This window comes from Streptomyces sp. NBC_01429, assembly GCF_036231945.1.
Taxonomy (GTDB): domain Bacteria; phylum Actinomycetota; class Actinomycetes; order Streptomycetales; family Streptomycetaceae; genus Streptomyces.
In genome coordinates this window covers 7,340,123-7,801,495 of the sequence record NZ_CP109599.1, presented here as the reverse complement: position 1 = coordinate 7,801,495, position 461,373 = coordinate 7,340,123, and the positions used below count along the sequence as shown (strand labels likewise).

General features: G+C 71.7%; 309 protein-coding genes and 9 pseudogenes (1 of these 318 running past the window's edge). 179 read left to right on the top strand and 139 right to left on the bottom strand.

The genetic code is table 11. The features are described from left to right. Nucleotides 1-186 precede the first annotated feature (186 nt). Together OG627_RS33930 and OG627_RS33925 are read right to left on the bottom strand one after the other, a co-directional pair. A complete protein-coding gene (locus OG627_RS33930) occupies nucleotides 187-516 on the bottom strand; it encodes an antibiotic biosynthesis monooxygenase family protein (protein ID WP_329071769.1) in 330 nt (109 codons plus the stop codon). A gap of 24 nt (nucleotides 517-540) precedes the next feature. Next, entirely contained in the window at nucleotides 541-681 is a 141-nt protein-coding gene (locus tag OG627_RS33925; RefSeq protein ID WP_329071767.1) for a hypothetical protein, read from the bottom strand. A 204-nt stretch (nucleotides 682-885) separates the two neighbouring features. Here OG627_RS33925 and OG627_RS33920 point away from each other — a divergent pair, with 204 nt between their 5' ends. Beyond that, complete coding sequence (locus OG627_RS33920) at nucleotides 886-1,296, top strand: hypothetical protein (RefSeq protein ID WP_443073593.1); 411 nt, start codon at nucleotides 886-888, stop codon at nucleotides 1,294-1,296. A 60-nt stretch (nucleotides 1,297-1,356) separates the two neighbouring features. On the opposite strand, the gene OG627_RS33915 is transcribed toward OG627_RS33920, so the two are convergent. Beyond that, a complete protein-coding gene (locus OG627_RS33915; protein ID WP_329073188.1) occupies nucleotides 1,357-4,308 on the bottom strand; it encodes an acid phosphatase in 2,952 nt (983 codons plus the stop codon). Nucleotides 4,309-4,480: 172 nt separating this feature from the next. After that, nucleotides 4,481-5,176, bottom strand: coding sequence for a TetR/AcrR family transcriptional regulator (locus OG627_RS33910; RefSeq protein ID WP_329071765.1), 696 nt, complete (start codon nucleotides 5,174-5,176; stop codon nucleotides 4,481-4,483). Nucleotides 5,177-5,315: 139 nt separating this feature from the next. On the opposite strand from OG627_RS33910, the gene OG627_RS33905 reads away from it, so the two are divergent. Both OG627_RS33905 and OG627_RS33900 read left to right on the top strand, forming a co-directional pair. Beyond that, complete coding sequence (locus OG627_RS33905) at nucleotides 5,316-6,449, top strand: FAD-dependent oxidoreductase (RefSeq protein WP_329071763.1); 1,134 nt, start codon at nucleotides 5,316-5,318, stop codon at nucleotides 6,447-6,449. 197 nt (nucleotides 6,450-6,646) lie between these two features. After that, nucleotides 6,647-7,141 (top strand): hypothetical protein, encoded by a 495-nt coding sequence (locus tag OG627_RS33900; protein ID WP_443073592.1) that lies wholly within the window; start codon nucleotides 6,647-6,649, stop codon nucleotides 7,139-7,141. A gap of 83 nt (nucleotides 7,142-7,224) precedes the next feature. On the opposite strand, the gene OG627_RS33895 is transcribed toward OG627_RS33900, so the two are convergent. Next, complete coding sequence (locus tag OG627_RS33895) at nucleotides 7,225-9,321, bottom strand: glycoside hydrolase family 97 protein (RefSeq protein ID WP_329071762.1); 2,097 nt, start codon at nucleotides 9,319-9,321, stop codon at nucleotides 7,225-7,227. A 747-nt stretch (nucleotides 9,322-10,068) separates the two neighbouring features. On the opposite strand from OG627_RS33895, the gene OG627_RS33890 reads away from it, so the two are divergent. Beyond that, nucleotides 10,069-12,480, top strand: a complete 2,412-nt coding sequence (locus OG627_RS33890; protein WP_329071760.1) for a carbohydrate-binding protein — start codon at nucleotides 10,069-10,071, stop codon at nucleotides 12,478-12,480. Between the two features lie 111 nt (nucleotides 12,481-12,591). Beyond that, nucleotides 12,592-12,798 (top strand): hypothetical protein, encoded by a 207-nt coding sequence (locus OG627_RS33885; protein ID WP_329071758.1) that lies wholly within the window; start codon nucleotides 12,592-12,594, stop codon nucleotides 12,796-12,798. 2 nt (nucleotides 12,799-12,800) lie between these two features. On the opposite strand, the gene OG627_RS33880 is transcribed toward OG627_RS33885, so the two are convergent. Further along, on the bottom strand, nucleotides 12,801-14,867 hold the full coding sequence (locus tag OG627_RS33880; RefSeq protein ID WP_329071756.1) for an FG-GAP-like repeat-containing protein: 2,067 nt from the start codon (nucleotides 14,865-14,867) through the stop codon (nucleotides 12,801-12,803). A gap of 128 nt (nucleotides 14,868-14,995) precedes the next feature. Continuing rightward, entirely contained in the window at nucleotides 14,996-15,364 is a 369-nt protein-coding gene (locus OG627_RS33875; protein ID WP_329071753.1) for a hypothetical protein, read from the bottom strand. Between the two features lie 699 nt (nucleotides 15,365-16,063). Between OG627_RS33875 and OG627_RS33870 the strand changes: the two genes are divergently transcribed. From OG627_RS33870 to OG627_RS33855, 4 genes are all read left to right on the top strand, one after another. Next, a complete protein-coding gene (locus OG627_RS33870) occupies nucleotides 16,064-19,480 on the top strand; it encodes a polymorphic toxin type 17 domain-containing protein (protein ID WP_329071751.1) in 3,417 nt (1,138 codons plus the stop codon). Then, a complete protein-coding gene (locus tag OG627_RS33865) occupies nucleotides 19,480-19,935 on the top strand; it encodes a hypothetical protein (protein WP_329071749.1) in 456 nt (151 codons plus the stop codon). The genes OG627_RS33870 and OG627_RS33865 overlap by 1 nt, the downstream gene beginning before the upstream one ends. Before the next feature lie 205 nt (nucleotides 19,936-20,140). Continuing rightward, nucleotides 20,141-21,367, top strand: coding sequence for an FAD-dependent oxidoreductase (locus tag OG627_RS33860; protein ID WP_329071747.1), 1,227 nt, complete (start codon nucleotides 20,141-20,143; stop codon nucleotides 21,365-21,367). A gap of 247 nt (nucleotides 21,368-21,614) precedes the next feature. Further along, complete coding sequence (locus OG627_RS33855; protein ID WP_329071746.1) at nucleotides 21,615-23,165, top strand: FAD-dependent oxidoreductase; 1,551 nt, start codon at nucleotides 21,615-21,617, stop codon at nucleotides 23,163-23,165. Nucleotides 23,166-23,300: 135 nt separating this feature from the next. On the opposite strand, the gene OG627_RS33850 is transcribed toward OG627_RS33855, so the two are convergent. The 5 genes from OG627_RS33850 to OG627_RS33830 all read right to left on the bottom strand — a co-directional run bounded on the left by OG627_RS33850 (nucleotide 23,301) and on the right by OG627_RS33830 (nucleotide 28,211). Further along, nucleotides 23,301-24,284 carry a DUF5914 domain-containing protein gene (locus OG627_RS33850; protein WP_443073591.1) on the bottom strand — a complete coding sequence of 328 codons (984 nt, stop codon included), beginning with the start codon at nucleotides 24,282-24,284 and terminating at the stop codon, nucleotides 23,301-23,303. A gap of 2 nt (nucleotides 24,285-24,286) precedes the next feature. Next, a complete protein-coding gene (locus OG627_RS33845) occupies nucleotides 24,287-24,466 on the bottom strand; it encodes a hypothetical protein (RefSeq protein ID WP_329073224.1) in 180 nt (59 codons plus the stop codon). A gap of 54 nt (nucleotides 24,467-24,520) precedes the next feature. Further along, nucleotides 24,521-25,534 (bottom strand): phytoene/squalene synthase family protein, encoded by a 1,014-nt coding sequence (locus OG627_RS33840; RefSeq protein WP_329071744.1) that lies wholly within the window; start codon nucleotides 25,532-25,534, stop codon nucleotides 24,521-24,523. Then, nucleotides 25,531-27,063, bottom strand: coding sequence for a phytoene desaturase family protein (gene crtI, locus OG627_RS33835; RefSeq protein ID WP_329071742.1), 1,533 nt, complete (start codon nucleotides 27,061-27,063; stop codon nucleotides 25,531-25,533). The genes OG627_RS33840 and crtI overlap by 4 nt, the downstream gene beginning before the upstream one ends. A 95-nt stretch (nucleotides 27,064-27,158) precedes the next feature. Then, on the bottom strand, nucleotides 27,159-28,211 hold the full coding sequence (locus tag OG627_RS33830; protein ID WP_329071740.1) for a polyprenyl synthetase family protein: 1,053 nt from the start codon (nucleotides 28,209-28,211) through the stop codon (nucleotides 27,159-27,161). 399 nt (nucleotides 28,212-28,610) lie between these two features. On the opposite strand from OG627_RS33830, the gene OG627_RS33825 reads away from it, so the two are divergent. The 11 genes from OG627_RS33825 (at nucleotide 28,611) to OG627_RS33775 (ending at nucleotide 46,237) form a co-directional block, all read left to right on the top strand. After that, nucleotides 28,611-29,891: an NAD(P)/FAD-dependent oxidoreductase gene (locus OG627_RS33825; RefSeq protein ID WP_329071738.1), complete on the top strand. Its 1,281-nt coding sequence runs from the start codon at nucleotides 28,611-28,613 to the stop codon at nucleotides 29,889-29,891. A 617-nt stretch (nucleotides 29,892-30,508) separates the two neighbouring features. Continuing rightward, nucleotides 30,509-31,168 (top strand): LuxR C-terminal-related transcriptional regulator, encoded by a 660-nt coding sequence (locus tag OG627_RS33820; RefSeq protein ID WP_443073668.1) that lies wholly within the window; start codon nucleotides 30,509-30,511, stop codon nucleotides 31,166-31,168. A 598-nt stretch (nucleotides 31,169-31,766) separates the two neighbouring features. Then, complete coding sequence (locus OG627_RS33815) at nucleotides 31,767-33,158, top strand: glycosyltransferase (protein WP_329071736.1); 1,392 nt, start codon at nucleotides 31,767-31,769, stop codon at nucleotides 33,156-33,158. Next, nucleotides 33,158-34,216, top strand: a complete 1,059-nt coding sequence (locus tag OG627_RS33810; protein WP_329071734.1) for a DegT/DnrJ/EryC1/StrS family aminotransferase — start codon at nucleotides 33,158-33,160, stop codon at nucleotides 34,214-34,216. Before OG627_RS33815 ends, OG627_RS33810 begins: the two co-directional genes overlap by 1 nt. A 39-nt stretch (nucleotides 34,217-34,255) precedes the next feature. Further along, a complete protein-coding gene (locus OG627_RS33805) occupies nucleotides 34,256-35,434 on the top strand; it encodes a cytochrome P450 (RefSeq protein WP_329071732.1) in 1,179 nt (392 codons plus the stop codon). Between the two features lie 72 nt (nucleotides 35,435-35,506). Further along, a complete protein-coding gene (locus OG627_RS33800) occupies nucleotides 35,507-35,704 on the top strand; it encodes a ferredoxin (protein WP_329071730.1) in 198 nt (65 codons plus the stop codon). A gap of 113 nt (nucleotides 35,705-35,817) precedes the next feature. Next, entirely contained in the window at nucleotides 35,818-36,555 is a 738-nt protein-coding gene (locus OG627_RS33795) for a thioesterase II family protein (RefSeq protein ID WP_329073180.1), read from the top strand. Next, nucleotides 36,555-38,738, top strand: coding sequence for an aminodeoxychorismate synthase component I (pabB, locus tag OG627_RS33790; protein WP_329071729.1), 2,184 nt, complete (start codon nucleotides 36,555-36,557; stop codon nucleotides 38,736-38,738). Before OG627_RS33795 ends, pabB begins: the two co-directional genes overlap by 1 nt. Nucleotides 38,739-38,750: 12 nt before the next feature. Next, entirely contained in the window at nucleotides 38,751-43,982 is a 5,232-nt protein-coding gene (locus tag OG627_RS33785; protein ID WP_443073590.1) for a beta-ketoacyl synthase N-terminal-like domain-containing protein, read from the top strand. A gap of 381 nt (nucleotides 43,983-44,363) precedes the next feature. Then, complete coding sequence (locus tag OG627_RS33780) at nucleotides 44,364-45,335, top strand: ATP-binding cassette domain-containing protein (protein ID WP_329071725.1); 972 nt, start codon at nucleotides 44,364-44,366, stop codon at nucleotides 45,333-45,335. Nucleotides 45,336-45,376: 41 nt separating this feature from the next. Further along, nucleotides 45,377-46,237 carry an ABC transporter permease gene (locus OG627_RS33775; RefSeq protein WP_329071723.1) on the top strand — a complete coding sequence of 287 codons (861 nt, stop codon included), beginning with the start codon at nucleotides 45,377-45,379 and terminating at the stop codon, nucleotides 46,235-46,237. 131 nt (nucleotides 46,238-46,368) lie between these two features. On the opposite strand, the gene OG627_RS33770 is transcribed toward OG627_RS33775, so the two are convergent. The 6 genes and pseudogenes from OG627_RS33770 to OG627_RS33745 form a co-directional block, all read right to left on the bottom strand. Further along, the gene (locus OG627_RS33770) at nucleotides 46,369-78,177 is read right to left on the bottom strand and encodes an SDR family NAD(P)-dependent oxidoreductase (RefSeq protein WP_329071721.1); all 31,809 of its coding nucleotides are present in this window, start codon (nucleotides 78,175-78,177) and stop codon (nucleotides 46,369-46,371) included. A gap of 48 nt (nucleotides 78,178-78,225) precedes the next feature. Further along, complete coding sequence (locus OG627_RS33765) at nucleotides 78,226-94,836, bottom strand: type I polyketide synthase (RefSeq protein ID WP_329071719.1); 16,611 nt, start codon at nucleotides 94,834-94,836, stop codon at nucleotides 78,226-78,228. 325 nt (nucleotides 94,837-95,161) lie between these two features. Continuing rightward, a pseudogene (locus tag OG627_RS33760) lies at nucleotides 95,162-111,931 on the bottom strand (type I polyketide synthase); the annotation flags it as partial. Nucleotides 111,932-111,999: 68 nt separating this feature from the next. After that, on the bottom strand, nucleotides 112,000-122,853 hold the full coding sequence (locus OG627_RS33755) for a type I polyketide synthase (RefSeq protein ID WP_329071715.1): 10,854 nt from the start codon (nucleotides 122,851-122,853) through the stop codon (nucleotides 112,000-112,002). 11 nt (nucleotides 122,854-122,864) lie between these two features. Beyond that, nucleotides 122,865-151,535 carry a type I polyketide synthase gene (locus OG627_RS33750; RefSeq protein ID WP_329073178.1) on the bottom strand — a complete coding sequence of 9,557 codons (28,671 nt, stop codon included), beginning with the start codon at nucleotides 151,533-151,535 and terminating at the stop codon, nucleotides 122,865-122,867. A gap of 303 nt (nucleotides 151,536-151,838) precedes the next feature. Next, complete coding sequence (locus tag OG627_RS33745; protein WP_329071713.1) at nucleotides 151,839-152,879, bottom strand: GDP-mannose 4,6-dehydratase; 1,041 nt, start codon at nucleotides 152,877-152,879, stop codon at nucleotides 151,839-151,841. 275 nt (nucleotides 152,880-153,154) lie between these two features. Here OG627_RS33745 and OG627_RS33740 point away from each other — a divergent pair, with 275 nt between their 5' ends. From OG627_RS33740 to OG627_RS33730, 3 genes are all read left to right on the top strand, one after another. Continuing rightward, entirely contained in the window at nucleotides 153,155-153,931 is a 777-nt protein-coding gene (locus OG627_RS33740) for an aminotransferase class IV family protein (RefSeq protein WP_329073177.1), read from the top strand. A gap of 175 nt (nucleotides 153,932-154,106) precedes the next feature. Continuing rightward, a complete protein-coding gene (locus OG627_RS33735; protein WP_329071712.1) occupies nucleotides 154,107-154,601 on the top strand; it encodes a hypothetical protein in 495 nt (164 codons plus the stop codon). Between the two features lie 55 nt (nucleotides 154,602-154,656). Then, nucleotides 154,657-155,247: a helix-turn-helix domain-containing protein gene (locus OG627_RS33730; RefSeq protein WP_329071711.1), complete on the top strand. Its 591-nt coding sequence runs from the start codon at nucleotides 154,657-154,659 to the stop codon at nucleotides 155,245-155,247. Nucleotides 155,248-155,259: 12 nt separating this feature from the next. On the opposite strand, the gene OG627_RS33725 is transcribed toward OG627_RS33730, so the two are convergent. Beyond that, nucleotides 155,260-156,279, bottom strand: a complete 1,020-nt coding sequence (locus tag OG627_RS33725; protein ID WP_329071709.1) for an SMP-30/gluconolactonase/LRE family protein — start codon at nucleotides 156,277-156,279, stop codon at nucleotides 155,260-155,262. Nucleotides 156,280-156,504: 225 nt separating this feature from the next. On the opposite strand from OG627_RS33725, the gene OG627_RS33720 reads away from it, so the two are divergent. The 5 genes from OG627_RS33720 (at nucleotide 156,505) to OG627_RS33700 (ending at nucleotide 165,786) form a co-directional block, all read left to right on the top strand. Further along, complete coding sequence (locus OG627_RS33720; RefSeq protein ID WP_329071707.1) at nucleotides 156,505-158,319, top strand: flavin-containing monooxygenase; 1,815 nt, start codon at nucleotides 156,505-156,507, stop codon at nucleotides 158,317-158,319. Nucleotides 158,320-159,142: 823 nt separating this feature from the next. Then, nucleotides 159,143-160,693 carry an MFS transporter gene (locus tag OG627_RS33715; protein WP_329071705.1) on the top strand — a complete coding sequence of 517 codons (1,551 nt, stop codon included), beginning with the start codon at nucleotides 159,143-159,145 and terminating at the stop codon, nucleotides 160,691-160,693. After that, nucleotides 160,690-162,714, top strand: a complete 2,025-nt coding sequence (locus OG627_RS33710) for an alpha/beta hydrolase family protein (protein WP_329071703.1) — start codon at nucleotides 160,690-160,692, stop codon at nucleotides 162,712-162,714. The genes OG627_RS33715 and OG627_RS33710 overlap by 4 nt, the downstream gene beginning before the upstream one ends. A gap of 304 nt (nucleotides 162,715-163,018) precedes the next feature. After that, nucleotides 163,019-164,974, top strand: a complete 1,956-nt coding sequence (locus OG627_RS33705) for a RiPP maturation radical SAM C-methyltransferase (RefSeq protein WP_329071701.1) — start codon at nucleotides 163,019-163,021, stop codon at nucleotides 164,972-164,974. 125 nt (nucleotides 164,975-165,099) lie between these two features. Continuing rightward, entirely contained in the window at nucleotides 165,100-165,786 is a 687-nt protein-coding gene (locus OG627_RS33700; RefSeq protein ID WP_329071699.1) for a DUF5825 family protein, read from the top strand. Between the two features lie 21 nt (nucleotides 165,787-165,807). Here the strand turns inward: OG627_RS33700 and OG627_RS33695 are convergent, their stop codons facing one another. Together OG627_RS33695 and OG627_RS33690 are read right to left on the bottom strand one after the other, a co-directional pair. Beyond that, on the bottom strand, nucleotides 165,808-168,054 hold the full coding sequence (locus OG627_RS33695; protein WP_329071697.1) for a serine/threonine-protein kinase: 2,247 nt from the start codon (nucleotides 168,052-168,054) through the stop codon (nucleotides 165,808-165,810). Nucleotides 168,055-168,329: 275 nt separating this feature from the next. Next, complete coding sequence (locus OG627_RS33690) at nucleotides 168,330-168,521, bottom strand: hypothetical protein (RefSeq protein ID WP_329071695.1); 192 nt, start codon at nucleotides 168,519-168,521, stop codon at nucleotides 168,330-168,332. Nucleotides 168,522-168,666: 145 nt separating this feature from the next. On the opposite strand from OG627_RS33690, the gene OG627_RS33685 reads away from it, so the two are divergent. From OG627_RS33685 to OG627_RS33670, 4 genes are all read left to right on the top strand, one after another. Next, entirely contained in the window at nucleotides 168,667-169,833 is a 1,167-nt protein-coding gene (locus OG627_RS33685; RefSeq protein WP_329071693.1) for a hypothetical protein, read from the top strand. 7 nt (nucleotides 169,834-169,840) lie between these two features. Continuing rightward, nucleotides 169,841-170,242 carry a hypothetical protein gene (locus OG627_RS33680; protein ID WP_329071691.1) on the top strand — a complete coding sequence of 134 codons (402 nt, stop codon included), beginning with the start codon at nucleotides 169,841-169,843 and terminating at the stop codon, nucleotides 170,240-170,242. Beyond that, the gene (locus tag OG627_RS33675; RefSeq protein WP_329071690.1) at nucleotides 170,226-171,437 is read left to right on the top strand and encodes a hypothetical protein; all 1,212 of its coding nucleotides are present in this window, start codon (nucleotides 170,226-170,228) and stop codon (nucleotides 171,435-171,437) included. The genes OG627_RS33680 and OG627_RS33675 overlap by 17 nt, the downstream gene beginning before the upstream one ends. A gap of 515 nt (nucleotides 171,438-171,952) precedes the next feature. Continuing rightward, nucleotides 171,953-172,222: a hypothetical protein gene (locus tag OG627_RS33670; RefSeq protein WP_329071689.1), complete on the top strand. Its 270-nt coding sequence runs from the start codon at nucleotides 171,953-171,955 to the stop codon at nucleotides 172,220-172,222. A gap of 183 nt (nucleotides 172,223-172,405) precedes the next feature. Here the strand turns inward: OG627_RS33670 and OG627_RS33665 are convergent, their stop codons facing one another. The 4 genes from OG627_RS33665 to OG627_RS33650 all read right to left on the bottom strand — a co-directional run bounded on the left by OG627_RS33665 (nucleotide 172,406) and on the right by OG627_RS33650 (nucleotide 180,205). Further along, nucleotides 172,406-173,221, bottom strand: coding sequence for a hypothetical protein (locus OG627_RS33665; protein WP_329071687.1), 816 nt, complete (start codon nucleotides 173,219-173,221; stop codon nucleotides 172,406-172,408). Between the two features lies 1 nt (nucleotide 173,222). Beyond that, entirely contained in the window at nucleotides 173,223-177,746 is a 4,524-nt protein-coding gene (locus tag OG627_RS33660) for an AAA domain-containing protein (protein ID WP_329071685.1), read from the bottom strand. Between the two features lie 672 nt (nucleotides 177,747-178,418). Next, the gene (locus tag OG627_RS33655; protein ID WP_329071684.1) at nucleotides 178,419-179,765 is read right to left on the bottom strand and encodes a caspase family protein; all 1,347 of its coding nucleotides are present in this window, start codon (nucleotides 179,763-179,765) and stop codon (nucleotides 178,419-178,421) included. Continuing rightward, nucleotides 179,765-180,205: an effector-associated constant component EACC1 gene (locus OG627_RS33650; protein ID WP_329071683.1), complete on the bottom strand. Its 441-nt coding sequence runs from the start codon at nucleotides 180,203-180,205 to the stop codon at nucleotides 179,765-179,767. Before OG627_RS33650 ends, OG627_RS33655 begins: the two co-directional genes overlap by 1 nt. Before the next feature lie 246 nt (nucleotides 180,206-180,451). Between OG627_RS33650 and OG627_RS33645 the strand changes: the two genes are divergently transcribed. The 4 genes from OG627_RS33645 (at nucleotide 180,452) to OG627_RS33630 (ending at nucleotide 182,445) form a co-directional block, all read left to right on the top strand. Next, on the top strand, nucleotides 180,452-180,577 hold the full coding sequence (locus OG627_RS33645; RefSeq protein ID WP_329071682.1) for a hypothetical protein: 126 nt from the start codon (nucleotides 180,452-180,454) through the stop codon (nucleotides 180,575-180,577). A gap of 47 nt (nucleotides 180,578-180,624) precedes the next feature. Beyond that, nucleotides 180,625-180,936 carry a hypothetical protein gene (locus OG627_RS33640; protein ID WP_329071681.1) on the top strand — a complete coding sequence of 104 codons (312 nt, stop codon included), beginning with the start codon at nucleotides 180,625-180,627 and terminating at the stop codon, nucleotides 180,934-180,936. Between the two features lie 167 nt (nucleotides 180,937-181,103). Continuing rightward, nucleotides 181,104-181,325 carry a hypothetical protein gene (locus OG627_RS33635; protein WP_329071680.1) on the top strand — a complete coding sequence of 74 codons (222 nt, stop codon included), beginning with the start codon at nucleotides 181,104-181,106 and terminating at the stop codon, nucleotides 181,323-181,325. A 679-nt stretch (nucleotides 181,326-182,004) separates the two neighbouring features. Continuing rightward, nucleotides 182,005-182,445 (top strand): hypothetical protein, encoded by a 441-nt coding sequence (locus OG627_RS33630; protein ID WP_329071679.1) that lies wholly within the window; start codon nucleotides 182,005-182,007, stop codon nucleotides 182,443-182,445. A gap of 102 nt (nucleotides 182,446-182,547) precedes the next feature. On the opposite strand, the gene OG627_RS33625 is transcribed toward OG627_RS33630, so the two are convergent. After that, a complete protein-coding gene (locus tag OG627_RS33625; protein WP_329071678.1) occupies nucleotides 182,548-182,970 on the bottom strand; it encodes a YjbQ family protein in 423 nt (140 codons plus the stop codon). Nucleotides 182,971-183,127: 157 nt separating this feature from the next. On the opposite strand from OG627_RS33625, the gene OG627_RS33620 reads away from it, so the two are divergent. After that, nucleotides 183,128-183,532 (top strand): hypothetical protein, encoded by a 405-nt coding sequence (locus OG627_RS33620; RefSeq protein ID WP_329071677.1) that lies wholly within the window; start codon nucleotides 183,128-183,130, stop codon nucleotides 183,530-183,532. On the opposite strand, the gene OG627_RS33615 is transcribed toward OG627_RS33620, so the two are convergent. Next, nucleotides 183,493-183,756, bottom strand: a complete 264-nt coding sequence (locus OG627_RS33615; RefSeq protein ID WP_329071675.1) for a hypothetical protein — start codon at nucleotides 183,754-183,756, stop codon at nucleotides 183,493-183,495. The two genes, OG627_RS33620 and OG627_RS33615, sit on opposite strands and share 40 nt — an antisense overlap. Nucleotides 183,757-183,871: 115 nt before the next feature. On the opposite strand from OG627_RS33615, the gene OG627_RS33610 reads away from it, so the two are divergent. After that, complete coding sequence (locus tag OG627_RS33610) at nucleotides 183,872-184,162, top strand: hypothetical protein (protein WP_329071674.1); 291 nt, start codon at nucleotides 183,872-183,874, stop codon at nucleotides 184,160-184,162. Nucleotides 184,163-184,240: 78 nt separating this feature from the next. Here the strand turns inward: OG627_RS33610 and OG627_RS33605 are convergent, their stop codons facing one another. From OG627_RS33605 to OG627_RS33595, 3 genes are all read right to left on the bottom strand, one after another. Further along, nucleotides 184,241-185,782, bottom strand: coding sequence for a protein kinase domain-containing protein (locus OG627_RS33605; protein WP_329073175.1), 1,542 nt, complete (start codon nucleotides 185,780-185,782; stop codon nucleotides 184,241-184,243). A 512-nt stretch (nucleotides 185,783-186,294) separates the two neighbouring features. Then, nucleotides 186,295-186,549, bottom strand: a complete 255-nt coding sequence (locus tag OG627_RS33600) for a DUF5133 domain-containing protein (protein ID WP_329071672.1) — start codon at nucleotides 186,547-186,549, stop codon at nucleotides 186,295-186,297. Nucleotides 186,550-186,655: 106 nt separating this feature from the next. Beyond that, nucleotides 186,656-187,198 carry a DinB family protein gene (locus tag OG627_RS33595; RefSeq protein ID WP_329071671.1) on the bottom strand — a complete coding sequence of 181 codons (543 nt, stop codon included), beginning with the start codon at nucleotides 187,196-187,198 and terminating at the stop codon, nucleotides 186,656-186,658. Between the two features lie 246 nt (nucleotides 187,199-187,444). On the opposite strand from OG627_RS33595, the gene OG627_RS33590 reads away from it, so the two are divergent. The 4 genes from OG627_RS33590 (at nucleotide 187,445) to OG627_RS33575 (ending at nucleotide 191,560) form a co-directional block, all read left to right on the top strand. Further along, nucleotides 187,445-187,651: a ferredoxin gene (locus OG627_RS33590; protein ID WP_329071669.1), complete on the top strand. Its 207-nt coding sequence runs from the start codon at nucleotides 187,445-187,447 to the stop codon at nucleotides 187,649-187,651. Further along, entirely contained in the window at nucleotides 187,641-189,032 is a 1,392-nt protein-coding gene (locus OG627_RS33585; protein WP_329071667.1) for an NAD(P)/FAD-dependent oxidoreductase, read from the top strand. Before OG627_RS33590 ends, OG627_RS33585 begins: the two co-directional genes overlap by 11 nt. A gap of 12 nt (nucleotides 189,033-189,044) precedes the next feature. Further along, the gene (locus OG627_RS33580) at nucleotides 189,045-190,268 is read left to right on the top strand and encodes a cytochrome P450 (protein WP_329071665.1); all 1,224 of its coding nucleotides are present in this window, start codon (nucleotides 189,045-189,047) and stop codon (nucleotides 190,266-190,268) included. A gap of 236 nt (nucleotides 190,269-190,504) precedes the next feature. After that, nucleotides 190,505-191,560: a LacI family DNA-binding transcriptional regulator gene (locus OG627_RS33575; RefSeq protein WP_329071663.1), complete on the top strand. Its 1,056-nt coding sequence runs from the start codon at nucleotides 190,505-190,507 to the stop codon at nucleotides 191,558-191,560. Nucleotides 191,561-191,621: 61 nt separating this feature from the next. Here the strand turns inward: OG627_RS33575 and OG627_RS33570 are convergent, their stop codons facing one another. Next, entirely contained in the window at nucleotides 191,622-192,611 is a 990-nt protein-coding gene (locus OG627_RS33570; RefSeq protein ID WP_329071661.1) for an acetylxylan esterase, read from the bottom strand. Between the two features lie 274 nt (nucleotides 192,612-192,885). On the opposite strand from OG627_RS33570, the gene OG627_RS33565 reads away from it, so the two are divergent. From OG627_RS33565 to OG627_RS33550, 4 genes are all read left to right on the top strand, one after another. Further along, nucleotides 192,886-194,130 (top strand): sugar ABC transporter substrate-binding protein, encoded by a 1,245-nt coding sequence (locus OG627_RS33565; RefSeq protein ID WP_329071659.1) that lies wholly within the window; start codon nucleotides 192,886-192,888, stop codon nucleotides 194,128-194,130. A gap of 5 nt (nucleotides 194,131-194,135) precedes the next feature. Next, nucleotides 194,136-195,128, top strand: coding sequence for a carbohydrate ABC transporter permease (locus tag OG627_RS33560; protein ID WP_329071658.1), 993 nt, complete (start codon nucleotides 194,136-194,138; stop codon nucleotides 195,126-195,128). Further along, nucleotides 195,125-196,042 carry a carbohydrate ABC transporter permease gene (locus OG627_RS33555; protein WP_329071656.1) on the top strand — a complete coding sequence of 306 codons (918 nt, stop codon included), beginning with the start codon at nucleotides 195,125-195,127 and terminating at the stop codon, nucleotides 196,040-196,042. Before OG627_RS33560 ends, OG627_RS33555 begins: the two co-directional genes overlap by 4 nt. 174 nt (nucleotides 196,043-196,216) lie before the next feature. Then, nucleotides 196,217-197,419 (top strand): glycoside hydrolase family 1 protein, encoded by a 1,203-nt coding sequence (locus OG627_RS33550; RefSeq protein WP_329071654.1) that lies wholly within the window; start codon nucleotides 196,217-196,219, stop codon nucleotides 197,417-197,419. A 135-nt stretch (nucleotides 197,420-197,554) separates the two neighbouring features. Here the strand turns inward: OG627_RS33550 and OG627_RS33545 are convergent, their stop codons facing one another. The 3 genes and pseudogenes from OG627_RS33545 to OG627_RS33535 form a co-directional block, all read right to left on the bottom strand. Continuing rightward, on the bottom strand, nucleotides 197,555-198,433 hold the full coding sequence (locus tag OG627_RS33545; protein WP_329071652.1) for an NAD-dependent epimerase/dehydratase family protein: 879 nt from the start codon (nucleotides 198,431-198,433) through the stop codon (nucleotides 197,555-197,557). Between the two features lie 108 nt (nucleotides 198,434-198,541). Next, nucleotides 198,542-198,850 (bottom strand): annotated as a pseudogene (locus tag OG627_RS33540) (DinB family protein); the annotation flags it as partial. A gap of 11 nt (nucleotides 198,851-198,861) precedes the next feature. After that, nucleotides 198,862-200,376, bottom strand: coding sequence for a carboxylesterase/lipase family protein (locus tag OG627_RS33535; RefSeq protein ID WP_329071650.1), 1,515 nt, complete (start codon nucleotides 200,374-200,376; stop codon nucleotides 198,862-198,864). A 283-nt stretch (nucleotides 200,377-200,659) separates the two neighbouring features. On the opposite strand from OG627_RS33535, the gene OG627_RS33530 reads away from it, so the two are divergent. Continuing rightward, nucleotides 200,660-201,391, top strand: a complete 732-nt coding sequence (locus OG627_RS33530) for a BPL-N domain-containing protein (protein WP_329071648.1) — start codon at nucleotides 200,660-200,662, stop codon at nucleotides 201,389-201,391. A 744-nt stretch (nucleotides 201,392-202,135) separates the two neighbouring features. After that, the gene (locus OG627_RS33525) at nucleotides 202,136-203,866 is read left to right on the top strand and encodes an acyltransferase (RefSeq protein WP_329071646.1); all 1,731 of its coding nucleotides are present in this window, start codon (nucleotides 202,136-202,138) and stop codon (nucleotides 203,864-203,866) included. Between the two features lie 103 nt (nucleotides 203,867-203,969). Here OG627_RS33525 and OG627_RS33520 read toward each other — a convergent pair whose 3' ends face one another. Both OG627_RS33520 and OG627_RS33515 read right to left on the bottom strand, forming a co-directional pair. Beyond that, nucleotides 203,970-204,797, bottom strand: coding sequence for a lipase family protein (locus tag OG627_RS33520; protein WP_329071644.1), 828 nt, complete (start codon nucleotides 204,795-204,797; stop codon nucleotides 203,970-203,972). A gap of 174 nt (nucleotides 204,798-204,971) precedes the next feature. Further along, nucleotides 204,972-205,100: a hypothetical protein gene (locus OG627_RS33515; protein ID WP_329071643.1), complete on the bottom strand. Its 129-nt coding sequence runs from the start codon at nucleotides 205,098-205,100 to the stop codon at nucleotides 204,972-204,974. Nucleotides 205,101-205,237: 137 nt separating this feature from the next. Between OG627_RS33515 and OG627_RS33510 the strand changes: the two genes are divergently transcribed. After that, nucleotides 205,238-206,065 carry an alpha/beta hydrolase gene (locus tag OG627_RS33510; RefSeq protein ID WP_329071640.1) on the top strand — a complete coding sequence of 276 codons (828 nt, stop codon included), beginning with the start codon at nucleotides 205,238-205,240 and terminating at the stop codon, nucleotides 206,063-206,065. A 21-nt stretch (nucleotides 206,066-206,086) separates the two neighbouring features. Here the strand turns inward: OG627_RS33510 and OG627_RS33505 are convergent, their stop codons facing one another. Both OG627_RS33505 and OG627_RS33500 read right to left on the bottom strand, forming a co-directional pair. Then, entirely contained in the window at nucleotides 206,087-206,779 is a 693-nt protein-coding gene (locus OG627_RS33505) for a TetR/AcrR family transcriptional regulator (protein ID WP_329071638.1), read from the bottom strand. Nucleotides 206,780-206,895: 116 nt separating this feature from the next. Further along, on the bottom strand, nucleotides 206,896-207,516 hold the full coding sequence (locus OG627_RS33500) for a plasmid pRiA4b ORF-3 family protein (RefSeq protein ID WP_329071636.1): 621 nt from the start codon (nucleotides 207,514-207,516) through the stop codon (nucleotides 206,896-206,898). A gap of 289 nt (nucleotides 207,517-207,805) precedes the next feature. Here OG627_RS33500 and OG627_RS33495 point away from each other — a divergent pair, with 289 nt between their 5' ends. Beyond that, nucleotides 207,806-208,771, top strand: a complete 966-nt coding sequence (locus tag OG627_RS33495; RefSeq protein ID WP_329071634.1) for a pectate lyase family protein — start codon at nucleotides 207,806-207,808, stop codon at nucleotides 208,769-208,771. Between the two features lie 48 nt (nucleotides 208,772-208,819). On the opposite strand, the pseudogene OG627_RS33490 reads toward OG627_RS33495, so the two are convergent. The 5 genes and pseudogenes from OG627_RS33490 to OG627_RS33470 all read right to left on the bottom strand — a co-directional run. Next, nucleotides 208,820-210,091 (bottom strand): annotated as a pseudogene (locus tag OG627_RS33490) (alpha-L-fucosidase); the annotation flags it as partial. Between the two features lie 92 nt (nucleotides 210,092-210,183). Then, nucleotides 210,184-211,530 (bottom strand): 6-phospho-beta-glucosidase, encoded by a 1,347-nt coding sequence (locus OG627_RS33485; protein ID WP_329071630.1) that lies wholly within the window; start codon nucleotides 211,528-211,530, stop codon nucleotides 210,184-210,186. Between the two features lie 126 nt (nucleotides 211,531-211,656). Beyond that, nucleotides 211,657-212,490 carry a carbohydrate ABC transporter permease gene (locus OG627_RS33480; RefSeq protein ID WP_329071628.1) on the bottom strand — a complete coding sequence of 278 codons (834 nt, stop codon included), beginning with the start codon at nucleotides 212,488-212,490 and terminating at the stop codon, nucleotides 211,657-211,659. Then, nucleotides 212,487-213,476, bottom strand: coding sequence for a carbohydrate ABC transporter permease (locus tag OG627_RS33475; RefSeq protein ID WP_329071625.1), 990 nt, complete (start codon nucleotides 213,474-213,476; stop codon nucleotides 212,487-212,489). The genes OG627_RS33480 and OG627_RS33475 overlap by 4 nt, the downstream gene beginning before the upstream one ends. Beyond that, the gene (locus OG627_RS33470) at nucleotides 213,476-214,804 is read right to left on the bottom strand and encodes an extracellular solute-binding protein (RefSeq protein WP_329071623.1); all 1,329 of its coding nucleotides are present in this window, start codon (nucleotides 214,802-214,804) and stop codon (nucleotides 213,476-213,478) included. The genes OG627_RS33475 and OG627_RS33470 overlap by 1 nt, the downstream gene beginning before the upstream one ends. A gap of 281 nt (nucleotides 214,805-215,085) precedes the next feature. Here OG627_RS33470 and OG627_RS33465 point away from each other — a divergent pair, with 281 nt between their 5' ends. Next, nucleotides 215,086-216,099, top strand: coding sequence for a LacI family DNA-binding transcriptional regulator (locus OG627_RS33465; RefSeq protein WP_329071620.1), 1,014 nt, complete (start codon nucleotides 215,086-215,088; stop codon nucleotides 216,097-216,099). Nucleotides 216,100-216,362: 263 nt separating this feature from the next. Next, nucleotides 216,363-218,456, top strand: a complete 2,094-nt coding sequence (locus tag OG627_RS33460; protein WP_329071618.1) for a cellulase family glycosylhydrolase — start codon at nucleotides 216,363-216,365, stop codon at nucleotides 218,454-218,456. On the opposite strand, the gene OG627_RS33455 is transcribed toward OG627_RS33460, so the two are convergent. The 5 genes from OG627_RS33455 to OG627_RS33435 all read right to left on the bottom strand — a co-directional run bounded on the left by OG627_RS33455 (nucleotide 218,347) and on the right by OG627_RS33435 (nucleotide 225,664). After that, on the bottom strand, nucleotides 218,347-219,579 hold the full coding sequence (locus OG627_RS33455) for a Cmx/CmrA family chloramphenicol efflux MFS transporter (RefSeq protein ID WP_329071616.1): 1,233 nt from the start codon (nucleotides 219,577-219,579) through the stop codon (nucleotides 218,347-218,349). The two genes, OG627_RS33460 and OG627_RS33455, sit on opposite strands and share 110 nt — an antisense overlap. Nucleotides 219,580-220,195: 616 nt before the next feature. Next, nucleotides 220,196-221,035 (bottom strand): hypothetical protein, encoded by an 840-nt coding sequence (locus tag OG627_RS33450; RefSeq protein WP_329071614.1) that lies wholly within the window; start codon nucleotides 221,033-221,035, stop codon nucleotides 220,196-220,198. Next, complete coding sequence (locus OG627_RS33445) at nucleotides 221,035-221,691, bottom strand: SigE family RNA polymerase sigma factor (protein ID WP_329071612.1); 657 nt, start codon at nucleotides 221,689-221,691, stop codon at nucleotides 221,035-221,037. The genes OG627_RS33450 and OG627_RS33445 overlap by 1 nt, the downstream gene beginning before the upstream one ends. A gap of 228 nt (nucleotides 221,692-221,919) precedes the next feature. Beyond that, on the bottom strand, nucleotides 221,920-223,503 hold the full coding sequence (locus OG627_RS33440; RefSeq protein WP_329071610.1) for a glycoside hydrolase family 53 protein: 1,584 nt from the start codon (nucleotides 223,501-223,503) through the stop codon (nucleotides 221,920-221,922). Between the two features lie 139 nt (nucleotides 223,504-223,642). Continuing rightward, nucleotides 223,643-225,664 (bottom strand): beta-galactosidase, encoded by a 2,022-nt coding sequence (locus tag OG627_RS33435; protein WP_329071608.1) that lies wholly within the window; start codon nucleotides 225,662-225,664, stop codon nucleotides 223,643-223,645. A 223-nt stretch (nucleotides 225,665-225,887) separates the two neighbouring features. Here OG627_RS33435 and OG627_RS33430 point away from each other — a divergent pair, with 223 nt between their 5' ends. From OG627_RS33430 to OG627_RS33410, 5 genes are all read left to right on the top strand, one after another. Beyond that, nucleotides 225,888-227,204, top strand: coding sequence for an ABC transporter substrate-binding protein (locus OG627_RS33430; RefSeq protein WP_329071607.1), 1,317 nt, complete (start codon nucleotides 225,888-225,890; stop codon nucleotides 227,202-227,204). Further along, on the top strand, nucleotides 227,204-228,205 hold the full coding sequence (locus OG627_RS33425; RefSeq protein ID WP_329071604.1) for a carbohydrate ABC transporter permease: 1,002 nt from the start codon (nucleotides 227,204-227,206) through the stop codon (nucleotides 228,203-228,205). Before OG627_RS33430 ends, OG627_RS33425 begins: the two co-directional genes overlap by 1 nt. Continuing rightward, nucleotides 228,202-229,122: a carbohydrate ABC transporter permease gene (locus OG627_RS33420; RefSeq protein WP_329071603.1), complete on the top strand. Its 921-nt coding sequence runs from the start codon at nucleotides 228,202-228,204 to the stop codon at nucleotides 229,120-229,122. Before OG627_RS33425 ends, OG627_RS33420 begins: the two co-directional genes overlap by 4 nt. 40 nt (nucleotides 229,123-229,162) lie before the next feature. Beyond that, nucleotides 229,163-230,194 (top strand): LacI family DNA-binding transcriptional regulator, encoded by a 1,032-nt coding sequence (locus OG627_RS33415; RefSeq protein WP_329071601.1) that lies wholly within the window; start codon nucleotides 229,163-229,165, stop codon nucleotides 230,192-230,194. A gap of 67 nt (nucleotides 230,195-230,261) precedes the next feature. Further along, complete coding sequence (locus OG627_RS33410; protein WP_329071599.1) at nucleotides 230,262-230,621, top strand: hypothetical protein; 360 nt, start codon at nucleotides 230,262-230,264, stop codon at nucleotides 230,619-230,621. A gap of 18 nt (nucleotides 230,622-230,639) precedes the next feature. Here OG627_RS33410 and OG627_RS33405 read toward each other — a convergent pair whose 3' ends face one another. Both OG627_RS33405 and OG627_RS33400 read right to left on the bottom strand, forming a co-directional pair. Further along, entirely contained in the window at nucleotides 230,640-231,143 is a 504-nt protein-coding gene (locus OG627_RS33405; protein WP_329071597.1) for a zinc ribbon domain-containing protein, read from the bottom strand. Between the two features lie 101 nt (nucleotides 231,144-231,244). Continuing rightward, complete coding sequence (locus tag OG627_RS33400; RefSeq protein ID WP_329071595.1) at nucleotides 231,245-233,251, bottom strand: heavy metal translocating P-type ATPase; 2,007 nt, start codon at nucleotides 233,249-233,251, stop codon at nucleotides 231,245-231,247. A 103-nt stretch (nucleotides 233,252-233,354) separates the two neighbouring features. Between OG627_RS33400 and OG627_RS33395 the strand changes: the two genes are divergently transcribed. Then, nucleotides 233,355-233,732 carry an ArsR/SmtB family transcription factor gene (locus OG627_RS33395; protein WP_329071594.1) on the top strand — a complete coding sequence of 126 codons (378 nt, stop codon included), beginning with the start codon at nucleotides 233,355-233,357 and terminating at the stop codon, nucleotides 233,730-233,732. A 170-nt stretch (nucleotides 233,733-233,902) separates the two neighbouring features. Next, nucleotides 233,903-235,432, top strand: coding sequence for a glycosyltransferase family 39 protein (locus OG627_RS33390; protein ID WP_329071593.1), 1,530 nt, complete (start codon nucleotides 233,903-233,905; stop codon nucleotides 235,430-235,432). 46 nt (nucleotides 235,433-235,478) lie between these two features. On the opposite strand, the gene OG627_RS33385 is transcribed toward OG627_RS33390, so the two are convergent. Continuing rightward, on the bottom strand, nucleotides 235,479-236,708 hold the full coding sequence (locus tag OG627_RS33385; protein ID WP_329071591.1) for an alginate lyase family protein: 1,230 nt from the start codon (nucleotides 236,706-236,708) through the stop codon (nucleotides 235,479-235,481). A 286-nt stretch (nucleotides 236,709-236,994) separates the two neighbouring features. Next, nucleotides 236,995-237,375 (bottom strand): VOC family protein, encoded by a 381-nt coding sequence (locus OG627_RS33380; RefSeq protein ID WP_329071589.1) that lies wholly within the window; start codon nucleotides 237,373-237,375, stop codon nucleotides 236,995-236,997. Nucleotides 237,376-237,519: 144 nt separating this feature from the next. Between OG627_RS33380 and OG627_RS33375 the strand changes: the two genes are divergently transcribed. Continuing rightward, nucleotides 237,520-238,470, top strand: a complete 951-nt coding sequence (locus OG627_RS33375; protein ID WP_329071587.1) for a LysR family transcriptional regulator — start codon at nucleotides 237,520-237,522, stop codon at nucleotides 238,468-238,470. Nucleotides 238,471-238,542: 72 nt separating this feature from the next. On the opposite strand, the gene OG627_RS33370 is transcribed toward OG627_RS33375, so the two are convergent. After that, the gene (locus OG627_RS33370; RefSeq protein ID WP_329071585.1) at nucleotides 238,543-239,118 is read right to left on the bottom strand and encodes a TetR/AcrR family transcriptional regulator; all 576 of its coding nucleotides are present in this window, start codon (nucleotides 239,116-239,118) and stop codon (nucleotides 238,543-238,545) included. A gap of 301 nt (nucleotides 239,119-239,419) precedes the next feature. On the opposite strand from OG627_RS33370, the gene OG627_RS33365 reads away from it, so the two are divergent. Together OG627_RS33365 and OG627_RS33360 are read left to right on the top strand one after the other, a co-directional pair. Next, on the top strand, nucleotides 239,420-240,232 hold the full coding sequence (locus OG627_RS33365) for an MBL fold metallo-hydrolase (protein WP_329071584.1): 813 nt from the start codon (nucleotides 239,420-239,422) through the stop codon (nucleotides 240,230-240,232). 10 nt (nucleotides 240,233-240,242) lie between these two features. Then, nucleotides 240,243-241,097, top strand: coding sequence for an MOSC N-terminal beta barrel domain-containing protein (locus OG627_RS33360; protein ID WP_329071583.1), 855 nt, complete (start codon nucleotides 240,243-240,245; stop codon nucleotides 241,095-241,097). A 55-nt stretch (nucleotides 241,098-241,152) separates the two neighbouring features. On the opposite strand, the gene OG627_RS33355 is transcribed toward OG627_RS33360, so the two are convergent. Then, nucleotides 241,153-241,716, bottom strand: a complete 564-nt coding sequence (locus OG627_RS33355) for an MSMEG_1061 family FMN-dependent PPOX-type flavoprotein (RefSeq protein ID WP_329071581.1) — start codon at nucleotides 241,714-241,716, stop codon at nucleotides 241,153-241,155. Between the two features lie 230 nt (nucleotides 241,717-241,946). Between OG627_RS33355 and OG627_RS33350 the strand changes: the two genes are divergently transcribed. The 4 genes from OG627_RS33350 to OG627_RS33335 are packed head-to-tail and all read left to right on the top strand — an operon-like array spanning nucleotide 241,947 to nucleotide 246,011. After that, nucleotides 241,947-242,987 (top strand): FecCD family ABC transporter permease, encoded by a 1,041-nt coding sequence (locus tag OG627_RS33350; RefSeq protein ID WP_329073171.1) that lies wholly within the window; start codon nucleotides 241,947-241,949, stop codon nucleotides 242,985-242,987. Then, nucleotides 242,984-244,078 carry a FecCD family ABC transporter permease gene (locus OG627_RS33345; RefSeq protein WP_443073589.1) on the top strand — a complete coding sequence of 365 codons (1,095 nt, stop codon included), beginning with the start codon at nucleotides 242,984-242,986 and terminating at the stop codon, nucleotides 244,076-244,078. Before OG627_RS33350 ends, OG627_RS33345 begins: the two co-directional genes overlap by 4 nt. 25 nt (nucleotides 244,079-244,103) lie before the next feature. Continuing rightward, nucleotides 244,104-244,946, top strand: coding sequence for an ABC transporter ATP-binding protein (locus OG627_RS33340; RefSeq protein ID WP_329071579.1), 843 nt, complete (start codon nucleotides 244,104-244,106; stop codon nucleotides 244,944-244,946). Nucleotides 244,947-244,970: 24 nt separating this feature from the next. Beyond that, complete coding sequence (locus OG627_RS33335) at nucleotides 244,971-246,011, top strand: iron-siderophore ABC transporter substrate-binding protein (RefSeq protein ID WP_329071577.1); 1,041 nt, start codon at nucleotides 244,971-244,973, stop codon at nucleotides 246,009-246,011. A 132-nt stretch (nucleotides 246,012-246,143) separates the two neighbouring features. On the opposite strand, the gene OG627_RS33330 is transcribed toward OG627_RS33335, so the two are convergent. Continuing rightward, nucleotides 246,144-247,580 (bottom strand): polysaccharide pyruvyl transferase family protein, encoded by a 1,437-nt coding sequence (locus OG627_RS33330; protein ID WP_329071575.1) that lies wholly within the window; start codon nucleotides 247,578-247,580, stop codon nucleotides 246,144-246,146. 299 nt (nucleotides 247,581-247,879) lie between these two features. Between OG627_RS33330 and OG627_RS33325 the strand changes: the two genes are divergently transcribed. Beyond that, complete coding sequence (locus tag OG627_RS33325; protein WP_329071574.1) at nucleotides 247,880-249,151, top strand: acyltransferase family protein; 1,272 nt, start codon at nucleotides 247,880-247,882, stop codon at nucleotides 249,149-249,151. 19 nt (nucleotides 249,152-249,170) lie between these two features. Here OG627_RS33325 and OG627_RS33320 read toward each other — a convergent pair whose 3' ends face one another. Further along, nucleotides 249,171-251,291 carry an FUSC family protein gene (locus OG627_RS33320; protein WP_329071573.1) on the bottom strand — a complete coding sequence of 707 codons (2,121 nt, stop codon included), beginning with the start codon at nucleotides 251,289-251,291 and terminating at the stop codon, nucleotides 249,171-249,173. A gap of 302 nt (nucleotides 251,292-251,593) precedes the next feature. On the opposite strand from OG627_RS33320, the gene OG627_RS33315 reads away from it, so the two are divergent. Next, complete coding sequence (locus OG627_RS33315; RefSeq protein ID WP_329071571.1) at nucleotides 251,594-252,298, top strand: hypothetical protein; 705 nt, start codon at nucleotides 251,594-251,596, stop codon at nucleotides 252,296-252,298. A 171-nt stretch (nucleotides 252,299-252,469) separates the two neighbouring features. Here OG627_RS33315 and OG627_RS33310 read toward each other — a convergent pair whose 3' ends face one another. After that, complete coding sequence (locus tag OG627_RS33310) at nucleotides 252,470-253,228, bottom strand: thioesterase II family protein (RefSeq protein WP_329071568.1); 759 nt, start codon at nucleotides 253,226-253,228, stop codon at nucleotides 252,470-252,472. A 323-nt stretch (nucleotides 253,229-253,551) separates the two neighbouring features. Here OG627_RS33310 and OG627_RS33305 point away from each other — a divergent pair, with 323 nt between their 5' ends. The 6 genes from OG627_RS33305 to OG627_RS33280 all read left to right on the top strand — a co-directional run bounded on the left by OG627_RS33305 (nucleotide 253,552) and on the right by OG627_RS33280 (nucleotide 258,559). Then, complete coding sequence (locus OG627_RS33305; protein WP_329071566.1) at nucleotides 253,552-254,400, top strand: metallophosphoesterase family protein; 849 nt, start codon at nucleotides 253,552-253,554, stop codon at nucleotides 254,398-254,400. Further along, nucleotides 254,397-255,062, top strand: coding sequence for a 4'-phosphopantetheinyl transferase family protein (locus OG627_RS33300; RefSeq protein ID WP_329071564.1), 666 nt, complete (start codon nucleotides 254,397-254,399; stop codon nucleotides 255,060-255,062). The genes OG627_RS33305 and OG627_RS33300 overlap by 4 nt, the downstream gene beginning before the upstream one ends. Before the next feature lie 176 nt (nucleotides 255,063-255,238). Beyond that, nucleotides 255,239-256,246, top strand: coding sequence for a glycosyltransferase family 2 protein (locus OG627_RS33295; RefSeq protein ID WP_329071562.1), 1,008 nt, complete (start codon nucleotides 255,239-255,241; stop codon nucleotides 256,244-256,246). Beyond that, the gene (locus tag OG627_RS33290; protein ID WP_329073167.1) at nucleotides 256,200-257,705 is read left to right on the top strand and encodes a DUF6056 family protein; all 1,506 of its coding nucleotides are present in this window, start codon (nucleotides 256,200-256,202) and stop codon (nucleotides 257,703-257,705) included. The genes OG627_RS33295 and OG627_RS33290 overlap by 47 nt, the downstream gene beginning before the upstream one ends. 136 nt (nucleotides 257,706-257,841) lie before the next feature. Continuing rightward, on the top strand, nucleotides 257,842-258,150 hold the full coding sequence (locus OG627_RS33285) for an SCO5918 family protein (protein ID WP_329071560.1): 309 nt from the start codon (nucleotides 257,842-257,844) through the stop codon (nucleotides 258,148-258,150). Between the two features lie 49 nt (nucleotides 258,151-258,199). Beyond that, nucleotides 258,200-258,559 carry a hypothetical protein gene (locus tag OG627_RS33280; protein WP_329071558.1) on the top strand — a complete coding sequence of 120 codons (360 nt, stop codon included), beginning with the start codon at nucleotides 258,200-258,202 and terminating at the stop codon, nucleotides 258,557-258,559. 116 nt (nucleotides 258,560-258,675) lie between these two features. Here OG627_RS33280 and OG627_RS33275 read toward each other — a convergent pair whose 3' ends face one another. Both OG627_RS33275 and OG627_RS33270 read right to left on the bottom strand, forming a co-directional pair. Then, the gene (locus OG627_RS33275) at nucleotides 258,676-260,232 is read right to left on the bottom strand and encodes a DEAD/DEAH box helicase (protein WP_329071556.1); all 1,557 of its coding nucleotides are present in this window, start codon (nucleotides 260,230-260,232) and stop codon (nucleotides 258,676-258,678) included. A gap of 193 nt (nucleotides 260,233-260,425) precedes the next feature. After that, nucleotides 260,426-260,629, bottom strand: coding sequence for a cold-shock protein (locus OG627_RS33270; RefSeq protein WP_014061102.1), 204 nt, complete (start codon nucleotides 260,627-260,629; stop codon nucleotides 260,426-260,428). Between the two features lie 362 nt (nucleotides 260,630-260,991). On the opposite strand from OG627_RS33270, the gene OG627_RS33265 reads away from it, so the two are divergent. From OG627_RS33265 to OG627_RS33215, 11 genes are all read left to right on the top strand, one after another. Beyond that, nucleotides 260,992-261,642, top strand: a complete 651-nt coding sequence (locus OG627_RS33265) for a DUF6629 family protein (protein ID WP_329071540.1) — start codon at nucleotides 260,992-260,994, stop codon at nucleotides 261,640-261,642. A 98-nt stretch (nucleotides 261,643-261,740) separates the two neighbouring features. Beyond that, nucleotides 261,741-262,124, top strand: coding sequence for a hypothetical protein (locus OG627_RS33260; RefSeq protein WP_329071538.1), 384 nt, complete (start codon nucleotides 261,741-261,743; stop codon nucleotides 262,122-262,124). A 160-nt stretch (nucleotides 262,125-262,284) separates the two neighbouring features. Then, on the top strand, nucleotides 262,285-262,953 hold the full coding sequence (locus OG627_RS33255; RefSeq protein WP_329071537.1) for a beta-glucanase: 669 nt from the start codon (nucleotides 262,285-262,287) through the stop codon (nucleotides 262,951-262,953). Between the two features lie 49 nt (nucleotides 262,954-263,002). Continuing rightward, nucleotides 263,003-264,859 carry a glycoside hydrolase family 15 protein gene (locus OG627_RS33250; protein WP_329071535.1) on the top strand — a complete coding sequence of 619 codons (1,857 nt, stop codon included), beginning with the start codon at nucleotides 263,003-263,005 and terminating at the stop codon, nucleotides 264,857-264,859. A 182-nt stretch (nucleotides 264,860-265,041) separates the two neighbouring features. Next, entirely contained in the window at nucleotides 265,042-265,764 is a 723-nt protein-coding gene (locus OG627_RS33245) for a VOC family protein (protein ID WP_329071532.1), read from the top strand. A 344-nt stretch (nucleotides 265,765-266,108) separates the two neighbouring features. Beyond that, a complete protein-coding gene (locus tag OG627_RS33240) occupies nucleotides 266,109-267,776 on the top strand; it encodes an ATP-binding protein (protein WP_329071530.1) in 1,668 nt (555 codons plus the stop codon). A gap of 7 nt (nucleotides 267,777-267,783) precedes the next feature. Beyond that, entirely contained in the window at nucleotides 267,784-268,194 is a 411-nt protein-coding gene (locus tag OG627_RS33235; RefSeq protein WP_329071528.1) for a roadblock/LC7 domain-containing protein, read from the top strand. Beyond that, entirely contained in the window at nucleotides 268,191-268,556 is a 366-nt protein-coding gene (locus OG627_RS33230) for a DUF742 domain-containing protein (RefSeq protein WP_329071526.1), read from the top strand. The genes OG627_RS33235 and OG627_RS33230 overlap by 4 nt, the downstream gene beginning before the upstream one ends. After that, nucleotides 268,534-269,139 (top strand): GTP-binding protein, encoded by a 606-nt coding sequence (locus OG627_RS33225; protein ID WP_329071524.1) that lies wholly within the window; start codon nucleotides 268,534-268,536, stop codon nucleotides 269,137-269,139. Before OG627_RS33230 ends, OG627_RS33225 begins: the two co-directional genes overlap by 23 nt. Beyond that, nucleotides 269,139-270,443, top strand: coding sequence for a cytochrome P450 (locus OG627_RS33220; RefSeq protein ID WP_329071522.1), 1,305 nt, complete (start codon nucleotides 269,139-269,141; stop codon nucleotides 270,441-270,443). Before OG627_RS33225 ends, OG627_RS33220 begins: the two co-directional genes overlap by 1 nt. A 34-nt stretch (nucleotides 270,444-270,477) precedes the next feature. Then, nucleotides 270,478-271,737: a cytochrome P450 family protein gene (locus OG627_RS33215; RefSeq protein WP_329071520.1), complete on the top strand. Its 1,260-nt coding sequence runs from the start codon at nucleotides 270,478-270,480 to the stop codon at nucleotides 271,735-271,737. A gap of 18 nt (nucleotides 271,738-271,755) precedes the next feature. Here the strand turns inward: OG627_RS33215 and OG627_RS33210 are convergent, their stop codons facing one another. From OG627_RS33210 to OG627_RS33200, 3 genes are read right to left on the bottom strand one after another with little or no spacing between them, the layout of a single operon-like run. Beyond that, on the bottom strand, nucleotides 271,756-272,517 hold the full coding sequence (locus OG627_RS33210) for an amino acid ABC transporter ATP-binding protein (RefSeq protein ID WP_329071518.1): 762 nt from the start codon (nucleotides 272,515-272,517) through the stop codon (nucleotides 271,756-271,758). Then, a complete protein-coding gene (locus OG627_RS33205; protein WP_329071516.1) occupies nucleotides 272,514-273,398 on the bottom strand; it encodes an amino acid ABC transporter permease in 885 nt (294 codons plus the stop codon). Before OG627_RS33205 ends, OG627_RS33210 begins: the two co-directional genes overlap by 4 nt. After that, nucleotides 273,395-274,261, bottom strand: a complete 867-nt coding sequence (locus tag OG627_RS33200; RefSeq protein ID WP_329071514.1) for an ABC transporter substrate-binding protein — start codon at nucleotides 274,259-274,261, stop codon at nucleotides 273,395-273,397. Before OG627_RS33200 ends, OG627_RS33205 begins: the two co-directional genes overlap by 4 nt. A gap of 210 nt (nucleotides 274,262-274,471) precedes the next feature. Between OG627_RS33200 and OG627_RS33195 the strand changes: the two genes are divergently transcribed. From OG627_RS33195 to OG627_RS33185, 3 genes are read left to right on the top strand one after another with little or no spacing between them, the layout of a single operon-like run. After that, nucleotides 274,472-275,479 (top strand): alpha/beta hydrolase, encoded by a 1,008-nt coding sequence (locus tag OG627_RS33195; RefSeq protein WP_329071512.1) that lies wholly within the window; start codon nucleotides 274,472-274,474, stop codon nucleotides 275,477-275,479. Between the two features lie 59 nt (nucleotides 275,480-275,538). After that, complete coding sequence (locus tag OG627_RS33190) at nucleotides 275,539-276,576, top strand: helix-turn-helix domain-containing protein (protein WP_329071510.1); 1,038 nt, start codon at nucleotides 275,539-275,541, stop codon at nucleotides 276,574-276,576. A gap of 11 nt (nucleotides 276,577-276,587) precedes the next feature. Further along, nucleotides 276,588-277,415 (top strand): class I SAM-dependent methyltransferase, encoded by an 828-nt coding sequence (locus OG627_RS33185; protein WP_329071508.1) that lies wholly within the window; start codon nucleotides 276,588-276,590, stop codon nucleotides 277,413-277,415. 23 nt (nucleotides 277,416-277,438) lie between these two features. Here OG627_RS33185 and OG627_RS33180 read toward each other — a convergent pair whose 3' ends face one another. Continuing rightward, nucleotides 277,439-277,933 carry a DUF5954 family protein gene (locus tag OG627_RS33180; RefSeq protein WP_329071506.1) on the bottom strand — a complete coding sequence of 165 codons (495 nt, stop codon included), beginning with the start codon at nucleotides 277,931-277,933 and terminating at the stop codon, nucleotides 277,439-277,441. 75 nt (nucleotides 277,934-278,008) lie between these two features. Beyond that, nucleotides 278,009-279,274 (bottom strand): D-arabinono-1,4-lactone oxidase, encoded by a 1,266-nt coding sequence (locus tag OG627_RS33175; protein ID WP_329073166.1) that lies wholly within the window; start codon nucleotides 279,272-279,274, stop codon nucleotides 278,009-278,011. Nucleotides 279,275-279,513: 239 nt separating this feature from the next. Here OG627_RS33175 and OG627_RS33170 point away from each other — a divergent pair, with 239 nt between their 5' ends. Then, nucleotides 279,514-280,221: a YoaK family protein gene (locus tag OG627_RS33170; protein ID WP_329071504.1), complete on the top strand. Its 708-nt coding sequence runs from the start codon at nucleotides 279,514-279,516 to the stop codon at nucleotides 280,219-280,221. A 20-nt stretch (nucleotides 280,222-280,241) separates the two neighbouring features. On the opposite strand, the gene OG627_RS33165 is transcribed toward OG627_RS33170, so the two are convergent. After that, entirely contained in the window at nucleotides 280,242-280,832 is a 591-nt protein-coding gene (locus OG627_RS33165; RefSeq protein WP_329071501.1) for an NUDIX hydrolase, read from the bottom strand. Between the two features lie 204 nt (nucleotides 280,833-281,036). Here OG627_RS33165 and OG627_RS33160 point away from each other — a divergent pair, with 204 nt between their 5' ends. The 3 genes from OG627_RS33160 to OG627_RS33150 all read left to right on the top strand — a co-directional run bounded on the left by OG627_RS33160 (nucleotide 281,037) and on the right by OG627_RS33150 (nucleotide 283,947). Next, nucleotides 281,037-281,801, top strand: coding sequence for a sulfite exporter TauE/SafE family protein (locus OG627_RS33160; RefSeq protein ID WP_329071499.1), 765 nt, complete (start codon nucleotides 281,037-281,039; stop codon nucleotides 281,799-281,801). 98 nt (nucleotides 281,802-281,899) lie between these two features. Continuing rightward, a complete protein-coding gene (locus OG627_RS33155) occupies nucleotides 281,900-283,012 on the top strand; it encodes an ABC transporter permease (RefSeq protein ID WP_329071497.1) in 1,113 nt (370 codons plus the stop codon). Nucleotides 283,013-283,179: 167 nt separating this feature from the next. Beyond that, nucleotides 283,180-283,947, top strand: coding sequence for a VOC family protein (locus OG627_RS33150; RefSeq protein ID WP_329071495.1), 768 nt, complete (start codon nucleotides 283,180-283,182; stop codon nucleotides 283,945-283,947). A 120-nt stretch (nucleotides 283,948-284,067) separates the two neighbouring features. Here the strand turns inward: OG627_RS33150 and OG627_RS33145 are convergent, their stop codons facing one another. Together OG627_RS33145 and OG627_RS33140 are read right to left on the bottom strand one after the other, a co-directional pair. Then, entirely contained in the window at nucleotides 284,068-284,481 is a 414-nt protein-coding gene (locus tag OG627_RS33145; protein WP_329071493.1) for a hypothetical protein, read from the bottom strand. Between the two features lie 110 nt (nucleotides 284,482-284,591). Further along, entirely contained in the window at nucleotides 284,592-284,909 is a 318-nt protein-coding gene (locus OG627_RS33140; protein ID WP_329071491.1) for a UBP-type zinc finger domain-containing protein, read from the bottom strand. A 264-nt stretch (nucleotides 284,910-285,173) separates the two neighbouring features. On the opposite strand from OG627_RS33140, the gene OG627_RS33135 reads away from it, so the two are divergent. After that, a complete protein-coding gene (locus OG627_RS33135) occupies nucleotides 285,174-286,082 on the top strand; it encodes a hypothetical protein (protein ID WP_329071489.1) in 909 nt (302 codons plus the stop codon). Nucleotides 286,083-286,098: 16 nt separating this feature from the next. Here OG627_RS33135 and OG627_RS33130 read toward each other — a convergent pair whose 3' ends face one another. After that, on the bottom strand, nucleotides 286,099-286,878 hold the full coding sequence (locus tag OG627_RS33130; RefSeq protein WP_329071487.1) for a polysaccharide deacetylase family protein: 780 nt from the start codon (nucleotides 286,876-286,878) through the stop codon (nucleotides 286,099-286,101). A 367-nt stretch (nucleotides 286,879-287,245) separates the two neighbouring features. Between OG627_RS33130 and OG627_RS33125 the strand changes: the two genes are divergently transcribed. Both OG627_RS33125 and OG627_RS33120 read left to right on the top strand, forming a co-directional pair. Further along, nucleotides 287,246-287,716, top strand: coding sequence for a hypothetical protein (locus tag OG627_RS33125; protein ID WP_329071485.1), 471 nt, complete (start codon nucleotides 287,246-287,248; stop codon nucleotides 287,714-287,716). Nucleotides 287,717-287,776: 60 nt separating this feature from the next. After that, nucleotides 287,777-288,214: pseudogene (locus tag OG627_RS33120) on the top strand (isocitrate/isopropylmalate family dehydrogenase); the annotation flags it as partial. 77 nt (nucleotides 288,215-288,291) lie between these two features. Here OG627_RS33120 and OG627_RS33115 read toward each other — a convergent pair. Next, nucleotides 288,292-289,563, bottom strand: a complete 1,272-nt coding sequence (locus OG627_RS33115) for a ricin-type beta-trefoil lectin domain protein (protein ID WP_443073588.1) — start codon at nucleotides 289,561-289,563, stop codon at nucleotides 288,292-288,294. Between the two features lie 383 nt (nucleotides 289,564-289,946). Here OG627_RS33115 and OG627_RS33110 point away from each other — a divergent pair, with 383 nt between their 5' ends. The 5 genes from OG627_RS33110 to OG627_RS33090 all read left to right on the top strand — a co-directional run bounded on the left by OG627_RS33110 (nucleotide 289,947) and on the right by OG627_RS33090 (nucleotide 294,078). Next, nucleotides 289,947-290,789, top strand: a complete 843-nt coding sequence (locus OG627_RS33110) for an endonuclease I family protein (protein WP_329071481.1) — start codon at nucleotides 289,947-289,949, stop codon at nucleotides 290,787-290,789. A 94-nt stretch (nucleotides 290,790-290,883) separates the two neighbouring features. Next, nucleotides 290,884-291,246 (top strand): DUF1304 domain-containing protein, encoded by a 363-nt coding sequence (locus OG627_RS33105; protein ID WP_329071479.1) that lies wholly within the window; start codon nucleotides 290,884-290,886, stop codon nucleotides 291,244-291,246. Further along, a complete protein-coding gene (locus OG627_RS33100; protein WP_329071478.1) occupies nucleotides 291,243-291,821 on the top strand; it encodes a TetR/AcrR family transcriptional regulator in 579 nt (192 codons plus the stop codon). Before OG627_RS33105 ends, OG627_RS33100 begins: the two co-directional genes overlap by 4 nt. Nucleotides 291,822-291,906: 85 nt before the next feature. After that, nucleotides 291,907-292,482 carry an SRPBCC family protein gene (locus OG627_RS33095; protein WP_329071476.1) on the top strand — a complete coding sequence of 192 codons (576 nt, stop codon included), beginning with the start codon at nucleotides 291,907-291,909 and terminating at the stop codon, nucleotides 292,480-292,482. 150 nt (nucleotides 292,483-292,632) lie between these two features. After that, nucleotides 292,633-294,078, top strand: a complete 1,446-nt coding sequence (locus OG627_RS33090; protein ID WP_329071474.1) for a PP2C family protein-serine/threonine phosphatase — start codon at nucleotides 292,633-292,635, stop codon at nucleotides 294,076-294,078. A 70-nt stretch (nucleotides 294,079-294,148) separates the two neighbouring features. On the opposite strand, the gene OG627_RS33085 is transcribed toward OG627_RS33090, so the two are convergent. Further along, nucleotides 294,149-295,642: a DNA-binding protein NsdB gene (locus OG627_RS33085; protein WP_329071472.1), complete on the bottom strand. Its 1,494-nt coding sequence runs from the start codon at nucleotides 295,640-295,642 to the stop codon at nucleotides 294,149-294,151. A 243-nt stretch (nucleotides 295,643-295,885) separates the two neighbouring features. Between OG627_RS33085 and OG627_RS33080 the strand changes: the two genes are divergently transcribed. Both OG627_RS33080 and OG627_RS33075 read left to right on the top strand, forming a co-directional pair. Then, entirely contained in the window at nucleotides 295,886-297,013 is a 1,128-nt protein-coding gene (locus OG627_RS33080; protein WP_329071470.1) for an aminoglycoside phosphotransferase family protein, read from the top strand. A 350-nt stretch (nucleotides 297,014-297,363) separates the two neighbouring features. Further along, nucleotides 297,364-299,325, top strand: a complete 1,962-nt coding sequence (locus OG627_RS33075) for an N-acetylmuramoyl-L-alanine amidase (protein WP_329071469.1) — start codon at nucleotides 297,364-297,366, stop codon at nucleotides 299,323-299,325. Between the two features lie 88 nt (nucleotides 299,326-299,413). On the opposite strand, the gene OG627_RS33070 is transcribed toward OG627_RS33075, so the two are convergent. The 4 genes from OG627_RS33070 to OG627_RS33055 all read right to left on the bottom strand — a co-directional run bounded on the left by OG627_RS33070 (nucleotide 299,414) and on the right by OG627_RS33055 (nucleotide 303,994). Continuing rightward, nucleotides 299,414-300,523: a baeRF3 domain-containing protein gene (locus OG627_RS33070; protein WP_329071467.1), complete on the bottom strand. Its 1,110-nt coding sequence runs from the start codon at nucleotides 300,521-300,523 to the stop codon at nucleotides 299,414-299,416. A gap of 141 nt (nucleotides 300,524-300,664) precedes the next feature. Then, nucleotides 300,665-302,914 (bottom strand): glycoside hydrolase family 95 protein, encoded by a 2,250-nt coding sequence (locus OG627_RS33065; protein WP_329073165.1) that lies wholly within the window; start codon nucleotides 302,912-302,914, stop codon nucleotides 300,665-300,667. Nucleotides 302,915-303,166: 252 nt separating this feature from the next. After that, on the bottom strand, nucleotides 303,167-303,667 hold the full coding sequence (locus OG627_RS33060) for a hypothetical protein (RefSeq protein WP_329071466.1): 501 nt from the start codon (nucleotides 303,665-303,667) through the stop codon (nucleotides 303,167-303,169). A gap of 84 nt (nucleotides 303,668-303,751) precedes the next feature. Then, entirely contained in the window at nucleotides 303,752-303,994 is a 243-nt protein-coding gene (locus OG627_RS33055) for a DUF397 domain-containing protein (protein ID WP_329071464.1), read from the bottom strand. A 247-nt stretch (nucleotides 303,995-304,241) separates the two neighbouring features. Between OG627_RS33055 and paaK the strand changes: the two are divergent. After that, a pseudogene (gene paaK / locus OG627_RS33050) lies at nucleotides 304,242-305,540 on the top strand (phenylacetate--CoA ligase PaaK). A gap of 49 nt (nucleotides 305,541-305,589) precedes the next feature. Here the strand turns inward: paaK and OG627_RS33045 are convergent. Continuing rightward, nucleotides 305,590-307,176: a fatty acyl-CoA synthetase gene (locus OG627_RS33045; RefSeq protein ID WP_329071462.1), complete on the bottom strand. Its 1,587-nt coding sequence runs from the start codon at nucleotides 307,174-307,176 to the stop codon at nucleotides 305,590-305,592. Nucleotides 307,177-307,219: 43 nt separating this feature from the next. Next, on the bottom strand, nucleotides 307,220-308,326 hold the full coding sequence (locus tag OG627_RS33040; protein ID WP_329071460.1) for a calcium:proton antiporter: 1,107 nt from the start codon (nucleotides 308,324-308,326) through the stop codon (nucleotides 307,220-307,222). A 153-nt stretch (nucleotides 308,327-308,479) separates the two neighbouring features. On the opposite strand from OG627_RS33040, the gene OG627_RS33035 reads away from it, so the two are divergent. Continuing rightward, a complete protein-coding gene (locus OG627_RS33035; RefSeq protein ID WP_329071457.1) occupies nucleotides 308,480-310,165 on the top strand; it encodes a serine hydrolase in 1,686 nt (561 codons plus the stop codon). A 32-nt stretch (nucleotides 310,166-310,197) separates the two neighbouring features. Here the strand turns inward: OG627_RS33035 and OG627_RS33030 are convergent, their stop codons facing one another. After that, nucleotides 310,198-311,754, bottom strand: a complete 1,557-nt coding sequence (locus OG627_RS33030) for a phytoene desaturase family protein (protein WP_329071456.1) — start codon at nucleotides 311,752-311,754, stop codon at nucleotides 310,198-310,200. A 266-nt stretch (nucleotides 311,755-312,020) separates the two neighbouring features. Between OG627_RS33030 and OG627_RS33025 the strand changes: the two genes are divergently transcribed. The 6 genes from OG627_RS33025 to OG627_RS33000 all read left to right on the top strand — a co-directional run bounded on the left by OG627_RS33025 (nucleotide 312,021) and on the right by OG627_RS33000 (nucleotide 317,055). Next, nucleotides 312,021-312,392, top strand: coding sequence for a copper chaperone PCu(A)C (locus OG627_RS33025; RefSeq protein WP_329073164.1), 372 nt, complete (start codon nucleotides 312,021-312,023; stop codon nucleotides 312,390-312,392). 211 nt (nucleotides 312,393-312,603) lie between these two features. Further along, nucleotides 312,604-313,269 carry a hypothetical protein gene (locus tag OG627_RS33020; RefSeq protein ID WP_329071454.1) on the top strand — a complete coding sequence of 222 codons (666 nt, stop codon included), beginning with the start codon at nucleotides 312,604-312,606 and terminating at the stop codon, nucleotides 313,267-313,269. Between the two features lie 136 nt (nucleotides 313,270-313,405). After that, nucleotides 313,406-313,999, top strand: coding sequence for a sigma-70 family RNA polymerase sigma factor (locus OG627_RS33015; RefSeq protein ID WP_329071452.1), 594 nt, complete (start codon nucleotides 313,406-313,408; stop codon nucleotides 313,997-313,999). 190 nt (nucleotides 314,000-314,189) lie between these two features. Continuing rightward, entirely contained in the window at nucleotides 314,190-315,224 is a 1,035-nt protein-coding gene (locus OG627_RS33010) for an ABC transporter substrate-binding protein (RefSeq protein ID WP_329071450.1), read from the top strand. Between the two features lie 56 nt (nucleotides 315,225-315,280). Then, the gene (locus OG627_RS33005) at nucleotides 315,281-316,249 is read left to right on the top strand and encodes a FecCD family ABC transporter permease (protein WP_329073162.1); all 969 of its coding nucleotides are present in this window, start codon (nucleotides 315,281-315,283) and stop codon (nucleotides 316,247-316,249) included. Further along, nucleotides 316,246-317,055, top strand: coding sequence for an ABC transporter ATP-binding protein (locus OG627_RS33000; protein ID WP_329071447.1), 810 nt, complete (start codon nucleotides 316,246-316,248; stop codon nucleotides 317,053-317,055). Before OG627_RS33005 ends, OG627_RS33000 begins: the two co-directional genes overlap by 4 nt. Nucleotides 317,056-317,117: 62 nt before the next feature. On the opposite strand, the gene OG627_RS32995 is transcribed toward OG627_RS33000, so the two are convergent. From OG627_RS32995 to OG627_RS32985, 3 genes are all read right to left on the bottom strand, one after another. Continuing rightward, nucleotides 317,118-317,807, bottom strand: a complete 690-nt coding sequence (locus OG627_RS32995; protein ID WP_329071444.1) for a type 1 glutamine amidotransferase domain-containing protein — start codon at nucleotides 317,805-317,807, stop codon at nucleotides 317,118-317,120. Nucleotides 317,808-317,889: 82 nt separating this feature from the next. Continuing rightward, nucleotides 317,890-318,483 carry a TetR/AcrR family transcriptional regulator gene (locus tag OG627_RS32990; protein ID WP_329071442.1) on the bottom strand — a complete coding sequence of 198 codons (594 nt, stop codon included), beginning with the start codon at nucleotides 318,481-318,483 and terminating at the stop codon, nucleotides 317,890-317,892. A gap of 116 nt (nucleotides 318,484-318,599) precedes the next feature. Continuing rightward, nucleotides 318,600-320,945: a serine/threonine-protein kinase gene (locus OG627_RS32985; protein WP_329071440.1), complete on the bottom strand. Its 2,346-nt coding sequence runs from the start codon at nucleotides 320,943-320,945 to the stop codon at nucleotides 318,600-318,602. Nucleotides 320,946-321,309: 364 nt separating this feature from the next. Here OG627_RS32985 and OG627_RS32980 point away from each other — a divergent pair. The 3 genes and pseudogenes from OG627_RS32980 to OG627_RS32970 all read left to right on the top strand — a co-directional run. Further along, nucleotides 321,310-322,602: pseudogene (locus tag OG627_RS32980) on the top strand (pectate lyase family protein); the annotation flags it as partial. Then, entirely contained in the window at nucleotides 322,594-323,622 is a 1,029-nt protein-coding gene (locus tag OG627_RS32975; RefSeq protein ID WP_329073160.1) for a pectinesterase family protein, read from the top strand. The pseudogene OG627_RS32980 and the gene OG627_RS32975, both read left to right, overlap by 9 nt. Nucleotides 323,623-323,715: 93 nt before the next feature. After that, the gene (locus OG627_RS32970; RefSeq protein WP_329071438.1) at nucleotides 323,716-325,275 is read left to right on the top strand and encodes an ATP-dependent DNA ligase; all 1,560 of its coding nucleotides are present in this window, start codon (nucleotides 323,716-323,718) and stop codon (nucleotides 325,273-325,275) included. A gap of 106 nt (nucleotides 325,276-325,381) precedes the next feature. On the opposite strand, the gene OG627_RS32965 is transcribed toward OG627_RS32970, so the two are convergent. The 9 genes from OG627_RS32965 to OG627_RS32925 all read right to left on the bottom strand — a co-directional run bounded on the left by OG627_RS32965 (nucleotide 325,382) and on the right by OG627_RS32925 (nucleotide 334,684). Beyond that, nucleotides 325,382-326,425 (bottom strand): phosphatidylinositol-specific phospholipase C domain-containing protein, encoded by a 1,044-nt coding sequence (locus OG627_RS32965; RefSeq protein ID WP_329071436.1) that lies wholly within the window; start codon nucleotides 326,423-326,425, stop codon nucleotides 325,382-325,384. A 229-nt stretch (nucleotides 326,426-326,654) separates the two neighbouring features. Beyond that, nucleotides 326,655-326,855 carry a hypothetical protein gene (locus OG627_RS32960; RefSeq protein WP_329071434.1) on the bottom strand — a complete coding sequence of 67 codons (201 nt, stop codon included), beginning with the start codon at nucleotides 326,853-326,855 and terminating at the stop codon, nucleotides 326,655-326,657. 72 nt (nucleotides 326,856-326,927) lie between these two features. Beyond that, nucleotides 326,928-328,874, bottom strand: a complete 1,947-nt coding sequence (locus tag OG627_RS32955) for an NAD-binding protein (RefSeq protein ID WP_329073158.1) — start codon at nucleotides 328,872-328,874, stop codon at nucleotides 326,928-326,930. Nucleotides 328,875-328,982: 108 nt separating this feature from the next. Beyond that, complete coding sequence (locus tag OG627_RS32950) at nucleotides 328,983-330,986, bottom strand: ABC transporter permease (protein ID WP_329071432.1); 2,004 nt, start codon at nucleotides 330,984-330,986, stop codon at nucleotides 328,983-328,985. 108 nt (nucleotides 330,987-331,094) lie between these two features. Beyond that, on the bottom strand, nucleotides 331,095-331,919 hold the full coding sequence (gene modA / locus OG627_RS32945) for a molybdate ABC transporter substrate-binding protein (protein ID WP_329071430.1): 825 nt from the start codon (nucleotides 331,917-331,919) through the stop codon (nucleotides 331,095-331,097). Nucleotides 331,920-332,011: 92 nt separating this feature from the next. Next, complete coding sequence (locus OG627_RS32940) at nucleotides 332,012-332,410, bottom strand: TOBE domain-containing protein (protein ID WP_329071429.1); 399 nt, start codon at nucleotides 332,408-332,410, stop codon at nucleotides 332,012-332,014. Nucleotides 332,411-332,500: 90 nt separating this feature from the next. Continuing rightward, nucleotides 332,501-333,682 carry a methyltransferase gene (locus tag OG627_RS32935; protein ID WP_329071426.1) on the bottom strand — a complete coding sequence of 394 codons (1,182 nt, stop codon included), beginning with the start codon at nucleotides 333,680-333,682 and terminating at the stop codon, nucleotides 332,501-332,503. Between the two features lie 47 nt (nucleotides 333,683-333,729). Beyond that, nucleotides 333,730-333,978, bottom strand: a complete 249-nt coding sequence (locus OG627_RS32930; RefSeq protein WP_329071424.1) for a hypothetical protein — start codon at nucleotides 333,976-333,978, stop codon at nucleotides 333,730-333,732. Between the two features lie 4 nt (nucleotides 333,979-333,982). Then, the gene (locus OG627_RS32925; RefSeq protein ID WP_329071422.1) at nucleotides 333,983-334,684 is read right to left on the bottom strand and encodes a TetR/AcrR family transcriptional regulator; all 702 of its coding nucleotides are present in this window, start codon (nucleotides 334,682-334,684) and stop codon (nucleotides 333,983-333,985) included. A gap of 250 nt (nucleotides 334,685-334,934) precedes the next feature. Here OG627_RS32925 and OG627_RS32920 point away from each other — a divergent pair, with 250 nt between their 5' ends. Together OG627_RS32920 and OG627_RS32915 are read left to right on the top strand one after the other, a co-directional pair. After that, on the top strand, nucleotides 334,935-336,263 hold the full coding sequence (locus tag OG627_RS32920) for a DUF2252 domain-containing protein (RefSeq protein ID WP_329071420.1): 1,329 nt from the start codon (nucleotides 334,935-334,937) through the stop codon (nucleotides 336,261-336,263). A gap of 168 nt (nucleotides 336,264-336,431) precedes the next feature. Continuing rightward, nucleotides 336,432-336,968 (top strand): GNAT family N-acetyltransferase, encoded by a 537-nt coding sequence (locus tag OG627_RS32915; RefSeq protein ID WP_329071418.1) that lies wholly within the window; start codon nucleotides 336,432-336,434, stop codon nucleotides 336,966-336,968. Here OG627_RS32915 and OG627_RS32910 read toward each other — a convergent pair. After that, the gene (locus OG627_RS32910) at nucleotides 336,949-337,167 is read right to left on the bottom strand and encodes a hypothetical protein (RefSeq protein ID WP_329071416.1); all 219 of its coding nucleotides are present in this window, start codon (nucleotides 337,165-337,167) and stop codon (nucleotides 336,949-336,951) included. The two genes, OG627_RS32915 and OG627_RS32910, sit on opposite strands and share 20 nt — an antisense overlap. 213 nt (nucleotides 337,168-337,380) lie before the next feature. On the opposite strand from OG627_RS32910, the gene OG627_RS32905 reads away from it, so the two are divergent. From OG627_RS32905 to OG627_RS32895, 3 genes are all read left to right on the top strand, one after another. Then, the gene (locus OG627_RS32905) at nucleotides 337,381-338,607 is read left to right on the top strand and encodes an FUSC family protein (protein WP_329071414.1); all 1,227 of its coding nucleotides are present in this window, start codon (nucleotides 337,381-337,383) and stop codon (nucleotides 338,605-338,607) included. Between the two features lie 374 nt (nucleotides 338,608-338,981). Then, on the top strand, nucleotides 338,982-339,653 hold the full coding sequence (locus OG627_RS32900) for an LAETG motif-containing sortase-dependent surface protein (protein ID WP_443073667.1): 672 nt from the start codon (nucleotides 338,982-338,984) through the stop codon (nucleotides 339,651-339,653). A 324-nt stretch (nucleotides 339,654-339,977) separates the two neighbouring features. Next, complete coding sequence (locus tag OG627_RS32895; RefSeq protein ID WP_329071410.1) at nucleotides 339,978-341,039, top strand: PHP domain-containing protein; 1,062 nt, start codon at nucleotides 339,978-339,980, stop codon at nucleotides 341,037-341,039. Nucleotides 341,040-341,048: 9 nt separating this feature from the next. Here the strand turns inward: OG627_RS32895 and OG627_RS32890 are convergent, their stop codons facing one another. Together OG627_RS32890 and OG627_RS32885 are read right to left on the bottom strand one after the other, a co-directional pair. Further along, nucleotides 341,049-341,354 (bottom strand): DUF4190 domain-containing protein, encoded by a 306-nt coding sequence (locus OG627_RS32890; protein ID WP_443073587.1) that lies wholly within the window; start codon nucleotides 341,352-341,354, stop codon nucleotides 341,049-341,051. Nucleotides 341,355-341,368: 14 nt separating this feature from the next. Then, nucleotides 341,369-341,527: a hypothetical protein gene (locus OG627_RS32885; RefSeq protein WP_329071408.1), complete on the bottom strand. Its 159-nt coding sequence runs from the start codon at nucleotides 341,525-341,527 to the stop codon at nucleotides 341,369-341,371. A gap of 122 nt (nucleotides 341,528-341,649) precedes the next feature. On the opposite strand from OG627_RS32885, the gene OG627_RS32880 reads away from it, so the two are divergent. Next, nucleotides 341,650-342,276, top strand: a complete 627-nt coding sequence (locus OG627_RS32880) for a TetR family transcriptional regulator (RefSeq protein WP_329071407.1) — start codon at nucleotides 341,650-341,652, stop codon at nucleotides 342,274-342,276. Nucleotides 342,277-342,305: 29 nt separating this feature from the next. On the opposite strand, the gene OG627_RS32875 is transcribed toward OG627_RS32880, so the two are convergent. Further along, entirely contained in the window at nucleotides 342,306-343,364 is a 1,059-nt protein-coding gene (locus OG627_RS32875; protein ID WP_329071405.1) for an NAD(+)/NADH kinase, read from the bottom strand. A 270-nt stretch (nucleotides 343,365-343,634) separates the two neighbouring features. Here OG627_RS32875 and OG627_RS32870 point away from each other — a divergent pair, with 270 nt between their 5' ends. Then, the gene (locus OG627_RS32870) at nucleotides 343,635-344,528 is read left to right on the top strand and encodes a PRC and DUF2382 domain-containing protein (RefSeq protein WP_329071403.1); all 894 of its coding nucleotides are present in this window, start codon (nucleotides 343,635-343,637) and stop codon (nucleotides 344,526-344,528) included. A gap of 192 nt (nucleotides 344,529-344,720) precedes the next feature. Here the strand turns inward: OG627_RS32870 and OG627_RS32865 are convergent, their stop codons facing one another. Then, nucleotides 344,721-345,368 (bottom strand): COG4315 family predicted lipoprotein, encoded by a 648-nt coding sequence (locus tag OG627_RS32865; protein WP_329071401.1) that lies wholly within the window; start codon nucleotides 345,366-345,368, stop codon nucleotides 344,721-344,723. A 388-nt stretch (nucleotides 345,369-345,756) separates the two neighbouring features. On the opposite strand from OG627_RS32865, the gene OG627_RS32860 reads away from it, so the two are divergent. After that, complete coding sequence (locus tag OG627_RS32860; protein ID WP_329071399.1) at nucleotides 345,757-346,338, top strand: TMEM165/GDT1 family protein; 582 nt, start codon at nucleotides 345,757-345,759, stop codon at nucleotides 346,336-346,338. A gap of 80 nt (nucleotides 346,339-346,418) precedes the next feature. On the opposite strand, the gene OG627_RS32855 is transcribed toward OG627_RS32860, so the two are convergent. Then, nucleotides 346,419-347,489, bottom strand: coding sequence for an iron-siderophore ABC transporter substrate-binding protein (locus tag OG627_RS32855; protein ID WP_329071397.1), 1,071 nt, complete (start codon nucleotides 347,487-347,489; stop codon nucleotides 346,419-346,421). A gap of 55 nt (nucleotides 347,490-347,544) precedes the next feature. On the opposite strand from OG627_RS32855, the gene OG627_RS32850 reads away from it, so the two are divergent. The 6 genes from OG627_RS32850 (at nucleotide 347,545) to OG627_RS32825 (ending at nucleotide 352,069) form a co-directional block, all read left to right on the top strand. Then, nucleotides 347,545-348,612 carry a FecCD family ABC transporter permease gene (locus OG627_RS32850; RefSeq protein ID WP_329071395.1) on the top strand — a complete coding sequence of 356 codons (1,068 nt, stop codon included), beginning with the start codon at nucleotides 347,545-347,547 and terminating at the stop codon, nucleotides 348,610-348,612. Beyond that, entirely contained in the window at nucleotides 348,609-349,763 is a 1,155-nt protein-coding gene (locus OG627_RS32845) for a FecCD family ABC transporter permease (protein ID WP_329071393.1), read from the top strand. Before OG627_RS32850 ends, OG627_RS32845 begins: the two co-directional genes overlap by 4 nt. A 174-nt stretch (nucleotides 349,764-349,937) precedes the next feature. Next, nucleotides 349,938-350,252: a hypothetical protein gene (locus OG627_RS32840; protein ID WP_329071391.1), complete on the top strand. Its 315-nt coding sequence runs from the start codon at nucleotides 349,938-349,940 to the stop codon at nucleotides 350,250-350,252. A 167-nt stretch (nucleotides 350,253-350,419) separates the two neighbouring features. Continuing rightward, entirely contained in the window at nucleotides 350,420-350,851 is a 432-nt protein-coding gene (locus OG627_RS32835; RefSeq protein WP_329071389.1) for a response regulator, read from the top strand. A 73-nt stretch (nucleotides 350,852-350,924) separates the two neighbouring features. Continuing rightward, a complete protein-coding gene (locus tag OG627_RS32830; RefSeq protein ID WP_329071388.1) occupies nucleotides 350,925-351,323 on the top strand; it encodes a DUF6153 family protein in 399 nt (132 codons plus the stop codon). Between the two features lie 110 nt (nucleotides 351,324-351,433). Then, a complete protein-coding gene (locus OG627_RS32825) occupies nucleotides 351,434-352,069 on the top strand; it encodes a DUF305 domain-containing protein (protein WP_329071386.1) in 636 nt (211 codons plus the stop codon). Here OG627_RS32825 and OG627_RS32820 read toward each other — a convergent pair. Genes OG627_RS32820 through OG627_RS32810 form a run of 3 tightly spaced genes read right to left on the bottom strand, consistent with a single transcriptional unit; the run spans nucleotide 352,038 to nucleotide 354,939 of the window. After that, nucleotides 352,038-352,664 carry a hypothetical protein gene (locus tag OG627_RS32820; protein ID WP_329071384.1) on the bottom strand — a complete coding sequence of 209 codons (627 nt, stop codon included), beginning with the start codon at nucleotides 352,662-352,664 and terminating at the stop codon, nucleotides 352,038-352,040. The genes OG627_RS32825 and OG627_RS32820 overlap by 32 nt on opposite strands. Then, nucleotides 352,661-354,259 (bottom strand): sensor histidine kinase, encoded by a 1,599-nt coding sequence (locus OG627_RS32815; RefSeq protein WP_329071382.1) that lies wholly within the window; start codon nucleotides 354,257-354,259, stop codon nucleotides 352,661-352,663. The genes OG627_RS32820 and OG627_RS32815 overlap by 4 nt, the downstream gene beginning before the upstream one ends. Continuing rightward, nucleotides 354,256-354,939, bottom strand: a complete 684-nt coding sequence (locus OG627_RS32810; protein WP_329071381.1) for a response regulator transcription factor — start codon at nucleotides 354,937-354,939, stop codon at nucleotides 354,256-354,258. Before OG627_RS32810 ends, OG627_RS32815 begins: the two co-directional genes overlap by 4 nt. A 173-nt stretch (nucleotides 354,940-355,112) precedes the next feature. On the opposite strand from OG627_RS32810, the gene OG627_RS32805 reads away from it, so the two are divergent. After that, nucleotides 355,113-356,081, top strand: a complete 969-nt coding sequence (locus OG627_RS32805; protein WP_329071379.1) for a DUF3152 domain-containing protein — start codon at nucleotides 355,113-355,115, stop codon at nucleotides 356,079-356,081. A gap of 19 nt (nucleotides 356,082-356,100) precedes the next feature. On the opposite strand, the gene OG627_RS32800 is transcribed toward OG627_RS32805, so the two are convergent. From OG627_RS32800 to OG627_RS32790, 3 genes are read right to left on the bottom strand one after another with little or no spacing between them, the layout of a single operon-like run. Next, nucleotides 356,101-356,592 (bottom strand): GNAT family N-acetyltransferase, encoded by a 492-nt coding sequence (locus OG627_RS32800; protein WP_329071377.1) that lies wholly within the window; start codon nucleotides 356,590-356,592, stop codon nucleotides 356,101-356,103. Between the two features lie 10 nt (nucleotides 356,593-356,602). Continuing rightward, nucleotides 356,603-357,928, bottom strand: coding sequence for an MFS transporter (locus OG627_RS32795; protein ID WP_329071375.1), 1,326 nt, complete (start codon nucleotides 357,926-357,928; stop codon nucleotides 356,603-356,605). Then, nucleotides 357,925-358,542 carry an ArsR/SmtB family transcription factor gene (locus tag OG627_RS32790; protein WP_329071373.1) on the bottom strand — a complete coding sequence of 206 codons (618 nt, stop codon included), beginning with the start codon at nucleotides 358,540-358,542 and terminating at the stop codon, nucleotides 357,925-357,927. The genes OG627_RS32795 and OG627_RS32790 overlap by 4 nt, the downstream gene beginning before the upstream one ends. Nucleotides 358,543-358,765: 223 nt before the next feature. On the opposite strand from OG627_RS32790, the gene OG627_RS32785 reads away from it, so the two are divergent. Further along, nucleotides 358,766-359,392, top strand: coding sequence for an N-acetylmuramoyl-L-alanine amidase (locus OG627_RS32785; protein WP_443073586.1), 627 nt, complete (start codon nucleotides 358,766-358,768; stop codon nucleotides 359,390-359,392). Here the strand turns inward: OG627_RS32785 and OG627_RS32780 are convergent. From OG627_RS32780 to OG627_RS32755, 6 genes are all read right to left on the bottom strand, one after another. Beyond that, entirely contained in the window at nucleotides 359,371-361,287 is a 1,917-nt protein-coding gene (locus OG627_RS32780; RefSeq protein ID WP_329071371.1) for a DUF2264 domain-containing protein, read from the bottom strand. The genes OG627_RS32785 and OG627_RS32780 overlap by 22 nt on opposite strands. Then, complete coding sequence (locus tag OG627_RS32775; RefSeq protein WP_329071369.1) at nucleotides 361,284-362,324, bottom strand: hydroxyacid dehydrogenase; 1,041 nt, start codon at nucleotides 362,322-362,324, stop codon at nucleotides 361,284-361,286. The genes OG627_RS32780 and OG627_RS32775 overlap by 4 nt, the downstream gene beginning before the upstream one ends. A 45-nt stretch (nucleotides 362,325-362,369) precedes the next feature. After that, entirely contained in the window at nucleotides 362,370-363,290 is a 921-nt protein-coding gene (locus tag OG627_RS32770; protein WP_329071367.1) for a carbohydrate ABC transporter permease, read from the bottom strand. Further along, complete coding sequence (locus OG627_RS32765) at nucleotides 363,287-364,321, bottom strand: carbohydrate ABC transporter permease (protein ID WP_329071366.1); 1,035 nt, start codon at nucleotides 364,319-364,321, stop codon at nucleotides 363,287-363,289. The genes OG627_RS32770 and OG627_RS32765 overlap by 4 nt, the downstream gene beginning before the upstream one ends. 67 nt (nucleotides 364,322-364,388) lie before the next feature. Further along, the gene (locus OG627_RS32760) at nucleotides 364,389-365,744 is read right to left on the bottom strand and encodes an ABC transporter substrate-binding protein (protein ID WP_329071364.1); all 1,356 of its coding nucleotides are present in this window, start codon (nucleotides 365,742-365,744) and stop codon (nucleotides 364,389-364,391) included. Between the two features lie 101 nt (nucleotides 365,745-365,845). After that, nucleotides 365,846-367,033, bottom strand: coding sequence for a substrate-binding domain-containing protein (locus OG627_RS32755; RefSeq protein WP_329071362.1), 1,188 nt, complete (start codon nucleotides 367,031-367,033; stop codon nucleotides 365,846-365,848). Between the two features lie 258 nt (nucleotides 367,034-367,291). On the opposite strand from OG627_RS32755, the gene OG627_RS32750 reads away from it, so the two are divergent. The 5 genes from OG627_RS32750 to OG627_RS32730 all read left to right on the top strand — a co-directional run bounded on the left by OG627_RS32750 (nucleotide 367,292) and on the right by OG627_RS32730 (nucleotide 377,546). Beyond that, entirely contained in the window at nucleotides 367,292-369,172 is a 1,881-nt protein-coding gene (locus OG627_RS32750) for a family 43 glycosylhydrolase (RefSeq protein ID WP_329071360.1), read from the top strand. 1 nt (nucleotide 369,173) lies between these two features. Beyond that, nucleotides 369,174-370,586: an RICIN domain-containing protein gene (locus OG627_RS32745; RefSeq protein ID WP_329071358.1), complete on the top strand. Its 1,413-nt coding sequence runs from the start codon at nucleotides 369,174-369,176 to the stop codon at nucleotides 370,584-370,586. 252 nt (nucleotides 370,587-370,838) lie between these two features. After that, a complete protein-coding gene (locus OG627_RS32740; protein WP_443073666.1) occupies nucleotides 370,839-372,623 on the top strand; it encodes a rhamnogalacturonan lyase in 1,785 nt (594 codons plus the stop codon). 32 nt (nucleotides 372,624-372,655) lie between these two features. Continuing rightward, nucleotides 372,656-373,462 carry a pectate lyase gene (locus OG627_RS32735; RefSeq protein WP_329071356.1) on the top strand — a complete coding sequence of 269 codons (807 nt, stop codon included), beginning with the start codon at nucleotides 372,656-372,658 and terminating at the stop codon, nucleotides 373,460-373,462. Nucleotides 373,463-373,628: 166 nt separating this feature from the next. Beyond that, the gene (locus OG627_RS32730) at nucleotides 373,629-377,546 is read left to right on the top strand and encodes a molybdopterin-dependent oxidoreductase (protein WP_443073585.1); all 3,918 of its coding nucleotides are present in this window, start codon (nucleotides 373,629-373,631) and stop codon (nucleotides 377,544-377,546) included. A 9-nt stretch (nucleotides 377,547-377,555) separates the two neighbouring features. On the opposite strand, the gene OG627_RS32725 is transcribed toward OG627_RS32730, so the two are convergent. The 6 genes from OG627_RS32725 to OG627_RS32700 form a co-directional block, all read right to left on the bottom strand. After that, a complete protein-coding gene (locus tag OG627_RS32725; RefSeq protein WP_329071354.1) occupies nucleotides 377,556-378,611 on the bottom strand; it encodes a rhamnogalacturonan acetylesterase in 1,056 nt (351 codons plus the stop codon). Then, nucleotides 378,608-381,352, bottom strand: a complete 2,745-nt coding sequence (locus OG627_RS32720) for an exo-rhamnogalacturonan lyase family protein (RefSeq protein ID WP_329071352.1) — start codon at nucleotides 381,350-381,352, stop codon at nucleotides 378,608-378,610. Before OG627_RS32720 ends, OG627_RS32725 begins: the two co-directional genes overlap by 4 nt. A 101-nt stretch (nucleotides 381,353-381,453) precedes the next feature. After that, nucleotides 381,454-382,062, bottom strand: coding sequence for a hypothetical protein (locus OG627_RS32715; protein ID WP_443073584.1), 609 nt, complete (start codon nucleotides 382,060-382,062; stop codon nucleotides 381,454-381,456). A gap of 7 nt (nucleotides 382,063-382,069) precedes the next feature. Next, on the bottom strand, nucleotides 382,070-383,008 hold the full coding sequence (locus OG627_RS32710) for a carbohydrate ABC transporter permease (RefSeq protein WP_329071350.1): 939 nt from the start codon (nucleotides 383,006-383,008) through the stop codon (nucleotides 382,070-382,072). After that, nucleotides 383,005-384,003, bottom strand: coding sequence for a carbohydrate ABC transporter permease (locus tag OG627_RS32705; RefSeq protein ID WP_443073583.1), 999 nt, complete (start codon nucleotides 384,001-384,003; stop codon nucleotides 383,005-383,007). The genes OG627_RS32710 and OG627_RS32705 overlap by 4 nt, the downstream gene beginning before the upstream one ends. Further along, nucleotides 384,000-385,283 (bottom strand): ABC transporter substrate-binding protein, encoded by a 1,284-nt coding sequence (locus tag OG627_RS32700; protein WP_329071348.1) that lies wholly within the window; start codon nucleotides 385,281-385,283, stop codon nucleotides 384,000-384,002. The genes OG627_RS32705 and OG627_RS32700 overlap by 4 nt, the downstream gene beginning before the upstream one ends. A 247-nt stretch (nucleotides 385,284-385,530) precedes the next feature. Here OG627_RS32700 and OG627_RS32695 point away from each other — a divergent pair, with 247 nt between their 5' ends. The 11 genes and pseudogenes from OG627_RS32695 (at nucleotide 385,531) to OG627_RS32645 (ending at nucleotide 397,727) form a co-directional block, all read left to right on the top strand. Beyond that, complete coding sequence (locus tag OG627_RS32695) at nucleotides 385,531-386,184, top strand: GntR family transcriptional regulator (RefSeq protein ID WP_329071346.1); 654 nt, start codon at nucleotides 385,531-385,533, stop codon at nucleotides 386,182-386,184. Then, the gene (locus OG627_RS32690; RefSeq protein WP_329071344.1) at nucleotides 386,171-387,082 is read left to right on the top strand and encodes a dihydrodipicolinate synthase family protein; all 912 of its coding nucleotides are present in this window, start codon (nucleotides 386,171-386,173) and stop codon (nucleotides 387,080-387,082) included. Before OG627_RS32695 ends, OG627_RS32690 begins: the two co-directional genes overlap by 14 nt. Beyond that, on the top strand, nucleotides 387,079-388,809 hold the full coding sequence (gene araD / locus OG627_RS32685) for an L-arabinonate dehydratase (protein ID WP_329071342.1): 1,731 nt from the start codon (nucleotides 387,079-387,081) through the stop codon (nucleotides 388,807-388,809). Before OG627_RS32690 ends, araD begins: the two co-directional genes overlap by 4 nt. A gap of 103 nt (nucleotides 388,810-388,912) precedes the next feature. Further along, nucleotides 388,913-389,878, top strand: coding sequence for a carbohydrate ABC transporter permease (locus OG627_RS32680; protein ID WP_443073582.1), 966 nt, complete (start codon nucleotides 388,913-388,915; stop codon nucleotides 389,876-389,878). Further along, nucleotides 389,875-390,780 (top strand): carbohydrate ABC transporter permease, encoded by a 906-nt coding sequence (locus OG627_RS32675; RefSeq protein WP_329071341.1) that lies wholly within the window; start codon nucleotides 389,875-389,877, stop codon nucleotides 390,778-390,780. Before OG627_RS32680 ends, OG627_RS32675 begins: the two co-directional genes overlap by 4 nt. After that, complete coding sequence (locus OG627_RS32670) at nucleotides 390,777-391,925, top strand: Gfo/Idh/MocA family protein (RefSeq protein ID WP_329071338.1); 1,149 nt, start codon at nucleotides 390,777-390,779, stop codon at nucleotides 391,923-391,925. The genes OG627_RS32675 and OG627_RS32670 overlap by 4 nt, the downstream gene beginning before the upstream one ends. Further along, nucleotides 391,922-392,821, top strand: coding sequence for a PmoA family protein (locus OG627_RS32665; RefSeq protein WP_329071336.1), 900 nt, complete (start codon nucleotides 391,922-391,924; stop codon nucleotides 392,819-392,821). Before OG627_RS32670 ends, OG627_RS32665 begins: the two co-directional genes overlap by 4 nt. A gap of 176 nt (nucleotides 392,822-392,997) precedes the next feature. Next, nucleotides 392,998-393,939, top strand: a pseudogene (locus OG627_RS32660) (pectinesterase family protein); the annotation flags it as partial. 128 nt (nucleotides 393,940-394,067) lie between these two features. Continuing rightward, nucleotides 394,068-395,423, top strand: coding sequence for an ABC transporter substrate-binding protein (locus OG627_RS32655; protein WP_329071334.1), 1,356 nt, complete (start codon nucleotides 394,068-394,070; stop codon nucleotides 395,421-395,423). Nucleotides 395,424-395,549: 126 nt separating this feature from the next. Further along, nucleotides 395,550-396,386: a rhamnogalacturonan acetylesterase gene (locus OG627_RS32650; protein ID WP_329071332.1), complete on the top strand. Its 837-nt coding sequence runs from the start codon at nucleotides 395,550-395,552 to the stop codon at nucleotides 396,384-396,386. Nucleotides 396,387-396,452: 66 nt separating this feature from the next. After that, a complete protein-coding gene (locus OG627_RS32645) occupies nucleotides 396,453-397,727 on the top strand; it encodes a pectate lyase family protein (RefSeq protein ID WP_329073145.1) in 1,275 nt (424 codons plus the stop codon). Between the two features lie 73 nt (nucleotides 397,728-397,800). On the opposite strand, the pseudogene OG627_RS32640 reads toward OG627_RS32645, so the two are convergent. Together OG627_RS32640 and OG627_RS32635 are read right to left on the bottom strand one after the other, a co-directional pair. After that, nucleotides 397,801-398,143 (bottom strand): annotated as a pseudogene (locus tag OG627_RS32640) (rhamnogalacturonan lyase B N-terminal domain-containing protein); the annotation flags it as partial. A gap of 152 nt (nucleotides 398,144-398,295) precedes the next feature. After that, nucleotides 398,296-402,855, bottom strand: coding sequence for a discoidin domain-containing protein (locus OG627_RS32635; RefSeq protein WP_329071330.1), 4,560 nt, complete (start codon nucleotides 402,853-402,855; stop codon nucleotides 398,296-398,298). 337 nt (nucleotides 402,856-403,192) lie between these two features. On the opposite strand from OG627_RS32635, the gene OG627_RS32630 reads away from it, so the two are divergent. Beyond that, entirely contained in the window at nucleotides 403,193-404,008 is an 816-nt protein-coding gene (locus OG627_RS32630; protein ID WP_329071328.1) for an alpha/beta fold hydrolase, read from the top strand. Nucleotides 404,009-404,131: 123 nt separating this feature from the next. On the opposite strand, the gene OG627_RS32625 is transcribed toward OG627_RS32630, so the two are convergent. Further along, on the bottom strand, nucleotides 404,132-405,166 hold the full coding sequence (locus OG627_RS32625) for a LacI family DNA-binding transcriptional regulator (protein ID WP_329071325.1): 1,035 nt from the start codon (nucleotides 405,164-405,166) through the stop codon (nucleotides 404,132-404,134). A 784-nt stretch (nucleotides 405,167-405,950) separates the two neighbouring features. Here OG627_RS32625 and OG627_RS32620 point away from each other — a divergent pair. From OG627_RS32620 to OG627_RS32585, 8 genes are all read left to right on the top strand, one after another. Then, a complete protein-coding gene (locus OG627_RS32620; RefSeq protein ID WP_329073143.1) occupies nucleotides 405,951-407,069 on the top strand; it encodes an aKG-HExxH-type peptide beta-hydroxylase in 1,119 nt (372 codons plus the stop codon). Next, the gene (locus OG627_RS32615) at nucleotides 407,066-408,220 is read left to right on the top strand and encodes a YcaO-like family protein (protein WP_329071324.1); all 1,155 of its coding nucleotides are present in this window, start codon (nucleotides 407,066-407,068) and stop codon (nucleotides 408,218-408,220) included. The genes OG627_RS32620 and OG627_RS32615 overlap by 4 nt, the downstream gene beginning before the upstream one ends. A 23-nt stretch (nucleotides 408,221-408,243) precedes the next feature. Continuing rightward, nucleotides 408,244-408,990, top strand: a complete 747-nt coding sequence (locus OG627_RS32610; protein ID WP_329071322.1) for a class I SAM-dependent DNA methyltransferase — start codon at nucleotides 408,244-408,246, stop codon at nucleotides 408,988-408,990. Between the two features lie 20 nt (nucleotides 408,991-409,010). Next, the gene (locus OG627_RS32605; RefSeq protein WP_329071320.1) at nucleotides 409,011-410,213 is read left to right on the top strand and encodes a cytochrome P450; all 1,203 of its coding nucleotides are present in this window, start codon (nucleotides 409,011-409,013) and stop codon (nucleotides 410,211-410,213) included. Nucleotides 410,214-410,221: 8 nt separating this feature from the next. Then, a complete protein-coding gene (locus OG627_RS32600) occupies nucleotides 410,222-410,467 on the top strand; it encodes a ferredoxin (protein WP_329071318.1) in 246 nt (81 codons plus the stop codon). Beyond that, the gene (locus OG627_RS32595) at nucleotides 410,464-410,868 is read left to right on the top strand and encodes a MazG nucleotide pyrophosphohydrolase domain-containing protein (RefSeq protein WP_329071316.1); all 405 of its coding nucleotides are present in this window, start codon (nucleotides 410,464-410,466) and stop codon (nucleotides 410,866-410,868) included. Before OG627_RS32600 ends, OG627_RS32595 begins: the two co-directional genes overlap by 4 nt. A gap of 298 nt (nucleotides 410,869-411,166) precedes the next feature. Further along, the gene (locus OG627_RS32590) at nucleotides 411,167-412,570 is read left to right on the top strand and encodes a nucleobase:cation symporter-2 family protein (protein ID WP_443073665.1); all 1,404 of its coding nucleotides are present in this window, start codon (nucleotides 411,167-411,169) and stop codon (nucleotides 412,568-412,570) included. Between the two features lie 112 nt (nucleotides 412,571-412,682). After that, a complete protein-coding gene (locus OG627_RS32585) occupies nucleotides 412,683-413,318 on the top strand; it encodes a TetR/AcrR family transcriptional regulator (protein WP_329071313.1) in 636 nt (211 codons plus the stop codon). 64 nt (nucleotides 413,319-413,382) lie between these two features. Here OG627_RS32585 and OG627_RS32580 read toward each other — a convergent pair whose 3' ends face one another. From OG627_RS32580 to OG627_RS32560, 5 genes are all read right to left on the bottom strand, one after another. Further along, nucleotides 413,383-414,492, bottom strand: coding sequence for a trypsin-like serine peptidase (locus OG627_RS32580; RefSeq protein WP_329071311.1), 1,110 nt, complete (start codon nucleotides 414,490-414,492; stop codon nucleotides 413,383-413,385). A 148-nt stretch (nucleotides 414,493-414,640) separates the two neighbouring features. Then, complete coding sequence (locus OG627_RS32575) at nucleotides 414,641-416,374, bottom strand: urease accessory protein UreH domain-containing protein (RefSeq protein WP_329071309.1); 1,734 nt, start codon at nucleotides 416,372-416,374, stop codon at nucleotides 414,641-414,643. Continuing rightward, a complete protein-coding gene (locus OG627_RS32570; RefSeq protein WP_329071307.1) occupies nucleotides 416,371-417,738 on the bottom strand; it encodes a tetratricopeptide repeat protein in 1,368 nt (455 codons plus the stop codon). The genes OG627_RS32575 and OG627_RS32570 overlap by 4 nt, the downstream gene beginning before the upstream one ends. 351 nt (nucleotides 417,739-418,089) lie before the next feature. After that, nucleotides 418,090-419,637, bottom strand: coding sequence for a DUF4331 domain-containing protein (locus tag OG627_RS32565; RefSeq protein WP_329071305.1), 1,548 nt, complete (start codon nucleotides 419,635-419,637; stop codon nucleotides 418,090-418,092). A 263-nt stretch (nucleotides 419,638-419,900) separates the two neighbouring features. Beyond that, nucleotides 419,901-420,608, bottom strand: coding sequence for an SDR family NAD(P)-dependent oxidoreductase (locus OG627_RS32560; protein WP_329071303.1), 708 nt, complete (start codon nucleotides 420,606-420,608; stop codon nucleotides 419,901-419,903). A 256-nt stretch (nucleotides 420,609-420,864) separates the two neighbouring features. Here OG627_RS32560 and OG627_RS32555 point away from each other — a divergent pair, with 256 nt between their 5' ends. Continuing rightward, on the top strand, nucleotides 420,865-422,136 hold the full coding sequence (locus tag OG627_RS32555) for an aminotransferase class I/II-fold pyridoxal phosphate-dependent enzyme (protein WP_329071301.1): 1,272 nt from the start codon (nucleotides 420,865-420,867) through the stop codon (nucleotides 422,134-422,136). 15 nt (nucleotides 422,137-422,151) lie between these two features. Here the strand turns inward: OG627_RS32555 and OG627_RS32550 are convergent, their stop codons facing one another. Beyond that, on the bottom strand, nucleotides 422,152-423,612 hold the full coding sequence (locus tag OG627_RS32550) for an aldehyde dehydrogenase family protein (RefSeq protein ID WP_329071299.1): 1,461 nt from the start codon (nucleotides 423,610-423,612) through the stop codon (nucleotides 422,152-422,154). 162 nt (nucleotides 423,613-423,774) lie between these two features. Between OG627_RS32550 and OG627_RS32545 the strand changes: the two genes are divergently transcribed. The 4 genes from OG627_RS32545 to OG627_RS32530 all read left to right on the top strand — a co-directional run bounded on the left by OG627_RS32545 (nucleotide 423,775) and on the right by OG627_RS32530 (nucleotide 426,423). Then, nucleotides 423,775-424,398 carry a FecCD family ABC transporter permease gene (locus OG627_RS32545; RefSeq protein ID WP_443073664.1) on the top strand — a complete coding sequence of 208 codons (624 nt, stop codon included), beginning with the start codon at nucleotides 423,775-423,777 and terminating at the stop codon, nucleotides 424,396-424,398. After that, complete coding sequence (locus OG627_RS32540; RefSeq protein WP_443073663.1) at nucleotides 424,353-424,739, top strand: SIP domain-containing protein; 387 nt, start codon at nucleotides 424,353-424,355, stop codon at nucleotides 424,737-424,739. Before OG627_RS32545 ends, OG627_RS32540 begins: the two co-directional genes overlap by 46 nt. A gap of 107 nt (nucleotides 424,740-424,846) precedes the next feature. Then, nucleotides 424,847-425,617 (top strand): oxidoreductase, encoded by a 771-nt coding sequence (locus OG627_RS32535; RefSeq protein WP_329071296.1) that lies wholly within the window; start codon nucleotides 424,847-424,849, stop codon nucleotides 425,615-425,617. 59 nt (nucleotides 425,618-425,676) lie between these two features. Further along, nucleotides 425,677-426,423, top strand: a complete 747-nt coding sequence (locus tag OG627_RS32530; RefSeq protein ID WP_329071293.1) for an SDR family oxidoreductase — start codon at nucleotides 425,677-425,679, stop codon at nucleotides 426,421-426,423. On the opposite strand, the gene OG627_RS32525 is transcribed toward OG627_RS32530, so the two are convergent. The 4 genes from OG627_RS32525 to OG627_RS32510 form a co-directional block, all read right to left on the bottom strand. After that, nucleotides 426,372-427,328: a LysR family transcriptional regulator gene (locus OG627_RS32525; protein ID WP_329071291.1), complete on the bottom strand. Its 957-nt coding sequence runs from the start codon at nucleotides 427,326-427,328 to the stop codon at nucleotides 426,372-426,374. The genes OG627_RS32530 and OG627_RS32525 overlap by 52 nt on opposite strands. Nucleotides 427,329-427,512: 184 nt before the next feature. Next, nucleotides 427,513-428,115, bottom strand: a complete 603-nt coding sequence (locus OG627_RS32520; RefSeq protein ID WP_329071288.1) for an HAAS signaling domain-containing protein — start codon at nucleotides 428,113-428,115, stop codon at nucleotides 427,513-427,515. Between the two features lie 455 nt (nucleotides 428,116-428,570). After that, a complete protein-coding gene (locus OG627_RS32515) occupies nucleotides 428,571-429,008 on the bottom strand; it encodes a GNAT family N-acetyltransferase (RefSeq protein WP_329073141.1) in 438 nt (145 codons plus the stop codon). 50 nt (nucleotides 429,009-429,058) lie between these two features. Beyond that, nucleotides 429,059-429,616: a TetR/AcrR family transcriptional regulator gene (locus OG627_RS32510; protein ID WP_329071286.1), complete on the bottom strand. Its 558-nt coding sequence runs from the start codon at nucleotides 429,614-429,616 to the stop codon at nucleotides 429,059-429,061. A 105-nt stretch (nucleotides 429,617-429,721) separates the two neighbouring features. Between OG627_RS32510 and OG627_RS32505 the strand changes: the two genes are divergently transcribed. Further along, nucleotides 429,722-430,669, top strand: a complete 948-nt coding sequence (locus OG627_RS32505; protein ID WP_329071284.1) for an oxidoreductase — start codon at nucleotides 429,722-429,724, stop codon at nucleotides 430,667-430,669. Between the two features lie 260 nt (nucleotides 430,670-430,929). On the opposite strand, the gene OG627_RS32500 is transcribed toward OG627_RS32505, so the two are convergent. From OG627_RS32500 to OG627_RS32490, 3 genes are all read right to left on the bottom strand, one after another. Continuing rightward, nucleotides 430,930-431,118, bottom strand: a complete 189-nt coding sequence (locus OG627_RS32500; RefSeq protein WP_329071282.1) for a hypothetical protein — start codon at nucleotides 431,116-431,118, stop codon at nucleotides 430,930-430,932. 205 nt (nucleotides 431,119-431,323) lie between these two features. Continuing rightward, on the bottom strand, nucleotides 431,324-432,196 hold the full coding sequence (locus OG627_RS32495) for a class I SAM-dependent methyltransferase (protein ID WP_329071280.1): 873 nt from the start codon (nucleotides 432,194-432,196) through the stop codon (nucleotides 431,324-431,326). A 130-nt stretch (nucleotides 432,197-432,326) separates the two neighbouring features. Then, a complete protein-coding gene (locus OG627_RS32490; RefSeq protein WP_329071278.1) occupies nucleotides 432,327-432,932 on the bottom strand; it encodes an XRE family transcriptional regulator in 606 nt (201 codons plus the stop codon). A 92-nt stretch (nucleotides 432,933-433,024) separates the two neighbouring features. Between OG627_RS32490 and OG627_RS32485 the strand changes: the two genes are divergently transcribed. The 4 genes and pseudogenes from OG627_RS32485 to OG627_RS32470 all read left to right on the top strand — a co-directional run bounded on the left by OG627_RS32485 (nucleotide 433,025) and on the right by OG627_RS32470 (nucleotide 437,220). Continuing rightward, entirely contained in the window at nucleotides 433,025-434,038 is a 1,014-nt protein-coding gene (locus OG627_RS32485; protein WP_329071275.1) for an NAD(P)/FAD-dependent oxidoreductase, read from the top strand. A gap of 134 nt (nucleotides 434,039-434,172) precedes the next feature. Then, nucleotides 434,173-435,774: an MFS transporter gene (locus OG627_RS32480; protein WP_329071273.1), complete on the top strand. Its 1,602-nt coding sequence runs from the start codon at nucleotides 434,173-434,175 to the stop codon at nucleotides 435,772-435,774. Between the two features lie 162 nt (nucleotides 435,775-435,936). After that, nucleotides 435,937-436,074: pseudogene (locus OG627_RS32475) on the top strand (thiol reductase thioredoxin); the annotation flags it as partial. A gap of 144 nt (nucleotides 436,075-436,218) precedes the next feature. Beyond that, entirely contained in the window at nucleotides 436,219-437,220 is a 1,002-nt protein-coding gene (locus OG627_RS32470) for an NAD-dependent epimerase/dehydratase family protein (RefSeq protein WP_329071271.1), read from the top strand. Nucleotides 437,221-437,257: 37 nt separating this feature from the next. Here OG627_RS32470 and OG627_RS32465 read toward each other — a convergent pair whose 3' ends face one another. Both OG627_RS32465 and OG627_RS32460 read right to left on the bottom strand, forming a co-directional pair. Beyond that, a complete protein-coding gene (locus OG627_RS32465; protein ID WP_329071269.1) occupies nucleotides 437,258-438,370 on the bottom strand; it encodes a sensor histidine kinase in 1,113 nt (370 codons plus the stop codon). A gap of 1 nt (nucleotide 438,371) precedes the next feature. Further along, entirely contained in the window at nucleotides 438,372-439,229 is an 858-nt protein-coding gene (locus OG627_RS32460) for a response regulator transcription factor (RefSeq protein WP_329071267.1), read from the bottom strand. Between the two features lie 123 nt (nucleotides 439,230-439,352). Here OG627_RS32460 and OG627_RS32455 point away from each other — a divergent pair, with 123 nt between their 5' ends. From OG627_RS32455 to OG627_RS32445, 3 genes are read left to right on the top strand one after another with little or no spacing between them, the layout of a single operon-like run. Then, entirely contained in the window at nucleotides 439,353-440,051 is a 699-nt protein-coding gene (locus tag OG627_RS32455; RefSeq protein ID WP_329071264.1) for a glycosyltransferase family 2 protein, read from the top strand. After that, a complete protein-coding gene (locus tag OG627_RS32450; protein WP_329071262.1) occupies nucleotides 440,048-440,668 on the top strand; it encodes a TIGR04282 family arsenosugar biosynthesis glycosyltransferase in 621 nt (206 codons plus the stop codon). Before OG627_RS32455 ends, OG627_RS32450 begins: the two co-directional genes overlap by 4 nt. Next, nucleotides 440,665-441,405, top strand: coding sequence for a class I SAM-dependent methyltransferase (locus tag OG627_RS32445; RefSeq protein WP_329071261.1), 741 nt, complete (start codon nucleotides 440,665-440,667; stop codon nucleotides 441,403-441,405). The genes OG627_RS32450 and OG627_RS32445 overlap by 4 nt, the downstream gene beginning before the upstream one ends. A 313-nt stretch (nucleotides 441,406-441,718) precedes the next feature. Here the strand turns inward: OG627_RS32445 and OG627_RS32440 are convergent, their stop codons facing one another. Further along, nucleotides 441,719-442,957 carry a molybdopterin-dependent oxidoreductase gene (locus tag OG627_RS32440; RefSeq protein ID WP_329071259.1) on the bottom strand — a complete coding sequence of 413 codons (1,239 nt, stop codon included), beginning with the start codon at nucleotides 442,955-442,957 and terminating at the stop codon, nucleotides 441,719-441,721. Nucleotides 442,958-443,070: 113 nt separating this feature from the next. Here OG627_RS32440 and OG627_RS32435 point away from each other — a divergent pair, with 113 nt between their 5' ends. The 6 genes from OG627_RS32435 to OG627_RS35595 all read left to right on the top strand — a co-directional run bounded on the left by OG627_RS32435 (nucleotide 443,071) and on the right by OG627_RS35595 (nucleotide 448,192). Next, the gene (locus OG627_RS32435) at nucleotides 443,071-444,543 is read left to right on the top strand and encodes a hypothetical protein (protein ID WP_443073581.1); all 1,473 of its coding nucleotides are present in this window, start codon (nucleotides 443,071-443,073) and stop codon (nucleotides 444,541-444,543) included. A gap of 8 nt (nucleotides 444,544-444,551) precedes the next feature. Continuing rightward, complete coding sequence (locus tag OG627_RS32430) at nucleotides 444,552-444,782, top strand: hypothetical protein (protein ID WP_329071257.1); 231 nt, start codon at nucleotides 444,552-444,554, stop codon at nucleotides 444,780-444,782. 164 nt (nucleotides 444,783-444,946) lie between these two features. Continuing rightward, entirely contained in the window at nucleotides 444,947-445,279 is a 333-nt protein-coding gene (locus tag OG627_RS32425; protein WP_329071255.1) for a hypothetical protein, read from the top strand. 594 nt (nucleotides 445,280-445,873) lie between these two features. After that, nucleotides 445,874-447,163 carry a molybdopterin-dependent oxidoreductase gene (locus OG627_RS32420; RefSeq protein ID WP_329073137.1) on the top strand — a complete coding sequence of 430 codons (1,290 nt, stop codon included), beginning with the start codon at nucleotides 445,874-445,876 and terminating at the stop codon, nucleotides 447,161-447,163. Next, nucleotides 447,160-447,738 (top strand): hypothetical protein, encoded by a 579-nt coding sequence (locus tag OG627_RS32415; RefSeq protein WP_443073580.1) that lies wholly within the window; start codon nucleotides 447,160-447,162, stop codon nucleotides 447,736-447,738. Before OG627_RS32420 ends, OG627_RS32415 begins: the two co-directional genes overlap by 4 nt. Before the next feature lie 184 nt (nucleotides 447,739-447,922). Further along, nucleotides 447,923-448,192 carry a transposase gene (locus tag OG627_RS35595; RefSeq protein WP_443073579.1) on the top strand — a complete coding sequence of 90 codons (270 nt, stop codon included), beginning with the start codon at nucleotides 447,923-447,925 and terminating at the stop codon, nucleotides 448,190-448,192. A gap of 237 nt (nucleotides 448,193-448,429) precedes the next feature. Here the strand turns inward: OG627_RS35595 and OG627_RS32410 are convergent, their stop codons facing one another. Then, nucleotides 448,430-449,449 (bottom strand): hypothetical protein, encoded by a 1,020-nt coding sequence (locus OG627_RS32410; protein ID WP_329071253.1) that lies wholly within the window; start codon nucleotides 449,447-449,449, stop codon nucleotides 448,430-448,432. Between the two features lie 253 nt (nucleotides 449,450-449,702). Continuing rightward, nucleotides 449,703-450,203, bottom strand: coding sequence for a hypothetical protein (locus tag OG627_RS32405; protein ID WP_443073578.1), 501 nt, complete (start codon nucleotides 450,201-450,203; stop codon nucleotides 449,703-449,705). Nucleotides 450,204-451,139: 936 nt separating this feature from the next. Between OG627_RS32405 and OG627_RS32400 the strand changes: the two genes are divergently transcribed. Together OG627_RS32400 and OG627_RS32395 are read left to right on the top strand one after the other, a co-directional pair. Continuing rightward, on the top strand, nucleotides 451,140-451,796 hold the full coding sequence (locus OG627_RS32400; protein ID WP_329071251.1) for a hypothetical protein: 657 nt from the start codon (nucleotides 451,140-451,142) through the stop codon (nucleotides 451,794-451,796). Nucleotides 451,797-452,022: 226 nt separating this feature from the next. Continuing rightward, the gene (locus tag OG627_RS32395; RefSeq protein ID WP_329071249.1) at nucleotides 452,023-452,637 is read left to right on the top strand and encodes an SMI1/KNR4 family protein; all 615 of its coding nucleotides are present in this window, start codon (nucleotides 452,023-452,025) and stop codon (nucleotides 452,635-452,637) included. Between the two features lie 249 nt (nucleotides 452,638-452,886). Here OG627_RS32395 and OG627_RS32390 read toward each other — a convergent pair whose 3' ends face one another. The 3 genes from OG627_RS32390 to OG627_RS32380 all read right to left on the bottom strand — a co-directional run bounded on the left by OG627_RS32390 (nucleotide 452,887) and on the right by OG627_RS32380 (nucleotide 454,709). Further along, on the bottom strand, nucleotides 452,887-453,192 hold the full coding sequence (locus OG627_RS32390; protein WP_329071247.1) for a hypothetical protein: 306 nt from the start codon (nucleotides 453,190-453,192) through the stop codon (nucleotides 452,887-452,889). Between the two features lie 80 nt (nucleotides 453,193-453,272). After that, nucleotides 453,273-453,875: a hypothetical protein gene (locus OG627_RS32385; protein WP_329071245.1), complete on the bottom strand. Its 603-nt coding sequence runs from the start codon at nucleotides 453,873-453,875 to the stop codon at nucleotides 453,273-453,275. 213 nt (nucleotides 453,876-454,088) lie between these two features. After that, nucleotides 454,089-454,709, bottom strand: coding sequence for an SMI1/KNR4 family protein (locus tag OG627_RS32380; RefSeq protein ID WP_329073133.1), 621 nt, complete (start codon nucleotides 454,707-454,709; stop codon nucleotides 454,089-454,091). 229 nt (nucleotides 454,710-454,938) lie between these two features. On the opposite strand from OG627_RS32380, the gene OG627_RS32375 reads away from it, so the two are divergent. Beyond that, a complete protein-coding gene (locus tag OG627_RS32375) occupies nucleotides 454,939-455,385 on the top strand; it encodes a hypothetical protein (protein WP_329071243.1) in 447 nt (148 codons plus the stop codon). Nucleotides 455,386-455,457: 72 nt separating this feature from the next. Here the strand turns inward: OG627_RS32375 and OG627_RS32370 are convergent, their stop codons facing one another. Further along, a complete protein-coding gene (locus OG627_RS32370; protein ID WP_329071241.1) occupies nucleotides 455,458-456,255 on the bottom strand; it encodes an SMI1/KNR4 family protein in 798 nt (265 codons plus the stop codon). A 92-nt stretch (nucleotides 456,256-456,347) separates the two neighbouring features. Here OG627_RS32370 and OG627_RS32365 point away from each other — a divergent pair, with 92 nt between their 5' ends. Then, nucleotides 456,348-457,829: an MFS transporter gene (locus OG627_RS32365; RefSeq protein ID WP_329071239.1), complete on the top strand. Its 1,482-nt coding sequence runs from the start codon at nucleotides 456,348-456,350 to the stop codon at nucleotides 457,827-457,829. 85 nt (nucleotides 457,830-457,914) lie between these two features. Here the strand turns inward: OG627_RS32365 and OG627_RS32360 are convergent, their stop codons facing one another. Then, nucleotides 457,915-459,114, bottom strand: a complete 1,200-nt coding sequence (locus tag OG627_RS32360; RefSeq protein ID WP_329071237.1) for an alpha/beta hydrolase family protein — start codon at nucleotides 459,112-459,114, stop codon at nucleotides 457,915-457,917. A gap of 521 nt (nucleotides 459,115-459,635) precedes the next feature. Here OG627_RS32360 and OG627_RS32355 point away from each other — a divergent pair. Together OG627_RS32355 and OG627_RS32350 are read left to right on the top strand one after the other, a co-directional pair. Continuing rightward, complete coding sequence (locus tag OG627_RS32355; RefSeq protein WP_329071235.1) at nucleotides 459,636-460,580, top strand: ATP-binding cassette domain-containing protein; 945 nt, start codon at nucleotides 459,636-459,638, stop codon at nucleotides 460,578-460,580. After that, nucleotides 460,577-461,373 carry the 5' portion of an ABC transporter permease gene (locus OG627_RS32350; RefSeq protein WP_329071233.1) on the top strand. 25 nt of this gene lie beyond the right edge of the window, so 797 of the gene's 822 nt are visible here — the first part of the coding sequence; the start codon lies at nucleotides 460,577-460,579; its stop codon lies off the right edge, out of view. Before OG627_RS32355 ends, OG627_RS32350 begins: the two co-directional genes overlap by 4 nt.

Here is a 461,373-nt window from a genome sequence, read left to right as displayed (position 1 = left end):
TCGCCATGATCCGCGATGCCGGAATCGACTATAAATCAGGTCGAGTCGGACATCGCGAGTACGGCGCTCGCGTCGGAGCCGAGACGCCCCGTACTCGACCGGACGGAATTTCGTTCCGGCCCGCGACGCGTACCTCCACGCCGCGGGCCGGACCCTCATCCGCCGGGTACCGCGAGGCGGTCCGTTCTACGAGTTCGCGGGCGCTGTCTGCTGCACGACCTCGAAGGACCACAGGGTGGACCCGCTCGCAGCCGGCTTGGGGCGTTCGCCGCTCCCCGCGTCACCGCCCTGGTGAGCCGCCTTCATGGGGCCCTCCATCCAGGCTTGGAAGGACGCCTCGTCCTGCCACCGCGTGTAGACGAGGTAGTTGTCGGTGCCTTCGACGGGGCGGAGAAGCTCGAACCACTCGAATCCGTCGGAGCTCTCCACGGCATGGGCACGGGAGACGAAGCGCTTCTCCAGTGTCTCGCGCTGCTCGGAGGGGACAGTCAGTACGTTGATCTTGACTACGCTCATGGCCCCCATCCTGCCGCACGGCCGTCAGCAGACGAGGAGCGGCTCGTGCATACCGCGGTTTCGCACGGTGGTGCGGCGCAGCCCTTCGGCCCGGTAGTAGGGGGCCCAGTCCAGCCAGACCTTCCACTGGTCCCACGGGCCGCCGAAGACCGCGTAGCCGTCCACGCCGAGGTACTTGGCACCGGACAGCCACAGCTCCGGGTGCCGGCCGGGTGCACCGGGGCACCGAAGGTGGCGACAGCGCCGCTCCGCCGGTCCCCAGCAGGGCCGCACCGGCGAGCACCGTACGGCGTGTGTGTGAGTGCGGCATACCCGGGCTCTCGGCCGGAGGCCGCCACACCTTGCGCGCCTGCTGCGGGATTCCGCGCGATGGCTCGCGCCCAGCTCGCCGGGTGCCGGACCTGGATGCCCGGCAACATGCCCGGCACCGAGTGGGCCGCCCACTACGACGAACTCGCCGCCAGGTTCGGCCTCACCATCGACTCGATCGGCCCCGACTTCGGTATCGAGCCCCTCCTCGACTCGACCGCGGCCTCCTCGACACTGGCGACCTTCGTCAGCGAGCGGACTCCGCTGGTCTGGCCCGCCGGTCACGACCTGTGGCGCATCCGCCTGCACGACCCGACCCCGGTGTATCCGCACTCACTGATCCGGCGCACCGACAACCCGCATCCCGCCCTCACCGCACTGCGCGACCACCTCACCTCCGCGTACCCCGGCCGCCCCGACAGCGGGACCTGGACGCCGAAGTGGGCGCGGCGCGCCGCACCGCGCCCTTAGCGCTCGGACGCGGCGCCGTCCGTGGGCCCCGGCCGAGCTGCCGCCGGGGCCCACGGGGGGCTACTTCCCGACCCGCACTCCCCCAGCGTTCACCCGCACCCCGTCGACGGTGAGCGTGCCGTCGCGGTGCGCGGTGACCTTCGCGGCCATCGCCGCCGCGAGGTCGATCCGCTGCCAGCTCCCCCCGGCGCCCTGCTCGTCCAGCACGGCGCCGGAGGAGATCTGGGTGGCGGCGAGCACGGTACGCCGCTGGGCGCCGGTCAGCTTCGGGTGCGCCGTGAGCAGCAGATCCTCGGCCCCGTCCGGTACGGCCGGCGGGCGGTCCTCAGCGCCGATGCGCGGATAGCCGTAGGTCAGCCGCTGCTTGTACACCGTGAGCGCCTCGCCCGTGGGCAGGTACGGTTTCCCGTCGGCCGCACACCGCGCCGGCGAGTTGCCCACCCCGGCCTCCCGGCACTTCTGCGCGAGGACGGTCTCCAGCTCCGCCTTCGCCTGCTCCAGGAGCTTACGGAACCCCGGGTCGGACCAGCGCAGTTGGGCGGTCTTCCCACCGACGATCCGGCCACCCATGATGTCGGTCGGATAGTGGAAGGCGAGCAGGATGCGGTTGTCGCCGTACTCCGAGGCCCGCGCGAGGATCTGCGGTGCCAGTTCGGGCAGCAGGGTGGCGAGAACGATGCCCTGCGCGTAGCCGTGGCTGGTGTGCCCGCTCGGGAAGGAGCCGTCGCCCGCGAGGCCGTCGTAACCGCCGGGGCTGTCCCACCGCTCGATGAGACCGCTGTCGTTGGTGAACCCCATGCGCACGAAGGGGCGCTTGTACTGGTAGTTGTTCTTCGCGGTCTGGTACCAGTCGGCGGAGGATTCGGGGGTTTTCTCGACGCGGCCGGACAGCAGTGCCTCGACCTTGGGCAGTTCACCGTTCTTCAACGCCCGGCTGTAGAGGGGGCCGAGAGTGCTGCCCAGCCCGTCCGCCATGGTCCGGTACGGACTGTTCGCGCCGTCCACCAGGGCCTTGTGCACCCGGCGGTCGCCGGGGCCGGAGGGTGCGTTGTTGATGTCGACGACCGTTCGGTCGTTGACGGCGGTCAGCTCCTCGTACGTCGTCCCCCTCGGCAGGGGGTTGTTGGCACCCATGAGCGGCGGTGTGTTCCGTGCGGTGTCGAACGAGCGCAGCAGCCAGGTGAGGTAGTCACCGCCGCCGGGGGCGCTGGGCCGGTTGTCGGAGGCGTAGGAGGTGCCGAGCTGCTCGTCGGTGAAGGGCAGGGAGTCGGCGGTCTGCGCGAGCGAGTGGAGGCCGAAGTAGGCATCGGAACTGGTGCTGTTGCTCTGGTGAACCTCGACGGCCAGGGTGTTGGTCCCCTCCCGCAGGGCCGGTGCCGGAACGCTGAAGCGGGCGGTGACGGGGTCGCCCTTGCCGGTGGCGCCTTCCGGGGTCTGGTACTGAAGGTTCTTCTCGATCTTTCCGTCCCCGCGCCCGGCGATTCGGCGGCCGTTGAGATAGACGGTCACGGTGTCGTCGTAGACGACCGTACCGAGCAGCCCGGTGATCGCGTCGAGGGAGCCGCGTTCCATCGAGAAGGAGGTCCGGAAGAAGTACGCCTCGATATTGGCGCCCGTGTCCTTGCGGAGCCTCAGCTTGGTACGGACCGGGAAGTCGGGACCGAGGTCCGTGCCGTCGTTCTTCACGCCGAACGGACCGGGGGCCTTCTTCCAGGGCACGTCCCCCGCGTCGAAGCCGGCCCGGGTCCACGCCGTAGGGTCGCTCTCGCCGCGCGCCGGGTCGATGTCCGGCGTGTCGAGGTAGCTCCAGGTGGTCGAGGCGTCGAGGACGGCCTTGCCGATGCTGAGGTCGTCGATCCAACCGGTCGGCTGGTCACCCGACTTGGCGTGTGCGTCCGCGTAGCGTAACCGGATCTCACTGACCCGCCTCCCGGCGAGAGCGCCGAGGTCGGCCGACACGGTGTTCCACTTCCCCGGGGCGGGTGTCCGGCCGCCGGTGCTCGCCGCGTGGGTACGGGGGTGCCGGCCGTCCCTGTCGGTGTGGACGATGTCGAGCGCGATGCGGGCGGAGGCGGCGTCATCCGGGCGGATCGCGTAGCTCAGCCTCGACTCGCGCCCGAGCGGGACGTCGAGCCCCGAGCGCAGGACCACCGTGGAGGAGGCGGGCCCGGCGGCGAGGACGCGGCCCGAGTAGCGCAAGGCGGCCGAGCCGTCGGCCGCGCCCGCGGAGTCGGCGTTCTCGACCGAGACCCCGAGCGCCGAGGCCGAGGAGCCCGCGGAGCTGCGCAGGGTCCAGTCGGCGAGCTGGAGCTTGTCGTGGTCACCGGCCGAACCCTCGCACCGGTCGGCGCAGTTGTCGCTGATGCGGAGCTGGTAGTGGCGATACGCGGGCGGGGCGTCGACCGGGTAGAAGTTGGTCTGCCCGCGGGCGCCGAACCGCTGCCCCTCCTCCTCGTCCAGAACCTTCCACGAGGGGTCGTCCGCGTCCTTCGCGGCGGCGTCGCTGTCGCTCCCGAGCAGGGTCCACGCGGCGGGATCGCGCGGAGCCGCGTCGTTCGCGGAGGTGAGCGAGTAGCCGGTGACGGCCGCCGGGGTGCGGAGGGTGTAGATCACGTGGACGGGTTCACCCCTGGTGGGCCGTCCGCTGTCACGGGCGAACCACTTGGTGTCGGAGTCCTGGTCGGCGAGGTTCTCGACGCCTTCCTTCGCACTCGTGTCGTTGGGGTGGCCCGAGCGCACCTCCCGCACGGTGGTGGTCACTTGAGCGGTCTCGCCGCGGAGATTCCGCGTGGGCCCCTGGGCCGGGAACCCGGCGGGCCTGGGCGTACCGGGCTCGTAGGACGTGGCCCAGTACCCGCCCGCCTCCGGCGCCGCGCCCGCCGCGCCCGCCACACCTGCCGCCTTGCCGGCGTCGGTCGGGGTGGCCGAGGCGGCACCCGCCCCCAGCGAGCCCGCCACGAGCACGCCCACGACAACACCGGCCCCCGCACTTCTCCCACGTCTTCTGAACATCCGCATGACTCGCCTCTTTCTGTCGAGACAACGTTGTCATCCCTGCGAGCCTGAAGGCTCAACAAGGACATGTCAATGCTCGGGTGAGCCGTGTCGCACCCGGCCGGTTCGAGTTACGCCCACGGCCCGAACACCGGCAGCGGCACCGGCAAACCCAGGAGCCCGAGGTCGGCTACGACGGGGCCGGGGCGGCCGGCTTCTGGAGGGCGGTGATCCCGGCGAGGATGAGGTCGATGCCGGAGAGGAACTCGGCTCGGTCGTCATGATCGCGCAGCTGCTCCGCGACGTTTCGGGTGAACGCGTACTCGTCGGGATCGAGGTTCGCCCACGCGGCCGAGGCGGTGTCGAGGAAATCGGTCCGGTTCATGTCCGGCCGGAATCCGCGGGCGTTGGCCGCGTTCTGTCCGCCCACTCCGAGAATGTAGTTCAGCAGCGCGGACGCGGCGGTGAACTGGGCGGCGTGGGGCACGCCGAGCGCCTGGACCTGGCGTCCGAGGTGCTCGAAGACGCGCAGCAGCGGGGACTCCGACGGGGCGCCGGCGAGTTGCGTGCCGATCCACGGGTGGGCGTCGATCGCGTCGAATACGCCGACCGCGAGGACACGGATCACCTCCTGCGGCGTCGCGTCGGCGACGCCGGCGGCCATGGTGCCGGCGACGACGGTCTCGGTGGCCGCGTTGAGGAGTTCCCTCTTACCCGTGACATGCCAGTAGATCGCACCGGGCCCGGTGGCGAGGCGCTCGGCCAGTGCGCGGAACGTGAGTCCGCTCTCGCCCGCCGTGTCGAGGAGCCCGATCGCAGCCTCGACGATGCGCTCCCGGGAGAGCGGTTCCTCTCGTCGCTCCGGACGACGCGTCCTCGTTGCCATGCGCACATCCTGACATACGCCTGGAACCCTGTTCCAGCTTGACATCTCTGGAACGGGGTTCCAGGCTGCATTGGAACAACATTCCAGAGCGACCTGCCGGGCGCCCACCCGACAGGCGTGCGACAGGCAAGGGACCACCATGACCACTGACGTCACGATCATCGGCGCCGGGCTCGGAGGACTGCTCCTCGCCCGCGTCCTCCACGTCCACGGCATTCCGGCGACGGTCTACGAGGCGGAGACCTCTCCGGCGGCGCGATCGCAGGGCGGGATGCTCGACATCCACGAGGACAACGGCCAGCCGGCTCTCCGGGCCGCGGGTCTGATGGACGAGTTCCGCGGCCTCATCCTGGAGGGCCGCCAGGCGACACGTGCCCTCGCTCCGGACGGGACGGTCCTGCTCGACAAGGCCGACGACGGCACGGGCGGGCGCCCCGAGGTACTGCGCGGCGAACTGCGACAGCTGCTGCTCGACTCGCTCCCGGCCGGCACCGTCCGCTGGGGCCACAAGGTCAGCCGTGCCCGTACCCTCGGCGGCGGCCGCCACGAGGTGACCTTCGCCGACGGCACCACCGTCACCACGAGCCTGCTGGTCGGCGCGGACGGCGCGTGGTCACGGGTCCGGCCACTGCTCTCCGACGCCACACCCCAGTACACCGGCATGTCGTTCGTCGAGACCTACCTGTTCGACAGCGACACCCAGCACCCGGCCGGCGCGAGAACGGTCGGCGGCGGGGCACTGTTCGCGCTCGTGCCGGGAAAGGGACTCATGGCTCACCGGGAGAGCGGCGGCACCCTGCACACCTACGTGATGCTCACCGAGCCGCAGGACTGGTTCGCCGGCATCGACTTCACCGATCCCGCCGCGGCCACCGCGCGGATCGCCGAGGAGTTCGACGGCTGGGCCCCCGAGCTCACCGCGCTGATCACCGACGGCGACACCGCACCGGTCCTGCGCCCCCTCAACGCCCTGCCCGACGACCACCAGTGGGACCGGGTGCCGGGAGTGACCCTGCTCGGCGACGCCGCCCACCTCTCGCTCCCGAACGGCGAAGGCGCCAACCTGGCCATGTACGACGGCGCCGAACTCGGCAAGGCCATCGCCGCACACCCGCACGACGTCGAGGCCGCGCTCACCGGATACGAGCGGGCCATGTTCCCCCGCAGCGCCGCGGCCGCCACCGATGGCGCCCACCTCCACGAGTTGCTCTACGGCGACCACGCGCCCCACGGCCTGATCAACATGCTCACCGGTCACGCCGGACACGAGTAGCCCCACCGGAGAAACCACCGCTGCACGGGGCCTCGGGGCATCGGTGAACCGGACAGGATACGGCGCGGTCCCGGTCCGCCACGGCCGCTCGGCCGCCGTGGCATACGGAGTGAACGGCCACCGGAGTTCATCCGTATCCCTGCTCGTACGCCTGACCGCCCGTGCGGGCAGGAACAGCTCGGAGACGGAGAGGCGACGTGCCACAGCGTCAACTGCCAGCACACACCGGCCGCAACCTGTCCGCCGCCCGCCTGGCGCGCGGCGCCGCCCTCGCGGGAAGCCTGATGATCCTGCCCTTGGCCACGGCCTGCGGCAACTGGGGCGAGGACGACGCCGCGGTGAAGCGCGGTCAGTCGAAGATCTCCGCTCCCGAGATCACGGTCGTGGCGCCGGCCAGGGTCGAGGTGATCGCCAGCCTGACCGGGTGCAAGGTCAAGATCCGCACCGAGGCGGAGGAGCTGCGGGTGGGGGTCTGCCACACCAAGGAGGCGGACTACGCCATCACGACCTTTCCCGAGGAGGAGTACAAGCAGACGTGGCTGGACACGGCCAGCATGTACGGAGGCAAGTACCTGGTCGGCTCGCGCTGGGTCGTCAGCGCACCTCCTGAGATGCTCAAACCGTTCCAGGCGAAGCTCGGCGGGACCATCCAGCAACTGCGCGGGATGGGCCCCACTCCGAGCTCGTCATGACGGGGAGTCACACAGCGGTTCGCGCGGCCCGCTGCCGTTGGGAACCGGGGGCGCCAGGAGCGCACAGGGCGGAACCGGGTGGGTCAGGAGCGCACGGGGCGGAACCGGATCGCGGTGCCGCCTCCGGCGACGAGTCGCAGTGTCAGCACAGCGGACGAGCGCACTGTCGTGGTCCGGATATCGATCGGGAGCGGGTTGTCGTGCCAGCTGGTGTCGGCGGCGTCGCGGTAGATCTCGGCCCTGTGCCGACCCGGCCCCAGGAAGCGCAGCGGCACCCGTAGCGTCCGGTCCTGCTCGTCGGTGATCGCGCCGAGGTACCAGGTGTCGCCCTTCCGGCGGGCGGCGACGGTGTAGTCGCCGATCACGCAGTCCAGGAACCGGGTCTCGTCCCAGCTGGCGGGCATGTCCTTCAGATACGCGAATCCCGGGTGGGAACGGTAGTCCTCCGGGGTGTCGGCCAGCATCTGTAGCGGGCTGAAAAAGAGCGAGTACAGGGCGAGTTGGGCGGCCGAGGTCGTCTGTACGCGAGTACCGAGCGCGGCCGGGTCCCAGGTCACGTTGAGCACGCCCGGGGTGTAGTCGGCCGGCCCGCCCATGAACCTGGTGAAGGGCAGGATGGTGGCCTGCTCCGGCGGATTCCCGAGCCGCCCCATGTGATTCTGCTGCTCCATCCCGGCCACCCCCTCGCTGGTCATCATGTTCGGGTACGTGCGTGCCAGTCCGGTCGGCTTGATGGCCTCATGCGCGATGATCATGATCTGGTGGCGGGCAGCGGTGTCGATGACCCGCTGGTAGTGGCGTACGGCTTCCTGGTCGAAGTGGCTGCGGTTCACCCCGCCCAGCACGAACTTGGTGGCGTAGCCGGTCTTGACCGCGTGGATGCCGAGTTCGGCGTACCGCGCGAAGATCGTGTCCAGGTGCCGGTCGTAGTGGTCGACGAAGCCACGGGTCTCGTTGTGTGCGGTGAACCCGATGCTGTTGTCCCGGGCGTAGCGCAACACCTCGGGCAGATCGAAGTCCGGTTGCGGTGTCAGGAAATCCTGGTCGGTCCACTGACCGCCGGCATTGGTGTTCCATCCCTCGGCGAGTACGTGGCTCGCGCCCGCCTCCCTGGCGAGATCGATGTACTGCTTGACGCGTTCGGTCGTCGCGCCGTGGCGCGGCCCCGCGGTCCAGGTCGTGTGCCGCCGTTGCAGTTCCCACCAGACGCCGACGTACGTGCCCGGCGAGATCCACGACGTGTCAGCGAGCGCGCACGGCTCGTTGAGGTTCTCGATCAGGTGCGATTCGGCGAGATCACCGGGGCGGTCGCCGATGGTCAGCGTGCGCCACGGGGTGGAGAACTCGCCCGCCAGCCGGGCCTTCGTGCCGTCGGGAAGGCTGATCAGCTCACTGGTGAAGGCGCCCGGCCGGGTGCTGTCGGCGGCGAGGGTCATACTCGGATAGTCGATCAACGCCGCCTCGTGCACCACGATGTACTGGCCGTCCGGGGTGACCGAAGTCAGCGGGGTCTGCGCCGTCTTCACATCGGACAACTGGGCCCGCCGGTAGTGCCGTTCGTCGGCGTTCCAATCGGTACCCGCCGCCAGCGACCAGCTCGTGGCGCTCGGCGGCAGTGCGAACTCGGTGCGCTCGGCGGTGACCGTGCAGGTGTCGAGCCCCGCCTGCGCCGGCAGGTGGTAGCGGAAGCCGACGCCGTCGTCGAAGACCCGGACGACGAGGTCGAGCCGTATCCCACTCGCCGCGTGCACGGTCCGTACCACGGCCTCCCTGGCATGGTTGCGGACGCGTGCGTCGGGGCCCCACAGCGGGCGCCATGACTCGTCGATCGTCCTGCGCGCGACGGATTTCACCGCCAGGCCGCTGGTGAGCGACGGCAGGCCGGCCAGATCGAGCCCGAGCCCGGAGGGGGCGACCAGGACCCGGCCGTGACACACGACCTGGTAGACGAGACGCCCGTTCACGATGAGAACGGTCATCCGCAGCCGGCCGTTCGGCGAGTGCACCGTGACGTGGCCGGATGTCTCGGCGAGCGCGGCGGCGGAAGCACCGGCGGTGGCGGAAGCGGGGGCGGTGGCGGAAGCGGGGGCGGTGGCGGAAGCGGGGGCGGTGAACACCCCGGTGAGTACGGCGCCGGCGGTGGCGCCCAGAACGGTACGACGATTCGGCTTGCTGACCACTTCACCCTCCATCGGCGGGACACCGCCTCGATCGCACGGTCACGTACATGAATGCTGACTTGACGCGTGAACCACGGCAATCGATGACTCCGGGCAGGATCACCCCAAGAATCCACCTTGCCGCACCCTGAACCGTCTCACCACAGTCGGCCGGAGTCACGTGTAATGCAGCAACGTTCACATGGATGAACAATTGGCCGTGTGACCGGGCCGCTCGGCCAACCGCGAGAGGCGCTCCCACCTGGGGCTTACCGCCGCGCTGAAATGTTCGCAACTGTTTCTTTGCCTTGCGCCTTGACCTCAAAAGAAACACGACAGCACACTGTGCGCCATCCCCTCGCCGCGCGAGGGGCATCTCCACGCAGCGGACGAGCACGGGCCAGGGGCACGGTCAACTGCCGCTTCCCCAGGCTCCGTTGCACTACAAGGGCACTGACTGGCGATCGGACCTCCCCGCCACCTGAGATCAGGCGACCGGAGCCAGCACCCCCTGCGGCATCCATCCACACAAGGAGAGGTGCGCTCCATGACCCGCGTTCACGGCGCACGACCTCCAAGGCACCTCGGCGGAGCAGCGCCGACTCCGCTGTACCGCAACGAGACAAGGAGCACCTCATGACCGGATTCAGCCGTCGCGATTTCATCTGGGCCGCCGGTGTCGGGTCGGCCGCCCTGACTCTGCCACTGACAGGCGCACTGGGCCACGCGAGCGCGAGCACAGCCTTACCGGCGGTTCTGAGGGCAACCGTGAGTGCGTCGGGCACCTGGCGGGTGACCGCGAGCGACCTGGGCTGGACCTTCAGCGGCTCGGTGGGCTCGGCGGCGACCGACATCACCAGCAGATCGGGATCGGACGCGCTGGGCGCCTACACCGAAACCACGTTCGCCTTCCAGGCGGGCGGGCGGAAGGGCGGCCTTCGCGTCTACAACGGCGCGTCGTCCGTCGTCTTCACCGACACCTACGTCAAGGGCGCGGACAACGCCGAGCCGTTCCCGACCATCACCGGCTACCCGGAACTCGCGCACCAGCTGAGCCACCGCGCTTGTTTCGGGAAATTCCAGTTCAACACCTTCTCGGGCGCGGCGGACAGCCCGTGGGTGTTCTTCGACGACAAGGGCAACACCTTCGTGCTCTCGGCGGCGAACCACTTCGCGGAGGCGCGGACCGCGCTGACCCCGGACGGATCGATCGCGGCCGGCGTGCTCAACTCGGTCGCCACCCTGCCGGCCGGTTACACCCGGCAGACGATCCTTTCGGCCAAGGCCGGCGTCGGCGCCGCCTACCACGCGTGGGGCACCGCGCTGACCGCCCTGGCGGGCAAGACCCTGCCGGCCAACGACGCGGGGCCGATCCTCAACACGCTGGGCTACTGGACCGACAACGGCGCGGACTACTACTACAAGTACGACCAGTCGAAGGGCTACGCGGGCACGCTGCTGGCCGTGCGCGACGAGTGGAACTCCAAGAAGATCCCGCTCGGCTACATGCAGCTCGACAGCTGGTGGTATCCCAAGGGCCCGGCGAGCGCCTGGAACAACTTGCCGGGCGGCACCTATCTGTACGAGGCGGACAAGGAACTGTTCCCGGACGGACTGGCCGCGTTCCAGCGGCAGTTGGGGAAGCCACTGGTCACCCACGCCCGGTGGATGGACAAGGCGAGCCCGTACCACGGTGAGTACACGTTCTCGAACGACATCATCACCGACCCGAAGTACTGGCAGAGCGTCATGGCCTACCTGCGTGACAGTGGAGTCGTCGTCTACGAGCAGGACTGGCTCTGCAACAACGCGAAGCCCGCCGAGAACCTCACCGACGCCGACGCGTTCTTCGACAACATGGCCCGCTTCGCAGCGACCGGCGGCATGGATCTCCAGTACTGCATGGCGCTGCCGCGCGACTACCTCCAGAGCACGCGCTACTCGAACCTGACGACCATACGGGTCAGCAACGACCGCTTCGAGCGGTCGAAATGGGACGAGTTCCTCTACGACTCGCAGTTCGCGGGCGCGCTCGGGGTGTGGCCGTGGGTCGACGTGTTCCTGAGCGCCGAGACGAACAACCTGCTGCTGGCGAACCTCTCGGCCGGGCCGGTCGGCGTCGGCGACGCGCTGGGGAAGGTGCACGCCGGCAACCTGCTCCAGGTGGTACGTCCCGACGGGGTCATCGTCAAGCCGGACGTGCCGATCGTCCCCACCGACGCGACCTACGTCGGCGAAGCGGCGGGCGACCTGCCGCCCATGGTGGCCACCACGCACGTCGCACACGCGGGGCTGCGCTACGGTTACGTATTCGCCTACGCCCGGCAGTCCCCCGCGCCGGAGCAGACCTACCAGGCGGAGGGCGCGACCCTCTCCGGGGCGATCGTCGCCCACGACAACGCCGGGTACACGGGCAGCGGCTACGCCGACTACCAGAACGCCGATGACGACTACGTGGAGTGGACGGTACAGGTGCCAGCGGCCGGCACCTACACGCTGGAGTTCCGCTACGCGAACGGCGGCGCGACCGACCGACCGCTCGCGGTCACCGTGAACGGCGGCGATTCCCACACCGTGGCGTTCGCTTCGACCGGCTCGTGGACGGCGTGGAACCGTGACGGGCTGCCCGTCACCCTGGCCGAGGGCGCGAACACCGTACGCGCGACCGCCACCGGGTCGAGCGGGGGCAACATCGACTGGCTCGGCGTCAGCCGGGGCACCGTGCCGATCGGCCCCTCCCAGACCGCCTCGTTCGGCCTGGCCGAACTCGGCCTGACCGAACCGGCCTACGCCTACGACTACTTCGCCGGTACCGGCGCCCTGGTCGCCCGGGGCGGCAGCGTGAGCACCACCGTCACCACCGGCACGTACTGGGTCGTCGCCCCGGTGGGCGCCTCCGGCATCGCCTTCCTCGGCGACGCCGGAAAGTTCGTCCCGCACGGCGCCAAGCGCATCGAGCACCTGCGCGACAACGGGAGGGTGCACGCCACGGTCGCCTTCGCCACGGGCGAGGGTCCGGTGACCCTGCACGGGTACGCGCCCCGAAAGCCGACCGTCACCGCCACCACCGGCAGCGTCGGCGCCGTCGGCTACGACAAGTCGACCAAGCTCTTCACGGTCACGGTCACGGCCACCACGGCGGAGGCGGCCAACCGGGCTGTCATCACCATCACGCCCTGACCGCGACGGCACTCCTCCCCGCCGCATGACGCACAGCACACCGCACAGGGCCTGGCCGAGCCGCTCGGTCGGGCCCCTGTCGATCTCGCCCCCATCAGCGGAACGGCGCGGATGTGGCAGATCGTCCGGTACGAACCGACCGACCTCAGCGACTGGAAGATCTGCCCGAACAGCACCTGCGACGAGGACGAGTATCAGCAAGGGAACACGGCGGCCGCCGGGCGGCGGTATGCCCCGCGCGCGAGCACGTACGGCTCCGGCCTGCGACGGGCGGGCCGGAGCCGTACGGGAGGTACGAGGTACGAGGTACGAGGGTAGGACTACTGCTGCTTGTAGCGCTCCATCAGACGCACTCGGGCGAAGTTCCAGTAGTTGGACTCGCTGGAGGCCCAGCTGCCCGTATGACCGTTGAACGTGCCGTCGGCCTTGGCGGTCATGGTGAACATCCGGACCGTTCCGGCGTCGTAGCCGTACATGAAGGCGAGGTCGTCGCGGCCGTCGCCGTTGTAGTCGCCGGCCACGACCTTCATGTGGTCGCGCCAGAGGTTCCCGGCCGGGATACTCGCCGCGACAGTACGGGTCTTGAAGGTGCCGTCGGGCTCGGAGAGCCAGGTCGACACGCCGTCTGAGCCGTCGGCGTAGTCGTACCAGACGGCGATGTCGTCACGCCCGTCACCGTTGAAGTCACCGGAACTGACGGTGGATCGGGCGCCGTCACCCCAGGTCGGGGCCTCCCAGCCAGCGACGGGATCGGCGAAGCCGCCGTCGGGCCTGGCGGTGAAGGTGAACAGCCGGGCGGAGCGGTCGCTGTAGGTGTACAAGACACCGATGTCGTCGCGGCCGTCGCCGTTGTAGTCGCCGGTGCCGAACTTCATGTTGTCGGCCCACCAGTTGCCGGCCGGCTTGGAGAAGGAGGCCACCGGATTGGCGAAGCCGCCGTCGGGCCTGGCGGTGAAGGTGAACAGCTTGTCGCTGCCGTCGGTGTAGTCGTACCAGACGGCGATGTCGTCGCGCCCGTCGCCGTTGAAGTCGCCGCTCAGCGGATTCACGTTGGCCGCGGTCCAGTTGCCGGGCGTGACCTTCCAGGAGGTGAGGGGCTCCGCGAAGTTGCCGTCACCCTTGCCGAGCCAGGTGAACAGGGCCATGGAGCCGTCGGCGTAGCCGTAGAAGGCCGCCACGTCCGCGGTGCCGTCGCCGTTGTAGTCGCCGGTGAGGAACTTCATCCTGTCGGCGGTGAATCCCCCGGCCGCCCGGCTCCAGCTGGTGACCGGCGGCAGGAACGTACCGTCGGGGCCCGCGATGAAGCGGTGCATGGCGTCGTGGCCGTCGGCGTAGTCGTACCAGGACACGATGTCGCTGCGGCCGTCACTGTTGAAGTCGTTGCGGACGACGGTGCCACTGGACCACAGGGACTCGTTCTTGTCGGTGTGGACGACGAGGTTGCCGCGGTCCGTCAGCACGGCCGAGCCGCCGGGGGCCGAGGTCTTGGACTCCCACAGCTTCGTGGTTCCGTCCGATTTCAGTACGACGAGGTTTCCCTGCGGGTCCAGCCGCGCGGTGGCGCCCGCGTTGCCCCCGGTGCCGGTGGACCAGAGGGTCTTGCCTGCCTTGGAGGTGATGACGAGATCGCCGTCCGTCCGCAGGGTCGCCGTGACGGAGCGCGAGACCAGCGAGTCGCCGGGCAGCAGGCGCTGGCCCGGCCGCAGGGCGGCGCCGAGCGCCGAGCCGTCCGCACGAGCGGCGACCGCGCCGTTGCGGCTCTCTTCGCTGCCGAAGCAACCACCCTGCCAGGAACGGCTGCTGACGCCGACCAGCTCGTACGATCCGCTGCCCGTCTCGCGCAGCACGGGACCGCCGGTGTCGCCCTTGCAGATCGCGTCGTCGGCGGTCCTGCCGGTGATGTTCAGAGCGCCGTCAGTAGCGGAGTCGAGTGTGAAGGCGGCCTCGTGGAGTCTGTTCTGCACCCACTCGGTCTTGGTGCGGCCGTAGCCCGTCACCTTCAGGACGTCACCGGTCTGTGGCGGCTGGGTGGCCATCTTGACCGGGGTGATGCCGGTGGCGGGGGTGGCCAGGCGGGCCATCACCATGTCGCGGCCCGCGCGCGGTACGAGCTGCACCACCTCGCTGACATGACCGCCGGTGGTGGCGGACAGGTCGCCGCGGCCGATCGTGGCGACCGTCTTCATCGACGGTTTCCCGGCGGGGACGTCGGTGCCCGCCTCCGGGTCGGTGGCGAAGCAGGAGGCGGCGGTCACCAGCCACTGGGCGTCGACCAGGGCGCCGGTACAGGCGCGCTCGCCGTCACCGATGGCGAGATGGGCGGTGAAGGCGTAACTGCCGGCGGCGGCCGGGGCACCGACCACGGCCTGTGCGGGGAGCACCAGCATGGTGCTTCCTACGGTTGCTGTCAGTGCGAGCAGCGATACGCCGCGCAGCACGGTAGAACGTCTTCCGGACACGAGTGGTTCTGCTTTCTGTCAGGGGGACGAGGTCGGCGAAGGGCCCTGTGGAAGGGCTACTTGGTGGCGTGGATCTCAAGGAGGGTGTGGTCACGGCCCTCGGGGTCCGCGCTCTCGCCGACCGGGGTCCAGGTGTTCTTGGCGATGTCGAAGGACGTCTCCTTGCCCGCGACCTCCATGTCGACCTGGAGCTTGTAGTCATTGCCCTTGACGGCGTAGACCTGCGGCAGCTCCATGGCCAGGTAGCCGGTGTTGCCCTTGACCTGGAAGCAGAACTTGTCATGACCGCGGGCCCACACCTCGACCAGTCCGGTGGCGGACGCGCAGTCAACGAGCAGGATGTTGCCGTCACCCGTCTTCAGACGGATTCCCCGCTCGGCAAAGATCTTCTCGGCGCCCGGATAGACATAATCCTCCACGGCCACCGGCGGCAATTCATCGGCCGCGACAGCTGCCGGGGCACGGGTGTCGGCTCCGGCGAAAGAGGCGCCCGCCAGCATGACACCAATGACAGAACTCGCTGCCAGGGTGAGCGAAATAAAGGAACGGGTCTTCACGGCTTCGTCAACCTCTCATAGTCGAAAGCATAATGAGACGTCGCGTACGAGCAGGCGCAGTTGTGCACCGCTCGACGAAAACCGAGACCGCACCCCCCCCAGCACGTGACATAGCCTCCGCATGCCGACTTCGCACACGGGACCGAATATTCATATCACTCCGAAGAGGTTCCCCCCAGCCCCTTAACGCCTTCTTCGCGCCCGCAGTTGGGCGACATTCGGCGCGCGGATCCGACGGACGTTTTCCGACTCGACCTCATCACGGCCTTTGCTGAGCGAATTTACCGCCGTGTCTCGTCCGAGCCCGACCACAGGCCCCGAGGAGCTGCGAGCTACCAACCAGCTACTGTACGTCAACTCGGCTTCGCGCGGCGGTAGATGCGGAACGTGTGCACTTGTGAAGTCTCGCCCGATCTCCACCACGGCATGCCATCATGCGGCGACGTCATGGACACGTCGTCGACAACCCCACCGGAGCGCAGAGGCTGTTGACGATGGGCCAATGAGGAGGGGGACATGGGTAGATCCGGACGGACAAGTCGGGTGATAGCGCCGAGTGGCCTCGCGATGCGAGCCGCGACGGTCGGTGTCACCGCACTGGCTCTCGTCGCCGGAACGGTCGGCACCGCGACAGCCGCCTCGCACGCGACTCCACGTAGTACAACCAGCGCACTGAGCGAGCGCGCGCAGGTGCTCGGCATCTGGAAGGGAGGCGGCGAATCCACCAGACAAGCCGCCGAGAGGGCTCTCGCGGGAACCGACGCGGAGGTTCACGAATTCCTCGTGTCCGGCATGAAGACGGTCGCCGAGGAGGACGATCGGCTCGCCGTGCTGAAAATGCTCAACGGTGCCGGACCGGGGGTCCGCGCGGAAGCACAGCAGGCGATGTCCGGCACACCCGAGGACATCGGCGCATTTCTCGCTGGCGGCTGGCAGGCGCCTTACGGGGACGATCAGCGCGCGGACGTACTGCGCGTGATGAATGCCGGTGACCGCGCCGTGCGGACCGCCGGCCAGACGGCCCTCGACGCCAATACGCAAGGGGCACTCGCCGAATTCCTCGCCGAAGGGCAATACACCGCCCGCGAGGAGGACGAGCGAGTACAGACCCTCACCATCATGCGGCTCGGTGGTCCACAGGTGAAGGCCGCCGGGCAGACCGCGCTCGGCGGATCCGCCGCGGACGTGCACGAGTTCATCGTGACCGGGCAGAACCTGGCGCGGGCCCGCGACCAGGAGACACTGACCGTCAAGGCGCTGGCCGAGCTGGCCAGGCGCGCGGGCCAGAAGGCCAAGTCGGAGACGGAGAAGGCCAAGGAGACCTCGGCCAAGGCCGTCTCAGCGGCCAGGCTCGCCAAGGAAGCAGCCGAGCGGGCCGCGAAGGAGACCGCCGCGGCCAAGGCGGACGCGGGGCGTGCGTCCAAGGCCGCCGGCCGCGCCGCCGACGCCGCCGACGCCGCGGCCGATGCCGCCAGCACCGCGATCCGGGCCTCCAACGAGGCGACCTCCGCGGCCCGTACGGCGGCGAGCGCCGCCTCCGCTGCGGCCGCCGCCGCAGCCGCCGCCGGTCAGGCCGCGGCCCAGGCCTACAACTCCGCCACCGCCGCGTCCAAGGACGCCGGACAGGCCGCTGCCGCGCGAAGGGCCGCCCAGGACGCGCGCGACGCGGCGGCCGAGGCCCGTACCGCCGCCGACGCCGTACTCAGCGCGCTGACCGCCGTACTCGAGGCGGTCAACTCCGCGCAGGCGGCGGCCAGTGCCGGTCAGCACGCGGCAGCGGCCGCCACCGCGGCCGCCGAGGCCGGTGCTCAGTCCAATGTCGCCGCTTCCGAGTCCCGCAGGGCCGCCGACGCCGCCGCCCGCGCCCGCCGCGCCGCCGCGACCGCGACCAGCGCCGCCAACCGCGCGGAATCCCTCGCCAACAAGGCGGCAACGGCCGCACGCGCGGCCCGCACCGCCGCCAACTCGGCAGCCGATCACGCGGAGGCAGCGGCCAAGGCCGCCGACGAGGCCGCCAAGTACGCCGGCCAGTCGAAGGATTACGCCAACCAGTCCAGCAAGCACGCGACGGCGGCCCTCGCCGCCGCGAAGATCGCCACCGACGCGATCGACAAGGCCCGTGATGTCGAGGCCACCGCACGCGAGGCCGAGGCCGCGCAACTGAAGAACGATCAGGACACGTCCGTCCAGGTCGCCGAGGAGATCAAGAAGCGGGAGGACGCGCGGAAGGCCGGTGAGTCCACCGCGGTGGCCGAGGCCGACCGACGCAACTCCGAGACCAAGAGGCTTCTCACCGAGGCGGCCGTCGAGGGCATCGAACCGTCCGTCGCCGCGACCAAGGGCCGCGCGGCCGCGATCCACATCCTGAGCATCGGCGGCCCTTGGTCCGAGAAAGCGGCGGAGGCCGCGCTGAGCGGCACGGACGCCGACGTTCTCTCGTGGATCCGAACCGGATACTCCATCGCCGTCGAACAGGACGACCGGGCGCGGGCCGAGCATCTGAAGAGCACCGGCCCGGCCGCGGTCAAGGCCGCGGCCGAGAGGGCGCTGGCCGGGACGCACACCGACGTCGTGGAGTTCCTGGAGAGGGGCCAGCACACCGTCCAGGCCGACGACTACCGTGTCAAGGTCCTCGAACTGGCAGCGAAAGGCGGTCCCGGCGTCAAGCGGGACGCCAACGCCGCGCTCGACAAGGGCACCACGGACGCGCTGCGGCAGTTCCTGGAGAAGGGGCAGTACACCGCCCGCGAGGAGGATGACCGGGCCGACACCCTGAAGATCCTCCAGACCGGTGGCCCGCAGACCAAGGCCGCTGCCCAGGTCGCGCTGGCCGGACCGGACCGGATGCTGCGCGACTTCGTGGCCACTGTGCAGTACAGGACGGCCCAGCAGGACTTCGAGCAGGCCGCTCATGTCGCCGGGGTGCGCAAGCTGATCGCCGAGGGCGCCCGCGCAGCGGCCACCGCCAACCAGAACGCCGCGCAGGCCGCCGAGGCGGCGGCGAGAGCCGTCAACGCCGCCACCGAGGCGGCCGGTTACGCCGAGGACGCGCGCACGTCGGCCACCCGGGCGGCCGGTTACGCGACGGACGCCAAGAAGTCCGCGGACGAGGCCGACGCCTCGGCCAAGCGGGCCCGGACCTCCGCCGACCAGGCCAAGGGCGCCGCCGCCACCGCCAACCAGGCGGCTGCCGCCGCGGGTGAGTCCGCCCACCAGGCTGCCGCCTCGGCGCTGCGCAGCGCGCTGGACAAGCTGATCGAGGACCTGAGGGAGCAGGGCGAGGAAGCGAGCCCGGTCGAGGGCGACGGCCAGAGCGACTATCCGGTCTCGGACGAGGACCTGGTCGGTGAGGGCGGCCTGTCCGCCGCGGACAAGGCCAAGCTGGTACTGGACATCACCGGGATGTTCGACCCTACGCCCATCAGTGACGGCGGCTCCGGTCTGATCAGCCTCTTCCAGGGCGACTGGGGAGGCGCGGGACTCTCCCTCGCTGCCTTCGTGCCGTACATCGGCGACGCGCTCGCCAAGCCGGCGAAATTCGCCAAGTACCTGGAGAAGTTCGAGCACCTCGCCAAGTACGTCGACGATCTCGAATGGGTCGGCAACGCGGCCAAGAGCATGAAGCACCTCTCGCCCGACCAGTGGGGCGAGGCGCTCACGAAGATCAACAAGCTGGCCGGCGACTCGGGCAAGGCGTACAAGAACAAGAACTGGCTCGCCACCGCCAAGAAGTACGACCTGCCCACCGACGGCCCGATCCCCTACGTCCCGCCCAAGGGCTGGGACCCCAAGAAGCCCCAGGTCCGGGGCGGCGGGTTCCCCGACAAGTACGGCAACATCTGGACCCGGGCCAAGGACGGCAAGGACGAGTGGGACGTTCAGATTCCCAAGGGCAAGGGCTTCGAGACGTTCGCGGGCAGCAAGAATCAGGGCAAGGACTATTCTCACGCCAACATCTCGAAGAAGGGATACGTGACCCACTGATGCGGTTCTCCCCGGACGATGTGGTTCTCCGCGTCCATCTCAACCTGGAGCGAGTGCACACCGCCGAAGCGGCACTGCGCGCGTGGCTGCCGCTGGTCGCCGAACTCCACCCCCTGGCAATGGAGTTCGAGGCGGCTGAGCCGTCCGGCCTGCGCCGGGGCTTCATGGCCGACCTGCTCGTGGTCGTTCCTCGTACGGATGGGGAGAACACCGGGGATCAGCTGCTGGCCTCGGTGGCGCCGATCATCGAACGGCTGGGCCTGGACGTGAAGCGGTTCGAGGTGGACGACGCCGGCACGGGCGGTCAGGTGTCGGTGCGGGACGAACACACCACCGGGAAGGACGCGGGTAAGTTCCACGGGGCGTACCTCCTCTTCGCCATGATCGGCGCGGATCCTCTGAACCCCGACGGGGACGAGACGGACTACCACGACGCGGGCGAAGACCTGCTTTGAGCGGTGGGCGGTCAAGCCCTGGGCGGCCAGGACTGACGGCTCCATCGGCCCGTTCCCGGTACTGGTCGCTGCCGCCGGCAGCAACCAGTACCGGTCAGCAGTCCGCACCGCACCGCTCCCCCGACGCCCCCCGACCCCGGGTCCGGCTCGCGCCACTATCACCCATTCTGCGAAACCGGTCTCCCCGGATGCGACAGTGACCGGTATGGCAGAGGACGACGTACCAGGGACGCCCGGTGAGCCGGTCGGAATTGCCGTGGTGGGGGCCGGGGCCGCGGGGTTGTCCCTGGCGCACTGGCTGGCGCGGCGCGGCGATCCCGGGATGCCCACCGTCGCGCTGGTGGAGCCGGCCGCGGCGGAGCAGGCGATCGCGCCGCGTACGTGGTGCTGGTGGGAGCCGCAGGGCGGACCGTACGACGCGGTGGTGCACCGGTCCTGGGAGCGGGTGCGGGTGTACGGCCGGGACGGGGCGAGGTACGAGATTCCGCTGGGTGGCCTGCGCTACAAGATGCTGCGGTCGGCCGATCTGGCCGCCCTGGTGGCGCGGGACGCCGCTCGCACCCCCGGCCTGCGCCGGATCACCGGAACGGTCACCGCCATCAGGGACGGTCGCCGGGCGGCGGAACTCGATCTGGACACACCCCAGGGCCTGCTGCGGCTGCGCGCCGACTGGGTCTTCGACTCACGTCCGCTTCGCCGGCTTCCCCCCGCCCGCACCACGCTGCTCCAGCACTTCCGCGGCTGGTTCGTCCGCAGTGGCACCCCCGCGTTCGACCCGTCCGCAGCGGTGCTGATGGACTTCCGGGTGCCGCAGCCGCCCCGCGGGGCGGCCTTCGGCTATCTGCTGCCGCTGAGCGAACACGAGGCGTTGGTCGAGTACACCGGGTTCTCCCGCGAGCCGCTGACCACACGGCAGTACGACACCGCTCTGACCCACTACACCGGGCAGGTACTGGGGCTGGGCGCACCGCGGACGGGGTTCGAGGTGACCGGTACCGAGCAGGGGGTCATTCCGATGACCGACGCGCGGTTCGAACGCCGTGCCGGGGAGCGGGTCTTCCGGATCGGTACGGCGGGTGGTGCGACCCGCCCCTCCACCGGCTACACCTTCGCCACCGTCCAGCGCCAGAGCGAGGCCGTGGCCGATGCCCTGCTCGCGGGGCGGAATCCGCTGCCGCCGCGACCGCACCGGGCCCGGCACCTGGCGATGGACGCCGCGCTGCTGCGGGCGCTGGACACGGGACGGATCGATGGCGCCGCCTTCTTCGAGCAGTTGTTCCAGCGAAATCCGGCCGCCCGGCTGCTGCGCTTCCTCGACGGGCGCTCCTCATTGCGGGAGGAGATCGCGGTCGGCCTGTTGTCACCGGTGCTGCCGATGGCGCTGAGCTGCCTGGAACTGCCGCTGCGCCGCCGTCGGCCGGTCGGCGGCTGAAGCCGGATCAGGGCGTGCACGCGGTGTCGCCGGTCGGGGCGGGACCGGGTCGGCGCGTCCGGGTCCTGGCTTCCGCGGGGCGCGGTAGCGTCCCAGCGGGCACCGGGGGTCGCGAACCGAGAGAAGGCGCAACGATGACTCTGCTTCAGGGGCTCGGGCCCGAAGACCTGCCCGGCTTCCTGGTCCCGTCGATGACCGGGTGGCGGCGCGGCGTGGTGAGCACCACCGCTCGGCTTGAGGCGTTCGCGTGAACCGGGGCACGGTGGGCGGGAGTGCGAGGCGGGGGCGGGACCGGAGGGCGGTCCGCCACCCGGCGGCCGTCGGCCTCGACCGGGTGGCGGGCCCCACGCCGTCGGTCGCGGTGATCGGTGGCGGGATCGCGGGGCTGGCCGCGGCCACCGGGCTGGCGGAGCGCGGCGTGGCTGTGCATCTGTTTGAACGTCAGGAGCGGCTGGGCGGGCGGCTCGCCGGGTGGACCACCACGCTGGCGGACGGCAGTACGGTGACGATGAGCCGTGGCTTCCACGCCTTCTTCCGCCAGTACTACAACCTGCGGGGTCTGTTGCGCCGGGTGGATCCCGCGCTCGGCATGCTCACGGGTCTTCCCGACTATCCGCTCCAGCGCTCCGGCGGGGCCAGGGACAGCTTCCGGCATGTGCCGCGCACACCGCCGTGGAGCGCGCTGGGCTTCGTGGCGTTGAGTCCCACCTTCGGCTGGCGCGATCTGCTGGCGATGAACCCGCGCGCGGCGCTGCCGCTGCTCGATGTGGCGGTGCCGGAGGTCTACGAGGAACTCGACGGTGTCGGCGCGGTGGAGTTCCTGCGTTCGGTACGGTTCCCGGAGGCGGCCCAGCACCTGGCGTTCGAGGTGTTCTCCCGCAGCTTTTTCGCGGACCCGGCCGAGTTGTCGGCGGCGGAGTTGCTCCTGATGTTCCACATCTACTTCCTCGGTTCGGCCGAGGGGCTGTTGTTCGACGTGCCCGCCGAGCCGTTCCCCCAAGCGCTGTGGGAGCCGCTCGGGGCCTACCTGGCCGGCCACGGGGTGCGGGCGCGCACCGGTGTCGGGGTGCGCGCGGTGTGTCCGGAGGACGACGGCTTCGCTGTGGAGCCGGAGGACGGGGCGCGGGAGCACTTCGACGCGGTGGTGCTGGCACTCGACAGCGGCGGGCTGCGGGCGCTGGTGGCGGGGTCGCCGGAGCTGGTCGACGCGCCGTGGCGGGAGCGGATCGCGGGTCTGCGCCAGGCCCCGCCGTTCCTGGTGTCGCGGTGGTGGCTGGACCGGCCGGTCGCGGCGGACCGTCCCGGCTTCCTGGGGACCAGCGGGTACGGACCGCTGGACAATGTCAGTGTGCTGGAGCGCTGGGAGGGGGAGGCGGCCCGCTGGTGCGCGCGCCATGGCGGCTCGGTGGTGGAACTGCACGCCTACGCGGTCGATCCCGGCGCCGACCGCGAAGCGGTGCAGCGGGCTCTGCGCGAGGAGTTGGTCCGCGTCTATCCGGAGACCGGGGCCGCCGGGGCCGTGGACCAGCGCCACGTGTGGCGGGCCGACTGTCCGATGTTCCCGGTCGGTGGCTACGGGCAGCGGCCGACGGTGACGACCGGTCACCCGAGGCTGGTGCTGGCCGGCGACATGGTGCGCGGCGGCCTGCCGGTGGCCCTGATGGAGCGTGCCGCGACCACCGGCTTCCAGGCTTCCAACGCCCTGCTCGCGAGTTGGGGGGTGCGTGGCCAGACGTTGTGGACCGTGCCCGACGGCGGGCGTTCCGCCGCGTTGCGGGCGCTGTCCCGGCTGCGCTGAGCGGCCCAGGGCCCGGCTGACCGTATCCCGCCCGGCACACGGCACCGGGCACCTGGAACGCGGCGCCTGGCGCCTGGAACGCGGACGCCGCGAGCCCCGCCCTCCGGACCGACGGCGCTATGTGTCGGACATGCCTCAGCCCGGCAGGCCGCCGGTGCTGCGCAGCTGCCAGCGGCGTTCGGCGTAGGCGATGTCGTCGCGCCACAGCCGGCCGGCCGTGCGGCGGATGGCCGGTCGCAGCAGGGGTGCGGCGCGGCGGGCCAGGCCGAACCCCGGGCGCGCCGAGTGGGCGGCGACGAGTTCGACCACGGCGGTGCGCGGCCGTCCGGACGCGTCCGGGCCCAGCGGCGTGGCATGCGTCTCCACCACGCTGGTCACCCCCTCGCCCTCGATGACGTGCATCACCACCGTGCGCGGGCCGGGTGCGGTGAAGGCGGCCCGCACCGGCACCCCCAACCGTCCGCGCAGCCGGAAGGCGACCTGCACCACGAAGCGGTCCGCCGCCGGATCCGCGTCAACCTGCCCGGTGGGGGCGGCCGGTGACTCGATCACGGTGAGATCGGCGAAGGCGTACGGGTGGAACCAGGCGCCGTGCCAGGGGTCGAGGCGGTTGGCGATGATGTCCTCCGGCTCGCAGATCCCGATCGCGGTGGCCACGGCGGACAGCGAACCGGACGGATCAGGCCGGGCGGGCAGCACCGGCGCGGGCAGCGGGGCCTCACCGCCCACGGCATCCAGGCGTACCCAGGCCAGTTCGCCGTCGTCGTGGGCCGGGAAGGGGTCCCAGCCGGGGAAGCCCTCAGGGCCGAGCGCCAGGCCGTGCCAGTGGCAGACGAGCCGGTCCCCGACCTGCGGGCTGCGGCAGAGCGGGGCGCCCAGGTGCGGGCACGCGCCCGGGGCCGCGTGCAGCGTGCCCGCGCCGTCCCGCCAGGCGACGACCTCGCGACCGGCGACGGTACGCCCCAGCGGCGCCCCGGCGCGGATCTGGCCCGAGGCGGCGAGCACGTACCAGTTGCCGGACGGACGGGCGAGGGCCCGCTTCAGGGCTCCCTCGATGACGGCGGGCCGGGCGTCTCGCCAAGTGGGCCGCTGGTCGGCCCACTTGGCGCCGCCGATCACACTCAGCGGGAACCGGCGCCGGAACGGCCCCGGGCGGGCGCCGCCGGGCTGGTCACGCCGGTCGGGTCGGTCACGCCGGTCGAATCGATCGCGCCGGTCGGGTCGGTCGGGTCCGTCGGGTCGGTCACGCCGGTCGAATCGATCGCGCCGGTCGGGTCGGTCGGGTCCGTCGGGTCGATCACGCCGGTCGGGTCCGTCGGGTCGGTCAGTCATGTCGGTACGGTCGCGCCGGGGACTCATCCGGGGTGCTCCTCGGCGATCGGCGCCGCCTTCTCGCACGCCCCGGGCCACGGCGGGACCGGGCGCGCCGCCAGACGGTGCCGGGTCCGGGCCGCGGTGACCCGTAGCAGCCCCGCCAGGGCCACCGTGGCCCGCCGGTGTTCGGGCACGGCGACCCTGCGCCGCAGTACCGGCGCGTAGCCCGCGGCCTCGATCCGGTCGAGGATGCCGCTGTACAGCACCAGCGCGGTGCTCACGCAGGGGCGGGAGACGGCGGCGAGCATGGGGACCCCGAGGGCGGCGTGCCGGTAGATGCCGCGGTTGAAGGCGACCAGTTCGCGCAGGGCCTCGACGACGCGCCCGTCCCGCTCACCGGTCCTGCGGCACCGGGCGAGCAGCTCGTGGTCCACCCCATGCGCGGCGAGGCGGTCGGCGGGCAGGTAGACACGTCCGCGCTCCAGGTCCTCGCCGACGTCCCGCAGGAAGTTGGTGAGCTGGAAGGCGACTCCCAGCGAGGCGGCGTGCGGGGCCGCCTCGGCCCGGGGTGCGCAGGTCCCGAGTACGGGCAGCACCTGGAGGCCGATCACCGCGGCCGAGCCCCGGACATAGCGGGCCAGGTCGTCCCAGGTGGCGTAGTCCGTGGTGTCCAGGTCCATCCGTATCGAGGCCATGAAGTCCGTGAAGTGCCGGTGCTCGATGCCGTAGCGCTCGGCCGTGTCGGCCAGGGCGGCGACCACGGGGTGGCTGCTGCGGCCGGTGGACAGCCCGGTCGCCAGATCCGCCTGGAGCCGGTCCAGGGCTCGGGCCTTCTCCGCCACCGGGGCCCGGTTCCCGAGGTCGTCGACGATGTCGTCGGCCCAGCGCGCGAAGCCGTACAGGGCGTGCACGGCGGGCCGGCGATCCGCGGTGAGCAGCCGGGTCGCCAGGAAGTAGGTGCGGCCGTGCCGGGCGTTGAGTTCGCGGCAGCTCAGGTACGCGGCCCGGAGGCGGGGGTCGGTGATGCCGGCCGCGGCCAGTTCCCGTGCGGTCACAGGGCGGCTCCGGTGAGGCCGGCGGCGGACGTGCGACGTCGGACAGGACGGGCCGCACCGGTGATCCGGGCCGCCGCGAGCTTGCCGGACAGCAGCACGGTGGGCACGCCCACCCCGGGTACCGTGCCGCAGCCGGCCAGGACCGCGTTGGGCGCCCCGGCCACCAGGTTGCGGGAGCGGAACGGCCCGGTCTGGGCGAAGGTGTGCGCGGCGGAGAAGGGGCTGCCGGCGGCGTGGCCCTGCCCGGCCCAGTCGGCCGGGGTGACGACGCGCTCGCACTCCACCGACGCGTCGAAGCCGGTCAGGCCCCGCTGCTCCAGTTCGGCGACGATCCGGTCCCGGTAGCGCGGACCCACCTCGGACCAGTCCATCGGTCCGCGCTCCAGATTGGGGCAGGGGGCCAGCACATAGTGCAGATGGCGGTCGGGCGGAGCCAGCGCGGGGTCGGTGGCGGTGGGACGGGTGATCAGCAGCGAGGGATCGCTCATCAGGCTGCCGGTGCGGGTGAGCTCGTCGAAGGTGCTCTCCCAGGCCCGGCCGAAGGAGATGGTGTGGTGGGCCAGTCGGGACCAGGTCCGGGTGGTCCCGGCGTGCAGGACGAAGGCGGACGGCGACCAGGTCAGCGGCACCGCACGGCGCGGCGTCCGGCCGAGCAGCCGGTGCACCAGCGGCAGGTCGGGCGTGAGCACCACGGCGTCGCAGGCGATGCGCTCGCCGAGGGCCGTGTGCACGGCGGTGATCCGGCCTCCGCCGCCGCGCTCCAGACTCCGCACCTCGGTGCTGAGCCGCAGGTCCGCTCCGGCGTCCGTGGCGGCCGCCGCCAGAGCGCGCGGCACCGCGTGCATGCCACCGCGCGGGAAGTGGACACCGGCCACGGTGTCCATGTACGCGATCACCGCGTACGCGGCCAGAGCCCGAGCGGGCGCCACCCCGGCGTACAGGGCCTGGAAGGAGAAGACCCGTTGCAGCCGCTCGTCCTGGAGGAACCTGCCGATGCGCGGGCCCAGCCGCCCGAATCCGCCGAGGGCGGCCAGCCGTGCCAGGTCGGGGCCCAGCAGACCGAGCGGGGAGTCGAAGTTGACGTCGATGAAACTGCGCATCTGCACCCGGTGGAGAGCGGTGAGCCAGGAGCGCAGCCGCCGGTACCCGGCCGCCTGCGCCGGGCCGGCGAACCGCTCCACCTCGGCCTCCATGGCCTCCGGTTCGGTGTGTACGTCCAGGCTGCTGCCGTCCGCGAAGGAGGCCCGGTAGGCGGGGTGCAGCGCGACCAGTTCGAGGCGCTCGGCCACCGAGCCGCCGACCGCGGCCAGTGCCTCGTCCAGCAGATGGGGCATCGTCAGTACGGTGGGACCGGTGTCCATGCGATAGCCACCCGTTCGGGTGAAGCCCGCCCGGCCGCCCACGTGGTCCGCGCGCTCCAGCACGGTGACACGTCGTTCCGCGCCGAGCAGGTGCAGCGCGGCGGCCAGTCCCGACAGGCCGGCGCCGACGACCACGACATGGTCGGTGGGCCCGGGGATCGTCCTCATGGATCCTGCTTTCCTCACGTTGGAAGGGGTTCGGCGGAAGGGAGTTGACGGAAGTGGTAGACGGAAGAGGTCGGCGGAAGGGGCGCGTGTCCGGCTCATGGCACGGACACCTGGGCAGCCAGCAGTTCGAGGGCGGAGACCGCGTCCGGATCGAGTCCGGCGCCGCTCAGCAGCCCGACGCCCTCCTGGACCATCCGGGCGATGCGCTGTTCTACCGCCCGGTCCGCGCCCAGGCCGACCAGCACGGCACGCACCCGGTCGACGCTCCGCTCGGAGGAATCCCGCTCGTCCCCCAGGCGCAGCAGCACGTGCTCGGCGACCGTGTCACCACGGATCCGGGCCCGGCTCAGGGCCAGGTTGACCAGATAGGTGCGCTTGCCCTCGCGGATGTCGTCACCGCACGGCTTCCCCGTGGCCTCGGGGTCGCCGAAGACGCCCAGCAGGTCGTCGCGCAGCTGGAACGCGACGCCGACCCGCAGGCCGAACCCCCTCAGCGCGGCCAGCGCCGGTCCGTCGGCGCCCGCGGCGGCCGCACCGAGGTGCAGCGGGCGCTCGACGGTGTACCTCGCGGTCTTCAGCTCGGCCATCCGCAGCGAGGCGAGAACCGACTGCGACCGGCCCGCCTGTAGTTCCAGGTCGAGCTGCTGGCCGGCGACCATCTCGGTGCGCATCGCCCGCCACGAGCCGTCGGCCCGGCGGCGGGCGGCCGGGTCAAGCCGTACCTCACGGTAGAGATCCTCGGCCCAGACCAGTGCGAGGTCTCCGGCCAGCAGCGCCCGGGCCGTCCCGTAGGCGGGGCGGTCACCGTGCAGGGCCCGCTCCCGGTGATGGGCCGCGAACTGCTCGTGCAGGGTGGGCTCCCCACGGCGGGTGCGCGAGCCGTCCATGATGTCGTCGTGCACCAGCGCGCAGACCTGCAACAGTTCCAGGGCCGCTCCCAGCACGGCGGCCGGACGGGCCCGGCGGCCCTCCTTCGCTCCGCCGGCGGCACGCCAGCCCAGCACGGCGCACCGGGCCCGCATCCGCTGCCCTCCGCGCAGGGCGAGCCGTGCCAGCGGCTCCGCGAGGAGCCGGTCGGCGCCGGCGTCGATGGCCTTCAGCTCCTGGCGCCGTGCGTTCAGCCAACGCCCCAGCTCGGCCTCGACCATGACGGCGACATCGGAGTGCGCCGGATCGGAACCGGCCGCGGCCCGGAGCGCGGGAACCGCGGTCGCGGGCGGAGGAGTAGGAGCGGACGGGCGTGCTCCGGACGCCAGGGAGCGAGCTTCCCCTCCGTGGAGAGGTGCGGCGGTGACGCGCCCCGGAGCGAAGGCAGGCTCTCGCATGTCCTCATCGTTACCCGGGGCCGGGTCGGGGGCCGGATCGGAGGCGGCCAGAAGAACCAACGCGGTCCACGAGCGGAGCCATTCGGCGCAGTCCGCCGCCGACGGGGGCGCTCCCCGGCTGCCGGAGCCGGTGCGGCGCTCGCGGACGCTCGGCGTGGACAACGGCATCTGCCCCGGCCCGGAGCGCGGGCGCGGGGCCGCACCGCGTCGTAGGGTGCGCCCATGGGCGACCACACGGACCAGCGTCGGGGGTCGCGCTCCGACGTCATCGTGATCGGAGCGGGTCTCGCCGGGCTGGCCTGCGCCACCGATCTGTGCGCGGCCGGGCGTACCGTCCAGGTGCTGGAGGCGTCCGACGGCGTGGGCGGCAGGATGCGGACCGACCGCCGCGACGGGTTCCTCCTCGACCGCGGGTTCCAGGTGTTCAACACCTCCTACCCGCAGGTCAAACAGCGGCTACGCCTTCCGGAGCTGCGGCTGTGCCCCTTCACGCCGGGCGTCCTCGTGCACGGCGCGACGGGCCGTAGGCGCTTCATCGACCCCACCCGGCGGCCCGGCGCCGCCAAGGACCTGCTGCCGGGCCGGCTCGCCTCCGGGCGCGACCTGCTGGCGCTGAGCGTCCTGAGCGCACGCGATCTGTTCGGCCCGGTGTCGGCGATCCGGCGCGGTGCGGACCGTACGACCAGGACCGCGCTCGCCGACGCGGGGATCTCCGACGAACTGACCGAGACGTTCCTGCGGCCTTTCCTGGCCGGTGTCTTCCTGGACGACGATCTCGAAACGTCGTCCCGGTTCTTCCATCTGGTCTGGCGCGGCATGCTGCGCGGGACCCAGTGCCTGCCCGCCGAGGGGATCGGCGCGGTCCCCGGCCGGCTCGCGGAGCGGCTGCCGCCGGGCACGGTGCGTCCCGGGACGCCCGTCGAAGCGCTCACCGACACGGGAGTGCTGCTCGCCGACGGTACGGAGCGCGCGGCGGGCGCGGTCGTCGTGGCGACGGGGCCCGCGGCGGCGGCCCGGCTGCTGCCGGGGCTGGAGGTGCCCGCCACCCGTACCGTGACGACGTACTACCACGCGATGCCGAGCGCCGAGTCGCCGCTGCGTGAGCCGGCACTCCTCATCGACGAGCGGCGACGGCTGCTGAACACCTGTGTGCTGAGCGAGGTGGCCCCGAGTTACGCCCCGGTGGGCCGCGCGCTGGTCTCCACGTCGGTGCTCGGCGCCGACGTGCCCGGCCGCGAGATCACACTGCTGTCGGACCTCGCGGAGGTGTACGGCGCCAACACCACGTCCTGGCAACCGGTTTCCACGTACACGATCGAGGGCGCGCTGCCGGTGATGACGCCGCCGTGGCCACTGACACGCAGGGCCGGGCAGGGTGCCGGGCGCTATGTGTGCGGGGACCATCGCGCCACCGGATCGGTCCAGGGCGCGCTCGCGTCCGGTGCGCGCGCGGCCCGCGAGGTGCTGCGCGACACCTTCGGCCCGGGACCGGAACTGTCCTGACCGCGGCGGCCGTCGGCCGGGCCGGCGTCGAACCCGTCGTTCCGGCGGAAGCATGGACATGACGGTGTGTCAGGAGTCGTCACGCAGTCACACTCGCGCATGGCGCACCTCGCGCACACATCATCCACACAAAAGGTCAGGACAAAGCCCCCATTCACCGACAACGCGGGGAAAGGAAAGGTGAACTCCGCCCGCCCCCTTCGTCGCAGTTCGACAGAACGCGCGTTCCATAAAGAATCGGAAATCAAGGGCGAAAACAGGAGCGAGACGGCAGACCAATCCCCTGGGGGTGCGGATCCCCGCTAAGCAATGACAAGGGGGGAGCAAAGGTGCGGCTCGCGACGGTAAGCCGCGCACCCGGGGGCCCGGATAGGCCACCCCCATATTTCGCAAAGGTTTGGTTCGAGTCGAAATCTCCAGAGGACCGACGTCATCTGGGACCGAAACCGAGCTGATAACGTGATCCTTACCCGCGGCACTATCCAAGTCCCCACACCAGTTTCAACGGGTCGCCCCAGCGGTCTCCCTGGGCGTAGCCGTCGTGATTCCCGCGCTACATCACGTAATGAGCGCCACAGAGAGGCTCCCTTCTCTTGCCGAATTCATTTTCCGCGTCGATCGACTCGGGTCATCCCGTTACGCCGGAAGCCCCGGCAGCCGACTACGCCCTCGCCGGACGTCCCGCCGCCCAGTCAGGGCTGTGTATGGCGAGTCTCGACAACAGGCTGACCATCCGGCAGGCGAACCAGGAGTTCTTCTGGCAGTTCGGAGGATCTGCCAGTGGCATCTGCGGACTCAGCTTCCGTGAAGTGGTGCACCCCAGCGTGCAGCAGCCACTGATGCGGAAGCTCTCCCGCCTGATCGAGGGCAAGCACCAGCGCTTCGTCACCCCGGTGATCGCGATCGGTCAGGGCGAGAGCGCCGCGTTCACGGTGCCGCTGACAGCGGTGAGCGTGCGTGGCAACACGCCTGATACCAACGCGATCCTGGTGATGATGCCCTCGACGCGCGACGCCGAGGACCCCGAAGTGGTCACCAAGAAGATCCTGACCAGGCTGGACGCCCAGATACTGGAAGGCATCGCCGCGGGCGTCTCCACCGTCCCCCTCGCCTCACGCCTCCACCTGAGCCCGCACGGCATCGAGTACCACGTCGCCCGCCTGTTCCGGAAGCTGAAGGTACCCAACCGCGCCGCGCTGGTATCGCGCGCGTACTCGATGGGCGTACTGAAAGTCGGAACCTGGCCGCCCAAAGTTGTCGAGGAATTCGTCGAGTGAACTCGCCCGGTGGCCCAAGAAACCGAACTCGCCGGTAACCCCCCGATGAGTGCGCCAAAGGGGCGCCGCGGCAACCGGACCCGACACTTGGACCAATGCCACAAGTAAACAGAACGTGAATCCTTCGCAGCTCGGTGTTACGTCTGGAATTACCGTACGGCGTTCGATTTACTCGGTCACACTCGGGCACGACGTCGTGCCCGAGTCGGATCCTCCGTCGCCGAATCCGGGCACGAGTCGCGCCCGCATCGCATCCTCCCCGGCTGGAATCCCCGGAGCCTGGCACCGTTTTCCACCCGGGCCGACATGCCGCACACGGAACCATTCGGCCACGTATTCGTACATCTTCCGGGACCGACCGGCATCGCTCGTCGGAGCAGTCGCGCCTCGGCCGGCGCATGCTCGCACGCACTCGGAACAAGCATTCGGATCCGCCCGCGTACGGCCGACGGGCAGGTTCTCGGGCCGGCCGCGGCCGCGGCCGGCCCGAGTCTAAGGAAATCCAGGTTTCCGATGTGAGATCACAGTCCCATGGGGCCAAAGAGAACCGCCCGGTGGCCCGCCCGCCCGGCCCCCGGTCACCCCTGAAAGGAAACCCATGGACTCCGCCCGACGGCCGATCCTGTTCGTCAGCCTCCCCGAGAGCGGCCTGCTGAACCCCCTGCTCGTACTGGCGGGCGAACTGTCCCGACAGGGAGTTGAGGACCTGTGGTTCGCCACGGACGAGCCCCGGCGCGACGAGGTGAAGCTGATCGCCGAGCAGACGCCGGTGGAGTTCGCCTCCCTGGGGGATGTCATCTCCGAGCTGTCGGCGGTGACCTGGGACGACGACGTCTACCGGGAGGTCACCCAGACGTCGCGCTTCCGGGCACACCGCGCGGTCATCAAGCAGTCGTACAAGCCGGCTCTCCAAGCGGTCAAGTACAAGCGCCTCGCCGAGGTCGTCGACGAGGTGAAGCCCGCGCTGATGGTCATCGACTGTGTCGCGGGCTTCGCTGTCGACCTGGCCGTGGCCCGGAAGATCCCGTTCGTGCTCAGTGTGCCGTTCCTGCCGAGCAATGTCCTGACCTCGCTCAATCCCTTCGCCAAGGGGTACGCGCCGAAGGGCTTCCCGGTGCCCCACTCCGGTCTCCCCCGCGACATGAGCCTGGCACAACGCGTCAGCAACGCGCTGTTCAAGTACCGGACGCTGGCCGTGTTCCTCAACCCGGCCATGAGCAAGGTCCTTTCGGAGGACGCCCGGATCCGCAAGGAGCTGGAGATCCCGCCGCCGAGCCCGATGACCAGGATCGACAAGGCCGAGCTGGTGCTGTGCAACTCGGTGGCCGAACTCGACTACCCGCTGGACCTCCCGGACAAGATGAAGCTGGTCGGTGCGATGGTGCCGTCCCTGCCCGAGGTCGACGACGACCAGGAACTCGCGCCGTGGCTCGATGCCCAGGAGTCCGTCGTCTACATGGGGTTCGGGACCATCACCCGCCTCACCAAGCAGCAGGTGGACGCGCTGGTGGAGGTGGCACACCGGCTCGACGGCAAGCACCAGGTGCTCTGGAAGCTGCCGTCGGAGCAGCAGCATCTGCTGCCGGAGAAGGAATCCCTGCCCGGCAACCTCCGGATCGAGAAGTGGGTGCCCTCCCAGCTCGATGTGCTGGCTCACCCCAGTGTGAAGGTCTTCTTCACCCACGGCGGGGGCAACGGCTTCCACGAAGGTGTCTACTTCGGCAAGCCCCTGGTGGTGCGCCCCCTGTGGGTGGACTGCTTCGACCAGGCGGTACGCGGCCGGGACTTCGGCATCAGCCTGACCCTGGACCGGCCGCAGACGATCGACGTGGACGACGTCGTCGCGAAACTCAGCCGGGTGATCGAGGAGCCGTCCTTCCGGGAGAACGCCGAACGGCTCGGCGCACTGCAACACGCGGCGGGTGGCCGTGAGGCGGCCGCGAGCCTGATCCTCGGTCTTCCGGCGCTCGCCGACAAGGGAGAGAAGTGATGTCCTACAAGTACCCCGTGTCCATGCCCACTCTCGACGGCAGAGAGCTGGAGTACGTGACGGACACGATCAACGCGGGCTGGATCTCCTCGCAGGGACCGTACGTCCAGCGTTTCGAGGAGGCGTTCGCGCAGTACAACGGCATCGCGCACGGTGTCGCCTGTTCCTCGGGCACGGCGGCGCTCACCCTCGCGCTGCGTGCCCTGAACATCGGGCCCGGCGACGAGGTGATCGTCCCGGAGTTCACCATGATCGCCTCCGCGTGGGCGGTCACGTACACGGGGGCGACGCCCGTCTTCGTCGACTGCGCCGACGACCTCAACATCGATGTGGCCCGGATCGAGGAGAAGATCACTCCCCGGACCAAGGCCATCATGCCCGTCCACGTGTACGGCAGGCGCTGCGACATGGACGCGATCATGGACCTCGCGTTCCAGTACAACCTGCGGGTCGTCGAGGACTCCGCCGAGGCGCACGGTGTCCGCCCCGTGGGCGACATCGCCTGCTACTCGCTCTTCGCCAACAAGATCATCACGGCGGGCGAGGGCGGTATATGCCTCACCGACGATCCGAAGCTCGCGGGGCAGCTGGCCCATCTGCGGGCGATGGCCTTCACCAAGGACCACAGCTTCCTGCACAAGAAGCTCGCCTACAACTTCCGGATGACGGCCATGCAGGCGGCGGTCGCGCTCGCCCAGGTCGAGCGGCTCGACGAGATCCTCGCCACCCGCCGGGAGCTGGAGAAGCGGTACGACGAGGCCCTCGCCGATGTGCCCGGGATCACCCTGATGCCCCCGCGCGATGTGCTGTGGATGTACGACCTGCGGGCGGAGCGCCGCGAGGAGCTGCGCGCCCACCTGGCGGCGGCCTCGGTGGAGACCCGGCTGTTCTTCAAGCCCATGAGCCGGCAGCCCGGATATCTGCACCCCGACTGGCCCTCGCTCAAGGCGAACCGCTTCGCCGAGGACGGTCTGTATCTGCCGACGCACACCGGACTGACCGCGGCCGACCAGGAGTTCGTGACCGGGAAGATCCGAGAGTTCTACGGCGTCGGCTGAACCACCCCCCGCCAGCTGTTCGAGATGAGATGAGTGGACATGACGAACGCCGACCCGATGGTGGTCGACTTCCCGCTGCGCAAGCCCGGTGAGGCGTTCCCGCCTCCCCGGTACGAGGAGTACCGGCAGCGGGAGGGCCTTGTGGTCTCCTACCTGCCCAGCGGCAACCGGGTCTGGCTCGTCACCCGGCACGAGGATGTCCGCAAGGTGCTGACGAACACCAGGATCAGCTCCAACCCCGAACACAAGGGTTTCCCCAACATCGGGGAGACCATGGGCGTGCCCAAGCAGGACCAGATCCCGGGCTGGTTCGTGGGCCTGGACTCACCGGAGCACGACCGCTTCCGCAAGGCGCTCATCCCCGAGTTCACCGTGCGCCGGGTACGGGCCATGCGGCCGGCGATCGAGCGCACGGTCGAGGAGCGGATCGACGCGATGCTGGCGGCGGGCGACTCCGCCGACATCGTCGCCGACTTCGCGCTGCCCATCCCCTCACTGGTCATCTCGACACTGCTCGGCGTGCCGCCCGTCGACCGGGACTTCTTCGAGTCCAGGACCCGCACCCTGGTGGCGATCCGGTCCTCGACCGACCAGCAGCGGGACACCGCGACCAAGGAACTCCTGCGCTACATCAACCGGCTGGTGGCCCTCAAGGAGAAGTGGCCCGGCGACGACCTCATCAGCCGGCTGCTGGCGACCGGGACGATCGCCCCGCACGAGCTGTCGGGCGTTCTGCTGCTGCTCCTGATCGCCGGTCACGAGACGACCGCCAACAACATCGCGCTCGGTGTGATGACTCTCCTGGAGAATCCGCAGTGGATCGGTGACGACAGGGTGGTGGAGGAGACACTGCGCTTCCACTCGGTCGCCGACCTGGTCTCGCTGCGGGTGGCGGTCGAGGACGTCGAGATCTCGGGACAGCTGATCAAGGCCGGGGAGGGCATCGTGCCGCTGGTCGCCGCGGCGAACCACGACACGAGCGCCTTCGAGTGCCCGCACCAGTTCGACCCGGGCAGGACCGACCGTCACCACGTGGCCTTCGGCTACGGCGTGCACCAGTGCCTCGGGCAGAACCTGGTGCGCCTGGAGATGGAGATCGCCTACCGGAAGCTCTTCGAGCGGATCCCGGGTATCAAGCTCGCCGTACCGGTCGAGGACCTGGCGTTCAAGCACGACGTGGTGCTGTTCGGCCTGCACGAGATGCCCGTCCGGTGGTAATACCGGTCCTCCGCTCCGAGCGGCCCGAAGGACGCCCGGCCCCACTTGAACACTCGCAGGAGAGACACGTTCATGCGTATCACCGTTGACACCGACCGCTGCGTGGGCGCGGGCCAGTGTGTGCTGTCCGCTCCGGACGTCTTCGACCAGGACGACGACGGGCTGGTGACCCTGGTCGGCGCCGACTCCGGGGACTTCACGGACGAGGACGCGGTCAGGAAGGCGGGCGACCTCTGCCCGGCGCAGGCGATCGCCGTGCACGAGGGCTGAACCACCGCAGCCGGGGACACGTCGGTCCCCGGTGGCAGCCGAGCAGTCCCGAGCCGCGGAACCGTAACCCCACCGAGAGAGGAACCCCGCTGTTGAACAGCGTCGACAAAGCCATGGCCCTGTGGGTCCGGCGCTATCACCCTGCCCCCGACAGCACTGTCCGGCTGGTCTGCTTCCCTCATGCCGGCGGGTCGGCCAGCTTCTTCCACCCCGTCTCGGCCACCTTCTCCCCCGGCGCGGACGTGATAGCGCTCCAGTATCCGGGCCGGCAGGACCGGCGGCTGGAGCCGTGCGTCACCGACCTCGGCACCCTGGCCGACCTGATCACCGACCAGCTGCTCGCGCTGGACGAGAAGCCCACGGTGTTCTTCGGACACAGCATGGGGGCCGTCCTGGCCTTCGAGACCGCGTGGCGGCTGGAGCAGAAGGGCTCGGGCACCGCGCCCCGTGCCGTCCTCGCCTCGGGACGCAGGGCGCCTTCGACGCGGCGTCCCGAATCCGTCCACCAGCGGGACGACGACGGCATCATCGCCGAACTGAAGCTCCTCAACGGCACGGACGCCGGAGTACTGGCCGACGAGGAGATCCTCCGGATGGCCCTTCCGGCGATCCGCGGCGATTACGAGGCGATCGAGTCGTACCGCTGCGACGAGCAGCGCCGGCTCAACGCCCCCATCACGGTGCTCACCGGTGACGCCGACCCGCGGACCACGCTGGACGAGGCGGCGGCGTGGGAGCGGCACACCGAGGGCGCCTTCCGGATCCAGGTCTACCCGGGCGGACACTTCTTCCTCACCGGCAACATCGCAGCGGTGAACGCCGAGATCTCATCCGAACTCGGGAAGTACTGATGCGGACGCTGCTGGTCGACAACTACGACTCCTTCACCTACAACCTGTTCCACTACATCGCCCAGGTGAACGGCGAAGAGCCCGAGGTGATCCGGAACGACGACCCGCGCTGGCGGCCCGAGCTGCTGCGGGAGTTCGACAACGTGGTGCTCTCCCCCGGGCCCGGGACTCCGCACAATCCGGCGGACTTCGGCTTCTGCGCGCGAATAGCCGAGGAGGGCGCGCTGCCGGTGCTCGGTGTCTGTCTGGGGCACCAGGGCATGGCCCTCGCACACGGCGCTTCGGTCGGCCGGGCACCGGAGCCCCGGCACGGGCGGATCTCGCCGGTCTCGCACGACGGGACCGGGCTCTTCGCGGGGCTTCCCTCTCCCCTGGAGGTGGTCCGCTACCACTCCCTCGCGGTGACCGCGCTGCCGCCCGAGCTGGAGCCGGTCGCGTTCTCGGAGGACGGAGTGATCATGGCGCTGCGCCATCGCACCCTCCCGCTGTGGGGCGTGCAGTTCCATCCCGAGTCGATCAGCACCCAGGGCGGTCACCGGCTGCTGGAGAACTTCCGGCGGCTGACCGAGGAGCACCGGCGTACGACCGGGCGGGCCCCCGTACCCGCCGCCGTCCCCGCGCAGCCCGCCCTCCCCGCGCGGCCCGCCGGCACCGCGCCGGACGGTGCCACGGACGCGGTACGGGGCGACGAGGCGCCGCACCGCCGGCTGCGTGTCCTGGCGGAGCCGCTGCCCACGCGGTGGGACCCCGAGGTGGCGTTCGACCGGCTGTTCCGGACGGACAGCCACCCGTTCTGGCTCGACAGCAGCAGACCCGGCGGGCCGCTGGGCGCGCTCTCGATCATGGGTGACGCGTCGGGGCCGCTGGCCCGGGTCGCGCTGGCCGATGTCAACGAGGGCACGGTGACCGTCACTTCGGCGGCGGGTTCCCGTACCGTCCGCAGCGCCTTCCTGGACTGGCTCGACCGGGATCTCCGTACGGTCCGGGTCGACGCGCCCGACCTCCCGTTCGACTTCGCCCTGGGCTGGGTCGGGTACCTGGGCTACGAGTTGAAGGCCGAGTGCGACGGAAGCGCGGCGCACCGGTCGGCCGACCCCGACGCGGCGATGGTCTTCGCGGACCGGGCGGTCGTGTTCGATCACCGTACGGACACCACCTACCTCCTCGCTCTCGCGGAGGACGGGGACGACGCACCCGCCCGCGCGTGGCTGCGGTCGGCCGCCGCCGACCTGGCGTCCGTCGCCGGACAGACGCCGGAGCCCTGCGCCGCCCCCGAGCGGACGGGCGGGACCGAGCTGCGGCTGCGCCACGACCGGGGTTCGTACCTCAAGCTGATCGACGCGTGCCAGGACGAGATCGCGGCGGGTGAGACGTACGAGGTCTGCCTCACCAACATGATCGAGGCCGAGGTCGACCTCGACCCCTGGCACGCCTACCGTCGGCTGCGGCGCGCCAGCCCGGCACCCTTCGGCGCCTTTCTGGGCTTCGACGGGCTGTCCGTCCTCAGTACCTCCCCGGAGCGCTTCCTGCGGATCGACCGGGACGGCGTCATGGAGTCGAAGCCCATCAAGGGCACCCGGCCCCGGGGCGCCACGCCGGAGGAGGACGCGCTGCTGGCGGCCGAGCTGGCGGGCTGCGAGAAGGACCGCGCCGAGAACCTGATGATCGTCGACCTGGTGCGGCACGATCTCGGTCGCTGCGCCGAGGTCGACTCGGTCACCGCCGATCCCGTCTTCCAGGTGGAGACGTACGCGACCGTGCACCAGTTGGTGAGCACGGTACGGGCGCGGCTGCGTCCGGACGTGAGCGCGGTGACGGGCGTACGGTGCGCGTTCCCCGGCGGCTCGATGACGGGCGCCCCGAAGATCCGCACCATGCAGATCATCGACCGGCTGGAGGACGGTCCGCGCGGTGTCTACTCCGGCGCCATCGGTTACTTCTCGCTGACCGGTGCGGCCGACCTGAGCATCGTCATCAGGACCGTGGTGCTCAAGGACGGCGCTCTGCGGTACGGGGTGGGGGGCGCGATCATCGCGCTGTCCGACTCGGAGGGCGAGTTCGAGGAGACGGCGGTGAAGGCGACGCCGCTGCTCAACCTGCTCGGCGCCGAGTTCCCCGGCCGTTCAGAGATCCCCGCGGCTGTCGCGGTCACGACAGCCGCAGAGTCCGACGCACGTCTTTGAGATCCGGGAGCGATGATGTCCGTCCGCACAGATGACTACGCGTTTGATCCGTCCGCCGGTTCAACGGGAACGCTGGGCGGCTTCACGCTCCCGGATGTGTTCGAGCACGCCGTCACCGCCTCGCCCGACGCGGTGGCCATCGCCGACGGCGACCGCTCGTGGACCTGGCGCGCCTGGTCCACGGAGGTGGACGCGCTGGCGCGGGGGCTCCAGGAGAGCGGGGTGGCGGTCGGCGACGTGGTGGCCGTGCATCTGCCGAACTGCTGGGAGTTCCAGACCCTGCACCTGGCGATCGCCCGGGCCGGCGCGGTGCTGCTCCCCGTCCACCAGGGCAATGGCGCGGCCGACGTCCACGCGCTGCTGACCCGGGTGGAGCCGGTGCTCGTGGTGCTGTCCGCCGGTCAGGACGACGACGGGCCGCTCGCCACCCGGACGCTGCTGCGGAGCGTTCCCTCGCTGCGGGCCGTCGTGGTCCGCGGCGAGGCCCCGGACGAGGACGGGGCGATCGCGCTCGACGGCCTGCTGAGCGCCTGGGCCGGCCGGGCGCCGCTGCCGGTGGACGTACGGCCGGAGATGCCCTTCGTGCTCGTACCGTCCTCCGGGACGACCTCAGCCCGGCCGAAGATCTGCGTGCACAGCCATGACGGCCTGCTGTCCAACACGGCGACGGTCACCGCCGATGCGGCCGGGGCGTTCAGGGACGGCGTCATCACGGCCTGTCCGCTCACGCATCTGTTCGGGCTCCAGTCCATGCACTCCGCGCTGTTCGCCGGCTGCCGGCAGGACCTGCTGGCGGGCTGGGACCCGGACCGTTTCCTGGAGCTGGCCAGAGGGACGCGGCCCGGTGTCGTCTTCGCGGTCCCCGCGCAGCTGCACGATGTCGTGGCGCGGCTCGCGGAGTCCGGGGAGGCGGCCGGGTTCCGGCCGCGCGAGGTGAGAACGGCGGGGGTGGCGATCCCGGCCGCGCTCGTGACGGATGTCCGCGCGGCGCTGGAGTGCGGGCTCGTCGTGGTGTGGGGCATGTCGGAGCTGGGGACCGGTACGCGGACCTTCGCCGACGACCCCGCCGAGGTGGCCACCCGCAGCGTGGGACGGCCCACGACCGGCGCCGAAGTGCGTGTCGTGGACGAGAGCGGCGCCGTGTGCGCGCCCGGTGAGACCGGTGAACTCCAGTACCGGAGCCCCCTGATGTTCCGGGGCTACTTCCGTGAGCCGGAGCTGACCCGGTCCGCTCTCACCGAGGAAGGCTGGCTGCGGACGGGTGACCTCGCGGCGCTCGACGCCGACGGCCGGGTGCTGTTCCGGGGCCGGGCGGCCGAACTGATCAACGTGGGCGGGCGGAAGTTCAACGCCACCGAGATCCAGGGCCTCCTGGCGGACCTCTCGGGCATCGGACCGCTGGCGGTGCTCGGACGGCCGGATCCGCGCCTGGGCGAGTACCCCTGCCTGGTGGTCAGCGACCGGGCCGATCCGTCCATCGGGCTGGGCCGGGTGACGTCGTTCCTGCACGAACGCGGCGTGGCCGACTACAAGATCCCGCTCGAACTGCTCGTGGTGGACGAGCTTCCCCGTACCCCCGCCGGAAAGCTGCACCGCAGGTCGCTGGAGCGGATCATCGCGGAGGGCGGCGGACGGCCGCGTGCCGCCGCCGTGGACGCGGCCGCGCCGCGGACGGTCGACGATGCCCTGGATCTGGTGCGGCGCGGTGTCGTCGAGGTGCTCGGGCAGGGCCCGGCGGGCGGTACGGACGCGACGGCCGGCGAGATCCCGGCCGACGCCACGTTCCGGAGCCTGGGGCTGGACTCGGTCCGTACGATCCGGCTGCGCAATCTCCTCCAGGAGGCGACGGGGCTGGCCCTGCCCGCCACCCTCGCCTTCGACTTCCCCACCCCGGCGGCGGTCGCGCGCGTGCTGGCCGACGGCGGCCGGGTCCCGGATACGGTCGTCACGCCGCCCCCGCTGTCCGTGGGCGAGCCGGACGAGCCCGTGGCCGTCATCGGCATGGCGTGCCGGCTGCCGGGGGGCGTGGTCTCGCCGGAGACGCTCTGGACGCTGCTCGCGGACGGCACGGACGCCGTCTCCGGTTTCCCCGAGGGCCGGGGCTGGGATCTGGAGGGCCTCTTCGACGCGGATCCGGAGCGCCCCGGCACCTCGTACGCCCGTGAGGGCGGATTCCTCTACGACGCGGGCCACTTCGACGCGGGGTTCTTCGGGTTCTCCGACCGGGAGGCGACGGCCACCGATCCGCAGCAGAGGCTTCTCCTGGAAGCGTCCTGGGAGGCGTTCGAGCGGGCCGGTATCGACCCGTCGACGCTCCAGGGCTCCCGGACGGGTGTCTTCACCGGCTCCATGTACCGGGACTACGCGACCGGCGCGGCCGCGGGCGGCGAGCTGGAGGGGCTGCTCGGCGTCGGTACCGCCGCCAGCGCGATCTCGGGCCGTATCGCCTACACCTACGGCTTCGCGGGCCCGGCGCTGACCGTGGACACCGCCTGCTCGTCGTCGCTGGTCGCCCTGCATCTGGCCTGCCGGTCCCTGCGGTCGGGCGAGACGTCCCTCGCGCTGGCGGGCGGTGTGGCGGTCATGGCGACCCCCGCGTCGTTCGTGGAGTTCTCACGGATGCGGGGCCTGTCACCGGACGGCCGCTGCAAGTCCTTCGCCGAAGCCGCCGACGGCGCGGCCTGGTCGGAGGGCGCCGGCCTGCTGCTGCTGGAGCGGCTGAGCGACGCCCGGCGCAACGGGCACCCCGTCCTCGCGATCGTCCGGGGCTCCGCCGTGAACCAGGACGGTGCGTCGAACGGGCTGACGGCGCCCAACGGGCCCGCGCAGCAGAGCGTCGTACAGCAGGCGCTGGCGGACGCGCGCCTCGGCGCCGCGGACGTGGACGCGGTGGAGGGCCACGGCACGGGTACCACCCTGGGCGACCCCATCGAGGCCCAGGCGCTGCTGGCGACGTACGGACGCGGGCGTCCCGAGGACCGGCCGCTGTGGCTGGGGTCCGTCAAGTCCAACATCGGCCACGCGCAGGCCGCCGCCGGGGTCGCCGGAATCATCAAGATGATCCTGGCGATGCGCCACGGCGTCCTGCCGAAAACCCTTCACGTGGACACGCCCTCGTCCCATGTGGACTGGTCCTCCGGGGGAGTTCGGCTCCTGACGGACGCCCGTCCCTGGCAGCGGGAGGACGGACGGACGCGCCGGGCGGGCGTCTCGTCGTTCGGCATCAGCGGCACCAACGCCCACGTGATCATCGAGGAGCCCGCGCCAAGCGACCTCGCGGACCCGCTCGTCGGCGGAACGCCCCCGGAGGCCGGGACGGCGGGGGACGGCGCGGGCGCGCCGTGGATCCTGTCGGCCAGGAGCGAGGCCGCGCTCCTGGCCCAGGCCGAGCTGCTGGCCCGGCATGTGGCGGACCGTCCGGAGCTGTCCGCGCGGGATGTCGCGTACTCCCTGGCGACCACACGGTCGAGGCACTCGCACCGGGCCGTCGTCACCGGTTCCGGCCGCGAGGAGCTGCTCTCGGCGACCTCGGCACTGGGCCGCGGCGAGCGGGCGCCGGGCATCGTCCGTGACCACGCGCGCGCAGGCCGGACCGCGTTCGTCTTCACCGGGCAGGGCAGCCAGCGCAACGGCATGGGCCGGGCGGCGGCCGGGGCGTTCCCCGTGTTCGCCGAGGCGCTGCGGGAGATCTGCGCGGCGCTCGACCCGCTGCTGGAGCGCCCGCTGACCTCGGTGATGTGGGCGGACCCGGACACCGAGGAGGCGCTGCTCCTCGACGACACGGCGTACGCTCAGCCCGCCCTGTTCGCGGTCGAGGTCGCTCTGTACCGGCTGTTCACGTCCTGGGGCGCGACGCCGGACCGTCTGGTGGGGCACTCGGTCGGCGAGATCGCGGCCGCCCATGTGGCGGGGGTGCTCGGTCTTGAGGACGCCTGCGCGCTGGTGGCGGCCCGGGGCCGGCTGATGAGCGCGCTTCCGCCGGGCGGCGGGATGATCGCGGTGCGTCTGTCCGAGGAGGAGGTGGCGCCGTGGGTCGCCGCGCTGGCGGACACGGTGTCGGTCGCCGCGGTGAACGGCCCCCGGTCCGTGGTCCTGTCGGGTGCGCGGGAGCCGCTGGCCGCACTGGCGGACGAGCTGAACGCGGCCGGTCACAAGACCCGCCAGCTGATGGTGAGCCACGCCTTCCACTCGCCGCTGACCGAGCCAGCGCTCGACGCCTTCCGGGAGGCGATCGGCTCGCTGTCCTTCGCCGCGCCGTCCCTGCCGGTCGTCTCGGGGCTCACCGGGCGGCCGCTGACCGCCGACGAGGCGCGTGATCCGGAGACCTGGGTGCGCCATGTCCGCGAGACGGTCCGTTTCAGGGACGCCATCGACCGTCTGCGGACGGAACGGACCACGTTCTTCCTGGAGTTGGGGCCCGATCCCGCGCTCACCCCGATGATCGACGAATGCCTCGCTTCCGCCGACGGGCCGTCGCGTGAGGTGGTCGTACCGACGTTCGCGGCCGGACAGGACGAGGTACGGGCGGTGCTCTCCGCGGCGGCCCGCCTCCAGGCCCACGGCGTGCCCGTACGGTGGCGGGAGGCGCTTCCCGGCGCCACGCCGGTCGGGCTGCCGACGTATCCCTTCCAGCGGCGGGAGTACTGGGCCGTCGCCGGAGCGGGGGCCGTGGGGATCGTCGCGGGCCGGCCATCGCTGCCGGGCTCCGGCACCGCCGTCGCGCCCGCCGACGGGGCGGTCCTGTTGGCGGACCGGCTGGCCGGACTCGGTGGGTCCGAGCGGGACGGCGCCGTCCTGGCCCTGGTGATGGCCGAGGTCTCGGCGGTACTCGGCGGCCGGGAGGAGGCGGAGGGGGACCCGTCCCTGGCCTTCAAGGAGATGGGGGTCAACTCCGTCAACGCGATCGAGCTGCGCAACCGGCTCATCACCGCCACCGGCATGCCCCTGCCTCCGACGCTGGTGTTCGACCACCCCACCCCGGCCGCCGTCGTGGGTCTCGTACGGGACGGTCTGGACCGGCCCCCGGCCACGGTCGGCGTATCCGGCCGGGACATCGGCGGCCTCGTGGCGGAACTGGAACGGCTGCTCGCCGAGGGCGCCTCCGTGGACGCCGGCACGGCCGCGCGGCTGAAGGCGCTCGCCGCGCGCGGTGAGGCGGACCACGCACCCGCAGGCGGCGGGCTGGATCTGGCGGAGGCGACCGACGACGAGCTGTTCCGGCTCATGGACGGTGGCAACGGATGACCCCGGGGCGCCGCCCCGGCCCCCTCCCCGATGTGCCCGGCGGATCCTCCGCCGGGCCGGGGATCCGCCGGGGCGCGCGCCTGAGCGAGCCGGTCGGCTCGGTCCGTACGGACCGTACGGACCGAGCCGCTCCCCCCCTGAGCGTCCGCCTCCGCCGTGCGGCGCGCGCGTCGGTGCGCGCCGCACGGCCTTTTTCTTTTCCTCTTTTTCCCTGTCACCTCTTTTTTCCCTGTCACCTCGTCAAGGAAGTCCCACCATGCTGCCCACGGCACCAGTCGAACCACCCGGATCGCCCCGGCACCACCCGGCCGACGGCCGGACCTCTCCCCCGCACCGGTCGTGCGCCTCAATGGCCCCGGCTCCGGCAAGGGGGGTGCGGCGATGAGCGGGCCGGCCGCGCCGCACGGCGGCGACATCATGATCGAGGCGGTGGACGTCAGCAAGACGTTCGGCTCGGTGACCGCCCTGGACTCGGTGAACATCGCGGCGCCCCGGGGCACGGTACTGGCGCTGCTGGGCCACAACGGGGCGGGCAAGACGACCCTGGTGAACATTCTCGCCGCCGCCCTGCCGCCCAGCTCGGGCCACGCCCGGGTGGCGGGATTCGATGTGACGCGGGAGCCCCGTGAGGTCCGCAAACGCGTCGGTCTCACCGGCCAGTTCGCCTCCGTCGACGCGCAGATGACCGGACGTGCCAACCTCATCCTCATCGCGAGGCTGCTCGGGGCGAGCACGCGTGAGGCGGAGGTACGGGCCGACGAACTCGTCGAGCTGTTCGGCCTCCAGGAGATCGCCACGCGCCGCCCGAGCACCTACTCGGGCGGTCAGCGCCGCCGGCTCGACCTCGCCGCTTCACTGGTGGGCAGCCCGGACGTGATCTTCCTGGACGAACCCACGACCGGCCTCGACCCGTCGAGCAGGCTGAACCTGTGGGAGATCGTCGAGGGTCTGGTCGCCGGGGGCACCACCGTGCTCCTGACCACCCAGTACCTGGACGAGGCGGACCGGCTGGCGGACTCGATCGCGGTGCTCTCCGCGGGCCGGGTGATCGCGAGCGGTACCGCAGCGGAGCTGAAGGCGAAGGTGGGACGGCGGAGTGTGACGGTGACGCCGCGCGACCCGTCCGAGCTGTCCGTCGCCTCCGTCGCGCTGCGGGAGGCCGCCTTCGAGCCGGTGGTGGACCGCGAGCACGGCACGGTCGTCGTACCGATCGACGCGTCGAAGGACATCGCCGTCGTCATCAGGGCGCTCGACCAGGTCGGGGTCGAGGCCGCCGAGCTGTCCTTCGGCGAACCGAGCCTCGACGACGTCTATCTGACCCTGGCGGACCAGCCCGCGGCTTTCGCTTCGTAGGGCCCGTCGTCCCCTCGCCCATCGATCTCCGTGGAGTCCTGATGTCCACCCAGTTGACCGGGGAGCCGCGACCGGCGGCCCCGGAACCACTTCCCCCCACCACGCTCCGGAAGACCGCTCCCTGGGGCGGCAGTTCGATGCTCACCCAGGTGCGGGTGCTCACCGGCCGTTCGCTGAAGACGCTGGTGACCGACCCCGGGGTCGTCCTGTTCGGTCTGATCCAGCCGGTGATCATCCTGTTCGTGCTGACCCAGGTGTTCAGCAAGATGGGGCATCCTCCGCACTTCCCGGACGGCATCTCCTACCTGGACTTCGTCCTGCCCGCCGTCCTCGTGGACAACGCGGTCCAGTCCGCCATGCAGTCGGGCGTCGGCCTGGTCGACGACCTCAAGAACGGGATCGTCGCGCGGCTGCGCTCGCTCCCCATCAACCCCAGCTCGCTGCTGATCGCCCGCAGCATCTCCAGCCTGGTCCGCAGCGCCGTCCAGGTCGTGATCATCCTGGTGCTGGGCATCACGGTGCTCGGCTACTCGCCCAAGGGCGGCGCGCTCGAACTCGCCGCCTCGGCCGGCCTGACCCTCTTCATCAGCTGGTCGCTGGGGTGGGCCTTCATCGCGGCCGGCGCCTGGCTGCGGCGCGCCGAACCGATGCAGAACCTCGCGATCATCGCGATCTTCCCCCTCATGTTCGCGTCGAGCGCCTACGTCCCGGTCGAGGACCTGCCGGGCTGGCTCCAGGTCGTCGCGACGGTCAATCCGCTGACGTACGCGATCAACGCGACGCGTGCGCTGGCACTCGACGTGCCGGGCGGCGGGGCCGCCATCCCCGCGGTACTGATCAGCGCGCTCATCGCCCTCGTGGGCGGCGTCTTCGCGGTGAAGGGCTTCCGCCGGCCCCTGTAGGGCGGAACTTCCGCCTCGTCCGTTGGACATGACACTGCCCGTACCGGTTCACCCGGTACGGGCAGTGTCATGTCCAACGGACGACGGGCGGGGCCGGGGAGGGCGCTTGCCCTCCCCGGCTCCGCCAACCGTCAGTCCGAGAGCCCCAGTTCGTCCAGGAGGCCGAAGACCTCCTCGTCGGAGGCGGACTCGAAGTCGAACTTCTCCTCCTTCTCCTGACCACCGCGCTCCGCCCCGGCGGCGGTGTCGCGCAGCGCGCCCCACTTGGACTTCAGCACTTCCAGGCGGCCCGCGATCTGCTCGTACACCTCATCGGTCATCTCCAGGTCCCCGAAGGACCGCTCCAGCTTGTCCAGCTCGTTCAGGACCGACTTCGAACCGGTGGCCACGGCCTCCGGGGCGATCCGCGCGTACAGGTGGTCGACCAGTTCGGCGGGCGTCGGGTAGTCGAACAGCAGCGTCGCGGGCAGTCGGGTACCCGTCAGGGCGTTCAGCCGGTTCCGCAGCTCGACCGACGTGAGCGAGTCGAAGCCGAGGTCCTGGAACGCCTGTGCCGGATCGATCTCGGCGGCCCCCGTGTGCCCCAGCACCAGGGCGACCTGGGCCCGTACGGCGTCGAGGAGCAGTTCGCGCCCCTCGGCCGGGGAGAGCGTGGACAGCCTCTGTACGAGATCGGCCGTCGGTACGCCCGCTCCGGCACCGGCACCGGCGGCACGCCGGCCGCGTACCCGCACCAGCCCGCGGAGCAGCGGCGGAACCTCACCGCGCGCTCCGAGGGCGGCGAGGTCGAGCCGCACCGGAGCCACCGCGGGCTCCGTGGTGGAGAGGGCGCTGTCGAAGAGGGCCACGCCCTCCTCGGGCGACAGCTCGGGCATGCCGGTACGGGCGATGCGCTGGAGGTCGGCCTCGGAGAGCGCTCCGGTCATTCCCGAGTCCTGGGCCCAGGGGCCCCAGGCCAGCGACGCGGCCGGAAGGCCCTCCGCCTGGCGGTGGCGGGCGAGTGCGTCGAGGAACGCGTTACCGGCGGCGTAGTTGGCCTGTCCCGCGCCGCCGAGGGTGCCGGCGAGGGAGGAGAAGAGGACGAAGGCGTCGAGGTCCCGGTCCTTGGTGGCCTCGTGGAGGTTCCACGCCGCGTCCACCTTCGGACGCAGCACCCCGGCCAGCCGCTCGGCGGTCAGGGAACCGATCACCCCGTCGTCGAGCACACCCGCCGTATGGACCACCGCGGTGATCGGGTGCGCGGCGAACAGCTCCGCCACCGCCGCACGGTCCGTCACGTCACAGGCCACAACGGTGGCTTCGGCGCCTCCGGCGGCGAGTTCCGCCACCAGCGCCTCGACACCTTCGGCAGCCGCTCCGCTCCGACTGACCAGAAGAAGGCTCCGTACGCCGTGCTCGGCGACCAGGTGGCGCGCCACGATCCGGCCCAGACCACCCGTACCACCCGTGATCAGCACCGTGCCGTCCGCACGCCACGGCGTGTCCACCACGGACTCCGCGGAATCCGGGGCGGCCGGCACCCTGGCGAGCCGGGCCGCGAGAATCTCCCCGCCGCGCAGCAGAAGCTGAGGCTCGGCAGAGCCGAGTGCCCTCGGCACCAGCCCACGCGCCGATTCGTCCGCCACATCCACCAGACCGAACCGGCCCGGATGCTCCAGCTGAGCCGACCTCACCAGACCCCAGACCGCGGATCCCGCGAGATTCTCCCCCGTACTCGCGCCACCGGTGACGAAGACCAGCCGCGAACCGTCGAACCGCTCCTCCTCCAACCACTCGCGCACCAGCTCCAGCACCCGGGCCGTCAGCCCGTGCACCGAGGCCACCACGCCGGTTCCGGATTCGGCGGCGATGCCGTCCAGCGGCACGACCACCACGTCGGGCACCTCGGCCCGAGCCGCCAGCGACCCGAAGTCCTCGCCGTCCACGCCCCACGTCGCGTAGGACGGGAGCGGCTCCACCACCGGCGACGGGTCGGCGACCCACTCCACCCGGAACAGCGAGTCCCGATGCGCCCCCGACCCCACCTGCTCGGCAGAGATCGGACGCACCACCAGCCCACCCACCGAGGCGACCGGCGCACCAGCGCCGTCCGCCAGCTCGACGGACACCGAACCGTCCGACCCGCGCGTCAAACGCACGCGCAGCGACGACGCACCCGCCGCGTGGAGCGACACATTCGACCACGAGAACGGCACACCGGCCGCGGCGCCTTCCCCGTCGCCGTCACCGAACGCGAACGCGTGGAGGCAGGCGTCGAAGAGGGCGGGGTGCAGACCGTAGGCGTCCGCGTCGGTCCCCTCAGGAAGAGCGACCTCGGCGAAGGTGTCCTCACCACGCGTCCAGACGGCCCGCAGCCCCTGGAACACCGGACCGTACTCGAACCCGGACTCCGCAAACCGGTCATAACAATCAACGACATCAACGGGTGCAGCGCCCTCCGGCGGCCAGACCACCGCGTCGAACGGGACGGCGCCGACAACGGCCTTCTCCCCGAGAGAACCCTGCGCATGAAGCGTCCAGGGCTCATCACCCGCACGGGAATGAATCGTCAACGGACGGCCACCAGACACGTCGGGCTCACCGACCCAGACCTGCACCTGTACGGCGCCACCCCGCTCGGAGAGCACCAACGGCGCGGCCAGTGTCAGCTCCTCGACCACATCACAGCCGACCTCGTCCCCCGCACGCACCGCCAGCTCCACCAGGGCCGTACCCGGCACCAGCACCGAACCCATCACCACATGATCCGCGAGCCACCCATGCGACCCCACCGACAACCGACCCGTGAACAGGAACCCATCCGTATTCACCAACTCCACCGCAGCACCCAACAACGGATGCTCAGCAGAACCCAGACCCGCAAACCGCACATCACCAGGACGCACAACAGAACCCGACGGCCAGAACCGCTCACGCTGAAACGCATACGTCGGCAAACCAACCCGCCGCGCACCCCGCCCCGCAAAGAAACCAGACCAATCGACCTGTACGCCCTGTACGGCGAGTTCGGCCATGGCCGTGACGATCGTCGGCTCCTCGTCGCGGTCCTTACGGCAGACGGGAACGACCAGCGCCTCGTCCGGCAACGACTGCCGCGCCATCCCCGACAGCACACCATCAGGACCAAGCTCCAGGAACCGCGTCACACCCTCGGTGCGCAGGGAGTCGACTCCGTCGGCGAAGCGGACCGCCTCGCGGACATGGCGCACCCAGTAGTCGGCCGAGCACAGCACCTCGGGATCGGCGAGCCCACCGGTCACGTTGGACACCACCGGCACAGCCGGAGCGGTGAAGGAGAGACCCGCGACAACCTGCCGGAACTCCTCCAACATCGGTTCCATCAACGGCGAATGGAACGCGTGCGACACCCGCAGCCGACTGGTACGACGACCCAGCCCCTCGAAGTGACCCGCCACCTCCAGCACCGCATCCTCAACACCCGACACCACCACCGATACCGGACCGTTCACCGCAGCCAGCGACACACGATCCGACAACAGCGGAACAACCTCAGCCTCAGCCGCCTCCAGCGCCACCATCGCACCACCAGAAGGCAACGCATCCATCAAACGACCCCGCGCAGCCACCAGCACACAGGCATCCTCCAGCGAGAACACCCCCGCCACATGAGCGGCAGCGACCTCACCAATCGAATGACCCGCCACAAAGTCCGGCCGCACACCCCACGACTCCACCAACCGGAACAACGCCACTTCCACGGCGAACAACCCGGCCTGAGCGAACACCGTACGGTTCAGCAGTTCCGCGTCAGAACCCCACACCACATCACGCAGGGCACGCTCCAGGTGCGCATCCAACCCCGCACACACCGCATCGAACGCCTCCGCGAACACCGGGAAACGCTCATACAACCCACGACCCATACCCAGCCGCTGCGACCCCTGACCCGAGAACAGGAACGCCGACTTACCGGAACCCGCCATACCCTCGACGACCCCGGCATCCGACTCTCCAGCGGCCAGTGCCGACAGCGAGCGGACCATGGCCGCCGCGTCCGTTCCCACGACCACCGCGCGATGGCGGAAGCTCGACCGGCTCGTCACCAGCGACATCCCGACATCCACCAGCCCGGGAGCCGCGCCCCCGCCCCGCACGAACGACAGCAACCGCGCCGCCTGGCCCCGCAACGCCTCAGCACTCTTCGCCGACAGCACCCACGGCACCACCGCACCACCGGCCACCACCGAAGGCTCCGCCCTCGACGGGTCCACCGCCGACGCCTCCGCGTCGGCCGCCTCCGGCTGCTCCAGAATCACATGAGCGTTCGTCCCGCTGATGCCGAACGACGAGACGCCTGCTCGACGCGGGCGGTCACCGGTCTCCCAGTCCATCGGCCGCGTCAGCAGCTCGACCGCGCCGGCCGTCCAGTCCACATGGCTCGAAGGTTCGTTGACGTGGAGCGTCTTCGGGGCCACGCCGTGGTGCATCGCCATCACCATCTTGATGATCCCGGCCACACCCGCCGCCGCCTGCGTGTGCCCGATGTTCGACTTCACCGAACCGAGCAGCAACGGCTTGTCGGCGGCGCGGTCCTGCCCGTACGTGGCCAGCAGCGCCTGCGCCTCGATCGGGTCGCCCAACGTCGTCCCCGTACCGTGCGCCTCCACCACATCCACATCAGCAGCCGACAGACCACCACTGGCCAGCGCCTGGCGGATCACCCGCTGCTGCGACGGACCGTTCGGCGCCGTCAGACCATTCGACGCACCATCCTGATTCACCGCCGAACCCCGCACCACAGCCAACACCGGATGCCCATTGCGGCGCGCGTCCGACAGCCGCTCCAGCACCAGCATGCCGACGCCCTCGCCCCAGCCGACGCCGTCGGCCGCGTCCGAGAACGCCTTGCTGCGACCGTCCGCCGCCAGACCACGCTGCCGCGAGAACTCCACGAACGTCGTCGGCGTCGACATCACCGTCACACCACCGGCCACCGCAAGCGAGCACTCCCCCGACCGCAGCGCCTGCGCGGCCAGGTGCAGCGCGACGAGCGACGACGAGCAGGCCGTGTCCACGGTCACCGCCGGACCCTCGAAACCGAAGGTGTACGACACCCGGCCCGAGGCGACGCTTCCCGCGCTGCCGTTGCCCTGGTAGCCCTCGAACTCACGGCCGGAGAGGAGGTTGGCGTAGTCGTTGTACATGACGCCGGCGAAGACACCGGTCCGGCTGCCGCGCAGCGACACCGGGTCGATACCCGACCGCTCGACCGCCTCCCAGGTCGCCTCCAGCAGCAGCCGCTGCTGCGAGTCCGTCGCCAGCGCCTCACGCGGACTCATCCCGAAGAACGCCGCGTCGAAGTCGGCGGCCTCCTTGAGGAAGCCTCCCTCACGCGTGTAGACGGTCCCCGAGTGGTCGGGGTCGGGGTGGTAGAGCGACTCCACGTCCCAGCCCCGGTCGACCGGGAAGCCGGAGACCGCGTCCACACCGTCGGAGACGAGCCGCCACAGGTCTTCCGGAGAGGACACACCACCGGGGTAGCGGCAGCTCATACCGACGATGACCACCGGATCGTCGGCCATCGAAGCCAGCGTGGTGACCAGCGCCGTGGACTCCGTCTCGGCGCCGAACAGCTCCTCCAGCAGATGGCCGACCAGCGCGTCGGCGGTCGGGTAGTCGAAGACGACGGTGGCCGACAGGCGCAGCCCGGTGACTCCGTTCAGCCGGTTCCGCAGTTCCACGGACGTCAGCGAGTCGAAGCCGAGGTCCTGGAACGAACGGGTCGGGTCGACCTCGGCCGCTCCGGCGTGGCTCAGGACCATCGCGATCTGTGCGCGCACGGTCTCCAGCAGCGCGTCCCGCCGTTCCTGGAGGGACAGGCCGGTCAGCCGCTGTACGAGCCCGGAAGCGGCGGTGGCGGCGCCGGTCCTGCGGGCGCGGGCGCGGATCAGTCCGCGCAGCAGCGGTGCGGGCTCGCCCTGTGCCTTGAGCGCCGCCAGGTCCAGCCGTACTGGCAGAACCGCCGGTTCCGCACCGTTGACGGTCGCGTCGAAGAGGGCGAGTCCCTGCTCCTCGGAGAGGGGCGGCATTCCCGAGCGGGACATCCGCTCGGCCTCGGCCTCGCTCAGCGTTCCCGTCATTCCGCTGCGCCCGGTCCAGGGGCCCCAGGCCAGCGCGGTCCCCACGAGCCCTTCGGCCGCGCGGTGGCGGGCGAGTGCGTCGAGGAAGGCGTTACCGGCCGCGTAGTTGGCCTGTCCGGCGCTGCTCAGTGTGCCGGCCACGGAGGAGAAGAGGACGAAGGCGTCGAGGTCCCGGTCCTTGGTGGCCTCGTGGAGGTTCCACGCCGCGTCCACCTTCGGACGCAGCACCCCGGCCAGCCGCTCGGCGGTGAGCGAACCGATCACCCCGTCGTCGAGCACACCAGCCGTATGGACGACCGCACTGACCGCCCGACCGGCGAACAGCTCGGCCACCGCCGCACGGTCCGTCACGTCACAGGCCACAACGGTGGCTTCGGCGCCTCCGGCGGCGAGTTCCGCCACCAGCGCCTCGACACCTTCGGCAGCCGCTCCGCTCCGACTGACCAGAAGAAGGCTCCGTACGCCGTGCTCGGCGACCAGGTGGCGCGCCACGATCCGGCCCAGACCACCCGTACCACCCGTGATCAGCACCGTGCCGTCGGCGGACCAGGGGCTTGTGCGCTCGGTGTCGGGAGCGGCGGCCCGCGCCAGCCTGGGCGCGAGCACCTTCCCTTCGCGCAGCAGCAGTTGCGGTTCGTCCGTCGCGAGTGCCCGTCGCAGCAGAGCGGGAAGGCTGTCCGGCGTTCCTGTCTCCAGGTCGGCCAGGACGAACCGCCCCGGGTGTTCCGCCTGGGCGGAACGCACCAGACCGGAGACCGCGGCACCCAGCAGATCGTCGCCAGCGGCGACGCCGCCCGTCACGAAGACCAGACGTGCGTTGGCGAACCGCTCCTCGGCGAGCCACTCCTGTACCAGTGCCAGTACCCGGGCCGTCGCCGCGTGCACCGACTCCACCACGTCGGTGGAGTCCGTACCGCCTGTCACCGGGACCAGTACGGCGCCGGGTACGTCAGCCGTACGCCGCGTTAGCGCCGCGAGGTCCGGGACCCGCTCGAACGACGAGCCGAGCGGACCGTCCGCGCCCTCCGCGTCCTTCGCACCCTCCGCGTCCTTCGCGTCCGCCGCGCCGAGTACGACGACGGATTCGGCCGACTCCTCCAGTCCCCGTACCTCGCTCCACTCCACCCGGAACACGGAGTCGCGGTGGGCGGTGTCGAGCTGTCCTGCCGAGACCGGCCGCACCACCAGAGCACCGACCGATGCCACCGGCGTTCCCGCGCTATCCGTGACCGCGAGCGAAAGAGCGCCTTCGGGCGTCCGCGTGAGGCGTACCCGTACGGCGGACGCGCCGGTGGCGTGGAACGAGACGTCGGTCCAGGAGAAGGGAACAGCCCCCTCACCGTCTCCGCCGGCGAAGGCCGCCGCGTGCAGGCAGGCGTCGAAGAGGGCGGGGTGCAGACCGTACGCACCACCGTCGGTCCCCTCGGGGAGCGCGACCTCCGCGAAGATCTCCTCGCCGCGTGTCCAGGCGGCCCGCAGCCCCTGGAACACGGGGCCGTAGGCGAAGCCGGACTCCATGAAACTGTCGTAGCAATCGGTCACATCGACCGGCTCCGCGCCCTTCGGCGGCCAGACCGCCGTGTCGAACGGGACGGGCGCCTCGGCGCGGACCGCGAGGGATCCCTGTGCGTGCAGCGTCCACAGGTCCTCGCCCGAACGGGAGTGGACGGTCACGGCACGGCGACCGGCCTCGTCGGGTTCACCGACCCAGACCTGTACCTGGACGGCGCCTCCCCGCTCGGAGAGCACCAGCGGCGCCGCCAGCGTCAGTTCCTCGACCATGTCGCAGCCGACGTCGTCGCCCGCCCGCGTGACCAGCTCCACCAGGGCCGTACCCGGTACGAGCACCGCACCGGAGACCACGTGGTCGGCGAGCCACGGATGCGACGTCACCGACAGCCGTCCTGTGTAGAGGAATCCGTCGGCTCCGGCCAGTTCGACCGCGCCGCTGAGCAGCGGGTGCTCGGCGGGCGAGAGACCGACCGGCTGAGCGTCGCCTCCGGGGGTGATGACGGCGGGCCAGTAGCGCTGCCGCTGGAACGCGTAGGTCGGGAGATCGATCCGCCGCGCGCCGCTCCCTGCGAAGAACGCCGCCCAGTCGACCTCTCCTCCGGAGAGATGGAGCTGAGCGAGTGCGTCGACGATCGTCGGTTCCTCGTCGCGGTCCTTGCGGCAGACGGGTACGACCAGTGCCTCGTCCGGCAGGGACTGCCGGGCCATCCCCGACAGCACACCATCGGGACCAAGCTCCAGGAACCGCGTCACACCCTCGGTGCGCAGGGAGTCGACTCCGTCGGCGAAGCGGACCGCCTCGCGGACGTGGCGCACCCAGTAGTCGGCCGAGCACAGCACCTCGGGATCGGCGAGCCCACCGGTCACGTTGGACACCACCGGCACAGCCGGAGCGGTGAAGGAGAGACCCGCGACCACCTGCCGGAACTCCTCCAGCATCGGTTCCATCAACGGCGAATGGAACGCGTGCGACACCCGCAGCACCGTGGTCCTGCGACCCAGACCCTCGAAGTGGGTCCGGATCTCCGCCACCGCATCCTCGGCACCCGAGACCACCACCGACGTCGGACCGTTCACCGCAGCCAGCGACACACGATCCGACAGCAACGGAACAACCTCAGCCTCAGCCGCCTCCAGCGCCACCATCGCACCACCAGAAGGCAACGCGTCCATCAAACGACCCCGCGCAGCCACCAGCGCACAGGCATCCTCCAGCGAGAACACCCCCGCCACATGAGCAGCCGCCACCTCACCAATCGAATGACCCGCCACAAAGTCCGGCCGCACACCCCACGACTCCACCAACCGGAACAACGCCACTTCCACGGCGAACAACCCGGCCTGAGCGAACACCGTCCGATTCAGCAGTTCCGCGTCAGAACCCCACACCACATCACGCAGCGGACGCTCCAAAGGGGCATCCAACCCCGCACACACCGCGTCGAACGCCTCCGCGAACATCGGGAAACGCTCATACAACCCACGACCCATACCCAGCCGCTGCGACCCCTGACCCGAGAACAGGAACGCCAGCAGTCCGGAGGTCTCGGTGCTGCCGGGCAGCTCTCCCCGGGCGATCGAGTCGAGCGCGGCGAGGAGTTCGGTGTGGTCGGAGCCGAGGACGGCTGCCCGGTGTTCGTGGGCGGCCCTGGTGGTGGCCAGGGAGAATCCCACGTCGAGCACCTGGCGGACGTCGGCGGCGGAGTCGAGTTGCGCGCGCAGACGCTGTGCCTGCTCACGGAGCGCCGTCGCGTCGCGGGCTGACAGCAGCCACGGGACCACGGGGGACGCCTCGCCGTCGGGGGCCTGGCGCTGAGCCGCTTCGGCGGGCTCCGCGGCGGCCGGTGCCTGCTCGATGATGACGTGCGCGTTCGTCCCGCTGATGCCGAAGGACGACACGGCCGCGCGCCTCGGCCGGCCGGTCCGGTCCCATTCCCGTGCCTCGGTCAGCAGCTTCACGCTGTCGCCCGACCAGTCGACCTGGGCGGTCGGCTCGTCCACGTGCAGGGTGGGCGGAAGCGTCCCGTGGCGCATCGCCATGACCATCTTGATGATCCCGGCGACACCTGCGGCGGCCTGCGTGTGGCCGATGTTGGACTTCACCGAGCCGAGCCAGAGCGGCCGGTCGCCGTCGCGGTCCTGGCCGTACGTGGCCAGCAGCGCCTGCGCCTCGATCGGGTCGCCCAACGTCGTACCCGTACCGTGCGCCTCCACCACGTCGATCTGGTGGGCGGAGAGCCGGGCGTTGGCGAGCGCCTGCCCGATCACCCGGCGCTGGGAGGGGCCGTTGGGGGCCGTGAGGCCGTTCGAGGCCCCGTCCTGGTTGACGGCGGAGCCGCGGACGACGGCGAGCACCGGGTGGCCGTTGCGCTGCGCGTCGGAGAGCCTCTCGACCACCAGGAAGCCGGCGCCCTCGGCGAATCCGGTTCCGTCGGCGGCGGAGGCGAAGGACTTGCACCTGCCGTCCGAGGCGAGAGCGCCCTGCCGGCCGAACTCGGCGAAGACACCCGGCGTGGACAGCACGGTGACACCGCCCGTCACGGCCAGCGAGCACTCGCCCTGGCGCAGGGCCTGCACGGCCAGGTGGAGGGCGACGAGGGAGGACGAGCACGCCGTGTCGACGGAGACCGCCGGGCCTTCGAGGCCCAGCTTGTACGACACGCGGCCCGAGACCACGCTGCCGTTGCCGTCGCTGCCCGGGTAGTCGTGGTACATCACACCGGCGAAGACGCCGGTCCGGCTGCCCTTGAGCGAGGTCGGGTCGATGCCCGCCCGCTCCAGTGCCTCCCACGACAGTTCCAGCGTCAGTCGCTGCTGCGGGTCCATGGCCAGCGCCTCGCGCGGCGAGATCCCGAAGAACGCGGGGTCGAAGTCCGCGACGTCGTCCATGAATCCGCCCCGGTAGGGGTACGGCCCGCTCTCGGGCAGGTCCCAGCCGCGGTCGGTCGGGAAGTCGGTCACCGCGTCGGTGCCCGAGGTCAGCAGCTGCCACAGGCCCTCGGGGCTGGACACTCCGCCCGGGTAGCGGCAGGACATGCCGACGATGGCGATGGGCTCGTGCTGCACGGCGGAGAGCTTGCGGTTGTGCCGACGCAGCCGCGCGCTTTCCTGACGTGCCGCGCGAAGCGCCTCGCCGCCGTCCTGGGTCTCCTCGCCGCTGTCGGCTTCGTCATCGAACGTCTCGTCGACCGTTTCGCCGAATGTTTCGTCGTACGGGGAGATGTCCGTGGAGGTTTCCCGCGCGTCGGTCACGTCGGCGAGTTCGAGCAGGCTCTCCATCAGTCCCGCGTCACGGAGCCGGCTGGTGGGGATCGACTGAAGAACCTGCCGGATCTCCTCCTCGACGGACCCGGCGGACCCGGCGGATCCCGCGACGCCGGTCAGCTCGGCCACCGTGGCCGCAAGCTCGGATTCGATGTGCTGGGCCACGGCGAGGGACGTGGGGTAGTCGAAGGCGAGGGTCGCGGGCAGGCGCAGGCCGGTGACGCGGTTGAGCTGGTTGCGCAGCTCGGTCGCAGCCAGGGAGTCGAAGCCCAGTTCCCGGAACGCCCGCTCGGGCGCGATCTCCTCGTCCGACGTGTAGCCCAGAACCGAGGCGACCTGTGTGCTCACCAGCTGGAGGACGGCGCGCTGTCGCTCGCCCGGTGTCAGGGCTGCCAGTCGCTGTTCCAGACCGGCCGTGGGTGTTTCGGCGGTACCGGTCGCCGCCGCGCGACGCCCGGCGGGTGCGAGCCCGCGCAGGAGTGCGGGAATCTCGTCGGTACGGGTGCGCAGGGCTTCCGTGTCGACACGGATCGGGACGACGGAGGCGTGCCCGGAGTCGAGCCCGGCGGCAAAAAGCGCCAGCCCGTCCTCGTAGGAGAGCGCGGGCACACCCTGAGTGGCCATGCGCTTGCGGTCGATGTCGCTCAGGTAGTTGCCCAGTCCGGCGCCGACCTCCCAGAGGCCGAAGGCCATCGAGGTGGCGGGCAGCCCCTCCGACCTGCGCTGCTGCGCGAGCGCGTCGAGGAAGACGTTGGCCGCCGCGTAGTTGCCCTGCCCGGCCGTCAGCACCAGACCGCCGGCCGAGGAGAAGAGGACGAAGGCGGCCAGGTCCATGTCCCGGGTCAGCTCGTGCAGGTACCAGGCCGCGTCTGCCTTCGGCGCCAGGACGGAGTCCGTCTGCTCCTCGGTGAGCGCGGTCACCAGGGCGCTGTCGCCGATTCCGGCGGCGTGGACGACGGCGGTCAGCGGACGCTCGGCAACGATCCCCGCCACCAGAGCGGCCAGATCCTCACGACGCGACACATCACACGCCTCAACCCGAACCACCGCACCCAACTCGGCCAACTCAGCCACCAGACGCTCCGCACCCGGAGCACCAAGACCCCGACGGCTCGTCAACACCAGATGCCGCACACCACGCTCAACCACCAAATACCGGGCCACCACCGCACCCAGACCACCCGTACCACCAGTGATCAGAACCGCACCACCGGCATCCAACACCACCCCACCCACAGCCTCAGCCTCAGCCTCAGCCTCAGCCTCAGCCGAACCAGAGGCCAAACGACCCAGACGAGGCACCAACACCTCACCCGACCGCAACGCCAACTCCGGCTCCCCCAAAGCCACAGCAGCACCCAACACCCGCCCCGACTCCGCACCACCATCCGAATCCACCAACACAAACCGACCCGGATTCTCCGCCTGAGCCGAACGCACCAGACCCCACACAGCAGCCTGAACCACATCCAACCCAGCACCACCCGAAACAGCCACACCACCACGCGTCAACACAACCAACCGCGAACCAGCAAAACGCTCATCCGCCAGCCAACGCCCCAACACACCCAACACCCGATACAACACCGCCCGCACACCCGACGGCACATCAGACGACACCTCAGACCCCACCACACCACCACAATCCAGCACCACCACACCCGGCACCGAACCCACAACAACACCAGCAGGACCAGAATCAGCAGCACCCAAGTCGGCAACCGCATCCCAATCCACCCAGGACACCGACCCGCCCCCCACCGACACCGGCACACCCGACCACCGCACGCCGAACAACGGCGCATCCCCGCCCGACGCACCCAACTGGTCCGCCGAAACCGGCCGACCCACCATCGAACCGACGGTGAGAACCGGCCTGCCGGCCGTGTCGGCGAGAGCGAGGGCAAGCCCACCGTTGTCGAGGCGACGCAGCCGCACCCGCACGGCCGAGGCTCCCACGGCGTGCAGGGAGACGTCGGTCCACGCGAAGGGGATCATCGTCTCCTCGGCGTCTCCGACGAGGATGGAAGCGTGCATGGACGCGTCGAGCAGCGCGGGGTGCAGACCGAACCGGCCCGCTTCCTCCCGCGCCTCTTCCGGCAGGGCCACCTCAGCGAAGAGGTCCTCACCCCGCCGCCACACCGCACGCAGCCCCTGGAACACCGGCCCGTAGCCGTAACCGTGCTCGCGCATCGCCTCGTACGCGCCCTCCACCGGCACCGGCTGGGCACCCACGGGCGGCCAGACGGCCAGGTCGGTGTCCGGGGCTGTGTCCGGGGACAACGCCTTGTCCGAGGTCGTGTCGGCGAGGAAGCCGGAGGCGTGGCGGACCCACGTCCGGTCGTCGCCGTCCTCTCGCCGTGAGTGCACGACGACCGGACGACGGCCGTCCGCCGAGGTGCCCACCACTGCGTGGACCTGTACGGCTCCGTGCTCGGGGAGGACCAGCGGGGCGGCGAGCGTCAGTTCCTCCAGCTGGGCACAGCCGGTCTCGTCACCCGCCCGGATGGCCAGTTCGACGAGCGCCGCGCCCGGCACGAGGACCGTGCCCCGTACGGCGTGGTCGGCGAGCCACGGGTGCGACCGCACCGACAGACGGCCGGTCAGGACGACTCCGTCGGCATCGGGGAGTCGCACGACCGCACCGAGCAGGGGGTGCTCGGTCGGGTCGACACCGATCGCACCGAGGTCGCCTTCGCCGTTCGTGGCGTTCACCCAGTACTCGCGGCGCTGGAACGCGTAGGTCGGCAGTTCCACCCGGTGGGCCTGGCGGTCGGCGAAGTACGCCGTCCAGTCGACGCCGCTCCCGGAGACGTGGATCTGGGCGAGCGCGGCGGTGAGGGTCGTGGTCTCGTCCCTGTCCTTGCGCAGGGCCGGGACGGTGAGGATCTCGCCGCTCGGCGTGTCGGCGGTGGCCGCCGTCAGGGCGTCCTGGACCATGCCGGTCAGCACGGCGTCAGGGCCCAGCTCCAGGTAGCGCGCCACGCCCTGGGTGTGCAGGGTGTTGACTCCCTCGGCGAAGCGGACCGCCTCGCGCACATGGCGTACCCAGTAGTCGGCCGAGCACAGCACCTCGGGATCGGCGAGCCCACCCGTCACGTTGGACACCACCGGCAGAGCCGGAGCCGTGAACGACAACCCCGCGACAACCCTGCCGAACTCCTCCAACATCGGTTCCATCAGCGGTGAATGGAACGCGTGCGACACCCGCAGCGCCGACGTCCTGCGACCCAGACCCTCGAAGTGGGTCCGGATCTCCGCCACCGCATCCTCGGCACCCGAGACCACCACCGACGTCGGACCGTTCACCGCAGCCAGCGACACACGATCCGACAACAGCGGAACAACCTCAGCCTCAGCCGCCTCCAGCGCCACCATCGCACCACCCGCAGGCAACGCATCCATCAAACGACCCCGCGCAGCCACCAACGCGCACGCATCCTCCAGCGAGAACACCCCCGCCACATGAGCAGCCGCGACCTCACCGATCGAATGACCCGCCACAAAGTCCGGGCGCACACCCCACGACTCCACCAACCGGAACAACGCCACTTCCACGGCGAACAACCCGGCCTGAGCGAACACCGTACGGTTCAGCAGTTCCGCGTCAGAACCCCACACCACATCACGCAGCGGACGCTCCAAATGCGCATCCAACCCCGCACACACCGCATCGAACGCCTCCGCGAACACCGGGAAACGCTCATACAACCCACGACCCATACCCAGCCGCTGCGACCCCTGACCCGAGAACAGGAAGGCGGCCGGGGCGTCCGGGCGTGCCGACGCCGTGAAGACACCGGGCGCTTCCTCGCCCCTGGCGAGAATCCCCAGCGCGTCGAGCAGCCCGTCGCGGTCCTCACCGATCACGGCCGCGCGGGATTCCAGCGCGGTGCGTCCGGTGGCGAGCGAGTAGGCGACGTCCCGGGGGGTGTGTGCCGGGTTGGCGACCAGGAACGACCGCAGTCGCTCGGCCTGGCCCCGCAGCGCGTCGGCATTGGCCGCGTGCACCAGCCAGGGCACAGTGCCCGGTTCGTCCACCGTGACGTTCGGTTCCGGCTCCGGTTCCGTGGGGGCCGGGCCCTGCTCAAGGATGACGTGTGCGTTCGTCCCACTGATTCCGAAGGCCGAGACACCTGCCCGGCGCGGCCGGTCGGCCTCGGGCCAGGTCCGCGTCTCCGTGAGCAGTTCGACGGCGCCCTCGGCCCAGTCGACGTGCGGCGAGGGCTGGTCGACGTGGAGCGTGCGGGGCAGCTGACCGTGCCGCATCGCGAGCACCATCTTCATGACTCCGGCCACCCCGGCCGCCGCCTGGGCGTGGCCGATGTTGGACTTCACCGAGCCGAGCCAGAGCGGCCGGTCGCCGTCGCGGTCCTGGCCGTACGTGGCCAGCAGCGCCTGCGCCTCGATCGGGTCGCCCAACGTCGTACCCGTACCGTGCGCCTCCACCACGTCGATGTCGGACGTGGACAGGCCGGAGTTGACCAGGGCCTGCCGGATCACGCGCTGCTGGGAGGGGCCGTTGGGGGCGCTGAAGCCGTTGCTCGCACCGTCCTGGTTGACGGCTGTGCCCCGGACCACGGCCAGGACTTCGTGTCCGTTGCGTACGGCGTCCGAGAGCCGCTCCACGAGGAGTACGCCCACGCCCTCCGACCAGCCGACGCCGTCGGCGGAACCGGCGAACGCCTTGCAGCGGCCGTCCGCGGAGAGGCCGCGCTGCCGGGAGAACTCGATGAACATGCCGGGCGTCGACATGACGGTGGCACCGCCGGCCAGCGCCAGCGAGCACTCACCGGACCGCAGGGCCTGTACGGCCAGATGCAGGGCCACCAGGGACGAGGAGCAGGCCGTGTCCACGGTGACGGCCGGGCCTTCGAAGCCGAACGTGTACGAGACCCGGCCGGAGACGACGCTGCCGCCGCTGGTACCGGAGGGCGAGGCGTTCAGCGCGTAGTCGTGGTACATCACGCCGGCGAAGACACCGGTCTGGCTGCCCTTGAGGGACGTGGCGTCGATGCCCGCGCGCTCCAGCGCCTCCCACGACGCCTCCAGCAGGAGCCGCTGCTGCGGGTCCATGTAGGCGGCCTCACGCGGGGCGATGCCGAAGAAGGCGGGGTCGAACTCGGCGGCGTCGTGCAGGAAGCTGCCGCGTCGTGTGTAGCTCTTGCCTTCCTTGCCGGGTTCGGGGTCGTAGAGGTCGGCCACGTTCCAGCCACGGTTGACCGGCAGGTCCGACACCGTGTCGACGCCGTCCATGACGAGCTTCCACAGCTCTTCGGGAGAGGTCACGCCGCCGGGGTAGCGGCAGGCCATGCCGACGATGGCGATCGGCTCGTCGTCGGAGGGGCCGTCGGCACGGTCGGCGACAGCGACCGTGCCGGGCCGGGGGGCCTCCTGATCGCCCATGAGGGTGTCGATGTGCTCGGTGACGGCCCTGGCGGTGGGGTGGTCGAAGACGAGGGTGGCCGGCAGGCGCAGGCCGGTGACGCGGTTGAGCTGGTTGCGCAGCTCGGTCGCCGCCAGGGAGTCGAAACCCAGTTCCTGGAAGGCGCGGTCGGCGCCGATCGCCTCGGCCGAGGAGTGGCTGAGCACGGCAGCGACCTGGTCGCGCACGATCTGGAGGATCGCGCGATGCCGCTCGCCCTGGGTCAGTCCCGCCAGCCGTACGGCGAGACCGTCCCCGGTGGGTGCGCCCGACGCGGCGGTCCGGCGGGCCCGGGGCGTGAGGCCGCGCAGGAGTGCGGGGATCTCGTCGGTGCGGGTGCGCAGGGCTTCCGTGTCGACATGGATCGGGACGACGGAGGCGTGCCCGGAGTCGAGCCCGGCGGCGAAGAGCGCCAGCCCCGTGTCGTGGGAGAGGACGGGCACGCCCTGGGTGGCCATGCGCTTGCGGTCGATGTCGGCCAGATGCCGGCCGAGTCCGGCGCCGACGTCCCAGAGGCCGAAGGCCATCGAGGTGGCGGGCAGCCCCTCCGACCTGCGCTGCTGCGCGAGCGCGTCGAGGAAGACGTTGGCCGCCGCGTAGTTGCCCTGCCCGGCGGCGAGGACGAGACCGCCGGCCGAGGAGAACATGACGAAGGCGGCCAGGTCCATGTCCCGGGTCAGCTCGTGCAGGTACCAGGCCGCGTCTGCCTTCGGCGCGAGCACCGCGTCGACGCGTTCCGGGGTGAGGGCTCCGACGAGTCCGTTGTCGCCGATTCCGGCGGCGTGGACGACGGCGGTCAGCGGACGCTCGGCAACGATCCCCGCCACCAGAGCGGCCAGATCCTCACGACGCGACACATCACACGCCTCAACCCGAACCACCGCACCCAACTCGGCCAACTCAGCCACCAGACGCTCCGCACCCGGAGCACCAAGACCCCGACGGCTCGTCAACACCAGATGCCGCACACCACGCTCAACCACCAAATAACGGGCCACCACCGCACCCAGACCACCCGTACCACCAGTGATCAGAACCGCACCACCGGCATCCAACACCACCCCACCCACAGCCTCAGCCTCAACCCCAGCCTCAGCCTCAGCCGAACCAGAGGCCAAACGACCCAGACGAGGCACCAACACCTCACCCGACCGCAACGCCAACTCCGGCTCCCCCAAAGCCACAGCAGCACCCAACACCCGCCCCGACTCCGCACCACCATCCGAATCCACCAACACAAACCGACCCGGATTCTCCGCCTGAGCCGAACGCACCAGACCCCACACAGCAGCCTGAACCACATCCAACCCAGCACCACCCGAAACAGCCACACCACCACGCGTCAACACAACCAACCGCGAACCAGCAAAACGCTCATCCGCCAGCCAACGCCCCAACACACCCAACACCCGATACAACACCGCCCGCACACCCGACGGCACATCAGACGGCACCTCAGACCCCACCACACCACCACAATCCAGCACCACCACACCCGGCACCGAACCCACAACAACACCAGCAGGACCAGAATCAGCAGGACCCAAGTCGGCAACCGCATCCCAATCCACCCAGGACACCGACCCACCCCCCACCGACACCGGCACACCCGACCATGCGATACCGAACAACGGTCCGCGTGCGGCACCCGCGTCCAGTTGCTGGGCGGACACCGGCCGTCCGGCCACGGAGCCCACCGAGAGCACCGGGCTGCCCGCCGTGTCGGCGACGGCCAGGGTCAGGTTCCCACCGTCGCGAGTCAGACGTACGCGCACGGACGAGGCACCCACCGCGTGCAGCGAGACATCGCTCCACGAGAACGGCACCACCGTGTCCTGGGCGTCACCGACGAGGATGGCCGCGTGCATGGAGGCGTCCAGGAGCGCGGGGTGCAGACCGTAACGGCCCGCCTCCTGCCGCGCGCCCTCCGGCAGAGCCACCTCGGCGAAGAGGTCCTCGCCCCGCCGCCACACCGCACGCAGTCCCTGGAACACCGGCCCGTAGGTGAATCCGTACTCCTCGAAGAGCGCGTACGCGCCGTCGACGGAGACCGGCTCGGCGCCGGTGGGCGGCCAGACGGTGGTGTCGAAGGACGGAGTATCGCCCGTGCCGGACGCCAGCACACCGTCGGCGTGCTGGGTCCAGGGCTGGTGCGGCTGGTCCTCCGGTCGCGCGTGGACGCTCAGGGTGCGTCGGTCCGACGCGTCGGGGGCACCGACGCGTACCTGGATCTGGACGCCGTTCTGTCCGTGCAGCAGGAGCGGCGCGGTGAGCGTCAGTTCCTCGACGAGGTCGCAGCCGACCTCGTCGCCGGCGCGCACGGCGAGTTCCAGGAGCGCCGTTCCCGGCACCAGCACCGAGCCCCGCACCACGTGGTCGGTGAGCCAGGGAAGGGACTGGGCGGAGAGCCGTCCGGTGAGCAGGCAGCCGTCGGAGTCGGCCAGTTCGACGGCGGCGCCCAGCATCGGATGGCGCGCGGCCATGAGCCCGGCGAACCGCATGTCCCCGGAGTGGGACGCCGTACCGGTCGGCCAGAAACGCTCGCGCTGGAACGCGTACGTCGGCAGTTCGACGCGCTGGACATCGGTGCCCGCGTGCACGGCGGCCCACCGGACCGGGAGACCGTCGACATACAGCCGGGCCACGGCGGCGAGCAGGGTCGCGTCCTCGGGCCGGCCCTTGCGCAGGCAGGGAGCGAACGCGGCGTCCTCGGGCGCCGACCCGCCGGCGAGCGCCGACAGCGCTCCGTCGGGGCCGAGTTCGAGGAACGAGGTGACGCCTTCGGAGACGAGCGTACGCACACCGTCGGCGAAGCGGACGGCCTCACGGACGTGCCGGACCCAGTACTCCGGCGACCGCAGCTGCTCCTCGTCCGCCGGCTGCCCCGTCACGTTCGACACCAGCGGAATGGCCGGGGCGCCGTACTCCAGGGATTCGGCGACCTCGCGGAACTCCGCGAGCATCGGTTCCATGAGCGCCGAGTGGAAGGCGTGGGAAACGCGGAGCGAGGTGACTTTGCGTCCCCGCGCCTCGAACAGGGCCCCGATCGCGGCGACTTCGGTTCCGGCACCGGAAATGACCACGGCGGCCGGTCCGTTGACGGCGGCGATCGAGACGCCGTCCGTCAGCGACGGCAGCACCTCGTCCTCGCTCGCCTGGACGGCCGTCATCGCGCCCCCGGCGGGCAGCGCCTGCATCAGGCGTCCCCGGGCGGCGACCAGTCGGCAGGCGTCGGGCAGGGAGAGGACGCCCGCGACATGGGCGGCCGCGATCTCACCGATGGAGTGGCCCAGCAGCCGGTCCGGGACGACGTCCCAGGACTCCAGCAGCCGGAAGAGAGCCACCTCGACGGCGAAGAGACCGGTCTGGGCGTACTGCGTCCGGTTGAGCGCCTCCGCGTCGTTCCCCCAGACCACGTCACGCAGGGGACGCTCCAGGTGGGCGTCGAGCCCCGCGCACACCGCGTCGAACGCCTCCGCGAACACCGGGAAGCGCTCGTACAGTCCACGGCCCATCCCGAGCCGCTGCGACCCCTGGCCCGAGAACAGGAACGCCCGCTTCCCGGGGCGTGCCAGGCCCTCCGTGGTCTCGGTGTCCGATGTGCCCCCGGCGAGTGCGGACAGGGCGCGCAGCGCCTCGTCCCGGTCGGCGGCCACGACGACGGCGCGGTGCGGGAAAGCGGACCGGCCGACGGCCAGTGAGTGGGCGACATCCGCGAGGGAAGCGGCGCCGGTCCGGCCCTCGTCGAGGTACTGGAGCAGACGCGATGCCTGGGCCCGCAGGGCCGCCTCGGTCTTGCCGGACAGCGGAAGCGGAACGGGGCCGACAGCGGAGGCGACCGGGGCGGCATCGCGCTCGGCGGGGCGCTCGGCGGTGACCGCTTCGGGCTGTTCGAGGATGACGTGGGCGTTGGTTCCGCTGATACCGAACGACGAGACGCCCGCGCGGCGCGGCCGTTCACCGCCCGGCCAGTCGGCGGGCTCGGCCAGCAGCTCCACGGCTCCGGCCGACCAGTCGACGTGCGTGGAAGGGGTGTCCGCGTGCAGGGTGCGCGGCAGCGTCCCGTGCCGCATCGCCATGATCATCTTGATGACACCGGCCACCCCGGCCGCGGCCTGGGAGTGCCCGATGTTCGACTTGATGGAGCCGAGGAGCAACGGCTTGTCGGCCGCGCGGTCCTGGCCGTACGTGGCCAGCAGCGCCTGCGCCTCGATCGGGTCACCCAGCGTCGTACCCGTGCCGTGCGCCTCCACCGCGTCGACGTCCGACGCGGAGAGCCCGGCGCCCGCCAGCGCCTGCCGGATCACGCGCTGCTGCGCGGGGCCGTTGGGCGCGGTGAGGCCGTTCGACGCGCCGTCCTGGTTGACGGCGCTCCCCCGTACGGTGGCGAGGACGCGGTGCCCGTTCCTGCGGGCGTCGGAGAGGCGCTCCAGGACGAGGATGCCCGCGCCCTCGGCCCAGCCGACCCCGTCGGCCTCGTCGGCGAACGAGCGGCAGCGGCCGTCGGGCGAGAGGCCGCCCTGACGGGAGAACTCGACGAAGGTCATGGGGGTGGACATGACGGTCACACCACCGGCGAGAGCGAGCGAGCACTCCCCCGACCGCAGCGCTTGCGCGGCGAGGTGCAGCGCGACGAGCGAGGACGAGCACGCCGTGTCCACGGTCACGGCCGGACCCTCGAAACCGAAGGTGTACGACACCCGGCCGGAGGCGACGCTTCCCGCGCTGCCGCTCCCCTGGTAGCCCTCGAATTCGCGGCCGCCGAGCAGTTGCGCGTAGTCGTGGTACATCACACCGGCGAAGACACCGGTGCTGCTGCCGCGCAGCGACGCCGGGTCCATCCCGGCGCCCTCCAGGGCCTCCCACGTCGTCTCCAGCAGCAGCCGCTGCTGGGCGTCCGTGGTGAGTGCCTCGCGGGGGCTCATGCCGAAGAAGTCGGGGTCGAAGTTCGGTGCGTCGTAAAGGAATCCGCCGGAGCGGGTCGCGACGGTGCCGGCCCGGTCAGGGTCGGACTCGTTCGCGTCCTCGACGTCCCAGCCGCGGTCGGTGGGGAAGCCGGAGACGGCGTCCACACCGTCGGACACCAGACGCCACAGATCGTCGGGGGAGGTCACACCACCGGGGTAGCGGCAGCTCATGCCGACGATGACCACCGGGTCGTCCGTCAGCGGCGGCAGCGCGGAGACCGGGAGCGTGTGCTCGGAGTCGGCCCCTCCGAACAGCTCGTCGTACAGATAGTCCACCAGCGCGTTGGCGGTCGGGTAGTCGAACACGGCCGTGGCGGGCAGCCGCAGACCGGTGGCCTTGCCGACGCGGTTGCGGAGTTCGATCGCGGTGAGGGAGTCGAATCCGAGATCCTGGAAGGCCCGCGTGGGGTCGACGGTGTCGGCGCCCGCGTGTGCCAGTACGAGGGCGATCTGCGTCCGCACGAGGTCGAGCAGCGCTTCCCTGCGCCCGGGGGCGGTGAGCCCGGTCAGGCGTCGCAGCAGCCCGGAGGCCGCCGCCCGGCCGCCGTCGGCCGCACGACGAGTGACGCGCGTACGGACCAGGCCGCGCAGCAGTACGGGAACCTCACGCTGAATCCCCGGCGCCGTCAGGTCGAGCTCGACGGGCAGTACGGCCGCCTCGCCGGCGGCGAGGGCAGCGTCGAAGAGTGCCGTGCCGTGCTCCACGGACAGCGCGGGCATGCCGGTACGGGCGATGCGCTCAAGGTCGGCGGCGGAGAGGGTTCCGGTCATTCCGCTGCCCTGGTCCCAGGGGCCCCAGGCCAGCGAGGTCGCGGGGAGCCCCTCGGCCGTGCGGTGGCGGGCTAGGGCGTCGAGGAAGGCGTTGCCGGCCGCGTAGTTGGCCTGCCCCGCGCTGCCGAACGTGCCCGCCACGGAAGAGAAGGTGATGAACGCGTCGAGGTCGGTGTCCCGCGTCGCCTCGTGGAGGTTCCACGCCGCGTCGACCTTCGGACGCAGCACCCCGGCCAGCCGCTCGGCGGTCAGGGAACCGATCACCCCGTCGTCGAGCACACCCGCCGCGTGGACCACCGCGGTGATCGGGTGCGCGGCGAACAGCTCCGCCACCGCCGCGCGGTCCGTCACGTCACAGGCCACAACGGCGACTTCGGCGCCTTGCGCGGCAAGCTCCGCGACCACGGCCTCAGCGCCCTCGGAGGCCGGCCCGCCGCGGCTGACCAGCAGCAGGCTCCGTACCCCGTGCGCGGCGACCAGGTGGCGCGCCACGATCCGGCCCAGACCACCCGTACCACCCGTGATCAGCACCGTGCCGTCCGCACGCCACGGCGTGTCCACCACGGACTCCGCGGACGCGGCGTGCGCGGGGGCCGTCGTCACCCTGCCCAGTCGCGCCGCCAGAACTTCCGCGCCACGCAACAGCAGTTGAGGCTCGGCGGAGCCCAATGCCCTCGGCAGAAGCTCACGCGCCGGCTCGTCTTCGACATCCACCAGCCCGAACCGGCCCGGATGTTCCAGCTGAGCGGACCGCACGAGACCCCACGCGGCCGACCCCGAAAGGTCCTCGCCCGCACTCGCGCCACGGGTGACGAAGACCAGACGTGAACCGGCGAACCGCTCCTCCTCCAGCCATCCCCGCGTCAGTTCCAGCACCCGAGCCGTCACCACGTGCACCGACTCGACCACACCACCGACGGCACCGTGCAACGGCACCACCACGACACCCGGAACCGACTCCCCCGCCGCGAGCGAAGCGAGGTCTTCGTCGTCCTCGCCAAGAGTGACGTAGGACGGCAGCGTCTCCGGTACGGGCGACGGGTCGGCGACCCACTCCACCCGGAACAGCGAGTCACGCGCGGAGCCGAGCTTCTCGGCCGAGACCGGACGCACCACCAGGGCGCCGACCGACGCCACCGGCGCACCGGCGCCATCGGCGACCGCGATCGCGAGAGCGCCGTCGGCCGTACGGGAGAGACGTACGCGTACCGCCGAGGCACCTGTCGCGTGGAGCGAGACGCCCGTCCAGGAGAACGGCACACCGCCCTCGACAGCCTGCCCGGTCACAGCCGAGGCGTGGAGGCAGGCGTCGAAGAGGGCGGGGTGCAGACCATAGGCGTCCGCGTCGGTCCCCTCAGGAAGAGCGACCTCGGCGAAGGTGTCCTCACCACGCGTCCAGACGGCCCGCAGCCCCTGGAACACCGGACCGTACTCGAACCCGGACTCCGCAAACCGGTCATAACAATCAACGACATCAACGGGTGCAGCGCCCTCCGGCGGCCAGACCACCGCGTCGAACGGGACGGAGCCGACAACGGCCTTCTCCCCGAGAGAACCCTGCGCATGAAGCGTCCAAGGCTCATCACCCGCACGGGAATGAATCGTCAACGGACGGCGACCGGCCTCGTCGGGCTCACCGACCCAGACCTGCACCTGCACGGCGCCACCCCGCTCGGAGAGCACCAACGGCGCGGCCAGCGTCAGCTCCTCGACCACATCACAGCCGACCTCGTCCCCCGCACGCACCGCCAGCTCCACCAGGGCCGTACCCGGCACCAGCACCGAACCCATCACCACATGATCCGCGAGCCACCCATGCGAACCCACCGACAACCGACCCGTGAACAGGAACCCATCCGTATTCACCAACTCCACCGCAGCACCCAACAACGGATGCTCAGCAGAACCCAGACCCGCGAACCGCACATCACCAGGACGCACAACAGAACCCGACGGCCAGAACCGCTCACGCTGAAACGCATACGTCGGCAAACCAACCCGCCGCGCACCCCGCCCCGCGAAGAAACCAGACCAATCGACCTGTACGCCCTGTACGGCGAGTTCGGCCATGGCCGTGACGATCGTCGGCTCCTCGTCGCGGCCCTTGCGGCAGACGGGAACGACCAGCGCCTCGTCCGGCAACGACTGCCGGGCCATCCCCGACAGCACACCATCGGGACCAAGCTCCAGGAACCGCGTCACACCCTCCGCGTCCAGGGCGCTCACCCCATCGGCGAAACGCACCGCCTCGCGGACATGGCGCACCCAGTAGTCGGCCGAGCACAGCACCTCAGGATCGGCGAGCCCACCCGTCACGTTCGACACCACCGGCACAGCCGGAGCGGTGAAGGAGAGACCCGCGACCACCTGCCGGAACTCCTCCAGCATCGGTTCCATCAAGGGCGAATGGAACGCGTGCGACACCCGCAGCCGACTGGTACGACGACCCAGCCCCTCGAAGTGACCCTCCACCTCCAGCACCGCATCCTCAACACCCGACACCACCACCGACGTCGGACCGTTCACCGCAGCCAGCGACACACGATCCGACAACAGCGGAACAACCTCAGCCTCAGCCGCCTCCAGCGCCACCATCGCACCACCCGCAGGCAACGCATCCATCAAACGACCCCGCGCAGCCACCAGCACACAGGCATCCTCCAGCGAGAACACCCCCGCCACATGAGCAGCCGCGACCTCACCGATCGAATGACCCGCCACAAAGTCGGGCCGCACACCCCACGACTCCACCAACCGGAACAACGCCACTTCCACGGCGAACAACCCGGCCTGAGCGAACACCGTACGGTTCAGCAGTTCCGCGTCAGAACCCCACACCACATCACGCAGCGGACGCTCCAAATGGGCATCCAACCCCGCACACACCGCATCGAACGCCTCCGCGAACACCGGGAAACGCTCATACAACCCACGCCCCATACCCAGCCGCTGCGACCCCTGACCCGAGAACAGGAACGCCGACTTACCGGAACCCGCCATACCCTCGACGACCCCGGCGTCCACCTCACCCGCAGCCAGCGCGGACAGCGAGCGGACCAGTTCCTCCGCGTCAGCCCCCACGACCACCGCACGGTGACGGAAGCTCGACCGGCTCGTCACCAGCGAGAAGCCCACATCCCACAGCGCCGACACCGACGCCGCATCGTCACCCTGAACCTGCGACAGCAAGCGCGCCGCCTGGCCCCGCAGCGCCTCAGCGCTCTTCGCCGACAGCACCCACGGAACCACCGCACCACCGGCCTCCACCACCGGCGCCTCCGCGCCGACCGCCTCCGGCTGCTCCAGAATCACATGAGCGTTCGTCCCGCTGACGCCGAACGACGAGACACCGGCCCGGCGCGGCCGGTCGGCCTCGTGCCATTCGGCGCGCTCCGTCAGCAGCTCGACCGCTCCCGCGCTCCAGTCCACGTGCGACGAGGGCCGATCCACGTGGAGGGTCTGCGGCAGCACGCCGTGGCGCATCGCCATGACCATCTTGATGATCCCGGCCACACCCGCCGCCGCCTGCGTGTGCCCGATGTTCGACTTCACCGAACCGAGCAGCAACGGCTGCCCCTCCGGGCGGCCCTGGCCGTACGTGGCCAGCAGCGCCTGCGCCTCGATCGGGTCGCCCAACGTCGTACCCGTACCGTGCGCCTCCACCACATCCACGTCGGCCGTCGACAGACCACCACTCGCCAACGCCTGACGAATCACCCGCTGCTGCGACGGACCGTTCGGCGCCGTCAGACCATTCGACGCACCATCCTGATTCACCGCCGAACCCCGCACCACCGCCAACACCGGGTGGCCATTGCGGCGCGCGTCCGAGAGACGTTCGAGGACCAGCATGCCGACGCCTTCGGCCCAGCCGACGCCGTCGGCCGCGTCCGAGAACGCCTTGCTGCGACCGTCCGCCGCCAGACCACGCTGCCGCGAGAACTCCACGAACGTCGTCGGCGTCGACATCACCGTCACACCACCGGCGACGGCGAGTGAGCACTCGCCCGAGCGCAGCGCCTGCGCGGCCCAGTGGAGCGCCACCAGGGACGACGAACAGGCCGTGTCCACGGTCACCGCCGGACCCTCGAAACCGAAGGTGTACGACACCCGGCCCGAGGCGATGCTCGCCGCGCTGCCGTTGCCCCGGAAGCCTTCGAACTGGTCGCCTACGAGCAGGTCACCGTAGTCGTTGTACATGACGCCGGCGAAGACACCGGTCCGGCTGCCGCGCAGCGACACCGGGTCGATACCCGACCGCTCGACCGCCTCCCAGGTCGCCTCCAGCAGCAGCCGCTGCTGCGAGTCCGTCGCCAGCGCCTCACGCGGACTCATCCCGAAGAACTCGGGGTCGAAGCCGGCGGCTTCGTGCAGGAAGCCGCCCTGCCGGGTGTAGGACGTGCCGGGCACCTCGGGGTCCGGGTTGTAGAGCGACTCCACATCCCAACCCCGGTCGTCGGGGAAGTCGGAGACGGCGTCCACACCGTCGGAGACGAGCCGCCACAGGTCCTCGGGAGAGGACACACCACCGGGGTAGCGGCAGCTCATGCCGACGATCACGATCGGGTCGTTGGTCACGGAGGTGCGGGCCTCGACCGGGTCGGGCTCCGGGGTCTCGTGGTGGGCGCCGAAGAGTTCGTCCAGCAGCATGCCGACCAGCGCGTCGGCGGTCGGGTAGTCGAAGACGACGGTGGCGGGCAGGCGCAGACCGGTGGCCCGGTTCAGCCGGTTCCGCAGCTCGACGGCGGTCAGCGAGTCGAAGCCGAGGTCCTGGAACGCGCGCGAGGGGTCGATGGTGTCCGCGCCGACGTGGCCGAGGACGAGCGCGATCTGTCCGCGTACGAGGTCGAGGATGACGTCCTTGCGGGCCGGTTCGTCGAGCGCGGCGAGACGTCCGGCCAGGCCGGCGGCGGCGGCCGTACCGGCGACCGCGGCGCGCCTGACGGGGGTGCGGATCAGTCCGCGCAGCAGCGGGGGAACGTCGCCCCGGTCGCGCAGGGCCGCCAGATCGAAACGTACCGGGAGTACGACCGCGTTGCCGACCTCGCAGGCGAGGGCGGCATCGAACAGGGCCACTCCCTCGGACGGGGTGATCTCCGGCATGCCGGTGCGGGCGATGCGGTGGAGGTCGATGTCGGAGAGGGTGCCGGTCATGCCGGTGTCCTGGGTCCACGGGCCCCACGGCATCGACACGGCGGCGAGCCCGTCCGCGCGGCGGCGGTGGGCGAGGGCGTCGAGGAAGGCGTTGCCCGCCGCGTAGTTGCCCTGGCCGGGGCCGCCGAACACGCCGGAGACGGACGAGAAGGTGATGAAGGCGTCGAGGTTCCGGTCCTTGGTGGCCTCGTGGAGGTTCCACGCGGCGTCCACCTTCGGACGCAGCACCCCGGCCAGCCGCTCGGGCGTCAGGGATCCCACGACGCCGTCGTCGAGCACGCCCGCGGTGTGGACGACAGCGGTGAACCGGTGCCGTTCCATCAAGGCGTCTACGGCGTCACGGTCGGCGACGTCACAGGCGGCGACGGTGACGGCGGCGCCCTGGGCCGCCAGTTCGGCGGCGAGTTCCTCGGCGCCCGGGGCGGTGGGCCCGCTGCGGCTGACCAGCACCAGGTTCCGTACGCCGTGCTCGGCGACCAGGTGGCGGGCCACCTCGCGGCCGATCCCGCCCGTACCGCCGGTGATCAGCACGGTTCCGTCGACGTCCCAGGGCCGCTCCGGGGCGGTCTCGGGGGCGGCGACCCGGGCCAGTCGGGCGGCGAGGATCTCCCCGTCGCGCACCAGCAGTTGTGGCTCGTCCGCGACCGCGCCGAGGGCACGGGTCAGCAGGGAGCCGGTGACCGTCGTATCGTCGGCCAGGTCGATCAGTCCGAAGCGGCCGGGGTTCTCCGACTGGGCGGAGCGCACCAGCCCGGACAGCGCCGAGCCCGCGAGATCGCCGCCGGAAACCGCGTCCCGCGTCACGAACACCAGGCGCGCCGCGCCGAACCGCTCTTCGGCGAGCCACTGCTGGAGCAGGGAGAGCGCCCGCGCCGTCACCGCGTGGACGGACTCGGCAACGCCGTCGTGGGCGGTGCCTCCACCGGTCAGCCCGACGAGCACGAGGCCGGGAACGTCGGCGGGGTCGCTCGCGAGCGCCGCCAGGTTCGCCACGCCGGGGTACGGCAGGCCGGCGAAGACGTGTGCGTCGGTGTGCGCGAGCACGGCCACCGACTCCGGCGCGTGTCCGCCGGCCACCGGCTGCCACCGCAGCCGGAAGAGGGCGTCGCGTGCGGCCGAAGCCGCCCCACCGCCCATCTGGTCGTCGGCGACGGCCCGCAGCACCAGGGTGCCGACGGAGGCGACCCGGCCGCCCTCGGTGTCGGCGACCTCCACGGACACCGCGTCGTCGGAGGTACGGACTACCCGGACACGGACCGTCGAGGCGCCGGAGGCGTGGAGCGACACGCCTTCCCAGGAGAACGGCACCACCCCTCGGTCCATGCCGTTGAACGCCGTGACGTGCAGAGCCGCGTCGAGGAGCGCCGGGTGGAGGCCGTACGCAGCGGCGTCGTCCCTGGCCACCTCGGGGAGCGTTACCTCGGCGAGTACTTCGTCACCGCGTCGCCAGGCGGCCGTGAGGCCGCGGAAGAGGGGGCCGTAGAGGAAGCCGCCCTCGGCCATCCGCTCGTAGAGGCCCGTCAGGTCGACGGCCTCGGCTCCGGCGGGCGGCCAGGTGGCGGCGAAGAGGCCGGATTCACCGTCCGCGCCGCTCTCCTCGCCGACCGCCAGCGTGCCGGTGGCGTGCCGGAGCCAGGGCCGCTCGCCCTCGCCCTCGGTCCTGGACCGCGCGGTGAGGCCGCGGCGGCCGGACTCGTCGGCGGGGCCCACCCTGAGCTGGAGCTGAACCCCGCCGTGCTCCGGCAGTACGAGCGGGGCGGCGAGGGTCAGTTCCTCGACGCGGTCGCAACCGACCTCGTCCGCCACACCGAGCGCCAGCTCGACGAAGGCGGTGCCCGGCAGCAGCACGGAACCCATGACGACGTGTTCGGCGAGCCAGGGGTGAGACTGGCGGGACAGACGGGTGGTGAAGACGGAACCCTCGTTGTCGGAGAGTTCGACCGCGGCGCTCAGCAGGGGGTGGGTGCTCGCCCGGAGTCCGGCCGCGCCGACGTCACCGGTGGTGGCCTCGGTCGTCCGCGGCCAGAACCGCTGGTGCTGGAAGGCGTACGTCGGCAGATCGACGCAGCGCGCGCCCGTACCCGCGAGCAGGGCGGGCCAGTCGACGTGTGTTCCCCGTACGGCGAGTTCGGCCATGGCCGTGACGATCGTCGGTTCCTCGTCGCGGTCCTTGCGGCAGACGGGTACGACCAGTGCCTCGTCCGGCAGGGACTGCCGGGCCATCCCCGACAGCACACCATCGGGACCCAACTCCAGGAAGCGCGTCACACCCTCCGCGTCCAGGGCGCTCACCCCATCGGCGAAACGCACCGCCTCGCGGACATGGCGCACCCAGTAGTCGGCCGAGCACAGCACCTCAGGATCGGCGAGCCCACCGGTCACGTTCGACACCACCGGCAGAGCCGGAGCCGTAAACGACAGCCCCGCGACAACCCGGCGGAACTCCTCCAGCATCGGTTCCATCAGCGGTGAATGGAACGCGTGCGACACCCGCAGCACCGTGGTCCTGCGCCCCAGACCCTCGAAGTGGGTCCGGATCTCCGCCACCGCATCCTCGGCACCCGACACCACCACCGACGTCGGACCGTTCACCGCAGCCAGCGACACACGATCCGACAGCAACGGAACAACTTCGCCCTCAGCGGCTTCCAGCGCCACCATCGCACCACCCGCAGGAAGCGCATCCATCAAACGACCCCGCGCAGCCACCAGCGCACAGGCATCCTCCAGCGAGAACACCCCCGCCACATGAGCAGCCGCGACCTCACCGATCGAATGACCCGCCACAAAGTCCGGGCGCACACCCCACGACTCCACCAACCGGAACAACGCCACTTCCACGGCGAACAACCCGGCCTGAGCGAACACCGTACGGTTCAGCAGTTCCGCGTCAGAACCCCACACCACATCACGCAGCGGACGCTCCAAATGCGCATCCAACCCCGCACACACCGCCTCGAACGCCTCCGCGAACACCGGGAAACGCTCATACAACCCACGACCCATACCCAGCCGCTGCGACCCCTGACCCGAGAACAGAAACGCCGACCTGCCCGAAGCCGCCACACCCTCGACGACAGCGGCGTCCGGCTCCCCCACGGCCAGCGCGGACAGCGAACGCTCGGCCGAGCCGCGGTCGTCGGCTACGACCACCGCGCGATGTGCGAAGAGGGCCCGGCTCGATACGAGCGAGAGGGAGACATCCTGGCACCGCAGGGCGTCGCCCTCCTGGAGTACGTGCGAGAGCAGGCGGGCCGCCTGCGCGCGCAGCGCTGCCTGTGTCCGGCCCGAGAGGACCCACGGCACCATTCCGGGGCGGGCCGTCACCGGGGCGGTGTCCGGCGTCGGTTCGGTGGTCTCGGCGGCGGGCTCAGCCTGCTCAAGGATCACGTGGGCGTTGGTGCCGCTGATGCCGAAGGCCGACACGGCGGCGCGCCGGGCGTGGCCGGTGTCGGGCCAGTCCATGCGTTCGGTGAGCAGTTCCACGGCGCCGGCCGACCAGTCGACCTGCGTCGAGGGCGTGCCGACGTGGAGGGTCTGCGGCAGGATCCCGTGGCGCATCGCCATGATCATCTTGATCACACCGGCGACACCGGCGGCGGCCTGGGCGTGGCCGATGTTGGACTTGATGCCGCCGAGGCGCAGCGGTTCGTCGCGCTCCTGACCGTAGGTGGCGAGGAGGGCCTGGGCCTCGATCGGGTCGCCGAGGGTGGTGCCGGTGCCGTGGGCCTCGACGGCGTCGACCTGGCCGGGCACCAGCTGGGCGTCGGCGAGCGCGGCGCGGATGACGCGCTGCTGCGAGGGTCCGTTGGGGGCGGTGAGCCGACCGCTGGCGCCGTCCTGGTTCACGGCTGTGCCACGGACGACGGCCAGGACACGGTGGCCGTTGCGGCGGGCGTCCGAGAGGCGTTCCACGAGGAGGACGCCGACCCCTTCGCTCCATCCGGTGCCGTCGGAAGCGTCCGAGAAGGGCTTGCACCGGCCGTCGGGGGCGAGCCCGCGCTGCCGGGAAAATTCGGTGAAGAGGCTGGTCGTCGGCATCACCGCGACACCGCCGGCGAGCGCCATGGAGCACTCGCCCGAGCGCAGGGCGCGCACGGCCAGGTGGAGCGCCACCAGCGAGGAGGAGCAGGCGGTGTCGATCGTGACCGCGGGGCCTTCCAGGCCGAGGGTGTAGGCGATACGTCCGGAGAGCACACTGGTGGCGCCACCGGTGAGGAGGTGTCCCTCGGTCTCTTCGGTCTGCCGGGCGAGCGAGCCGTAGTTCGTGTCGGCGCCGCCGACGAACACACCGGTCTGGCTGCCGCGCAGGGAAAGGGGGCTGATCCTCGCCCGCTCGATGGCCTCCCACGCGGACTCCAGCAGCAGCCGCTGCTGCGGGTCCATGGCAAGCGCCTCACGTGGCGCGATACCGAACAGCTCCGCGTCGAAGTCGCCCGCCCCGGTGAGGAATCCGCCCTGGCGGACGTAGCTCTTGCCCGGCTTGCCGGGCTCCGGGTCGTAGAGGGAGTCGAAGTCCCAGCCCCGGTCCTCGGGGACGTCCGCCACCGCGTCGACGCCCTCGGCGACCAATTCCCAGAGGCTTTCGGGAGAGTTGACACCGCCGGGGAAGCGGCACGCCATGCCGACGACGGCGATCGGCTCGGTGTGCTTGGCCTCGACGGACTCCAGCCGCTGCTTGGTCCGCCGCAGGTCGGCGGTGACCAGCTTGAGGTAGTCGCGGAGCTTGTCTTCGGTGCTGGCCATGGGGATGTTCCTCCCAGTTCGGAAAAGACGTGTGGACCGACTGGGCTGTCAGGCCAGGCCGAGTTCTTTGTTGATCATTTCGAACATTTCGTCGTCGGAGGAGACGGCGGAGAGGTCGGCGGGATCGTCGCCGTCCTCCGTCCGTGCGTCCTCGCCGGCGGCGTCGAGCTTCCACTGCAATGCTTGGAGGCGCTTGACGATCCGGGCGCGAGCGGCCGCGTCCAGTTCGCCTTCCGCCAGGGCGGTTTCGAGGGCGTCGAGCCCGGCGAAGGCCGGCGCGGTCGCCGCGTCCTCGGACTGTTCCTCCCCCTCGGTCAGCAGGGCGCGCAGGTGGCGCACCAGGCCGATCGGGGTGGGGTGGTCGAAGATCGTGGTGGTGGGCAGGCGCAGACCGGTCTCGGTGTTGAGCCGGTTGCGCAGTTCCACGGCGGTGAGTGAGGTCATGCCCAGGTCGAGGAGGCCGCGTTCGGCGTCGACCGCTTCGGCCGAGCCGTGGCCGAGGACCGTGGCGACCTGACCGGCGACCAGGTGGAGCAGGATTGCCTCCTGCCTGGCCGTGCTGAGCCCGGACAGCTGTGCGGCGAGGCCCTCTTCGCGGGGCTCGGGTCCGGCGGCGGCCGGGTCGGACGCGTGGCGCGGAGATGTCCGTACGAGGGCCCGCAGCAGTGGCGGGAAGTCTCCGGACCGGGCGAGGGCGCGCAGGTCGAGACGGACGGGCACCAGGAGCGGGCTGTCGAGGTCCGCCGACGCGTCGAGCAGTCCGAGTCCCTGGTCCGACGCGATCGGCAGCATGCCGGAGCGTGCGAAGCGTTCCAGGTCGGCCTGGCCGAGGGTGCCGGTGAGTTCGCTGGCCTCGGCCCAGAATCCCCAGGCGAGGGAGGTGGCGGCGAGGCCCTGGGCCCGGCGGTGCTGGGCGAGGGCGTCCAGGAAGACGTTGGCGGCGGCGTAGTTGGCCTGCGCCGGGCCGCCGGCGACTCCGGCGAAGGAGGAGAAGAGGACGAAGGCGGACAGCTTCGCGTCGCGGGTCAGCTCGTGGAGGTTCCAGGCGGCGTCGGTCTTCGGCCGCATGACCCGGTCCACCTGTTCGGTGGTGAGTCCTTCGAGCAGGCCGTCCTCCAGGACGCCGGCCGCGTGGACGACCGCGCTGAGCGGACGGTCCAGCGGGATCTTGTCCAGCACGGCGGCGAGTTGATCCCGGTCGGCGGCGTCGCAGGCGACGATCTCGACCTCGGCCCCGGATTCCATCAGTTCGTCGCGCAGCGATTCCGCGCCGGGCGCGGCCGGTCCGCGCCGGCCGGTCAGTACGAGGCGGCGGACGCCGTGCCGGGTGACGAGGTGGCGGGCGACGAGTCCGCCGAGTGTTCCGGTGCCGCCGGTGATGAGCACGGTGCCCGTGCCGGTCGGGTCCCACTGCCGTACGGGGGCGTCGGCGGGCCGGTCGGCGGGGAGTGCGCGACGCAGCCGCGGGACCGTCACCGTACCGGCACGCACAGCGAGTTGTGTTTCGGTGGCGGCGAACGCCGCGGACACCGCGGCCGGGAGGGCCCGCTCGGAGCGTGCGTCGCCGTCGAGGTCGACGAGCAGGAAGCGGTCCGGGTGCTCGGCCTGGGCGGAGCGCGTCAGCCCCCACACGCCGGCGTCGGCGAGCGCCGTCACCGGGTCGTCGTGGGTGGTGCCGACGGCGCCCTCGGTGACGAGGACCAGCCGGGAGAGGGCGAACCGGGGCTCGCGCAGCCAGGCCTGAGTGGTCGTCAGCATGTCGGTCACTGCCGTGTGGGCGGCGGCGGCCGTCATGCGGCCGGCCCGGGGGCCGGTCAGCCGGAGGACGACGGTCCCGGGGACGGGCTCACCGGCCTCCAGGGCCGCTGCCAGGGCCGTGAGGTCGGCGAACACGCGGACGGGCGCGCCGGTCTCCTCGAAGGCGGGGGCGAGTTCCTGGGCGGCGCCGAGCAGGGCGTACGCCTCGTCCGGTGCGGGTGCGGTGCCGGTCGGCGGGGTCCACGGCGTCCAGTCGACCTGGAAGAGCGCGTCGTGGGAGACGGTGCCGAGGCGCGCGGCGGACGCGGGGCGCAGGGTGACGGAGTCGATGGTGGCGACGGGCCGGCCCGCTCCGTCCACGGCAGCGACGGAGAACGTGGAATCGCCGGTCGGTGTGATCCGGGCGCGCAGGGCGGTGGCGCCGGTGGCGTGCACGGTGACCCCGTGCCAGGCGGAGGGCAGCAGCGGTGTCTCCTCGCCGGCCGCGAGGGTCAGTGCCGTCTGGAGCAGCGCGGGAGCGAGCCGGAACCCGGCCGCGGTGGTGCCGGGTGCGGTGGTGCCGGGTGCGGCGTCCGTGAGGGCGCTCTCCACGAAGAGTTCCGCGTGGTCCGCCGGGCGCCGCCGGAGTGTGCGGATCGTGCGGAAGGCTGGTCCGTGCGCGAAGCCGTGGTCGGCGAGGCGCTCGTAGAGCGACTGCGTCTCGACGGCCAGCGCGTCGGCCGGAGGCTCGACGTCGGCCGTCTCTCCGGCCGGGCGGGCCGGGGCCTCGGTGAGCGCGCCGGTGGCGTGCCGGGTCCATGGGGCGTCCGGGTCGGCGGCTTCGGCGCGGGCGTGGACGGTCAGCGGGCGCAGGCCCGCAGCGTCGGCCGCGCCGAGGGCCACCTGTACGGCGACGGCGCCCTCGTCCGGCAGGGTCAGCGGAACGTCCTCGACGAGGTGGTCGACGGCGGCGCAGCCGACCGCTTCTCCGGCGCGGATCGCCCATTCGAGGAGGACGGTGGCCGGGACGACGGTGGTGCCGAGGATCTGGTGGTCGGTGAGCCATGGGTGGGTGTGGCGGCCGACCGTACCGGTCAGCACCGTCCCGCCGTCGTTGGCGAGGGTGACCGCCGCGTCCAGTCCCGCCGGGTCCACGCGGTCGACGGACTCCAGCCAGTAGCGCTCGCGCTGGAAGGCGTACGTGGGCAGATCGACCGGGCGGCCGCCCGCGACGGTGTCGCTCCAGTCGACGGCGACACCGTGCACGTGGGCCTCGGCCAGCGAGGTCAGCAGCCGCTCCCGGCCGCCGTCGTCACGGCGCAGCGAGCCGAGGACCACGGCGTCCGCCTCGGCGTCAGCGACCGTGTCCTCCAGTCCCATGGTCAGCACGGGGTGCGGGCTGACCTCCACGAAGACGTCGTGGCCCTGGTCGAGGAGGGTGCGCAGGGCCTCCTCCAGTCGTACGGTGCGGCGCAGGTTCTCGTACCAGTACTCCGCGTCCAGGAGGTGCGGCGCGGTCCATTCGCAGGTCACGGTGGAGAGGAACGGGATCCCGCCCTCGCCGGGTTCGATCCCGCCGAGTTCCGCCAGGAGTGTGTCGCGGAGCCGCTCGACGTGCGCCGAGTGCGAGGCGTAGTCGACGGGGATCCGCTTGGCCCGGATCCCGTCCCGCACGCAGGTGGCGACGAGGTCGTCCAGGGCCGCGGTGTCGCCGGAGACGACGACGCTGGAGGGGCCGTTGACCGCGGCGACCGACACCAGGTCGGTCCGGTCGCCGATACGGGCGAGGACTTCGTCGCGCGGGGCCGTCACGGAGGCCATGGAGCCGTGTCCGGACAGTTCTCCGCCGATGGCCCTGCTGCGCAGCGCCACGATGCGGGCGGCGTCGTCGAGGGTGAGCGCGCCGGCCACGCAGGCGGCGGCGATCTCGCCCTGGGAGTGTCCCAGTACGGCGGCGGGCCGCACGCCGTGCGACTGCCAGACCTCGGCGAGCGAGACCATCATCGCCCACAGGGCGGGCTGGGCCACGTCGACCCGGTCGAGTCCCGGCGCTCCTTCGGCGCCTCGCAGTACCTCGCGCAGCGACCAGTCGACGTACGGGGAGAGCGCCGCCTCGCAGGCGGCGATGCGGTCGGCGAACACCGGTGACGTGTCGAGGAGTTCGGTGCCCATGCCGGCCCACTGGGAGCCCTGGCCGGGGAAGACCAGGACGACCTTGCGTTCCCTGCCGCTGGTGAAGCCGCCGACCACCGCGCCCGCGGTGGGCCGGTTCTCCGCCAGCGCCCGGAGCCGCTCGGCGATCTCTTCACGGTCCGCGCCGATCACGACCGCGCGCCGTTCCAGCGTGGCGCGTTGTCCGGCCAGCGCGTGGGCGGTGTCGAGGAGAGTGGCGGAGGGCTGGTCCGTCAGGTGGCCGAGCAGCGCCCGTGCCTGGCCGCGCAGGGCGTTACCGGTGCGGGCCGAAACGAGCCAGGGTACGGCCGTCCCTGGGGCGGCGGGCTCGGTGGCGGGCTCGGTGATGGGCTCCGGAGCGGCGGGACCGGTGTGGTCCGACGGGGCGGTGTCCTGTTCGAGGATGAGGTGGGCGTTGGTGCCGCTGATGCCGAAGGAGGAGACACCGGCCCGACGCGGACGCCCGGTCTCCGGCCACGCCACCGAATCCTCCAGCAGCCGCACCGCACCCGAATCCCACTCCACATGCGGACTCGGCTCACCGATGTGCAGACTCTTCGGCAACACACCGTGGCTCATCGCCAACACCATCTTCATCACACCCGCCACACCCGCGGCAGCCTGCGTATGACCGATGTTCGACTTCACCGAACCCAACAGCAACGGCATATCGGCAGAACGAGCCTGACCGTACGTCGCCAGCAGCGCCTGCGCCTCGATCGGATCACCCAACCGCGTCCCCGTACCATGCGCCTCCACCACATCCACCTCGGCGGCAGACACACCCGCACTCGCCAACGCCTGACGAATCACCCGCTGCTGCGCCGGACCGTTCGGCGCACTCAACCCATTCGACGCACCATCCTGATTCACCGCCGAACCCCGCACCACCGCCAACACCCGATGACCACGACGCCGCGCATCCGACAACCGCTCCACCAACAGCAGCCCCACACCCTCGGAGAATCCGGTGCCGTCGGCCGTGGCGGCGAAGGGCTTGCAGCGGCCGTCGCCGGCGAGTCCGCGCTGCCGGGAGAAGTCGGTGAAGAGCCGGGGGGACGACATGACGGTGACCCCGCCGGCCAGCGCGAGCGAGCACTCGCCCGAACGCAGCGACTGCGCCGCGAGATGCAACGCCACCAGCGACGAGGAACACGCCGTGTCCACCGTCACCGCCGGACCCTCCAGGCCGAGGGCGTAGGCGACGCGACCGGAGACCACACTCATCGCGTTGCCGTTGTTCACGTAGCCGGCGAGTTCCTCCGGCACCTCGGAGACGCGGGACAGATAGTCGCTCGACGCCAGTCCGGCGAAGACTCCGGTCCTGCTGCCGCGGGCCGACCGGGGGTCGATGCCCGCCCGCTCGAACGCCTCCCACGCGGTCTCCAGCAGCAGCCGCTGCTGCGGGTCCATCGCCAGCGCCTCGCGCGGGCTGACCCCGAAGAAGTCGGCGTCGAACTCGGGGGCCTCGTAGAGGAAGCCGCCCTCGCGGGCGTGGGACGCGGTGGGGTCGTCCGCCGTCGGTCCGTACACCGCGTCGAGGTCCCAGCCCCGGTCGGTGGGGAAGGGGCCGATGGCGTCGGTGCCCGCGGCGAGCATCTCCCACAGGTCGTTCGGGGAGCGGACACCGCCGGGCAGCCGGCAGGCCATGCCGACGATCGCGATGGGCTCGTCGGACCCGGCCGTGATGGTGACGGTCGGGGGCGTGTCGTCGTCCGTGCCGGTGCCGTCCTCGACGGTGTCGTCGGTGACGAGTTCGGCGGAGAGGAACTCGACCAGCTCGGCCGAGGTCGGGTGGTCGAAGGCCAGAGTGGCGGGCAGCCGCAGCCCGGTGGCGGTGTTGAGCCGGTTGCGGAGTTCGACCGAGGTGAGGGAGTTGAAGCCGAGGTCGCGGAACGCCTTCTCGGCGTTCACGAGTTCGGGGTCGGTGTGTCCGAGTACGGCGGCCACGCAGCCCGCTACCAGGTCGTGCAGCGCGGACCTGCGGTCGGCGGGTGTGAGGGTGGCCAGCCGTCCGCGCAGGTCGTCGCCGCCGGAGGGCCGGCGGGCGGCGTCCGCGGAACGCCGGGCCGCGGTGGGCCGGAAGAGCCCGCGCAGCAGGACCGGGAGTTCGGCGGCCGGGCGGGCCCGCAGGACGCCGCCGTCCAGCCGGACGGGCACGAGCAGGGCGCGGCGCGCCGCGAGGGCCGCGTCGAAGAGGACCAGCCCGTCGGCCGTGGCCAGGGTCAGCGCCCCGGACTGCGCCGAGCGCGCGCGGTCGGCCTCGTCGAGGTGGCGGGTCATCCCGCTGGCCTGCTCCCACAGTCCCCACGCGAGGGAGGTGGTGGGCATGCCCCGCACACGGCGGTGCTGGGCGAGCGCGTCGAGGTAGGCGTTGGCCGCGGCGTAGTTCCCCTGGCCCGGCGACCCGAACACACCGGCGGCCGAGGAGAAGAGGACGAATCCGGCGAGGTCGAGGGGGGCGGTCAGCTCGTGCAGGTGGCGGGCCCCGTCGGCCTTCGGGCGCAGGACGGTGCGCAGCCGCTCGGGGGTGAGGGAGGCGATGACCCCGTCGTCGAGCACCCCGGCGGCGTGCACCACCGCTGTCAGCGGATGTTCCCCGGGTACGGCGGCGAGCAGGGCGGCGACCGCATCGCGGTCGGTGATGTCGCAGGCGGCGACGGTGACCCGGGCGCCCAGGGCCGTCAGTTCGTCCTGGAGGTCCCGCGCGCCGGGGGCGTCGAGGCCGCGGCGCGCGGTCAGCAGCAGATGACGCGTTCCGTGCGTGGTGACGAGGTGGCGGGCCAGCAGGCCGCCCAGCTCGCCGGTGCCGCCGGTGATGAGTACGGTGCCCCGCGGGTCCCAGGCGCGCGGGACGGTGAGGACGACCTTGCCCACGTGGCGGGCCTCGGAGACGAAGCGGAACGCCTCGCGGGCGTGCTGGACGTCCCAGGAGGTGACCGGGAGCGGGCGCAGGGCGCCCGATTCGAAGAGCGCGACGAGTTCGGTGAGCATCGCGTGGATGCGCTCGGGTCCGGCCTCGACCAGATCGAAGGCCCGGTAGCGGGCTCCGTCGTGGTCCCTGGCGACCTCGTCCGCGTCGCGGATGTCGGTCTTGCCCATCTCGATCAGCCGCCCGCCGGGGGCGAGCAGCCGCAGGGAGGCGTCCACGAACTCACCGGCGAGGGAGTTGAGGACCACGTCGACGCCCCGGCCGCCGTCACCGGCGCCGTGGAAACGCTCCTCGAAGCCGAGGTCGCGGGAGGAGGCGAGCCGGTCGTCGGACCAGCCGTCGCGGCGCAGCAGCTCTCGCTTGTACGTGCTGGCGGTGCCGAGGACCTCGGCGCCCCAGTGGCGGGCGAGCTGGGTGGCTGCCATGCCGACGCCGCCGGCCGCCGCGTGGACGAGGACGGTCTCCCCCGCCCGGAGCCCGGCGAGGTCGCGCAGCGCGTAGTAGGCGGTCAGGAACACGACGGGGATGGAGGCGGCCTGCTCGAACGAGAAGCCCTTAGGAACGGGCGCCAGAACCCGGTGGTCGACCACGGCGAGGGGGCCGAAGCCGCCCGGCACCATGCCCATCACCCGGTCGCCGACGGCCGGGGAGGTCACGCCGGGGCCGGTCTCGACGACGACTCCGGCCGCCTCGGAACCGAGGTGCCGTGCCCCGCCGGGGTACATGCCGAGCGCGTTGAGGACGTCGCGGAAGTTCAGCCCGGCGGCGCGGACGGCGATCCGTACCTGTCCCGGTTCCAGGGGCTGTGCGGCCTCGGGGCAGGGGACGAGGGCCAGGTGGTCGACCGTGCCCTTCTCGGGGATGTCCAGCCGCCACGGCTCCGCCCCGCCGGGGACGGCGAGCGGCTCGTGGCTGTGGGCGCGGGTCAGCCGTGGCACGTACACGGCGCCCTGGCGGAGGGCGAGTTGCGGCTCGTCCGCTTCGGTCAGGCCGGGCAGGAGCCGCCAGGAGTCGGCGTGGGCGTCGATGTCGGCCATCACGATGCGGCCGGGGTTCTCGGACTGCGCGGAGCGGAACAGTCCCCATGCGGAGGCGGCCGCGAGGTCGCGGATGTCCTCTCCGGGGTGGGTGGCGACGGCCCCGCTCGTCACCACGACGAGCCGGCTGTCGGCGAGGCGGTCCTCGGCGAGCCAGGTCCGCACCAGTTCCAGGGCGCTGTCCAGCGTGTCCGCCACGTCCGGCCCGCCTGACAGGAGGGCCAGGACCACGTCGGGCACGGGCCCGTCGGCGGCCTCCGCGACCACGGCGGCCAGGTCGGCGCGCTCCTGGACGGTCGCGCCGCCCTCGGCGAGCGCGCCGGTGACCGTCGTCCCGGCGCCCTCGCCGAGGAGGGTCCACGCGGAGCCCGCCGTTCCGGGCGCGGTGCCGGGCCGTTCGGTCCAGTCGAGGTGGAAGAGCGCGTCGCGGGCGACGGGCGAGGCGCCGTCGAGGAGGGAGTCGGCGACGGGGCGCACGGTCAGCCGGTCGACGGTGGCGACCGGCCGGCCGGTGCCGTCGGCCATGGTCACGGTGACGGCGTCCTGACCGGCGGGGGCGAGCCGTACGCGCAGGGAGGTGGCGCCGGTCGCGTGCAGGGAGACGCCTGCCCAGGAGAACGGCATGCCGGGCCGGCCGCCGTCGTGGCTGAGGGGGCCGAGTCCGGCGCCGTGCAGGGCTGCGTCCAGCAGGGCCGGGTGCAGGCCGAAGCGGGCGGCGTCCGCGCGGGCCCCTTCGGGGAGTTCGACCTCGGCGAACACCTCGTCGCCGCGCCGCCAGGCGGCGGTGACGCCCTGGAAGGCGGGCCCGTAGCCGTAGCCCCGCTCGGTCAGTTCGGAGTAGAAGCCGTCGACGGCGACGGGCTCCGCTCCGCGCGGCGGCCAGTCGCTCAGCTCCTCGCGCGCGGTGTCGGGGCTGTCGGCGGTGGGGGTGAGGGAGCCGGTGGCCCGCTCGGTCCAGCTGTCCTCGGCGGTGCCGGTGGCGGGTTCCAGGAGGCGGGTGTGGACGGAGACCGGCCGGTGCCCCGATTCCTCGGTGTCGCCGACGACGATCTGCACCTGGACCTCGCCGCGCTCGGTGAGAACGACGGGGGCGTGCAGGGTCAGTTCGTCGAGGCGTCCGCAGCCGAGTTCGTCGCCCGCCCTGATGACGGCTTCGACGAGGGCCGCGCCGGGCACCACGACGGTGTGGGAGACCCGGTGGTCGGCGAGCCACGGATGGCTGCGGAGGGACCAGCGGGCGGTCACCACCAGCCCACCGCCGCGCGCGAGTTCCAGGGAGGCGCCCAGCAGCGGGTGGTCGAGCGGGGCGAGTCCGGCGGCGGCCATGTCGCCGGGCGTCGCGACGACCCGGGGCCAGTACCGCTCGTGCTGGAAGGCGTAGGTGGGCAGTTGGACGGTACGCGCGCCGGCGCCGTCGAAGAAGGTGTCCCAGTCGACGGGCGCTCCCTGGGCCCATGCCTCGGCGAGCGCGGCGTGGAAGCGCTCGGGGCCGCCGTGGTCGCGGCGCAGTGTTCCGGAGGCGGCGGCGGTGACACCGTTCTCCTGCGCGGTCTCCTGGATGCCCGCGGTGACCACGGGGTGCGCGCTGATCTCCAGGAACACCCGGTATCCGGCGTCCAGCAGGTCCCGGGTGGTGTCCTCGAACGCGACGGTGCCGCGCAGGTTCCGGTACCAGTAGGCGGCGTCGAGTACGGGGGCGCCGGCCGGTTCGCCCGCCACGGTGGAGTGGAAGGGGATGGCCGCCGGGCGGGGCCGCACGTCGGCGAGCACGGTGAGGAGTTCCTCGTGGATGGCCTCGACGTGCGCGGAGTGCGACGCGTAGTCGACGGGGATGCGCCGGGCCCTGACGCCGTCCCGCTCGCAGTCGGCGAGGAACGCGTCGAGTGCGGACGGGTCCCCCGAGAGCACCACGGAATGGGGACCGTTGACTGCGGCGACCGAGATCTGGTCCTCCCAGGCCCGGACGCGTTCGCGTACGAGTGTGGCGGGCGCGGCGACGGAGACCATGCCGCCGTGGCCGGACAGGGTCCGGGCGATGGCCTGGCTGCGCAGGGCGACGACACGGGCGGCGTCGTCGAGGGAGAGCGCGCCGGCCACGCAGGCGGCGGCGATCTCGCCCTGGGAGTGTCCCAGTACGGCGGCGGGTTCGACACCGCTGTCACGCCACAGCGCGGCCAGCGACACCATCACGGCGAAGAGCGCGGGCTGTACGACGTCCACACGGTCGAGCGACGGCGCGTCGGGCGCACCGCGCAGGACGTCGGTGAGCGACCAGTCGACGTACGGGGAGAGCGCGGCGGCGCACTCGCCGAGGCGTCCGGCGAAGGCCGGTGAGGTCTCCAGGAGTTCCCGGGCCATGCCGGCCCACTGGGAGCCCTGGCCGGGGAAGACGAAGACGACGCCGCGGTCGCCGTCGCGGACGCCCCCGTGGGCGTACGGGGAGGGCTGGCCCTCGGCGAGCGCGTCGAGTCCGGCGAGCAGGGAGTCGCGGTCGGGTGCGGCCACGGCGGCACGGTGGTGCAGGGTGGCGCGGCCGGTCGCGAGGGAGTACGCGATGTCGAGGTCAGAGGGGGCGGAGTGCGGATCGGCGGCGCGGACGGCCGCCGCCAGCCGGCGGGCCTGGTCCCGTACTCCGCTCCGCGTCCCGGCGGAGAGCAGCCAGGGGGCGGGGGCCGAGGGGCGGGCCGACTGCGGCGCCGGGGGCGCCGGTACCGGGTCGGGTACCGCTTCGAGGATGAGGTGGGCGTTGGTGCCGCTGATGCCGAAGGAGGAGACACCGGCCCGACGCGGACGCCCGGTCTCCGGCCACGCCACCGAATCCTCCAGCAGCCGCACCGCACCCGAATCCCACTCCACATGCGGACTCGGCTCACCGATGTGCAGACTCTTCGGCAACACACCACGGCCCATCGCCAACACCATCTTCATCACACCCGCCACACCCGCGGCAGCCTGCGTATGACCGATGTTCGACTTCACCGAACCCAACAGCAACGGCATATCGGCAGAACGAGCCTGACCGTACGTCGCCAGCAGCGCCTGCGCCTCGATCGGATCACCCAACCGCGTCCCCGTACCATGCGCCTCCACCACATCCACCTCGGCGGCAGACACACCCGCACTCGCCAACGCCTGACGAATCACCCGCTGCTGCGCCGGACCGTTCGGCGCACTCAACCCATTCGACGCACCATCCTGATTCACCGCCGAACCCCGCACCACCGCCAACACCCGATGACCACGACGCCGCGCATCCGACAACCGCTCCACCAGCAACAGACCGGCGCCTTCGCTCCAGCCGGTGCCGTCGGCCGCTTCGGCGAAGGGCTTGCAGCGGCCGTCGGCCGCCAGCCCGCGCTGGCGGGAGAACTCGACGAACGAGTAGGGGGTGGACATGACGGTGACACCGCCGGCCAGGGCGAGCGAGCACTCGCCCGAACGCAGCGACTGCGCCGCGAGATGCAACGCCACCAGCGACGAGGAACACGCCGTGTCCACCGTCACCGCCGGACCCTCGAAGCCGTAGGTGTAGGCGACGCGACCGGAGACCACACTCATCGCGTTGCCGGTGAGCAGGTGCCCCGCGGCCTCCTCGCGGGAGCCGTCCAGTGTGCTCTGGTAGTCCTGCGAGTTGGTCCCGGCGAAGACGCCGGTACTGCTGCCGCGCAGGGTTTCGGGGTCGATCCCGGCGTGCTCCAGCGTCTCCCAGGCCGTCTCCAGCAGCAGTCGCTGCTGGGGGTCCATCGCGAGCGCCTCGCGCGGGGAGATCCCGAAGAACGCGGCGTCGAAACCGGACACGTCGGAGAGGAAGCCGCCCTCACGGGCGTAGCTGGTGCCCTGGTGGTCGGGGTCGGGGTGGTAGAGCCGGTCGAGGTCCCAGCCGCGGTCGGCGGGGAACGGTGTGATGCCGTCCGCCCCGTCGGCCAGCAGGCGCCAGAACTCCTCGGGGGTGTTCACGCCGCCGGGGAAGCGGCACGCCATGCCGATGATGGCGATGGGTTCGTCGGCGGCGGCCGGGCCGCTCGCCACGTCGGCGGTGTCGAGCGGGCCGAGCACCTCGGTGCGCAGCTGCTCGGCGACCGCGGCGGCCGTCGGGTGGTCGAAGAGCAGGGTGGCGGGCAGCCGGACCCCGGTGACGGCGGTGAGGCGGTTGCGCAGTTCGACGGCGGTCAGCGAGTCGAAGCCGAGGTCGCGGAAGGCACGGTGCGCGTCGATCCCGGCCGGGGAGGCGTGGCCGAGGACCTTGGCCACCTCTTCGCGGACGAGCTGGACGAGGACGTGGTCGCGTTCGGCGGCCGGCAGTCCGGCGATCCGTGCGCGCAGCCCGGAGTCCCCCGGTCCGCCCGTGACGGCGGACGCGGTGTCACGGACGCGGCGTACTTCGGGGAGGTCGGCGATCAGCGGGCTGGGGCGGACGGCGGCGAGGGCCGCGGCGTACGCCTCCCAGGAGATGTCGGCGACGGTCGTGTGCGGGCGGCCCCGGCCGACGGCGGCGCGCAGCGCGGTGATCGCGGCGGGCGGGTCCATGGGGGTGAGGCCGTCCCGGCTCATCCGGCCGGCGAGTGTGCCGCCGCCGGTGGCCATGCCGCTGTCGGCCCAGGGGCCCCAGGCGACGGCGGTGGCGGGCAGGCCCTGCTGGGCGCGGTGCTCGGCGAGGGCGTCCAGGTAGGCGTTGGCCGCGGCGTAGTTGGCCTGGCCCGCGTTGCCGAGCACGCCGACGACGGAGGAGAACAGGACGAACATCGCCAGGTCGAGGTCGCGGGTCAGCTCGTGGAGGTGGAGCGCTGCGGTGGCCTTGGGCAGGAGTACGGAGGCGAAGCGCTCGGGGGTGAGGGCGTCGAGCACTCCGTCGTCGAGTATCCCCGCGGCGTGCACGACCCCGGTCAGGGGGGCGTCGGCGGGAACGGCTGCGAGGAGGTCCGCGAGGGCCTGCCGGTCGGCGACGTCGCAGGCGGCGATGGTGACCCGGGTGCCCAGGGCCGTCAGTTCGGCCGCCAGCTCGCGCGCCCCTGGGGCGTGTTCGCCGCGTCGGCCGGTCAGCAGGAGGTGTGTGGCGCCGGCCTCTGCCAGCCAGCGCGCGACATGGGCGCCGAGGGCGCCCGTACCGCCGGTGACGAGGACCGTGCCGTGGACGGGTGCGGGGTCCGACGGGCCGCTGTCGGGCGCGACGCGGCCGAGCCGGTGGGCGTGGGTGCCCGTCGGGCGGATCGCGGTCTGGTCCTCGGTGGCGTCGCCGAGGACGCCGAGGAGCGCGGTGGCGGTGCGTGCGTCGGCGGTCGGCGGGAGATCGACCAGGCCGCCCCAGGTGTCCGGGTACTCCAGCGCGGCGGTCCGGCCCAGGCCCCAGATCTGGGCCTGTACGGGGCTGGTGAGCGGGTCGCGCGGGTCGACGGATACGGCGCCGCCGGTGGCGTTCCACAGACGGGCCCGGGTGCCGGAAGCGGCCAGGGCGCGCAGCAGCGCCGTGGTGGCGGTGAGCGCGCGCGGGACGGCGGGGGCGTCCGGGTGGGGGCGCTCGTCGAGGGCGAGGAGGGAGAGCACTCCGGCGAGCGGCTCGCCGGCGGCCGCGCCGGCGAGGGCGGCGGCCAGCGCGGCCGGGCCGGCCGTGTCGTCGGTCCAGATCAACGGCTCGGCGCGCAGGCCGTGTTGGACCAGGGTCTCGACGAGTGCGCCGGTCCTCCTCGACGTCTCGGGGGCGGCGTCGTCCGGGAGGACGACGAGCCAGCGTCCGGCGGCGGCCCGGCCCCCGGAACCGGTCAGCGGCGTCCAGTGGGAGCGGTAGCTCCAGCCGTCGGCGGCGGCGCGGGTCCTGCGCTGCCTGCGCCAGGACGAGAGGGTGGGCAGCAGGCCGCTGAGGAGCGCCTCGGCCTCGTCACCGTCGATGCACAGGACGGTGGACAGCTCCTGGAGGTCCTCCCGTTCGACGGCCTCCCAGAACCCCGCCTCGGAGGGGTCGGTGACGGCCGGGTCCGCCTCGGCGTCCGCGCCCGCGCCGAGCCAGTACCACGCCCGCTGGAAGGCGTAGGTGGGCAGCTCGACGCGGTGTGCGCCGAGGCCCGCGAAGTAGGCGGTCCAGTCCACCGGGGCGCCGTGCGCGAACGCGGCGCCGACGCCTTCGGCGAGCGCCCGCTCCTCGGGCCGGTCCGCGCGCAGCAGCGCGACGGCGGCGGCGCGTTCGGCGGTGACGAGGGAGTCCCGCACCATCGGGGTGAGGACACCGGCGGGGCCGATCTCCACGAAGGTCCCGGCGCCGGCGGCTTCGAGCGCGCGCACGGCGTCGTGGAAGCGGACGGTGCCGCGGACCTGGCGTACCCAGTAGGCGGGCGAGCACAGCTCGTCCGCGTCGGCGAGCGCGCCGGTCAGGGTGGAGACCAGCGGGATGCGCGGCGCGTGGAACCGGACGCTCTCGGCCACGGTCCCGAACGCGTCGAGCATGGCGTCCATCCGGGGCGAATGGAAGGCGTGGCTCACCCGCAACCGCTTGACGCGGCGTCCCCGGCCCTCCCACTCGGCGGCGACGGCGGCGACGGCTTCCTCGTCACCGGAGACGACGACGGAGTCGGGTCCGTTGACGGCCGCGAGGGCGGCCCGGTCCTGGACGGCGGCGAGGGAGCCGAGGACCTCCTCCTCGGTGGCCTCGACGGCCACCATCGCGCCGCCCTCGGGCAGCGCCTGCATCAACTCGCCGCGCGCGGCGACCAGCCGGGCGGCGTCCTCCAGCGAGAACACACCGGCCACATGGGCGGCCGACAGTTCACCGATGGAGTGACCGGCGACGAACTGAGGGATGACGCCCCAGGATTCGACCAGCCGGAACAGGGCGACCTCGACGGCGAAGAGCGCCGCCTGCGTGTAGACCGTACGGTCCAGGAGCGCCGCGTCGGCCGAGCCCGGCTCGGCGAAGACGATGTCCCGTACGGACCGGTCGAGACGGGTGTCCAGCTGTGCGCACACCGCGTCGAACGCGGCGGCGAAGACGGGGTGCGCGCGGTGCAGTTCGCGGCCCATGCCGACGCGCTGGGAGCCCTGGCCGGTGAAGAGGAAGGCGGTGGACGAGGTGGTGGCCTCGGCGTACGGACCGTCGGCCGCGCGGCCCTCGGCCACCGCGTCGAGGGCGTCGATGAGCCCGTCGCGGTCCCCCGCGCCGGCGACGACGACGGTGCGGTGTTCCAGGGCGGTCCTGGTCACGGCGAGGGAGAGGGCGACGTCCCGGGGCGTGAGGTCGGGCCGGGTGCGCAGGCGCCGCGCGAGCCGGGCCGCCTGGGCGGTGAGCGCCTCGCGGGTCCGTGCCGAGAGCAGCAGGGGCAGTACGGTCCGCTCCGGTACGGACACGGCCGGAGCGTTCTCCGGGGCGGGTTCGTCGGCGCCTTCGGAGCCGGCGTCCTCCGTCGGGGCCTGCTCCAGGATCACGTGCGCGTTGGTGCCGCTGACACCGAACGAGGAGACGGCGGCCCGGCGCGGGTGGTCACCGTCGGGCCAGGGCTCCGCCTCGGTCAGCAGCTTGGCGTGACCGGCGGTCCAGTCGACGTGCGCGGTGGGCTCGTCGAGGTGCAGCGTTCCGGGCAGGGTCCCGTGCCGCATCGCGAGGACCATGTTCATCACACCGGCGACACCGGCGGCGGCCTGGGTGTGTCCGATGTTCGACTTGATGGAGCCGAGGCGTACGGGGCGGTCCGCCGGGCGGTCCTGTCCGTAGGTGGCGAGCAGGGCGGCGGCCTCGATCGGGTCACCGAGCGTGGTGCCCGTGCCGTGGGCCTCCACCACGTCGACCTCGGCGGCGGAGATCCCGGCGGAGGCGAGGGCCTGGCGGATCACCCGCTGCTGGGAGGGGCCGTTCGGGGCCGTGAGGCCGTTCGACGCGCCGTCCTGGTTGACGGCGGAGCCGCGCACCACGGCCAGGACGGGGTGGCCGTTGCGGCGCGCGTCCGAGAGGCGTTCGACGAGCAGCAGGCCGACGCCCTCGCTCCAGCCGGTGCCGTCGGCCGCGGCCGCGAAGGGCTTGCAGCGGCCGTCGGCCGCCAGCCCGCGCTGCCGGGAGAACTCGACGAACATCTGCGGGGTGGACATGACGGTCGCGCCGCCGACCAGGGCGAGCGAGCACTCGCCGCGCCGCAGCGAATGGGCCGCCATGTGGAGGGCGACCAGCGACGACGAGCAGGCCGTGTCGACGGTCACGGCGGGGCCTTCGAGACCGAGGGTGTAGGAGATACGGCCGGAGGCGACGCTGATGGCGTTACCGGTGAGGAGATGCCCGGCGACCTCTCCGTCCGGTCCGCCGGAGCCGTGGGCTCCCGTGTCGTACCCGCCGTGGCCGGTGCCGACGAACACACCGGTGCGGCTCCCCGCCAGTGAGCGGGGATCGATACCGCCCCGCTCGACGGCCTCCCACGCGGTCTCCAGCAGCAGCCGCTGCTGGGGGTCCATCGCCAGCGCCTCGCGCGGCGAGATCCGGAAGAAGCCCGCGTCGAACTCGCCCGCGTCGTGGAGGAAGCCGCCCTCACGGGAGTACGACGTCCCCTGGTGGGCCGGGTCGGGGTCGTAGAGACCGTCCAGGTCCCAGCCGCGGTTCGTGGGGAAGCCCGAGATCGCGTCGACGCCGTCGCTGACCAGCTCCCACAGCGCCTCCGGGGACCGGACACCACCGGGATAGCGGCACGCCATGGCCACGATCGCGACGGGCTCGTGTTCCCGCCGCTCCGCCTCCCCCAACTGCTGACGGGTGTCGTGGAGGTCGGTGATCGCGCGCTTCAGGTACTCGCGGAGCTTCTCCTCGTTCGACATCGGAATGTCAACCCCTCGGTGCTAGGCCGGACATGGGGAGCAGACTGCCGACACTCACGTCTGACCCATTCTCAGAGCCCATCCTGCTTCAGCTGGACTGCGGGTTTCCCTAGATGAATGAGGCACCTGGGACGAATCGCCATGGCGGGCGGCCCTTTCCGGGCCGCCCGCCATGGTGTGGGTCACTCTTCGTCGGAGGTCACTCTCCGCCGGGGGTTCGCTGCCCGCCGGAGATCAGCGTCCGCAGGGGCTCTCCGTCCGCCGGGAGTTCGCTGCCCCCCGGGGTTCACGCGCGTCCGAGGCTCTTCAGCCACTCCTCCACGATCTGCGCGGTGGCCGCCGAGTCCTCCCTGACCAGAGAGAGATGGTCGGCCTCGACCGTGCGGACGTCGGCCGTCGGGATCACCGGATCCCGGTGACGGCCGTCGGTGCCGATGCCCGCCTGGGTGCCCTGGAGCTCCTTCACGCACTGGATCTCCAGTACGGGAGCGGTGGTGTGCTGGACGTCGAGCCTGTTCAGCAGGACCATCCACCGTCCCATCGCCGAGAGCCTGGAGTTCGTCATGCGCACCGGGGACGCGTCCTGGGCGGCGAAGTTGAGGCGCATCATGCCCTCGTAGTCGACGCCTTCGTCGCTGTTGTGCCGGATGCTCAGCGTGTCCAGCAGCACCACGGCCTCGGGCCTGATGCCCCAGGTGCTCTCCATCAGCCCCGCCGCCGCGTAGGCGAAGGTGCCGCCGGACGAGTGGCCGACGAGCACGAAGGGTTCACCATCACTGGCGCGCAGCGCGCTCTCGGCGATGACCCGGGTCGCGCTCTCCGGTGTGGCGGGCAGCCGCTCCCCCGTCGCGAAGCCGATGAGCGGCAGCGCGGCGACGTCGCGCGTCCCCCGGAAGTGGGCGGCGAGCCTGGCGTACTGGTGCACGCCGCCGTTGGCGGTGGGGGCGCTCACACAGACCAGCCGGGGCCGGCCGGTGCCCTCGGCGAGGGTGGCGGGCAGCGGCAGGTCCTCCAGCTCCGCCGTCGCCTCGAACGTGGGCCGCAGCGCTGCCACGGTCGCCAGCATCCGCTGGGCCTCGGGCACCTTGCCGTTGCCCATCGCTTCCAGGAACAGCCGCTCCAGGGAGTCGATCTCCGGCTCGCCGGAGGAGACCCTCAGGCCCTCGCCGGCCCCGGCTCCGTCCGGGCCCGGCTGGGTGGCCAGCTCGTTGCGGAGCCAGGCCGCGAGGTCGGCCGGGTTCCTGCTGTCGAACACCAGCGTGGCGGGCAGCCGCAGACCGGTCACGGCGGCCAGCCGGTTCCGCAGTTCGACGGAGGTCAGCGAGTCGAAGCCCAGCTCGTAGAAGTCGCGGCTCCCCTCGACCTCGTCGACGGAGGAGTAGCCGAGCACCGCGGCGGCCTCGGTGCGGACGAGATCCGCCACGTACCGGACGCGCTGTGTCTCGCCCATGTCCAGCAGCTGCCGGACGAAGGAGGCCGGGGTGCCGGATCCGCCCGACGTGGTCGCGGCGGCCCTGCGGCCTCCCTTGACCAGTCCGCGGAAGAGCGGCGGCACATCGCCCACCGGCCGCATGCTGCCGCCGGCCAGACCGAGCGGCACCAGGAGCGGCTCCGCGGAGTTCAGCGCTGTCAGGAACAGTTCGAGGGCCTGCTCGACAGGGAGCGGGGGCATCCCGCCCGCCTGCATGCGCTGGACGTCGGCGTCGGTGAGCTTGCTCGTCATACCGGCGTCCTGGGCCCACGGGCCCCACGCCAGGGACTGGCCGGCCAGCCCCAGGTCCCGCCGGTGCCAGGCCAGCGAGTCGAGGAACGAGTTGGCGGCGGCGTAGTTGGACGTCCCCGGGCTGCCCGTCACGCCCGCGATGGACGAGAAGCTGACGAAGGCGCTCAGACCGAGGTCCCGGGTCAGTTCGTGCAGCCACCAGGCGGCATCCACCTTCGGGCGCAGTACGGCCGACACCCGCTCCGGGGTCATCGAGGTGATGACCCCGTCGTCGAGCACACCGGCGGCGTGGACGACCGCGGTGAGCGGACGGTCGGCGGGGATCGCCGCGAGGGTCGCGGCCAGCGCGTCCCGGTCCGCCGTGTCGCAGGCCACGATCTCGGGCCTGGCACCGAGCGCGCGCAGTTCGTCGGCCAGCTCGGCGGCGCCGGGGGCGGCCGGGCCGCGCCTGCTGGTGAGCAGCAGTTCCCGCACCCCCGCGGTCGCCAGGCGCTTGGCCAGATGACCGCCGAGGGCGCCCGTACCACCGGTGATGAGCACGGTCCCGCCGGACCGCCACGGTACGTCGGCGGCGACCGGCGCGGGGTCCTCGGCGAGCCGGGCCAGCCGGCCCACGCGGACCGCGCCGTCGCGTACGACGAACTGCATGTCGCCGCTGGCCGCCAGGCCGGGCACCAGCGGGAGCACGGAGGCCGGGTCGGTGTCCGTGTCGAGGTCGAGCAGGACGAACCGGTCGGGGTACTCGGCGTGCGCCGAGCGCACCAGGCCACGGGCGGCGCCCGCGGTCACGTCAGTCAGCCGGTCCCCCGCGTCGGCAGCGACGGCGTGCCGGGTGAGGAACACCAGGCGCGACGCCTCGAAACGGTCGTCGGCGAGCCACGCCTGCACCAGGTCCAGCACCCGCAGGGTCAGCTCGTGCACGGCGGCCGGGACGTCGCCCTCCGCGGGGCCGGACAGGGGGACGACGACGAGGTTCGCGCCGGACGGAACGTCGGCGAGCGACGTGACACCGTCGGAGCCGAGTGTCACCCAGCTGACGTCCCGGGCAGCGGCTGCCTCGGGCGCCGGGACCCAGTCGACCAGGAACAGCGGGTCGCGGCCGCGTGCCGCCGCCACCTCGGTGGCGGGGGCGCCGAGGACCAGGGTTTCGGCCGACAGGACGGGCGAGCCGTCGGGGTCGGCCGCGACCAGTGTCACCCGGTCGTCGCCGGTCTTCGTGATCCGGACCCGCAGGTTCGACGCGCCGCCCGCGTGCAGGGACACCCCGCTCCAGGAGACCGGCTGCGGGATGACGTCCTCGTCACCGATTCCGGCCAGGCCGGCCGCGTGGGTCACCGCGTCGAGCAGCGCCGGGTGGATACCGAAGTACTGCGCGTCCTCGGCGGCTTCGCCGACGAGCCCCGCCTCGGCGAACGTCTCGTCGCCGCGCAGCCAGACCGCGCGCAGCCCCTGGAAGACCGGCCCGTACGGGGTGCCCTCGTAGAAGTCCGTAAGGTCGACGGCGGTGGCACCGCTGGGCGGCCATACGGAGGTGTCGAGTTCGGCGACGCGCTCGCCGGAGCACAGGACGCCGTCGGCGTGTTCGGTCCACGGCCGGTCCAGCGCGTCCTCGGGCCGCGAGAAGAACCGGATCCGGCGCTTTCCGTCGTCGTCGGGCGCGTCGATGGCGACCTGGAGGGCCAGCGCGACACCACCGGCGAGCGCCAGCGGCTCCGTCACCGTCAGCTCCTCGACCCGGTCGCAGCCGACCTGGTCGGCGGCGCGGACGGCGAGTTCGACGAAGCCCGCCGCGGGGAAGACGGCGGCGTCACCGGCCGTGTGGTCGGTCAGCCATCCGTGCACCTGGAGGGAGAGGCGGCTCGTGAAGAGCACCCCACCGGTTCCGGCGAGCTGCACGGCGGCGCCGAGCAGCGGATGGTCGGCGGCCACCAGTCCTACGGACGCCACATCGCCGTCGAGAGCGGTCGGCCGGGGCCAGAAGCGCTCGTGCTGGAAGGGGTAGGTGGGCAGATCGACGCGGCGCGCGCCGGTGCCCGCGAACAGCTCGGTCCAGTCGATGTCGACGCCCGTCACGTGCAGCCGGGCCAGCGCCGTCAGCAGCACGGACTCCTCCGAACGGTCCTTGCGCAGCGCCGACACGACGACCGGCGGCGTCTCGGCACCGTCCAGCGTGCGCTGCGCCATCGCGCTCAGCACCCCATCGGGACCCAACTCCAGGAACGCCGAGACACCCTCGCTCGCCAGCGCGGTCACACCGTCGGCGAACCGCACCGTCTCCCGCACATGACGCACCCAGTAGTCAGCGGTACGGATCTCGCTCTCGTTCGCGACAGCGCCCGTCACATTCGAAACCAGCCCGATGCGCGGCTCTCCGAACGACAGGCCCTCAGCGACCCGGCGGAAGTCGTCCAGCATCGGATCCATCAACGCCGAGTGGAACGCGTGACTCACCGACAGGCGACGCGTGCGCGCCCCGTCGGCGGCAAGCTTCTCCGCGACCGCCAGAACATCCTGCTCCGCACCCGCGATCACCACCGCATCGGGGCCGTTCACCGCAGCCACCGACACAGCACCGGTCAACAGCGCCCGCACCACTTCCTCCGTGGCCTCAACAGCCACCATCGCACCACCCGCAGGCAACGCATCCATCAGACGAGCACGCGCCGCAACCAGCCGGCACGCATCCTCCAACGAGAACACACCCGCCACATGAGCGGCGGCGATCTCACCGACGGAGTGCCCTGCGACGAAATCGGGCCGCACACCCCACGACTCCGCCAGCCGGAACAGCGCCACTTCGAGCGCGAACAACGCGGGCTGAGTGAACCCGGTCCGGTCCAGCTGGTCGGGCTCGTCCCCGAAGACCACCTCGCGCAGCGGACGCTCCAACTCACCGTCGAAGAACGCCACCACCCCGTCGAACGCCTCAGCGAACACCGGGAACCGCTCATACAGCTCACGGCCCATACCGGCCCGCTGCGAACCCTGACCCGAGAACAACACCGCCAGCGGACCGGCGGCCGTGACCTGGCCGCGCCCGGCTTCCACCGTCTCGCCGTCCGCCACGCCGACGAGCAGCACGGCGCGGTGGTCGAAGGCGGACCTGCCCGCGGCGAGGGAGAGGCCGATGTCCAGCGGGGAGAGCGCGTCGAGTGAGGTGACACGCTCCAGTTGGGCGGTCAGCGCCTCCTCGCTCTTGCCCGAGACGACCCACGGCACCACGGCGGCGGAGCCAGGGGCCACGCGGCGGTCGCCGTCCGTGTCCCGGCCCACCGCGTCGTCCGCGGCCGGGGCCTGCTCCAGGATGGTGTGCGCGTTGGTGCCGCTGATCCCGAAGGAGGACACACCGGCGCGGCGGGGGCGGCCCACCTCGGGCCACGGCCTCGACTCGGTGAGCAGCTCGACCGCGCCCTCCTGCCAGTCGACGTGCGACGAGGGCTCGTCGAGGTGCAGCGTCTTCGGGAGCACGCCGTGGCGCAGCGCCATGACCGTCTTGATCACGCCCGCCACACCTGAAGCGGCCTGCGCGTGCCCGATGTTGGACTTGAGCGAGCCGAGCAGCAGCGGCCGGTCCGGGGCTCGGTCGCGGCCGTAGGTCGCGAGCAGCGCCTGTGCCTCGATCGGGTCGCCGAGCGGGGTGCCCGTGCCGTGGCCCTCGACCGCGTCGACGTCCTCGGGCCGGAGTCCGGCTGCGGCCAGGGCCTGCCGGATGACCCGCTGCTGGGAGGGGCCGTTGGGGGCGGTGATGCCGTTCGACGCGCCGTCCTGGTTCACGGCCGAGCCGCGTACCACCGCCAGGACCTCGTGCCCGTTGCGGCGCGCGTCCGACAGCCGCTCCAGGACGAGCATGCCGACGCCCTCGGACCAGGCGGTCCCGTCGGCGTCGTCCGAGTAGGACTTGCACCGGCCGTCGGGGGCCAGGCCGCCCTGGACGGTGAAGCCGGAGAAGCTGGCCGATGTGGTCATCACCGTGACGCCGCCCGCGAGCGCCAGGGAGCATTCGTCGTTGCGCAGGGCCTGTGCGGCCCAGTGGAGCGCCACCAGGGACGACGAGCACGCCGTGTCGAGCGTGGCGGCCGGGCCCTCCAGTCCGAGGGTGTACGAGATACGGCCCGAGATGACGCTGCTGGCGAGGCCGGTGCCAGTGTGTCCTCCGACGTCCTCGCGGGAGTTCAGGACCAGTTGGGCGTAGTCGAGGCCGTTGGTGCCGACGTAGACGCCGGTCCGGCTGCCGTGGAGGCTCTCCGGATCGATCCCGACGCGCTCGATGGCTTCCCATGATGTCTCCAGCAGCAGCCGCTGCTGGGGGTCCATCGCCATCGCCTCACGGGGCGAGATCCCGAAGAACTGGGCGTCGAAGTCCGCGACGCCTCCGAGGAATCCGCCTTCCATGGTCGCGCTGCGGCCCCGGCCGCCGGGGCCGCCCGTACGGAGGGTGCCGAGGTCCCAGCCACGGTCGCCGGGGAACGGGGTGATCCCGTCGCCGCCGCCGGAGACGAGCTGCCACAGGTCCTCCGGCGAACCGACCCCGCCGGGCAGCCGGCAGGCCATGCCGACGATGGCGATCGGGTCGTCGGTGAGCGGAGCCGCCACCGACGCCGGGGTGTCGGTCCGGTCCTCCCCGTCGAACAGCTCGGCGAGGATGTGCTCGGCGAGGGCGGCCGAGGTCGGATAGTCGAAGACGGACGTCGCGGAGAGCCGCAGCCCGGTGACGGCGTTCAGCCGGTTGGGCAGTTCGACGGCGGTGAGCGAGTCGAAGCCGAGATCGCGGAACTTCCGGTCCGGCTGGACGTCCGCGGTACCGGTGTGCCCCAGTACGGCCGCCACATGCGTACGTACCAGATCGGCCAGGTAGCCGGAGCGCTCGGGCGCCGGGAGGGGCCGCAGCCGCTCCCGGAGCGTGGCCGTCGCCGACCCGGTCTCCTGACGGGTGGTCGCGACGTCCTCGACGGCGCGCCGGGCGCCGGGGAAGTCCTTCAGCGCCGAGTTGCCGCGGGTGCCGAGCAGGCTGTCGAGGATCTTCGGCTGCTGGAGGTCGAGGAGGACGGAGACATGGCCGGGCCGGGTGACGGCCTGCATCAGGGTGGCGAGCGCCAGATCGGGGTGGACGGCCGGGTAGGCGGTGGCACGGGACGGCCCCTCCTGCCCGGCGCTATCGGTCCCGTCGCCGGCGATCCAGGCGCCCCACGCCACGGAGGTCGCGGCCTCACCGCGTGCGCCGCGCTGTTCGGCGAGGGCGTCGAGGACCGCGTTGGCGGCAGCGAGATTGGCGCGCCCCGCGCTGCCGACCGCGGCGGCGACCGAGGAGCAGAGGACGAACGCCGCGAGGCCGTGGTCGCGCGTCAGCTCGTCGAGGTGCAGCGCGGGCATGACCTTGGCACGGTAGACGGAGTCGAAGCGCTCGGGGGTCAGATCGCCCAGCACTCCGTCGTCCACGATGCCGGCCGCGTGCACCACCGCGGTCAGCGGGGTCTCGGCGGGGATGGCCGCGAGTACGTCCGCCAGGGCGGCGCGGTCGGAGGCGTCGCACGCGACGAGCGTGACCTCCGCGCCGTGCGCCCCGAGTTCGGCGGCCAGCTCGGCAGCGCCGGGTGCGTCCGGTCCGCGGCGGCTGACGAGCACGAGCCGCTCGGCGCCCGCCTCGGCCAGCCGGCGTGCCACCCGGGCGCCCCGGCCACCGCTCCCACCGGTGATCAGAACGGTGCCGCGCGGGGTCCATCCTTCGTCGGCGGAGCCTGCGGGGGCCTGAACGAGACGGCGCGCGTAGACGGCGGAGGACCGGACGGCGACCTGGTCCTCGCCGTCGGCGCCCGCGAGGGCCCCGGCGAACCGCTGGACGGTCCTGGCGTCGAGCGTCTCGGGCAGGTCGACGAGTCCGCCCCACTGGTGCGGGTACTCCATCGCGGCCACCCGGCCCAGTCCCCACACGCCCGCCTGAGCGAGGTCGGAGAGCCGGTCCGAGCGTCCGACGCCGACCGCGCCACGCGTCACGCACCACAGCGGCACCGTGACGCCCGCGTCGCCCAGCGCCTGGAGCAGGGTGGCCGTCGCGGTCACCGGTCCGGTCCCGGTCGAGCCGTCGACGGCGAGCAGCGAGACGACGCCGACCAGACCGGCCGCGTCGGACCGCAGCGCGCGCAGCGACTCGGCGAGCGCGGCGCGGTCGGTCGCGTCCTCGACGTCGAGCCTGACGACGTCCTTCCCGAGGGACTCCGCGACCGCGTCGGTCCACGAGCCGTCGACGGCCGCGTGGGCGGGGGCGATCAGCAGCCAGGTCCCGGCCGGGCGGACCGGCCTGCCCGAGAGCGGCTTCCACGACACGTGGAAGCGCGCGGCGTCGAGCACCGACTGGTCACGGCGGTGGCGCCGCCACGAGGAGAGGGCCGGAAGGACCGTCCCCAGAGCGTCGGCGCTGACTTCGAGATCGGCGGCGAGCGCGTCGAAGTCCTCGCCCTCGACGACGGACCAGAACTGCTCGTCCAGCGAGCCGTCACCCGGCCCGGCCGGTCGGACATCATCGGTCCGGGGCCAGTAGCGCTGCCCCTGGAAGGGGTAGGTGGGCAGGCCGACGCGGCGCGCGCCGGTACGGGCGTACCAGGCGCTCCAGTCGATGTCGACGCCGCTCACGTGCAGCCGGGCGAGCGCCGTCAGCAGCGCGGACTCCTCCGAACGGTCCTTGCGCAGCGCCGACACCACGACCGGCGGCGTCTCGGCACCGTCCAGCGTGCGCTGCGCCATCGCGCTCAGCACCCCATCAGGGCCCAACTCCAGGAACGCCGCGACACCCTCGCTCGCCAGCGCGGTCACACCGTCGGCGAACCGCACCGTCTCCCGCACATGACGCACCCAGTAGTCAGCGGTACGGACCTCAGCCTCATCCGCGAGAGCACCCGTCACGTTGGAGACGAGCGCGATACGCGGCTCTCCGAACGACAGTCCCTCAGCGACCCGGCGGAAGTCGTCCAGCATCGGATCCATCAGCGCCGAGTGGAACGCGTGACTCACCGACAGGCGACGCGTACGCACTCCATCGGCGGCAAGCTTCTCCGCGACCGCCAGAACATCCTGCTCCGCACCCGCGATCACCACCGCGTCCGGGCCGTTCACCGCAGCCACCGACACAGCACCGGTCAACAGCGCCCGTACTGCTTCTTCCGTGGCCTCGACGGCCACCATCGCGCCGCCCTCGGGCAGCGCGTCCATCAGACGAGCACGCGCCGCGACCAACCGGCACGCATCCTCCAACGAGAACACACCCGCCACATGAGCAGCCGCGATCTCGCCCACGGAATGCCCGGCGACGAAGTCGGGCCGAACGCCCCACGACTCCACCAGCCGGAACAGCGCCACCTCGAGCGCGAACAACGCGGGCTGCGTGAACCCGGTCCGGTCCAGCTGGTCGGGCTCGTCCCCGAAGACCACCTCACGCAGCGGGCGCCCCAACTCACCGTCGAAGTACGCCACCACCGCGTCGAACGCCTCCGCGAACACCGGGAACCGCTCGTACAGCTCACGGCCCATACCGAGCCGCTGCGAGCCCTGCCCTGAGAACAGCACCGCCAGCGAACCACCCGCATCAGCGGCGCCGCGCGCCACCTCCACCACCGGGCTGCCATCCACGCCCGCCAGCAGCACCGCACGACGATCGAACTCCGACCGCCCCACCACCAGCGACAGACCCACGTCCACCGGCGACAGCTCGGGGCGTTCGGCCACCCACGTGTGCAGGCCGTCGATCTGGGCGGACAGCGCTTCCTCGGACTTGGCGGAGACCGGCCAGGGGTACGTCGTCAGTCCTGTGGGCCGGGTCTCGTCGGCGGTCGGGCCGGCCATTTCCGGGACGGGCGGCGCCTGCTCGATGATCGTGTGCGCGTTCGTACCGCTGATCCCGAACGCCGAGATCCCGGCCCGGCGAGGCCGGTCCGAGGTCGGCCAACCCGCCTGCTCCGTGAGGAGCTTGACGTCGCCGGCGGCCCAGTCCACATGACTGGAGGGGGCATCGACGTGCAGGGTGCGCGGCACCACTCCGTGCCGCATCGCCATGACCATCTTGATGATCCCGGCGGCTCCGGCGGCCGACTGGGTGTGCCCGATGTTCGACTTGACCGAGCCGAGCAGCAGCGGCTGCCCCTCCGGGCGGCCCTGGCCGTACGTGGCCAGCAGCGCCTGCGCCTCGATCGGGTCGCCCAGCGTCGTACCCGTACCGTGCGCCTCCACCACATCCACGTCGGCCGTCGACAGGCCGCCGCTGGCCAGCGCCTGGCGGATCACCCGCTGCTGCGACGGACCGTTCGGCGCCGTCAGACCATTCGACGCACCATCCTGATTCACCGCCGAACCCCGGACCACGGCCAGTACTTCATGGCCATGGCGTCGTGCGTCCGACAGCCGCTCCAGCACCAGCATGCCGACGCCTTCGGACCAGCCCGTCCCGTCGGCCGCGTCCGCGAACGCCTTGCAGCGGCCGTCGGTGGCCAGTCCGCCCTGCCGTGTGAAGCCGGGGAAGCCGATCGAGGTGGACATCACGGTCACACCTCCGGCCAGCGCGAGGGAGCACTCGCCCGAGCGCAGCGCCTGTGCTGCCCAGTGCAGCGCCACCAGGGAGGACGAGCAGGCCGTGTCGAGGGTGACGGCCGGGCCCTCCAGGCCGAGGGTGTACGAGACGCGTCCGGAGACGACGCTGGCGGCGAGGCCCGTACTGGTGTGGCCCTCGATGTCCTCGCTGGAGTTCATCACGAGCATTGTGTAGTCCTGACCGCCGGTGCCGACGAACACACCGGTCTGGCTGCCGCGCAGCCCCGCCGGGGCGATACCGGCCCGCTCGATGGCCTCCCACGAGGTCTCCAGCAGCAGCCGCTGCTGGGGGTCCATCGCGAGCGCCTCACGCGGCGAGATGCCGAAGAACCCGGCGTCGAACTCGCCGATGGCATCGAGGAATCCGCCCTGCGAGGTGGCGCTGCGGCCCCGGTCGTCGGGTCCGCCGCCGAGCAGGGCGTCCAGGTCCCAGCCGCGGTCGGTCGGGAAGTCGGAGATGCCCTCGCGTCCGTCGAGGACGAGCTGCCACAGGTCTTCCGGGGTGCGTACTCCACCGGGCAGCCGGCACGCCATGCCCACGATGACGATGGGATCGTCGTCGAGTACCTGGTCGGCGGCGGGGGCGGCGGTGTCGGCGGTGTCCTCCAGCAGCAGTCCGAGGAGGTGTACGGCGAGATCCGTGGGGTTCGGGTAGTCGAAGACCAGAGTGGCGGAGAGGCGCAGGCCGGTGGCGGTGGAGAGGCGGTTGCGCAGCTCGACGGCGGTCAGCGAGTCGAAGCCCAGGTCGTGGAAGTTCCGGTCCGCTTCGACGGCCTTGGCGGAGGCGTGGCCGAGCACGGCGGCGGCCTCGTCCCTGACGAGGTTCACGATGAAGCGGAGGCGGTCGTCGCCGGTCAGTTCCGCGAGCTTGCGGGTGAGCATCGTCACCGTACCGGCGCCGCCGACCGCGGTCGCGGCCGCACGGCGGGTGGTCTTGACGAGGTTGCGCAGTACCGGGGGCACGGGGCCGTCGATGCGGACCGGGCCCGACACCTCGCCGATCGCGACGAGGTGGGCCGCGTCGCAGACGTCGGCGGCGTCGAACAGGGCGAGTCCCCGCTCGACGGTCAGGGGCGGTACGCCGGAGGCGGCGATGCGCTGCATCTCCGCCTCGGACAGCGTGCCGGTCATGCCGGTCGACTGGGTCCAGGCGCCCCAGGACAGGGACTGGGCGGGGAGGCCTGCCGCCGTACGGTGCCGGGCCAGCGCGTCGAGGAAGACGTTGCCCGCCGCGTAGTTGGCCTGGCCGGCGGCGCCGGTGACGCCGGAGATCGACGAGAACAGGACGAACGCGGCCAGGTCGAGGTGGCGGGTGAGGTCGTGCAGATGCCAGGCGGCGTCCACCTTGGGGCGGAGAACCGCGGAGAGACGCTCGGGGGTGAGCCATGCCACCACTCCGTCGTCGAGGATCCCGGCGGTGTGGATGACGGCGGTGAGCGGGTGCTCGGCCGGAACGGCGGCCAGGAGTCCGGCCAGGTCCGCCCGGTCGGCGACGTCGCACGCGGCGACGGAGACCTCGGCGCCGGCCGCGGTGAGGTCGGCGCACAGCTCCGCGACGCCCGGTGCCTCCGGGCCGCTGCGGCTGGCCAGCAGGAGATGCCGCACGCCGCGCTCGGTCACGAGGTGGCGGGCCAGGTGACCGCCGAGGCCGCCGGTTCCTCCGGTGATGAGCACGGTGCCGTCGGTGTTCCACGCGGGCGGCATGGTGAGCACGATCTTGCCGATGTGGCGGGCCTGGCTCATGTGGCGGAAGGCGTCACGGGCCCGCCGTACGTCCCAGGTGGCGACGGGCAGGGGGCGGAGCGCGCCGGTGGCGAAGAGGCCGAGCAGTTCGGCCAGCATCTCCCGCACCCGGTCCGGGCCGGCTTCCGCAAGGTCGAAGGCCCGGTACCGGACGCCGGTCGATGTTCCGGCGTCACGGATATCGGTCTTGCCCATCTCCAGGAAGTGGCCTCCCGGGACCACCAGGCGGAGCGAGGCGTCCACGAAGTCGCCCGCCAGGGCGTTGAGGACGACGTCCACACCCCGGCCGTCCGTGACCGCGCGGAACCGCTCCTCGAAGTCGGTGGTGCGGGAGGACGCGATGTGGTCGTCGGGCACACCCAACTCGCGCAGTGTGTCCCACTTGCCCTCGCTCGCGGTGGCGAACACCTCGGCTCCGAGGTGGCGGGCCAGCTGGAGGGCGGCCATGCCGACGCCACCGGCACCGGCGTGGACGAGGATCGACTGGCCGGGCCGCAGGTCCGCCAGGTCCTTCAGGGCGTAGAGCGCGGTCAGGAAGACGAGGGGGACCGAAGCCGCCTGAGCGGAGGACCAGTCGTCGGGGACCTTGGCGAGGAAGCGCTCGTCCACGACGGCCGCGGGACCGAAGCCGCCGGGCACCATGCCCATGACGCGGTCGCCCACACGGAGGCCGTGCACGTCGGGGCCCGTCTCGACGACCGTCCCCGCCGCCTCGGCCCCCAGCAGACCGGCCTCGCCCGGGTACATGCCGAGGGTGTTCAGTACGTCGCGGAAGTTCACGCCGGCGGCCCGGACCTCCAGCCTGACCTGGCCGCCGGTGAGCGGGGCCAGGACCTCCGGGCAGGGGGCGAGCCGTAGCTGCTCCATGCTGCCCTTGGCCCCGGCGTCGAGCCGCCAGGGCACCCCGAGGGGAGGCAGCAGCCCGGCCTCGGCGCCGAGGTGATCGAGCCGTCCCACCCGCAGGGCGCCGTCGCGCACGACGAATTGGGCGTCGCCTCCGGAGAGCAGACCGGGCAGAGCGGGGAGCACGGCGGGAAGTACGGCGGTGAGGTCGCCGTCGTCCAGGTCGATGAGGACGAGCCGGTCGGGGTGTTCCGACTGCGCGGAGCGCACCAGCCCCCAGACGGCGGCGGCCGGGAGATCCCGTACCGTCTCGCCCTCTGCGGCGGAGACCGCGCCGCGGGTCACGAAGACGAGGCGCGAGTCGGCGGAGCGGTGCTGGGTGGTCCACTCGTGCAGCAGGTCGAGCGCGCGGGCCGTCAGTTCGTGCGTGGCGGCCGGCACGTCGTGTTCCGTCGTGGCGAGCGGAACCAGGATCAGGTCCTCGTCGCCCGTGAGGTCGTCCATGGTGTCGACCGTCGTGCCCACGCCGAGTATGTCGGTGCCCAGGGACACGCAGGCGATCCGCTCGGTCTCCGGTACGTCGGGGGCCGGAACCCAGTCGAGCGACAGCAGGGCGTCGTGCTCCGGGCTTCGCTGGGCCTCGACCTGGGTGAGGGCCGCCGAGCGGGCCCGCAGCGCGAGCGACTCCACGGACATCACGGGTGCGCCCTCGACATCGACGACCGTGATGGAGACCGCGTTCTCCCCCGACTTGGCCACCCGCGCCCGCACCGTGGACGCGCCACCCGCGTGCAGCGACACCCCGTTCCAGCCGAAGGGCATCAGCAGGTTGTTCTCGTCGCCCACACCGGCGAAGCCGTGGGCGTGCAGCACCGCGTCCAGCAGGGCCGGGTGCAGCCCGAACATCTCCGCGTCATCGGCGACGCCGGAGGGCAGGACTGCCTCGACGAACGCCTCGTGCCCCCGGAGCCACACGGAGCGCAGCCCCTGGAACGCGGGCCCGTAGTCGGTACGTTCGTAGAAGCCTTCCAGGTCCATCACCACCGCGTTCTCCGGGGGCCAGACCGTCGTGTCGAACGCGGCGACGCGCTCGCCGGTGGTGAGCAGGCCGACGGCGTGCTCGGTCCACGACTGCTCGGGGGCGCCGTCCAAGCGGGAGTGGACGGTGACCGTACGCGCGCCCGACTCGTCGGGCGCGGCGACGAGCACCTGGACGAGCGCGGCGGCGTCGCCGGGGAGGAGGAGGGGGGACAGGAGGGTGAACTCCTCGACCCGGTCACAGCCCACCTGGTCCCCGGCACGGACGGCCAGCTCCAGGAATCCGGTCCCCGGGAAGAGGACCTTGCCGCCCAGGGCGTGATCCGCCAGCCACGGGTGGGTGCGCACGGAGAGCCTGCCGGTGAACAGCACCTGCTCGGAGTCGGCGAGGGCCAGCGTGGCGCCGAGGAGCGGGTGTTCGGCGGGCATGAGGCCCGCGCCGGTCACATCGCCGGTGAGACTGTTAGGCCGGGGCCAGTAACGCTCGTGCTGGAAGGGGTAGGTGGGGAGGTCGACGCGCTGGGCGGTGGTACGGGCGTACCAGGCGCTCCAGTCGATGTCGACGCCGCTCACGTGCAGCCGGGCCAGCGCCGTCAGCAGCGCGGACTCCTCCGAACGGTCCTTGCGCAGCGCCGACACGACGACCGGCGGCGTCTCGGCACCGTCCAGCGTGCGCTGCGCCATCGCGCTCAGCACCCCATCGGGGCCCAACTCCAGGAACGCCGACACGCCTTCACCGGCCAGGGTGGACACGCCGTCGGCGAACCGCACCGTCTCCCGCACATGACGCACCCAATAATCCGCCGTACGGATCTCGGCCTCATCCGCCAGAGCACCCGTCACATTCGAAACCAGCCCGATGCGCGGCTCTCCGAACGACAGGCCCTCAGCGACCCGGCGGAAGTCGTCCAGCATCGGATCCATCAGCGCCGAATGGAAAGCGTGACTCACCGACAGGCGACGCGTACGCACCCCGTCAGCCGCGAGCTTCTCCGCAACTGCCAGAACATCCTGCTCCGCACCCGCGATCACCACCGCGTCCGGGCCGTTCACCGCAGCCACCGACACAGCACCGGTCAACAGCGCCCGCACCACTTCCTCCGTGGCCTCAACAGCCACCATCGCACCACCCGCAGGCAACGCGTCCATCAGACGAGCACGCGCCGCAACCAGCCGGCACGCATCCTCCAACGAGAACACACCCGCCACATGAGCGGCGGCGATCTCACCCACGGAATGCCCTGCGACGAAATCGGGCCGCACACCCCACGACTCCGCCAGCCGGAACAGCGCCACCTCGAGCGCGAACAACGCGGGCTGCGTGAACCCGGTCCGGTCCAGCTGGTCGGGCTCGTCCCCGAACACCACCTCGCGCAGCGGACGCTCCAACTCACCGTCGAAGAACGCCACCACCCCGTCGAACGCCTCCGCGAACACCGGGAACCGCTCATACAGCTCACGGCCCATACCGGCCCGCTGCGAACCCTGACCCGAGAACAACACCGCCGACTTCACAACGGCATGGCCCACAAACCCGCGCGCCACCTCACGCAGCGCGTCCTCGCCCGCGCCCTCTGACGTGCCCACGCCCTCGGACCCGGCGAGCAGCACCGCACGATGCGCGAAACTCGACCGACCCGACGCCAACGAGAAACCCACGTCCAGCGCGGAACCGCCGACGAGCGACGACACCCGCTCGACCTGCGCCGCCAACGCCTCCTCCGACTTCCCCGACACCACCCACGGCACGACCGAGGGCGTGCTCTTCGGGGGTTCCTCGGCCTGGGCTTCCTTCTGCTCGGCCGGGGTCGCCTGCTCGATGATGACGTGCGCGTTGGTCCCGCTGATACCGAACGACGAGATACCGGCCCGCCAGGGCCGGTCCACCTCGGGCCACGGGGTGGCCTCGGTCAGCAGCTCGACGGCGCCGGCGGTCCAGTCCACGTGGGTGGACGGCTGATCGACGTGCAGGGTCTTCGGCAGCACGCCGTTGCGCATCGACAGGACCATCTTGATGATCCCGGCGACGCCCGCCGCCGCCTGGGTGTGGCCGACGTTGGACTTGATGGATCCGAGCCGCAGGGGCTGTTCCGAGGGGCGTCCCTGCCCGTAGGTCGCCAACAGGGCCTGCGCCTCGATCGGGTCACCGAGGGTGGTCCCCGTACCGTGCGCCTCCACCGCGTCGATGTCGGTCGTCGACAGACCGGCGCTCGCGAGGGCCTGCCGGATGACGCTCTGCTGGGCGGGGCCGTTCGGCGCGGTCAGCCCGTTCGAGGCGCCGTCCTGGTTGACCGCGGAGCCGCGGACGACCGCCAGGACCTCGTGCCCGTTGCGGCGCGCGTCCGACAGCTTCTCCAGTACGAGCACGCCGGCGCCCTCCGACCAGCCGGTGCCGTCGGCCGCGTCGGCGAACGCCTTGCAGCGGCCGTTCGCGGCCAGTCCGCCCTGGCGGCTGAATCCGGAGAAACCCATCGGTGTGGAGAGCACCGTCACGCCTCCGGCCAGCGCCAGCGAGCACTCGCCGTTGCGCAGGGCGTGTACGGCGAGATGCAGGGCGACCAGGGAGGAGGAACACGCGGTGTCGATGGTGACCGCCGGGCCTTCGAGGCCGAAGGTGTAGGAGACCCGGCCGGAGAGCACACTGCCGGCGAGGCTCGTGCCGCCGTGCCCCTCGACGTCCTCCTGCGAGTTCATCACGACACCGGCGTAGTCGACGCCGTTCGTGCCGACGAACACACCGGTCTTGCTGCCCTGGAGCGATACGGGGTCCATGCCTCCCCGCTCGATGGCCTCCCAGGAGGTCTCCAGCAGCAGCCGCTGCTGCGGGTCCATGGTGACGGCCTCGCGCGGCGAGATCCCGAAGAATCCGGCATCGAACCCGGCCGCGTCCACGAAGCCGCCCTCGGTGGTCGCGCTGCTGCCGCTCCCGTCCGCTGTCAGGGCGTCGATGTTCCAGCCTCGATCGGTCGGGAACGGCGTGATGCCGTCCCGGCCCTCGCTCAGCAACTTCCAGAGGTCCTCGGGGGACCTGACGCCACCGGGCAGCCGGCAGGACATCCCGACGATCGCAATAGGCTCCTGCTTGCCGGTTTCGACCTCCAGCAGTCGTTGACGGGTCTGGTGCAGATCTGCCGTGACCCACTTGAGGTAGTCAACGAGCTTGCTGTCGTTCGGCATGACGAGGAACCTTCCATGTGAATAATGAGGCCGGGCTGGCGATCGCCTGGGGTTGAGAGGCCGGATCAGCGATCGTTCATACGGCCAAGCTCGTTGTCGATGAAGGCGAAGATCTCGTCCTCGCTGGCGTCCTCGATCCGGTCGCTGACCTTGGGACCGGCCGCGGTCTCCGGTTCGGCACCTCGCCATTTCTCCAGCATCTGGAGCAGTCGGTTCGCGACCGCCGTACGCGTCAGGGCGTCCGGCTGACCGGCGGCGAGTGTGGAGTCGAGCCGGTCGAGTTCCGCCAGGAGCGTGGTGCCGCTGTCGGCCGTCTCCTCGTCCACGAGCCGCGAGACGAGGTGGTCGGCCAGGACAGCCAGCTTCGGGTAGTCGAAGACAAGGGTGGCGGTCAGGCGCAGTCCGGTGGCCGTGGACAGCCGGTTGCGCAGTTCGACGGCGGTCAGCGAGTCGAAGCCGAGATCCTGGAAGTCACGGCGCGGGTCGATGGAGTCGGGTGAGGTGTGGCCGAGGACGGCGGCGGCCTCGGTGCGTACGAGATCGACCAGGAAACGCCTGCGCGCCTCCCCGTCCATCTCCCGCAACCGACCCGTCAACACCGCCGCCGTACCCGCACCACCCACCGCCCCCGCGGCAACACGACGCGAACCACGCACCAACCCCCGCAACAACGGAGGCACCACACCCCGCACACGACCAGCCCCACCCACAGGACCCATCGCCACCACACACGCCCCACCCACCGAACCAGACGTCACCGCATCAAACAACGACAACCCCTGACCCACCGACAACGCAGACACACCCGACGCGGAAACACGCCGCAAATCCACCCCGGACAACGAACCCGTCATCCCCACACCCTGCGCCCACGCACCCCACGCAACCGACCGACCCACCAACCCCAAACCAACCCGGAACTCGGCCAACCCATCCAAAAACACATTCCCGGCCGCATAACTCCCCTGACCGGCACTCCCCATCACACCAGAAACCGACGAATACAGAACAAACGCCGCAAGATCCATACCCAACGTCAACTCATGCAAATGCCACGCCCCATCCACCTTCGGACGCAACACCCCCGACAACCGCTCACCCGAAAGCGACGTCACCACACCATCATCAAGAACACCCGCCGTATGCACCACACCCCGCAACGGCCACTCCACCGGAATCCCAGCCAACAACCCCTCAACCGCACCCCGATCACCCACATCACACGCCTCAACACTCACCTCCGCCCCAAGACCCACCAACTCATCCCGCAACTCCACCGCACCCACAGCACCCAAACCACGCCGACTCACCAACAACAACCGACGCACACCACGCTCAACCACCAAATGCCGGGCCAGCACACCCCCCAAACCACCCGTACCACCCGTAATCAGAACAGTCCCCCCACCAACACCCTCCCCAAAAGCATCCAACCCAACAACATCCTCGCCACCGGCAACCACCCGCGCCAGCCGACCCACCCGCACCACACCACCACGCACCACAAACTCACCATCACCCGACGCCAGCACACCCGGCAGACCAGGCACCACCGACGACAACCCCACACCCCCCTCAACATCCACCAACACAAAACGACCAGGATTCTCCGACCGCGCGGCACGCACCAAACCCCACACCGCACCCCCCACCAAACCACCAACACCCACACCAGCGACCGAACCCACACCAGCCACCGCAGCACCACACGTCACAAACACCAACCGCGCACCCGCCAACCGCTCACACCCCAACCACTCCTGCACCACCCCCAACACATCAACCGTCACCCCACGCACCACAGACGGCACATCCCCCACACCATCCACCGCACCCGGAACACGCACCACCACAAAATCCACGCCATCAGGCACATCACCCAACGACGCAACACCACCCACACCCCACTCAACCCACCGCACACCACCCCCCAACACCAACTCACCGACCGGCACCCACTCCACCCGCAACAACGAACCCTCGGCCCGCCCGCTGACCGCGGCCGGGTCGGCGGGCGTGCGAGGACGAAGGGTCACGGAGTCGACGGACAGCAGCGGGGCACCGACCGAGTCGACCGCCGCGAGGGAGACGGTGCTCTCCCCCGTTGTCGTCATGCGGGCACGCACGGCCGAGGCACCGCCGGCGTGCAGAGAGACCCCGGACCAGGACACACCCGTCCAGGTAGACGGCGTGGGAGCTTCCTCGCCGTTCAGGCTGCCGAACTCGGCTGCCTGAAGGACGGATTCGAGGAGCGCGGGATGGAGACCGAAGTACTCGGCGTCGGAGGCCGCCTCGCCGGACAGCGCAGCCTCGACGAAGACCTCATCGCCCAGGACCCAGGCCCCCAGAAGACCGGAGAGGGAGGAACCGAGGTCGGCGTGATCCCCGAAGCCGTCGAGGTCGACGGGGGTCGCGCCGTTCGGCGGCCAGACGGAGACGTCGAAGCCGAAGTCGTCGGCGGTGGCTCCGGCGGCCACGGCACCACGCGCGTTCTCGGTCCACTGCTGGTCGGCCGCGTCCGCGGGCCGAGAAGCGAAGCGGATCTCTCGGTTGCCGGACTCATCGGGTGTACCGACCCGCACCTGGAGATCCACGGCGGTCTCGTCGGTGAACACGAGGGGGACGGTGACGTTCAGCTCGGTGACCTGGTCGCAGCCCACCTGGTCGCCCGCCCGGACGGCCAGCTCCACGAAGGCCGCCGCCGGGAACTGCGCGGCACCGGACTCCGTGTGATCCGTCATCCAGGGGTGAGTACGGGTGGTGAGACGGCTGGTGAAGAGCAGACCGTCGGAATCGGCCAGGGGCACCAGGGCGCCGAGCAGCGGGTGTTCCGCGGGAACGAGCCCCACGGACGACACATCACCGCTGAGCGCGTTCGGCCGGGGCCAGTAACGCTCGTGCTGGAAGGGATAGGTGGGCAGATCGACGCGGCGTGCACCGCTGCCCGCGAACAGCTCGGCCCAATCGACCTCGACACCCGTCACATACAGCCCGGCGAGCGCCGTCAGCAGCGCGGACTCCTCCGAACGGTCCTTGCGCAGCGCCGACACGACGACCGGCGGCGTCTCGACACCGTCCAGCGTGCGCTGCGCCATCGCGCTCAGCACCCCATCAGGACCCAGCTCCATGAACGCCGACACGCCTTCACCGGCCAGCGTGGACACACCGTCGGCGAACCGCACCGTCTCCCGGACATGACGCACCCAGTAATCAGCGGTACGGACCTCGGCCTCATCCGCCAGAGCACCCGTCACGTTGGAGACGAGCGCGATACTCGGCTCTCCGAACGACAGCCCCTCCGCCACCCGGCGGAACTCCTCCAGCATCGGATCCATCAACGCCGAATGGAACGCGTGACTCACCGACAGGCGACGCGTACGCACCCCGTCAGCCGCGAGCTTCTCCGCAACCGCCAGAACATCCTGCTCCGCACCCGCGATCACCACCGCGTCCGGGCCGTTCACCGCAGCCACCGACACAGCACCGGTCAACAGCGCCCGCACCACTTCTTCCGTGGCCTCAACAGCCACCATCGCACCACCCGCAGGCAACGCGTCCATCAGACGAGCACGCGCCCCGACCAGTCGGCACGCATCCTCCAACGAGAACACACCCGCCACATGAGCAGCCGCGATCTCGCCCACGGAATGCCCGGCGACGAAATCGGGCCGCACACCCCACGACTCCACCAACCGGAACAGCGCCACTTCGAGCGCGAACAACGCGGGCTGGGTGAACCCGGTCCGGTCCAGCTGGTCGGGCTCGTCCCCGAAGACCACCTCACGCAGCGGGCGCCCCAACTCACCGTCGAAGTACGCCACCACCGCGTCGAACGCCTCAGCGAACACCGGGAACCGCTCGTACAGCTCACGGCCCATACCGGCCCGCTGCGAACCCTGACCCGAGAACAACACCGCCAGCGAACCACCCACATCAGCGGCGCCTCGCGCCACCTCCACCGCCGGGCTGCCGTCCACGCCCGCCAGCAGCACCGCACGACGATCGAACTCCGACCGCCCCGCCACCAGCGACAGACCCACGTCCACCGGCGACAGTTCGCCATTCGCCAGCGGGGCGATACGTGCGATCTGTTCGGCCAGCCCGGCCTCGGAGCGTCCCGATACCGGCCACGGCACGACGGTCATCGGTGCCGTCACCTCACGGGCCTGCTCGGCGGCCGGTTCGGCGCCCTCAAGGATGACGTGGGCGTTGGTCCCACTGATGCCGAACGACGAGACGCCGGCCCGCCAGGGCCGGTCCACCTCGGGCCAGGCGGTCGCCTCGGTGAGTACCTCGACCGCGCCCTCGCTCCAGTCCACATGCGACGACGGAGCGTCCACGTGCAGAGTCTTGGGGACCACGCCGTGGTGCATCGCCATGACCATCTTGATGATCCCGGCCACACCCGCCGCCGCCTGGGTGTGCCCGATGTTCGACTTCACCGAGCCGAGCAGCAGCGGCTGCCCCTCCGGACGACCCTGGCCGTACGTGGCCAGCAGCGCCTGCGCCTCGATCGGGTCGCCCAACGTCGTACCCGTACCGTGCGCCTCCACCACATCCACATCAGCAGCCGACAGACCACCACTCGCCAACGCCTGACGAATCACCCGCTGCTGCGACGGACCGTTCGGCGCCGTCAGACCATTCGACGCACCATCCTGATTCACCGCCGAACCACGCACCACCGCCAACACCGGATGCCCATTGCGGCGCGCGTCCGACAGCCGCTCCAGCACCAGCATGCCGACACCCTCGGACCAGCCCGTCCCGTCGGCCGCGTCCGCGAACGCCTTGCAGAACCCGTCGGTGGCCAGCCCGCCCTGCCTGCTGAAGCCGGAGAAGGTCATGGGGGTGCTGAGCACCGTCACCCCGCCTGCCAGCGCGAGTGTGCTCTCGCCGCTGCGCAGGGACTGGGAGGCGAGGTGCAGGGCCACGAGCGACGACGAGCACGCGGTGTCGATGGTCACCGCGGGGCCTTCGAGCCCGAAGGTGTAGGAGACCCGGCCAGAGATCACACTCGTCGCCAGGCCCGTGGTGGCGTGCCCCTCGACGTCCTCCCGCGAATTCATCACCAGATTCGCGTAGTCCTGTCCCGTCGTGCCGACGAAGACTCCGGTCTTGGTGTTCCTCAGCGACGACGCCTTGATGCCCGCCCGCTCGAACGCCTCCCACGAGGTCTCCAGCAGCAGCCGCTGCTGCGGGTCCATCGCAAGCGCCTCACGCGGCGAGATCCCGAAGAACCCGGCGTCGAACTCACCGACGCCCTGGAGGAATCCGCCGCGGCCGGTCGCGCTCACACCCCGGCTGTCGGGAGCGGAGTCGAACAGAGCCTCCAGGTCCCAGCCGCGGTCCGTGGGGAAGCCGGAGATACCGTGCCGGCCATCGGCCAGCAGTTCCCACAGCTCCTCGGGAGAGGTCACGCCACCCGGCATCCGGCATGCCATACCAACGATCGCGACCGGTTCGTCGGAGACGGCGGGAAGGGCGGGGGACGTGGAGCCGGCGGACGCCTCCTCCTCACCGTAGCCGTCGAGCAGGACGTCGCCGAGGTGCCCGGCGAGGTCGGCAGGGGTGGGGTAGTCGAAGATCAGGGTGGCGGTCAGGCGCAGTCCGGTGGCCGTGGAGAGGCGGTTGCGCAGCTCGACTGCGGTCAGCGAGTCGAAGCCCAGCTCGCGGAACTCCTTCTGCTGCTCGACGCTCTTGGCGGAGGTGTGGCCGAGGACGGCGGCGGCTTCGGTGCGTACGAGATCGACCAGGAAACGCCTGCGCGCCTCCCCGTCCATCTCCCGCAACCGACCCGTCAACACCGCCGCCGTACCCGCACCACCCACCGCCACCGCGGCAACACGACGCGAACCACGCACCAACCCCCGCAACAACGGAGGCACCACACCCCGCACACGACCAGCCCCACCCACAGGACCCATCGCCACCACACACGCCCCACCCACCGAACCAGACGTCACCGCATCAAACAACGACAACCCCTGACCCACCGACAACGCAGACACACCCGACGCGGAAACACGCCGCAAATCCACCCCGGACAACGAACCCGTCATCCCCACACCCTGCGCCCACGCACCCCACGCAACCGACCGACCCACCAACCCCAAACCAACCCGGAACTCGGCCAACCCATCCAAAAACACATTCCCGGCCGCATAACTCCCCTGACCGGCACTCCCCATCACACCAGAAACCGACGAATACAGAACAAACGCCGCAAGATCCATACCCAACGTCAACTCATGCAAATGCCACGCCCCATCCACCTTCGGACGCAACACCCCCGACAACCGCTCACCCGAAAGCGACGTCACCACACCATCATCAAGAACACCCGCCGTATGCACCACACCCCGCAACGGCCACTCCACCGGAATCCCAGCCAACAACCCCTCAACCGCACCCCGATCACCCACATCACACGCCTCAACACTCACCTCCGCCCCAAGACCCACCAACTCATCCCGCAACTCCACCGCACCCACAGCACCCAAACCACGCCGACTCACCAACAACAACCGACGCACACCACGCTCAACCACCAAATGCCGGGCCAGCACACCCCCCAAACCACCCGTACCACCCGTAATCAGAACAGTCCCCCCACCAACACCCTCCCCAAAAGCATCCAACCCAACAACATCCTCGCCACCGGCAACCACCCGCGCCAGCCGACCCACCCGCACCACACCACCACGCACCACAAACTCACCATCACCCGACGCCAGCACACCCGGCAGACCAGGCACCACCGACGACAACCCCACACCCCCCTCAACATCCACCAACACAAAACGACCAGGATTCTCCGACCGCGCGGCACGCACCAAACCCCACACCGCACCCCCCACCAAACCACCAACACCCACACCAGCGACCGAACCCACACCAGCCACCGCAGCACCACACGTCACAAACACCAACCGCGCACCCGCCAACCGCTCACACCCCAACCACTCCTGCACCACCCCCAACACATCAACCGTCACCCCACGCACCACAGACGGCACATCCCCCACACCATCCACCGCACCCGCACCCACACCCGCACCCGCACCCGCACCCGGAACACGCACCACCACAAAATCCACGCCATCAGGCACATCACCCAACGACGCAACACCACCCACACCCCACTCAACCCACCGCACACCACCCCCCAACACCAACTCACCGACCGGCACCCACTCCACCCGCAACAACGAACCCTGTTCGCTGTCGCGCCGTGCCGCCGTCCCGGCCCTGGGCGCGAGGACGAGCGAGTCGGCGGAGAGGACCGGGGCGCCGTCCGCGTCGGCCATCGCCACGGAGACGGAGTCCTCCCCCGTCCTCACGAGCCGTACGCGCACGGCGGAGGCGCCCCCGGCGTGCAGCGAGACCCCCGACCAGGACGCGGGCGCCAGGTCGTCCCGGTCCCCCCCGTCCCCGCCCGGTCCCGCGAATCCGACCGTTCGGGACACCGCCTCCAGCAGCGCGGGGTGGAGCCCGAAGGCCCCCGCGTCCTCGACCTCGCCCGGCACGACGGCCTCGACGAAGGTCTCGTCACCACGGGTCCAGACCGAGCGCACCGTACGGAACACCGGACCGTGCTCGTCGGTCTCGTGGAAGCGCTCCAGGTCCACGGCGCGGGCACCGTCCGGCGGCCAGACCGAGGCGTCGAACTCCACGGTCCGCTCGGCGGCGCTCAGGACTCCGTGCGCGTGTTCCGTCCAGGACGGGTCGGCGGCGTCCGCGATCTGCGAGTGGATGCTGACCTTCCGGGCACCGAGGGCGTCGGGCGCGCCCAGCGACACCTGGAGGTAGACAGGGGTGTCCTCGGCCAGGACCAACGGCTCGCCGAGGGTCAGCGCGTCGATCCGGTCGTAGCCGACCTGGTCGCCCGCCCGGATGGCCAGTTCCAGATGTGCGCCGGCGGGGAAGTGCGCCTCGCCGTCCACGATGTGGTCGAAGAGCCAGGGGTGGGTCAGCCGCGAGAGCCGGCTCGTGAACAGCACGGTGTCCGTGCCGGCCGGGGTCACCGCGGCGCCCAGCAGCGGGTGTTCGGCCGGAATGAGTCCCGCGGCCGACACATCGCCCACGGTGGCGGCGGGCCTCGGCCAGAAACGCTCGTGCTGGAAGGCGTACGTCGGGACGTCCACGCGGTGGGCGCCCCTGCCCTCGAACCACGCGGTCCAGTCGATCGCGACGCCCGCCACGTGCAGGCGCGCGAGGGCCGTGAGGAGGGACCTCTCCTCCGCCCGGTTCTTCCGCAGAGCGGGCAGGACGACGGTCGCGGTGCGGCTGCCCGAGGAGCCCGAAGTACCCGAGGCGCCCGAGGTGGCCGCGAGGCAGTTCTGGGTCAGGGCGGAGAGCACGCCGTCCGGGCCCAGCTCCAGGAAGGTCGACACACCCGCGCCGGCCAGGGACTTCACCCCGTCCGCGAACCGTACCGTCTCCCGGACGTGACGCACCCAGTAGTCCGGCGAGCACACCAGCCGCTCGTCGGCCGGCAGCCCGGTCACGGTGGACACGATCGGGAGGACCGGGGCCCGGTAGACGAGGCTCTCGGCGACGCCGCGGAAGTCCTCCAGCATCGGGTCCATCAGCGGTGAGTGGAACGCGTGGCTCACCGAGAGGTGCTGGGTCCTGCGGCCCTCGGCGACGAACTTCTCCGCGAGCCGGCCGACGGCCTTCTCCTCCCCTGCGACGACGATCGCGTCGGGGCCGTTGATCGCGGCGATCGACACCCCCGCCGTGAGCCGGGCCGTCAGCTCCGCCTCGGACGCCTGGATCGCGACCATGGCGCCCCGGCCGGGCAGCGCCTGCATGAGCCGGGCGCGGGCCGCGACCAGCGTGCAGGCGTCGTCCAGCGAGAGAACGCCCGCCACATGGGCGGCGGCGATCTCACCGACGGAGTGCCCGGCGACGAAGTCGGGCCGTACACCCCACGACTCCACCAGCCGGAACAGCGCCACTTCGAGCGCGAACAACGCGGGCTGCGCGAAACCGGTGGTGTCCAGACGGCGGGCGTCGCCGAACATGACCTCCCGCAGGGGGTGGTCCAGCCCGGCATCCAGGCGCTCCGTCACGGCGTCGAGAGCGCGGGCGAACACGGGGAACCGCTCGTACAGCTCCCGTCCCATGCCCGCCCGCTGCGCGCCCTGGCCGGTGAACAGTACGGCGAGGGAGCGCCCGGCGGCCTCGCGGCCCCGGGCTACCTCCGGGCGGCCGCCGCCCTGGTCGTCGGCCTGGTCGTCGGCCAGCAGCACGGCGCGGTGCTCGAAGAGCGCCCGGCCGGTGGCGAGGGAGAAGCCCACGTCGAGCGCGCGGTGGCCGGCCGAAGCGGCGGCGGCCGTCCGTTCCACCTGCGCGTCGAGCGCCTCCTCGGACTTGGCGGAGATCAGCCACGGGACGAGTCCGGTGGGCAGGACGGAGCTCTCCCCCGGTCCGGTGGTGGATGTGGGTCCGGTGTTGGTGACGGATCCGGTGTCTGTGGCGGATCCGGTATCGGTTCCGGTGACCGGTGCCTGCATCATGTCCCCCACCGGCTCGGCCTGCTCGACGATCACATGCGCGTTCGTACCGCTGATTCCGAAGGACGAGACACCCGCGCGCCGGGGCCGGCCCGCCTCGGGCCACGGCCGGGCCTCGCGCAGCAGCTCCACGGCGCCGGAGTCCCAGCCCACCTGCGAGGAGGGCGCCTCCACGTGCAGGGTGCGCGGGAGCAGGCCGTTGCGCATCGCCATCACCATCTTGATGACACCGGCGACCCCGGACGCGGCCTGCGCGTGGCCGAGGTTGGACTTGACCGAGCCGAGCAGCAGCGGCTCCCCGGTGCGGTCCTGTCCGTAGGTGGCCAGGAGGGCTTCCGCCTCGATCGGGTCGCCGAGGGGCGTGCCGGTGCCGTGTCCCTCGACCGCGTCCACGTCGGACGTGGTCAGTTCGGCGGCGGCCAGGGCCTGGCGGATCACCCGGCGCTGGGCGCGTCCGCTCGGTGCGGTGAAGCCGTTGGACGCGCCGTCCTGGTTGACGGCGGAGCCCCGTACCACCGCCAGGACGGGGTGGCCGTTGCGGCGCGCGTCGGAGAGCCGCTCCAGGAGCAGCAGGCCCACGCCCTCGGACCAGCCGGTGCCGTCGGCGGAGTCGGCGTACGCCTTGCAGCGGCCGTCGGCGGCCAGCCCGCCCTGGCGGCTGAACTCCATGAGGGAGCCGGGCGAGGACATGATGTTCACCCCGCCGGCCAGGGCCAGTGTGCATTCGCCGTTGCGCAGTGCCTGGGTGGCCGAGTGCAGTGCCACGAGCGAGGAGGAGCAGGCGGTGTCGACGGTCACGGCGGGCCCCTCCAGGCCCAGCGTGTAGGAGAGCCGGCCGGAGGTGGCGCTGGCGGCGATGCCGGTGCCGATGTCGCCGGTGGCGTCCGCGAGGGAGCGCACGAGCAGGTACGCGTAGTCCTGGCCGTTCGTTCCCACGAAGACGCCGGTCCGGCTGCCGCGCAGCGCGGTCGGGTCGATCCCGGCCCGTTCGATGGCCTCCCAGGAGGTCTCCAGCAGCAGCCGCTGCTGCGGGTCCATGGTGACGGCCTCGCGCGGCGAGATCCCGAAGAACCCCGCGTCGAAGTCCGCCGCGCCGTCGAGGAATCCGCCTTGCTGGCTGACCTCGTTGCCGCGCCGGTCGACCCCGGCCTCGCGCAGGGCGGTGAGGTCCCAGCCGCGGTCCGTCGGGAAGTCGGAGATCGCGTCCTCGCCCGCGGCGAGCAGCTTCCACAGGTCCTCCGGCGAGTTCACCCCGCCGGGGTAGCGGCAGCTCATCGCGACGATCGCGATGGGCTCCGTGGCCGCCGCGGTGAGCTTGCGGTTCTGCCGGCGCAGGTGCTCGGCCTCCTTGAGCGAAGCCCGGAGAGCCTGGACAACTTTTTCGCTGGGCGTAGTCATGGTTCGCTCTCTCAGCCTTCGGTCCGTGAGTCCTGCGCGCTGTTCGGTACGTCGGTGCTGCCGTGGGTGGTCCCGTCCATCGCCGCCCGTACCAGGTCGTCGATGTCCATCGCGTCGACCGCCTCGTCGTACGACTCGGAGGCGTCGGGGGCCCCGTCGTCGGTGACGGCGCCGGGGCCGCTCCGTTCGGCTCCGGAGGTGCGTGCCGCGAGTTCGAGGAGCGGCGCCAGCACGCCGATCTCCCGGAGCTGGGCGGCCGAGACGGAGGCGAGCAGCGCCCGCAGACCCGACTGGTCGAGGTCGTCGGTGCCGGCCTCGGCACCGTCGTTCTCCGGGAGGAGCAGGCCCTGGATGTGGGCCGCCAGGTCGATCGGTGTCGGGTGGTCGAAGACCAGCGTGGCGGACAGGGTCAGTCCGGTCGCGGCGCCGAGCTGGTTGCGCAGCTCGACCGCGCCCAGCGAGTCGAAGCCCAGGTCCCTGAAGGCCCGGTCGGGGCTGACGACATCGGCGTCGGAGTGGCCGAGGACGGCGGCGGCCCGGGTGCGGACGAGGGTCAGTACGGTCTTGGACCGCTGCGCCTCCGACTCGCCCGCGAGCCGGTCGCGCAGCGCCGCGCCCGGCGCTCCGTTCTCCTGCTCGGTCCCGCTGCGACCGGGCTCACCGGCGACGGTCTGTTCGGCGAAGAGCCGGCTCGGCCGCATCGAGGTGAAGGCGCGGGCGAACTGGCCGTGGTCGACGGCGGCGACGACCTCGGTCGGACGGGTACCCATGACGATCCGGCGCAGTGCGGTGACCGCGAGGTCCGGGTCGAGGGGCTTGATGCCGGTGCGCTGGGCGGCGAGGGCGGCCCGGCCGTCGGCGGCCATTCCACCGCCGCCCCAGGCGCCCCAGGCGATGGAGGTGGCGGCCAGTCCTTCGGCCCTGCGCTGTTCGGCGAGGGCGTCGAGCAGCGCGTTGGCCGCGGCGTAGTTGGCCTGGCCGGGGTTGCCGACGGTGGCCGACGCCGAGGAGAACAGGGCGAACACGGCCAGGCCGAGTCCCCGGGTCAGCTCGTGCAGGGCGAGGGCCGAGGCGGTCTTGGCCCGGAACACCGATTCGAACCGGTCCGGGGTGAGGCCCGCGAGCACTCCGTCGTCGAGGACTCCGGCGGCGTGGATGACGCCGGTGAGGGGCGCCCCCTGCGGGACGGCGGCGAGCACCTTGCCCAGCGCGTCGCGGTCGGCCGCGTCGCACGCGGCGAAGGTGACCTCGGCGCCCAGCGCGGTGAGTTCGTCGCGGAGCCGCGCCGCTTCCGGCGCGTTCTCGCCACGGCGGCTCAGGAGCAGCAGGTGGCGTGCGCCCGCTTCGGCGAGGCCGCGTGCCACATGCCCGCCGAGCGATCCGGTGCCGCCGGTGATCAGGACCGTACCGCTCGGGTTCCAGTCCGGTACGGACGGGCCCTGGGGAACGGGGACGAGGCGACGGCCGAAGACGGCAGACGGGCGGATCGCGATCTGGTCCTCGCCGTCGGCGTCCGCGAGGACTCCGGCGAGGCGGGCGCCGGAGCGCTCGTCCAGGGCGGCGGGCAGGTCGATGAGACCGCCCCAGCGCTCGGGGTGTTCCAGCGCTGCGACGCGTCCGAGGCCGAGGACGGCTGCCTGGGCCGGCTCGGGGACGGTCTCGGTCGCCGAGACGGCGACCGCGCCGCGTGTGACGCACCACAGGGGCGCGGTGACACCGGTGTCGCCGAGTGCCTGGGCGAGCGCGGCGGTGTGGAGGAGCCCCGCCGGCACGCTCGGGGCGTCGGTGGTGCCGTCCGGGTCCGTGGCGAGGGCCAGCAGGGAGACGACGCCGGTGAAACTCCGTCCTTCGGCGGTCAGTTCGCTCAGCCGTTCGGCCAGTTCGGCGCGGTGCGCGGTGGCCACGTCGAGGGTCACCGTGCCGGTGCCGAGGTGTCCGAGGACGTCGGCGACCCACGGGTCGTCGCGGTGTCCGGACGGTACGGCCACGAGCAGGGTTCCGCCCGGTGTGCCCGTGAAGGCGCGGTCCAGCGGCTTCCACAGGATCCGCTGGCGCCAGCCGTCGACGGTGGACCGCTCGCCGCGCTGCCTGCGCCAGTCGGCGAGTGCGGGAAGCACCTTGGAGAGCGCGTCGCCGTCGACGTTGAGGGTGGCCTCCAGCGAGGCGAAGTCCTCGTCGCGTACGGCGGTCCAGAACCCGTCGTCCTCGCCGCCGGAGCGGTCGGGCGTGGCCTGCTTGTTCTCGGGCCAGAAGCGCTGGTGCAGGAAGGGGTAGGTGGGCAGGTCCGGGTGGCCGGAGGTGGTGGCCGCCGGGCCCGTCAGCGCGTCCCACGCGGGGCTGAGGCCGTTGACGTGGAGGTGGGCGAGGGCCGTCGTGGCGCACTCCTCCTCGCTCCGGTCCCGGCGCAGCAACGGGACGGTGACGGCGCGTGAGGACAGCGCGTCCAGGGTGTCCTGGGCCAGGGCGCACAGGCTGCCGTCCGGGCCGATCTCCAGGAACAGTGAGACGCCGCGTCCGGCCAGGGCGCTGACGCCGTCGGCGAAGCGGACCGCCTCGCGGACGTGCCGCACCCAGTACTCCGGATCCTCCAACTGCCCCTCGGTCACCGGTTCTCCGGTGAGGTTGGAGACGAGCGGGATGGCCGGAGCGGCGTACGACACGCTCCGGGTGACCCGGCCGAAGTCCTTGAGGATGGCGTCCATATGCAGCGAGTGAAACGCATGACTCACCCGCAAACGCCTAGTCTTCCCGCCGTCCGCGGTGAACTTCTCCGCGAGTTCCGTGACGGCGGTCTCGTCTCCGGCGATCACGACGGCCTGCGGGCCGTTGACGGCGGCGACGGAGACTCCGTCCGTGAGGCGTCCTCGTACGTCCTCCTCGGTGGCGCGGACGGCGACCATCGCGCCGCCCTCGGGCAGCGCGTCCATCAGACGAGCCCGCGCCGCGACCAGCCGGCACGCGTCCTCCAGCGAGAACACGCCGGCCACATGGGCCGCCGCGATCTCGCCCACGGAATGCCCGGCGACGAAGTCGGGGCTCACGCCCCACGACTCCACCAGCCGGAACAGCGCGACTTCGAGCGCGAACAGCGCGGGCTGGGTGAAGCCCGTGCGGTCCAGCAGACCCGCCTCGTCACCGAAGATCACGTCACGCAGCGGACGGTCCAGCTCCCCGTCGAAGTGGGCGAGCACGGCGTCGAACGCCTCGGCGAACACCGGGTAGCGGCCGTACAGTTCGCGGCCCATCCCGGCGCGCTGCGAACCCTGGCCGGAGAAGAGCATCGCCAGCTTCCCGGCGCGGGCCGCGGTGCGGCCCCGGACGATCCGCGGGGCGGTGAGTCCGTCGGCGAGGGTGGTGAGGCCGCTCAGCAGTGCGTCACGGCTGTCGGCCACGATCGCGGCCCGGTGCTCGAAGACCGACCGGGAGGTGGTCAGGGAGCGGGTCAGGTCGGCGACCGTCATGTCCGGGTGGGCGCCGAGGTACGAGCGCAGCCGGGCCGCCTGGGAGCGCAGTGCCTCCGGTGCGGCGGCCGAGACGGGGACGGGAAGGTACCCGGCGTTCGCACCGTCAGCAGAGCCGGCGCCGCCAACGCCGCGGGCGCCGTTCGCGCCGTCCGTGGCGGGGGCGGTGGCCTCCGTGCCGACGGCGGCCGGGGCGGGCTGCTCGATGATCACGTGCGCGTTGGTGCCGCTGGCGCCGAACGCGGAGACGGCGGCCCGGCGCGGGCGGTCCGTCTCGGGCCAGGCGGTCTCCTCGGCCAGCAGCCGGACGGCCCCGGCCGCCCAGTCGACGTGGGTCGACGGCTGGTCGGCGTAGAGCGTCCTGGGCAGGACGCCGTGGCGCATCGCCATGACCATCTTGATCACGCCCGCCACACCCGCGGCGGCCTGGGTGTGCCCCAGGTTCGACTTGACGGAGCCGAGCAGGAGCGGCTGTTCGCGGTCCTGGCCGTAGGTGGCGAGCAGGGCCTGGGCCTCGATGGGGTCACCGAGCGTGGTCCCCGTACCGTGCGCCTCCACCGCGTCCACCTCGGCCGGTGCCAGACCGGCGTTGGCGAGGGCCCGCCGGATGACCCGGCGCTGCGAGGGGCCGTTGGGGGCGGTGATGCCGTTGCTGGCGCCGTCCTGGTTGATCGCGGAGCCGCGCAGCACCGCCAGCACCTCGCGGCCTTCCCGGACGGCGTCGGAGAGGCGCTGGAGGACGAGGACGCCCACGCCCTCGGACCAGCCGGTGCCGCCCGCCGAGGCGGAGAAGGCGCGGCAGCGGCCGTCCTGGGACAGCGCGCCCATCTCGCCGAACTCGATGAAGTTGACCGGTGTGGACATGACGGTCACCCCACCGGTGAGCGCGACGGAGCACTCTCCGTTGCGCAGGGCCTGGGCGGCCAGGTGCAGCGCCACCAGGGACGAACTGCACGCCGTGTCGACACTGACCGACGGTCCTTCCAGACCGAGGGTGTAGGACACGCGGCCGGAGAGCAGGCTGGCGGACTGCGCCGTCTGGGCGTGGCCCAGCTGCCCGGCCTCGGGCCGGTAGTCGCCGCTGCCACCGCCGATGAACACACCGGTGTCACCGCCCCGCAGCTCGGCCGGGTCGATGCCGGTACGCTCCAGCGCCTCCCAGGCCGCCTCCAGCAGGATGCGCTGCTGCGGGTCCATCACCATGGCCTCGCGCGGCGAGATCCCGAAGAAGCCCGGGTCGAAGTCGGCCACGTCGTAGAGGAAGCCGCCCTCGCGGGTGACGCTGCGGCCCCGGCCCTCGGCGTCGCCGTGGAGCATGCGCTCCAGGTCCCAGCCCCGGTCGGTGGGGAAGGCGCCGATGGCGTCGACACCGTCGACCGCCAGGTTCCAGAGGTCCTCGGGCGAGCGGACGCCGCCCGGGTAGCGGCAGCTCATGCCGACGATGACGATCGGGTCGTCCTCGACGGCGCCGCGCGCGGCCGGTACGGCGCCCGCCGCGAGGGCTTCGTCGCCCTCGCCGAGGAGTTCGGCGCGCAGATGCGCGGCGAGCGACTCGGCGGTCGGATAGTCGAAGGCGAGCGTGGCGGGCAGGGTCAGCCCGGTGACGGTGGCGAGCTGGTTACGGAGGTCCACGGCGGTCAGCGAGTCGAAACCGAGGTCCCTGAACGCGTGGGTGGAAGGCACCGTCGCGGCGTCCGCGAAGCCCAGTACGGACGCGACCTCGGCCCGTACGAGGTCGAGCAGCAGCTCGCGCTGTCCGGCCGCGGAGCCCGCTGACAGTTTGTCGCGGAGCGCGGAGGCGGTGGTGACGACGGAGCCGGTGGCCGCGCCCGTCTCCTCGACGGCGGCGTGTGCCTCGGGAAGTTCCGCGAAGAGCGGTGCGGGCCGGGTCCGGGTGAAGGCCGGAGCGAACCGGTCCCACGCGACGTCGGCGACCGTCACCGACGCCTCGTCCTCCGCGACGGAGCGGGCGAGCGCGGTGAGCGCGCGGCCCGGCTCCATGGCGGGCAGGCCGTTGGCCCGCAGATGGGCGGCGAGCCCGTCTGGCACGTTCTCCGCCCAGGCACCCCACGAGACGGACAGGGCCCGGTGACCGCGGGCGCGGAGTTCACCGGCGAGGGTGTCGATGTGGACGCTGCCCGCAGCCCCTGCGGCCTGGTCGCTCACGCCCCAGACACCGGCGATGGAAGCGAAGAGGACGAAGGCGTCCAGTTCACGCCCGTCGAGGACGGTGGTGACGGCCTCGTCCAGGCCCTGGACGGTGGCGCGGACGGCCGCGAGGTACGCGTCGAGTCCGTCGAGCGGTGACGCGCCGCCCGTGTCGGGCTCGGTGTCCTCGCCGGTGTGGATCACGGCGGTCAGCGCGGTCGCGCCGGGGCTTCCGGCGAGGGCTTCGGCCAGCGCCGACCCGTCGGCCGGAGCGCCGGTCAGTACGGTCAACTCGGTTCCGGAGGAGGCGAGTTCGGCACGCAGGGCCGCTTCGTCGGCCGGGTCGGGCGCGGTGGCGCCGGCCAGCAGGACGTGCTGTACGCCCCGGCCCGCCAGCCAGCGGGCGGTGTGCCCGGCGAAGCCGTCGGCCCTCCCGGTCACCAGGACGGTGTCCCGGGGCTGCCAGGGTGCCGTCGGCGCCCCGGTGGCGGCCCGGACCAGTCGGCGTCCGTAGACGCCGGAGGGCCGCAGAGCCACCTGGTCCTCGCCGGCCGTACCGGCCAGGACGGAGCGGAGACGGTCCGCAGCGCGCCGGTCCAGCACCTCGGCGACGTCGACCAACCCGCCCCAGCGCTCCGGGTGTGCCAGCGCGGCCACCCGGCCGAGCCCCCAGACGACGGCCTGGGCGGGGTCGGTGACGGCCTCGGCACGGCCCACCGAGACCGCGCCTCGGGTCACCCACCACAGGCGGGCGCCGATCCCGGCCTCGTCCAGGATGCGGAGCAGGGCGTCCGGCCGTACGGCGGCGTCGCCGTCGCCGTGGGACGTGGTGGAGAGCAGGGAGACCACACCGGTGAACGGCGCCGCCGCTGCGGCGTGTTCCCGCAGTCGCGCGGCCAGTTCGGCGGGGTCGGTGCCGACGTACTCGACGGTGACCGCGTCGGAGCCGAGTGCTTCGACGACGGCCCCGCTCCACGCGTCGGTGGCTCCGGCGGGCAGCAGCGCCAGCCAGCTGCCCGTGAGGCGGCTCGACGTGGTCCCGGCGGTGGCGGCGAGCGGCTTCCAGCTCACGCGGTAACGCCAGTTGTCCACGGCCGTCCGCTCGACACTGTCGCGGCGCCACGAGGACAGCGCGGGGACCAGAGCGGACAGCGCGGCGCCGTCGAGGTCGAGCGAGGCGGCGAGCGAGTCCAGGTCCTCCCGCTCGACGGCCGTCCAGAAGGCGGCCTCGGCCGGGTCCTGCGCGTCGGCCGGGCCGTGGACCGCGGTCGCGCGCTCGGGCCAGTACCAGGCGTGCTGGAAGGGGTAGGTGGGCAGATCGACGCGGCGCGCGCCGGTGCCCGCGAACAGCTCGGTCCAGTCGATGTCGACGCCCGTCACGTGCAGCCGGGCGAGCGCCGTCAGCAGCACGGACTCCTCCGAACGGTCCTTGCGCAGTGCCGACACCACGACCGGCGGCGTCTCGACACCGTCCAGCGTGCGCTGCGCCATCGCGCTCAGCACCCCATCAGGACCCAACTCCAGGAACGCCGACACGCCTTCACCGGCCAGCGTGGACACACCGTCGGCGAACCGCACCGTCTCCCGCACATGACGCACCCAATACTCCGCCGTACGGACCTCGCTCTCGTCCGCGAGAGCACCCGTCACATTGGAGACGAGGGCGATACTCGGCTCTCCGTACGACAGGCCCTCAGCGACCCGGCGGAAGTCGTCCAGCATCGGATCCATCAGCGCCGAATGGAACGCGTGACTCACCGACAGGCGACGCGTACGCACCCCGTCAGCCGCGAGCTTCTCCGCAACCGCGAGCACGTCCTGCTCCGCACCCGCGATCACCACCGCGTCCGGGCCGTTCACCGCAGCCACCGACACAGCACCGGTCAACAGCGCCCGCACCACTTCCTCCGTGGCCTCAACAGCCACCATCGCACCACCCGCAGGCAACGCGTCCATCAGACGAGCACGCGCCCCCACCAACCGGCACGCATCCTCCAACGAGAACACACCCGCCACATGAGCAGCCGCGATCTCACCCACAGAATGACCGGCGACGAAATCGGGCCGCACACCCCACGACTCCACCAACCGGAACAACGCCACCTCAAGCGCGAACAACGCGGGCTGAGTGAAGCCCGTACGGTCCAGCAGCCCCGGCTCCTCACCGAACACCACCTCGCGCAACGGACGCTCCAACTCACCGTCGAAGAACGCCACCACCCCGTCGAACGCCTCAGCGAACACCGGGAACCGCTCATACAGCTCACGGCCCATACCGGCCCGCTGCGAACCCTGACCCGAGAACAACACCGCCGACTTCACAACGGCATGGCCCACAAACCCGCGCGCCACCTCACGCAGCGCGTCCTCGCCCGCGCCCTCTGACGTGCCCACGCCCTCGGACCCGGCGAGCAGCACCGCACGATGCGCGAAACTCGACCGACCCGACGCCAACGAGAAACCCACGTCCAGCGCGGAACCGCCGACGAGCGACGACACCCGCTCGACCTGCGCCGCCAACGCCTCCTCCGACTTCCCCGACACCACCCACGGCACCACGCCGGGGGTGACGTCGGGCGCCGGGGTGGGCTCGGCGGATTCGGCGGCCGGGGGCTCCTCGATGATGACGTGCGCGTTGGTCCCGCTGACGCCGAAGGCGGAGACGCCCGCCCGGCGGGGCCGGCCGGTCTCCGGCCATTCCCGCTCGCCGGTCAGCAGCGACACCGCGCCGTCCGACCAGTCGACGTGCGAGGACGGTTCCTCGATGTGCAGGGTCTTCGGCAGCACGCCGTTGCGCATCGACAGGACCATCTTGATGATCCCGGCGACGCCCGCCGCCGCCTGGGTGTGGCCCAGGTTCGACTTGACGGCGCCGAGCAGCAGCGGGTGCGCGCGTTCCTCGCCGTACGCGGCGATCAGGGCGTTGGCCTCGATCGGGTCGCCGAGGGTGGTGCCCGTACCGTGCGCCTCCACCGCGTCGACCTCGGCGGGGGCCAGCTCGGCGTCGGCCAGGGCCTGCCGGATGACGCGCTGCTGGGCCCGGCCGTTGGGGGCGGTCAGACCGTTCGAGGCGCCGTCCTGGTTGACCGCGGTTCCCCGGACGACACCCAGCACGTCGTGGCCGTTGCGGACCGCGTCGGAGAGACGTTCCAGGACGAGCACGCCCACACCCTCCGACCAGCTCGTGCCGTCGGCGGAGTCGGCGAACGCCTTGCAGCGGCCGTCGGGGGCCAGCCCGCCCTGCGCCGTGAACTCCGCGAAGGCGTCGGGGCTCGACATGACGGAGACGCCACCGGCCAGGGCCAGCGAGCATTCACCGGTCCGCAGGGACTGCGCCGCCAGGTGGAGTGCCACCAGCGACGAGGAGCAGGCGGTGTCGACGGTGACGGCCGGGCCTTCGAGGCCCAGTGCGTAGGAGAGCCGGCCCGACATGACGCTGGCCGTGTTGCCGGTGGCCACGTGGCCGCGGACGTCGGCCGTGCCCTGGCGGAGCAGGTTCGTGTAGTCCTGTCCGTTCGTCCCGACGAAGACACCGGTCCTGCTGCCGCGCAGCGACAGCGGGTCGATCCCGGCGCGCTCGAACACCTCCCACGAGGTCTCCAGCAGCAGCCGCTGCTGCGGGTCCATGGCGAGTGCCTCACGCGGCGAGATCCCGAAGAAGGTGGCGTCGAAGAGGCCGACGCCGTCCAGGAAGCCGCCTTCGAGGGTGGCGGAGCCGCCCCGGGCGAGGTGGTCGAGGTCCCAGCCCCGGTCGGCGGGGAAGCCGGCGATGGCGTCCTCGCCCCGGCTGAGCAGGTCCCAGAGGTCCTCGGGCGAGGTGATGCCGCCGGGGAAGCGGCAGTTCATGCCCACGAGCACGATGGGGTCGTCGTCCACGGCGCGCGGGGCGAGTTGCGTTCCCGCGCCCCGCGGCTGTTCCGGCAGGGCGCCGAGGAGTTCGGCGAGCAGGAACTCGGAGAGGGCGAGCGGGGTCGGGTAGTCGTAGACGAGGGTGGCCGGCAGCCGCAGTCCGGTCGTCGCGGCGAGGGCGTTGCGCAGTTCGACGATGGTCAGCGAGTCGAAGCCGAGGTCGCGGAAGGGCTGGTCGGCTCCGATGCTCTCGGTGCCGGAGTGGCCGAGGACGGCCGCCACCTGGGTGCGCAGCAGGTCCAGGACGAACCGGTCGCGGCCGGTGCCGGACAGCCGTGCGAGTTGCCGGTGCAGCGCGGACTCGTCGGGGGCCGCGCCCTGTTGCGCGGTGGCCGGGGCGGTGACGGCCCGTACCTCGGGCAGGTCGCCGACGAGGGCGTTGGGCCGGGCCGTGGCGAACACCGAGGCGAAGCGTTCCCAGTCGATGTCGGCGACGGTCAGCGTCGTGTCGTCGTGCTCGACCGCGTGCCACAGTGCGGCCAGGGCCAGTTCGGGTGCCATGGGGGCGAATCCGCCGCGGCGGACGCGGCTCTCCACACCGGCGCCGTCGGCGGCCATGCCCGCGTCGGCCCAGGGGCCCCAGGCCACCGAGGTGGCGGGCAGTCCGAGGGAGCGCCGGTGCTCGGCGAAGGCGTCGAGGAAGGCGTTGGCGGCGGCGTAGTTGCCCTGGCCGGGGGCGCCGAGGGTGCCCGCGGTGGAGGAGAACAGGACGAAGGTGTCGAGGTCCAGGTCGCGGGTCAGTTCGTGGAGGTTGACCGTGGCGGTGACCTTGGCACGCAGCACGGTGGTGAACCGGTCGGGTCCGAGGGTGTCGACGACGCCGTCGTCGACGACTCCGGCGGTGTGGATCACGGAGGTGAGCGGCAGCTCCGCCGGGACGGCGGCCAGGACGGCCGCGAGGGCGTCCCGGTCGGCCGTGTCGCAGGCGGCGAGGGTGACCCGGGCGCCGAGCGCGGTGAGTTCGTCGCGCAGTGTCCCGGCGCCGGGGGCGTCGGCGCCGCGCCTGCTGACGAGGAGCAGGTGTGCGGCGCCCCGCTCGGCGAGGCGGCGGGCGAGGTGGCCGCCCAGTCCGCCGGTGCCGCCGGTGATGAGGACGGTGCCGGTGGTCGTGAACCGCCGGGGTGCGGGGGTCTCCCCCACCGGGTGGCGGGTGAGCCTGCGGGCGAAGGTCGCTCCTTCCCTGACCGCGACCTGGTTCTCGTCGCCGTCGGCGGCGAGTACGGCGGCGAGCCGGCGCGCCGCGGCGCTCCCGTGCTCCTCGGGCAGGTCGACGAGGCCGCCCCAGCGTTCGGGGTGTTCGAGGGCGACGACGCGGCCGAGGCCCCAGACGGCCGCCTGTGCGGGGCCGGTGAGCCGGTCGGAGCGGCCGATCGAGACGGCGCCGCGCGTCACGCACCACAGGGGCGCGTCGATGCGGGCGTCGCCGAGTGCCTGGACGGCGGTGGTGGTGAGCAGCAGCCCGTGGGGGACGTCGGGTGACGCGGCGGGCGGCGCCGCGGCCGGGGCGAGCAGGGACAGGACGCCCTGGAATCCCCCGTCGGGTGTGGCCAGTTCGCGCAGGCGGGCGGCGAGTGCCTCGCGGTCGTTCTCCGGGACCTCGACGAGCACGGTCGAGGTGGTGAGACCGGCCACGACGGAGTCGGTCCACGCGCGCCCGGCGCCGTCGGGCGTGTGGGCGGGGGCGAGGACGAGCCAGGTCCCGGTCGGGCTGCCGGAGGGCGCGCCGGTGAGCGGCTTCCAGGTGACGCGGTAGCGCCATCCGTCGATGGTGGACTGCTTGCGGCGCTTGCGGCGCCAGGTCGACAGCGCGGGGACGACGGCGGTCAGGGTGTCGTCGTCCAGGTCGAGCGAGGTGCCCAGCGCGGCCAGGTCCTCGCGTTCCACGGCGGCCCAGAACGCGTCGTCGACCGCGTGGGCGGGGTCGGTGGGCGTGGCGGGCCGCGGGGCGCCGGCCTCGGGCCAGTAGCGGGCGCGCTGGAAGGGGTAGGTCGGCAGGTCGGTGCGCCGGGCGCCGGTGCCGGCGAACACGCCGGTCCAGTCGGGGCGTACGCCGTGTACGTGGAGCCGGGCGAGGGCGGTGGCGGCGGTGGCGGTCTCGGAGCGGTCGCGGCGCAGGAGCGGGATCGCGACGGAGCGGTCGGCGTCGGCGAGGGTCTCGCTCGCGGCGCCGGTGAGGACGGCGTCCGGGCCGAGTTCGAGGAAGGTGCTCACCCCGCTGGTGTCGAGGGTGCGGACGGCGTCGGCGAAGCGGACGGTGGCACGGACCTGGCCGGTCCAGTAGTCGGGCGAGCGCAGTTCCTCCGCGGTCGCGAGCCGGCCGGTGACGGTGGAGACGAACGCGAGGGAGGGGGCCCGGTACTCGATGCCGCGGGCGACGCGGGCGAACGCGTCGAGCATGGCGTCCATGTGCGGGGAGTGGAAGGCGTGGCTGACCCGGAGCCGCTTGGTCCGCCGTCCCAGGGCCTCGAAGTGGGCGGCCGCGGCGAGCACCGCGTCCTCGTCGCCCGCCACCACCAGGGAGGCCGGGGTGTTGACGGCGGCGACGGAGAGGCGGTCCTCCGCTCCGTCGAGCAGCGGTGCGATCTCCTCCTCGGTGGCCTCGACGGAGCACATGGCTCCGCCTTCGGGCAGTGCCGCCATCAGGCGTCCGCGGGCGGCCACCAGGGCGCAGGCGTCCTCCAGCGTGAACACGCCCGCCACATGGGCGGCGGCGTATTCGCCGATGGAGTGGCCGGCGACGTAGTCCGGTGTGATGCCCCAGGACTCGACCAGCCGGTACAGGGCCACTTCGAGGGCGAAGAGCGCGGGCTGGGTGTAGCCGGTGTCGTCGAGCAGCGCGGCCTCGGGGGTGCCGGGGGCGGCGAAGAGGATCTCCCGCAGGGAGCGGTCGAGGGTGGGTTCGAGGTGGGTGAGGACGGCGTCGAGCGCCTCGGCGAACACCGGGTAGCGGTCGTACAGTTCGCGTCCCGTCCCGGCTCGCTGGCTGCCCTGGCCGGTGAAGAGGAAGGCCCTGCGTCCGCTGCCGGGGCGTCCGGTGATCAGGTCGCCGTCGGGGGCACCGTCCCGGAGCGCGGTGAGGGCCCGGACGAGACCGTCGTGGTCCTCGGTGACGACGGCGGCGCGGTGTTCCAGGGCGGCGCGGGAGGCCGCGAGGGAGAACGCGAGGTCGGTCAGCGGCTGTTCGGGGTGGTCGGCGAGCGAGGACAGGAGCTGCGCTGCGCGGGCCCGCAGCCCCTGCTCGGTCCGGCCGGACAGGACGAGCGGTACGGCCGCGGGCGCGGGGCCCGCGGTGCGCGGGGCCTCTTCGGGCTCGTCGGTGACGGGGGCCTGTTCGAGGATGGTGTGCGCGTTGGTGCCGCTGAGCCCGAAGGAGGAGACGCCGACGCGGCGCGGGTGGCCGGTCTCGGGCCACTCCCGCTGTTCCGTCAGCAGCCGGATGGCTCCGGCCTCCCAGTCGACGTGCGAAGAGGGCCGGTCGACGTGGAGTGTCTTGGGCACGGTGCCGTGCCGCAGCGCCATGACCATCTTGATGACGCTGGCCACGCCGGAGGCCATCTGGGTGTGGCCGATGTTCGACTTGACCGAGCCGAGCAGCAGCGGCTCGGAGGCGTTCCGGTCCTGTCCGTACGTCGCGAGCAGGGCCTGCGCCTCGATCGGGTCGCCCAGGGCGGTGCCGGTGCCGTGGCCGTCGACGACGTCCACCTCGGCCGGGCCGACGCCCGCGTTGGCGAGGGCCTGGCGGATGACGCGCTGCTGCGAGGGGCCGTTGGGCGCGGTCAGACCGTTCGACGCGCCGTCCTGGTTGACGGCGCTGCCGCGGATGACGGCGAGCACGGTGTGGCCGTTGCGGCGGGCGTCGGAGAGGCGTTCGACGAGGACCAGGCCGACGCCTTCGGCGAGGCTCATGCCGTCGGCCTGGTCGGAGTACGCCTTGCAGCGGCCGTCCGCGGCCATCGCCCGCTGGCGGCTGAAGCCGACGAAGGCGCTGGGGGTGGCCATGACGCTGACGCCGCCGGCGAGCGCGAGGGAGCTCTCCCCGTTGCGCAGGGACTGGCAGGCCAGGTGCAGGGCGACGAGGGACGACGAGCACGCGGTGTCGAGGGTGACGGCGGGGCCCTCGAAGCCGAAGGTGTAGGAGAGGCGGCCGGACAGGACGCTGGAGATGGTGCCGGTGATCAGGTGTCCTTCGGCGCCGTCCGTGGTGGCTCCGCCGGAGCTGTAGTCCTGGTAGCTGGCGCCGACGAAGGTGCCGGTGCTGCTGCCGCGCAGCTCGGCGGGGTCGATGCCGGCCCGCTCCATGGCCTCCCAGGCCGTCTCCAGGAGGAGACGCTGCTGCGGGTCCATGGCCAGCGCCTCGCGCGGCGAGATGCCGAAGAATCCGGCGTCGAAGTCCGCGACGTCGTGGAGGAAGCCGCCCCGGGTCGAGTAGGTGTGGCCCGAGCGGTCGGGGTCCGGGTCGTACAGTCCCTCGGTGTCCCAGCCCCGGTCTGCGGGGAATTCGCTGATGGCGTCGCCGCCCTCGGCGACGAGCTGCCACAGCTCCTCCGGGGAGCCGATGCCGCCGGGGTAGCGGCAGCTCATGCCGATGATGGCGATGGGGTCGTCGGCGACGGACGCCCCGACCGCCGTGGGGGCGCCGGTGACGGTGCCCGCGATCAGGGTGCGGAGGAACTCCACGAGGGCGACGGGCGTGGGGTAGTCGAACACCATGGTGCTCGGCAGGGTGAGACCGGTGACGGCGGCGAGCCGGTTGCGCAGGTCGACGGCCATCAGTGAGTCGAAGCCGACCTCGCGGAAGGCCCGCTGCTCCGACAGGACGTCGGGAGAGGCGTGGCCGAGGGCGGTCGCGGCCTCGGAGCGGACCAGATCGAGCAGGACGCGGTCCTGTTCGACGGCGGGGAGCGCCAGCAGTCCGGTGACGTACTCGCTGTCGCCGGTGGCGGCCTGGGCCGAGTCCTCGGCGAGCCGCTGGACCTCGGCGACCTCCTCGAACAGCGTGGTGGGCCGGCTGGAGGTGAAGACGGGGTAGTAGCGCTCCCAGTCGACGTCGGCGACGGAGAGCACCGTCTCGTTGTCGTCGAGGGCCTGGCGCAGCCCCGTGAGGGCCAGTTGCGGGTCCATGAAGACGAGTCCGCTGCGGCGGATCTGGGAGGGGTCGACCCGGCCCAGCTTGAGGTCGTCGGACCAGATGCCCCAGGAGACGGAGGCGGCGTGGGCGCCGCGGGCGCGCCGGTGTTCGGCGAGCGCGTTGAGGTAGGCGTTGCCGGCGACGTAGGCGGCGTGCTGGCCGCTGCCCCACATGCCCGCGGTGGACGAGTAGAGGACGAAGGCGTCGAGTTCGTCGTCGTCGAGCAGTTCGTCGAGGTACCGGGCTCCGGCGACCTTCGCGTGGACGACCTGGGCGAAGGCGTCGAGGCTCGTCTCCTCGATGGAGGCGAGTTCGATGAGGGCGGCGGTGTGCACGACGGTGCGTACGGTGCGTCCTTCGGCCCGGAGGCCGTCGAGGAGCGCGGCGACGGAGTCGCGGTCGGTCAGGTCGCAGGCGACGAGGGAGGTTTCGCAGCCCAGGTCGTTGAGTTCCTGGACGAGGGTGCCGGCGCCGGGAGCGTCGGGGCCGCGACGGCTGGTGAGCACGATGTGCTCGGCGCCCTGCTGGACCAGCCACCGGGCGAGGTGCGGGGCGAGGGTGCCGGTGCCGCCGGTGATGAGCGTGGTGCCGCGCGGCGACCAGGGGCGGCCCGGGGCGGGTGAGGCGGTGGTGGCGCGGGACACGCGGCGCGCGAGGACGCCGGAGGGGCGTACGGCGAGCTGGTCCTCGTCGGTACGGCCGGTCAGCAGCGCCGCGAGCCGCTCGCCGGCGCGCCGGTCGAGCTGTTCGGGCAGGTCGATCAGGCCGCCCCAGCGCTGCGGGTGTTCGAGGGCGGCGGTCCAGCCGAGGCCGAGGATCTGGGCCTGGACGGGCCGGGTCAGCCGGTCGGAGCGGCCGGTGGAGACGGCGCCCCGGGTGAGGCACCACAGGGGCGCGTCGATCCCGGCGTCGCCGAGCGCCTGGATCAGCGACACGCTCAGGGCGAGCCCCGCCGTGAGGGCCGGGTGTTCCTCGCTGGGCCGCTCGGCGGCGGCCAGCAGGGAGACCACTCCCGTCAGGTCCTCGCCGAGGTCGCCGAGGCGCCGGGCCAGTGTTTCGCGGTCCAGGTGGGAGGAGTCGAGGGTGAGGGTGTGGGGCGTCGCTCCGTGGTCGGCGAGGATGCCGGTGATCTCGTCGGTGGGGACCGTGCCGGTGGTGACGACGAGCCAGTCACCGGTCAGGGTCGCCGCGGGCAGCCCGGACAGCGGCTTCCAGCCGGCCCGGTAGCGCCAGGAGTCGACGGTGGAGAGGTCACGCCGGCGGCGGCGCCAGTGCGACAGCGCGGGCAGGACGGGCGCGAGGGAGGTGCGGTCGACGCGGAGGCTGGACGCCAGCGCGTCGACGTCCTCGTCCTCGACTGCGGTCCAGAACTCGGCGTCGGCGGGGTTGTCCTCGCCGTTCGTCCGGGGCTTGGCCGCGATGGCCCACAGGTGTTCGCGCTGGAAGGCGTAGGTGGGCAGGGGGACGCGCCGCGCCCCGGTGCCGGCGAAGACCCGGTCCCAGTCGACGGTGACGCCGCGGACGTACGCCTCGGCCAGTGAGGTGAGGAAGCGGTCGGTGCCGCCCTGGTCGCGGCGGAGCGTGCCGGTGACGACGGTCCGGCCGGCGTTCGCGGCCTCGGCGGTCTCCTGGATGCCCATGGAGAGCACGGGGTGGGAGCTGATCTCGATGAACGCCTGGTGTCCGGACGCGAGGAGGGTGCGTACGGCGGGCTCGAAGCGGACCGTCCCGCGCAGGTTCCGGTACCAGTAGCCGGCGTCGAGGGGGGTGGATCCGTGGTCGAGCCAGTCGCCGGTGACGGTCGAGAGGAACGGGATCCGGGGCGGGCGGGGGGCGACCTCGGCGAGGGTGCCGAGGAGTTCCTCCTCGACCCGCTCCACCTGGGCGGAGTGCGAACCGTAGTCGACGGCGATGCGCTTGGCGCGGATGTCGTCCGCCGTCAGTTCGGCCATGAGGGCGTCGAGCGGCCCGGCCTCGCCCGCGACGACGACGGAGCGCGGTCCGTTGACGGCGGCGACCGAGAGTGCTTCGCCGTGGGCGCGCAGCCGCGCCTCGACGTCGGCGGCGGGCAGCGGTACGGACATCATGCCGCCGGATCCGGCGAGCACCCGGCCGATGGCCCGGCTGCGCAGGGCGACGATCCGCGCGGCGTCCTCCAGGGACAGCGCTCCGGCGACGGTCGCGGCGGCGATCTCCCCCTGGGAGTGGCCGACGACGGCGTCCGGGACGACCCCGTGGGCGCGCCACAGCTCGGCGAGCGACACCATGACCGCCCAGGAGGCGGGCTGGACGACGTCGACGCGCTCCAGGGACGGCGCGCCGTCGGCCTGCCGCAGCACGTCGAGCAGCGACCAGTCGACGAAGGCGGAGAGCGCGACCGCGCACTCGCCGACGCGTTCGGCGAAGACGGGGGACTCGTCGAGGAGGCGTGCCCCCATGCCGGCCCACTGGGAGCCCTGGCCGGGGAAGACGAAGACGGTCTTGCCGGTGGTCTCGGCGACGCCGTGCACGACGGCGGGCGAGGAGGTGCCCTCGGCGAGGGCCGTGAGCGCGGCGGCGAGGCTCCGGTCGTCGTCGCCGACGACGACGGCGCGGTGGTCGAAGACCGTACGGGTGGTCACCAGCGAGTGGCCGACGTCGAGGGCGTGGACGGTGCCGGTGCCGGTCGTGTCGAGGTGGGCGGCGAGGCTCGCGGCCTGGTCGCGCAGCGCCTGGGGGGTGCGGGCGGACAGCGTCCAGGGGACGACACCGCCGGCGGGCGGGACGGGGGCCGTGTCGGGCTCCGTCCCGGCCGGCTCCGGCAGCGGCGCCTCTTCGAGGATGGCGTGGGCGTTGGTGCCGCTGATACCGAAGGACGAGACGCCTGCCCTGCGCGGCAGTTCGGCGCGCGGCCAGTCCCGTCCCTCGCCGAGCAGCGAGACGGTCCCTGAGCTCCAGTCGACGTGGCTGGAGGGCTCGTCGGCGTGCAGGGTGCGCGGGAGGGTCCCGTGGCGCAGTGCCATGACCATCTTGATGACCGCGGCGACGCCCGCGGCGGACTGGGTGTGCCCGATGTTCGACTTGACGGAGCCGAGCAGCAGCGGGCGCTGGGGGTCGCGGTCGCGCCCGTAGGTGTGGTGCAGGGCCTGTGCCTCGATCGGGTCGCCGAGGGCGGTGCCGGTGCCGTGGGCCTCGACGACGTCGATGTCGGCGGTGGTCAGCTTGGCGTTGGCGAGGGCCTGGCGGATGACGCGCTGCTGCGCGGGGCCGTTCGGCGCCGTCAGACCGTTCGAGGCGCCGTCCTGGTTGATGGCGGAGCCGCGGATCACGGCCAGGACCTCGTGGCCGTTGCGTCGCGCCTCGCTGAGCCGCTCCAGGACGACGACGCCGACGCCCTCGGCGAGGGTCATGCCGTCCGCGTCGTCCGAGAACGCCTTGCAGCGGCCGTCCTGGGCGAGGGCGCGCTGCTTGCTGAAGGCGATGAACGAGGCGGGGTTGGTCATGACGGTGGCGCCGCCGGCGAGGGCGAGCGTGGATTCGCCGTTGCGGAGCGACTGGCAGGCCAGGTGGAGGGCGACCAGCGACGAGGAGCAGGCGGTGTCGACGGTGACGGCGGGGCCTTCGAGGCCGAAGAGGTAGGCGAGGCGGCCGGAGAGCACGCTGGGGCTGGTGCCCGTGACGGCGTGTCCGGCGGCGGAGCCCTCGTCCAGTCCGAGCCCGTACTCCTGGTAGGTGGAGCCGATGAAGGTGCCGGTGGGGCTGCCGTGGACCGACGCGGGGTCGATACCGGCCTGTTCGAACGCCTCCCAGGTGGTCTCCAGCAGCAGCCGCTGCTGGGGGTCCATGGACAGGGCCTCGCGCGGCGAGATGCCGAAGAACCCGGCGTCGAACTCGCCGGCCTCGTGCAGGAATCCGCCCTGTGTCGAGTAGGTGGTGCCGGGCTGGTCGGGGTCCGGGTGGTAGAGGTCCTCGCCCCAGCCCCGGTTCACCGGGAAGTCGGTGATGGCGTCGGTGCCCTCGGCGACCAGTTCCCAGAACTGCTCGGGGGAACGGACACCGCCGGGGAAGCGGCAGCCCATGCCGACGACGGCGATCGGCTCGTCGAAGGCGCCCGTGGCCAGGGCCCGCGGGGCCGCTTCGGCGCCGCCGGTGCCGAGGATCTCGGTGAGCAGGAACCGGGCGAGGGCGACGGGGGTCGGGTAGTCGAAGGCGAGGGTCGCGGGCAGCGGGAGCCCGGTGAGGGTGGCGAGCCGCTTGCGGAACTCCACGGCCGTCAGCGAGTCGAACCCGGCCTCGCGGAAGGCCCGGCGTTCGTCGACCCCTTCGGCGGAGGCGTGGCCGAGGACCATGGCGGCCTCACCCCGGACGAGGGTGGTCAGCAGCCTTTCCTGGTCGGCGTGTTCGAGGCCGCGGAGGCGTCCGGCGAGTTCGGAGGAGGCTCCGTCGTCGGCCGTGTCCGGCCGGTCCAGGGCGGCGACCTCGGGGATCTCGTCGAAGAGGACGTTGGGCCGTGCCGCGGTGAAGACCGGGTGGTAGCGCGACCAGTCGATGTCGGCGACGGTGACCGCGACATCCTGCTGGACGACGGCGCGGCGCAGTTCGGCGACGGCGGTGGCGGGCGTCAGGAAGCGCAGGCCGCTGCGGTGGAGCTGGTCGGACAGGGCCTCGTGGGTGGCCATGCCGGCCTCGGCCCAGGGGCCCCAGGCCACGGAGGTGGCGGACAGTCCCCGGGACCGGCGGTTCTGGGCGAGGGCGTCGAGGTAGGCGTTGGCGGCGCCGTAGGCGCTCTGCCCCGCGCTGCCCCACACCCCGGCGATGGAGGAGAAGAGGACGAAGAAGTCGAGGTCGTGGTCGGCGAGCAGGTCGTCCAGGTGAGCGGCGCCGAGCAGCTTCGCCGACATCGTGTCGACGGCGTCGGTCAGCGGGGTGGCGGAGAGCGAGGCCGCCTGTCCGACGCCCGCGGTGTGCACCACACCGGTCAGCGGCAGGTCCTCGGGGATCGCCGCGAGGACGCCGGCGAGGGCGTCGCGGTCGGCGGTGTCGCAGGCCGCGAGGGTGACGCGGGCGCCCAGGCCCTCCAGTTCGGCGCGGAGTTCGGGCGCGCCGGGCGCTTCCGGGCCCCGGCGGCTGGTGAGGACGAGGTGCCGGGCGCCGCTGCGGGCGAGCCAGCGGGCCACCTCGGCGCCGAGGGCGCCCGTACCGCCGGTGACGAGTACGGTGCCGTCGGCGGTGAAGGCGTCCGCCGGGGGGAGCTCGGCGGACGGGCGGCGCACCAGCCGGCGGCCGAGGACGGTGCCGGACCGCAGGGCGACCTGGTCCTCGCCGCCCCGCCCGGCCAGCACGCTGACCAGGTGCTGGATCGCGGGTGCGTCCAGCACCGGCGGGAGGTCGATCAGCCCGCTCCACGGCAGCGGGGACTCCAGGGCGGCGACGCGGCCCAGCCCCCAGGCGGTGGCCTGGACGGGGTTGGCCGGCGGGTCGGCGGGGCCGGTGCCGACCGCGCCGCGTGTGAGGGTCCACCGGGGGGCGTCGAGGCGGAGGTCGCCGAGGGCCTGGGCGAGGACGATGCCCAGCGCGAGCCCGGCGGGCACGTCGTCCGTGAGGGGCAGGCCGGGAAGGTCGGCGAGCGGGAGCAGGGACAGCACACCGCCCACGGCGTCGGCGTCCTGCACCGCGGCCCTCAGCCGCTCGGTGAGTTCGGCGCGGTCCCGGCAGGCCGGGTCGAGGTCGAGGCGTTCGAACTGGGCGCCGTGGCCGCGCAGGGCGTCCAGGATCTCGTCGCTGTCGATCCCCTCGGTGGTGACGACCAGCCAGCGGCCTTCGAGGACCGGCGCTGCGCCGGGGCGGACCTGCTTCCACCGCACCTGGTAGCGGGTGGAGTCGAGCAGCGCCGCCTCCTGGCGCTGCTGGCGCCAGGAGGAGAGGGCGGGGAGCAGGGCGTACAGGGAGGCGTGCTGTTCGTCGCGCAGGCCCAGCAGTCCGGCCAGTCCGGCGGCGTCGCCGCGCTCGATCGCGCCCCACAGTTCGGCGTCGGCGGGGTCGGTGGCCGCGGTGTCGAGGGCGGTGCGCGTGGTGGAGTCGGCGCCGGTCCCCGGCCAGTAGCGCTCGCGCTGGAAGGCGTAGGTGGGCAGGTCGACGGTGCGGGCGCCCGTTCCGGTGAGGAAGGCGGGCCAGTCGACGGAGGAGCCGCGCACGTGCAGCCGGGCGAGGGCGGTGGTGACGGCCCGCTCCTCGTCGCGGTCGGACCGCAGCAGCGGGGTGATGTCGGTGTCGGCGGCGTCCCCCAGGGTGTCCTGGGCGAGCGCGGACAGCACACCGCCGGGTCCGACCTCCAGGAAGGTGGTGGCCCCGGCCGCGTGCGCGGCGCGGACGCCGTCGGCGAAGCGGACGGCGGCGCGGACGTGCGCGACCCAATAGTCGGGGCGGCACAGTTCGCTCTCGGCGGCCTGGCGCCCGGTCAGGTTGGAGATGACGGGGACGGCCGGCGGGTGGTAGGTCAGGTCCTCGGCGACGGCGCGGAAGTCGTCGAGCACGGGGTCCATGAGCGGGGAGTGGAAGGCATGGCTCACCCGCAGCCGCCTGGTCTTGCGTCCCAGCGCGGCGAAGTGGGCGGCGATCTCCTCGGTGGCCGCCTCGGTGCCCGAGACGACGACGGCCGAGGGGCCGTTCAGCGCGGCCAGGGACACCTCGTGCTCGCGTCCGTCGAGCAGCGGGGCGACCTCGTCCTCGGAGGCCCGGAGCGAGATCATCGCGCCTTCGGCGGGCAGCGCCTGCATGAGCCGGGCGCGGGCCGCGACGAGCCGGGCGGCGTCCGGGAGGGAGAAGACCCCGGCGGCGTGGGCGGCGGCGATCTCGCCGACGGAGTGGCCGAGCAGGACGTCGGGGCGCACGCCCCAGGAGCGCAGCAGCCGGTACAGGGCGACTTCGAGGGCGAACAGGGCCGGCTGGGTCCAGCCGGTCCGGGACAGCAGCTCCGCCTCGGGGGTGTCGTCGGCGGCGAAGAGGACCTCGCGCAGCGGACGGTCCAGCAGCGGGTCGAGCGCGGCGGTCACCTCGTCCAGCGCCCGCGCGAACACGGGGAAGCGGGCGTACAGTTCACGGCCCGCGCCGGGGCGCTGGCTGCCCTGTCCGGCGAACAGGAGGGCGAGCTTGCCCGCGCCGCCGGTCTCGCCCTCGACGAGGGCGGCGTCCGGCCGGTCACCGGCGAGGGCGGCGAGGGCGCGCAGGAGTTCGTCCCGGTCGCCGGTCACGACGGCGCGCTGGTCGAAGGCCGTACGGGTGGTGGCGAGCGAGAGCGCCACGTCGGCGAGGGCCGTCTCGGGGTGGGCCTCGGCGTAGGAGCGCAGCCGGGCGGCCTGGTCGCGGAGCGCGGCCCGGCTTCTGGCGGCGAGCGTCCACGGCAGTACGGCCGGGGTCACCTCGGGGGTGACGGCGGCCGGTTCGGTGTGCGGGGGCTCCTCGATGATGACGTGGGCGTTGGTGCCGCTGATGCCGAAGGACGAGACACCCGCGCGGCGGGCACGGTCGGTGCGCTGCCAGGGCGTCTCGTCGGTGAGCAGGCGCACCGCGCCGGCGTCCCAGTCGACGTGCGAGGACGGCTGGTCGGCGTGGAGCGTGCGGGGCAGCACCCCGTGGTCCATGGCCATGACCATCTTGATGACACCGGCGACGCCGGCCGCGGCCTGGGTGTGGCCGATGTTGGACTTGACGGAGCCGAGCAGCAGCGGCTGTCCGGCGTCACGGTCCTGTCCGTAGGTGGCCAGCAGCGCCTGGGCCTCGATCGGGTCGCCCAGCGAGGTGCCGGTGCCGTGGCCCTCGACGACGTCGACGTCGGCGGTGGAGAGCCCGGCGCCTGCCAGGGCCTGGCGGATGACGCGCTGCTGGGAGGGGCCGTTGGGGGCGGTCAGGCCGTTGGAGGCGCCGTCCTGGTTGACGGCGGAGCCACGGACGACGGCGAGGACGCGGTGCCCGTTGCGCCGCGCGTCCGAGAGGCGTTCGAGGACGAGCATGCCGACGCCCTCGGACCAGCCGACGCCGTCGGCTCCGTCCCCGTACGCCTTGCAGCGGCCGTCCGGGGACAGCCCGCGCTGGCGGGAGAACTCGATGAGGGAGGTCGGCGTGGACATCACGGTGACACCGCCGGCGAGGGCCAGTGAGCACTCCCCCGCGCGCAGCGCCTGCATCGCCCAGTGCATGGCGACGAGTGACGACGAGCACGCGGTGTCGACGGTGACGGCGGGGCCTTCGAGGCCGAGGGTGTAGGAGACCCGGCCGGAGGCGATGCTGGGCGAGGTGCCGCTGCCCTGGTATCCCTCGAACTGGCCGCCGGTGAGGGTGGCCGCGTAGTCGTTGTACATGACGCCCGCGAAGACGCCGGTCTGGCTGCCGCGCAGCGACACGGGGTCGATCCCGGCGCGCTCGACGGCCTCCCAGGAGGCTTCCAGCAGCAGCCGCTGCTGGGAGTCGGTGGCCAGCGCCTCACGGGGGCTCATGCCGAAGAAAGCGGGGTCGAACTCGGCGGCGTCGTGAAGGAATCCGCCGAAGCGGGTGTACGTGGTGCCGAGGTGGTCGGGGTCCGGGTGGTACAGGGAGTCCAGGTCCCAGCCGCGGTCGTCGGGAAGGCCCGAGATGGCGTCGGTGCCCTCGTCCACGAGGCGCCACAGGTCCTCGGGCGAGGTGACGCCGCCCGGGTAGCGGCAGCTCATGCCGACGATGACGATGGGGTCCTGGTCGGTGGCGGCGCGCGGGGCGCTCGCCGCCACGGCGGCCGTGGAGCCCATGAGTTCGCCGAGGACGTGGCCCGCCAGGGCGGTCACGGTCGGGTAGTCGAAGATCACCGTGGCGGCGGTCCGCAGCCCGGTGGCCGTGCTGAGCAGGTTGCGCAGCTGGACGGCGGTGAGGGAGTCGAAGCCGAGTTCCTGGAAGGGCCGGGTCGGGTCGACGTCGGAGGCGCTCGCGTGGCCGAGTACGGCGGCCACCTGGCCGCGGACGAGGTCGAGGACCAGCTCGGTGCGGGCGGCCTCGTCGAGCCGGCCGAGCCGCTGGACGAGTCCGACGGCCGTCTCGGAGCCGGACACCACCGAGCGGCGTACGGGGGTACGGATGAGGCCGCGCAGCAGCGGCGGCACCTCGTCCTGGACGCGGAGGACCGACAGGTCGAGGCGGACGGGCAGGAGCGTGGCCGCGTCGTGGCCGAGCGCGGCGTCGAAGAGGGCGACCCCCTGTTCCTCGGTGAGGGCGGGCGTGCCGGTGCGCGCCATGCGCCGCAGCTCCGCCTCGTTCAGACCGCCGGTCATTCCGGCGGTCGGTGCCCAGGGGCCCCAGCCCAGCGAGAGCGCGGGCAGGCCGGCGGCGCGGCGCAGGTGGGCGACGGCGTCGAGGAAGGCGTTGGCGGCGGCGTAGTTGCCCTGGCCGGGGACGCCTATGGTGCCGGAGAGCGAGGAGAAGACGACGAACGCGGCGAGGTCCAGTCCGGCGGTCGCCTCGTGCAGGTTCCACACGGCGTCGGCCTTGGGCCGGAGCACCGCGCTCAGCCGCCGCGGCGTCAGGGACTCGACGACGCCGTCGTCGAGGACGCCGGCGCTGTGCACGACGGCGGTGAGCGGGTGCGCGGCGGGGATGGACGCGAGCAGGCGCGTGAGCGCGTCGCGGTCGGCGAGGTCGCAGGCGACGGCCTCGGCGTGGGCGCCGTGGCCGGTCAGCTCGGCGAGCAGTTCCTCGGCTCCCTCGGCGGCGGCGCCGCTACGGCTGGCCAGCAGCAGGCGGCGCACTCCGCGGTCGACGACGAGGTGGCGGGCCATGACGCGGCCGAGCCCGCCGGTCCCGCCGGTGATCAGGACCGTACCGTCGGGGTTCCATTCGGCGCGGGCGGTGTCGGCGCCGTGTCCGCGGGCGAGCCGGGCGCCGAGCAGGGCGCCGCCGCGCACGGCCGCCTGGGGTTCGGTCACGGTGAGCGCCGTGCCGGGCAGGGGCTGCGAGGTGTCGGAGGCGTCCAGGTCCAGCAGGCCGAAGCGGCCGGGGTGTTCGGTCTGCGCGGAGCGTACGAGGCCCCAGACGGCGGCGGCGGCCGGGTCGGTGACGGCGTGGCCGTCGGTGGCGACGGCGCCGCGGGTGACGAGAACGAGCTTCGCGTCGGCGTGCCGTTCGTCGGCGAGCCAGCCCTGGAGCAGTTCCAGGACGTGCGCGGTCAGGGCGTGGACCGACTCGGCCGTCCCGGTGCCGGTGGCGCCGCGCACGGGCGCGAGGACGAGGGCCGGGGTGGCCGTGTCCGTGTCCGGGCCGGACAGCGCGGTGACGCTCGTCCCGGCGGCGGTGAGCGCGTCGGTGAGGCCGAGGGTGTCCGGGCCGAGGACGCCGACCGGGGACGGTACGGGCACCGGGTCCCGCTGGTCGCGCAGGGCGGTCCAGCGCAGCTCGAACAGCGCGTCGCGGGCGATTCCCGCGTCGGCCTTCGCCTCGCCGGGGGCGGAGCGCAGGACGAGCGAGCCGACGGAGGCGACGAGGGCGCCGGTGGTGTCGGCGACGGCGATCGACACCGTGTCGTCGTCCACGCGCGTCAGCCGTACCCGTACGGTGGCCGCGCCCGAGGCGTGCAGGGTCACGTCCTGCCAGGAGAAGGGCAGTCCGCCGCGGCCGTGCTCGCCGAGGCCGGCGAAGGCCGAGGCGTGGAGGGCGGCGTCGAGCAGGGCGGGGTGGATCCCGAAGGCACCGGCGTCGGAGCCGTTGGTGTCGGGCAGCGCCACCTCGGCGTAGATGTCGTCGCCCGCCCGCCAGGCGGCGCGCAGGCCGCGGAAGACCGGCCCGTAGCCGAACCCGCTGTCGGCCATCCCGTCGTAGAAGCCGTCCAGTTCGATGGCGCGGGCGTCCGCGGGGGGCCAGGCGGTGGCGTCGAAGTCGGCGCGCTGCTCGCCTGCCGCGAGCACACCGGCGGCGTGCTGGGTCCAGGGCTGTTCCTCGGAGCCGTCGGGCCGGGAGTGCAGGCTGAGCGTGCGGCGGCCGGAGTCGTCGGGGCTGCCCACCCACACCTGTACCTGGACGCCGCCCTGCTCGGGCAGGACCATGGGCGCGGCCAGGGTCAGTTCCTCGACACGGTCGCAGCCGACCTCGTCGCCGGCGCGGACGGCCAGCTCCAGGAAGGCGGTGCCGGGCAGCAGCACGGTGCCGCGCACGGTGTGTTCGGCGAGCCACGGGTGGGACTGGAGGGAGAGCCGGCCGGTGAGCAGCAGGCCGTCCGAGTTGGCCAGGGAGACGGCGGCGGCGAGCAGCGGGTGGTGGGCCGCGCCCAGACCCGCGGCGCGGACGTCGCCGCTCTGGGTGATGCCCTTGGGCCAGTAGCGGCGGCGCTGGAACGCGTAGGTGGGCAGGTCGATCCGGCGGGCGCCGGTGGCCTCGAAGTAGGCGCCCCACCGCAGGGCGACGCCGCGCGCGTGCAGGCCGCCGAGCGCGGTGGTGACGGTCTCGGGCCCGGGCCGGCCGGGGCGCAGCAGGGTGTGGGCGGCGGGGGTGTCCCGCGCGGGGTCGGCGCCGGTGTCGAGGATCGCCTCGGCCAGGGCGGACAGGACGCCGTCGGGGCCCAGCTCCAGGTAGCTGCCGGTGCCGTGGTCGTTCAGCCAGGCGACGGAGTCGGCGAAGCGGACGGTGTGCCGTACGTGGTCGGTCCAGTAGTCCGGCGAGGTCAGCTGCTCGACCGTGGCGAGCGTCCCGGTCAGGGTGGAGACGACGGGGATGACGGGTGCCTGCGGCGAGAGTCCCGCGACGACGGCCCGGAACTCGTCGAGCATCGGCGCCATGAGCGGGGAGTGGAAGGCGTGCGAGACGCGCAGCGTCTTGGTCCTGCGGCCCTGGTCGGTGAAGTGGCCCGCGACGGCGGCGACTTCGTCGCTCTCGCCGGCGACGACGACGGACGAGGGTCCGTTGACGGCCGCGATCGAGACGCGCTCCGAGCGGCCGTCGAGGACGGCCAGGACCTCGGCCTCGGTGGCCTCCAGGGAGACCATGGAGCCACCGGAGGGCAGCGCCTGCATGAGGCGGCCCCGGGCGAGGACGAGTGTGGCGGCGTCGGCGAGGGAGAAGACCCCGGCGGCGTGCGCGGCGGCGATCTCCCCGATGGAGTGGCCGGTGAGGAAGTCGGGCTTGACGCCCCAGGATTCGGTCAGCCGGAAGAGGGCGACCTCCAGGGCGAACAGTGCGGGCTGGGCGTAGCCGGTGCGGTGCAGCAGTCCGGCCTCGGGGCTGTCCTCGGCGGCGAACAGCAGTTCCTTCAGGGGCCGGTCGAGCGCGGGGTCGAGGTGGGCGAGCACCGCGTCGAGAGCCTCGGCGAAGACCGGGAACCGCTCGTACAGGTCCCGTCCCATGCCGGGCCGCTGGGAGCCCTGGCCGGCGAAGAGGAAGGCGAGCCGGGCGCGGCCCTGTGCGCGGCCCTGGATCAGCTGGGGCGCGCTCTCCCCGTTGGCGAGCGCCGTGAGGGCCTCGACGGCGGCGCCGGTGTCGGCGGCGGTCACCACCGCGCGGTGTTCGAAGCCGGTGCGCGCCGTGGCGAGGGAGTAGGCGAGGTCGGCGGGGACCGTGTCCGGCCGGTCGCCGAGGAACGACAGGAGCCGGGCGGCCTGGTCGCGCAGCGCTGTCCGGGTGCGGCCGGAGAGGAGCAGTGGCAGGGTGCCCGCCGCGACGGACGGGCCGGGCGTTGCGGTGTCGTCGGGCTCGGGCGCGTCGGGCGCCTCTTCGAGGATGGTGTGCGCGTTGGTGCCGCTGAGGCCGAAGGCGGAGATACCGGCGCGGCGGGGTTCCGTCCCACGCGGCCACGGCGTCTGTTCGGTGAGCAGCCGTACGGCGCCCTCCGTCCAGTCGACGTGGGTGGAGGGGGCGTCGACGTGGAGTGTGCGCGGCAGTACACCGTGGCGCATGGAGAGCACCATCTTGATGACGCCGGCCATCCCGGCCGCGGCCTGGGTGTGGCTGAGGTTCGACTTCACGGAGCCGAGGAGCAGCGGCTGGTCCTCGGCGCGGTGCCGGCCGTAGGTCGCGAGGAGCGCCTGGGCCTCGACCGGGTCGCCGAGGGTGGTGCCGGTGCCGTGGGCCTCGACGACGTCGACGGCGTCGGAGGAGAGCCGGGCGTTGACGAGCGCCTGCTCGATGACGCGCTGCTGGGAGGGGCCGTTGGGCGCGGTCAGCCCGTTCGACGCGCCGTCCTGGTTGACGGCGGAGCCGCGGATCACGGCGAGGACCTCGTGGCCGTTGCGCCGTGCTTCGGAGAGGCGTTCGAGGACGAGGACGCCCACGCCCTCCGACCAGCCGGTGCCACCGGCCGAGTCGGCGAAGGAGCGGCAGCGGCCGTCGGCGGCGAGGCCGCCCTGCCTGCTGAACTCCACGAAGGTCGTGGGGCTGGACATGACGGTGACGCCCGCGGCGAGCGCGAGGGAGCACTCCCCCTGCCGCAGGGAGTGGGCCGCCAGGTGCAGCGCCACCAGCGACGAGGAGCAGGCGGTGTCGACGGTGACGGCGGGGCCGACGGCGCCGAAGAAGTACGAGAGCCGGCCGGAGAGGATGCTGGTCGCGTTGCCGGTCAGGGTGAATCCCTGGACGTCGTCGTCCGGGCCGATGCGGTAGTCCTGGGGCATGGCGCCGACGAACACACCGGTCCGGGTGGACCGGAGTGTGGCCGGGTCGATGCCCGCCCGTTCGAACGCCTCCCAGGAGGACTCCAGCAGCACCCGCTGCTGGGGGTCCATGGCGAGGGCCTCGCGGGGGGAGATGCCGAAGAACTCGGCGTCGAACTGTGGTGCGTCGTGCAGGAATCCGCCGGCGAACTCCTCGGAGCCGTCGGTGAGCGCCTCCCAGCCGCGGTCGGCGGGGAAGCCGGTGATGCCGTCCTCGCCGTTGACGAGCATGGTCCAGAGGTCTTCGGGACTGGCGACACCCCCGGGGAAGCGGCAGCTCATGCCCACGATGGCGATGGGCTCGCGAGCCGCTTCCTCCAGCTCGTTCACCTTCTGCCGGGAACGCTGAAGGTCGGCGCTCGCCCGCTTGAGGTAGTCCCGAAGCTTCTGTTCCTTGTCCATCTTCAACGCAACCATTCTCAAGACCGGCGGACAGCGGAGGAGTTCGATATACGCATCCGGCACTCGGGATGGCTTTCCACAGCGCCTGACGCGTCGGGCGTGCCCCGCACGGGGCACCGCCGGCCCTCCCGCACGCCACACGGGCCCAGTCTCGACGGACTCGTCAGGGAAAATCCCTAGACTCGGCCCGGCCAACCGGCGGCGGGAGGGGGACGCGTTGCCCTGTCCGGTGTCCGTGCCGCCCGGCCCGGGAGCGTTGCTCCCGGGCCGGGCGGAGTGGGGCGGACAGGGCCCGGGGCTGGGCTACCAGCCGCCGGCGGTGAGCAGTTGACCGTATTCCCGCTCGCGGTCCGCCTGGCGGAGGTCGGACTCCACCATCATCCGCATGAGTTCCGGGAACTCGACCAGGGGCTTCCAGCCGAGGTTCTCATGGGCGTTGCCGTAGTCGGCGCAGAGCGTCTCCACCTCGGCGGGCCTGACCAGGGCCTCGTCGACCACGACGTACTTCTCCCAGTCCAGGCCCACGGTCTCGAAGGCGATCCTGGCCGCGTCACGGACCGAGTGCATCCTGCCGGTCCCCACCACGTAGTCGCCGGGAGTGTCCTGCTGGAGCATCAGGTGCATGGCACGGACATAGTCGCCCGCGAAGCCCCAGTCACGCACCGCGTCGAGGTTGCCGAGGTACAGCTTCTCCTGGAGGCCCAGCTTGATCTGGGCGACCGCGAGGGAGATCTTCCTGGTCACGAACTCGGCGCCGCGGCGCGGTGATTCGTGGTTGAACAGGATCCCCGACACTCCGTACATCCCGAAGGACTCACGGTAGTTCTGCGTGATGTAGTGCCCGTAGGTCTTCGCGACACCGTAGGGACTGCGCGGGTGGAAGGACGTCCGCTCGGTCTGCGGGGTCTCCGCCACCTTGCCGAACATCTCCGACGACGACGCCTGGTAGAACCGGATCTGTCCGGACGCCCCGCCGTTGCCGCCATTGGACCGGCCGAGGCCGCTCACCATCCTGATGGCCTCCAGCATCCGCAGGACACCGGTGCCGTTGACCTCGGTGACGAGTTCGGCCTGCTGCCAGGACATCGGAACGAACGAGATCGCCCCGAGGTTGTAGACCTCGTCGGGCTGGACGAGGTCGACGGCCGACACCAGGCTGGCCTGGTCCATCAGGTCGCCGTCCACGAACGACAGCTCGGGGATCAGCGCACCGATCCGCTGCTTACGTGGGTTGGCCTGGCCCCTGGTCAGACCCCAGACCTGGTAGCCCTCGGCAAGCAGGTGTTCGGCCAGATAGGAGCCGTCCTGCCCGGTGACTCCGGTTATCAGCGCACGCTTGGACATCCAGACCCCTTGATTCACTGCGACGGACGATGACCAGTGAGGGACGACAGTCCTCACCCAGTGCTCGGCGGTTTTACCGAACCACATTTGAGCTAAGGAATTTCCGAGACTTCGGCCGGAGGTGGCGGCGCCGCGCGACGCGCGGACGACAGTGCGGATCCGGCCGTATCCAGCCCCCGGAGCCCCACGGGCGGCGCGGTGCGCGGGCGCCACCGTCTCGGGGCGTGGGCGCCACCGTCGTGGGGCGCGGGTGACCTGTCACACTGTCGCGCGTGATGGAACTGAACGGACAGCCCGTCGATCCCGACGCCGTGCGGGCCCTGGCGCTCACCAATTACGGACACTTCACGTCGATGCGCGTGGAGGACGGGCGGGTACGGGGCCTCGCCCTGCACCTGGAGCGCCTCGCACGCGACTGCCGCGCCGTGTTCGGAACGCGGCTGGACACGGACCGGGTCCGCGCGTACCTGCGCGGAGCCGTCGACGGCAGGGCCGGTTCCTTCGTGGTCCGTATGAGCGTCTTCGACCCGTCGCTCGACATCGGGCGGCCCTCGGCCGCCGCCGCACCACAGGTGCTGGTCACCTCGCGCCCCGCCGGCTCGCTGCCCCTGCCGCCGATGAGAGTCATGTCGGTGCCCTACGTGAGGGACGCGGCCGAGATCAAACACACGGGGCTGTTCGGCGCCCTGCACGCCAGGCGGACCGCGCAGCTCGCGGGGTACGACGACGCCCTCTTCCACGGCCCCGGTGGCCAGGTGTCGGAGGGCGGAACGTGGAACGTGGGTTTCGTGGACGCGCGGGGAGGCGTCGTGTGGCCCCGGGGCGATGTGCTGCCCGGTGTGACCATGACGCTGCTCCAGCGGCGGAACGAGCACACCGTACGCGAGGTGCCGATCGCGGAGGCGCGCGGAATGCGGGCGGCGTTCGCGACCAACACGAGCGTCGGCGTCCGCGCGCTGGCGGCCGTCGACGGCACCGAGCTGTCCACGGACGACCCGGTCCTGGCCGCGCTGCGCGCCGGCTATCTCGACCTGCCGGGCGATCCCGTATGAGCCCGGTGCGGACGGTGCCCGACGGGGGCGGCGGATCACCGACCGGGACATACGGAACAGGACAGGCACCGGTACCGCTCTCCGCTGTCGCGGTGGTCTCCGGTCTTGCCCCGGTGGCTCAAAGTGACACTCACACTCCGCGCAACGTGGAGCCGATGTCGCGCGTCTTTGTTACATGAACGATTTCATTCCACTTGGTGTCTCTTTCGCGACCCCACACGATCTCGGCTCCGCTCGGGCCTACACAGCCTTCTGCCGGGCGGCGGCGGTCACGCCCCGGCCGGCCGGCTACGGGCTCGTGCTGGGTCAGGACCTGAGCGGCCGCAGATACACCTACCTGGTCGACGACCTCGCCTACGTACGGTCATTAGAGGAGACCGGCCCGGAGAATCTGACCGAGGCGGCGCTGCACGACATGCGCGACCTGCGACGTGACGGCTGGCCCGATGAATGGGAGCTGCCCGCCGGTTCCTCCCCCTCCCCCGACGAGGGAGCCGTGCCGGACGGCGTCGGGGCGACCACCTACCCGCCCGGGTGTGTCCGCGCGCGCGGACAGGGCCCGCATCCGGTGGGAGCCGCCTACGACGGCCGGTGCGACGGGTGCGACGCCGAGTTCACCACGGCGCCGGGGGCGGTGTGTACGGCCATGGCCGCGGGCCGGCCGTCGTAGTACCGGGCGGCCGGGCGGCCGCCTCGCCCCGCACACCGGCCGGTACCCTTCCGGGGTGACGCACCATCCCGTACCGGACGAGCGGCGGCCCGCGAACGACGGCCCCAAGGCCGCTGCCCGCAACCGGGCCGCTCTGGTCGCCGCCGCCCGGGAGATCTACGCACAGCACGGTCTGGACGCTCCGCTCTCCGCGATCGCCCGTCGGGCCGGGGTCGGGCAGGGCGTTCTGTACCGGCACTTTCCGGACCGGGACGCCGTGGCGGCCGCGGTTCTGGAGGAGAACGTACGGCAGGTCGAGCAGGCGGCCACCGCCGGGAACGCCGATTTCACCGGCGTTCTCGGCGTGCTGACCTGGCATCTGACGGAGTCGGCGGCCTTCATCGGCCTCTTGCACGCCGACGGGGCGGCCGGGCACGCCGGCACCCTCGCGTACGCCTTGGCGCTGTCCGAGCGAGTCGAGGTGGCCCTGCGGGGTCATCTGCCGGACGGCCACGGGCTGGCGGCGGCGAACGACCTCATGCTCGCCGTCGCCATGGTCTCCGGCGCCGTCATCGGCCCCACGCGCGAGGAGCGGGAACGCCGGGCGCTGGGGGCCTGGCGGCTGCTCGGAGTCGCGGTGGGCCCGGTGCGGCCCTTCGAAGGGTGAGGCGGGGAGATATCAGCCGCCGTTGGACTGCCGGATCCCCTTCGCCAGCGCGTCGAAGGTGTACAGGTAGCCCCCCGCGGGCCCGCTGACGGTCATGTACGCCTTGGTCCCGCCGGGCGTGATCGCCACGTTCGTCGCCGACTCCAGGCCCTCGGTGCGGCGGGGGAGTTCAATGGTCGCCAGGCGCTCACCGTGCTTGTCGTACACGAGCATCGCCGCCCGGCCGTGCAGCGCCTGGTAGATGTTGCCGTCCGCGTCCACCGCGATCGAGTCGGTCTGGGCGATACCGGCGTCGACGCGGATGGCGGTGTGCCGGGACGTCACCTCGCCGTTGCCGTCGAGGCGCAGGTAGGAGATCCGGTTCTGGGTCAGCTCGCTGATCCACAGCCCGCGGTAGTCCACGTCGAACGAGATTCCGTTCGTCGCGGCCAAGTCGTCGGCCAGGACGGTGGCCTTCTCGCCTTCGCGGTCGATCCGCACCACGCGGCCCTGGTCCTTGCCCTCGGTCAGGCCGCGTGAGTCGCTGACGTACAGGTTGCCGTCCTGGTCGAAGGCGATGTCGTCCGGGTTCATCGGCGCCCCGTCGACATCGCCGGAGAAGAAGGTCCGCGGATCGCCGCCGTCCGGGGCGAGGCTCACGATCTCGCCGTGGGCGAAGTCGGACAGGTAGACGCGTCCGTCGTGCGGGCTGAACTGCGCGGAGGTGTAGGCCCCCCGCCCGTCGGTGTGGACCGCACGCGACGTCTTCTTCCTGACGTCGACGCGTATCACCTTCGGCTTGCCCTCGGGCGCGGTGACGTCGACGACGAGCAGGCTGCCGTCCTTGGCGAAGGTCGGGCCCTCCAGCAGGGTCATCCCGGTCTCCTGGTGCACCTTCGTGAGCCGCATGACCTTCTGGGCGGTGATGGACCTGCCCGTGCCGGCGGAGGCCGCCTTGTCGCCGGGGCTGCCCGTGTCCGTACCGCATCCGGTGAGCGCCACTGTGCTGATCGTGGCGAGCACGGCAAGGGATCGGACGGGGAGTCGTCGCATGGGGGGGTCACTCTTCCTGTCTGCGGATGCGGCTGGGCGGGCGCGGGTACGGACGCGCGGCTGTCCGGAAGGCTCAGCGCAAGGGGCCGAGCACGCCCGGACCGGATGCCACGACGCACCCGCACTCCAACCGGACACCATTGTCCGGTAGTTGCTACGGTAGCGGAAAGCCGCTCTTCCGGGGCGGCCGGCATGCCAGCGGACCAACTGGATTGAGGCCCCCACATGACCACCCCTCAAGCACCGACCCCCGACGAACTCGCCGCGCTGCGGCAGCGTTACCGGCTCGAACGTGAGCGGCGGGTACGGCCCGACGGAGCCCGCCAGTACCAGCCCACCGAAGCGGAGTTCGGCTACTACGCCGCCGATCCGTACGCGGCCGGGCCGACCGACCGCGAGCCGCTGGAGGACACCGTCGACGTCGCCGTGATCGGTGGCGGATTCGGCGGCATCCTCGCCGGGGCGCGGCTGCGGCAGCAGGGCGTGGAGCGCGTCCGGATCGTCGAGATCGGCGGCGACTTCGGGGGCACCTGGTACTGGAACCGGTACCCGGGCATCCACTGCGACATCGAGTCGCACGTCTATCTGCCGCTGCTCGACGAGACGGGATACGTGCCGGAGTGGAAGTACGCTCCCGGCGACGAGATCCGCCGCCACGCGGTACGGATCGCGCAGCGGTTCAACCTCTACCCCGATGCCCTGTTCTCCACCGCGGTCACCTCGCTGACCTGGGAGGAGGCATCCGAGACCTGGATCGTGGCCACCGACCGCGGCGACGCGTTCCGGGCCACGTACGTCGTCACCGCCACCGGCACCCTCTCCGAGCCGAAGCTGCCCGGGATACCCGGCATCGAGGACTTCAAGGGCCACACCTTCCACACGTCACGGTGGGACTACGCCTACACCGGCGGCACCCCGGACGGCGGCATGGCCGGCCTCTCGCGCAAGCGGGTGGGCGTGGTCGGCACGGGCGCCACCGGCATCCAGGTCATTCCGGCGCTGGCCGAGGACGCCGGACACGTCTACGTCTTCCAGCGCACCCCCTCCACCGTGGACGTACGCGCCAACCGCCGCACCACCGCCGAGGACGTCGGCGCCGACCACGAGGGCTGGGCGGGCGAGCGCCGCGAGAACTATCTCCGCATCGTCTCCGGCGAGACAGTCGAAGAGGATCTCGTGGCGGACCAGTGGACGGCGTCGGCCGGCCTCCTGGAGAAGCTCCTGCCGAGCTTCCGCCGCCAAGGGGACCGCAAGACCTTCGAGGCCGCCTACGAAACCGCCGACGCCGTCAAGATGAACGAGCTGCGCGACCGCGTCGAGCAGTCCGTCACCGACTCCGACACGGCCGAGAAGCTCAAGCCCTGGTACCGGTACGCCTGCAAGCGCCCCACCTTCTCCGACAAGTACTACCCGGCTTTCAACCGCGCCAACGTCACCCTGGTCGACACCGCGGACACCCACGGCATCGAGCGCATCACCGAACACGGCGTCGTGGTCGGCGACACCACATACGAGATCGACTGCCTGATCTTCGCCACGGGATTCTCCGTCGGCACCTCCGGCATCCACTCCGGTAAGCTCCCCGTTCACGGCCGGGACGGCACCCAACTGCTGCACGCCTGGGCGCGGCAGGGCCCGCGCAGTCTGCACGGCTTCACCAGCAACGGCTTCCCGAACCTGATCCAGATGGGCCCCCTGCAGAACGCCAGCAGCGTCAACTACACGCACATCCTGGACGAGCAGGCCGTCCACGCCGCCGCCCTCGTCGCGGCCGCCGAGGCCAAGGACGCCCTCGTCGAACCGTCCCGCGAGGGCGAGGACGCCTGGCTCGCCGTCCTGGCCGAGGACGCCCCCGACCACGAGTGGTTCCACGCCGAGTGCACCCCGGGCTACTACAACCGCGAGGGGGGCGGCCGTCCGAACGGCCCGACCGCCTACCCGCACGGCGCGTTCGCCTTCCACGAACTCCTGAAGCGATGGCGCGAGGAGTCCATCGGCGAGGTCCTCCTCCGGACCAGGACTCCCGCCCGGTCCTCGTAGAACTCCGCTGCCGGTCCGCAGCGGCGACGACACAGAACGCCCTTCGCCAACGGACAGCTGCCGCGCGGCGACAACGGTGTCGGCGTGCGCCTTGCCTCTCGTACGTTTCCGGCCAATAACTTGAGCCGTTCTCGTCGGTCCGGCGATATCCGGGGAGTGGGATTCCGGATATCGCGCGGGCCCGCGCGCTTCCGTCGGAGTCCTCTCCTCCTGTGGGGTACGCGGCGTACGGCGCCTGGGCGGCGGGGGTCGCGTTCGCCACCGGGAAGGCCGCGTACGCCGTCGGCGGCGGGCGTGGCGGTCGTGTCCGGCGGCCGCGGCGGGGCGTCGTGGCGTGTGGTGCGGCCGGGCCGGCCGGCGGCGTCCCGTCCCGTTTCCCGCGCAGTTCAGCTACCGTCCTCCGCACGGAATGCCGCATTCCGCCTTATGTCCGGCATGGTCGGCGACGACCCACACAGGGCTCCGCCCACCCGGAAGACTCATTCGGCGCCGCGAACGCCAAAGCGAAGCATGAACCCCGGGCGGCAGGGTGGCACCGCCCGAATTCGCCACCCCCGGCGCGGTGATCGCGGATGGCGGGCGCGGTAAGAGCCGCTCGCCCCGATGCCGCTATACCGGGGCCCCGGCGCGTCCCACGGCGCCCGTGTGGAATCGAACCAGCCCTCGTTCGGGCGTCCTTGTCCTCCGCGGCGGCACGTGGTTAAGCTCCCGAACGTTTCAATTCCTGCACCTTTTCTACGCATCTTCGTCAAGTGTGGCGCTATTTCGCATGCGCTCTCGCATGCGACTTCGAGTGTGACGGCGGCAATGGGAGGGGCTGCGCATGGGATCTTCTGCTCCCGAAACAGGGGCGTCGCGCGTCCGGGCCGCTTCGACTCCGCCGGTCCCGGTCAAGGGCACCGAGCCCGCCGAGCCCGCCACCCGCGACGTGCGGCTCCTCTGGTGCGCGAACGCCGCCGACTCCCTGGGCAGTCAGGCGTCCGGGGTCGTCCTGCCGCTGCTGCTCCTCGGGCTCGGCTACTCGCCGGCGGTGGTGGGGCTGGTCGCGGGGGTGTCCACGGCGACCGGGCTGGTGCTCGGCCCGCTCGTCGCCGTACCCGCCGACCGTGGCGCGCGCAAGCGGGTGATGTTCTGGTCGGCGGTGGTCTCGGCGCTCGCGATGGGCTCCGTGGCCGTGACCCTGGCCGTCGCGGAGGGACGGCCCTCACTGGTCCATCTGCTCGCCGCCGTACTCGTGGAACGTACCGCCACCGCCTGCTACGAGGCGGCGGCCCGCGGCACGGTGGCGCTGATCGCCACGGCCGGGAACCTCCCGCGCGTGGTGGCCGGGCTGGAGGCGGGCGACCGGGGTGCCCTGGTCGCGGGACCCGCTCTGGGCGGCATGCTGTACCAGGCGTCGCGGGCGCTGCCCTTCGTGCTGGACGCCGTCTCGTACGCCGTCACGGCCGTGTGCGTCCGGGCCATGCGCTCGGATCTGCGGGCCGACCGGACCGACAGCGCGGACGCGGTGGACACGGTGGACATGACGGACCGGGCGGACGCGGCGGTCCCGGCCGTCTCCGACGGCGCGTCGGGGACGGCCGCGAGCGCGGCGCAGGACGGTCCCGTGCCGCGGCCCGCGCCACAAACCGTGCCACATCCCATGCCACAGCCCGCGCCTCGCTCCGCACGCGGCGCCTGGTCCGCGCTGGCCGCCGAGGCGGGCGCCGGAGTCCGGCTCGTCCGGGCAACGCCGCTGCTGCGGCTGGTACTCGTGTGGACCACCACCGTCAACGGCGTACTGGCCGCGCTGTACTACGACGCCGTCTTCACCTTGCAGGCGAGCGGCCACGGCGGCACACCCATGGGTCTGGTCCTGGCACTGTCCGGCGCCGCCGGACTCGCCGGTTCGCTCGCCGCGCCCCGGCTGGTGCGCGGACTCAGCCCCGTGCGGGCGGTCGTGACGGTGACCTGGCTCATGATCCCGCTCGCCGCCGCGCTCGCGACGGCCGGGGCGCCGTGGTCGTACGGGGCGCTGTTCGGCGGGTTCTGCCTGATCATGCCGCTGGCCACGGTGATCCTCCAGGCCCGGGCCATCCAGGGGACACCGCCCGGACTCCAGGCCCGCGCGGGCTCCGTGCTCGCCGCCGCCGCCGGTGGAGCCGCCGCCATGGCGCCCGCGCTCGCCGGGCTCCTGACGGCTCACGCGGGGGCCGCCGTACCCGCGCTCGCCGCCGCCGGGGTGCTGGTCCTGCTCGCTCTGCACACGACCCTCGGCGCGCGACGCGTACTGGCGCCGGGCGTGCCGGCGACGGCGCCGGACGCACCGCCCGTGAGTACCCCGCCGAAGGCCACAGCGGCGGGGGACGTTCCGGCGAGGGGGCGAGGCGTGTGACCGGCTCCCGCTACCAGGTCTACCTCGCCGCGCTGCCCGAGGTCTGCGCCGCCGATCCGGCGCTGATGGCGTTCACCGCCGACGCGAACGGCCGGTGCGAGGTGTTCGCCTGGGACGCCGGGACCGGGCGCGCCCGGCAGGTCACCGACCGGCCGCGGGGCACGCTGCACGGAACGATCGACCGGGACGCGAACGTGTGGTGGTTCGACGAGGACGCGCACGGCGTGGGGCTCTGGCGGTTCCAGCCCTTCCCCGGCGGCCCCGACCTCCCCGGGCTGACCGGCGTCCCCCCGGGCACCCCGCGCGGCCTGGCCGTGAGCGACGACGGGATCGTCGCCATGGGACTGGGTGACGGCCGGACCACCACCGTCCACCTGGGCCGGCGCGGCGCCTCCGCACGCGAGGTGACGCGCGTCGACCGGCACGCCACGCTGTCCGGGATCACCGCCGAGGCCGGTCTGCTCGCGATCAGCGGACCCGCCGGTTCCGCGCACGCCGTGACCGTCCTGGCCGCGGACGGCACACCGCGCGCCGTGCTCTCCGGCTCCGGGGAACACGGCAGACTCTGGTCGCTCGGCTTCGCGCCCACCGCCGGACGTGACGAACTGCTGCTGGTGCGCGAGGACGACGACCGCTATCTGCTGGCCAGTTGGCGGCCGGAGACCGGGATCCGTACGTACCCGTGGTGCGCGTTCGACAGTGAGATCACCGCCCGCTGGTACCCGGACGGGGACGAGGACGAGGGGCGTACCGTCCTCATCCGCGAGGACCGCCACGGCCGCAGCACCCTGTACCGGGCCCGCCTGGACACCGGCACCCTCACGCGCGTGCCGACTCCGCCCGGCAGTCTGCTGGACGCGGCGCCGCGAGCCGGTGGCGATGTGCACTACCTGTGGACGGACACGGCCCATCCGCCGCGCATGTACTCCACGGCCGGTACCGCGCTGCCGGCCCTCGGCACCCTGCCGGGGCGCGTACCGGGCGACCACCGCGATCTGTGGACGCCGACCCCGGACGGCCCCGTGCACACCTGGCTCAGCCTCCCCGAGGGCGACGGCCTGCCGCAGGGGCCCGAACTCCCGCAGGGCGAAGCCTCCGAGGACCGGGGAACTAGAGGCCACGCGGCCAGGGGCCGGGATGCCAGGGGCCGGGCGACCATGGGGCGGGGCGCGCCGCCGCCCGTCGTCCTCCTCGTACACGGCGGTCCCGCCGATCACGACCGCGACGCCTACGACGGTGTCGTGCACTCGCTCGTGGCCTCGGGCTTCGCCGTCGCACGCGTCAACTACCGCGGCTCCACCGGCTACGGCCCCCGCTGGCGCCGGGCCTTCGGCGCGGGCGTGGGGCTCACACAGGTCGAGGACCTGGTGGCGGTGCGCGCCGATCTGATCGGGCGCGGGCTGGCGCGCCCGGACGCCGTCGGACTGTGGGGCACCTCGTGGGGCGGCTTCCTGGCGCTGCTGGCCCTCGGCACCCGCCCCGGACTGTGGCAGGCGGGCGTCGCCGTCAAGCCCGTCGCCGACGGCGTCGCCGCCTACCGCACCACCACGTCCGCGCTGCGTGCCCTGGACGAGCGCCTGTACGGAGGCACACCCGACGACGTGCCCGAGGTGTACGCCCGCAGCTCGCCGATCCAGTACGCCTCGCGCGTGCGGGCACCGCTGCTGGTCGTGGCCGCCACCCGGGACGCCAAGTGCCCGCCCGGCCAGGTGCGCGGCTATCTCGCCGCGCTGCGTGCCGCCGGAGCCCGCCACGAGTCGATGTGGCTCGACAGCGGGCACGACGGCTACGAGGGCGGCGACCACGTCGCCGTACTGCGCCGTGCCGTGGTCTTCCTCGACCGCGAGCTGCGCGGCGGGCAGGGCCCGCACCGCGCCCCCAAGACGCCCCCCGCCGACCGGAGGGGGGATTCCGGCCGCGTCAGTACCACGGCGGCGGCCGGGACAGGTATCGCCGAACACACCGAGAGGAGAACCGCCCATGCAGAAGGACATCATCCACAACGACCCGCTCGAGGGTGACGAGGAGAACCGGAAGCCGAGCATCGGCGTCACGATCACCGTCCCGTTCCGCAACGCGGAAGACGCGGAAGAGAACTGATCCTCGCCGGCCGGCCCGGCGGCCACCGATGCCGGGCCGGCCGGTCGGCCGGACACCACAGGGGCGTTCACCGCAACGAGGGTGTCCGCAACGGGAATTGTCCGTCCCAGCGGGGTCGGGGAGGGCGTCCCACCACGAACGCGGCCGGTTGCCCGAAGCCCCGCCTCCCGCCCCCTTTTCTCCTGCCCACTTCCCCGTCTTCCGGCCGTCCCACGAGGAGCTGACATGCGCGTACTGCTGGTCAACATGCCCTGGTCGCCCATCGACCTTCCGTCGCTGGCCCTGGGAATCCTCAAGCGGAGTGTGGACGAGCACGTGCCGGACGGCAGTGCCGAAGTCCTGCACGCCAACCTCGAATTCACCGACTGGATCACCCGGCGCATGGAGTTCACCGCCGAGGACTACGAGTACTACGCGCTGGCCTCCTACTTCATGGGCTGTGGCGACTGGGTCTTCTCCTCCGCGCTCTACGACGACCCCGACTGGCGGGACGACGAGTTCGCCGCTGTGATGAAGGGGAAGCTCGGCGCGTCCCGGATGCGGATGACGCGCGAACTGCACCGGCTGGTGCCGGAGTTCGTAGCGGACATCGTCCGGCGGATCGTCGACGAGGCACCCGACGTCGTGGGCTTCACCTCCACCTTCCAGCAGAACACCGCCGCCCTCGCGGCCGCCCGCCAGCTCAAGAAGCTCGCGCCGCACATCGTGACCGTCATCGGCGGCGCCAACTGCGACGGCGAGCAGGGCGCGACGGTCCACCGCAACTTCCCGTTCGTGGACTACGTGATCCGGGGCGAGGGCGAAGCCGCGTTTCCGCGGCTCCTGGCCGCGCTCGGCGAGGAACACCCGGACCTCTCCGCCGTCGCCGGGCTGTGCCACCGCGGTCCGGACGGTGTGAGCACCGCCAACGCGATGGCCACCAGCCCGCTGCCGCCCGCCACCATCCTGCCGCCCGACTACAGCGGCTACTTCGAACGCCTCGGCGCCTCCGTGGCCCGCAACTGGGTCGAGCCCAAGCTCGTCGTCGAGGGCGCCAGAGGCTGCTGGTGGGGCGAGAAGCACCACTGCACGTTCTGCGGACTCAACGGTTCCTTCATGCAGTTCCGCAGCAAGAGCCCGGACACCTTCTACGACGAGATCATGGATCTCGCCCGCCGCCACCGTGTGCTGGACATGTACGTGGTCGACAACATCCTCGACATGGGCTACCTCTCCACCGTCCTGCCCCGGATCATCGAGAGCGGCTACGACCTGCGGCTGCACATCGAGATCAAGGCCAACATGCGCCGCGCCCACCTCCGTACGCTCTCCGACGCGGGCCTGATCTACGTGCAGCCGGGCATCGAGAGCCTGAACAGCCGCGTACTGGACCTGATGGACAAGGGCGTCAGCGGCTGCCAGAACGTACGCATGCTCCGCGACGGCGCCGAGACCGGCCTCTCGGTGTCCTGGAACTATCTGCACGGCTTCCCGGGAGAGAGCGCGGAGGACTACGACCCGGTCATCGCGCAGATACCGGCGCTGGAACACCTCAACCCGCCGGTCGGCCTCTCGGCCCGTATCGCCATCGAACGCTTCAGCCCCTACTTCAACCGGCCCGAGCTGGGCTTCTCCGGTCTGCGCCCGGAGGCGCACTACCGCTTCACCTACGACCTGCCCGAGGAGGAGCTCTACGGCCTCGCCTATGTCTTCGAGGCACCGGAGCGGGGCATCGGCAAAGCAACCGTCACCGCGCTCAACGCCGCGCTCGACACCTGGCGCAAGGACCACGCCGACGCGCGTCTCACGCAGGCCGATCTGGGCGACCGCATCGTCCTGGTCAGCAAGCGCCGGGCCTTCGGGTGGCGGGCCATGGAGCTGACCGACCCGTACGAGATCGCCGCGTTCCGGCTGCTGGACCAGCCGCACACCCCGGCGGCCCTCACCCGCAAGGCCGCGGGCCGGGTGCCGGGCGGGGCGCTCCAGGAGGACGAGGTGCGGGAGCTGCTCGACCGCTGGGTGGGGCTCGGGCTGGTCTTCACCGACAACGGGCAGTACGTGCATATCGCGCCCTCGGCGGTGAACGAGGACCTGCTGCGGCTGGACTTCATGCGGCATCGGCACGCGGCGCGGGCGGAGCCGCCCGTGGCGGCGCCCGCACCGGCGGCCACGCAGGCCGAACCGCACATGACCGGAGTCTGACCGGTCTTCCCTCTCCCCTCCCCTTTCCTCTCCCCTCCCCTTTCCTCTCCCCTCCCCTTTCCTCTCCCCTCCCCCTTTCCTCAGCCCTCGCCCGAGCGTCGTCCGCGCACCTGGAGGCCGGTCCCATGAGTCCCAGCTCCACCCTCACCCCGTCCGCAGCCGTCTGGCGTGACTACGACCCCGTCGCCTGCGCGCTGCCGGGGATGTTCCTCGGCGACATCGCGCTGACCGGTCCCGTCGCCGAGGAGTGCGACCGGCTGTGGGAACTGGGCGCGCGCCGCGTCCGGCTGTCCGGCGCCGTGGATCTCGCGGACACGGCGACGCCGGACGCGACGGCCCGTGCCGTACGCACCCTGAGCCTGGTCAGGGACCTGACGGCCCGTGCGGTGCTCGTCGAGTGGGACCTGCGGCCGGATCCGGACGGGGGCCCGACGGCCGCCGAGGACATCAGCCGCCTCCTGAGCCACCTCCAGCCGCCGCAGCGGATCGAGGGGGTGGACCCGGCGACGGCGGACGGCGCCCTGCGGACCTGGCGCAACGGCCACTACCTCGGCAAGTGCCTCTGGCGGCAGGGGCCGGGCTTCGTCCAGATCCGCGACCGCCGCTGGGGAGATCTCCGCCGGTTCACGGTGGACGAGCCGCACTACCAGAAAGCGATCGAGCGCCTGGCGTACGGGGCTCCCGCGTCGGCGGTGCCGTCGGACGCGCTCGCCGACTTCCGCGAGGAGCGGCTCGTGCTCGCGGTCGGCGGGGTGGAGTGGTGGCTGCCGTACCGCGTCAGCCGCTGGATACAGGAGGCGATGACGATCTGAGGCGGGGTGTTCCCGCGAGGGTCAGCCCGATTTCGGCGGCTTCAGCGTGTCGAAGGCGAAGAGGGTGTTCTTGGCCGCGGCCACGATCAGCGCACGCCCCACGACGGTCACGCGCGGGCTCGCGCCCTGCTCGCCCGTCAGACCATCGGCCTGCGGATCTGTCGTCCACAGGGATGTGCCGTCGCGCGGCGACAGCGCGACCACCCGGCCGGTGGCCGAGCTGAAATACAGTGCGTCGGCTCCCGCAACGGGACCCGACGCGCCCTCCACGCCCGTCTGCCGGGACCACTTCTCCCGGCCCGTCGCGGGGTCGAGCGCCGTGACGAGACCGGTCTGACTGCTCACGCAGAGGATGCCGTCCGCCATACCGGGCGTCCCCGAGTACGTCTTGGGCAGCCGGGAGTACGTGACCTTCCGCGAGGCCGGGTGGACCCGCGCCACCCCGTCGTAGCCGGCCAGCGCCGTTCCCTCCATGTGCGCCTGAAGGAGTACGAGCCTGCCGTTGGCGACGCCCATCGGCACGGCGGGGCCGTCAACCGCGATGGGCCGGCCCAGTGTCCCCGAGGCCGGGTCGACCGTGTACAGGGTGGGGTGGCGCACCTCTGAGGCGTCCACCTCCGCATTCGTCGCGCACATCGCGACGAGCCGCGGGCCCACGGGGACGGGAGCGCACTGGGTGCCCGCGGGGAACGGCGTCTTCCAGGTGACCGTACCGCTGTGCGCGTCCCGGGCCTCGAAGCGGGAGTTGGAGGCGTCGACCGTCACCACGGCTGAGCCGACCACGACGGCGTCCCGAGTCCGCCCCGTGACGGCCGTCGACTGGGCGCCGGAGGGCACGGACCACAGCTCCCGGCCACTGTTCGCGTCGATGGCCACCACCTCACTGGGAGGGCCCTGCGGGGCGTCCTGGGCGGCGAAGCGGTAACCGAGCACCGTGTCGTCGGTGGCGCCCACCAGGTGCATGCCCTGGACGGGGACGCCCGGGCTCTTCACCGTCCACACCCGCGAGCCGTCCAGAGCCTTGATACGGGCCGCGACAACGCCGCCGCCCCCGCAGAACAGCGCGGCGCCGTGCGCGACGCAACGCAGCTCGTCGGGGATGTCCGCGCGACCGCCCGGCACCGTCTTGCGCCACGGCTTGAAACCGTTCGGAAGTGCGGCGACCGGCGCAGCGACGCTGTTGCCCTGCTGACCGCCGCCGCCGCTCGCCGCGAAGCCACCCGTCTTCAGTGCGGCGACTCCCCCGCCGATCGCCGCCACCGCGACCGCGGCCGCGAGCACGGGACGCCACCGGCGACGCAGACGGCGGCCGATGGCGGTGCCGGTGCTCCGTGTATCGGGACCGGCCGGAGCGGCGGTCGGGACGATCGTCGCCGGGGTGGCCGGCGTCGCGAAGTGATGCTGGGTGACCATGTCGCGGGTGCGGCCCGGCTCGATCCCGTTCACGTCGGTCCCGCCGAGGTCGGCCGGCAGGTCCCGCAGCAGCACGAGGAGTTCGTCCGCCGAGGGACGCCCCTCGGGCTCCTTGAACAGACACGACTCGACGACCGCGCGCAGGGCCTCCGGCACGGCATCCAGCGACGGCTCCTCGTGCACCACCTGGTACGCCGTCATGTACGGACTGTCCGCGTCGAAGGGCCCGTGGCCCGTCGCCGCGTACACCAGCAGCGTCCCCAGCGAGAAGACATCGGACCGCGGCCCCACACCGCGCGGCGCCTGCAACTGCTCCGGCGACATGAAGGGCGGCGTACCGATGACCCGCCCCGTCATCGTCAGCGTCTGCTGGTCCACGGCGCGCGAGATGCCGAAGTCGATGACGCGCGGCCCCTCGGACGAGAGCACGACGTTCGAGGGCTTCAGGTCACGGTGGACGACGCCCACCCGGTGGATGTCGCGCAGCGCCTCCGCCAGCCCGATGGCGAGCTTCCTCAGCTCCGCTCCGTTCAGCGGGCCCTTCGTCGCGATGCGCTGGGCGAGCGTCTGCCCCTCGATATAGGTCGTCGCCATCCACGGCTGCTCGGCCTCAGGGGCGGCGTCGACCACGGCGGCGGTGAACGCGCCGCTCACCCGCCTCGCCGCCGCCACCTCCTGCCGGAACCGGATGCGGAACTCGTCGTCCCCCGCGAACTGCTGGTGGATCAGTTTGATCGCGACAGGCCGCCCCGAACTCGTACGGGCCAGAAAGACCGTGCCCATGCCCCCCGAGCCGAGCCGCGCCTCAAGCGGATATCCGCCGATCTCGGTGGGATCACCTCCGCGCAGCGACACTCTTCCCGACCTCTCGTCCCCCCGTGCACCTCTGCCACCACGGGTCTGCGTACCTGTCCTGCACACAAACTAGCCGCAAGGCAGTACGGCGGCGCGAAGAGGGTGACGAACAGGGAGCCCGCGACCGGCTAGCCGAGGAAACTCAGCCGCACCTGACGGTCGGCATTGTCGACATTGGTGTCCACCAACCTCCGTTAAGGCAACACCAGCCTATCCGGATGGCAAGGGCCGGGGCCGACCCTTGCCACAACCCCGCGGTCACTTCTCCAGCAGGGTCACAGGGGCCTGGGGACGAGGAGGTGGCAGTCGAGGATCTGGCGGGCTTCCCTCCGGCGGGAGCGGCGGGGGTGCAGCAGGGCGACGCCGACGACGACGACGTAGACGGTGATCCAGATGTACAGGACGGTGATCAGGGCCCAGAGCAGGGGCCCGGTGGTGGGGAGCAGTGCGGTCAGTGCGGTGAGCATGGTTCCTCCTGATGTGCTGCCGGGCCGTGCGCTCCGGCGGTTCCCCCAGGTCACCAGGCCCGGTGCGTCCGGCCCGGGTAAAGGTGGGGGGTCTCTATTTCCTGAAGGCGCGTCCTCTTCCGACGGAACTGGGTAGGTTCGCGGCATGTCTTCTCCTGGTGGTCCGGTCTCCGCTGATCAGCAGCTCGTCGAGCACGCGCGTCAGCACGGTTTCGTGGTGTCGGCGAAGCAGCCTGCGTCGTGGCGGCGGGCGGGGCTGTTGCCGGAACACACGAAGCGGGCGCTGGGCCGAGGGCGCGGGAGTACATCGGTTCCAGACGACGAGGCATTCGGTCTGGTCGTGGCGCTCGCCCGGCTGGCGCGGAGGGGCGCTCGGCCCTCTCATCTGGCGCTGGCGCTGTTCGGCGAAGGGCACCCGGTGCCGGAGAAGACCGTGCGGGACGCCTTCGGTAAGGCGGTCCGGGGCCTGGGCGCCGGGCTCGGCGAGGAAGGTCCGAAAGAGGGGGAGGACGGAGAGGAGTGGGCGGAGCGCGTCGCCGACGAGGTGGTCGCCTCGGGGCAGCGGGTGCGGCTCGTTCCCGCGCGGGTGCGTCGGATCGATGAGGGCATCGCCCGGTACATGGGTGACCGGGGGGTGGTGTGGCCCCCTCCCGAGCTGGCCGACCTGGACGCGAACCCGGAACCTCCGAGCCTGTCCGGCGGGGAGGTCACGGCTGCCGCGGTGACCACGGTGCTGCGTGGAGGTGCCGCCGTCACGCCGCAGGGGATCGGTGACGTGCTGCGGGCCGTGCAGCCGACGGGGTGGGGCAACCCGGGGGCGTCACTGGCCGAGTACACGGTCGATGACGTCCCTGATGCCGCCCAGGAGGTGTTCCTTCCGGACGGCGGGATGAGCACCGTTCCCGACGGTGACGTCCGCGGCGCCCTGCTGAGTCTGGCGGAGACGGCCACCCTGGAGGACCTGCGGGACGCCTGGGAGGTGAGCGGGGCGACCCGCGAGTGGGCGCTGGAGCTGTGCGCACGGGTCGAGGCGGAGCTCGACGTCGGCGAGCTGGGCGACGCGGCCCTCGCCTGGCTGATGGGCAGGGCCTTCGTGTCGGGGCTGGTGCTGATGGCCCAGGTTGGAGACCGCCACTGGTCCCCCACAGACCGGGCGTCGGACTCCCTGATCCTGTTGATGATGCGGCGGTCGTTGCGCAACCTCGACGGCAAAGTGCCGGACTGCCATTGGGAGCTGCTCGGATCCCCCGCCGTGCTGCCGGCCCCGCTGATCCCGTTCCTCCAGCCGCGGCATGCCTCCGAGATCCAGTAGGAGAATCATGATCCAGAGCCCTCGTGAGACCGTGGCGGCGGCCATGGCCGAAATGGCGGTGCTGCGTGCTCTCCAAGTGGCCGGTCGGCGCTTGCTCGCGCGGCGGAGCCGGGCGGTGCGGGGCCCTCTGCGGACCGTCCCTTCTTGGGAGCTGCATGTCCATCTGCCGGTTGGCGATACCGATCTGGCGCTGCTCCTGCGGGATGCGTGGGTCATCCCGGAGGCCGTCGGCCTGCCCTCGACCATGATCGAGGCACTGGATCAGCACGTGCGGATTCTGCTTGCCGCGGGGCTCGGGTACCGCCGGGACGACTTGTTCGAGACCTTGTCTCGTCTGCCGCTGGAACAGCTGGTACTCCCTTGGGACGCGCCTGCGGGGACGGACGAGGCTCATGCCCCGAGCAAGTGATCCGGTGGAGCTGAGGGCGGCAGGCGTCCTGCGGTACTGCACGGGTGAGACCGTCGAACCGTATGACCACTGCCCCCGGTGCGGTGATTTCCATGAGGTGCGCGCGGACCCCGACGGGCGCTTCGACTTCATGTGCGGCGGTGATCGGGCGGTTGAGGTCACACAGGTGACCAGCAGTGTGGCTGAGCAGAACCGGCGCTCCTGGGAGCCGTACCTCAAGGAGCATGCGGTGCCCGAGCTAAATCTAGGCTGGCACGTAGTGTTCGAGAGCACGGCGAAGGCAACCTACGGGGGCCGCAAGGGGCACCCTCGTTTCAAGGATGCCCTGACCGTCATCAGCCCGGCCCTGGCCGAGCTGGAACGGCGTGGCGTGAACCGCTTCGGCCCCGGCACGGCCTGTATCGAGCGGCCATTCCATGAGGAGGCGTGCCCGTACGGCGTCCTGGGCAGTGCTGGGGTGGCCTTCGGTTGTTCAGTGCCCAGCGAGACGAGTACCGGCTACATCAGCGCAGGCCTGCTCACGGGGTCCGACCAGATGCCGGCTTTCAACCCGGACCACTGGGCCGGGAAGGCCGAGAAGAACCGCCGCCAGGGAAAGCCCCCACCGCCCTCTCCTCTCCCGGAACCACGCCGGATGGGCCCGGTGCTGTGGTCGTTGGATCCGGGCTTCCTCGCTTCACTGGAGAAGCGCCGGACCGAGGACGAACGGAAGTCGGCCGAGACGATGCGAGCCCTTTTCCCCGGTCGCCACACCGATGCTGAACTCGCCGAACTGGCCCGCCGGGAGGTGAGCGAGCGGATCACCCTCGCACGATCCCTGACCTGGCGGACCGCGCTCCCGGCGAATCCGCCGCCGATCGCTGACGCCGACGGCGGAACGGAACTGGTGGACTTGCTGGAAGTCGAGTTCGGGCTGCACGAGGACCTGGCCCTGAAGCTCAACGCGGCTTCCGACCGACCGCGCCGCGAGGTGTTCTTCTGGCTCACCTGGATGCGTTCCTCCGCATGGCACCGCCTCGCCGCTGCGGGCCCGCTGCCCTCGCGATCTCCGAACGTACCGGCCGGCATCACCGGCCTCTGGGTCGGCTGCCTGCTGGACGAGACCCACGTCCTGCACTGGGACCACGACACCGGCTGGACGCGCCACCCGCTCCCGAACCCGCTGCCCGTACACCGATTCCCCGGCTGCCCCTGACCAACGACTGGACAGGGGCAGCGGCATTTCGGCCCCTCCTGGGCCGGGGTCGGACAACCTTGCACGGGGCTGTACTGGTCGCCCCTTCATTCCAGACCATTCGGGACGAAGACATCCTGTTTCCGTCTGCCTGCCCCAGCCGAAACGCGGGAGAGGTGTCGCGAGAGGCTCTGTGAGTCGCGCTGGAGGTCTCCAAGCTGTTGAGCATCCCCTCCCGCAGGGCATCTACGTGGTGGTCTGTAGTGCGTGCCTCCGACATGTTCGGCGGCGGTCGTTACCTCCCAGTGCGGTCCCAACCCGGCACGGAGCACGACGGGTAGCTGTCGGGCCCTCGAGTTCCCAGCCGAACTGGTCGATCGAGACAGCATATTGGCGCCGCCAGGGCGGTGGAATGCCGCACTGGGTCGAATCGATTAGGGGTCGGCGTAGGGCTCGTTCAGGGGCCTGGCACGAGGTCATGGCGTCTTCGGGCCACCCATCAGCGTTCTCCGCATACGCCGCGCAAGCTCACGGGCATGGGGCATGGGGCATCAGCATCCGGTGTAGGTCAGGCCGCCGACGAGAAGGCGCGGCGGCGGCTGAACGAGTACGCGTGCCTCAGCGCGCCCGAGTGGCTGGAACACGCCGCGATCATGCAGGTTTTCTGCGGAACGCTGCTGGCGGATCTCGCCGTCCCGGACATCATGGCGAACCTGCGCCAAGCTGGTGCTTCGGCCGCAGGACTCGACCCCAACGCCCGACACCCGCACGGTCCGAATGTCAGGGGCTCGTGCTTGCGCACGTAGACCGGAGCGACGAGCGTGCGCTGGGACGGGCGGAGTTTCAAGCAGCGGTCACCCCTCGCCGGTGACGATGAGCGTCGCGAGCCACCCACTATCGGTGAGGTGAGCCTCAGCAGCGCGACGTTGACGGGCGCAGGGAAGGAGCTGTCGCCTCCAGGTCAGACCCGTCAACGCCATTTCCGACGCCTATTGAGGGTTGCTTGCCGCCAGGTCATTGAGAACAGCGTTGACTGTGGACCAGCAGAGGTCGGCTGTGTCGAAGTCTGCGCTGTGTTTGGCTCGCTTCTCCGCGAGCGGGTGGACCAGGTTGCGGTAGGTCCGGAGCAGGTCGGAGGCCATTTTTGCGTCTTGGTCGATCCACTGGTTGGTGTGGGCATGCTGAATGAGGTCCTGCAGCCGTGTGTCGCGGGCGGGCCGGGTCAGCGGCACGGTTGCAGTTCTGACGTCAGCGGCATGGACGAGGACGCCTTCGAGGAGGCTCCCGAGCATGATGACGGCGGAGGTGTAGGCGCCGTGTTCTTGGCAGATGCGGGCTTCGTCGAGGCGTAGCTGAACGGCGCGGGCCAGGCCGGGATCGGAGACAATGTCGGTGAAGGCCACCTTCAGCTCTACCCGCTGGGGGCGAGGGGGTTCGTCGGGGTCGTACTCGATGAGGAACGGCTGCCCTTTGCGGTAGTCGATACGACGGCCTTCAAGGGCGAGGACTTCCTGGAGGCGTTGGATGACGGCGTCGTAGTCGGCGGGTTGTTGTTGGTATTCCCGTCGGTTGGCCAGGCGCAGGATGACGCGCTCGGTGTCTCCTGCCTGGTCTTCCTGCCGTTCGCGCAGGATGGTGTGTACCCAGCGGTGGCGCGGGCTGCCGTCGTGGTCGGGGACGTCTTCCCAACCGGCCCGGAGAAGGAAGGGAGCAAGTTCCCAGCCGGCTCGGCGCTTCATGCCCGGCTCGTCACCGCAGACCATGGCGGCGAGTTCTTCGAGGGTGCTGTCGTCGTAGTTGTCCATGTCAGTGTCCCCCACTGTCTTCGTCCGGCTCCCCGTCGTAGGGGTCCGCGTCTTCGTCGGGTTCGCCTTCGGCCAGGCCGACCGGAGTCCAGGGCGTGTCGGTCGGCGCGTCATCGATGGATGCCCCGCGGACCGTGCGGGGATGAATGCCCAGCTCGGTCAGGCGTTCCCACAGAGGTTCCAGGGCCTCGTCGGGTGTGAGGGCGAAGGCACTGCTGCGTATGCGCCAGAACGTCCAGCCGGCGCGGCGCAGCTCCCGCTCCCGCTCGGCGTCGTCGTGGATCTGCTGCGGGGTGGAGTGGTGAGGGCTGCCGTCGCACTCCACTGCGAGGCGTCCGTGGCCTCCGGTGACCACGAGGTCGATGCGTTTTCCGTTGACTTCCCACTGGGGCACCACGTCGTAGCCGCGTTCCTTGATGCGCAGGAAGACACGCTGTTCGAAGAGCGAGTCGAAGGGCGCGCAGTGTCGGTCTGCACTGACGTGGGCGGGCTGGTGCGGGTGTGTGTAGGGCGGGGGCGGGCTCACCATGTAGGTGAGCAGGGAGCGCCGCAGGTCTTTGCTGCTGAGCTGGTCGACGGTCAGGGAATGGAAGAGCCACATCTGATCTCGGGCCCGGCTGGCGGCCACGTTGAAGCGTCGTTCATTGTTCCGACCGGTCGCGGCGATGACATTGGCTCCGTCGACGACCATCGACAGGAGGATGACGTCGCGCTGGTCTCCCTGGAACTGCTCGGGTGTGCCGACGAGGATGCTGTGGCGTTCGCGGGCCGACACGTCGATGCGCTGGTCGGCGAGGTCCTGTACAAGTCGTGTCTGGTCGCCGTGGCGCAGGATGATCACGCCGATACTGCGGTCTGCGTAGGCAGGGTCCTGGGTGAGGCGGTGCAGTTCACTGACGACGGCCTCCGCCTCCGGCCGGTTGATGAGTTTGTCCCGGCGTCCTTCACAGTGGCCTTCGGGCACGTGGACGACCTTCAGCGGCGGGAGGCGGTCGGAGCCGTGCTGGCGCAGCAGGACCAGCTGGTTGTCTGGATAGAACTGCATGGAGGACCATTTGATGATCTCCGGCATGCACCGGAAGTGCTCGGTGAGTCGGATCACATCAGTGAAGCGGGACTGCAGCAGTTCGTACAGGTTGGACTTGGGGTCGAAGCCTTCGCGCTGCCAGGGTTCGAGGTCGGCCATGCGCTCGTCGAAGATCTGGGTGATCCGGTCATGCTTGCTGCCGCTGTAGAACGGGGCGCACTGCCGGTCGTCGCCGACGACGATGATGCGGGGCGCGAGCCAGAGCAATAGCAACCCGTCCAGGCCCACTTGGCTTGCTTCATCGACGATGACGACGTCGAAGGAGTCCGGCTCTGGACTGATGGTTTCCGCTACCTGGTTCAGCGGCATGATCCACGCCGGTACCGCTCCTTGCGCTGTCTGCATGGCTGAGCGCGCGTGACGCTGGTGACGTTTGCCGTACTCGGTGGTTCCCTGGCCTGCGTTGGCCACGGCGCTGGCGTACGCAGCCAGAGCCTGTTTGTGCTTGGTGGTCATGCGGCTGACGCAATGGAGCGCTGCGCGGTCGCAGACCAGCTGTTCCACCAGGTCGTGCAGCCGGGTTTGCATCTGGGTCAGTTCGCCTTCGAGCTGATCTTCGCGTCCCTGGAGCAGGTGGGTGTCGAGGAAGTCCTGCGCCTGCCGCCATGCCCAGGCCTGGGGCAGCACGGCGAACCGCGAGCGCCAGTACGGGGCGAGTGGATCGCCAGCGAAGTCCTTGGCGAGTTCGGGGTGGGCCTCTGCAAGGCACTCGAAGAGTTTCCCGGTCTCGCGCCGGTCTGCCTCGCGCTGGTATGCCGCAGCCAGTGCATCCACCGCCTGCGCGTAGTCCTGCGTATCACGGGCCGCTGCGGCCTCCGCCGCACGCCGCAGCTCGTCGACGCTATGCGGGTGGGCCGGCGGAAGACTCTTGAGGAGCTCTTCGAAGCGCTGTGTTGCGGTCCTGATGTGCAGGAGTTGGCGGGCCTGGGCCGTGGCCTGGCGGATGTCACGCCACTGCTCGACGGTGGTGACCGGTGTCTGGATCCCGTCGGCCAGCAGGGTTGCGTGGACCTGGCGGATGACCTCCACGCAGGTGTCGACAGCTTGCAGGATGATGGCCCTGTCCAGGAGCTCGGACGTCATCAGTTCGGCGGTGTCCTGTCCGACGACCGATCCGACGCCGGTCCACCTGCCGCGCAAGGTGCGGGCGTGGGCACGCATCTCCAGTTGCCGTACGACCGCGGTGATGTGCTCTCGGCTGGCTGGCGCCATGCCTTCCACCCGGCACTGTTCGAAGAGGAAGCGGGCTTGCTTGACGACGGTCGGCCGGGGCCATCGCGTGTTCAGTTTTCCGGTGCGCAGGACGTGTTGCTCCAGATTGCGGCCCGCGATCAGGAGCTCCTTCTCCTCGCTTTCGGACAGACGGGGGATCTCCACTTCCGGGAAGGAGGCGGCGGCTATCTCGTCGTGGGTCTGCTGTGCACGCTGTGAGGCGTTTCGGATGCTGTCCCACAGTTGCTGCCATCGCTGGGCGATGCCGTCCTGCAGCGCGCGCGTAGACCAGATATCCGCCCGCCAGGAGGTGGGGTCCGCGGACAGCCCTACCCGCTGCAGGGCCTGCTGAGCTCGGTCGAGGAGCGTTTCCAGCACAATGAGCCGCGCGTCGCCGTGGTCCGCCAGTTCCCGCGCCAGCGGTGTGACCGGCTCGTGGCCCACCGCCTCCTCGGCTCCTTGAAGTTCCGTGATGCAGCGGGAAACCTCCGTCGGGTCCGGAAGCGTGGCCGGGTCCGGGCAGTATTGGATTCGGGCGTCGAGGATTCCGGGGCCGTGCTGGGCAACGAGCAGCCACAGTCGCTCAGCTTCGTCCGTGGTCAGGGGCGGGGCCTGTGGGGCCTGGACATCCAGGGGCGGCAGCCACTGATATTCGGCTGCGCCGTGTTCCACTGCCTGCACGATGTCGTCGAGCCGCCCTCTGTAGCCCGGCGCGATCTCAGGGTGCTCGTACCACTCGACCTCGCGTACCTGACGCAGGCGTTCTTGGAGTTTGGCCTGCTCCGCCATGAGCTGGCGCCGCTGCGTCTGCTGGTCGTCAATGCGCTGTTGGAGCCGATCGAGGTTCGTTGTCGCGTTCAGGTGCGCCAATGCTCCCAGTGACTGGCTCAGATCGGAGTTACCGCCCTGCCACTGATCGCCTTGGATCACGCACATGCTGCGCAGCTTGGACGGCAGCTGGTCACGCAGCACATTCAGAGCCTGGCTCTTCGCGCTGGTGACCAGTACTCTCTTGCCGTCTGCGAGGAGTGCGGCGATCAGATTGCTGATGGTGTGTGTCTTTCCGGTGCCCGGCGGGCCCTGGACCACGACACTGGTGTCGCGCTGCAGCCGGTCGAGGACATCGCGCTGGGCAGCGTTAGTGATCATCGGGAACAGCGGATCCGGTCCCAGCGCCGGTGGCACGGAGCCACTTCTGCTCCCCCAGGGCGTCCGGTGCTCTGGTTCAAGATCATACAGCAACTGCGCCAGCCCCAGAGGAGCCTGGGTTCCGGGACGCTTCAGTGCCCGGGCGATGCTCTCGTAGAAGCCAAGGACGGAGCGCTGGCTGTGTTCGCGCAGGATGAGTGCGGGCGCGAGATGCAGGGACCGCGTCTGGGGTTCAGCGGTGAGGTCGGGATGCTGGCCGGTTGTTGGGTCGAACGGGAGCACGCGGTCGATTCCGAAAGCCCGCTGCGCCCACGAGCGCACGGCCTGTGCCGCCCGATCCGACAGCGGGTGGAAGGGGACGTCCTCGACAGCGGAGCGCACGACCCCCAGCAGCTCCGACGTGTAGCCGTCGGACTCGCTGAGGAAGTCGGTGTCTTCCAGTCGGCCGGGGTGCTCCGGCACCAGAGAAACGGTCACGTTGATCGATGCCGGTTCAACGGTAAGAGTCACCGGTGTTGTCACGACGTGCCGGCGGACCCGAGCGGAGGGACGAGCAGCTCCGAGTTGCAAGAGGCCTACGGCCAGGACTACTTCGAAGGTGTCACTGTCCTGCTCAATCTTCTTGGCCATCCGGTACAGCTGCCGGTGCAGTCGCCGCTGCAGCTCGGCCGCCAGCTCCTCCTGCGACCATCGCAGCCACTTGTCTGCCCACGCCTCGTACGCCTTGCGCTCTTCGGAGCTGCCACTCTCCAGCGCCGGCTGGCTCTCCTCCACAACCGCCTGGACAGCGACCACTTGACGGTCATCCGGGGTGTCGTCGATCAGCCCGGGAGGTTGCGGTCCGGCCGTGGCGGCGGCCTCGGCGGACACCCTGCCGTGCAGGATCGCCGGCAGCCGCGGTGCTTCTTGGGGCGCACGGTGCTTGACCACCAGGATGCGAGAGTCGGCGTCCGCAGCACGGCGCACGGTCCCATCGGGAACGTCCGCGAGCCACACCGTTTCCGGGTACTTGGCACAGTCGCGGATGGTCCTAGAGACGGCGCCCCTCACCAGCTCCTGCAGACAGTCGATCAACACGCGAGTGTCACGGATGGCTTTAGGATCGCTGCCATCTCGTACTACCGGGCGGGCCATCACATCCCCCAAACGCCTGCCACTGTGGCAAGCCTTTCAGGATCCATGGCAGCTGCCCACCAGGCAATGTAACGAGGCTCACGCACAACCATTTCCGGACAGGAGGCCCTCCGGTGTACTGCAGCTCGCCATCTGATTGCGGCGTGCGTTAGTTCGAATCAGCTTGCCAGCTGCTCTGGCGTCGCAGCAGACCGCATGTGTTGGAACTTGTTCACATCCCCGGTCGCTGGGGGCGCCGGGAGCATCCCGCTCCCGCGGAAGTTAGCTCCGCGTCGAGCAGGCACTTGGATATGACAGCGAGATAGCTGCTCATCACTTCAACCCTAGGGGCGGATTCGTGTGATGCGACGAGACCCCGGAAGATTCGTCGGGTCCTCGTCACGCTCCATAGATCGGTCACTCACAAATCGTTCGCCCTCTAGACGCTTTCCTCAAGCAATTCGAGAAGTGCGAGGTCTCCATAAGCACTTGCGATGGCGGCGCGCGACGAGGTTACGCAGACAGGTCGCAGGCCCGGTACGCCGGACGGGGCCCGTATCCGGGGGTGGCCGCCTCTGGGCAGCAGACCATGCGTACACGGGTCGGTGGCCTCGACCGAAACCGGGTGGCTGGCTTCTATTCTTCCTCAATCTCCCGGTACCGACGCAGACTGTCGGCCAGGTACGCCTCTTCAGCATCCCTTTTTTCCGAGATGAAAGCCTCCCTGCGCTTCGCCTGGATCATCCTCTTCACATCAGGATGTAGCTCAGGGCACAGAATATCCACGACCATTCCGCGGAATAGGTACGGAACGAAGGAGATAGGCATCAGAAGCATCGCCACTCCGTAAGCCTTGACGAGCAGGCCCCGGCCATCCGTAACCTGCCAAGCATAGAGAAGCGGCCCCAGAGAGACGACTATTGAAGAGAGTATGTACGAGTATCTTGGGAGGCTGATTCCGCGCCTTCGATAATCAAAGTCGAGGCGCACAATCGCGAAGAAGACCAGGGGAGGCATGACAACGAGCTGCGACTTGTCTATCCATTTTTCACCTTCCATCGACTTCCAGCCGAGGTAGCTGGACCACACAACGACTGCGGCAGTGAAGACGGAACCAACCCAAGGTAGGAATCGTCGGCTTCCACGCTTCTTTCCCTCATCGAGAGTAGAGTCGCTAACCGGCGCGCCTGGCTCCACGGCCGCAGGGAAGGATTGCGGCTCACGAGCCTCCTCCCCCTTCCTCGGTGGTTCGAGGTCCGACTGGGTCTGACGTCGCGCGATGGCCACATCTCCCTCACCACGGAAGTTCAGTTGTGGGGTGATCACCGTGTCGACTGTCATCCGGTCATGCACGTGTTGGTACGTCTCGGAAAGGGTCAAGTACTGAGAGGAGCCTGTGGGTTGAACAGTACGCAGCACCTGCACGAGTCGCTGCGTGAAGGGGCTGGGGTGCCCGAATCCGATGGCTGCCTGGGTGAGCTGGGTGGACCGACTGCTTGTGAGCACATAACGCCCACGCCCCTCGGCCAGTAGCGCGGGTGCAGTGCTTTTGAAAGCGCCGCTGTAGCAGCAATCGAGAATCAGAATGGTGGTGCCGGCGGGCGAGCCGTCGATGATGTTGTTGATCTCGATGGCGCTGAGGGCAGTTGCACGCAGCGCCCCGGTTCTGGTGTCTGTGGCTCCCAGGTATAGCGTGCCACGCTCGTCGAGTTGACCGTGGCCGCTGTAATAGAGCAAGAGCACGTCTTCCCGGGAGGCCGTCGTGAAGAGTTCGTCGACCCGCTCCCTCAGTTCCTGGATGCCACAGTTGGCCAAGGCTGCGAGGTCGGCAGGGTTGAACAGCCCGACCTCTGGATCCGTGAGCGCAAGGCTCAGCTCCTCGATGTCGGTGAGGGGGCCGTCGATTGCAGGCAGTGCGTGCGGGTCGCGGACGTAGGTGGCGTTTCCAATCAACAGTCCCCGGTAGCGCCGCTGCTCACTCATCAGTCGTGGCCCATGCGGTTTTCGAGGGACTCAACGAGCGCTTGGAATGATGCCTGGTCAATGTTGTCGCCTGAGACGTGCAGTCGCTGCTCAGCTCCGGTCACATCTGTCCATGTGATGGTGAGTGTTCTAGTCTTGTCCCGGGCCAGCCATGCCCGAAAGCATGTCACCGCTGCGGTCAAGGCGCCCGAAGCCCCCAGCGCGAGCGCCGTCGCTTCTACTGCGCCCTTCTGCCCAGGGGCCGGCACGCCGCCCCGAGCCGGTGCACCAGCTTCCTCCGAGAGCAGTACGTACAGGGTTGCAACCTGATCGCGCCATGCCTGACTGCCCTCCCCGTACCTGCCGGTCCCTGGCTGAATCGACACCTCGACCACTGCGAACTCCTCCCCCTGTGATGCCTCTGGAACAGGCACCTTATGTCCAAGGGCCCCGCAGCACATGTTCTGGGCCAGATACGACGGCGCCGAGGCAGCAGTTCACGTGCCGCGGGCCGAACGACGCGCTCAGCCATCGTTGCGGGCGTCACCAAGCGGATCCCGCACGACAGCGCGTCGCGCTCACCAGGAGTTCTGGAGTCGGCCTGGCTGTGGGCATCCCGGAGAGTCCACTATGCCTAGAATGTGGATTTGTGAATCTTCCAGCACGTGTCCGGCAGGCACTTGGCGAAGCTGTGCATCCGGGAAAGTTTGAGCAGCCGCGCCTGTGCCCTGCTGAAGTCTCGGTACCAGGGGCTGTCGGCGGTCGAGGAGGCCCTCACCGCGCTGGCGGTGATGGACGAGAAGCACCCGCCCACGACGACCAGAAGGGCCTGATCTACCCCCTCACGCTTCCGGAGGGTGGATCCCCGCTGATCCCGCAGGTGCTCCAGGTAGTCGAGGACGCCTGGGGCCGCACCCCGGCGACCTGGGAGGGGATGATGCTGCGGACCCTCGGGTTGATCCTGGACCGCAACCCCGGCGCCCAACTAGGCCGGCTCGGCTCGAAACTCGCCGGCCACGGCAAGAAGAAGCCGCTCACGGTCGCGCAGTGGAAGGAGACCTCCATCTCCGGCACTGTCGGCGGCGGCTCGTCCTCCCGCTCCATGCCCCTCGCGAAGATCATCGTCGCCGCGTACAACGACGGCCTGGAAGACCCGACGGACTTCCTGTCCACCCCTGGCCGTCCCGGCTGAGTCTGACCGGCGGCCACCAGGCCATCGTTGAAGGACAGCCGCAAGACGGCCTGATCAGCCCGTCACTAATGCTTGCGCTGCTCGTTCAAGCGAGTGCCGCGACATCTCGTCGCGGTGTTGAGCACGGGATCCAGCCGGGTGCCGTGGGACGGACCCCTGGGGGGATCATGGCCGCGAAGAAGAAGCCGACAACCGAGGCCCAAACGGGCTGGCGGAAGACCCTCCACCAGGCGGGCAAGCACTGGAAGGCCGTGGCCGACGGGCTGGTGCTGGCCAATCGGATCGCCACAAAGGTGAACGCCGCCCTGGCGGACTGCCGGAAGATCGCTGCCGAGTGGAACAGGATCAAGACGGCCTTCTCCGACGCCTTCGCCCCGGATACGGCCTGACTGAGCCGCCGACGCGAATGGCCTGGTACCACCGTGACGGTGGGGCCCGGCCGTTCGCCGTGCAGCTGCCTGGCCCGGCTGCCTCAGCAACCGCTGCCAGGCGTCGGCGGGCGCCTTGCACGCCCCTCGCCGGAAACCTGCGGCACCAGCACGTCGGGGCCGCCCAGTTGTTCAGCCACTCTCACACGTCCCGATGCGCAACCAGGAACGCCGGAACGTGCCCAGTGGCAGGGCGGCGGCATGATGCCGGTGGATCGCGTGGCCTGTGGCCGCAACTGAGATCATGAACTCATGCCCGCGGAATCGAACCTGTTGTCAGACATTTGGCCGCTCGCGCCGGCCGGCGTGACGGACTGGCTGCTTGAGCTGTGCGGCGACGGTTTGACCGGGTTCATGCCGCCAGCAATGCCCGATGCGGCCTGGGTGCTCAACGCCATGTACGAGCACGAGCACGGGCCAGGCGACGTATCGCACCAGGAGTACCACCAGGCACGTCTGGCGGACGGGAGCACCCGCGTCATCGTCGCAGATATCGGTCTCGACACCGTGGGCGTCGTCTGGGGGGCGGCCTGGGCCGTACAGAGTGCCCAGGCCCCGGCTGGCGGCGGCTGCGCTGGGCGGAACTCGCCCGGCGGACCGGCGACCCCATCGTCCCCGACGGGCTGCTGCCCTGCTTCCGTTGTTTTCCTTCGGCCACGAAGAACGGCAGCTGACGCTGGGCATCGTCCCTCCCACCGAGGGGAGCCTGGACCGTGAAACCTGGCTCCGGCTGATCGACATCCTCACCGCGCACAGTTCCGCGGGCCCGGACACCCGCTGCCTGGCCTACTACAACCCGTTGACGCTCGGGGCCGTCAACTTCGACAACCTCCACGTGCGGGCGGGGCGTCTCGGTGACGCCGAGATCCTCTACGACAGGTCCGAGGCCGACCTGGCCGACTTCAGTCCCGCCAACCTCTGGGCTGAAGACCGCTCATGGATCCTGTGTACCGACTACGACCTGTGGGCCACCAAGGTCGCCGGGCCTCCGGCCCTCATCGAGGCGCTGCTGAACGACACCGGTGTCGAGGCGGTACGGCTGCCCCGTACTCCGAGCAGGCACTTGCCGCATCCGCCGTAGGGTCGTTCGGTCGCATCGAGGTCTGTACCGCGCATTTCTTCTCTCCGTTCGAGCACACGCAGTACGGAGAATCGGCGGCACGCCCCAGCCGAACGATCCCGGTCAGCCGAGGAAACTCAGCCGCACCTGACGGTCGGCATTGTCGACATTGGTGTCGACCAGGCAGACCGACTGCCAGGTGCCCAGCTCCAGTCGGCCCGCGACCACCGGCAGCGTCGCGTGGGGCGGTACGAGGGCGGGGAGGACATGGTCCCTGCCATGGCCCGGGGCGCCGTGGCGGTGATGCCAGCGGTCGTCGGCGGGGAGCAGGGTCCGCAGGGCCGCGAGCAGATCGTCGTCGCTGCCTGCGCCCGTTTCGATGACCGCCACTCCCGCGGTGGCGTGCGGCACGAAGATGTTCAGGAGGCCGTCCCGGCCCGCCGCCGTCTCCCGGAGGAATTCCGCGCAGGCGTGGGTCAGATCGGTCACCGTCTCCTCGGTGCCGGTGGTGAGACGCAGGATCTTGGTGGTGAACGCGTGAGACATACGTACATCTTGCCGCCGCCGGGCGCGATCGCGCGTCCGGCGCGTCCCTGGGGGGTGGGCGGCAACCCAGGGCTTCGCGGCCGACCGGAGCTGAAACCTGCTGGAGATGGCAGCCTTCGGTGATCGGTCCCGGATCGAGTGCTGCTTGAATGCTCCCGTGATCGAACTCGTGGTCGCCTTCATCGCGGCCGGACTGATGTCGTGGCTCGTCCGCCGGAAGGTGAGGCAACGTGCCGCCAGTGCCGCCCAGGGAGATGTGATCAAGGTTCCCTGTCTGCTCAGGCACCCCTCGCTGGGAAGCCGGTGGCTGCGCGGGCGGTTGTTGATCGGGCCCGCCACCATGGCCTGGGAACCGCGCACCAAGGCCGGTGCGGCGGTAGCGCTTCCGACAGGGCTGCGGCAGGTCGGCGTGCGCTCACCTTCGTTCCGTGAAGCCTTGAAGATCAACGGTGGGTCAAAGATCGTTGAGTGCGCGTCCTCCGAAGGCGATGTGCATCTCGTCGTGATGCCGAACGAATTGGGTCACGTGCTCACGGCCTTGAGCCGCAACTGGTCCGAGTAAGCGGAGACCGGCCGGTCCGGTTCCGTCATCTGTCTGTCGTCTGCCGTCTGTCGTCTGTCGCACCAGTCGCGGACGGCGAGGATGTCGGCCAGGTCAGGGCGGAGCCGGTAGAGCTCGGAGACAGCCAGCCGGTCACCGGGTAGGACGAGGAGCGCACGACCGTCGAAGCGCGCGTAGGTGTCCAGGGCCTGGCTGTCACGCCAGCTCTCCGGACGCCGGATCAACTCTGTGAATCCGGCGCCGAAGGGAACGTCCCAGGCATCCTTTCCATAAACCCTTTGAGGCTGATGTAGAGCAGCGCTCCGGTGCTCTCCCCATGCCCCGACTGAGGAGAGATACGTGAACCCTGTCCCACTCCTGCTGGGCCTTGGCATCACGTTGCCCGGCCTGGCGTTGGTGACGGACTACCGCGGATGTGCTCGATACATCGTGGACACCCATCTCAACCCCATCCACGCCGATTCAAGCCTGAAGCGCGCCTTCTCCAGGCTGGGGTTCGATCACCGTGACATGGGTACCGCCCGGTACGCCCCCAGAGCCCGCATGCTTTTGCGGATCTGGGGCGGATTCGCCACCGTTTTCGGACTCCTGCTCATCGCCACCGGCATCATGGTTCTGACCCGCCGCTGAGTCCCACCCCTGAAGATGAACCCACTCACGTCCTCCACCAGCCCGCGGCATCATCCGAGGAGCGCGGACGAGACGGGATCAGTGGGCCGTATCCGTCTGCCAGACGTCTTGGCCGTCCTTGGTGATGACAACGTTGCCGTCGGCGCGGAGTTCGAGTACGGAGCCTTCGGCGCCCCCCGTGTTGCTCGCCCACACCGCTTCCGCGTCGGCGCTGTAGACCACCAGGTTGCCGTCCTCCTGAAAGACGGTGCTGAAGTCGCTGCCGAACACGCCGCTCGACCAGCGAGCCTCCCCGTTCTCGTCGTAGACGACCAGGTTGCCGTCCTTCTGCAGGACCAGCTTCGCGCGCGCCGACCGCAGGAACTCGCCGATGCGCAGGGTGTGCGGAGCCGGGACGACCAGCGATTCCGGTGGCACGGCCTCCGGGGTGTCCGAACCGGTCTCCCCGGCGTCTTGAGCCGGCTCGCTCGCGCCTGCGTCCGCGCTCTCGGAGCGGTCCGCGCCTCGCGGAGCGGACGGGCCGTCCGCCTTGGCCTCCGCTCCCCCGCCGGAGTCCTGGAGCACGAACAGCGCCGCCGCCAGGGCCCCGGCCGTCACCACGGCGCCGGGAATGAGCCACAGCCGGCGGCGACCGCGCCACGCGGACCTCGGCGCGGCCGGTGCGGCCTCCCCGGCCGGTCCCGTGGTGTCCAACGCGGTTGCCGGTGGTGGCGTCAGACGCGTCCCGGGCATCGTCGCGGCGTCCGCGACGGCCGGGGACGCGATGTACGCGGTGGCCGCCGGAGGCGTGGGGGGCGGCGTCGGAACACCGGCCGGGGACGCCGCGGCCGCGGCCGCGGCCTGCTGGTAGGCCGGGTGCTGTACGAGGTCGATGCGGGACTGGCAGAGCTCCACGATCCGCTGCGGGTCGGGGCGCAGCGCCGGGTCCCGGTGGGTGCACGCCGTGATCAGCTCGCTCATCTCGGCGGGCACGCCGCGCAGGTCCACCTCCTCGTGAACCGTGCGGTAGGAGACTGTGATCATGGATCCCTCGCCGTACGGCGGGCGGCCGGTGAGGGCGTACGCGAGGGTGGCGCCGAGCGCGAAGACGTCCGCCGCGGGGCCGGTCTCGCTCTGCGTGATCGTCTCGGGAGCGATGAACCCGGGCGTGCCGATGGTGACATTGGCCTGGGTGAGGTCGGAGGGTTCGGCGCCCCGGGCGATGCCGAAGTCGATGAGCTGGGGCCCGGTACCGGAGAGAATGACGTTCTGCGGCTTGATGTCACGGTGCAGCACCCCGTGGACGTGGATGTCGGCCAGCCCCTCGGCGAGTGCGGCCAATACCGCCCGGCACAGCTCCAACGGCAGTGGTCCGGTCTTCATGACCGCGTCGTAGAGGGTCGGCCCCGGTATGTACTCGGTGGCCATCCAGTACGGCGGCGTGGTCACTTCCGCGTCGATGAGGGCCGCAGTGTACGCGCTGTGCACGGTACGGAGCGTATCCACCTCGCGGCGGAACCGGTTCAGTGCCTGCGGGTCGTCCCGGAGGCGGTCGCTGATCACCTTTACGGCGGCAGGCCGACCGCCAGGGGTACGGCCCAGGTACACGTCTCCCATGCCGCCGGCACCGAGTCGGCCCACCAGGCGGTAGCGCCCTATGCCCGTCGGATCGGTCTCATGCAGCGGATACACCGAACACGCCCTCCCAGAACAGCGATTACAGATGTGCGATCCGGGGATGTCGGTTCGACGGAACGCGGAACTGCCGTCCCGCAGCGGAGATGCGACCGGCCCTCGACTTCACCAGAGGGTCACATAGTAGGGGCGAGCACTGACAAGCTCGCACACGCCGTCCACGTATCGATGCGCTCGTTCCCGCTGCTCGCGCGGGTGCATCCTCCCGTCCGTTCTCCCGGCCGTCCTCAGGTGCCTACGATGACACGCAGAGCGTCTCCTCGCCCCGTAACTCCGTGTCCCGGCACCGTCGTTGACGGTGACGGCCCGTCGGCGGATCCTGCTCGTCACGCCGCGTCGCGGGTGCCGCATGCGGTGCGGGAAGGAAAGTCCTCGGCGCCGCAGCGCACTTCACTGCGCTCGCACACGAGCAGGTCCCGGGTACGGAGCGCCGAAGCGGGCGCCCGCGCGGGCGTCGCTCAGGCGGCCAGTGGCCGACCCGGCCCGGCAGACGCCGGGCGAGGGGCTTCGGCCTGGTGAGCCTGTTCGAGGACCGCGTCGGCGGCGACGATCGCGTCACTGACGGTCCGGGTGGCGGTGGCCGCGCACAGGGTGCGGTTGACCTCCTCCAGCGCGCGCTGTGTGTCCGCCGAGTCGCGTTCCAGGAGTGAGATGCGCAGGGTCGCGTAGCGGGACAGGAGGAGTCGCAGGAACTTGGGGTCAGGGGTGAGCATCGGGTGAAAGCCCTTCTCGTGTGTCTGTCCCTCGTATGTCCCGTCATTCGACCGGTAAGCGTCCCGGAGAGTGTGATCTCGGTTTCACTCGGTGCGGCCGGTGCCCTCAAAGGGGTCCGGTGGCGGACCCTTGGGCGGCGCGGATCAGACGGAGTTGGCCGATCTCGGCGACGTTCTTCATCAGCTCGGCGTTCACCCAGGCGAGCGTGTCCGCCACGGTGAACCCCGGATCGTCCGGTACGGGGAACGAGGCCGTCGCGTCCAGATCGCCGTCGCCGAGGCCGTCGAGCGCCACGAGCCAGTCGTCCCGCAGCCCGCGCAGCCACGCGACGGCCGCCTCGCCGTCACCGGGCCAGGTGATCTCGGCCCGCTCCCGGGGAGCCCGCCCCCGCACGTGGTCGGTCGCCACGCTCCACCACCAGCCGATGTGCCAGCTCAGCCAGCCGATCGTGGGAACGGGTACAGGGTCGGGCTCGTCCTCCGCCCAGTCCGCCGCCCAGGTCCCGTCGGCAGCGGGCCGTACGGTCCAGGAGAGGGGTGCCGGTTCCCAGAGGAAGTCGCCGGGCTCCAGCCGTTGTACGTGATAGTCGAGGAGCGACCAGGTCAGATCGAACTGTTTCCGGAGCAGGGCACCTCGCGACGTGTTCACCGGCCGACCGTGACACACCGCCACGCGGCCCGCGAACCGTTTTCCCGCGACGCCGGCCGGCTGGGCCGGGACCCGCCGGAGGTCCCGGCCGGGAACGGAAACCGGCGGTTGACCCGAACCGGTCCCACTTCTCCCCCTTGGCGCAGTACCGCTCGCACCTCCTCCCCGCAGGCCATAAGACGGAGACTGCGGGCGACACGGGCGACACCGGCAGCGCCGGCGACGCGGGCCGAGGAGTGGACCTGGATGCAGATCGTTGTCGACCTCAATCGCTGCCAGGGATACGCGCAGTGCGCGTTCCTCGCTCCTGAGGTGTTCGAGCTGCACGGCGAGGAGGCCCTGATGTTCACGCCCACCGTCCCCGACGGTCAGCATGAGCGCGTACGCCGGGCGGCGGCATGTCCGGTGCAGGCCATCCTCGTCGGTGAGCGGGCGGGCCCCGGTGAACGGTGAACCGAGAAGTGGCCGGATCGTCATCGTCGGGGCGTCACTGGCCGGTCTGCGCGCCGCCGAGACGCTGCGCGACGAAGGCTTCACCGGATCGCTGACGCTGGTCGGCGAGGAGCCACAGCCCCCGTACGACAGGCCGCCGCTCTCCAAGCAGGTGCTGCTCGGGCGGACCCGGGCGGGGGACGTCGGGCTGCCGCTGCGCCGCGAGGTGGACGCCCGATGGAAGCTCGGAGTACGGGCGGAGGGGGTCGACCCGGTCGGCAGGCAGGTGATCCTCGCCGACGGCGAGCGTCTGCCGTTCGACCGGCTGCTGATCGCCACCGGAACCCGGGCCCGTCCCTGGCCGAACCCCTCGGAGGCCCGCCTCGACGGCGTACTGACGCTGCGTACGAGCGAGGACGCCGCGGCGCTCTCGGCCCGGCTCGACGCCGGACCGCGCCGGGTCCTGGTGATCGGCGCCGGGTTCACCGGCTCGGAGATCGCCTCCGCCTGCCGGGAGCGCGGCCTGGAGGTGACGGTCGCCGAGCGCGGGCCCGCGCCGCTCGTCGGCGCGCTGGGCGGAACGCTCGGCGCGTTCGCCGCCGGGTTACAGCGCGCGCACGGCGTCGATCTGCGCTGCGGTGTGACGGTCACCTCGCTGAAGGGCGACCACGGACGGCTGACGGGCGCCACGTTCTCCGACGGCAGCCGGATCGAGGCCGATGTCGCCGTGGTCGCCCTGGGCGCCGTCCGCAACACCGAGTGGCTCGCCGGATCGGACCTGGCCGCGGGCCCACGGGGCGTCGCGTGCGACGCGGGATGCCGCGCGTTCAACATGTACGGGATCGTCACCGACGATGTGTTCGTCGCCGGTGACGTCGCCCGCTTCCCGCATCCGCTGTTCGAGTACCAGATGCTCGCCCTCGAACACTGGGGCAACGCGGTCGCCCAGGCCGAGGTGGCGGCGCACAACATGGTCGCCATGGCTCCGGACCGGCGCCCGCACCTGGCGGTGCCCGCCTTCTGGTCCAGTCAGTTCGGCGTCAACATCAAGTCCGTCGGCGTGCCGACCTTCTCCGACCGCGTGGTGATCGCCCAGGGGTCGCTGCGGGAGGGCCGTCTCGTCGCGGTCTACGGCTACCGGGGGCGGATCACGGCGGCGGTCAGTGTGAACCGGGCCAAGTGGCTGGAGCACTACCAGCACCTCATCGAGACGGCGGCCCCCTTCCCGCCGGGGCGCGGCGCGGCCGACCGGTCCGAACCGGCCGAGCCCGTGCCCTCCGACGTGCCGGACCCCCAACTGCTCTCGCACGGGCCGACCGTGGCGCTCACCGGCCATCTGCCGGACCGGCGCCTGACCCTCGTCCGGCACGACCCGCCGCCCGCCGTCGCCCACCGCCCATGAGGAGTCCCGCACATGGCCCCGGACACTCTTTTCCAGCGCATCACGGACTACGCGAGCCGCGCCGACCCCTATCCGCTGTACGCCGAACTCCGTGAGAGCGGGGTGACGCGACAGGCCGACGGCAGCTATCTGGTCGGGACGTACCACGATATCGCCGCGCTGCTCCACGACCCGCGGATCAGCTCGGACTCCCGCAACCGCAGCGACCAGGACACGGTCCCCCTGCTCAGGAGGGGCACGCGGCCGGCCGCCTTCATCGGCTTCGACGACCCCGAGCACGACCGGCTCCGCCGTATCGCGATGCGGCCCTTCGGACCGCCCCATTCCCCGGGCCGGATCGACGCCCTGAGCGCCGAGATCACCCGGATCTCCGACGAACTGGTCGACGGTTTCCGGGACAGGGACCTGATCGACGTCGTCGAGGACTTCGCCTACCCCCTCCCCGTCACCGTGATCTGCCGGCTGCTCGGTGTGCCGCACGAGGACGTACCCAGGATCCACGGCTGGACGAACGAGATCATCTCCAGTCTCGACCTGACGCCCGGAAAGGACGAGGAAAGCCGCCGCGCAGCCGGGCTGGAGGCCCGGCAGGCGATGGCGGCGTACCTCGGGGACCTCTCCGACAAGCGCCGTGACGACCCGTCGGACGACATGCTCTCCGCCCTCGTGCACGACTCCGGCCCCGACGGGCGCCTCACCAGGACTGAGCTGATGGCGACCGCGACGCTGCTGCTCATCGCCGGGCACGAGACGACGGTCAACCTCATCACCAACGGGGTGCTCACGCTGCTGCGTTACCCCGACACCTTCCGGCAACTGCGCGAGAACCCCGCGCTGATGCCCGGCGCGGTCGAGGAACTCCTGCGCTACGAGCCCCCTGTGCACCTGCTCCCGCAGCGCACCCCGCTCGCCGATGTCGAAGTCTCGGACGTCACCATCCCCGAAGGCGCCCCACTGATCCTCGTCCTCGCCGCAGGCAACCGGGATCCGCTGCGGTTCGACGCGCCGGACCGCTTCGACCCGGCCCGCGAGAACAACCAGCACTACGGCTTCGGCAGCGGCGTCCACAACTGCTTCGGCGCGCCACTCGCGCGTCTGGAGACCCAACTCGCCCTGCGCACACTCCTCCCGCGGCTGGAAGGCTTCCAACTGACCGAGGACCCGCCGCCGTACCGCCGCAGCCCCATCCTGCGCGGCCCCCGGCATCTCAGGATCGAGCGCGTGTCAGGGCCGTAGCCTCCAGGGGGGGGCGGGCCAGGGACTCCGGGGCGGGAGCAGGTGGTGTCCGGGTCTCGCCATGGCCCGGACGAGGCTCTTGGTCACGACCCGCCGGGCTCGCGGCCTTGCTCGCCCCCTGGCAGCCGAACTAGGGTGAATGCGCTTTCATAGAGTTTCGGTACGCGCATCAGCACGTACACAGTCACCAGCACGTACACCAGTACGGAAGAAGAAGCGGACGGACGGTCGGTCGGGTGAGCGCCCCCACGGTGTACAACGTCGCCGAGCGGTCGGGTGTCTCCATCGCCACGGTCTCGCGGGTCTACCGCAACCCGGATTCGGTGCGCGCCAAGACCCGGGAGCGGGTCCTGAAGGCGGCCCGCGAGCTGGGTTACGTACCCAGCGGGAGCGCCCGGGGCCTGGCCAGCCGCTCCACCGGCGTGCTCGGGCTCTGCTTCCCGGACTACGCCGATCCCGACGCGGAGGCCGACGCCGAGGCGGAGAACGACGCCGACGACGCGGTGATGCTGTATTCCGACCAGATCATCCGCGGCATGGAGCGGGCGGCGCGGCGGCACGGCTACGCGCTGCTGATCGCCGCGTCGCTGGAGGGCGGGCCGGAGAGCCTGGTCGCGAAGGTAGCGGGGCGGGTCGACGGCTTCGCCGTGCTCGCGCGGACCGTGCCGACCGAGGACCTGGAAGTGATCGCGAACCGGCTGCCGATCGTGATGCTCGCCGGGCCGCGCGAGATCGACCACCTGGATCACATCGAGGTCGCCAACGCCGACGGCGAGCGCGCGCTCGCCCGTCACCTGATCGAGGACCACGGGCTGCGCAGGCTCGCGTTCGTCGGTGGCGACATCGACTCGCCGGACGCGGAGGCACGGTTCTCCGGCTACCGGGAGGCGTGCGGGGACGCCGGGCTGCCGGTGCCGGACGCGCCCGACGTGCGGGTCGCGATGATGACCCAGGCGGAGGGAGCACGGGCCGCCGAGATCCTGCTCGACCGGGCGGGTGAGCGGCCGGAGGCGATGCTGTTCGCCACCGACCAGATGGCCGTGGGAGCGCTGCGCGCACTGGACCGGCGCGGCGTGCGGGTGCCCGAAGACATGGCGGTGACCGGGTTCGACGGCATCCCGCTGGGCCGGATCGTACAACCGGCACTCACCACCGTACGGCAGCCGATCCGCCAACTCGGCGAGCAGGCAGTGGAGTTGCTGGTGCAGCGGCTGGGCAACGGCGGCCGCGCCCCGGTCTCGCTGATGCTGCCGGTCTCACTCGTCAAGCGTGCGAGCTGCGGCTGCGGCTGAGGAGCCGCCGCTCCCCCGCTCCAGGATCGTCCGGCCGTCGCGGGCGCGCCGTCGGCGGCCTTCAGCGCGCCAGGCGTTCCCCGAAGAAGCGCCGTCGCGCGGCGCGCAGCTCCTCCTGCTCCGTGCCGAGTCCCGGGTGCTCGAAGTGCCCCGCGCTCATCACGTGCAGCTCGCGGGGGCCGGCCAGGCCGTCGTATACGGCGAACTGCCCCGGCGGCGGCACCGCGGGGTCGAACAGCGCGGCGGCGACCAGTGTGGGCAGCTCCAGCCGGGTGGCGGCCGTGGCGGCGTCGAAGTAGCGCAGCACCTCGGTGACCTCCGGGTGCTCACGCTGGTACGTACGGACGGACTCCCCGCTGCCGACACACCGCAGGGTGAGCCGCAACGGGTGGTTGCCGAAGGTCGGCACCGTCAGCTGGGCGGCCCCGAACCGGTCGTCCCAGGGCAGGGCCAGCGCGCCGAGTCCGCCGCCGAAGCTCTCCCCGAGATAGCCGAGCGGCGCTCCGCCCGCGTCCGGCGCCAGTTCCGGGACCAGCTCGCGCAGGGCCGAGGCCGCGCACCACAGGTCCGCCACGCAGTCGCCGATGACGTAGGTGTCGCGCGAGGCGATGCCGTGCAGGACGTGCTCGTCGGCCGCCTCGGGGATGCCCGCCGTGAGCCCCCGGGAGTCCATGCCCCGTACGCAGGGCAGGATCGCGGCGGCGCCGGGCAGCGGCAGGGGGATGTCGGGGCCCGGCTCCCGGCGGCCTCCGTAGCCGTGGCCGATCACGAATCCGTGCTCCGCCGCGCCCTCGGCGGGGAGCGCGAGCCAGCCACCGAGCCGTACGCCGCCGACCGAGGTGAAGGTCACCCCGTGGATCCGTACGCCGTCGCGCTCGTCCTCCACCGGCCCCAGCTCCGGTTCCGTGGCGACGGCGCGGGCCTCGGCGTGGCGGGCCCGCCAGAAGGCGGCGAAATCGTCCGGGGCGGGGGGCACGGGGACCATCGGCGGCTCGTCCGGCGTCCAGCCGTAGGCGGGGTCGAACGGAAAGTCGTGAACGAACGAAACCATGATCACAACACTATCGACCGTATCGGGGCCGAACGGTCGACCGCCTCTGGACCGAACCGTCTCCGGACCGACCGGCCCCGTAAGCGAAATCGGTCACACCATGTACTTGATCACAAAATATACGCTTACCGTTCAAAGTCGACCACGGAGATGTCCCCCACGTTGCACGAGTGTGACCCAGCACCCTCTTGCATATTTCAAGCCACCTGTCGCAGAGTGATGTATGCGCTTACAGACAGCGCATACATCCGGATTGCTCAAGGAGGAGCCCTCCATGCCCCGCACCGCCAGAAGCCTCTCGGCCGGTATCGCAGTCGCTCTCGCCTTCGGCATCACCGCGTGCGGCGGCTCGGGCGGCGGTGACGTCGCCGCGGACGAAAAGCAGACGATCACCGTCTGGGCCATGGGAGCCGAGGGCGAGAAGCTCGCTGACGTGGCCAAGGAGTACACCGCGGCCCACCCGAACGTCACCGTGAAGGTGACTCCGGTCGGCTGGGACGTCGCCCACCAGAAGCTGGTCTCCGCGGCCGCCGCCGGCACCCTGCCGGACGTGGCGCAGATGGGTGGCAGTTACCTGGGCGAGTTCGCCGAACTCGGTGTTCTGGAGCCGGTCGACGCCAAGACCTTCGACGGGAAGGACTTCTTCCCCTCCGCCTGGAAGCAGGGCGAGGTGGACGGCCAGGCGTACGGCGTGCCGTGGTACGTCGACACCCGCGTCCTCTACTACCGCACCGACCTGGCCGAAAAGGCCGGGATCGACAAGGCTCCGACCACCTGGAAGGAGATGCGGGACCTCGCATCGGCCTACCAGCAGAAGGCCGGCACCAAGTGGGGCCTGTCCATCCAGCCCAGCGGCCTGGACACCGTGCAGAACTTCTACTCCTTCCTCTACTCGGCCGGCGGCGAGATCGTCAACGCCAAGGGCGAGGCCGTCATCGACAGCCCCCAGGCGGTCAAGGCGCTCAAGGAGTACGGCTCGTACTTCGACAAGGGTCTGTCGAACAAGTCCGTGCAGCCGGGGTACGACGTGGTGAAGGACTTCGGCAACGGCCGGGTCCCGATGTTCTTCGGCGGCCCCTGGCACGTCACCCTGCTGAACGAGGGCCAGCCGCAGATCAAGGGCAAGTGGGCGGTGGCCAACGTGCCCGCCGACGCGTCCTCCGTCTCGATGGCCGGCGGCTCGTCCCTGGTGATCTCCAAGGACAGTGAGCACAAGGCCGCGGCGACCCGGTTCCTCACGTACCTGACCGACACCAAGGGACAGGCCGACTGGTACAAGCGCACCAAGGACCTGCCGGCCAACACCTCCGCCTGGACCTCCGGTGACCTCGCCGACGACACGAACCTCCAGATCTTCAAGAAGCAGATGGACACCGCCAAGTCCTCCCCGTCGCTGAGCCAGTGGACGGAGATCACGGACAAGGTCGACCAGGCCATCGCCAAGGTCACGCAGGGCAAGGCGTCCGCCGAGGAGGCGCTGAAGACCGCGCAGTCCCAGATCGAAGGGCTCGTGAAGTAGGAGCCATGAGCACCACGACCGGAAAGGCCGCACGGACGGCCGAAGTGCGGGCCGGAACGGGGGACTTCCCCCACCCGGCCGACGGGCCCGAGGGGTCGCGAAGGCGCCGGAAGTCCTCGATGGGCGTGCAGAACGTGGCCGGCTGGCTGTTCTCCACCCCCTTCCTGGTCCTCTTCCTGCTCTTCATGGCCGTCCCGATCCTCGCCACCCTGGCGATGAGCTTCACCGACTTCGGGCTGCGCAATGTCACGCGCCCGCTGGACGCGAACTTCATCGGCTTCGAGAACTACGTCAATCTCTTCAACGACGACAAGTTCCTCACGTCGCTTTTCAACACGGCGTACTTCGTGGTCGTCGGCGTCCCGCTGACGGTCTTCCTCGGACTGTTCGTCGCCGTCCTGCTGAACAACGGCATCGACCGGGCACGCACCTTCTTCCGTGTCGGCTTCTACGCCCCGGTGGTCACCACCATCGTCGCGGTCGCCGTGGTCTGGCGGTTCGTGCTCGATCCGAGCGACGGGCTCGTCGCGGCCCTCTTCTCCGAAGTGGGGCTCACCGCGCCGGACTTCCTCGGCTCCGAGACCCTGGCCATGCCCTCGATGATCGTGATGGCGGTCTGGCGCAACCTGGGCACGGTCATGGTGCTCTTCATCGCCGGGCTCCAGGCGATCCCCACCGAGGTACGGGAAGCGGCGCGGCTGGACGGCGCCGGGCTCTGGCAGGAGTTCCGCCGGATCACGGTCCCGCTGCTGCGGCCCACCCTGCTCTACGCCACGGTCATCACCACCATCGGCTACCTCAACGTGTTCGAGGAGCCGTTCGTGATGACGCAGGGCGGCCCCTCGGACTCCACACTCACCGTGTCGCTGAACATGTACCGCGAGGGCTTCAACTTCTTCCACATGGGCTATGCGAGCGCCATGGCGTATGTCCTCTTCGTAGTGATCATGGGCATCACGGTGCTACAGCTCCGACTGCTGAAGGACAACACGAAATGAGCGCCACCGGTACACCGGGCGCCGCGGTGACGGCGCCGTCCCAGCAGCGCGGGCCTACCGGGCCGGAGCGGCCCTCCGGTCGGCGCCCCCGGTCCGGGAAGCCGCGGATCCTCGTCTACGCGCTGCTCGCGGTCGGCCTGCTGATCATGTCGGCGCCGTTCCTGTGGATGGCCCTGTCCGCCTTCAAGACGCCCGGCGACCTGACCGCCGACCCGCCCGTGTGGATCCCCACCGAGTGGACCCTGGACAACTTCAGGGACCTGCTCGACAAGCTCGATCTGCCGCTCTACTTCATGAACTCGGTGATCGTGGCGGTCCTCGTGACCGTGTCGAACCTGGTGTTCTGCTCGATGCTCGGGTACGCCCTGGCCAAGCTGAACTTCGTCGGCCGCAACAAGATCTTCGGGCTGGTGCTCGGCGCCCTGATGGTGCCCGGCAACCTGATGCTGCTCCCGCTCTTCGTGCTGATGAGCAAGATGCGTCTGATCGACTCGTACGCCGGTCTGGTACTGCCGTTCGCCGCCGGAGCCTTCGGGGTCTTCCTGATGCGTCAGTTCATGCAGTCGATCCCGGACGAGCTGCTGGAAGCGGCCCGGATGGACGGCGCCGGCGAGTGGTACATCTTCTGGCGGATCGTGATGCCCCTGGTGAAGCCCGCCCTGGCGACGCTCTCCATCTTCACGTTCCTGGGTTCCTGGAACAACTTCGTCTGGCCGCTCATCGCGACCAACGACCCCGACAAATACACCCTGCCGGTCGCCCTGGCTACCTTCGCCACCGACCCCAACAAGGCAGGGGGATCGAACGGCATGCTGATGGCCGGCTCCTTCCTGATCGTGCTACCGGTCCTGGTGGTGTTCATCGCCCTCCAGCGGCACTTCACGCAGGGCATCGCCACGGCGGGCATGAAGTAGCCCGCACGGCCGCACCGCCGGCGGACACTCCCTGAGGCGAGCGGCACCGGACCGCCGACACGTCCTGAGGCCGAGCGCCACCGGACCGCCGGCCGTGCCCTCTCGCCTCCTCCGCCTCCCTCCGCACACCGCACCTCTGCCAACCCCCACCACGCACCGGAAAGACATTTCGCGATGACACACACCCAGGTACCGTTTCCCGAAGGCTTCCTGTGGGGCGCCTCCACGGCCGCCCACCAGATCGAGGGCAACAACACCAACAGCGACTGGTGGGTGAAGGAACACACCGCGGGCACCCACATCCAGGAGCCCAGCCTGGACGCCTGCGACAGCTACCACCGCTGGCGCGAGGACATGGACGTGCTGGCCGGTCTCGGCTTCACCGACTACCGCTTCTCCATCGAGTGGGCGCGCATCGAGCCCGCCGAGGGCCGGTTCTCCCGCGCCGAACTCGCCCACTACCGCCGCATGGTCGAGGGCGCCGTCGAGCGCGGCCTGCGCCCGATGGTCACACTGCACCACTTCACCGTGCCGCAGTGGTTCGAGGAGCGCGGCGGCTTCACCTCCGAGGGCGCCACCGAACTCTTCGCCCGGTACGTCGCGGCCTGCGCGCCGGTCATCTCCGAAAGCGTCGGCCACGTCTGCACCATCAACGAGCCCAACATGATCGCCGTCATGGCGGGCCAGGCCAAGCGCGGCGACATCGGCTTCCCACCGGCCGGGCTGCCGACCCCGGACGAGGAGACCACCCACGCCGTGATCGCCGCACACCACGCGGCCGTCAAGGAGGTCAGGGCGATCAACCCCGCCATCCAGGTCGGCTGGACCATCGCCAACCAGGTCTACCAGGCGCTGGCCGGCGCCGAGGAGGTCACCGCGGCCTACCGTCACCCCCGCGAGGACATCTTCATCGAGGCCGCCCGAGGCGACGACTGGATCGGTGTGCAGTCCTACACCCGGACCAGGATCGGCGCCGACGGCCCCATCCCCACCGCCGACGACGTCGAGCGCACCCTCACGCAGTGGGAGTACTACCCGTCGGCGGTCGGCCACGCGCTGCGCCACACCGCCGAGGTCGTCGGCCCGGACGTGCCGCTGATCGTCACCGAGAACGGCATCGCGACCGACGACGACAGCCGCCGGATCGACTACTACACCGGCGCGCTGAACGAGGTCGCCGCCGCCCTCCAGGACGGTCTGCGCATCGACGGCTACCTCGCCTGGAGCGCGCTGGACAACTACGAATGGGGCTCCTACAAGCCGACGTTCGGGCTCATCGGATGGGACCCGGAGACCTTCGAGCGGCTGCCCAAGCCGTCCGCCACCTGGCTGGGCGCGATGGGCCGCACCCGCACACTCCCCCGCACCGCCGGCTGACCCCGGCCCCTTGACCGGGAGCCACGGTCAGGCTCCCGTACGTACCGGTCCCGGCGGCACCTGACCGCCGCCGGGACCGGTACGGCTCCGTGGGGAGGACCGGCCGCCGCCGCGACGGTCGCCGCGTGTGATCGCTCATGCGCTCCGACCGTCAGCGGTATCGCGCAGCAGTCGCCGGATTCCGCGAACAGGGCGGTAGCCGAAGGCATGCGCGGCGGCGGTCGAGTCGTACACCCGGTCCAGTCGGCCGGGCACCGGCCACCCCCGGTCGCGGAACGCGGCGACGACATCCGGAACCCGGTCGGCGAGCACCGCGCCCGCGTCGCGGTGCAGGGCGAGGCAGTCCTCACGGCGGAACGGGTGCGGGCCGGAGATGTTGAACGTGCCGGTCACGGTGGCGTGCGCGGCGGCCAGGACCCCGGCCGCCGCCACGTCGGCCACGTCGACCGCCCGGTGCAGCAGGTGGCCGGCCAGCACGGGCAGTGGCTCCGGAAAGCAGCGCGCGATGCGCAGGGTGACCGAGGAGACGGCGCAGGCGGCGACGAGAGCCTCGGCGGCCAGTTTGGTCTCGTCGTAGATGTCCCGGGGAAGCGGCGTGAGTTGCTCGTTCACCCAGACCGCGCGGTCGGTGGGCACGAGGGCGTGCCCGTAGACGCTCGTACTGCTGATGTAGAGGACGCGCCGGGCGCCGAGGCGGGTGGCGTCGTCGAGCAGTTCCGCGGTCACATCGACGTTGACGGCACGGAACTCCGCATCGGCCACGCGCCCGACGTGCGGGGCGTGCAACGCGGCGGCGTGGACCAGGACGTCGGCCGACCGTAACGCGGCGAGCCGCACGGGCCGGTCCCGCAGGTCTCCTACGACGCCCGTCTTGCGGCCGGGCGTCCGGTCCACACCGCGCACCGCCCAGCCGGCCGCGTCGAGCGCCGCGGCCAGGGCCGATCCGACCCGGCCCGAACTTCCCGTCACCACAACGACCCCGGCGGGGGCTCTTCTCTCTCGCTCCGTGGACATGTCCCGATCCTCCTTCCCCACGTGGCTCCCGGGCAAGGGCGTGCGTCGGGCACCGGCCCGGGGCCGACTCAACCTGCCGGGCCCGCGCGCCCGTTCGTCATCTCCGCATCAGCGCTGTGGCGCCCGGTACAGGTCGCGTATCAGGGCGATCTCGGCTCCGTGGTGGAGCAGTTCCTGGTTGACCCACCAGACGGTGTCGATGAACAGATCGTCGGGGTCACTGCCGTGCGGATACGTGCTGTGTCCCACTGTGTCCAGCGCGGTGTCGTCGGCACTGAGGAGTGCGTTCCGCCAGGCCCCGGCACCGGCGGCGAAGGCCGAGATCGCCTCGGCGGCTGCTCCGCCGCTGCGGTAGTCGTCCCTGGTCAACCTGTGGTTGCCGTCCGTGTGGTCTGCTCGGAGGGCCAGCAATTCGCTGGTAAGGGGATTCACCGTCGTAGAAGATCGAACGGCACGTCCCGCCACAGCGCCCGTACGGCGGAGGTGGCGTCGTCGGCCACGTGGTCTGCCGGAACGGCCCACACCTTCACCGCGGTGGCGTCGGCGGTGACCGGAGGCCAGCCCGGGTCGCCGCAGGAGGCGAAGTCGGCCCAGGCGCGGACCATACGGCGGGACAGGGCCCGGTCCTGTTCGTCGGGGGTGCCGCCGATGAGGAAGGCGGCGCCGTCCGCGTCGAGGTTGCCGAAGGCGAACGGGATGTCGGCGGTGTGCCAGGGACGGGCCTCGCCGTTCGGACGTACGCGTCTGCGGGCGAAGCGGGACAGGTACGCCCGGCCGCCCGCCCGCGCGTGGTGTTCGGCGAGCCGGCTGCTGTACTCGCCGAACCGGGCGTCGCCGGACAGCGCGAGGTATCGGTCGAGCACCGGCGCCTCGGGCAGCAGCGCCCGGTAGCCGGCGACCACGCGGGCGGGCAGACGGAGGGCCTGGGCGAACCGCGTGAGTTCCGTCTCCGAGGTGACCTCGCGTACTCCGCCGATCTCGTGCAGGAACCAGTACTCCTCCGAGGTGTGGCACACCAGGAGGTCTACGTCGCGGGAGATGCCGGAGGCCGAAGCGGAGAGCGGATCCCTGGGCAGCACGTCCCCGTCGACGACGGGCTGGAAGACCACCGGGTCGAATGCCTGGATCGCCGTTACGGGGTCGTCCTCGCACTGGCCCGCGACCTTGTCCGAGGCGGCCACCAGTTGCCCCGGCGAGGCGGAGAGCAGTCCGTCGCCTGTCGGAGCGACCCCGGCCTCGGACGCGATCCTCGAGGTGACCGCGGCGGCGACTTCGGCGGTGAAGAAGGCGTTGGGCACACTGTGGGTGATGGCCCTTCGGAACAGCCCGCACGCCTCCTCCATGGCCATCAGGCAGGCGATCGACCCCGCTCCGGCGGAGTGCCCCGCGACCGTGACGTTGCCTGGGTCGCCGCCGAACGCGGCGATGTTCTCCCGTACCCAGCGCAGGGCGGCCACCTGATCGAGCAGCCCGCGGTTGTCGGGAAAGCCAGGCACATGGCCGAAGCCCTCGAAACCGACCCGGTAGTTGCAGCTGACCACGACCAACCCGGCGCGGGCCAGCGCGGCGCCGTCGAAGTCGGGCTGGGCGGAGGAGCCGAAGGTGTAGGCGCCACCATGGATCCAGACCAGCACCGGCAGCGGGCCACGGTCCGGCCGCGGCTCCACCCACACGTTGACGCTGAGAACGTCCTCGTCCCCGGGGCGCCACACCGGTGAGCCGGGCAGCTCAGCCGACTGCGGCGCGATGGGTCCGAACTCCGTGCGGTCACGACTCCCACGCCACCCGACGACGGGCTGTGGCCGCCGGAACCGGTGCGGGCCGAAGGGCGCGGCGGCGTAAGGGATACCGAGGACGGCGATGACACCGTCGAGCGATCGGCTGCCGCGCACCCGGCCGCTCGTCGTCCGGAAATCCGTTCCCACCCACGACTCGTCGCCCATGCGGCAGCAGCCTGCCACAGGCTTTCGCGACGGGACGAACGATTTGTCACCACACGGACCGGGCCGCCGCGCGGCCGACGTGACGGCATACGGGTGGCGGATGAACGTTACCTCTCGGCGGACCGTCGCGCCGGGCGCGGCGCGGATGCCGGGAGCGAGTGCCATGAGCGGGGTGCCGTAAACGGTGCCATGAAGGGAAGGCCCCACTGTCCGACGGGACCTTTCCGACGGGACCTGCCTGACGGGAGAGGAAGATCATGCACGGAAAGCCTGGTGAGGGACCATGAGATCCTCCGGCATCCTCGATTCCCTGCGCCGTGCCCTCGGCATGCCGCGCCCGACCGCGGCGTCCGGAGCAGGTCCGGTGGCGCTGGTGTACCGGGGCCGTTCCCAGGAGGACCGGGACTGTGCCGACACGGTCGTCGACCTCCTTGCCCAAGGGCCCTGGGGCCTGGAGGTCCGTACCGTCGGTCCCCGGGGAGACCTCCCGCTGTCGTCCGGCACATTGGCGTCGGCCCAGCTGTACGCGCAGCCCGGCGGCGGTTCCCTCGCGCCCGCGTACCAGCAGCTCAAGCAGCACAAAGAGGCGATCCGTGACTTCGTCCGGCAGGGCGGCCACTACCTGGGCTTCTGCCTCGGCGGCTATCTCGCTGGGGAGGAGGACGGGTTCGGCCTGCTGTCCGGCACGGTCGACCAGTACATCATCACGAAGGGCGCCACGGTCATCACCGAGGAGGACGCCCTGATCGAACTCGACTGGCGGGGCCGGCGCCGCACCCTCTTCTTCCAGGACGGCGCCTACTTCGCACCCGCGCCCCACCCGGACACCACGGTGCTGGCCACCTACACCAACGGCCTCACCGCCGCACTCGTCACCTCCTACGGCGCGGGCCGCGTCGCCGTCGTCGGACCGCACCCGGAAGCCACGGACGACTGGTTCACCGACGCCACGCTCCCCTTCCAGGACACTCACGACCTGGCCCTGGACTTCGTCACCACCGCGCTGAACGGCTGACCGGCTGACCAGAAGACAAGGGCCGGGCGGGAGTCTCTCCGCCCGGCCCATCTGTTGTGTCCGGCGCCGACAGCCGAGGGCAGTGACCTGGAGACAGCCGCCGCGCCGCGCTGACGCGCTCCGGCGCGAGAGGCGGCCGTGGGCCTGCGCGTGCTTCCGCCCCACCCTTACGGGGGGTTTGCCGTTGAAGATCAGCCGCGTAGACCAGCGTGTTCCTATGCCCCGAGCTGCCCCATACCGATCAACCCACTTACGGATAGCCGCTTTTCGGACCGCACCACCGCACCACCGCATCACCGTCGGCACACCAAGGAGTGATCCTCATGAACGGTCAGCCGGACGCACCAGAAGCACCGGACGAGGCACCGGACACCGACGGGGTGCCGCCCGCGGCGGCCGGTTCCGAAGCCGATCTGATCTTCCACGGCGGGCAGATCGTGCCGAAAGCCCGCTCACCGTCGCCCCCGACCGGATCAAGGACATCCACGTCGCCGAGACCTTCAAGAGGGGCGAATCCGTCCACCCCGTCCACACCGTCAGCCAGGAGGAAGCCGAAACCACTGCGGCGGTACCGCCCGTACCCGCCGACTACCCCTGGCACTGCAGCTGCTGACCCGTCACCGAACGCCGTGGACCCGCGGCCCTCCGGCGACGCCAGGAGGCGCGGCCTCGGCGGCCGGGCCGGCGGGAGAGAGGGCAGACCAGGGATTGCCCGGACAGAAAGCGCTCTCTAAGGTCGTGGGTATGGCTTCGGAAAGCTCCGTCGATGACTCCTATTTCGACTACTGCCCCTGGGATTTCGCACAGCGGGCCTCTGCCGCGCAGCACGCGGCGCAGACCGCGCACCAGAAGCGGCTGACCGATGCCGGAGCGAGCGTGGGGCCCCGGTGCTTCGTCTCGCCGGCCGCCGGTGTGTTCACCGATGTCCTGTGTCTGGGCGCCGGCTCCTACATCGCGGGGCACGCCTATGTCACCGGCGAGGTCAGGATCGGGAGCGACTGTACGGTCAATCCGTACGCGACGGTCCGGGGGCGGGTGACGCTCGGGGACGGAGTGCGGATCGGCGCACACACTTCGCTGCTCGGCTTCAATCACGGTTTCGCACCGGACCGGCCCGTGCACCGGCAGCCGCTCACGAGCGAGGGCATCGTCCTCGGGAATGACGTGTGGATCGGCTCGAACGTGGTCGTTCTGGACGGGGTGACGATCGGCGACCACTGTGTGGTGGGAGCGGGGGCGGTCGTCACCAAGGACCTGGCGCCGTGGACGATCGCCGCGGGCAACCCGGCCCGTCCGCTGCGTGATCGCCGCGGGCGTGGCGGGTCACGGGCCGGTACGCCGGACGGTGACCTGAGCGAGGCCGTGGCCGGGTTCGCCGAGCGGGCCCGGTCGCAGGCCGCCGATCTCCTGGCGCGTTGCTGGAGCGACGACACCGGTCGCTACAGCGACCGGCCGGGCGCCGCGGCGTCGGTGCGCGCACACTGCGACGCCGTCGAGATCTCCGATCTGCTGCTCGGCGTGCCGCCCGAGCAGTTGACCGCCGCCGAACACGCCGAACGGCTGCGTGTGCTCCAGGATCCGGTGAGCGGGCTGGTGCCCGAACTCGCCCCCGGCGGCGGCCCGGGGGAGCTGCCGCCGCCGGCCCACGACGGATGGATCGAGGACGGCGGAGCCGAGTACCACGTGCTGTCGGTGGGTTACGCGCTGGAGCTCCTGGGCTCCGGGTTCGCCCACCCGGTGCATGCCGTGGGGCGGATGACGGCCGGTCAACTCGTGGCGCGGCTGGGGACTTTGCCGTGGCGGACACAGACGTGGTCGGCGGGTGCGTGGGTGGACTGCTGGGCGACCGGCGCGTATCGCAATCACCGGCTGGAGGCGGAGGCCGGTGGGCCCGGTGCGCTGGAGGCGCTGTTCGGCTGGCTGGGCACGCGGGTGGATCCGTGGACCGGGATGTGGGGCGCGGCGGCCTCGCCCGCGGCGGGCCGGCTCCAGCTGGTGAACGGCTACTACCGGCTGACCCGCGGCTCGTTCGCACAGTTCGGCGTGCCGGTGCCGTACCCGGAGCGGGTGGTGGACACCGTACTGGCCCATGCCGGTGATCCGCGGTGGTTCGCGGCGGGCCGCCAGAACGCGTGCAACGTGCTGGACGTGGCGCATCCGTTGTGGCTCGCGGGGCGTCAGACCGGTCATCGGGCGGACGAGGTGCGGGCGTGGGCGGTGGAGCGGTTGGCCCAGGCGCTGGGGCGCTGGCACGACGGGGCCGGTTTCGGCTTCGGTCCGGCGGGAGAGGGCGGCTCGGGTCCCGGCCGGGCCCCGGGGCTTCAGGGCACCGAGATGTGGCTGGCCATCATCTGGCTGCTGGCCGATCTGGCGGGAGTCGCCGACGGGCTGGGGTACCGGCCACGGGGTGTGCACCGCCCCGAGCCGGTCGGATCGTCCGCGTTCGCTCTGCCCGATGAGCGTCCTGCGCGATGAGCGTCCTGCGCGCCGGTAGAGGAGCGTGATGCTCCCTGGCGCGGCACCCCCGGGTGCCGCGCCAGGGAGCGGTGCCTGTTCCCGGGAGTGCGGTGGTAGGTGCTCAGCCGGCGTTGGCGAGGTTCTTCTCGAAGGCGGCCAGGTAGTTGGCCAGGTGGTGGTCCTTGACCGCGTCGGTCTCCGGCGCGAACAGGTCGGCGCGCAGCCCCTTGGCCCGGTCTTTCAACCCTGCCATCAGCGGCATCGTGTCGTGGAGCTTGCCGTCGGCGTCGAAGTAGCGCATCGCGTCGACATGTGTGAAGACCGGCTCGGGCGGGAGCTGGGGCACGATGTCGTTGTTGTTGACGAAGCGGTAGCAGCGTTTCCTGAAGGCCGTGTTGTGCGCGCTCGCGAGGAGCCGCTCGCAGGTGCGGGGCTGGCCGAAGGTGTAGACGCCGTCGGGCAGCAGCTTCGGCTCCTCGAAGTACAGGCGGGTGCCGGCCAGCATCGCGAGGGCTCCGCCGAGGCTGTGGCCGGTGAACCAGACACTCTGGCCGTCCGTGCGCAGTTCCTGGATGGTGTCGCGGATCTGGGGATAGACGGACTGGAGGGCGCGGTGGAAGCCGTAGTGGACGAAGCCCTTGTTCGCCGGTCCGGGAACGGGCGGGGTGTTGACGTCGGTGAGCCAGTCGTAGATCTTCAGCACCTCGGTGCCCCGGAAGCCGGTGACGATCATGCGATCACTGGCCATGACGTACGCCTGGGTGTCCTCGATCGGGAACGGCATCTGATGCGTCGACTCGAAGTGCCGTACCTCGCCGAAGCCCCACGCGCCGGCCTTGGCCTCGATGCCGGCCCGGTCCAGCGCGGCAAGCCCGGCCGCCTGTGCCATCCAGTAGGCGTGCGGGAGGGAGTAACGCGTCGTCGAGTGGTCCAGGGCGGGGAAGGTCATCGGTGTCCTTATGGAGAGCCGCAGAGGTTCGCCCGGCAACCTAGCCCCGTACGTGAAGGGAAAGAAACAGCGGGCGCCCGTGATCACCCGTACGGACGACATACCCGGCAGCTCCCTGACGGCCCCCTGATCCGGTGACCCGGCGCGACGTGCCGACCGCCGCCGCCCGGCTTCTCACGGCGACCGGAACAGCTCGTCCAGGTGGTGGGTGAGGACCGACAGCGCACAGTCGCCGGTGCGCCGGCCGCCCAGCACGCTTGAGCCCGGGCCGTTGGCCGTGGCGAGCAGTCCGGCCGCGGCCATCTCGGGGTTCTTGCCGGAGTCGATCTCACCGGCCTCCTGGGCCGCGCGGATGCGCTGGGTGAGGAAGCTTTCGAGCAGGCCGGGCTGGACGGTGCCGTGCTTCTTGCCACGAGGCGGCCCGTCGTAGGCTGCCTCCCATGGAGAGACGCGCAGAGCGGCGGTACGGCGAAGGCCCTGGCCGGGGACAGGCCCTCGCCGGTGTGACGACCCGCACCGTGAGCTATCCCGCCGGTGACGAGACCAAGCTCCTCGACATCCACGCCTCCACCCGGAGCGGCCCGTGCGTGTTGCTGTGGCACGGTACGGGTCCCGACGAGCGCGCGGAACTGGCGCCGCTGGCACGGGAGATCGCCGCCCTGGGCCCCACCGTCCTGGTGCCCGACTGGCGTTCGGACCGGCCCGACGACGGGCGCGCCCATCTCACCGGCGCGCTGCGGTTCGTCCTCGACAACCCGCGCGCCTTCGCCGACGGCCCCGAGGGGCTGGTCCTCGCGGGCTGGTCGGCGGGTGCGGGCGCCGCCTTGGGAGTGGCCCTGCACCCGGAGCTGTTCCCCGGCCCGCGGCCCGCCGCCGTGGTCGGAATCGCGGGCGGCTATCTGCGCCCGGCGCGCACCACGGGCACGGTGCCCTTCCGGATGCTCGACCGCGGGGTGGCGCCGGTGCCGGTGCGGCTGGTGCACGGCACCGGGGATACGGCCGTGCCCTGCGCGTCCTCGCGGGACATGCACGCGGCGCTGCGCACACGCGGCTGGGACTGTGAACTCGCCGAGCCGGACACCGATCACGCCGGGGTGCTCGGCTGCGTCTACGACCCGGCCGCTGGCCGTTGTCTGCCGGCGGCCGACGCCTCGGTACGGGGCTTCGGGCGGGCGACGGCCCGCATCGTGGCGGAAGTGGCACAGGCGGCCCTGGCACCGGCGTCGCTCGCGCGGGATGCGCGCAGGGCGGCCGACCCGTATCCGTAGCTCTCCTCCGGCGAACCGCGCCTATGCGGGTGGCTGGCCGAGCAGGTAGGTGAGCCGGAGCGGGGCCGGTGGCGGCAACGGGGCCGCTGAGGCATCGGGGGTGGCCCGGAAGGAGTGCAGCAGGTACGCCACCAGGCGGCGGGACGCGGCCAGTGCCGCTTCGGTGGAGTCGCCGGTGATGCCACAGTTCGCCATGAGGATCAGGGCGAGGTCCTCGTGGGCGAAGTCGGCCCGCAGCGCGCCCGCGTCCTTGGCGCGCTGGGTCAGCAGGGCGAAACCCCGCTCGGCGCGTTCGCGCTCCCGGTCGAAGGCCATCGAGTCGGGGAGGACGGAGAGGAACGCCGCGGTGAAGCCCCTGTCGGTGGCGTGCATGGCGCACACCGTCTCGATGACCGTGCGGAAACCGCGCCAGGGGTCGGGGTCGTCGAGCGCTTCGTCGACCACCGAGACGCACGCGTCGAGCTGCTCGGTGAACGTTTCGGTGATCAGCGCATCCTTCGTGGGGAAGCGGCGGTAGAGCGTGGCGACCCCGACGCCGGCGCGCCGGGCGATGGCGGCCATCGGGACGTCGAGCCCCCGGGCGGCGAAGGACTCGCGGGCGGCCTCGACGATACGGGTGCGGTTGTGCAGCGCGTCGGCACGCAGCGCGGGCGACGCGTCGGCGTCCGGAGCCGGGTCTTCCGGTCGCGCGGTCCGGGGCGGCTCGGTGTGCATGGCTCGCACTTTACCTTAAGTGGACGGCACCATCCGTTTAGCGTGCCGCTGGTGTGCCTCTGGTGCGCCGGCATCGCGCTCCTCCGACCGATCCGCAGGGCTGACAGGGCGCGGCTTCAGTTCCCGGCCGCGGCGGCGGCGCACTGCGCGAGCGCGGCGTTGATCCGCTCCAGGTCGAAGGCGGCCGGGTCGAACTGGTCGGCGGATTCGAGGCCGAGCCAGCGCAGCCGGTCCTCGTGCTCCTCGTGGCTGGGGTCGGCGAGTACGTCGAGCAGATACGCGTATCCCCAGGTCCCGCCGGAGTCCTCGGGCGGGCAGGCGCGGCGGCCGGTGACGCAGCGGGGGTAGGCGGTGCCCGGCTCGGGGCGGCTGACGGCCTCGACGAGCAGGCTGTGCTCCCAGCCGTCGCCGAAGTCGTAGAGGTAGTGCAGCCGGTCGTCGGGGAGCGGCGCGATCTGGTCCAGGCGTTTCGCGGTGGGGCTGAGGATCGCCGGTTCACGTCGCGAGGGGCGGTAGCGGCAGCGGTCCTTCGGGGTTCTGAAGACCCACATGTGCGCGTCCTCCCAGCCGAAGGCGGCCTGGACGATGTGGTGCAGCTGCTGGAGCGTGACGGCCGAGGGCACCTCCAGCCGACGCCAGACCGGGGGCCGCGAGTCACGCAGGGTGGCCTTGATCCGGTGGACGGTGTTCCCCGGTGCCGTCCGGGAGCGGGGGTGCGCGCGCCTGGTGTTCGCCATGGCCGTCATCCTGCCAGCGCGCCGTGCGCCGGACCGGCCGTCCGCGACGGGTACCGCTCGCGCGGAGCGGGTGCACAGCGAGCGCACGGCGGACGCATGCCGGTCCGCGGTCGGCGCTCTGGGCGCGCGGCGGCGCGGGACTCGGATTTCCGTTCGCCGGGGCAGTCCGGAGTACGGGGCGGTACGGACCCGGTGGCCTGACCCTGCAACCTTTACGGCTCCGACGGCGACAAGGAGTCGTACGCCCCCGGGAAAACGCGCCCCACCGCCTCGAAGGGACACCCGCCGCATGCCCACCATCACCCGCCGCCGCGCCACCGCCCTGTTCGCCTCGGCCGCCGTCGTCGTCGCCCTCGGCGCCCTGCCGCACCAGTCCGCCGTGGCCGCCGAGACCACCCCCATCGGCTACGCCGCCGGCACCACCGGCGGCGGCGGCGCGAGCGCCGTCACCGTCAGCACGCTGTCCGCCTTCACCTCGGCGGTCGCGGGCAGCACCGCGAAGGTCGTCCGGGTCTCCGGGCTGATCAGCCTCACCGGCCAGGTCGACGTGGGCTCGAACACCACTGTTCTGGGCGTGGGTTCGGGCTCCGGCTTCACCGGCGGCGGACTGCGCATCAAGGACTCGACCAACGTCATCGTCCGTAATCTCAACCTCAGCAAGCCGGTCGCGCCCGCGGACGGCATCACCGTCCAGAAGTCCACCCGGGTGTGGATCGACCACAACGCCTTCTCGGCGGACCGTGACCACGACAAGGACTACTACGACGGGCTGCTCGACATCACGCACGCGTCGGACAACGTCACCGTGTCCTGGAACACCTTCAAGGACCACTACAAGGGATCGCTCGTCGGTCACAGTGACAGCAACGCCGCCGAGGACACCGGGCATCTGCGGGTGACGTACCACCACAACTCGTTCAGCAACGTCTTCTCCCGGCTGCCCAGCCTGCGCTTCGGCACCGGTCACTTCTACGACAACTACGTCCAGGGCGCGGACACGGCCTGCCACTCCCGGATGGGCGCCCAGATGCTGGTCGAGAACAACGTCTTCCGCGACACCAAGCTCGCGGTGACGACCAGCCGCAGCAGCAGTGTGGACGGTTACGCCGTGCTGCGCGGCAACGACCTCGGCGGCGCGGCCACCGAGATCTCCCGGACGGGCACGTTCACCACACCGCCGTACAGCTACACGGCCGAGCCCGCGTCGAGCGTCGTCGCCTCGGTGACGGCGGGGGCGGGGACCGGCAGGATCTGAGCCGTACGTACGGGGGCAGCCGCCCCGGCCCCATCGGGCCGGGGCGGTTCAGGACCGCCCGGCGCCTCGGTACAGGTCGAGTTCGCCGTCCAGCTCCACGGCGAGCACGGTCGCGTGCGCGTCGAGGTCGGCGGCCGGCGGCGGGTCGATCCACAGCACACCGGGCACCTCGTGGAGCCCGCCGGTGACCCGGTGGCCGAGTTCGGTGCCGGTGCCCAGCACGCTCACCCGGCGTACGGGGGTGCGCAGCCCCCGTACGCCGACCGGTCCGCGCGGGATGTCGAAGAGTGTCAGATACAGGGTGCGGGCGTCGGCTGAGCGGGTGCTCGGGCCGTAGTGGTGCCCCGGGGGCAGCCCGGCCACCGTCCCGTACACCGCCTCGGAGTGGGCGGCGATCCACGCCCCGATGCCTTCGAGGCGTTCGACCTGCTCGGCGGGGAGGGTGCCGTCCTCCCTCGGCCCCACCGCCAGCAGCAGATTGCCGCCCGCGCCGATGGTCTCGGCGAGGTAGCGGACCAGCTGGGTGGTGGACTTGTGGTTGTCGTCGTGGTGGCGGTGGCCCCAGGAGTCGTTGACGGTGAGACACAGCTCCCAGGGACCGTCGGGGGCGTCGATCGGCACGCCCTGTTCCGGGGTGGCGTAGTCGCCCTCCCCGAGCATCCGGGCGTTGAGCACACACTCCGGGAGTTCCGCGCGGATCAGCCCGGCCAGCTCACGTATCCGCCACTGCTCCTCCGTGCGCTCCCACTCCCCGTCGAACCAGAGCAGATCCGGCCGGAAGCGCCGGGCCAACTCCCCCACCTGGCCGTCGCGGTAGGCCAGATAGCGGTCCCATGCCGCCGGGTCCTCCTGTCCCTCGTGGGCCTCCGCGTACGGGTTGAACCGCGCCCAGCCGGGTCGGCCCTCGTGCCGCAGGGAGGCGTAGTCAGGGTGGTTCCAGTCGCTGTGGGAGTAGTAGAGGCCCACCCTCAGGCCGTGCTCGCGCAGCGCGTCCGCGTAGGGACCGACGAGGTCGCGGCCCGCCGGGGTGCGCCGTACGACGTCGAGGTCGCCGTGGGCCGTGTCCCACAGCGCCACGCCGTCGTGGTGCCGGGAGGTCAGCACGGCGTAGCGGGCGCCCGCGCGCGCGAACAGCGCGGCCCACTCACGGGGTTGGTAGCGGGCGGCGGTGAAACCGCCGAGCTGGGCCATGTACCGGTCGTGCGGCACGTCGCCCTCGAAGAACGACCAGGACTCCTGGACGCCGTCGACCGCGTAGATCCCCCAGTGGAGGAAGATGCCGAACTTGGCTTCGGAGAACCACGGTTGCATGGCCACGCTCGGCTCCTCTGAAAGGGCGGGGTGCGAGGGGTGTACGGCCGCGACGCGACGCGCCGCGCTCCGCGACGGTGTGCGTCGTGCACGAGGGGATCCTACGTGCGGTTCAGATAGGCCAGGGCGGGGTGCTCGGCCGTGTAGCCGTCGACCAGCCTGCGGGCGATGTTCACCGAGTCCACGAGGGGGTGCAGGGCGAACGCCTTGACGGCGGTGGCGCGCGAGCCGCTCTCGGCAGCGGCGAGGATCTCGCGCTCGACGCCCTTGACGGCGCAGACCAGCCCTGTCGCGTGGTGGGGCAGCGGGGCGGCGGCCAAGGGGTGGGCCCCGTTCGCGTCCACCAGGCAGGGCACCTCGATGACCGCCTCCTCGTCCAGGGCCCGCAGGGTGGTGCGGTTGCGGACGTTGAGGATGAGGGTGGTGCGCTCGTCGAGGGCGATGGCGCGCATCAGGGCGAGGGCGACCTGTTCGTAGCCGCCGGACTCCAGGTCGCTCTCGTCGCGCTCCCCGAGACCGGCGGATTCGCGGTTCTCCGTCATGTAGGTCGCTTCGCGTTCGGCGCGGGTACGGTCCCAGGTGCGCAGGGCGGGGGCGCCGGGCCGGGCCATCTCCTCGTAGAAGCGGGCCTGCTGGTCGCGGAGGAAGGCGCCCCGGGTCTGCTCGGCGTCCTGATAGGCGCGGACCGTCTCGCGGTTGAAGTAGTAGTAGTGCAGGTACTCGTTGGGGATCATGCCGAGGGACCGGAGCCACTCGGGCCCGAAGAGGCGGCCCTCCTCGAAGGAGCCGAGGGCCTCGGTGTCGGCGAGCAGGCGCGGGAGTTCGTCGCGGCCGGCGACGCGCAGCCCGCGCAGCCAGCCGAGGTGGTTGAGGCCCACGTAGTCGATGCCCGCCTCGTCGGGGTCGGCGCCGAGGACGCGTGCCACGCGCCGGCCGAGTCCCACCGGCGAGTCGCAGATGCCGATGACCCGGTCGCCGAGGTGGCGGGACATGGCCTCGGTGACCAGACCGGCCGGGTTGGTGAAGTTGATGACCCAGGCGTCGGGGGCGAGCCGGGCGATCCGCCGCGCGATGTCGACGGCGACGGGGACCGTGCGCAGTCCGTACGCGATGCCTCCGGCGCCGACCGTCTCCTGTCCCAGGACGCCCAGGTCCAGGGCGACGCGCTCGTCGGCCGCGCGGCCCTCCAGGCCGCCGACGCGGATGGCGGAGAAGACGAAGTCGGCGCCGCGCAGGGCATCGTCGAGGTCGGTGGTGACGGTGACGGACGGCGCGTCGGGGACGTCCCCGGCCTGGTCGGCCAGGACCCGGGCGACGGCCGTCAGCCGGGCGGGGTCCAGGTCGTACAGGGTGACGTCGGTGATCCGGCCCTCGGCGTGGTCGCCGAGCAGTGCCCCGTACACCAGCGGGACCCGGAACCCGCCGCCGCCGAGAATGGTGAGCCTCATACCTGGACCTCCGTCGCCCGAACCACGTTCCTACGGGGCCCAGCCTTTCACCAGCCTCCCTCTCGAACGGCACTGGGACACTCGGCACCGCCCCCGGCGCGTCGGGCACAGCGGGTCGGGCACGGCTCAGCGGGTGGCTCCCCGGGTGAAGCCGTTGTAGATGTAGCGCTGGAGGAAGAGGAAGGCGATCAGGGTGGGCAGGATGACCAGGACCGCGCCCGCCGAGATGTTCTCCCAGTGCGCCCCGAAGGGACCCTTGAAGCGGAACAGCGACGTCGAGATGGTGCCCAGTTCCTCGGAGGGCATGTAGAGGAACGGGATGTAGAAGTCGTTGTAGACGGTGATGCCCTTGATGATGACGACGGTGGCGATCGCCGGTTTGAGCAGCGGAAAGATGATCTTCCGGTAGACGGTGAAGGCGTTGGCGCCGTCGAGTCGCGCGGACTCGTCCAGGGAGACCGGGATACCCCGGATGAACTGGAGGAAGATGTAGATCGAGACGATGTCGGTGCCCATGTAGAGGACGATCGGCGCCCAGAGGGAGTCGAAGAGCCCGAAGCTGTTGACGATCTGGAAGGTCGCGACCTGGGTGGTCACCCCGGGCACCAGCGTGGCCACCAGGAACAGCGCGATCACCAGCTTGCGCAGCCGGAAGTGGAACCGGTCGATCGCGTACGCCGTCATCGAGCCGATGACGACCGTGCCGGTGATGGCGAACAGCAGGATGAACGCGGTGTTCCCGAACGCGCTGAGCATCCTGCCGTCCGAGAAGGCCGTCACGTAGTTGCCGAAGTTCAGCGGGTCGCGGGGCGGCGTGAGCGCGCCGCTGCCGTCTGCCATCTCCTTGTCGGTCTTCAGCGAGGTCAGGAAGATGGCGCCGAGCGGCAGCAGCACCACGACGGAGGCCACCACCAGGGAGAGGTACTTCAGTGTGGCGGCGAGACGCGCGCGTGTCCTCATACGAGATCCACCTTGTCGTCCGGGACGAGCCGCCGCTGCACCCAGGTCACCAGGAGAATGATCAGCAGCAGCACGACGGCGGCGGCCGAGGCCAGTCCCGTCTTGTTGAACTGGAAGGCCAGCTTCACGGTCTGGATCACGAACGTCTCGGTGCCGGTGGCGCCGCCCGTCATGATGTACGGGATCTCGAAGACCGACAGGGAGCCGGAGACCGACAGGATCACACTGAGGCTGAGGATCGGCCGGATGCCGGGGGCGATGATGTGCCGGAACTGCTGCCAGCGGTTGGCCCCGTCCAGTTCGGACGCCTCGTACAGCTCTCCGGGGATGGACTGGATCGCGCCGAGGAACAGGACGAAGTTCAGTCCCATGTAGCGCCAGACCGACACCCCGGCCAGCGAGATGTTCGCGGAGGTGGACGTCCCGAGCCAGGCCCGTTCGGTCTCGGCGCCGAACAGCCGCAGGACCGAGTCGAGGGTGCCGCCGTCCTGGAAGAAGTAGAGGAAGACGAAACCGATCGCGACCCCGTTGATCAGGTACGGGAAGAACAGCACACCCTTGAAGAAGTCGCGGAAGCGGGTGTGGAAGCTCAGTACGGTCGCGAAGTAGAGGGCGGCGGCGATCTGCACCACCGACGCGGCGAGGTAGTAGCCGCTGACGAAGAACACCTGGAACAGCTCGGGACGGGTGAAGATGTCGACGTAGTTGTGGACGCCGGTGGCCTTCAGGTCCGGGCTGACACCGTCCCAGTCCGTGAAGCTGTACGCGATCATGTTGATGACCGGCGCGTAGGTGAAGACCACCAGCAGCACCAGCGGGATCAGCATGAAGAGCCAGGGGGTGACCTCCCGCCGCAGCCGGTCGCGCCGGGGGCGCGGGGCGGGGGACGGCCCGGGGCGCGATGCCTGGTCCGGGACCGGGGCGGCGCCGGGGGCGGGACGCCGGAGCGCCCCGCCGCGTACGGTCGGGTCCGTGGTCCGGCGCATCAGGAGCCCGTGGTCCGCGCCGCCTCGGTCCAGCGCTTGGAGAGGTTCCCGAGGAATCCGTCCAGGTCGCCCTTCTTCGCGCCGCGCGCGAGATCGACGAGATCCTGGCGGTAGTCGGGTTTCTTCAGCCCGATCTCGGCGGCGTTGTCGATGTCGTCGACGAGCGCGGCGCGGGCCTGGTCCAGCTCGATGAACTTCACGTTCTTCTCGGTGTACGGCTTGAGGACGTCCGGCAGCGGGGCGCCCTTGAGCGGCGAGAGCGCCAGGTTGTCCGCCGCGTACCCGGACTTCTCGGTGAACCAGTCGATCCAGGCGCGGGCGGCCTCCTTGTGGGCGGAGTTGACGTTCACGGCCTGCGCGTAGTCGGGCGAGGCGACGGCGCAGAACCGGCCGTCCACCTGGGCCGGGAAGGGCATGAAGCCGATGTCGTCGGGGTCGGTCCCGGCCTTCTCGGCGGCGTCCCGGAACTGCGAGACCGCCCAGGAGCCGAGCCACATGGTGCCGATCCGCCCCTTGGCCAACTGGGGCTTGGATCCTTCCCAGTTGGTGGTCGACGGGTCCTTCTCGACGAGCTTCTCGCGCACCATGTCGTACAGCAGGGTATCGATGGTGCGCAGTTCGGAGCCCTTGGCCCAGGGATCGTGGTCCACGAGGTCGTTGTTGGCCTGGATCGCGCAGCCGACCGATCCCATGGCGGTGGTCCACTGGGTGAGCGGCCACATGTCCTTGAAGTTGGTGTAGTACGGGACCGCGTCGGTCCTGGCCTTGATCGCCTTGAGGCCGGTGAGGAACTCGGCGGGGGTGGTGGGCCAGTCGGTGATCCCCGCGTCCTTCCACACCTTCTTGTTGTAGAGGAAGCCGGGGGCCACCCCGATCGGGCTCTGCCCGTAGACCTTGCCGCCCACCGTGGTGAAGGCGGTGAACTGGAACTTCTCCCCGCGTTCGGCCTGGGTGCCCAGGGAGGCGAAGAACTTGGGGTAGTCGTTCTTCTTGATGGCACCGGGGATCATGAGGACGTCGCCGTAGTTCTTGGTGTTCATCCGGATCTTGACCTCCCCCTCGTAGTCGGTGATGCCCTCGAACTTGACGGTCACCTTGGGGTAGGTCTTCCGGAACTCGTCGGCGTACTTCTTCATCGTGCCGTCCTGCACCCAGTCGGTGCGGTGGGTCAGGACGGTGATCGTCCCGGAGACCTTCGCCGGGTCGGCGGCGGCCTTCGCGTCCGCGCCCTCGGAGCTGGCTCCGCTGCCGGTGCAGCCGGAGACCAGCAACGCGGCGGCGGCCAGCAGCGCCACGGCACCGGTCGTCCGTAATCTGTGTAACGTCATGAGGGCCCTCTGCTCGGTGGAACGGCGACGGGGAACGGCCGGTGGTGGTCCGCGCACCTTCCGACGCCGTGAAATTAAGGGCGCGGGAAAGCGAGTGTCAATGCCGGTGCATTGCCTTTCTCGATTTCCCCGTTAAACGATGTACGCACTCGGGCTACGATCCGGTGTCCGACGCCGAACGCCCGCTTCCGTTGAACGCGTGTCGAATACGCGTCGAATACGCCGGACTTCCCGGCCGACCGGGACATCCGTACCCGGAGAGAAAAGCGAGGCACGCCACCGTGAAGCGACCCACCATGAACGACATCGCCCGCCGGGCCGGAGTCACCAAGGGCGCCGTCTCCTTCGCGCTCAACAACCGTCCGGGGGTCTCGGAGCCGACCCGGCGGCGGATCCTGGCGATAGCCGAGGAGCTGGGCTGGCAGCCCAACAGCGCGGCCCGCGCGCTGTCCGGCGGCACGGCGGGGGCGTTCGGGCTGGTCATCGACCGTCCCGCGCACACGCTCGGGCTGGAGCCCTTCTTCATGCAGCTGATCTCCGGCATCCAGTCGGAGCTGATCACCGATGCCACCCCGCTGGTCTTCACCATGGCCGAGGACCAGGCGGCGGAGATCGCCCTGTACCGGTCCTGGTGGGCGAGGCGCCGGGTGGACGGTGTCTTCCTGGTGGACCTCCAGGCCGAGGACGCCCGGGTGCCGGTGCTGGAGGAGCTGGGGATGCCGGCGGTGGTGATCGGGGCGCCGGTGGGCACGGGCCGGCTGCCCGCCGTCTGGAGCGACGAGGGGGCGGCCGTCACCACGGTGGTCCGGCACCTGGCCGGTCTGGGACACCGGCGGCTGGCCAGGGTCGGCGGCCCGGCCCGGCTGCGCCATACGGCGATCCGTACCGCGGCGTTCGACGCGGCGGTGGCCGAACTGGGCCTGACCGGACGGACCGTGGAGGCGGACTACAGCGGAGAGCGGGGGGCGGCCGTCACCCGCGAGCTGCTGGGCTCGCCGGAGCGGCCCACCGCGATCGTGTACGACAACGACGTGATGGCCGTCTCCGGCCTGACCGCCGCCCACTCCATGGGACTGCGGGTGCCCGCCGATGTCTCCGTCGTGGCCTGGGACGACTCGGCCCTGTGCGAGCTGGTCGATCCGCCGCTGACCGCGCTCAGCAGGGACATCGCGGCCCACGGGGCGCATGCGGCGCGACGGCTACGGGAGGCGGCGGGCGGGCGGGCCGTGGGGGATCTGGAGGACCCGGCGCCGCGCCTGACGGTCCGGGGGAGCGTCGCGGCGCCGCCCGCGTAGCCGCGTCCCCCTGTGTGGCCGGGCCGACTCGTGGCCGGGCCGCCTTCGTCACCGCGCCGTTTTCGGGGAGACGGGCTCCCCCCGCCCACTCGTCCGCGAGATCCCTAAACCGGTTTACCGCCGCGTTCGCGGGCTTGACGCTAAACCGGTACAGCGTTTGACTGTTCGGCGCACGGCACGCCCGTCCGCAACGGGCCGCGCGCTCCTGTCCTTTTCGTCTTGTCGTCCCGCCCCGTGTCACCGTACCGAGGGAGATTTCACAGATGCCGCGTCCCGCTGCCCGGATTTCCGTCGGCGACCGCCCCGTCACCTGGATCGGCGCCAATTTCTGGTCGCGTACCGGCGGCCCGCTCATGTGGCGTTCGTACGACGGCGAGGTGGTCGACGGGGAGCTGCGGGTGCTGCGCGACCACGGGCTCAACATGACCCGGTCGTTCTACTACTGGCCGGACTTCATGCCCGAGCCCGACCGGATCGACGAGGAGCTGTGCGCCCGCTTCACCGACTTCCTGGACCGGCACCACGCGCTCGGCATGACCACGGTGCCCACCTTCCTGGTCGGCCACATGTCGGGCGAGAACTGGGACCCGGCGTGGCGCAACGGCCGTGATCTGTACACCGATGTGTGGCTGGTGGCCCGGCAGGCGTGGTTCGCCCGGGAGATGGCCGGCCGGTTCAAGGACCATCCGGCGGTCGCCGGCTGGCTGGTCTCCAACGAGATGCCGATCTACGGCAGGGAGGGCGCGACCCGCGAGGAGGTCTCCTCCTGGGCACAGATCGTGGTGGACGCGGTACGGGCGTCGGGCGCGCCGCAGCCGGTCTCGCTGGGCGACGGCGCCTGGGGGCTGGAGAACTCCGGTCATGACAACGGCTTTCGGCTGCGGGACAGCGCGGCGCTCACCGACTGGCTGGGTCCGCACGTCTACCGCATGGAGGACGATCCGGTCCGCCAGCACTACGCGGCGGCGTGGGTGTGCGAGCTGACCGGAAGCTTCAACAGGCCGGTGGTGCTGGAGGAGTTCGGGCTGACCTCGGACTTCGCTTCGGGTCCGCACGCGGCCCGCTACTACCGCCAGGCGCTGCACAACAGCCTGCTGGCCGGGGCCACCGGCTGGATCGCCTGGAACAACACCGACTACGACGCGCTGCGCGAGCAGCCGCCGTACTCGCACCACGCCTTCGAGATGCACTTCGGGCTGACCGACGCCGCCGGAGCCCCCAAACCCCAGCTGCGCGAGGTGCGTTCGTTCGCCGAGACGCTGGAGCGGATCGACTTCGACCGCTGTTTCCGGCCGGACACCGACACCGCGCTGGTCATCTCCTCGTACCTGGACACGCTCTACCCCTTCACCCGGGCCGAGGACCGCTCCTATGTGGAGCGCACCGGCCGGCAGGCGTGGATCACGGCCCGGCTGGCGGACGCGCCCGCGAGTGTGGTGCGGGAGAGCGACGGGATCGCGGACGGCCACCGGCTCTATCTGCTGCCCTCCACCAAGCAGCTGCTCTCGTCCGGCTGGTACCGGCTGGAGGAGCTGGCCAGGGGCGGCGCGACGGTCTACGTGTCGTACTCCCCCGGCGCCCACGACGAACAGCGCGGGCCGTGGTACGCGCACCTGGACCAATTCTTCGGGGTGCGGCACCAGTTGGAGTACGGACTGGTGAACCCCATCGAGGACGACGAGGTGACGCTCACCTTCGGCCGCTCCTTCGGCACGCTCGGCGCGGGCGACACACTGCGCTTCCGCACGGCGGGCACCGACAGCAGCCGGGTCTTCCTGCCGGTGGAGGCGGACGGCGCCGAGGTGCTGGCCACCGACGGCCGGGGGCGGCCCGCGCTGCTGCTGCGCGCGGTGGGCGCGGGCAGTGTGGTGCTGTGCGTCTATCCGCTGGAGCACATGGCCTCCGTCACCCCGCGCGTCAATCCGGACGATTCGGTCCCGCTGTACGACGCGCTGGCCGCGCACGCGGGCGTGCGCAGGCCGGTGACGGTGGCGGACCCCCGGGTGGCGGTCGATCTGCTGGAGCACGAGGACGGGCACCGGTACGTCTGGCTGGTGAGTCAGGGCCGGGAAGAGGTACGGGTCAAACCGGCCGTCGCGGCCGGGCTGCGGCTGACCGGGCCGGACGGCGCGCCGGCCGACGAGGTGGTCCTCGATCCGTACGGCGTGCGGGTGTTGCGGCTGTCCGGCGACCGGCGGATTGCCGCGTCCCTGGCAGGACATCGCCGAGACGGAACCGGCGGGACCGTCAGCCCCTCACGGAGATCCCTCCCTGCTCACCCTCGCGTCCGGCCTCCCTCCCTGTCGTCGCCGGGTCGGCAGCCGTACGGTGTGCCGCGGCGCGGTGGGCGATCGTGAGCGCTCCGGCCGCGAGCAGCGCGAGAGCCATCAGCAGGGCGCTGACCCACAGCGGCGCCCGGAAGCCGAAGCCCCGGGCGATCGCGAGCCCGCCGAGCCAGGGCCCGAGCGCGCCGCCCACGTTGAACGCGGCCGTGGCGAACGCCCCGGCCAGGGTTGGGGCGCCGGGGGCCCGGTGGAACACCCGAGAGATCAGGGCGGTTCCGGTGCCGAAGGCGAGCATCCCCTGGACGAACACGAGCACGATCGCCGCCACCGGGGCGGCGGCGGCCAGCGCGAGCGCGACCCAGCCGACGGCGAGCGACACCAGGCCGACGCCGACGAACACGTCGGCCCGCGCCTCGGTGATCCGGCCCGCGACCGTGACGCCGACGAAGGAGCCCACCCCGAACAGCGCGAGTACGGCGGGCACCCACGCGGAGCCCAGCCCGGTGACCCGGGTGACCAGCGGCTCGAAGTAGGAGAACGCGCAGAACGTGGCGCCCTGGACGAGCGCGCTCATCAGCAGCGTGAGCAGCAGCCGGGGCCCGGCCAGCTCCCGCAGCTCCCCGCGCGCTCCGGCGCCTGCGGGCTCGGGCCGTTCGGCGGGAACCGCCCTGACGATGGCGAGGACGGCCGGTACGGAGATGAGCGCCACGGCCCAGAAGGCCGCCCGCCACCCCCACCGCTCCCCCAGCAGCGCGCCGGCCGGCACGCCCGCCACGCAGGCGACAGTGACCCCGCCGACCACGACGGAGGTGGCGCGGGCCCGGAGCGCCGGAGGGACCATGGCGACCGCGGCCGCGAGCGCGACGGCCCAGAACCCGGCGTTCGCCAGCGCGGCCACGATCCGGGTGGCGAGCAGCACCCCGTACCCGGGAGTGAGGGCGCCGACGACATGGACGGCGATGAAGACGACGAGGAAGACCAGCAGCGCGCGACGGCGCGGCCAGCGGCGGCTGAGCGACGCCATCAGGGGCGCGCCGAGCACCATCCCGATCGCGAACGCCGAGGTGAGCAGTCCGGCGGCCGGAATGGACACCCGCAGATCGGCGGCGATGCCCGACAGGAGTCCGGACAGCATGAACTCCGAGGTGCCCTGGGCGAAGACCGCCAGACCGAGCACGTATACAGCGAATGGCATGAGGAAACCCCAACGACGGCTGAAATGGACCGACTGAGCGACAGCGGGTGGGGTGGGGAGGTGTGCCGCGCCCGCTCGACAGGTACCGAGAACTCGGCTCCGAGCGGCTACACGGCGGAAGGTCCGGTGATCTCACGGACCTGGATCGCACCCGGGCCGAACGCGGTGAACGGCGTTCGGGTGCGAGGGTGACCCACCCCTGGGGCGATCCGGTGGCGGCCGCGCGGAAATCCGCCACGGCCTCGGCCCTGTCTGACAAATAGCGCCGTCCGCCCGGAGGGCGGGGCTCGCGGCGTCTGGCGTGTGCGATCGCAAGGCGGAGGGTCGTCCTCGTACTGGACGTACTTGGACGAGCCCGACAACGCGGCGAGCGTGCGTGCCAGGCGTCGCGAGCCAGGCGGGATGTGTCAGACAGGGCGGAGGAGGCGCGCGGCGTCAACGCGACGGGGGATCGGCCACCGGTCGTCCGGTGGCTAGAGTCTGCTGGCCTCGGGGCTGGACATGGCCGCGAAGTTATCAGCCCGGATCGCGTCCGCGCCACCCGTCGGGGGCACGTGTGCCGAGCGGTCCTCCGGAGTGCGCGAGGCGGCCGGCGCCCGCGCCGTCTGCCGCGCCCTCAGGGTGCCGGGGCGAAGCCGCCGCCGACCTCGGCGGTCAGGCCGGAGCCGGCCGCCTTCGCGGAGTAGGCGTCGTCGGCGGCGTCCCGGCCGCCCTCGGCGTGGTCGTACTGTCCGGCGAAGACGTGTTCGCCGGCCGGTACGGTGACGCCGTCCTTGAGTGTCCAGCGGTAGACGAGCGCGCCGGCGGGGCCGGTGGTCACGGAGACCGTGAAGTCCTCCTCGGGCAGCGACCGCCAGGAGCCGGTGTCCCGCACACCGCCGGTCTGCGCGACGCGCAGTTCCACGGTGAGCGAGGTCAGCGGCCGTTCCGTCCCGATGGTGATGTTGCTCTGCGCCCAGTAGGTGTTGCTGTTCGGATCGACCGAGCCGTCGGAGCGGAGATAGCCGTCCCGCGCCGCCGGGGAGTCGGGGCGGGTCGTGGCCGCCGGGGGCGGGGCCGCGGAGTGGGGTGTCCCGGAAGGGGCGTCAGGCCGGCCGGAGGCGCTGCGTACGGGGGCGGAGGGGCTCGCCGGGGGGCGGCTCGCCGTCGGGGACGGCGAGGCGGCGCTCGGGCTCGGGGCGGACGACGGGCGCGCCGGTTCCGGGGTGGTCGCGACGGTGAGCGGCCGGTCGTCCTTCGTGGCGGAGACGACGGCGAACGTCCCGGCTCCCAGCGTGCCGACCGCGACCGCCGTCACGGCGGCCACCCGCAGCCACGGCGCCGGACGGTGCGCGGGCGGCCGGGCGGACGCGGTCTCCGGGTCCGACATCCCCCGCTCGATCCGGGCGAGCATCCGCTCCCGGTCCGGGGTGTGCGTGTGCGCCGTCTCGCGCAGCCCTCTGCGCAGGTCGTCCATCAACCCGTCCCCTCCGTACGGTCGGAGGCCACCGTACGTCCGGACGGCACCGCGGATCCCGACGGCACCGTACGGCCGGAGGCGACCGCCCGGCCGGAAGCAACGGTACGGCCCGGGGCCACCGTCGCGTACACCCGGCCCGCGGTGTCCGTCTCGCCCGGACCCAGCAGCCGTTCCAGCTCCGCCATGCCCCGCGAGGTCTGGCTCTTGACGGTGCCCACCGATATACCCAGGGCGAGCGCCGTGTCGCGCTCCGAGAGGTCGAGGGCGTGCCGCAGCACCACGCAGGCGCGTTTGCGGAACGGCAGCCGCCGTAACGCGGCTTGGACGTCCAGCACGGCCGGCACGTCGGGTCCGTCGAACCGCTCGCCGCGTTGTGACCAGAAGAGGGAGACGCGGCGGCGCTCCCGCACCGCGCTGCGGATCTGGGAGCGGGCCAGATTGGCCACCACCCCGCGCGCGTAGGCGACGGGGTGGTCGGCGGCCCTGACCCGGTCCCAGCGCCGCCACATCGCGAGCAGGGCGTCCGAGGCCAGATCGTCGGCCGTGCTGGCGTCGCCCGTCAACAGGCAGGCCAGACGCGACAGTTCCGCGTAGTGCCGTTCGAAGAACGCGTGGAATTCGGCAGCGGTGGCGTCGTCGACGACAGTGTCCACGGAGCCGCTCCTTTGTCTGTTCTCACCCGCGCCGGTCGTCCCACCGCCGCGAGGAGCGTGAGCGTAACAGTGTGTTCGGCAAAGACCGTTGTCACCGGCCGCTGGTACGGACCACGAGGGGCGAACACCGGACAGTCCCGCTCCCCCGTGGGGGGAGCGGGACGACGGGGCCCGGCCGGCGGGCACCCCGGAGGCGGGGACCGGCTTTCGGCCGGTCGCCGGGGGTGGCTACCTGTGCGCGAACCATCCCGCCGCCGGCAGCAGCTTGGTGTCGTAGCCGAACAGCGCCTGGTTCTCCCAGGCGTTGCCCGAGGCGGGGTCCTGCGGGTCCCAGCCGCTGCCCTTCACGGCCGTCCACGAGGGCTCCCAGTAGACGACGCCCAGTCCGCGGCCGCCGGGGACCGCCTCGACGACGTTCATCACGTCGCGCAGGTTGGCCGCCTGCCCGGCCGGTGTGGCCGGGTAACCCGCCGCCAGCTGGGAGGAGGTGGCGATGTTGTTCTCCAGGAAGTCACCGTTGGCCAGGGTGTGCGCGTACGCGGTCTCGGCCACCATGACCGGCTTTCCGTAACGCGCCGCCGCGTCGTCCAGATTGGCCTGGAGGCCGGAGAGCGGGCCGTGCCAGTAGCTGTAGTAGGAGAGCGCGATCACGTCGAACGGCACCTGCCGCGACACCGCCTGGTCGAACCACCAGCGGGTGCCCGCGTTGTCACCGCCCTCGGCCAGATGGAGGGCGACCCGGGTGGACGAGGAGACGGCCTTGGCCGCCTGGGCGCCCGAGGTGAGCAGCCCGGCGAGCTGGGTCCAGTTGCTGGTGGAGCCCTCCGGCCAGAGCATACCGCCGTTGATCTCGTTGCCGATCTGCACCATGTCGGCGGTGTTTCCCTGCGCCTTGAGGGCGTTGAGGACGTCGTAGGTGTGGTCGTACACATCGGTGCGCAGCTGGCTGTACGAGTGCGAGGCCCAGGCGGCCGGCTTGGTCTGGTGGCCGGGGTCGGCCCAGCGGTCCGAGTAGTGGAAGTCGACGAGGACCTTCATGCCTTCGGCCTTGGCCCTCTTGGCCAGTGCCAGGACGCGTGTCTTGTTGTTGTAGCCGTCGGCGGGGTTGACCCACACCTTGAGCCGGACGTAGTTCATGCCCGCGCCGCGCAGGATGCCCAGCGCGTTGCCGCTCGCGCCGGTGGCGCTCTGGTAGGTCGCCCCGAACGCCTCGTTCTTGGGGAGGGTCGAGAGGTCCCCGCCCTTGATGGCCAGGCCCGTGGAGCCCGCGGCGAAGGTGAGGTCGTCGAAGTTGGCCCACTCCCCCGCGTGCGCGTCGGAGTTGAGACTGACGGTGCAGTTGCCGCCGCTCACCCGGATGGAGGTGACGATACGGATCCACTGGCCGTTGGGGGTGACCGGGAGATCCGTGCGCTGCTCGGCGCTTCCGCAGTTGCGCAGCGCGATGTAGGCGGAGTTCTGGCCGCCGCTGGAGCGGACCCGGGCGCTGAGGGTGTACGTGCCGTCGCTCAGCCCGGTGAGGGCCTGGTAGGTCTCGACCTTGTACGCCGAGGCCGACCAGTGGCTCAGCCGGCGGTTGCCGCTGTAGCCGCCGCTCTCGGTGAACGAGGCGGCGTTCTGTCCGGCCGCCGAGTAGGTGCCCCAGCCGGTCGGGGTGGCCGTCCCGGTGGAGTCGGCCTCGAAGCCGGGGTTGGTGAGGGTGGACGCGGCCTGTGCCTGCTGGGCGGGCAGCGCGGTGAGGAGGAGTGCGCCCAGGGCGGATATCGCGGCGGCTCTGAGTGGGGTGTGCCAGGAGCGTGGTGCGCGGTGCATCGTCGATGTCCCTTCGACCGGATGCGGGCGGGTGGGGTGGGGATGGTGGTGCCGGGTGGTGCGACGTGCCGAGCGGTGGAGCGCTGTGGGGGGTGGGGCAGGAGGTGGAGCCGGGTGGCGCCGGACGCCGGCCCTCGGCTCAGGCGTCGAGCCGTACGACACGTACCGCGCCCGCCGGTACGCCCAGCCTGCCCGCGGCCCGTTCCCCGGTGAGGAGTTCGGTTCCGTGGGCCGGCAGCGCCACCTTGGCGTCCGTGTCGGAGTGGTTGATGGCGAAGAGGTACTCGCCGTGCTCTCCGCCGCGGCGTACCACCTCGACGTCGCGCGGCAGCTCGGCGCGCGGTGCGAGGCGGGCGTCCTCGGACGCGGCGGCGAGGACGGTGTCGAGGGCGCCGGCGTCCAGCCGGGTGGAGATGTACCAGGCCGTGCCCTCGCCGAGCCGGTGCCGGGTGACGGCGGGCCGTTCGGCGGCGAGCCCGTCGGCGTAGGTCCAGACCGTCTCGGCGCCCTGCGGGACGACGAACTCGGTCCACACGTCCCCGGTCAGTTCGGCGCCGTCGGGCCCGGTGAGGCCGACCCGCTCGCCCTCGCCGAGCGGGGAGAACTCCTCGACGGTCAGCCCGAGGACGTCCCGCAGCGGGCCCGGGTGGGCGCCGGGGTGCACGGCGTCGTGCTCGTCGACGATGCCGGAGAAGTACGAGACGACGAGGGTGCCGCCGTTCTCGACGTACCGGCGCAGGTTCTCGCCCGTGGCCTCGGTCGCGAGGTAGAGGGCGGGCACCACGACCAGGGGGTAGGCCGACAGATCGGCCTCGGGGTGGGCGAAGTCGATGGTCAGGTGCCGGTCGTAGAGCGTCTCGTAGAAGGTGTCGGCCCGCTCGCGCGCGTCGTGGTCCTCGCTCGGCCGCCATTCGAGCCGCTGCGCCCACCAGGACTGCCAGTCCCAGACCATGGCGGCGTCGGCGACCGTCCTCGTACCGCGCACCGTCGCCAGGTTGTCCAGGGCGGCGCCGAGTCCGACGACCTCGCGCCAGACGCGGCTCTCGGTGCCGGCGTGCGGCAGCATCGCCGAGTGGAACTTCTCGGCGCCGCGCCGGGACTGGCGCCACTGGAAGAACAGCGCGCCCTCGGAGCCGCGCGCCACGTGGCCGAGGCTGTTCCTGGCCATCTGGCCCGGCGCCTTGGCGGGGTTGCGGGGCTGCCAGTTGACACCGCTGGTGGAGTGTTCGAGCAGCAGCCAGGGGGCGCCGCCGGCCACGGAGCGGGTGAGGTCGGCGGCCATCGCGAGATTGACGTGGGTGCGCCGGCCGTCGGTGATCAGGTAGTGGTCGTTGGTGACGAGGTCGACCTCGCGGCCCCAGGCCCAGTAGTCGACCGAGTCACACTGGCTGAGGGCGGTCATGAAGTTGGTGGTGACGGGGGCGCCGGGCGCGTGGCGGTGCAGCAGGTCGCGTTCGCGGACGAAGTTCTCCCGCATGGTGGCGTCGGCGAAGCGCGCGTAGTCGAGGCGCTGGGCCGGGTTGCACACGGTGGGGGTGGCGCGGGGTGGTTCGATCTCCTCGAAGGAGGCGTAGCGCTGCCCCCAGAAGGCCGTGCCCCAGGCCGCGTTGACCGCCTCGACGCTCCCGTGGGTGGCGGCCAGCCAGCGCCGGAAGTGCGCGGCGCAGTTCTCGCAGTAGCAGGCGCTGACGGGGACGCCGTACTCGTTGTGGACGTGCCACATGGCCAGCGCCGGATGGTCGGCGTAGCGGCGGGCGAGCAGTTCGGTGATGGTGGCGGCGGCCTCGCGGTACGCGGGCGAGCTGTGGCAGATCGCGCCGCGCGAGCCGAAGGCGTACCGCGTGCCCTCCCGGCTGACGGGCAGCGCCTCGGGGTGGGCGCGGTAGAACCAGGCCGGCGGGGCGACGGTGGGGGTGCCCAGGTCGACGCGGATGCCGTGCTCGTGGAGCAGGTCGAGGACCCGGTCGAGCCAGCCGAACTCGTAGCGGCCCGGCTCGGGCTCCAGCATGGCCCAGGAGAAGATGCCGACGCTGACCAGGTTGACGCCGGCCTCGCGCATGAGGCGGACGTCCTCCTGCCAGACGGACTCGGGCCACTGTTCGGGGTTGTAGTCCCCGCCGAACGCGAGTCCGTCGAGTCCGTGGGGGGTGGTGTCCGGCATGGATGTGCCTCCTGTGCAGCGTGCGGCGGTTGAGCGGCGATCGAACGGTGACCGACACCCGGTGTGGGAACGTGCACACACAGGGACGGCGTTGCAGATCCAACATAAGCGCACAGGAACAACCATTGACAAGTGTCCGGAAAGTTTCTCTACTGTGAACGCTCACAGAGCATGGCCGGTCTGCCGCATCCATGGCGGAGACCTTCGTCAGGGGAGTAACACCATGCAATTCACGACGCGACGACGCCTCGTGGCCACGTCCCTCACCATCGCACTGGGCACGACCGGCCTCGCGGCCTGCGGCTCGGGCGACGACGACTCGGAGGCCGGCGGGCCCGTCTCGCTCACCTACTGGGCCTGGGCACCGGGGATGGACAAGGTGGCCGACATCTGGAACGCCACCGAGGGCAAGAAGGCGCAGATCAAGGTCACGGTGAAGAAGCAGGCGTCCGGCGACGACCTGGTCACCAAGATCATCACCGCGGCCAAGGCCAAGAAGGCCCCGGATCTGGTGCAGGCCGAGTACCAGGCGCTTCCCACCCTGGTCAGCAATGATGTCCTGGCGGACATATCCGGCGAGGTCAAGGACGCCGAGAGCGCGTTCGCCCCGGGCGTCTGGCAGCAGACCACGCTCGGTACGGACGCGGTGTACGCGGTGCCGCAGGACTCCGGGCCGATGATGTTCTACTACCGCCAGGACCTCTTCAAGAAGTACAAGCTCACCGTGCCCACCACCTGGGACGAGTTCGCGGCGACCGCGCGCGCCCTGAAGAAGCAGGACCCCTCCAAGGCCCTCACCACGTTCTCCAGCAACGACTCCGGGCTCTTCGCCGGACTCGCGCAGCAGGCGGGCGCCAAGTGGTGGACGACCGAGGGCGAGTCCTGGAAGGTCGGGATCGACGACGCGGCCACGAAGAAGGTCGCGGAGTTCTGGGGCGGTCTGGTCAAGGACGGCTCCATCGACAACCAGCCCATGTACACCCCGTCCTGGAACAAGGCGCTCAACACCGGCAAGCAGATCGCGTGGGTCAGCGCCGTCTGGGCCCCCGGCACCCTGACCACCGCCGCGCCGCAGACCAAGGGCAAGTGGGCCATGGCGCCGCTGCCGCAGTGGAACAAGGGCGAGCGGAAGACCGGCAGCTGGGGCGGCTCCTCCACCGCCGTCACCAACGACTCGGCCCACAAGAAGGCCGCGGCGCGGTTCGCCGCCTGGCTGAACACGGACAGCGCCGCCCTGGCCGCGCTGGTGAAGGAGGGCGGGATCTACCCGGCCGCGACCGCCGCGCAGACGGGCGGCGCGCTGAGCACCGCGCCCGAGTACTTCTCGAACCAGCCGGACTTCTTCACCACGGCCGCCGACGTCGCGAAGACCGCGGCGCCCTCCGCGTGGGGACCGAACGTGAACGTCGCGTACACCGAGTTCCGTGACTCCTTCGCCCAGGCCGCCAAGAACAAGTCGGACTTCACCGCCGCGCTGACCGCCATGCAGCGGGCCACGGTCGCCGACCTCAAGAAGCAGGGCTTCGAGGTCACCGGCTGATGTCCACCGAGACGAGCCCGGCGCGCGGCCCCCGCCGCGCGCCGGGCGCCCCCGAGACCACCGGTGCCACCTCGTCCCGCCCCGCGCGCGGTCGCGCCGGGCGCCGGGTGCGCAACGCCCCGTACGCCTTCCTGCTGCCCGCCGTCACCCTGTTCGCGCTGTTCTTCGCCCTCCCCATCGGCTACGCGCTCTTCCTGAGTCTGCGGAAGGTCGAGGTCAAGGGGCTGGGGCTGGGCAAGGGCGCGCGCAGCGAGGTCTGGGCGGGGCTCTCCAACTACACGGACGCCCTGTCCGACTCCGAGCTGCTCGCCAGCGCCGTACGGGTGCTGGGGTACGGGGCGATCGTGGTGCCCTGCATGCTCGGGCTCGCGCTCGTCCTCGCGCTGATGCTGGACGCGGAGCGCACCCGGCTGAGCGGCTTCTCACGGCTCGCGATCTTCCTGCCGTACGCGGTGCCCGGGGTGATCGCGGCGCTGATGTGGGGCTTCCTGTACCTGCCCGACGTCAGCCCGTTCTACTACCTGCTCGACAAGGGCGGACTGCCGCAGCCCGATCTGCTCGACGGCGGACCGCTGTTCGTGGCCCTGGCCAACATCGCCCTGTGGGGCGGCACCGGCTTCAACATGATCGTGATCTATACGTCGCTGCGCTCGATCCCGGCCGAGATCTACGAGGCGGCCCGGCTCGACGGCGCCTCGCAGCTCCAGACGGCGCTGCGGATCAAGATCCCGATCGTGGCGCCCTCGCTCGTGCTGACCTTCTTCTTCTCGATCATCGCGACGCTCCAGGTGTTCAGTGAGCCCACCACCCTCAAGCCGCTGACCAACTCGCTGTCCACGACCTGGTCACCGCTGATGAAGGTGTATCAGGACGCCTTCATCAAGAACGACATCTACTCGGCGGCGGCCACCTCCGTGGTCATCGCCGTCGTGACCCTCGCGCTGTCCTTCGGCTTCCTCAAGACCGTCGGCTCCCGTTCGAACCAGGGAGAGACCCCGTGACCGCTGTCACCACCCGCCGTACCGCGCCCGCGGCCGGCACCACCCCCGGAACGGCGCAGGGGCCGCCGCGCCGCGCTCCCCGGGACGCGCGCCGGATCGCCTGGGTGCCCACCGCGGCGCTGCTGATCGGCGCCGCGTACTGCCTGCTGCCGGTGGCCTGGATCGTGGTGGCCGCCACCAAGTCCGGCCGTGAGCTGTTCTCCACCTTCACCTTCCTGCCCGGTACGGGATTCACCGACAACATCGCCGACCTGTCCGCGTACCGCGACGGGGTGTACTGGCGGTGGATGGCCAACTCCCTGTTCTACGCGGGGTTCGGCGCGCTGCTCTCGACGGCCGTCTCGGCGCTCAGCGGCTACGCGCTGGCGGTCTACCGCTTCCGGGGCCGCGAGACGATCTTCAACGTGCTGCTCGCCGGGGTGCTGATGCCGCCGGTGATCCTCGCCGTACCGCAGTATCTGCTGATGGCGAAGGCCGACATGGCCGACAGCTATCTGTCCGTGCTGCTGCCGCTGATCCTCTCCCCGTACGGCGTCTATCTCGCCCGGATCTACGCGGCGGCCTCCGTGCCGGCCGATGTGGTCGAGGCGGGCCGGATGGACGGCGGCGGTGAATGGCGGATCTTCCGGTCGGTGGCGCTGCCGATGATGCTGCCGGGGCTGGTGACGGTGTTCCTGTTCCAGTTCGTCGCGGTGTGGAACAACTTCCTGCTCCCGTACATCATGCTCGGTGACGACCAGAAGTTCCCGGTCACCCTCGGGCTGTACACACTCCTCCAGCAGGGCGCCAACACCCCGGCCCTCTACACTCTGGTGATCACCGGCGCGCTGCTCGCGGTGGTGCCGCTGATCGCGCTGTTCCTGGTCATCCAGCGCTTCTGGAGTCTGGATCTGCTGTCCGGGGCCGTAAAGTCCTGACGCGTGACGCGACAGCGACGATCATGAAAGAACGACAGGTATGAGCCGCACGGGCAGCAACGGCCGGCGCAAGCCGCCCACGATTCACGATGTGGCACGGGAGGCCGGGGTCTCCCGCGGCACCGTCTCACGGGTACTCAACGGCGGCCACTATGTGAGCCCGGCGGCGCAGGAGGCCGTCAACGCGGCGATCCGCAGGACCGGTTACGTGGTCAACCGGCACGCGCGCAGCCTCATCACGGGCCGGTCGGACTCGGTGGCGTTCGTGCTCACCGAGCCGCAGGAGCGGTTCTTCGAGGACCCCAACTTCAATGTGCTGTTGCGGGGTTGTACGCAGGCGCTGGCCGCCCACGACATCCCGCTGCTGCTGATGATCGCGGGCACGAAGGACGAACGGCGCCGGATCGCCCGGTACATCACCTCGGGCCATGTGGACGGGGTGCTGCTGGTCTCCAGCCACTCCGGCGATCCGGTCGCCGAGCAACTGCGCGCGGCACGCGTGCCGTTGGTGGCCTGTGGCAAGCCGCTCGGTCAGAGTCCGAAGGTCAGTTACGTCTCGGCGGACGACCGGGACGGCGCGCGGGAGATGGTGCGCCATCTGGTACGGACCGGCCGCCGCCGGATCGCGACGGTGACCGGTCCGCTGGACACCCCCGGAGGCACCGAGCGGCTGGCGGGCTACCGCGAGATCCTCGCCGAGTCCGGCCTGGCGGCCGACGAGCGGCTCATCGCCTCCGGGGACTACAGCAGGGCGAGCGGTGAGTCGTGCGCCGCCGAGCTGCTGCGGCGCGTCCCGGATCTCGACGCGGTGTTCGTCGCGTCCGACCTGATGGCGCAGGGCGTGCTCACGGCGCTCCAGGACGCGGGACGCCGGGTGCCGGAGGACGTCTCGGTGGGCGGCTTCGACGACTCCCCGGCGGCGCTGGACACCCGCCCGGCGCTCACCACGATCCGTCAGCCGTGGGACCGGATCAGCGCGGAGATGGTACGGGTGCTGCTCGCGCAGATCGGCGGGGAGGAGACCTCCACGGTGACGCTCCCGACGGAGCTGGTGGTCCGTGACTCGGCGTAGGAGCACGGGTGGGGTGCGCGGCGCTCCGGCTCCGCCCCCCGATTGCCGGTCGGTCTAAGCTGGCCGGATGAGCACCGAGTTGCGGGACAGGCTGCGGGAGATCCAGGACGCCCTCGGCGTCGTCGACGGCCCCGGGGGCGTCGAGCGGGCCGGTGACCTCGGGGCGCACGCGGAGGAGATCGACCGGTGCGCGGCGGAGCTGACGGCCGACGGCGAGGAGCCCGGTGAGGCGGCCGAGCGGCTCGTGGGGGCGGCGAAGGCGGTGCGCCGGGCGGCGAAGGCGGCGGAGAGGTACCGCGTCAACCCGCTCACCCGGGACTTCTCGCAGGGGCGGTTCGCGCTCGCCACCGGGCAGGCGCGGGTCCGGCTCGGCGGCGCGATCGACGTACTGGACGGGGTCCCGGACGCGCTGCCGGAGGTCTCGTAGGACCGGCCGCAGGGCCGGTCAGGGCCGTTCCGGCAGCCGGTGACCGCACCGGCCGCAGAACCTCGCGTCGCTCTCCTGCGCGAGCCGCCCGCACTCGGCGCACACCCGGCCGCGTCGGCGGGACGGTCCGCCGCCCTCGGTGGAGCGCACACCGGACCCCGCACCGGAGACGGACAGCCCCGGGCGGCGCGGGTGGGCGGTCAGATAGACGAGGCCGCTGTCGCCCGCGCTCAGGGAGCGGTACGAGGTCCTGGGTAACCAGACCACCGTGTGCGGGGTGAGCCGCTGACGGCCGTCCGGCGTGCCGAGGTAGCCGTCGCCGTCGAGGACGACCAGCAGGACGTCGAGCACGTCGTCGCTGTGCTCGGCCACTCCCCCGCCCGGCGACAGCCTGACAACGTTGGCATCCAGACCGCGTCCCGGTTCCGCCAGTCTCCACAGGGCGCCCTGCTGTTCCGGGGCCGAACGGGCGAGTTGCTCGTCCAGGGTCATGAGGACGGTGGCGGTAGCGGGCGGCGTCATGGACGCGTGCCTCCTGAGGATGTGCGATGGACAGCATGTCGATCGTACGGCCCGTCGCGCCTTCGTTTCACCACAGGACGGCCCCCCGCGCGCCGTCCCCCCTACCCGGTGGCCGACGCGCGCCGCCAGGCCGAATCACGCAGCAGGCGAAGGCCGTTGAGGCCGACCAGGACGGTGGAGCCCTCGTGGCCGGCGACGCCGAGCGGCAGGGGCAGCTGTCCGGCGAGGTCCCAGACGACCAGCGCGCCGATGCAGACCGAGGCGATGACGAGGTTCTGCACCACGAGGCGGCGGGCGCGGCGGGAGAGGGCGACGACGGCCGGGACCGTGGCCAGTTCGTCGCGCACGACGACCGCGTCGGCCGTCTCCAGCGCCAGGTCGGAGCCGGCCCGGCCGAGGGCGATGCCGCTGTGCGCGGCGGCGAGCGCGGGCGCGTCGTTGACGCCGTCGCCCACCACCAGCGTCCGGTCGCCCGCCTCCTCCCACTCCCGTACGGCGGCGGCCTTGTCCTCGGGCAGCAGCCCCGCGCGGACGTCGCCGATGCCGACCTCCTCGGCGAGCCGGCCGGCGGCCCGCTCGTTGTCGCCGGTGAGCAGGGTGGGGGCGGTGCCGGTGAGGCGGCCGAGCGCGGCGACCGCGTCGGCGGCTCCGGGGCGCAGCCGGTCGGCCAGGGCGAGCACGGCGGCCGGAGCGCCGTCGACGAGGACCACGACGGCCGTGCGCCCGGCGTCCTCGGCGCGTGCCACCGCCGTACGGACCGGGCCGCCGTCTGCTCCCAGCAGCGCGGCCGGACTGCCGACCCGCACCTCCCGGCCGCCGACCAGCGCCCGGACGCCCCGGCCCGGCGCGGAGGAGAACTCCCCGGCGGGGGACAGCCGCACGCCCCGTTCCCCGGCGAGGGCCACCACCGCGCGAGCCAGCGGGTGTTCGCTGGAGTGCTCGGCGGAGGCGGCCAGCGCCAGGACCTCTTCCTCGGTCCACTGCCCGCCCGCGCCGGGTACGGCGGGCAGCGGCATCACGTCGGTGACCCGGGGCGAACCCTCGGTCAGGGTGCCGGTCTTGTCCAGCGCCACCCGGTTCACCGCGCCGAGCCGTTCCATCACGACCGCCGACTTGACCAGGACCCCGTGGCGCCCGGCGTTGGCGATCGCGGAGAGCAGCGGGGGCATCGTGGCCAGGACCACCGCGCACGGCGAGGCGACGATCATGAAGGTCATGGCGCGCAGCAGCGTCGCGGTGAAGTCCGCACCGAAGGCGAGCGGCAGGCCGAACAGCGCCAGGGTGGCGACCACGACACCGGCCGAGTAGCGCTGTTCGACCTTCTCGATGAACAGCTGTGTGGGCGCCTTCGTGCCGCTCGCCTCGGCGACCATCTCCACGATCCGGGCGATGACCGACTCGGAGGCGTCCTTGTCCACCCGTACGCGCAGCGCGCCCGTGCCGTTGAGCGTCCCGGCGAACACCGGGTCGCCGGGCGTCCTGGTGACCGGCAGCGGCTCGCCTGTGATGGTCGCCTGGTCCACGTCACTGGCGCCGTCGACCACGGTGCCGTCGGCGGGCAGCCGCTCCCCCGGCCGTACGAGGACGAGGTCACCGACCGCGAGATCCGCGAGGTGGACGGTCTCCTCGCCGCTCTCCGCGAGCCGTACGGCCGTGGCGGGCGCCAGGTCGAGCAGGCCGCGCACCGAATCCTCGGTGCGCCGGGTCGCCAGCGCCTCCAGCGCGCCCGAGACGGCGAAGATGACGATGAGCAGGCCGCCGTCGAGGAACTGTCCGATCGCCGCCGCCCCGATCGCGGCGACCACCATCAGCAGGTCGACATCGAGTGTCCGCTCGCGCAGCGCCCGCAGTCCGGCCCAGCCCGGCTCCCATCCCCCGGCGGCGTAGCAGAGCGCGTACAGCGGTCCCCAGGTCCAGCCGGGGGCACCGGTCAGATCGAGCGGGAAGGCGAGGACGAAGGCGAGCGCGGAGACTGCGGCCCAGCGCACCTCGGGCAGCGCGAACAGCCGGGTCCGGCGCGGCGGCGGCAGCGCGGTCCGGGGGCGCGACGCGACCCCTTCGTCCCGTTCACCCTTTTCGTTCTGTTCGCCGAGCACGGGAAGAGCCATCGGAGCACACCTCTTGGTCGGGGGGCAGCGCGAACGCGCTCCCGCCCACCATAGCGGAATACATGAAGAGGTCTTCACGTGTTTGTGGATATACGATGAGCGCATGGGACACGGAGTCGATGAACGCGCCACGCCGACCGGACATCTCGACGCGGACTCCGCCGCCACGATCGCCGCGACACTCCAGGCGCTGGCGACGCCCTCCCGGCTGATGATCCTCACGCGCCTGCGGCAGAGCCCGTGCGGCGTGACCGAACTGGCCGGGGCCGTGGCCATGGAGCAGTCCGCCGTCTCGCACCAGCTGCGGCTGCTGCGCGCGCTGGGGCTGGTGACCGGGGCCCGGCAGGGCAGGCGGATCGTCTACAGCCTGTACGACACCCATGTCGCACAGCTCCTCGACGAAGCCGTCTACCACATCGAGCATCTGCGCCTGGGCGCCCGCGACCTGCCCGACCGCGCGGAGGACGAGCACGACGCGTAGCGGCGCCGGGGATCCATCGCGTCGCGCGGGAACACACCGCCTCGATCCGGAATAGTGCGGGCAGACCGGCATTTCGTGAACGGAGCCCCGCCATTCCCCGCGCACCGCACCCCTTACCGCACTCTTTTCCGTACTCCTCACCGCCCTTCGCACCGGCTTTCGCACCATCCTTGGCGCCGCTCCCGACGACGGCGCCCCCGCCCGCGCAACAGTCCGCACCCGCCGCCCGGCGGCGCGCCTTCGCGCCGGTCCTGGTCACCATGGCGCCCGTCGCCCTGGCCCTGGTGCTCGGGCTGTGGGGGATCCGGCGCGAGGACACCCTGTGGGGCGACGAGGCCGTCACCTACGAGGTGGCGCACCGGACCCTGCCGGAGATCTGGCGCACGCTCGGCCACGTCGACGCGGTGCACGGGCTCTACTACCTGTGTCTGCACGGGGTGTTCGGGGTGTGGGACGGCGGACTGGCCGCGCTGCGGCTGCCGTCGGTGCTCGCGGTGGCGGCGGGCGCCGCCGGAATCGCGCTGCTGGGGCGGACACTCGCGGGGCCGCGCGCCGGGCTGCTGGCCGGGCTGGTCTTCCCGCTGATCCCCGCCGTACAGCGATACGCGCAGGAAGGCCGCTCGTACGCGCTGGTGTGCGCCCTCGTCATCTGGACGACATGGCTGCTGACGGCGGCGGTGGGCAGGCCGCGCGGGCGCCGGTGGGCCGCGTACGCCGCCGTCATACTGACCGCCTGTCTGCTGCACGAGTTCGCGCTGCTGACCCTGCTCGCCCACGGCGTGACGGTGTTCAGGTCCGGACCGGCGCGCCCGGTCACCCGTGGGTGGAGCGTGGCCGCGGGGGTGGTGGTCGTGGGCACACTGCCGCTCGCGGTCTTCAGCACCACCCAGTCGTCGCAGGTCAACTGGATCGGCGCACCCGGCGCGCGGCACACGCTCGGCTTCGCGGCGGTCGCACTGATCGGCCTGTTGTGCGCGCGTACGCCGCCCCGTACCGCAGCGGCGGTGGCGAAAGTCCCGCCACCGCCGCTGCGGCTGGGCACGCTCGCGCTGCCGCTGCTGATCCTGCCGACCGCGCTGCTGATGGCGCTGACTCCACTGCGGGCGCTGTACGTCGAGCGGTACGTCCTGTCGTACACCGCGGCGCTGGCCCTGCTTCTCGGCGCCGCGCTCGACGGGGTGTGGCGGCGCGCGGGGGACGGGGACGGCGCACGCGGGGCGCGACTTCACGGGTACGCGGTGACAGCGGGGGCCGGGCTGCTCGTCGTGCTGGCGCTGGTCCCGGTGGGCACACACCTGCGCACTCCGCAGAGTCGGCAGAACGATGCCACCGCCATCGCGCGCGCGGTGCGGGAGAGCGCGCGACCGGGCGACGGGCTGATCTTCACGCCCGCGCGGCGGCGGGTGTGGACGCTGGCCCGGCCACAGGAGTTCCGGGGGCTCTCGGATCTCGCCCTGGACCGCTCCCCCGTCGCCTCGGACACCCTGCACGGTACGGAGTTGACGCCGGGCGCGGTCCGGGCCCGGATGCTGGCCGCCCGGAGGATCGTCGTGGTCCATGACGTGGCCGGTGAGCCGCTGGAGGCGACGGACCGGGAGAACGTCAAACGATCGACCCTCCGGGCGGACTTCGAGCGGTGCGGCACCCGGCGGGTGACGCGGGCTCAGATCACGCTCTACGCCCGCCCGGGAGCGTGCTGACCCCCGGGACCATCAGCGGGGCGCCCCGACTCCCCCTCGTGACGGGTCACTTGGCGTACAGCAGTGTGCCGAAGCCCAGTTGGTCGAAGCCGCCGCTGTTCGGCCCGTAGTCACCGCCGCCGCCCTCGGGACGGACGCTCTCGGCGATGGCGGTGATGTACGGGACGGAGAGGTTGCGGCGCCTGGCGTAGTGGTAGTGGAGGATGTCCCACACGGGCCTGGCCTGGCCGCGGCTGTCCGCGGAGATGGCGGTGTGTTCCTGGTAGGCGCAGCTCTGGCCGGTGCCCCAGGTGTACTTGGTCCAGGGCACGTCCTGGCCGAGGTTGTACTTGGCGACGTACTGGGCCGCCTTCATGAAGCGGTTGTTGTCGTAGCCGTACAGGTCGTCACCCTGGTTCCAGGCCATCTCGCAGAAGGCGCCCATCTGGCCCATGCCCATCATGGTGTGGCCCTGGTCCCGGCCGGACTCCTGCCACTGGGCCAGGCCCTGGCTCTCGTACACGAAGGGGACGGCCTTCTGGATCGCGCCGTTGCCCGCGCCGTTCTTGAAGTAGTTGACGGCCTGGTCGTACTTGCCCGCGTCGTCGTTGAGGATCCCGATCGCCAGGATCGAGTTCATGTTGCACAGGTCCCAGTTGGCCCAGTAGTTGGTGATGCAGGCGCCGTTGTGCTCCGTCAGGAACTGGTTGTTCAGCGGGTAGAAGACGTTCACCATCATCCGCCGGAACCGGTCGAGGTCGAAGCCGGAGTAGCCACGCATCAGTTCGGCGGCCTGCGCGAACTGGTAGCCGTAGATCCCGGCGGCGAGGAACCGGTCGGCGTTGCCGGTGACCGTGGTGAGCGTGGCCGACCAGGCGTTGAGGATGTTCCGGGCCGTGTCGCCGTGGGCGGTGGTGCCGCCGATCTGCCAGCGCAGGGCGTTCTGGTAGGCCGCGTGGATGTCGTTGTAGAGCGTTCCGTAGTTCTCGCCGGTGCCGCCGCGGATGATGGTGGCCTGGGGATTGGGCTGCCATCCCGACTGGGCGTGCGAGTTGGCGGTCAGCCGGTTCCAGCCGGCCAGCCAGGGGTCGTTGCCGGCCGCCACACGTACCTTGGCGCGGTTGAGTTCGCCGGACGCGTTCAGCATGCCGGGGTGGGTGAAGGTGGCCGGGGCTGCCTGGGCGGAGCCGGCGACGACGGAGGTGGCGAGGCCACCCGCCGCCCCGGCGACGGCGAGCCCGCCGGCGGCCCTGAGCAGGCCGCGGCGGGACATGGCGTGGGTGATGTTGCGGCTCATGGAGATCTCACTCCCGGAGAACGAGCACCGTGGGGGGCGCGTGGTTGGGGGGGGATGGCGGAGAGACGTACGGGGATGGAAACCGGTCCCTATGCTGCGGGCAGATGAACGTCATGTCTCCGGCCCGAACCGAATGCGAAACTTTCGGTCCGTCCCACCTCGTCGATTCGATTCTCGGCGACGAGAAGGCAGTTGCCGCTCCTTCTCGTTCGCCGTACGGCCGACCCGTTGCGCGCCACGGGGGACGGCATCCCGCCGCCCCCCGCAGAAATCGGTTGCTCACACGTCAGTGGTCCGCCCCGAAGACGAGACGGGCGAACTCGGGCCGCCACCGCACGTATTCGATGACCGCGCCGTCGGGATTCCTCGCGTAGAAGCCGTGGCCGCTCGCGCTCTCGAAGTACGGCACGGTCAGCTCGGCCCCCAGCGCCACGACGGCCTCCCTGGTCGCGTCGAGATCGTCGACGATCAGCGGTCCGATCGTGTGGCGGTAGGGGGCGAGCGCCTCGTCGGTGCCCGCCACCACGCAGAAGTCGCCGATGGCGGCGATCTCCAGGTCCTGGAAGGTGACGCGGAAGTCGGGTTCGGCGCCGACCAGTTCACGCAGCACGGGCAGCGAGTCGTCGACGGAGCGGGTGAATACCCGGGCATAGGTCTTGAGGATCATGTGGGCTCTCCTTGGGGATCGGTTCCCAGTCCACAGGAGCCGGACGGTGTCATCCACCGGGATATCTCACAACACCGTCCGCGATACCCTCCGGGTATCGCGGCGCCCGGTGTGGACGTCCCGGTGCGGACGTAGGGTCGCGGTGTGGAAGCACGTCATATGCGGTACGCGCTCGCCCTGGCCGAGCACCAGCACTTCGGACGGGCCGCGGCGGCCGTCGGCATCGCGCAGCCGCCGCTCTCCAAACAGATCGCGGCGCTGGAGCGGGAGCTGGGCGCCCGGCTGTTCGACCGTACGCCGGGCGGTGTGTTTCCGACGGCCGCGGGCGAGGCGTTCCTCGCGCGGGCCCGCCGGGCGCTGGCCGAGATGTCGGCGGCGGCGAGCGACGCGGGCCGGGCCGCCCGGGGCGAGACGGGCCGGCTGCGGCTCGGGTTCATCGGTTCGGCCCTGCTGGAGCTGCTGCCCTCCGTACTGGGGCGGTTCCTCGGCGACCATCCCGATGTACGGCCGGTCCTGCGCGAGATGTCGTCGGCGCCGGGCGCCGCGTCGCTGATCGCGGGCGACCTGGATGTGTACATCGGCCGGGGCGCGCCCCGTGGGGCGGGCGCCGAGGATCTCGTGTCGGTCACCGTGGGCCGGGACCCGCTGGTCGCTGTGGTCGGCGCCGGCCATCCCTACGCGGGCCAGCGGCGGGTGGGGGCGGAGCAGCTCAGGGAGCAGCGGCTGATCGTGACGGCCGCGGACGACGAGCCGGCCACCTTCGCCGGGCTCCGGGCGCTGCTGGGGGACGACGCGCCCGCGCTGCGCGGGGCGACCGAGGCGCGGGACGTGCACACCATCATCGGGCTGGCCGCGTGCGGGGCGGGGGTGGGGCTCGGCCCGGCGTGCATGCGGGTGGCGGCCCGCCCGGACACCTGGTTCTGCGAGGTGAGTCCACGGGTGGAACTGCCCGCGCTGGTCATGTCGTTCCGCGCGAGCGACCGCTCCCCCGTACTGGCGGCGTTCCTGGAGGTGACCCGTGCGCTGTGCCCGCATGTGGGCGGTTCACTGGACCGGCTGCTCGGTCCCGAAGGGCCGCTCGGCGGGACGCGCTGACGCGCGCGGCCCGGTTCGGTGACGGGGCCGTGAGCTCGCGAGGCCGTCTCCCGGGGGCCGGGCCGTGGCCGGTCAGGTGTCGGCGTCGAGTACCGCGGTCGCGGCGCGGCGGGCGTGGCGGGCGGCATCCGGCCCCATGATCGAGGACAACACCATCGCCCCCTCGGTCAGCAGTTGGATCTGCTCAGCGACACCGCGGGGGTCGGTGCGGTCCGCCGCCAGATCTGCCAGATAGTCGCCGAGCAGGCGCTTGTGTTCGCGCACCGCCTCGGCGACCAGGGCGTCGGCCGGGCCGCAGTGCGCTCCGGCTTCGACCCAGGCGTTGGTGAAGGCGCAGCCGCGGTGTTCCGGGGCGTCGATCGTCTCCCGCAGATGGCCGAAGACGGCGAGCAGCCGCGCCGTGGAGGTCGCCGGCGCCGGGGCGGCCCGGTCGACGTACTCGGCGAGCTCCGCGCGCAGCCGCCGGCCCCGGGCGGTCAGGTAGGCGGCCACCAAGTGCTGCTTGGACGGGAAGAGCTTGTAGAGCTTGGCCAAGGACACCCCCGCCCGGTCGCGGACTTCGTCGATCCCGACCGCATGGATTCCCCGCCCGTAGTACAGCTCCTCGGCGGCCGCCAGCACGCGGGACCGCGCCTCTTGCTGTTCCATCCCAGGTAACCCCCGATCGGTTCATGCCGTCCGGCCATGCCGTCCAGAACGCGCGTTTCAGCGTACCCGCCGCGAGCGCACCGGCCCCCTGGCCGGAAGGTCGGTCGCACCTGCCGTTCCCCAGTGACGCGCGTCACCTGTACCGCATCCCCGCTTCCCATCCGAGAACGCGCGTTCTAGAGTCTGCGGGCAAGCGCAGAACGCACGTTCTAGGTGTGCTGGTCGCATCCGCGCGCTCGCCCGGAATCCTCCTCGGCCGACCGGCTGCCGGATTCACCTCGCAGACATCACAGGAGTCACCATGCGCATACGACGCCTCGGCTGGGCCGGCTTAGAGATCGAGCACGCCGGCCAGTACCTGCTCATCGACGCCGTCCAGAACAACTCACCGCTGTTCTCCGACGAACCGTTCCCCCTCCCGTCCGCACCCGGCGGCACCGCCGCGGCCCTGGTCACCCACCTCCACCTCGATCACGCCGACCCGGTGACGATCGGCGCGGCGCTGGCCGAGGGAGCGCCCGTCTTCCGGCCCGAGCCCGCCCGGGGAACCGACCACGATCGGACGTGGACCGCCGAAGCGGAGGCGCTCTTCATCGAGCGGGGCATCCGGACCCACGTGCTCCGCCTCTGGGAAGAGCAGCGCGTGGGGCCGTTCCACATCATCGCGGGACCCGCGATCGACGGACTGGGCTGCCCGCAGTGCTGCTGGATCGTCGAGTGCGACGGCGTACGCGTCATCCACGCCGGGGACACCCTGTTCCACGGATACTGGTGGTCGATCGCGAACCGTGTCGGCCCCATCGACTTCGCGTTCCTGCCGATCAACGGAGCCGTCGTGGACGTACCCCACCTACAGCCCCCCAGCCCGCTCAACGCCAGCATGACTCCGGAGCAGGCCGCCGTCGCGGCCCACATCCTGGGCGCCCGGACGGCCGTTCCGATCCACTACGGCTCCATACACAAGCCACCGGTCTACCGCGAGACCCCGCGTGCCGTCGCCCGTTTCGTCGAGCAGTGCGACGAGCTGGGTGTGACCTCATCGGTCAGGGCGAACGGTGACTGGTTCACCTCCAGCGACAGTCCCTTGCCGCCACAGGTCCTCCAACGCCCCTGAGGGGAAGCCGATGTACGTCGCGATGGTGCGGCACTACCCCGTGAAATCGATGCTCGGCGGCTCCCTGCCCGCTGCCCGGCTGGGGCCGGGCGGGGTCGAACACGATCGGGCACTGGCCGTGCTCGACACCGGGACCGGGCTCGTCGCCACCGCCAAGCATCCCCGCCTGTGGCGAGGGCTTCTGGCCTTCACCGCGACGGTCCGCGGCGACGACGTCCTGATCACCTCGCCGCAGGGGTGGAGCGCCGAGGCCGGCGATCCCCGGATCGACGGGCTGCTGTCGGACGCCTTGGGCAGATCCGTCCGGCTGACGCGCGACCGGCCGTCGGCGGCGTCCGTCGAACGAACGGATCCCGAGGACGTACTGGCCCTCGGTGTCGACGCGCGGGTGGCCGCGCCGACGCTACGGATCGGGCAGGGTTCTCCCGGTTCGACCTTCGTCGACTACGCCCCCGTCCACGTCATCACCACAGCCACGCTGGAACACGTGGGCGCCGAACTCGTCCGCTACCGCCCCAACATCGTCGTCGAGACGCCTCCGGGCACACCGGCGTTCGTCGAGAACGACTGGGTGGGAAAGGAACTGCGCATCGGCCGGGAAAGGCCGGTCGTCCTGCGCGTCACCCTGCCGACCCCCCCGGTGCGCGGTTCCCACACTGGAACACGGCCCGCTCCCGCGCGCCCCGCACGCCGTACGGACCCTGATGACGGCGAACCGGGTGGATGTCCCGGGCTTCGGCGTGCTCCCCTGCGCCGGCGGTTACGCGGAAGTCGTCCACAGCGGAGTGATCAGAACCCGCGACAGGGTCGCGCTCCACTAGGGTCTTCCGTTGCGAACCGGCCGAGCGCCCGCGGCAGCATCTGATGTCACCGTTGACGCCGGGGCCTTGGGGAGGACCGCCGACCACACGGCGCACACCCTAGGGTCGCGGCGTCGGCCAGGTCTCCGGCCGCCAGATGCCCGACCTGGTGAGCGAGGCGGGGCAGTGCCGGAAGATCTCGTCGATCTCGATGAACAGGGCCAGCAGGGGGCGTTGCCCCTTGAGTGTCATCGTGTCGAAGAACGGCGCGTCGGTGAGGATCTGGGCCCTGCCGTTGACCCGCAGGACTTCCTTGCCGCCGGGGACGAGATGGAGGAGGCCGACGTGCGGGTTGTCCAGGATGTTGTGGAAGCTGTCGGCCCGGCGGTTGCCCGGGCGGTCCGGGATCGCGAGGGTGCGGTCGTCGAGGGCGTGCACGAATCCGGGTACGTCGCCGCGCGGTGAGGCGTCGCAGTTGCCCCGGCTGTCCGAGGTGGACAGCAGGCAGAACGGGGAGCGGGACAGCAGTTCCAGATCGTCGGCGATCAGCCGCGCGCGGACCTTGTCGATGACGATCGGATGCGGCTGGCCGAGCAGGTCCCGCAGCTCCGTGGCGGACCCGAGCCTGCGGTGGCCCGTACGCTCCGCGGTCGCGGTGGGGTCGGTGGTCGCGGCGCTGGTCACGGTGTTTCTCCCGGATGGGGGTGGCACTACGGTGTTCCGTGAATGTTAGGCTCACCTTACTTTATGACCTGAATCCTATGACCTGAATCAAGGGTTCCGCGAGCGGTCGGCCGCGCGCGGGGAGGCACAGTGAGGGCACTTCAGATGCACCGTGGTGGCACGCTCCACACGAAGGCCCGCCTGACGTGACGACACACGAGGCCCCGCCCGGCGCGACCACACCGTCGCCGGTGGACGCGCCGCCACGCAAGGAGGCCGGGCGTCCGGTGCACGGCCGCCCGTTGCTCGCCCTGGGACTGGTGACGGCCCTGGTGGCGCTGGTGGCGGTGGCCTGGGCGAGTCTCCTGTTCGGTTCCGGGGACGTCACCGCGGGCGATGTCCTGCACGGCCTGTTCGATCCCGATCTGTCCGTCAAGGGTCAGCTGGTCGTGCGGGAGGAACGTATTCCGCGCACGGTCGCCGGCCTGATGACGGGCGCGGCGCTGGGGCTGGCCGGTGCGGTCATGCAGGGCGTCGCGCGCAATCCGCTGGCCGATCCCGGCATCCTCGGCGTCAACGCCGGTGCCTCGGTGGCCGTGGTGTTCTGTATCGGGGTGCTGGGTCTGACGGAGCCGGGTCAGTACATCTGGTTCGGTTTCCTCGGCGCGCTCCTCGCGGCCGTGCTGGTCTACAGCATCGGGTCGCTGGGCCGGGAGGGCGCGACGCCGGTGAAGCTCGCGCTGGCCGGTGCCGCGACGAGTGCCATCCTCGGGTCGCTGACGACCGCGATGCTGCTCAGGGACCGCATGCTCTTCGACCGCTTCCGCTTCTGGAAGGTCGGTTCGCTGTCGGGCCGGGACGCCGATCTGCTCTGGCAGGCGCTGCCGTTCATCGTGGTGGGCGTGGTCTTCGCGATGGGGCTGGGGCCGCGGCTCAACGCCCTGTCGATGGGCGACGACATCGCGCGGGCGCTGGGTCAGCGGGTCGGGTCGGCCCGGCTCGCGGCGGCGGCCTCGGTGGTGGTGCTGTGCGGCACGGCCACGGCGATCGCCGGGCCGATCGGCTTCGTCGGGCTGATCGTGGCGCACGCCGCCCGGCTGATCACCGGCCCCGACTACCGCTGGATCCTGCCGTACAGCGTGCTTCTCGCGCCGATCCTGATCCTGTTCTCCGACATCGTGGGACGGTTCATCCTCCAGCCGGGTGAAGTGCAGGTCGGGATCGTGACGGCGGTCGTCGGCGCCGTGCCGTTCGTCATCCTGGTCCGTCGTCGCAAGCAGGTGGAGTTGTGAGGGAAGGAACGGCGGAGCGTCCCGCCGCGGCGGAGCACGCCCCCGGGGACGAGCGGCTGGCCGGTGCCGTACGGAATGTCGTACGGGTACGCCGGGCCGGCCGGGCCCGGTCCACCGCGGTCTCCCTCGCGCTGTCCGCCGCCGTGTTCGGCGCGGTGTGTCTGGCGCTGTCCTACGGCGATCTGATTATCCCGGTCCGCGATGTGATCGCCACGCTCGCGGGCGGCGGTGACGCGGGGACACAATTCGTCGTCCTCGAACTGCGGCTGCCCCGCGCGCTGATCGGCATGCTGGTCGGGGCGGCCTTCGGTCTGTCGGGGGCGGTGTTCCAGACGCTGCTGCGCAATCCGCTGGCGAGCCCGGACGTGATCGGCATCAGCGCGGGCGCCAGCGCCGCGGCGGTGCTGGCCGGGGTGACGTTCGGGGCGAGCGGCTTCGCGCTGTCCGCCTCGGCCGTCGTCGGGGCCCTGCTGGCCGCCGCGGCGATCTACGCGCTGGCCTGGCGCCAGGGCGTCGCCGGATACCGGCTCGTGCTGGTCGGTATCGGTATGGGCGCGGCGCTGTCCAGCGTGATCTCGCATTTGCTGACGAGTTCGGACGTGTCCGTCGCGCAGAACGCGCTGGCGTGGCTGACGGGCAGCCTCAACGGCCGGTCGTGGAAGCAGTTCTGGCCGCTGCTGGGCGCCCTCGTCGTGCTCGTGCCGTTGACGTTCGCGGCGGCGCGGTCGCTGCGGGCGCTGCAACTGGGCGACGAGACCGCGATGGGGCTCGGCAGCCGGGTGGAGCGCGGGCGGCTGGCGCTGATCGGCTGCGCGGTGGCGCTGGCGGGTGTGGCGACGGGCGCGGCGGGCCCGGTGACGTTCGTGGCGTTCGTGGCCGCGCCGATCGCCCGGCGGCTGGTGCCGCGTCAGGGTGCCGCCCTGCTGCCCGCGGCGCTGACCGGGGCCCTGATCGTGCTGCTCGCGGACTTCGCGGCACAGCATCTGCTGGGCTCCACCCAGTTCCCGGTGGGTGTGGTGACGAGTGTGATCGGCGCCCCCTATCTGCTGTGGCTGCTGGCCGGCGCGAACCGGGTGGGCAAAGGCGGATGACTGATGGAAACGGAAGGATCTGCACATGAGTGCGGAGCACACTCTCCAGGCGCGTGATGTCCGGCTCGGCTATGACGGGCGCGAGGTCGTCAAGGGGCTGAGCGTCGACATCCCGCCGGGCGGGATCACCATGATCGTGGGCCCGAACGCGTGCGGGAAGTCCACCCTGCTGCGCTCGATGGCCCGGCTGCTCGCGCCCTCCGCGGGAAACGTGCTCCTGGACGGCAGGAGCATCCACGGGATGCCGACCAAGGAGGTCGCGTCGGTGCTCGGCATCCTGCCGCAGAGTCCGGTGGCGCCCGACGGCATCACGGTGAGCGATCTGGTGGGCCGGGGCCGCTATCCGCACCAGGGCTGGTTCCGGCGCTGGACGACCGAGGACGACGAGGCGGTGGCGCAGGCGCTGCTGGCCACCGACGTACTGGAGCTGGCCGCGCGGCCCGTCGACGAACTCTCCGGCGGCCAGCGGCAGCGGGTGTGGATCGCGATGGCGCTCTCGCAGCGTACGGACATCCTGCTGCTGGACGAGCCGACGACCTTCCTGGACATCAGCCACCAGCTCGATGTGCTGGACCTGCTGACGGACCTCAACCGGGAGTACGGCTCCACCATCGTGGTGGTGCTGCACGATCTCAATCTGGCCTGCCGGTACGCCGATCATCTGATCGCGATGAAGGACGGGCGGATCGTGGCGGAGGGGACTCCGGCGGAGACCGTGACGGCGTCCCTGGTGACCGAGGTGTTCGGGATGCGCTGCTCGGTGGCCGAGGATCCCGCGTCCGGGACGCCGATGATCGTGCCGATGGGGCGTCATCACGTCACCCGGGCACCGGCGTCCGAGGTGCCGCACCCCGCGACCGCCGAATGACATAGGTTAGGTTACCCTAAGTTCATGTCATCACAGCAGACCCTCTCCACTCCCCCAAGACGTCCTTCCCGGCGGGCCGTGCCCGCCGCGTGGGCCGTGATCACCGCGCTGGCCGTGGGGCTCCTCGCCGCCTGCGGCTCGTCCTCATCGGACTCGGACGACACCGCGTCGGACGCCACGTCCGCGGCGAGCGGCGCTTTCCCGGTGAAGGTCGCGACCAAGTTCGGTGACATCACCGTCCCCGAGCAGCCCAAGCGCGTGGTCGCGCTGGGCTGGGGCGACGCCGAGGCCACGCTGGCGCTCGGCGTGCAGCCCGTCGGGGCCAGCGACTGGCTGGCGTTCGGCGACGACGGGGTCGGGCCGTGGGCCAAGGGTCTCTACAAGAAGAGCCCGCAGATGATCGGCACCCTGGAGCCCGAGTTCGAGAAGATAGCGGCGCTCAAGCCCGATCTGATCCTGGACACCAAGTCCAGCGGCGCCCAGGAGCGTTACGACACTCTCAGCAAGATCGCCCCCACGATCGGCGTCCCGAAGGGCGGCGACCAGTACAAGATCTCGTGGGACAAGCAGACGCAGATGATCTCGGCCGCGCTCGGTATTCCCGACAAGGGCGAGGAACTCATCTCCGAGACCGAGAAGAAGTTCAAGGAATCGGCCGCCGCCCACCCCGAGTTCAAGGGGAAGACGATCACGGTCGGCTCACGCACCAGCAGCGCGTGGGGCGCCTATGTGCACGGCACGGGCCGCGTCGACTTCGTCGAACGCCTCGGTTTCAAGAACAATCCGGCCGTCGAGGCCAAGTCGGGCGACTCGTTCTCCCTCACCATCTCCCGCGAGAACCTGGATCTGCTGAACGCCGATCTCACCGTCATGGCACCGATCGGCATCGACGCGAAGAAGATCTCGGACGACCCGCTGTACAAGGCCGTCCCCTCCGTCAAGGCCGGTCACTCGGTGGTGTTCGACGACGAGACGCTCGGCTCGGCGTTCGCGACGGACTCGGTCCTCTCGGTGGCGTACGCGCTGGAGAAGGTCGTCCCGCTGTTCGCGGCGCCCCTCAAGTAGGGCCTCCCTCCTCCCCCGTACCGCACCTCACCGCACACACGCACGGCAGAGCGACGCAGCCGCGGCGGACGACCAATCGGGTCGTCCGCCGCGGCTGCGTCGCCCTGCCGGCCTCCCGGGCCCGCGTCCGCCTCAGCCACCGCTCGGCTTGGTCCTGCCGATACGGCGGCGTATCGCGGAGCCGACGCGTACCGCGGCGCGCCTCTCTATGCCCGCTATTCGCTTCTCCGTGGCCGTCAGCTGCTTCTGCATCTTGGCGACCTGCTTCTGCAACTCCTTGTTGGTCTTCGTCAGGCTGGTGATGTGGCGGTCGGCCAGGGCCCGGTTCTCCACCAGCTGTTCGCGCAGCCGGCTGATGCGGTAGCGCAGGGCGCCGTCGTCCGAGCCGTCCCACACCTCCACCGAGGACGGGAGGTCCAGCGCGCTCAGCCGCGCATCGTAAGCGGCTCCGCCGTCGCCGTGGGTGAACGTGTTCTCCAGGGAGTTCTTGTCGAGGAAGGCCGTGAAGCGGTCGAAGCGCTCCTTGTGCCCGTCCACCAGACCGCTGAAGTCCGCCTGCTCGTACAGCTCCTCGGGGTGGACGTCCGCCGGCAGTCCGGCGAGCATGCGGTGCGGTATGCCGTAGTAGCGGCAGAGTTCCAGGGTGCGGGAGTCGTGCGCCAGCACCACGGCGGGCGTACCGGCGAGGAGCGCCGCGATATTGCCGTGGATCCGGGTGCCGTACGAGAAGTCGTACGTGGACAGCTCGTCCAGCCAGGTCTTCGGGTCCAGCGGGACCCTGACCTTGTTCTCCCGGAGCAGCGGGTGGGTGAGCCGGCGCGGCAGGGTGTCGTGGACGCCGGAGGCCGCCGAGGTGTCGCCCCAGAAGAGCGTCTCCGCGTCGACGAGGTTCTGGGCGTAGTACGTGAGCCGGGGGAAGCGTTCGTGGGCGTTGCGTGCCAGCCCCGCCAGGTCGCCCACCCGGCTCGCCTGCGCCGAGAGGTTGATGGCGATCCGGGAGTCGGCGGAGAACGGGGCCGGGTCCCGCGGTCTGGGGAAGGTGTCGCCGTGCAGGAACATCGACGGGCAGCCGATGGTCTCCACTTCGCGGAAGCCGAGTTCGCGCAGGTAGGACGCGGTGAGTTCGCCGCGTACGCCCACGGAGGCTGACCTCTCCAGCACGGCCCGCATGAACCGCTTCACCGACGGCTCGATCGACTGGAGCCGCTCGGTGTCGTAGTCGTCGCCCGCCTGCGCGCCCACGCCGAGGACGACGACCGGAATGGTGAGTTGCTCGATGAGGGCAGACAGCCGGTCGAGCGAGGGACGGAACGAGGGACGGAAGGCATTGGCGAGCGGCACGACGAAGACGTCGTACTCCTCGTTGATCTGCTGAGCGCGCCCCGCCGAGATATCGGTCTTGAGCCCGTTCGACGTCACTTCGGTGCGATCCGTGAGCAGGATCTTGTGCGCGGCATCACTGAAGAGCAGATTGCCCGAGTTCGTACCGATCAGATCCTGTTGGATGAACTCTTCACGTGTAGCGACGCGGAACGGACTCTTCCCCGAGCGGATGAGTATGCGCTTCATGGCCTTCTCTCGATTGCGCGGCTTGAACAGCAGGCGAAGCCGTTTACTGTCAGGCGCCCCAAGCACAGCGAACCCCAAGGGAACGCCAAGAGGCACGGGACCGTCTTAGTCGAGTTTTGGGCATACGCAAGGAGAACCTTCACCGCACCTTAACCAAACCTCACACGCCCCGTACATCCCGGGTGCGTACCGGATGACCAGGGAGATCCCGAACCGGCTGGTCGGTAGCGGGTGCTCACGGTTTCTTAGATTTCGATGAAGGGCTGCGTGCGGGTTTGCTTTGCGGGCACGGGCTTTGAATGGACAGCACACGCACCGAAGAGGTGACACACCGGGGCAGAGGCGACAGACCGGGCGGGGCGGGAGGGGTCGCGCCGGAGCTCGCTCCGGTGCGGGTGGACGGCCGGATGCGGCGGGGCGGGCGCGGGTTCCCCTCGGCGGTGCGCACCGGCGGGCGGGTGCCGGGGGTGGACGGGCTGCGGGCGCTCGCCGTCGTCCTGGTGATGGTCTATCACCTGGAGCCGGATCTGCTGCCCGGCGGGGCGCTCGGGGTCGACGTCTTCTTCGCGATCAGCGGCTACGTCATCACCCGGCTGCTGCTCGCGGAGTTCGCGCGGACCGGCGACGTCGCGATGCGCGCGTTCTACTGGCGGCGCTGGCTGCGCCTGGTCCCGGCCCTGCTGGCCGTCTGCGCGACCTGCGCCGTACTGGCGCTCACCACCCGGCTGCCGAGCTTCGAGCGGGCGTGGACGGCGATCACACTGGCCGCCACCTTCCTGATGAACATCGTCAGGGCCGCTCAGTCCGGCACCTATTCGAGCGATCTGTCCCTTCTGTCGCACACCTGGTCGCTGGGGGTGGAGGAGCAGTTCTATCTGCTCTGGCCGCCGCTTCTGCTGCTGCTCCTGCGGCGGGTCGGGGCCCGGACCGTACTGCTCTGGACGGCGACGCTGTGTCTGCTGCCGCTGATCTGGCGTTCGGTGCTGTGGGAGCCGACGGCGGCGCACCGTATCTACAACGGCATGGACACCCGCGCCGACCAGTTGCTGACCGGTGCGCTGCTGGCCCTGGTGGTGGCCCGGCTGCACGCCGACGACCCCCGGCTGGCCGCGCTGCGGCGCTGGGCGGGCCGGCTCGCCTGGCCCGCCCTGGCCCTGCTGGCGCTGATCGTGTGGCAGGTGCCCATGACCGGCTCCAGCGCCTGGACGATGCCCTGGTACACCGTCGGCTTCCTCGTCGCCGCCGTCCTGTCGGCGACGCTGGTGGCTTCGCTGGAACTCGGGCCGCGCACCGGGCTGTCCCGGGCGCTTTCCCTGGCTCCGCTGGTCTGGGTGGGACGCAATCTCAGCTACGGGCTCTATCTGTGGCACTACCCCCTGACCCGGCTCATGTCGGATCTGGGGCTGGACGCCTGGCACGGGCCGGCCACCTTCGCCGCCAGTTTCGCTGCGGCCGTCGCCTCCCACTACCTCATCGAAAGGCCCCTCACCCGGCGCGGTCGGCCGGCTCCGCCGCCGAAGGAGGACTCCCGCGCCCCCGCCGTCCGCGAGCCCGTCCGGAGCGAGCGCTGACCGGCGGCGCCTGGCCCGCTCAGGCGGCGTTGGTCAGGGCCTGTATTCCGTGCAGCTGAGTCATGACGTCGCGCAGCGACCGGCAGGCGCGCGGGACCGGGGGCAGCGTGGCGGCGGCCGTTCCCCTGCCGTCCTCCAGCGCGTCGGCCATGGCGGACAACGCCCCGGTCACCTCCCGTATCTCCGTGGCCGGAGGCATCGGCACCCCCTGCTCCACCCGTACGGCACACACGGTCGCGGCGTCCACGATCCGCTCGGCCAGGGCCATCACCGCCAGCCAGTCGTGGCGGTGGGTACGGTGCGGGCCCGGCAGTTCGGCGGCGGCGGTGCCGACGGCCGCCCGCGCCTCGGCGAGCGCCCGGTAGGCGGAGTGCCGCAACGCGATGCCGGTGGCGTCCGAGCCGCGGGGCGTGGTGCCCGGGACGCCGGGCGCGCGAGGGGCGCCGGGGGCGTCGAGTACGTAGCGCAGATACCGCTCCGTGTGCCGCAGCGCCACGGCGAAGCGGTGGCCGACGCGTACGCGCGGATCGGTCAGCAGCGGCAGATGGCCGACGAGCAGCACGATGCCGCAGGCGAGCGCGGTGTCGAGCAGCCGGGCGGCGGTCGCCTCGGTGTCGCCGCCCGCGTAGACGAAGGAGAGGACCAGCAGGGTCACCACGGCGGTCTGGAATCCGAAGTGCCGGGTGGCGACCGGGATCAGCGCTCCGCCCGTCACGACCACGGCGAGCAGCCACCAGGTGCCGCCGAGCCAGGTCATGGTGAGGGTGAACACGAGCACGCCGGTGGCGGTGCCCACGACCCGGTTCACCACCCGTGAGAACAACGGCCCCAGGTCGGGCTTGACGAGGAACGCGGCGGTGGCGGGCAGCCAGTACCAGTGGGTCTGGTGGAGGCTGAGCGCGACGGCGGCGCTCGCGGCGACGCACAGCGCGACCCGCAGTCCGTTCTCCCGCCGGGCGGGAGCGAACACACGCCCGAGCCATGCCCGCAGTCGCGGTGTGATGTTCCGCCGGAGTCCCGCGCGGCGCTCGGACGCCGAGGAGGTCTTGGGCGGGGTACGGGGAGGGTCGGCGTCAGTGGCGGTGTCACGGCCGGTGGCGGTGTCGGTGTCGGGGACGTCCCCGGCGGGCCGCCGTGCCGGGGACGGCGCACGGCCCGGTGCCGTACGGTCGAACGTCACCGCCGCGTCGAGCAACGCCCGGTCGAACGCGCCGCGTTGGACGGTGTCGGAGACGGGGCTCGGCAGGGCGCCGGGGGCGGAGTCGGCCCGTACCGCCGCCGCGAGCCGGCGGGGTCCCTCGGCGATCTGGCCCGGCAGCGGGCGGCCCTCCCACAGCAGCGCGATACCCGCCTCGCACAGCGCCGTCGCCGCGCCGAAGCGGTCGCTGATCCGCGTCGCTCCGGCCGCGCCGGGACCGCCGGAGCGACGCGGCCAGGACAACAGCCGCATCAGGCGCAGGGATTCGTCCGCGCGCTGCTGGGCGGTGATCAGCCGTGTCCTGGCCGGCTCCGCGTCGGGTCCGCCCACGGCGCGCAGTGCGTCGGCGAGCGCGTCGAAGACCGCGGCGACGGCCTCCCGCTCCCCGTCCCACCGCGCGCCGCGCCGCAGGCCGGTGGTGCGCAGCACCACCCGGAGCAGCAGCAGCCAGGCGGCGCCGCCGAGGTAGCAGAGCGCCTTGAGCCAGGCGGGGCCGGGCAGCGGCATTCCCGCGCCGAGGGACGCCGTGACGAGCAGTTGCATGGCCGCCGCCGACCACACCGGTCCCGACACACTCAGCGCGCCGGAGAGCCAGCCCACGACGAAGAGCGCGGGCACGGCGGCCCAGCGGCCGCCCGCGTCGGCGAGCAACCCACCGCACAGCAGTCCGAAAGCGCCCGCGACGGCTGGCAGTCCGATGTGCACCACACCGGTACGGCGGGTGCCGGGGCGGTCGTTGACACCGGCGAGCATCGCGCCGAGGCCGGCCAGGATCGCCTCGCCGAGGTGTCCGGTCACCACTCCGAGCGCCAGCAGCGGTCCCGCGCTCAGGGCGCCGCGGAGCACGGCGGTCCACGGGATGGGCCCGGAGCGCCAGCCCAGGGGGTGCAGCAGCCAGGCGGGCACGGCACGGCGGGACGGCGGAACGAGCGGCGCGGGCAAGGGGACTCCTGTTCGACCGGTCGCGGTGAACGGGGCGGGCGGACCGGCGGGCAGCGGCGACCGCACACTGACGACGGTAACAGCACCGCCTGTCGTTCGAGCTGCTGTTTCATTACGCGCGGATGTCCGCCGGCACCCCGGGCCGGTGCCCTGTCCCACCACCGGTTTCGCGACAGCTCGTGGTCCGCGACGAGGTCCGTGTGCCGTTCCCGTCACAACAGGACACACCGCAGGGCCTAGGCTTCGGTACAGCGGTCACCGACGGAGTCAAGTGCGGTGGCACGGAACGAGAGGGCGACATCATGACATCGGTACCCACCACACCAGGCAGCGTAGCGGCGACAACAGCGCTTCTACGCTCCGAACTCCCGGAGTTGGAGTCGCAGCAGCAGTCGTTGGAGAAGGAACTCGCCACCGTCACCGAGCGGCTGGAGTCGGTACGTACGGCGCTCACCGCGCTGGAGGCGCTGTCCGTGGCGCCGGTCGCGCAGCCCGTCGCCGAGGTGCCGGAGCCCGCGGTGTCGCCGGAGGCGGCGCTTGAGGCCCAGGTTCCCGCGCAGGCCGAAGCGCCCGCCGAGGAGGCGTCGACCGAGGCGAAGGCGGCGAAGCCCGCCGCGACCGAGGAGCCGAGGCAGGCCAAGCGCCGCCCGGCGAAGAAGGCCGCTCCGGCGAAGCCCGTCAAGGCTGCCAAGCCCGCCAAACCGGCCGCCGCGGCCAAGGCCGCCAAGCCCGCGAAGGCCGCCAAGTCCACCCAGACCGCCGTGTCGAAGAAGGCGGCGGCTTCCTCGGCGGAGGACGACACGAGCGGTGGGCTCACCGAGCAGATCCTCGATGTCCTCGCCAAGTCCGGCAGCACCCCGGTGCGGGCCCGCGAGGTGGCCAAGGCGCTCGGGCGCGATGCCACTCCCGGCAGCATCAACGCGGTACGCAGCACGCTGGACCGGCTGGTCGGCAGCTCCAGGGCCCGCCGGGCCGGTCGCGGTCTCTACGGATCGTCCAACGGCTGACACCGGCCTCCGGCCGCCGCGTCACCCGGGAACAACAGCACAACAGGCAGGTATGACCGCCGCACCGTGCGACCCGCCCGAGGGCCGCACGGTCCGGCGGTCGTGCCGGACCCGGCGGCCGGGCGGTCCTCGCAGGCCCCGGCAGGCACGCCCGGACACGGCCTGCACCGCCTAGCCCGAAACGGCCGCCAGATGCTCCCGGAGCACCCCGATGACGGCGGGTGCCTGAGCGCTCAGGTAGAAGTGCCCGCCGGGGAAGACCTTCAGGTCGAAGGCTCCGGTGGTGTGCCGGCGCCAGTCCTCGGCCTCGTCCAGCGCGGTCTTCGGATCGCTGTCGCCGGTCAGCGCGGTGATCGGCGCGCGCACGGTGGCGTCGGGCGGGCACCGGTAGGTCTCGATGGCGCGGTAGTCGGTACGGATCGCCGGCAGGATCATCCGCAGGATCTCCTCGTCGCCGAGGAGCGCCGTATCGGTGCCGGACATCAGCTTCAGCTCGGCGACGATCCCGTCGTCGGAGCGCAGATGCACATCCTCGTCACGGGTACGGGACGGAGCGCGCCGACCCGAGGCGAAGAGATGGGTCAGCTCGCCGCCGTCGGCCTCGAACCGCCTCGCGACCTCGAAGGCGATCGTCGCGCCCATGCTGTGTCCGAAGAAGGTGGTGGGCCGCGCCCCGAGTTGTCCGCGGAGCGCCGCGTACACCTGGTCGGCCATGGTGCCGATGTCGTCGGGGCTGGTCTCCTTGCGCCGGTCCTGACGGCCCGGATACTGCACCGAGAACACCTCGGCGACGGGCGACAGTTGCGCGGAGACCGGGAAGTAGAAGGATGCCGAGCCGCCCGCGTGGGGGAAGCAGAAGAGTTGTCCCGCACGGTCGGGGGCCGGATGGAAGCACCGGGCCCAAAGGCTCTCCTCGGTGGATGTCGTCATCGTGCTGCGCCTCCTCAATGGGTGGCGTCGGATGACCCGAACCACCCGCCGGTACGGGCCTCTTGACCTCGGTCACTCTACTTCGGCGGCGGGCGGGACGTCTGCCCGGTCATGGGGCCCGATCATGGACGGCGCCCCGGCCGCCGGAACGCGGCGTCCACCCGTACACGCGCGTCGCCCGTGACCACGGCCACGCCCGGTGCCCGCCCCCTCGCCACGCGCTTGCGCGTAATCTCGAAGGGTGAGCGCACCAGGGCGCGTCGCGACAGCGGCGCGCCGGCCCACGGACCGGCGTCCGAGCCCGATCGAACAAGGATGGAACCGTGCCCGACGGAAAACTCCTGGCCGTCAGTGATCTGCATGTCGCCTATGACGAGAACCGCACGATCGTCGAGGGCCTCCGCCCGGACTCGGACGACGACTGGCTGATCGTCGCTGGCGACGTCGCGGAGAAGTACGCCGATGTCGAATGGGCCCTGCGGGCGCTCAGCGAGCGGTTCGCCAAGGTCGTGTGGGCGCCGGGCAACCATGAGCTGTGGAGCCACCCGCAGGACCCGTGCGATCTGCGCGGCGAGAAGCGCTATCTGCAACTTGTCTCGCTCTGCCGGGAGTTGGGTATCGCCACCCCCGAGGACCCGTATCCGGTGTGGCGGGGAGCCGGAGGCCCGGTGGCGGTGGCTCCGCTGTTCGTGCTGTACGACTACTCGTTCCGCGCCCCCGGCACCACCACCAAGGAGGAGTCGCTGCGGGTGGCGCGCGAGGCGGGCATCGTCTGCTCCGACGAGTACTTCCTGCACCCGGACCCCTTCGAGAGCAGGGACGCCTGGTGCCGGTCCCGCGTCGAGGAGACCGAGCGCCGGCTGTCGGCCGTCGACCCGTCCCTGCGCACCGTCCTCGTCAACCACTTCCCGCTCGTGCGCGACCCCACCCGCATCCTCTACTACCCCGAGTTCGCGCAGTGGTGCGGTACGGAACTGACCGCCGACTGGCATGTGCGCTACCGCGCCGCCGCCGTGGTCTACGGGCATCTGCACATCCCCCGGGTCACCCGGCATGACGGAGTGCGGTTCGAGGAGGTCTCGGTCGGCTATCCGCGGGAGTGGCGCAAACGGCCGCCGCGGATCCCGCTGCGGCAGATCCTGCCCGAGCCGGCCGGGCAGGACGCCCGGTGATCGCGGCGATCCTGCCCCCGGCGGTCGCCGTCGAGGCGGCGTACGGCGATCTCCTGCCGGGCGAGGCCGATCCGCTGTTCCCCGAGGAGAGCGCGCGGGTCGCCAAGGCCGTGCCGAAGCGGCAGCGCGAGTTCACCACGGTCCGGCTGCTGGCCAGGCGCGCGCTGCTGCGTCTGGGGCAGCCGCCCGTGCCGCTGCTGCCCAACAAGCGGGGCGCGCCGCAGTGGCCCGGCGGCATCGTCGGCAGCATGACGCACTGCGACGGATACCGGGCGGCGGTGGTGGCGCGGTCGGACGGCACGGCGTCGGTGGGCATCGACGCGGAGCCCGACGCGCCGCTGCCCGATGGCGTGCTGGACACCATCGCGCTGCCGGACGAGACGGAGCGCGTCAAGTTCCTGGCGGAGCGGCATCCCGGAGTCTGCTGGGACCGGCTGCTGTTCAGCGCCAAGGAGAGCGTCTTCAAGGCGTGGTATCCGCTGACCGGCCTCGAACTGGACTTCTCCGAGGCGGATATCACGATCGATCCGGTCGAACGCACCTTCCGCGCCCGGCTTCTGGTGCCCGGCCCGCGCATCGACGGCCGCCGGGTCGACGAATTCGCCGGCCGTTGGATCGCGGAACGCGGACTGGTGGCGAGCGTCATTCATATCCCCCGGTAAGGGGCGCTCACGGCCAGGGATAACCACCGAAGAAAAACACTCCAATCATATGTACGCCATGCCGTGGTGACGCTTGAGCGGTAGATCGCTTCATTCTATGGTTGCCACGGCAGCAGCACATCGGCGCGGAATGCACGCGCGCCGCTACGCGCTGAGGCGTATGGAGTGAGATGACCATGGTTCAGGTTTCCATTGTCGTACCGTGTTTCAACGAGAACGAGGTGATCGGGGCGTTTCACAGCGCCCTGCTCGCCGCACTCGGACCCACCCGGCAGACGTTCGAGATCTGTTACGTGGACGACGGCAGCGGTGACGGCACCCGGCTCCGGCTGAGCGAACTCGCCGCCGGGGACCCACGGGTCCGTTTCACCTCCTTCAGCCGCAACTTCGGCAAGGAAGCCGCCATGCTCGCCGGGCTGCGCATGTCCCGGGGCGACGCGGTCGTCCTGATGGACGCCGACCTCCAGCACCCGCCCGGCCTGGTGCCGCGCATGCTGGAGCTGCACCGGCGCGGCTACGACCAGGTCGTGGCCCAGCGCGACCGGGCGGGCGAGGGCGCCGTACGCACCGCGCTGAGCCGGGCGTACTACCGGCTGGTGCGCCGCTGCATGGACGTGCAGGTGGTCGACGGGGCGGGGGACTTCCGGCTGCTGTCGCGGCGGGCGGTCGAAAGCGTGCTGTCGCTGCCCGAGAGTAATCGTTTCTCCAAGGGGATCTTCTCGTGGATCGGCTTCGACACCGCGAGCTTCACCTACCGCAACGTCCAGCGTGCCGCCGGGCAGTCCAAGTGGGGCGGAAAGAATCTGCTCAACTACGGAATCGACGGGCTGCTCTCCTTCAACAGCCGTCCGCTGCGGCTGGCGATCCACACCGGTCTCTGTCTCTTTCTCTCCGCTCTCGGATACGCGCTGTGGATCATCGCGAATGTGGCACTGAACGGGGTGGACGCGCCCGGCTACACCACATTGATGACCGCGATCGTGGCCCTGAGCGGAATTCAGCTCGCCACGCTCGGGATCGTCGGCGAATACGTGGGCCGGATCTATCACGAGGCGAAACGCCGTCCGCACTATGTGGTCAGGGAGACGGACGAATCCCGGGGACGGTACGAACACCTTTCGAAAGGCAGTGGTGCAGATGGCCTCGGGCGCGCCGAGCGTCACCATCCCGAGACAGCCGGGTGACGCTCCCCGGACCGAGGACCCCGGGGGCCGCGCGCGTGCCCAACGGTGGAAGACGTACGGAGCGCCGGCGCTCGCCCTGCTTCCGCTCGCGCTGCTCACCACGGCCGCGTGGCTCGGCCGCGCGGTGCGCCCCAGCGCGGACGAGTGGTGCTTCCTGCCCACCGTCCGTGACCACGGCGTCTCCGGGCTGGTCGCGAAGTTCTACCTCACGGACAACGGACGGCTCGGCAACGGTCTGCTGGTCGGCCTCTACGCGAAGTTCGGGGTGGCGGGACACCAGTGGTACGGCGCGGTCAGCGGCGCCGTCACGCTGGGGCTGCTGTGGGCCATGACGGTGCTGGTGCTGCGCGCGACGGGGCGGAGCGCGCCGCGCGGAGTGCCGCTGCTCGTCGCGTCGATGGTCACGGTGGTCTTCCTCCTCGCCACCCCCAACACGTACAAGACGTTCTACTGGCCCGCCTCCTCCGTCTCGCACACGGTGGCGCCGGTGCTGGCCTGCCTCGCCGCGCTGCCGCTGCTGTGGAACCGCACCCGCGCGAGCAGGATCGCCGCACCGGCCGCCGCGCTCGTGGTGGGCTGTTTCATGGGGACGCTCTCGGAGGAGACCTCGGTCGTCGTCCTGGTGGTGCTCGCGGCCCTCCTGCTGGTCGGCAACCGGATCTTCGCGCCGCGGGTGCGGTCCGCCGCGCGCACCTGGTGTCTGGCGGGCCTGGCCGGGGTCATGGCCGGTACCCTCCTGCTGCTCACCTCACCGGGATCGCGCAACCGCCGTGAGCGGTACGGGGCGGGGACGACCTCGATGTTCGCCCCCGAGTCGCTGGGCGAGTCGCTGCGCGGCTTCCTGGAGATCCTCGGGACCCTGCTGTCGACCTGGCAGTATCTGGGCGCGGTCGCGGCCGGGGTGCTGCTGGGGCTGCTCGTCCGGGACCGGGCGGGCGGCGCGCCGGTGCTGCTGACGGGCCGGCCGGGCTTTCTGCTCCTCACCGGAGCCGGCACCTTCCTGGCCGCCGGATACCTGTGCACGGTCATCACGTACCCCCTCTTCGGCACCTCCGTGTCGAGTGCGACACGGACCTGGAACGACTACCTCGTGCTGTACGTCCTGCTGCTGGCGGGCGGCGGGGCGGTGCTGGGGCGGGCGCTGCTCCGGCGGGGCCGGCACACCGGTGCCGCGGCGGCGGTGTGCGCGGTGATGTGCGCCGCGACCTGCGTGGGGCTGGCCGTCCCGCTCGGCGAGCTGGGTACCGACATGAGCCTTCGGGCCGCGCGCTGGGACCGTCAGGACCGGTGGCTGCGGAACGGGGCGGCGCTCGGGGTGCGGGTCCTGCCGTACCGACCGCTGCCGATCAGCGGAATGGGCGAGCCGTTCGGCCACCACGGCCACCGGGTGTGGCCGGCCCGGTGCGTCGCCGACTACTACCACCTGGAGAAGATCACGTACACACAGCGGCTGCCCTGACGGATTTCCGCGGCGCGGAGAATACGGGCGGTATCCCGTCGTGCGGGCGGGTTTCGCGGAAAATCCTTGGTTCCCGGCCAGGAGTTCCTGTGGGATGCTGAGGCATCCGCATTCCCCTTCTTCCTCCCGAGGCATTATGCGCTGCGTCATCGCCCGCTTCCCCTTCGAGTTGGTCAAGAGCGAGGTGCAGCAGTCGATGAAGGGCATCAAGCCCGAGCCCATCACCGGTGAGTCCGTGGTCATCGGCCGGCGGAGCTATCCCGTCAAGCAGGTGGGGGAAGTGATCACCCGGCAGGACCGCCGTGATTTCACCGCCTTCGAGATCACCAGGGCGCTGACGCGGCTGGGCTTCACCGTCCACCCCGTCGCCGCGCCCGTCGAGCCCGCGGTCCTCACCCCGCTCGAAACCGCGTCGGCGCTGCTCGGCCCGGCCGACCGCGACTGACGCGCGCGTACCAGCGCCCGGGGGCGTGCGCGTAGTAGAGTCGGCGCCCATGTCGAAGCCTGATCATCTGCTTGTTGACATCGCCGCCACTGTCGAGTCCGGGCAGAGCAATCAGATGTCCCTCACCGTGGTCGTGCCGGGGGCCGTCATCACGGGGCGGCTGGCCCCGGAAGCCGTGTGGCGCGAGCGCGTGGCCGAGGTGCTGGAGGACTCCGAGCGGCTGGGACCGTTCTCCGCCGTCTTCACGTCCGCCGGCCCGCCGGACGAACCGCCCACGCATCTGCATTTCCATGTCGCCCGGATTCTCCAGGGAAGCTTCGGCATTCCGGAGACCGGGGGGATGTACCGCATCGCCATCGACGAGGTGAGCGCCTGGACGGTGGGAGACCTCAGCTACTCGGACGGCTGAGCCGCCCCGCCGCGATTCCCCCCTCCCCCGTCACCGTCCCGTCGTCCCTGTCCTGTCCTACGCGCGCGGCCCCCGGTACCTGTCGGTACCGGGGGCCGCGTCCGTCGCTGACCGCGTTACGCGGCGCCGCCCCGCGAGGACTGGCGCGGCGCGGTGCCGGTGCGGGGCTTGGCGAAGGTGGAGGAGGAAGAAGAGGTGCGGCGGGACTGGGACGAGCGGCCCCGGCCGCGCGCCGGGGAGCCGCCGCGCTTGGGGCGCTCGGCGACGGGCGCGGAGATGGTGACGGGGACGCCCGAGGGGGCCTGGGCACCGGTGATCCGGCTCAGTTCCGCCTCGCCCGAGCGGACCTGGGTGGTCTGCGGGGTGATGCCTGCGTCGGCCATCAGCCGGGTCATCTCACGGCGCTGGTTGGGCAGCACCAGGGTGACGACACTGCCGGACTCGCCCGCGCGCGCGGTGCGCCCGCCGCGGTGCAGATAGTCCTTGTGGTCGCTGGGCGGGTCGACGTTGACGACGAGGTCGAGGTTGTCGATGTGGATGCCGCGCGCGGCGACATTGGTGGCGACCAGCACCGTGACGTGGCCGGTCTTGAACTGGGCGAGGGTGCGGGTGCGCTGCGGCTGGGACTTGCCGCCGTGCAGCGCGGCGGCGCGCACTCCGCTGTTCAGCAGGTGCTCGGTGAGCCGGTCCACGGCGTGCTTGGTGTCCAGGAACATGATCACCCGGCCGTCGCGGGCCGCGATCTCGGTGGTCGTCGCGTACTTGTCCGCGCCGTGCACGTGCAGCACGTGGTGCTCCATCGTGGTGACGGCGCCGGCCGACGGGTCGACCGAGTGGACGACCGGGTCGTGCAGATAGCGGCGGACCAGCAGATCGACGTTGCGGTCCAGGGTGGCGGAGAACAGCATCCGCTGGCCCTCGGCGCGCACCTGGTCGAGCAGCGCGGTGACCTGGGGCATGAACCCCATGTCGGCCATCTGGTCGGCCTCGTCCAGCACGGTGATCGCGACCCGGTCCAGCCGGCAGTCGCCGCGCTCGATGAGGTCCTTGAGCCGTCCGGGCGTGGCGACGACGATCTCGGCACCGGCGCGCAGCGCGCCGGCCTGGCGGCCGATCGACATGCCGCCGACGACGGTGGCGAGGCGCAGCTTCAGCGACCGGGCGTACGGGGTGAGCGCGTCGGTGACCTGCTGGGCCAGTTCCCGGGTGGGGACGAGGACCAGGGCCAGCGGCTGGCGCGGCTGGGCGCGCTGTCCGGCGGTGCGGACGAGCATGGCGAGGCCGAAGGCGAGGGTCTTGCCGGAGCCGGTACGGCCCCGGCCGAGGACGTCGCGGCCCGCGAGCGAGTTCGGGAGGGTGGCCGCCTGGATCGGGAACGGGTCGTTGACCCCGAGGCTGGTGAGCATGGACACCAGTTCGGTGGGCATGTCCAGCTCGGAGAACGACGCGACCGGGGGCAGTCCGGGGGTGATGGTGACGGGGAGGGCGAACTCGCCCTTCTGGGCGGCGGGCCTGCGTCCGTAACCGCCGGAGCGGCCGGGGGCTCCCGAGCGGCTCGGGGCGCCGGAGCGGCCGGAGGTCCCCGATCCGAAGCGGCTGCCGCGGCCGGCAGCGGCCGGACCGCCGCTGCGGCTTCGTGAATAACGGTCGTTCGTGCGTGCTGCGCGGTTCATTCAGAACCTTTCTCGATGGGCACGTATCGAGAATTCCCGGCAGTAAGCCGCACAAAGAATCGCAAGAACGAGCCGATGAAATGCTGAGGACCCGGAATCCGCCTCGTCGCGTCGGGTCGGTCGTGCGAAAAAGCAACGAGCTGGGGCCCGCATCCACAGGTGCGGGCCCCAGCTGTGTCCTGCGCTTCGAGCGTCAGGCGGGAACGATGTTCTCCGCCTGCGGGCCCTTCTGGCCCTGCGTGACGTCGAAGTTCACCTTCTGGCCCTCCTGGAGCTCGCGGAAGCCCTGGGCGGCGATGTTGGAGTAGTGGGCGAAGACGTCGGCGCCGCCGCCGTCCTGCTCAATGAAGCCGAAACCCTTTTCCGCGTTGAACCACTTGACGGTGCCACTGGCCATGATGATCTCCTTCGGGGCAATGCCCGCAGGCCCGCACTGTGCGGACCTCACGTCGCCGCGATGATTACCCCGTCCGGAAAAATATCCGGAAATACAAAAGCGCACCTACCGGCACAGAAAGCCGGTAGGGGCACTTGAAGTCTTTGGGAACCACAACTGCAACTGAGATCAACAGTAGCACGGCGGGAGCCGCAGGGTGGGGCGAGCTTTATCACTCGGTCCGCCGCACCGCCAAATATTCACCGCGTATTGGGCCCAAATTCTGTACCGGCCGCCGCGAAAATTCGGCGGCCGGGGCGGGCCCCGGTGCCACCGTGGTGTCGCCGGGGCCCGGAGCCGTCCGGCGCGTACCGTCGTCGCTCATGTGCTGGAGCGCGACGGCCGACCTCGTGGTGGGAACGGGCATCACCGTGGTCGGGGTGGCGTGCGTGGTCTGCACCCGCACCGCCCGGGACCTGCCGCTCGCCGCGCTGCCGTTGCTCCTCGGCGCCCACCAGATCGTCGAGTCCGCCGTCTGGCGGGCCGGCGGCGGCGCGGGCCCGGCCACGCTCGCCTGGGCCGTCATCGCGCTCCCCCTGCTGGCCGTCTGGGTGCCGTTCGCCGTGCTGCTGGCGGCGGGGCCCGAGGCCCGGCGGCGGCTGATGATCCCGGCCGTCGCCGGGCTCGCCACGGCGGCGGTCCTCTCGTACTGGCTCGCCCGCGGGACCGGGACGGTGACGGCCGAGATCCGGGGCCATACCGTCGGCTACGTCCTGGATCTGCCGTACGCCCCGCCGGTCGTCGTGGCGTATCTCGTCGCCACCGTCGGCTCGCTGCTCCTCGGCGGCGACCGGGCGGTCCGGCTGCTGGGGGTGGTGGTCGCCGCCGGTGCCGCGCTCTGCGCCGCGCTGTGGCGGCTGGAGTTCGTCTCCACCTGGTGCGCGCTGGCCGCCGTGGCCTCGGTGCTCCTGCTGCGCCGGGCGGGCCGGCGCCCGGACGCGGAACCGCGGGCCGATCGCGGCGCGGCGGGATGAACACGGCGGAGGTGAGCCCCGTATCACTCGGTGCGCCCCGTACCCGTGACGCGCGGCGCGGCCCGCCCGAGTTCCGCCGAGACTCAGAGGATCAACCCATGAATGACCGCAACAACGCTCCCCTCCACGCGCTGCCCGACGGTGAGGCCGAACTACGGCTGGTCGTCCGGCTGGCGTGGGAGGACGTGGCCGCGCTGGGGCAGGAGGCGAGCCGGCTCGCCGCTCAGGTGAAGCGTCCCGTCAGCCTCGACGAGGCGGCGAGCCACCGGCTGCGGCTGCGGGTGGCGGGCCACGCGAAGCCCGTGCAGGACTGGCCGGTCGCGGCGGCGGCGCCCACGGTGTCGTCGATCACCGGCCGCACGCCCGGTGAGCACGCCCGGCAGGCGATCGAGAAGATCAACGCGTCCGACACCCCGCAGGCCCCCGCGCCCGCCCCGGTCCAGACGCAGAGCGCCCAGGCGTCCTCGCAGTCGTCCGCCTGAGGCCCCGGGCGCCCCCCGTAAGGAGCGGTGTCCGAACTGAAGGTCGTCCGGGGTCCGTGGCGCGCCGCCCACGGGCCCCGACCGGGCTTTCCTAGCCTGTCGGCACCGGCGGAGACCTCCGCCCCGGCAGGGCCCCGCCCGGGGCAAGAGGAGCGCGCCCATGAGCCATCAGCGCGACACGGCGTGCTTCACCGCCGATTTCGCCTCCACCGAGCAGTGGGTCGCCGGCCGGTCCTGGGCGTATCCGGGCGGCGGGCCGACCAATCCGGGCGACAACAAGCTCGACCATCTGGTGCCCGACGCGGAGTACAGCCGTACCGGCACCTTCCGCGCCGTGCGCCGTCCCGACGGCGACTGGGACACCGGGCTGCTCACCACCGAGGGCAGCCCCGGAGGCTTCACCGTGCGCACCGGCGACGTCCTGGAGACCCGGGTACGGCTGCCCACCGCGCTCGGGGCGTGGCCGGCGATCTGGACCTGGCGGGACGGCGGGAACGAGATCGACGTCTTCGAGTACCACCCCGACCAGCCGCACCTGCTGGAGCTGTCCAACCATGTGCGGGGCGCCTCGCGCTCCTACACGCATCCGTCGGTCGGGCCCGGCGCGTGGGTGACCCTGAAGGTCGAATTCCGCTCGCGGACCGTCATCTGGTGGGTCAACGGGGCTCTCGCCTTCGCGGACGGACGGGGCGTGGGGCCCGACTGGTACGCCAGTCTGATCGTGAACCTCTCGGTCAGCGCGGGCCGCTACCACCCGGCGCCGGACCCCGCCACGACCACCATGTCGTACGAGGTCGGCTCCTTGCGCGTCCTCCGCGGGCGGCGCTGACGCCCGCACCGACATGCGGGCCTGCGGGCGGTGCGCGAGACTCGGCGGGATGAGGGACGACGAGCGCAGCGAGCGGGACGAGGAGTATCTGCCGATCGCCGAGCACGGCCTGATCGGTGATCTGCGCACCGCCGCGCTGGTGGGGACCGACGGCCGCGTCGACTGGTTCTGCGCGCCCCGGTTCGACTCCCCCAGCGTCTTCGGGTCCCTGCTCGACGCGCGGCGCGGGGGCTACTGGGAGATCGCGCCGGTGTGCCAGGTGGCCACCCGCAGCCAGTTCTACTTTCCCGACACCAACATCCTGATCACCCGGATGCTGACCGCCGACGGCATCGTGGAGATCCAGGACTTCATGCCCGTCCTGCGGGACCGCGATCCGTCCCACCGGCAGCGCCTGGTGCGGCGGGTGGTCAATGTCCGGGGCCGGATGCGGCTGGCCGCGCGGATCGCGCCCCGGCTGAACTACGGGCGCGACGCGCACCGGCTGGAGCGGATGCCGGACGGCGTACGGTTCGTCGGCGCGTCCCTCACGCTGTCGCTGCGCTCCTCCATCGGTCTGGAACTCGACGGCTCCGACGCCCGCGCGGAGTTCGAACTGAGCGGGGGCGAGACGGTCCTCTTCGATCTGGAGGCGGACACGGGCTCGGGCACCCCCGACGCGTGCGCGGTCGATCCGGCGGCGGCCGAGGAACTGTTCGAGGCGACCGTCGCGTTCTGGCGGCGCTGGCTGCGGCAGTCCACGTACACCGGACGCTGGCGCGAGATGGTCCACCGCTCCGCGCTCACCCTCAAGCTGCTCACCCACGAGCCCTCCGGCGCCGTCGTCGCGGCGCCGACGCTGGGGCTGCCGGAGCAGGTGGGCGGCGCGCGCAACTGGGACTACCGGTACGTGTGGATCCGCGACGCGGCCTTCTCGCTCTACGCGCTGCTGCGGCTGGGCTTCACCCAGGAGGCGCAGGCGTTCATGGACTGGCTGACCGAGCGGCTGCGCGACGCGACCGACGGCACCGCCGGGCCGTTGCGCGTCGTGTACTCGATCGACGGCCACGCGGACCTGCCGGAAGAGGTGCTGACGCACTGGGAGGGCTACCGGGGCTCCTCCCCGGTGCGCACCGGCAACGGCGCCAGCGGGCAGCGGCAGCTGGACATCTACGGCGAGCTGATCGACTCCGTCTATCTGTTCGACAAGTACGGCGCGGGCATCTCGCACGAGAGCTGGACCGATCTGTGCGCCGTCCTGGACTGGCTGATGGAGCACTGGGACAGCGCGGACGAGTCCATCTGGGAGACCAGGGCCGGGCAGCAGCACCACACGTACTCGCGGCTGATGTGCTGGGTCGCGGTCGAGCGCATGATCAGGATGGCGCGCCGGCGCGGGCTGCCCGGCGATCTGGGCCGCTGGACGATGGTCCGCGACCGCATTTACCACCAGATCATGGCGCGCGGCTGGGATCCCCGCGCGCGGACCTTCGTGCAGCGGCTGTCCGCCGACCCGGACCGGCCGCCAGAGGACATCCTGGACGCGTCGCTGCTGCTGATGCCCATGGTCAAGTTCGTGTCGCCGGCCGATCCGCGGTTCCGGTCCACGGTCGACGCCATCGCCGGGCGGCTCGTCGCTGACAGCCTGGTCTTCCGCTACGACCCGGAGCAGGCGCCGGACGGGCTGGACGGTACGGAGGGCACGTTCTCCATCTGCTCGTTCTGGTGGGTGGAGGCGCTGGCGCGCACCGGTGAGGTGGAGCAGGCGCGGCTCGCCCTGGAGAAGATGTTCACCTACGCCAATCACGTGGGGCTGTACGCGGAGCAGATCGGGCTGACCGGTGAGCACCTGGGCAACTTCCCGCAGGCGTTCACCCATCTCGCGCTGATCAGCTCGGCGATCAATCTGGACCGCGCGATGGGATGACGCGATGGGATGAGGAGGGAAGCCACTCGCGCGTGCCGACATGCGCGGCGGCATCCGGGGGTGAAGCATGGCTACCGGGACCGGCCCGCCGGGCGCGTCCCCCACCGGTGAGAACGGAGTGGACGAGAGTCATGGCGGCGTCACCTCATGCCGTATACGGGGCCCCGTGCTGGGTGAGCCTGATGGCCCGGGACCTGCGGGCGTCCCAGTCGTTCTACGCGGCCGTCCTCGGCTGGACCTACCGGCCCACGGCGCTGGGCGAGGACTTCTCCGTCGCGCTGGCGGGCCGCTCGCCGGTCGCGGGCATCGGGGCCCTCGCGCCCAGCCTCCAGGCCGCGGTCGCCTGGACCCCGTACTTCGCCGTCACCGACGCGGACGCGACGGCCGCGCGCATCCGGGAGCGCGGCGCCACCGTCGCCGTGGGGCCGCTCGCCATGAGCACGGGCCGCGCGACGCTCGCCGCCGACCCGGACGGCGCGGTGTTCGGCTTCTGGGAGGGCCGGACGATCGCCGGCTGGTCGGTGGGACGGGGCGCCGGGCCCGCCCGGCTGGAACTGCGCACCAGGGACGCGTTCGGCGCGGCCATCTTCTACGGCGAGGTCCTCGGCTGGGGTTCGGGCGAGAGGAACAGCTGCGAAGTGCGGTACGAGGACGACCAGGTGGTGGTGCGCGACGGTACGCACGTGGTCGCCGCGCTGCGCGGCGGCGCGGTGGAGAGCGCGCCCGACCCGCAGGTCAGGCCGCGCTGGCATGTGCACTTCCACGTTGCGGACGTGAATGTCGCCGCGGGCGCGGCGGCGGCTTCCGGGGGCGTCGTGGTGGCGTCGCCCTCCGACTCGGGCCCGGGCCAGGAGGCCACACTCCGCGACCCGGACGGCGGTCTGTTCACCGTTACCACGCCCTGACTCCACACCCCCTCCTCACCAGCATGCCGTTGGCATGTGACGGCGGCCCGACACCGGACGGAGCCGGAGCGGCACCGACCGTCACGGCGGCGCGTCCCGGCCATCCATGGCCGGTATACGACTTCAGGACAGCGGCGGCGGAGATACGATCCCCCAACAACGTCTGGTGAAGAGGTAGTTCATCCATGATCAAGTCGCGTGGCCGCAGTGGCACCGCAGGCGTCCACCGCCTGCCGTCTCCGCGTTCGGCGGTCATACCGGCCAGGCACCGACTCCGCTCCCCGTGACTCCTGCCGGGTGAGGTTCAGCCTGACCGCGTTTTTCAGCCAACTCGAAGGTTCTCCATGGCACGCTCCCCCGCGCCCTCTTCCCGCTCCCCCAGGTCGCAGCCCCCGTGGCTGCCGATCCTCGCCCTGACCCTGGCGGCCTTCGCCATACCGGTGGCGGACATCGCACACGCGAACGGCACTGGCGCAGCCGTCGCATACGGCGTGCTCGGGCTCGTACTGCTTCTCGCGCTGGTCAGGCTGCGCGGCCGGCACCGGCGCGCCGAGGCCGAGGCGGTCGAGCTGCGCGGCCGGCTGGCGGAGCGGGAGGCGGAGACCGTCCGGCGCGACACCGGCTGGCGCTCCCATGTCGAGCAGCGGATCTCGCTCCAGTCCGACCAGGTGCGCGAGGAGGTCGAACACCTCGTCAAGGAGCGGCTTCCGGCCGCCCTGGCCGGGGCGGAGATCCCGGATCCGCCGCGCGCCGCCGAGGGCGCGGGGCCGGCGGTCACCGAGTGGTTCGACCGGCTGCTGGCCGAGGTCTCCGAGGCGGTCGAGCACCGCGAGGAGTCGCAGCGGCTGGCGATGGTGGAGCTGGCGAGCCGGGTACAGACCTCGGCGCACCGGATCCAGGCGGCCGTGACCGGGCTCGCCGACCGCTACCCCGGCGACTCCGATCTGCTGGAGACCACCATGCAGATCGACCACGCGGCCACCCAGCAGGCCCGGCACGCGCAGAGCCTCAAGGTGCTCTGCGGCGAATGGCCGGGACAGCAGTGGCAGAAGCCGCTGGCGATGGTGGACGTGGTACGGGCGGCGTCGGGCCGGATCGTGGGGTACAAGCGCGTCGAGGTGACCGGCGACCCGGATGTCGGGGTCACGCCGTCGGTCGTCGAGCCGCTGATCCATCTGCTGGCAGAACTGCTCGCCAACGCCACGGAGTACTCGCCGCCGCGTACGGGCGTGCCGGTGACGGTGCGTACGGTTCAGCGCGGCGCGGTCATCGAGGTGGACGACGGCGGTCTCGGCATGGACGAGTACCGGCTGTCCGAGGCGCGCCAGATCGCCTCCGGGTGCCGGCTGCTCGGGGTCGGCGAGGTCGGCGAGATCCCGCAGACGGGCTTCGCGGTGGTGGGACGGTTCGCGGACCGGCACGGCTTCCAGGTGGACCTGGGCCCCTCGCCGTACGGCGGGGTCCGCGCGGTGGTGCTGGTGCCCACGGTGGCGCTGGAGACGCTGGCGCCCGCGGGCAGCGCGGTGCAGTCGCCTCCCGTACCCCCGCTGCCGCAGGCGTCCCGGGTGCCTCAGCCCGCGCCCGCCCCGGACAGGGCGGCCACGCCCGCGCCTCCCGCACCCGCCGTACCGCCGTCACCGGCCACCCCGGTCGTACCGGAGGCCCCTGCGGCACCGGCCGCGCCCGCGCCGCCCGCGCCGCCCGCGCCGGTCTCCACCGGCGATTCCGGTGCAGGTTCCGCTGCCGGTTCCGCAGGCGAAACGGTCCTGCCGGAGCAGCCCCGGGAGCGGACCGGGCGCCGGCTGCCCCAGCGCCGGTCCCGGCGCGACGAGTACGCACCCGCGGTGGAGGCGGCCCCCACCGCCGTCACCCCGCCGGGCACACCGGAACAGGCCGGTGACTGGATGGAGCAGTTCTTCGAGGGCGGCCGGGCCGACCCGCCGTCCGGTTCCGATCCGCACGAGGGCCGGCAGGGCCCTTCCTCCCCCACCACAGAACCCCGGAAGGACTGACGTGAGCATGAGTTACGTGGAGAACCCCGAGCAGCGCGGCTGGATGATCGCCGAGGTCGCCGCCGTCCCCGGCGTCAGAGAGGCCATCGTGTTCAGCGCCGACGGGCTGCTGCTGGCCAGCTCCGAGGGGATGGACCGGGACTCGGCCGACCGGCTGTCCGCGAACTGTTCCGGGCTCCAGTCCCTCGCCCGCAGCCTGGGCAAGGAGTTCGGCGAGGACGGCGGCGCCGTGCACCAGCAGATGGTGGAGTTCAACGGCGGGTTCCTCTTCATGCGCAGCGCCAACGGCGCGCATCTCGCGGTGGTGACCGGGCCCGTGGTCGACCCGAAGCTGGTCGCCCGGCAGATGCAGGCGCAGGTCATGAAGATCGGCGCCGGGAATCTGAGCAGCCCGCCCCGGCAGGAGGCCGCTCGGTGAGTGGCCCGGAGGGCGACTACGCGGCCGGCGCGTTACGGCCGTATGTGATCACCAGGGGGCGTTCCAGGCCCACGCGCAACACGGTCGGCGTCGAGACCCTGCTCGTCGCCGCCGATCCCCCGCGTGAACTGCCGGTCTCGGCCACGCGGGAGGAGCGCGCCCTGGTCCGGATGTGCGAGCGGCTGCTGTCCCTGGTGGAGGCGGCGGCCCATCTGGAACTGCCGGTCAGCCTGGTGAAGGTGCTGGCGTCCGATCTCGTCGACAGCGGCCATCTGTCCGCCCGTTCCGGTGTCCCCCAGGCCGTTCTGCCCGAATCGCAACTGCTCCAGGAGGTACTCGATGGTCTCCGTCGGCTCCGCTGACCGCTATCTGCCCGACACGGTCCAGCAGGCCGTCAAGATCCTCGTCGTGGGCGCCTTCGGCGTGGGGAAGACCACGCTGGTCGGGTCCGTGAGCGAGATCGAACCGCTGCGGACCGAGGAGGTGATGACCGAGGCGAGTGTCGGTGTGGACGATCTGGCGGGAATGGACACCAAGAAGACCACCACCGTCGCCATGGACTTCGGCCGGATCACACTCAACTCCCGGCTGGTGCTCTATCTGTTCGGCGCCCCGGGCCAGCGGCGGTTCTGGGACCTGTGGGACGGGCTGGCCGAGGGCGCCCTCGGTGTCCTGGTGATCGTGGACACCCGCAGGCTGGAGGACAGCTTCGACGTGCTGGCCCAACTGGAGCTGCGCGGACTGCCGTTCGCGGTGACGGTCAACCAGTTCCCGGACAGCGAGGAGTACACCGCCGACGAACTGCGCGGCGCGCTGGACCTGTTGCCGCGAACGCCGGTGGTGATGTGCGACGCGCGGGAGCGCGGCCCGTCGGTGGACGCGCTGATCAGTCTCGTCGAGTACGTGTCCACCGCCGACGAGGTACGGATCAAGGAGACCGCCTGATGACCCGGCCCGCCGCCTCCTCCGCCGTCCCCGACGTCTCCCCGCCGCCCGGGTGCCCCGCGCACGCCGGCGGTACGGCGGGGCTGCTCCCGCTCTCCTCGGCGACCGGCTCGTCCGATCCCCGGGAGGTCTACCGGCGGCTGCGCGAGCAGTGGGGCAATGTCGCCAGGGTCGAGCTGGAACCCGGGGTGCCCGCCTGGCTCGTGATGGGCTACCGGGAGCTGCTGACGATCACCCGCCAGGAGCAGACCTATTCGCGTGACGCCCGCAACTGGCGCGATCTCAACGACGGTGTGGTCTCGCCGCGTTCGGGGCTGCTGCCCATGATGGCGTGGCGTGCCAACGTCATCGGCGCCGACGGTCCCGAGCACCGCCGGCTGCGCCAGCCGCTGGACGAGGGCGTCGCGCACATCGACCAGCGCAGGACGCGCCGGCAGGTCGAGGCGGTGTGCGCGGAGCTGATCGCGGAGTTCTCCCGGCGCGGCCGGGCCGATCTGGTGAACGAGTACGCGACGATCGTGCCGATGCTCTCGATCGCTTCGCTGTTCGGGCTGGACAGCACGGAGGGTCAGGAGCTGCTGAGCGCGCTCATCGCGCTGTTCGGCAGCGCGGACGACTCGCAGGCCGGCAACCGGCACTTCGAGGAGATCCTCGTCGACACGCTGCGCGAGCGGCAGCGCGACCCCACCGACGATCTGACGACGGCGTTCCTCCACCACGCCAACCTGGGCAACGAGGCGGAGCGCCTCCAGTCGATGGTGGTGATGATCTCCGCGGGGAACGAGACGGTCACGGCGTGGATCTCGCACACCCTGCGGCTGATGCTCACCGATCCGCGCTTCGCCGCCCGGCTGCACGGCGGCAGGCTCGGTGTGGACGACGCCCTCGACGAGGCGCTGTGGCGCGATCCGCCGATGAACAACATGCCGGCCAGGTACGCGCTGCGCGACACCGAGCTGGGCGGCCGGCCGATCCGGCGCGGCGATGTGCTGATCCTGGGGATCGCCGCCGCCAACGACGATCCGGCGATCCGTCCCGACGAGAGCACGGGCGGTGTCGGCGACTCCGGCAACCGCGCCCATCTGGCCTTCTCGTCCGGTCCCCATGTCTGTCCCGCGCAGGTGCCCGCGCGGCTGATCACCCGTACGGCGGTGAACACCGCGCTGCACCTGCTGCCCGACATGCGGCTGTCGATCCCGGCGCGGGACGTGACCTGGCGTCCCTCGCCGTGGACCAGGGTCCCGGTCTCCCTGCCCGTGGAGTTCTCCGCGGTGGGGGCCCGGGCAGACGGCCGTACGCAGTGAATTCCTCCTTCCGCCCCGTCCTCCGGAGACGCAGATGACCTCATACCCGGCTCCCTCCGCCGATCAGCGAATACCCGTCGTCACGCTCGATCCGCACGGCTCCGACCACCACGGCGAGGCGGCCCGGCTGCGGGAGGCCGGACCGGTGGTGCGGGTGCGGCTGCCCGGGGACGTCATGGCCTGGTCGGTGACGGATCACGCCCTGCTGGCCGAGCTGGTGTCCGATCCGCGCTTCAGCAAGGACTGGCGCAACTGGAACGCCATCCTGCGCGGCGAGATATCCGACGGCTGGCCGCTGATCGGCATGGTGAAGGTCACCAACATGGTCACCGCCGACGGCTCGGAACACCGGCGGCTGCGCAAGCTCGTGACGCAGACCTTCACCCCGCGCCGGGTCGAGGAGCTGCGGCCGAGGATCGAGGCGATCGTGACGGAGCTGCTGGACGCGCTCCCCTCGTACGCCGGTGCCGACGGCAGTGTCGATCTGCGCCAGCACTTCGCGCATCCGGTGCCGATGCGGGTCATCTGCGAGCTGTTCGGGGTGCCGGAGCACGAGCGCCCGCGGCTGAAGGAGTTGATGGACAACATCTTCCGCTCGGATCTGCCGCCCGAGGAGGTGACCGCCAGTCAGATCGAGCAGTACCAGCTGCTGGCGCGGGTGGTCGGGACGCGCCGCGCGGAGCCGGGCGACGATCTGACCAGCGCGCTCGTCGCCGCCCGGGACGCCGACCCCGAATCGCTGAGCGAGGAGGAGCTGGTGGGTACGCTGCTGGTGATGCTCTCGGCGGGGCAGGAGACCACGCTCAGCCTGATCACCAACGCGGTGCGCGCCCTGCTCACCCACCCCGAGCAGCGCGGCCTCGCGGAGCGGGGAGACGAGCGGGTCTGGGCGAATGTGGTGGAGGAGACCCTGCGCTGGGACGCGCCGATCGGGAACTTCCCCTTCCGGTATCCCCTGGAGGATGTGGAGATCGCCGGTGTGCGCATCCCCAAGGGCGAGGCCATCATGGCCCCGTACAGCGCGGTGGGGCGTGACACGGCCCAGCACGGCGCGGACGCCGACCGGTTCGACCTCACCCGGGAGCAGCGCAAACACCTGGCGTTCGGCCACGGCGCGCACTTCTGCCTCGGCGCGCCGCTGGCGCGGCTGGAGGCGACGGTGGCGCTGCCCGCCGTGTTCGCGCGCTATCCGGAACTCGCGCTCGCCGTGGACCCGGACACACTGATCCCGGTGCCCTCGCTGTTCTCCAACAGCACGGCGACGCTGCCGGTGCGGCTGGGGTCCGGGGACTGACGGCCGACGGCCGGCCGCTCAGAGCCGGCCCGCTTCGACGATCCGCCGCAGGAACCGCTTCGTACGTTCCTGCCGCGGATCGCCGAAGACCTGCTGGGCCGTGCCGCGTTCCAGCACCACTCCGCCGTCCAGGAAGCACACCTGGTCGGCCACCTCGCGGGCGAAGCCCATCTCGTGGGTGGCCAGCACCATCGTCATCCCCTCGGCCTTGAGATCCCGTACGACCGACAGCACCTCACCGACCAGTTCGGGGTCGAGCGCGGCGGTGATCTCGTCGAGGAGCAGCAGTCTGGGGCGTACCGCGAGGGCCCGGACGATCGCGGCGCGCTGCTGCTGGCCGCCGCTGAGCCGGTCCGGGTACTCCGCCGCCTTGTCTCCGAGGCCGAGCCGCTCCAGCAGTTCGCGGGCGCGCTCCTCGGCCTCCGCGCGGGGGACGCCGAGGACCCGGCGCGGCGCGAGCGTGATGTTCCGCAGGACCGTCATGTGCGGGAAGAGGTTGTACGACTGGAACACGACGCCGATCCGGCGGCGCACCGCGTCCGGGTCGGTGCGCGGGTCGGTGATCTCCTCGCCGTCCAGGAAGATCGCTCCGTCGTCGATCTCCTCCAGCAGGTTCGCGCAGCGCAGCAGCGTCGACTTGCCGGAGCCCGAGGCGCCGATCAGCGCCGTCACGGTGTGCGGGGGCACGTCGAGGGTGACGTCGCGCAGGACGACGCGGTCCCGGCCGAAGGTCTTGCGTACGGATTCCAGCCGCAGTACGGGGGTGTCCTCGGCCGTCATACGGTTCCTCCCTGGGCGCGCCGCCGGTCGGTGCGGGCCGTGATCCAGTCCGTGAGGCGGGTCATCGGGATCGTCAGCGCGACGAAGACCAGGCCGGCGACCACGTACGGCGTGTAGTTGAAGTACTTCCCGGCGATGATCTGGGCCGCGTACACGGCGTCCACGGCGCCGGCGATGGAGACGAGGCCGGTGTCCTTCTGGAGCGACACCAGGTCGTTGAGGAGCGGCGGCACCACCCGCCGTACCGCCTGCGGGAGCACGACGTACCGCAGGGTCCTGCCCCGGGAGAGCCCGAGCGATCTGGCCGCCGCGCGCTGCGAGGGGTGTACGGATTCGATGCCGGCCCGGAAGACCTCGGCGACGTAGGCGGAGTAGGTGAGGACCAGCGCGGTGCCGCCGAGCAGCACGGGGTCCGTGGTGACGCCCTGGAGGCGCAGCGCCGGCACCCCGAAGACGACCATCAGCAGACAGATGATCAGGGGCAGGCCGCGGAAGAAGTCGGTGTAGGCGGTGGCCAGCGCGCGGACCGGGAAGAAGACGGGGCCGCGCAGGGTGCGGGCGACGGCGAGCAGCAGTCCGAGGAACAGGACGCACACCCCGCAGACCGCGAGCAGCCGCAGATTGAGCAGCAGTCCGTCGAGGACGAGGGGCAGCGCCATCCGGGCGTACTCGACGCTGAAGAAGGTCTCGCGGGCGCGCTGCCAGCCGGGCGAGCCGGTGATGACGACGAAGAGGACGGCGCCCGTCACCAGGGTGGAGAGCGCGGCGATCGCGGTGGCACGGCGCGTCCTGGCGCGGTGATGGCGCTCCCGTGCCAGGCGCCGCGCGGAGGGGGTGTACGGGTCGGTGTCCCGCTCGGCGGGGGCCGATACCGAGGTCACTTGAGCACCGGCGCGTCCACGGCGTCCGCGAGCCACTTCTTCTCCAGCGCGGCGAGCGTGCCGTCGGCCCGCAGCCCGTCTACGGCGCGGGTGACGCAGGCGGTGAGCGGGCTGCCCTTGTCGAGGACGAGGCCGAACTGTTCGGCGGTGCCGGCGGAGTCCGCGAACTGGCCGACGACCTCGGCGTCCGGCACCTCGGCCGAGGTGATGTAGAAGGCGGTGGGCAGATCGACGACGATCGCGTCGACCTGGCCGTTGCGCAGGGCGGACTTGGCGAAGTCGTTCTTCTGGAAGACGGCGGGCTGTCGCTTCGGCTCGATGATCTCGTTGATGGTGTCGAGGCTGGTGGTCCCGACCTGGGCGCCGAGCTTGGCTCCCTTGAGGTCGGCGGCGCTCTTGGCCTTCGCGTAGGGGGACTTCTTGAGCGCGACGACGGCCTGGCGGACGTCGTAGTAGCCGGAGGAGAAGTCGACGGCCCGCTTGCGTTCGTCGCTGATGGACACCTGGTTGATGTCGAAGTCGAAGTTCTTCTCACCGGGCGCGAAGGAGTTGTTGAACGGGACGGTGCGCCATACGACTTGGTCCGCGCGGTAGCCGAGGGCCTTGGCCACGGAGTACGCGACCGCCGACTCGTAGCCCTTGCCGCTCGCCGGGTCGTCGTCCTGGAACCAGGGCGCGTAGGCCGGCTTGTCGGTGCCGACGGTCAGCTTTCCGGCGGCCTCCGTGGACAGGGCGGCCGGGGTGCAGGAGGCCGTGGCGGCGGGGGTGGCCGCGGACGGCGAGTTCTCCTGCGGGGCGCAGCCGGTGGCGGCGGCGGTGAGGACGAGGAGCGCGGTGGGCAGGCTCCGGACTGTGAGACGCATGGCGGGAGAGTCGCACCGTGCGGGGGTGTGTGTCGAGATCACCGCGTTGCGATCGCATGAATTCCGCCGGTGGGAGGGGTGGACGGGCCGGTACCCGCCGGGCGGCGGATGATCCCCGCCGGATGGCGCCGCCGCCGGCGCGGGGCACCGGGCACGATGGCGGCGGCGGTCACGAGGACGTGACCGGCTACCGTGACCGAGGGAGAGCCAATGACCACCACCGCGTCCTCCGGTGCGCCGGACGACCGGACGAGCCTGCCGCCCGTCCCGTTCGACCCGGAGCTTTCCGCGGCGCTCGATGTCCTCACCGGGCAGCTCGGGGACACACTGGCGCTGGACGACATCCCGGGCGTGCGCCGCGCCTCCCTCGCGCAGCGGCCCTCGGACGAGACCCTGCGGCGCGACGGCGCGTTCGAGGTCGAGGAGCGTACGGTGCCGGGGCCGCCCGGGGAGCCGGACATCTCGCTGCTCGTCTGCCGGCCGGCCGGGGTCCCGTCCCCGCTGCCCGCGCTCTACTGCGTCCACGGCGGCGGCATGGTGATCGGGGACAACCGCACCGGCATCGACTCCGCGCTGGACTGGGCGGCCGAACTGGGCGCGGTCGTCGTGTCGGTGGAGTACCGGCTGGCGCCCGAGCATCCGCATCCCGCGCCGGTGGAGGATGTGTACACCGGCCTCGTACGGACCGTCGAACTCGCCGGTGAGCTGGGGATCGATCCGGCCAGGATCGTGATCACCGGCGGCAGCGCCGGCGGCGGTCTGGCCGCGGCGACGGCTCTGCTGGCGCGCGACCGGGGCGGTCCCGCGCTGCTCGGGCAGCTGCTGATGTGCCCCATGCTGGACGACCGCAACGACACTCCTTCCAGCCTTCAGATGGCCGGTCTGGGGATGTGGGACCGCACGGCGAACCACAAGGGGTGGACCGCGCTGCTGGGCGGGGCGCGCGGCGGCCCCGACGTCTCGCCGTACGCCGCACCGGCCCGCGCCGAGGATCTGTCGGGGCTGCCGCCGGCCTTCATCGACGTCGGCTCCGCCGAGACCTTCCGGGACGAGGACGTCGCCTACGCGGCCCGGCTGTGGCAGGCAGGTGGCCGGGCGGAACTGCATGTGTGGCCGGGCGGATTCCATGGATTCGACGTCATGGCGCCGCAGTCCGCGATCGCACGGGACGCCCGCGCCGCGCAGTTGAACTGGCTGCGCCGGCTGCTGGCGAGCTGAGCCGGACGACGGGTGCCGCAGGGTTGGCACCGCGCTCCTCGCGGAAGCAGGATGGGGGCGTGAAAGAGCTGGTGGGCAGACTGGCGGCGCTCGATCCGGACGCGGGCGCCGCGCTCCAAGTGATCGCGTACTTCGACCGGCTGGTCGAGGGCCGGGCCGGGCTGGAGTCCCTCGTGCGGGGCGCGGCGGTGCTGGCCGGCTGCCCGGCCCGGCTGGTGGACGAGGAGCGCGGCATACGGATCCGGGTCGGCACCGACGGGGTACGGCGGGACGAGGGCGGCCTGGTCGGGTCCGGGTGGATGTCGGCGCCGCTGGTGGCGGGCGCGGCGCCGGCGGTGTGGCTGGAGTGCGACGGGCCGCCCGGCGGGGTGCGCGCGATGGTGCTGGAGCGGACGGCCGCGGCCGTCAGGGACGTGCTGGAGCGGACCAGGGGCCGGACGCCGGTGGCGGATCCGGCGGCCGATCCCGCTTCGGTGGAAGTGCTGCTGGACGCCCGTGCGCCGGAGCACGACCGGTGGCGGGCGGCCGGCCGGCTGGGGTTGCGGCAGACGGCGCCGGCCCGCGCGGTGGCCCCGTGGGACGGGCCGCCGGTGGTCGAGGCGGTGACCTCGCCCGTCGCGCGCGGGCCGGCGGCTCCGGGCTACGGACGCGCCGGGGTCGGCCCGGCCGTGCCCGTACTCGAACTGCCGTCGTCCTGGGCGGCGGCCCGCACCGCGCTGCGGTTCACTGCGGCGGGAACCGAACAGGACCCCGGGCCCGGCACGGTGTACGCGGAGGAGCTGGGCGGACTCGCCCTGCTGGCGGAGGCGGTCGGGCCGGCGGACGAGCCGATTCCCGACGTACGGGCGCTGGAACGCGCGATCGCCTCGGCGCCCTGGGCTGCCGTCACCCTCCATACGGTCGCCTGCGCCACCAGCCTGCGCGCGGCGGCGGCGGAGCTGCATCTGCACCATTCGACGCTCCAGGACCGGCTGGCGCAGGCGGAACACTGGCTGGGCTGGCCGGTGCACGAGGCGCACGGGCGGCTGCGGCTCCAACTGGCCCTCATGGTGTGGCGGTTGCACCGCGATCAGCGGCCGCGCTCCACCGGACCGTAAGCTGCGTGGTGATGTTCACTCCCCAGGGCCCGACCCTTCGCGAACTCGCCGTACAGGCGCTCTCGTCCACCGAGCACGGTTACGATCTGCTGGCCCCGAAGTTCGACCTGACACCGTTTCGCACCCCCGGCCATGTGCTGGACGCGGTGATGGATACGGTACGGCCGCTCGGGCCCTTCCGTACCGGGCTCGACATCTGCTGCGGCACCGGCGCCGGGGTCGGCGCGCTGCGGGGGCTGTGCACGCGACGCGTCACGGGCGTCGACTTCAGCGCCGGCATGCTCGCCGCCGCCAGGGAGAGCGCCGCTTCGGCCCCGGCCGGTGCGCCGGGTCCGGATGGGGTGGCGGGTCCGGATGGGGTGGCGGGTCCGGATGGGGTGGCGGGTCCGGATGGGGTGGCGGGTCCGGATGGGGTGGCGGGTCCGGTGGTGGACTGGGTACGGGCCGACGCGAGGGCTCTTCCGTTCGTCTCGGCGTTCGACCTGGCCGTGAGCTTCGGGGCGTTCGGCCACTTCCTGCCGGCCGAGCGGCCCGCCCTGTTCGCCCGGGCGCACGCGGCGCTGCGCCCCGAGGGCCTGTTCGTCTTCCCCGTACCTGCGCCGCCCCCGGTCGGCTCGAAGACGTACCTGACGCTCTGGGGCTTCGACGCCGCGATGCGTCTGCGCAACCTGCTGTGGCACCCGCCGTTCGTGATGTACTACCGCACCTTTCGGCTGCCGGACGTGCTGGCGGATCTGGCCCTGACCGGGTTCCGAACGGAGCTGCTGCCCCTGACCGGCCTCGGCGTACTGCCCAGCGGCGCCCCGCGCTGCGTGCTGGTGGTGGCGCGCCGGGTCTGAGCCAGGGGCCGGGGCGCTGCCGGTCAGTCCTCCAGCGCGTCCCCCGGCCCCCGGGGAGCGGGGCGCTCGTCGAGCACGTCGGGGAACTCCTGGTCGCGGGGTTGCGGCGGCTGCGGGCCGTGGCCGGTCATGATGACGGTCTGCTCGACGCGCACGACGCGGTACACATCGTCCCCGACGATGACCTGGTCCTCGCCGCCCGCGACCGCCTCGACGGCACGCGCGTACCGGGGCCCCAGCTCGCCCGCCCCGGCCGCCCGTACGAGCAGCACGTCCCGCAGGTCCGTGCGGGCCTCCTCCTCGGCGGGGACGGCGGGAAAGAGCTGCCGCCAGCCCCGGTCCTCGTACAGCATCGCGGAGTACGCCGTGTAGTGGGAGACCGACATCCGCTCCCAGTCGGGTCCGTCCAGCCTGAACTCCTTGCGCAGCTCCTCCTCACGCCGTCCCAGCTCAAGCAGCCGCCGCGCGGCCACATCGTCGAATTCCTCGTCGGCCGCGTCTTCCGGATTCGTACTCACGCGACCAGCCTGCCCCAAAAGGGAGTGGAGCGAGGGGCTTGTGCGGTAATCGTCCGGCCCGCGTCACCGGCGTGGTCAGCGGCCGCCGGGGAAGTAGCGCTCCAGCAGGTCGTTGCGGAAGGTGCCGCGCGGATCGAGCTTCGCCGTCAGGGCCTCGAAGTCGGCGTAGCGCTCGTAGAGTCCCCTGAGCCGCTCGTGTTCCATGGTGAACAGCTTTCCCCAGTGCGGCCGGACGGCATAGGGCTCCAGCGCCTCTTCGATGGCGTCCAGCACCGGGGTCACGGCCGCGGTGTCCGGGAACCAGGTGAAGTGGAACGCCACCGAGTCGCGCCCGTACGCCGGGCTCAGCCACAGGTCGTCCGCCGCGACGGTGCGGATCTCACCGATCCGCAGGACCGGCGCGATCCGGTCCCTGATCCGGGCCAGCGCGTCGAAGGCCGCGAGCCCGTCCTCGGCGGCCACGAAGTACTCGCTCTGGAGTTCGTCGCCGCTGCTGGGCGTGAACTCGGCCCGGAAGTGCGGCAGTCGTTCGTGCCAGGGCCCCGGAACGCCCGCCTGCTGGGTGCAGTTGGCGGGGTCCATGCCGGGTACGGGGTGGAGCGGACCGGTCGCGGGCCTGGCGCCGAACCAGTCGGCGGGCGCGGGCGGCGGCTGCGGGTCGCCGGCGCGCTGCTTGAGCAGGACCTGCTCCACCTCGTCGCCGCGCCAGCTGGTGAAGAGGCTCACGCTGTAGGCGGCGGACAGGATGTCGTCGAACCGCTCGCGCAGCCGCGCGTACGGGAGCCCCTCGTAGGCCCACTGCCTGATGTCGTACGCGGGCACCAGGTCGAGGGCCATCCGGGTGACGACCCCGAGCGCGCCGAGACCGACCACGGCTCCGGCGAAGTCGGCGTCGCCGCGCGCCAGGACGAGCTGTTCGCCGTCGGCGGTGACCAGTTCGAGCGAGCGGACGGCCGAGGCGATGGTGCCGTTGCCGGTCCCCGAGCCGTGTGTGCCGGTGGCGCAGGCTCCGGCGACGGAGATGTGCGGCAGCGAGCCGAGGTTGTGCAGCGCCAGCCCCGCCCGGTGGACGGCTCCGGTGAACTCGGCGAAGCGCAGCCCGCCGCCGACGGTGACGGTGGCGGCCGTACGGTCGACCTCGACGTGCCTGGGCAGCTCGGCCACCGAGACGAGATCGCCCCGGGTGTCCGCGATCGCGTTGAAGGAGTGTCCGCTGCCCAGCGCGCGCACCGAGCGGCTCCCCGCGACGATCTCGCGCAGCCGTTCCACCGACGAAGGGGCGTGTACGCGCGCCGCGTTGAAGGTGATGTTGCCCGCCCAGTTCCGTATCGCCGGGGGTATGGGACCGCCGGGGGAAGCGCCTTCGGCCTCATCGGGGGTGCCGGTGGCGGACTCGCTGTGCGGGGCACCTGCCGGACGGGGTGTGTGGGGCACGGAGTTCTCCTTCGCCGAGGTCGGGGCGTGCTGATCATGCCCACTGCCGTTCTTCTTATCAGTGCTCGCGCGCGTGTGGTACGCGCCGTCGGATCCCGTCGCCTGGCTAAGGTGGACGGACCCCGAACGGGAAGTAGGTGTTCCGGTTGGCCGAGGAACTGCCCGTGGCGCGGCGGTGGGCCGTGGGCGCGCTGCTGGTGATGACCTTCGCGACCGGTCTGGTGGACGCGGTGAGTTTTCTGCGGCTGGGGCACGTCTTCGTCGCCAACATGACCGGCAATGTCGTCTTCCTCGGGTTCTCCTTCGCCCGGAACACCGGGCTGCCGGTGCTCGCGCCGATCGTGGCCATGACCGCCTTCGTACTGGGGGCGTTCGGCGGCGGTCAGCTCAGCAAGGCGTTCGGCGACCGGCCCCGGCACTGGCTCGGGGGCGCGTTCGCGGGTCAGGCGGGCGGCCTCGCGCTGACCTCGGTGCTGCTCGGGACGGGCGCGCTGCGTCCCGAGGGGCGGACCCTGCTGCTGATCGTCGCGCTGCTCGGGGTGTGCTCCGGTCTCCAGAACGCCACGGTCCGGCTGCTGGCGCCCCGGGATCTGACCACGACCGTGCTCACCCAGACCCTCACGGCGCTCACGGCGGAGAGCGTCCTCGGGGCGGGGACCGGCGCCAGGCCGCAGCGCAGGATCGGTTCGGTGCTGGCCATGTTCGCCGGGGCGGCGACCGGCGCGCTGCTGCTCCAGGCGACGCTGGCGGGCGTCGTCGGACTCGCGGCCGTGCTCGTCGCGGGCGCCGCGTGCGTGTTCGCGCTGGCCCCTGAACAGCGGGCCGCGCCGCCGCCCGTACCCACGTCCGGCTGAGCCGTCAGCGCGCCGGACCCTCAGAGCGCCGGACCGGCCGGTCCTGACGTCGTCAGCAGCGCCTCGACCCGCCGCAGTGCCTCGCGGACATTGGCCTCGGCGGTGGCCTCCCGCGCCTCGGCCATGGTCATCCAGCGCAACGGGGCGTCGGGGTGCTCGGGACGTGCCCTGTCGGGCTCGGCCGTGGCCAGCACGAAGCGCAGATCGGCGTGTTCGTGCGCGGGCTCGCCGCCGCCCTCGGGAACGGACACGACCACGACCTGGACGAGAGCGGCCTCGCCGGTGTCCGGGCAAGGGACCAGATCGACGAGACCGGTCTCCTCGCGGGCCTCCCGCAGCGCGACCTCGGCGGGAACGCTCTCCCCCGGGTCGCCGTGGCCGCCGACCTGGAGCCAGGTCCGCAGCCTCGGGTGATGACGCATCAGCACCCGCCCGCTGCCGGGGTGCACGATCAGGGCGGAGGCGGTCACATGCAGCGGGATCGAACGCAGCCAGGGGTCCGGGGCCGTCTCCACGAGCGCGCGGACACGGGCGACGTCCGCCGCCTCGGCCGCGTTCCGTGGGGCGTACCGCTCCAGCAGCTCCACGATCGGCCGGTCAGCTGTCCGCATGTCCCTGTTCCCCTCGGTGCACTGACGGGTCCGGCCGGCCGACGGGACCGGGCGCGCGTTCGCGCTCCAGGCCGGAGACTACGGATCGCGGCGGGCCGTGTCCTGCGGATTTCCCCGCAGTCGGGCCCGCGTCCGGCCCGCGTCCGCCCTTCGCGGGACCCCTCGTCCGGCGCGTCGCGGGGGCCGCATAGCATCGGTTGTCGCATGGACATCACTTGGTGGGGATTCGCCGCGCTCGCGGCAGCGGCGGCACTGGTCGGTTTCTCGAAGACCGCGGTGAGCGGCGCGAACACGGTCAGTCTGGCCGTGTTCGCCGCCGTACTCCCCGCCCGCGAGTCGACGGGCGTCCTGCTGCCCCTGCTGATCGTGGGCGATGTGTTCGCCGTGCTCACCTACCGGCGCCATGCCCACTGGCCGACCCTGTGGCGGCTGTTCCCGGCGGTCGCGGCGGGCGTCGTGGCCGGCACGGTGTTCCTGGCCTGGGCCGGTGACGCCGCGGTGCGCACCTCCATCGGCGCGATCCTGCTGCTGATGGCCGGGGTGACGATGTGGCGACGGCGCGGCGCGGCGAAGAGCGAGCAGACCGCGGATTCCGTCGACCCGGGGTCGCCGGGCGCCCGGGTCAAGGCCGGGTCGTACGGCGTGCTCGGCGGTTTCACCACGATGGTCGCCAACGCCGGCGGCCCGGTCATGTCGCTCTATCTGCTCTCAGCGGGCTTCCAGAAGCTGGGATTCCTGGGCACGTCCGCGTGGTTCTTCCTGATCGTCAACACCTCCAAGCTGCCCTTCAGCGTGGGGCTCGGCCTGATCGACGGCCCGTCCCTGCTGCTGGACGCGGCGCTGGTGCTCTTCGTCCTTCCGGGCGCCCTGATCGGCAAGGCGTGTGTGAACCGCATCGACCAGCGGCTGTTCGAGCGGCTGGTGATCGGGGCGACCGTCCTCGGCGGGCTTCAGCTGCTGCTGCGCTGAGGCGGGGGCCGTACGCGCCGGACGGAATCGCAACGCAACGGACCGGCTCCGCCGGAAAGATGCACTGATTTACCGATATACGGGTTTACGGTGCCTGTATGGACGCGGATCGCGAAGGCACCCCGGACCAGGACCCGCAGGGCGCGCACCGGGCGCACGGCGCTCACGGCAGGCGCGGCACGGCCACCGAGAAGTGGGCCGCCTTCACGGCGTCCCCCTTCCTCCCGGCGGTCGTCCTGGTGTTCATCCTCGCGGCGGCCGCCGGACTCTTCGCCGGCTCGTACACGTACAACATGGCGAATCCCACGCCCCACCGGATTCCCGCCGCCGTGGTGGGGCCGACCGGTACTCCGCAGGCGCGTGCCTTCGTGAGCGGCATGGAGAAGGCGCTCAACGCCTCGCTCGAACTGCACCGCTACCCCACGGACAAGGCGGCGCGCGAGGGTGTGGAGCAGCAGGAGGTGTTCGCGGTGCTGACGTTCCGGCCGCACGTGGTCGACTTCGCCGTGGCGGGAGCCGCCGGGGCCTCGGTGGCGCAGGTCCTCACCGAGACGGCTCCGGCCGTGGCCAGGAGCGTCGGGGTCCCCGTACGGATCAGCGACATCAAGCCGCTCCAGAAGGGGGATCCGCGCGGGCTGGCGCTCTTCTACATCTCGCTCGCGGCCGTGATCATCGGCTTTGTCGGCGCCATCCAGCTGAGCGTGCACGCGCGCGGGCTCAACCCGGCCGAGCGGATCGCCTTCACCATCGTCTACTCCCTGCTGGGCGCCTTCGCGATCGCCTCGGTGGTGGACTGGTGGCTGGGCGCGCTCCGGCTGCCGTTCCTGGAGTCCTGGCTGATCCTCGCGTTCACGATGTTCACCTCGGGCATGGTCTTCACGATGTTCAACACCCTGATGGGGCGGTGGGCGATGCTGCCGACCTGGGGTCTGATGGTGCTGCTGGGCAATCCGTCCTCGGGCGGGGCGGTCTCCTGGCCGCTGCTGCCCTCGCTGCTCGGCCACATCGGGCGCTGGCTGCCGCCGGGGGCCTCGATCAACGCGCAGCACACCGCCGTGTACTTCGGGAACGCCCAGCACGCCTTCCCGTTCGCCGTGCTGGCGGGGTGGTGTCTCGTGTCGACGGCGGTGTTCTGGTTCTGGCGCCACCGCCACCCGGGCGGCAGGGAGCGCACTCCCGCGCACGCCGCGGGGGAGGGAGCGGCGGCCTGACCACCCCGGCGCGTCCGTACACGCGGCGGTGCGATCCGTCACAACCGGGAAGAAGATCGCGGCCCGGCGGAGTAGAGGCACCGAACAGCGGCAATACGTACGGTAAAGACGTGTCGGACGAGGGTGGAGTGAGCGGTGTGGAGCGGGACAAAAGAGACTCACAGTCGGTGGCGGGGGCTCCATGCTGGGTGACGCTGCTCTCACGTGAACTGCCCGCTTCCCAGGCGTTCTACGGGGATGTCCTGGGCTGGACCTACCGGCCCGCCGGGCTGGGGGACGATTTCTGCGTGGCGCTCTCCGACGGGCAGCCCGTCGCGGGCATCGGGGCGCTGGCCGCCTCCCTCCAGGTCGCGGTCGCCTGGACGCCGTACTTCGCGGTGGCCGATGTGGACGTCGCGGCGGCGCGGATCAGGGAGCGCGGCGCGACGGTCGCCGTGGGGCCGCTGGCCTTCCACTCGGGCCGGGCCGCTCTGGCCGCCGATCCCGACGGCGCGGCCTTCGGGATCTGGGAGGGCGCCGTGCGCTCCGACTGGACCGTGGGACGCGGATCGGCCCCGGCCTGGCTGGAGTTGCGCACCCGCGACATCGACGACGCCGCCCGCTTCTACAGCGAGGTGCTCGGCTGGGCGCCGGAGTCCGGGGACGGTTTCTCGCTCGCACGCGAGGAGGATCACGCGGTGCTGAGCCAGGACAAGCAGGTGGTCGCGAAGATCCAGGACGGAGCCGTGCAGGCCTCGGCGGATCCGTGGCTCCGGCCTCGTTGGCACGTGTATTACCGGGTGCCGGAGGTGGCCGGTTCCGTGGCCGCCGCGCTGAACAGCGGCGGCGTCCTCGTCTCGCCCCAGGACGCCTCGGCCGCCCTGCGGGAGGCCGGCCTGCGGGAGGCGACGCTGCGCGACCCGGACGGCGCCCTGTTCACCGTGACGGCGGGCTGAGTTCACCGTGACAGCGAGCTGACTACGTCAACACGAAGGGTCAACTGTCACCCTCGACTCCAGGGTGACAGTTAACCCGCGGGCCGACCGGACCGCTCCGCTCGGAGCCTGCGCGCCCCCTTACTCGGGACGGCCCAGCGCCCAGCCCGCGACATCGGCGAGCCGGCCGCGCCAGACGGGCAGCTCGATGCCGTCCGGACGGCCCGCGGCGGTCAGCGTGACCCGGCGCAGATGGACCCATCGGGGCAGCCGGTGGGAGCCGTCCTCGCCCCGCACCTCGTCGACGGCCTCGTCCACGGCCTCGGGGAACCGGGCCAGCAGCTCCGTACCCTCGGCGCCGACGTGACGCAGCGCCTCGGCCCAGTCGGCCTTCCAGGCGTCGCGCGTGATCAGATCGCCGTAGACCAGCCCGCCCGGCACATTGAGCGTGATGGGCAATCCGGTGCCCGGGTCCTCCCCCAGCAGCCTGATCAGCATCTGGAGCTGGAGGTCGGGGACCGGCTCGGTGAGGGCGGGCGTCCGCGTCGTCGTCATGGTGACGACCTGCCCCGGGAACGGCTCCGCACTCCCCGGAGTACGGGTCGGGATACGCGTACGGGTCGGGATACGCCGCACGGGTGACCCCCGCCGGGACGGCGCACCGCTCAGGCCACTCTTTCCGGGGGAATGCCCTCGACCTCGAAGACGATCTCGTCCTCGTAACACCACCACCAGCCCTCACCGGGCTCGTACGAACGGATGAGCGGATGTCCGGTGGCGTCGTGGTGCGCGGTGGCGTGCTTGTTCTTGGAGGAGTCGCAGCAGCCGATGTGCCCGCAGGTCTGGCATTCGCGCAGGTGGACCCAGGTGTCCCCCAGGGCGACGCACTCCGGGCAGCTGTCGGCGCTGTCCGGGGTCACCGGTTCGACATCCGCGAGATGGGGGCAGATGGGGCCGCCGAACCCCGTTTCACTGTTCGTCATCACGCCGCCGCCCGTCCGACCACACAGGTCTCCTTGGATCTGTAGCCCCTTTTGTCACCGTACGACCGCCTCCCCGCCGCCGCCAGCAGGGCGAGGCGGGCGGGGCCGCCGGACGGCACCTTGACAGCCCTCCGGTGGCGGAGAAGCCTGGACGTTTCCGGTCCGGACGGCGGCCGGACGGGGGACCCGGGGGGACAAGTCGTGGGCGGTACACGTATGCGCGGGCGCGGGGTGGGCGGGACCGGTCCGGGAAGGATCACCGCCGTGGGCGCCGTGCTTGCTCTCGCGCTCCCCCTCGCCGCCTGCGACTCCGGCGGTGACGGCGACGGCCCGGACTCCCCGGCCGCGGTGACCACCTCCGCGCCGGCCCCGCCCCCGAAGGTCGACCCCGCCGTGTACCGGCGGACGCTGGAGAGCGCCCTGAAGCCGGTCGACAAGGCGTTGCGCGCGATGAACCGGACGGACGACGGCGGCGCGCTGAACAAAGCCTTCGGTACGGCCTCGGACGCGGCCGGGGCCGCCGCCGACGCCCTGACGGCGGCCCCCACGCCGGACGACGCGGCGACCGCCAATGTGAGTCTGACCATCGCGCTGCGCGCCCTGAGCGAGAACCTGAAGGAGGCGAGCACCGCCCATGGCCGGTGCGCCACCTCGCCCCGGGTGGAACTGGCCTCGACCGACGGACCGGCCGGCCTGCGGGACGCGAGCGCCACACTCACCGGCCTGGGCTATCCCGCCCGCGTAGCGGCCCCCCGTACCGAGAAGCCCAAGAAGCGCAGACTCGACAACGGAACCCTCGTGAAGGACGGCGGCCGCGGCGGGCTGGGCCGGCTCACCATCGACAACGGCACGGCCTCGGACGCGGTGGTGTCGCTGACCAGGCAGAAGCGCACCGCCTTCACCGTCTACATCCGCAAGGGCCGGAGCGCGACGGTCCGCGCGGTCGACGACGGCTCGTACACGGTGTACTTCTCGTCGGGCACGGACTGGAACTCCGCGAGGAAGTCCTTCACCCGCGACTGCGCCTTCCAGAAGTTCGACGACAAGGCCGCCTTCAGGACCGTCGCGGTGACCGGCGGGACGCAGTACACGGTGCTGAAGTACTCGCTGGCCAAGTCCGTCGGCGGGAACGCCACCACCAGCGACGTGGACGAGGACGAGTTCCCGTCCTGACGCCTCCGGACGTCCGTCAGGGCTTGTAGACCTTGCCGGGCTCGGCCGTTCCCGGCGCCAGCAGTTCGGGGACGGTGACGAAGGTGTAGCCGCGGTTCTTCAGCTCGTCGATGATGCCGGGGACGGCGGGCACCGTGCCGTCGTAGATGTCGTGCAGCAGGATGATGCCGTCACGGTCCGCCTGGTCCAGGATGCGCTTCTCGATGAGGGCGGAGTCGGTGGTGGAGTAGTCCTTGGCGGTGGCGCTCCACAGCACCTGCGCCAGGCCCAGTCCACGGGACACGTCAGCGACCGTGTCGTTGGTACGGCCCTGCGGCGGCCGCATGAGCGTGGGCTTGTGCCCGGTGATCTTCGCTATCGCGTCCTGGGCGAGGGACGTCTCCTCACGCATACCGTCGGCGTCGAGATCGGTCAGGATCTTGTGCGACCAGGTGTGGTTGGCGATCTCGTGTCCCTCGTCCGCTTCCCGCCGGACGAGTTCCGGGTGCTTGACGACATGGTTCCTGCCGAGCAGGAAGAAGGTCGCGTGCACCTTCTTCTCCTTGAGTATGTCGAGCAGTTCGGGCGTGTGCTTGCTCGGGCCCGCGTCGAAGGTGAGCGCTATGCAGCGCTCCTCGGCGCAGTCGACCCCGGACTTCACCCGCTCCCCGCCGTCGGCGGTGGGGCGCGAGCGGGCGTCGGCGGGCGAGGTGGCGTCGTACGCCGCGCAGCCGCTCAGCGCCAGGGTCAGGGAGGCGACCACGGCCAGCCCCGCGGCGATCCCTCGTGGCGTGCAGGTCGTGGTGTTCCGTGGCATGGCTGATCTCTCTTCCGACGCGCTGAGTGGCCGGCTGCCGGGCCGTGTGCGGGCAGCGCTCCGCCCGAATCCGCTGGGGAACGGGCGGGACGCGCACGACTATACACACGATGTATACATGTGATTCATAGTGGGCCGAGGGCCTCCCGGGAACATTCGGCCCGGGCTCTCCGTTGGACGGAGTGAGGGTGTGGATGGAACTGAGTCCCCGGGCCCCACATAAGAAATGCCCGTGGGGAAGATCGTTCGGCTGAAGCCCCACGGAGCCCATCGCCGCGAGGCGACCGCCATCCGCACCTTCCCTTGATCGGCCCCGACCGGCGTCCCCCCGTCCGGTCGGGGTCTCTCTGTGCGCTGGGAGGCGGAAGTGGCGGAAGAGTCCGACGGCTTCGAGGCGGCCACGGGTGACGGGCCGGGGTCCGCGGCCGAGCCCCGGGCGCGGGAGGCCGAGGTGCGCACCGCGTTCGAGGGGCTGCTCCAGATCCGGCGGCTGACCTACTCCGGGCCCGGCGATCCGGCCTCGGTGCCGGCCGCCTGGGAGCGACGGCTCCCGGTGCGCGCCGTGGCGCTGACGCTGGAGGCCGCCGGGCTGGCGGCCTCCGCGGTGGACGGCGCCGGCGCGCGGATCGCCACGGGCTACCGCGTGACGGCCGGGGAACGGCCCGCCACCGCCCGGGTGGAGTGGCTCGGACCGCCCGGCGACGGGGCGGCCCAGCAGGAGGAGCGCGCCCTCACCGAGTGCGCCGGGGCGCTGACGCGGCTGGGCTGGGAGGCCCTGCTCTACCGGGGGCCGAGGAAGCGGCGCTTCCTGGAGGTGGAGCCGGGGGCCACCGCCTGACGGGACACCGGTCCGGTGTCCCGCCGGGGATCAGACGGGGCCGATGGGTCCGACGGAGTCCAGGAACGCGGCGAGGTGCTCGCCGCCAAGTTCGTACTGGAGCCCGAACGGTTCGATGTCGTCGTCGGATCGAATCTGTTCGGCGACATCCTGAGCGGTCTGGCCGCCGCGGTGGCGGGCGGCATCGGCATCGCCCCGGCCGCCGATCTCGACCCCGAGGGCGACTTCCCCTCCGTGTTCGAGCCGGTGCACGGGTCGGCGCCGGACATCGCGGGACGGGGCGTCGCCAATCCGCTCGGCGCGATCTGGTCGGCGGCCATGACCCTCGACCATCTGGGCCACCCGGAGGCGGCCGGGACGATCACCGACGCGATGACGGCCGTGCCGGCCGGGACCGGGGTCCGTACCCCCGATCCGGGCGGTACGGCGAGCACCGAGGCGTTCGCGTCCGAGCCGCTCGCGCGGATCCGGCGGGCGGGGCGGCCCGCATCCCCGTGACCGGCCGCCCCGCGATCAGCTCCTGAGCCAGGATCAGCCCCGGGCGCCTCATGTCGCGCCGGTGCCCGGGGCGTCGCTCATCGGTTCACGGTCCACTTCTGATTGGGCGTGCCCGCGCAGGTCCAGATCTGGAGCCTGGTGCCGTTGGCCGAGCTGTTTCCGGTCGCGTCCATGCACTTGTCGGCCTGGACGTTCACGACATCCTGCGCGCCGGAGATGCCCCAGCGCTGGTTTCCGGCCCCCGAGCAGTCCCACAGCTGGAGCTGGGCGCCGTCTGCGGTGCTGTTGTCCTTGACGTCGAGGCACTTGCCGAGCGCGCGGATCGAGCCGTCGGAGGCGACGGTCCACTGCTGGGCCGCCGAACCGTTGCAGTCGTACAACTGCACGGCCGTGCCGTTCGCGGTTTTCGCGCCGTCCACGTCCACGCACTTGCCGCCGAGGCCGGTGATCGCCCCGCCCCCGCCGCCGGATCCGCTGTCGCCGGTGGTGACGCGTACGTAGTCCACGACGAGCTGCTGCGGGAAGGTGCTGCTGCCGTCGGGGTCACCCGGCCATTCGCCGCCGACGGCAAAGTTCAGGATCATGAAGAACGGCTTGTTGAACACCCAGTTGCGGCCCCCGAGATCGGCCGGGGTGCGCCGCTGATAGACATTGCCGTCGACGGACCAGGTGACGGAGTCGGGCGCCCAGTCGACCGAGAAGGTGTGGAAGGCGTCGGCGAACGCCTGGCCGCCGGGGAGCGTGTAGCCCGCGCCGATGCCCGCCCCGCCGGAGTATCCGGGGCCGTGCAGCGTGCCATGGACGGTGCCGGGCTCGAAGCCGACGTTCTCCATGATGTCGATCTCACCGCTGTTGGGCCAGCCGACGCTGCCGATGTCGTCACCGAGCATCCAGAACGCGGGCCACATGCCCTGGCCGCGCGGGAGCTTCATCCGGGCCTCGACGTGTCCGTACGTGGAGGTGAACTTCCCGGCCGTGTTGAGCCGGGCCGAGGTGTACTCGCACCGGCCGTACCAGCACTGGTAGTTGCCGGGGTTCTCCTTGCGGGCGGTGATGACCAGATTGCCCTGGCCGTCGAGGGCCGCGTTGCTGTTGCCCGAGGTGTAGTACTGGCGCTCACGGTTGTTGCCGCCGTTGTCACCCGTCTCCAGCTGCCACTTGGAGCCGTCGACGGCCGATCCGGCCGGGCCGTCGAAGTCGTCGGTGAAGGTGACCGCGGCGGCAGCGGCGGGGGCCGGCTCCGACGGGGTCGCCGCGGCGGCGGGAACCGCCGTCAGCACTCCCGTACAGCACAGCAGGGCGAGCGCGCAGAGAGCGGTTCGCCGTATCGGGGAGATACGCACAGACATCACATCGCTTTTGTGGGGGGGGCATGAGCATGACATTTCGACCGAATGGGCGAGCCCTTGGGGGAGTTACCCGGGACGCTTGATTCAGTACTTGATTTAAGGCAGCTCCCGAGGGGCCGTCAAGGACCTGGTATGGACCATAGTTGGCCGGAATTCGATCCACCGCACGTCCATATACCCATATGCCCGCCGGACCCGGACGTGGGGCGCGGCACCGAGGTTCCGCAACTTGACCTGCACATGACTGTCACGGCGTGTTCACACAAGGCGACCAGCCCTGTGGAAAGCTCCCGCTGAACCGTTTCCTCGCGACCACCGCAGCGCCGCCCCCCACCCCGTGGCCGCCCGCGGCGATGGTCCCCCCGGAGAGGACAGCTCCCCCCATGCCACGTCGTCAACGTCCCGTCAGACGCATGCTGTTGGCTCTCGGTGTCGCCACCGCGGCGCTCGCCACCACCGCTGCCGCAGCGCCGGTGAGCGCACCGTCCGCGAGCGTGCCCGCCGCCGCTCCCGCGACGTCCTCGGCGGTCACCGCCGCACTGGACGACACGTATTACCAGAACGCGATCGGCAAGAGCGGCACCGCGCTCAAGTCGGCGTTGCACACCATCATCAAGAGCCAGACGAAGGTCACCTACGCACAGGTCTGGGACGCGCTCAAGGTCACCGACCAGGACCCCGCGAACAGTTCGAACGTGATCCTCCTGTACACCGGACGGTCCCAGTCCAAGACGAGCAACGGCGGCAACACCGGCGACTGGAACCGCGAGCACGTCTGGGCCAAGTCCCACGGCGACTTCGGCACCGCGACCGGCCCCGGTACCGACCTCCACCACCTGCGCCCGGAGGACGTCACCGTCAACTCCCTTCGCGGGAACAAGGACTTCGACAACGGCGGGAGCGCGGTCTCCGGCGCCCCCGGCAACTACACCGACTCCGACTCCTTCGAGCCGCGCGACGCGGTGAAGGGCGATGTCGCCCGGATGATCCTCTACATGGCCGTGCGGTACGAGGGTGACGACGGCTTCGCCGACCTCGAACCGAACGAGAAGGTCAACAACGGGTCGAGTCCGGCGATCGGCAAGCTCTCCGTACTCAAGAAGTGGAGCGACCAGGACCCGCCGGACACGTTCGAGAAGCGTCGCAACGACGTCATCTACGACCAGTTCCAGCACAACCGGAACCCGTTCATCGACCACCCCGAGTGGGTCGCGTCCATCTGGTAACCACCACGACCCGCCCCCGGGCGTCGCTCACCGCTGGACATGTGTCTATGCTTCATGGACACATGTCCAGCAGTGACGATCACGGGAGTCTTCCATGCAGGTAGCCGCACACATACTGGTCGGCCTGGTGGCCGCGCTCCACGTCTACATCCTGGTGCTGGAGATGTTCCTCTGGGAGCGCGCACCGGGGCGCGGACTCTCCGGCTTCGACGCCGACATGGCACACAGGACCGCACCGCTCGCGGCCAACCAGGGTCTCTACAACGGCTTTCTGGCGGCCGGCCTGATCTGGGGACTGATCGCCGCCGACCCGACCGGCCACCGCGTCCAGATCTTCTTCCTGAGCTGCGTGCTCGTCGCCGGTGTGTACGGCGGCCTCACCGCGAACCGGCGCATCCTGTTCGCCCAGGCGCTGCCGGGCGCGATCGGCCTGGCGGTCGTGCTGGCGGCGGGATGACACCCGGCGAACCGGCCCACGACCCCCGTACGGCACGGACCCGCGACCGGCTGCGGCGGGCACTGCTCGACGAATGCGCGCAGCGCCCGCTCGAAGAGGTGGGCGTCGCGGCCCTGGCGCGCCGGGCGGGGGTGGGCAGGGCGACTTTCTATCTGCACTACCCGGACCTCCAGGCGCTGGCCGTCGACGCCTGCGCCGATGTCGTGCGGAACGCGGTGGACGCCCTGCACGCCTGGCGCGGGGTCCCCGATCCGCGCGTTCCGCCGCCCGCGCTCCCGGAGTTCTTCACCCGTATCGCCCCGCACGCCGCCCTCTACCGGACCCTGCTGAGCCCGGGGGGCGGCGGCCCGCTCGGGGAACTGCTCCACCGTGAGCTGCGGGAGCGCAGCCGCGCCGAGCGCGCGCTGGCCGGAGCGCCCGAGCCGGAGCTGATCGCGTCCGCCGTGGCCGCCACCTTCGCCGGGGTGCTGGCGGACTGGCTGCACGGTCTGATCGAGGACACTCCGCAGTCCCTCGCGACCCGGGTCTGGCGGCTGCTGGTGCGGCTGCACGGCACGCCCTTCACCCAGAGCTGACCGGACACCGGAACACCGCAGCCGTCCCTCGGCGCCAACAGCCGCACACGGCAGCACACGGCAGCACACACAGGATCGGAGCCCCATGTCTCGCACCCTCGTCGTTTCCGACTCGCTGGTCATCGCCGCGACCCCGGCGGCGCTCTACGACCGGATCAGCAGGCCCGCGCTGATGGGCCGGTGGAGTCCGGAGAATCTCGGCGCCACCCTCCGGAGCGCCGACGCGAAGCCCGGCGGGGAGGCGGGCGGAGAGGCGGGCGGGGACGAGGACGGAGCACGGCGGACCGAGGTCGGGGACGTCTTCGACGGCCGGAACAAGCGAGGTCCCGTGCGGTGGACCACACGCTGCACGGTGACCGTCGCCGACCCCGGCCGGCGGTTCGCCTTCCGGGTCCGCGCCATCGGTCTGCGCACCCCTCGGCTGCGCGGCCCCATCGCCACCTGGGAGTACCGCTTCGAGCCGGTCCCCGGCGGCACCCGGGTGACCGAGATCTGGCGGGACGACCGCCGCGACTGGCCCGACCTCGTGGCGAACGCCTTCGACCGCGTCGCCACCCGTGGACATACGTTCGCAGCGTTCCAGGCGCGGAACATCAGGACGACGCTGCGCAACCTCAAACGGGTGGTGGAGGAGGAGGCGCGGCCCGGGGACCGAGGGTGACGCGCGGTTTTCGCCAGCCTGCGGCATATGCCAGAAGCACCACCTGATCGAGTGTTGCCAAACGCCTGTCGGGTGACTGCGGGCTGTGCAACAGTCGTAACGGTCCACCCTTCCAGACCAGGCAGTGCCGCGCCCGTATCGGAGTACGAGATGCCGTCCCCCCTGTTCGCGGACCGTCCCGCCCCGCAGCCCACCGAGCGGGGGACGGTGGAAGCACTCATCGACGTGACCCGTCGGATGCGCGGGGACATGGACGCCGTGCGCCGGGACACCGTCGCCGATGGCGACGACACGCTGTGGCGCTGGCGGCGCGCGCTCTGCGATCTCGCCGTACATCACCTGGACGAGCTGGGCGGTCACTTGGACCAGCTCAGGGCCGGGCGCCCGGCCGGAGCCATGGACGAGGCGCCGGCGGGCGGCGCGCTCACGGACAGCCGCACGACGGACGACGGCGCCGCCGCCGGCGGGGTCGGCAGCGGCGAGTGGAACCTGCTCACCGACGAGGTGAGCTGGTCCGACGAGCTGTACCGGATCCTGGGACGGGCTCCCGAGCGCGGCCCGCTGACCCTGGACGAACTGCCGTCGCTGGTCTTCGCGGAGGACGAGGCCCTGTTCACCACGATGGTGACGGAGTGCCTGATCGACGGCAGACCGATGGACGGCGAGCTGCGGCTCGTCAGGGCCGACGGCCAGCTCCGTACCGTGCAGCTGACGGGTGAGCCGGTCCTCGACACCGACGGCTGTACCGCCTCCATGTGGGCGGTGGTGCGCGACATCAGCGAGCTGCGGCGCGGTGAGCGCGCCCTGCGCGAGTCCCGCGAGTCGCTCCGGCAGGAGCGGCGGATGGCGCGGGCCGAGCAGCGGCTCGCGGCGGAGTTGCGGGAGGCCGTACTGCCGTCGCGGCAGGGTTCGTTGCGGCTGTCGGGCGGCGGCGCCGTGGCGCTGGACCTGGCCGCGCGTCATCTCTCGTCCTCGTCGAACCCCCTGTCGGGCGGCGACTGGTACGACGCACTCGAACTGCCCAGCGGTGAAGCGCTGTTGACGGTCGGCGATCTGACCGAGCAGGGCGTGGCCGCCGCCTCCAGTCTGGCGATGCTGCTGGGCGCGGTACGCGGCATGGCCGTGGCGGGCATCGAGCCCGGCCCCCTGCTGGCCCATCTCAACCAACTGCTGGAGACCTCGCGGCGGCCCGCGCTGGGCAGCGCGCTCTGCGGCCGCTACGACCCGGTGTCCGGCTCGTTCGCCTGGGCCCAGGCGGGCCACCCCGCCCCGCTGCTGTTCCGCGACGGGACGGGGCGAGCGCTGACCCCGCCGGACGGCGTCCTGCTCGGCGCGACCTCCGGAGCCGCGTACGAGCAGGCCGATGTCCAGCTGCTCCCCGGGGACCTGCTGGTCCTGCACACCGACGGACTGACGCGCGCCGGCGGAGCCGACGGCGCGGGTACGGGGGCGGAGCGGGACCGGCTCCTCGCGCTGGCGCCCCGGCTCGCCGGGGCCCGTGGCGCGCGGGAGTGCGCCACCGTGATCGCCGAGGAGTTCGGACAGGCAGAACGCACCCTCGACGCCTGTGTGATGGTCGCCAGGATCGGAGACTGAGACCGGAACGGGCGAACGGTTCGCGGGGCGTACCGCGTACCGGAAGGCGGGTAGGACCCGCCCTGTTTCCTCAGATCTCGGTCTTGCCCAGCTTCTTGCCGGAACTCCTCGGCATGGCCCCCTCGATCTCCTTGCGCAGCTCCTCGATCCTCCGGTACCCCGCGTACTGACCGGTGAGCCGGTACATCTCGCGCAGCCGGTCCCAGGTGCGCATCGAGGAGGTCTCCCCCATCGACACCAGCGCGAGCCGCGCGTAGCGGTCGGCCTGTTCGGGATCGTCCGCGATGAAGCAGGCCGAGGCCAGGGAGATGTAGTCGAAGATCTTGGACCGCTGCCGGCCGCCGACCCGCAGCTCCAGCGCCTTCTTGGCGTGCCGCTGCGCGATGATCGCCGCCCCCGGCTCGTGCTCGGCGAGGGTGCGGAAGGCCAGGGCCTCCATGCCGTGCAGATCGGCCTCGTCGAACATCTGCATCCAACTGGGCGGCGGCACGTCCCCCTTGTCCGAGACGAAGAGGTCCTCGGCCTCCCCGAGCGTGCGGCGCATGGCCTGGCCCCGGCCCATCGACGCCTGGGCCCACGCCTCGATGGTGTGCAGCATGGCCCGGGTGCGGGGCAGGTTCTTCTCCCCGGAGCCCGACTTGGCGAGTTTCATCAGATCGAGTGCCTCGTCGGGGCGGCCCAGATGGATCATCTGGCGGGCGGCCCTCGACAGGGCCTCGCCCGCGCGGGGACGGTCGCCGCCCTCGCGCGCCGCGTGGGTGGCGATGATGAAGTACTTCTGGGCGGTGGGTTCGAGGCCGATGTCGTGGGACATCCAGCCGGCGAGTACCGCGAGATTGGCGGCGACGCCCCACAGGCGCCGCTGGAGGTGTTCGGGGTGGCGGTAGGCGAGCATGCCGCCCACCTCGTTGAGCTGGCCCACCACGGCCTTGCGCTGGAGTCCGCCGCCACGGGCGGCGTCCCAGGCGCGGAACACCTCGACGGAGTGCTCCAGTGCCTCGATCTCCTGCGAGCCGATCGGCGCGGCCTCGTAGAGGTCGTACCCGGCGGGTTCCGCGTGCAGGGGATCGGCCGACCGGGGCGCGTCGGACGAGAGTGCGGGGTCGGAGTGCAGCCAGTCGTACATGACGCTGGTGAGTGCTGGGCCCGCGGTGAGCGCGGCACCCGCGCCCACCAAGCCGCGACGGTTGAGCATGAGGTCCATTCCCGTGAATTCGGTGAGGACCGCCGCCGTCCGGTCCGGCGCCCAGGGAAGGGCGTCCGGGTTCTCCGCGTTCCCGGCTGCCCGTCGTCTCCCCGCGCGTCCGCTCCGCACGAAGCCGAGGTCCTCGATGGTCACGACACGACCGAGCCGCTCGGTGAACAGGGCCGCCAGCACTCTCGGCACGGGGTCGCGCGGGGTCTCCCCCAGATCGATCCAGCGCCTCACCCGCGAGGTGTCGGTGGCCAGTTGCGGGTGGCCCATGGCCGCCGCCTGCCGGTTCACCAACCGCGCGAGTTCGCCCTTGGACCAGCCGGCCAGGCCGAACAGGTCCGAAAGACGGGTGTTGGGTTCTCCACCCACGTCAAGCCCCCAGGTTCTCGGCTGAGTTGACAGTAGCTCTCAGTAGCTCCCGGTCAGATGCCCGGCGACTATTCGCCAGGGTTCGCCAGGGTCCGCCAGATGGTGTGCCACCCGCCTGCCGGTGTCGGGTAGGAACGCGCCACCCCGGCCCGGCAGCCGGACGCACTCCCCAGGGTGCCTCACGGCCGCCGGGGCGGGACGGCGCACGCAACCCGTCCACGCACGAAGGGATCTGGCTCGCCCATGAACACAGCATCGTCCTCCGTGTCGGCCCCGCCCCGGGCGCAGCGTACGGTCACTCCCGGGAGCGGCCCGTACCTCGACCCGACCCACGCGGGGCGGACCCGGCTCAGGGCGGGGACGGTCGCGGGGCCGCTCAGCGGGAGACTCGATCTGTCCGGACCCCAGGGTGCCCAGCTGCGGATGGCGATCACGGCCGTGCACCGGGTCTGCCCGGAGTTCAATCCGGTCCAGGTGCTGCGGCGCAGCGGCCGTTCCGTCCTGCTCGTCGGTTCCACCGGGCGCACCACCGCGGTCGCCAAGTGCCTGCTGGACCACTCGCCGGTCTGGACCGAGAGGTTCCGGCACGAAATAGCCGCTTACCGCTCCTTCGTCCGGCACCGCCCCCCGGTGCGCGTGCCCCGGCTCATCGCCGCGGACCCCGAGAACTGCGCGCTGGTGATCGAGCGGATGCCCGGCAGGGCTGCGGCGCTGACCCGCCATCCGATGGACGCTCCGCCGCGCGCGGACGTCCGGTCCGCGCTGGGCGCGATCGCCCGGCTCAACACCTGGCGCCCGCCGGCCGGGATGTTCGACAAGCCGCTGGACTACGCGTCGCGGATCACGCACTACCACGAGCTGGGCCTGTTCACCGACCGCGACCTGGGGGATCTGCAGAAGCTGCTGCACGGGCTCGCGGGCGCCCGCCAGGGCCTGGGCCAGTTCTGCCACGGTGACGCGCTGCTCTCCAACATCCTGCTCTCCCCCGCCGGTCCGGTGCTGGTCGACTGGGAGCACGCGGGCTGGTACCTGCCCGGGTACGACCTGGCGACGCTGTGGGCGGTGCTCGCCGACGCCCCGGCGGCGCGGCGGCAGATCAGCCAGCTCGCCGCGGCCAAGGGCCCGGCGGCGCGGGACGCGTTCCTGGTCAATCTGATGCTCGTGCTGACCCGGGAGATCCGGATGTACGAGACGGCGGTGCAGCGCGCGATGCGGGAGGCGCCGTCCGCAGCGGGCCCGGCCTCGGCCCAGACGCCGGAGCGGCAGAGCGCCCTGACGGCGGGTGAGGAGCAGCGGCTGCTGCTGCGCCGGCTGCACGACGACTGCGCGATGGCGCGACGGGCGGTACGGGCGGCGGTCGGCACCCGCTGACCCGGCCCGCCGCACCCGGTGAGGGCTCGGCGCGCGCCCCGTAGCCGTATACGGGGCGCGCGAGCGCGGGATGCCCGCCACGGGGCGCGGAGGGGGCGTGCGGGTGCGGAGGGGGGGTCGTGCGGGCGTGTTCATTGGTTCATTCCACTGACGCGCCGCAGGCCCGGGCACCACCGTCGCGAAACTCCGCCGCACCCACGCTGACGTGCGAAATTCGCTCTGTGGCGCCTGATTGACGGATCGTCCGGCAGCCGGTACCTCTGTAGGCGAGTCGGCCCGGCAGGTACGTCACGCACCACCCGTCACTGGAGGCTGCATTGCAAGGTACCGTCCCCCCACGCCCACGAGCGGTGTTCTCCCGCGGCCGCGCGCTCAGGGCCGGAGGCGTCGTCGCCTCCGCCGCGCTGCTGCTGCCGCTGGTCTCGGCCACTCCCTCCGCCACCGCGCAGCAGCCCGGACCCGGCTTCTTGCAGGGCGAGTTCACGGCCGCCGCCGCGCGCTACCGGGTGCCGGAGAGCGTGCTGCTGGGGGTCGCGTATCTCCAGTCGCGCTGGGACACGCACAGCGGCGCGCCGAGCGTCACCGGCGGCTACGGGCCGATGCATCTGACGGACGCGCGGACCGCCCTCGCCGAGGCGCCGCACCACTCGGATCCCTCGGAGGACGCCCGCGGCGACTCCTCCCGTCCGGCCAGAACGGTCACCGGGGCGGCGCTCCCCACGGCGTCCGCGCTGCCGGCCCGGCTGCGCACCCTGGACCGCGCCGCCGCGCTGACCGGGCTGTCCGCCAAGGAGCTGCGGCAGAGCCCCGCCGCCAATGTCCGGGGCGGCGCCGCGCTGCTGGCCTCGGCCCAGCGGGAGCTGGGCGAGCCGCTGAGCGCCGATCCGGCCGACTGGTACGGGGCCGTGGCCCGGTTCTCCGGCGCGGACGACTCGGCGACGGCGTCGGCCTATGCCCAGGACGTGTACGAGGTGATCCGCACCGGCGAGCGGCGCACCACGGACAGCGGGCAGCGCGTGACGCTGCGCGCGGTCCCGCGCGTGGCACCCGACACCTCCCAGATGGGGCGGCTCGGGCTGCGCGCGGGGAACGCGGCGGGGACGGAGTGCCCGAAGTCGGTCTCCTGCACCTGGCTCCCGGCGCCGTACGAGGAGTTCGGCGAGGGCGATTACGGCAACCACGATCTGGCCGACCGGCCGGCGTCGCAGTCGGTCGACTACATCGTCATCCATGACACCGAGGGGTCCTGGGACACGACGCTCAAGCTGATCCAGGACCCGGAGTACGTGTCGTGGCACTACACGCTGCGCTCCTCCGACGGGCTCATCGCCCAGCACGTACGGACCAAGGACGTCGCCTGGCACGCCGGCAACTGGTACGTCAACGCCAAGTCGGTCGGTCTGGAGCACGAGGGCTTCCTGGCGGCGCCGGACGCCTGGTACACGGAGGCGATGTACCGCACCTCGGCGCGGCTGGTGACGTATCTGTCGAAGAAGTACTCCATCCCGCTGGACCGCCGGCACATCCTGGGCCATGACACGGTGCCGGGCACGACCACGGCGACGATTCCGGGCATGCACACCGACCCGGGTCCTTACTGGGACTGGGCGCACTACTTCGAGCTGCTCGGCAAGCCGTTCCGGGCGACGGCGGGCGCGGACGCGGACGTGGTGACGATCCGCCCCGACTACGCGGCGAACCAGCCGCCGTACACGGGGTGCGAGAAGCCGGGCCAGGCGTGCGCCCCGCACGGCTCGGCCGCCGTACGGCTGCACACCGCGCCGGACGAGGACGCGCCGCTGGTGAAGGACGTCGGGCTGCGTCCCGGCGGGGACGATTCCACGATCGACGTCAATGACGTGGGCGCCCGGGCCACGACCGGCCAGCAGTACGCGGTGGCCGGACGCGCGGGCGACTGGACGGCCATCTGGTACCTCGGCCAGCAGGCGTGGTTCCACAATCCGCGCGGCGGTCCGACCGCCGTGGGCGCCACGGCCCGGGTGCTGACGCCGAGGAAGGGGCTCACCGGGATCCCGGTGTACGGGCGCGCCTATCCGGAGGCGGCGGCGTATCCGGCGGGTGTGCCGGTGCAGACGGTCTCGGCGTTCCCGTACAAGCTGCTCGCGGGCCAGCGCTACGTGGTGGGCGGCAGCGGGCCCGGTGAGTACTACTACGCGCCCACCTTCGACACCTCGGGCCACCGGGTGGTGCGGGGCGAGGAGCGCTACTACGAGATCCAGTTCGGGCACCGGATCGCCTATGTGAAGGCGTCCGATGTCGAGGTACGTCCGGCGGGCCGCCCGCGCGGCTAGCCGGACCGTCGAGGGGGAAGTCGGGCGTCGCCGGCCGCGGGGGTGCCGGTGACGCCCGACGCGTCTCTCTATGGGGTGACGCGCGCCGTCAGTAGCGCAGGACGGCGGCGATGCGGTCGTGTCCCGCGAGGGTGTCGTCCGGCAGGAAGACCACCTCGGCGCCGCCGTCCAGGCCCGCTTCGACGAGTTCGTCGACGATGTCGTCGCGTACGTCGGGGTACGCGGCGCTCTGTCCGTCGACCGGCACGAGATGGCCGTCGCAGACCCGGACCGTACGGTGGTAGTGCTCTTCGAGCGCCACCAGCCCGGCCCGCTTCTCGCGCACCGACTCCCAGACCTCGTCGAGGCCCGCCGCGAAGGTCCGCCGGCCCTTGGCCTCGTCCAGCTTGCCGAGCACCTCGTCCTTCTCGCGGCGGGCGTGCTCCGCGACCAGCGGCCCGATCTCCCGGAGCAGGACGGGGGCGGGCCCGTCGGTCAGACCGCCCTTGACCAGCCGTCCCGCTGCCCGGTGGGTGGCGTTGCCCGCCTCCTCCAGCAGGGCGAGCGCCGGGGCGAGGCCGACCAGGTGCAGCGGCCGGGGGCGGCGGGCCAGGACGGCGCCGGCCGCCTCGTCCACGGAGCGCAGGAAGCGGCGGGTCTCCTCGTCGCGGAAGGTGCTCGGGGTGTCGCCGACGCGCTCCTCGCGTTCGACGTCCCAGCTCTCCTCGGGCGGCGTCATGGGGAATCCGTCGCCGTGATGCTCGTACAGGGACTCGCCGGAGCCGCTCCAGAGCGTAGCCCGGTCGGCGGCGATCCCGAGGACCCAGTAGGGGCGGGACTGCGCGGTGGCGGCCACCAGATTGCGGGTGAGGTAGGTGTCGGCGAGGACGACGCGCTCGGGGACCTCGCGCGGCAGGTACCAGATCCGGTACTCCCCGGCGTCGGCGGCGAGGAGCAGCCCGTCGAGCGCGTGGCGCAGATCGACATCGGCGACGGCTCTGCCGAGCTGTTCCTTGACCGCTGTTCTGACGCGCTTGTCGAGGCCGGTCTCGGCGTCCAGGCGGTGCCCGGCCTCGGTGAGGAGGTTGCGCAGCCGTACGGTGTCCTGCTCCTTGTGGCGCTCGCGCCGGTGGGTGGGCATGGTCAGGGTGACGGCGGGATAGGGGCGCGGTGTTCGCAGTTCTCGCAGGACGTCGGGCGTCAGAGCGTTGCTGTCCATGCTGGCCTTTCGCGCCATGGAGGTCCGGCAGCGGGTGAGCGGGCCCCGCTCGTCCATCCATGGTGCGGGACGGCGCGCGCTTCCGCAGCGCGGTGTGCCGGTGGACCCTCCCGGCAGGGCGCGGATCTCAGGACTCAGGACTCAGGTCTCAGGCATGTCGGGGAAGGTGTACGTGCGGCCGGCGCTCGCGCGCAGGGTCCGTTCGCCGCCCGGGAACAGGGTGGAGCGCAGGGTCAGCTCGCCGGTGCGTCCCGCGCGCAGCGTGAGCCGGGTCGCCCTGCCGTCCTGCCAGGCGATGTCGAGGGTGGCGCCGCCGCGCGCCCGCAGGCCCGTGACCCGGCCCCGCGGCCAGTGCGCGGGCAGCGCGGGCAGGATCTCGATCGGCCCGTGCTGGCTCTGTACGAGCATCTCGGCGATCCCGGCGGTGGCGCCGAAGTTCCCGTCGAGCTGGAAGGGCGGGTGCGTGTCCCACAGGTTGGGCAGGGTGGAGTGCGTGAGCAGCTCGGCGAGCATCGTGTGGGCGTGGTCGCCGTCGCGCAGCCGCGCCCAGAAGTTGATCTTCCATGCCTTGCTCCAGCCGGTGCCTCCGTCGCCGCGCGCCGTCAGCGACACCTCGGCGGCCTCGGCCAGGGCGCTGCCCGCCTCGATCCGGCGGCCGGGGTGGAGCGCGAAGAGGTGCGAGAGGTGGCGGTGGTCGTCGGCCGGGCTGTCGAGGTCGGCCTTCCACTCCTGGAGCTGCCCCCAGGAGCCGACCCGCAGCCCGGGGTCGAGCCGGTCGAGAGCCGTACGCAGCCGGGTGCGGAAGGCCGGCTCGTCCCCGAGGGCCGTGGCGGCCTCCAGGGTGTTGGTGAACAGGTCGTGCACGATCTGCTGGGCCATCGAGGCACCGGCCGTGAAGTCGCCGTGCTCCGGTGAGTAGCTGGGGGTGACGACGAGCTGTCCGTCGCGCGGGTCGGTGCGCAGGTTGGCGAGCCAGAACTCGGCGGCCTCCTTCATCACCGGGTAGGCGGTGGTCCGCAGATAGCCGGTGGAGCCGCTGAAGCGGTAGTGGTCGTAGAGCTGCTGGGTGAGCCAGGCGGCGGCCTCCGGGAACCAGAAGGCGGTCGCCCAGTCGTGCACGCCGGTGAATCCGTACGGGTTGGTCTCGTTGTGCACGACCCAGCCCTCGGTGCCGAAGAGCGCGCGGGCGCTGTGGCGGCCGGGGGCGCGCAGCGACTCGATGTAGCGGTCGTAGGGGGCGGTGGTCTCGGCGAGGTTGGTGACCTCGGCGGGCCAGTAGTTCATCTGGAGGTTGATGTTGGTGTGGTAGTCGGCCGACCAGGGCGGGGCGGTGTCGTTGTTCCACACTCCCTGGAGGTTCGCGGGCAGCGAGCCGGGGCGTGAGGAGGCGATGAGCAGATAGCGGCCGTACTGGAAGAGGAGCGCTTCGAGCGCCCGGTCGGCGGCGCTCTCCCCGCCGGTGTAGCCGCTCAGCGACTCGTCGGTGGGCAGGCCGGGCGGCTCGGCCGGGCTCTGGCCGATGTCGAGGCGGACGCGGTCGAAGAGGGCGCGGTGGTCGCGCACGTGGTCGGCGCGCAGTGCGTCGTGGGGGCGGGCGAGTGCCGCGTCGACCGCGGCGGTGACGGCGCGGTGCGGGTCCTCGCCGCGGTAGTGCGGGTAGGTGTCGGCGTAGTCGGTGCCGGCGGCGAGGACGAACCGGGCGCTGTCCGCGCCGCTGACGGTGAGGGTGCCGTCGGCTCCCGCGGTGACCGTACCCCCGTCGGCCGTCACCCGGATCTGGGTCTCGAAGCGCAGCCCGTTGTCCTGGAGCGCGCCCCTGACGGTGAGCCGGTCGCCGGCCGCCGTGGCGGTGAAGTCGGCGCGTGGCGAGGTGTAGCGCAGGGTGAGGCCGACCTGTCCCGGCCGGTCGGCGCTGAACCGGCCGGCGATGACCGAGGCGGGGTGGGAGGCGAAGAACTCCCTTGTGTGCGTGGTGCCTTGGTGGGTGTACGTGACGGCCGCGAGCGCGGACGCGATGTCCAGGGAGCGCCGGTAGGAGGCGTCGGGGGCCGACGGCGCGCCCGGGACGGCGAGTTCGAGATCACCCAGGACCTGGTAGGCGCCGTAGCCGCGCCTGGGCCGGCCGAGTTCGGCGGCGACCGTGTCCGGGGCGAGCGCGCCCTCGGCGTCGATGCGCCGCTGTACGGAGGCGAGGGCGCCGGGCCGGGGCGCGGTCCCGTCGCCGTGGTCGTATCCGCCGGTGGCTCCGGGGCCGCCGGTCCACAGCGACTTCTCGTTGAGGGTGAGCCGCTCCGTGGGGAGGGTGCCGAAGACACCGGCGCCGAGCGCTCCGCTGCCGATGGGCAGTGATTCGCGCTCCCAGTCGGTGGCGGGCGTGCGGTACCAGAGCATTGATTCATCGGAGGGGTTGACAGCGGTCCCGGTTCCGGGCCGTACCGGAACTCCCGCTGCTGACGTGCCGGTTCCACTGGTGGCGGAGTTGTACGTGGCGCTGCGGTGCGTCCCGGAAGTCATGACCAGCACGTTAAAAGTCCGATGACTGATTCGGCAAGAGACATGACGATTCCGCGTGGTGCGCCGAACGGCACCACGCGGGAGCGAGGGGAGGGCGGCGAGAGCGGCCCGGAGCCCGGGGGGCCGGGATCAGCCCTGCTGGAACAGCTCCGCCGGCAGCGGTTTGAGCAGGGCGTAGAGATCGTCGGTGATCGGCCGGTCCCAGCTGGCGATGGTGACCAGGACCTTGTCGCTGCGGTCGAACTGCACGCAGGAGATGCGGCTTTCGGAGAGCTTGAGGCGGCGCACGATCAGCAGGTTGTCCCCCTGCATCACCGGCATGTCCTCGGCGCCGACGACCTCGACCGGCTCCTCGTTCTCCAGCGCCAGCAGCAGTTGCGCCACCTCGAACGGGATCTGCCCCTCCGCCAGCTCGCGGGCCGGGGAGCCCTCCGGGAGATTGCCGATGATCATCGCGGGGCCGCGGCCACCGAACAGGTCGTACCGGAGGAAGACACCCTGGCAGCTGCCGTCGGGCGCGGGCAGCAGCCCGGCGCCCAAGTTGCCGGGCCAGTCACCCGGGTCCATGGCCAGGACATCGAAGTCCGGGCCCGCGGGTGTGGCGGCGCTGCGGCGGCGGAGAAAGGACATCCCACCATGGTACGGGTTCACGCCACTTCCCCGGAGCCGGGTGGACCGGCGCCGGGGGCCAGGGGCCGTGCCGGGGTGGCCGGTTCAGGTCAGGTCGAACTCGCCCTCGCGCGCGTTGATCACAAAGGCCCGCCACTCGGCCGGGGTGAAGATCAGCGACGGCTTCTCGGGGCGCCCGCTGTTGCGCATGGCGATGAAGCCCTCGACGAAGGCGATCTGGACGTCACCCGCGCCTCGGCTGCCCGAGCGCCACTGCGCTTCGCTCAGATCCAGTTCCGGCTTGTCCCAGCCCGAATGCGGCTTCTGGGTGGTGATGCTTTCGGCCACGTCCCGCTCCTCCCGCTGTGTCGTCCCGGGGTCAGACTATCGACCGCCGCCGGTCCGGGACAGGCCACGTCGGAAGGCCGCGGCCGCCGGGATCCGCGCCGCGCCGGCGCTCCGGCGCGGCCGGTGCCGTACCCCTTGACGCCCGGCGGCGCTCCTGGATTACTGATCCCGGGGCGATCAACCGAATGATCGGTCGACCGCTTCCCCGCAGGTGACCGCAGGGCCCGAGGGACCGGGAGGGAGCGCCATGACACCTCTGCTGGACGCGGCGGAACGGCTCGGTGCCGAGGAGCTGGCCGTACTGCAACTGGAGCGGCTGCGCCGCACCCTGCGCCACGCCTACGACCATGTCGGCTTCTACCGGGACGCCTTCGACCGGGCGGGACTGCGTCCCGAGGACTGCCGCTCGCTCGCCGACCTGGCGCGTTTCCCGTTCACCTCCAAGGAGGATCTGCGGGACAACTACCCGTTCGGGATGTTCGCCGTGGACCGGTCGGAGGTACGGCGTATCCACGCCTCCAGCGGCACGACGGGACGGCCGACCGTCGTCGGCTACACCCAGCGGGATCTGGACACCTGGGCCGACGTGGTGGCGCGCTCGATCCGCGCGGCCGGCGGACGCCCCGGGGACCGGGTCCATGTGGCCTACGGCTACGGGCTGTTCACCGGCGGGCTCGGCGCGCACTACGGGGCGGAGCGGCTCGGCTGTACGGTGATCCCCGCCTCCGGGGGCATGACGGCCCGGCAGGTCGGGCTGATCTAGGACTTCCGCCCCGAGATCATCATGGTGACGCCCTCGTACATGCTGACGCTGCTCGACGAGTTCGAGCGCCAGGGCGTCGATCCCCGTTCCACCTCGCTGCGCGTGGGGATCTTCGGGGCCGAGCCGTGGACGGAGGAGATGCGGCGGGAGATCGAGGAGCGGTTCGCGATCGACGCGGTGGACATCTACGGGCTGTCGGAGGTGATGGGCCCGGGGGTGTCCCAGGAGTGCGTCGAGACCAAGGACGGTCCGCACATCTGGGAGGACCACTTCTATCCGGAGGTGGTCGATCCGCTCACCGGCGAGGTGCTGCCGGACGGTGCGGAGGGGGAGTTGGTCTTCACCTCGCTCACCAAGGAGGCGATGCCGGTGATCCGCTACCGGACCCGGGACCTCACCCGGCTGCTGCCCGGTACGGCCAGGCCCTTCCGGCGGATGGCCCGGATCACCGGCAGGACCGACGACCTGGTGATCCTGCGCGGCGTGAACCTCTTTCCCACGCAGATCGAGGAGATCGTGCTCCGCACGCCGGGGGTGTCCCCGCACTTCCAGCTCCGGCTGGAGCGCGCGGGGCGGCTGGACGCCCTGACCGTACGGGTGGAGGCGCGGGCCTCGGCGAGCGTGGAGGAGCGCGCGGCGGCGCGGCGGGCGATCGTCACCGCGGTGAAGGAGGGGGTGGGGGTCTCGGTGGCCGTCGAGGTGGTCGATCCGCTGACCCTGGAGCGGTCGGCGGGCAAGAGCAGGCGCGTCGTGGACCTCAGGGCGGACCACCCGGCGCGCTGACCCCGGACCGGGAACGTGAGCCGGTGGTCCGCTGCCCGGCCGGGCGCCGTCAGGACCCGGTGAACCGGTCCCGCAGCTCGCGCTTGAGGATCTTGCCGCTCGCGTTGCGCGGCAGTCCCGCCACGAACAGGATCCGCTTCGGCACCTTGAAGTGCGGCAGCCGCCCGCGCGCGTGGGCGAGGAGTTCGTCCTCGGTGACCTCGCCGTCGCGGACCACGAAGGCGGTGACCGCCTCGATCCAGCGCTCGTCGGGCAGACCGACGACGGCCGCCTCCACGACCGCCCGGTGGGTGTGGAGCACGTCCTCGACCTGCCGGGAGGCGACCAGCACCCCGCCGGAGTTGATGACGTCCTTCACCCGGTCGACCACGGTGTAGTACCCCTCGGCGTCCCGTACCGCGAGGTCGCCCGAGTGGAACCAGCCGTCCCGGAACGCCTCCGCCGTCTCGCGCGGCTTGTCCCAGTACCCCGTACAGAGCTGGGGCGACCGGTAGACGATCTCGCCGGGCGTACCGTCCGGGACCTCCTCGCCGTGCTCGTCGACGATCCGCGCCGTCACATGGCGTACGGTCCGGCCGCACGAGTCCATCCGGCCCTCGTGCTCGTCGGGCCCGAGAACGGTGGCGAGCGGACCGATCTCGCTCTGGCCGAAGCAGTTGTAGAAGGCGAGCGAGGGCAGCCGTTCGCGCAGCCGCTCCAGGACGGGCACCGGCATGACCGAGGCGCCGTAGTACGCCTTGCGCAGCGCGCTCAGATCGGTCGTGGCGAACCGCGGATGGCCGGACAGCCCGATCCATACGGTCGGCGGCGCGAAGAGGCTGTCCGCGCGCCCCTCGGCGATCAGGTCGAAGAGGGTCACCGGATCGGGCGCGTCCAGGATCGTGTTCTCCGCGCCGACCGCGAGGTAGGGCAGCAGGAACACATGGGTCTGGGCCGAGTGGTAGAGCGGCAGCGAGTGGACCGGCCGGTCGCTCTCGCGCAGATCCAGCGCGGCGACTGCGCCGGCGTACTCGTGGACCAGGGCCCGGTGGGTCATCATCGCGCCCTTGGGGAGCGCGGTGGTGCCCGAGGTGTAGAGGAGCTGGACCAGCTCGCCCGGGTCGGCCTCGCGCTCGTAACGGCGGGGTACGCGGAGCGCGGCCAGCAGCGATTCGTCGGTGTCGCGCAGGGCCCTTACCGGCACGGAGCCGGGGATCCGGCCGGCGAGATCCGGATCCGCGAGGACGAGCGTGCTGCCCGACTGCTCCAGCAGGTAGCGGAGGTCGTCGCCCGTCAGATGCTGATTGACCGGTACGTGTACGAGCCCGGCCCGCGCGCAGCCGAGCAGGGCGATGAGGTAGGCGTCGGAGTTGTGGCCGTAGACGGCGACCCGGTCGCCGGCCTCCCGGGCGTGGTCCCGCAGCTCGGCCGCCGCCGTGGAGACGGCGGCGTCCAGCTCGGCGTAGGTCCAGCTCCGGTCGCCGTACCTGACGGCCGTGCGGTCGGGCACCCGTGCGGCGCTGCGGCGCACCAGGCCGTCGATCGTACTGTCGAGGTCGACCGTGCTGCCGGGGTCGACGGTGCTGCCGGGGTCGACGGTGCTGCCGGGGTCGGCCGTGCTGGGCGGTTCGCTCAACGTCTCGTCCCCGGCGGTCATCCCGCGATCCTCCGTGCGGCCGGCGGGCGGGTCAATCCCCCGGTCACGGGCTGATGGCGAGAAAGACGAACGCGGCGAAGATTCCCAGGTGGACTCCGCCCTGGAGCAGGGTGGCGCGGCCGGGTGCGACGGTCAGCGCGCCGACGACCACGGTCAGCGCGAGGAGCACCATGTGGGTGGCGTCGAGGCCGAGGACCAGGGGGCCTTCCAGCCAGATGGTGGCGAGCGCGATCGCCGGGATGGTCAGTCCGATGCTGGCCATGGCGGAGCCGAGCGCCAGGTTGAGGCTGGTCTGCACCCGCTCGCGGCGGGCGGAGCGCACGGCGGCGATGGTCTCGGGCAGGAGCACCAGCAGTGCGATGACGACCCCGACCACGGCCTGGGGCAGCCCGGCCGAGTCCACCGCCGATTCGATGGTCGGGGAGACCGCCTTCGCGTCCCCCACGACCGCGATCAGCGCCACCAGGAGCATCACCAGGCTCAGCAGAGTGGCCCGGCGAGTGGGCGGTGGGGCGTGCGAATCGTCCTCCCGCAGATCGCCCTCCTGGGTGACGGGCAGAAAGTAGTCCCGGTGCCGCACGGTCTGCACGGCGACGAACAGCCCCCACAGGCCGAGCGAGGCGACGGCCGCGAAGCCCAGTTGGGCCGGGGAGAACTGGGGGCCCGGCTTGCTGGTGGTGAAGGTGGGGAGCACCAGGGTGAGGGTGGCCAGTGTCGCGACGGTGGCGAGCGCGGTGCCGGTGCCCTCGGGGTTGAACACGGCGATTCTGCTGCGGACCGCGCCGACCAGCAGACACAGTCCGAGGATGCCGTTGCAGGTGATCATGACGGCGGCGAAGACGGTGTCGCGGGCCAGCGAGGCGATCTTGTCACCGCCGTCGATCATGAGGGTGACGATGAGCGCCACCTCGATGACCGTGACGGCGACGGCGAGCACCAGCGAGCCGAACGGCTCCCCCACCCGGTGCGCGATCACCTCGGCGTGGTGCACCGCCGCGAGCACCGCGCCGGCGAGGCAGAGCGCGACCAGACCGACGGCGAAGCCCGGCAGGCTGCGCCCCCAGCTGAGCACGAGCGCCACCACCGCGAGCAGTGGCACCACCACGGTCCACTGGGAGGTCAGTGACCTGATGCCGATGCGCGTAGCCATGCTCACACGCTGCCAGAGGTCGCCCGGGTGCGCGCGGTGGGCTGAGCCGGACGCCGGTAGGGGGCGGCGGTCCTTGACGCGTGCTCAGTTCCGCTGTGGTATCCGCTGGAGCGGGAGGGGTGTTCGGTACCGTGCGCGAGGAGGGGACGGCTGATGGCGGAGGACGAGACGGACGGGACGGCGCCCACCCTGCGGTACGGCTCCGCCGGGAGCGCGGGGCTGATCGCCGGGCAGCTGGAGCGGCTGGTCGACGAGGCGGCCGCCTTCCTGGGCCCCTCCCCCGTCCATCCCTGGTACGCGGGCGCGGTGCTGCTCGCCGGGCGGGGCCGGACGGTGGCTCTGCACCGCGCGATCGGCAGCGCCGTGCGGTACGCGGGGTACGACGAGCGGACCGGCAGGGCCGTGGAGCTGCCGGCCGGGCGGCAGCTGGCGATGGCCGAGGACACGGTCTTCGACCTGGCCTCCCTCTCCAAGCTGTTCACCTCGATCCTGGCGGTGCGGCGGATCGAGCGGGGCGAGCTGGAGCCGGCGGCGCGCGTCGCCTCGTATCTGCCGGAGTTCGGGGGCGCTGGCAAGCGGGACATCACGGTGCGGCAGTTGCTGACCCATACCTCCGGGCTGCGTGCCTGGCTGCCGCTGTACACCGAGCCGACCCGGGAGGGGAAGCTGCGGATGCTGTGGAACGAGGCTCCGGCGCACCCGCCGGGCACGGTCTGTCTCTACTCGGACCTCAATCTCATCGCCGTACAGCTGCTCCTGGAGCGGATCACCGCACGCCCGCTGGACGCCCTGCTCCACGACGAGATCACGGCTCCGCTCGGGATGCGCCGCACGCGCTACAACCCGCCGCTCTCCTGGCGGCCGTTCATCGCCGCCACCGAGGACGCGCGCCCGCCGTGGTCGGGGCTCGACCGGGGGCCGGTGCGGGGCGAGGTGCACGACGAGAACGCGTACGCGCTGGGCGGGGTCGCGGGCCACGCGGGCGTCTTCTCCACCGCCCGGGACCTTGCGGTCCTCGCCCGTACGCTCCTGAACGGCGGCGCGTACGGCGCGGCGAGGATCCTGCGCCCCGAGTCGGTGGAGCTGATGTTCACCGACTTCAACGGCGCGTTCCCCGGTGAGCCGCACGGGCTGGGCTTCGAGCTGTGCCGGCGCTGGTACATGGGCGCGATGGCCACGCCGCGCACGGCCGGCCACACCGGCTTCACCGGGACCTCCCTGGTGCTCGATCCGACGACCGACTCGTTCCTGATCCTGCTCGGCAACTCCGTCCATCCGATGCGCGGCCTGCGCTCGGGCAGCGCGCCGCGCGTGGCGTGCGCGGACCGGATGGCCCGCGCCGTGCCGGTCCTGCCGGTGCGGGGCGCCACCGCCTGGTTCTCCGGGATGGCGAGCGGTGCGACGGCCACGCTCACGCTGCCGGAGATGGATCCGGGGCCGGGGCGGGGGCGGCTGAGCTGCGCGCTGTGGTGGGACACCGTGCCCGACCGCGGCACGCTGTTCCTGGAGATGTCGGTGGACGCGGGCGGCGGCTGGCGGCCGGTGCCCTTCACGACCGTACGGCCGGGACACGACCCGCTGCGCCGTCCGGCGGGTTCGGTCACTGGCTGGTCGGGCCGGGTCTGGCACCGGGTGACCGCCGATCTGCCGGCCCGGCGGGACGCGGCGGCGCTACGGCTGCGCTGGCGGTACGCGACGAGCGGGCCGTACACCGGGCGCGGCGTGTACGTGGACGACCTGCGGATCGAGGGCGACGACGGCCGTACGGTCTTCGACGAGTCGCGGCGGCGGGACTCGGCGCGGCTGCACGCGGACGGCTGGAGCGCCTCGCCGGACTGAGATCCCCGGTCCGGCGCCCCCAGCGCCGGTGGCTACTCGCCCAGCACCGCCATCGCCGCGTTGTGACCCGGCACCCCGCTGACCCCGCCGCCGCGTACCGCGCCCGCGCCGCACAGGGAGACGTTCGCGTGCGCCGTCTCCACGCCCCACCGGCCGCTCGCCCCGACCGCGCCGGACTCCCCGGCGGGCGCGGCGTAGGGGAAGGAGAGGTCCCGGTGGAAGATATGGCCGCCGGGCAGCCCCAGTTCGCGTTCGAGGTCGAGGGGGGTCTTCGCCTCGACACAGGGCCGGCCCTCCGCGTCCACGGCGAGGCAGTCCGCGAGGGGTTCGGCGAGCCGCTCGTCCAGCTCGGCGAGGGTCGCGGCGAGCAGCCGTGCCCGTACGGCATCGTTGTCCGCCGCGAACAGCCGGGCGGGCGTGTGCAGTCCGAACAGGGTGAGCGTCTGGTAGCCGCGGGCGGCGAGTTCCGGGCCGAGGATCGAGGGGTCGGTCAGGGAGTGGCAGTAGATCTCGGAGGGCGGGACGCTCGGCGGCCGGCCCTGGGACGCCTCCCGGTAGGCGGTGGCCAACTGGCCGTATCCCTCGGCGATATGGAACGTACCGCCGAAGGCCTCCCGGGGATCCACCGACCGGTCGCGCAGCGCGGGCAGCCGGCGCAGCACCATGTTGACCTTGAGCTGGGCGCCCTCGGCGGCGGGCGGCGGGTCCTCGCCGAGGAGGGCGGCCAGCGCCCGGGGCGAGGCGTTCACCAGGACCTGCCGGGCCGCCACCGTACCGGTCGACTCCCCCGTGCGGAAGGTGACTTCGGCATGGGACCCGTCGGTCTCGATGCCGGTGGCCTCGTGCCCGGTGACGATCTCCGCGCCCGCCGTCCGCGCCGAGTGCGCCAGGGCGTCGGTGAGCGCTCCCATGCCGCCCACCGGCACGTCCCAGTCGCCGGTGCCGCCGCCGATCACGTGGTAGAGGAAACAGCGGTTCTGCACGAGGGACGGGTCGTGGGCGTCGGCGAAGGTGCCGATCAGGGCGTCCGTCAGCGCCACTCCGCGTACGAGGTCATGGCGGAACCGCTCCTCGATGCCGACGCCGATCGGCTCCTCGAAGAGTGTGCGCCAGGCGGTGTCGTCGTCGATGCGCGCGCGCAGCGCCTCGCGGGTGGGCAGCGGCTCGGTGAGGGTGGGAAAGACCCGCTCGGCCACCCGCGCGGTCATCCCGTAGAACTCCCGCCACGCCGCGTACTCCGTGTCGCCGCCGGTCAGCGCGGCGAAGGAGGCGCGCGTCCGGCCCTCTCCCACCAGCAGCCCGCCGTCGCCCAGCGGGGTGTACGAGGACACCGTCCGCCGGCGCGTGGTGAAGCGCAGCTCCAGCTCGCGCACGATCTTCGGGGGCAGCAGGGAGACCAGATACGAGTAGCGGGACAGGCGCGCGTCCACCCCGGCGAAGGGGCGGCTGGAGACGGCGGCGCCGCCGGTGTTCCCGAGGCGCTCCAGGACCAGGACGGAGCGCCCGGCGCGGGCGAGGTAGGCGGCGGCGACCAGGCCGTTGTGGCCGCCGCCCACGATGACGGCGTCGTACGAGGCGTGTGCGGGCATGGCTCTTGGTAACACGCGGACGGTCGCGGGGCCAGGACCTGTTCGCGGATGACGCACCTGACGCACCGTCCCGACGTCGGATCGCGGGCCGCTCCGGTTCCCGTGCGGCTCTGGGAGAAGCGTCACGTGCGGGAAGGCCGCGCGGGCGCGTGTTGCGGCTGTCCGCCGTGTCAGCATGGTGCTCGCGGCCCTGATGGAACACACCGCGTCGGGCCTTCCTACTTCCCCCCGCACTCTCTCCGTGTGGCCGCGGGCCGGGGCCCCGGATCGGGATCAGCGACGCGCGTATCTTCCTGCCGTACGGCGACGGCCGGTACACCTCCGTCTACTTCCGGATAGCGAACAGCGGCGACGCCGATGACGAACTGACCTCCGTGACCTCCCCGGAGATGGAGGAGGCCATGCTCAGCACCGACCGGAGCAACGGACAGGGAGCCGCCTCCATGACCATGGTCGGCTCGGCGACCGTCCCGGGAGGCGGAACACTGGCCATGTCCCCGTACGGCCTGAACGTCATGGTGAAGACGAAGACGAAAACACACTGGCGGCCGGGTGACTCGGTCCCCTTCGTCCTGCACTTCCGCCACAGCGGCTCCCGGAAGAGCCTGGCGGTCGTGGTCCGGCCCGGCATCGACTGACACCGCTGCCGGGCCGGGCCGGGGCCGGACCGGGGGCGGGGCACGGTCCCGCTCGCCACTTACCGGGTTCCACGTAGTCGGCTCGGACCTCGGTACGGTTCCCGGCGCACGGCGTGTTCCAGCTCACCGGCCCCGCGTTGAGCAGCGGGCCGGGTATCCGCTCGTAACTCACCATGAGGCTCCGGTTCCTGATGCGAGGATGAGGCCCGTGATGACCGCTGGGTGGTGTCTGCGCACGGTGCGGGCCGCGATGTTCGCGGCCGTCTGTGTGCTGCTCGCCGCCCTGGGCCATGTGGTCATGTCCGGCTCCCCGGTGCCCTGGTGGGCGATGACCGCCGCGGCCCTGGCGACGGGCGGCGCGGGCTGGTGCCTCGCCGGCCGCGAGCGGGGGCTGCCACTGATCGTGTCCGTGGTGGTCGTCGTCCAGGGCGCGCTCCACTCCTCGTTCTCACTGGCGCAGTCGGCCGTCGGGCAGTCGGCCCCCGGCTCGACGGGGCACGGCGCGACGGGGCACGGCGCGGGATCCATGGACATGGACTCCGCGGACATGGCGCGGATGGGCGCCGGGCACCTGGCTCATGAGGGGCACGGGATGGACGGCGGTATGTCGTCGTCCGGGATGTTCGTCGCCCACCTGCTGGCAGCGCTGTTGTGCGGGGTGTGGCTCGCGTACGGCGAGCGCGCCGCTTTCCGTGTCCTGCGGGCCCTGGCATGGCGGCTGACCGCGCCGGTGCGGCTGCTGCTCGCCCTGCCCGCCCCGCCGCACCGTCCGCGCGTCCGGGTGCGCCGCGGCTTCCCGGACCGGGCACCGCGACTGCTCGTTCTCGTTCACGCGATCACTTCCCGGGGACCACCGGAGGGGACCGCTGCCGTCTGACGGCAGCCGTTCTCCCGAAGTGCCCGCGCGCGCTTCGGGCATCGGTCGTACCTCCACGTACGGCCGTACCTCTTACCGGACCACGGCGCTCTCGCGCGGGTCCGGATCACGGATGACCCGAGAAGGACACTTTGTGATGAGTTCTGCCCTGACCGTCCCGTGCGACGACATGATGTCGGCCGAGGAGTCGACCACTGCCTGGGCACTGGCCGCCCGTGGTGGCGACCCGGTGGCCGTCGACCACTTCGTCCGCGCCCTGCACCGGGACGTGCTGCGCTACGTCGCGCACCTGTCCGCCGATCCCCAGGCCGCCGACGACCTCACCCAGGAGACGTTCCTGCGAGCGCTCGGCAGCCTGCACCGGTTCGAGGGACGCTCCTCGGCCAGGACCTGGCTGCTGTCCATCGCGCGCCGCGCGGTGATCGACAGCTTCCGGTACGCCGCCGCCCGGCCGCGCACCGGCGACGCCCCGGACTGGCAGTCGGCGGTCGAGCGCGCCCAGCCGTGCGACATGCCCGGCTTCGACGACGGCATCGCGCTCCTCGATCTGCTGGAGACGCTGCCGGACGACCGTCGTGAGGCTTTCGTGCTCACTCAGATGCTGGGGCTGACCTACGGGGAGGCGGCCGAGATCGTCGGCTGCCCCATCGGTACGGTCCGCTCCCGCGTGGCCCGCGCCCGGAGCACACTCCTCGGCCTGCTCGTCGAGGCGGACGCGCCGGCCGCATGAATTGAGGGGTGTCGGTGTCCGCCGGAGGTGTGTGACACCGACACCCAGCGGGTCCGCCGCTGCCCGCCCCGGCCGGCCGCCGACCCCACCGGTCCGCCGCCGCGAAGTAGTCGGCCCCCGCCTGGAACTCGGCCGCGGCGTGCCCCGACTACTGGAGTGCAATCCCTTCACCTCGCACCAAGGAGTCCGTATGCCGAAGAAACGGCCCGTCGCCGTGGTCCTGACCGCAGCACTGTGTCTGGTCACGACGGCATGTGCCGAATCCTCGACGGAGACGGTGAGCAGCAAGGCATCCGGGCCCGCGGCGGAGTCCGGCTACCCGGTGACCATCGAGAACTGCGGGCGGACCGAGACCTTCACCAAGGCCCCCGGCAGAGTGGTCGTCATGAACGGCGCCTCCGTCGCCGAGGTCTCCACACTGCTCGCGCTGGGGCTCGGCGACCGTGTCGTCTCCAACCAGCAGACCTACGGGATGTCCGAGGTTCCGGGCCGCGCCGAGGCCATCGAGGCGCTGCCCACCGGGGGCGTCAAGCCCAATGAGGCCTACGACATCTCCCGCGAGGCGATGCTGGGCCTGCGGCCGGACTTCGTCCTGTCCGTCACGACCTACGGCTTCGACGCGAAGAACGGCTTCGCCACCCGGGACCAGCTCAGGACGGTGAACGCGAACAGTTACGTCTCCCCGCAGGGCTGCGACGACGACCCCTCCAGGATGACCATCTCCGACAGCTACAAGCTGCTGCGCGACATGGGCAAGATCTTCAACGTCGGCGACCGCGCCGAGAAGCTGATCGCCGCGTCCGAGAAGTCGATCGCCGCGGTGTCAGCGAAGGTGAAGGGCGAGAAGAAGCCGAAGGTGATGGTGCTCTTCGCCAACATGTCGATGGGCGGCAACGACTTCAGCTCGGTCGTCGCCCATGGCATCTTCAACGACATCCTCACCAAGGCCGGCGGCGCCAACGCCTTCGAATCGGCCGCCGAGACCACCTTCGCCGATCTGAGCAAGGAGAAGGTCGCCGCCACCGACGTCGACGCCCTCGTCGTCATCAGCTACAACGCGGACGACCCGACGGCGTACGCCAAGCAACTGCTCAAGGAGTTCCCCCAGTGGCCGGCCGCCAAGAACAACACGTACACGGTGCTGTCCGACTCGATGTACCTGGGCCCCAGCAACGACCTGGCCGTCGACCGGACTGCCAGGATGCTGCACCCCGACGCGTTCTGAGGCGGCTGGGACTGCCGCTCGCCGCGCTCGGACTGCTCGCCGTGCTGATCGTCACCATGATGGTGGCCGTCAGCATCGGCGCCGTCACCGTCCCGCTGCACGACGTGTGGCGGATCATCCTGCACCACGTGGGCGGCGGCGGGGCGACCGGTGATCCGGCCCTGGACCAGATCGTGTGGAGCTTCCGGGCTCCCCGTGTGGTGCTGGCCGCTCTGGTCGGCGCGGGGCTGGCGGTCTCCGGTGCGGTGCTACAGGCCGTGGTGTCCAATCCGCTGGCGGACCCCACCGTCCTGGGCTTCTCCTCCGGTGCCTCGCTCGGTGCCGTCGTGGTCATCGTCCTGGCCTCGGGCGCCTCGCTCGGCGGCCTCGGAGTGTCGGCGGCGGCCTTCGTGGGCGCCCTGGCGGCCGGGGTGCTGGTCTTCGCCCTCGGCCGACGGCGCGGACGGATGGCGCCCACCCGGCTGGTCCTGGCCGGGGTCGCCGTCGGATATGTCTTCCTCTCCGCGACGAGCTTCCTGCAACTGCGGGCCACGCCCACCGAACTGCGCACGGTCATGTTCTGGATGCTGGGCAGTGTCGCCGGGGCCCAGTGGAGCCAACTCCCCATCGTCAGCGCGGTGGTCATCACCACGACCGTCCTGCTGGCCCTGTTCGGCCGGCGGCTCAACGTCCTGCTGGCAGGCGACGAATCCGCCACCGCGCTCGGTGTGGACGTCAACCGACTCCGTGCCGTACTGCTGGTGCTCTCCTCGCTCCTCACCGGAACGACGATCGCCGTCGCCGGCGGCATCGGATTCGTCGGCCTGATGATCCCCCACCTCGTCCGCCTCACCATCGGCGCCGACCACCGTAAACTCCTGCCGCTGACCGCGCTGTTGGGAGCGGTCTACCTCGTCGTCGTCGACCTGCTCTCCCGCACGCTCAACCGTCCCAACGAACTGCCGCTGGGCATCCTCACCGCCCTCCTCGGCGCGCCGTTCTTCATCTGGCTGCTGCGCCGCAACAAGGGCCTGGACACCGCATGAAACTGACCGTGGACCAGCTCCACATCATCCTGGACCGCACGCCGATCCTGCACGGCGTGAGCCTGGCGGCCGGCAAGGGCGACATCGTCGGGCTCGTCGGCCCCAACGGCAGCGGAAAATCAACCCTGTTGCGCGCCGTCTACCGCTCGCTGCGCCCGGCGGGCGGCGCGGTCCGCGTCGGCGACGACGATGTGTGGGCCCTGTCCGCCCGCGCCGCCGCCCGCCGTACCGCCGCCGTCCTCCAGGACTCCACCGGCAACACGACCGGGCTGTCGGCCGCCGAGATCGTCGCTCTGGGCCGCATGCCGCACCACGGCCTCCTCGGCCGCGACGGCGTCGACGACCGCGCGGCCGTCGCCGACGCGATCGACCGCTGCGGTGTGCGCCCGCTGGCCGAACGGGACTACGCCTCGCTGTCGGGCGGCGAACGCCAGCGCGTCCTGCTCGCCCGCGCACTCGCGCAGCGCCCCCGGCTCCTGGTCCTGGACGAACTCACCAACCACCTCGACATCCGCGCCCGCTTCGAGCTGCTGGACCTGATCCGCGCCACCGGCACCACCACCCTCGCCGTCCTGCACGACCTCGACCTGGCCGCCAGGCTCTGCGACCACCTCGTGGTCCTGCACGAGGGCACCGTCGTGACGGCGGGTCCGGTCCTGGACGTCCTCACCCCCGGCACCCTGCGCGAGGTCTTCGGCGTGCGGGCCCGTACGGACCGGCACGCCGACGGCGTCGTACGCATCACCTACGCGGCCCAGCCCCTCGACTTCGACCTCGACAGGGCGGCCGGGGCCGCCGATCGCTGAGCCCGCCCGGCCCGCCCCGGCCGCATCCGTCACGCCCTACCGGGGCGTGGCGGCGTACGCGCTCACGCGCCGGCCTTCCCGGCCAGCTCGATGAGGGCGACGGCCGCCGGGCCCGAGGAGGCCGGGTTCTGCCCGGTGATCAGCAGACCGTCCCGCACGACGTAGGGCTCCCAGTCACCGGTCTTGGAGTAGCTGCCGCCCAGGCTCTTCAGCTCGTCCTCGACGAGGAAGGGGACGATCTCGGTCAGCTCGACCGCCGCCTCCTCGGAGTTGGTGAACCCGGTGACCTTCCGGCCCCTGACCAGCGGTGTGCCGTCCTCGTCGACCGTGTGGCGCAGGACGCCGGGGGCGTGGCAGACCAGTGCGAGCGGCTTGCCCGAGCGCAGGGTCGTCTCGATCAGGCGCGCGGAATCGGCGTCCTCGGCCAGATCCCACAGCGGGCCGTGGCCGCCGGGGTAGAAGACCGTGTCGAAGTCGGCGGCCGCGACCGAGTCCAGCCGCACGGTGTCCGCCAGCGCCGCGGTCGCCTCCGCGTCGGACTCGAAGCGCCGGGTCTGCTCGGTCTGGAAGCCGGGCTCGTTGCTCTTCGGGTCCAGCGGCGGCCGACCGCCCTGGGGAGAGGCGAGCACGATCTCCCAGCCCGCCTCCTTGAAGCGGTAGTACGGCGCCGCCAGCTCCTCCAGCCAGAACCCGGTCTTGCGGCCGGTGTCGCCGAGCTCGTCGTGCGAGGTGAGAACGATGAGAACCTTCATGACGCTCCTATGAGTAGACCGGTCGTCTAGCGATGGGTAAAGGAATGCCCACGCTTCCGGCCGGGGGTGAAACTGCGGACTCCTACAGATGCAGGAACTGGCGGGTCACCGCCATGGTGGTGTCGAGCGGTGCGGGACTGCGATGGATCTTGGCCATGACGCTCGCGCCGAGCCACATGCCGTAGAGCGCCTGCGCCGCGCCGCGCGGGTCGCCGTCGACCGACAGCGATGCGTCCTCGACGCCACCGGCGATCGTCCGCTCGATGCGGTCGACTATCGCGTCCGTGCCCTCCTTCAGGACCAGCCGCATCGGCTCCGACAGATCGGCGACCTCGGCGCCGAGCTTCACGGCGAGGCACTTGCCCTGGCACTCATCGACGCTCTGCGTCTCCCGCCACTGCTGCCAGTAGGCCATCAGCCGCTCGGCGGCCGACCGGCCGGACCGCGCGAGGACGCGGTCCATATCGGCGACGTACTCCTCGAAGTAGCTCTTCAGCATCGCTTCGCCGAAGGCGTCCTTCGAGGTGAAGTAGTGGTAGAAGGACCCCTTCGGCACGCCGGCCGCCGCGAGCACCTCATTGATGCCGACCGCGGAGTAACCCTTGTGGGCCATGATCCGCTGGGCGGTGTCGAGGATGTGGCGACGGGTGTCTGTACTGCGTGCGGCGACCGGCATGGCACTCACCCTAGCGAACGAATAGACCGGTCGTCTAGTCGCCTCGAAACCGGTCGACCGGCCGCTGCGAAAAGGTCTTCCGGCCGCTGCGAAAAGGGCAGCCGCCCCGGCCTGCCTCAGCGGCTGCGGCCGGGCCCCCGGCGCAACGCCGCCACCTGGCGGTAGAGCGCCGCCGCCTCGGCCGTCCTGCCCAGCTGCTCCAGGCAGTGCGCCTCGTCGTCGCGGCTCGCCAGCGCCTCGGCGTGGGTCGGGCCGAGGACGCGGGCGCGGGCGTCGGCGACCTCGCGGTAGACGGTCAGGGCCTCCGTCCAGCGGCCGAGCCAGCCGAGACCGACGGCGATCTCGCGGTGGCTGACGAGCGTGTCGGGATGGCCGGGGCCGAGCACCCGTTCCCGTACGGCGCACACGTCGCGCGCCTCGGCCAGCGCCTCCTCCCAGCGGGCCAGCCGCCCCAGGTTGACGCCGAGTCCGTGGCGCGCCCGCAGGGTCTCCGGGTGCAGCGGTCCATGGGCCCTGCTCCGGTCCTCCACCAGGCCGCGGTACAGCTCCAGCGCCTCCGCGCTGCGGTCGAGCCGCCCCAGGCTGATGCCGACCTCGTAGCGGGCGGCGAGGGTGTCGGGATGGTCGGCGCCGAGGGCCTGGGAGCGGCCCGCCGCGACCTCGCGGTAGACCGAGAGCGCCTCCGGCCAGCGGCCCAGCTGTCCGAGCGCGTAGGCCACCTCGTACTGGCTGACCAGCGTGTCGGGGTGGACGGGCCCGAGCACCCGGGAGCGCGCGACGGCGACCTCGTGGGCGAGGCGGTGGGCGTCCGCCAGGCGGCCCAGCCTGCTGAGGTTGTAGGCCAGGTTGTGGCGGCAGCGCAGGGTGTCGGGGTGGTCGGGGCCCATGGTGCGCTCGCGGGCGGCGAGCACGGCGGCGAAGACCTCGTGGGCCTCGAAGTGCCGGCCGAGCTGCCCGAGCGCGTACGCCGTCTCCTGCCGGGCGGCGAGCGTGTCCGGATGGTCGGCGCCGAGCGTGCGCGCGCGGCCCTCGGCGACCGTGGAGAACTCGCGCAGGGCGTCCGCCGTCCGGCCGGTCCTGCTGAGCGTGAACCCGACCTCGTACCGGCTGCCGAGGGTGTCGGGATGGTCGGGGCCGAGGGTGTGCGCGCGCTCGGCGGCGACCGCGCGGTGCACCTCGCCCGCCTCCTCCCAGCGGCCGAGCCGGCCGAGGCTGAGACCGGCGTTGTGCCGGGCGGTGAGGGCGGCGAGCTGCTCCGGCTGCGGGGTCGGGCGCGCGGTGCTCGCGGGGGTGGCGATGGTGGCGCGCGGGTCGGCGGGCCGGGTCCACTCGCCGGTCAGGCCCGATGTGTGATCGGGCGGAGAGGACCGCAGCTCCGACACGCCGATCGCCTTGTGGCCGGTGGTCATGGACCGGGTCCAGTCGGGCAGCGGCAGGGGGTCGGCGCCGCCCCGGAGGTACGGCGCGGGTCCCGCCGCCAGGGCGGGCCGCGCGTGGGGGCCGGGGAGCGCGAGCCGGCCGGCCGGTCCGGCCTCGGTACGCGCCTCGGCCATCGCGCGCCGCAGGTCTGCCGCGTCGGCGGGGCGCCCCTCGGGGGTCTTGGCGAGCAGGCCGAGGACGATCCGGTCGAAGGAGCCGGGCAGTTCCGCGCGGAGCGCGCTCGGCGGCTCGGGGGTCGTGTCGCGGTGTCCGACCAGGACCGACCAGGTGTCGGGCAGGTCGAACGGGGGCGCTCCGGTGGCGATCTCGTACAGCACGCACCCCAGCGAGTAGAGGTCGCTGCGGTGGTCGACCTGGCCGCCGGAGATCTGTTCGGGCGACATGTAGTGCGGGGTGCCCATGGCGACGCCCGTGCCGGTGAGCCGGGAGGTGAATCCGATGTCGTGGCCCAGGCGCGCGATGCCGAAGTCGCAGATCTTCACCGTGCCGTCGGTGAGCCGCATGATGTTGGCGGGCTTGAGGTCCCGGTGGACGATGCCCTGTTCATGGGTGTAGGCGAGGGCGTCGGTGACCTGCTCGGCGATGTCGACGACCTCGGGCACGGACAGCGGGCGCTGCCGCCGCCCCTCGGCCGTCTCCGCCGACCGCCCGCCGGTGCCGTCCGGGTCCGCCGCAGGGTCGTGGTCCGCGTCCCTGGCCCGGTCCTCCAGCAGCTGGCTGAGGTTGCGCCCTTCGAGCAGCTCCATGACGAGATAGAGGACCCCCTCGTACTCGCCGAAGTCGTGGACGACGGTGACGCCCCGGTGCTGGAGGGCCGCAGCGACCCGGGCCTCGCGCCGGAACCGCTCCCGCATGATGCGGGTGAAGGAGCGGTCCTGCTGCGGCCCCAGCGGCTTCAGGCACTTGACCGCGACCTGCCGCCCGAGCGACTCGTCGCGCGCCCGCCACACCTCGCCCATGCCGCCGCGCCCGATGAGATCGAGCAGCCGGTAACGGCCCTGGATCAGCCTGCTTTCCGCCATCGCGTGCTGTCGCCCCCCGTAACCCTCGCCGCGCCCTCCCCTGACCTTCCAGTATGGCCGCCAGCCCGTGGGGTGTGTACGGGGCGGGAGGAGTGTCGGGCGGAATGCGCACCGCCGAGGGCGTGGCGGTGACGCCGGTTGATCGGACGGCAACCTTCTGTGCGACGGCGCCCACTGAGGGGTGAAGTTCCCCCCTGATGAAGGACGTTGCCAGGTGCCCAATCCACTCTTCTCGCGACAGAACCCACAGAACCGGCTGAATCCGCAGAGTCCGCCGGATCCGCGGGCCGCACCGCGGCCGCGCGGCCCGCGGCCCCCCGCTCCCGCCGGGCACCGCCGGTCGCGGTTCGCCCGCCGTACGGCCCTGTTCTCCGCCGCCGCCGTGGTGGCCGCCGGGCTGGGCGCGATCCCGCTGGCGACGGGCGCGAGCGCCGCGGCCGACCTGGCGCACCAGACCCTGCCCGCCAAGGACGGCTGGGCCGCCAGTGGCACCGGTACGACCGGAGGCGCGGCGGCCACGCAGGTCGTGACGGTCACCACCCGGGCCCAGCTGGTGGCGGCGCTCGGTTCGGCGACCGACACCACCCCCAGGATCATCCAGGTGAAGGGCACGATCGACGCCAACACCGACGGCACGGGCGCGGCCCTGGGCTGCGCCGACTACGCCTCGGGCACGGGGTACTCCCTCTCCGCGTATCTGACGGCGTACGACCCCGCCACCTGGGGCCGGACGAAGGTGCCCTCGGGCACCCAGGAGACCGCCCGGGTCGCCGCCGCGGCCAAGCAGGCGAAGAACGTCCAGATCAACGTCCCCTCGAACACGACGATCGTGGGGGTCCCCGGGTCGAACGCCAAGATCCTCGGCGGCGCGCTGGTCCTCAAGAACGTCGACAACGTCATCGTGCGCGATCTGACGTTCAACAGCCCCGAGGACTGCTTCCCGCAGTGGGACCCGACCGACGGGTCCACGGGCAACTGGAACTCCGAGTACGACGCGCTCACGCTGCGCGGCGCCACCCACGTCTGGGTGGACCACAACACGTTCGGCGACGGTCCGACGCTCGACAGCGCGTCGAAGACCTATTTCGACCGCAAGTTCCAGGTGCACGACGGCCTGCTGGACATCACCAAGGGCTCGGACCTGGTCACCGTGGAGCGCAACCGCTTCACCAACCACGACAAGACGACGCTGATCGGCTCCAGCGACACGGACAACGCGAGCGCGCTGCGTATCTCCATCCACCACAACGTCTACACCGGCATCACCCAGCGCGCCCCGCTGACCCGGATCGGCCAGGTGCACATCTACAACAACTACTACGACACCACCAAGGCCAACGGCTACGCGCACAGCTACACCATCAACTCCCGTGCCGGAGCGCAGGTGGTGGCCGAGAAGAACTACTGGAAGCTGTCCAGCGACCGCAAGATCTCCCAGCTGCTGAGCGGCGACGGCACCGGCGCCGTCGCGGGCACCGGCAACATGGTCGACGGTACGGTGACGGACCTGGCCGCCGCCTACAACGCCGTGGCCGACTCGTCCAAGCAGCTGAAGACCAGCGTGAACTGGGCCCCCACGCTCACCGCCGGACTGGAGTCCTCGGCCAAGGACCTGCCGGCCACGCTGGCCGCCACCACGGGCGCGGGGGTGCTGACCGCCGCCGGTACGACGAGCACGGCTGTCGCCGCCGGTGTCCCCGCCCCCGCCGCGAAGGCGGTCGCGGCCACCACCCGCACCGTCGCCGCCGACGGCTCCGCCCAGTACCGCACCGTGCAGGCCGCGATCGACGCCTCCGCCGCCGGTGACACGGTCTCGATCGCCAAGGGCACGTACCGGGAGGTCATCAACGTCCCGACGAGCAGGACGGGGCTGACGATCAAGGGCGACACCGGAAACGCCGAGGACATCGTGATCACGTACGACAACGCGGCGGGCACCAGGAAGCCCGACGGCACCACGTACGGCACCCGGGGCAGCGCCACCGCCACCTTCGCGGCCAACAGCCTCACCGTCACCGGGGTCACCGTCCAGAACACCTGGCTGCGCTCCGAGCACCCGGACATCACCGACACCCAGGCGGTGGCGGTCACCGCGCAGGGCGACCGCCAGATCTTCCGCAACGACCGGTTCATCGGCCATCAGGACACGGTCCTCAACTGGTCGCCGTCCGCGACCGGCCAGTACCGCCAGTACTTCCGCAACTCCTTCATCAGCGGTGACGTCGACTTCATCTTCGGCGACGCCACCGCCGTCTACGACCGGGTCAACATCACGCTGCGCGACCGGGGCGCGGCGGCGGGCGGCAACAACGGCTACCTCGCCGCTCCGAACACCAACTCCGCCAAGAAGTACGGGATCCTCATCACCGGCTCCACCATCTCCAGCCCGGCGGCGGCCAACACGTTCTCCCTCGGCCGTCCCTGGCACCCCACCGCCGACGCCGTCGGCCAGCTGGTGATCCGTGACACCGCGCTGCCCGCGGCGGTACGGGTCGCCGCTCCGTGGACCGACTTCGGCACCTTCCCGTGGAAGTCGGCGCGGTTCCACGAGTACGCGAACACCGGGCCCGGCGCGACCGTCAACGCCAACCGTCCGCAGCTCACGGCCGCCCAGGCGGGCGAGTACACCGCCGCCGCGTATCTGTCCGGTACCGACGGCTGGAACCCGGTGGGCTGACACCGGCGTACGGGGGGGCCGGCGTCGCCGGGCCCCTCGGCCGTCCGGTCGGCCCGGCGCGCGCGGCGGGGTCCGGCGTTGGACGATGGAACCATGCTGTTGGCACCGCTCGCCCATGTATCGGGGGAAGTCGCCGGGACGTCCGCGCGGTCCCGGAAGATCTCCCTGCTGGCCGGAGTCTTCCGGACCGCGGGCCCCGACGACGTGCCCGTCGTCATCCCGTACCTGGCCGGACGGCTGCCCCAGGGCCGGATCGGGGTCGGCTGGAACGCGCTGAAGGACCCGCCCCCGCCGGCCGGCCGGGCGACGCTGACCGTGCACCGGGTGGACGAGACCTTCACCGCGCTCGCCGCGGTCGCCGGGCCGGGCGCCCAGGGTGAGCGCCGCCGGCTGGTCCAGGAGCTGCTGGCGGCGGCGACCGAGGAGGAGCAGCGGTTCCTCGTGGGGCTGATCTCGGGCGAGATCCGGCAGGGCGCGCTGGACGCCGTGGCCGTCGAGGCGCTCGCCGAGACGTCGGGGGCCAGGCCCGACGCGGTACGGCGGGCGGTGATGCTGGCGGGGTCGCTGCGGCCGGTGGCCGAGCGGCTGCTGGCCGAGGGTCCGCACGTGCTGGAGGAGTTCCTGCTCACCGTGGGCCGCCCCGTGCTGCCCATGCTCGCGCAGAGCGCCACGGGGGTTTCGGACGCGATCGGGCGGCTCGGGGGGTGCGCCGTCGAGGAGAAGCTCGACGGTATCCGGGTGCAGGTGCACCGGGAGGGCGCGGCGGTGCGGATCTTCACCCGCACGCTCGACGACATCACCGAGCGGCTGCCCGAGGTGACGGCGGTGGCGCTGGCGCTGAACGGCGACCGCTTCGTGCTGGACGGCGAGGTCATCGCGCTGGACCCGGAGGGCAGGCCGCGCCCCTTCCAGGAGGTCGCGGGCCGGGTCGGTTCGCGCGGCGACGTGGAGTCGGCGGCGCGGGCGGTGCCGCTGTCACCGGTCTTCTTCGACGTGCTCGCGGCCGACGGTGAGGATCTGCTCGACCTGCCCTGCGCGGACCGGCACACGGCGCTGGCTGAGCTGGTGCCCGAGTCGATGCGGGTCCGCCGGATCGTGGTCACGGACGAGGGCGCCCCGGCCGCCGAGGCGTTCCTGCGGGACACGCTGGACCGGGGCCACGAGGGGGTGGTCGTCAAGGCGCTCGACGCCCCGTACAGCGCGGGCCGGCGCGGCGCGGGGTGGCTGAAGGTCAAGCCGGTGCACACCCTGGATCTGGTGGTGCTGGCGGCCGAGTGGGGGCACGGCCGGCGCACCGGCAGGCTCTCGAACCTGCATCTCGGCGCGCGGCGGGAGGACGGTTCGTTCGTGATGCTCGGCAAGACCTTCAAGGGGCTGACGGACGCGACGCTGGCCTGGCAGACGGAGCGGCTGCGGGAGCTGGCGGTACGGGACGACGGGTTCACCGTGACCGTACGGCCCGAGCTGGTCGTCGAGGTCGCCTACGACGGTCTCCAGCGCTCCTCCCGCTACCCGGCGGGGGTGACCCTGCGCTTCGCGCGGGTGCTGCGCTACCGGGTGGACAAGCGGGCGGCGGACGCGGACACGGTGGACACCGTGCTGGCGGCGCATGGCAGGGGCGCGGAGGGCGGCGGGGCCGAGGACGGAGGCTGAGGAACCCGCGGGGCCGCCCCAGGCGGTCCCGCGGCGGACGGCACGGCTCCCGGGGCGGTGGGTGGACCCGCCCCGGGAGCCCTCCGGCCGCCGTCGCGGGGGCGCGTTACCCGGCGGCGCCGCGCGGCACGACCGTGGCGAGCACGGTCGTCAGCGCCCGCCAGTCCGCCGAGATCAGACTCGCGTTCCTCCCGGCCAGCAGGTCCAGCCGGTCACGGGCCTGCTGCTCGGTGGGGTTGGTGCCGTCGATGGCGGGCGCGACGTTGTGCGCGTCGGTCATCAGCAGGTAGTAGTTGCGCTGGGCGTACCAGGAGGTGTCGAACCCGGCGGCGGCGTAGGCGGAGGCGTCACCGTCGAAGAAGACGAACCACGGTCTGATCCCCGCGTCCGTGTACCGGGTGCGGGGGTCGCCGGCGGCGGCGTTGTGGACGGCCGGGAAGGCCGCGGCCTCGCCCAGCCGGCCGGCCGCCTTGAGGTCGCGCAGGTACATCGCGTACTCACGGTCGGTCCACAGGGTGTCGAGCGGATTGGACTCCTCCACCGTGCCGGGGATGAGTTCGACGATGAACTTGCCGGCGAGCTGGGAGCGGGTGGGCCAGGCGCCCGCCCGGACCGCCGTGTCGAGGTCGCTGTGGCCGCCCACCAGGTCGGCGGGGCGGTAGAGCGCGTCGCCGAGCTTGCTCCCCAGCAGCGCGTCGAGGGCGGCGGGGCCGCGGCCCGACGTGCCCAGGAAGCCGTCCTTCATCTCCAGCTTGAGGACGATGGGCCGGTGGCCCGGGTTGGCGTCGTGCCAGACCTTGATGTCGGAGAGGCAGCCGGCCAGGTCCCGGTTCTTGGCGTTGGTGCGCAGCTGCGCGGTGTTGGTGGCGTTCGCGCAGTTGTTGTCGTTGCCGACCGGGTTGGAGTGCGAGACCCGCCAGGACGCGCCGAAGACATTGGTCCAGACGTCGATTTCGAGCATTCCCGCACCGGAGTCCAGGGCATCGGCGAAGTACGGGAAGGTGGCCTTCTCGTACGAGTTGTGGACGCCGACCCCGGTGGCCGCCGGGAACGGCAGCCCGCCGGGGTCGGCGGCGTTCGCCGGAGTGGCCGTGAGGGCGAGCGCGGTGACCGCGCCGGCCGCCAGCGCGGCGCGAAGAAGCTTTGCCATATCCCGTGTTCCTCCTGTTGCGCATGTGTGGGGCATGTCAACCAGGAGGCAGAGTAGGCGAGTTCGGTGACGAGCGGGAGGACATGGGCTTACGGATTCGATCAGCGGGCCGGAGGGGCGGCGGCCGGACCGGGCTTCGGCACACCACGCGCGGCGTGCCCCGCCGCTCGGCAGCGGCGGGGCACGCGGGGTGGTGCGGGTCGTCAGGGGCGTACGGGTCGTGCGGGCGTCAGGGCAGCTGCTCCTCGATGGCCGCGCGGCCCCGCTCGGCCAGTCTGCGCCGGGCCCATTCGAGGGTCTCGGGGGTGAGGTCCCGGCCGGAGGCCAGCACCAGATCCTCGGGCGTCACCTCTTCACAGGCTCCGGTGTGCAGCAGCCGGTCGGGGGTCACGCCCTCGTGATCCGGCTGCGCAGCGGGCTCCGCGTCCATGCCGCCTCCTCGTTCGTCCGGTGGTCGCCATTCTCGTGCCCGCCCGCCCCGGCCGCATCCCAGGTGCCGGGGTCACGGCGCGGCGGAGCCCGGCGTCCGCCGGGGCGTGGCGCCGGACTGCCGGCCGAGCAGCTCGGCCAGGCCCCGGCGGGTGGCCGCGACCACGACCCGGTCCCGCGCGTGCAGCACATAGCCGGGGTCCAGGTCCCAGACGAGCCCGGGAGGCCGCGGTCCCTCGGCGTCGGGGCGGGCGTCCGACAGATCGGCCAGCCGGTCCCCGGGGGCGGCGGAGTCCATCGCGATGATCCGCCAGGCGCCCGGCCGGAACACCTCGCCGACCGTACGGCCCTCCAGGCGCGGATGGCCCGCCACGTCGATGGCGGCGACCAGCAGCACCCGGCGCTCGACCGGAATGGCGCCGAGGATCTGGCGGCCCATCATGGCGATCGCGAAGGCCGGGGCGGCGAGGGTGGAGACGCTGCGGCTGCGGGTGAGCGCCCCGGGGTGGGCGGCGCGCAGGGTGCGGTAGACGGCGGTCGCGAAGTCGTCGTCGTACAGCCGCAGCGCCACCCGCAGCCCGGGCGCGACGGAGCGGGCGTACAGCGCGGCCTCCAGGTTGGTCGTGTCGGCGCTGGTGAGGGCGAGCAGGGCGTGTGCCCGCTGGATCTTGGCCGCCTCCAGCACGCCTTCCTGGGTGACATCGCCCAGGACGACGGGGACGCGCAGGCCGCGGGCCAGCGCGATGCCGCGCGCCTCGGGGTCCTCCTCCACGCAGACCACGGGGATTTCGAGTTCGCGCAGCCGTACCAGCACCCGGGTGCCGATCTTGCCCAGTCCGAGCAGGACGACGTGGCCGGAGAGCCCGCGCGGCGGCCGGCGCAGCGAGGAGGCCGTACGGAAGGTTCCCAGCGCCTCCAGGACGGCGGCCAGCACGACCGGGAGCAGCAGCAGTCCGGTGACCATGGAGAGGAGTTGCAGGATCTGCCGGTCGGCGGTCTCGCCGACGGCGGGGTCCCCGATCGCGAAGAGATCGAGCAGCGTGTGGTAGGTCGCGGCCAGCAAGCGGTCGTCGGTGACCAGCCAGGAGGTGACGGCGAGCGCGAGCACGGCGGCGAGGACGCCGGCGATGGACCAGCGCAGCCGCCGCGAGAACAGCGAGGCGAGCGGCGCGCCCCGGCCGGAGAGCGAGCGCGGCGACAGATCGGGGCCCGCGTGCGACACGGCCTCCAGGACGACCGTGCCGCGCCCGGTGGCGGCGGCGGCGCTCGCGTCGTCGGGCAGCAGCGCCGGGCCGTCCTGCCCGCTGCTGTCCGAACCCTCTTCGCCCGCGGGGTCGTTGGTGGTGGAGGAGAGCAGTGCGAGGGTGCAGAGCCCGGGATCGGCCACCTCGCCGGGGCCGGGCGGGTTGCGTTCCACGGCGCGCAGCAGCAGGCCGTCGGCCCTGATCACCTTGCTGGTGCCGGCGACGGCGGTGGCGGCCAGCGCGGGGGCCGCCGTGTCGGCGTCCGAGAGGACGGTGGTGGTGGCGTCGAGGGCGGCGGTGTCCAGACCGGGTACGGCGACGGCCGCCGCCTGGTCGAGGAGGGCTTCCAGGTGCTGACCGAGCTTGCGGTTGTAGAGCCGGATGACCAGGCGGAGTTGGGGGTTGAGCCGGCGGGCCGCGAGCGCGGCCCTGATGTTGGTCTCGTCGTCGTCATGGACGAGGGCGAGCGCGGCGGCGTCCGCCACGCCGGCTTCGACGAGGACGCCCTCGTCGAGTTCGGCGGACTCCAGGAGGAGCGGTCCGGTCCGTCTCCCGGGGTCCTGCGGGTCGGCTTCAGGGAGCGTGGCCGCCGTGCGGGCCATGGCCGCCGACATCCGTCCGAAGAAGGCCGTGGCCCTGCCCAGTCCGGCGACCGGGGTGGGCGGGAGCCGGGAGGCGCGTACGGGCGGCACGACCAGCACGACCCGCTCGCCGTAGACGTCGCACAGCTCGTCCGCGAGCCGGTGGGCGAGGGTGTCGTCGCCGCAGACGACCATGTGGCCCGAGGGCAGGCCGTGTTGTACCTGGTGAGGAAGTGTGGACACGACAACCTTGTTGCTGACGGGAGCGCCTTCGGGCACGCGTCGGACCGTGTTGCCCGGGAGTCAGAGGGCGACGACGGTGACCTCGGTGGCCTTGACGCCGGTCCAGACGGACACGCCGTCGGCCAGCCGGAGTTCGGCGGCGGCCTCGGGGGTGATCTCGGCGACGAGGTCGGGGGCCTCGTCCGAGGCGATCAGGACGCGCAGCCTGCTGCCCAGGGCGGTGATCTCCCGTACCGTTCCGGGCCAGACGTTGCGGGGGCTGCCGCCGGGCCGCTCCCGGTGTACGGACACGGCCTCGGGGGCGATGACCGCCAGCGCGGCCGTGCCCTCGGCCAGGGGCTCGGCGACGATCAGCCGGCCGCCCCCGGCGAGGCCGAGGCCGCCGGGTCCGAAGGTGCCGGGCCAGGCGTTGCGGCCCAGCATGCGCGCCACCCACGGGGAGCGCGGGTTACGGGTCACGTCGGCGGGCGGGGCGTCCTGGACGACCTGTCCGTCGTCGAGTACGAGGACCCGGTCGGCCAGCGAGACGGCCTCGACCGGATCGTGGGTGACGATCAGGCAGACCCCGCCGAAGCGGTCGAGGTGGGCGCGCAGGGTGTGCCGTACGTGGGCGCGGGTGGTCTGGTCGAGGGCGGCGAGGGGTTCGTCCAGGAGCAGCAGCCGGGGCCGGGCGGCGAGCGCGCGGGCCAGGGCGACGCGCTGCGCCTGGCCGCCCGAGACCTGGTGCGGTCTGCGGTGGGCGAGATGGCCGACGCCGAGCCGGTCGAGCCACTCCTGCGCGGCGCGGCGGGCCTCGGCGCGCGGGACGCCGTGGGCGCGCAGCCCGTACGCCGTGTTGGCAAGGGCGGTCAGATGGGGGAAGAGGGCCCCGTTCTGCGGGACCCAGGCGACGCGGCGGCGGTGCGGCGGCAGGGAGGTGACGTCGAGGCCGCCGAGGCGCAGCGCGGCGTGGGCGCGCGGAGTCAGGCCGAGGAGGGCGCGCAGCAGGGTGGTCTTCCCGGCGCCGTTGGGGCCGACGACGGCGATGGTGGTACCGGGTTCGGCCTCCAGGGTGAGCCGGTTGAAGCCGGTGACCTCGGCGTGCAGGGGCCAGCGCTCGACGGGCTCCGGCGGCCCGGTGGGCACGGGCGGCCCGGTGGGCTCCGCGGACCCGGCGGGCTTCCGCGTGGACCCGGCCGGCTTCGCGGGGTCGGCGGTCCCGGCGCCCGCGTCCGGGTCGGTGTCCTCGGCTACGGGGCCCCGGTCCGCCCGGCGGTCCGCCGTTCCGCCGGTCCAGCGTCCGCGCAGGGCGATCAGCACGGCCATGGCGATCGCGAGGAGCAGCAGCGAGACGGAGGTCGCGGCCTCCGGTGAGTCCTGGAGCAGCAGATAGACCTGGAGCGGCAGGGTCTGGGTGGTGCCGGGGAGGTTCCCGGCGAAGGTGATGGTGGCCCCGAACTCGCCGAGTGCCCGCGCCCAGGTCAGCGCGGCGCCGGCGGCGAGACCGGGGGCGACCATGGGCAGGGTGACGGTGCGGAACACCCGGAAGGGCGAGGCGCCCAGCGAGGCGGCGGTCTCCTCGTAGGCGGGCCGCAGTCCGGCCAGGGCGCCTTCGAGGCTGATGATCAGGAAGGGCATCGCGACGAAGGTCGCGGCGATCACGGCGCCCGAGGTGTGGAACGGCAGGGTGATCCCGAAGGTGTCCTCCAGCCAGGGGCCCAGCAGCCCCCGGCGGCCGAAGCCGAGCAGCAGCGCGACGCCGCCCACGGTGGGCGGCAGCACCATGGGCAGCAGGACGAGGGTGCGGACGAGCGACTTACCGGGGAACGGGACCCGGGCCAGCAGCCAGGCCAGCGGCACCCCGAGCACCAGCGAGAGTCCGAGCGCCCAGAACGAGACGAGGAGCGACAGCTTCAGCGCCTGGACGACCTCCGGGCTGGTCAGATGCGTACCGAGGTCGGCCCAGGAGGTGCGGGCGAGGATGCCGAGCAGGGGCAGCAGCAGGAACGCGATCGCGAGCAGCGCGGGCACCGCCAGGGCGACGGGGACACCGGGCCTGCCGGTACGGGTACGGAGGCGTCTCATCGGGATTCCTGGGCTCGGGCGGCGCGGCGGGCACGGGGGCGGGGGCGGGGAGGGGCCGTCCGGCCGGATCGGCGGACGGCCCCTGCGCGCGGACTTCGCGGACAGGCCCTACGGCTGCTGGAATCCGGCGGCCCGGAGGATCTTCTGCGCCTCGGCTCCGCTGAGCCAGGTGACGAACGCGGCGGCGGCCTCGCTGTTCTTGGACGTCTTGAGGGTGGCGGCCGGATAGTCGGCGATGGCGTTCTGCGCGTCCGGGATCTCGATGGCGTCGACCTTGTCGGTCGCGGTGGCGGCGTCGGTCTTGTAGACGATGCCGGCGTCCGCCTCGCCCAGTTCGACCTTGCTGAGCACGGCGCGCACGCTCGGCTCCTGGGAGACCGGCTTCACCTTGATGTTCTGGGCGTCCAGCACCTGCGCGCTGTAGCGGCCGACGGGCACCTCGGAGGCGGCCAGGACCACCTTCACCTTGGTGTCGGCGAGGTCCTTGAGGCTCTCGATCTTCTGCGGGTTGCCCTCACCTGTGGCGATCACCAGCCGGTTCTTGGCGATGACCTTCGGGGTGCCGGTGTCGGACTTCAGCCCGTCCATGGTCTTGGTGTCGGCGGTGACCAGCGCGTCGGCCGGGGCGCCCTGCTTGACCTGGGCGGCCAGTTCCTGCGAACCGGCGAAGGAGAACGCCAGCTTCGTGCCCGGGTGCTCCTTCTCGTACGCGGCGCCCGCCGTCTTGAACACATCGGTCAGCGACGCGGCGGCCAGCACGGTCAGCTTGGCCGCGGGAACGTCCCCGCTCGCGGACGCGCCGGTTTTGGCGCCGGAGTCCTTCTCGCCGTCGTCGTTCCCGCCACAGGCGGCCAGCGGTATCAGCAGGGCGGCGGTGAGCAGCGTGGCGGCGGCGCGGCGACGGGTGGGGCCGAGGGCAGGAGCGGAAGGCATGGCGGCGGACTCCTTGGCGGTACGGGCCCGGAGGGACCCGTGAGCGGATGATGGGGGGACGACGGCGCCGAAGGACCGGCGATGCCGCGCGGTCACGTCAGGTCGATGTGCACATTGGTGGACTTCACCCGGGCGGTGGCCCGCATGCCGACCTCCAGGCCCAGTTCCTCCACGGCCTCCCGGGTGAGCAGCGAGACCATCCGGTGCGGTCCCGCCTGGATCTCCACCTGGGCCGCGACATCACCGAGCTTGACGGCGGTCACGATGCCGGGGAACGCGTTGCGTGCCGAGGTGTACGAGACGTCGTCCTCGCCCGTACCTCCGGTCTGCGCGACCTCGACGGAGAAGGCCGCGAGCGCCCGGCCGTCGATGAGCCGGCGCCCGCTCTCGTCCCGATGGGTCTCGACGCGTCCGGCGTCGGCCCAGCGGCGCGCGGTGTCCGGACTCACCCCGAGGAGCCGGGCGGCCTGACCGATCGTGTAGGACTGCATGTGCGACAAGATAGGCCGGATGGCCTCGCATTTACAATCCTCACCCGCTCGTCCCCCGGCAGCTGCGACGGAGCCGGGGTCCGGCCCCGTTCAGCGCTTGACGGCCCGCAGGATGACGAACTTCGGATCGCTGGTGACGGTCTCGCAGTTGCCGAAGAGGCGCCGCAGCTTGACGTGGTACCCGAGGTGGCGGTTGCCGACGACCCACAGCTCCCCGCCGGGGCGCAGCGCCGCGCGGGAGCCGGTGAACATGCGCCAGGCGGTCGCGTCGGTCGTCGCCTGGTGGGTGTGGAACGGCGGATTGTTCAGCACGAGGTCGACGGATTCCGCCGGCACGTCCGTGAGGCTGTCGCCGAGGACGAACTCGGCCGCCGCGTCCGGGCCGGTGTTCTCGCGGAAGGTCGCCTCGGCCGAGGCGACCGCGGAGAACGACTCGTCGATGAAGGTCACCCGGGCCGCCGGGTTGTCCAGCGCCATGGCGGTGCCGACCACGCCGTTGCCGCAGCCGAGGTCGACGACGTGCTCGGAGCCCCGGCGCTCCGGCAGGTGGCGCAGCAGGAAGCGGGTGCCGATGTCGAGCCGTTCCGCGCAGAAGATCCCCGCGTGGTTGACGACGGTACGGCCGGACATGGAGCCGATCCCGTCGGGCAGTGCGTAGCGGAGCGGCCAGGGTCCGGGGGTGCGCGCCCGGCCCGGCGCGGGCGCGCAGAAGATCAGTCGCGCCTTTCTGACCGCGAGGGACGTCGTGGTCGGGCCGAGGATCTGCTCGAACAGCTTCAGGGTGGAGGTGTGGATCTCGGTGACCCGTCCGGTGGCCATCACGACGGTCCCGGCGTGGACGGCCGGGGACAGCCGGTGCAGCTGGTCCTCCAGCAGCGCCAGGCTCTTGGGGACCCGGACCAGCAGGACGTCGATCCGCTCTGGCGGGGTGTCGCGGGCGGAGAGCAGCCGTACGGTGTCCTCGGCGACGCCCGCGCGTGCGAGGTTGGCGCGGGTCGCCCGCTGGGTCAGACAGGAGTCGGTGATCTGGACCAGCCGGCCGGTGGCGGGCCCTTCGAGCCGCCGGGCGGCCAGCGCCGTGGTGAGCGCGCCCCACCGGTCCCCCACGACGGCCACCGTGCCCGACAGGTCCGTGGGTTCGGCGGTGTCGGTCCCGGCGAGGTGACGCAGCAGGTAGTCGTCGGCGGCGTCCCACGCGCGCAGCGTCTCGCGGGGATGGTCGGGGAATCGGGTGAGGCCGAAGTCGCCCCAGGGTGTCGTCAAACGGTTCATCGTGCTCACAGGCTAACCGCCCGTACGGACAGGTCACGCCGCGCGCGTCAGTGGGGCGGTCCGGCCTCGGGCCCGGCCGCCCCCCGGGCGTGGTCCAGCGCCGCCTGCGCCTGGCCGGCCGTGAGGACGGCGGCGAATTCGGCGCGCGCGATCTCCAGGACGGTCTCGGCGTCGGCGGGGGGATGCGGATGGTCGCGCAGCGCGATGTCCGCCGCGGCGCGCGCCAGGAGATCGTCGTCCGGGGAGGCCCCGGGCTGGGACATGGTCCGCAGGACCTGGTGCCAGAGTGTGGTCATGGCGTCAATTCCCTTCGTCCGCGCGGGTACCGGCCGCGGATCCGTCGCCCGCGGGGATGCCGAGGGTGGCCAGAGCGTGGTGGATCAGTTCGTCGGCCAGCAGCTCCCGGGAGAAGGAGGCGCTGTGCCGGGTCCAGTGCGCCACCAGTTCGTTGCCCGCGCCGGTGAGCGCGACCATGGCGAGGGAGTAGTCGCGCGCCGGGGCCTCGCCGCGCGCGACGGCGCGCTCCGCCTCGGCGGTGAGGAAGTCGCTCCACAGTCCGCGCCAGAGCAGCCGTTGCTCCTCCACCGCCCGCCCGGCCCCGATGACCTCGACGAACGCTATCCGGGTGGCCGCGGCCCCGTCGGTGACGGCCTCGACGTAGGCGCGGCCCATCCCGGTGATCCTCACGCGGGCCTCGGCGGCCTCCAGCCGGGGATCGCTCAGGACCGTCAGCGCGGCCTCCATCCCGGCGCGGGCCACACCGTTGTGCAGCGCGATCAGCAGCGACTCCCGGCTCTCGAACTCCTCGTAGAACGCGCGGACGGGGAGGTCGGCGGTGCCGCAGATCCGCTCGACGGACGTGGCCGGGTAGCCGCGTGTGGTGAACAGTTCGGTCGCGGTCGCGAGCAGCCGCCCACGGCGCAGCGCCCGGCACTCCGGTCCGGCGTGGGGAGCGTCCTCGTGGGCCGCGGACGCGTCCGCGGAGTTCCGGCCACGATTCATTCGACCTCCCCCAATCGGCCTGCGCGCACCGGGTTTCGTCCCCGGTGGGAGCGCTTGTCGAGCATGCCACGCAGGGCCGGACGACACGCCCCGTTCCCCGAATGCGGTGGTGATCATACGAACACATGAATAGGGGCTCGTTGTGCGGGCTCACTCGAACGGACGTCACGCCGGGCTGCCCCGTCCCCGGGGCGGGATGCTGAGCTGACCAGCTGTGCCGTGGCTGGCCGACGCGGCGAGAGGGGCCGTGATGACCACTCCCGCCGACCGGGCGGAGCGCGGCCGGGCCGCGCGCAAGCAGGTGTCGCGGTCCTCGCACGGGCTGTGGATACCCGGCGCCGACCGGCTCGATCCGCTCGTCGTGCTGGCCCGGCAGGCCACCGCGCGGGTCCCCGGACTGCTGCCGCTGCGCTACGAGCGGATGGCAGCCTCCCCGTTCGCCTTCCTGCGGGGCGCCGCCGCCGTCATGACCGCCGATCTGGCCGCCCAGCCGCGCACGGAGCTGACCGTCCAGCTGTGCGGGGACGCGCATCTGCTGAACTTCGGTGTGTTCGCCTCCCCCGAGCGCGCGCTCCTCTTCGACATCAACGACTTCGACGAGACGCTCCCGGGCCCCTTCGAATGGGATGTGAAACGGCTCGCGGCGAGCGTCGCGGTCGCCGCCCTCGACAACGGCCACTCCGAGCACCACGCCCGCCGCGCGGCCGGGGCCGCGGCCGCCTCGTACCGGACATCGATGCGGCGGCTGGCTCCCCTCGGTGAACTCGACGTCTGGTACGACCGGATCGACACCGCCGACATCCTGCCCCTGGTCCGGGCGGGGCAGCGGGAGCGGATGGCGGCGGGGCCGGCCAGGGCCCGGCGGCGCACCGGCCTGCACGCGCTGGAGCGGCTGACCGACACGGCGCGGGGACAGCGCCGGATCACCCCCGACCCGCCGCTGCTGGAACCCCTGGGCCGGATCGAGCACGCCGCGCTGCGCCGGATCTTCATCGGCTACCGCAGCACCCTTCCCGAGGAGCGGCGGCTGATCCTCGACCGGTTCCGCTTCGTGGACGCGGCCCGCAAGGTCGTGGGGGTCGGCAGCGTCGGCACGCGCTGCTATCTGGTGCTGCTGGAGGGCAGGAACGCCGGCGACCCGCTGTTCCTCCAGATCAAGGAGGCGGAGCGGTCCGTGCTCGAACCCCATCTCCAGCAGAGCGTCCACGCCCACCAGGGCCACCGGGTGGTCTCGGGGCAGCGTGTGCTCCAGGCGGCGGGGGACATCTTCCTCGGCTGGGTGACGGGTCCCGAGGGCCGGCACTTCTACTGGCGCCAACTGCGCGACATGAAGGGCTCCGCCGAGGTGGAGGACATGGCGCCGTCCCTGCTCCTCGCCCACGCGCGGCTGTGCGGCGCCGCCCTGGCCCGCGCCCACGCCCGCTCCGGCGACCGGATCGCCATCGCCCACTACCTCGGCGGCGCGGACGTCTTCGACCGCGCGCTCGCCGAGTTCGCCCTGCGCTACGCCGCCAGGAACGCGGCCGACCACGCGGCGCTCACCGAGGCGCTCGCGGCGGGGCGGATGCCCACCGGATGACAGCGGACCTCCGGTGGGCATCCGGCCCGCCGGCCGCCGTTCGGGACGGGGCGTGAAGGGATGGACGCGATGTTGACGGCGTGCCCCCAGCGGGCCCCAGCGAGCCCCCCGGCGGGCGCCGGGGCCCATGAGGGACGGTCACGGGGGCGTGTGATACGTCTGCGTGCCATGGACGATCTTGTGACAGCGCGGCTCGTACTGCACCCGTTGAGCGCGCCGGAGGCCGAGCGGGTGACCGCAGGGGAAGCGGCGGACGGCGACCGGTGGGCGCCCGGCTACCCCACCGACGGCGACAGGGTGGGGGCCCGGCGCTTTCTGACCACCTGTTCGATCACCGGCGATCCGCGGCCCTTCGGCCCGTACGAGATCCGCCGTCGCGAGGACGGGCACGCGATCGGCGGGGTCGGCTTCCACGGCGCCCCGGACGACGAGCTGAGCGTGACGATCGGCTACGGCCTGATCCCGTCGGCGTACGGCAGGGGGTTCGCGTCCGAGTCGCTGCGCCGGCTGCTGCGCTTCGCGCGCGAGCGCGGCGTCCTCCGCGTCCGCGGCGACACCGACCACGGCAACACCGCTTCGCAGCGGGTGATGACGGCGGTGGGCATGCGGCTGATCGCGGAGGACGAGCGGCTCAAGTACTACAGCGTCGTCTGGGACGACGACGGCACCCCGGACGGCGCCGGGGCTATCCCCGGCGCTGGATAGGCGTACGGCGGCGGCTCTGGGGCCGCTCGAAGAGACTCTCCATGGTGGGCTCCTCGTCCCCCTCGGTTTCGTGGAGGGGCGGCAGTTCCACGGTGTAGCGGGGCTCCAGGAAGATGCCGTGGTGCTGTGGACGCGCGTGCGGCGCGTCCGTCGTGGTCGGTGCCCGCAGTGGTTCCTGGCGGGACGGTGAAGAAGGCATGCACAACCGTTCGGTGAGTCGAGCGGTCGCGCGGCCCCAATGCCGATCGACCCGCTGGGAAGGTGTCTACCTCATCCTTCCCCGTAGCGCACAACCACGGGTACCCGGGCCGCCACGGTCCGCGCTCGTCCCGGCCGCTCCCCGCTCTCGGCCACACGGCCCCATCGGAGCCGCCGGCGGTCCGGCGGGGGCGTGCGCGGGAAGGGTCAGGGCGTGCGTGCTGTCAGAGACTCCGTGAACGCGCCGGTGGCCGAGCTGGTGCGGCGCGGCCGTGAACCCGCCGTCGCCCAGGCGCTGCGCTCCACCGCGGCCGCGACGATCGCCTATGTGGTCGCCCGCCATCTGAGCACCGAGGCGGCGCCGCTGACCGCTCCGCTGACGGCGCTGCTGGTCGTGCAGGTGACGCTCTACTCCACCCTGACCACCGGGATCCGCCGGGTCAACGCGGTCGTCGCTGGAGTGCTGGTGGCCAGTGGCTTCAGTGTGCTGGTGGGGCTGACCTGGTGGAGTCTGGGGCTGATCATCCTGGCCTCGCTGGTGGTGGGCCGCATCGTGCGGGTGAACGAGTTCGTGCCCGAGGTCGCGATCAGCGCGATGCTGGTCCTCGGGGTGACCCGGGTGGCGTCGACGGCGTGGGACCGGGTGCTGGAGACACTGATCGGCGCGGTGGTCGGGCTCGTGTTCAACTTGCTGTTCGCGCCGCCCGTATGGGTGCGTACGGCGGGCGCCTCCATCGAGGATCTCTCCCGGCGCATGCGCCAGCTGCTGCTGCGCATCGGGGAGGGGCTGACGGCGCCGCTCACCGTGGAGCGCGCGGCGTCCCGGCTCCACGAGGCCCGCCGGCTCGACCACGACATCAGCGAGGTGGACGCGGCGCTGCGCCGGGCGGAGGACAGCGTCCGGCTCAACCCACGGGTACGGGAGGGGCTGCTGCACCGCGTGGTGCTGCGGACGGGGCTCGACACCCTGGAGATCTGCACGGTGGTGCTGCGGGTACTGGCCAGGACGCTCACCGATCTGGCGAAGGAACGGACGCGGGAGCCACTGTTCACCCCGGAGGTGGGGGCCGCGCTGGAGGACCTGCTCGCCCGGGTGGCGGACGCGGTCGTCAGCTTCGCCGTGCTGGTGACCACGGAGGCGAGCGAGAGCGCCGAGACCGCCGAGGGGCGGCTGGCAGGGAACCTGGAATCCGCGCGTACGAGCCGGGAGCGGCTGGCGGATCTGCTGCTGGAGGGCGTACAACGCCACCCCCGGCAGTGGCAGCTGCACGGCGCGGTACTGGCGGAGATCGACCGGATCCTCGACGAACTGGACATGGAGCACCGCTCCGTACGGCTGATGGAGGAGCTGGACCGCGCCTCACGGGAACAGCGCGAGCGCTACCCCCGGCTGGCGGCGGTCCGGCAGTGGGCGCGCGGCACACTGCCCCGGCGCGGATGAGGGCGGGCACACCGCCGCGACGCGCGCCGGACGGACAATCAGCCATCCACTCGCGATTATTGACGGAAACTTTGCCCATCATGAGCGGGACGGCCGCATGTTCCGCCGAAGAAGCGGGCGCTCACCCGGCCCGAACCGGCCGGCGGGGGTGTCATCAGCGAAGACCGTACGGGCGGGGCCCGCGCCGGGTGTGATCACGATGCGGCTTTCACCCCTCTTCGCGCGGTGCGCACCCGGCCGGCCGGCACCGTGGAACGCTCAGGAGGCGTGCGGAAGCGGAGAGTTGAGTGGGGCGGTTGAGGGACACCACGCCGATGGCGGTACTGTGCGCGCGCGCCGTCATCGTGGGCGGCGCGGTTATCGCGGAGGATTTTGTGACTCTATTCAGCGGATCATGGCGACGCAGAAGCGCGCTCATAACGGTCGCTGCCGCAGGTGCCCTCGGTGTCGGCCTCGCGGCCACGCCGGCCATGGCGCACACCCCGACCTGGTCGGTCACCTGCGACGAGGTGAGCCTCGACCTCACCGCCTACGGCAAGAGCGACCAGAACACGGTGACGGTCACCGCGGACGGCAAGGATCTGCTGCCGACCGAGAAGTTCCGGAACGACTTCCACAAGAAGCTGGACCTTCCCGAGCACAGCAGTGAGCTGACCGTCCGTCTCATCGTGAAGGCCGCCGACGGCGACCGGTTCTCGCGCGACGAGACCAAGACCGCGCCCGTCTGCGAAGGCTCCACCACCCCGCCGCCGGCGGAGAGCGAGAGCCCCACTCCGACGCCGTCGGAGGCGCAGCCGAGCGAGACTCCCAGCGAGGAGCCTCCGGCGAGCGAGACCCCGAGCGACGAGGCCACCCCGTCGGCCGGGACGAGCACCTCGCCCGCGACCGAGGTCTCCCCGAACCAGCCGAGCCCCGCCGGGGACGACCTGGCGGAGACCGGTTCCTCCAGCGCCACGCCGCTGATCGCCGGTGCCGCCGGTGTCGTTCTGGTCGCGGGTGCGGGCATCATGTGGGCCGCGCGCAAGCGTCGCTCCGTGCAGGGCTGAACAACCGCTTCACGCACCACCCCGCCGCCACGACCCGACCGGCCCTGATACGGCCGACCGGTCAGGCCAGGACCGCCGCATCCCAGCGGCGACGACATCGGGGCGCGGCAGGCCACGAGAGCGTACGGACGGTGTGACCGGCTCCCGGTAGGGACCCCGGACCACCCCGGCGCACTCTGCGAGCAAGTGTGAGACCCCGCGGCGCCCCCGCTCGCGGGGTCTCACCATGTCCGGGGGCCTTGTCCCGCCCGGCGAGATGCACGGCGCGCCGGGCGCGCGGACAATGAGGGGATCCGTACCGCCACCGACAGGCTGGGGGCGCCCATGGAGCCGGTGGAGGCTCTCGACAGGATCGCCTTCCTGCTGGAGCGCTCGCGGGCGGAGACCTACCGGGTACGGGCGTTCCGTACGGCCTCGGACATCGTCGCGGGCATGGACCCCGGCGAGGTGGCCAGGCGCGCCGCCGACGGGACACTGGCGCGGGTGCGGGGCATCGGCCCCAAGACCTCGCGGGTGGTGGAGGCCGCGGTCGCCGGCGCCGTACCGGAGTATCTGGCGGGGCTGGAGCGGGAGGCCGCGGCGCCGCTCGCCGAGGGCGGCCTGGCGTTGCGCGCCGCGTTGCGCGGCGACTGTCATCTGCACTCGGACTGGTCGGACGGCGGCAGCCCCATCGAGGCGATGGGCCGCACGGCGGCGGCGCTCGGACACGAGTGGGCCGTGCTGACGGACCACTCCCCCACCCTCACCGTGGCGCATGGTCTGACGGCCGGGCGGCTGCGCGAGCAGCTCGACGTGATCGCGGAACTGAACGAGCGCTGGGCGCCGTTCCGGCTGCTGACCGGCATCGAGTGCGACATCCTCCCGGACGGCTCGCTGGACCAGGATCCGGAGCTGCTGGACCGGCTGGACGTGGTGGTGGCGTCGGTCCACTCGAAGCTGCGGATGGATGCCAGGCCGATGACCCGCCGCATGATCGCCGCCGTACGCGATCCGCTCACCGATGTGCTCGGGCACTGCACCGGGCGGCTGGTGGCGACGCGTCAGGGCACGCGGCGCGGCGGGAGGGGCGGCGGGGGCGACGGGCGGCGGCCCGAGTCGCGGTTCGACGCCGGGGCGGTCTTCGCCGCCTGCGCCGAGTCCGGCACGGCGGTGGAGATCAACAGCAGACCGGAGCGGCTCGATCCACCGCGCCGGCTGCTGCGCGAGGCGGTGGCCGCCGGGGTGTTCTTCGCGATCGACACGGACGCGCACGCGCCGGGCCAGCTCGACTGGCAGCCGCTGGGCTGCGCGCGGGCCGAGGAGTGCGGCGTACCGGCCGACCGCGTCATCAACACCTGGACGGCCGAGCAGCTGCGCGCGTGGACACGGACCCGGCACGCCCCCTAGGACACGGGGTCACATGCTCCAGGAGATCGTGCGGTCCGCGCCGAGGAGCACCGCGAGGACCACCAGGTCGGCCACGCCGAGGAACAGTCCCAGGAGGGCCCGTCCCCTGCGCCCGGTGCCCCGCCACAGGGCCAGGCCCGCCAGCACCAGGGCCATGGGGCCGAAGAGGATGTTCATCACCAGCAGGCCCAGCAGTCCGAGGACGAAGGAGGCGACCGCCATGCCGTCGGCGTCACGGCGGTCCGGCCGCGCGGACGTGGGTCCGGCGGCGGGTTCGGTGGTGGCGGTCGTGTCGGTGGTGGCGGTGAGCGTCATGGTGCGGGCTCCTCTCAGCGGTGGCGGATACGGGCCCGGCGCTCCCGGGCGGCGAACACGAGCAGCCAGCCGCAGATGAACGCGGCGGCGGCCAGGGTGACGGGGAGCGAGACGTGGGCCACCGTGCCCAGGAGGAGCCCCATCAGCAGGAGAGCGGCGACGAGGAAGATCATGAGTGCCTCCTTGCGGGGGTGGTGCGCGGCGGGACGTGGACCGGGCATTTGCGAGTACAGTTGTTCACTGAATCGTGAGTCTACGCTTTCTCCGACCGCGGAACAGTTGTTTACTGAATGGCATGAGTCACACTCCGGGAATCCGCCAGGCGCAGAAACAGAAGACCCGTCAGGCCCTGCTGGACGCGGCCCTCGTACTGCTGGAGGACCAGGGCCTCAGCAGCCTGGGACTGCGCGAGGTCACGCGCGCCGTGGGAGTGGCCCCGACCGCGTTCTACCGCCACTTCCGGGACACCGCCGACCTCGGCACCGCGCTGGTCGAGGAGGCGCTCGGCAGCCTGCACGGGATGATCGCGGGCACGCTCGCCGAGGCGGACAGCGCCGACGAACGGATCGACCGCAGCATCGAGGTGATCGCCCGTCAGGTCCGCGCGTACCCCGCCCATGTACGGTTCATCGCCCGCGAGCGGCACGGCGGCGTCCGGCCGGTACGGGAGGCGATCGCGGCCCAACTGCTCCTCTTCTCCCGGGAGGTGGCCGCCGCGCTCGGTGCCCAGCCGGCCTCGGCGGGCTGGAGCGAGGACGACCTGCGGATGCTCGCCGATGTCTACGTCGACCACATGGTGATGACCGCCTCCGCGTTCCTGGACGCCGCCGAGGAGGGGCCGGGAGCGCGGGAACGGGTGGCGTCCAGAGCGCGCCGGCAGCTGCGGCTGATCAGCCTCGGCCGCCGCCACTGGCTGGACTGACCGCCACGGGCGCACGCCCGTGGCGGCGCTCAGCCCTGCGACGGGGGCGGCGGCAGGCTCAGCCGGGCGAGGTCGGCCGGCACCTTGCTGTCGGGCCGGAACAGCGGAGCCGCCTCGCCGTCGTCGGCGGTGGCCGGCGCGTCGGTGAGCCGGAAGCGCTCCCGCAGCCGGGTGTAGAAGTCGACGGGCCCCAGCCGCACCAGCCGCAGCCGGTACGTGGCGCCGTACACACCCACCCAGTCGCCGGGCTCCAGCGCCCCGCTGAGCCTGCCGTCCACACTGAGCGCCACCGCGCCCGAGTGCGGCAGCACCCGCAGCGCCACCGGCTCGTCCGGGGCGGCCACGATCGTGCGGTCGAAGGTCATGTGCGGCGCCACCGGGGTGAAGACCACGGCGTCCATGCGCGGCGAGAGCACGGGGCCGCCCGCCGCGAAGCTGTAGGCGGTGGAGCCGGTCGGGGTGGCCACGATCAGCGCGTCCGCCGAGTACGAGGCGAGCAGCCGGCCCGCGACGTAGACCCCCAGGTTGACCTGCCGGTCCCTGGCCAGCTTCTCCAGGACGACGTCGTTGACGGCGGTGACGTCCAGCGCCACCCCCCAGCCCTCCTCCTCGCCGGGGTCGCGCGGCAGTACCCGGGGCGGTGGCAGCGCGGGCCCGCGCCCGAAGCGCAGCAGCGCCTCGACGCCGGTCGGCAGCTCCAGGGCGCGCGAGGCCCGCATGGTGAGCGTCATGCGCTCCTCGATGGTGGCCCGGCCCGCGTCGACCGCGTCGAGGGCGCCGGTCACCTCCTCGGCGGGCACCTCGGTCAGGAAGCCGACGCGGCCCAGATCGACCCCGAGCACCTCGGCGTCGTACCGGGCGGCGATCCGCGCGCCGCGCAGGAAGGTGCCGTCACCGCCGAGCGTGACGACGAGGCCGGGGTGACCGGCGGGGGGCTGCTCGGCGGGGCCGCCGCCGGGCTCCGCGCCCCCGTCGATCTCCCGGCACGGGACGCCCCGCTCGGCGCACCAGGCCCGGACGGCGCGTGCCACCTCGACGGCGGCCGGGCGGCCCCGGTGGACCACGAGCCCGATACGTTGCACAGCCATGCCCACAGCCTCCGTACGAGCCCGGCGGCGCGCCACCCGGCGACCGGCGGCACCCTCCGGCGGATTCACTCGAATGGCGGATATGAGCGAGGAGGCGCCGACCGGCCCGCACGCCGGTGGAGCCGGGCATTCCGGCGGTCACGGTGCCCGGCGCCGTCCTGCCCCGGTTGCCGCGGCGGCCGTCCGGATGCGCGATGGAGTCGTGCGCGCCTGACCGTGCGGGGCCCGATCCCTACAGACGCGCTTCCCCCACGCGAGGAGTGATCGTTGATGTCAGCCGAAGGCGTGTTCGACAACCCCAGCAGCCTGAGCGGCAGGAGTGTGTACGACCAGGACGGTGACAAGATCGGCAACGTCGGTCAGGTCTACGTGGGCGACCGCAGCGGCCGCCCGGAGTGGGTCACCGTGAAGACCGGCCTGTTCGGGATGAAGGAGAGCCTCGTCCCGCTCACCGGCGCCCGCCGCGCGGGCGAGGACATCCACGTCCCGTACGCCAAGGACACCGTCAAGGAGGCACCGCGTCTGGAGGCGGACGAGCATCTCGACCCGGGCCAGGAGAAGCAGCTCTACCACCACTACGGCCTGACGGCCGCGGGCGGTATCGGAACGGCCGCCGGCACCGCGGCCGCGGCGGGGACCGGCACCCGTGCCGGGACCGGGATGCCCGCCGACGCGGGCATGTCCACCGGACGCCCCGCGGCCGCCGCCGGGCGGCCCATGGCCGGGATGCGCGGCTCGATGGCCGACGAGAAGGGCGAGCACACCGAGGAGCTGATCAGGTCCGAGGAGCAGCTGCACGTCACCACCGAGGAGCGCGAGGTCGGTCACGCCCGGCTGCGCAAGGTGGTCGTGACCGAGAACGTGACGACCACGGTCCCGCTCAGCCACGAGGAGGTACGCGTCGTCCACGAGGCCATCTCGCCCGAGGACCGCGCCGGGATCCGCGGCTCGCGCATCGGCGAGGCGCAGACGGAGGTGACGCTGCACGCCGATCAGCCGGTCATCAGCAAGGAATCCGTGCCGGTCGAGCGCGTCCGGATGGAGACGGAGAAGGTCACCGAGCAGAAGGACGTCTCGGCGGAGGTCCGCAAGGAACAGATCGAGTACGACACGGACCAGGGCGACCAGGGACTCCGGGGCAAGCGCGGCGGCACCGGCCGCTGACCCGGCCCCGCCACGGCCACCGAAGCGGTCGTACGTGCCGACGCCCCCGCCCGCCACACACACGTGGCCGGGCGGGGGCCACGCGTGCGTGGCGGGCGGCGCCGGTGGACGGCGGCGGGGGCGGGTGCGACCGGTGGCCGTGCGTGCCGGACACCGCCCGGCACGGCGCGATCCCGCCGTCCGCACGACGGCTCAGTAGCTCGCGCTGGGGCTGGCGCCGGTGCTCGCGCCCGTGCTGGCGCTCATGCTCGGGCTCGTGCTGGTGCTGGGGCTGGCGCTGGACGGCGGGGTGGTGACCGCCTTGCCCTCGATGTCGACCACGTACCACTTGGCGCCGAACTGGGTCTTGGCCTGGCCGTGTGCCTCGTCGGCCCGGCGGTCGGCCCGGTAGGTGTACAGCGGGTGGCTGTCGTAGGTGACCTGCTTGGTGCCGTCGGCGCGGGTGGTGGTCCCGAGCAGGTCGGCCTTGACCCCGCCGGTGCCCGCCTCCGGCTTGTTCTTGACGAGCAGGGGGCGCCAGACCTTCTCGCAGTTGCCCGCGCAGGTCGACTTGTCGACCTTGTCGGCCTCGAAGAGGTAGAGCGTACGGTCCCGGTGGTTGACCAGGATCTCCCCGTACGCGCCCACGTCCTTGGCCGACACCTTGCCGAGGTTCGCGGCGGGGGACGACGTGGCCGCGGACGGGGACACCGAGGCGGAGGCGGAGGCCGCCGCGTAGTCGGCGGGCACCTCGGACTTCGACGCGGACGCCCCGCCACCGCTGTCCGAGCATCCGGCGACCGCCGTCGCGCACAGCGCGGCGACGGCGAGCGCGGCGAGCGTCCTGGTGTTGACCTTCATTGATGACTCCTCAGATCAGGGCCGCCCCACGGGCAGCACGGCGCCCGCCCGATCGCGGCCACAGCGCCCACTACACGGCAGGCCCGGACGGCGGGCCACCGGACAGAGCCGTCCGACGTACCCGGCCGGGGCCGAGGCCGCCGAACGGGTGAGGTAGCGTGGAGGCAGCGAAGGGGAGTAGCCCCGCGAACCGGTCGTCGACACACTGGAACCCCAGGGTTCCCGGTGGCCGGGCCCGTCTCAGGACGGGCGGGCGAGACCTTCGGTCAGGCATTGACGTACCCGCACTCCCGCGGGTGCGCCGTCGTGCCGGGCCGAGTGGTCCTCCTTGCTCCTCACGGCGCTTCGCGAAGATCCGGGTCCGGCCCAGAAGAGAGAGCCACCCGGAATGAGTCTCGACCCCCTGGCGATCGTCACCGCCTTCGGGCTGATCTTCCTAGCGGAGCTGCCCGACAAGACCATGTTCGCGTCCCTGGCCATGGGCACCCGGATGCGTCCGCTGTACGTCTGGTTCGGTACCTCGACCGCGTTCATCGTGCATGTCGCCATCGCCATCGGCGCGGGCAGTCTGATCGGGCTCCTGCCCGACTGGACCGTCAAGCTCGTCTCGGCCCTCCTGTTCGCCTTCGGCGCCTTCATGCTGCTGCGCGGCGGGGGCGACGACGAGGAGGCGGCCGAGACCAAGACCGTCACCGGTTTCTGGCCCGTCTACTCGACGGCCTTCATGGCCGTCTTCATCAGCGAGTGGGGCGACCTCACCCAGATCACCACCGCCAACCTCGCCGCGAGCAACGGAACCTGGTCCACCGCCATCGGCTCGGCCGCCGCGCTGATGTCGGTCTCCGCGCTGGCCCTGCTCGCCGGCCGCTTCATCGCCACCCGTGTTCCGCTCAAGACCGTGCAGCGCATCGGCGGGCTGTGCATGCTCGGCCTGGCCATCTGGTCGGTCACGGAGATCTTCGTGGGCTGACACCGGCACGGATACGCCCGTGGCCCCCGCGACGGCGCGGGGGCCACGGGCGTTCGTGGTGACGGGGGTTTCGTCCGGTCTCAGCCGGTGGGCGTCAGGTGCTTCTTGAGTACGGTGAGGACGTCGCGGGCGGCCGTCGGGCCGGTGTTGAGGTAGAAGACGTCGTCGTCGACCGGGATCGCGGTCTTGCCCGCGACGGCCGAGAGGGTGGGCCACAGCGGCGCCTTGGTGAGGGCCGTCACCTTGGTCTCGGCGCCCTGGACCCCGTAGAAGATCCAGTCGGCGTCGGCCCGGTCCAGCTGCTCGTTGCTGATGTCCTCGGACGTGTCGTCGAACTGCTGGCTCTCGGGCCGGCCGAGTCCGGCGTCCTCGGCGATGCTGCCGGTGAACGAGGGCACGCCGAAGACGCGCAGCCGGTCGGCGTTGAGGCGCAGGAAGGAGACCGTGACGGGCTTGTCGAGCGTCTTGCCCCACGCGGCGGCGTCGGTGTGGAAGTTGTCGAGGAACTTCTGCGCCCGTCCGGTCTTGCCCAGACCGTCGGCGACGAGCAGGAAGTCCTGCTTCCAGTAGAGGCCGGTGCCCTGGGTGGCGACGGTGGGCGCGACGGCGCTCAGCGCGGTGTAGAGGCCCTTGGCGTCCTTGCCCGCGATGTTCATGAGGATCAGGTCGGGCTTGATGTTGGCGATGGACTCGATGTTCGGGTCCACCCGCGAGCCCACGTCGGCGACCTTCGCCAGCTTGGCCGCGTCCTTCGGGTAGTCGTCCTTCAGGTACTGCGGGATGAGATCGGCGCCGTCGCCCCGGGTAGAGCCCGCCGGGACCGTACCGAGGGTGAGCAGGGCGTCGGCCTGGCCGGTGGAGATGACCACGACCTTCTCGGGTTCGGCCTTGATGACGGTCTTGCCCTCGAAGTGGCTGACCGTGCGCGGGAATTCGCCGTCCGGTTTGCCGCTGCCCATGCCCTTGGGCACGGTGCGGGGCGCGGTGTGGGTGGCCGTGCCGGCGGCGGCCGACGGGTCGGCGCTCGTGACGCCGGCCGACGAACCTGCCGATTCGGCCGAGCCGTTGGAACAGCCGCTGAGCAGCAGGGCGCCCGCCAGGGCGAAGCCACCGGCGAGACGGGTGAGAGGGAGGTCACGGAAGCGGTACACGATCGTTTAGCTTAGGCTTCCCTAAGTGTTGATGAGTAGGGATGCAGACCATGCGATGGATCACATATCCGGAGGCGAGGATTCCGGCAGGACTCCGCGCCGGTCCCGGTGGCGCGGTGGCGGCGGGCCCGGCCTCGGCCGCGCCGCAGCGCTGGCCGCGTGCCTCGCCGTCGTCCTCCTGCTCGTGCTGGTCAGTCTGGGCGTCGGCGCGCGGAGCATCCCGCTGGAGACCGTGTGGCGCGTGCTGACGCACGACGACGGGAGCCCGGAGGCCATCATCGTCCGGCAGTTGCGGATGCCGCGGACGGTGCTCGCGGTCGCGATCGGCGCGGCGCTCGCCCTGGCGGGTGTCGTCATGCAGGCCATCACCCGCAATCCGCTCGCCGAGCCGGGCATCGTGGGCATCAACTCCGGGGCCTCGTTCGCGGTGGTGATCGCGATCGCCGCCTTCGGGGTGACCAGCGTGTCCGGCTACATCTGGTTCGCCTTCACCGGAGCCGTGCTGGCGGCCCTGCTCGTCCACTCGCTCACCGCGGGCAGCGCCCGGGGCCACCACCACACCCGGCTCGTCCTGGCCGGAGCGGCGCTGTCGGCGAGTCTGGGGGCGGGTACGGGCATCCTCACCATGTTCAACACCACGGCCTTCGACTCGTACCGCTTCTGGGTGGTGGGATCGCTGGAGAACCGGGGCTCCGAGGCCCTCACCGCAGCCCTGCCCTTCATCGCCGTCGGCGCCCTGATCGCCCTCGCGCTCGGTCCGTCCCTCAACGCGCTGGCGCTGGGCGACGAGACGGGCGCCGCGCTCGGGCTCAGGGTTCCCTGGGTGCGCGCGGCGGGGTTCCTCTCCATCATGCTGCTGTGCGGCGCCTCGACCGCCGCCGCCGGACCGATCTCCTTCGTCGGACTGGTCGTTCCGCACGTACTGCGGCTGCTGCTCGGCCCCGATCTGCGGCGCCTGCTGCTCTTCTCGCTGCCGGGCGGGGCGATCCTGCTGCTCCTGAGCGACATCACCGGCCGGGTCGTCGCCCGGCCCGGCGAGATGGAGGTCGGTATCGTCACCGCGTTCGTCGGCGCCCCGGTGCTGCTCTGGCTGGTCACCCGGCGGCGGGAGGTGGCGGCATGAGCGACTCGCAGCCGCCCCGCGCCCCGGGGAGGACGCCGCCGCGCAGGAACACCGGCTCCGACCGGGACCGCGCCGCGCGCCGGGGTGCCGCCCCCGGCCGGACAGCCGCCCCGACCCGGGTGGCGCGGCTCCCCGGCGGGCTCACGCTGCGCTACTCGGGCCGGGCCGCCGCCGTCATGGCCGTCCTGCTGGCCGGGTGCGCGGCGGTGTGGGCGCTCACCATGTTCACCGGCACGTACCGCATCGACACGGCGGGGATCGCCGACGTACTGCTCAACGGCGGCGGCTCCGCCACCGACCGGTTCATCATCGTCGGCCAGCGGCTGCCCCGGGTCTGCGCGGCGCTGCTCGTGGGGGCGGCCCTCGGGCTGTCCGGGGCGCTGTTCCAGAGCCTGTCGCGCAATCCGCTGGGCAGCCCCGACGTCATCGGGTTCACCACCGGCTCCACCAGCGGCGCGCTCGTCGTCATCCTGGCCGGCGGCTCGGGCGCCGGGGTGGGCGTCGGCGCGGGCTCGGTGCTCGGCGGGCTGGCCACGGCGATCGTGGTGTACGGGGTCACCGCGTCGCGCGGCGTCTCCGGCAACCGGCTGGTCCTCGCGGGCATCGCCGTCGGCGCCATGCTGGCCTCCGTCAACGACTATCTGCTCACCCGGGCCGATCTGGAGTCGGCGGAGAGCGCCAAGGCGTGGACCTTCGGCAGCCTCAACGCCGTCTCCTGGCCGCAGGTCGCCCCGCTGGCGCTCGCCCTGCCCGTGCTCGTGGTGGCGACCCTGGCCGTGGGCAGGCCGCTGCGGCTGATGGAGATGGGGGACGACACCGCCGGAGCCCTCGGGGTGAACATCGCGCGCGTGCGGGCGTCCGCCCTGCTGCTCGGGGTCGCCCTGGCCGGTACGGCCATCGCGGTCGCCGGCCCCATCGGCTTCCTCGCGCTGGCGGCGCCGCAGCTCGCGCGCAGAATCACCCGCTCCCCCGGCGCCCCGATCGGTTCGGCCATGCTCACCGGCGCGCTGATCCTGGCGACGGCCGATCTGCTGGCGCAGCGCCTCCTCTCCCCCTTCCAGATCCCGGTGGGCCTGGTCACCGGGGCCCTCGGGGGCCTGTACCTGCTGTGGCTGCTGTCGCGGGAACGCTCCACCGCCAAGGCCGGCTGACGGCGCCGCGGGCGGTGCGCGGCGCCGTACCCGGGCAGCGCCTGGCACAACCGGAGGAACAAGTTGTCCGCTTCCGGGCGGAGTTCACCCCTTGGCGTGAAAGGCGGCCCGGACCCTCCCGGAGTGTCCGGGACCGGTCGAAGTGGACGCGTATGGCACGGCTAGCCTGTTGTCATGAACCGTGGCCACTCACGCGTACCCGCTCCGGCCGACCGGAGCACCTGCTCGGTCCTGCCCGGCACCGGAGAGAGCCTGGACGATCTCCTGGTGCAGATCGCCGAGGGCAGCCGGACGGCGTTCGCCCGGCTGTACGACCACACCGCTCCCCTCGTCTTCGCCGCCGCCGTCGAGGCGACCTCGTCGCCGACGGCGGCCGAGGAACGGGTCGCGGCGTCGTACGTACGGATCTGGAAGTCGGCCGCTGCCTACCGGCCCGGACCCGACGCCATCTCCTGGATCCTGCACCAGACCCGGGGCGGCGACGGCTGACCGCGCTCGCGCCGGGGTACCGGCGGGACATCACCGGTCCGTGGCAGTACGCCCGTTCGGTCGTGGCGCGTACTCTCTACGAGTAGATGTCCGCCCGGTTCTCGCGCCAGGCTTCCCGCGCGCCCACAGCCCGGCACGAGCCCGTACGAGAACAGGAACCCGACGCCGTGAACAGCCTCAGCCCCACCTATGACGTCCTGCTGGTGGAGGACGATCCGGCCGACGCGCTGCTCATCGAGGAAGCCCTCCAGGAACACGGCATGGCCCGTTCCATCAACCAGGCGGAGGACGGCCTGGCGGCGCTCGAATACCTGCGGGACCCCGCGAACGCCCGTCCCGACCTCATCGTGCTGGACCTGAACATGCCGCGCATGAACGGCCGGGAGCTGCTGGAGGTGCTCAAGGACGACCAGCGGCTGCTGACCATCCCGGTCGTGGTCCTGACCACCTCGGGCGCCCCCGACGACGTACGCGCGGCCTACGACCGGCACGCGAACGCCTATGTCGTCAAGCCGCTCCACCTGGACGACTTCACCCGGGCCGTGCGGAGCATCGACGCGTTCTTCCTGGAGACCGCGGTCCAGGCGCCGCAGGGCTGAACCCGCGTCATCCGCCGGAGCCGCCCGCCGAGCCGCCCGGGGGCGCGGGCGGGCCGGTGTCTACGATGTCGCCATGAGACGGCCACCGCACGGCGAGGCCCGGACCTCCTGGGTACGGGTCCTGCCGCCGTTGGTGCTCGCGGTGGTGGCCGGCCTCCTGGCGATGCACGGGCTGGCTCCGGCCACCGCCCCCCTGCCGCACCCGGCCGCCGGGGCGGCGCTCGCCCATGACGCGGCGGCCGGCGCTCCTCGGTGCGCGGAACCGGATCACCGGGACGGCGGTCACGCGGAACACGCGGACGCCACCTGCGCGGCGACGGGCACCAGCGGCGGTCCCGTACTGCCGTCCGCCCTCACCCCCGGGCCGCTCCCGGACACGGACCGGGCGGCGGCGACGGGGCCCGGCGCTCCGGCCGGGCGCGGCGACCGCGCTCCGCCGTCACTGAGCCGACTCCAACTCCTGCGCATATAGGCGCGCCTCGCGGCCTGCCGCGCCCGCAAGGGGCCGGTGGCCGCGTTCGGCATGCCCTATCAGCCACGTACACGCGCTCACGCGCGTACACGCACAGGAGTCGACTCACCATGACGTCATACCGTTCGAAGGGCCGCCGGGCCGTCCTCGCCCCGGCCGCCGTCTGCGCCGCGCTCGTCCTCGCCGGCTGCGGGAGCCAGGACAGCGGGTCCGCCGGGCACTCCGCCCACGACGGCGTCTCGCCGGCCGCCGCCGCCCCGTCCGCCGCCCCGTCCGCCGTGTCGGCGCACAACGCCGCCGACGTGTCCTTCGCCCGGGACATGATCCCGCACCACCGGCAGGCGGTGGAGATGGCCGACCTCGCCGCCACCCGGGCCTCGTCCGCCGAGGTGAGGAAGCTCGCGTCCGAGGTCAGGAAGGCCCAGGCCCCGGAGATCAGGACCCTCTCCGGCTGGCTCACCGCCTGGGGCGAGCCGGCCCCGGCGCGGGACGCGGCGGATCACTCCGGCCACACCATGCCCGGCATGATGGGCGACGGCGACATGTCGGCGCTGGAGAAGTCGTCCGGCGCCGCGTTCGACACCGCGTTCCTGAAACTGATGACCGAGCACCACGAGGGCGCCGTCGCGATGGCCAGGACCGAGGTGGCCGAAGGGGCCCACCGGGGCGCCAAGGACATGGCGGAAAGCGTCATCTCCTCCCAGACGGCGGAGATCACCCGGATGAGGACACTGGTGCGGGGATAGCCGACGGCCCGTCGGCGCGGTCGGGCCAGGACTCGGCCTCGCCGTCGGGCGGCACCCATGTCGGGGATGCCTGCCCCACGGCGGGGCACATCCTCCGGACGGGCCGCAGGACCACACTCCCCGCCGGACCGGCGACGGTCACCGTGACCCTTGCCGCGCCGGGGTCCCCGACGATGTGGGCGGCGAACGCGGTGCAGCCGAGCTGCCGTGCGGCGAGGGGGCCGAGGCGCTCGCGGTACGGCACCTCGATGGTGATCTCGTCGCCCTTCACGACCGTGCGCGGGAAGTCGCCGGCCGGGGTCGGACCGGGCAGTTCCGTGGTCAGCCCGGCGCGTGTCTCCTGCGCCGTCGGTCCCTCGAACGCCAGCGCGACGGCCTCGGCGACATTGAACGGCGCGCCCTCGCCGGTGCGGAGCACCGGAATCAGCTCGCCGCGCAGGACGAGGTAGACGGGTATCTCGACGCGCACCCCGGTCGCCGGTTCCCCGACCTGGACGACGCCGGTACTGGGGATCCGGCAGCCGGAGAGCAGGGTGAGCGCGGTGATCAGCAGCGCGGCCGCCCGTGCGGCGCGCACCGGCCTCCGGGGTGTCATACGGTCCCCTCCTGCTCGCCGGGGCCGGTGGGCGGGGTGCCCACCGCGCCGACCGGGATGTCCACGGTGAAGACGGCGCCGCCCTCCGGACGGTTCGCCGCCCGCAGGGTGCCCCCGTGCAGCCGGACGTTCTCCATCGCGATGGCGAGGCCGAGACCGCTGCCCTCGGTACGGGTACGGGCCGTGTCCGACTTGTAGAAGCGCTCGAAGACGTACGGCAGCACATCCGGCGGGATGCCGGGGCCGTGGTCCGCGACCTCCACGACGGCGCGTCCCGTCGCGCCGCCCGCCTCACCCGCCTCACCCGTCCCGCCCGGCTCCCCGGGCGCCGCGTACAGCCGTACCCGTACGGGCGGAGCGCCGTGCCGCAGCGCGTTGGCGACCAGATTGGCGATCACCACGTCGAGGCGGCGGGGATCGGCCCGTACCCGCAGGGCGTCGGGGGGAGGCAGCTCGGTCTCCACGGTGTCGGTCCAGCCCCGGGAGGCGAGGGTGCGCCGCAGCGACTCGGCGAGGTCGATCTCGTCGGAGCGCAGTTCGGCGGCTCCGGCGTCGAAGCGGGAGACCTCCATGAGGTCGTCCACCAGCCGGGAGAGTTTCACGGTCTCCTGGCTGATGAGCCGGACGGCGGTGGCGGTGTCCGGGTCGAGGTGGCGCGCGTCCTCGTCCAGGACCTCGGTCACCGCCGACATGGCGGCCAGGGGCGTACGGAGTTCGTGCGAGACATCGGCGGCGAAGGCGCGGGCGCGGGCCTCCATCCGGCGCAGTTCGGCGACGGAGCGGTCGAGCGCGGAGGCGGTCTCGTTGAAGGTCTGCGAGAGATCGGCGAGTTCGTCGGAGCCGTGCACCGCGAGCCGGGTGTCGAAGCGGCCCTCCGCCATGCTTCCCGCGGCGCGGCGCAGCTCCCGTACGGGGCGCAGCACGCCGCGCGCGGCGAGCAGCGCGAGGACGACGGCGAGGCCGAGGCCGGGCAGGACGGCGCGCTGGACGGCCGAGACCAGCGCGTCGACGTACGCCTGTTCTTCGCTCTGCGGGACGACCAGGAAGACGGCGAGCCCGGAGAGCCGGCGCTCTTGGCCCTCGTAGCGGGCGGTGTCGGAGGCGTAGGTGACCGGCAGGCCGACGACCAGGACGGTGCGCGTGCCCTTGCCGACCCGCTGGAAGACGGTGACGGGCCGTTCGGCCGTCGCCCGTTCCAGCTCGGGGGTGAGTTCGGAGAAGGCGTCCCCCGGTACCGAGGTGGCGCGCAGTCCCCGGTAGGTGGCCAGTACCCGCCATCCCTGGGAGCGGCCGACCCGGGCCACATCGACGGCGAACGCGTCCATCGTGGCCTGGTTCTGCGGAGAGCCGAACCCGGGGGCGACGGTGTTGACATGGTCGCGGAACTGTTTGACGACCGTGTCCTGGCTCTGCTTGAGCACCCCCGTGCGCGCCTCCCGGAAGGTCAGCGCGCCGGTGGTGAGGGTGCCGGCCACCGCGACCAGGGTGAAGGCGACGACGAGCCGGACCCGCAGCCCGCTGATCCGGGGGAAGATCCGAGGGAGGGTCCGGGGAATCCGGCGGAGGATCGCGGGGCGGTCGCGGGGCTCGGTCATGCGGCCCTGAACCGGTATCCGAAGCCGCGCACGGTGAGGATGTAGTGCGGCGCTCCCGGGGGTTCGGACATCTTCAGGCGCAGCCGCTTCACGCAGGCGTCCACCAGCCGGATGTCGCCGTGGTAGCTGTGTTCCCAGACCGCTTCGAGGAGCTGCTGACGGCTGAAGACCTGTCCCGGGGAGGCCGAAAGGGTCAGCAACAGGCGCATTTCGGAGAGGGCGAGCGCCACCGGCTCGCCCCGCAGGGTGATGTCCAGACCCGCCCGGTCGATGGTCAGCTCGTCGTGCGTCTCGACGCGCGGTGTGCCGGTGTCGGGGCCGCCGATCCTGCGGAGCACCGCGCGGATCCGGGCTTCGAGGACGCGCGCCTGGACGGGTTTGACGACGTAGTCGTCGGCTCCGGCCTCCAGCCCGACGATGACGTCCACGTCGTCGCCGCGCGCGGTGGCCATGATGATCGGCACCTGCCCGCCGGACCTGATCCTGCGGCAGACGTCGAGGCCGCTCATCCCCGGCAGCATCAGATCGAGCACCACGACATCGGGCCGGAAGGACCACAGCCGCTCCAGCCCCTCCTCGCCCGTGGCGACGGCGGCGACGTCATGGCCCTGACGGCGCAGGGCCAGTTGCACGCCCTCACGTACGGCGGGGTCGTCTTCGATGAGCAGGACACGTGGCATGTGCACAGTATCCGCAGGGCCCGTCGGCCGGATTCCCCCGGACGGGTCCCCGCCGGGAACTGTTACGGGACGATCATATTGACGTGGCGGCCCCGGCCACCGACCCCACTCGTGACAGTTCCGTTACCTTCTGGTCCAGGTTTGATCACACGACGGCTCCAGCCTCGACCTCCATGACACACCGCACGCCCCCTTCCCCACCGGACCGTCGGCGCCGCCGCGGCAGTCGCCGCGGTCGCCGCTCCAGGGCCTCCGCGCACCGCGGGCCCACCCGTGGCGGGCTGCTCCTGGCGGGCTCCTTCGCGGTGATCGCGCTGACGGCGGTCGGATACGTGGCGATGGCGGGCGCGGAACGGAGCGACGCCTCGTCCGTCGAGACCTCAGCGCGGGAGAGCGGGGACGGCAAGGCGCCGAGCGCCCCGGCCTCGCGCCGTCCGGAGACCGGCGAGGCGTCCCCGGACGAGCCGTCCGTCCAAGGCTCGGCCCCGGCCGACCGGTCCACGCCCGCCTCCCCCTCGGCATCGCCCTCCTCCTCCGCCTCCTCCGGCGGCTCCGTCCGGGAGAAGGACATCCCGGCATCGGGATCGGGCACGTTCACCACGGCTGCCGGCGGCGGCACGAAGACCGGGAAGGGCGGCGGGAAGGTGCTGCGCTACGAGGTCTCCGTCGAGGACGGTCTCCAGCTCTCCGCCGCCGGGGTGGCGAAGGAGGTGGAGCGGATCCTCGCCGACCCCCGGGGCTGGACGGCCGACGGGACGTCGGCGTTCCAGCGCGTGTCGGGCGGCCCGGCCGACTTCGTCGTGAAGGTGGCGACTCCCGGCACCGTGGACGAGATCTGCGGACAGTACGGTCTGGACACCGGCGGCGAGGTCAACTGCAACGTCGGCGACCAGGTGATGGTGAATCTCAAGCGGTGGCTGCTGGCCACCGAGTTCTACGCCAAGGACATTTCGCAGTACCGCGCGCTGATCATCAACCACGAGGTGGGGCACTATCTCGGGCACGGCCACCAGACCTGTCCCGGTCCCGGGCGGCCGGCCCCGGCGATGATGCAGCAGATCAAGGGGTTGCACGGCTGTGTAATCAACGCCTGGCCCTACGACGCGAGCGGGAAGGCCATCACCGGACCCGCGGTGCCGTGAACCGCGGTGCCGTGATCCGTCAGCTGCCGACGGGGATGACCATGTCGGGCCGGTCCCACATCACGGCCGGCGGCCTGGCGGCCTCCGTGCCGGTCCGTACCGCGCCCATTCCCCGGTAGAAGCCCTCGGCGGGCGGATGCGAGAGCACCCGGACGGAATCGATCCCGGCCGCGCGCGCCCGCTCCCTCATGTGCCCGATGAGCAGACGTCCCGTCCCCAGGCCCTGGGCGTCGTTGGCGACGAACATGAGGTCGAGTTCGGGCGGGTCGAGCAGGAGGGCGTAGAAGCCGAGGACCCGGCCGTCGGCGGCCACCGCGACGAAGACCTGATGGGCCTCGATGTAGTCGGGCCCCACCCGGTATCCGGCGACCATGGGGGCGTACGGGCCTTCGTAGGCGCGGGACGTCCGGACGAGGCGGGTCAGCCGCTTGGCGTCCCGCGCGGTCGCGCGCCTGATCGCCACGACGGGGGTACGGTCCCGCACGCCCGCTCCGGTACGTCGCGAAGTCATCCGGCGAGTATCACCCGGGCTCGGGGGTGCCCCGCAACCCCAGTGGCCGCCGCGCCCCCCGCGGCCGCAGCGGCTGCCGGGACGTCGGCAGGTCGCGCACGCGCCGCAGCGGGGAGAAGAGCAGGATCAGCGCCGCGAGCGGGACCCCGGCCGTCATGATCCACATCGCGGGCCGCAGGCCCAGCAGAGTGCCGAGCGAGCCGGCGAGGACGGCTCCGAGCGGGATCGTGCCGTAGTTCAGGAACGCGGCGCTCGCGGTGAGCCGGCCGAGCAGCTCCGGTGGGCAGTACCGCTGCTGGAAGGTCGCCCTGACGACGTTCGCCGCCACGATGCCCGCCGAGACGCAGCCGCCGCCGATCACGCAGAAGAGGAGCCCGGCGCCGCCGGACGTGAGCGGTATGAGGAGCGCGAAGGCGGGCAGCCCCAGCGCGAAGAGAAGTGTCGCGCGGGCCGTGCCGGTCCTGGCGGCGACCCGGCGCGCGAGGAAGGCGCCGAGCACTCCCCCTGCACCCCCGGCCGCGACGAGCACGCCGACCGGCCCGGGGGCCAGCCCGACGCCCCGCACCAGGAAGACGACGAGGATCGACTGATAGCCCATCAGGGCCAGGTTGGCGGCGGCGCCGTAGAGCGTCAGCGTCCGCAGCCAGGGGTCTCCGGCGACCAGCCGCAGCCCTTCGCCGACTTCACCGGCCAGTGCTCCGGGACGGCGTCGGGCGGGAGCGACCCGGGGCTCGCGATGGCGGATGCCCGCCAGGCAGAGGAGGGACACGAGGAAGGTGGCGGCATTGACGAACATCCCGTTCACCGCGCCCGCCACCTGGGCCAGCAGGCCGCCCGAGCCGAGCCCGGCGATCTGGGCGGCGGACGCGCTGCCGTGCAGTTTCGCGTTGCCCTCCGGCTGGTCCTCGGGGGTCAGCAGGGCGGCCAGATAGGCGGTGTACGCGGTCTGGAAGAACACCCCCGCCGTCCCCGTGAGCAGGGCGACCGCCAGCAGGAGTCCGATGCTCAGCAGGCCCGCGCGGTCGGCCAGCGGGACGGCCGCGAACAGGACGAGGGAGACCGCGGCGGCGGCCAGCATGACCGGCCGGCGCCGCATCTGGTCCACCCAGGCACCGACCGGGAGCCCGACGACCAGCCAGGGCAGCCAGGAGGCCGCGGTCAGCAGACCGACCTCGAACGGCTCGGCGTCCAGCCGGGAGACGGCGATCAGCGGCATCGTCACGCCGGTGACCGAGGCGCCGAACCGGCCGGCCGTCTCGCCGCACCACAACAGCCGGAAATCACGGTGGCGCCGCAGCAGCCCTCCCCGCGCGCGTCGGTTCTCCTCCCGGCTCATGATCCGGCGCGCCCGTGGCGCGGGAACGACTGGAGCTGGACGACGACGGGCAGCGCTCCGGGCTCCGGGTCGGCGTCGGCGGCCGGGGTGTGGCGGGCGATGACGGCCGCCAGTTCCTCGTTCAGCGCGCCGAGTTGATCGGGCGTCAGCCGCAGGTCGCTCCAGTCGCCGATCGTGCCGACGCTGCGCCACCTTTCGTCCCACTCGTCGTTGAGGTAGGTCATGACGCGGTTGAAGTACTGGCCCACCAGCTCGTGGGTGAAGACGGAGACGGCACCCCGGGCCTCCGGGTCGTCGAGGAAGTCGCCGGTGTTCAGCACGTTCTTGGCCTCGGCCGCCTTCCACCAGCGCTCGCGTTTGGTGCCGCGCCCCGTCTCCTCCTCGATGAAGCCGTGTTCGGCCAGGTGGCGCAGGTGCCAGCTGACCGTCCCGGTGTTCTGGCCGAGGCGCTCGGCGAGCAGGGTGGAGGTGGCCGGGCCGTCGAGTCTGAGCAGTTCGAAGATGCTCATCCGCAGTGGATGGGCCAGTCCCCGCAGGCTGTTGGCGTCGAGGTGGCGGGTGGGCCGGCCGGGGCGCGCCGCGCTCGCCGGTCCGTTGTCCGGTTCTTCAGGCATACGGACACCCTATGTTGCAGAGACTCCTCTGCATAGGTGTCTCTGCAAAGAAAACCCCGCACGGAATCCCGGGCGGAACCACCCTCAGGACCCCGTACGGCGCGCCATTCGGCGGCATCCGGCCTTATTGGCATGAACCTGGCGACGCGTCACCATGGAATCGCGTCACCCCGCTCCCCCCCACCGCTCCTCCCCCCACGGCTACCTCATCCGGGAGACCCCCTTGGAAGCCCAGAGCCCCATCCCGTCCCGCCGTACGCTGCTGCGCTCCGGGGCGTATCTCGGCGCCGCCGCGCTCGGCCTCGCCGCCACCGCCCCCACCGCCGCGCGGGCCGCCGGCCGGGCGGCCGTCGCGTATCCGCCCACGCACTGGATCCCCGCCTCGGCCTCCAACTACACGGTGTCCAGCCGCCCGACGGCCTATCCGGTCGACTTCGTCGTCATCCATGTGACGCAGGAGACCTTCCCGGACGCGATGAAGATCTTCCAGGACCCCGCCAAGAAGGTCTCCGCGCACTACATGGTGGCCTCGGCCGACGGCTACATCGGCCAGTTCGTGCGGGAGAAGGACGTCGCCTGGCACGCGGGCAACTGGGACTACAACACCCGCGGCATCGGCATCGAGCACGAGGGCTGGGTGGACCGGCCCGAGTACTTCACGGACGCGCTGTACTCCGCGTCCGCCGCCCTCACCGCCGCCGTCTGCGACCGGTACGGCATTCCCCGCACCCGTCAGCGCGTCATCGGCCACAGTGAGGTCCCCGGCGCGACCCACACCGACCCCGGCCCCCTCTGGGACTGGGACCGCTACCTCCGGCTCGTCAAGACTCAGCCCGTCACGCGGACATGATCGACCGTCAGCGGCTCGAAGGCGATACGGGTCGTTGACCCGTCGTCCGACCACCGCACCTCTGCCGTGTCCCCCGCCACGCTCACCTCGCTCACCGCACCGGCCAGCGGAGCGGCGTCGGATTCCCCGGTGAGCGAGGCGAGGGCCACCAGGAGCGTGCTGCCCCCGGCCTCCCCGGTGAGCCGGGGGACGACGGCCCAGCGGGTGAAGGCCGTGCCCTGCGGGGCCCGTACCTCGTCGGCGGACTGCCAGCCGTGCAGGGGGTGCAGGGCGGACCGCACCTCCTCGTCCGGACCGGTCGCCCAGCCCGTCTGCCGCACCAGCGCCCCGGGCGGAGCGCCCAGCACCCGGTGCGCCCGCAGTTCGTACCTGCCGCGCACCACCGTGACGCTCTCCACCCGCAGCCCCGGCACCATGGGCGCGCCCGTGCCGAAGACCGGACGGTGCCAGGAGGCGGCCCACCCCCAGCCGTCGCCGCCACCCGCGCCCAGCGGGCGGATACGGCGGCGGTCGCTGAGGCCGCCCGCGATCTCCACGGCGAGATGGTTGTCGGCGACGTTCGCCACGGCGGTCGGGCCGGTGCGGGTCGAGTAGGCGTGCCGGCTGTAGTGCGGATCGTCCCGTACCCCCGCCTCCCCCTCGTGCGGGCGGATGTGGTCGCTGCCGTGGTTGTGCAGCCGGACGATCCCGTCGGCCCGGGTGGAGTGCACGAGCAGTCCGGGCGCGGACAGCGCGAGCACCCGGTCGGGGCCCTCACTGGGCGCGGGCTCCTCGGGGGCCGTCCACAGCGGATCGCCCTCGGGGGCGAGCAGCGCGACGAACGCCTTGGAGGCCCAGTACGGCGAGGCGGGGCCCGAGTAGTGCTGGAGCGTCGCATCGTGCGGGCCGTGCCAGCCGAGGCTGAGCAGCCCGTCCGTACCGGTGGCGCCCCGGTCGAGGAAGTAGCGCAGCGATCCGTTCACCAGCCGCCGGGAGACGCCGGCCGGCAGGGGGGTGTGTCCGGTGACGGCGCCCAGCGCGACCGCGGCGCCGGCCGCGAACCGGTAGGTCAGCGAGCGGCCGAAGTGGATCGGCGCGCCGTCGGCGCCGAACAGCAGGGAGAAGCTCTCCAGGTGTTCGCGCAGCCGGGCGCCGTAGTGCGCGGACAGCTCCGTGTCCCCGGCCAGATGCGCGTCGAGTACGGGATAGAGGTGCAGGGCCCAGCCGTTGTAGTGGTCGAAGGCGCGGCTGTCGCCGTCGGCGTACCAGCCCTGCCCCCGGTACCAGCCCTCCAGCAGGTCGAGCGCCCGCTCCCTGGCGCGCGCGGTCTCCGCGTCGCCGCGGCCCACCGACTCCAGGAAGCCGGCCACCGAGTAGGGGAACAGATACCAGTTGTTGGGCGCCGGGGTGTGCCGCAGGGAGCCGCGCAGCCACTCCTCGGCGCGGTCCTGGACACCGGAGTCGAGCCGGTCCCAGAGCCAGGGCGCGGTCAGCCGCAGCCCGATGGCGACGGAGGCGGACTCGACCATGGGCTGGCCCTGTACGTGGTGGTCGAGGATCAGCGGCCAGGACTCGGTGTCGTCCCGTCCCGGGGTACGGGTACCGGCCGCCAGCCCGTCCGCGTACCGCTCCAGCCAGCCGTGCGGGTCCTTGCCGCCCGCGCCCGCCACCCGGAAGCCGGCGGCGAGGAACGTGCGGGCGTAACCCTCCAGGCCGTCCGAGCGCACGCCGGAGCCCGAGGGCCGTCCCGGCAGGTCGAGCAGGGCGCTGCCGGGGGTGGCCCACTGCCAGGCGGCGCGCAGCAGACCGTCAGCGGCGGCCTCCCAGTGCGCCCGGGTGTAGCCGGTGTGCGGGCTGAGCGCCCGGTCCTCGGCGGGGAGTTCGAGGGGGGAGGGAGTGGTGGAGGGAGAGGTCATGCGAGGAATGCCATCCTTTCGCGGGGTACGGGATGGGCGAAGCCGTCGCCGGCCGCCCAGCGGGTGACCTCGTCGACGGCCAGTTCGGCAAGCCGTCGAAGCTCATTGCCCTGGGATCCCGCGAGATGCGGTGTGATGAGCGCGTTGTCGCACTCCCACAGCGGGTGGTCGGGGGGCAGGACGTCGGGTTCCGTCACATCGAGTACGGCCCGCACGCGCCGCGCCCTGAGCACGTCGACCAGGGCGTCCTGGTCGACGACGGCGCCGCGCGCGGTGTTGATGAGCACGCTGTCGTGACGCATCGAGGTGAGCAGTTCGCGGCTGACGAGCCCCCGGGTGGCGGGCAGCAGTGGCGTGTGGACGCTGACCACGTCGGCCAGCTCGAACAGTTCGCCGAGGCCGACGGGGCGGACGCCGAGCGCGGCGGCCTCCTCGTCGGGGACGTACGGGTCGTGCAGCAGCACCTGGAAGTCGTAGGGGCGCAGCAGTTCGATGACGCGCCGGCCGATCAGCGAGGCGGAGAGGATGCCCACGGTACGGCCGTAGTTGCCGGTGTCCGCTGTGGTGAGCAGCGACTCCTCCCGGCGGCGCGCGGTGCGCAGTTCGTGGGCCCGCTCCAGGGCGCGCTTGCCGGAGAGCAGGATCATCGCGACGGTGTACTCGGCCACCGGCAGGGCGTTGGCGGCGGCCGCCGAGGAGACCTCGATGCCGCGTTCCCAGCACGCCTCGGTGATGTGGCCGCGTACCGTGCCCGCCGTGTGGACGACGGCGCGCAGCCGGGGCGCTGCCGCCAGCGCGACGGCGTCGAGGGGCGGGCAGCCCCAGCCGGTGACGAGGACCTCCACATCGGCGAGTACGGCGCGGGCCCGGTCGGTGGTGAAGTCGTCGAGTACGGGCGGTGGTCGGAGGTCGCAGACAGCGCCGAGGGCGGTCATGGCGCCGGGGCCGAGGACGGCCGCCGCCGCGTCCGGCGCCATGGCGAGGGCGGCGCGCGGCCGGGGGCGCGGCCGGCGGTCTGCGGTCGCTGTGGTGTCCATGGAACTCCTGGTACGAGGGTGGGGGGTGGTCCGTCGGTGCGGGTGCTACTTGACGGCTCCGGCGGTGAGGCCGGACTTCCAGAAGCGCTGGAGCAGGGCGAAGGCGAGGATGAGCGGAACGACGGCGAGCAGCGACCCCATGATCACCACCGGGTAGTACTCGGGCGAGACGGTCGCGGCACTGTTCCAGGCGTAGAGGCCGAGGCTGACCGGATACAGGTCCTGGTCGGAGAGCATCACCATGGGGAGGAAGAAGTTGTTCCAGATGGCGGTGAGCTGGAAGAGGAACACGGTGACGAGGCCGGGGCCGAGCATCCGCAGGGAGACCCGTACGTAGGCGGTCAGTTCGCCGGCGCCGTCCACGCGCGCCGCTTCGAGTACCTCGTCGGGTACGTAGCCCTGGCTGAAGATCCGGCCGAGGTAGACGCCGAACGGGTTGAAGAGCACGGGGATGAAGACGGCCCAGAAGGTGTTGACGAGGCCGGTGCTGGACGCCAGCAGATAGAGCGGCAGCGCGAGGACGGTCTGCGGGACCATGACGGCGGCGAGGACCAGGCCGAAGAGCTTCTCCTTGTGGGGGAAGCCGTACTTGTCGAAGGCGTAACCGGCGGCGATCGAGATCAGGGCGCCGAGGGCGGCGCCGAGGACCGCGTACAGCAGGCTGTTGCCGTACCAGCGGGCGTACAGCCCGTCGTCCATGGCGAACAGGTCCTTGACGTTCTGCACGAAGGAGAAGCCGCCGGCGGAGAGCAGATCGCTGCTGAACAGGGCGTCACGGTTCTTGCCCGCCGCCAGCACCAGCCAGAGCACCGGCAGCAGGGTGTAGAGCACCGAGATGCCGACGACGAGGTTGACGACGGAGCGGCCGAGGAGACGCGGGCGCAGCGAGGCCGGTGTGGCGCGGGCGCCCGCGCCGGGCCGGGGGGTGCGCGCCGGGGTGCGCGGGGTGGTGCTCGTCGCGCTCATCGGGCGGCCTCCTCTTGGTCGTTGACGCGGCTGGTCCAGCGGGTGACGAAGTAGGAGAGGGCGACGGTGCAGATCAGCAGGACGACCGAGGCGGCGGCGGCCAGGCCGTAGTTGTTGCGGGTGAAGGCGGCGTCGTAGATGTACATGCTGGGCGAGAACCGTGCGCCGATCATCGGGGTGGACCAGCTGAGCAGCATGGGTTCGGTGAAGAGCTGGAGGGCGAAGATGAGGGTGAACATGGCGACCATCACGATGGAGGAGCGCACCAGCGGGGTCTTGACCTGGAGCGCGGTACGCACCGGACCGGCGCCGTCCACGACGGACGCTTCGATGACCTCGCGCGGTACGGCCTGGAGGGCGGCGTAGAAGATCACCATGTTGTAGCCGAGGTTGCTCCACAGCGCGATGTTCACGATGGACGGGAGCACGGTGTGGATGCCGAGGAAGTCGATCGTGATGTCGGCCTTGCCGAGCAGTTCGATGACCGGGCTGATGCCGGGTGTGTAGAGGTAGAGCCAGATGAGGGCGGCGATGATGCCGGGGATGGCGTGCGGCAGGAACAGGCCGAGCTGGGCCCACGCGCGCAGCCGCACCACCCCGGAGTCGAGCAGCAGCGCGAGCGCGAGGGCGCCGATCACGAGCAGCGGAATGTAGAACACGCAGTACAGGACGACGTTGCCGAGGCTGCCGAGAAAGGTCGGGTCGGTGAGCACGGCGGCGTAGCTGCGCAGTCCGACGAAGATGGTGCGGCTGGGGCCGAAGCCGAGTCCCGGGTGGTCCTCGCCGAAGAAGCTCAGCCGGACGGCGGTGGCGACGGGGATCAGGAAGACCGCGATCAGGAGGACGAAGAACGGGGCCATCAGGACGGCGCACGCGACGAGTTCGCGGCGCCGGGCCGACTTCCTGCCGCCGCGCGCGGCGGCGGGGTCCGCGGGTGCGCCGGTGGTGGCCGACGCGGCGGCGCCGCGCGGCGCCGGGCCCGCGGGGGCGGTGAGGGGGCCGGCCAGGGGCTTGCTCACGGGGTTGCTCATCGGGCGTCACCTGCCTCTCTGCTGCGGGGACGGTGGTGGCCGGGGCCGATCGGAGCCGGGGCGCGGGTCATGTGGTGTGCTCGGTGGTGGCGAGGCCGAGGGCCTTGAGGTCCGGCATGGTGCCGTCCTGTGCGGCGCGGGCGGCCGAGATCAGGGAGCCCTGTCCCCCGCTCACCCGGGCGAACCCGTCCTGCATGACCCGCTGGGTGGCGCTCGACCTGGGGCCCCACATCCAGCCGTCGCGGACCGTGTGCGCCTGCTCCTCGAAGAGGGTGTAGATGTCCTGCCCGTTGTAGTAGCCGCGGTCGAACGCGTCGCGGCCGACGGAGACCAGGGCGGGCGCTGCGGGGTACTGGCTGCTGGTTCCGCTGGAGAGCCGGGCGCGCAGCGCGTCGGGGTGGGAGATCTGCCATGCGATGAACTCCATGGCGGCCTCCGGGTGGCGGCAGTCCTTGGTGACCGCGAAGGTCGAGCCGCCGTGGGTGCCGACGGCGGGCCTGGCCTCGTCCCACTGCGGGAGCGGGGCGATGGCCCACTGGCCCTTCTGGCCGGGGCGGGCGTTCATCTGCGCGCCGGCGTCCCAGGCTCCGGTGAGCCGCGTGAGGACCAGGCCGTTGCCGATCTGGGCGTCGCTCTGGCGGCTGTTGACCGCGTTGGTGAAGACCAGGTCGTCGTCGATGAGGCGCTGCCAGTAGGCGGCGACGCGGCGGGTCGGCCGGTCGGCGAGCGAGACGTTCCAGGCGCCTCCCGAGGTGTCGAACCACTGGGCGCCGGCCTGCCAGGAGTACGCGGCGAACTGGGTGAAGCCGTCGGTGGGGAAGAGCACGAGACGGCGGTCCCTGGACTTGCGGCGCAGTTCCCTGGCGGTCGCCTCGAACTCCTCCCAGGTACGGGGGACGTCGAAGCCGTACTGCTGGAAGAGGTCGGCGCGGTAGTGCATCACCATCGGCTCGATGTCGAGCGGCAGGCTGAAGGTCCGCTTCTCGAAGGTGGTCAGCGCGAGCGCCTGCGGCAGCAGCTTCGCCCGCAGGGTGTCGCTGACCAGGCCGGTGATGTCCCGGGCGACACCGTCGATGGCGAAGCCGGGGACCTGGGGGTATTCGAGGGTGGCGACGTCCGGGGCGTTGCCGGCCCGGGCGGCGTTGCTGAGTTTCGCGTAGCCGCCCGAGTCCCCTCCGGGGATCTGCTGGAAGTCGACCTGGACGGTGTCATGGGTGCTGTTGAACGCGTTCACGACTTCCTGGCTGCCGCGCAGTGCGGACCAGAAGGTGATGCGTGTGGCTTTCCCGCCAGTTGTGCTGATCTTGCTCGCGCTGCCCGATCGGGTGTCCGCGCCACCCCCGGTGCAGGCGCTGAGCGCGCCTGCCAGGGGTAGCGCGGCGATCGAGGCAAGCACGGATCGACGGCTCTGTCGACCAGGCATGGGCGCCTCCCGCGGCTCCGGTGTGAGACACGAGGAATCCTGATCGGCTGATCGGTACTGGTCAATAGATCGCTCAGAAGAAAATCTAAGCGGTCAAACGCTCATACTTTTGAGGGGGTTGACCGGGCGGCCGGACCCGGGGTCCACGGCGCCGGCGGCGCCTGGGTCGATCCCCGCACCTTCAGCCCCGGCAGCACCTCGGTCCTGCGCACGGGCCCCGCGGCGCCCGCCGGTCCCGCCAGCCGGTGCAGCAGCAGTTCGGCCGCCGCCCGCCCGATCTCCGACTTCGGCGGGGCGACCGCGGTCAGCGGGGTGGTGCCCAGCGCGGCGACCACGTCGTCGTACGCCACCACGGAGCAGTCCTCCGGCACCCGCACCCCGTCCTCGGCGAGCCGCTGCACCAGCATCAGCGCGTCCACGTCGCCGTGCAGGACGGCGCAGGTGGCGCGGCGCTCGCGCAGGAGCCCCGCGAGGTCCAGCGCGGGCCGGGGCGGCGCGCCCTCCCCCGCCTCCGGCGACGCGCCCGGCGGTGGGCCCGGCACCGCGTCCGGGGAGCTGAGGACGACCGACCAGTCCTCCACCTCGGGCCTGGCGGCGGCGATCTCGGCGAAGGCGGCGCGGAGGGTGCGCGCGGTGGGGCTGTCGTCCCTGGCGGCCAGCACGATACGGCGGTGGCCGAGCCCGACCAGGTGGTCGACGGCGAGGTGGATCCCGTACCAGTGGTCGGAGCAGACCGTGTCGAGGGCGTGCAGCGCGCTGCCGGGCCGGGGCCTGCGCTCCATCAGCACGGTCGGCACGCCCACCTCGGCGAGCCAGCCGTAGTCCGCCTCCTCGGCCTGCGCGCTGCGCCATCGCGGGGCGATCAGCAGCCCGCGCGCGCCGCCCGCCAGCGCCGCTTCCACCAGGGGCCGCTCGGCGCCGACGGCCTGCGGCGCGATGTGCAGGGCGACGCGCACCCCGGCCTCCGCCAGCACCGTTCGGGCGCCGTGCAGCGTCTCGTACAGATACGAGTGACGCTCGGGCACCACCAGGGCGACCGGGTCGCCGTCCGGGGCCGGGCCTCCGGAGCGGGCGGCCGGGACGGCCGCCTCCGGTTGCGCGGCGCCGACCGGACGCACCACGCCGTGCCCGCGCCGCAGTCTTCCCTCCCTGGCCAGCTCCTCCACGTCCCGCCTGAGTGTGACCACCGAGACCTCCAGCTCGGCGGCGAGCGTGCTCACCTTGACGGATCCGCGCGCCTCGACCACCGCGAGGATCCGCTGCCGCCTGAGTTCGACCGGCTCTCGCATACTGTTCGGCCCCCTGCCGTACCGCTCTGTCGTATCGGACCGTCGTACCGTGCGCTTGTTCGTTTGAATGCTTCGAATGAGCGCTTTGAGCGGCAGCATAGCGATCACCTGGCGCGGAAAGGGTCATGTTTCCGCCCGGTCGTATCCCGTCCGGCCCGTTGACCTCTCCGTAACACGCCCTTACGGTTTCGGCGTTCGGGATCACAGATGACGTTCGACATACCGAACGCACCCCTCCGCCCCGAAAAGGGAGACTGCATGAGCCGCAGTGACGTCCCCGGCCGCCGACTGGTACTGAAGGGAGCGCTGGCCGCCGGTGCCCTGACAGCGCTGCCGGGTGTCGCCCACGCCGCCGCCCCTCCCGGCGCCGTCCCGGCCGCGGCGCCGGGTCCCGGGTACCGCAACCCGCTGGTCGAACAGCGCGCCGACCCGTACATCCACCGTCACCCGGACGGCACCTACTACTTCACGGCGACGGCGCCGGAGTACGACCGGATCATCCTGCGCCGCTCGCGCACCCTGGCGGGGCTGGCGAACGCCGAGGAGTCGGTGATCTGGAAGAAGCACACGAGCGGGGACATGGGCGCCCACATCTGGGCGCCCGAGCTGCACCACATCGACGGGAAGTGGTACATCTACTTCGCCGCCGGGCGCACGGACGACGTGTGGAAGATCCGGATGTGGGTGCTGGAGAACGACAGCCCCGACCCGTTCCTGGGCACCTGGCGGGAGAAGGGGCGGATCGCCACCGCCTGGGACACCTTCTCGCTGGACGCCACCACCTTCACCCACCGCGGCACCCGCTATCTCGCCTGGGCGCAGTACGAGCCGGGGATGGACAACAACACCGGTGTGTTCCTCTCCGCCATGGCGAACCCCTGGACCCTGAAGGGTCCTCAGATCAGGCTCACCACACCCGAGTTCGACTGGGAGTGCGTCGGGTACCGGGTCAACGAGGGGCCGGCCGTCATCCAGCGGAACGGGCGCGTCTTCCTCTCGTACTCGGCGAGCGCCACCGACCACCACTACTGCGTCGGGCTGCTGAGCGCGGACACCCGCGCCGATCTGCTCGACCCGGCGTCCTGGACGAAGTCCGCCACCCCGGTCCTCACCAGCAGTGACACCACAGGACAGTACGGCCCGGGGCACAACTCCTTCACGGTGGCGGAGGACGGCAGGACCGATGTCCTCGTCTATCACGCCCGGCGGTACAAGGAGATCAGCGGCGACCCGCTGAACGACCCCAACCGGCACACCCGGATCCAGGAGCTGGGCTGGAAGCGGGACGGCACCCCCGACTTCGGCGTCCCGGTGGCGGACGCGCCGGCCACGGACACCGGCACCGCGACGACGCGGTACACGATGACGGCCTTCACCAACTCCAGCGAATCCAACATGTACGTGTACGAGTCGGCCGACGCGCTCGCCTACACACTGCTCAAGGGGCCGGCCTACACCCCGCCCTCCGGGCTGATCCGCGACCCGAGCCTGATCCGGCACACCGACGGCTACTACTACATCGTGTACACGACCGACTGGACCGGGAACACGATCGGGATCGCCCGCAGCGGGGACCGTACGACCTGGCAGTTCGTCACGCGGCACACGCTCGCGGTGAGCGGGCTCGCCCGTACCTGGGCACCCGAGTGGTTCGTGGACGCGGACGGCAGTGTGCATGTCGTGGTCTCCCTCGACACCACGAACAACTACACCTTCCGGCCGCATCTGCTCACCGCGACCGACGCGTCCCTGACCCGCTGGACCACCCCGCGGCCGGTGGCGGGGCTGGACGGGTCCAACTACATCGACACCTTCGTGGTGCGGCACGGCGGCAAGTACCACGCCATCACCAAGCAGGAGACCACCAAGTACCTGGAGCACGCCGTCGCCGACCGGCTCGCGGGCCCGTACACCTTCACCGGCACCGGCGACTGGGCGGGCTGGGGCAGCTGGCGCGAGGGGCCCGCGCTCGTCCGGCTGGACAACGGCGCCTGGCGGATCTACTTCGACGGCTACGCCGAGCAGAAGTACTACTACAGCGACAGTCTCGACGGGCTGAACACCTGGACCCCGATCCGGCAGCTGCCCGGACTCTCCGGTTTCGCCCGCCACTTCACGGTGCTGAAGGAGAGTGTCTGACATGCGCCGGATACGTGCGCTGCTGCTCGCGTTCTGCGTCGGGGCCGCGACCCTGCTGGGGGTGCCCGGCACGGCGCGGGCCGCCGGACCCGTGACCGTCCTCAGCGGCACCCAGTTCACCGACACCACGGGCGCGTTGGTGCACGCCCACGGTGGCGGGGTCATCAAGGTCGGCGACTGGTACTACTGGTTCGGCGAGAACCGCAACGCGGACAACACCTTCCGCTACGTCTCCGCGTACCGCTCCTCGGACCTCAGGAACTGGGAGTTCCGCAACCATGTCCTGACCCAGGCCACCGCCCCCGAGCTGGCCACCGCCAACATCGAGCGGCCCAAGGTGGTCTACAACGCGGCGACCGGGCAGTTCGTGATGTGGATGCACAAGGAGAGCGCCACGGACTACAGCGAGGCGCGGGCCGCCGTGGCCACCTCCTCGACGGTCGACGGCAACTACTCCTGGAAGGGCAGCTTCCGGCCGCTCGACACCCACATGTCGCGCGACATCACCCTGTTCACCGACACGGACGGCACCGGCTACATGGTCTCGGCCGCCCGGGAGAACTACGACCTCCAGATCTACCGGCTGACCGCCGACTACACCGCCATCGCCGCCCTGGTCGCCAACCCCTGGCCCGGCGGCCACCGCGAGGCGCCCGCGCTGTTCAAGCGGGGCGGCGTGTACTTCATGCTGACGTCCGGCGCCACGGGCTGGAGCGCCAACCAGCAGCAGTACGCGACCGCCACCTCGCTCGCCGGGCCGTGGAGCGCGATGCGGAACGTGGGCGACTCCACCACGTACAACTCCCAGACGGCGTACGTCCTCCCGGTCCAGGGCACCTCGACGACGTCGTACCTCTATCTGGGCGACCGGTGGGGCAACTCCTTCGGCAGGACGGTCAACGACTCGCGGTACGTGTGGCTCCCGCTGGCCTTCCCGACCAGCACCACCATGACCATGGACTGGTACCCGGAGATCACCATCGACACCGGGACGGGCACGGTCTCCGGCTCCGGCGGCCCCTACGAGTCGCTGACCGCCCGGCACAGCGGCAAGTGCGCCGACGTCCCCGGCCAGTCGATCCTCGACAACGTCGCCGTCACCCAGTACACCTGCAACGGCGGCGGCAACCAGCGGTTCTGGTTCAGGAACACCGGTGACGGATACGTCCAGTTGATGGGCCGTCAGAGTTCGCTCTGTCTGACGGAGGCGGCCTCCGAGGTGCAGCAGCGGGCCTGTGGCACGGCGAGCGAGCAGCAGTGGAGGGTGACCACGACCGCCGGATACGTCACCCTGGCCTCCCGCGCCAGTGGGAAGTGCCTCGACGTCACCGGCGCGTCCACCGCCGATTCGGCCAGGATCATCACGTACGCCTGCTCCGGGGCGACCAACCAGCAGTGGAGCCGCTCCGGTTGAGCGAGGGACCGCCCTCGCCGCCGGGCGGTCCCGGGAGACCGGGGCCGCCCGGCGGCAACCTTTTCCGCGCGGGCGGCGACTGGGAGGCAGAGGGACACCTCTTTCCCCCCACCCTCCGGAGGACAACCCGTGCGGTTCGCACCCCACTCGTACAGAGTTCGCCCCGATCACCCACCCGCGGCGGGCGGGTGGCGGGCCCGCCGCTGGGCCGCGCTGGCCGTACTCGCACCGGCCTGCGCGCTGCTGACCGGCATGGTGGCCCCGCTGTCAGGATCCGCCGAACCCGGGACACGGCTCGCGGCCGCCGCGCAGCTGGAACGGCTCGACCGGGGCCTGGTCAGCGTGCACACCGGCAACGACAACCTGGTCAGCTGGCGCTGGCTGGCCACCGACGCGGACAACGTGACCTTCAACCTCTACCGAGGCTCCGTCAAGGTCAACACCCAGCCGATCACCACCACCAACTATCTGCACAAGGACGCGCCGAACTCGGCGGACTACACGGTGCGTGCCATCGTCAACGGTACGGAACAGGCCGCCTCCCCCAGCGCCGTCCAGTTCCGCTCCGGCTATCTCGACGTGCCGATCCAGGTCCCGCCGGGCGGCTCGGACTACACGTACGAGGCGAACGACGCCTCCGTCGGCGATCTCGACGGGGACGGCGATCTCGACCTCGTGCTGAAGTGGCAGCCCACCAACGCCAAGGACAACTCACAGTCCGGCGTCACCGGCAACACCATCATCGACGGCTACACCCTCCAGGGCCAGCGGCTGTGGCGGATCGATCTGGGCCGCAACATCCGCTCCGGCGCCCACTACACCCAGTTCCAGGTCTACGACTACGACGGCGACGGCAAGGCCGAGATCGCCATGAAGACCGCCGACGGCACCATCGACGGTGCGGGCAAGGTCATCGGCAACGCCTCGGCCGACTACCGGAATTCGGCCGGATACGTCCTGGACGGGCCCGAGTTCCTGACGGTGTTCAGCGGCCGGACGGGCGCGGCGCTCAGCACGGTCGACTATGTGGTGCCGCGCGGCACGGTCTCCTCGTGGGGTGACTCGTACGGCAACCGGGTGGACCGGTTCCTCGCCGGGACGGCCTATCTGGACGGCGCCAGGCCCTCGCTGATCAGCGCGCGGGGCTACTACACGCGCACGGTGATCGCCGCCTGGGACTTCCGGAACGGTCAGCTCACCCGGCGCTGGACGTTCGACACCAACAGCTCCACCAACACCGGCAAGGGCTACGACGGCCAGGGCAATCACGCGCTGGCCATCGGCGATGTCGACGGCGACGGCAAGGACGAGATCGTCTACGGCTCCATGGCGGTCGACGACAACGGCTCCGGACTGTGGACGACCAAGAACGGCCACGGCGACGCGGCGCACCTCGGCGACCTCGACCCGTCGCGCCCGGGGCTCGAATACTTCAAGGTGGACGAGGAGTCCACGAAGCCCTCGTCGTACTTCGCCGACGCCAGGACCGGACAGATCCTGTGGTCGACACCGGCGTCCGGTGACAACGGGCGCGGAGTGGCGGGCGACATCTGGGCGGGCAGTCCCGGCGCCGAGATGTGGTCGGCCTCCGACGGCTCGCTCCGCAGCACCAGCGGCGCCGCCATCGGCCGCAAGCCGTCCTCGACCAACTTCCTCGCCTGGTGGGACGGCGATCCGGTGCGTGAACTGCTCGACGGCACCCGGATCGACAAGTACGGCCCGTCGTCCGACACCCGGCTGCTGACCGCGTCCGGGGTGCACTCCAACAACGGCACCAAGGCCACCCCGTCGCTGTCGGGCGACATCCTCGGCGACTGGCGCGAGGAGGTCATCTGGCCGACCAGTGACAACACCGCGCTGCGGATCTACTCCACCCCGTACGAGACCGACCGGAAGATCACCACACTGCTGCACGACCGGCAGTACCGGACGGCGCTCGCCTGGCAGAACACCGCGTACAACCAGCCGCCGCACCCGAGCTTCTTCATCGGCGACCAGATGCCGACACCGCCGCGGCCGGCCATCACCACACCGTGATCATCCGCACTCTCTCCAAGGAGCGTCCCCAGATGACCGAACGACTCAGCCGGCCCGGCGGCCGGCAGCGGCGGGTGATCGCCGGCGGCGCCGGCGCCCTCGCCCTCACCCTCGGCGCGCTCGCCACCGGTCTGACACTGCCCACCGCCACGGCCGCCACCTGGCCGTCGGCTAACGGCAGCGAGGCCGTGAGCGCGACGAAGAACATCAGCGGCAGCGTCGACGGCGGCATGAAGCGCTACTACGGCACCGGCGCGCTCGGCACCGGCGGGCAGAACGAGGACCAGGACCCGATCTTCAAGCTCGCCGACGGCACGACGTTGAAGAACGTCATCATCGGCGCCCCCGCCGCCGACGGCATCCACTGCTCCGGCAGCTGCACGCTCCAGAACGTGTGGTGGGAGGATGTCGGCGAGGACGCGGCCACCTTCCGCGGCACCGGCAAGACCTTCACCGTCACCGGCGGCGGGGCGCGCAAGGCCGAGGACAAGATCTTCCAGTTCAACGGCAGCGGCACACTGAACATCTCCAACTTCGCCGGCCAGGACTTCAAGACCTTCGTCCGCTCCTGCGGCAACTGCTCCACCCAGTACAAGCGGACCATCACCGTGACCAATACGGAGATCACCGCGCCCGGCAGTGTCATCGGCGGGATCAACACCAACTACGGCGACTCGCTGACCCTGCGCGGGATCACCATCGTCGGGGACAGCAGCAAGAAGATCGTCCCCTGCCAGAAGTACATCGGGAACAGCACCGGGGCGGAGCCGACGAAGAACGGCACCGACGCGGACGGCACTTACTGCAAGTACAGCGCCTCGGACCTCACCTACAAGTAGGCGAGCCGGGCGTCGCGCCGCCCCTCACACGACGGTCCACACCGCTGTGTGAGGGGCGTAACCGACCTGGCGTGCCCGGTGTGATCTCCGGGTAACGAGGCGTCGTTACGTTCGTGGGCCCGGCCCGGCGCAGACGGCCGGGACCGTCCACGAAAGAGGCCCGCCCGTGACCGTCAGGACCCCGCAGGCCGACGCGCGGGCCGGTGCGCGGCCGGGCGCCGTCTCCCAGGTGCGTACGGTCTGCTCGTACTGCGGTGTCGGCTGCGGCATCGTCCTCGATGTCGCGGCGGGCGCCGACGGCCGTCGCACCGTCCTCAAGGTGTCCGGCGACAAGGCCCACCCGGCCAACGCGGGGCGGCTGTGCACCAAGGGGGTGACGAGCGCCGAGATGCTCGCCGCGCCAGGACGGCTGACGACCGCGCTGGTACGGGCGGAGCGCGGCGGCCCGGCCGCGCCCCTCGCGCGGGACGCGGCGATCAAGGAGACCGCGCACCGGCTGCGTACGATCGTGGACACCCACGGCCCGGACGCCCTCGCCCTCTACGTGTCGGGGCAGCTGAGCCTGGAGGCGCAGTACCTGGCCAACAAGCTCGCCAAGGGGTTCCTGCGCACCAACCGCATCGAGTCCAACTCCCGGCTGTGCATGGCGAGTGCGAGCAGCGGCTACAAGCTGTCCCTCGGCGCGGACGGCCCGCCCGGCTCGTACGAGGACTTCGAGCACGCGGATGTCTTCCTCGTCATCGGCTCCAACATGGCGGACTGCCACCCGGTCCTCTTCCTGCGGCTCATGGAGCGGGTCAAGGCGGGCGCCAAGCTGATCGTGGTCGATCCGCGGCGGACCGCCACCGCCGCGAAGGCGGATCTGTATCTGCCGATCAGGCCCGGTACGGATCTCGCGCTGCTCAACGGACTGCTGCGGCTGCTCGTCGAGAACGGCCGCACCGACCCGGAGTTCATCGCCGGACACACCGAGGGCTGGGAGGCCATGCCGGCCTTCCTCCAGGACTACCCGGCCGCCGGGGTCGCGGAGATCACCGGTCTGCCGGAGGAGGACATCCGCAGGGCGGCCGAGTGGATCGGCGGCGCGGGCGAGTGGATGAGCTGCTGGACGATGGGGCTCAACCAGTCCACCCACGGCACCTGGAACACCAACGCCCTGATCAATCTGCATCTGGCGACGGGCGCGATCTGCCGCCCCGGCAGCGGCCCTTTCTCCCTCACCGGCCAGCCCAACGCGATGGGGGGCCGCGAGATGGGCTACATGGGTCCCGGTCTGCCCGGCCAGCGGTCGGTGCTGGTGGCCGAAGAACGGGCGTTCACCGAGGAGTTGTGGGGCGTCGCGCCGGGGACGGTACGGGCGGACGGCTTCGGCGCCGGCACCGTGGACCTGTTCCGGCGGATGGCGGACGGGGAGGTCAAGGCGTGCTGGATCATCTGCACCAACCCCGTCGCCTCGGTCGCCAACCGCAGGACGGTCGTCGAGGGGCTCATGGCGGCCGAACTGGTCATCACCCAGGACGTGTTCGCCGAGACCGAGACCAACGCCCACGCCGATATCGTGCTGCCGGCCGCCCTCTGGGCGGAGTCCGAGGGGGTGCTGGTCAACTCGGAGCGCGATCTGACCCTCGGCCGGCAGGCCGTGGAGCCGCCGGGCGAGGCATGGCCCGACTGGCGGATCATCGCGCGGGTCGCCTGCGAGATGGGGTACGAGGACGCCTTCGGCTACGGGAGCGCGGAGGAGATATTCGAGGAGATCAAGCGCGCCCGGAACCCGAAGACCGGCTACGACCTGAGCGGGGTGACGTACGAGCGGCTGCGCCGTACCCCCGTGCAGTGGCCCAGCGCGCACCCGGAGGGGCCCGACCGCAATCCGGTGCGCTACCTGACCGACGGGACGGGCCGGGATCCGGTGGTACGGGCCGACGGCACCCGGCCCCGGCTCGCCTTCCCCACCGCCTCCGGCCGCGCCGTGTTCTTCGCCCGTCCGCACCTGCCCCCGGCGGAGCTGCCGGACGGGGACTTCCCGTACGTCCTGAACACGGGCCGGCTCCCCCACCAGTGGCACACGCTGACCAGGACCGGCAGGATCGCGCGGCTCAACAAGCTCAACCCCCGTCCCTTCGTGGAGATCCACCCCGAGGACGCGCTGGCGCTGGGGATCGCGGAGGGCGACCGGGTGGAGGTCGCCTCCCGGCGGGGCCGGGCGGTGCTGCCCGCCGTGCTGACCGATCGCGTACGGGCCGGGGACTGCTTCGCGCCGTTCCACTGGAACGACCTGTTCGGCGCGGATCTGAGCGTCAACGCGGTGACGGACGACGCGGTGGACCCGATCTCGTTCCAGCCCGGCTTCAAGTCCTGCGCCGTCTCCCTGACCGGCCTCGGCGCACCACGGGAGGAGGGGGAAGGGGCGGCTGCGGAGGCGACCGGCGTCCCCGGGACCAATGGCGTCCCCCGCGCGCCCGGTCGTGAGGTCCTCGTGCTGTGGGCCTCGCAGACCGGCAACGCCGAGGCGGTGGCGGCGCTCGCCGCGCGGCGGCTGGCCGACGGCGGGCGGGCGGCGCGGCTGGTCACCATGGAGGACCAGCCGCCCGGCACGCTGCCGCGCACCGCCGATCTGCTCCTGGTCACCAGCACGTTCGGCGACGGCGACGCGCCCGACAACGGCGCGCGGTTCTGGTCGGCGCTCAGCGCGCCCGATGTCCCCCGGCTGGAGGGGGTCCGGTACGCGGTGCTCGCCCTCGGGGACTCCTCGTACGGTGACTTCTGCGGCCACGGCCGCAGGCTGGACGAGCGCCTCGGCCGGCTCGGCGCACGGCGGCTGGTCCCGCGCACCGACTGCGAACCGGAGTACGAGGAGCCCGCCGGGCAGTGGCTCGACCAGGTGCTCACCGCTCTGGGGGCCACGGGCGGGCCCGCCGGAGCGCCCGCCGCCACACCCGCCGACGCGCCCGCCGCCGGGACCGGCCGTGCCGCACCCGCCGTCGCCCTGCTCTCCGGCAACCGGCTGCTCGGTCTGCCGGGCGCCGCCAAGGAGGTACGGCAGTTCACCTTCGACACCCGAGACAGCGCGACGCCCCTCGACCACCGGGCCGGTGACGCGCTGGCCGTACAGCCGCTGAACTGTCCCGACCTCGTCGCTGAGTGGCTGTCCGCCACCGGCCTCGATCCCGCCGCCGAGGTCGACGTGCCCGGTCGCGGGACCGTACCGTTCGGCGAGGCGCTGCGCCGCGAGCTGGACATCGCCCGTATCACCCCCGGTCTGCTGAGGCTGGTCGCCGAACGTACCGGCGACCGGACCCTCAGGAAGCTGCTGCGGCCGGGCAACACGGGCGAACTCTCCCGGTGGAGCTGGGGCAGGCAGGCCGTCGATGTCGTCGCGGAGCACGCGGTCCGCGCCACCCCGGGCGAGTGGGCCGGCTGTCTCCAGCGCCTGCGGCCCCGGCTCTACTCCATTTCCTCCAGTCCGCTCACCGATCCGGGACTGCTCCGGCTGACGGTCTCCGTCGTCCGGTACGAGAACCGCCACGGCCGGCCGCGCAAGGGGGTCGCGTCCTGCTTCCTCGCCGACGCGCCGCCCCGGACGCCGGTCGCGGTCCAGGTGCGGCGCTCCGCCCACTTCCATCCGCCGGCCGACCCCGCCGTCCCCATGGTGATGGTGGGGCCCGGTACCGGAGTGGCCCCCTTCATCGGGTTCCTGGAGGAGCGGCGCGCCCTGGGGCATCCGGGCGCCAACTGGCTCTTCTTCGGGGAGCAGCGCCGCGCAACGGACTTCTACTACCGCCAGGAGCTGGAGGAGCTGCGCCGCGACCGCTTCCTGACCCGGCTGGACACCGCCTTCTCGCGCGATCAGCGCGCCAAGGTGTATGTCCAGGACCGGATGCGCGAGCACGGCCGCGGGTTGTGGTCCTGGCTCCAGGACGGCGCCCACTTCTATGTGTGCGGGGACGCCTCGCGGATGGCCAAGGACGTGGACCGCGCCCTGCGTGAGATCGCCGTGGTCCATGGCGGTCTCACGCGGGAGGCGGCCGACGCCTATGTCACGGGGCTGGCCGCCGAGCGGCGGTATGTCCGCGACGTGTACTGATCGCCGGGCTCAGCGCACCACCCGGCGGGGTACGAGGTGCCGGTCCCGGAGTTCGCCGAGGACGAGGGCGGCGAACGCGGTGGCTCCCCGTACCGAGGTGTGCGTGTTGTCGCGCTGTTCGTCGTAGAGGTAGAGGGCCTTGGAGCCCTCCGGGCCCGCCTCCTCGACCAGTCGCCTGGTCAGCGCGGTGAGGTCGATGAGCGGTACGTCCAGCTCCCGGGCGAGCGCGCGCATCTCGCCGGGCAGGTTCACTCCCAGGCCGTTGACGTGGAGGGCGGTGCCGTTGTCGAGGGTGCCGTCGGAGTTGAACCAGCGGCGGACGATCGGGGTGACGAAGACGGGCCGGCCGCCCCGGTCCCGGATCCGCTGGGCCATCTCGGTGAGGTTGGCGCGGTAGACCTCCGCCGGGGTCTGCTTGTCGTTGTGGGCGAGCTGGATCAGCACCGGATCGCCCCGGCGCACCCGGGACTCGACGGCGCTGAAGAGCACCGGGTCGTCCAGGAAGGACTGCGAACCCTCCCCGGACGCGGCGTAGTTGGCGACCGAGATGCCGCTCGTGAAGTACTGCGGAAGCTGCTGCCCCCAGCCGGTGTACGGGTCGGCCGGCTGGTCGCAGACGGTCGAGTCGCCGGCCAGCAGGAGCTGGGGGCTCCGGGGCGCCGCGGTGACCCGCAGCCCGGCGAGGAGGGGGGCAGCGCCGTCGAAGCGCAGGTCGAGGCCGGGGGCGCCGCCGGGCCTGGTCGGCTCCCCCTCGGGGTCGCGTACGTCCACGGTGAAGCCGCGCCGCACCACCTGTCCGGCCCGGGTGGCGGTCTCGGCGAGCATCGTGCGGCGGGCCTCCGCCTGGACGCCGGTGCTGCCCTCACGCGCGCCGCCGAGCAGGGCCGTCACCTCGTACGTGCCCGGCGGGACGTCGAAGTGGCAGACCACGGGGGCGGTTCCGGCGCACTCGGCGGGGACGGACGGCCGCGCGGGTGTGCGGGCCGCGGCGGGCACGGCGAGGAGTCCGGTGACGGCGGTGAGCGCCGCCAGCAGGGTGACGGCGGCGCGTCCGGGGGCGGTCACCTCGGGATCCTGTCGCCCACGAGCGCGAGGTTCTGGATGGCGGCGAGTCCGAACAGGGCGGTCTCGTTGCTGTTGATCCGGAGGTTCTCGTAGCCGGGTTCGAGGACGTCGGGCCCTTCGAGCGGTGTCTTGTCCCACTTCATGGCCGAGGTGTAGGCGTCGCTGTCGTAGAACTTGTCCCAGGCGCGCGCGGCCAGCCGCGCGTCGCCCAACTGCGCAGCCGCGTAGGCGTCCTGGCGCGAGTGGCCCTGGAAGAGCAGCAGGCTGCCGAAGTTCGTGCCGTACCGTGCGGCCTGTTCGGTCTTGGTGGCGTTGAAGTAGCGGCAGTAGTCCAGCCAGGCTTCCTTGAACTTCGGCTGGTCGATGAGGTCGATCAGCTCGGCGCACATCTCGACCAGGCCGAACATCGCGGAGAGGTGGGAGACGCTCACCACGGGCTCGGCGGCGACCGCGAACTTCCCGGTGTCGAGGTCGTAGAGACCGGAGCCCTGGACGAATCCGTTGGGCTGCGCGCCGATGGTCTCCATGGTGGAGCGCAGTCTGGCCTCGGCCCTGGCGGCCTTGGGGCCCTTGCGCTCCCACTCGGTGAGCCAGGCGGCGGCGAGCCCGCTCCAGTCGGTGCCGAAGCCGATGGACAGGGCGTTGCGGTCGGGCTCGTAGGGCTCGGTGCGGATCTTGCGCAGGGGGTCGAGGGCGAGGAAGGTCTCGTCGGAGTCGACGAGGGCGTGCATGAGGTCGCCGACCCGTTCGTCCGCGGTGAGGTAGTAGTAGGGGCGGCGGTAGACGGCGGTGGAGATGCGCTGCTGCTTGGCGCTGTCCGCGTAGTGCTGCACGCCGTGCCGGGTGCCGAGCCCGGCCCATTTGCCGAGGTGGTAGACGTCGACCTCGCCGGTGTGCCGGGTCAGTGCCTCGGCGAAGCGGAAGATGTCGGCGCGGCCGGAGCGCAGATAGGCGAACCAGAGCCAGAGGTCGGGCGAGAGTTCGGAGTTGTCCCAGGCGTAGCCGCCGACGTCGTAGCGCCACTGGTGGCGGTCCTCGTCGTAGCTGTGCATGAAGTCGCCGTAGTCCCAGAAGCCGTACCAGCGGCGCTGCTCGACCTGGTCCCGGTAGTACGTGAAGAGGAAGTCGAGCTGGTCCTCGATCTCGGCCTTGGCCGGTACGGAGCGGTCGACCGGTGCGAACAGCCCGCCGAACACGCCCGCTCCGGTGAGGGCTTCGGCGCTCGCGGCGAGCTGGGGCGGGGTGTGGACCGTCCGGGACTGGGCGACCAGCTCGGCGGCGGTGGGGGTGGTGTCGTTGGCCCAGAACATCAGCTCGCTGGTGCGGGCGATGCCGTACGGGGTGCCGAAGCCCGGCTCGTAGTCCTCGTAGGTGATGTTGAGGCCCTCGATCTGTTCGGGGAAGGTGTCCTGGCCCATTCCGTCGTGGTAGAAGCGCAGGTCCATCGGCTGGGCCTCCGGCGACCAGAGCCAGAGTGTGACCTCGGCCTCGTCGTCCGCGGCGCCCCGGATGTCGAGCTGGGCGGGGTGTTTGTGCCAGAAGTCGCGCAGCCCGAAGGAGAGGCCGCCGCTGACGCCGCCCACGTAACCGAAGCCGTTGGCCCGGCCGCCGCCGCCCGCCGTGATCCAGCCGTGGCCCGGCTTGGTGCGCTTGCGCAGGCTGAAGCCGTCGGCGGAGAGCTGGGCCAGTGTGTAGTCGCCCCAGGTGGGGATGTACGGGAGGCGGGTGGTGACGCGCTGGTCCCAGGTGGCGGGGTCGGGCAGCTTCTCGCCCTTGACCTGGGCGCCGCGCACGTGGGCGCCGGGGTCGCGGCGCAGGCCCGTGATGCCCTGGACGGCTTCGGTCAGGAAACCCTTGCCCTCGCCGGCGACGCGGACGTGGCGGTCGTAGGCGGCGTCGCGCATGGGGACGGTGAAGCGGACGCCGAGGCCGCGGATGAAGTCGCCCTTGTTCCGGCCGGGGGTCTGCTCGCCGTCGTAGGTGATGGTGTGCACCATACGGAAGGACTCGGCGCCCGCGTAGAAGTAGAGGCGGACGCTGAAGGGGAGCCAACGGCGGCTGCCCTTGCGGTGTTTGCCGTCGATGCGGATCACCGCCCGCACGGGGCCCCGCTGTTCGACGCGGGCGCCGCTGATCTCGCCGTCGAACCGCTCCCACTTGGCGGTGGCGTGCTCGCCGTCGTCGAGTTCGCCCTGCCGGAGCAGGACGAGACGGCCGTCGGTGGCGATCTTCGTGGAGCCCCGGGTCACCGACTCGACGAGCCGGGAGCCGTCCTTGCCGATGACCGCCTTGATGACCCCGGTGTCGACGGTGATCTTCCGCTGGGTGGCGCTGACGGTGACCTTCTTCGCGGGGGCGGCGGGGGTACCGGCGGCGAGGGTGAAGCGCTCGGCCCCGGCGGCGGCGGGGCCGACCGCGTGCGCGGTCCACTTGAGCGAGCCGTCCGGCCAGTAGGCGGTGGGCCAGGTCTGTACGGGGACGGCCCGGCCGTCCTCGGTCGCCAGCGCGAAGGTCGTGCCCGCGGGGTGCGTGCCCCGGCTCCACGGCACGCCGAAGGTCGATCCGGGTGCCGCGCCCAGTCCGTCGTCCTCCAGCCAGCCGACACCGACGGGTTCGCCGGCCGAGGCGGCGCGGGACTCGGCGGCGTGGGCGTCCTGCCCGGCGAGCGCCCAGCTGACCTGGGTGGCGGCGCCCGCGACGGCGGCGGCCTTGAGCAGGGACCTGCGAGGGATGGGAGACATTTCGCATTCCTTTCATGCGCATGACATACGTCGGTGCGGGCGCGGGTAACGGCGCGGAGGCGTACGGGGTGGCGCGGTTCAGCGGGCCGGTCGGGGACGGTTCAGCGGGCCGGGTGGCGGCGCTCGACGGCCAGCGCCGCCGCAGCCACCACCCCGAGCGCGGGCGCGGCGAGCGGCGCGGCGAACCACGCCGACACCGGCACCACGGCCAGGCCGCAGATCAGCAGCAGCGATCCGGCGGGGTCCCGTACGGTACGGCGGGCGGCGTCGCGCAGCAGCGCCCGCCACGAGGCGCCGGGCCGCCAGTGCACGGCCGCCCGCAGCCCGGCGGCGAGCAGCCCGAGCATGGTCAGCACCCCGACCGTACCGGCGAAGGATCCGCCGGGCAGCCCGGCCCGTACGACGACCAGATCGGCGTAGAGCAGCCAGGCCGCCCCCCAGCCGGCCACCCCGACCAGCCAGCCGCGCCGGGCGGCGGCCCTCAGGTCCGCGGTGAACTCCCGCCAGGTGGAGACCTCGTGGGCCAGCACCCGGCGCAGATGCGCCGTCCCGGCGGCGAAGGCGGCGGGCAGCGTGAGCAGGGGCAGCGCGGCCAGCGCGATCCACACGCCGGTCAGCAGAGACTCGGCGAAGACACCGAAGCCCCGCATGAAGCCGGACTCGCCCCGTGGGGCGTCCTCCTGACGGCCCGTCATATCGAGCGCGCTCATACCCTGCTCAGCCCTTCAGTCCGGAGGTGGCCATACCGTCGATCAGATAGCGCTGGAAGGCGAGGAAGAAGAGCAGCACGGGCAGCAGGGCGATGAGCGACATGGCGATCATGCCGCCGTAGTTGGCCACGCCGTCCTGGTCCACGAACATCTTCAGCGCCAGCGAGACGGTGTACTTGTCGGGCTCGTTGAGATAGATCAGCGGGCCCATGAAGTCGTTCCACGCGTTGATGAAGGTGAAGATGGCGCTGGTGATCAGCGCGGGCCGGCACAGCGGCAGCACGATCGACCAGTAGATCCGGGCGTGCCCGCAGCCGTCGAGGCGCGCCGCCTCGTCCAGCTCCTTCGGCAGGTTCCGGATGAACTGCATCATCAGGAAGACGAAGAAGGCTTCCGTGGCCAGGTACTTGCCCAGCAGCAGGGGCGCGTAGGTGTTGACCAGTTCGAGCTTCTGGAACAGCACGTACTGCGGGATCAGCAGGACGTGGTACGGCAGCAGCAGGGTGCCGATCATCAGGGTGAAGAGCAGATCGCGTCCGGCGAATCCGATCCGGGCGAAGGCGTAGGCCGCCAGGGAGCACGAGAACAGCACACCGACGACCGAACCCAGCGCCAGCACCGTGGAGTTGACGAAGAAGGTGGTGATCGGGATGTCCGCGATCCCGTCGGTGAGCCGGGTGAAGTTCTCGATGACCGGGGCGGTGGGGAACAGCTCCAGGCTGCCGACGATCTCGTCGTTCGGTTTGAACGAGCCGCCGATCACCCAGATCACCGGGTAGAGCACCACGGCGAGGACCGCGAGGGAGCCGAGATGCCAGGCGAGCGAACCGGCGCTCCGGCGGCGGAAGGCGGCCCGTACGGCCGCGGCCGGGTCAGGGCGCGGGGCCGGTGCCGGGGCGGTGGCCGGGTCCGGCCTCGGGGACTGCTGTGTACGCGGCGTGGTCATCGGGCCGCCTCCTCGTAGTGCACCCAGCGTCTCTGGGACCAGAACAGCACAGCGGTCACCAGGCCCACCGCGAGCAGCAGCATCCAGGCCATGGCCGAGGCCATTCCCATCCGGCTGTTCTCGAAGCCCTGGATGTAGAGGTAACAGGTGTAGACGAGCGTGCCGTCGGCCGGGCCGCAGGTGCCGCCGGCGCCGCCGAGGATGTAGGCCGAGCCGAAGATCTGGAACGAGTGGATGGTCTCCAGCAGGACGTTGAAGAAGAGCACCGGCGAGATCATCGGCAGGGTGATGTTCCAGAACCGGCGCAGTGGCCCGGCGCCGTCGACCTCCGCCGCCTCGTAGAGCGAGACGGGCACCTGCTTGAGCCCGGCGAGGAAGATCACCATGGGCGCGCCGAACTGCCAGACGGTGAGCGCGACCAAGCTGTAGACGATCATGTCGGGGTCGCCGACCCAGCCGCCGGCGGGGAGGCCGAACAGCCGCTGGGCGCGGTCGACCACGGCGTCGTCCGAGAAGATCGCCTTCCAGACGATGGCGATGGAGACGCTCGCGCCGATCAGGGACGGCGCGTAGAACGCGGCCCGGTAGAACGCCTGTCCGCGCCGCTGCTGGCTGAGCAGCAGCGCCACCGCGAGCGCCGCCGCCAGCTTGAGCGGGGTGCCGACGACCACGTACCAGAGCGTCACGGAGACCGAGTGGCGCCAGCGGGCGTCGTCGAACATCTCGGTGAAGTTGTCCAGCCCGATCCACTTCGGGGCGTCGAACAGGTTGTAGTCGGTGAAGGCGAAGTAGAGCGAGGCGATCATCGGGCCCGCTGTCAGCAGCAGGAACCCGGCGATCCAGGGGGACATGAAGAGCAGTCCCGCCAGGTTCTCCCGGCGGCCGCGCCGCCGCGGGGCGCGGCCGCCGGGGCCGCCCCGGCCGGGGCGCGGCCGGGAGTCTCGCGGCAGGTCCGGCGCCGTGGGTCTGCCGGGTGCCACCGTGGATCCGCTCACTGGCCGATGGCCGTCTTCGACTCGCTGAAGAACTGACCCACGGCGTCGTCCACCGACCGCTTGCCCAGGGCGAGTTCCTCGGCGAGCCGGAGGAAGGCCGACTCGGCGACATCGGCGCCCGAGGGGTGCGGGGTGATCTCCTCCAGCACACCGGACGCGACGAGCCGGTCCTCGTAGGCGGCGATGTCCCGGTTGACCTCGTCGGTGGGCTTGAACGCCTCGTACTGCGCGGTGGTGGTGGGGACGCCCCGGTCGTAGCCCATGATGGTGGCGACCTCGGGGTCATGGACCATGAAGTCGATGAACTGGGCCACTTCCTTGGGGTGTTTGGTGCGCCGGGAGCCGCTCAGCATCAGGGAGCCGAGGTACTGGCCGGTCCTCTTGCCGTCGGTGGTGGGGATGGGCGCGAGGCCGTAGCTGCTCTTGCCCTCGGAGGTGTAGCGCACGGTGAAGTTGTCCCAGGTGAACTCGCAGCCCGCGAGTTCGGCGGCGAGCGCGGACTTAGGCTTGATCTGCGCGACCTTCCTGGGGTCCGAGTAGACGCCCGATTCGACCCCGGCGTACGCCTTGGTCCACCACTGCTTGAGGTCGGCCTCGGTGAAGCCGAGGCCCTTCGTGGTGAAGAACGCCTTGCCGTGCTGGCGCAGATAGAGGTCGTAGAGGTACATGACCCCGTACATCCCGCTGTCGCCGGCCCGGCCCTGGGTGTCCCTGATCCTGACCATGGCGGCGTCGAAGTCGTCCCAGGTCCAGCCGGGTTTCGGGGTGATCCCCGCCTTCCGGAAGACGTTCTCGTCGATGACCAGCGCCATGGAGTTGCTGCCGACGGGGACACCGAGCAGCTTGCCGTCGACCTCGCCGAACTTCTCCAGCCCGGCCCGGAAGCCGTCCATACTGAGGTTTCCGGCCTTGACCTGATCGCCGAGGTCGAGCAGGACGTTCTTCTCGTCGTACTTGCGCAGGAACCCGATGGCGTTCTGGAAGACGTCGGGCGGATTGCCGCCGGACGCCTGGGTGTTGAACTTCTTCCAGAAGTCCAGGTAGGGCTGGAAGTCCGTCTTGACCTTGATCTTCGGGTACTTCTTCTCGAAGAGGGCGATCGTCTGGTTGATCCTCTTCGCGCGGTCGTCGGAACCCCACCACGCGTACCGGATCGTCACACTCCCGTCGCCCGATCCGCTGCCCGCCCCGCAGCCGGCCGCCGTCAGGCCGAGAGCGGCCAACGAGCCGCCCGCGATCTTGAGCACACCGCGTCGGTCAACGCTCCCGGTCGTAGGCACAGTACGCCCTCCAGTGACTCATTGAATCGTTTTAGGTAAGCGCTTGCCGCTAGAAGTTATGGACCTCCACGGCCTACGTCAACGGTTCGGACGACATCAGCCGAAGCGCTTCACCAGGAACACACCGCCGCGACCGGAAACCGCGTACCACTTCTGCGCGAAGCATTGACGAAACATACGGAGCGACTTAGCTTCATCGCGTCGTACTTCGTACGTCATATATGAGACACGAGATCTGAGAGCGCCGATGGCCTTCGCCCCGAGTCCGATCCCCTCCCGCACGCAGTACGTTCTCGAAGCGATCAAACACTCCATACTCACCGGAGGGCTCAGTCCGGGACAGCCGCTGGTGGAGACCGAACTCGCCGCGGGGTTCGGGGTGTCGAAGACCCCCGTACGGGAAGCGCTCAAGACCCTGGCCGGCACCGGTCTGGTGGTCATGAGCCAGTTCAAGGGCGTCACCGTGCGCACGGTCGACGCCGCCATGGCCCACGAGGTCTACGACGTACGGATGCTCCTCGAACCGGAGGCGCTACGGCGTTCGCTCTCCCGCCACGCCTCGCTGGAGCCGGCGCGGGAGGCGCTGGTCAGGGCGGACGAGGCGGCGGACCGGGCCGAACGCTCCCTGGCCAACCGGGAGTTCCACCGGGCGCTGTATCTGCCCTGCGGCAACCCGCTGCTGGCCAGGATGCTCGACGAGGTACGCGACCAGGCAGCCCTGGTCTCGACCGTCGCGTGGGCCGCCGTCCCGTCCTGGGAGCGGGAGGCCGCCGAGCACCGGGAGATCCTGCGCCTGGCGCTCGCGGGTGACACCGGCGGCGCCGTACAAGCCCTGCACGATCACATCGCCTCCTTCGTACAGCGGGCATTCCCCGAGGAGACCACCCATGAGCAGCCCTGATCTCACGTCGTCGCGCGACGCGCTCGCCGATGTCGTCGCGATCCCCGTGACCCCGTTCACCGCCGAGGACACCCTCGACACCGACGCGCACCGGGCGCTGCTGCGCCGGCTGCTCGACGGCGGCGTACGCACCCTCACACCCAACGGAAACACCGGCGAGTACTACGCGCTCAGCCCCGACGAGCGCCGCGAGGTGACCGAGCTGACCGTCGAGGAGGCCGCGGGACGGGCCGAGATCCTGGTCGGGATCGGCCTCGACGTGCCCACCGCGGTGGCCTCGGCGCGCCACGCCCGCGCCGTCGGGGCCCGGATGGTGATGGTGCATCAGCCCGTACACCCCTACGTGTCGCAGGACGGGTGGATCGACTACCACCGCGCCATCGCGGAGGCGGTGCCCGAGCTGGGAGTGGTCCCGTACATCCGCAACGCGCGGCTGCGCGGCGAGACGCTCGCGGCGCTCGGGGAGCTGTGCCCCAATGTCATCGGCGCGAAGTACGCCGTGCCGGACGCCGCCCGCTTCGCTGCCTTCGCACGCGACGCGGGCCTGGAGCGGTTCGTCTGGGTGGCGGGGCTCGCCGAGCTGTACGCGCCCTCGTACTTCGCGGGCGGGGCCACCGGATTCACCTCCGGGCTGGTCAATGTGTCCCCGGCCGTCTCGCTGGGGATGCTGGAGTCGCTGCGGGCCGGGGACTACGCGGGCGCCATGAAGGTGTGGGAGCAGATCAGGCCCTTCGAGGAGCTGCGCGCCGCGAGCCAGTCCGCCGACAATGTGACCGTGGTCAAGGAGGCGCTGGCCGCCCTCGGGCTGTGCCGTCGCGATCTGCGGCCACCGAGCCACGAGCTGGGCGAGGAGCGGCGCGCCGCCGTCGCCGCGCTGGTCGCGGGGTGGGCGATATGACCGTACGGCCGGAGCAGCTCCGCAGCCACCAGTGGTACGGGAGCGACATCGCGTCGGGGCTGCGCTCCTTCAGCCACCGGGCCCGCACCCGCCAGCTCGGCTATCTGCCGGAGGAACACCTCGGCAAGCCGGTCATCGCGGTCCTCAACACCTGGTCGGACATCAACCCCTGCCATGTGCATCTGCGGGAGCGGGCGCAGGCGGTCAAGCGCGGGGTGTGGCAGGCGGGCGGCTTCCCGCTGGAGTTCCCGGTCTCCACACTCTCCGAGACCTTCCAGAAGCCGACTCCCATGCTGTACCGCAACATGCTGTCGATGGAGACCGAGGAGCTGCTGCGCTCCTACCCGGTCGACGGAGCGGTGCTGCTGGGCGGGTGCGACAAGACGACGCCTGCGCTGCTGATGGGCGCGGCCAGTGTGGACCTGCCGACGGTCTTCGTACCGGCCGGGCCGATGCTGCCGGGGCACTGGCGCGACGAGGTGCTGGGTTCCGGCACGGACATGTGGAAGTACTGGGACGAGCGGCGCGCCGGGCTGATCGGCGACGCGGAGCTGGCCGAGCTGGAGAACGGGCTTGCCCGCTCCCCCGGGACCTGTATGACCATGGGGACCGCCTCCACCCTGACCGCCGCCGCCGAGGCGCTCGGAGTGACCATGCCCGGCGCGTCGTCCATCCCGGCCGTCGACTCGGGGCACGAGCGGATGGCCGCCGCCTCCGGGAGGCGCGTCGTCGAGCTGGTGCTGTCGGATCTGCGGCTGTCGCGGCTGCTGACCAGGGAGGCGTACGAGGACGCGGTGGCCACCGTCCTCGCGCTGGGCGGCTCGACCAACGCGGTGATCCATCTGATCGCGATGGCGGGGCGCTCCGGCATCCGGCTCACCCTGGACGACTTCGACCGGATCGCGCGGACCGTACCGGTGCTGGCCGACCTCCGCCCCGGCGGGCGGTATCTGATGGAGGACTTCCACTTCGCCGGCGGGCTGCCCGCCTTCCTGACCCGGCTGACGGACGTCCTGCACCTGGACCGCCCCACCGTCGCGCACACCACACTGCGCGAGCAGCTCGACGGGGCGCTCGTACACAACCAGCGGGTCATCAGGGAGCGGGACGACGCGCTCGCGCCGGAGGGCGGGGTGGCGGTGCTGCGCGGCAATCTCTGCCCCGACGGCGCGGTCATCAAGCACATCGCCGCCGAGCCGCGCCTGCTCAAACACACCGGTCCCGCGATGGTCTTCGACGACTACCGCACGATGCAGCGCACCATCAACGACCCGGCCCTGGCCCTCACCCCCGACCATGTGCTGGTGCTGCGCAACGCGGGCCCCAAGGGCGGTCCCGGGATGCCCGAGTACGGCATGCTGCCGATCCCCGACTACCTGCTGAAGCAGGGTGTACGGGACATGGTGCGGCTCTCCGACGCCCGCATGAGCGGCACGAGTTACGGCGCGTGCGTGCTGCACATCGCGCCCGAGTCGTATGTCGGCGGACCGCTGGCGCTGGTGCGGACCGGGGACTCCATCACCCTGGACGTCGCGGCCCGCAGCCTCCATCTCCACGTGAGCGACGAGGAGCTGGCACGACGCGGGGCCGACTGGACGGCGCCGCCCGAGCGGTTCGGGCGCGGCTACGGCGCCCTCTACAACGAGCAGATCACCCAGGCCGACACCGGCTGCGACTTCGCTTTCCTCGCCCGGCCGGGCGAGGTGCCCGACCCGTACGTGGGCTGAGCGGGCGGCGGCCTTCGCCGCCCCCTCCGCCTCACCCCCCACTGGTTCGACCGGTCGGACAACATCTGCGAAGCGCTTCACCCACGGAACGGAGAAGCAAGTCATGGCCTCAGCTGTGGCGCAGGACTCATCAGGGGCTCCGCCCCGCGCACCCCGCCCGCCGGCGGGCGGGAAGCCGACGCGCCGTACGGGGGTGTCGGCGCGCCGGCTCCCGTATCTGCTGATCGCCCCCGCCGGGCTGCTGATGCTGGGCTTCATCGCCTATCCGATGCTCAGTGTCTTCTACTACAGCCTCCAGAACTACAACGTCACCAAGCCCTGGCGGAACGGCTTCGCGGGCCTCGACAACTTCCGCCGCATCTTCACCGAGGACCCGCTGTTCTGGGACAGCCTGGTCTTCAGCGGTAAGTGGGTCGTCACCGAGGTCACACTCCAGCTGGCCTTCGGGCTGGTGCTGGCGCTGCTGGTCAACCAGACCTTCCTGGGCCGTGCGGCCGCCCGCGCGCTGGTCTTCTCGCCGTGGGCCGTCTCCGGTGTGCTGACGACGACCATCTGGCTGCTGCTCTACAACCCCTCGACCGGGGTCGGCCGCTATCTCGCCGACGCGGGCATCGGGACGTACGGATCGTCGGTGCTCTCCGACACCGGCACGGTCTTCTGGGCCGCCGTACTGGCCGAACTCTGGCGCGGCGTGCCGTTCTTCGCGATCCTCATCCTCGCGGACCTCCAGTCCATTCCCGGGGATCTGTACGAGGCGGCCTCCGTCGACGGGGCCAACCGCTTCCGGCAGTTCTTCCACATCACCCTGCCGCATCTGCGGGACGCGATCATCCTGTCCACCCTGCTCAGGGCTGTGTGGGAGTTCAACAACGTCGACCTGCTGCTCACCCTCACCAAGGGCGGCCCGGCCGGTGTCACCACCACACTGCCGCTGTATGTGGCGGTCACCGGCTTCGAGGCACACGACTTCGGATACGCGACCGCCCTGACCACCGTCGCGTTCGCGATCCTTCTCTTCTGCTCGATTCTCTATCTGCGCCTGAGCAAGTTCGGAGGCGACCACAAGTGACCGCCGTCATCGCCGAGAAGAGCGCGTCGGCCGCGCCCGCGGACGGCGGCCGGCCGTCTCCCCCGGTCCGCAGGAGGAGGCGCGAGCGCGCCTTCGACGAGGTGCCCAGGTGGCAGATCTATCTGCCGCTCGGCCTCTATCTGCTCTTCACCCTCGTTCCCTTCTACTGGATGCTGCTGTTCTCCCTGCGTCCCGCCGGCTCCGACTCGCTGGTGCCGTGGCCGATGACCTTCGACCACTTCGAGAAGGTGTGGAACGAGCGCGCCTTCTCCGTCTTCTTCCAGAACAGCGCGATGATCGGGGTGGGCACCCTGATCTGCACCACGGTGGTCGCGCTGGCCGGCGGCTACGCGCTGGCGCGCTTCGACTTCCGTATCAAGCAGGGCTTCATGCTGGCGCTGCTGTGCTCGCAGTTCATCCCGGGCGCGCTGATGCTGGTCCCGCTCTTCCAGATCTTCAAGAATCTCCAGCTGATCAACTCCCCGGTGAGCGTGGTCCTCGCGGAGACCGTCTTCCAGCTGCCGCTGTCGATCATCCTGATCAGCGGGTTCATCAAGAACGTGCCCTACTCCCTGGAGGAGGCGGCCTGGGTGGACGGCTGCTCACGGCTCCAGGCGTTCCGCATCGTCGTACTGCCGATGCTGCGGCCGGGACTGATCGCCGTGGGCTCGTTCGCCTTCGTGCACAGCTGGAACCACTTCCTCTTCGCGCTGATGTTCCTGATGGACCAGGACAAGCAGACGATCCCGGTCGGACTCTCGACCCTCATCGGGGCGGACAGTGTGGACTTCGGCGCGCTGGCGGCGGGCGGTGTGATCTCGGCGGTGCCGGTGGTCATCGTCTTCGCCTTCATCCAGAAGTGGCTGATCAGCGGGTTCAGCGCGGGGGCGGTGAAGGGATGAGCCTGCCCGTGGTACTGGCCGGGGCGCGCGGTCACGGCCGTACGCATCTGCTGAACATCCGCCGTCTGCAAGAGGCCGGACTGGTCAGGCTCGTGGGGATCTGCGAGCTGACACCGCTCGGCGCCGAGGAGCTGACGGGCCTCGGAGAGCCGGCGCAGTCGGCGGACCTCGGGGAGCTGCTGGACCGGACGGGCGCGCGGATCGCCGTGATCTGCACGCCCATCCACACCCACACGGAGCTGGCGCTCACCGCCGCCTCCCGAGGTGTGCACACCCTGCTGGAGAAACCCACCACACCGTCGTTCGCCGCGTACGAGACGCTCCTGACCGGGCTGGAGAAGTACGGTACGGCCTGCCAGGTCGGCTTCCAGTCGCTGGGCTCCCACGCGGTGGACGCGATCAGGGAGCTGATCGCGGACGGGGCGATCGGGGCCGTGCGCGGGATCGGCGCCGCCGGCGCCTGGGCCAGGGACGAGGCGTACTACACCCGGGCGCCCTGGGCGGGCCGCCGCACGCTGGACGGACGGGACGTGGTGGACGGGGTGCTCACCAATCCGCTGGCGCACGCCCTCGCCACGGCGCTGCGCATCGACGGCTCCGACCGGGCCGACTCCGTGACGGACGTACGGCTGGAGCAGTTCCGGGCCAACGACATCGAGGCCGACGACACCACGTGTCTGCGGCTGCTCACGACCGGGGGCACCCCCGTGACGGTCGCCGTCACCCTGTGCGCGGAGCAGCCGGGCGAGCCGTACGTCCTGGTCCACGGGGAGAGCGGCCGGATCACCTTCTGGTACAAGGAGGACCGGGTGCTGGTGCAGCGCGCGGGCCGGGGCCCCGAGCAGACCGAGTACGCCCGTACCGATCTGCTGGAGAACCTCGTCGCCCATGTCCGCGAGGGCGCGCCGCTGCTCGTACCTCCGGAGCGCACGGGCGCCTTCATGCGGATCGTCGAGTCCGTCAGGACCGCGCCGCTGCCCGCGCCGCTGCCCGCCGGCGCCTGGTACGGCGCGCCGGGCGGGAACGGGCCGCGCCGGATCGTCAGGGGGATCGACGCCCTGGTGGCCCGGAGCGCGGAGTCCCTGTCCACATTTTCCGAGCTGGGCGCGGACTGGGCCGCGCCCCCGGCGGAGGTGCACTCATGAAGATCGAGCCGCGCGTTTCCGGCGTCGCCGAGGCCACGGTGCTGCACTGCGACGGCCGCCCGGTGGCCACGTACGCCCACCGGGCGGACCACACGCGCATCCCGGCGGGGCTCTCGCCGCGCCCCTATCTGCATCCGGTACGCACCCTCGGCGGGGTCACGGTCACCGAGCTGCGGCCGGCCGACCACGCACACCATCTGGGGGTGTCCATGGCCGTCCCCGACATCTCGGGAACGACCTTCCCCGGGGTCAACTTCTGGGGCGGGCGCACCTACGTACGCGACCGGGGCCCCATGGAGCTGGAGAACCACGGCACTCAGGAGCACACGGGCTGGCTCCTGCGGGACCCCGACGGCTGTGTGCAGGAGCTGTCCTGGGAACGCCGGGGGAGGGAGCTGCTCAGGGAGCGGCGGACGATCAGCGCCGGCGCGCTCTCCGCCGACGCGTGGGTCCTCGACTTCACCTCGGCGCTGACCAATGTGTCGGGCGAGGATCTCTCCGTGGGCAGCCCGGCCACCAACGGCCGGCCGGGCGCGGGGTACGGCGGCTTCTTCTGGCGCGCGCCCCGGCAGGAGGCGGACGGCCCGGCGCCGGACGTGTTCACCGGCGACGCGACCGGCGAGGAGGCGGTGCACGGGCGCACCGCCGACTGGCTGGTGCTCGCCGGACGGGACTGGTCGCTGCTGTTCTGCGGCGGGAACGCGGAGACCCGCGCCGACCCGTGGTTCGTGCGGACCACCGGATATCCCGGGGTGGGTTCCTCGCTGGCCTGGGAGCGGCGGATGCCGCTGCCCGAGGGCGGGAGCACGGCCCGGCGTGTCGTCACCGTCGTGGTGGACGGCCGGCTCGACCGGCCGGGCGCGGCGGCGCTCGCCCGTAAGGCGGTGACGGCGTGAGCACGTAGGGCCTTGTCCGAACCCCTGTGAGGAGAGCCGCAATGTCGCACCCGCACCGCACACGTTTTCACGCAGCAGGCGTCGCACTCACCGCTCTGACCGTCCTGTCCGCCGCCTTCGTCACCACTCCCGCACACGCGCACCCGCCTGCGGATACGGTCGCCCGGCCCGCCCGGACCGTGCTGAACGTCCCGGCCGACTTCGCCACCGTGCAGGCCGCCGTGGACGCCGTCCCCGCGGGCAACACGGAACAGATCACGATCTCCCTCGCTCCCGGTACGTACCGGGAGCAGGTCCGGGTGCCGGCGACCAAGCCGCATCTGCTCTTCCAGGGCACCGGACGCGACCGGTCCGGGACGGTGATCGTCTTCGACACCCCCAACGAGTACGGCGGTTCGAGCGGCAGCGCGACCGTGCTGATCGCCGCGAGCGATGTCACCGCCCGCAATCTGACCTTCGTCAACGACTTCGACGAGGCGGCGCACGATCTCGCCAACGAGCAGGCGCTGGCGATGAAGACGACCGGTGACCGGATCGTCTTCGAGAACACCGCCTTCAAGGGCAACCAGGACACCCTGATGACCGACAGTCCGGCGCTGAACCGGGTGAGCCGGGTCTACGTCCGCGACTCGTACATCGAGGGCGACGTGGACTTCATCTACGGGCGCGCCACCACGGTCATCGAGCGTTCCGTGATCAGGGCGCTCAGCCGCGGCTCCGACACCAACAACGGCTACATCACGGCGGCTTCGACCTGGAAGGACAACCCGTACGGCTTCCTGATCACCGGCAGCCGCGTCGTCAGCGACGCTCCGGCGGGCACCTTCCACCTGGGCCGGCCCTGGCATCCGGGCGGTGAGCCGAACGCCGTGGCACAGGTGCTGTTCCGGGACACCGAGCTGCCGGCGGCGGTCAAGTCCTCGCCGTGGACCGACATGAGCGGTTTCTCCTGGAAGGACGCCCGCTTCGCCGAGTACCGCACGTACGGGCCCGGCTCGGCCGTGACATCCGACCGCCCGCAGCTGACGGCCGCCGAGGCCGCCGTTCACCAGGTCGCCGACTATCTGCGCGGCACGGACGGCTGGGCGCCGCAGAACTCGCCCCGTACGCACCGCTGAGCACCACGCACCGCTGAGCACCGCACACCGTAGAACACGGCACACCGTGGAACACGGCACGCCTTGGAACACAGCACACCGCACACCGTCGAAACCCTCCGAGAACTCCCGAAAGAGACGAGCCGGCCATGAGCATCCGCAGGACATCCAGCAGAGGAAACCCCTTCAGAGGGCGGACGGCCGCGGCCGTCTCGCTGACCGCCGTCCTCGCCCTGACGGCCACCGCGTGCGGTGACGACGGAAGCGGCGGGGGCGGGAGTGAGGGCTCCGGCAAGGGCGAGATCACGCTGTGGGACAACAACACGGGTGAGCGCAGGGACATCTGGGCACAGATCATCAAGGACTTCGAGAAGGAGAACCCGGACATCCACGTCAAGTACGTGGGCATCCCGATCGACCAGGTGCAGGCGAAGTACGACACGGCGATCGACGGCGGCGGGCTGCCGGACGTCGGCGGGGTGACCACCGCCTATCTCTCCAACCTGGTGATACGGGACGTCCTGGACCCGGTGGACGAGCGCATCGGCTCCAGCGGCCTCAAGGGCAGGCTGGTCCCCACCATGGTCGACAGTGTGAAGGCGGCGGGCGGGCGCGGGGACGAGATGTACTCGGTGCCGACGTCCAGCAACAACGGCACGCTCTGGTACCGCACCGACCTGTTCTCGGCCGCGGGTCTCAAGGCGCCCGCCACCTGGTCCGAGTTCTACGCGGCGGCCGAGAAGCTCACCGCCGCCGGGAAGAACCGCTTCGGCTACACCATCCGGGGCGGCGCGGGCTCCATCGCGCCCGCCATGGACGCGATGTACGGGCAGTCGGGCATCACGTCCTTCTGGGACGGCGACAAGACCACCGTCAACGACCCCAAGAACGTGGCGGCGCTGGAGAAGTACGTCGCCCTGTACAAGAAGGTGACGCCGTCCGCCGACGTCAACAACGACTTCATCAAGATGGTCGCGCAGTGGGACAACGGCACGATCGGGATGCTGACCCACAACCTGGCCTCCTACCAGGATCATGTGAAGGCGCTCGGCAACGACAAGTTCAAGGGACTCCCCTATCCGACGGCGGAGGACGGCTCGCGCGTCCAGGTCTCCAACCCGGTCGACGGTCTGGGCCTGTTCAAGAACAGCAAGAACAAGGCGGCGGCCTGGAAGCTCATCGAGTTCGCCGCCTCGCACAAGTCCAACAGCGCGTGGAACGCGTCGGCGGGCTCCATCCCGGCCAACACCGACGCCGCCTCCGACACCTGGATCAAGAACGCCGAGCCGACCGCCGCCGCGATGAAGGCGCTCAGCGACGGCTCCACGAAGATCGTCGACCTGCCGTACTACCTGCCCGACTGGAACACCATCAGCAAGAGCGGCAACGAGCCGAACTTCCAGAAGGTGCTGCTCGGTGACATGACCGCCAAGGAGTTCGCGGACAAGGTCGCCAAGGAGCTCAACGAGGCCCAGGCGGAGTGGAAGGAACAGAACAAGGGCTGATCCGCCGGGCCGGTACGGGAGCGGGTCCGCGCGCCCGCGAGTCCACGGGGCCGCGCCCGCCCGCTCCCGTACCGATACCTCTCCCCCGTCCCTCATCCTCATCAACAGGAAGCGAGGCAGATCGACGTGTCCATCTCGCGAAGACAGGCCGCCGCGGCGCTCTCCGCGCTGCCGCTGGCCGTCGCCGCGGCCCCCGCCGCCGCGGCGGCGGGCGGCAGGAGCGGCCGCCCGGAAAGGTCCCCGGGAACCGTCCACATCGCCGGGGACTCCACGGCAGCGGACAAGTACGCGAGCGCCGCACCCGAGACCGGCTGGGGCATGGCGCTCCCCTTCCTGCTCAGGAAGGGCATCGCGGTCGCCAACCACGCGGTGAACGGCCGCAGTTCGAAAAGTTTCATCGACGAGGGCCGGCTCGCCGCCGTCCTCGGTGTGATCCGGCCCGGTGATCTCCTGCTGATCCAGTTCGGGCACAACGACGAGAAGTCCGCCGACCCCACCCGCTACACCGAGCCGTGGTCCACGTACCAGGACTGTCTGCGGCAGTACGTGAAGGGGGCCAGGGACGCCGGCGCGCGCCCGGTGCTGCTCACCTCGGTCGAGCGCCGCAAATTCGACACGGCGGGCGACGCGGTCGCCACCCACGGCGACTACCCGGCGGCGATGCGCGCGCTGGCCGCCGCCGAACGGGTGCCGCTGCTCGACATCCAGGCCGCTTCGCTGGCGCTGTGGCAGCGCCTGGGGGCCGAGGGCACCGAACCGTACTTCCACTGGCTCCTGCCGGGCGAGTCGCCGAACTACCCGGACGGCGTCTCGGACAACACCCACTTCCATCCGCCGGGCGCCATCGCGGTGGCGCGTCTGGTGGCCCGTTCGCTGCGGGACGAGCGGGTGCTCGCGCCCGGCGACACCCGCCGTCTCGACGAAGAGATCCCCGCGTCCTGGCTCAGCTGGCTCGACGACTGAAGGAGTACTCCCGTGCGTCTCTCGAAAAGCCGTGCCCGCATCACCACTACGGCGTTGGCCTGCGGCATGGCCCTGACCCTGACCGCGCTCGCGGCTCCCGCCCAGGGGCAGTCCCGGACCGCGAGCCCCGCCGCCGAGCGGGCCGCGCTCCCCGCGGGCGACGGCTGGGCCGCCGAGTCCGGCTCCACCACCGGCGGCCGCGACGCCACCGCGGACCATGTCTACACCGTCACCACCTGGGCGGAGTTCAGAGCGGCGCTGAGCGCCGCCGAGGACAACCCGTCGGTCATCCGGGTCAAGGGCACCCTGGACGCCCTCTCCGACAGCGTGGGCAACCCGCTCACCTGCAAGGACTACGAGGCCAAGGGCTACTCCTTCGAGCAGTACCTCGCGGACTACGATCCGGCGGTCTGGGGGTACGACGAGGAGGTCAGCGGCGAGCAGGAGGATCTGCGGGCCGCCTCCGCCAAGCTCCAGGGTGCCCAGGTCAAGGTGAACGTGCCCGCCAACACCACCATCGTGGGGGTGGGCAGGAACGCCCGTATCCTCGGTGGCAGCCTCCAGGTCAGGGACGTCGACAACGTCATCATCCGCAACCTCACCTTCGAGGACGCCTTCAACTGCTTCCCGCAGTGGGATCCGACGGACGGCGCGTACGGCGAGTGGAACTCCGAGTACGACAACCTGGTGCTGTACGGCTCCACCCATGTCTGGGTGGACCACAACACCTTCACGGACGGCCGCCACCCCGACAGCGAACAGCCCTACTACTTCGGCCGGTTGTACCAGCAGCACGACGGTGAGCTGGACGTCGTCAGGGGCGCGGACCTGGTCACCGTCTCCTGGAACGTCTTCAAGGAGCACGACAAGACCATTCTGATCGGCAACAGCGACAGTCTGACCGCCGTCGACCGGGGCAAGCTGCGCGTCACCCTGCACCACAACCAGTTCAAGAACCTGAAGGAACGGGCGCCGAGGGTGCGGTTCGGCCAGGTCGACGCGTACAACAACCACTATGTGGTGCAGAAGTCGGGGTACGGATACTCCTTCGGCATCGGCTTCGAGTCCAAGCTCGTCGCCGAGAAGAACGCGTTCACCGTCCCGAAGGGGGTGGGCCTCGGCCAGATCCTGAAGAAGTGGTCGGACGCGCCGGTCACCACCTCCGGCAATGTCGTCAACGGCAAGCCCGTCGATCTGCTCGCGGTGCACAACGCGGAGATCCCCGAGGAGACCCTGCGGCCCGACGCGGGCTGGACCCCGGTCCTGCGCGCCTCGGTCGATAACCCGCGCGCCGTCCCTGGCCTGGTCGACGGCGGGGCCGGGGCCGGAAAGCTGCACTGACCTGTCGCGCCTCCCGGGGCACTCCCCGGGAGGCGCGCGGGCCCGCTCAGCTCAGCAGGTCCAGGCAGTCGTTGGTGACCGTGGAGGCGCCGAGTCCGGATTCCACGTGGGAGTGCGCGTTGCCGTACCCCTCGTACTCGGTGGTTCCGTAGACCAGTGAGGTCAGGTCGCCGCTGGTCCTGGAGATCTTGAGGACGAGATTGGCGCCGGTGCTGATCACATAGTTCGTTTCCGTCGTCGGTGTAGCCGAAGGCCGCCGCCCGTGCGGGTGTGGCGGTGGCTCCGGTGACGGCGGCTCCCGCGGCGACGACACCGGCGGTGGTGACGGCGAGGACGCCTCGGCGCGAGGGGTGTCCGTGTCCGGTGGCCTCCGGGGGAGCGGTCGCCGGGTCGGTGGTCCTGGGGGCGGTGGTCATGGGGGGGGGCTCCAGCCGTAGGCGGGTGGGGTCGCGGAGGGAGGGATGAACACACCTCCCTCCGCGACCTCCTGGTCGCCGCCGCCCGCGCACAAGGTTGCCGCGGGTTCAGGAGTTTTTCCCGGGGCCGGTGGGAAGAGCCGGCGCGGGTGTTACGACTCGTCGGGCAGGTAGTACCAGAACTCGATCTCGGCGAGGTTGGCGCTTCCGCCGTGGTTGTCGTAGACGCGGATCCTCCGGTGCGAGGCCGTGCGGCCGAGCTTCACCTCGTACCACTGAGCGGCGCTCACCCCGCTGATGGTGTGCAGGTCCGTCCAGTTCTGTCCGTCGTCCGAGCCCTGGAACACCGTGCCGTTGGCGCGGGTCTCCAGTCCGGTGCGGGGATGGAAGCGGATCTTGTCGATGGTGACGGGGCCAGCCGCGCCCGCGTCGATGTCGATCCAGCTCTCGGTGGCGAGAGTGTCGGTGTAGGTGGCCGTGTCGCCGTCGAACGCTTTCCAGCCGTTGGACGCCTTGGTGCCGGTGCCCGGCCACTCGATGGTGGACGCCTCCACCATCTCCCGGGTGACCTTGAACTGACGCAGCAGGGTGTCGGTGGACACCAGCAGGGCGTAGGCGGTGTAGACCTCGTCGATCCGCGCCTCCTGGTCGCCGCCCGCCTTCTCGATCCGGTCGATCTCGGCGGTGAAGGCCGCGTAGCTCTTCTTCGTCCACTCCCTCGCTTCGGCCTTCCTGGCCCGCGCGATGACCTCGGCGAGGGTCTCGGCGACCGCGACGGCGCTGTCCTCGGAGACCCGGGTGGAGCCGTCCTGGAGGGACGCCACGACCTTGAACCAGCGCTTTCCGTGCCGCAGTTCCTTCTCCGTGCAGCCGCGCTCGCGGGTGTCGGAGAGGACCTTGTCCCAGCCGGCGGGGCGGGTGCGCGGGTCGGTGGCGGCGGTCTTCGCGTCGGCGGTGCGGTGGAGCGTGAAGGCGACGGCGTCCTCGGGCTTGTTCCAGGCGAGGGTGAAGGTGTCCGCCGTGCGGCTCGCCACGTACGGCTGGAGCTTTCCGGAGGAGGTGCCCGTCACCTTGACGGTGCCGAGGACCGCGCTGCCGGTCGAGGCGACGCCGGCGTGCAGCGCGTACGGGAAGGGGGTGAAGAGCGCGCCGACATAGCGCCAGGTGGCGCCGTCGGCGGAGGCGAAGGCGATGACCTGGTGCGTCTCGTAGTTCCGTACCAGGCGCAGATACGGGTGGTCGGAGACGGTGAAACCGGAGATGCCCGCGTCCAGCGGGGAGCGGACGTCGTCCTGCCAGTCGTGGCGGCTGTCGCGGGTGCGGTTGGCGAGGACGAGCTTGCCGGTGGCGTCGGCGCCGAAGTACAGGTAGCGGGTGTTGGTGTGGATGCGGTCGCGCAGCATCAGCCCGGTCAGGGCGCCCCGGTGGTCGTCCACCCGGGCCGTGACCGTACCGCTGCCGGTCAGTACGCGGCTGACGAACAGCAGGGAGTCCTCGATGTCCCGGGTGGCGACCATGTAGTCGTCGCCCTTGCCGAGCCCGGTGCCGTCGCCTCCGGTGATGGCGAGCGTAGCGCCGTTGACGGAGGTGGTGCCGCGCCGCTGGGTGCCGAGCCGGTCGTCGCGCCAGCCGGTGCCGGTGAGCTTGCGGGAGACGGGGGTGTCGAGGGCGGCGGCGACGTGCCAGGAGGACCAGCCCGTACCGGCGCCGTTCACGGCGGTGACGGTGTAGTGGTAACCGCTGCCCTGCTGGACCTCGGTGTCGTGCCAGGACAGGCCGGTGACGGCGGTGGCCACGGTCTTGTACGGTCCCTCGGCGCGGGTGGCGCGCTGGACGGTGTACGTGGCGGCCCCGGCGGTGGGGGTCCAGGCGACGGTGATCGAGGTGTCGGCGGGCAGCGCGGTCACGTACCGCACGACGGACGGCAGCAGCGCGGTCGTCGCCGCGTCGGACAGCTTCAGGACGACGGCGGTGAACGGCGCGACGGTGACATGGCCGCCGGAGACCGGCAGCTTCCGGCCGGAGACCAGGTCGAGGATGGTGGCCCCGCGGTGGCTCGCGGGGACGGCGAGCCGGTAGCTCTGCTTGTTCCCGTACGCGGCGCGGGTGGTGTTGACACCGAACAGGTAGCGGCCGTAGCGGGCGGTGAGGAAGTCGGTGTAGCCGGAGTACGGGTTGTCGGCCTCGAAGTTCTCGCGGCTGACGGTGCCGACGCCCGGCTGGTACGCGATGGGGCAGATCTCCCCGGCGAGGGCCTGCGGGGCCCAGTTGTCGCCGGTGTTGATGTCCTCCATGAAGTCGGCGTCGATGGCGTCCATCCGGGCGTAGTAGTCCCGGTACTGGAAGAGTCCGTCGGTCTGCACCTGCACGACGTGTTCGTGGGTCGGGGTGATGACGTGCAGCCGGCCGTTCCCGGCGACGCCCCGGTTGCTCTGGAAGAGGGAGCCGAAGATGCGGGTGTCGCCGTCGCGCAGCGAGATGAACATGTTGTCGACGTCGGCCCACGCGAACTGCTCGTAATCCGAGGCCCGTACGCCGAGCGCGGTGAGTTCCGCCCCGGTGTAGGCGCGGAAGTCGGTCTGCGGCATGACCTTCCCGGCCCGCGCCGTGCCGAGCCGTTCGTACCGGGCCCGTCCGCCGGTCAGATGGGCGAAGGTGGCGGGCAGCCGCATGTCGGCCTTGGGGTTGGCGGTGGCCTTGGCGAACTCGTTGAAGTACTGGCGGTCGGCGAGCTGCTGCTGGGCGAAGCCGACGGCCTCGCTGGCGTACTCCCAGTAGGTGTCCCACTCCTTGCCCCGGTAGCGCTCGGCGTGCTCGGCCATGTGCGGCTCGAACCCGGCGGTGAACAGCGACTGTCCCTCGTTGATACGCGCGCCGTAGGCGGGGATCCCCGGCCAGTACCAGTTGCGCTCGTCGATGGAGCCGATGATGCGCATGACGCGGTGTCCGTCGTCGTCGACGGACGCGTAGCGGGTGTAGCCGCGCGCGTGGATGTTGCGCAGGGCGAGCTTGAGGATGTTGTCGTTGAGTTCCTCGTCGCCCGGGTGGCCCCAGGTCTTGAAGAAGTACTCGCCGAGGTAGCGGGACGCCTCGCCGTAGTTGCCGACGTAGGTGTTCTCGCGGGTGAGCCCGGCGGCGGTGATGCCGGTGTAGTGCGTGCCGTACGGCAGGCGCCGTACCACCTTGCCCGACCGGTCGAGCTTGCTCTTCGCGAGCCCCTTGCCGACGATCTTGACGTAGTCGTCGGTGAAGCGCGCCGTACCGTCGTGGTAGAAGAGCGAGTGGAACAGGTCGAGTTCCTGGCCCTGGGGCCCGACCAGCACCTCTTCGCCGAGGAACGGTACGAGGCCGAGCGACTCCCCCAGGATGGCGTGGCTGCGGGCGCGGCCCTGGTAGTGGTCGGAGCCGATGACGCGCAGGCCCTCGTGGGCCTTCCAGGCGCCCTCGTACGTGTAGAGCATCTGGTTGTAGATGTACGAGAGCCGGGAGCGCGCGAAGTCGAAGTTGGCCTTGAGGCAGCGGCCCCAGGCCGCGCGCCGGGTGAGCCGTCCGCCGTCGAAGTCGACGTCCTTGAGGGAGGTCTCGCCGTCCTGGGTGCCGGTGGTGAACCCCTCGTCGAGGAACGCGGTGAACGCCGCCTTCCCGTAGATCTTCTGATTGGTGATCAGATTCTCCACGAGGTAGAGGGCCTCGCCGAGCGCCCCGTAGTAGCCGCCCCAGTCGCCCTGGTGGCCGCCGCGCAGGACGAGGCGGGTGTTGCCGTAGTAGTCCTTGACGTGGTTGTCGATGGACTTGAAGATCCGCAGCAGGGCGGTCTTCTTCTCCGCTTCACCGGCGGCGGGCGACCACGGCGTGGTCAGCACCTGCGCGTAGTAGCGGAGTTCGTCGACATAGCGCTCGATGGAGATCTTGCCGGTGGCGGCGGCGTCGACCTGGGTGGAGAGCCGGTTGAAGAGGTCGACCTGGGTGGTGCGGAAGCTGTCGACGAGTCGGCGCTTCTCGGCGTCGTCGAGGTCGGCGGGGAGCGCGGTAGGCGGCCGGTAGGTGGTGAGGCCCTCGGCCGAGAGGTCCAGCTGCGCGGCGGTGTGGGTGTAGACGGCGTAGTACGGGCGGGAGTTGTCGGTGACCTTGCCGGAGAAGCTGCCCTCGTAGGTGCGCAGGGTGATCTCGGCCTCGGACCGGTCGCGGGTCATCTCCAGCGGGAGCATCACCGTGGAGTAGTAGTAGCGGCCCGGAACCTGGTTGGTGTAACCGAAGCTGAGCGCCGGGTAGTCGTGGTTGCGGCGGTAGCCGATCTGTTCGCCGTTGATGTAGGCGAGGGTGGTGTACGGGGAGCCGTCCTCGCCCCACAGCTTGAGGGTCAGGTAGTTCTGCGCCCTGGGGTCGGTCCGCATCGTGAAGCGCAGCTCGCCGCCGCGCGCGGCGACGGGTTCGAGGGGGGTGGCGACCCGGGCCCTGGCCTTGCGGGCGTCCGTGACGATCGCGCTGCCGTCGGTGGTCAGGCCGTGGGTCTTCTCCGACGCGCCGTCCCCGAGGACGAGTCGGTCGAGCAGCCCCGCCCGCTCCGTCGCGGCGGAGCCGGCGGTCCCCGCGGACTCGGCGGCGTACGCGGCGGGCGCCGACTGCCAGAGCCAGCTGCTCGCGGCGACGGCCGCGGTGCCGGCACCTGCTATCTGGACGAAGTTCCGGCGGCTGAGTTCTGCCCTCGGCATGACGGAGGCTTCCTTTCTCACGGTGCTCGGAGGAGAAGAGGGGGGAGGCCCGACTCGCGGTCCGCGACAGCGGCTTAGAAATCGGTCTCTACGGAAAGTAGGCTGGGGTGGGGAGATGAGCAAGGTGTCGCGCACGGAAAACTTCCGTTACAAGTGACTTCCGTGGTCACGCACGGGATTTCGAACCGATGACAGCAGCCGACAGGCCGGACATACCTTAGAGACCGGTTGCCACATCGGGCTGATTATTGGCAGAACACCCGGCCCGGCGGCCGGCGTGGGAGGAACGGCGCGCACCGCGTGACGCGGGGCCGTCCCTTCGGGCACCATGGCCGGCATGCCCCGGATCATGGTGAACGGCGTCTCCCTCCATTACACCGACACCGACAGCGGCGGCGAAGGACCGCCGCTGCTGCTGGTGCACGGCTGGGGCGGCGACGGCGAGGAGTGGCGGCCCCATCTGCGCGCATGGGCGGGCCGCCGGGTCCTCGTACCCGACCTGCGCGGCCACGGCCGCTCCGCCGAGCCGCACGACGGGTACGGCCCCCGGGACTTCGCCGCCGATCTGGCGGCGCTCCTCGACGCGCTCGGCACCGGTCCGGTGATCGCGGTGGGCCACTCCATGGGCGGGCAGGTCGTGACGGCGCTCGCGGTGGAACACCCGCTCCTGGTGCGGGCGCTGGTGGTGCTCGACCCGGCGTACGGGGCGGACGAGGCGGAGATCGCGCGGCTGCCCGCCGAGCAGGAGGCCCTGCGCGCGGAGGGCACGCCGTGGGCCGTGCGGTTCGTCGGCGGCGCCTTCCGCCCCGGCACGTACGCGGAGCCGCGCGCCCGGCACGAGCTGCTGATGGGCGCCATGGATCCGGCCGTACTGCTGCGCTGCCGCGACGGGATGTATCGGGCCCCGGACGCGTTCGGGCCACGCCCCGCCGCTCGCGCATATCTGGCCCGCCGCCGCTGCCCGGTGCTGGCCGTCCACTCGAACGCCGGGCCGGCGGCCTGGGAGGGCGGCACGGCCGCGCCCGCGGGTTCGCGGGTGGAGGTCTGGCCGGAGTGCGGGCACTACCTGCACGAGGAGCGGCCCGGCCGGCTGGTCGCGCTCGTCGACGCCTGGACGGCGGAGCTGGAGAGCGCCGCGGGCCCGAGGTCATGAGCGGCGGCACCGGCCGGCCGGCCCCCGGCGCTCGGACGACGGGACGGCCGGATGATCCCGATCGCCACGCCCCCGCACCGCGGCGAGTACGTCACCGAGGGCGCCGAGGGGTAGCCCTCCGCGTCAAGGCCGTGGTGGCGCGGTACTGGCGCGGACGGTCAGCCGGGTGGGAAGTTCGGTGAGGGGAGCGTCCGGCCAGTCGCCCTCCATCAGACGGACCAGGAGCCGCAGCCCGGTGGCGGACATGTCGGAGAGCGGCTGGCGGACCGTCGTCAGCGCGGGGGTGGCCCAGCGCGCTTCGGGCAGGTCGTCGAAGCCGACCACGCTGAGGTCGTCCGGGATCCGCACCCCGCGCGCCGCCGCCGCCTCGTACACGCCGAGCGCCATCGCGTCGGAGCAGACGAAGACGGCGGTCGGCGGCTCGGGCAGGTCCAGCAGTTCCAGGGCGCGGTCGCGGGCCTCGGCCGTGGTGAAACGGCCGTATTTCTCGTACGCCTGACGGCTCGTCACCCCGGCGGCGGCCAGCGCCGAGCGGTGCCCCTCCAGCCGGTCGCGCCCGCACAGCGCGTGGCGGTGGCCGCCGATGAACGCGATACGGCGGTGGCCGAGCGCGAGCAGATGCCCGGTGGCGCTCGCCCCGCCGCCCACGTTGTCCGCGCCGACCGAGACCACCCAGGGCGGGGGTTTCACCGCCGGGTCGATCATGACGAAGGGGATACGGTGCTGCTCCAGCCAGCCGTACTGGGACGGCGTCAGCTCCGCAAGATGGAAGATCAGCCCCGCCGTCCCGCGCGCGGCCAGCCGCTGAAGGCGGCCCCGGTCGGGCCCGCACCCGCGCGAGCGGGCGAGTCCCGCCGACACCACGACGTCCAGGCCCGCCTCGTCGGCCGCCTCCTCGATCCCGTGCAGGACGGCCGCCGTGCAGGAGCTGCTGAGGGAGTGCACCACGACGTCCACCAGCGACGGTTCGGCGGCCGTTCCGCTCCGGGGTCTGCGGACGTAGCCGAGCCGGTCCAGCACTTCGGCGACCCTGCGGCGGGTCTCGGGGGCGACGTCCTCCCGGCCGTTCACCACCTTCGAGGCCGTGGGCACCGAGACCCGGGCCTCTCTGGCTATGACCGCCAGCGTCGGCCGCGCGGCGGCGCCGGTCCGCACCATCGTTTCCCCTCTCCGCGTTACAGCAATCGGTTTCTAGATTACGACTGGGTGACCGACCGCGTGAAGTCCTCGGAACGAAGGGGTCCATGACAGTCAGGGCCGCGATCGTATATCGAACGAACTAGAAACCGTTCTCCGTTGGTTCGGGTCGCCCCTGGTCGGCCTCTCGTCGGCCCTCACCGACCTCCGCCGTTCTCATCACCCTCCGCCGACAGGGCGCGTATTCACCACACTCAACCACCCCCCGGCGTACGCTGGTTGAACTAGGTGAGCGACGGCGCCCGCCCAGGACGGCGGTTCCGGACCAACCTCGGCCGGATCGCTTCCTGGCGCACGGCCCGGATGCCCCTCCTGCCGGACAGGGACGGCGTGCGCTGGCCCGCCCGAGAGACCCGGACCGGCGGCCCCGGGCTCCCCGTACCGGCGTGTCGATACGGAACGCGCCTTTCCGGCACAACGGACAAGGCGCGTTCAGGACTTTTCACACCGGTCCGGATATGCGCGACCCCGCCCGGGGCGTGCTGGCGGCCCCGGAGACGCTGCCGCACGATGACGGCTGCCGGTGAGTTCCCACCGCGAACGGTGGGGCCGGTGCGGTGAAGGGAGCAGTCATGAACGAGGACATCACGCAGGTCGAGGACTCGGAACTCCCCGAGCTGGCCCTCATGGTCGACGTTCCCGACTTCGACGGGGAGTAACACGCGTCGTCGCACCGCGCGGCGGGCCTCCGGGCCCGCCGCGCGCCCGTGCCGGGGCCGCCGAGTGGAGTGGGGAGTTGACGCAGGTGCATGTCGAGGCCGACGTACGCGGGGCCGTCGAGGACCGGCGGGAGGTGGTGGAGCGGATACGCGCGGTGCTCGACCGGCTGGAGTTCGCCGAGGCCACCGAAGCCACCGAAGCCACGGGACTTACGGAGTTCACGGACCCTAAGGCGCCCGGCGGCCCCGGAGAGCGGGCGTCCGCGCTCACGGCGGCGTCCGTGTCCGATGACGTACTGCGCAGGCCCGCCGCCATCGAAGCGGTGCACACCGCGCAGCGCGCGCTGCGTTCGGGGACACCGACCCGGGAGCCGCTTACCGCGCTCGCCGCCGTACTCGGCCGGTTCGCCGGAGACGGACCGCCCGCCCTCGGACCCGCCGAACCCCAGGACCACCTGCGGCGCAGTGTGTCCCGCGCGCTGCGGTCCATCCCGGCGCGGCGGCGGGACGACGGCGCTCCGGTCACCGCCGGTGTCGTCGGATGGGACGCGGAGCAGCGGCACGTGCTGGTACGGGCCGTCGATCTGCTCACCGGGATATGGCCCGAGATGGTGGGCGAGCTGTCGGAGACGGTCGCCGAGGTGGCGCTGCTCGACGGCGACGCCATCGACGGATTCACGGACTTCACCGTGCACGGCGTGGTCCTTCTCCACCGGGACCGGCTGACGACGAGCGCCTCGGGGCTGCCGGGGCCGGTGCGCTGCGCGGAGGCGCTGGTGCACGAGGGCACGCACAACCGGTGCAACGCGGCGGCGGTGGCGGAGCCGTTCCTGCTGCCGGATCCGGCGGACGGTGGTGCCACCGGAGCGGACGGTGGTTCCGCGGGATCAGGTGGAACCGGCGCGGCGGCTCCCGGCGCGCTGAGGGTCACCACTCCCCTGCGGGCCGACCCCCGCCCGCTGAGCGGGCTCTTCCAGCAGACCGTGGTGCTCGCGCGCGGCGTCCTCCTCTACCGAAGGCTGGCCGCACCGGCCATGCTGCGCATGCCGGGCACGGCGGAACGGGCGGTCACGGCACGGGAAGCACGACTGACGGCGTCCGCGCGGCAGGCGGTGGACACACTGACCGCGCACTCCGGGGCGCTGACGGACAGCGGGCTCGCGCTCCTCGGGGAGTGTGCCGCTGTGACGCGGGAACGTCCGTGAGTACGTCGGGACCGCAGGTGAGCGCGTGGGCGCCGCAGGTCTTCACGCCCTACCCGGACACGCCGGAGCTGCTGCTCGCCCGGGTCGCCGCGCGGTCGCCGGTGTTCGGGGGCACGAGCGCCGCGGGCGGCGAGCCCGTGCTCATCGGCAGCGCCGCCGGTCACGACCGGGACGTGGTGGCCACCGGCGCCCGGGGCGAACTGCTGGAGCGCATGGGCAATGTGCTGGCCGGGCGGGAGGCCGAGGCGGCGGCCGCGACCGTCGCCACCTACGACGAACTGCTGGGCCGCGGTGTGCCGGTGCGCAGGCCGTCCGTCCGGCCGCGGGCCCGCCGGTTGTGGGTCAGGGCGCACACGACCGGCGGCGAGGAGCGGTACGTCCCGGCCGCCTCCGTCTTCCTGCACCACCGGCCGCCGGCCGGCTGCGTCCCCGAACCGTCGGCGGGCTCCACCGGCATCGCCGCGCACCCGCACCGGGTGGCGGCGGCCCGGCACGCCGCCTGGGAGGTGCTGGAGCGCGACCTCGTGCGGCGCAGCTGGTACGGACTCGCCGACGGCCGGCCGCACCGGGTCGAGGCGGGCGCGGCCGGTCCGGTGGCGGGCGCGGTCCGGGCCCGGGGGCTGGCGACGACGGCGTTCCTGCTGCCCGCCCCGGCCGGCACCGCGTGCGCCGTCGTGTGTCTGCACCGGCCGGACGGTACGGGGCAGGCGTTCGGGGCGCGCTGCGGGCCGTCCGACGCCGTCGGAGCGCTGATCGAGAAGGCCGCGTACGAGGCGGTCATGGTGCGCTGGAGCATGGAGAGTCCGGTCGCACGCCGCACCTGGGACCAGTGGCGCGGCGCCGGGCCGCCGACCACCGCCGTCCAGCACGCCCTGTGGACCTATCACCGGCAGGACAGCCTGGCGCTGTGGAACGTGCGGCCCGGCCCGGCGGCACGGGACGACCGGCCAACCCGGGAGGGCGCCGGGGAGCGGGCCCGTACCGATCCCCTGAGTGTCCTGGCCGAACACACCGGACAGCAGGTGCTGCTGGTCGAGACGAGCGGGAAGCCGGCCCGCGACGCCGGGGTCCGGGTGGTGCGGGTGCTCGCACCGGGCGCACTGCCGCTGCCCTCGGGGCCGGGACCCGGCCATCCCCATCCCTTCGGTTAGGAATCATCCCAGTGAGGAGCCGTATGCGCCCCGCCGAACAGCGTTCCCGAGCCGGTTACGCCACGGAGTTCGCCGACGAGTACGACCGGTGGTTCGGGAAGCCGAGAACCACCGGGGCGACGGTGGAGGCGCTGGTGTCGCTCGCCGCGCTGTCCGGCGGCGGGCGGGTACTGGAACTGGGCGTCGGGACCGGCAGGATCGCGTTGCCGCTGAGTGAGCGCGGGCTGTCGGTGCACGGGGTCGACGGCTCCGAGGAGATGGTCCGCCAGTTGCGTGCCAAGCCGTCGGGGGCGGAACTTCCGGTGACCATGGGGAACTTCGCCGATGTCCCGGTGGACGGAACCTTCACACTCGTCTATCTCGCGGGCGGTACCTTCGGTGAACTGCCGGACCAGGAGAGCCAGTCGCGCTGCTTCGAGCGGGTGGCGCGGCATCTGGAGCCGGGCGGGCTGTTCGTGCTCGACGCGCATGTCCCCGAGGCCCTGGCGGCGGCCACCGGTCCCGACATCGTCTCCGAGGGCGAGGGCCATCTGGTGCTGTGCTACCGCAGGCTGGATCCGTCGGTGCAGCGCTACCGCTCGCACTACGTCATCCACGAGGACGGCCGCACCCGCCATCTGCGCGTCGACTTCCGGTACACCGGACCGGGCGAACTGGACCTGATGGCACGTCGGGCCGGGCTCGTGCTCAAGGAGCGCTGGGCCGACTGGAGCGGTGCGCCGTTCGTCCGGGACAGTGCCGCGCAGGTCTCCGTGTACGAGCGGCCGTGACAGCGGAGAGGGGAGACGCCATGGAGCACAGCGGGCGGCAACGGACCGGTGAGATAAGGCCGTTCCCCTTTCCGCACCGGGACGGGCTCGACCCGCTGCCCGAGTTCGCGGAGCTGCGCCGCCACGAACCCGTCGCCCGGATCAGGCTGCCCTCCGGGGACCTGGCGTGGCTCGTCACCCGGCACGCGGATGTCCGCCGGGTGCTGTCGGATCCGCGGTTCAGCCGGGCCCGCGCCACCCGGGGGGACGGGCCCCGGATCAACCGTACGACCACCCTGCCGGACTCCATCCTGGCCGCCGATCCGCCCGACCACACCCGGCTGCGCAAGCTCGTCGCGCCCGCGCTCACCGGGCGGCGCGCCGAGGCGACGCGCCGTGACATCGGCGCGCTGACCGGCGAACTGCTGGCGGGGCTCGCGCCGCTCCCCCGTCCCGCCGATCTGGTCACCCACTTCACCCGGCCGCTCCCGCTCGCCGTCATCTGCGATCTGCTCGGCACTCCCCGCTCGGACGGCGGGCTGCTCGACGGCTGGTGCGACGCGCTGCGCAGTGTCACGGCGATGGAGGACGCGCGGGTGATGTCGGCGGTGGACGAGATGACCGGCTATCTGACCGGTCTCGTACACACCAAACGCGCCCACCCCGGCGACGACATGCTCAGTGCCCTGATCGCGGCGCGCGACGACGACGACCGGCTGAGCGAGGAGGAACTCCTTTCCTTCTGCGTGGTGTTGCTGTCCGGGGGGTACGGGACGACGGCCAACCGTCTCGCCGGGACGGTGCATCTGCTGCTGGCGGAGCCCGCGCGGTACGAGCGGCTGTGCCGCGAGCCCGCGCTGATCCCCGGCGCGGTCGAGGAGTTGCTGCGCTACGCGCAGAACACCGTGGGCGGCAATCTCCGGGTGGCCAAGGAGGAGGTGGCCCTGGGGGATGTGATCATCCGGGAGGGCGAGGGGGTGGTGGCCGTGATGGCATCGGCCAACCACGACGAGCGCGCGTTCCCGCACCCCGAACTGCTCGATCTCACCCGCGAGGTCCGCGCGCATCTGAGCTTCGGACACGGCGCCCACTTCTGTGTCGGCGCGCAGCTCGCCCGCGTCCAGCTCCAGGAGGCGCTGGCGGGTCTGACCCGCGCCTTCCCCACCTTGTACGCGGCCGGACCCGCGACCTGGAAGCGCGGCCTGAGCAGCCGGGCGCCGCGGTCCCTGCCGGTCGGCTGGTGACGGCGGACATGGCCGGACCCACCGAACACATCGCGCTCGACCGGGCCCTGTGCATCGGGGCGGGGCTGTGCGCGGCGACCGCGCCGCGTCACTTCGTCCTCGACGCCGACCGGCGCTCCACCCTGCGGCCGGACGCGGGCGAGCCCGACGAGGACACGGAGGACGCGGTGGCGATCTGCCCGGTGGAGGCGATCTCGCTCGTGCCGGGCGCCCGCCCCGGCCTGATCCGCCCACCGGTACGATCCGGGGAATGAGCACTTCCCCCGCCGACCGCGTACGTGAGTTCCACCAGGCCTGCGGACTCGACGTCCGCCTCCGGCCGACGGAGGTGACCCCGGCGCTCGCCGCCCACCGGCAGGATCTGCTGGCGGAGGAGGTGGCCGAGGTCGCCGAGGCCACGGCCGGAGGCTCACTGGACCAGCTCGCGCACGAACTCGCCGATGTCGTGTACGTGGCGTACGGGACCGCGCTCGTCCACGGGATCGATCTCGACGCGGTGATCGCCGAGATCCACCGGGCCAACATGACGAAGCTGGGGCCGGACGGCCTCCCGGTCCGGCGCGCGGACGGCAAGGTGCTCAAGGGCCCCCACTACGAGGCGCCCGACATCGCCGCCGTGCTGGACCGTCAGGGCTGGTCCCGGACGGAAGGATAGAAGCGGCGCCGGAGCGGTGGAGGCGGCCCGGGGCCGCGGGTTGCCGGGAAGCACGGGGCGCAACCGCACCGTACGGCGATCGCAACGCGCGGGAAACAGATTCAACAGAAAGTTGAACCGGCCCCGCAGGGCCCATGGCCCACCGCTCCCACCGTTCCCACCGCCGCTCCGTCCCCGCGGCGCTCCGTCCGTACCGTCCCCCTCCCCACCCACCTGTCCCTGCTCGGAGGCGTCCGTGTCACAGGCCACCGCCCCGCCCGCTCCGCCCGCCGCGACCGACCGGCATCCCGTGGACCAGATGCTGCCGCCCGCCCGGCTGGGGCTGCTCGGGCTCCAGCATGTGCTGGTGATGTACACCGGCTGCGTCACCGTGCCGCTCGTCTTCGGTGCCGCCGTCGATCTCGACACCGCCACCATCGGACTGCTGATCAACGCCGACCTGCTGGTGGCGGGGCTGATCACACTGCTCCAGGCCCTGGGCATCGGCCGGGTCCTCGGGGTGCGGCTTCCGGTGGTCGCCGGGGCCACCTTCGCCGCGGTGACCCCGATGATCCTGATAGCGGGCGAGTACGGTCTGCCCGCCGTCTACGGTTCCATGATCGCCGCCGGGATCTTCGGGCTGCTGGTCGCGGTGCCGTTCGCCCGCGCCGTACGGTTCTTCCCGCCGCTGGTCAGCGGCTCGGTGATCACCGTCATCGGGCTCTCGCTGATCGGTGTCGCCGCCGGGCTCATAGCGGGCCCCGACCCGGCCGCCAAGGACTACGCGCGGCCGAGCCATCTGGCACTGGCCGGCGGGATCGTCCTGCTCATCGTCCTGGTCGGCCGGTTCGCCCGGGGTCTCCTCGCCCAACTGGGCGTGCTGCTCGGCCTGGTGGGCGGCACGCTCGTCGCGATACCCATGGGGCTGACCGACTTCTCCTCCGTGGGCCACGCCGACTGGGTCGGCGTGGCCTCGCCGTTCCACTTCGGCGCTCCGGAGTTCCCGGTCGCGGCCGTCATCTCCATGTGCGTCGTGATGCTGGTCATCTTCACCGAGTCCACCGCCGACATGCTCGCCGTCGGTGAGATGACCGGCCGGCCGCTCACCTCCCGCGATCTGGCGCGCGGGCTGGCCGCCGACGGCATGTCGGGCATCCTCGGCGGTGTCATGAACGGCTTCCTGGACACGGTCTTCGCCCAGAACGTCGGCCTGGTCGGCATGACGAGGGTGCGCAGCCGGTACGTCGCCGCCGTGGCCGGAGGCGTGCTGATCCTGCTGGGTCTGGTGCCCAAGCTCGGCGAGATCGTCGCGTCCCTGCCCGGCCCGGTGATAGGCGGCGCGGGGCTGGTGATGTTCGCCACCGTCACCGCCGTCGGCGTCAACACCCTGCGCAAGGTCCCCTTCGAGGGAACCTCCAACCTGCTGATCGTCGCGGTGTCCATCGGCGTCGGCATGCTCCCGGTCGTGGCGCCGACGATCTACCACGCCTTCCCGACCTGGTTCCAGATCATCGCGGGCAGCGCCATCACCAGCGCGACTCTCGCGGCCTTCCTGCTCAATCTCCTCTTCAACCACACCGGTCGCCGGGGACCGACGCCGGAGCCCGGAGCCGAGACCGGAGCCGAGGCCGGAGCCGAGGCCGGAGCCGAGGCCGGAGCCGAGGCCGGAGCCGAGGCCGGAACCACCCCCCTGACCAAACCCGGGACCGAACCGACTGGTTGACCGATCCGGCTCCTCGCGTGACTGTTTCTGTTCCGTATCTTCTGTTACTGGGTTACGGTTCTGGGAGACAATACGGTTCCGCCCGTGCGAGGGCCGAAGAGGGAGGCCGAAGATGGCAGCCGCCACCCACGGTGCGACGTCAGCCGTTACGAGCGGCCCGCACCGTGAGCCGGGTGCGCGGCGCAGCAGGCTCACACCGGAGCGCGAGGCCGAACTGTACGCGGCCGTCCTCGACCTGTTGCGCGAGGTCGGCTACGAGTCCCTCACCATGGACGCCGTGGCCGCCCGTACCCGTTCCAGCAAGGCCACCCTCTACCGTCAGTGGGGCAACAAACCGCTCCTGGTCGCGAAGGCGCTGCGGCACACCGCGCCGGCCGGGCTCTCCGACATCGACACCGGTTCGCTGCGCGGTGACTTCCGCGAGCTGGTGGCGCGCATGAACAACAAGCAGATCGAGCAGGACAGCGCGCTGATGCGTGGCCTGATCCACGCGGTCCACGACAGTCCCGAACTGCTCCAGGCACTGCGCGAGCTGTTCATCGATCCCGAGCTGACCGGGCTGACCACGCTGCTGGAGCGGTCGGTCGATCGGGGTGAGACCGCCCCGGACAACGCGGCGCTGAACTACGTACCCCACATGCTGCTGGGCGCGCTCATCGCCCACCAGCTGATCGAGAACAAGCCGATCGACCAGTGCTTCATGAGTGACTACGTGGACGCGGTGGTGCTGCGCGCGCTGGGCGTCTGACGTCCCCGTCGCCGTACCTCACGGCGCACACCGCCGTCCCTCGCGCGGCCCACCACCCGCCTCGTCACGCGAACTTGTCGCTCACCGACTCGTAGATCGTCTCGGCCGCGGCGCCGAAGCGCGGGCCGGCGAGCCAGGTCTGCGCGCTCGGGCCGATGGAGGTGTTGCTGACCAGTACGGGCACACCGTTCGCGTCCTGGACGAACCAGCCGCCGCCGGAGGCCCCGCCGGTCATGGTGCAGCCGATCCGGTAGAGCGAGGGTTCGTCGGAGGTGATGGAGAGCCGGCCGGGGCGGCCCTGGCAGGTGAACATGCGCTCCCCGTCGAACGGCGACTCGGCCGGATATCCCCAAATTCCCATGGACGAGACCTTGTTGGCCGAGGGCCCGTTGAACCGGACACCGGCCGCGCCGCCGACGGTCTCCTCCAGCGAGGTCGCGTCGGATCCGGACGGCGGCTTGACGTGCAGGACGGCGAAGTCGAAGGGAGCCCCCTTGCCGCCCGTCGGGGCGCCCTGGGCGATCCACTGGGGCGAGGTCTGGGCCCAGTCGGCCCACCAGATACCGAACGGCGCGAGCCCGTCCTTGTCCGCGCCCTCGCCCAGAAAGGCCGTGTTGGCGAGCGCCTGGTCGTTGTACGAGGGGACGAAGACGATGTTGCGCAGCCAGCCACCGCGCGCCCCCGCGTGCACGCAATGGCCCGCCGTCCAGACCATGTTCGAGGCGCCGGGGCGGGCCGGATCCGTCACGACGGTCGCGGAACACACCGACGGGCCGTCGGGGGTGTCGAAGAAGAGCTTGCCGACCGCCGGGGCGTTGCCGCTGTAGGGCGCGGCCACGGGCTCCGCGAAGAACGGGGACGGCTCAGGGTCCGACACACCCTGGTCGCCGATGTCCCCGGTCACCGGCCGGTCCTGGCTGGCCCCTTGACGCATCCGCTCCGGCTTCCACAGCCCCTCGATCACCGGGTTCACGAAGTCGGCGGCCTCGCGGAGCCACCGTGAGGAGTCCCAGTCCCGCCAGCCGCCGTCCTGCCAGCCGCGCGACCCGCCCGTACCGGAGGCGCCGGCCCCGGCGCCCGGTACGGACCCGGCACAGCCGGTGACGCAGATCGACAGCAGGGCGAGTACGCAGGCCAGCGCCCTCACCGGTCGCGGGCGGAGCCTGGAGCGCATGGAACGGTTCCTCCGGTCGTCGAGCGTGGTGCGAGCGCCGACGGACCGGAACACCGGCGCGTGTGCGGACCCGGCCCGTCGGAGGTGAGTACGGAAATCCTCCGGCCCCGGTTCAAAGCTCCGGATTTCCGGCCGGTGGGGTACGACGTCAGCCCAGGGCGGTCGCCGCGCCCCTGAGCAGCAGTCCGCAGCCGAGGGCGAGAACGACGGCAGCGGAGGCGAGCGGAGCCGCCCGGTGGGCGAGGGCGAGAAGCCCGTTCCGGGGCCGGCGGGCCAGCCGGCGCGTCGTGGTCTCGCGCAGCCTCACCACGGCGAACCCGGCTCCCGCGAGTGTGAGCGCCAGCCCGACCCCGTACGCCAGGACCAGCAGGAACCCGAACCACGCCTGGCCGAGGGCCGCCGCGCCGACCAGGACGACGACGGCGGAGGGGCTGGGGACCAGACCTCCGGCGAAGCCGAGGAGGATGACGCCGCGCAGGCCGGGCGCGGGGGGAAGGTGGGAGTGGGAATGGCCGTGGTCGTGGCCGTGGTCGTGTTCCTTCTTCTGCCCGTGCTCCGGACGGTCGGTGTGATCGGCGGTGAGCGTGGCCACCCGGCCGTCGGTGTGCTCGTGTTCGTGCTGGTGCTCACGGTCGTGCGGGTGGGCGGTGGCGAGGGCGGGCACTCGTTCCTCCGCGTGGACCCGCGCGGGGGAACGCGGGTGCTCATGACTGTGGCCGTGGTCGTGATCGTGGCCATGGCCGTCGTCGTGCCCGTGGCTGTGCCCGTGGCTGTGCCCGTGCGGGTTGCGGCGCTGCCGCCACGCCCGGCGCAGCAGCACCACCCCCGCGATCGCGACCACGGCGCCGCTCGCGATGCCCAGCCAGGACACCACGGTGGGCGCCGCCGCCGAACCCGCGACGATCAGGGCGCCGAGCGCGAAGACGCCCATGGTGTGGGTCATGGTCACCGAGAGACCGAGGGCCAGCACGTCGCGCAGCGAACTGCGGCCGCCCGCCGTCGCGGCGGCGGCCATCATCGTCTTGCCGTGCCCCGGCGCCAGTGCGTGCATGGCGCCCAGGAGCACGGAGGCACCGAGCGCGAGGGCGGCGAAGCCGAACGTCAGCTCGTGCCGGGCCACCAGTCCGGTCAGCGCCTGCGCCCAGCGGTCGGCCCCGCGCGGCAGCACACCGGCCACGGGGGAACCGCCCTTCCCGTCCGCGCTGCCGGTCAGCGCCGGTCCCCCGGTGGTGACGGTGAAGGCCGCCGAGCGGCGGTCGGGCGGCGAGGAGAGCAGATCGTCCGGGTACGCGGTCAGCCGCCGGGAGGTGGAGTTCTCGGGGACGTCCGCCCCGTCGAGCGTCATCAGGTCGCCCCGGGCGGTGATCTCGCGCCAGCCCGCGCCGGACGCCGCGCTCGCCGGACGGTACGACAGCCGCGTCCGCTCCTCGCGCGGCAGCGGCGCCGTCAGCTCGCAGGTCACCCGCAGGGTGTCCAACCCGGCCTGGCCCGGCAGGACTTCGGCCTTCGCCGCACCCGCGGAGACGGAGACGGCCGTGCCCTCGGGGCCCGCCTCCCCGGCCCCCGTTGCGCCGTCCGCCGTGAGCCGGGCACCCCGCGCCGCCGTGGCACAGCGCGTGCCGGCCCAGGCCGACAGTTCGGCCGGGGACAGCCGGTCGTCGCCGTCGGTGTCGATACGGCCGCGCTCCTGGGCGGCCGGGATCTCGGCGAGATCCTCCACATGGTCGACGCGCAGTTCCCCGGGCGCGGCGATCAGACCGTCGTACTGATTGACGGTGAAGTTCCCCAGCGGATGCGCCTGCGCGGCCTGGGCGGGGAGCAGGGCCAGGGCCGTCCCCGCCACCAGGGTGGCCAGCGCCGAGGCGGCGGTACGGCGCTTCACGAGTCCCCCCGCGCCCCGGCCGGAGCCTGCGCGCCCGCCGCACCGGAGTCACCCGACGGGTCGGACAGGGCGGACAGCGCGGCTTCGGCCTCCTTGGCCCCCGTGGGTGAGAAGCCCGGATTGAGGTCGAGTGCGGCGCGCAGATCGCGGCGCGCGGACCGCTCGTCGCCGAGGGCGCGCTCGATCATGCCCCGGTGGAAGAGGAACGAGGCGTTGCGGTAGCCGGGGGACGCGGCCGTCGCCTTCTTCGCGTGGACCAGCGCCTCGCGGTCCTTGCCGTTGGCGTGCAGCGCCCAGCCGAGCGCGTCCGCCGTGTGGACGCTCTCGCGCCGGGCCCACTCGGCGCGCGCCGCCGTCAGCGCCTCGGCGGCGTCGCCGTGGTCGGCCTCGATGAGGGCGGACTCCAGATCGGTGGCGACGCCGTTGGCACGGGCCAGCCGGGTCCAGGTGCCGACGAGCGAGTAGTTCTCACGCGCCCGCTCCACCTGCCCGCCCGCCTCGCGCAGTTCGCCGAGGGCGGCGAGCTGACCGGGCAGCGGGTAGCGCTGTACGACCTCTTCGAGATCGCGCAGTGCGCGCTTCGTACCGCCCTGTGCGGCGTGGGCGCGGCCGCGTCCCTCCAGCGCCGGCAGATAGCCGGGTTCGGCGCGCAGCGCGGTGGCGTAGTGGCCCAGCGCCCGATCGTACTGGCCCTGGCTCCAGGCCAGTTGGCCGAGCGCGGTGGCGACGTAGGCCACATCGGCGGTGCTGAACGCGGAGTCGGCCGCGCGCAGCAGCACCCGGCGCGCGCCCTTCACGTCGCCTCGCAGCTCCCTCACGTACGCGTACCGGGTGAAGACGGGGATGCCGGGGCGGCGCCGGTCGGCGAGTTCCACCGCGCGCTCCGCCTCGTCGTAGCGGCCGAGTTCGACCAGGGCGTCGACCCGGGTGGACAGCGCGCGTTCGTTGTACGGGTTGACGCGCAGCGCCCGGTCCGTCCGGCTCAGCGCCGTCGTGAAGTCGTGGCGGGCGGCGGCCAGCGCGGCCCGCCCGGCGAGCGCCGCGTCGTTCTCGGCGGCTGGGCGCAGTTTCAGCGACCGTACGAATGCCTTCTCGGCCTGCGGGTAGCGGGTCGGGTCCCCACTGGTGCGTGCCTGTTCGACGTAGGCCGTGCCCAGGGTCGCCCATCCGGTGGCGTCCTTGGGCTGGGCACGGAGGTGTGTTTGCAGGGCTTCGACGCCCCGGGTGAGATCGCCGGTCCCCAGCTGTTCGACGCGGGTGTCCGCCGCGAGCGGTGTGGAGGCGGAGCGTGCCGCGCCGCCGTCCTGTCCCCCGCCGGCCCCGATCGCCACCGAGGTGGCGGTGAGTCCCAGGGCCAGCGCCACGACGGCCACGATCCGCCACCGAGGACGCGGGCCCGGAACTGAGCCCGGAACTGCGCCCGATCCTGTGCCCGGTCCTGTGCCCGATCCTGTGCCCGGTCCTGTGCCCGCGCCTCGTTCGCGCTCACTCGGGCGCGCGAACCGCGGCTTCCGTACGAGCATCAGTCTCGCCTTCCTCGGTGTGTTCTCGGTGCGTTCTCGGTGCGTTTTCGGTGTGTCCCGGCCGTGCGGGTGGGGACGGTTGGGCGGGAGGCCCGGCAGCGCCGTCGTATGCCTGGTGCCGCTGCCGGGGCGGACCCGCCGGGGTGGGCGGGACCGTACGGACGCGTGGAGCCGTACGGTCCGCGGTCCGCGTCAGCTCATCCAGGACCCGCCGGCCGAGCGGCGGCGCGAGCGCAGCCAGACCATGCCGCCGCCGACCAGCAGCGCCACCGCGGCGCCCGAGGCCGCCGAGACCAGCATCAGTGTGTCGTTGTTCCACGACGCGGCGAACGAGGTCATGCTGCCCGTGAGGCCCGAGGAGTCCGCCTTGGTGGACGCGTCGGCCGTCTTGACGTCGGAGCCCGCGGTGGGCAGGGCGACATAGGGGAACTTCTTGTCGAACTCCTGGTCGTTGGCGTCGACCCCGTCACTCAGGTCGACCTTCTCGCCCAGCAGCGCGCCCTCGACGACCTGGAGCGCGATGTCCACCACGTCGTCGGTGAGCCGACGGCCGTTCGGGAAGCCCGCGTTGTCACCGTCGAGCACACCGAGCCGCTTCGGCTTCGCGACCGGCTTGATGGAGGTGTTGAGGCGCAGCATCTCCGACGGTGTGACCTTCGGTGGCTGGTTGAGGTCCTTGACACCGGTGAGGAACACCGAGACCAGGTCGTCGCGCGGCTCGGCCGGGGCCTTGATCTTGTAGATCGACTCGATGAGCTTCGGCAGCTCGGGCTCGGTGACGTTCTTCAGGAAGTCCGCGTCGTTCTCCGGCGAGGACGCGTTGAACTTGTCCTTGTCCTTGAGCGGGTTGACGACCTCGTTGACCAGCGGCATCCCGAGGCGTGACACCTGTGTCCAGTCGCCGTAGGCGTTCTTGCGGGAGGTGGTCGAGTAGATGCCGACGATCGGCTGCTTGTCCGACTCCCGGAGGTAGGAGCTGGGCACCTGGAGGGCGATCGTGTTGACGTTGTAGCCCTTGAGCGTGTCGTTGCCGACCTCCGACAGGTCCCCGCCGTAGAGCAGGTCGAAGACCCGCAGATCGAGGAAGAACGGGTCGTCGGCCTGCCCGGCGAACGCCTTGAGTCCGCCGTCGACCTCGCGTACCGCCTGGTCGCGCAGTGTCTGGTAGTGGGGCATGGACGCCTTGCCGACGTTCGAGGGGGCGACGGGCAGCCCCTTCGCGAGATCGTGCTCGGAGACGACCTTGCCGTGCTCCAGGCGCAGCAGCTGGATGTCGTACGACTGGGTGAAGTTGAGGTTCGGGTCGTCCAGGCTCTTCACCGCACCGGTGTTGTAGAGGAAGGTGTCCTCGTTCTTGCGGTGGTCCTTGAACGTGAACCGGTACACCAGGTCGTCCTTGGCGTCACCGTTGTTGTCGATGTGGATGTCGTAGCGGGCGTCCGTGGCGAACGGATAGAAGTTCGGGCCGCCCGCCGGCTCCTGGAACGGCAGCCAGTTCGCGATCAGGGTAGTGGAGTTGGGGTCTTCGGGGCTGACGAATGCGTACACGTCCGTGTTGTCGTACTGGGGCTGACCCGAGATCAGCGGAGCCTCGCGGTGGCTGGAGGCGGTGGCCGTGCCCGGTGCCAGTGCGGCCGCACCGGCGGCCGCGAGCCCTCCCGCGGCCAGCGCGCCACAGGCGAGCATCGCGATGCTCCCCCTGGCCCGCCGCGTCCGCTCGCTTCTGGTGTTAGCGGTCATCTCGTCCGTCCTTCATCCGTCATCGCGCCCGTTGCTGCTTGCTTGCCCCTCCCATACGTACGTCGGAGCCGTCTTGTTCGGCCCGGATCAAGGAAAGCTGCGCGATGCCTCTTGCGGAGCGAGTTTCTGACGGGTCATCAACCAGGCTTGTTACGGCACAAACCCGACCGGGTCGGCGCGGGCCGTCCCACCGGATTCTCGGCGCGAGAACGCCCGGCCGGTCCGATGACCGTGCCGGGCGTCGCACACCGGGAACGCCGTGCTCACCAGGGGATCGGGCCCTCGGCGTCGAAGTAGCCGCCGGTGGGGCCGTCCGGCGCCACCCGGGCCATCCGGACGATGATCTCGGCGCCCTGCTCGACGGTCTGTGTGCCGGTGTTGCCGTTCAGATCGGTCGCGGTGTAGCCGGGCTCCACCGCGTTGATCCGCATCCGCGGGAACGCCTTCGCGTACTGCACGGTGATCATGTTCACCGCCGCCTTGGAGGCCGGGTAGGCGACCCCCGGATAGGCGTACGCGGGGGTGCCGGGGGCGCTCACCCGGGCCAGCGAGCCCAGACCGCTGCTCACATTGACCACCACCGGGGCGGCGGACCGTCCCAGCAGGGGCAGGAAGGCGTGGGTGACGCGTACCGTGCCGAACACGTTCGTCTCGAAGAGCGGACGCAGCGCGTCGGCGGTCGCCTCGGCGGCGCCGGCCACACCGCCGTCCGCCGTCCGCGTCTCGATGCCGGCGTTGTTGACCAGGACGTCGAGACCGCCGTCGGCCTCGATCGCCTTCGCCGCCGCCGCGACGGACGTGTCGTCGGTGACGTCGATGACGACCGCCCGCGCCCCCAGCCGCTCGGCGGCCCGCCGCCCCCGCTCCGGGTCCCGGCTCCCCACGTACACGGTGTGACCTGCCGCGACGAGCCGGCGGGCGGTCTCGAAACCGAGGCCCTTGTTCGCTCCTGTGATCAGTGTTGTCGTCATGTCTCCCATGGTGCGACCGCGCGATGTGTTCAGCCAGGCGTCCCCCGGCCCCAGGAGTGCCGGTCCCGGGACCGCCGGGACCAGGCAGCTCCGCGCGGAGCCCCTCGCGGCGTGAGGCGCCGCCACAGCGGCCCCCGGGGACGGCCCCGCCCGCGTCTCACCGTACGGAGCGGCCCCGCACCGGCCCATGCCGCTTTGTATCCTCGGCAGGCGCCCCCGGACCCCCGTGGCAGACGGCCCTGCGAGAGGAATCACCATGACCACCGAGTTGAGCCCCGACGCCCTGACCGGGCTCCTCGACCGCGCCAGGCGGGACTACGAGGCGCTGGCGGCGCGCGGGCTGAAGCTCGACCTCACGCGGGGCAAGCCGGCGCCCGAGCAGCTCGACCTCTCCGAGGAGCTGCTGAGCCTGCCCGGCGGGCATCCAGCGGTCGCCGACGGTGTGGACCTGCGCAACTACGGCGGCCTCCAGGGGCTGCCGGCGCTGCGCGAGATCTTCGCCGAGGTGCTCCAGGTGCCGGCCGGCCAGCTGCTCGCGGCCGGGAACTCCAGCCTGGAGCTGATGCACGACTGTCTGGTGCACGCGCTCCTGAGCGTGCTGCCCGGCGCCGGGTCCCGCTGGGCCGACGAGGACCGGATCGCGTTCCTGTGTCCGGTGCCCGGCTACGACCGGCACTTCGCGCTCTGCGAGCGGTTCGGGATCGAGATGATCCCGGTCCCGATGACCGGGGAGGGCCCGGACATGGACGTGGTGGAGCGGCTCGTCGCCGAGGACCCGGCCGTCAAGGGCATCTGGTGCGTCCCGAAGTACAGCAACCCGGACGGTGTCTGCTACAGCGACGAGACGGTGACGCGGCTGGCCCGGATGGAGACGGCGGCCGACGACTTCCGGATCTTCTGGGACAACGCGTACGCCGCCCATCACCTCACCGACACGCCCGTCGAGATCGCCGACCTGCTGGCGGCCTGCGCGGCGAGCGGCCACCCGGACCGCGCGTTCGTCTTCGGCTCCACCTCGAAGATCACCTTCGCGGGCTCCGGTGTCGGCTTCTTCGGCGCTTCGGCGGCCAACGTGAGCTGGCTGACCGCCAACAACTCCAAGCGCTCGATCGGCCCCGACAAGATCAACCAGCTGCGCCACCTGCTCTTCCTGCGGGACGCGGACGGTGTGCGCGCGCACATGGAGCGCCAGGGCGCCCTGCTCCAGCCGAAGTTCGCCGTCGTCCAGCGGATCCTGGACGGTGAGCTGGGCACCACCGGCCTCGCCACCTGGACCTCCCCCAAGGGCGGATACTTCGTCACGCTCACCGTGCCGGACGGCTGCGCCAAGGCGGTCGTACGCCATGCCGCCGAGGCGGGCATCGTGCTGACCCCGGCGGGCGCCACCCACCCGTACGGCGACGACCCCCGCGACGCCACCATCCGCATCGCGCCGAGCTACCCGAGCCTGCCGGAGCTGGAGCAGGCGATGCTCGGGCTGACCGCCTGTGTGCGGCTGGCCGGCTACGAGCAGCGGCTCGCCGGCTGACCTGTCGCCCGGCTGTCAGAACGGGTAGTGGGCCCGCTGGGTGGCGATGGTCACCCAGCGGGTGCTGGAGAACGCCTCGATGCCCCAGCGTCCGCCGAAGCGCCCGTGGCCGGACGCCTTGACGCCGCCGAAGGGCGCGTGCGGCTCGTCGGCGACGGACTGGTCGTTGATGTGCACGATGCCGGTACGGACACGGCGGGCGACGGCGAGTCCGTGCGTGGCGTTCTCCGTGATGATGCCGCAGGTGAGACCGTTCTCGGTGTCGTTGGCGAGGGCCACGGCGGTGTCGTCGTCGGCGAAGGTGTCGAGCACGCAGACCGGGCCGAACGCCTCCGCGTAGTGCAGCTCCGCGTCCTTCGGTACGCCGGTGAGCACCGTCGCCGGGTGCACGGCGCCCTCCGGCCGTCCGCCGCCGGTCAGAACGGTGGCGCCCCTGGCCACCGCGTCCTCGACCAGCGCGGCCACCCGCTCCGCGGCGGAGGCGCTGATCAGCGGGCCGACCACGGTGTGCGGATCGCCCGGGTCTCCGGCGCGGAGTGTGGCGGCCTTGGCGGTGAACCTGCGGGTGAACTCCGCCGCGAGGGAGTCGTGGACGAGGACGCGATCGCCGGACATGCAGATCTGCCCGGAGTTCAGGAACACACTGAAGGCGGCGGCGTCGACGGCATGGTCGAGGTCGGCGTCGGCGAGCACGATCACCGCGTTCTTCCCGCCCAACTCCAGCACAGCGGGCTTGAGATGGGCGGCGGCACGCGCGGCGACGATCCGGCCCACGTCGGTGGAGCCCGTGAAGTTGACGGCGCGGACACGCGAGTCCGAGATCAACACCTCGGCTGTCTCGGCGGCGTCCTCACGGGCGTTGGTGACGACGTTCAGCACACCGTCGGGCAGCCCTGCCTCACGCAGTACGTCGGCGACGAAGAGGCCACAGGCGATCGGCGCGTCCTCGCTCGCCTTGACGACGACGGTGTTGCCCGCGGCCAGCGGCGCGGCGACGGCCCGTACACCGAGGATGAGGGGCGCGTTCCAGGGGGCGAACGCGGCGACGACGCCCAGCGGTTCGCGTATCGCGAGACCGAGGGTGCCCTCCTGCTGTGCGCTGAGCACCTCGCCGCGGGGCGCGGTGATCGCGGCGGCCGACTCGCGCAGGATGTTCGCGGCGAGCGCCACGTTGAAGTACGCCCACGGCCGGGTCGCGCCCGCCTCGCCCGCCATCAGCCCCGCGGCCCGCTCCCTCCTGTCGTCGAGAAGGTCGGCCGCCTTGAGGAAGATCGCGCGACGGTCGAAGGGTGCGAGCGCCGCCCACCGCGCGAAGGCCGCGTCGGCGGCGTCCACCGCCCGCGTGACGTCCCGCGGCCCGGCGGCGGCGACAGTCGCGTACACCTCGCCGGTGAAGGGGTTCAGGTCCTCGGCGGTACGGCCGGACAGGGCGGGCACGTCCTTGCCGTCGATCAGCAGCTCACGGTTGACGACCATGACACGGGCTCCTTCGGTACGTGACAACGGCGCCGGAGGGGAGGAAGTTCGAGGTCGGGAGGCGGGCCGGCGCGACGGACGGACAGGAACGTGAACGTGACTCGACGCGGCTCCACGCGACTGCCGTGAATGCTGCGAGCCGGTCAACGGAATGTCAAGGACGTGCACCGGCAGGAGTTCCCCATCGGCCTGCTGGCGGGCGCGAGCCTCGCGGTGACGTTCGCCGTCGCCGTACTCGGGTACACCGGCGCCGGCCAGTTCATCTGTTTCGCGCTGGCGGGGGCCTTCGGGCTCACCGTGCTCGTCTACACGCTCGGCTCGATCGGCGCCGACCGGGGCAGCCCGGTGAAACTCACCCTCGCGGGCGTCGCGTTCACCGCCGTGTGCGGCGGCTTCACCTCCGCCATGGCGCTCAAGAACACGACCAGGTTCGACGTCGTGCGGTTCTGGGGCGTCGGCTCCATCGGCGGCCGCTCGCTGGACATCCTCCCCATCGCCCTGCCGTTGACCGGCGCCGGGCTGGTGCTCGGGCTGTGCAGCGCGGGCTCGCTCAACGCCCTGGCGCTGGGCGACGACCTCGCCAGGTCCCTGGGCACCCGGCTCGCCCCGACCCGGGTGGTCCTGGTCGTCGTCACGCTGCTGGCCGGGACCTCCGTCGCCGGTCCGATCTCGTTCGTCGGGCTGATGGTGCCCCACGGGCGACCTGGGCCTACGGCGGCAACGGCCACGGCCCCAGCCGCCTGGCGGAACTGGTCGGCGCCGCGATCCCGCCCGGCGCGGACCTGACCGGCGGCTACGTATGGGTCGCCGGCCAGACGGACGCCCTGCGCGCCGTGCGCCGTTATCTGCGCAAGGAGCTGCGGCTGCCCGCCGAGCGCTTCCAGGTCGTCGGCTACTGGATGCCGGACGGCGACTCCTGGACCCAGCGCTACGAGGCGCTGCCCGCCGCCGTACGGTCCGAACTGGACAGCATGTGGCACAACCCTGCCGACGAGCCCGAGGACCTCGCCATCCAGTACGAGGACCGCCTCGGCAAGCTCGGTCTGCGACCCCTCGGCATAGGAAATACCTATAGCGTCTGCTTATATTTCATCTTTGTCTTTCGTTGTTTTCCGGACGTAGCGTGAAGCAACTCGACGAGGTGCTCACCGAGAATCTCCGAAGATTCTCGCTCTGCGCACTCCGCTCCTCCTTTCGTCGAGTAAATGAATACGCAGCCGAGAGGACCGAGAGAATGACCACCACCGAGAACGGACCGGGACCGCGAGAGCTCGCGGGAAAGCGTGCTCTGGTCACGGGCGGGTCGCGCGGAATCGGCGCGGCCGTCGTGCGCCAGCTCCTCGACGCGGGCGCCGAGGTACTCGTGACCGCCAGGTCGAAGACGAGCACGGTGCCCGAGGGCGCCTCCTTCGTGGAGGCCGATGTACGGACACGAGCCGGAGCGGAGGCCATCGCCGGGGCCGCGCGGGAGGCGTTCGGCGGGGTGGACATCCTGGTCGACAACGCGGGTGGAGCGGGACCGTTCCAGAACGCCTGGGCCATCCCGGACGAGGAGTGGCAGGACCAGCTGGACCTGAACTACCTGGCGTCGGTGCGGCTGGATTCGCTGCTGACCCCGGGGATGCGTGAACGGCGCTCGGGCGTGGTCGTGCACGTCTCCTCGGCCGCCGTCCCCACCTCGGCGCCGCCGTTCCTCCACTACACGGCGGCGAAGGCGGCGCTGCGGAACTACAGCCGGGGACTGGCCCTGGAACTGGCCCCGTTCGGAGTCCGGGTCAACACGGTGTCTCCCGGCAGGACCGTCACCCCTGGCGGCGAGACGACGCGGGAGCAGTGGGCGGCCCTGCACGAGGGGCCCGGCCAGGACAACACCGCCCCTCCGCTGGGCCGCGAAGGGCGCCCGGACGACATCGCCAACGCGGTGCTGTTCCTCGTATCGGACCGGGCGAGCTGGCTGACCGGACAGAACCTCACCGTGGACGGCGGCGAATTCCCCGTGGGCTGACACCGACGGAGCGGAAGAACGGCCCGGCCGAGGAAATGAAGAACTGAGGACCCCCGGAAATGAATGACAAGTACAGCGACAAGAACGTAGTGATCACGGGCGGCAGCAGTGGCATAGGTTTCGCGACGGCCAAGCTGCTGGTGGACGCCGGAGCACGGGTGGTGATCACCGGCCGTTCCCGGACCACACTCGACGCCGCGGTGGAGCGGCTCGGCAAGAACGCGCTGGCCGTCCGGAGCGACGTGGCCTCCCTGTCCGACCTGGACGCTCTGGCTGCCCGCGTACGGACCGAACTCGGCACGGTGGAGGCCCTCTTCGTCAACGCCGGCATCACGAGCACCACGCCTTTCGCGTCGACGACCGAGGAGATGTACGACGAATCGTTCGCCATCAACGTCAAGGGCGCCTTCTTCACCGTGCAGAAGATCGCCCCGCTGTTGAGCACGGGCGCCGGTGTCGTCCTCACCACTTCGGTCGCGAACGTCATGGGCATGGCGGAGACCAGCGTCTACGCGGCGGGCAAGGCGGCGCTGCGCTCAATGGCCCGCAGCTTCTCCCGCGAACTTCTTCCGCGCGGAATCCGCGTCAACGCGATCAGCCCCGGTCCCGTCGACACGGGGATCCTGGAGAACACGATGACCAAAGAGGCCGCCGATCAGTTCAAGGCGGAACGGGTCGCGGAGAACCCCATGCGACGTTTCGGAACTCCGGAAGAAATCGCCGGGGCGGTGGCGTTCCTGGCCTTCGACGCCACTTACACGACAGGAACCGAGTTCGTGGTGGACGGAGGCATGACCCAGTTGTGAGCAGCCCCTGACCCGTTACCGGAGAAGCCGGTGTAGTACCAGGTCTCCTGACGCAGAAATTCGAGCAGGGCCATTTCCGCCGGGCCCGCGCCCGGCCGGATCGCGGCGACGATGGGCATGGAAACGGCGGGAAGGACGGGACGGGTGAGGTGCTCGAAGCCGGGAGGCACCGCGGAGGTAGGAACGAGAGTCACTCCCAGCCCGTGGGCGGCCCAGCGCACCGCGGTCGCCGTCTGGGAGACGCGGGCGACCGTGGCCGGGGCCAGCTCGTTGTCCCGCAGCACGTTCCGCAGCACGCCGTCGAGCGCGCTGCTCTGGTCGAACCTGATCCACGGCTCCCGCGTCACTTCGCGCAGCTCGACCCGGTCGGCGGCGAGCTGCGCGTGCTCGGGACTCAGCACCACGACGAACTCCTCGTCGCCGAGGTGGTGCCCCTCGTACAAGCCTTCCTTGCACGGCCCCCCGATCAGGCCGACGTCCACCACCCCCCGGCGCGCGAGCCGCTCCAGGTCAGCGGGGTTCGCCTCCTCGAATACGGTGATCTCCAACCGAGGGAAACGGCGGCGCAACGCGCTCAGCGCGCCCGGCAGCTGCCGCGTGCCCAGTCCCATCTGGGCCGCGACCACCAGCTCGCCCTCCAGCTCATCGGCACCGGCCCGCGCCGTCGCCTTCGCCCGCCGCGCCGCCCTCACCGCGACCTCCGCGTCCCTCAGGAACGCCCGGCCGACCGCGGTGGGCACCAGCCCGGCCGGCGTGCGGGCGAACAGCGTCACGCCGAGTTCCCGTTCCAGGCCGCGGATCTGCTGGGACACCGACGGCTGGGCGACACGCAGCCGCTCCGCCGCCGCCGTCACCGAGCCCTCCTCGGCGACGGCCAGGGCATACTCGAACTGGCGAAGGCTCATCGGCTCCCGTTCCCTCACCGCGGTGGCCCGCGATCCACCCCGTTGTCATCGTGGTCGTCATCGAGGCCAACTCGGATCCGCCGGCGGAGATTCCCACCGGCACGGCCGGATCCAGTCTGCTCCTGGTAGCCGACGGCGACGACACGTCGCCCGATCCGGGGACGGAAGGCGGCTGTACCGACCGTCAATTCACGATCAGGGCGGCGGTCCGCAGGCGGGCGGCGGAGCGGGCCAGGAGGTACGCCGCGACCAGAGCAGGACAGAAACCCACCGCGCAGGCCACGAGGACGCCGATCACGCTCAGGCCGGTGGAGGACGCGACGACGACAGCAGCAAGGGGCGTGGCCAGGATCGGGCTGAGCAGGAGCAGGGTCGCCCGCGTCTTCTCCCACCGCGTCCACTGCGCCGCCTTCGTGACCCTTACGGCGGCGACGATCGCGGCGACCAGCGCGAGGCCGGGCCCGATGACCGGGATAAGAAGCAACGGCATCGGCAGCACCGCGAAGACCAGGGTGAGGGTGGTGCGGCGGTCGGTCTCCGGCTCGGGCCGGGTCCGGCCCTCCTCGGCCAGCGCGGCGTCAGCGATCTGCCGAGGGCTGCCGAGCCGCTCCAGGACCTGCCGGACGGCATCCTCGTCCACGGGGTCGCGCTCGGCCAGCTCACCCTCGACGTGCTCGCACAGGTCCGCCAGCAGCTCGCGGCGGCGCCCGGCAGACAGTGGGGCGGTGTACCGGTCGACGGCGTCGAGGTGGGCGCGGACCAGGGGGTGCTCGGTGGGGTTGTTCACGGGTTCTCCTTCAGGACGAGGACGTGGTCGGCGGTTTCACGGAAGGCGGGCCACAGCGTGGTGAACTTGAGTCGCCACCGGTCCGCTCGCCCTCGTCCGTGCCCCCGCGTCCAGGGTTTCGATGCCGGATAGTGTCATGCATCGCATGGTAGCGTGCAAAGCCAGATACCGGAAAGTCCGAAGCTCAGGCACGGTCAACGGTCAGGTCAACCGCAAGATGATCAAGAGAAGCGGCTACGGCCGTACTCGCGGCACCCCTGGGAGAAGCCGCCGGCACACGCCCTGTCCCGCCAAAGCGCCACAACCTCACCGGCCCGGCCCGGGAACGACCACCCGGCTCGAAGGAAAGACGCCGGGCCACCCGCCACGACGCGGGCAAACCGTCCGACGCGAAGCGACACCCATCGCCCTACAACGGTTGCGAGGTTGAAGAACAAGTCGAGTGGCGCAACCGCTCAGGTTTCCGCTGCCGCCGCCGCCACCGCCGGTGGCTGAGGCCGCCAGGTGTAGCGGACGTCAGGTTCGTACTCCTCGTTGTGCAGTCCGTCGGTGTACTCGACCGGGACGAAGTCATGCCGTTCGTAGAAGCGTTGAGCCGGCCCGTTGACCTGGAACGTCCACAGGTCGAGACCGGCGGGCCGCTGCCGCTTGGCCAAGTCGATGAACCGGTCGCCCACGCCCCGGCCGCGCCACGACGGATCCAGGTAGAGCTGTTCCAACTCCTCGCCGTCGAGGGCCAGGAGGCCGATCACGGAGCCGCCGGCGACGGCCACCCAGGTCTCGTACCGCGGGATGACCACATAGGAGAACCAGTTGCGTACGTCGTCGTCGCCGTGCGCGCGGCGTACGGTCGGCAGCGCGGCGGCGAAGGAGCGCAGCCACACGTCGGCCATGTCCGCCGCGTCGGGGCCCGCGGCGCGCCGGAACACGAAATCGGCACTCTTCACGGCGCGCGAAGTCCGGTGCTGACGGTGGCGATGATCGGTTCCAGTGACGGCCCGTTTCCCCGGGACATGCAGGCGGCCATCAACGCGTTGACGTCGTCGAGCCCGATATCGGCGCGCACGGCGCCCGCTTTCTGGGCGTTGTCGAGCAGGTCGCCCGTGCGGTCGCACAGCAGGTCGAGGCCCATCCGATCGTGCTGGGCCTCCTGATCTCCGGAGGCGCTGGCGGCCAGTTGCTCCGCCAGACCGCGGTTGGCCGCGCCCGTGCGTACCGTGGCGGCGAGGAACGCGAAGAACGCGGGGCCCGGTTCTTCCCGCTCGGCCAACGCGTCCGCGTGGTTCACGAGTTCCTCCACCCCGGCGCGCAGGATCGCCGCGAACAGGTCCTCCTTGGCGGGGAAGTGCCGGCTGACGGTACCGGTGCCGACGCCCGCGCGGCGCGCGATCTCGTGCACGGGCACGGACAGCCCTTCGGTCGCGAAGATCCGGGCCGCCACTTCCAGTACGTGGGCCCGGTTGCGCCGCGCGTCGGCGCGCAGTGGCGGTTGGTTGCTCATGACCCTCCTTGCGGCATGGACAACTTACGGCATGGACAACCGGGACGGCCGTCCCGTATATTCCACAAAACCGGGATGCCCATCCCGATTACCGGAGGTGCTGTCATGTCTCACCATGTCTGGACCGCAGAAAACGTCCCTGACCAGCGCGGACGTACGGTTGTGGTCACCGGCGCCAACACCGGGATCGGCTTCGAGGCGGCACGGATCCTCGCCCGGCGCGGGGCCGCCGTGGTGCTGGCCTGCCGCACCCCGGCCAAGGCCGCCGAAGCCGCCGACCGCATCCGGGCCGCCGCGCCGGGCTCGACCGTCACCACACTGCGCCTGGACCTGGCATCCCAGGCGTCGGTGCGCGAGGCCGCCGAGGAGGTACGGGCCGAGCACGGCCGAATCGACCTGCTCATCAACAACGCGGGCATGCTCGGGTCCAGGGAACGCACGGTCACCGAGGACGGTTTCGAGGCGACGTTCGCCACCAACCACCTCGGTGTGTTCGCGTTCACCGGGCTGGTTCTGGACCGGCTGCTTCCGGTACCCGGCTCACGGGTCGTGACGGTCAGCAGCCTCGTCCACCGCAGCGCCACCCTCGACCTCGACGATCTACAGACGCGGGGGAAATACCGGAGGGACGCCGTCTACGGCGCGTCAAAACTGGCCAACCTGATGTTCACGTACGAGCTGCAGCGCCAGCTGTCCGCATCCGGTGCGCAGACAGTCGCCCTTGCCGCACATCCCGGCATGTCCCGCACCGAGTTCACCCGGGATCTCAGCCCGGCCAACCGGTTCCTCTTCGACCCGCGGATCAAGCTGCTGACGCGCTGGGTACTGCAGGACCGGGAGGTCGGCGCGCTGGGCATGGTGCGTGCCGCGGTGGCCCCGGACGCGAGGGGCGGCGAGTACTACGGCCCGCCCGGCCGCGCCCAGTTCACCGGGCATCCCGTACGGGTCGAGTCCAGTGCCACGTCTCGCGACCCCGCCGCGCAGCGCCGCCTCTGGCGGGAGTCGGAGCGGCTGACGGGCGTCGGATATCCTCTCGCACGGCTGGAGGCGTAGAGCCGGTCCGGCTGGGCGAACCGGCTTCGGGACCCCTAACCGGGCGGCTCGTCCCCCCAGTCCGCCTTCGTCAGGCTCATCCGCTGTGCGGACCAGGACTGATCTCCCACGCGTTGCACCGTTGCACGTCGGGAAGCACCCGGTCCACGCGGAACCCAAGACGTTCGCAGGGCCGTACCGCGTTGCCGTGGTGAGCGAAGCCCCCCCCAGCTCCACGCGCTCCAAGCCCAACCGACCAAAGGCCAGCGTCAGTACCCGCGTCAGCAGTGCGGCCTCGTATTCGCGGCCCCGGACGTCCGGGCGACGAGCACCCGCCCGAGCCTGGCGGACACGCCATCGGCGTCCAGCCGCAGCGACGCGTGCCCCACCGACCGGCCGTCGGGGCCGGCTCCCGTCCAGGTCCGGCGCCACGGCTCCACCGCGTAGGCGGCGAGTCGGCCCCGGCGCACCGTCCGGCCGTTCCTACCCGCGCTTGAAGGGGGTCGGCCGGAGCACCGAGAGGCTGGCCGACGGCGGCGCGGCGGTAGCGCTGCGCGAGGCGATGCGCGGGCTTGGTCGCTCAGCCCAACGAAGCGCACGCCGGTACGCGGCAGTGGGTGTGTGCGAGGCGAGTAAGCGGCTGCTGGAGCTGCCCGGCGCGCAACTGGCCGGCGGTCACGCGCGGCGGGCAGCCCAGACGGTGCGCTCGGTACGGACGGCGAGGTCGTCGCGGCGCAGGATGCTGCGCGGGCTGTCGGCATCCAGGAGTTCGTCGAGTGCGGTGAGGTCTTCGGGGCCGAGTGCGGGTGCGCCGGTGTCGCGGATGCGCTTCAGGCTGCCGTGGGCGTAGCGGCCGATGGCCTCGTTGCGGTTGCCTTCGATGTTGACGGTGATGGTGCGTTCGTCTTCGACGGTGAACCCGGCGGCGGTCAGCACAGGTCCCCAGTCGGCGCCGCGGTGGGGTACGTGTTCGGCGTGGAAGCTGTCGGTGGCGGCATGGGCGCGCTCTTCGAGGCCGGGTCGGTTCTCGGGTGCGTCGGCCGGCAGGAAACGGGGGAATCCGTCCAGCTCGACGACGGCGAACAGGCCGCCCGGGGCGAGGAGTTCGCGGACGCTGCGCAGTGCGTGGTCGGGGTGGGCCATGTGGTGCATCGAGGCCGAGGCCCACACCAGGTCCGGTGTGCCGAAGTCGGGCCAGTGGTTGGTGTCGAGGTCGGCCTGCACGGTACGCACGCGGTCCTGAACGCCGCGTGCGCATGCCTTCTCGCGCAGGAGTTGCAGGTGGCCGGCGGAGGCGTCGACGGCGGTGACGTGTGCCTCGGGGAAACGCTCGAGGAGCGCGAAGGTGCCCGCACCGGTTCCGCAGCCCAGATCCGCGATCTGGCGCGGCGCGCTCTTCAGCGGCAGCCAGGCGGTGATGGACGCGATGTGCTCGGCGAGCACCTCGGCGTCCAGGTCGAGGATCTCCGCCTGGCCGCTGTCGCCGTGCTCCTGGTGGTGGCCGTGCGAGCCGCCGCGATGGGGGGTGTGCTGGTGCGCTGAGGTCATGGCATCACCGTAAGCGACCCATGCGCATACCGCGTGACTGCTTGCGGATTACGCAAGGAGATGACGCGTCATGCTGCCCGTCACGCAAGATCGCCCCCCTCGCGCGGCACACCCCGCGCCGGCGGGGCTGCTACTCGCGGGGGCCCTGTACGCCTTCGCGGTCGCCACTCTCGCCCGCGTCGCGTTGGTGGCCGCGGCGGGCGTCGCGGTCGAAGATGCCCATGATCTCGCACGGGCCGCCCTCGGAGCCGATGGCGTGCGGCATCATGGTGGGGAATTCGGCGGCCTGGTTGGTCTCGATGCGGAAGCGTCGGTGGCCGAGCAGGAGGATGGCGGTGCCGGACAGGACCACCAGCCATTCGCGGCCGGGATGGGCGCGCATGCGGGCGGGATTGTCGGGCGGCGGTTCGGTCATCCGCTGACGCACGACGCTCATCCCTGGGTCACCCTTTACGGGCCAGCGCATCAGGCCGTGGGCGCCATCGATCATCGGGCTGATGACGACGTCGGCGGCGGCGTTCTCCACGAGCTGGTCCAGGGTGGTGTCCAGGGCGCGGGCGAGGGTGACGAGCTGGTCCAGGGCGAGCCGGCGCTGACCGTTCTCGATGCGGCTCAGCGAGGACTGGCTGAGGTTGGCGCGGGTGGCCAGTTCTTCCAGGGACCAGCCCTGTGCGACCCGCAGTGCGCGGATCCGTTTGCGTACGAGGCTGTCCAGCTGCCCATCCTCTTGCGTCATGGGCAACATGGTATGCCCTTGATGCAATACGCGTTTAACGTCGATTGCAGATGGTCCAGCACGGTGGGCCACGTAGGACGAAAGGGCGCGACATGTCTGCGCGGACTTCCCGCTCCGAGAGCGACAGCCCGCCGGCCGAGACCGTGGACGTGGTGGTGATCGGCGGCGGTGTCGCGGGCCTCAACGGCGCGCTGATGCTCGCCCGCTCGCGCCGTTCGGTCGTCGTGATCGACAGCGGCACCCCGCGCAACGCGCCCGCTGCGGCGATGCACGGCTTCATCGTCCTGGACGGCACCCCGCCGCTCGAGATCCTTGAGCGAGGACGCCGGCAGGTACGCCGGTACGGCGGCCGGATCGTCTTCGGCGAGGTGGCCTCCACCGAGCCCGCGGCCCCCTCGGCCGACGGTGATCTGCGGTTCACCGTCACCCTGGCCGACGGCCGCACCCTCACCGCACGCAGGGTGCTGGTGGCCACCGGACTGAGCGACGTACTGCCCGAGGTGCCGGGCCTGGCCGCGCACTGGGGCCGCAGCGTGGTGCACTGCCCCTACTGCCACGGCTGGGAGGTCCGCGACGAGCCCGTCGGCATCCTCGCCACCGGTCCCGCCTCCCTCCACCACGCGCTGCTGTTCCGTCAACTGACCGATGACCTGGTCTACTTCACCCACGGCACCGAGCTCGACGCGGACACCCGCGCCCGGTTCGCCGCCCGCGATATCCGCGTCATCGAGACTGAAGTGCGGGAAGTCGTCAACGACGTGGACGGCACCCTCGCCGGGGTACGCCTGGCGGACGGCACCGTCGTGGAGCGGCACGTGATCGCGGTGGCCACGCGGACGCAGGCCCGCACCAAGGGCCTGGACGGCCTGATGCTGCCGATGGAGGACCTGCCCGACGGCATGGGCCGCCGCTACGCCTCCGCCATGGCCGGATCCACCGACGTCCCGGGCGTGTGGGTGGCCGGAAACGCCACGGACCTCTCCGCGCAGGTCGGCGCGTCCGCCGCGGCCGGCGCCCTGGCCGCCGCCCACATCAACGCCCTGCTGGCAACCGCCGACACCGACGCGGCCCTCGCCGCGGCACAGGGCGAGAACGCCCCCGCCTGACAACCGGCTCCCGCGGCTGAACCGCACGACCGCGCATCAGCGGCCCGCGCGGTGAGCGGCGCCCCGGCCTCACCACTGTTGGCGACCGGCCCTGCTCCGGCGCTGAATCCGCATGCCCTTTTCGAGAGGAAATCATGAGTATCAATCAGCCTCCCCAGGCGACGGCCGCGCCAGTAGGCGGCGGGGGCGCACCGGATGCGCGTCAGCTGCGTACGATCCTGATCGCCGTGTCGATCGCGCTGATGGCCGTCATCGCATCGGTGTCCGGGCTGAACGTCGCCCAGACCCACATGGCCGTGGAGTTCGACGCCTCGCAGAACACCGTTCTGTGGATCATCAACATCTACACCCTTGCTCTGGCCGCGCTGCTGCTGCCGCTCGGCGCGATCGGTGACCGCCTGGGCCGCAAGCCGATGCTGATCACCGGACTGACCGTCTTCGGCGCCGCCAGCGTCGTCGCGGGGCTGGCCCCGTCGGCAGGAGTGATGATCGCCGCGCGCGTGGCCGCCGGTATCAGCGCAGCGATGATCATGCCGATCACGCTCGCGGTCATCACCTCGACCTTCCCCGAGGAGCGGCGGGGCAAGGCGATCGGTGTGTGGACGGGTGTCGCCGGAGGCGGCGGCATCCTGGGCATGTTCCTCTCCGCGCTCCTCGTCGACGTCGCCGACTGGCGCTGGCTGTTCGTCCTGCCCGTGGTGCTGGTCATCGTGACCCTGGCCATGACACTGAAGTCGGTCCCCAACTCCCGGGAACCCTCGACGCATTCCTTCGACACCATGGGCGCGCTGGTCTCCACCATCGCCGTGATCGGTCTCATCTTCGTCCTGCAGGAAGGCCCTGAGCGCGGCTGGACCGCGCCGGTCACTTTGATGAGCCTGATCGTCGGCGTCGTCGCCGCCATCGGCTTCGTGGCCTGGGAACTGCGCCGTCGCGATGCCTCCCTGCTGGATGTGCGCCTGTTCCGTGAGCGCGGCCTGGCCAGCGGCTCGATCACACTGCTGGTCGTCTTCGGCGTCCAGGCGGGTATCGCCGTCGTGCTCTTCCCGTTCTTTCAGGCCGTCCTGGGCTGGTCGGGCCTGCTGTCCACCGTGGCGATGATGCCCATGGCCGTCATGATGATGATGGCGTCCGGCCTGGCCCCCAAGACGGCCGCCAAGATCGGTGCCCGCTCGACCATGACCGTGGGCGTCGCTCTGGCCACCCTCGGCCTGGCACTCATGGCACTGTTCGTCTCCGTCGACGGCGGCTACCTGTCCATCCTCGCCGGCATGCTCGCCATGGGCATCGGCATGGGTCTGTCGATGACGCCCTCGACCGAGGCCATCACCAGCTCCCTGCCCCGCGCCAAGCAGGGCGTGGCCTCCGCCCTCAACGACGTCACCCGCGAGTTCGGCACCGCACTCGGGGTCGCCATGCTCGGCGCGCTCCTGGCCAACGGGTACCGCGGCGCAATCGACGACAAGCTCGACGGCATCCCCGCGGGCGCCGCGGACACCGCGCGCGAAGGCATCGCCAACGCCATCGAGGTGGCCCCCAAGTCCGGCGGTCACGCACAGGACCTGATCCACGCAGCCCAGCAGTCCTTCGTCGATGGATGGCAGCAGGCCATGTGGGCGGGCACCGCCGTGATGGCCGTCCTGTTCCTCCACGTCGCCCTGCGCGGCCCGAAGAACGCCGCCCCCACAGCCCCGTCGGACGAGGCAGAACCCGTCCCGGCGGTCTCCGTCCGATAACCGTGTAAGGGCTGGACCACCAGCGCACAGACCGTCCGTCAGGCACCGCGGGATCGCGGTGCCTGACGCCTGGACCGGCGATCACGCCGCGTGCAGCAGATCTCCCGCACAGACCGAAAGATGGGAAACCCTGATGAGCACCGTCGAGCTGACTTCAGAAAACTGCGTGAGAACGTCGCCGTCTTCCGCCAGCCTGGCGCCCTGCCGGAGGCCGCCCTCGACGACCTCCTCAACCAGGCCCGCACTCTCGACATGAACGAGGTCCGCGCCTCCCTCGCCGCAGCACAGGAGAGCGAGTAGTCGGCGAAAGTCCCCCACTTCGGCTGAGACCGACCACACCGAGACACCCCGGGCCGGTCGTCGTTCGGGCTGCGTGTCTTACGGAGTCGTGACGCCCACGGCGGAGCGCGGGTTCCCGCGGGCCCCCGGTCCTAGCGTGGCCTTATGCGTGTACTGGTCACCGGCGGTGCCGGGTTCATCGGGTCCCATGTCGTCGACGCCCTGCGGGAGCGCGGGCACGATCCGCTCGTGTACGACGTCCGGGAGGATCCCGGCGCCGACGTCCGTGACCCCGCCGCGGTCGCCCGGGCGCTCGCGGGGGCCGACGCGGTGTGTCATCAGGCGGCGATGGTCGGCCTCGGCGACGGGGTCGCCGACGCGGCGGAGTACGTCTCCCACAATGACCTCGGCACCGCCGTGCTGCTCGCCGCCATGGCGGAGGCCGGTGTCCGCCATCTCGTCCTGGCCGGATCGATGGTGGTGTACGGCGAGGGACGATACGAGTGCGCCCGGCACGGCGTGGTGCGGCCAGGACCGCGCGCGCCCGAGGACTTGGACGGGGGGCGGTTCGAGCCGCGGTGCCCCCTGTGCGCGGAAAGCCTTCTCCCCGGCCTGGTCGACGAGGACGCCCCCGCCGATCCGCGCAACGTGTACGCCGCCACCAAGCTCGCCCAGGAGCACCTGGCCGCCGCGTGGGCCCGTAGCACGGGCGGGTCGGCGGTGTCGCTGCGCTACCACAACGTGTACGGGCCCCGGATGCCCCGGGACACCCCGTACGCGGGCGTGGCCTCCTTCTTCCGCTCCGCGCTGGCCAGGGGCGAGGCTCCCCGCGTCTTCGAGGACGGGTGCCAGCGGCGGGACTTCGTACACGTGCGGGACGTCGCGGCCGCCAACACCGCCGCCCTGGAGGCGTCTTCCGCACCGGGGACGCTGACCGCGTACAACACCGGCAGCGGGGATCCGCACACCGTCGGCGAGATGGCCCGGTCCCTGGCCGTCGCGTACGGCGGAGCCGAGCCCGTCGTCACTGGCGAGTACCGGCTGGGCGATGTCCGGCACATCACCGCCGACTCCTCGCGTCTGCGGGCCGCTCTGGGCTGGAAGCCGGAGACCGGCTTCGGTGAGGGAATGCGGGAGTTCGCGAGGGCGGGGCTGCGGGACGGGTGAGCCGGTCCGGCGCGCGCCTGGGCCACCGGACGTGTGTTCAGGCGGGTACCGCGGGCAGGGTGACTTCGAAGCGGCAGCCACCGGGGATGTTGTGTACGGTCGCCCTCCCCCGGTGCGCCTCCACGATTCCTCGCACGATGGCAAGGCCCAGACCCGCGCCCGCCGGGGGGGTGCGGGCGTCGGTGCCGCGCCAGCCGGTGTCGAAGACGCGCGGCAGTTCCTCCTCCGGGATGCCGCCACAGCCGTCCGTCACGGACAGCACCACGTCGCCACCGGCCGCACGTTCGGCCGCGATCGCGACGGTGCCGTCCGCCGGAGTACGCCGGATGGCGTTGATCAGGAGATTGCCGAGCACGCGGCTCATCTCCTTGCCGTCCACCTCCACCGGCACGGGCTCGACCAGCCCGCCCACCAACTTGACCCCGTGCACCCGCGCGAGCGGGTCGGCTCCCGCCAGCGCGTCGCCGACCAGGTCGTACAACGACATACGGGAGGGGGTCAGCGGGAGCGTGCCGGCGTGGATGCGGGAGAGTTCGAAGAGGTCGCCGACCATGGCGTTGAGCCGTTCGACCTCGGTACGGATCTGCTTGAGATAGCGGTCGGGGTCGGCGGCGACGCCGTCCTCCAGGGCCTCCGACATGGCGCGCAGACCGGCCAGCGGGGTGCGCAGATCGTGCGAGATCCAGGCCACGAGTTCCCGCCGGGAGGTCTCCAACGCCCGCTCCCGCTCACGGGACTCGGCGAGCCGGGCGCTGGTGGCCGCCAGCTCGCGGCTGACCTCTGCCAGTTCCGCGGTGGCCGGGATCTCCGGGGCCGCGAACTGGCCGTCGCCGAACGAGCGCGCCGCGACGGCCAGTTCACGGCTGCGGGCGACCACCCAGCGGCCCAGCAGCAGAGCGGTGACCAGCGAAACGACGGCGGCCATGGCGACGACGGTCGTCACCACCGACAGGTCGTGGGGCGAGAGGAACATCGCCCACGCCACGGCCAGCGTGCCGGCGAGCATGGCCAGCACCCCCACCGCCGCCACGACGGCGAGCGAGGCGGTGAGCGACCGGCGGCGAATCAGCCGCAGCACGACCGCTCCGGCAAGGCCCGTCACGGCCGCGCCCAGGAAGGCGTAGAGGGCGATGAGGAGGGTGTCGCGCACGTCAGCCCACCTGCCCGTGAACCGGTGCCCGCCCCGGCCCGTCGACTCCCGGCCCCGGTTCGGCTTCCGGCCCGTCTCCCGGCCCTGGTCCGTTCCCAGGTCCGTCTCCCGGTTCGTGCCCCGGAGCCTCCCTCGGGGCACCTTCCGGTTCAAAGCGATAGCCCACCCCCCACACCGTCTGGATCAGACGGGGGCGGGCAGGATCGTCCTCGACCTTGCCGCGCAGCCGACGGACATGGACCGTGACGGTCGACAGGTCGCCGAAGTCCCAGCCCCACACCTCGCGCATCAGGGCCTCCCGGCCGTATGCCCGCCCAGGATGGCGCAGGAAGAACGAGAGCAGGTCGAACTCCCTCAGCGTGAGGGGAAGTTCGTCGCCGTTCTTGGTGGCACGGCGGGCTCCGGGATCGACGGCGAGCCCGGCCGCGCCGAGCGGACGCGTTCCCGTGGCGGGGCGGGAGCGGCGCAGTACCGACTCCACGCGCAGGACCAGCTCGCGGGGGCTGAAGGGCTTGGTGACGTAGTCGTCGGCGCCGACCTCCAGGCCGAGGATGCGGTCGTCCTCGTCGCCGCGGGCGGTGAGCATGATGACCGGCACCGGGCCCCGGCCACGCAGTCTGCGGCAGACCTCCAGACCGTCCATGCCCGGCAGCATCAGGTCCAGCACGACCAGATCCGGACGGTGCGCGTCGGCGTGGACGAGGGCCGACGGCCCGTCATCCGCCCGGTCCACGAGGTAGCCGGCGCGGTCCAGATATCCGGCGACGACCTCGGAGACGGTCGGATCGTCATCGACGACCAGGACCCTCGCCGGCCGGCTCCCTGCTTGTGCCCCCGGGGGCTCATACGGCTGCTGCATGCCTCCAGCCTGGCATCCCGCCGTCCCCAGGCACCCTCCCCCGAGGCCCTCCCGCCGCCGACGTCCATGTTTCGTAAGGACCGCATGCCCGAATTGCCCGATTAGCACTCGTAGGGTGAAGCCGTGACCCTCCCACCTCCACGAAAAGTCGATGTCGTCCTGCCCTGCCTGAACGAGGCCGAGGCGCTGCCCTGGGTGCTCGCACGGATCCCGGACGGCTGGCGCGCCCTGGTCGTCGACAACGGCTCCACCGACGGCTCGGCGGACCTCGCCCGCACGCTCGGCGCGACCGTCGTGCACGAGCCGCGCCGGGGCTTCGGCGCCGCCTGCCACGCCGGACTGAGCGCCGCGGACGCCGACATCGTCTGCTTCTGCGACTGCGACGCCTCCCTCGACCCCGCGCTGCTCGTGCCCTTCGTCGACGAGATCCGCTCCGGCGCTGCCGACCTCGTCCTCGGACGACGGCGCGCCCGCGGCCGGGGCGCCTGGCCCGCGCACGCCCGCGCGGGCAATCTGGCGCTCGCGCGTATGCTGCGCCACCGCACCGGGCTGCGCCTGCACGACCTCGGCCCCCTGCGCGCCACCCGTCGCGAGCCGTTGCTCGCCCTCGGCCTCACCGACCGGCGCAGCGGCTATCCCCTGGAGATGGTCGTACGGGCCGCCGACGCGGACTGGCGGATCGCCGAGCACGACGTGCCGTATCTGCCGCGCACCGGCGCCTCGAAGGTGACGGGCACCTGGCGCGGCACCTGGCAAGCGGTACGGGACATGAGCCGCGTCCTGCGCGAGAGCCCCGACCACGCGGGAGGAACAGCACGGTGACCACACTCCTCGTCATCGCCAAGGAACCCCGGCCGGGGCGCGTCAAAACGCGACTCACCCCGCCCTTCGCTCCCGAGGAAGCCGCGGAGCTGGCGGAAGCCGCTCTCGCCGACACCCTGCGCACCGTGGCGGCGGCGCCCGCGTCCCGGCGGGTCCTCGTCCTCGACGGGACCCCGGGCCGCTGGCTGCCGCCCGGCTTCGACGTCGTACCGCAGTGTGCGGGCGGACTGGACGAGCGGCTGGCGGACGCCTTCGCGCACTGCCACGGCCCGGCGCTGCTCATCGGCATGGACACCCCGCAGGTGACGCCCGAGCTGCTCACCGTGGACTTCGCTGACTGCGACGCGTACTTCGGCCCGGCGCGGGACGGTGGCTTCTGGGCGCTCGGTCTGTCCTGCCCCGACCCCGCCCTGTTGCTCGGCGTGCCCATGTCGACGCCGGTGACGGGGGCCGTGCAGCGGCGGCGGCTGGCCGCCGCCGGGCTGCGCGTGCGCGACCTGCCGTGCCTGCGGGACGTCGACACGGCGGCCGACGCGTACGCGGTCGCCGCCCTGGCCCCGCACAGCGGGTTCGCCTCGCGGCTGGCCCGGAGCGCGCCGTCGGCGGCCCGCCGATGAGTACCACCATGCCGCCGTGGGCGGGCGCCGACTCCTACGCCGCCGCCCTGCGCGCCGGACGCGGTCCGCTGTTCCTGCGCCGGGACGACGGCTGGCTGCTGCCACTTGAGGTGGAACGCTGGTGCGCCCGGGCCGACCCGGTCGATCTGGACGTGCTGGACCGGTGCGAGGGCACCGTGCTGGACGTCGGCTGCGGACCGGGACGGCTGGTGGCGGAACTCGCCGCCCGGGGCCGGACCGCCCTCGGTATCGACGTCAGCGAGGCCGCCGTCGACCACACGGCCCGCCTCGGCGGCCAGGCGCTACGCCGCTCCGTCTTCGAGCCGCTGCCCGGCGAGGGCCGCTGGGGCACCGTCCTGTTGATGGACGGCAACGTCGGTATCGGCGGCGACCCGCGCGCCCTGCTGGAGCGGGTCGCGGGCCTGCTCGCCCCCGGCGGGCTGCTGATCGCCGAGACCGCGCCGGTGGACGTCGACGAACGCGTGCACGTCCACATCACCGACGCGCGCGCCACGGCCGGCGCTCCCTTCCCCTGGTCACGGCTCGGCATTCCGGCCCTGCACCGCTACGCGCGGGACTGGGAGCGGGCCGGTCACTGGACGGCCGGTGACCGGCGTTTCGCCGCCTTGCGCAGCCGCAGCGCCAGCAGCAGCGCCGAGCCGCCGAACAGGACGGCGGTGATCAGCAGCCAGCGGGCGAGGAAGCCGTCCGGAGACAGCCCGGTGGCAAGCCGGTAACGCCGGTCGGCCATCCCGCTGATCAGCGGGAACCACACGAGCAGGAGCAGACAGGACAGGGCCGCCGGGACCCGGACGTACATCGCCCACTCCCGGCGACCGACCGCGCCGAGAGCGCGTACCACCACCCGGTCCGCCCCCGCGTACAGGGGCAGCAGTACGAGATCGTGCAGCAGCGCCGCCCCCACGATCCACAGCGCCACACCGGCCCAGTCGTCCGCGAGCAGCCGTACCCCCGCGTACCCGGCGAGGGCGAACGAGCAAGCGAGTAGAAGCAGTTGAAGCGGGCTGCCGACCGGAACACGCGGAAGCATCACAGATCTCCGAACGTCATACGGGCCACCCACTTGGTGTTCAGCACACCGGGCGCGGCGGGCACGATCACGCGGGCGGGATAGCCGTGGTCGGGGGACAGCTCTTCGCCATTGACATACAGGGCGAGCAGGGAGCGCGGGTCGGCGACCTGGTTGGCGCGCAGGCCCGCTCTGCGGAAGGCGCCGTGCCGCTGGAGGGATTCGACGAGGACGTCCGGTGGGTCGTCCTCGTACCCGACGAGTGCGGCGAGTTCATGCAGCCGCACCCCGCGCCACCACTGGTCGGACGTCGACCAGCCCTCGACGCAGGCAATGGGCAACGCGGCGCTGTGCAGGGGTAGTTCGGATAGTCGGGCGCGGCTGAGGCGGACGGTGCCGGTCCGTCCGGTGACGACGAGCCGCCAGGCGTCCTCGGCCGTCTCGGCGGCGCGGATCCCGGCGTACGCGGCCCGCTTGTTGATCTGGAAGCCGTTCGGGCCGCCGCCGGGCTCGGCCCCGCCGTGCGGCGCGAGGAGGGCGGTACGGCGCAGACCGTCGAAGCTCCGCCCCACCGTGGTGGCGAACAGCAGCAGCGAGCCGCCCCCGACGAACAACAGGGCGCCGCGCCGGGAGACGGTCGGCTCTGCGGGGCACGGGGACACCAAGTCATTGCGCTCCTGGCGCAGTTGGCGAATATTGCGCGCCGCGGTGGGCAGCTTCAGCAGCGCGTGGGCCGCGAAGGCCGCGAAGAACACCCAGGCGCCGTAGAAGTGCAGCGGATAGAAGGAGCCCGGGAAGACGTAGTTCAGCTGGACGTTGAACACCCCGGTCACGAACTCGAACAGCCCGCCCCCGACGAGCAGCAGCAGCGAGAGCCGCTCCAGCGCGTGCGCGAGCGAGCGGACCGGCGGCAGCGCGAACAGCCTCGGCACCACCGACCACAGCTTGGCCAGCAGAACAGGGATCAGGGTGACGCCCAGGGTGACATGGACGCCCTGGTTGAGCCGGTACAGCCAATGCGGGTTCGTGGGCCAGGCGAAGAGATAGAAGCCGAGGATCCCCTTGCCCGGGGTCTTGTCGTTGACCGGCGCCAGGTCCGGGTTGTAGGCGGCGTACGAGAACAGGCCCGTCACGAACAGCACCGTGATCCCGACAAGCAGGACGACGCCCAGCACGGACGTGAACCAGGGGCCACGCAGGGGACTGCGCCAGAAGCGGGGGTCGGTGGGGGAGATCGGCAGCCGTGGATCGTCTCGCATGGTCCGAACGTAGGCCGCGAGCGCCCTGGTGGAGGGCCTGCGACTCATGACGAAACGCTGACGTCCGTCCGGGGACGGCGGTGTGTGAACGTCCGCCCGCCTACCGTGCCGGTGTGACCCGCACCCGCGCCGTACGCTCCGACGAGCCGCGCACCCCGAATACCCCGAGCACCGACCGCACCGACCGACCGTCCCGCGGCCTCCGCCGCGACCTGTACGCCGTCGGCGCCGCCGTCCTGCTGGTGACGACGGCCGTGCTGGTCGGCCGCCACATCCAGGAAACCCGCCACACACTGCGTGTCGGCTGGCCGCCGGTGCTGGGGTCCTGGGAACCGCACGTCGGTCCCGGCACCCCGGCGGCAGGCATCGTCGCCATCCTCACCCTCGCGTACGGCCCCGCCCTCGCCGCGCGTCTCCCCTGGCGGGCCCTGCTGACGCTGGCCTGGGGCACGTCCACGGCCTGGACACTCTCCCTCGCCCTGATCGACGGCTGGCAGCGAGGCATCGCCGCCCGTCTCACCACCCGCAACGAATATCTCCAGGTCATCGACCGCTTCCACGACATCCCGGCCGCCCTGGGCGACTTCACCCATCACATCCTGATCCAGTCCCCCGACAACTGGCCCGCCCACGTCGCCGGCCACCCCCCGGCCGCCACCCTCACCTTCGTCCTCCTCGACCGGATCGGACTGCGCGGCGGTGGCTGGGCCGGCATCTGGTGCATCACCGTCGGCGCGACGGCCTGCGCGGCCGTCCTGGTCGCGATCCGCGCGCTGGCCGACGAGCGTTCAGCACGACGGGCAGCGCCCTTCCTCGTCCTGGCACCCGCCGCGGTATGGATGGGCACCTCGGCGGACGCGTACTTCGCGGCGGTGGCCGCCTGGGCGGTGGCACTGCTCGCGCTCGCGGTCACCCGGGGCTCCCTCCCTGCTGCCGGGGCGGCCGGGCTGCTGTCCGGCCTGACCTGCTACCTCTCCTACGGCCTCACACTCTTCGCGCTGATCGGCGCGGCGGTCCTGTGGCTCGGCAGGGACCGGCTGCGGGGGCGCCCCGTGCTGCTCATACCGCTGCTCGCCGGGGCGGCCGTCGTACCAGCCGCCTTTACTCTCGCCGGATTCGACTGGTGGGAGGCGTACCACCTGCTGGTCACCCGCTACTACCAGGGAGCTGGCGGAGTCCGCCCGTACAGCTACTGGGTATGGGCCAACCTTGCCTGCACCGTACTCATCACCGGCCCGGCGACGGCGGCGGGCCTGCGGAGGACGGGCGCGGTGCTGACGCGCGGGCGGGGCCGGGGCGAGTTCGAGGGCGGGAAGGCGGAGCCGGCCGAAAGGCGCGGCGCGGGGCCAGTCCTGGACCCGGCCGACGCGGGGACCCGCCTCGCGCTCCTCGTGGCCGCCGCCCTGCTCGCCCTGCTGATCGCCGACCTGTCCGGAATGAGTAAGGCCGAGACGGAACGCATCTGGCTCCCGTTCGCGATGTGGCTGCTTCCCGCGTGCGCGTTCCTCCCACGCCCCCGCGCCTGGCTCACCGCTCAGGCGGTGCTCGCGCTGCTTCTCAACCACCTGCTGATGACCGGTTGGTAAACGGGCTGGTGTCCGGCGTACGGGATCGGCTCGTCAGCGCAGCCGCCCACGCCGCCGGCCTCGCCCCCGCCTCCACCCCCGCCTCCACCCCCGAGGAGCCGGCCCCACCCAGGCTCGCCAAGGGGCACACTGCCGAGGAGTCCGACGTGATCCTCAAGACCTGGCGCACCGGTGTCCGGATCGCCCGCCGCCGTACGGCGCATCACCGGACACTCCGTGCGACGCCCGGCACTCCCTGAACAGTTCGGCGTTCGACGCCTACACCGTGCCGACCACGTACCCGGGCCCCCTGCCCACCGTCCCCGAGGACCGGTGGGCAGGGGGCCCGGCTCGTTGCCGAGCGGACATCACGCAGCCTCGATCCCAGATAATGGCCCTCTCATCCGCACCGTCCAGGGGGACCATGCGCACCCGCACCACCACCGCACTCATCACGGCCGGCCTGCTCGCCACGCTCACCGCGTGCGCGGACCACCCCCGAGCCGATCCGGCGGCGTGCCGGGAGGCTCTGGCCGAAGCGTTCGCTGACGCCATGGAGACCGGGGCCACGGGCAAGGCACCCGCCGCGTGCGATCGCGTCGAAGAGCCGACGCGGACGAAGCTCGCCGGTGAAATCCTCTTCGACTACGTCCAAACCGAAGAAGGCCACGAAGCCCTCAAAGGACAGACATCCGAGGAGTTCGAGCGTCTCGTCCGGGGCGGCTTCGACGGGCTGGGAGCCACACCAGCCCCCTGAGCCAGATCTGCCAGTACCGCCTGGGACGAGCCGAACGCCGAGGCAGGGCGTCGGCGACGCTGCAAGCACCGCGGCACACCGCCTCCACCGGATGTCCGAGGACCCCAGTCACCCATGCGGGTCGGATTTGCTTTTCCGATCTCCCGCCGATACGTAGACCGGATAAGGAAGTGCACCCTTAAGGCGGCAATTCATTTACGAATGCCCTCACATACGCGTCGAATGTAATTTTCCGGGGCACCATGCGATTTCATTCGGTCATCCTCCGTTTGATGAAGCACAAGGAATCCCATGGGTGACCCACCAGGCCAGAATCCAGATCCCTCGAACGCCGGGGGCGAAGGGAAGGACGGCCTCCCGGAGTCCGGAGCCGCCGAGACGCCGTCTCGGCCGGGGGCCGCGCCGACCGGTGGCTTCGGCCGGACCGGCCGTCCTTCCCCGCCCCCGAACCACGAAGGTCCGAGCACCGCGGACGCCCCCTCCTCGGCCGGTGCGCCGAACGGGGCTGCCCCGACGAACGACTCATCAGGGGCTTCGAGGATCGGCCCGTCCGATCGGTCGGCGGTGGCGGCGAAAGGATCGCCTCGGGTGCGTCTGGCGGGGCTGTTACGGGGAGGACCGCCGTCCGGTCCGACCCGGCCGGGGTTCTGGCGCAGTCCGCTGCGCGGGCCCTGGCTGACATCCGTGCTCGGCGCGGTGCTGCTGGTGGGCATCACGCTGATGTTCGTCACCGGACTGCTCTCGTACGCCGCGTACAACCCCGACCTCGGTGCCAACGACAAGACCCCGGAGCGGGGCTGGCTGGGGTTCTACCTCTTCTCCTGGCCGACGCATCCGTACTGGCTCTACCGGCTCACGCAGGGTGTCCACGTCACGCTCGGTATCGTGCTGGTCCCGGTGCTGCTCGCGAAGCTCTGGTCGGTGATCCCGAAGCTGTTCTCCTGGCCTCCGGTCACGTCGGTCAGCCACGTGCTGGAGCGGCTGTCGCTGCTGCTGCTTGTGGGTGGGGTGCTGTTCGAGTTCGTCACCGGATTGCTCAATATCCAGCTGGACTACATTTTCCCCGGCTCCTTCTACCTGCTGCATTTCTATGGAGCCTGGGTCTTCATCGGCGCGTTCGTCGTCCATATCGCCTTCCGGATCCCTCTCATGGTCCGGATGCTGCGCAGCGGCGGTCTCCGCGCGGAACTGCGCGGGCGGTCCGGGGAGGGCGGCGCGTCCCTGTCGGATGCCACGGGTCTGGTCAGCCCTCGTCCGGCCGCGTCGACCATGTCCCGGCGTGGCGCGCTGGGGATGGTGGGGGCGGGCTCCCTGGTGCTGTTCGCGGTGACGGTGGGGCAGAGCATCGGGGGCTGGCTCCGGCCCACCGCTCTGCTCGCGCCACACGGTCAGGAGCCGGGGCCGGGGCCGAACGGGTTCCAGATCAACAAGACGGCGGCCAGTGTGGGTATCCGCGCCGTCGACATGGGTCCGGCCTGGCGTCTTGTCGTACGTGGCGGGGGGCGCGAGAGGGTCCTGACCCGTGCGGAGCTTCTGGCGCTGCCCCAGCACGGTGCGGCCCTGCCGATCGCCTGCGTGGAGGGGTGGTCCACCGAGAACCAGGACTGGAGCGGGGTTCGGCTGGCCGATTTGGCCGCGCTCGTCGGGCTCTCCCACCGCCCGCCCGGAGTCTTCGTGCAGTCCGCCCAGCTCGGCGGGGCCTTCCGCGCGACCACCTTGCGCGACAACCAGGTCCGCGACCCCCGTTCGCTGCTGGCTCTGCGGGTCAACGGCGCCGATCTGTCGCCTGATCACGGCTATCCGGCGCGGATCATCGTCCCGGCCAACCCGGGTGTCCACAACACCAAATGGGTCACCCGGCTGACCTTCGGGGAGAACGCGTGAACCGTTTCCGGGCCCGGTACGGGGCCTCTCCGCTGCATCTGCTCCTGGTGCTCTGCTCGTTCGCCCTCACCGGCTACGCCGGTATCAGGCTGCTGTCCGGAACCGAACCGTGGATGGTGGTGCTGTGGTTCGTCGCAGCGGCCCTGCTGCACGACCTGGTGCTGCTCCCCCTGTACACGGTCACGGACCGGGCGGCCCAGTCCGTACTGGGCGAACGCGGGGAACCCGACGCACCGCAGGAGAGATTCCCGGGGCGACGATGGATGAACTACGTCCGCGTACCGGTGTTCCTCTCCGGCCTGCTGTTGCTGACCTATTTTCCGCTGATCCTGGGGCGGGTGAATCACCGCTACACCTTGTACACCACACTCTCCGCCGACGTGTTCCTCGGCCGCTGGCTCCTGATCACCGCGGCCCTCTTCGCGATCTCCGCACTCACCCTGCTGATCCGCTCGGGAGGGTCCCCTGTCCGGCGGCAGCCGCGTGCGGGCGAACCCGGAGCACCGTCTCAGGGACCGGGCGGGAGCGGTCCCGGCCCTGAGTCCGGGCCGTGGCCGGGAAGCCGGGACCACTGACGCGGATAGCGCCATTCCCCCTCAGCAGGCAGGACAGATGTGAGTGCGCGACCGATCGGTGACTACGCGCTGTTGTCGGACTGCGGTTCGGCCGCACAGCCAGTCCACGGACACGCTCGGGCCTTGACCCCTGATGTTGGACACACGAGACACTGGATCCTGAGGATCTGAGGACGGACATCTCGTGGTCGTGAAGGACTACCCGCCGGAGTTCAAGGCGGACGCGGTCGCGCTGTACGAGTCGCGGCCCGACGCGACGATCAGGTCGGTCGCCGCCGATCTGGGGATCAATCCGGAGACGCTGCGAAACTGCGTCCGCCGTCCCCGCTGGAGGCTGAGAACGCGGCCTTGCGGAAGAAGGTCCGCGAGTTCGAGGAGGCGTCTGTCCACCGGCCGTCCACCGGCGGGGCCGCCAGAGGAGGTTGGTGGGGCCGCCGCGGGGCTGCGAGCGTAGCTTCTGACGAGGCCGGACGACCGCGTGAGGGTGCTTGTTCGACCTGCCTGCACAGATGTGCCCTCGACGGGCGTCTCGCGGCGCGTGCGACCGAGGGCGCCCGTCCAGTCCACGAACACGGCCTCCTGGTCCCCGACGACCCGGGTGTCATGGCCCGGCGAAAGCGCTCCCACCTGCCCGGAGGCGGTACTTCAGTACCCGCCTTCCCTCGCACGTCGGCACATAGGACTGGCCCAGTCAGACGAACAGCAGGGCCAGCCGGAGTGGGTCGTCCTGCGAGGTGAGGACCAGTACGTGGCCCCGGCCGTTCGTGACGACTCCGGAGAGGAGCGGCCGTCCCCAGTCGGCGCTCAGGGGCACTTCGCGTCCCCCGATGGTGTCGCGGTAGAGGTGTGGGGCGCCCGTCCAGAGCGCCGTGGGAGCGGCACCTCGCAGGACCAGCAGACCGTTCGTGCGCTCCGTCGTGAAGCGCAACGCGTGGAGTGCGGGACCGCGGACCTGCCGGACAGAAAAGGGCTCGCCGGGCAGAGCGCCTGCCGGGGCAGCCGACTGGGCACCGGTGCTGTCGAGGCGGATTAGGGTGACGCGGCCGTCGCCGGCGACGGAGTACAGCAAGGCGGTGCCGTCGCGCTGGGCTTCGGCGAGCGTGAGGAAGGCATCCCCGGGGTCCCGGGCGACGGGGAGTTCCCGTTCGACGTCGAGGGTGTCAGGAGCAAGGATGCGCAGAGTGGCGGGGCCCGCCGGGTCGGCGTCCAGTGCGAGCACGGCCAGATGTGTCCCGTCGGCGCACACCACAGCGTCGTGCGACTGAGGGAGGGGCAGCCGTACCGGGCGCCGGACCCGAAGCCGGGGCCCTTTGACGGCGTACTCCAGGTCGGCGGCCTGGATGCGGGAGGGCTTGCGCTCGTCGAAGACGTCGTCGAGGTGCCAGAACGCGCGGCTTTCGATCCAGCCCACGAAGTCACCGGCGAAGGCGGAGGTACGCGGAGGCCGCTCCCAATCGCTCCGTCCCCGCAGCGGCAGAACCGTGTCGGGTGCTTGGTCCACACCGTCCTCAAGCAGGGACATCCGTACCCAGGGGGCGCCACCCGAGCCGGCCAGCAGGGCCACATTGGCACCACTCACGTCTTCCGTCAGCATTTCCTCGACGCCGTCGGGACCTACTGTCAGGTAGAAGAGGGCCCCGCCGTGACCGGTCCGATGCGCGGCGACGACGACCGCGTCACCCTCTCCGCCCCAGACGCTCCGGAGTTTCATGTCCCGCACCGTGACAAGGCGAACGCCGGAAGCCGTGTCAGACCGCCACACAAGCGTCGAAGACGAAGGGCTCAGTTCACGCATTCGGTCATCGTAGGCAGGTGCCTGGAGATCAAGACGACGCGCCGCCGCCGAGCGGTTCCATGGAGTCATGGCCCCGCCCTGGCGGCCCTGTCGGTGTCGTATCTGCGACTCACCCGTAGCTGGGCTCCTCGATCACCTCGCGTGCTGTGCGGAGCCCGCCGATGAGTGCTCACTTCTCGGTAGATCTGGCCCGAGTCCAGGCCTGAGCCATGGCCTGGGCCGCGTCCGGACCGAGGTGCCGAGTGGCCGCCTGGTCAATTTCATCGAAGTTTTCCGTGTACCGCTTCGTGAAGCTCCCGAAAATCCTACGCAGGACGAGACCCGCGATTCCCAGAGGAACCATTGCCGCCGAGATGACCAGCAAAAGCAGATCGAGGGTATTCCTGGTGAGAGTATTCCAGTAGCCGAGGTCCGAGGGAAGGGCGACCGTGTGAGTATCCTTCGGGTCGTACACGACGACCATGGTGTAGCCGTCCCTTACCTGACGTGTCCTGAATTTCAGCGGCGATTCAACGGAACGCCCACCGGACGGGGTAAAGCGTACCCAGCAGGCGACAGACAGTTCGCCACCGTTTTCGTCGTGGAGGGCTTGCTGACATCTCGTGACAGTCGCGTGGGTCTGGACTCCGCGACTCTTCAAGGCGGATATCACCTTCGTGTGGCTCGGCATGGTGAATACCGTGATCGTGACGGAACCGCACAGTCCCACAACGATCATAGCGACAGACGTGACCGTGAGATATCTGAGCAGATTGCGTGGACGTGCCGGCTTCGTACTCATCAGCTCCCTGACGTAATTGAATCAGTCGATACTCGGTCTGCCTCGTCCATCCGGAGCGCGATCGTTCATCGCGGGCCAATGGACCACGGCTCACGTGCGGACCGTCACCCCCATCGGCTACCGGGGCGCGTGATGGTCTCCTTCGAGGACGGCGTGACCGTCGAGTCCCCCTTCGTCGTCCAACTTGTCTGCCATCTGGAACGACGAGCAACGAGCCGTCAACGAGATGGACTTGCTGGAGGTGGCTCCCGCTGCGGAGGCGGCTCCTCCTGTGTGGGGTACCCCCGCTGATCCCTGATGCCGAGCGTGTCGCCCAAGGTTGTCACGACGCCGGTCGAGGTCGACCGCGGACAGGGAAGTCACCCACTTTCGCGACTGGCCAGAGTATCCGCCTTCCCCTCGCCTCCGGCTACGGGCACCACTCGGCCTTCCACCATCCCACGCAAAGCGGCCAGGCCAGTTCCCGCCTGACGCCTGACGCCTGCGGAGCGTCGCGTCCTCGGCATCACCGCCGACCGCGACCGCCTCCGGGCCGCGGTGGAGAAGACCATCGGCATCGCCACCGCCCGCAACCCGCACATCGAGCTACGTGCAGGCGAGCGCCGCCGCACAGGAAGCGCCCGTCACCGACCGCGCCGTCGCCGGCATCGTCCTGACGCAGGGACTCCTCACACAGGCCGACCACGACGACATCCTCCGCCCGGAAGCCCTCGTACCATCCGGCAGCTGCGGTTCCAGGTGACCGCGGAAAGGAAGCGGGCAGCGATGGCGCACCCCGACCATCCCGTCGGCCACGCCCTCACCAGCGGATGGCAGTGTGGGCGCATGACCGAAGACGAAGATCCCCATCATGATGGCTGGTCGGCACAGGCACGCCGGTCGTTCCTCACCGCCGTGTGGAACATGGTCGTCGACGAGGATGCCCGCATCGACGGCTACCCGTCGTGGATCGAGTCCTGGCTACGCGGTCACGGGCAGGAGAACGTTCCCGGCAGCGCATCGGCGGCGGCGCTGCAACGGATCCTGGCGTGCGGTGTGGATCCGGACGATCTGACCGATGTGGTGCGGCAGATGCAGCACGATCTTGTCTACAACGTCTGCCAACTGATCGACGATCCGGGACTGTTGGGCATCGGGCTGGACGAGGACCGGTCCGAGTGGACGGACGTCCGCTGGGAGCTGGCGGCGGTCCGCACCGCACGGCCCGCAGTGCGGGCACCGATCGATGGACTGCACTCCTCACTCGACGAGTTCGACCCGAGCGGCCGCGGCGGTGAGCCACGCGGCCGACCCGTTCCCGCCCGGCTGCCGGGCTACCCTCTCCACGCGCGGCTGGCCGTCGCCCACGCACGCGCAGGCGACCGTATCCAGGCGATCAACACCTGGCGGAAGGCGACCGGTGCGTCGGTGATAGAGGCGAAGGTGGCCGTCGATCAGCTTCTCGACCAGTTGCGGCAAGATGAGGAAAACGCGCAGCAATGACCGAGGAACGGCCGTCGCACACGCCGCGGTTGTGACGGTCGGCGGAGTCCAACTCAGCTGCCCGTGTCGTGATTGCGCCGCTCACGTGTACTGGAACGCGGCCGATCGCCCGAGCGGATGCGCTGGGATCCGTCGGACATGACCGACGCGGAGTGGGGGCGATTACCCGGAGGCTGTCGGTGGTCGATGTTAAGTTCCGGCCCTCGTCACGACGGAGGGGGACGGCATGGACGGCATAAATGGCATGGACGGCATGGACGGCATGCAGCAGATCTGGGCGCGGATCGAGACCGTACTCGGGCGGATCGCCCCCAAGGTGCTGGCGGCGATGCCGCCCGGTGCCACCGAAGAGGAGATCGGGACGGCGCAGGCCGTGATGGGGGTGGAGTTTCCGGAGGACGTCAAGGTCTCCTACCGCTGCCGTAACGGACTGCCGGGGGTCCTGATCGGCTGGCATGCCGCCCTGTACTCGCTCGGCCAGATGGTGAACGACTGGCGTGAGCGGGCCGACGACGCGGGAGACCCGCCCGAGGACGATCGGGAGGCGGACGGCGTGATCCGCCGGGACATCTCCTGGTCCGCCGGGTGGATCCCCTTCATCGGCATCGGCAACGGTGACGTGATCTGCATCGATCTGGATCCACCCACTCCGGAGCGCCGAGGCCAGATCATCGACTGGTCGCACGAGGGCTGGCGGGCCCGGTACGAGACCGCCGGGCTGCGGGAGTTCCTGCGCGAGTTCGCCAGTGACCTGGAGGCCGACCGCTACGAAGTCGACGACGCGGGCAACAAGTGGAGCGACAACGGCCTGCCACTGTTGTCGTTGAAGGCCACCGGCTAACGGGCTCCGGCGGTGGCCGGCCAGGGACCCGGACAACCCGTTGGGGGCGCGGAACCGCGTCGGGCGGGAGGCTGCGGGCCACTCCCTGCCGGAAGTGACAGCCCGGCACGCGAGCTGCGGGGAACACGGTCCGGCGATCAGTGGTCGGTCTCGCGACCGGTACCGACCTGTCGACCAGGCTCGCCATGACCTGGGCGCAGACCCCGACACCCGGGTCCGCCTCCAGGTCACGAAGAATCCGCCTGAACTCTATTCCAAAAAATCATCGAATTTGAGATAATGCAAAGCCGCTTCCATGGCTTGCCTGGACGAGAGCTCGACGAGCGTTCCTTCTCTTACGTCCAGGACTCCGAGAAAAATCGGACATTCAAGCCATGCGGCCAAATTATCCTCTCCGTAAAACTCGTCATCCTCATTTTCTGGAACATAGAATATTGCATGCTCCAATGCCTCTATTGAATTCCTGTCAAGATCCTCATCGACGAATATCCAACCGCATTCTGGCAGGCGTTGTCTTTCTGCAAGCAGATTCTCAAAACCGTGAATTTCTTTCATAGCATCTGTGCACCTCGGGAATTCAATCTCACCTGGCTCCTCGCTCCGCGCCCGTGATCCACCGTGTAAGTGCCGGGGCCTCAGTTCCAGTTGAAGGTCAGCAGGGCCAGCCGGTCGATCCCGTGCAACGGGAAACCCTCGTCGTCGAGCCTGAGCAGTGCGCCCTCACGGCGGAAGGTGTCGCGGTGAGCCTGGTAGCTGCGTTCCTGGCGTTCGCAGTGCTCATCGAGCCGGGTGCGGAATCCTTCCCAGGGCTCGGGTACTTCCTCGGGGACTGCCGCCCGCGCGAAGTAGCGCACGTCGCCGAGCAGGCGGTAGCGGGCGCCGTCCATCGCGAAACCGAGCCAGTTGGTCGTCTGCAGGGCCGAGTGGAATGCCTGGCTGTGGTCACCGAGGTACCCCTCCGCCGCTGCCAGCGGGCTGACCAGGTGGATCCAGCCGTGCCAGGCCGGGTTCACCCGGGCCAGGTCGACGGAGATCAACGGGTGCAGGTGCCGGGCCAGTTCGACCTGGTCGGCGACGAACACGTCCGCGGTTTCGGGGCAGACCCGCAGGCCCGTCCCGGCCGTCATGACGTCTTCCCGCATGACGTCTTCCCGCGTCAGGGACTCGCCGTTGCCCTCCCCTGGGCTGGACGGGGTGCCCATCGCGTGGCCGACGGTGCGAAACGCCTCCGCGGACATCAATGACCCTTCTGCGACCCCATACCTGTGATCGATCACATGGTGATCAACCCTACCTGGTGAAACTGACAGGACCAGGAGCACTACAGCAGGACCCTGCGCCGTCGCGCTGTGCCTCCCCGCGCACGTTCTCACTGGCAGAGGCGGTCCAGAAACACCGAGGCGTCGACAGGGCCTATGACCGGGGCCGCGTCGTCATTGCCCGCACCAAGGTCAGGGCGACCGAGGTGCTCGCTTCGGGGGCGGTCGGTAGCGCGGGTTGTCTCCGTACTTGAGACACGGGTAGTCGCCGTTGCCCGGTTCGGTATCGCCCCGGGACGCGAGGTCCAGGGCGTCGTCGAGCCATCGGGTGTACCAGGTGAGGAAATCGACCTCAAGGCAGTACAGCCCTGTGGCGTTGCCCAGGCAGTCGGCCCACACCGTGCCCCGGCGCGGACCGCGGAGCATGAGGAAGAGCCAGTCCCCGCAAGCGTGGTCGGCGACCGGAAGCCGGCCGTTGCACCACGGCTCGTCCAGATACGTCGCCTGCAGGCGGTCAAGCCCGGCGGCATAGGCCGGGTCGTTGTCCAGCAGAGCCGCGTGGGCATCCCAGTCGTCCGGTCCCCCCAGCAGCTCGACGAAGTCGACGTCGCCGGTGAGCGGACTGTCCGCGCCGAGCACGGCAGGACCCCAGCCCTTTTCTACGAACTCCACGGCCCGGGTGAGCGAGTTGATGCCGTAGTAGGGCCCGGGAGCGCCGTCCCCGATCGTGGTGACGAACTCCCGGAAGTCCTCAGGCAGGCGAGCGCCGACAAGATCCTCAACGTAGCCGAGGGCAGCCGGGGCCGCGGGCAGACCGATTTCGTACCCGTGAAGGGAAGCTCCGAAGATCCGCCGATCGGGATCGGCCGCACGCAGCTCCGCCAGTTTGCCGCTGGTCCTCGGAACGACCGGTGTCGAACGACTTCGGAACTACTCGTGCAGCTCCGTATCGGTGGGCCGAGCGGCGCCCAGCCGTCAGTCCGCGGGTGGCAATCGCTTGCGTGTGGAAAGCGCCACGCAGGCCGCCCCATAGACTGCGGCGGTGACAGCACAGCGCGACGGTGACCACGACGCCTCGTTCCGGGGGTTTACCACCCAGTACCTCGGACGAGCGTGGACACAAGCCGACGGTAGGCCGCTGACCGTGATCGCGGAGACGGAGCATCGGCTCGGTACGAGCCTCCCGCCCGAACTCATCGCGTTTCACCACCACCTCGGTGACTGCAAGGAACTGCTCAACGCCCACAACACGATCTTCACGCTGGAAGAGCTGGAGATCGCAGACGGGTATCTGTTCATCGCCGAGGAGGAACAGAACGTCGTCAGCTGGGCTGTCCCGCTCCAACAACCCGACAACACGGATCCCGTCGTGTGGCAACGCGTCAACGACTCGGCGTGTGCCTGGTACAGCGAAGAACAGGGAGTCGTCGAGTTCATTCGGAGCATGCTCGACTGGACCTTCGGCATCGCACACTCGTCGGCACATTAGGACCGCGTCAGGCGACAGACATTCGCCCCGTTGGCAGTTGACGGTCGAGAGCTTCGCGGTCCGACCGAGCACTCAGGATTCTCCGGCGCCTTCTGTGTTCGCGCGCCCCTCTTGGATCCCGTTGTGCCGTAGCCAGTCGAGGAGGTCGTCGGTCAGCTTTTCGCTCACGCCACAGCTGTCGATGTCCTGCTCGCCGGCGCCGAGATCGAGGAGGTAGACCGATGTCCGGTCACAGGGGTGGCGTCGCATGAACAGGCCGCTGCCGCCGCTGTCGTCCCCGATGAGGACCCAGTCCGGCGCGTATTCGCCTACTTGGTAGGTCTCGTTGCGTTCAAGGATGCTGTGTGGGCCGTAGATCAGCACGCCGTTGGGAAGCAGGACCCCTGGCGTCGATCGCCAGAGGCGGGCCAGTGCGGAGGTGGGCCCAGTGCCGAGTCCGTTGCTCACGGCGACCTGAGTGGTCAAGAATCCCGCGAAGGTGTCCGCCACCAGCTCTTCTTGGCCACTCCCGGGGTCGCGGCGGACCACCGCGTACTCCTCGCCCGACTGCCGGTCGAGCGCGAAGTGGTAGGTGTCACCGCCATCGGGCTCGGCACAGAAGCAGAGCCGGTCCCCGTCGAGGCGCCACCCGCCGGTGATGTCGTCGTCCCCGTCGGAACGCGTCCCGGGTGGAGCAACAGTCGCGATCCGCGCACCGGCCGATGTGCCGCTGCCGTACTCCGTCAGCCACCACCGGTACGAGGGCGGCAGCGTGCCCACGAGGGACTCAGCCGCGCGGATCGACGCGGCCGGCACGCCGGCACCTTGCCGGACACTGATCTCCGGCGACTCCTCGATCAGCTCGCGGACGAGTAGCAGGTCGGGTCTCATGCGCACGACCTTGTCACACGGGCACGATCACCCGGGCGTCGCCGGTCGAAGGCCGTCCCGACCCCCACCCACTCGGCACCCGATCACGGTCGATGCCCAGGACCGGCACAGTCGGCTCGGCGCTCTGTGCTCTCGCTCCTGGCGTCGGCTGGCTGGTCGCGGCCCGGGTTCTGCAGGCTGCCGGAGCCGCCGCCCTGATGCCGACCTCGCTCGCTCTGCTGCTGGTCAACACCCTGCCGGAGCGCCGCCCGCGGGCCATCCGCGGTTGGGCCGCGATCGGCGGGATAGCCGCCGGGCTCGGGCCGGTCGTCGGAGGTCTGCTCGTCGAAGCCGACTGGCGCTGGGTGTTCCTCGTCAATGTCCCGGTCGGAGTCGTCGGCCTGGTGGCCGGCGCGCGATTGCTGCCCAACGCCCGCCCGGACCGCGAGGGCCGCCTTCCGGACCTCGTGGGTGCCGTCCTGCTCACCCTCGCGATCGGAGCACTGGCACTTGGACTGGTCAAGTCGGACTCCTGGGGCTGGAGTTCCCCCAAGGTCCTCGTCTCCCTGCTGGCGGCGGCCGCCCTCACCGCCGCCTTCGTCCTGCGATCGGCCCGGCATGCCGCTCCGATCGTCGAGTTGCCGATGCTGCGTACCCCTGCCTTCGCCGCCGCGACCGTCGCGGCCCTGTTCTTCACGGCCGCGTTCGCGGCGATGCTGCTCACCGCGGTGCTCTGGTGCCAGCAGGTGTGGGGATACTCGGCGATCCGCACCGGGCTGGCCATCGCCCCGGGCCCGCTGGTCGTCCCGCTCCTCGCCGTCCGCTCCGGCCCCCTCGTCCGCCGCTTCGGTGCCGGCCGCACCGCCGCGCTCGGCTGCCTGCTGTTCGCCGCCGGACTCGCCTGGTGGGCCACCGTGCTCGGCATGGACCCGCACTACGCGACCGGGCTCCTCCCCGGCATGCTGCTCACCGGCATCGGTGTCGGCTTCGCCCTACCCAACCTGGTCGGCGCGGCCGTCACGGCGCTGCCGCCCACCCGCTTCGCCACGGGCTCGGCCGTCACCACGATGGCCCGCCGGACCGGTTCCGTCCTGGGCGTCGCGCTGATGGTCACCCTCCTCGGTACCCCCGCCACGTCGGACGCGGCCCTCGACGTGTTCCGCCACGGTTGGTGGGCGGCGGTCGCCACCGGCTCTACTGGCCGCGGCCGCAGCCCTTGCCGTGTCCCGGCCGGGCGGAGCGACTGGGCGTTCATGAACGCAGGGCGTTCACCGCCCGCCCGAACTCTCTCCCCCCCGGCATGGCCTCGGCGTACCCGGGCAGCCCCTCGTCACGGGCACCGAGCCGGGCCTCCCAGGTGTCCCGTCCGGCCAGGCGATGGCAAGCAGCCCGTTGCCGGCATACTGCGCGGTCAACAACTCCGGGCCCGACAGCCGGCTCATCGGCGTGCGCAGGTACGCGCACCGACCGGGTGTCAGCCCGTCGGCCGCGGCGCCGAGCCGGGCGCTCCGGGCCGTCTCAGGGATGCGGCCCCCGCGCCGTCCGGATCTCTGGCTCGGCGGCGCCGTATCACGGAGGACACGCACGTGTTCTGACGGTGCGTAACGGCCACTTCTTCGTGTGGCCCGCGGCCGTGTACGGCACCGTGGCGGTGGCCGCGACGGCCGCTCCGAAATCCCCTTACGGGTTGTTGAAGATGACCTCTGGTTCGGCCGGTGTCGGGCCGGCCAGCAGCGGCTGGGGGATGTGCTTCAGCCGCAGGTCGAAGAATGCCTTGACGTACGCGCGGGTGATGTCCAGTGCGCGGCTGCCGGACAGGGCCTGCGGTGACTGCGTGCCGGACAGGCCGAGTTCGTCCAGGAAGAGGGGGATGTCGGAGAAACTGTAGTGCGTCGCACCGGCGACGGTCAGCCAGCGTTTCCAGCCGTCCAGCCGGTCCCACGCCTGGTCCCAGCTCGTGTCCGTGCCGCCGGGACGGTGCGTCCCGTCGTCCGTGCCGAGCATCATGAACGGCCTGCCGCCGAGCCCGTCGGCGGGCACGGCGGCGTGGAAGGCGCCGTCGATGTTGACGCCCGCCCGGATACGGCGGTCGCCCGCCATGGCTGCCGCCGCGCTCGCGCCGCCGACCGAGTGACCGGCCATGCCGATCCGGTTCCGGTCGATCAGTCCGGCGTACCGCCAGGCCGGGTGCGGCCCGGTGAGCCGGTCCAGGAGGAAGGACACGTCCTTGCCCCGGCCGGCGGTGAGGGCCTCCATGTCCTGCTCGCTCTCGGCCTTCGCGCACGCGACGCAGGTCAGCGTCCGACCGCTGGGGAAGGCGGTGCCGACCGACTCGTAGGCGTGGTCCACCGCGGCAACGACATATCCGCGGCTGGCGAGTTCCTCGGCGAGGCCGGTGAGGGTGAAGCGCGAGACGCCGAACCCCGGGGAGAGCACCACCAGGGGATACCGGCCACGGGCCGGCCGGGCGCCGACGCGGCCGCTGGTGACCGTGGCACTCAGGGTCCGAGCAGGGAAGACGTCTTCCAGCCCGTAGCTCTTCAGGAACAGCCGGGCCTCCCGCACCGTGGAGTACGGCGCCGGCGTACCGGTGCCGGGGAGCGCGGGGTAGAACATGCCGACCATCAGCTCACGAGCCGTTTTCGGCACCCACGGGTCCCGGCGGGCATGGTCGACGAGGTGGAGGGTGTCGCGGCCGACCGCGTACGGGCCGGTGGGGCTGGGCAGCGATGTGCGGGTGCCCGGGTCGTTGCGGACGTAAGCAGCGACGGACGCGTGCGTCGGGGTCGGGACCGCGGCGGCGGGCCACGCGACGGCGGTCGGCAACGCGAGGGCGAGCGTGAGCACGGCAACGGTCGGGGTTGCAGAAAATCTGGGCATGCCCCGGGACGCTAGATGCCGCAACCGGTCCAGCGCATCAGCCTCCGGTCGCGTCCTGGCGCCCCGCCCGCGGGCCCCCGTCCGGCGCTGGTGAACCGCGTTTCTCAGGGCCGTCCTCCCAGGTCGAGCCGCTGCTCCCGCCCGCCCGCCGTCCCTTGCTAGTGCCCCTCCCGGCAAGCTTTGCCCCGTCGCGCCGCCCAGCACGCACGCTCGCCGCGTTGGCCAAAAGCCCTGGTAGCTCCGCTACAAGGACTTCCGGCCGCCTTGCGATCGCACGCACCGGACGGCGCTCCTTCGGGGCAAACATCGCCGGTCGCGGCACTAGCGACCGGCGGTCACCGGTAACGGGTGTGACGCAGGCGTCCGGTGTGCCGTCGTCTACATCTGCGGGTGTAGAGGTCTCCACCCGGGGATGCGGATCTTCGGCGGTGGGTTCAGCCCATGGGTTCATGTGCCACGCCGGGCCGGAAATCTAGCGTGATGGTCAGTTGACGCCGCTGCGACCCCGACGAGGACATCCGATGATCGAAGCCCACGGGCTCACCAAACGCTATGGGGACAAGACCGCTGTCGCGGATCTCAGCTTCGCCGTCCGGCCCGGTGTCGTCACCGGATTCCTCGGGCCGAACGGCGCCGGGAAGTCCACCACGATGCGGATGATCCTGGGACTGGACGCCCCGACCGCCGGCCGGGTCATGGTCAACGGAAAGCACTACGCCGCGCACCGCGCACCGCTCCATGAGGTCGGGGCGATGCTGGAGGCCCGTTCGATCCATACCGGACGTTCCGCTTTCAACCATCTGCTGTCGTTGGCTGCCACCACAGGCATCCCTCGCAGCCGGGTGGACGAGGTGATCGACATCGTCGGGCTGCGGCAGGTGGCCGGGAAGCGGGCAGGGGGCTTCTCACTGGGCATGGGCCAGCGGCTCGGTATCGCCAGTGCCCTGCTCGGCGACCCCGCCACCGTCGTCCTGGACGAGCCGGTGAACGGGCTCGATCCCGAAGGCGTGCTGTGGATCCGTAACCTGCTCAAGGACCTGGCCGCCGAAGGGCGAACGGTGCTGGTCTCCTCGCATCTGATGAGCGAGATGGCGGTGACCGCCGAGCACCTCATCGTGATCGGGCGCGGCCGGCTGATCGCCGACACCTCGGTCGGGGAGTTCACGCGGCGTGCCGCGCGCAATTCGGTGCTCGTACGCAGCGACGAGGCCGAGCGGCTGCGTGCGGCGCTGACCGGGCCGGATGTCGCCGTGGCGGTGGCCGGCCGGGGCATGTTGGAAGTCACCGGCCTGAGCAGCGATCGGATCGGCCGGATCGCCGCCGACCACGGGATCGCGCTCGCCGAGCTGACGCCTCGCCAGGCGTCGCTGGAGGAGGCGTTCATGGAGCTGACCCGTGACGCTGTCGAGTACCAGACCCCGGACCGGCTTCCGGCCGGTTCCGGCACCGAAGGACGTGCGGCATGACCACCGATACGATTCCCCCGTTCTCCGCCGCCGGGCGCGGCCAGCTCACCCAGACGCGGGTGCTGCACTCGGAATGGGTCAAACTCCGCACTCTGCGCTCGACGTTCTTCACGCTGCTCGCCGCCGCCGTGGCGATGACCGGGATGGGCCCGCTGTTCTCGGCCGTCACCGCCGCCCACTGGTCCGACATGGGCACGGCCGAGCGGGCGTCCGTCAACCCGACGGCACTGAGCTTGATCGGGTTCTTCCTGGCACAACTCGCGGTCGGCGTCATGGGCGTACTCGTGGTCACCGGGGAGTACTCGACCGGCATGATCCGCGCGACCTTCTCGGCGGTGCCGCGCCGGCTGCCGGTTCTGTGGGCGAAGGCCGCCGTATACGCGGCGGTGACCTGGGCCCTGATGACCGCCACGTCCCTGACGGCGTTCCTGGCCGGTCAGGCACTGATGTCCTCCACGGGCGCCGGAGCCTCGCTGAGCGACCCGGGTGTCACTCGCGCCGTCCTCGGTACCGGTCTGTATCTGACCGTTGTGGGGCTGCTGAGCGTCGCGATCGGCGCGCTGGTCCGAAAGACCGCAGGCGGCATCACCGCCGTCTTCGGTCTCCTGCTGGTCCTGCCGGAACTCGTCAGGGCCCTCCCGTCCTCCTGGGCCGACCAGGTCAGCCCGTACCTGCCGAGCAACGCCGGACACGCGCTGGCCGTCCTCCAGTCGGATCCGCATACCTTGGCGCCATGGACCGGATTCACGGTGTTCTGTCTGTACGCGGCTGTAGCGCTCGGCGGAGCCGCGGT

What these genes read in the sequence shown, in the direction of transcription:
- OG627_RS33250 (WP_329071535.1), top strand. Translation starts at nt 263,003, where the DNA reads ATGAGGGACGACGAGCGCAGCGAGCGGGACGAGGAGTATCTGCCGATC.
- OG627_RS33430 (WP_329071607.1), top strand. Translation starts at nt 225,888, where the DNA reads ATGCAATTCACGACGCGACGACGCCTCGTGGCCACGTCCCTCACCATC.
- OG627_RS32495 (WP_329071280.1), bottom strand. Translation starts at nt 432,196, where the DNA reads ATGACCTCAGCGCACCAGCACACCCCCCATCGCGGCGGCTCGCACGGC.
- OG627_RS32860 (WP_329071399.1), top strand. Translation starts at nt 345,757, where the DNA reads ATGAGTCTCGACCCCCTGGCGATCGTCACCGCCTTCGGGCTGATCTTC.
- OG627_RS33515 (WP_329071643.1), bottom strand. Translation starts at nt 205,100, where the DNA reads ATGGCCGCGGCCGGACTGCTCGCCACGGCCAACGGCCCGGGCTCAAGC.
- OG627_RS33415 (WP_329071601.1), top strand. Translation starts at nt 229,163, where the DNA reads ATGAGCCGCACGGGCAGCAACGGCCGGCGCAAGCCGCCCACGATTCAC.
- OG627_RS32760 (WP_329071364.1), bottom strand. Translation starts at nt 365,744, where the DNA reads ATGCCTGGTCGACAGAGCCGTCGATCCGTGCTTGCCTCGATCGCCGCG.
- OG627_RS33310 (WP_329071568.1), bottom strand. Translation starts at nt 253,228, where the DNA reads ATGACGACATCCACCGAGGAGAGCCTTTGGGCCCGGTGCTTCCATCCG.
- OG627_RS32990 (WP_329071442.1), bottom strand. Translation starts at nt 318,483, where the DNA reads ATGCCGGTCGCCGCACGCAGTACAGACACCCGTCGCCACATCCTCGAC.
- OG627_RS33340 (WP_329071579.1), top strand. Translation starts at nt 244,104, where the DNA reads ATGAGTGCGGAGCACACTCTCCAGGCGCGTGATGTCCGGCTCGGCTAT.
- OG627_RS32745 (WP_329071358.1), top strand. Translation starts at nt 369,174, where the DNA reads ATGCGCCGGATACGTGCGCTGCTGCTCGCGTTCTGCGTCGGGGCCGCG.
- OG627_RS33565 (WP_329071659.1), top strand. Translation starts at nt 192,886, where the DNA reads ATGCCCCGCACCGCCAGAAGCCTCTCGGCCGGTATCGCAGTCGCTCTC.
- OG627_RS33555 (WP_329071656.1), top strand. Translation starts at nt 195,125, where the DNA reads ATGAGCGCCACCGGTACACCGGGCGCCGCGGTGACGGCGCCGTCCCAG.
- OG627_RS33580 (WP_329071665.1), top strand. Translation starts at nt 189,045, where the DNA reads ATGGCCCCGGACACTCTTTTCCAGCGCATCACGGACTACGCGAGCCGC.
- OG627_RS33095 (WP_329071476.1), top strand. Translation starts at nt 291,907, where the DNA reads ATGTCTCGCACCCTCGTCGTTTCCGACTCGCTGGTCATCGCCGCGACC.
- OG627_RS32535 (WP_329071296.1), top strand. Translation starts at nt 424,847, where the DNA reads ATGACCACCACCGAGAACGGACCGGGACCGCGAGAGCTCGCGGGAAAG.
- OG627_RS32755 (WP_329071362.1), bottom strand. Translation starts at nt 367,033, where the DNA reads ATGCGAGAGCCGGTCGAACTCAGGCGGCAGCGGATCCTCGCGGTGGTC.
- OG627_RS33765 (WP_329071719.1), bottom strand. Translation starts at nt 94,836, where the DNA reads ATGTCGAACGAGGAGAAGCTCCGCGAGTACCTGAAGCGCGCGATCACC.
- OG627_RS33130 (WP_329071487.1), bottom strand. Translation starts at nt 286,878, where the DNA reads ATGCCACGGAACACCACGACCTGCACGCCACGAGGGATCGCCGCGGGG.
- OG627_RS32890 (WP_443073587.1), bottom strand. Translation starts at nt 341,354, where the DNA reads ATGACGCTCACCGCCACCACCGACACGACCGCCACCACCGAACCCGCC.
- OG627_RS32965 (WP_329071436.1), bottom strand. Translation starts at nt 326,425, where the DNA reads ATGGCAAAGCTTCTTCGCGCCGCGCTGGCGGCCGGCGCGGTCACCGCG.
- OG627_RS33070 (WP_329071467.1), bottom strand. Translation starts at nt 300,523, where the DNA reads ATGGACAGCAACGCTCTGACGCCCGACGTCCTGCGAGAACTGCGAACA.
- OG627_RS33805 (WP_329071732.1), top strand. Translation starts at nt 34,256, where the DNA reads ATGACGAACGCCGACCCGATGGTGGTCGACTTCCCGCTGCGCAAGCCC.
- OG627_RS33330 (WP_329071575.1), bottom strand. Translation starts at nt 247,580, where the DNA reads ATGAAGCGCATACTCATCCGCTCGGGGAAGAGTCCGTTCCGCGTCGCT.
- OG627_RS33650 (WP_329071683.1), bottom strand. Translation starts at nt 180,205, where the DNA reads ATGTGCTGCGGGGCCCTTGGACATAAGGTGCCTGTTCCAGAGGCATCA.
- OG627_RS33800 (WP_329071730.1), top strand. Translation starts at nt 35,507, where the DNA reads ATGCGTATCACCGTTGACACCGACCGCTGCGTGGGCGCGGGCCAGTGT.
- OG627_RS33600 (WP_329071672.1), bottom strand. Translation starts at nt 186,549, where the DNA reads ATGCTCACCCCTGACCCCAAGTTCCTGCGACTCCTCCTGTCCCGCTAC.
- OG627_RS33060 (WP_329071466.1), bottom strand. Translation starts at nt 303,667, where the DNA reads ATGTCCTTTCTCCGCCGCCGCAGCGCCGCCACACCCGCGGGCCCGGAC.
- OG627_RS32935 (WP_329071426.1), bottom strand. Translation starts at nt 333,682, where the DNA reads ATGAACCGTTTGACGACACCCTGGGGCGACTTCGGCCTCACCCGATTC.
- OG627_RS33545 (WP_329071652.1), bottom strand. Translation starts at nt 198,433, where the DNA reads ATGTCCACGGAGCGAGAGAGAAGAGCCCCCGCCGGGGTCGTTGTGGTG.
- OG627_RS32750 (WP_329071360.1), top strand. Translation starts at nt 367,292, where the DNA reads ATGAGCCGCAGTGACGTCCCCGGCCGCCGACTGGTACTGAAGGGAGCG.
- OG627_RS33255 (WP_329071537.1), top strand. Translation starts at nt 262,285, where the DNA reads ATGAGCCATCAGCGCGACACGGCGTGCTTCACCGCCGATTTCGCCTCC.
- OG627_RS33435 (WP_329071608.1), bottom strand. Translation starts at nt 225,664, where the DNA reads ATGCCGGACACCACCCCCCACGGACTCGACGGACTCGCGTTCGGCGGG.
- OG627_RS33685 (WP_329071693.1), top strand. Translation starts at nt 168,667, where the DNA reads ATGTCTTCTCCTGGTGGTCCGGTCTCCGCTGATCAGCAGCTCGTCGAG.
- OG627_RS33140 (WP_329071491.1), bottom strand. Translation starts at nt 284,909, where the DNA reads ATGACGAACAGTGAAACGGGGTTCGGCGGCCCCATCTGCCCCCATCTC.
- araD (WP_329071342.1), top strand. Translation starts at nt 387,079, where the DNA reads ATGACCGTACGGCCGGAGCAGCTCCGCAGCCACCAGTGGTACGGGAGC.
- OG627_RS32565 (WP_329071305.1), bottom strand. Translation starts at nt 419,637, where the DNA reads ATGACCGCTAACACCAGAAGCGAGCGGACGCGGCGGGCCAGGGGGAGC.
- OG627_RS33035 (WP_329071457.1), top strand. Translation starts at nt 308,480, where the DNA reads ATGGCGGAGGACGAGACGGACGGGACGGCGCCCACCCTGCGGTACGGC.
- OG627_RS32645 (WP_329073145.1), top strand. Translation starts at nt 396,453, where the DNA reads ATGGCCCTGACCCTGACCGCGCTCGCGGCTCCCGCCCAGGGGCAGTCC.
- OG627_RS33155 (WP_329071497.1), top strand. Translation starts at nt 281,900, where the DNA reads ATGGACGCGGATCGCGAAGGCACCCCGGACCAGGACCCGCAGGGCGCG.
- crtI (WP_329071742.1), bottom strand. Translation starts at nt 27,063, where the DNA reads ATGAGGACGATCCCCGGGCCCACCGACCATGTCGTGGTCGTCGGCGCC.
- OG627_RS32960 (WP_329071434.1), bottom strand. Translation starts at nt 326,855, where the DNA reads ATGGACGCGGAGCCCGCTGCGCAGCCGGATCACGAGGGCGTGACCCCC.
- OG627_RS32985 (WP_329071440.1), bottom strand. Translation starts at nt 320,945, where the DNA reads ATGGCGGAAAGCAGGCTGATCCAGGGCCGTTACCGGCTGCTCGATCTC.
- OG627_RS33105 (WP_329071479.1), top strand. Translation starts at nt 290,884, where the DNA reads ATGCAGGTAGCCGCACACATACTGGTCGGCCTGGTGGCCGCGCTCCAC.
- OG627_RS32470 (WP_329071271.1), top strand. Translation starts at nt 436,219, where the DNA reads ATGCGTGTACTGGTCACCGGCGGTGCCGGGTTCATCGGGTCCCATGTC.
- OG627_RS32505 (WP_329071284.1), top strand. Translation starts at nt 429,722, where the DNA reads ATGTCTCACCATGTCTGGACCGCAGAAAACGTCCCTGACCAGCGCGGA.
- OG627_RS32735 (WP_329071356.1), top strand. Translation starts at nt 372,656, where the DNA reads ATGACCGAACGACTCAGCCGGCCCGGCGGCCGGCAGCGGCGGGTGATC.
- OG627_RS33745 (WP_329071713.1), bottom strand. Translation starts at nt 152,879, where the DNA reads ATGTCCAAGCGTGCGCTGATAACCGGAGTCACCGGGCAGGACGGCTCC.
- OG627_RS33705 (WP_329071701.1), top strand. Translation starts at nt 163,019, where the DNA reads ATGCGCGTACTGCTGGTCAACATGCCCTGGTCGCCCATCGACCTTCCG.
- OG627_RS32870 (WP_329071403.1), top strand. Translation starts at nt 343,635, where the DNA reads ATGTCAGCCGAAGGCGTGTTCGACAACCCCAGCAGCCTGAGCGGCAGG.
- OG627_RS33460 (WP_329071618.1), top strand. Translation starts at nt 216,363, where the DNA reads ATGCCGCGTCCCGCTGCCCGGATTTCCGTCGGCGACCGCCCCGTCACC.
- OG627_RS32850 (WP_329071395.1), top strand. Translation starts at nt 347,545, where the DNA reads ATGGATCACATATCCGGAGGCGAGGATTCCGGCAGGACTCCGCGCCGG.
- OG627_RS33235 (WP_329071528.1), top strand. Translation starts at nt 267,784, where the DNA reads ATGAGTTACGTGGAGAACCCCGAGCAGCGCGGCTGGATGATCGCCGAG.
- OG627_RS32930 (WP_329071424.1), bottom strand. Translation starts at nt 333,978, where the DNA reads ATGACCACACTCTGGCACCAGGTCCTGCGGACCATGTCCCAGCCCGGG.
- OG627_RS32770 (WP_329071367.1), bottom strand. Translation starts at nt 363,290, where the DNA reads ATGAGCGCGACGAGCACCACCCCGCGCACCCCGGCGCGCACCCCCCGG.
- OG627_RS32955 (WP_329073158.1), bottom strand. Translation starts at nt 328,874, where the DNA reads ATGGTCGTCTGCGGCGACGACACCCTCGCCCACCGGCTCGCGGACGAG.
- OG627_RS32625 (WP_329071325.1), bottom strand. Translation starts at nt 405,166, where the DNA reads ATGGTGCGGACCGGCGCCGCCGCGCGGCCGACGCTGGCGGTCATAGCC.
- OG627_RS32365 (WP_329071239.1), top strand. Translation starts at nt 456,348, where the DNA reads ATGCCCAGGACCGGCACAGTCGGCTCGGCGCTCTGTGCTCTCGCTCCT.
- OG627_RS33275 (WP_329071556.1), bottom strand. Translation starts at nt 260,232, where the DNA reads ATGAACCGCGCAGCACGCACGAACGACCGTTATTCACGAAGCCGCAGC.
- OG627_RS32530 (WP_329071293.1), top strand. Translation starts at nt 425,677, where the DNA reads ATGAATGACAAGTACAGCGACAAGAACGTAGTGATCACGGGCGGCAGC.
- OG627_RS32360 (WP_329071237.1), bottom strand. Translation starts at nt 459,114, where the DNA reads ATGCCCAGATTTTCTGCAACCCCGACCGTTGCCGTGCTCACGCTCGCC.
- OG627_RS32880 (WP_329071407.1), top strand. Translation starts at nt 341,650, where the DNA reads ATGAGTCACACTCCGGGAATCCGCCAGGCGCAGAAACAGAAGACCCGT.
- OG627_RS33200 (WP_329071514.1), bottom strand. Translation starts at nt 274,261, where the DNA reads ATGCGTCTCACAGTCCGGAGCCTGCCCACCGCGCTCCTCGTCCTCACC.
- OG627_RS32605 (WP_329071320.1), top strand. Translation starts at nt 409,011, where the DNA reads ATGGAGCACAGCGGGCGGCAACGGACCGGTGAGATAAGGCCGTTCCCC.
- OG627_RS32915 (WP_329071418.1), top strand. Translation starts at nt 336,432, where the DNA reads ATGGACGATCTTGTGACAGCGCGGCTCGTACTGCACCCGTTGAGCGCG.
- OG627_RS33260 (WP_329071538.1), top strand. Translation starts at nt 261,741, where the DNA reads ATGAATGACCGCAACAACGCTCCCCTCCACGCGCTGCCCGACGGTGAG.
- OG627_RS33210 (WP_329071518.1), bottom strand. Translation starts at nt 272,517, where the DNA reads ATGACGGCCGAGGACACCCCCGTACTGCGGCTGGAATCCGTACGCAAG.
- OG627_RS32460 (WP_329071267.1), bottom strand. Translation starts at nt 439,229, where the DNA reads ATGCAGCAGCCGTATGAGCCCCCGGGGGCACAAGCAGGGAGCCGGCCG.
- OG627_RS33400 (WP_329071595.1), bottom strand. Translation starts at nt 233,251, where the DNA reads ATGGCTCTTCCCGTGCTCGGCGAACAGAACGAAAAGGGTGAACGGGAC.
- OG627_RS33815 (WP_329071736.1), top strand. Translation starts at nt 31,767, where the DNA reads ATGGACTCCGCCCGACGGCCGATCCTGTTCGTCAGCCTCCCCGAGAGC.
- OG627_RS32820 (WP_329071384.1), bottom strand. Translation starts at nt 352,664, where the DNA reads ATGACACCCCGGAGGCCGGTGCGCGCCGCACGGGCGGCCGCGCTGCTG.
- OG627_RS33775 (WP_329071723.1), top strand. Translation starts at nt 45,377, where the DNA reads ATGTCCACCCAGTTGACCGGGGAGCCGCGACCGGCGGCCCCGGAACCA.
- OG627_RS32525 (WP_329071291.1), bottom strand. Translation starts at nt 427,328, where the DNA reads ATGAGCCTTCGCCAGTTCGAGTATGCCCTGGCCGTCGCCGAGGAGGGC.
- OG627_RS32485 (WP_329071275.1), top strand. Translation starts at nt 433,025, where the DNA reads ATGTCTGCGCGGACTTCCCGCTCCGAGAGCGACAGCCCGCCGGCCGAG.
- OG627_RS32910 (WP_329071416.1), bottom strand. Translation starts at nt 337,167, where the DNA reads ATGCCTTCTTCACCGTCCCGCCAGGAACCACTGCGGGCACCGACCACG.
- OG627_RS33500 (WP_329071636.1), bottom strand. Translation starts at nt 207,516, where the DNA reads ATGGCGAACACCAGGCGCGCGCACCCCCGCTCCCGGACGGCACCGGGG.
- OG627_RS32805 (WP_329071379.1), top strand. Translation starts at nt 355,113, where the DNA reads ATGACACACCGCACGCCCCCTTCCCCACCGGACCGTCGGCGCCGCCGC.
- OG627_RS33215 (WP_329071520.1), top strand. Translation starts at nt 270,478, where the DNA reads ATGACCTCATACCCGGCTCCCTCCGCCGATCAGCGAATACCCGTCGTC.
- OG627_RS33570 (WP_329071661.1), bottom strand. Translation starts at nt 192,611, where the DNA reads ATGGTTTCGTTCGTTCACGACTTTCCGTTCGACCCCGCCTACGGCTGG.
- OG627_RS32775 (WP_329071369.1), bottom strand. Translation starts at nt 362,324, where the DNA reads ATGGACACCACAGCGACCGCAGACCGCCGGCCGCGCCCCCGGCCGCGC.
- OG627_RS33785 (WP_443073590.1), top strand. Translation starts at nt 38,751, where the DNA reads ATGATGTCCGTCCGCACAGATGACTACGCGTTTGATCCGTCCGCCGGT.
- OG627_RS33365 (WP_329071584.1), top strand. Translation starts at nt 239,420, where the DNA reads ATGCGCATACGACGCCTCGGCTGGGCCGGCTTAGAGATCGAGCACGCC.
- OG627_RS32410 (WP_329071253.1), bottom strand. Translation starts at nt 449,449, where the DNA reads ATGAAACTCCGGAGCGTCTGGGGCGGAGAGGGTGACGCGGTCGTCGTC.
- OG627_RS33905 (WP_329071763.1), top strand. Translation starts at nt 5,316, where the DNA reads ATGACCACTGACGTCACGATCATCGGCGCCGGGCTCGGAGGACTGCTC.
- OG627_RS33360 (WP_329071583.1), top strand. Translation starts at nt 240,243, where the DNA reads ATGTACGTCGCGATGGTGCGGCACTACCCCGTGAAATCGATGCTCGGC.
- OG627_RS33370 (WP_329071585.1), bottom strand. Translation starts at nt 239,118, where the DNA reads ATGGAACAGCAAGAGGCGCGGTCCCGCGTGCTGGCGGCCGCCGAGGAG.
- OG627_RS33715 (WP_329071705.1), top strand. Translation starts at nt 159,143, where the DNA reads ATGGGATCTTCTGCTCCCGAAACAGGGGCGTCGCGCGTCCGGGCCGCT.
- OG627_RS32780 (WP_329071371.1), bottom strand. Translation starts at nt 361,287, where the DNA reads ATGACCTCTCCCTCCACCACTCCCTCCCCCCTCGAACTCCCCGCCGAG.
- OG627_RS33185 (WP_329071508.1), top strand. Translation starts at nt 276,588, where the DNA reads ATGTTCACTCCCCAGGGCCCGACCCTTCGCGAACTCGCCGTACAGGCG.
- OG627_RS33395 (WP_329071594.1), top strand. Translation starts at nt 233,355, where the DNA reads ATGGGACACGGAGTCGATGAACGCGCCACGCCGACCGGACATCTCGAC.
- OG627_RS32690 (WP_329071344.1), top strand. Translation starts at nt 386,171, where the DNA reads ATGAGCAGCCCTGATCTCACGTCGTCGCGCGACGCGCTCGCCGATGTC.
- OG627_RS33455 (WP_329071616.1), bottom strand. Translation starts at nt 219,579, where the DNA reads ATGCCATTCGCTGTATACGTGCTCGGTCTGGCGGTCTTCGCCCAGGGC.
- OG627_RS33270 (WP_014061102.1), bottom strand. Translation starts at nt 260,629, where the DNA reads ATGGCCAGTGGCACCGTCAAGTGGTTCAACGCGGAAAAGGGTTTCGGC.
- OG627_RS32885 (WP_329071408.1), bottom strand. Translation starts at nt 341,527, where the DNA reads ATGATCTTCCTCGTCGCCGCTCTCCTGCTGATGGGGCTCCTCCTGGGC.
- OG627_RS33655 (WP_329071684.1), bottom strand. Translation starts at nt 179,765, where the DNA reads ATGAGTGAGCAGCGGCGCTACCGGGGACTGTTGATTGGAAACGCCACC.
- OG627_RS32740 (WP_443073666.1), top strand. Translation starts at nt 370,839, where the DNA reads ATGGTGGCCCCGCTGTCAGGATCCGCCGAACCCGGGACACGGCTCGCG.
- OG627_RS32845 (WP_329071393.1), top strand. Translation starts at nt 348,609, where the DNA reads ATGAGCGACTCGCAGCCGCCCCGCGCCCCGGGGAGGACGCCGCCGCGC.
- OG627_RS33100 (WP_329071478.1), top strand. Translation starts at nt 291,243, where the DNA reads ATGACACCCGGCGAACCGGCCCACGACCCCCGTACGGCACGGACCCGC.
- OG627_RS32490 (WP_329071278.1), bottom strand. Translation starts at nt 432,932, where the DNA reads ATGACGCAAGAGGATGGGCAGCTGGACAGCCTCGTACGCAAACGGATC.
- OG627_RS33425 (WP_329071604.1), top strand. Translation starts at nt 227,204, where the DNA reads ATGTCCACCGAGACGAGCCCGGCGCGCGGCCCCCGCCGCGCGCCGGGC.
- OG627_RS33780 (WP_329071725.1), top strand. Translation starts at nt 44,364, where the DNA reads ATGAGCGGGCCGGCCGCGCCGCACGGCGGCGACATCATGATCGAGGCG.
- OG627_RS33860 (WP_329071747.1), top strand. Translation starts at nt 20,141, where the DNA reads ATGGCAGAGGACGACGTACCAGGGACGCCCGGTGAGCCGGTCGGAATT.
- OG627_RS32560 (WP_329071303.1), bottom strand. Translation starts at nt 420,608, where the DNA reads ATGACGACAACACTGATCACAGGAGCGAACAAGGGCCTCGGTTTCGAG.
- OG627_RS32790 (WP_329071373.1), bottom strand. Translation starts at nt 358,542, where the DNA reads ATGCCTGAAGAACCGGACAACGGACCGGCGAGCGCGGCGCGCCCCGGC.
- OG627_RS33405 (WP_329071597.1), bottom strand. Translation starts at nt 231,143, where the DNA reads ATGACGCCGCCCGCTACCGCCACCGTCCTCATGACCCTGGACGAGCAA.
- OG627_RS33740 (WP_329073177.1), top strand. Translation starts at nt 153,155, where the DNA reads ATGGAACTGAACGGACAGCCCGTCGATCCCGACGCCGTGCGGGCCCTG.
- OG627_RS32765 (WP_329071366.1), bottom strand. Translation starts at nt 364,321, where the DNA reads ATGAGCAACCCCGTGAGCAAGCCCCTGGCCGGCCCCCTCACCGCCCCC.
- OG627_RS33005 (WP_329073162.1), top strand. Translation starts at nt 315,281, where the DNA reads ATGATGGTGGCCGTCAGCATCGGCGCCGTCACCGTCCCGCTGCACGAC.
- OG627_RS33550 (WP_329071654.1), top strand. Translation starts at nt 196,217, where the DNA reads ATGACACACACCCAGGTACCGTTTCCCGAAGGCTTCCTGTGGGGCGCC.
- OG627_RS32370 (WP_329071241.1), bottom strand. Translation starts at nt 456,255, where the DNA reads ATGAGACCCGACCTGCTACTCGTCCGCGAGCTGATCGAGGAGTCGCCG.
- OG627_RS32795 (WP_329071375.1), bottom strand. Translation starts at nt 357,928, where the DNA reads ATGAGCCGGGAGGAGAACCGACGCGCGCGGGGAGGGCTGCTGCGGCGC.
- OG627_RS33505 (WP_329071638.1), bottom strand. Translation starts at nt 206,779, where the DNA reads ATGCACACCGAGCCGCCCCGGACCGCGCGACCGGAAGACCCGGCTCCG.
- OG627_RS32515 (WP_329073141.1), bottom strand. Translation starts at nt 429,008, where the DNA reads ATGGCCGACGTGTGGCTGCGCTCCTTCGCCGCCGCGCTGCCGACCGTA.
- OG627_RS33295 (WP_329071562.1), top strand. Translation starts at nt 255,239, where the DNA reads ATGGTTCAGGTTTCCATTGTCGTACCGTGTTTCAACGAGAACGAGGTG.
- OG627_RS33480 (WP_329071628.1), bottom strand. Translation starts at nt 212,490, where the DNA reads ATGAGGACACGCGCGCGTCTCGCCGCCACACTGAAGTACCTCTCCCTG.
- OG627_RS33380 (WP_329071589.1), bottom strand. Translation starts at nt 237,375, where the DNA reads ATGATCCTCAAGACCTATGCCCGGGTATTCACCCGCTCCGTCGACGAC.
- OG627_RS33635 (WP_329071680.1), top strand. Translation starts at nt 181,104, where the DNA reads ATGGCCGCGAAGAAGAAGCCGACAACCGAGGCCCAAACGGGCTGGCGG.
- OG627_RS33810 (WP_329071734.1), top strand. Translation starts at nt 33,158, where the DNA reads ATGTCCTACAAGTACCCCGTGTCCATGCCCACTCTCGACGGCAGAGAG.
- OG627_RS33385 (WP_329071591.1), bottom strand. Translation starts at nt 236,708, where the DNA reads ATGAGCCGCAACATCACCCACGCCATGTCCCGCCGCGGCCTGCTCAGG.
- OG627_RS33755 (WP_329071715.1), bottom strand. Translation starts at nt 122,853, where the DNA reads ATGACTACGCCCAGCGAAAAAGTTGTCCAGGCTCTCCGGGCTTCGCTC.
- OG627_RS33750 (WP_329073178.1), bottom strand. Translation starts at nt 151,535, where the DNA reads ATGGACAAGGAACAGAAGCTTCGGGACTACCTCAAGCGGGCGAGCGCC.
- OG627_RS32670 (WP_329071338.1), top strand. Translation starts at nt 390,777, where the DNA reads ATGAGCCTGCCCGTGGTACTGGCCGGGGCGCGCGGTCACGGCCGTACG.
- OG627_RS33475 (WP_329071625.1), bottom strand. Translation starts at nt 213,476, where the DNA reads ATGCGCCGGACCACGGACCCGACCGTACGCGGCGGGGCGCTCCGGCGT.
- OG627_RS33145 (WP_329071493.1), bottom strand. Translation starts at nt 284,481, where the DNA reads ATGACGACGACGCGGACGCCCGCCCTCACCGAGCCGGTCCCCGACCTC.
- OG627_RS33160 (WP_329071499.1), top strand. Translation starts at nt 281,037, where the DNA reads ATGGACATCACTTGGTGGGGATTCGCCGCGCTCGCGGCAGCGGCGGCA.
- OG627_RS32655 (WP_329071334.1), top strand. Translation starts at nt 394,068, where the DNA reads ATGAGCATCCGCAGGACATCCAGCAGAGGAAACCCCTTCAGAGGGCGG.
- OG627_RS32385 (WP_329071245.1), bottom strand. Translation starts at nt 453,875, where the DNA reads ATGTCCGCGGAGGCGTTTCGCACCGTCGGCCACGCGATGGGCACCCCG.
- OG627_RS33700 (WP_329071699.1), top strand. Translation starts at nt 165,100, where the DNA reads ATGAGTCCCAGCTCCACCCTCACCCCGTCCGCAGCCGTCTGGCGTGAC.
- OG627_RS32720 (WP_329071352.1), bottom strand. Translation starts at nt 381,352, where the DNA reads ATGTCTCCCATCCCTCGCAGGTCCCTGCTCAAGGCCGCCGCCGTCGCG.
- OG627_RS32555 (WP_329071301.1), top strand. Translation starts at nt 420,865, where the DNA reads ATGACCACCGAGTTGAGCCCCGACGCCCTGACCGGGCTCCTCGACCGC.
- OG627_RS32895 (WP_329071410.1), top strand. Translation starts at nt 339,978, where the DNA reads ATGGAGCCGGTGGAGGCTCTCGACAGGATCGCCTTCCTGCTGGAGCGC.
- OG627_RS32875 (WP_329071405.1), bottom strand. Translation starts at nt 343,364, where the DNA reads ATGGCTGTGCAACGTATCGGGCTCGTGGTCCACCGGGGCCGCCCGGCC.
- OG627_RS32610 (WP_329071322.1), top strand. Translation starts at nt 408,244, where the DNA reads ATGCGCCCCGCCGAACAGCGTTCCCGAGCCGGTTACGCCACGGAGTTC.
- OG627_RS33315 (WP_329071571.1), top strand. Translation starts at nt 251,594, where the DNA reads ATGACATCGGTACCCACCACACCAGGCAGCGTAGCGGCGACAACAGCG.
- OG627_RS33725 (WP_329071709.1), bottom strand. Translation starts at nt 156,279, where the DNA reads ATGCGACGACTCCCCGTCCGATCCCTTGCCGTGCTCGCCACGATCAGC.
- OG627_RS32665 (WP_329071336.1), top strand. Translation starts at nt 391,922, where the DNA reads ATGAAGATCGAGCCGCGCGTTTCCGGCGTCGCCGAGGCCACGGTGCTG.
- OG627_RS33285 (WP_329071560.1), top strand. Translation starts at nt 257,842, where the DNA reads ATGCGCTGCGTCATCGCCCGCTTCCCCTTCGAGTTGGTCAAGAGCGAG.
- OG627_RS33495 (WP_329071634.1), top strand. Translation starts at nt 207,806, where the DNA reads ATGCCCACCATCACCCGCCGCCGCGCCACCGCCCTGTTCGCCTCGGCC.
- OG627_RS33165 (WP_329071501.1), bottom strand. Translation starts at nt 280,832, where the DNA reads ATGCGGACAGCTGACCGGCCGATCGTGGAGCTGCTGGAGCGGTACGCC.
- OG627_RS32440 (WP_329071259.1), bottom strand. Translation starts at nt 442,957, where the DNA reads ATGCGAGACGATCCACGGCTGCCGATCTCCCCCACCGACCCCCGCTTC.
- OG627_RS33680 (WP_329071691.1), top strand. Translation starts at nt 169,841, where the DNA reads ATGATCCAGAGCCCTCGTGAGACCGTGGCGGCGGCCATGGCCGAAATG.
- OG627_RS32355 (WP_329071235.1), top strand. Translation starts at nt 459,636, where the DNA reads ATGATCGAAGCCCACGGGCTCACCAAACGCTATGGGGACAAGACCGCT.
- OG627_RS32950 (WP_329071432.1), bottom strand. Translation starts at nt 330,986, where the DNA reads ATGAGACGCCTCCGTACCCGTACCGGCAGGCCCGGTGTCCCCGTCGCC.
- OG627_RS33625 (WP_329071678.1), bottom strand. Translation starts at nt 182,970, where the DNA reads ATGTCTCACGCGTTCACCACCAAGATCCTGCGTCTCACCACCGGCACC.
- OG627_RS33735 (WP_329071712.1), top strand. Translation starts at nt 154,107, where the DNA reads ATGAACGATTTCATTCCACTTGGTGTCTCTTTCGCGACCCCACACGAT.
- OG627_RS32550 (WP_329071299.1), bottom strand. Translation starts at nt 423,612, where the DNA reads ATGGTCGTCAACCGTGAGCTGCTGATCGACGGCAAGGACGTGCCCGCC.
- OG627_RS33880 (WP_329071756.1), bottom strand. Translation starts at nt 14,867, where the DNA reads ATGCTGGTGCTCCCCGCACAGGCCGTGGTCGGTGCCCCGGCCGCCGCC.
- OG627_RS33670 (WP_329071689.1), top strand. Translation starts at nt 171,953, where the DNA reads ATGGGGCATGGGGCATCAGCATCCGGTGTAGGTCAGGCCGCCGACGAG.
- OG627_RS33335 (WP_329071577.1), top strand. Translation starts at nt 244,971, where the DNA reads ATGTCATCACAGCAGACCCTCTCCACTCCCCCAAGACGTCCTTCCCGG.
- OG627_RS32925 (WP_329071422.1), bottom strand. Translation starts at nt 334,684, where the DNA reads ATGAATCGTGGCCGGAACTCCGCGGACGCGTCCGCGGCCCACGAGGAC.
- OG627_RS33560 (WP_329071658.1), top strand. Translation starts at nt 194,136, where the DNA reads ATGAGCACCACGACCGGAAAGGCCGCACGGACGGCCGAAGTGCGGGCC.
- OG627_RS32480 (WP_329071273.1), top strand. Translation starts at nt 434,173, where the DNA reads ATGAGTATCAATCAGCCTCCCCAGGCGACGGCCGCGCCAGTAGGCGGC.
- OG627_RS33865 (WP_329071749.1), top strand. Translation starts at nt 19,480, where the DNA reads ATGCGGTTCTCCCCGGACGATGTGGTTCTCCGCGTCCATCTCAACCTG.
- OG627_RS32445 (WP_329071261.1), top strand. Translation starts at nt 440,665, where the DNA reads ATGAGTACCACCATGCCGCCGTGGGCGGGCGCCGACTCCTACGCCGCC.
- OG627_RS32585 (WP_329071313.1), top strand. Translation starts at nt 412,683, where the DNA reads ATGGCAGCCGCCACCCACGGTGCGACGTCAGCCGTTACGAGCGGCCCG.
- pabB (WP_329071729.1), top strand. Translation starts at nt 36,555, where the DNA reads ATGCGGACGCTGCTGGTCGACAACTACGACTCCTTCACCTACAACCTG.
- OG627_RS33720 (WP_329071707.1), top strand. Translation starts at nt 156,505, where the DNA reads ATGACCACCCCTCAAGCACCGACCCCCGACGAACTCGCCGCGCTGCGG.
- OG627_RS32840 (WP_329071391.1), top strand. Translation starts at nt 349,938, where the DNA reads ATGAACCGTGGCCACTCACGCGTACCCGCTCCGGCCGACCGGAGCACC.
- OG627_RS33440 (WP_329071610.1), bottom strand. Translation starts at nt 223,503, where the DNA reads ATGCACCGCGCACCACGCTCCTGGCACACCCCACTCAGAGCCGCCGCG.
- OG627_RS33010 (WP_329071450.1), top strand. Translation starts at nt 314,190, where the DNA reads ATGCCGAAGAAACGGCCCGTCGCCGTGGTCCTGACCGCAGCACTGTGT.
- OG627_RS32940 (WP_329071429.1), bottom strand. Translation starts at nt 332,410, where the DNA reads ATGCAGTCCTACACGATCGGTCAGGCCGCCCGGCTCCTCGGGGTGAGT.
- OG627_RS32635 (WP_329071330.1), bottom strand. Translation starts at nt 402,855, where the DNA reads ATGCCGAGGGCAGAACTCAGCCGCCGGAACTTCGTCCAGATAGCAGGT.
- OG627_RS33530 (WP_329071648.1), top strand. Translation starts at nt 200,660, where the DNA reads ATGAGATCCTCCGGCATCCTCGATTCCCTGCGCCGTGCCCTCGGCATG.
- OG627_RS33690 (WP_329071695.1), bottom strand. Translation starts at nt 168,521, where the DNA reads ATGCTCACCGCACTGACCGCACTGCTCCCCACCACCGGGCCCCTGCTC.
- OG627_RS32710 (WP_329071350.1), bottom strand. Translation starts at nt 383,008, where the DNA reads ATGACCACGCCGCGTACACAGCAGTCCCCGAGGCCGGACCCGGCCACC.
- modA (WP_329071430.1), bottom strand. Translation starts at nt 331,919, where the DNA reads ATGCCTTCCGCTCCTGCCCTCGGCCCCACCCGTCGCCGCGCCGCCGCC.
- OG627_RS33110 (WP_329071481.1), top strand. Translation starts at nt 289,947, where the DNA reads ATGCCACGTCGTCAACGTCCCGTCAGACGCATGCTGTTGGCTCTCGGT.
- OG627_RS33265 (WP_329071540.1), top strand. Translation starts at nt 260,992, where the DNA reads ATGTGCTGGAGCGCGACGGCCGACCTCGTGGTGGGAACGGGCATCACC.
- OG627_RS33510 (WP_329071640.1), top strand. Translation starts at nt 205,238, where the DNA reads ATGGAGAGACGCGCAGAGCGGCGGTACGGCGAAGGCCCTGGCCGGGGA.
- OG627_RS32600 (WP_329071318.1), top strand. Translation starts at nt 410,222, where the DNA reads ATGGCCGGACCCACCGAACACATCGCGCTCGACCGGGCCCTGTGCATC.
- OG627_RS33195 (WP_329071512.1), top strand. Translation starts at nt 274,472, where the DNA reads ATGACCACCACCGCGTCCTCCGGTGCGCCGGACGACCGGACGAGCCTG.
- OG627_RS33485 (WP_329071630.1), bottom strand. Translation starts at nt 211,530, where the DNA reads ATGAGGCTCACCATTCTCGGCGGCGGCGGGTTCCGGGTCCCGCTGGTG.
- OG627_RS33825 (WP_329071738.1), top strand. Translation starts at nt 28,611, where the DNA reads ATGGGCGACCACACGGACCAGCGTCGGGGGTCGCGCTCCGACGTCATC.
- OG627_RS32630 (WP_329071328.1), top strand. Translation starts at nt 403,193, where the DNA reads ATGCCCCGGATCATGGTGAACGGCGTCTCCCTCCATTACACCGACACC.
- OG627_RS33410 (WP_329071599.1), top strand. Translation starts at nt 230,262, where the DNA reads ATGAGCACCGAGTTGCGGGACAGGCTGCGGGAGATCCAGGACGCCCTC.
- OG627_RS32970 (WP_329071438.1), top strand. Translation starts at nt 323,716, where the DNA reads ATGCTGTTGGCACCGCTCGCCCATGTATCGGGGGAAGTCGCCGGGACG.
- OG627_RS32395 (WP_329071249.1), top strand. Translation starts at nt 452,023, where the DNA reads ATGGACGGCATAAATGGCATGGACGGCATGGACGGCATGCAGCAGATC.
- OG627_RS33870 (WP_329071751.1), top strand. Translation starts at nt 16,064, where the DNA reads ATGCGAGCCGCGACGGTCGGTGTCACCGCACTGGCTCTCGTCGCCGGA.
- OG627_RS32400 (WP_329071251.1), top strand. Translation starts at nt 451,140, where the DNA reads ATGACCGAAGACGAAGATCCCCATCATGATGGCTGGTCGGCACAGGCA.
- OG627_RS32580 (WP_329071311.1), bottom strand. Translation starts at nt 414,492, where the DNA reads ATGCGCTCCAGGCTCCGCCCGCGACCGGTGAGGGCGCTGGCCTGCGTA.
- OG627_RS33830 (WP_329071740.1), bottom strand. Translation starts at nt 28,211, where the DNA reads ATGGTCGAGGCCGAGCTGGGGCGTTGGCTGAACGCACGGCGCCAGGAG.
- OG627_RS32405 (WP_443073578.1), bottom strand. Translation starts at nt 450,203, where the DNA reads ATGCCGAGCCACACGAAGGTGATATCCGCCTTGAAGAGTCGCGGAGTC.
- OG627_RS33675 (WP_329071690.1), top strand. Translation starts at nt 170,226, where the DNA reads ATGCCCCGAGCAAGTGATCCGGTGGAGCTGAGGGCGGCAGGCGTCCTG.
- OG627_RS33045 (WP_329071462.1), bottom strand. Translation starts at nt 307,176, where the DNA reads ATGACCGCCGGGGACGAGACGTTGAGCGAACCGCCCAGCACGGCCGAC.
- OG627_RS33090 (WP_329071474.1), top strand. Translation starts at nt 292,633, where the DNA reads ATGCCGTCCCCCCTGTTCGCGGACCGTCCCGCCCCGCAGCCCACCGAG.
- OG627_RS33885 (WP_329071758.1), top strand. Translation starts at nt 12,592, where the DNA reads ATGTGGCAGATCGTCCGGTACGAACCGACCGACCTCAGCGACTGGAAG.
- OG627_RS33080 (WP_329071470.1), top strand. Translation starts at nt 295,886, where the DNA reads ATGAACACAGCATCGTCCTCCGTGTCGGCCCCGCCCCGGGCGCAGCGT.
- OG627_RS32595 (WP_329071316.1), top strand. Translation starts at nt 410,464, where the DNA reads ATGAGCACTTCCCCCGCCGACCGCGTACGTGAGTTCCACCAGGCCTGC.
- OG627_RS32810 (WP_329071381.1), bottom strand. Translation starts at nt 354,939, where the DNA reads ATGCCACGTGTCCTGCTCATCGAAGACGACCCCGCCGTACGTGAGGGC.
- OG627_RS32825 (WP_329071386.1), top strand. Translation starts at nt 351,434, where the DNA reads ATGACGTCATACCGTTCGAAGGGCCGCCGGGCCGTCCTCGCCCCGGCC.
- OG627_RS33290 (WP_329073167.1), top strand. Translation starts at nt 256,200, where the DNA reads ATGGCCTCGGGCGCGCCGAGCGTCACCATCCCGAGACAGCCGGGTGAC.
- OG627_RS33240 (WP_329071530.1), top strand. Translation starts at nt 266,109, where the DNA reads ATGGCACGCTCCCCCGCGCCCTCTTCCCGCTCCCCCAGGTCGCAGCCC.
- OG627_RS33225 (WP_329071524.1), top strand. Translation starts at nt 268,534, where the DNA reads ATGGTCTCCGTCGGCTCCGCTGACCGCTATCTGCCCGACACGGTCCAG.
- OG627_RS32865 (WP_329071401.1), bottom strand. Translation starts at nt 345,368, where the DNA reads ATGAAGGTCAACACCAGGACGCTCGCCGCGCTCGCCGTCGCCGCGCTG.
- OG627_RS32995 (WP_329071444.1), bottom strand. Translation starts at nt 317,807, where the DNA reads ATGAAGGTTCTCATCGTTCTCACCTCGCACGACGAGCTCGGCGACACC.
- OG627_RS32590 (WP_443073665.1), top strand. Translation starts at nt 411,167, where the DNA reads ATGCTGCCGCCCGCCCGGCTGGGGCTGCTCGGGCTCCAGCATGTGCTG.
- OG627_RS33020 (WP_329071454.1), top strand. Translation starts at nt 312,604, where the DNA reads ATGACCGCTGGGTGGTGTCTGCGCACGGTGCGGGCCGCGATGTTCGCG.
- OG627_RS33220 (WP_329071522.1), top strand. Translation starts at nt 269,139, where the DNA reads ATGACCCGGCCCGCCGCCTCCTCCGCCGTCCCCGACGTCTCCCCGCCG.
- OG627_RS33525 (WP_329071646.1), top strand. Translation starts at nt 202,136, where the DNA reads ATGGCTTCGGAAAGCTCCGTCGATGACTCCTATTTCGACTACTGCCCC.
- OG627_RS32680 (WP_443073582.1), top strand. Translation starts at nt 388,913, where the DNA reads ATGGCCTCAGCTGTGGCGCAGGACTCATCAGGGGCTCCGCCCCGCGCA.
- OG627_RS33665 (WP_329071687.1), bottom strand. Translation starts at nt 173,221, where the DNA reads ATGGACAACTACGACGACAGCACCCTCGAAGAACTCGCCGCCATGGTC.
- OG627_RS32425 (WP_329071255.1), top strand. Translation starts at nt 444,947, where the DNA reads ATGCGCACCCGCACCACCACCGCACTCATCACGGCCGGCCTGCTCGCC.
- OG627_RS33470 (WP_329071623.1), bottom strand. Translation starts at nt 214,804, where the DNA reads ATGACGTTACACAGATTACGGACGACCGGTGCCGTGGCGCTGCTGGCC.
- OG627_RS33770 (WP_329071721.1), bottom strand. Translation starts at nt 78,177, where the DNA reads ATGGCCAGCACCGAAGACAAGCTCCGCGACTACCTCAAGCTGGTCACC.
- OG627_RS33115 (WP_443073588.1), bottom strand. Translation starts at nt 289,563, where the DNA reads ATGTCTGTGCGTATCTCCCCGATACGGCGAACCGCTCTCTGCGCGCTC.
- OG627_RS32830 (WP_329071388.1), top strand. Translation starts at nt 350,925, where the DNA reads ATGAGACGGCCACCGCACGGCGAGGCCCGGACCTCCTGGGTACGGGTC.
- OG627_RS33000 (WP_329071447.1), top strand. Translation starts at nt 316,246, where the DNA reads ATGAAACTGACCGTGGACCAGCTCCACATCATCCTGGACCGCACGCCG.
- OG627_RS32510 (WP_329071286.1), bottom strand. Translation starts at nt 429,616, where the DNA reads ATGAGCAACCAACCGCCACTGCGCGCCGACGCGCGGCGCAACCGGGCC.
- OG627_RS32390 (WP_329071247.1), bottom strand. Translation starts at nt 453,192, where the DNA reads ATGAAAGAAATTCACGGTTTTGAGAATCTGCTTGCAGAAAGACAACGC.
- OG627_RS32695 (WP_329071346.1), top strand. Translation starts at nt 385,531, where the DNA reads ATGGCCTTCGCCCCGAGTCCGATCCCCTCCCGCACGCAGTACGTTCTC.
- OG627_RS33280 (WP_329071558.1), top strand. Translation starts at nt 258,200, where the DNA reads ATGTCGAAGCCTGATCATCTGCTTGTTGACATCGCCGCCACTGTCGAG.
- OG627_RS32815 (WP_329071382.1), bottom strand. Translation starts at nt 354,259, where the DNA reads ATGACCGAGCCCCGCGACCGCCCCGCGATCCTCCGCCGGATTCCCCGG.
- OG627_RS33325 (WP_329071574.1), top strand. Translation starts at nt 247,880, where the DNA reads ATGGACAGCACACGCACCGAAGAGGTGACACACCGGGGCAGAGGCGAC.
- OG627_RS33590 (WP_329071669.1), top strand. Translation starts at nt 187,445, where the DNA reads ATGCAGATCGTTGTCGACCTCAATCGCTGCCAGGGATACGCGCAGTGC.
- OG627_RS33920 (WP_443073593.1), top strand. Translation starts at nt 886, where the DNA reads ATGGCTCGCGCCCAGCTCGCCGGGTGCCGGACCTGGATGCCCGGCAAC.
- OG627_RS33015 (WP_329071452.1), top strand. Translation starts at nt 313,406, where the DNA reads ATGAGTTCTGCCCTGACCGTCCCGTGCGACGACATGATGTCGGCCGAG.
- OG627_RS33930 (WP_329071769.1), bottom strand. Translation starts at nt 516, where the DNA reads ATGAGCGTAGTCAAGATCAACGTACTGACTGTCCCCTCCGAGCAGCGC.
- OG627_RS33030 (WP_329071456.1), bottom strand. Translation starts at nt 311,754, where the DNA reads ATGCCCGCACACGCCTCGTACGACGCCGTCATCGTGGGCGGCGGCCAC.
- OG627_RS33520 (WP_329071644.1), bottom strand. Translation starts at nt 204,797, where the DNA reads ATGACCTTCCCCGCCCTGGACCACTCGACGACGCGTTACTCCCTCCCG.
- OG627_RS32920 (WP_329071420.1), top strand. Translation starts at nt 334,935, where the DNA reads ATGACCACTCCCGCCGACCGGGCGGAGCGCGGCCGGGCCGCGCGCAAG.
- OG627_RS33065 (WP_329073165.1), bottom strand. Translation starts at nt 302,914, where the DNA reads ATGCTCTGGTACCGCACGCCCGCCACCGACTGGGAGCGCGAATCACTG.
- OG627_RS33535 (WP_329071650.1), bottom strand. Translation starts at nt 200,376, where the DNA reads ATGGGCGACGAGTCGTGGGTGGGAACGGATTTCCGGACGACGAGCGGC.
- OG627_RS33910 (WP_329071765.1), bottom strand. Translation starts at nt 5,176, where the DNA reads ATGGCAACGAGGACGCGTCGTCCGGAGCGACGAGAGGAACCGCTCTCC.
- OG627_RS32715 (WP_443073584.1), bottom strand. Translation starts at nt 382,062, where the DNA reads ATGAGCGCGCTCGATATGACGGGCCGTCAGGAGGACGCCCCACGGGGC.
- OG627_RS33245 (WP_329071532.1), top strand. Translation starts at nt 265,042, where the DNA reads ATGGCCCGGGACCTGCGGGCGTCCCAGTCGTTCTACGCGGCCGTCCTC.
- OG627_RS33450 (WP_329071614.1), bottom strand. Translation starts at nt 221,035, where the DNA reads ATGGACGACCTGCGCAGAGGGCTGCGCGAGACGGCGCACACGCACACC.
- OG627_RS33040 (WP_329071460.1), bottom strand. Translation starts at nt 308,326, where the DNA reads ATGGCTACGCGCATCGGCATCAGGTCACTGACCTCCCAGTGGACCGTG.
- OG627_RS33795 (WP_329073180.1), top strand. Translation starts at nt 35,818, where the DNA reads ATGGCCCTGTGGGTCCGGCGCTATCACCCTGCCCCCGACAGCACTGTC.
- OG627_RS32800 (WP_329071377.1), bottom strand. Translation starts at nt 356,592, where the DNA reads ATGACTTCGCGACGTACCGGAGCGGGCGTGCGGGACCGTACCCCCGTC.
- OG627_RS33915 (WP_329073188.1), bottom strand. Translation starts at nt 4,308, where the DNA reads ATGTTCAGAAGACGTGGGAGAAGTGCGGGGGCCGGTGTTGTCGTGGGC.